416 protein-coding genes and 9 pseudogenes (2 of these 425 running past the window's edge) are annotated in these 449,585 nt (G+C 73.3%); 225 read left to right on the top strand and 200 right to left on the bottom strand.

Features of this window, described 5'->3' with window-relative positions; all coding sequences use genetic code 11:
• A protein-coding gene (locus ACSTA4_RS14285) for a pyroglutamyl peptidase (RefSeq protein ID WP_444963968.1) crosses the window boundary here: on the bottom strand, positions 1-1,087 show its 5' portion. The gene continues 8 nt to the left of window position 1, outside the view; the window shows 1,087 of its 1,095 coding nt (coding positions 1-1,087); the start codon lies at positions 1,085-1,087; its stop codon lies beyond the left edge, outside the window.
• Positions 1,088-1,284: 197 nt separating this feature from the next.
• Between ACSTA4_RS14285 and amaB the strand changes: the two genes are divergently transcribed.
• The 3 genes from amaB to ACSTA4_RS14300 all read left to right on the top strand — a co-directional run bounded on the left by amaB (position 1,285) and on the right by ACSTA4_RS14300 (position 3,935).
• Complete coding sequence (gene amaB / locus ACSTA4_RS14290) at positions 1,285-2,829, top strand: L-piperidine-6-carboxylate dehydrogenase (protein ID WP_444963969.1); 1,545 nt, start codon at positions 1,285-1,287, stop codon at positions 2,827-2,829.
• A 144-nt stretch (positions 2,830-2,973) separates the two neighbouring features.
• Complete coding sequence (locus ACSTA4_RS14295) at positions 2,974-3,441, top strand: MarR family winged helix-turn-helix transcriptional regulator (protein WP_248770339.1); 468 nt, start codon at positions 2,974-2,976, stop codon at positions 3,439-3,441.
• Between the two features lie 65 nt (positions 3,442-3,506).
• On the top strand, positions 3,507-3,935 hold the full coding sequence (locus ACSTA4_RS14300) for an organic hydroperoxide resistance protein (protein WP_017567433.1): 429 nt from the start codon (positions 3,507-3,509) through the stop codon (positions 3,933-3,935).
• A gap of 212 nt (positions 3,936-4,147) precedes the next feature.
• Here ACSTA4_RS14300 and ACSTA4_RS14305 read toward each other — a convergent pair whose 3' ends face one another.
• The 4 genes from ACSTA4_RS14305 to ACSTA4_RS14320 all read right to left on the bottom strand — a co-directional run bounded on the left by ACSTA4_RS14305 (position 4,148) and on the right by ACSTA4_RS14320 (position 8,132).
• Positions 4,148-5,158: a hemolysin family protein gene (locus tag ACSTA4_RS14305; RefSeq protein ID WP_444963970.1), complete on the bottom strand. Its 1,011-nt coding sequence runs from the start codon at positions 5,156-5,158 to the stop codon at positions 4,148-4,150.
• Entirely contained in the window at positions 5,155-6,537 is a 1,383-nt protein-coding gene (locus tag ACSTA4_RS14310) for a hemolysin family protein (protein ID WP_444963971.1), read from the bottom strand. Before ACSTA4_RS14310 ends, ACSTA4_RS14305 begins: the two co-directional genes overlap by 4 nt.
• Positions 6,538-6,776: 239 nt before the next feature.
• Positions 6,777-7,337 carry a TrmH family RNA methyltransferase gene (locus ACSTA4_RS14315; RefSeq protein WP_248770342.1) on the bottom strand — a complete coding sequence of 187 codons (561 nt, stop codon included), beginning with the start codon at positions 7,335-7,337 and terminating at the stop codon, positions 6,777-6,779.
• Between the two features lie 123 nt (positions 7,338-7,460).
• A complete protein-coding gene (locus tag ACSTA4_RS14320; RefSeq protein WP_444963972.1) occupies positions 7,461-8,132 on the bottom strand; it encodes a class I SAM-dependent methyltransferase in 672 nt (223 codons plus the stop codon).
• Between the two features lie 140 nt (positions 8,133-8,272).
• On the opposite strand from ACSTA4_RS14320, the gene ACSTA4_RS14325 reads away from it, so the two are divergent.
• Together ACSTA4_RS14325 and ACSTA4_RS14330 are read left to right on the top strand one after the other, a co-directional pair.
• Positions 8,273-8,779 (top strand): dsRBD fold-containing protein, encoded by a 507-nt coding sequence (locus tag ACSTA4_RS14325; protein ID WP_013152978.1) that lies wholly within the window; start codon positions 8,273-8,275, stop codon positions 8,777-8,779.
• Positions 8,780-9,199: 420 nt separating this feature from the next.
• Positions 9,200-10,471 (top strand): APC family permease, encoded by a 1,272-nt coding sequence (locus ACSTA4_RS14330; protein WP_444963973.1) that lies wholly within the window; start codon positions 9,200-9,202, stop codon positions 10,469-10,471.
• Here ACSTA4_RS14330 and ACSTA4_RS14335 read toward each other — a convergent pair.
• Positions 10,468-11,286 carry a TioE family transcriptional regulator gene (locus tag ACSTA4_RS14335; RefSeq protein ID WP_444963974.1) on the bottom strand — a complete coding sequence of 273 codons (819 nt, stop codon included), beginning with the start codon at positions 11,284-11,286 and terminating at the stop codon, positions 10,468-10,470. The genes ACSTA4_RS14330 and ACSTA4_RS14335 overlap by 4 nt on opposite strands.
• A 59-nt stretch (positions 11,287-11,345) precedes the next feature.
• Here ACSTA4_RS14335 and ACSTA4_RS14340 point away from each other — a divergent pair, with 59 nt between their 5' ends.
• Positions 11,346-12,599: an erythromycin esterase family protein gene (locus ACSTA4_RS14340; RefSeq protein ID WP_444963975.1), complete on the top strand. Its 1,254-nt coding sequence runs from the start codon at positions 11,346-11,348 to the stop codon at positions 12,597-12,599.
• Positions 12,600-12,656: 57 nt separating this feature from the next.
• On the opposite strand, the gene ACSTA4_RS14345 is transcribed toward ACSTA4_RS14340, so the two are convergent.
• The 5 genes from ACSTA4_RS14345 to ACSTA4_RS14365 all read right to left on the bottom strand — a co-directional run bounded on the left by ACSTA4_RS14345 (position 12,657) and on the right by ACSTA4_RS14365 (position 17,361).
• Positions 12,657-13,424: an NUDIX hydrolase gene (locus tag ACSTA4_RS14345; RefSeq protein ID WP_444963976.1), complete on the bottom strand. Its 768-nt coding sequence runs from the start codon at positions 13,422-13,424 to the stop codon at positions 12,657-12,659.
• Positions 13,421-14,155: an HAD family hydrolase gene (locus ACSTA4_RS14350; RefSeq protein WP_248770348.1), complete on the bottom strand. Its 735-nt coding sequence runs from the start codon at positions 14,153-14,155 to the stop codon at positions 13,421-13,423. The genes ACSTA4_RS14345 and ACSTA4_RS14350 overlap by 4 nt, the downstream gene beginning before the upstream one ends.
• Positions 14,156-14,296: 141 nt before the next feature.
• Positions 14,297-15,244 carry a VWA domain-containing protein gene (locus tag ACSTA4_RS14355; protein ID WP_248770349.1) on the bottom strand — a complete coding sequence of 316 codons (948 nt, stop codon included), beginning with the start codon at positions 15,242-15,244 and terminating at the stop codon, positions 14,297-14,299.
• 82 nt (positions 15,245-15,326) lie between these two features.
• A complete protein-coding gene (locus tag ACSTA4_RS14360; RefSeq protein WP_444963977.1) occupies positions 15,327-16,295 on the bottom strand; it encodes a DUF58 domain-containing protein in 969 nt (322 codons plus the stop codon).
• 4 nt (positions 16,296-16,299) lie between these two features.
• Positions 16,300-17,361 (bottom strand): AAA family ATPase, encoded by a 1,062-nt coding sequence (locus ACSTA4_RS14365; protein ID WP_444963978.1) that lies wholly within the window; start codon positions 17,359-17,361, stop codon positions 16,300-16,302.
• A gap of 150 nt (positions 17,362-17,511) precedes the next feature.
• Between ACSTA4_RS14365 and ACSTA4_RS14370 the strand changes: the two genes are divergently transcribed.
• From ACSTA4_RS14370 to ACSTA4_RS14390, 5 genes are all read left to right on the top strand, one after another.
• Entirely contained in the window at positions 17,512-18,231 is a 720-nt protein-coding gene (locus tag ACSTA4_RS14370; protein WP_444963979.1) for a hypothetical protein, read from the top strand.
• Positions 18,232-18,614: 383 nt separating this feature from the next.
• Positions 18,615-19,382, top strand: a complete 768-nt coding sequence (locus tag ACSTA4_RS14375) for a HipA family kinase (RefSeq protein ID WP_212639933.1) — start codon at positions 18,615-18,617, stop codon at positions 19,380-19,382.
• A complete protein-coding gene (locus ACSTA4_RS14380; protein ID WP_013152991.1) occupies positions 19,379-19,816 on the top strand; it encodes a DUF3037 domain-containing protein in 438 nt (145 codons plus the stop codon). Before ACSTA4_RS14375 ends, ACSTA4_RS14380 begins: the two co-directional genes overlap by 4 nt.
• A gap of 144 nt (positions 19,817-19,960) precedes the next feature.
• Positions 19,961-21,274, top strand: a complete 1,314-nt coding sequence (locus ACSTA4_RS14385; protein WP_444963980.1) for a multidrug effflux MFS transporter — start codon at positions 19,961-19,963, stop codon at positions 21,272-21,274.
• 248 nt (positions 21,275-21,522) lie between these two features.
• Complete coding sequence (locus ACSTA4_RS14390) at positions 21,523-23,598, top strand: AMP-binding protein (protein WP_444964176.1); 2,076 nt, start codon at positions 21,523-21,525, stop codon at positions 23,596-23,598.
• A 241-nt stretch (positions 23,599-23,839) separates the two neighbouring features.
• Here ACSTA4_RS14390 and ACSTA4_RS14395 read toward each other — a convergent pair whose 3' ends face one another.
• The 3 genes from ACSTA4_RS14395 to ACSTA4_RS14405 form a co-directional block, all read right to left on the bottom strand.
• Positions 23,840-24,487, bottom strand: a complete 648-nt coding sequence (locus ACSTA4_RS14395) for a LuxR C-terminal-related transcriptional regulator (RefSeq protein WP_013152994.1) — start codon at positions 24,485-24,487, stop codon at positions 23,840-23,842.
• On the bottom strand, positions 24,439-25,770 hold the full coding sequence (locus ACSTA4_RS14400) for a histidine kinase (RefSeq protein ID WP_444963981.1): 1,332 nt from the start codon (positions 25,768-25,770) through the stop codon (positions 24,439-24,441). The genes ACSTA4_RS14395 and ACSTA4_RS14400 overlap by 49 nt, the downstream gene beginning before the upstream one ends.
• 164 nt (positions 25,771-25,934) lie before the next feature.
• Complete coding sequence (locus ACSTA4_RS14405) at positions 25,935-26,873, bottom strand: hypothetical protein (protein ID WP_444964177.1); 939 nt, start codon at positions 26,871-26,873, stop codon at positions 25,935-25,937.
• Positions 26,874-27,038: 165 nt separating this feature from the next.
• On the opposite strand from ACSTA4_RS14405, the gene ACSTA4_RS14410 reads away from it, so the two are divergent.
• The 3 genes from ACSTA4_RS14410 to rnhA all read left to right on the top strand — a co-directional run bounded on the left by ACSTA4_RS14410 (position 27,039) and on the right by rnhA (position 28,852).
• Positions 27,039-27,482: an SMI1/KNR4 family protein gene (locus ACSTA4_RS14410; RefSeq protein WP_013152997.1), complete on the top strand. Its 444-nt coding sequence runs from the start codon at positions 27,039-27,041 to the stop codon at positions 27,480-27,482.
• Between the two features lie 20 nt (positions 27,483-27,502).
• The gene (def, locus tag ACSTA4_RS14415) at positions 27,503-28,162 is read left to right on the top strand and encodes a peptide deformylase (RefSeq protein ID WP_212639929.1); all 660 of its coding nucleotides are present in this window, start codon (positions 27,503-27,505) and stop codon (positions 28,160-28,162) included.
• 216 nt (positions 28,163-28,378) lie between these two features.
• Positions 28,379-28,852: a ribonuclease HI gene (gene rnhA / locus ACSTA4_RS14420; RefSeq protein WP_019607377.1), complete on the top strand. Its 474-nt coding sequence runs from the start codon at positions 28,379-28,381 to the stop codon at positions 28,850-28,852.
• Positions 28,853-28,905: 53 nt separating this feature from the next.
• On the opposite strand, the gene soxR is transcribed toward rnhA, so the two are convergent.
• A complete protein-coding gene (gene soxR / locus ACSTA4_RS14425) occupies positions 28,906-29,373 on the bottom strand; it encodes a redox-sensitive transcriptional activator SoxR (RefSeq protein ID WP_047872170.1) in 468 nt (155 codons plus the stop codon).
• Positions 29,374-29,377: 4 nt separating this feature from the next.
• Positions 29,378-30,076 carry an ABC transporter ATP-binding protein gene (locus ACSTA4_RS14430; RefSeq protein ID WP_444964178.1) on the bottom strand — a complete coding sequence of 233 codons (699 nt, stop codon included), beginning with the start codon at positions 30,074-30,076 and terminating at the stop codon, positions 29,378-29,380.
• 260 nt (positions 30,077-30,336) lie between these two features.
• Here ACSTA4_RS14430 and ACSTA4_RS14435 point away from each other — a divergent pair, with 260 nt between their 5' ends.
• Entirely contained in the window at positions 30,337-31,323 is a 987-nt protein-coding gene (locus ACSTA4_RS14435) for a DUF2332 domain-containing protein (RefSeq protein WP_444964179.1), read from the top strand.
• A gap of 114 nt (positions 31,324-31,437) precedes the next feature.
• Here the strand turns inward: ACSTA4_RS14435 and ACSTA4_RS14440 are convergent, their stop codons facing one another.
• Both ACSTA4_RS14440 and ACSTA4_RS14445 read right to left on the bottom strand, forming a co-directional pair.
• Positions 31,438-32,427 (bottom strand): adenosine deaminase, encoded by a 990-nt coding sequence (locus tag ACSTA4_RS14440; RefSeq protein WP_444963982.1) that lies wholly within the window; start codon positions 32,425-32,427, stop codon positions 31,438-31,440.
• Positions 32,428-32,577: 150 nt separating this feature from the next.
• Complete coding sequence (locus ACSTA4_RS14445; RefSeq protein WP_444963983.1) at positions 32,578-32,892, bottom strand: SHOCT domain-containing protein; 315 nt, start codon at positions 32,890-32,892, stop codon at positions 32,578-32,580.
• 151 nt (positions 32,893-33,043) lie between these two features.
• On the opposite strand from ACSTA4_RS14445, the gene ACSTA4_RS14450 reads away from it, so the two are divergent.
• The 5 genes from ACSTA4_RS14450 (at position 33,044) to ACSTA4_RS14470 (ending at position 38,150) form a co-directional block, all read left to right on the top strand.
• Positions 33,044-34,237: a sensor histidine kinase gene (locus tag ACSTA4_RS14450; protein ID WP_444964180.1), complete on the top strand. Its 1,194-nt coding sequence runs from the start codon at positions 33,044-33,046 to the stop codon at positions 34,235-34,237.
• Positions 34,234-34,887, top strand: coding sequence for a response regulator (locus tag ACSTA4_RS14455; RefSeq protein WP_274977903.1), 654 nt, complete (start codon positions 34,234-34,236; stop codon positions 34,885-34,887). The genes ACSTA4_RS14450 and ACSTA4_RS14455 overlap by 4 nt, the downstream gene beginning before the upstream one ends.
• 59 nt (positions 34,888-34,946) lie before the next feature.
• Positions 34,947-36,113 (top strand): aminotransferase class V-fold PLP-dependent enzyme, encoded by a 1,167-nt coding sequence (locus ACSTA4_RS14460; protein ID WP_444963984.1) that lies wholly within the window; start codon positions 34,947-34,949, stop codon positions 36,111-36,113.
• Positions 36,114-36,408: 295 nt separating this feature from the next.
• Complete coding sequence (locus ACSTA4_RS14465) at positions 36,409-37,260, top strand: MerR family transcriptional regulator (RefSeq protein ID WP_444963985.1); 852 nt, start codon at positions 36,409-36,411, stop codon at positions 37,258-37,260.
• On the top strand, positions 37,257-38,150 hold the full coding sequence (locus tag ACSTA4_RS14470; protein WP_444963986.1) for a transglutaminase domain-containing protein: 894 nt from the start codon (positions 37,257-37,259) through the stop codon (positions 38,148-38,150). The genes ACSTA4_RS14465 and ACSTA4_RS14470 overlap by 4 nt, the downstream gene beginning before the upstream one ends.
• A gap of 35 nt (positions 38,151-38,185) precedes the next feature.
• On the opposite strand, the gene ACSTA4_RS14475 is transcribed toward ACSTA4_RS14470, so the two are convergent.
• The 8 genes from ACSTA4_RS14475 to ACSTA4_RS14510 form a co-directional block, all read right to left on the bottom strand.
• Positions 38,186-38,425, bottom strand: coding sequence for a hypothetical protein (locus ACSTA4_RS14475; RefSeq protein ID WP_274977907.1), 240 nt, complete (start codon positions 38,423-38,425; stop codon positions 38,186-38,188).
• A gap of 269 nt (positions 38,426-38,694) precedes the next feature.
• On the bottom strand, positions 38,695-39,876 hold the full coding sequence (locus tag ACSTA4_RS14480) for an FAD-dependent oxidoreductase (RefSeq protein WP_444963987.1): 1,182 nt from the start codon (positions 39,874-39,876) through the stop codon (positions 38,695-38,697).
• Positions 39,873-40,445 (bottom strand): TetR/AcrR family transcriptional regulator, encoded by a 573-nt coding sequence (locus ACSTA4_RS14485; protein WP_444963988.1) that lies wholly within the window; start codon positions 40,443-40,445, stop codon positions 39,873-39,875. The genes ACSTA4_RS14480 and ACSTA4_RS14485 overlap by 4 nt, the downstream gene beginning before the upstream one ends.
• A 168-nt stretch (positions 40,446-40,613) precedes the next feature.
• A complete protein-coding gene (locus ACSTA4_RS14490) occupies positions 40,614-41,003 on the bottom strand; it encodes an Hsp20/alpha crystallin family protein (RefSeq protein ID WP_444963989.1) in 390 nt (129 codons plus the stop codon).
• 145 nt (positions 41,004-41,148) lie between these two features.
• Positions 41,149-41,886 (bottom strand): class I SAM-dependent methyltransferase, encoded by a 738-nt coding sequence (locus tag ACSTA4_RS14495; protein WP_444963990.1) that lies wholly within the window; start codon positions 41,884-41,886, stop codon positions 41,149-41,151.
• A gap of 243 nt (positions 41,887-42,129) precedes the next feature.
• Entirely contained in the window at positions 42,130-43,167 is a 1,038-nt protein-coding gene (locus ACSTA4_RS14500; RefSeq protein WP_444963991.1) for an aminotransferase class V-fold PLP-dependent enzyme, read from the bottom strand.
• A gap of 14 nt (positions 43,168-43,181) precedes the next feature.
• Positions 43,182-44,156 (bottom strand): phosphotransferase family protein, encoded by a 975-nt coding sequence (locus tag ACSTA4_RS14505; protein ID WP_444963992.1) that lies wholly within the window; start codon positions 44,154-44,156, stop codon positions 43,182-43,184.
• Between the two features lie 183 nt (positions 44,157-44,339).
• The gene (locus tag ACSTA4_RS14510) at positions 44,340-44,825 is read right to left on the bottom strand and encodes a MarR family winged helix-turn-helix transcriptional regulator (protein WP_444963993.1); all 486 of its coding nucleotides are present in this window, start codon (positions 44,823-44,825) and stop codon (positions 44,340-44,342) included.
• Positions 44,826-44,964: 139 nt separating this feature from the next.
• On the opposite strand from ACSTA4_RS14510, the gene ACSTA4_RS14515 reads away from it, so the two are divergent.
• On the top strand, positions 44,965-46,623 hold the full coding sequence (locus ACSTA4_RS14515) for an FUSC family protein (RefSeq protein ID WP_444963994.1): 1,659 nt from the start codon (positions 44,965-44,967) through the stop codon (positions 46,621-46,623).
• A gap of 211 nt (positions 46,624-46,834) precedes the next feature.
• Here the strand turns inward: ACSTA4_RS14515 and ACSTA4_RS14520 are convergent, their stop codons facing one another.
• The 5 genes and pseudogenes from ACSTA4_RS14520 to ACSTA4_RS14540 all read right to left on the bottom strand — a co-directional run.
• Positions 46,835-47,545, bottom strand: coding sequence for an ArsR/SmtB family transcription factor (locus ACSTA4_RS14520; RefSeq protein ID WP_444963995.1), 711 nt, complete (start codon positions 47,543-47,545; stop codon positions 46,835-46,837).
• A gap of 231 nt (positions 47,546-47,776) precedes the next feature.
• The gene (locus ACSTA4_RS14525) at positions 47,777-48,553 is read right to left on the bottom strand and encodes a putative protein N(5)-glutamine methyltransferase (protein WP_444963996.1); all 777 of its coding nucleotides are present in this window, start codon (positions 48,551-48,553) and stop codon (positions 47,777-47,779) included.
• Between the two features lie 151 nt (positions 48,554-48,704).
• Positions 48,705-49,634, bottom strand: coding sequence for a ribonuclease Z (locus ACSTA4_RS14530; RefSeq protein ID WP_444963997.1), 930 nt, complete (start codon positions 49,632-49,634; stop codon positions 48,705-48,707).
• An 867-nt stretch (positions 49,635-50,501) separates the two neighbouring features.
• Positions 50,502-50,711 (bottom strand): 4-oxalocrotonate tautomerase family protein, encoded by a 210-nt coding sequence (locus ACSTA4_RS14535; protein WP_444963998.1) that lies wholly within the window; start codon positions 50,709-50,711, stop codon positions 50,502-50,504.
• 304 nt (positions 50,712-51,015) lie between these two features.
• A pseudogene (locus ACSTA4_RS14540) lies at positions 51,016-51,312 on the bottom strand (SDR family oxidoreductase); the annotation flags it as partial.
• Positions 51,313-51,427: 115 nt separating this feature from the next.
• Between ACSTA4_RS14540 and ACSTA4_RS14545 the strand changes: the two are divergent.
• Positions 51,428-52,474, top strand: coding sequence for a tyrosine-type recombinase/integrase (locus ACSTA4_RS14545; RefSeq protein ID WP_061083622.1), 1,047 nt, complete (start codon positions 51,428-51,430; stop codon positions 52,472-52,474).
• Positions 52,475-52,508: 34 nt separating this feature from the next.
• Here ACSTA4_RS14545 and ACSTA4_RS14550 read toward each other — a convergent pair whose 3' ends face one another.
• The 3 genes from ACSTA4_RS14550 to ACSTA4_RS14560 are packed head-to-tail and all read right to left on the bottom strand — an operon-like array spanning position 52,509 to position 53,898.
• Entirely contained in the window at positions 52,509-52,643 is a 135-nt protein-coding gene (locus ACSTA4_RS14550; protein WP_017611624.1) for a hypothetical protein, read from the bottom strand.
• Positions 52,640-53,260: a methyltransferase family protein gene (locus ACSTA4_RS14555; RefSeq protein ID WP_017611623.1), complete on the bottom strand. Its 621-nt coding sequence runs from the start codon at positions 53,258-53,260 to the stop codon at positions 52,640-52,642. The genes ACSTA4_RS14550 and ACSTA4_RS14555 overlap by 4 nt, the downstream gene beginning before the upstream one ends.
• Before the next feature lie 5 nt (positions 53,261-53,265).
• Positions 53,266-53,898, bottom strand: a complete 633-nt coding sequence (locus tag ACSTA4_RS14560) for a class I SAM-dependent methyltransferase (RefSeq protein ID WP_017611622.1) — start codon at positions 53,896-53,898, stop codon at positions 53,266-53,268.
• Between the two features lie 43 nt (positions 53,899-53,941).
• On the opposite strand from ACSTA4_RS14560, the gene ACSTA4_RS14565 reads away from it, so the two are divergent.
• Genes ACSTA4_RS14565 through ACSTA4_RS14580 form a run of 4 tightly spaced genes read left to right on the top strand, consistent with a single transcriptional unit; the run spans position 53,942 to position 57,384 of the window.
• The gene (locus tag ACSTA4_RS14565) at positions 53,942-54,325 is read left to right on the top strand and encodes an ArsR/SmtB family transcription factor (RefSeq protein ID WP_026118041.1); all 384 of its coding nucleotides are present in this window, start codon (positions 53,942-53,944) and stop codon (positions 54,323-54,325) included.
• Positions 54,318-56,291: a heavy metal translocating P-type ATPase gene (locus tag ACSTA4_RS14570; RefSeq protein ID WP_168444094.1), complete on the top strand. Its 1,974-nt coding sequence runs from the start codon at positions 54,318-54,320 to the stop codon at positions 56,289-56,291. The genes ACSTA4_RS14565 and ACSTA4_RS14570 overlap by 8 nt, the downstream gene beginning before the upstream one ends.
• 44 nt (positions 56,292-56,335) lie before the next feature.
• Positions 56,336-56,803, top strand: a complete 468-nt coding sequence (locus ACSTA4_RS14575; protein WP_017611619.1) for a signal peptidase II — start codon at positions 56,336-56,338, stop codon at positions 56,801-56,803.
• Entirely contained in the window at positions 56,794-57,384 is a 591-nt protein-coding gene (locus ACSTA4_RS14580) for a cadmium resistance transporter (RefSeq protein WP_017611618.1), read from the top strand. Before ACSTA4_RS14575 ends, ACSTA4_RS14580 begins: the two co-directional genes overlap by 10 nt.
• A 45-nt stretch (positions 57,385-57,429) precedes the next feature.
• On the opposite strand, the pseudogene ACSTA4_RS14585 reads toward ACSTA4_RS14580, so the two are convergent.
• Positions 57,430-60,396 (bottom strand): annotated as a pseudogene (locus ACSTA4_RS14585) (Tn3 family transposase); the annotation flags it as partial.
• Positions 60,397-60,536: 140 nt separating this feature from the next.
• Positions 60,537-61,013, bottom strand: a complete 477-nt coding sequence (locus ACSTA4_RS14590) for an SDR family NAD(P)-dependent oxidoreductase (protein ID WP_444963999.1) — start codon at positions 61,011-61,013, stop codon at positions 60,537-60,539.
• Between the two features lie 87 nt (positions 61,014-61,100).
• On the opposite strand from ACSTA4_RS14590, the gene ACSTA4_RS14595 reads away from it, so the two are divergent.
• Positions 61,101-61,961, top strand: coding sequence for a helix-turn-helix transcriptional regulator (locus ACSTA4_RS14595; RefSeq protein WP_444964000.1), 861 nt, complete (start codon positions 61,101-61,103; stop codon positions 61,959-61,961).
• A gap of 375 nt (positions 61,962-62,336) precedes the next feature.
• The gene (locus tag ACSTA4_RS14600; protein ID WP_444964001.1) at positions 62,337-63,242 is read left to right on the top strand and encodes an aminoglycoside phosphotransferase family protein; all 906 of its coding nucleotides are present in this window, start codon (positions 62,337-62,339) and stop codon (positions 63,240-63,242) included.
• Between the two features lie 115 nt (positions 63,243-63,357).
• On the opposite strand, the gene ACSTA4_RS14605 is transcribed toward ACSTA4_RS14600, so the two are convergent.
• Entirely contained in the window at positions 63,358-64,290 is a 933-nt protein-coding gene (locus ACSTA4_RS14605; protein ID WP_444964002.1) for a phosphotransferase, read from the bottom strand.
• Between the two features lie 208 nt (positions 64,291-64,498).
• The gene (locus tag ACSTA4_RS14610) at positions 64,499-64,921 is read right to left on the bottom strand and encodes a VOC family protein (protein ID WP_444964003.1); all 423 of its coding nucleotides are present in this window, start codon (positions 64,919-64,921) and stop codon (positions 64,499-64,501) included.
• 268 nt (positions 64,922-65,189) lie between these two features.
• Between ACSTA4_RS14610 and ACSTA4_RS14615 the strand changes: the two genes are divergently transcribed.
• From ACSTA4_RS14615 to ACSTA4_RS14635, 5 genes are all read left to right on the top strand, one after another.
• A complete protein-coding gene (locus ACSTA4_RS14615) occupies positions 65,190-66,197 on the top strand; it encodes a helix-turn-helix transcriptional regulator (protein ID WP_444964004.1) in 1,008 nt (335 codons plus the stop codon).
• A 181-nt stretch (positions 66,198-66,378) separates the two neighbouring features.
• On the top strand, positions 66,379-67,239 hold the full coding sequence (locus tag ACSTA4_RS14620; RefSeq protein ID WP_444964005.1) for an inositol monophosphatase family protein: 861 nt from the start codon (positions 66,379-66,381) through the stop codon (positions 67,237-67,239).
• A 102-nt stretch (positions 67,240-67,341) separates the two neighbouring features.
• Positions 67,342-68,313, top strand: a complete 972-nt coding sequence (gene corA, locus ACSTA4_RS14625; RefSeq protein ID WP_444964006.1) for a magnesium/cobalt transporter CorA — start codon at positions 67,342-67,344, stop codon at positions 68,311-68,313.
• 163 nt (positions 68,314-68,476) lie between these two features.
• Entirely contained in the window at positions 68,477-69,046 is a 570-nt protein-coding gene (locus tag ACSTA4_RS14630; RefSeq protein ID WP_444964007.1) for a TetR/AcrR family transcriptional regulator, read from the top strand.
• Between the two features lie 88 nt (positions 69,047-69,134).
• Positions 69,135-70,319 (top strand): GDSL-type esterase/lipase family protein, encoded by a 1,185-nt coding sequence (locus ACSTA4_RS14635; protein ID WP_444964008.1) that lies wholly within the window; start codon positions 69,135-69,137, stop codon positions 70,317-70,319.
• Between the two features lie 122 nt (positions 70,320-70,441).
• Here the strand turns inward: ACSTA4_RS14635 and ACSTA4_RS14640 are convergent, their stop codons facing one another.
• Both ACSTA4_RS14640 and ACSTA4_RS14645 read right to left on the bottom strand, forming a co-directional pair.
• On the bottom strand, positions 70,442-71,167 hold the full coding sequence (locus ACSTA4_RS14640; protein WP_444964009.1) for a Mut7-C RNAse domain-containing protein: 726 nt from the start codon (positions 71,165-71,167) through the stop codon (positions 70,442-70,444).
• Between the two features lie 116 nt (positions 71,168-71,283).
• Positions 71,284-72,150, bottom strand: a complete 867-nt coding sequence (locus tag ACSTA4_RS14645) for an LLM class flavin-dependent oxidoreductase (RefSeq protein ID WP_444964010.1) — start codon at positions 72,148-72,150, stop codon at positions 71,284-71,286.
• A gap of 341 nt (positions 72,151-72,491) precedes the next feature.
• Here ACSTA4_RS14645 and ACSTA4_RS14650 point away from each other — a divergent pair, with 341 nt between their 5' ends.
• Positions 72,492-73,034, top strand: coding sequence for an MOSC domain-containing protein (locus ACSTA4_RS14650; RefSeq protein ID WP_444964011.1), 543 nt, complete (start codon positions 72,492-72,494; stop codon positions 73,032-73,034).
• An 18-nt stretch (positions 73,035-73,052) separates the two neighbouring features.
• Here ACSTA4_RS14650 and ACSTA4_RS14655 read toward each other — a convergent pair whose 3' ends face one another.
• Positions 73,053-73,916, bottom strand: coding sequence for a sigma-70 family RNA polymerase sigma factor (locus tag ACSTA4_RS14655; protein WP_444964012.1), 864 nt, complete (start codon positions 73,914-73,916; stop codon positions 73,053-73,055).
• 95 nt (positions 73,917-74,011) lie between these two features.
• On the opposite strand from ACSTA4_RS14655, the gene ACSTA4_RS14660 reads away from it, so the two are divergent.
• A complete protein-coding gene (locus ACSTA4_RS14660; protein WP_444964013.1) occupies positions 74,012-75,322 on the top strand; it encodes an FAD-binding oxidoreductase in 1,311 nt (436 codons plus the stop codon).
• Between the two features lie 47 nt (positions 75,323-75,369).
• Here ACSTA4_RS14660 and ACSTA4_RS14665 read toward each other — a convergent pair whose 3' ends face one another.
• Positions 75,370-75,795 carry a DNA-binding protein gene (locus ACSTA4_RS14665; protein WP_274977930.1) on the bottom strand — a complete coding sequence of 142 codons (426 nt, stop codon included), beginning with the start codon at positions 75,793-75,795 and terminating at the stop codon, positions 75,370-75,372.
• A gap of 58 nt (positions 75,796-75,853) precedes the next feature.
• Entirely contained in the window at positions 75,854-76,606 is a 753-nt protein-coding gene (locus ACSTA4_RS14670; RefSeq protein WP_444964014.1) for an SDR family oxidoreductase, read from the bottom strand.
• Between the two features lie 215 nt (positions 76,607-76,821).
• Here ACSTA4_RS14670 and ACSTA4_RS14675 point away from each other — a divergent pair, with 215 nt between their 5' ends.
• Complete coding sequence (locus tag ACSTA4_RS14675) at positions 76,822-78,204, top strand: FAD-binding oxidoreductase (RefSeq protein WP_248773093.1); 1,383 nt, start codon at positions 76,822-76,824, stop codon at positions 78,202-78,204.
• Positions 78,205-78,305: 101 nt separating this feature from the next.
• The gene (locus ACSTA4_RS14680) at positions 78,306-79,004 is read left to right on the top strand and encodes a hypothetical protein (protein WP_444964015.1); all 699 of its coding nucleotides are present in this window, start codon (positions 78,306-78,308) and stop codon (positions 79,002-79,004) included.
• 49 nt (positions 79,005-79,053) lie between these two features.
• Here the strand turns inward: ACSTA4_RS14680 and ACSTA4_RS14685 are convergent, their stop codons facing one another.
• Positions 79,054-80,505, bottom strand: a complete 1,452-nt coding sequence (locus ACSTA4_RS14685) for an aminotransferase-like domain-containing protein (protein WP_444964016.1) — start codon at positions 80,503-80,505, stop codon at positions 79,054-79,056.
• A 40-nt stretch (positions 80,506-80,545) separates the two neighbouring features.
• Between ACSTA4_RS14685 and ACSTA4_RS14690 the strand changes: the two genes are divergently transcribed.
• Complete coding sequence (locus ACSTA4_RS14690; protein ID WP_444964017.1) at positions 80,546-81,400, top strand: DMT family transporter; 855 nt, start codon at positions 80,546-80,548, stop codon at positions 81,398-81,400.
• An 81-nt stretch (positions 81,401-81,481) separates the two neighbouring features.
• Here the strand turns inward: ACSTA4_RS14690 and ACSTA4_RS14695 are convergent, their stop codons facing one another.
• Entirely contained in the window at positions 81,482-82,054 is a 573-nt protein-coding gene (locus tag ACSTA4_RS14695; RefSeq protein ID WP_444964018.1) for a histidine phosphatase family protein, read from the bottom strand.
• A gap of 186 nt (positions 82,055-82,240) precedes the next feature.
• Between ACSTA4_RS14695 and ACSTA4_RS14700 the strand changes: the two genes are divergently transcribed.
• Complete coding sequence (locus tag ACSTA4_RS14700; RefSeq protein ID WP_444964019.1) at positions 82,241-82,786, top strand: type 1 glutamine amidotransferase domain-containing protein; 546 nt, start codon at positions 82,241-82,243, stop codon at positions 82,784-82,786.
• Between the two features lie 84 nt (positions 82,787-82,870).
• Here ACSTA4_RS14700 and ACSTA4_RS14705 read toward each other — a convergent pair whose 3' ends face one another.
• The 3 genes from ACSTA4_RS14705 to ACSTA4_RS14715 form a co-directional block, all read right to left on the bottom strand.
• Positions 82,871-82,984 (bottom strand): methionine/alanine import family NSS transporter small subunit, encoded by a 114-nt coding sequence (locus ACSTA4_RS14705; protein ID WP_212639894.1) that lies wholly within the window; start codon positions 82,982-82,984, stop codon positions 82,871-82,873.
• Entirely contained in the window at positions 82,984-84,528 is a 1,545-nt protein-coding gene (locus ACSTA4_RS14710; protein ID WP_444964020.1) for a sodium-dependent transporter, read from the bottom strand. The genes ACSTA4_RS14705 and ACSTA4_RS14710 overlap by 1 nt, the downstream gene beginning before the upstream one ends.
• A gap of 356 nt (positions 84,529-84,884) precedes the next feature.
• Positions 84,885-85,916: a pirin family protein gene (locus ACSTA4_RS14715; RefSeq protein WP_444964021.1), complete on the bottom strand. Its 1,032-nt coding sequence runs from the start codon at positions 85,914-85,916 to the stop codon at positions 84,885-84,887.
• Positions 85,917-86,100: 184 nt separating this feature from the next.
• Here ACSTA4_RS14715 and ACSTA4_RS14720 point away from each other — a divergent pair, with 184 nt between their 5' ends.
• The 6 genes from ACSTA4_RS14720 to ACSTA4_RS14745 all read left to right on the top strand — a co-directional run bounded on the left by ACSTA4_RS14720 (position 86,101) and on the right by ACSTA4_RS14745 (position 92,366).
• Positions 86,101-86,808, top strand: coding sequence for a class I SAM-dependent methyltransferase (locus ACSTA4_RS14720; RefSeq protein ID WP_444964022.1), 708 nt, complete (start codon positions 86,101-86,103; stop codon positions 86,806-86,808).
• Positions 86,809-87,030: 222 nt separating this feature from the next.
• Entirely contained in the window at positions 87,031-88,185 is a 1,155-nt protein-coding gene (locus tag ACSTA4_RS14725; RefSeq protein ID WP_444964023.1) for a Gfo/Idh/MocA family protein, read from the top strand.
• Positions 88,182-89,342 carry a dihydrodipicolinate synthase family protein gene (locus ACSTA4_RS14730; RefSeq protein WP_444964024.1) on the top strand — a complete coding sequence of 387 codons (1,161 nt, stop codon included), beginning with the start codon at positions 88,182-88,184 and terminating at the stop codon, positions 89,340-89,342. The genes ACSTA4_RS14725 and ACSTA4_RS14730 overlap by 4 nt, the downstream gene beginning before the upstream one ends.
• Positions 89,339-90,316 carry a sugar phosphate isomerase/epimerase family protein gene (locus tag ACSTA4_RS14735; protein ID WP_444964025.1) on the top strand — a complete coding sequence of 326 codons (978 nt, stop codon included), beginning with the start codon at positions 89,339-89,341 and terminating at the stop codon, positions 90,314-90,316. The genes ACSTA4_RS14730 and ACSTA4_RS14735 overlap by 4 nt, the downstream gene beginning before the upstream one ends.
• A 53-nt stretch (positions 90,317-90,369) precedes the next feature.
• Entirely contained in the window at positions 90,370-91,275 is a 906-nt protein-coding gene (locus tag ACSTA4_RS14740; protein WP_444964026.1) for a 5-dehydro-4-deoxyglucarate dehydratase, read from the top strand.
• Between the two features lie 2 nt (positions 91,276-91,277).
• On the top strand, positions 91,278-92,366 hold the full coding sequence (locus ACSTA4_RS14745) for a mandelate racemase/muconate lactonizing enzyme family protein (RefSeq protein WP_248770386.1): 1,089 nt from the start codon (positions 91,278-91,280) through the stop codon (positions 92,364-92,366).
• Positions 92,367-92,523: 157 nt separating this feature from the next.
• Here ACSTA4_RS14745 and ACSTA4_RS14750 read toward each other — a convergent pair whose 3' ends face one another.
• Entirely contained in the window at positions 92,524-93,012 is a 489-nt protein-coding gene (locus ACSTA4_RS14750; protein WP_444964027.1) for a winged helix-turn-helix transcriptional regulator, read from the bottom strand.
• Between the two features lie 140 nt (positions 93,013-93,152).
• Here ACSTA4_RS14750 and ACSTA4_RS14755 point away from each other — a divergent pair, with 140 nt between their 5' ends.
• The 4 genes from ACSTA4_RS14755 (at position 93,153) to ACSTA4_RS14770 (ending at position 95,983) form a co-directional block, all read left to right on the top strand.
• On the top strand, positions 93,153-93,506 hold the full coding sequence (locus tag ACSTA4_RS14755; protein WP_444964028.1) for a nuclear transport factor 2 family protein: 354 nt from the start codon (positions 93,153-93,155) through the stop codon (positions 93,504-93,506).
• Positions 93,503-94,351 carry an SDR family NAD(P)-dependent oxidoreductase gene (locus tag ACSTA4_RS14760; protein WP_444964029.1) on the top strand — a complete coding sequence of 283 codons (849 nt, stop codon included), beginning with the start codon at positions 93,503-93,505 and terminating at the stop codon, positions 94,349-94,351. The genes ACSTA4_RS14755 and ACSTA4_RS14760 overlap by 4 nt, the downstream gene beginning before the upstream one ends.
• Before the next feature lie 230 nt (positions 94,352-94,581).
• Positions 94,582-94,959 (top strand): DUF2784 domain-containing protein, encoded by a 378-nt coding sequence (locus tag ACSTA4_RS14765; protein WP_444964030.1) that lies wholly within the window; start codon positions 94,582-94,584, stop codon positions 94,957-94,959.
• Positions 94,960-95,095: 136 nt separating this feature from the next.
• A complete protein-coding gene (locus tag ACSTA4_RS14770; protein WP_444964031.1) occupies positions 95,096-95,983 on the top strand; it encodes a DUF2268 domain-containing protein in 888 nt (295 codons plus the stop codon).
• A 14-nt stretch (positions 95,984-95,997) separates the two neighbouring features.
• Here the strand turns inward: ACSTA4_RS14770 and ACSTA4_RS14775 are convergent, their stop codons facing one another.
• Together ACSTA4_RS14775 and ACSTA4_RS14780 are read right to left on the bottom strand one after the other, a co-directional pair.
• The gene (locus ACSTA4_RS14775) at positions 95,998-96,660 is read right to left on the bottom strand and encodes a response regulator (protein WP_444964032.1); all 663 of its coding nucleotides are present in this window, start codon (positions 96,658-96,660) and stop codon (positions 95,998-96,000) included.
• Positions 96,648-97,832, bottom strand: coding sequence for a sensor histidine kinase (locus tag ACSTA4_RS14780; RefSeq protein WP_444964033.1), 1,185 nt, complete (start codon positions 97,830-97,832; stop codon positions 96,648-96,650). Before ACSTA4_RS14780 ends, ACSTA4_RS14775 begins: the two co-directional genes overlap by 13 nt.
• A 164-nt stretch (positions 97,833-97,996) precedes the next feature.
• Here ACSTA4_RS14780 and ACSTA4_RS14785 point away from each other — a divergent pair, with 164 nt between their 5' ends.
• On the top strand, positions 97,997-98,410 hold the full coding sequence (locus ACSTA4_RS14785; protein WP_444964034.1) for a DUF6069 family protein: 414 nt from the start codon (positions 97,997-97,999) through the stop codon (positions 98,408-98,410).
• Positions 98,411-98,462: 52 nt separating this feature from the next.
• Here the strand turns inward: ACSTA4_RS14785 and ACSTA4_RS14790 are convergent, their stop codons facing one another.
• Positions 98,463-99,002 (bottom strand): TetR/AcrR family transcriptional regulator, encoded by a 540-nt coding sequence (locus ACSTA4_RS14790; protein WP_248770390.1) that lies wholly within the window; start codon positions 99,000-99,002, stop codon positions 98,463-98,465.
• An 83-nt stretch (positions 99,003-99,085) separates the two neighbouring features.
• Between ACSTA4_RS14790 and ACSTA4_RS14795 the strand changes: the two genes are divergently transcribed.
• Positions 99,086-100,036 carry an SDR family NAD(P)-dependent oxidoreductase gene (locus ACSTA4_RS14795; protein ID WP_444964035.1) on the top strand — a complete coding sequence of 317 codons (951 nt, stop codon included), beginning with the start codon at positions 99,086-99,088 and terminating at the stop codon, positions 100,034-100,036.
• 77 nt (positions 100,037-100,113) lie between these two features.
• Here the strand turns inward: ACSTA4_RS14795 and ACSTA4_RS14800 are convergent, their stop codons facing one another.
• From ACSTA4_RS14800 to ACSTA4_RS14820, 5 genes are all read right to left on the bottom strand, one after another.
• Positions 100,114-101,145 carry a LacI family DNA-binding transcriptional regulator gene (locus ACSTA4_RS14800; RefSeq protein WP_212639875.1) on the bottom strand — a complete coding sequence of 344 codons (1,032 nt, stop codon included), beginning with the start codon at positions 101,143-101,145 and terminating at the stop codon, positions 100,114-100,116.
• Positions 101,146-101,212: 67 nt separating this feature from the next.
• Positions 101,213-102,166 carry an NAD-dependent epimerase/dehydratase family protein gene (locus ACSTA4_RS14805; protein ID WP_444964036.1) on the bottom strand — a complete coding sequence of 318 codons (954 nt, stop codon included), beginning with the start codon at positions 102,164-102,166 and terminating at the stop codon, positions 101,213-101,215.
• A 498-nt stretch (positions 102,167-102,664) separates the two neighbouring features.
• Entirely contained in the window at positions 102,665-103,639 is a 975-nt protein-coding gene (locus ACSTA4_RS14810; protein ID WP_444964037.1) for a PmoA family protein, read from the bottom strand.
• Positions 103,636-104,808: a Gfo/Idh/MocA family protein gene (locus tag ACSTA4_RS14815; protein ID WP_444964038.1), complete on the bottom strand. Its 1,173-nt coding sequence runs from the start codon at positions 104,806-104,808 to the stop codon at positions 103,636-103,638. The genes ACSTA4_RS14810 and ACSTA4_RS14815 overlap by 4 nt, the downstream gene beginning before the upstream one ends.
• Positions 104,808-106,115 carry a Gfo/Idh/MocA family protein gene (locus tag ACSTA4_RS14820; RefSeq protein ID WP_358413279.1) on the bottom strand — a complete coding sequence of 436 codons (1,308 nt, stop codon included), beginning with the start codon at positions 106,113-106,115 and terminating at the stop codon, positions 104,808-104,810. The genes ACSTA4_RS14815 and ACSTA4_RS14820 overlap by 1 nt, the downstream gene beginning before the upstream one ends.
• Positions 106,116-106,548: 433 nt before the next feature.
• Between ACSTA4_RS14820 and ACSTA4_RS14825 the strand changes: the two genes are divergently transcribed.
• Genes ACSTA4_RS14825 through ACSTA4_RS14835 form a run of 3 tightly spaced genes read left to right on the top strand, consistent with a single transcriptional unit; the run spans position 106,549 to position 109,723 of the window.
• Positions 106,549-107,520 carry a carbohydrate ABC transporter permease gene (locus ACSTA4_RS14825; protein ID WP_444964039.1) on the top strand — a complete coding sequence of 324 codons (972 nt, stop codon included), beginning with the start codon at positions 106,549-106,551 and terminating at the stop codon, positions 107,518-107,520.
• A complete protein-coding gene (locus tag ACSTA4_RS14830) occupies positions 107,510-108,385 on the top strand; it encodes a carbohydrate ABC transporter permease (RefSeq protein WP_444964040.1) in 876 nt (291 codons plus the stop codon). Before ACSTA4_RS14825 ends, ACSTA4_RS14830 begins: the two co-directional genes overlap by 11 nt.
• Before the next feature lie 18 nt (positions 108,386-108,403).
• Positions 108,404-109,723, top strand: a complete 1,320-nt coding sequence (locus ACSTA4_RS14835; RefSeq protein WP_416030823.1) for an ABC transporter substrate-binding protein — start codon at positions 108,404-108,406, stop codon at positions 109,721-109,723.
• Between the two features lie 130 nt (positions 109,724-109,853).
• Here ACSTA4_RS14835 and ACSTA4_RS14840 read toward each other — a convergent pair whose 3' ends face one another.
• Positions 109,854-110,813, bottom strand: a complete 960-nt coding sequence (locus ACSTA4_RS14840) for an EamA family transporter (RefSeq protein ID WP_444964041.1) — start codon at positions 110,811-110,813, stop codon at positions 109,854-109,856.
• A 369-nt stretch (positions 110,814-111,182) separates the two neighbouring features.
• Positions 111,183-111,710, bottom strand: a complete 528-nt coding sequence (locus tag ACSTA4_RS14845) for a GNAT family N-acetyltransferase (RefSeq protein ID WP_444964042.1) — start codon at positions 111,708-111,710, stop codon at positions 111,183-111,185.
• Positions 111,711-111,742: 32 nt separating this feature from the next.
• Here ACSTA4_RS14845 and ACSTA4_RS14850 point away from each other — a divergent pair, with 32 nt between their 5' ends.
• The gene (locus tag ACSTA4_RS14850) at positions 111,743-112,306 is read left to right on the top strand and encodes a helix-turn-helix domain-containing protein (protein WP_019607297.1); all 564 of its coding nucleotides are present in this window, start codon (positions 111,743-111,745) and stop codon (positions 112,304-112,306) included.
• Between the two features lie 33 nt (positions 112,307-112,339).
• On the opposite strand, the gene ACSTA4_RS14855 is transcribed toward ACSTA4_RS14850, so the two are convergent.
• The 4 genes from ACSTA4_RS14855 to ACSTA4_RS14870 all read right to left on the bottom strand — a co-directional run bounded on the left by ACSTA4_RS14855 (position 112,340) and on the right by ACSTA4_RS14870 (position 116,185).
• Positions 112,340-113,173 carry a phosphotransferase gene (locus ACSTA4_RS14855; RefSeq protein ID WP_444964043.1) on the bottom strand — a complete coding sequence of 278 codons (834 nt, stop codon included), beginning with the start codon at positions 113,171-113,173 and terminating at the stop codon, positions 112,340-112,342.
• 118 nt (positions 113,174-113,291) lie between these two features.
• Positions 113,292-114,338 (bottom strand): Gfo/Idh/MocA family protein, encoded by a 1,047-nt coding sequence (locus tag ACSTA4_RS14860; RefSeq protein ID WP_444964044.1) that lies wholly within the window; start codon positions 114,336-114,338, stop codon positions 113,292-113,294.
• 148 nt (positions 114,339-114,486) lie between these two features.
• Complete coding sequence (locus ACSTA4_RS14865; RefSeq protein ID WP_444964045.1) at positions 114,487-115,110, bottom strand: cysteine hydrolase family protein; 624 nt, start codon at positions 115,108-115,110, stop codon at positions 114,487-114,489.
• A gap of 82 nt (positions 115,111-115,192) precedes the next feature.
• Positions 115,193-116,185 carry a GlxA family transcriptional regulator gene (locus tag ACSTA4_RS14870; protein ID WP_444964046.1) on the bottom strand — a complete coding sequence of 331 codons (993 nt, stop codon included), beginning with the start codon at positions 116,183-116,185 and terminating at the stop codon, positions 115,193-115,195.
• Positions 116,186-116,659: 474 nt separating this feature from the next.
• On the opposite strand from ACSTA4_RS14870, the gene gdhA reads away from it, so the two are divergent.
• Positions 116,660-118,030: an NADP-specific glutamate dehydrogenase gene (gene gdhA, locus ACSTA4_RS14875; protein WP_248770405.1), complete on the top strand. Its 1,371-nt coding sequence runs from the start codon at positions 116,660-116,662 to the stop codon at positions 118,028-118,030.
• 215 nt (positions 118,031-118,245) lie between these two features.
• On the opposite strand, the gene ACSTA4_RS14880 is transcribed toward gdhA, so the two are convergent.
• Entirely contained in the window at positions 118,246-119,223 is a 978-nt protein-coding gene (locus tag ACSTA4_RS14880; protein WP_444964047.1) for an aldo/keto reductase, read from the bottom strand.
• A 114-nt stretch (positions 119,224-119,337) separates the two neighbouring features.
• Here ACSTA4_RS14880 and ACSTA4_RS14885 point away from each other — a divergent pair, with 114 nt between their 5' ends.
• The 3 genes from ACSTA4_RS14885 to ACSTA4_RS14895 all read left to right on the top strand — a co-directional run bounded on the left by ACSTA4_RS14885 (position 119,338) and on the right by ACSTA4_RS14895 (position 122,690).
• Positions 119,338-120,225: an alpha/beta fold hydrolase gene (locus tag ACSTA4_RS14885; protein ID WP_444964048.1), complete on the top strand. Its 888-nt coding sequence runs from the start codon at positions 119,338-119,340 to the stop codon at positions 120,223-120,225.
• A 42-nt stretch (positions 120,226-120,267) separates the two neighbouring features.
• A complete protein-coding gene (locus ACSTA4_RS14890; RefSeq protein ID WP_444964049.1) occupies positions 120,268-121,065 on the top strand; it encodes a MerR family transcriptional regulator in 798 nt (265 codons plus the stop codon).
• Between the two features lie 356 nt (positions 121,066-121,421).
• On the top strand, positions 121,422-122,690 hold the full coding sequence (locus tag ACSTA4_RS14895; RefSeq protein ID WP_444964050.1) for a metallophosphoesterase: 1,269 nt from the start codon (positions 121,422-121,424) through the stop codon (positions 122,688-122,690).
• Positions 122,691-122,836: 146 nt separating this feature from the next.
• Here ACSTA4_RS14895 and ACSTA4_RS14900 read toward each other — a convergent pair whose 3' ends face one another.
• Both ACSTA4_RS14900 and ACSTA4_RS14905 read right to left on the bottom strand, forming a co-directional pair.
• Positions 122,837-123,277 carry a VOC family protein gene (locus tag ACSTA4_RS14900; RefSeq protein WP_444964051.1) on the bottom strand — a complete coding sequence of 147 codons (441 nt, stop codon included), beginning with the start codon at positions 123,275-123,277 and terminating at the stop codon, positions 122,837-122,839.
• Positions 123,270-124,304 (bottom strand): helix-turn-helix domain-containing protein, encoded by a 1,035-nt coding sequence (locus ACSTA4_RS14905; protein WP_444964052.1) that lies wholly within the window; start codon positions 124,302-124,304, stop codon positions 123,270-123,272. Before ACSTA4_RS14905 ends, ACSTA4_RS14900 begins: the two co-directional genes overlap by 8 nt.
• Positions 124,305-124,356: 52 nt before the next feature.
• Between ACSTA4_RS14905 and ACSTA4_RS14910 the strand changes: the two genes are divergently transcribed.
• Positions 124,357-124,761, top strand: a complete 405-nt coding sequence (locus ACSTA4_RS14910; protein WP_444964053.1) for a cupin domain-containing protein — start codon at positions 124,357-124,359, stop codon at positions 124,759-124,761.
• A 143-nt stretch (positions 124,762-124,904) separates the two neighbouring features.
• Here the strand turns inward: ACSTA4_RS14910 and ACSTA4_RS14915 are convergent, their stop codons facing one another.
• Together ACSTA4_RS14915 and ACSTA4_RS14920 are read right to left on the bottom strand one after the other, a co-directional pair.
• Entirely contained in the window at positions 124,905-125,528 is a 624-nt protein-coding gene (locus ACSTA4_RS14915) for a DUF1349 domain-containing protein (protein ID WP_444964054.1), read from the bottom strand.
• Positions 125,529-125,700: 172 nt separating this feature from the next.
• Positions 125,701-126,327 (bottom strand): TetR/AcrR family transcriptional regulator, encoded by a 627-nt coding sequence (locus ACSTA4_RS14920; protein WP_444964055.1) that lies wholly within the window; start codon positions 126,325-126,327, stop codon positions 125,701-125,703.
• A gap of 96 nt (positions 126,328-126,423) precedes the next feature.
• Between ACSTA4_RS14920 and ACSTA4_RS14925 the strand changes: the two genes are divergently transcribed.
• Entirely contained in the window at positions 126,424-127,638 is a 1,215-nt protein-coding gene (locus tag ACSTA4_RS14925) for an FAD-dependent monooxygenase (protein ID WP_444964056.1), read from the top strand.
• Positions 127,639-127,718: 80 nt separating this feature from the next.
• Here the strand turns inward: ACSTA4_RS14925 and ACSTA4_RS14930 are convergent, their stop codons facing one another.
• The 4 genes from ACSTA4_RS14930 to ACSTA4_RS14945 all read right to left on the bottom strand — a co-directional run bounded on the left by ACSTA4_RS14930 (position 127,719) and on the right by ACSTA4_RS14945 (position 130,036).
• Positions 127,719-128,174 (bottom strand): pyridoxamine 5'-phosphate oxidase family protein, encoded by a 456-nt coding sequence (locus ACSTA4_RS14930; protein WP_444964057.1) that lies wholly within the window; start codon positions 128,172-128,174, stop codon positions 127,719-127,721.
• Between the two features lie 129 nt (positions 128,175-128,303).
• Complete coding sequence (locus ACSTA4_RS14935; RefSeq protein WP_444964058.1) at positions 128,304-128,555, bottom strand: DUF397 domain-containing protein; 252 nt, start codon at positions 128,553-128,555, stop codon at positions 128,304-128,306.
• Positions 128,556-128,557: 2 nt separating this feature from the next.
• Complete coding sequence (locus tag ACSTA4_RS14940; RefSeq protein WP_444964059.1) at positions 128,558-129,376, bottom strand: helix-turn-helix domain-containing protein; 819 nt, start codon at positions 129,374-129,376, stop codon at positions 128,558-128,560.
• Positions 129,377-129,598: 222 nt separating this feature from the next.
• Positions 129,599-130,036: a hypothetical protein gene (locus ACSTA4_RS14945; RefSeq protein WP_444964060.1), complete on the bottom strand. Its 438-nt coding sequence runs from the start codon at positions 130,034-130,036 to the stop codon at positions 129,599-129,601.
• Between the two features lie 172 nt (positions 130,037-130,208).
• Here ACSTA4_RS14945 and ACSTA4_RS14950 point away from each other — a divergent pair, with 172 nt between their 5' ends.
• Entirely contained in the window at positions 130,209-130,646 is a 438-nt protein-coding gene (locus ACSTA4_RS14950; protein ID WP_444964061.1) for a GNAT family N-acetyltransferase, read from the top strand.
• A gap of 56 nt (positions 130,647-130,702) precedes the next feature.
• On the opposite strand, the gene ACSTA4_RS14955 is transcribed toward ACSTA4_RS14950, so the two are convergent.
• Positions 130,703-131,659, bottom strand: a complete 957-nt coding sequence (locus tag ACSTA4_RS14955; protein ID WP_444964062.1) for a GlxA family transcriptional regulator — start codon at positions 131,657-131,659, stop codon at positions 130,703-130,705.
• Between the two features lie 72 nt (positions 131,660-131,731).
• Between ACSTA4_RS14955 and ACSTA4_RS14960 the strand changes: the two genes are divergently transcribed.
• From ACSTA4_RS14960 to ACSTA4_RS14970, 3 genes are all read left to right on the top strand, one after another.
• Positions 131,732-132,817, top strand: a complete 1,086-nt coding sequence (locus ACSTA4_RS14960; protein ID WP_444959811.1) for a saccharopine dehydrogenase family protein — start codon at positions 131,732-131,734, stop codon at positions 132,815-132,817.
• Positions 132,818-132,848: 31 nt separating this feature from the next.
• The gene (locus ACSTA4_RS14965) at positions 132,849-133,589 is read left to right on the top strand and encodes a class I SAM-dependent methyltransferase (RefSeq protein ID WP_444959812.1); all 741 of its coding nucleotides are present in this window, start codon (positions 132,849-132,851) and stop codon (positions 133,587-133,589) included.
• Between the two features lie 150 nt (positions 133,590-133,739).
• Positions 133,740-134,078, top strand: a complete 339-nt coding sequence (locus ACSTA4_RS14970) for a DoxX family protein (protein ID WP_444959813.1) — start codon at positions 133,740-133,742, stop codon at positions 134,076-134,078.
• A gap of 54 nt (positions 134,079-134,132) precedes the next feature.
• Here ACSTA4_RS14970 and ACSTA4_RS14975 read toward each other — a convergent pair whose 3' ends face one another.
• Positions 134,133-134,933 carry a TetR/AcrR family transcriptional regulator gene (locus tag ACSTA4_RS14975; RefSeq protein ID WP_444964181.1) on the bottom strand — a complete coding sequence of 267 codons (801 nt, stop codon included), beginning with the start codon at positions 134,931-134,933 and terminating at the stop codon, positions 134,133-134,135.
• 73 nt (positions 134,934-135,006) lie between these two features.
• Here ACSTA4_RS14975 and ACSTA4_RS14980 point away from each other — a divergent pair, with 73 nt between their 5' ends.
• From ACSTA4_RS14980 to ACSTA4_RS14990, 3 genes are all read left to right on the top strand, one after another.
• Positions 135,007-137,277, top strand: coding sequence for an ATP-binding cassette domain-containing protein (locus ACSTA4_RS14980; protein WP_444959814.1), 2,271 nt, complete (start codon positions 135,007-135,009; stop codon positions 137,275-137,277).
• A 344-nt stretch (positions 137,278-137,621) separates the two neighbouring features.
• A complete protein-coding gene (gene ccmA, locus ACSTA4_RS14985; protein WP_444959815.1) occupies positions 137,622-138,239 on the top strand; it encodes a heme ABC exporter ATP-binding protein CcmA in 618 nt (205 codons plus the stop codon).
• Positions 138,236-139,741: a DUF6297 family protein gene (locus ACSTA4_RS14990; RefSeq protein ID WP_444959816.1), complete on the top strand. Its 1,506-nt coding sequence runs from the start codon at positions 138,236-138,238 to the stop codon at positions 139,739-139,741. The genes ccmA and ACSTA4_RS14990 overlap by 4 nt, the downstream gene beginning before the upstream one ends.
• Before the next feature lie 315 nt (positions 139,742-140,056).
• Here the strand turns inward: ACSTA4_RS14990 and ACSTA4_RS14995 are convergent, their stop codons facing one another.
• A complete protein-coding gene (locus ACSTA4_RS14995; protein WP_444959817.1) occupies positions 140,057-141,070 on the bottom strand; it encodes a helix-turn-helix transcriptional regulator in 1,014 nt (337 codons plus the stop codon).
• 62 nt (positions 141,071-141,132) lie between these two features.
• On the opposite strand from ACSTA4_RS14995, the gene ACSTA4_RS15000 reads away from it, so the two are divergent.
• Both ACSTA4_RS15000 and ACSTA4_RS15005 read left to right on the top strand, forming a co-directional pair.
• Positions 141,133-141,726: a DinB family protein gene (locus tag ACSTA4_RS15000; RefSeq protein ID WP_444959818.1), complete on the top strand. Its 594-nt coding sequence runs from the start codon at positions 141,133-141,135 to the stop codon at positions 141,724-141,726.
• On the top strand, positions 141,723-142,184 hold the full coding sequence (locus ACSTA4_RS15005) for a VOC family protein (RefSeq protein WP_444959819.1): 462 nt from the start codon (positions 141,723-141,725) through the stop codon (positions 142,182-142,184). Before ACSTA4_RS15000 ends, ACSTA4_RS15005 begins: the two co-directional genes overlap by 4 nt.
• A gap of 72 nt (positions 142,185-142,256) precedes the next feature.
• Here the strand turns inward: ACSTA4_RS15005 and ACSTA4_RS15010 are convergent, their stop codons facing one another.
• The gene (locus ACSTA4_RS15010) at positions 142,257-142,475 is read right to left on the bottom strand and encodes a hypothetical protein (RefSeq protein ID WP_444959820.1); all 219 of its coding nucleotides are present in this window, start codon (positions 142,473-142,475) and stop codon (positions 142,257-142,259) included.
• A gap of 282 nt (positions 142,476-142,757) precedes the next feature.
• On the opposite strand from ACSTA4_RS15010, the gene ACSTA4_RS15015 reads away from it, so the two are divergent.
• The 3 genes from ACSTA4_RS15015 (at position 142,758) to ACSTA4_RS15025 (ending at position 145,250) form a co-directional block, all read left to right on the top strand.
• A complete protein-coding gene (locus ACSTA4_RS15015; RefSeq protein ID WP_444959821.1) occupies positions 142,758-143,399 on the top strand; it encodes a TetR/AcrR family transcriptional regulator in 642 nt (213 codons plus the stop codon).
• A 10-nt stretch (positions 143,400-143,409) separates the two neighbouring features.
• Positions 143,410-144,600 (top strand): acyltransferase family protein, encoded by a 1,191-nt coding sequence (locus ACSTA4_RS15020; RefSeq protein WP_444959822.1) that lies wholly within the window; start codon positions 143,410-143,412, stop codon positions 144,598-144,600.
• Positions 144,601-144,695: 95 nt separating this feature from the next.
• Positions 144,696-145,250, top strand: coding sequence for a sugar O-acetyltransferase (locus tag ACSTA4_RS15025; protein WP_248770448.1), 555 nt, complete (start codon positions 144,696-144,698; stop codon positions 145,248-145,250).
• Between the two features lie 220 nt (positions 145,251-145,470).
• On the opposite strand, the gene ACSTA4_RS15030 is transcribed toward ACSTA4_RS15025, so the two are convergent.
• The 3 genes from ACSTA4_RS15030 to ACSTA4_RS15040 form a co-directional block, all read right to left on the bottom strand.
• A complete protein-coding gene (locus ACSTA4_RS15030; RefSeq protein WP_444959823.1) occupies positions 145,471-147,369 on the bottom strand; it encodes an ABC transporter ATP-binding protein in 1,899 nt (632 codons plus the stop codon).
• Positions 147,370-147,677: 308 nt separating this feature from the next.
• On the bottom strand, positions 147,678-147,959 hold the full coding sequence (locus tag ACSTA4_RS15035; protein WP_248770450.1) for a hypothetical protein: 282 nt from the start codon (positions 147,957-147,959) through the stop codon (positions 147,678-147,680).
• A gap of 532 nt (positions 147,960-148,491) precedes the next feature.
• Positions 148,492-149,166 (bottom strand): TetR family transcriptional regulator, encoded by a 675-nt coding sequence (locus ACSTA4_RS15040; protein ID WP_444959824.1) that lies wholly within the window; start codon positions 149,164-149,166, stop codon positions 148,492-148,494.
• Positions 149,167-149,314: 148 nt separating this feature from the next.
• Here ACSTA4_RS15040 and ACSTA4_RS15045 point away from each other — a divergent pair, with 148 nt between their 5' ends.
• The 3 genes from ACSTA4_RS15045 to ACSTA4_RS15055 all read left to right on the top strand — a co-directional run bounded on the left by ACSTA4_RS15045 (position 149,315) and on the right by ACSTA4_RS15055 (position 154,205).
• Entirely contained in the window at positions 149,315-149,764 is a 450-nt protein-coding gene (locus ACSTA4_RS15045) for an SDR family NAD(P)-dependent oxidoreductase (protein ID WP_444959825.1), read from the top strand.
• A gap of 109 nt (positions 149,765-149,873) precedes the next feature.
• Positions 149,874-152,912: a Tn3 family transposase gene (locus ACSTA4_RS15050; RefSeq protein WP_061081151.1), complete on the top strand. Its 3,039-nt coding sequence runs from the start codon at positions 149,874-149,876 to the stop codon at positions 152,910-152,912.
• Between the two features lie 267 nt (positions 152,913-153,179).
• Positions 153,180-154,205, top strand: a complete 1,026-nt coding sequence (locus ACSTA4_RS15055; RefSeq protein ID WP_061081150.1) for an L-threonylcarbamoyladenylate synthase — start codon at positions 153,180-153,182, stop codon at positions 154,203-154,205.
• Here ACSTA4_RS15055 and ACSTA4_RS15060 read toward each other — a convergent pair.
• From ACSTA4_RS15060 to ACSTA4_RS15080, 5 genes are all read right to left on the bottom strand, one after another.
• Positions 154,192-155,580 carry a UDP-N-acetylmuramoyl-tripeptide--D-alanyl-D-alanine ligase gene (locus ACSTA4_RS15060; protein WP_061081149.1) on the bottom strand — a complete coding sequence of 463 codons (1,389 nt, stop codon included), beginning with the start codon at positions 155,578-155,580 and terminating at the stop codon, positions 154,192-154,194. The two genes, ACSTA4_RS15055 and ACSTA4_RS15060, sit on opposite strands and share 14 nt — an antisense overlap.
• A 138-nt stretch (positions 155,581-155,718) precedes the next feature.
• Positions 155,719-156,018, bottom strand: coding sequence for a winged helix-turn-helix domain-containing protein (locus tag ACSTA4_RS15065; protein ID WP_061081148.1), 300 nt, complete (start codon positions 156,016-156,018; stop codon positions 155,719-155,721).
• A gap of 443 nt (positions 156,019-156,461) precedes the next feature.
• Positions 156,462-157,481: a TerC family protein gene (locus ACSTA4_RS15070; RefSeq protein ID WP_061081147.1), complete on the bottom strand. Its 1,020-nt coding sequence runs from the start codon at positions 157,479-157,481 to the stop codon at positions 156,462-156,464.
• 84 nt (positions 157,482-157,565) lie between these two features.
• The gene (locus tag ACSTA4_RS15075; RefSeq protein WP_061081146.1) at positions 157,566-158,438 is read right to left on the bottom strand and encodes a DUF6671 family protein; all 873 of its coding nucleotides are present in this window, start codon (positions 158,436-158,438) and stop codon (positions 157,566-157,568) included.
• Positions 158,435-158,734, bottom strand: coding sequence for a winged helix-turn-helix domain-containing protein (locus ACSTA4_RS15080; protein WP_061081176.1), 300 nt, complete (start codon positions 158,732-158,734; stop codon positions 158,435-158,437). The genes ACSTA4_RS15075 and ACSTA4_RS15080 overlap by 4 nt, the downstream gene beginning before the upstream one ends.
• 458 nt (positions 158,735-159,192) lie before the next feature.
• On the opposite strand from ACSTA4_RS15080, the gene ACSTA4_RS15085 reads away from it, so the two are divergent.
• From ACSTA4_RS15085 to ACSTA4_RS15100, 4 genes and pseudogenes are all read left to right on the top strand, one after another.
• The gene (locus tag ACSTA4_RS15085) at positions 159,193-160,764 is read left to right on the top strand and encodes a proton-conducting transporter transmembrane domain-containing protein (protein WP_061081145.1); all 1,572 of its coding nucleotides are present in this window, start codon (positions 159,193-159,195) and stop codon (positions 160,762-160,764) included.
• Positions 160,765-160,904: 140 nt separating this feature from the next.
• Positions 160,905-163,526 (top strand): DUF2309 domain-containing protein, encoded by a 2,622-nt coding sequence (locus ACSTA4_RS15090; RefSeq protein ID WP_061081144.1) that lies wholly within the window; start codon positions 160,905-160,907, stop codon positions 163,524-163,526.
• Positions 163,527-163,575: 49 nt separating this feature from the next.
• Positions 163,576-164,097: a hypothetical protein gene (locus ACSTA4_RS15095; protein WP_061081143.1), complete on the top strand. Its 522-nt coding sequence runs from the start codon at positions 163,576-163,578 to the stop codon at positions 164,095-164,097.
• A 280-nt stretch (positions 164,098-164,377) separates the two neighbouring features.
• Positions 164,378-165,163: pseudogene (locus tag ACSTA4_RS15100) on the top strand (IS30 family transposase); the annotation flags it as partial.
• A 48-nt stretch (positions 165,164-165,211) separates the two neighbouring features.
• Here ACSTA4_RS15100 and ACSTA4_RS15105 read toward each other — a convergent pair.
• Both ACSTA4_RS15105 and ACSTA4_RS15110 read right to left on the bottom strand, forming a co-directional pair.
• Positions 165,212-165,331, bottom strand: a pseudogene (locus ACSTA4_RS15105) (hypothetical protein); the annotation flags it as partial.
• A complete protein-coding gene (locus ACSTA4_RS15110) occupies positions 165,328-165,981 on the bottom strand; it encodes an ABC transporter ATP-binding protein (RefSeq protein ID WP_106247094.1) in 654 nt (217 codons plus the stop codon). The pseudogene ACSTA4_RS15105 and the gene ACSTA4_RS15110, both read right to left, overlap by 4 nt.
• Before the next feature lie 104 nt (positions 165,982-166,085).
• Between ACSTA4_RS15110 and ACSTA4_RS15115 the strand changes: the two genes are divergently transcribed.
• The 7 genes from ACSTA4_RS15115 to ACSTA4_RS15145 all read left to right on the top strand — a co-directional run bounded on the left by ACSTA4_RS15115 (position 166,086) and on the right by ACSTA4_RS15145 (position 171,561).
• The gene (locus ACSTA4_RS15115; RefSeq protein ID WP_061081141.1) at positions 166,086-167,051 is read left to right on the top strand and encodes a DUF1259 domain-containing protein; all 966 of its coding nucleotides are present in this window, start codon (positions 166,086-166,088) and stop codon (positions 167,049-167,051) included.
• Positions 167,052-167,100: 49 nt separating this feature from the next.
• Positions 167,101-167,316, top strand: a complete 216-nt coding sequence (locus ACSTA4_RS15120; protein ID WP_168443873.1) for a DUF378 domain-containing protein — start codon at positions 167,101-167,103, stop codon at positions 167,314-167,316.
• Positions 167,313-167,810: a Chromate resistance protein ChrB gene (locus ACSTA4_RS15125; protein ID WP_061081139.1), complete on the top strand. Its 498-nt coding sequence runs from the start codon at positions 167,313-167,315 to the stop codon at positions 167,808-167,810. The genes ACSTA4_RS15120 and ACSTA4_RS15125 overlap by 4 nt, the downstream gene beginning before the upstream one ends.
• Positions 167,807-168,238, top strand: coding sequence for a chromate resistance protein ChrB domain-containing protein (locus ACSTA4_RS15130; RefSeq protein ID WP_061081138.1), 432 nt, complete (start codon positions 167,807-167,809; stop codon positions 168,236-168,238). Before ACSTA4_RS15125 ends, ACSTA4_RS15130 begins: the two co-directional genes overlap by 4 nt.
• A complete protein-coding gene (chrA, locus tag ACSTA4_RS15135) occupies positions 168,235-169,662 on the top strand; it encodes a chromate efflux transporter (RefSeq protein WP_061081137.1) in 1,428 nt (475 codons plus the stop codon). The genes ACSTA4_RS15130 and chrA overlap by 4 nt, the downstream gene beginning before the upstream one ends.
• A 299-nt stretch (positions 169,663-169,961) precedes the next feature.
• Complete coding sequence (locus ACSTA4_RS15140) at positions 169,962-170,918, top strand: tyrosine-type recombinase/integrase (RefSeq protein WP_082768409.1); 957 nt, start codon at positions 169,962-169,964, stop codon at positions 170,916-170,918.
• Between the two features lie 148 nt (positions 170,919-171,066).
• On the top strand, positions 171,067-171,561 hold the full coding sequence (locus tag ACSTA4_RS15145; protein ID WP_444959826.1) for a hypothetical protein: 495 nt from the start codon (positions 171,067-171,069) through the stop codon (positions 171,559-171,561).
• A 131-nt stretch (positions 171,562-171,692) separates the two neighbouring features.
• On the opposite strand, the gene ACSTA4_RS15150 is transcribed toward ACSTA4_RS15145, so the two are convergent.
• Entirely contained in the window at positions 171,693-172,355 is a 663-nt protein-coding gene (locus ACSTA4_RS15150; protein WP_444959827.1) for an RNA-guided endonuclease InsQ/TnpB family protein, read from the bottom strand.
• Between the two features lie 99 nt (positions 172,356-172,454).
• Here ACSTA4_RS15150 and ACSTA4_RS15155 point away from each other — a divergent pair, with 99 nt between their 5' ends.
• Together ACSTA4_RS15155 and ACSTA4_RS15160 are read left to right on the top strand one after the other, a co-directional pair.
• A complete protein-coding gene (locus tag ACSTA4_RS15155) occupies positions 172,455-172,640 on the top strand; it encodes a hypothetical protein (RefSeq protein ID WP_444959828.1) in 186 nt (61 codons plus the stop codon).
• A 253-nt stretch (positions 172,641-172,893) separates the two neighbouring features.
• On the top strand, positions 172,894-173,838 hold the full coding sequence (locus ACSTA4_RS15160; RefSeq protein ID WP_444959829.1) for a hypothetical protein: 945 nt from the start codon (positions 172,894-172,896) through the stop codon (positions 173,836-173,838).
• Here the strand turns inward: ACSTA4_RS15160 and ACSTA4_RS15165 are convergent.
• A complete protein-coding gene (locus tag ACSTA4_RS15165; RefSeq protein ID WP_444959830.1) occupies positions 173,835-174,818 on the bottom strand; it encodes an EamA family transporter in 984 nt (327 codons plus the stop codon). The two genes, ACSTA4_RS15160 and ACSTA4_RS15165, sit on opposite strands and share 4 nt — an antisense overlap.
• A gap of 68 nt (positions 174,819-174,886) precedes the next feature.
• On the opposite strand from ACSTA4_RS15165, the gene ACSTA4_RS15170 reads away from it, so the two are divergent.
• Positions 174,887-175,750, top strand: a complete 864-nt coding sequence (locus ACSTA4_RS15170; protein ID WP_444959831.1) for a LysR family transcriptional regulator — start codon at positions 174,887-174,889, stop codon at positions 175,748-175,750.
• Positions 175,751-175,855: 105 nt separating this feature from the next.
• On the opposite strand, the gene ACSTA4_RS15175 is transcribed toward ACSTA4_RS15170, so the two are convergent.
• Both ACSTA4_RS15175 and ACSTA4_RS15180 read right to left on the bottom strand, forming a co-directional pair.
• Positions 175,856-176,578, bottom strand: a complete 723-nt coding sequence (locus ACSTA4_RS15175; protein WP_444959832.1) for a sensor domain-containing protein — start codon at positions 176,576-176,578, stop codon at positions 175,856-175,858.
• 109 nt (positions 176,579-176,687) lie between these two features.
• Positions 176,688-177,413: a GAP family protein gene (locus ACSTA4_RS15180; RefSeq protein ID WP_444959833.1), complete on the bottom strand. Its 726-nt coding sequence runs from the start codon at positions 177,411-177,413 to the stop codon at positions 176,688-176,690.
• 72 nt (positions 177,414-177,485) lie between these two features.
• Here ACSTA4_RS15180 and ACSTA4_RS15185 point away from each other — a divergent pair, with 72 nt between their 5' ends.
• The gene (locus ACSTA4_RS15185) at positions 177,486-178,115 is read left to right on the top strand and encodes a TetR/AcrR family transcriptional regulator (protein ID WP_444959834.1); all 630 of its coding nucleotides are present in this window, start codon (positions 177,486-177,488) and stop codon (positions 178,113-178,115) included.
• Positions 178,116-178,218: 103 nt separating this feature from the next.
• Here the strand turns inward: ACSTA4_RS15185 and ACSTA4_RS15190 are convergent, their stop codons facing one another.
• Positions 178,219-178,410, bottom strand: a complete 192-nt coding sequence (locus ACSTA4_RS15190) for a hypothetical protein (RefSeq protein WP_248770460.1) — start codon at positions 178,408-178,410, stop codon at positions 178,219-178,221.
• A 119-nt stretch (positions 178,411-178,529) separates the two neighbouring features.
• Between ACSTA4_RS15190 and ACSTA4_RS15195 the strand changes: the two are divergent.
• Positions 178,530-178,706, top strand: a pseudogene (locus ACSTA4_RS15195) (helix-turn-helix domain-containing protein); the annotation flags it as partial.
• 28 nt (positions 178,707-178,734) lie between these two features.
• Here the strand turns inward: ACSTA4_RS15195 and ACSTA4_RS15200 are convergent.
• Positions 178,735-179,232, bottom strand: a complete 498-nt coding sequence (locus ACSTA4_RS15200; RefSeq protein WP_444959835.1) for a pyridoxamine 5'-phosphate oxidase family protein — start codon at positions 179,230-179,232, stop codon at positions 178,735-178,737.
• A gap of 136 nt (positions 179,233-179,368) precedes the next feature.
• On the opposite strand from ACSTA4_RS15200, the gene ACSTA4_RS15205 reads away from it, so the two are divergent.
• Positions 179,369-182,155 carry an ATP-binding protein gene (locus ACSTA4_RS15205; protein ID WP_444959836.1) on the top strand — a complete coding sequence of 929 codons (2,787 nt, stop codon included), beginning with the start codon at positions 179,369-179,371 and terminating at the stop codon, positions 182,153-182,155.
• Between the two features lie 95 nt (positions 182,156-182,250).
• Here ACSTA4_RS15205 and ACSTA4_RS15210 read toward each other — a convergent pair whose 3' ends face one another.
• A complete protein-coding gene (locus ACSTA4_RS15210; RefSeq protein WP_444959837.1) occupies positions 182,251-182,703 on the bottom strand; it encodes an iron chaperone in 453 nt (150 codons plus the stop codon).
• Between the two features lie 257 nt (positions 182,704-182,960).
• Here ACSTA4_RS15210 and ACSTA4_RS15215 point away from each other — a divergent pair, with 257 nt between their 5' ends.
• On the top strand, positions 182,961-183,533 hold the full coding sequence (locus tag ACSTA4_RS15215) for a GNAT family N-acetyltransferase (RefSeq protein ID WP_444959838.1): 573 nt from the start codon (positions 182,961-182,963) through the stop codon (positions 183,531-183,533).
• A gap of 30 nt (positions 183,534-183,563) precedes the next feature.
• On the opposite strand, the gene ACSTA4_RS15220 is transcribed toward ACSTA4_RS15215, so the two are convergent.
• Positions 183,564-183,971 (bottom strand): MarR family winged helix-turn-helix transcriptional regulator, encoded by a 408-nt coding sequence (locus ACSTA4_RS15220; RefSeq protein WP_274977993.1) that lies wholly within the window; start codon positions 183,969-183,971, stop codon positions 183,564-183,566.
• Between the two features lie 160 nt (positions 183,972-184,131).
• A complete protein-coding gene (locus tag ACSTA4_RS15225) occupies positions 184,132-184,929 on the bottom strand; it encodes a methyltransferase domain-containing protein (protein WP_444959839.1) in 798 nt (265 codons plus the stop codon).
• A gap of 284 nt (positions 184,930-185,213) precedes the next feature.
• Here ACSTA4_RS15225 and ACSTA4_RS15230 point away from each other — a divergent pair, with 284 nt between their 5' ends.
• A complete protein-coding gene (locus ACSTA4_RS15230; protein ID WP_444959840.1) occupies positions 185,214-185,696 on the top strand; it encodes a VOC family protein in 483 nt (160 codons plus the stop codon).
• 54 nt (positions 185,697-185,750) lie between these two features.
• On the opposite strand, the gene ACSTA4_RS15235 is transcribed toward ACSTA4_RS15230, so the two are convergent.
• Positions 185,751-186,506: an SAM-dependent methyltransferase gene (locus tag ACSTA4_RS15235; protein WP_444959841.1), complete on the bottom strand. Its 756-nt coding sequence runs from the start codon at positions 186,504-186,506 to the stop codon at positions 185,751-185,753.
• Positions 186,507-186,885: 379 nt separating this feature from the next.
• Between ACSTA4_RS15235 and ACSTA4_RS15240 the strand changes: the two genes are divergently transcribed.
• Entirely contained in the window at positions 186,886-188,364 is a 1,479-nt protein-coding gene (locus ACSTA4_RS15240; protein ID WP_444959842.1) for an MFS transporter, read from the top strand.
• Positions 188,365-188,429: 65 nt separating this feature from the next.
• Here ACSTA4_RS15240 and ACSTA4_RS15245 read toward each other — a convergent pair whose 3' ends face one another.
• Positions 188,430-189,623 (bottom strand): FUSC family protein, encoded by a 1,194-nt coding sequence (locus ACSTA4_RS15245; protein WP_444959843.1) that lies wholly within the window; start codon positions 189,621-189,623, stop codon positions 188,430-188,432.
• Positions 189,624-189,758: 135 nt separating this feature from the next.
• Positions 189,759-190,502, bottom strand: a complete 744-nt coding sequence (locus ACSTA4_RS15250) for a (2Fe-2S)-binding protein (protein ID WP_444959844.1) — start codon at positions 190,500-190,502, stop codon at positions 189,759-189,761.
• A gap of 192 nt (positions 190,503-190,694) precedes the next feature.
• Between ACSTA4_RS15250 and ACSTA4_RS15255 the strand changes: the two genes are divergently transcribed.
• The 3 genes from ACSTA4_RS15255 to ACSTA4_RS15265 are packed head-to-tail and all read left to right on the top strand — an operon-like array spanning position 190,695 to position 193,733.
• Positions 190,695-192,014 carry a histidine kinase gene (locus ACSTA4_RS15255; RefSeq protein WP_444964182.1) on the top strand — a complete coding sequence of 440 codons (1,320 nt, stop codon included), beginning with the start codon at positions 190,695-190,697 and terminating at the stop codon, positions 192,012-192,014.
• Positions 192,011-192,715: a response regulator transcription factor gene (locus ACSTA4_RS15260; protein WP_444959845.1), complete on the top strand. Its 705-nt coding sequence runs from the start codon at positions 192,011-192,013 to the stop codon at positions 192,713-192,715. Before ACSTA4_RS15255 ends, ACSTA4_RS15260 begins: the two co-directional genes overlap by 4 nt.
• Positions 192,716-192,761: 46 nt before the next feature.
• The gene (locus tag ACSTA4_RS15265; protein ID WP_444959846.1) at positions 192,762-193,733 is read left to right on the top strand and encodes a DUF4097 family beta strand repeat-containing protein; all 972 of its coding nucleotides are present in this window, start codon (positions 192,762-192,764) and stop codon (positions 193,731-193,733) included.
• On the opposite strand, the gene ACSTA4_RS15270 is transcribed toward ACSTA4_RS15265, so the two are convergent.
• A complete protein-coding gene (locus ACSTA4_RS15270) occupies positions 193,720-194,136 on the bottom strand; it encodes a hypothetical protein (RefSeq protein WP_274978003.1) in 417 nt (138 codons plus the stop codon). The two genes, ACSTA4_RS15265 and ACSTA4_RS15270, sit on opposite strands and share 14 nt — an antisense overlap.
• A gap of 128 nt (positions 194,137-194,264) precedes the next feature.
• Between ACSTA4_RS15270 and ACSTA4_RS15275 the strand changes: the two genes are divergently transcribed.
• Positions 194,265-195,281, top strand: coding sequence for a Gfo/Idh/MocA family protein (locus ACSTA4_RS15275; RefSeq protein WP_444959847.1), 1,017 nt, complete (start codon positions 194,265-194,267; stop codon positions 195,279-195,281).
• Here the strand turns inward: ACSTA4_RS15275 and ACSTA4_RS15280 are convergent.
• Entirely contained in the window at positions 195,259-196,176 is a 918-nt protein-coding gene (locus ACSTA4_RS15280; RefSeq protein WP_444959848.1) for a GNAT family N-acetyltransferase, read from the bottom strand. The two genes, ACSTA4_RS15275 and ACSTA4_RS15280, sit on opposite strands and share 23 nt — an antisense overlap.
• 138 nt (positions 196,177-196,314) lie before the next feature.
• On the opposite strand from ACSTA4_RS15280, the gene ACSTA4_RS15285 reads away from it, so the two are divergent.
• Complete coding sequence (locus tag ACSTA4_RS15285) at positions 196,315-196,890, top strand: Uma2 family endonuclease (RefSeq protein ID WP_444959849.1); 576 nt, start codon at positions 196,315-196,317, stop codon at positions 196,888-196,890.
• A gap of 10 nt (positions 196,891-196,900) precedes the next feature.
• Here ACSTA4_RS15285 and ACSTA4_RS15290 read toward each other — a convergent pair whose 3' ends face one another.
• From ACSTA4_RS15290 to ddaH (ACSTA4_RS15300), 3 genes are all read right to left on the bottom strand, one after another.
• Positions 196,901-197,857: a helix-turn-helix transcriptional regulator gene (locus ACSTA4_RS15290; protein ID WP_444959850.1), complete on the bottom strand. Its 957-nt coding sequence runs from the start codon at positions 197,855-197,857 to the stop codon at positions 196,901-196,903.
• 92 nt (positions 197,858-197,949) lie between these two features.
• On the bottom strand, positions 197,950-198,351 hold the full coding sequence (locus tag ACSTA4_RS15295) for a RidA family protein (RefSeq protein ID WP_444959851.1): 402 nt from the start codon (positions 198,349-198,351) through the stop codon (positions 197,950-197,952).
• A gap of 125 nt (positions 198,352-198,476) precedes the next feature.
• Positions 198,477-199,250 (bottom strand): dimethylargininase, encoded by a 774-nt coding sequence (ddaH, locus tag ACSTA4_RS15300; protein WP_444964183.1) that lies wholly within the window; start codon positions 199,248-199,250, stop codon positions 198,477-198,479.
• 135 nt (positions 199,251-199,385) lie between these two features.
• On the opposite strand from ddaH (ACSTA4_RS15300), the gene ACSTA4_RS15305 reads away from it, so the two are divergent.
• On the top strand, positions 199,386-200,504 hold the full coding sequence (locus ACSTA4_RS15305; protein ID WP_444959852.1) for an NAD(P)/FAD-dependent oxidoreductase: 1,119 nt from the start codon (positions 199,386-199,388) through the stop codon (positions 200,502-200,504).
• Between the two features lie 108 nt (positions 200,505-200,612).
• Positions 200,613-200,900 carry a YiaA/YiaB family inner membrane protein gene (locus tag ACSTA4_RS15310; protein WP_212639803.1) on the top strand — a complete coding sequence of 96 codons (288 nt, stop codon included), beginning with the start codon at positions 200,613-200,615 and terminating at the stop codon, positions 200,898-200,900.
• A 61-nt stretch (positions 200,901-200,961) separates the two neighbouring features.
• Here ACSTA4_RS15310 and bioB read toward each other — a convergent pair whose 3' ends face one another.
• Positions 200,962-202,023: a biotin synthase BioB gene (bioB, locus tag ACSTA4_RS15315; RefSeq protein WP_444959853.1), complete on the bottom strand. Its 1,062-nt coding sequence runs from the start codon at positions 202,021-202,023 to the stop codon at positions 200,962-200,964.
• 119 nt (positions 202,024-202,142) lie between these two features.
• Positions 202,143-202,751: a TetR/AcrR family transcriptional regulator gene (locus ACSTA4_RS15320; RefSeq protein ID WP_444959854.1), complete on the bottom strand. Its 609-nt coding sequence runs from the start codon at positions 202,749-202,751 to the stop codon at positions 202,143-202,145.
• A 66-nt stretch (positions 202,752-202,817) separates the two neighbouring features.
• On the opposite strand from ACSTA4_RS15320, the gene ACSTA4_RS15325 reads away from it, so the two are divergent.
• Positions 202,818-203,714: an oxidoreductase gene (locus ACSTA4_RS15325; protein WP_444959855.1), complete on the top strand. Its 897-nt coding sequence runs from the start codon at positions 202,818-202,820 to the stop codon at positions 203,712-203,714.
• Between the two features lie 81 nt (positions 203,715-203,795).
• On the top strand, positions 203,796-204,023 hold the full coding sequence (locus ACSTA4_RS15330) for a nuclear transport factor 2 family protein (protein ID WP_444959856.1): 228 nt from the start codon (positions 203,796-203,798) through the stop codon (positions 204,021-204,023).
• Between the two features lie 46 nt (positions 204,024-204,069).
• Here ACSTA4_RS15330 and ACSTA4_RS15335 read toward each other — a convergent pair whose 3' ends face one another.
• Positions 204,070-204,681, bottom strand: a complete 612-nt coding sequence (locus tag ACSTA4_RS15335) for an HAD family hydrolase (protein WP_444959857.1) — start codon at positions 204,679-204,681, stop codon at positions 204,070-204,072.
• A 194-nt stretch (positions 204,682-204,875) separates the two neighbouring features.
• Between ACSTA4_RS15335 and ACSTA4_RS15340 the strand changes: the two genes are divergently transcribed.
• Positions 204,876-206,303: a sugar porter family MFS transporter gene (locus tag ACSTA4_RS15340; RefSeq protein ID WP_444959858.1), complete on the top strand. Its 1,428-nt coding sequence runs from the start codon at positions 204,876-204,878 to the stop codon at positions 206,301-206,303.
• Positions 206,304-206,307: 4 nt separating this feature from the next.
• Here the strand turns inward: ACSTA4_RS15340 and ACSTA4_RS15345 are convergent, their stop codons facing one another.
• Positions 206,308-206,556, bottom strand: a complete 249-nt coding sequence (locus tag ACSTA4_RS15345; RefSeq protein WP_444959859.1) for an SHOCT domain-containing protein — start codon at positions 206,554-206,556, stop codon at positions 206,308-206,310.
• 152 nt (positions 206,557-206,708) lie between these two features.
• Between ACSTA4_RS15345 and pabB the strand changes: the two genes are divergently transcribed.
• From pabB to ACSTA4_RS15360, 3 genes are all read left to right on the top strand, one after another.
• Complete coding sequence (gene pabB, locus ACSTA4_RS15350) at positions 206,709-208,787, top strand: aminodeoxychorismate synthase component I (RefSeq protein WP_444959860.1); 2,079 nt, start codon at positions 206,709-206,711, stop codon at positions 208,785-208,787.
• A gap of 64 nt (positions 208,788-208,851) precedes the next feature.
• Positions 208,852-209,469, top strand: coding sequence for a DUF4291 domain-containing protein (locus tag ACSTA4_RS15355; RefSeq protein WP_444959861.1), 618 nt, complete (start codon positions 208,852-208,854; stop codon positions 209,467-209,469).
• Between the two features lie 58 nt (positions 209,470-209,527).
• Positions 209,528-210,964, top strand: a complete 1,437-nt coding sequence (locus tag ACSTA4_RS15360) for a methyltransferase domain-containing protein (RefSeq protein WP_444959862.1) — start codon at positions 209,528-209,530, stop codon at positions 210,962-210,964.
• Positions 210,965-211,029: 65 nt separating this feature from the next.
• Here the strand turns inward: ACSTA4_RS15360 and ACSTA4_RS15365 are convergent, their stop codons facing one another.
• Both ACSTA4_RS15365 and ACSTA4_RS15370 read right to left on the bottom strand, forming a co-directional pair.
• Entirely contained in the window at positions 211,030-211,284 is a 255-nt protein-coding gene (locus ACSTA4_RS15365; protein WP_444959863.1) for a hypothetical protein, read from the bottom strand.
• On the bottom strand, positions 211,281-212,084 hold the full coding sequence (locus tag ACSTA4_RS15370) for a potassium channel family protein (protein ID WP_444959864.1): 804 nt from the start codon (positions 212,082-212,084) through the stop codon (positions 211,281-211,283). The genes ACSTA4_RS15365 and ACSTA4_RS15370 overlap by 4 nt, the downstream gene beginning before the upstream one ends.
• A gap of 124 nt (positions 212,085-212,208) precedes the next feature.
• On the opposite strand from ACSTA4_RS15370, the gene ACSTA4_RS15375 reads away from it, so the two are divergent.
• Positions 212,209-212,910 carry a metal-dependent transcriptional regulator gene (locus ACSTA4_RS15375; protein ID WP_081642913.1) on the top strand — a complete coding sequence of 234 codons (702 nt, stop codon included), beginning with the start codon at positions 212,209-212,211 and terminating at the stop codon, positions 212,908-212,910.
• Between the two features lie 83 nt (positions 212,911-212,993).
• On the top strand, positions 212,994-213,599 hold the full coding sequence (locus ACSTA4_RS15380) for a Uma2 family endonuclease (protein ID WP_444964184.1): 606 nt from the start codon (positions 212,994-212,996) through the stop codon (positions 213,597-213,599).
• 67 nt (positions 213,600-213,666) lie between these two features.
• Here the strand turns inward: ACSTA4_RS15380 and ACSTA4_RS15385 are convergent.
• Both ACSTA4_RS15385 and ACSTA4_RS15390 read right to left on the bottom strand, forming a co-directional pair.
• Positions 213,667-214,086 (bottom strand): annotated as a pseudogene (locus ACSTA4_RS15385) (alkaline phosphatase D family protein); the annotation flags it as partial.
• A gap of 89 nt (positions 214,087-214,175) precedes the next feature.
• Positions 214,176-215,348: an RNA-guided endonuclease InsQ/TnpB family protein gene (locus tag ACSTA4_RS15390; protein ID WP_444964185.1), complete on the bottom strand. Its 1,173-nt coding sequence runs from the start codon at positions 215,346-215,348 to the stop codon at positions 214,176-214,178.
• A 220-nt stretch (positions 215,349-215,568) separates the two neighbouring features.
• Here ACSTA4_RS15390 and ACSTA4_RS15395 point away from each other — a divergent pair, with 220 nt between their 5' ends.
• Together ACSTA4_RS15395 and ACSTA4_RS15400 are read left to right on the top strand one after the other, a co-directional pair.
• Positions 215,569-216,198, top strand: a complete 630-nt coding sequence (locus tag ACSTA4_RS15395) for an NAD(P)-dependent oxidoreductase (protein WP_444959865.1) — start codon at positions 215,569-215,571, stop codon at positions 216,196-216,198.
• 40 nt (positions 216,199-216,238) lie between these two features.
• A complete protein-coding gene (locus ACSTA4_RS15400; protein WP_444959866.1) occupies positions 216,239-216,736 on the top strand; it encodes a MarR family winged helix-turn-helix transcriptional regulator in 498 nt (165 codons plus the stop codon).
• Positions 216,737-216,858: 122 nt separating this feature from the next.
• On the opposite strand, the gene ACSTA4_RS15405 is transcribed toward ACSTA4_RS15400, so the two are convergent.
• Positions 216,859-217,041, bottom strand: a complete 183-nt coding sequence (locus ACSTA4_RS15405; protein ID WP_444959867.1) for a hypothetical protein — start codon at positions 217,039-217,041, stop codon at positions 216,859-216,861.
• 106 nt (positions 217,042-217,147) lie between these two features.
• Here ACSTA4_RS15405 and ACSTA4_RS15410 point away from each other — a divergent pair, with 106 nt between their 5' ends.
• From ACSTA4_RS15410 to ACSTA4_RS15420, 3 genes are all read left to right on the top strand, one after another.
• The gene (locus tag ACSTA4_RS15410) at positions 217,148-217,735 is read left to right on the top strand and encodes a TetR/AcrR family transcriptional regulator (protein ID WP_444959868.1); all 588 of its coding nucleotides are present in this window, start codon (positions 217,148-217,150) and stop codon (positions 217,733-217,735) included.
• Positions 217,736-217,972: 237 nt separating this feature from the next.
• Positions 217,973-219,244: an MFS transporter gene (locus tag ACSTA4_RS15415; protein WP_444959869.1), complete on the top strand. Its 1,272-nt coding sequence runs from the start codon at positions 217,973-217,975 to the stop codon at positions 219,242-219,244.
• Positions 219,245-219,545: 301 nt separating this feature from the next.
• Complete coding sequence (locus tag ACSTA4_RS15420; RefSeq protein WP_444964186.1) at positions 219,546-220,337, top strand: alpha/beta fold hydrolase; 792 nt, start codon at positions 219,546-219,548, stop codon at positions 220,335-220,337.
• Positions 220,338-220,425: 88 nt separating this feature from the next.
• Here the strand turns inward: ACSTA4_RS15420 and ACSTA4_RS15425 are convergent, their stop codons facing one another.
• On the bottom strand, positions 220,426-221,298 hold the full coding sequence (locus tag ACSTA4_RS15425; protein WP_444959870.1) for a helix-turn-helix domain-containing protein: 873 nt from the start codon (positions 221,296-221,298) through the stop codon (positions 220,426-220,428).
• A 276-nt stretch (positions 221,299-221,574) separates the two neighbouring features.
• Here ACSTA4_RS15425 and ACSTA4_RS15430 point away from each other — a divergent pair, with 276 nt between their 5' ends.
• On the top strand, positions 221,575-222,723 hold the full coding sequence (locus tag ACSTA4_RS15430) for a baeRF2 domain-containing protein (RefSeq protein WP_444959871.1): 1,149 nt from the start codon (positions 221,575-221,577) through the stop codon (positions 222,721-222,723).
• A 121-nt stretch (positions 222,724-222,844) separates the two neighbouring features.
• Here the strand turns inward: ACSTA4_RS15430 and ACSTA4_RS15435 are convergent, their stop codons facing one another.
• A complete protein-coding gene (locus ACSTA4_RS15435; protein WP_444959872.1) occupies positions 222,845-223,846 on the bottom strand; it encodes an exonuclease domain-containing protein in 1,002 nt (333 codons plus the stop codon).
• 237 nt (positions 223,847-224,083) lie between these two features.
• Here ACSTA4_RS15435 and ACSTA4_RS15440 point away from each other — a divergent pair, with 237 nt between their 5' ends.
• The 6 genes from ACSTA4_RS15440 (at position 224,084) to ACSTA4_RS15465 (ending at position 229,584) form a co-directional block, all read left to right on the top strand.
• Positions 224,084-225,001, top strand: a complete 918-nt coding sequence (locus ACSTA4_RS15440; RefSeq protein ID WP_444959873.1) for an ABC transporter ATP-binding protein — start codon at positions 224,084-224,086, stop codon at positions 224,999-225,001.
• On the top strand, positions 224,998-225,864 hold the full coding sequence (locus ACSTA4_RS15445; protein ID WP_444959874.1) for an ABC transporter permease: 867 nt from the start codon (positions 224,998-225,000) through the stop codon (positions 225,862-225,864). The genes ACSTA4_RS15440 and ACSTA4_RS15445 overlap by 4 nt, the downstream gene beginning before the upstream one ends.
• A gap of 45 nt (positions 225,865-225,909) precedes the next feature.
• Positions 225,910-227,175, top strand: a complete 1,266-nt coding sequence (locus ACSTA4_RS15450) for a sensor histidine kinase (protein ID WP_444959875.1) — start codon at positions 225,910-225,912, stop codon at positions 227,173-227,175.
• Positions 227,156-227,800 carry a response regulator gene (locus ACSTA4_RS15455; RefSeq protein WP_444959876.1) on the top strand — a complete coding sequence of 215 codons (645 nt, stop codon included), beginning with the start codon at positions 227,156-227,158 and terminating at the stop codon, positions 227,798-227,800. Before ACSTA4_RS15450 ends, ACSTA4_RS15455 begins: the two co-directional genes overlap by 20 nt.
• Positions 227,801-227,950: 150 nt before the next feature.
• Positions 227,951-228,559 (top strand): DUF3887 domain-containing protein, encoded by a 609-nt coding sequence (locus tag ACSTA4_RS15460; protein WP_444959877.1) that lies wholly within the window; start codon positions 227,951-227,953, stop codon positions 228,557-228,559.
• A 53-nt stretch (positions 228,560-228,612) separates the two neighbouring features.
• Positions 228,613-229,584, top strand: coding sequence for a lysostaphin resistance A-like protein (locus ACSTA4_RS15465; RefSeq protein ID WP_444964187.1), 972 nt, complete (start codon positions 228,613-228,615; stop codon positions 229,582-229,584).
• Between the two features lie 243 nt (positions 229,585-229,827).
• Here ACSTA4_RS15465 and ACSTA4_RS15470 read toward each other — a convergent pair whose 3' ends face one another.
• From ACSTA4_RS15470 to ACSTA4_RS15480, 3 genes are all read right to left on the bottom strand, one after another.
• The gene (locus ACSTA4_RS15470) at positions 229,828-231,114 is read right to left on the bottom strand and encodes an RNA polymerase sigma factor (RefSeq protein WP_444959878.1); all 1,287 of its coding nucleotides are present in this window, start codon (positions 231,112-231,114) and stop codon (positions 229,828-229,830) included.
• A gap of 15 nt (positions 231,115-231,129) precedes the next feature.
• On the bottom strand, positions 231,130-231,549 hold the full coding sequence (locus ACSTA4_RS15475) for a YciI family protein (RefSeq protein ID WP_248770516.1): 420 nt from the start codon (positions 231,547-231,549) through the stop codon (positions 231,130-231,132).
• A 145-nt stretch (positions 231,550-231,694) separates the two neighbouring features.
• The gene (locus ACSTA4_RS15480) at positions 231,695-232,573 is read right to left on the bottom strand and encodes an alpha/beta fold hydrolase (protein ID WP_444959879.1); all 879 of its coding nucleotides are present in this window, start codon (positions 232,571-232,573) and stop codon (positions 231,695-231,697) included.
• A gap of 159 nt (positions 232,574-232,732) precedes the next feature.
• Here ACSTA4_RS15480 and ACSTA4_RS15485 point away from each other — a divergent pair, with 159 nt between their 5' ends.
• From ACSTA4_RS15485 to ACSTA4_RS15500, 4 genes are all read left to right on the top strand, one after another.
• Positions 232,733-236,230, top strand: a complete 3,498-nt coding sequence (locus ACSTA4_RS15485) for a BTAD domain-containing putative transcriptional regulator (protein WP_444959880.1) — start codon at positions 232,733-232,735, stop codon at positions 236,228-236,230.
• Positions 236,231-236,344: 114 nt separating this feature from the next.
• Positions 236,345-237,292 carry a metal ABC transporter substrate-binding protein gene (locus ACSTA4_RS15490; protein ID WP_444959881.1) on the top strand — a complete coding sequence of 316 codons (948 nt, stop codon included), beginning with the start codon at positions 236,345-236,347 and terminating at the stop codon, positions 237,290-237,292.
• Positions 237,289-238,035 (top strand): metal ABC transporter ATP-binding protein, encoded by a 747-nt coding sequence (locus tag ACSTA4_RS15495; RefSeq protein ID WP_274973225.1) that lies wholly within the window; start codon positions 237,289-237,291, stop codon positions 238,033-238,035. Before ACSTA4_RS15490 ends, ACSTA4_RS15495 begins: the two co-directional genes overlap by 4 nt.
• The gene (locus ACSTA4_RS15500) at positions 238,023-238,937 is read left to right on the top strand and encodes a metal ABC transporter permease (protein ID WP_444959882.1); all 915 of its coding nucleotides are present in this window, start codon (positions 238,023-238,025) and stop codon (positions 238,935-238,937) included. Before ACSTA4_RS15495 ends, ACSTA4_RS15500 begins: the two co-directional genes overlap by 13 nt.
• 26 nt (positions 238,938-238,963) lie before the next feature.
• On the opposite strand, the gene ACSTA4_RS15505 is transcribed toward ACSTA4_RS15500, so the two are convergent.
• The gene (locus ACSTA4_RS15505) at positions 238,964-239,920 is read right to left on the bottom strand and encodes an NAD(P)-dependent alcohol dehydrogenase (protein ID WP_444959883.1); all 957 of its coding nucleotides are present in this window, start codon (positions 239,918-239,920) and stop codon (positions 238,964-238,966) included.
• A 102-nt stretch (positions 239,921-240,022) separates the two neighbouring features.
• Between ACSTA4_RS15505 and ACSTA4_RS15510 the strand changes: the two genes are divergently transcribed.
• A complete protein-coding gene (locus tag ACSTA4_RS15510) occupies positions 240,023-240,631 on the top strand; it encodes a TetR/AcrR family transcriptional regulator (protein ID WP_444959884.1) in 609 nt (202 codons plus the stop codon).
• Between the two features lie 178 nt (positions 240,632-240,809).
• Here ACSTA4_RS15510 and ACSTA4_RS15515 read toward each other — a convergent pair whose 3' ends face one another.
• From ACSTA4_RS15515 to ACSTA4_RS15525, 3 genes are read right to left on the bottom strand one after another with little or no spacing between them, the layout of a single operon-like run.
• The gene (locus ACSTA4_RS15515; protein ID WP_248770524.1) at positions 240,810-242,363 is read right to left on the bottom strand and encodes a tripartite tricarboxylate transporter permease; all 1,554 of its coding nucleotides are present in this window, start codon (positions 242,361-242,363) and stop codon (positions 240,810-240,812) included.
• Positions 242,364-242,966 (bottom strand): tripartite tricarboxylate transporter TctB family protein, encoded by a 603-nt coding sequence (locus ACSTA4_RS15520; protein ID WP_444959885.1) that lies wholly within the window; start codon positions 242,964-242,966, stop codon positions 242,364-242,366.
• A complete protein-coding gene (locus ACSTA4_RS15525) occupies positions 242,963-243,955 on the bottom strand; it encodes a Bug family tripartite tricarboxylate transporter substrate binding protein (protein ID WP_444959886.1) in 993 nt (330 codons plus the stop codon). Before ACSTA4_RS15525 ends, ACSTA4_RS15520 begins: the two co-directional genes overlap by 4 nt.
• 446 nt (positions 243,956-244,401) lie before the next feature.
• Here ACSTA4_RS15525 and ACSTA4_RS15530 point away from each other — a divergent pair, with 446 nt between their 5' ends.
• Positions 244,402-245,145, top strand: coding sequence for a metallophosphoesterase (locus tag ACSTA4_RS15530; protein ID WP_444959887.1), 744 nt, complete (start codon positions 244,402-244,404; stop codon positions 245,143-245,145).
• A gap of 206 nt (positions 245,146-245,351) precedes the next feature.
• Here the strand turns inward: ACSTA4_RS15530 and ACSTA4_RS15535 are convergent, their stop codons facing one another.
• Positions 245,352-246,164: a thioesterase family protein gene (locus tag ACSTA4_RS15535; RefSeq protein WP_444959888.1), complete on the bottom strand. Its 813-nt coding sequence runs from the start codon at positions 246,162-246,164 to the stop codon at positions 245,352-245,354.
• A 137-nt stretch (positions 246,165-246,301) separates the two neighbouring features.
• Here ACSTA4_RS15535 and ACSTA4_RS15540 point away from each other — a divergent pair, with 137 nt between their 5' ends.
• On the top strand, positions 246,302-247,063 hold the full coding sequence (locus ACSTA4_RS15540; RefSeq protein WP_444959889.1) for a MerR family transcriptional regulator: 762 nt from the start codon (positions 246,302-246,304) through the stop codon (positions 247,061-247,063).
• 102 nt (positions 247,064-247,165) lie between these two features.
• Here ACSTA4_RS15540 and ACSTA4_RS15545 read toward each other — a convergent pair whose 3' ends face one another.
• Positions 247,166-247,702: a hypothetical protein gene (locus ACSTA4_RS15545; protein WP_444964188.1), complete on the bottom strand. Its 537-nt coding sequence runs from the start codon at positions 247,700-247,702 to the stop codon at positions 247,166-247,168.
• A gap of 402 nt (positions 247,703-248,104) precedes the next feature.
• Between ACSTA4_RS15545 and ACSTA4_RS15550 the strand changes: the two genes are divergently transcribed.
• A complete protein-coding gene (locus tag ACSTA4_RS15550; RefSeq protein WP_444959890.1) occupies positions 248,105-248,635 on the top strand; it encodes an NUDIX hydrolase in 531 nt (176 codons plus the stop codon).
• Between the two features lie 216 nt (positions 248,636-248,851).
• Here the strand turns inward: ACSTA4_RS15550 and ACSTA4_RS15555 are convergent, their stop codons facing one another.
• Positions 248,852-249,025: a hypothetical protein gene (locus ACSTA4_RS15555; RefSeq protein WP_248770531.1), complete on the bottom strand. Its 174-nt coding sequence runs from the start codon at positions 249,023-249,025 to the stop codon at positions 248,852-248,854.
• A 424-nt stretch (positions 249,026-249,449) separates the two neighbouring features.
• Here ACSTA4_RS15555 and ACSTA4_RS15560 point away from each other — a divergent pair, with 424 nt between their 5' ends.
• The 3 genes from ACSTA4_RS15560 (at position 249,450) to ACSTA4_RS15570 (ending at position 253,298) form a co-directional block, all read left to right on the top strand.
• On the top strand, positions 249,450-251,138 hold the full coding sequence (locus tag ACSTA4_RS15560; protein ID WP_444959891.1) for an ABC-F family ATP-binding cassette domain-containing protein: 1,689 nt from the start codon (positions 249,450-249,452) through the stop codon (positions 251,136-251,138).
• A 201-nt stretch (positions 251,139-251,339) separates the two neighbouring features.
• Positions 251,340-252,638: a DUF2716 domain-containing protein gene (locus ACSTA4_RS15565; RefSeq protein WP_444959892.1), complete on the top strand. Its 1,299-nt coding sequence runs from the start codon at positions 251,340-251,342 to the stop codon at positions 252,636-252,638.
• Positions 252,639-252,740: 102 nt separating this feature from the next.
• Positions 252,741-253,298, top strand: a complete 558-nt coding sequence (locus ACSTA4_RS15570; RefSeq protein WP_444959893.1) for a hypothetical protein — start codon at positions 252,741-252,743, stop codon at positions 253,296-253,298.
• Positions 253,299-253,427: 129 nt separating this feature from the next.
• Here the strand turns inward: ACSTA4_RS15570 and ACSTA4_RS15575 are convergent, their stop codons facing one another.
• The gene (locus ACSTA4_RS15575; protein WP_444964189.1) at positions 253,428-253,838 is read right to left on the bottom strand and encodes a DUF2000 domain-containing protein; all 411 of its coding nucleotides are present in this window, start codon (positions 253,836-253,838) and stop codon (positions 253,428-253,430) included.
• 107 nt (positions 253,839-253,945) lie between these two features.
• Between ACSTA4_RS15575 and ACSTA4_RS15580 the strand changes: the two genes are divergently transcribed.
• Entirely contained in the window at positions 253,946-254,410 is a 465-nt protein-coding gene (locus ACSTA4_RS15580; protein WP_036552214.1) for an Lrp/AsnC family transcriptional regulator, read from the top strand.
• Positions 254,411-254,486: 76 nt separating this feature from the next.
• Positions 254,487-254,666: a hypothetical protein gene (locus ACSTA4_RS15585; protein WP_444959894.1), complete on the top strand. Its 180-nt coding sequence runs from the start codon at positions 254,487-254,489 to the stop codon at positions 254,664-254,666.
• 105 nt (positions 254,667-254,771) lie between these two features.
• On the opposite strand, the gene ACSTA4_RS15590 is transcribed toward ACSTA4_RS15585, so the two are convergent.
• On the bottom strand, positions 254,772-255,434 hold the full coding sequence (locus ACSTA4_RS15590; RefSeq protein WP_444959895.1) for a hypothetical protein: 663 nt from the start codon (positions 255,432-255,434) through the stop codon (positions 254,772-254,774).
• A gap of 229 nt (positions 255,435-255,663) precedes the next feature.
• On the opposite strand from ACSTA4_RS15590, the gene ACSTA4_RS15595 reads away from it, so the two are divergent.
• Complete coding sequence (locus ACSTA4_RS15595; RefSeq protein WP_444959896.1) at positions 255,664-256,671, top strand: MerR family transcriptional regulator; 1,008 nt, start codon at positions 255,664-255,666, stop codon at positions 256,669-256,671.
• Between the two features lie 190 nt (positions 256,672-256,861).
• Here the strand turns inward: ACSTA4_RS15595 and ACSTA4_RS15600 are convergent, their stop codons facing one another.
• The gene (locus ACSTA4_RS15600) at positions 256,862-257,644 is read right to left on the bottom strand and encodes an SDR family NAD(P)-dependent oxidoreductase (RefSeq protein WP_444959897.1); all 783 of its coding nucleotides are present in this window, start codon (positions 257,642-257,644) and stop codon (positions 256,862-256,864) included.
• Between the two features lie 262 nt (positions 257,645-257,906).
• The gene (locus tag ACSTA4_RS15605; protein WP_444959898.1) at positions 257,907-258,776 is read right to left on the bottom strand and encodes an NmrA family NAD(P)-binding protein; all 870 of its coding nucleotides are present in this window, start codon (positions 258,774-258,776) and stop codon (positions 257,907-257,909) included.
• Between the two features lie 405 nt (positions 258,777-259,181).
• On the opposite strand from ACSTA4_RS15605, the gene ACSTA4_RS15610 reads away from it, so the two are divergent.
• The 3 genes from ACSTA4_RS15610 to ACSTA4_RS15620 are packed head-to-tail and all read left to right on the top strand — an operon-like array spanning position 259,182 to position 264,108.
• On the top strand, positions 259,182-260,567 hold the full coding sequence (locus ACSTA4_RS15610; RefSeq protein ID WP_444959899.1) for an MFS transporter: 1,386 nt from the start codon (positions 259,182-259,184) through the stop codon (positions 260,565-260,567).
• Positions 260,564-262,660, top strand: coding sequence for a molybdopterin oxidoreductase family protein (locus ACSTA4_RS15615; RefSeq protein WP_444959900.1), 2,097 nt, complete (start codon positions 260,564-260,566; stop codon positions 262,658-262,660). Before ACSTA4_RS15610 ends, ACSTA4_RS15615 begins: the two co-directional genes overlap by 4 nt.
• A complete protein-coding gene (locus ACSTA4_RS15620) occupies positions 262,657-264,108 on the top strand; it encodes an FAD-dependent oxidoreductase (RefSeq protein ID WP_444959901.1) in 1,452 nt (483 codons plus the stop codon). Before ACSTA4_RS15615 ends, ACSTA4_RS15620 begins: the two co-directional genes overlap by 4 nt.
• 174 nt (positions 264,109-264,282) lie before the next feature.
• Here ACSTA4_RS15620 and ACSTA4_RS15625 read toward each other — a convergent pair whose 3' ends face one another.
• The 6 genes from ACSTA4_RS15625 to ACSTA4_RS15650 form a co-directional block, all read right to left on the bottom strand.
• Positions 264,283-264,846: a DinB family protein gene (locus tag ACSTA4_RS15625; RefSeq protein WP_444959902.1), complete on the bottom strand. Its 564-nt coding sequence runs from the start codon at positions 264,844-264,846 to the stop codon at positions 264,283-264,285.
• 155 nt (positions 264,847-265,001) lie between these two features.
• A complete protein-coding gene (locus ACSTA4_RS15630; protein WP_444959903.1) occupies positions 265,002-265,484 on the bottom strand; it encodes an anthrone oxygenase family protein in 483 nt (160 codons plus the stop codon).
• A 193-nt stretch (positions 265,485-265,677) separates the two neighbouring features.
• The gene (locus ACSTA4_RS15635; RefSeq protein ID WP_444959904.1) at positions 265,678-266,847 is read right to left on the bottom strand and encodes a PP2C family protein-serine/threonine phosphatase; all 1,170 of its coding nucleotides are present in this window, start codon (positions 266,845-266,847) and stop codon (positions 265,678-265,680) included.
• 196 nt (positions 266,848-267,043) lie between these two features.
• Positions 267,044-268,492: an MFS transporter gene (locus ACSTA4_RS15640; protein ID WP_444959905.1), complete on the bottom strand. Its 1,449-nt coding sequence runs from the start codon at positions 268,490-268,492 to the stop codon at positions 267,044-267,046.
• A 239-nt stretch (positions 268,493-268,731) separates the two neighbouring features.
• Positions 268,732-269,373, bottom strand: coding sequence for a DsbA family oxidoreductase (locus ACSTA4_RS15645; protein WP_444959906.1), 642 nt, complete (start codon positions 269,371-269,373; stop codon positions 268,732-268,734).
• A 135-nt stretch (positions 269,374-269,508) separates the two neighbouring features.
• A complete protein-coding gene (locus ACSTA4_RS15650; RefSeq protein ID WP_444959907.1) occupies positions 269,509-270,450 on the bottom strand; it encodes an ADP-ribosylglycohydrolase family protein in 942 nt (313 codons plus the stop codon).
• 256 nt (positions 270,451-270,706) lie between these two features.
• On the opposite strand from ACSTA4_RS15650, the gene nirB reads away from it, so the two are divergent.
• The 11 genes from nirB (at position 270,707) to ACSTA4_RS15705 (ending at position 285,714) form a co-directional block, all read left to right on the top strand.
• Positions 270,707-273,208, top strand: a complete 2,502-nt coding sequence (nirB, locus tag ACSTA4_RS15655) for a nitrite reductase large subunit NirB (RefSeq protein ID WP_444959908.1) — start codon at positions 270,707-270,709, stop codon at positions 273,206-273,208.
• Positions 273,205-273,576 carry a nitrite reductase small subunit NirD gene (nirD, locus tag ACSTA4_RS15660; RefSeq protein WP_212639753.1) on the top strand — a complete coding sequence of 124 codons (372 nt, stop codon included), beginning with the start codon at positions 273,205-273,207 and terminating at the stop codon, positions 273,574-273,576. Before nirB ends, nirD begins: the two co-directional genes overlap by 4 nt.
• Positions 273,573-274,748 carry a uroporphyrinogen-III synthase gene (locus ACSTA4_RS15665; protein WP_444959909.1) on the top strand — a complete coding sequence of 392 codons (1,176 nt, stop codon included), beginning with the start codon at positions 273,573-273,575 and terminating at the stop codon, positions 274,746-274,748. The genes nirD and ACSTA4_RS15665 overlap by 4 nt, the downstream gene beginning before the upstream one ends.
• Positions 274,749-274,820: 72 nt before the next feature.
• Complete coding sequence (locus ACSTA4_RS15670; RefSeq protein ID WP_444959910.1) at positions 274,821-275,513, top strand: sirohydrochlorin chelatase; 693 nt, start codon at positions 274,821-274,823, stop codon at positions 275,511-275,513.
• 171 nt (positions 275,514-275,684) lie between these two features.
• Entirely contained in the window at positions 275,685-276,839 is a 1,155-nt protein-coding gene (locus ACSTA4_RS15675) for a protein phosphatase (protein ID WP_444959911.1), read from the top strand.
• A 246-nt stretch (positions 276,840-277,085) separates the two neighbouring features.
• The gene (locus ACSTA4_RS15680; RefSeq protein WP_444959912.1) at positions 277,086-277,805 is read left to right on the top strand and encodes a septal ring lytic transglycosylase RlpA family protein; all 720 of its coding nucleotides are present in this window, start codon (positions 277,086-277,088) and stop codon (positions 277,803-277,805) included.
• A gap of 303 nt (positions 277,806-278,108) precedes the next feature.
• On the top strand, positions 278,109-281,711 hold the full coding sequence (locus ACSTA4_RS15685) for a TM0106 family RecB-like putative nuclease (RefSeq protein WP_444959913.1): 3,603 nt from the start codon (positions 278,109-278,111) through the stop codon (positions 281,709-281,711).
• Positions 281,712-282,011: 300 nt separating this feature from the next.
• On the top strand, positions 282,012-282,332 hold the full coding sequence (locus ACSTA4_RS15690) for a hypothetical protein (protein ID WP_212639747.1): 321 nt from the start codon (positions 282,012-282,014) through the stop codon (positions 282,330-282,332).
• A 56-nt stretch (positions 282,333-282,388) separates the two neighbouring features.
• On the top strand, positions 282,389-282,886 hold the full coding sequence (locus ACSTA4_RS15695) for a hypothetical protein (RefSeq protein ID WP_444959914.1): 498 nt from the start codon (positions 282,389-282,391) through the stop codon (positions 282,884-282,886).
• Between the two features lie 79 nt (positions 282,887-282,965).
• Complete coding sequence (locus ACSTA4_RS15700; protein ID WP_444959915.1) at positions 282,966-284,207, top strand: tyrosine-type recombinase/integrase; 1,242 nt, start codon at positions 282,966-282,968, stop codon at positions 284,205-284,207.
• A gap of 133 nt (positions 284,208-284,340) precedes the next feature.
• Positions 284,341-285,714, top strand: a complete 1,374-nt coding sequence (locus ACSTA4_RS15705) for a hypothetical protein (RefSeq protein ID WP_444959916.1) — start codon at positions 284,341-284,343, stop codon at positions 285,712-285,714.
• Between the two features lie 73 nt (positions 285,715-285,787).
• Here the strand turns inward: ACSTA4_RS15705 and ACSTA4_RS15710 are convergent, their stop codons facing one another.
• Together ACSTA4_RS15710 and ACSTA4_RS15715 are read right to left on the bottom strand one after the other, a co-directional pair.
• Positions 285,788-286,306 (bottom strand): hypothetical protein, encoded by a 519-nt coding sequence (locus tag ACSTA4_RS15710; protein ID WP_444959917.1) that lies wholly within the window; start codon positions 286,304-286,306, stop codon positions 285,788-285,790.
• Positions 286,307-286,544: 238 nt separating this feature from the next.
• Positions 286,545-287,930 (bottom strand): amino acid permease, encoded by a 1,386-nt coding sequence (locus tag ACSTA4_RS15715; RefSeq protein ID WP_444964190.1) that lies wholly within the window; start codon positions 287,928-287,930, stop codon positions 286,545-286,547.
• A 336-nt stretch (positions 287,931-288,266) separates the two neighbouring features.
• On the opposite strand from ACSTA4_RS15715, the gene ACSTA4_RS15720 reads away from it, so the two are divergent.
• Positions 288,267-288,977: a class I SAM-dependent methyltransferase gene (locus tag ACSTA4_RS15720; RefSeq protein WP_444959918.1), complete on the top strand. Its 711-nt coding sequence runs from the start codon at positions 288,267-288,269 to the stop codon at positions 288,975-288,977.
• 57 nt (positions 288,978-289,034) lie between these two features.
• On the opposite strand, the gene ACSTA4_RS15725 is transcribed toward ACSTA4_RS15720, so the two are convergent.
• The 6 genes from ACSTA4_RS15725 to ACSTA4_RS15750 all read right to left on the bottom strand — a co-directional run bounded on the left by ACSTA4_RS15725 (position 289,035) and on the right by ACSTA4_RS15750 (position 297,540).
• Positions 289,035-289,781, bottom strand: coding sequence for an alpha/beta fold hydrolase (locus tag ACSTA4_RS15725; protein ID WP_444959919.1), 747 nt, complete (start codon positions 289,779-289,781; stop codon positions 289,035-289,037).
• A 12-nt stretch (positions 289,782-289,793) separates the two neighbouring features.
• Positions 289,794-290,612, bottom strand: a complete 819-nt coding sequence (locus ACSTA4_RS15730) for an exodeoxyribonuclease III (RefSeq protein ID WP_444959920.1) — start codon at positions 290,610-290,612, stop codon at positions 289,794-289,796.
• Between the two features lie 25 nt (positions 290,613-290,637).
• Complete coding sequence (locus ACSTA4_RS15735) at positions 290,638-291,627, bottom strand: tyrosine-type recombinase/integrase (protein ID WP_274973272.1); 990 nt, start codon at positions 291,625-291,627, stop codon at positions 290,638-290,640.
• A gap of 291 nt (positions 291,628-291,918) precedes the next feature.
• The gene (locus ACSTA4_RS15740) at positions 291,919-292,995 is read right to left on the bottom strand and encodes an acetate/propionate family kinase (RefSeq protein WP_444959921.1); all 1,077 of its coding nucleotides are present in this window, start codon (positions 292,993-292,995) and stop codon (positions 291,919-291,921) included.
• Positions 292,995-295,343 carry a phosphoketolase family protein gene (locus ACSTA4_RS15745; RefSeq protein ID WP_444959922.1) on the bottom strand — a complete coding sequence of 783 codons (2,349 nt, stop codon included), beginning with the start codon at positions 295,341-295,343 and terminating at the stop codon, positions 292,995-292,997. The genes ACSTA4_RS15740 and ACSTA4_RS15745 overlap by 1 nt, the downstream gene beginning before the upstream one ends.
• A gap of 1,168 nt (positions 295,344-296,511) precedes the next feature.
• Complete coding sequence (locus tag ACSTA4_RS15750) at positions 296,512-297,540, bottom strand: acyltransferase domain-containing protein (RefSeq protein WP_444959923.1); 1,029 nt, start codon at positions 297,538-297,540, stop codon at positions 296,512-296,514.
• Positions 297,541-297,658: 118 nt separating this feature from the next.
• Between ACSTA4_RS15750 and ACSTA4_RS15755 the strand changes: the two genes are divergently transcribed.
• Entirely contained in the window at positions 297,659-299,278 is a 1,620-nt protein-coding gene (locus ACSTA4_RS15755; RefSeq protein WP_444959924.1) for an AMP-binding protein, read from the top strand.
• Between the two features lie 93 nt (positions 299,279-299,371).
• On the opposite strand, the gene ACSTA4_RS15760 is transcribed toward ACSTA4_RS15755, so the two are convergent.
• Complete coding sequence (locus ACSTA4_RS15760) at positions 299,372-299,656, bottom strand: 4a-hydroxytetrahydrobiopterin dehydratase (RefSeq protein ID WP_248770573.1); 285 nt, start codon at positions 299,654-299,656, stop codon at positions 299,372-299,374.
• A 417-nt stretch (positions 299,657-300,073) separates the two neighbouring features.
• Between ACSTA4_RS15760 and ACSTA4_RS15765 the strand changes: the two genes are divergently transcribed.
• Genes ACSTA4_RS15765 through ACSTA4_RS15780 form a run of 4 tightly spaced genes read left to right on the top strand, consistent with a single transcriptional unit; the run spans position 300,074 to position 303,874 of the window.
• Positions 300,074-302,410 (top strand): sensor histidine kinase, encoded by a 2,337-nt coding sequence (locus ACSTA4_RS15765; protein ID WP_444959925.1) that lies wholly within the window; start codon positions 300,074-300,076, stop codon positions 302,408-302,410.
• Positions 302,410-302,868, top strand: a complete 459-nt coding sequence (locus ACSTA4_RS15770) for a roadblock/LC7 domain-containing protein (RefSeq protein WP_248770575.1) — start codon at positions 302,410-302,412, stop codon at positions 302,866-302,868. Before ACSTA4_RS15765 ends, ACSTA4_RS15770 begins: the two co-directional genes overlap by 1 nt.
• A gap of 4 nt (positions 302,869-302,872) precedes the next feature.
• Positions 302,873-303,253, top strand: coding sequence for a DUF742 domain-containing protein (locus tag ACSTA4_RS15775; protein ID WP_444959926.1), 381 nt, complete (start codon positions 302,873-302,875; stop codon positions 303,251-303,253).
• A 45-nt stretch (positions 303,254-303,298) separates the two neighbouring features.
• Entirely contained in the window at positions 303,299-303,874 is a 576-nt protein-coding gene (locus tag ACSTA4_RS15780) for a GTP-binding protein (RefSeq protein ID WP_036552209.1), read from the top strand.
• 285 nt (positions 303,875-304,159) lie between these two features.
• On the opposite strand, the gene ACSTA4_RS15785 is transcribed toward ACSTA4_RS15780, so the two are convergent.
• From ACSTA4_RS15785 to ACSTA4_RS15795, 3 genes are read right to left on the bottom strand one after another with little or no spacing between them, the layout of a single operon-like run.
• Positions 304,160-304,975, bottom strand: coding sequence for an ABC transporter ATP-binding protein (locus tag ACSTA4_RS15785; RefSeq protein ID WP_416027887.1), 816 nt, complete (start codon positions 304,973-304,975; stop codon positions 304,160-304,162).
• 19 nt (positions 304,976-304,994) lie between these two features.
• The gene (locus ACSTA4_RS15790) at positions 304,995-306,086 is read right to left on the bottom strand and encodes a FecCD family ABC transporter permease (protein WP_444959927.1); all 1,092 of its coding nucleotides are present in this window, start codon (positions 306,084-306,086) and stop codon (positions 304,995-304,997) included.
• Positions 306,083-307,117, bottom strand: a complete 1,035-nt coding sequence (locus ACSTA4_RS15795; protein WP_248770579.1) for a FecCD family ABC transporter permease — start codon at positions 307,115-307,117, stop codon at positions 306,083-306,085. Before ACSTA4_RS15795 ends, ACSTA4_RS15790 begins: the two co-directional genes overlap by 4 nt.
• Positions 307,118-307,258: 141 nt before the next feature.
• On the opposite strand from ACSTA4_RS15795, the gene ACSTA4_RS15800 reads away from it, so the two are divergent.
• Both ACSTA4_RS15800 and ACSTA4_RS15805 read left to right on the top strand, forming a co-directional pair.
• Positions 307,259-308,266, top strand: coding sequence for an ABC transporter substrate-binding protein (locus ACSTA4_RS15800; RefSeq protein ID WP_444959928.1), 1,008 nt, complete (start codon positions 307,259-307,261; stop codon positions 308,264-308,266).
• Between the two features lie 171 nt (positions 308,267-308,437).
• Entirely contained in the window at positions 308,438-309,238 is an 801-nt protein-coding gene (locus tag ACSTA4_RS15805) for a GNAT family N-acetyltransferase (RefSeq protein ID WP_444959929.1), read from the top strand.
• 34 nt (positions 309,239-309,272) lie between these two features.
• Here the strand turns inward: ACSTA4_RS15805 and ACSTA4_RS15810 are convergent, their stop codons facing one another.
• From ACSTA4_RS15810 to ACSTA4_RS15830, 5 genes are all read right to left on the bottom strand, one after another.
• The gene (locus ACSTA4_RS15810; protein WP_444959930.1) at positions 309,273-310,040 is read right to left on the bottom strand and encodes a sulfite exporter TauE/SafE family protein; all 768 of its coding nucleotides are present in this window, start codon (positions 310,038-310,040) and stop codon (positions 309,273-309,275) included.
• A 314-nt stretch (positions 310,041-310,354) separates the two neighbouring features.
• On the bottom strand, positions 310,355-310,531 hold the full coding sequence (locus ACSTA4_RS15815) for a hypothetical protein (RefSeq protein WP_444959931.1): 177 nt from the start codon (positions 310,529-310,531) through the stop codon (positions 310,355-310,357).
• 177 nt (positions 310,532-310,708) lie between these two features.
• Positions 310,709-311,341 (bottom strand): alpha/beta hydrolase, encoded by a 633-nt coding sequence (locus ACSTA4_RS15820; RefSeq protein ID WP_444959932.1) that lies wholly within the window; start codon positions 311,339-311,341, stop codon positions 310,709-310,711.
• The gene (locus ACSTA4_RS15825; RefSeq protein ID WP_444959933.1) at positions 311,338-312,288 is read right to left on the bottom strand and encodes a ring-cleaving dioxygenase; all 951 of its coding nucleotides are present in this window, start codon (positions 312,286-312,288) and stop codon (positions 311,338-311,340) included. Before ACSTA4_RS15825 ends, ACSTA4_RS15820 begins: the two co-directional genes overlap by 4 nt.
• A gap of 164 nt (positions 312,289-312,452) precedes the next feature.
• Positions 312,453-313,697 (bottom strand): MFS transporter, encoded by a 1,245-nt coding sequence (locus tag ACSTA4_RS15830; protein ID WP_444959934.1) that lies wholly within the window; start codon positions 313,695-313,697, stop codon positions 312,453-312,455.
• Between the two features lie 70 nt (positions 313,698-313,767).
• Between ACSTA4_RS15830 and ACSTA4_RS15835 the strand changes: the two genes are divergently transcribed.
• Together ACSTA4_RS15835 and ACSTA4_RS15840 are read left to right on the top strand one after the other, a co-directional pair.
• The gene (locus tag ACSTA4_RS15835) at positions 313,768-314,763 is read left to right on the top strand and encodes a LysR family transcriptional regulator (protein ID WP_444959935.1); all 996 of its coding nucleotides are present in this window, start codon (positions 313,768-313,770) and stop codon (positions 314,761-314,763) included.
• Positions 314,764-314,876: 113 nt separating this feature from the next.
• Positions 314,877-315,656: an SDR family oxidoreductase gene (locus tag ACSTA4_RS15840; protein ID WP_444959936.1), complete on the top strand. Its 780-nt coding sequence runs from the start codon at positions 314,877-314,879 to the stop codon at positions 315,654-315,656.
• A gap of 30 nt (positions 315,657-315,686) precedes the next feature.
• Here the strand turns inward: ACSTA4_RS15840 and ACSTA4_RS15845 are convergent, their stop codons facing one another.
• Positions 315,687-317,030, bottom strand: coding sequence for an aldehyde dehydrogenase family protein (locus ACSTA4_RS15845; RefSeq protein ID WP_444964191.1), 1,344 nt, complete (start codon positions 317,028-317,030; stop codon positions 315,687-315,689).
• An 86-nt stretch (positions 317,031-317,116) separates the two neighbouring features.
• Positions 317,117-318,949, bottom strand: a complete 1,833-nt coding sequence (locus ACSTA4_RS15850; protein ID WP_444959937.1) for a serine/threonine protein kinase — start codon at positions 318,947-318,949, stop codon at positions 317,117-317,119.
• Positions 318,950-319,392: 443 nt separating this feature from the next.
• Here ACSTA4_RS15850 and ACSTA4_RS15855 point away from each other — a divergent pair, with 443 nt between their 5' ends.
• The 5 genes from ACSTA4_RS15855 to ACSTA4_RS15875 all read left to right on the top strand — a co-directional run bounded on the left by ACSTA4_RS15855 (position 319,393) and on the right by ACSTA4_RS15875 (position 324,975).
• Positions 319,393-320,646: a cytochrome P450 gene (locus ACSTA4_RS15855; RefSeq protein WP_444959938.1), complete on the top strand. Its 1,254-nt coding sequence runs from the start codon at positions 319,393-319,395 to the stop codon at positions 320,644-320,646.
• Between the two features lie 18 nt (positions 320,647-320,664).
• Positions 320,665-321,786 carry an endo-1,4-beta-xylanase gene (locus tag ACSTA4_RS15860; protein WP_444959939.1) on the top strand — a complete coding sequence of 374 codons (1,122 nt, stop codon included), beginning with the start codon at positions 320,665-320,667 and terminating at the stop codon, positions 321,784-321,786.
• Positions 321,787-321,924: 138 nt separating this feature from the next.
• The gene (locus ACSTA4_RS15865; RefSeq protein ID WP_444959940.1) at positions 321,925-322,848 is read left to right on the top strand and encodes an aminoglycoside phosphotransferase family protein; all 924 of its coding nucleotides are present in this window, start codon (positions 321,925-321,927) and stop codon (positions 322,846-322,848) included.
• A gap of 172 nt (positions 322,849-323,020) precedes the next feature.
• Positions 323,021-323,986: an alpha/beta hydrolase gene (locus tag ACSTA4_RS15870; RefSeq protein WP_444959941.1), complete on the top strand. Its 966-nt coding sequence runs from the start codon at positions 323,021-323,023 to the stop codon at positions 323,984-323,986.
• Between the two features lie 20 nt (positions 323,987-324,006).
• Positions 324,007-324,975: a helix-turn-helix domain-containing protein gene (locus ACSTA4_RS15875; RefSeq protein WP_444959942.1), complete on the top strand. Its 969-nt coding sequence runs from the start codon at positions 324,007-324,009 to the stop codon at positions 324,973-324,975.
• A gap of 96 nt (positions 324,976-325,071) precedes the next feature.
• Here ACSTA4_RS15875 and ACSTA4_RS15880 read toward each other — a convergent pair whose 3' ends face one another.
• Together ACSTA4_RS15880 and ACSTA4_RS15885 are read right to left on the bottom strand one after the other, a co-directional pair.
• Positions 325,072-325,773 carry a pentapeptide repeat-containing protein gene (locus ACSTA4_RS15880; RefSeq protein WP_444959943.1) on the bottom strand — a complete coding sequence of 234 codons (702 nt, stop codon included), beginning with the start codon at positions 325,771-325,773 and terminating at the stop codon, positions 325,072-325,074.
• Positions 325,774-325,905: 132 nt separating this feature from the next.
• A complete protein-coding gene (locus tag ACSTA4_RS15885; RefSeq protein ID WP_444959944.1) occupies positions 325,906-327,468 on the bottom strand; it encodes a PucR family transcriptional regulator in 1,563 nt (520 codons plus the stop codon).
• Positions 327,469-327,733: 265 nt separating this feature from the next.
• Between ACSTA4_RS15885 and ACSTA4_RS15890 the strand changes: the two genes are divergently transcribed.
• From ACSTA4_RS15890 to ACSTA4_RS15955, 14 genes and pseudogenes are all read left to right on the top strand, one after another.
• Positions 327,734-328,603 (top strand): FAD binding domain-containing protein, encoded by an 870-nt coding sequence (locus ACSTA4_RS15890; protein ID WP_444959945.1) that lies wholly within the window; start codon positions 327,734-327,736, stop codon positions 328,601-328,603.
• On the top strand, positions 328,594-329,097 hold the full coding sequence (locus tag ACSTA4_RS15895) for a (2Fe-2S)-binding protein (protein ID WP_444959946.1): 504 nt from the start codon (positions 328,594-328,596) through the stop codon (positions 329,095-329,097). The genes ACSTA4_RS15890 and ACSTA4_RS15895 overlap by 10 nt, the downstream gene beginning before the upstream one ends.
• Positions 329,094-330,455 (top strand): 8-oxoguanine deaminase, encoded by a 1,362-nt coding sequence (locus ACSTA4_RS15900; RefSeq protein ID WP_444959947.1) that lies wholly within the window; start codon positions 329,094-329,096, stop codon positions 330,453-330,455. The genes ACSTA4_RS15895 and ACSTA4_RS15900 overlap by 4 nt, the downstream gene beginning before the upstream one ends.
• Entirely contained in the window at positions 330,455-332,887 is a 2,433-nt protein-coding gene (locus ACSTA4_RS15905) for a xanthine dehydrogenase family protein molybdopterin-binding subunit (protein ID WP_444959948.1), read from the top strand. The genes ACSTA4_RS15900 and ACSTA4_RS15905 overlap by 1 nt, the downstream gene beginning before the upstream one ends.
• 199 nt (positions 332,888-333,086) lie before the next feature.
• A complete protein-coding gene (locus ACSTA4_RS15910) occupies positions 333,087-334,529 on the top strand; it encodes an NCS2 family permease (protein WP_444959949.1) in 1,443 nt (480 codons plus the stop codon).
• 217 nt (positions 334,530-334,746) lie between these two features.
• The gene (locus ACSTA4_RS15915; protein ID WP_444959950.1) at positions 334,747-337,395 is read left to right on the top strand and encodes a molybdopterin-dependent oxidoreductase; all 2,649 of its coding nucleotides are present in this window, start codon (positions 334,747-334,749) and stop codon (positions 337,393-337,395) included.
• Entirely contained in the window at positions 337,392-338,375 is a 984-nt protein-coding gene (locus ACSTA4_RS15920; protein ID WP_444959951.1) for an FAD binding domain-containing protein, read from the top strand. Before ACSTA4_RS15915 ends, ACSTA4_RS15920 begins: the two co-directional genes overlap by 4 nt.
• Before the next feature lie 671 nt (positions 338,376-339,046).
• Complete coding sequence (locus tag ACSTA4_RS15925) at positions 339,047-339,826, top strand: phytanoyl-CoA dioxygenase family protein (RefSeq protein ID WP_444964192.1); 780 nt, start codon at positions 339,047-339,049, stop codon at positions 339,824-339,826.
• A gap of 132 nt (positions 339,827-339,958) precedes the next feature.
• A pseudogene (locus tag ACSTA4_RS15930) lies at positions 339,959-340,264 on the top strand (AMP-binding protein); the annotation flags it as partial.
• A gap of 16 nt (positions 340,265-340,280) precedes the next feature.
• Positions 340,281-340,949, top strand: a pseudogene (locus ACSTA4_RS15935) (AMP-binding protein); the annotation flags it as partial.
• A gap of 110 nt (positions 340,950-341,059) precedes the next feature.
• Complete coding sequence (locus tag ACSTA4_RS15940; RefSeq protein WP_444964193.1) at positions 341,060-344,095, top strand: SDR family oxidoreductase; 3,036 nt, start codon at positions 341,060-341,062, stop codon at positions 344,093-344,095.
• A 48-nt stretch (positions 344,096-344,143) separates the two neighbouring features.
• Positions 344,144-345,004, top strand: a complete 861-nt coding sequence (locus ACSTA4_RS15945) for a TauD/TfdA family dioxygenase (protein ID WP_444959952.1) — start codon at positions 344,144-344,146, stop codon at positions 345,002-345,004.
• Positions 345,001-345,765, top strand: coding sequence for an SDR family oxidoreductase (locus ACSTA4_RS15950; protein ID WP_444959953.1), 765 nt, complete (start codon positions 345,001-345,003; stop codon positions 345,763-345,765). The genes ACSTA4_RS15945 and ACSTA4_RS15950 overlap by 4 nt, the downstream gene beginning before the upstream one ends.
• Before the next feature lie 7 nt (positions 345,766-345,772).
• Positions 345,773-346,522, top strand: coding sequence for a methyltransferase domain-containing protein (locus ACSTA4_RS15955; protein ID WP_444959954.1), 750 nt, complete (start codon positions 345,773-345,775; stop codon positions 346,520-346,522).
• A gap of 190 nt (positions 346,523-346,712) precedes the next feature.
• On the opposite strand, the gene ACSTA4_RS15960 is transcribed toward ACSTA4_RS15955, so the two are convergent.
• The 4 genes from ACSTA4_RS15960 to ACSTA4_RS15975 all read right to left on the bottom strand — a co-directional run bounded on the left by ACSTA4_RS15960 (position 346,713) and on the right by ACSTA4_RS15975 (position 352,955).
• Positions 346,713-347,663 (bottom strand): D-alanine--D-alanine ligase family protein, encoded by a 951-nt coding sequence (locus tag ACSTA4_RS15960; protein WP_212639700.1) that lies wholly within the window; start codon positions 347,661-347,663, stop codon positions 346,713-346,715.
• A 52-nt stretch (positions 347,664-347,715) separates the two neighbouring features.
• Positions 347,716-348,948, bottom strand: coding sequence for a PLP-dependent aminotransferase family protein (locus ACSTA4_RS15965; protein WP_416028240.1), 1,233 nt, complete (start codon positions 348,946-348,948; stop codon positions 347,716-347,718).
• Between the two features lie 775 nt (positions 348,949-349,723).
• On the bottom strand, positions 349,724-351,043 hold the full coding sequence (locus ACSTA4_RS15970) for a GAF domain-containing protein (protein WP_444959955.1): 1,320 nt from the start codon (positions 351,041-351,043) through the stop codon (positions 349,724-349,726).
• A 418-nt stretch (positions 351,044-351,461) separates the two neighbouring features.
• On the bottom strand, positions 351,462-352,955 hold the full coding sequence (locus tag ACSTA4_RS15975; RefSeq protein ID WP_444959956.1) for a PucR family transcriptional regulator: 1,494 nt from the start codon (positions 352,953-352,955) through the stop codon (positions 351,462-351,464).
• Positions 352,956-353,276: 321 nt separating this feature from the next.
• Here ACSTA4_RS15975 and speB point away from each other — a divergent pair, with 321 nt between their 5' ends.
• Entirely contained in the window at positions 353,277-354,224 is a 948-nt protein-coding gene (speB, locus tag ACSTA4_RS15980) for an agmatinase (protein ID WP_248770612.1), read from the top strand.
• 90 nt (positions 354,225-354,314) lie between these two features.
• Here the strand turns inward: speB and ACSTA4_RS15985 are convergent, their stop codons facing one another.
• The 4 genes from ACSTA4_RS15985 to ku all read right to left on the bottom strand — a co-directional run bounded on the left by ACSTA4_RS15985 (position 354,315) and on the right by ku (position 358,884).
• Positions 354,315-354,941 carry a TetR/AcrR family transcriptional regulator gene (locus ACSTA4_RS15985; protein ID WP_444959957.1) on the bottom strand — a complete coding sequence of 209 codons (627 nt, stop codon included), beginning with the start codon at positions 354,939-354,941 and terminating at the stop codon, positions 354,315-354,317.
• 222 nt (positions 354,942-355,163) lie between these two features.
• Positions 355,164-355,994 (bottom strand): dimethylargininase, encoded by an 831-nt coding sequence (ddaH, locus tag ACSTA4_RS15990; RefSeq protein WP_013153273.1) that lies wholly within the window; start codon positions 355,992-355,994, stop codon positions 355,164-355,166.
• Positions 355,995-356,147: 153 nt separating this feature from the next.
• Positions 356,148-357,446, bottom strand: coding sequence for an extracellular catalytic domain type 1 short-chain-length polyhydroxyalkanoate depolymerase (locus tag ACSTA4_RS15995; protein ID WP_444959958.1), 1,299 nt, complete (start codon positions 357,444-357,446; stop codon positions 356,148-356,150).
• A 415-nt stretch (positions 357,447-357,861) separates the two neighbouring features.
• Positions 357,862-358,884, bottom strand: coding sequence for a non-homologous end joining protein Ku (gene ku / locus ACSTA4_RS16000; RefSeq protein WP_444959959.1), 1,023 nt, complete (start codon positions 358,882-358,884; stop codon positions 357,862-357,864).
• A 181-nt stretch (positions 358,885-359,065) separates the two neighbouring features.
• On the opposite strand from ku, the gene ACSTA4_RS16005 reads away from it, so the two are divergent.
• Positions 359,066-360,160, top strand: coding sequence for an alcohol dehydrogenase catalytic domain-containing protein (locus tag ACSTA4_RS16005; RefSeq protein WP_444959960.1), 1,095 nt, complete (start codon positions 359,066-359,068; stop codon positions 360,158-360,160).
• A gap of 69 nt (positions 360,161-360,229) precedes the next feature.
• Here ACSTA4_RS16005 and ACSTA4_RS16010 read toward each other — a convergent pair whose 3' ends face one another.
• Positions 360,230-361,072: a hypothetical protein gene (locus tag ACSTA4_RS16010; protein ID WP_444959961.1), complete on the bottom strand. Its 843-nt coding sequence runs from the start codon at positions 361,070-361,072 to the stop codon at positions 360,230-360,232.
• A gap of 225 nt (positions 361,073-361,297) precedes the next feature.
• Here ACSTA4_RS16010 and ACSTA4_RS16015 point away from each other — a divergent pair, with 225 nt between their 5' ends.
• A complete protein-coding gene (locus ACSTA4_RS16015) occupies positions 361,298-362,965 on the top strand; it encodes an FAD-binding dehydrogenase (protein ID WP_444959962.1) in 1,668 nt (555 codons plus the stop codon).
• A 247-nt stretch (positions 362,966-363,212) separates the two neighbouring features.
• On the opposite strand, the gene ACSTA4_RS16020 is transcribed toward ACSTA4_RS16015, so the two are convergent.
• Together ACSTA4_RS16020 and ACSTA4_RS16025 are read right to left on the bottom strand one after the other, a co-directional pair.
• Positions 363,213-363,455, bottom strand: coding sequence for a hypothetical protein (locus ACSTA4_RS16020; protein WP_416027948.1), 243 nt, complete (start codon positions 363,453-363,455; stop codon positions 363,213-363,215).
• Positions 363,456-363,470: 15 nt separating this feature from the next.
• Entirely contained in the window at positions 363,471-364,379 is a 909-nt protein-coding gene (locus ACSTA4_RS16025) for an SPFH domain-containing protein (RefSeq protein WP_444959963.1), read from the bottom strand.
• Positions 364,380-364,488: 109 nt separating this feature from the next.
• On the opposite strand from ACSTA4_RS16025, the gene ACSTA4_RS16030 reads away from it, so the two are divergent.
• Complete coding sequence (locus ACSTA4_RS16030; protein ID WP_212639687.1) at positions 364,489-364,986, top strand: PH domain-containing protein; 498 nt, start codon at positions 364,489-364,491, stop codon at positions 364,984-364,986.
• Positions 364,983-366,857: a PH domain-containing protein gene (locus tag ACSTA4_RS16035; protein WP_444959964.1), complete on the top strand. Its 1,875-nt coding sequence runs from the start codon at positions 364,983-364,985 to the stop codon at positions 366,855-366,857. The genes ACSTA4_RS16030 and ACSTA4_RS16035 overlap by 4 nt, the downstream gene beginning before the upstream one ends.
• Positions 366,858-366,922: 65 nt before the next feature.
• On the opposite strand, the gene ACSTA4_RS16040 is transcribed toward ACSTA4_RS16035, so the two are convergent.
• A complete protein-coding gene (locus ACSTA4_RS16040; RefSeq protein WP_274973322.1) occupies positions 366,923-367,282 on the bottom strand; it encodes an STAS domain-containing protein in 360 nt (119 codons plus the stop codon).
• A 444-nt stretch (positions 367,283-367,726) separates the two neighbouring features.
• Here ACSTA4_RS16040 and ACSTA4_RS16045 point away from each other — a divergent pair, with 444 nt between their 5' ends.
• The 3 genes from ACSTA4_RS16045 to ACSTA4_RS16055 all read left to right on the top strand — a co-directional run bounded on the left by ACSTA4_RS16045 (position 367,727) and on the right by ACSTA4_RS16055 (position 370,661).
• Positions 367,727-368,263, top strand: a complete 537-nt coding sequence (locus ACSTA4_RS16045; RefSeq protein WP_274973323.1) for an NUDIX hydrolase family protein — start codon at positions 367,727-367,729, stop codon at positions 368,261-368,263.
• A gap of 100 nt (positions 368,264-368,363) precedes the next feature.
• Positions 368,364-369,014, top strand: a complete 651-nt coding sequence (locus ACSTA4_RS16050) for a nucleoside/nucleotide kinase family protein (protein WP_444959965.1) — start codon at positions 368,364-368,366, stop codon at positions 369,012-369,014.
• Positions 369,015-369,317: 303 nt separating this feature from the next.
• A complete protein-coding gene (locus tag ACSTA4_RS16055) occupies positions 369,318-370,661 on the top strand; it encodes an MFS transporter (RefSeq protein WP_416027958.1) in 1,344 nt (447 codons plus the stop codon).
• A 73-nt stretch (positions 370,662-370,734) separates the two neighbouring features.
• Here the strand turns inward: ACSTA4_RS16055 and ACSTA4_RS16060 are convergent, their stop codons facing one another.
• Positions 370,735-371,673, bottom strand: coding sequence for a 2-hydroxyacid dehydrogenase (locus ACSTA4_RS16060; protein WP_444959966.1), 939 nt, complete (start codon positions 371,671-371,673; stop codon positions 370,735-370,737).
• A gap of 70 nt (positions 371,674-371,743) precedes the next feature.
• Positions 371,744-372,730, bottom strand: coding sequence for a pyruvate carboxyltransferase (locus ACSTA4_RS16065; protein WP_444959967.1), 987 nt, complete (start codon positions 372,728-372,730; stop codon positions 371,744-371,746).
• A gap of 268 nt (positions 372,731-372,998) precedes the next feature.
• Between ACSTA4_RS16065 and ACSTA4_RS16070 the strand changes: the two genes are divergently transcribed.
• Positions 372,999-373,571, top strand: a complete 573-nt coding sequence (locus ACSTA4_RS16070) for a pyridoxamine 5'-phosphate oxidase family protein (RefSeq protein WP_444959968.1) — start codon at positions 372,999-373,001, stop codon at positions 373,569-373,571.
• 96 nt (positions 373,572-373,667) lie between these two features.
• On the opposite strand, the gene ACSTA4_RS16075 is transcribed toward ACSTA4_RS16070, so the two are convergent.
• Positions 373,668-374,219: an ArsR/SmtB family transcription factor gene (locus ACSTA4_RS16075; RefSeq protein ID WP_444959969.1), complete on the bottom strand. Its 552-nt coding sequence runs from the start codon at positions 374,217-374,219 to the stop codon at positions 373,668-373,670.
• Between the two features lie 73 nt (positions 374,220-374,292).
• Here ACSTA4_RS16075 and ACSTA4_RS16080 point away from each other — a divergent pair, with 73 nt between their 5' ends.
• Both ACSTA4_RS16080 and ACSTA4_RS16085 read left to right on the top strand, forming a co-directional pair.
• Positions 374,293-375,591 carry an MFS transporter gene (locus tag ACSTA4_RS16080; protein ID WP_444959970.1) on the top strand — a complete coding sequence of 433 codons (1,299 nt, stop codon included), beginning with the start codon at positions 374,293-374,295 and terminating at the stop codon, positions 375,589-375,591.
• Positions 375,592-375,635: 44 nt separating this feature from the next.
• Positions 375,636-376,397, top strand: a complete 762-nt coding sequence (locus tag ACSTA4_RS16085; protein WP_444959971.1) for a phosphotransferase — start codon at positions 375,636-375,638, stop codon at positions 376,395-376,397.
• A 105-nt stretch (positions 376,398-376,502) separates the two neighbouring features.
• On the opposite strand, the gene ACSTA4_RS16090 is transcribed toward ACSTA4_RS16085, so the two are convergent.
• The gene (locus ACSTA4_RS16090; protein ID WP_444959972.1) at positions 376,503-377,201 is read right to left on the bottom strand and encodes a class I SAM-dependent DNA methyltransferase; all 699 of its coding nucleotides are present in this window, start codon (positions 377,199-377,201) and stop codon (positions 376,503-376,505) included.
• A 579-nt stretch (positions 377,202-377,780) separates the two neighbouring features.
• Between ACSTA4_RS16090 and erm the strand changes: the two genes are divergently transcribed.
• Positions 377,781-378,581 carry an ErmE/ErmH/ErmO/ErmR family 23S rRNA (adenine(2058)-N(6))-methyltransferase gene (gene erm, locus ACSTA4_RS16095; protein ID WP_444959973.1) on the top strand — a complete coding sequence of 267 codons (801 nt, stop codon included), beginning with the start codon at positions 377,781-377,783 and terminating at the stop codon, positions 378,579-378,581.
• 91 nt (positions 378,582-378,672) lie between these two features.
• Entirely contained in the window at positions 378,673-379,113 is a 441-nt protein-coding gene (locus tag ACSTA4_RS16100; protein WP_444959974.1) for a hypothetical protein, read from the top strand.
• Positions 379,114-379,128: 15 nt separating this feature from the next.
• On the opposite strand, the gene ACSTA4_RS16105 is transcribed toward ACSTA4_RS16100, so the two are convergent.
• The 4 genes from ACSTA4_RS16105 to treY all read right to left on the bottom strand — a co-directional run bounded on the left by ACSTA4_RS16105 (position 379,129) and on the right by treY (position 385,357).
• Entirely contained in the window at positions 379,129-379,953 is an 825-nt protein-coding gene (locus ACSTA4_RS16105) for an alpha/beta fold hydrolase (protein ID WP_444959975.1), read from the bottom strand.
• A gap of 122 nt (positions 379,954-380,075) precedes the next feature.
• Positions 380,076-381,905, bottom strand: coding sequence for a malto-oligosyltrehalose trehalohydrolase (gene treZ / locus ACSTA4_RS16110; RefSeq protein ID WP_444959976.1), 1,830 nt, complete (start codon positions 381,903-381,905; stop codon positions 380,076-380,078).
• Positions 381,906-381,977: 72 nt separating this feature from the next.
• The gene (locus ACSTA4_RS16115; protein WP_444959977.1) at positions 381,978-382,865 is read right to left on the bottom strand and encodes a putative RNA methyltransferase; all 888 of its coding nucleotides are present in this window, start codon (positions 382,863-382,865) and stop codon (positions 381,978-381,980) included.
• Between the two features lie 107 nt (positions 382,866-382,972).
• Positions 382,973-385,357 carry a malto-oligosyltrehalose synthase gene (treY, locus tag ACSTA4_RS16120; RefSeq protein WP_444959978.1) on the bottom strand — a complete coding sequence of 795 codons (2,385 nt, stop codon included), beginning with the start codon at positions 385,355-385,357 and terminating at the stop codon, positions 382,973-382,975.
• Positions 385,358-385,570: 213 nt separating this feature from the next.
• On the opposite strand from treY, the gene pstS reads away from it, so the two are divergent.
• The gene (pstS, locus tag ACSTA4_RS16125) at positions 385,571-386,719 is read left to right on the top strand and encodes a phosphate ABC transporter substrate-binding protein PstS (protein WP_444959979.1); all 1,149 of its coding nucleotides are present in this window, start codon (positions 385,571-385,573) and stop codon (positions 386,717-386,719) included.
• 250 nt (positions 386,720-386,969) lie between these two features.
• On the opposite strand, the gene ACSTA4_RS16130 is transcribed toward pstS, so the two are convergent.
• The 5 genes from ACSTA4_RS16130 to ACSTA4_RS16150 form a co-directional block, all read right to left on the bottom strand.
• Entirely contained in the window at positions 386,970-388,640 is a 1,671-nt protein-coding gene (locus tag ACSTA4_RS16130) for a glycosyltransferase (RefSeq protein ID WP_444959980.1), read from the bottom strand.
• Between the two features lie 201 nt (positions 388,641-388,841).
• Positions 388,842-389,015 (bottom strand): hypothetical protein, encoded by a 174-nt coding sequence (locus ACSTA4_RS16135; RefSeq protein WP_274973336.1) that lies wholly within the window; start codon positions 389,013-389,015, stop codon positions 388,842-388,844.
• Positions 389,016-389,213: 198 nt separating this feature from the next.
• Positions 389,214-390,215, bottom strand: coding sequence for an NlpC/P60 family protein (locus ACSTA4_RS16140; RefSeq protein WP_444959981.1), 1,002 nt, complete (start codon positions 390,213-390,215; stop codon positions 389,214-389,216).
• A 482-nt stretch (positions 390,216-390,697) separates the two neighbouring features.
• On the bottom strand, positions 390,698-392,596 hold the full coding sequence (locus ACSTA4_RS16145; protein ID WP_444959982.1) for a S9 family peptidase: 1,899 nt from the start codon (positions 392,594-392,596) through the stop codon (positions 390,698-390,700).
• 284 nt (positions 392,597-392,880) lie between these two features.
• Positions 392,881-393,387 carry an Rv3235 family protein gene (locus ACSTA4_RS16150; RefSeq protein ID WP_444959983.1) on the bottom strand — a complete coding sequence of 169 codons (507 nt, stop codon included), beginning with the start codon at positions 393,385-393,387 and terminating at the stop codon, positions 392,881-392,883.
• 154 nt (positions 393,388-393,541) lie between these two features.
• Between ACSTA4_RS16150 and ACSTA4_RS16155 the strand changes: the two genes are divergently transcribed.
• The 6 genes from ACSTA4_RS16155 to ACSTA4_RS16180 all read left to right on the top strand — a co-directional run bounded on the left by ACSTA4_RS16155 (position 393,542) and on the right by ACSTA4_RS16180 (position 403,149).
• Positions 393,542-394,444, top strand: coding sequence for a glycerophosphodiester phosphodiesterase (locus ACSTA4_RS16155; RefSeq protein WP_444959984.1), 903 nt, complete (start codon positions 393,542-393,544; stop codon positions 394,442-394,444).
• A 4-nt stretch (positions 394,445-394,448) separates the two neighbouring features.
• Positions 394,449-395,858: an MFS transporter gene (locus ACSTA4_RS16160; protein ID WP_444959985.1), complete on the top strand. Its 1,410-nt coding sequence runs from the start codon at positions 394,449-394,451 to the stop codon at positions 395,856-395,858.
• Between the two features lie 740 nt (positions 395,859-396,598).
• Complete coding sequence (locus tag ACSTA4_RS16165; protein ID WP_444964194.1) at positions 396,599-397,891, top strand: DUF222 domain-containing protein; 1,293 nt, start codon at positions 396,599-396,601, stop codon at positions 397,889-397,891.
• A 463-nt stretch (positions 397,892-398,354) separates the two neighbouring features.
• Entirely contained in the window at positions 398,355-401,459 is a 3,105-nt protein-coding gene (locus ACSTA4_RS16170) for an SNF2-related protein (RefSeq protein WP_444964195.1), read from the top strand.
• Positions 401,456-402,172 (top strand): SWIM zinc finger family protein, encoded by a 717-nt coding sequence (locus ACSTA4_RS16175; RefSeq protein WP_444959986.1) that lies wholly within the window; start codon positions 401,456-401,458, stop codon positions 402,170-402,172. Before ACSTA4_RS16170 ends, ACSTA4_RS16175 begins: the two co-directional genes overlap by 4 nt.
• Before the next feature lie 140 nt (positions 402,173-402,312).
• Entirely contained in the window at positions 402,313-403,149 is an 837-nt protein-coding gene (locus tag ACSTA4_RS16180; RefSeq protein ID WP_444959987.1) for an SAM-dependent methyltransferase, read from the top strand.
• Positions 403,150-403,297: 148 nt separating this feature from the next.
• Here ACSTA4_RS16180 and pcaDC read toward each other — a convergent pair whose 3' ends face one another.
• The 6 genes and pseudogenes from pcaDC to ACSTA4_RS16210 form a co-directional block, all read right to left on the bottom strand.
• Complete coding sequence (gene pcaDC / locus ACSTA4_RS16185; protein ID WP_444959988.1) at positions 403,298-404,434, bottom strand: bifunctional 3-oxoadipate enol-lactonase/4-carboxymuconolactone decarboxylase PcaDC; 1,137 nt, start codon at positions 404,432-404,434, stop codon at positions 403,298-403,300.
• An 82-nt stretch (positions 404,435-404,516) separates the two neighbouring features.
• Entirely contained in the window at positions 404,517-405,920 is a 1,404-nt protein-coding gene (pcaB, locus tag ACSTA4_RS16190) for a 3-carboxy-cis,cis-muconate cycloisomerase (RefSeq protein WP_444959989.1), read from the bottom strand.
• 87 nt (positions 405,921-406,007) lie between these two features.
• On the bottom strand, positions 406,008-406,571 hold the full coding sequence (gene pcaG, locus ACSTA4_RS16195; RefSeq protein WP_444959990.1) for a protocatechuate 3,4-dioxygenase subunit alpha: 564 nt from the start codon (positions 406,569-406,571) through the stop codon (positions 406,008-406,010).
• A complete protein-coding gene (pcaH, locus tag ACSTA4_RS16200) occupies positions 406,568-407,332 on the bottom strand; it encodes a protocatechuate 3,4-dioxygenase subunit beta (protein WP_444959991.1) in 765 nt (254 codons plus the stop codon). Before pcaH ends, pcaG begins: the two co-directional genes overlap by 4 nt.
• 184 nt (positions 407,333-407,516) lie before the next feature.
• Positions 407,517-407,699 (bottom strand): annotated as a pseudogene (locus ACSTA4_RS16205) (CoA-transferase subunit beta); the annotation flags it as partial.
• Between the two features lie 259 nt (positions 407,700-407,958).
• The gene (locus tag ACSTA4_RS16210) at positions 407,959-408,627 is read right to left on the bottom strand and encodes a sulfotransferase family protein (RefSeq protein WP_444959992.1); all 669 of its coding nucleotides are present in this window, start codon (positions 408,625-408,627) and stop codon (positions 407,959-407,961) included.
• Positions 408,628-408,855: 228 nt separating this feature from the next.
• On the opposite strand from ACSTA4_RS16210, the gene ACSTA4_RS16215 reads away from it, so the two are divergent.
• Positions 408,856-409,659: an IclR family transcriptional regulator domain-containing protein gene (locus ACSTA4_RS16215; RefSeq protein WP_013153316.1), complete on the top strand. Its 804-nt coding sequence runs from the start codon at positions 408,856-408,858 to the stop codon at positions 409,657-409,659.
• A gap of 151 nt (positions 409,660-409,810) precedes the next feature.
• On the opposite strand, the gene ACSTA4_RS16220 is transcribed toward ACSTA4_RS16215, so the two are convergent.
• The gene (locus ACSTA4_RS16220; protein ID WP_444959993.1) at positions 409,811-410,335 is read right to left on the bottom strand and encodes a CGNR zinc finger domain-containing protein; all 525 of its coding nucleotides are present in this window, start codon (positions 410,333-410,335) and stop codon (positions 409,811-409,813) included.
• Between the two features lie 25 nt (positions 410,336-410,360).
• On the opposite strand from ACSTA4_RS16220, the gene ACSTA4_RS16225 reads away from it, so the two are divergent.
• Positions 410,361-410,528: a hypothetical protein gene (locus ACSTA4_RS16225; RefSeq protein ID WP_444959994.1), complete on the top strand. Its 168-nt coding sequence runs from the start codon at positions 410,361-410,363 to the stop codon at positions 410,526-410,528.
• A gap of 20 nt (positions 410,529-410,548) precedes the next feature.
• Here the strand turns inward: ACSTA4_RS16225 and ACSTA4_RS16230 are convergent, their stop codons facing one another.
• Positions 410,549-410,950 carry an ACT domain-containing protein gene (locus ACSTA4_RS16230; RefSeq protein ID WP_444959995.1) on the bottom strand — a complete coding sequence of 134 codons (402 nt, stop codon included), beginning with the start codon at positions 410,948-410,950 and terminating at the stop codon, positions 410,549-410,551.
• Positions 410,951-411,124: 174 nt separating this feature from the next.
• Between ACSTA4_RS16230 and ACSTA4_RS16235 the strand changes: the two genes are divergently transcribed.
• Positions 411,125-412,006, top strand: a complete 882-nt coding sequence (locus tag ACSTA4_RS16235) for an aldo/keto reductase (protein ID WP_444959996.1) — start codon at positions 411,125-411,127, stop codon at positions 412,004-412,006.
• Positions 412,007-412,314: 308 nt separating this feature from the next.
• Positions 412,315-413,196 (top strand): aldo/keto reductase, encoded by an 882-nt coding sequence (locus ACSTA4_RS16240; protein ID WP_444959997.1) that lies wholly within the window; start codon positions 412,315-412,317, stop codon positions 413,194-413,196.
• A gap of 99 nt (positions 413,197-413,295) precedes the next feature.
• Here ACSTA4_RS16240 and ACSTA4_RS16245 read toward each other — a convergent pair whose 3' ends face one another.
• Positions 413,296-413,817, bottom strand: coding sequence for a GNAT family N-acetyltransferase (locus ACSTA4_RS16245; RefSeq protein ID WP_444959998.1), 522 nt, complete (start codon positions 413,815-413,817; stop codon positions 413,296-413,298).
• A 451-nt stretch (positions 413,818-414,268) separates the two neighbouring features.
• Here ACSTA4_RS16245 and ACSTA4_RS16250 point away from each other — a divergent pair, with 451 nt between their 5' ends.
• Positions 414,269-416,104 carry a glycoside hydrolase family 13 protein gene (locus ACSTA4_RS16250; RefSeq protein ID WP_444959999.1) on the top strand — a complete coding sequence of 612 codons (1,836 nt, stop codon included), beginning with the start codon at positions 414,269-414,271 and terminating at the stop codon, positions 416,102-416,104.
• 274 nt (positions 416,105-416,378) lie between these two features.
• Here ACSTA4_RS16250 and ACSTA4_RS16255 read toward each other — a convergent pair whose 3' ends face one another.
• On the bottom strand, positions 416,379-417,137 hold the full coding sequence (locus ACSTA4_RS16255) for a thioesterase II family protein (protein WP_444960000.1): 759 nt from the start codon (positions 417,135-417,137) through the stop codon (positions 416,379-416,381).
• Between the two features lie 272 nt (positions 417,138-417,409).
• Here ACSTA4_RS16255 and ACSTA4_RS16260 point away from each other — a divergent pair, with 272 nt between their 5' ends.
• Positions 417,410-418,627, top strand: a complete 1,218-nt coding sequence (locus ACSTA4_RS16260; RefSeq protein WP_444960001.1) for an MFS transporter — start codon at positions 417,410-417,412, stop codon at positions 418,625-418,627.
• Between the two features lie 75 nt (positions 418,628-418,702).
• On the opposite strand, the gene ACSTA4_RS16265 is transcribed toward ACSTA4_RS16260, so the two are convergent.
• Complete coding sequence (locus ACSTA4_RS16265) at positions 418,703-418,996, bottom strand: hypothetical protein (RefSeq protein ID WP_444964196.1); 294 nt, start codon at positions 418,994-418,996, stop codon at positions 418,703-418,705.
• 58 nt (positions 418,997-419,054) lie between these two features.
• On the opposite strand from ACSTA4_RS16265, the gene ACSTA4_RS16270 reads away from it, so the two are divergent.
• On the top strand, positions 419,055-419,690 hold the full coding sequence (locus ACSTA4_RS16270) for a hypothetical protein (RefSeq protein ID WP_248774599.1): 636 nt from the start codon (positions 419,055-419,057) through the stop codon (positions 419,688-419,690).
• A gap of 32 nt (positions 419,691-419,722) precedes the next feature.
• Here ACSTA4_RS16270 and ACSTA4_RS16275 read toward each other — a convergent pair whose 3' ends face one another.
• The 5 genes from ACSTA4_RS16275 to ACSTA4_RS16295 form a co-directional block, all read right to left on the bottom strand.
• The gene (locus tag ACSTA4_RS16275; RefSeq protein WP_248770660.1) at positions 419,723-420,040 is read right to left on the bottom strand and encodes an L-rhamnose mutarotase; all 318 of its coding nucleotides are present in this window, start codon (positions 420,038-420,040) and stop codon (positions 419,723-419,725) included.
• A gap of 246 nt (positions 420,041-420,286) precedes the next feature.
• The gene (rhaS, locus tag ACSTA4_RS16280) at positions 420,287-421,354 is read right to left on the bottom strand and encodes a rhamnose ABC transporter substrate-binding protein (protein ID WP_444960002.1); all 1,068 of its coding nucleotides are present in this window, start codon (positions 421,352-421,354) and stop codon (positions 420,287-420,289) included.
• Positions 421,351-422,472, bottom strand: coding sequence for an ABC transporter permease (locus tag ACSTA4_RS16285; RefSeq protein WP_444960003.1), 1,122 nt, complete (start codon positions 422,470-422,472; stop codon positions 421,351-421,353). Before ACSTA4_RS16285 ends, rhaS begins: the two co-directional genes overlap by 4 nt.
• Positions 422,456-423,478 carry an ABC transporter permease gene (locus ACSTA4_RS16290; protein ID WP_444960004.1) on the bottom strand — a complete coding sequence of 341 codons (1,023 nt, stop codon included), beginning with the start codon at positions 423,476-423,478 and terminating at the stop codon, positions 422,456-422,458. Before ACSTA4_RS16290 ends, ACSTA4_RS16285 begins: the two co-directional genes overlap by 17 nt.
• Complete coding sequence (locus ACSTA4_RS16295; RefSeq protein WP_444960005.1) at positions 423,475-424,992, bottom strand: sugar ABC transporter ATP-binding protein; 1,518 nt, start codon at positions 424,990-424,992, stop codon at positions 423,475-423,477. Before ACSTA4_RS16295 ends, ACSTA4_RS16290 begins: the two co-directional genes overlap by 4 nt.
• A 260-nt stretch (positions 424,993-425,252) precedes the next feature.
• Here ACSTA4_RS16295 and ACSTA4_RS16300 point away from each other — a divergent pair, with 260 nt between their 5' ends.
• The 3 genes from ACSTA4_RS16300 (at position 425,253) to ACSTA4_RS16310 (ending at position 428,016) form a co-directional block, all read left to right on the top strand.
• Positions 425,253-426,302: a LacI family DNA-binding transcriptional regulator gene (locus tag ACSTA4_RS16300; protein WP_444960006.1), complete on the top strand. Its 1,050-nt coding sequence runs from the start codon at positions 425,253-425,255 to the stop codon at positions 426,300-426,302.
• A 688-nt stretch (positions 426,303-426,990) separates the two neighbouring features.
• A complete protein-coding gene (locus tag ACSTA4_RS16305) occupies positions 426,991-427,590 on the top strand; it encodes a hypothetical protein (RefSeq protein WP_444960007.1) in 600 nt (199 codons plus the stop codon).
• 96 nt (positions 427,591-427,686) lie between these two features.
• Positions 427,687-428,016, top strand: a complete 330-nt coding sequence (locus ACSTA4_RS16310; RefSeq protein ID WP_444960008.1) for a DUF3140 domain-containing protein — start codon at positions 427,687-427,689, stop codon at positions 428,014-428,016.
• Between the two features lie 105 nt (positions 428,017-428,121).
• On the opposite strand, the gene ACSTA4_RS16315 is transcribed toward ACSTA4_RS16310, so the two are convergent.
• Together ACSTA4_RS16315 and ACSTA4_RS16320 are read right to left on the bottom strand one after the other, a co-directional pair.
• On the bottom strand, positions 428,122-428,298 hold the full coding sequence (locus tag ACSTA4_RS16315; protein ID WP_444960009.1) for a DUF397 domain-containing protein: 177 nt from the start codon (positions 428,296-428,298) through the stop codon (positions 428,122-428,124).
• Positions 428,295-429,065 carry a helix-turn-helix domain-containing protein gene (locus ACSTA4_RS16320; protein WP_444960010.1) on the bottom strand — a complete coding sequence of 257 codons (771 nt, stop codon included), beginning with the start codon at positions 429,063-429,065 and terminating at the stop codon, positions 428,295-428,297. The genes ACSTA4_RS16315 and ACSTA4_RS16320 overlap by 4 nt, the downstream gene beginning before the upstream one ends.
• Positions 429,066-429,163: 98 nt before the next feature.
• On the opposite strand from ACSTA4_RS16320, the gene ACSTA4_RS16325 reads away from it, so the two are divergent.
• From ACSTA4_RS16325 to ACSTA4_RS16340, 4 genes are all read left to right on the top strand, one after another.
• Positions 429,164-429,505, top strand: a complete 342-nt coding sequence (locus tag ACSTA4_RS16325; RefSeq protein WP_444960011.1) for a hypothetical protein — start codon at positions 429,164-429,166, stop codon at positions 429,503-429,505.
• Between the two features lie 441 nt (positions 429,506-429,946).
• The gene (locus ACSTA4_RS16330) at positions 429,947-431,140 is read left to right on the top strand and encodes an AAA family ATPase (protein ID WP_444960012.1); all 1,194 of its coding nucleotides are present in this window, start codon (positions 429,947-429,949) and stop codon (positions 431,138-431,140) included.
• Entirely contained in the window at positions 431,140-431,724 is a 585-nt protein-coding gene (locus ACSTA4_RS16335) for a DUF4276 family protein (RefSeq protein ID WP_444960013.1), read from the top strand. The genes ACSTA4_RS16330 and ACSTA4_RS16335 overlap by 1 nt, the downstream gene beginning before the upstream one ends.
• A gap of 270 nt (positions 431,725-431,994) precedes the next feature.
• Positions 431,995-432,255 carry a hypothetical protein gene (locus tag ACSTA4_RS16340; protein ID WP_444960014.1) on the top strand — a complete coding sequence of 87 codons (261 nt, stop codon included), beginning with the start codon at positions 431,995-431,997 and terminating at the stop codon, positions 432,253-432,255.
• A 75-nt stretch (positions 432,256-432,330) separates the two neighbouring features.
• Here ACSTA4_RS16340 and ACSTA4_RS16345 read toward each other — a convergent pair whose 3' ends face one another.
• Together ACSTA4_RS16345 and ACSTA4_RS16350 are read right to left on the bottom strand one after the other, a co-directional pair.
• Positions 432,331-432,972 (bottom strand): hypothetical protein, encoded by a 642-nt coding sequence (locus ACSTA4_RS16345; protein ID WP_444960015.1) that lies wholly within the window; start codon positions 432,970-432,972, stop codon positions 432,331-432,333.
• Between the two features lie 123 nt (positions 432,973-433,095).
• A complete protein-coding gene (locus tag ACSTA4_RS16350) occupies positions 433,096-434,637 on the bottom strand; it encodes an MFS transporter (protein WP_444964197.1) in 1,542 nt (513 codons plus the stop codon).
• 211 nt (positions 434,638-434,848) lie between these two features.
• Between ACSTA4_RS16350 and ACSTA4_RS16355 the strand changes: the two genes are divergently transcribed.
• The 11 genes from ACSTA4_RS16355 to ACSTA4_RS16405 form a co-directional block, all read left to right on the top strand.
• Positions 434,849-435,688 carry a helix-turn-helix domain-containing protein gene (locus ACSTA4_RS16355; RefSeq protein WP_444960016.1) on the top strand — a complete coding sequence of 280 codons (840 nt, stop codon included), beginning with the start codon at positions 434,849-434,851 and terminating at the stop codon, positions 435,686-435,688.
• A gap of 371 nt (positions 435,689-436,059) precedes the next feature.
• Positions 436,060-437,097: an iron-siderophore ABC transporter substrate-binding protein gene (locus tag ACSTA4_RS16360; RefSeq protein WP_444960017.1), complete on the top strand. Its 1,038-nt coding sequence runs from the start codon at positions 436,060-436,062 to the stop codon at positions 437,095-437,097.
• On the top strand, positions 437,097-438,140 hold the full coding sequence (locus tag ACSTA4_RS16365) for a FecCD family ABC transporter permease (RefSeq protein WP_444960018.1): 1,044 nt from the start codon (positions 437,097-437,099) through the stop codon (positions 438,138-438,140). The genes ACSTA4_RS16360 and ACSTA4_RS16365 overlap by 1 nt, the downstream gene beginning before the upstream one ends.
• Complete coding sequence (locus tag ACSTA4_RS16370) at positions 438,137-439,171, top strand: FecCD family ABC transporter permease (protein WP_444960019.1); 1,035 nt, start codon at positions 438,137-438,139, stop codon at positions 439,169-439,171. The genes ACSTA4_RS16365 and ACSTA4_RS16370 overlap by 4 nt, the downstream gene beginning before the upstream one ends.
• A complete protein-coding gene (locus ACSTA4_RS16375) occupies positions 439,168-440,001 on the top strand; it encodes an ABC transporter ATP-binding protein (RefSeq protein ID WP_444960020.1) in 834 nt (277 codons plus the stop codon). Before ACSTA4_RS16370 ends, ACSTA4_RS16375 begins: the two co-directional genes overlap by 4 nt.
• A gap of 815 nt (positions 440,002-440,816) precedes the next feature.
• Positions 440,817-445,154: a ThuA domain-containing protein gene (locus ACSTA4_RS16380; RefSeq protein WP_444960021.1), complete on the top strand. Its 4,338-nt coding sequence runs from the start codon at positions 440,817-440,819 to the stop codon at positions 445,152-445,154.
• Between the two features lie 177 nt (positions 445,155-445,331).
• Positions 445,332-446,051, top strand: a complete 720-nt coding sequence (locus ACSTA4_RS16385) for a hypothetical protein (protein ID WP_444960022.1) — start codon at positions 445,332-445,334, stop codon at positions 446,049-446,051.
• Positions 446,052-446,104: 53 nt separating this feature from the next.
• Positions 446,105-447,262, top strand: a complete 1,158-nt coding sequence (locus ACSTA4_RS16390; protein ID WP_444960023.1) for an inositol-3-phosphate synthase — start codon at positions 446,105-446,107, stop codon at positions 447,260-447,262.
• Positions 447,259-448,137: an SCO3242 family prenyltransferase gene (locus tag ACSTA4_RS16395; RefSeq protein ID WP_444960024.1), complete on the top strand. Its 879-nt coding sequence runs from the start codon at positions 447,259-447,261 to the stop codon at positions 448,135-448,137. Before ACSTA4_RS16390 ends, ACSTA4_RS16395 begins: the two co-directional genes overlap by 4 nt.
• Positions 448,134-448,988, top strand: coding sequence for a sugar phosphate isomerase/epimerase family protein (locus ACSTA4_RS16400; protein ID WP_444960025.1), 855 nt, complete (start codon positions 448,134-448,136; stop codon positions 448,986-448,988). Before ACSTA4_RS16395 ends, ACSTA4_RS16400 begins: the two co-directional genes overlap by 4 nt.
• Positions 448,985-449,585: the 5' portion of an EboA domain-containing protein gene (locus ACSTA4_RS16405; RefSeq protein ID WP_444960026.1), read on the top strand. 77 nt of this gene lie beyond the right edge of the window; the window shows 601 of its 678 coding nt (coding positions 1-601); the start codon lies at positions 448,985-448,987; its stop codon lies off the right edge, out of view. The genes ACSTA4_RS16400 and ACSTA4_RS16405 overlap by 4 nt, the downstream gene beginning before the upstream one ends.

The raw sequence follows: 449,585 nt of genomic DNA on the forward strand, positions 1-449,585 counted from the left end.
CCCCCGGCTCCTGTCGGGGCTCGGCCGCGTCGGCGGCCACGGCCGCCACGATCCGCCGGACCTGCGCCAGGACCGCGGCGTTCTCCCCCGGGGAGGCCACCTTGGGCAGGTGCACGTGCCCGGCCGCGATCCGCCGACCCGCCCGGTCCCGCAGCAGCGTGTTGCGGTAGGCGATCTCGTTGGACAGGTAGTCCCCGCCTCCCCCGCGGCGCGCGGCCGACCCCTCCGTGGGGCCGTCCGGGCGCACCACCACCCCGCGCCCGTCCGGCGCTGCCTCGGCCACCTCGGTGTTGACCACCACCGGGTAGGGGTCCTGCCGCACCGCCGCCAGGATCCGCTCGTGGGGCAGCGAGGAGAGCGTCCACTCCGGGGCGCCGGGGCCGGGCACCGGCGCCCGGCCGGTGCGCGACACCCGCAGGTTGTCCTCGCCCCCGCCGCGCCAGACGCCGTTCCACACCTCCAGGTCGAAGCGGCCCGCACGCCCGCGGCTGAGCGTGACCACCGCGTCCGCGCGCCGGTGCTGCCCGGCCAGCGCCTCCTCCACCAGCCCGGCGTCGAAGTCCGCCCAGCGCACCGGGAACACCGCGGTGCGCACCACGGCCGTGCGCGCGCCCACGGGGAAGGTCCACCCGTTCAGGTCCAGCGCCGCCGCGCCGGAGGGGTTGGAGCACGCCGGGTCCTCGTCCAGGCGGAAGGGGTCGAAGCCGGTCACGACCACCCGCACCCACCGGTCGCCCGGCGGGAAGTCGAGGTCGGCGATGCCGCGCGAGCCCGTCTCCAGCAGGTGCAGCAGGTCGGCGCGGTCGGCGTCGGACACGGCGAAGCCCGGGCGCCAGGAGCGCAGCCGGGCCGAGAGCACCAGCCGCGCCCAGTACAGGGGGCGGTCGTCGGCGCCGTCGCGGGCGGCCTCCGTCCACAGCCGGGAGGCGTGCGCGGCGACGACCTCCCGTGCCTGGGAGAGGTCGGCGCTCGCCCGCAGGTCGGCGCTGAACAGGGGCTCGGCCGCGCCGAAGCCGGAGCGGGTCAGGACCAGGCGGGGCTCGGCGAGACCGGCGCGGTCCTCTTCGGGGGTGGTGTGGTGGTGCACGGGGGTCGCTGTCCGTCTCAGGGGCGTCGGGAGGGCCGCCGGGGGAGGGGCCAGCCGAGTCTAACGCCGCCCGGGACCGCCCCGGGGACGGGGCGTGCGGCGCGTCCGGCCGACGAGACACGGGGGCTGGACCGGCGGGGTCGGACTTGGCAGGGTGTGAGGTGACCGCCCGTTCCTCTCAACGGAGAGAGCAGCACATGCCGACTTCCGCCCTCCCCACCACCGCCTCCCTCGCCGACCGCGCGCGGGCCGCCCTGGACCGGTGCCGCGTCGCCGCGCCCCGGGAACCGGCCGGGGCCGGCGCGGCCAGATCGCCTATCACCGGCCAGGACCTCTTCGCCCTGGGCCACGATTCCGCCGCCGACGTCGAGCAGGCCGTCACCGAGGCCCGGGAGGCCTTCGCCGCCTGGCGCGACACCCCCGCCCCGGTGCGCGGTCAGCTCGTCCACAGGCTCGGTGAGCTGCTGCGCGAGCACAAGGCCGACCTGGCCGAGCTGGTGACCGTCGAGGCGGGCAAGATCCGCTCCGAGGCGCTGGGCGAGGTCCAGGAGATGATCGACATCTGCGACCTGGCCGTGGGCATGTCCCGGCAGCTGTACGGGCGCACCATGCCCTCCGAGCGGCCCGGCCACCGGCTCATGGAGACCTGGCACCCGCTGGGCGTGGTCGGTGTGATCACCGCCTTCAACTTCCCGGTGGCGGTGTGGTCGTGGAACACCTGCGTGGCCCTGGTGTGCGGCGACACCGTGGTCTGGAAGCCCTCGGAGCTGACCCCGCTCACCGCGCTGGCCTGCCACGGCCTGCTCATGCGCGCGGCCCAGGAGGTCGGCGCGCCCGCCGAAGGCCTGCACCGGGTCGTGCTGGGCGGCCGCGAGATCGGCCGGGCCCTGGCCGACGACCCCCGGGTGGCCCTGCTCTCGGCCACCGGCTCGACCGCCATGGGCCGCGAGGTGGCGCCCCGGGTGGCCGCCCGCATGGGCCGCTACCTGCTGGAACTGGGCGGCAACAACGCGGCCGTGGTCGCGCCCTCCGCCGACCTTGACCTGGTGGTGCGCGGCAGCGTCTTCTCCGCCGCGGGCACCGCGGGCCAGCGCTGCACGACGCTGCGCCGCCTCATCGTGCACGAGGACGTGGCCGAGGAGGTCACCCGGCGGATCGTGGACGCCTACAAGCAGCTGCGCGACCGCGTCGGCGACCCCTTCGCGGAGTCCACGCTGGTGGGTCCGCTGGTGGGCGAGCGCGGGTACGCCGCGATGCGTTCGGCGCTGGAGCGCGCCGCGGCCGAGGGCGGCCAGGTGCTGGTCGGCGGAGGCCGCGTCCTGGAGGAGGAGGCCGCCGACGCCTACTACGTCGAGCCCGCGGTGGTGCGCATGCCCGGCCAGACCGCCGTCGTGCGCGAGGAGACCTTCGCGCCGATCCTGTACGTGATGCCCTACCGCACGCTGGAGGAGGCGGTGGAGCTGCACAACGGCGTGCCCCAGGGACTGTCGTCGTCGATCTTCACCCAGGACCAGTCCGAGGCCGAGCGGTTCCTGTCCGCGGCCGGTTCGGACTGCGGGATCGTCAACGTCAACATCGGCACCTCCGGCGCGGAGATCGGCGGCGCCTTCGGCGGGGAGAAGGACACCGGCGGCGGCCGCGAGTCGGGTTCGGACTCCTGGAAGGCCTACATGCGCCGGGCGACCAACACGGTCAACTACGGTGGCGAGCTGCCGCTGGCCCAGGGCGTGAGCTTCCTCTGAGGTCCCCGGTGCCCGCGTCCGGCCGGACGCGGGCACCCGCTCCCGCGACACACCAAAAAAGTTGCGCGCGATCATGTTGCGCGCAACTGAATTCTGTTACGGTGGTGCCCACCGAACGGTTCCGCACGCGCAGGAGGGAACACCGTGGCCGACGAGCAAGGGGAGAACCCCCTCGCCCTGGACAACCAGCTGTGCTTCTCCCTCTACGCGGCCTCCCGGGCCATGACCGGGCTCTACCGGGAACTGCTGGGCGACCTGGAACTGACCTATCCCCAGTACCTGGTCATGCTCGTGCTCTGGGAGCGCGGAACGCTCACCGTCAAGGAACTCAGCCGGGCCCTGCACCTGGACTCGGGCACGCTCTCGCCGCTGCTGCGCCGCCTGGAGTGCGCCGGACTCCTGAGCCGCGAACGCAGTTCCACCGACGAGCGCGTCGTCGAGGTCTCGGCCACCCCGAAGGGCGACGCGCTGCGCGCACGCGCCGAGGAGGTCCCCGAACGGGTCCTGTGCTCGGCCGGACTGCCCCGGGAACGGGCCCGGGAGTTGCAGGAGGCGCTCGGGCTGCTCACGCGTTCGGTGGAGACCGCCTCCCGCGGGCGCAGCCCGTGCTGAACGGGGCCGCGGCCCCCCGCCCGTACCACCACACCGATCACGGACCACGAAGGAAAGAGGCAACCATGGCCTACGACGTGATGTACACCGCCAACGCCACCGTCACCGGAGAGGGCCGCAAGGGCAACGGCCGCACCGACGACGGCCGCCTGGAGGTCGACCTGTCCGTGCCCAAGGGCATGGGCGGCGACGACGGCCCCGGCACCAACCCCGAGCAGCTCTTCGCGGTCGGCTACGGCGCCTGCTTCCACGGCGCCCTCAAGGCCGTCGCCCGCAAGGAGAAGGTCGACGTCGACGGCTCCACCATCGACGCCCAGGTCAGCCTGGGCAAGGCCGACGACGGCATGACCCTGGCCGTGGCGCTCACCGTCACCATCCCGGGCGTGGACCAGGCCAAGGCCGAGGAGCTGGTCGAGGGCGCGCACCAGATGTGCCCCTACTCCCGCGCCACCCGCGGCAACATCGAGGTGACCCTGACGGCCAAGACCGCCTAGGTTCCGTACCTGCGCGGAGCCCCCCGGGAACCATCCGGGGGGCTCCGCCGCGTCCGGGCCCGAGGGCGCCGGAATCAGGGGGGAGGGCGCGCACCGCGCCCTGCCCCTTCGCGCGCCCGCGCGTCCCGGTCTCCGGGATAGGCCCGCACACGCACGAGGGGCCGGGAGGGGGCAGACCCCCCTCACGGCCCCTCACGGCCTCACGGCCCCGCTCAGGCGGCCGTGTCCAGCAGCAGCAGGCGGTCCAGGATGTCCTGGAGGGTGACCAGGCCGATCACCTCGCCGTCCGACTCCACCAGGGACAGGTGGCTGCGGCTCTCGCGCATGATGCCCATCGCCGCGTACATCGGCGTCTCCGAGGCCAGGGTGAGCACCGGCCGCATCAGGTCGGCCGCGGTGGTCCCCTCCGGGCTCGTCAGCGCCTCGCGCACGTGCAGCACGCCCACGGGCTCGGCGCCGTCCATCACCACCAGGCGCAGGTGCGTGGACTCCCGCGACACCTGCTTGATGTCGTCCACCGTCGAGTTCGGGGACACCGACGCGATCTCCTCGCGCGGCGTCACGATCTCGTTCAGCGGGCGGGAGTTGACCTCCAGCGCCGTGGCCAGCTGGGCGCGGCGCTCGGGGTCGAGCGCACCGGCCTTGGCCGAGTGCTCCACCAGCTCGCGCACGTCGTCGGGGCCGTGACCGGAGGACATCTCGTCCACCGCCTCCACACCCAGCCGGTGCAGGCACCAGTTGGCCATGCCGTTGAGCATGAGCAGCAGCGGACGGGTGAACCACATGAACGCCCGCATCGGCACGGCCAGCATGATCGCCGACTTCTCCGGGTGCGAGATCGCCCAGGACTTGGGCGCCATCTCACCCACCACCAGGTGCAGGAAGGTCACCACGATCAGCGACAGCACGAAGGAGAGCACGTAGCCCACCGTGTCGGGCAGGCCGCCGAACAGCGGCTCCAGCATGTGGTGGAAGGCGGGCTTGGAGATCGCGCCCAGCGCCAGGGCGCACAGGGTGATCCCCAGCTGCGAACCGGCCAGCAGCAGCGACAGGTCGCGGGCGCTCCTGACCGCGGCCCGCGCCGAGACACTGGACTCGGCGGCCTCCTCCAGCCGGTAGCGGCGCGCCGCCACCAGGGCGAACTCGATCGCCACGAAGAAGGCGCTCAGCGCGATGATCACCGCGGTCAGCGCGAGTGCCACCCACACGTTCATGTCACTCATGCCGACGCCTCCTGCGACTCGTTGCCCTGGGCCTCGTGCAGGCGCAGCTCCACGGTGTGCGGAACGTGCCTCTGCACCGCGCTGACGACCATGGTCAGCCCCATGTCGGGGTCCTCGTCGTGCGCGCTGGGCGGTCTGGGCAGGGCGATGGAGACCCTGTCACCGGCCTCGGGGAGCCGGTGCAGCTCGTGCACCACCAGACCGCCCAGGGTCTCGTAGTCCCCCTCGGGCAGGTCGTGGCCGAGCAGCCGCTCGACCTCGTCGATGTGCAGCGCGCCCGGGACCAGGTAGGAGCCCTCGCCCTCCAGGTAGGAGGGAGACTCCTCCGCGGGGCTGTGCTCGTCGGCGATCTCGCCGACCAGCTCCTCGGCCAGGTCCTCGGTCGTGATGACCCCGGCCAGGCCGCCGTACTCGTCCACCACGCAGGCGAACTCCTCGCCCGCCTCGCGCAGCTGGCTCAGCGCGGAGGGCAGCGGCAGCGACGCGGGAAGCATCACGGTGCGCCGTGCCACCTCGCTGACCTTGGTGTTGGCCAGGTCCCGGTCGCCCAGCGCGAGCACGTCGCGCAGGCAGATGACGCCGACGATGTCGTCCACGCCGTCGCCCAGCACCGGGAAGCGCGAGTGGTCGGAGGCCATCAGCTCCACGACCCGGCTGACCGGGTCGCCCTCCTCCACGGTGGCCACCTCCGGCCGCGGGATCATCGCGTGCCCGGCGGTGCGCTCGTGGAAGTCCAGGGTGCGGTCCAGCAGGGTGGACAGCTCCGGCGGCAGGTCGCCGCTGGCCTTGGACTCGGCGATGATGCTCTCCAGGTCGCGCGCGGTCGCCGCGTGCTGGACGTCCTCGACCGGTTCGATCCGCACCGCCTTGAGCAGCAGGATCGCCGCCTGGTCGAACAGCCAGATGACGGGTCCGAAGATCTTCAGGTAGATCCCCGTGGACAGCGCCAGCCAGCGCGCCACCGGCTCGGGCCGGGCGATGGCCAGGTTCTTGGGGAAGAGCTCTCCGAAGACCATCTGCACGACGGTGGAGAACAGCAGGGCCAGGACGGTGCCGATGGCCACGCCCGTCCCCGTGGGGATTCCGGCCAGGCCGAGAAGCTCGCCGACGCCCTCGCCGATCATCGGCTCGGCCACGTAACCCACCAGCAGGGCGGTCACGGTGATGCCCAGCTGGGCACCGGAGAGCATGAAGGACGTCCGGTTGGTGATGCCCAGGGCCCTCTGGGCCCCGGCGTCCCCGGCCGCCGCCTTCGCCCGCAGTCGCGAGCGGTCCACGGCCATGTAACCGAACTCCTGGGCGACGAAGTAACCCGTCGCCACGGTGATCAGGAAGACCACCACGATCCCGAAGGCGATACTGAGGATGGTGCTCATCATCGGGCACGCACCGCCTGGTTCCGCTTCGGGTTCGGACTCCTACGAGGGTGCGCACCCTTCGTAGAAGGGGGCTCGTCGTCTGTGTCGCAGCATCCGTTCAGGACGCTGCCGGTACTTCGGGACGGGTCCACTGTTCCTCTCTCTGCGCCTGTTGCGCTTTGTGGTGATATGTGACTACCAGGGATAAAGACGATCGGCCTGGGGCGATTGTTCCCCGGCGTTAGGTGTCTTCGGGGCGGTCAGCTCCCGGCGGGGGCGTCGGCCTCCCCGCCCAGCCCGGCCCACTCCCGGCGGCGGGCCTCGGCGAGCGCGATCGCGGTGGCCACGGCCACGTTGAGCGATCCCACCCGTCCGATCTGGGGAACGTAGGTGACGGCGTCCGCGCCCGCCAGCAGGGCGGGGGAGCAGCCGTGGTCCTCGGCGCCCACGGCCAGGCACACGTCCGGCTCCAGGGGAGCCGCGTGCAGCGGCAGCGCGCCGGAGGCCAGCTCGACCGCGACCACCCGGTACCCGTCCGCGCGCGCGGCGGCCAGGGCGTCCGCGGTGGAGGCCATCCGGGTGTGCTCGACCTTGGCGGCGGTGCCCAGGGCGGTCTTGCCGACCTTGGGATCGTCGGGGTCGGCGCTGTTGCCGGTCAACCAGAGCTGGTCGACGCCGAAGGTCGCAGCCGTGCGCAGGATCGAGCCCAGGTTGTAGGGCTGGGTGACCGATTCGACGAGAAGGGCGAGTCGCCCCTCGGTGCGCCTGCGCCACTGGCGGTTCAGGCGTTTGACGTCCGTGGGACGCAACTGCGTGCTCAACTGCGGTGTTTTCCTCGGCGGGTGTTCCCGGGCTGGTCCCGGAGGCCATCTGTTCGCCACAGAGTACAGGTCACCGTGCGTGGGCGCACGCATGACCTGTGACACACCGCGGCAAAAGCCGCGTCAAGCCACGGAACGGCGCACCGCGAGCACCCGGAAACCCGCCCGGGAGGACACCCGTTCGGCGGGCAGGCCCTGCTCGTCCAGCCACTTCTGCAACGAGTCCGAGCCCAGGTGGCGCTGGACCACGAGGTGGGCGACGCCCTCGGGGGTGAGCCGCCCCAGCCACGTGCGCAGCATGGAGTGCAGCACGCCCTTGCCGACCCGGATGGGCGGGTTGGACCACACCGCGTCGAAGGGGCCCAGCAGGCCCTGGGCGGCCACCTCCTCCCGCGCCGGCGCGTTTTCCCCGGGCGCACCCCGCTCCACCGACAGCCCGCCCTCGGGCCCCACCACCGCGAACCGCGCGTTGTCCAGCCCGTGCTCGGCGGCGTTGCGCCGCGCCAGCCCCACCGCACGCGCGTTGACGTCCACGCCCAGCACCCGCGCCCCCGGCGCGCGCGAGGCCATCGTCAGGGCGATGGGCCCGTAGCCGCAGCCCAGGTCGAGCAGGCGCCCGCCCTCGGGCGGCGCCGGGACCGACTCCAGCAGCACCCGCGTGCCGAGGTCGACCTTGTCGGGGGAGAACACGCCCCGGTCGGTGCGCAGCCGCAGGTGCAGGTCCGGCAGGACCAGGTCGGCGGTGGAGGGGCGGCTGGCGGCGCCCGGATCGGAGTCGAAGTAGTGCTGAGCCACGCCGTGACGCTACCAGGGGCGGCCCCGACCACGGCACACGGCAAAAACCTCCCAGCCCCGCGCCAACAAAGGCCCAACCCCGGCGCCGCGGGGCGCCGGGGTGCCGAAGATGGAGGTATCCGACGTTTGCGGGGGAACCCATGCGAGCACACGTAGGAGACCAGCTGGTGGTCGAGAGCCCGCGCGCCGACGCCCACCGCAGGACGGGCGTCGTCACCGGCGTCGGGGGGTCCGACGGGGAGCCCCCCTACCGGGTCCACTGGGCCGGCGCCGAACAGGGCCACGACGACCTGGTCTACCCGGGTCCGGACGCGCACATCGAACACCCGCCCGGCTGCACGGGCGCCAACGCAGAGGGGGCCGATGCCATGCAGACGACCAAGCGCTGGAACGTCGACGTCGTCGTCGCCGAGGAGAACGAGGGCGACAGCGCGCGCACCTGGGCCGAGGTCGGCCTGGTCGCCGACGACGGGACGGCGCTGCGGGGACACGGGATGGCCCGCAAGCACCCCACGGACCTGGACGTTCCCGAGATCGGTGAGGAGCTCGCGGTATCGCGCGCCCTGTCCGACCTCTCACGCCAGCTCCGCCAGGTCGCGGCGGAGGACATCACCGACAACACCGGAACGCCCTGGCGCCCCACCTGAACCGGTGGCGGCCCCGCGGCCGACCGCGGGGGACGGGAGCGGGCGCGGGCCCGGACCGGCGAGGGCCGGTCCGGGCCCGCCGCGCTGCGCCGGGGCGGCCACCGCCACCGCGTGGACACCGTACGGACCGATACCGGCCACCTTCGGCATGGCGGGACTGCTCCCGGTGGTCACCGGGATCGGGCACACTCGGAAGTCGGACACGACCGCCGCCCCGGCGGCGCCGCCGAGCCCCGGCCCCCGAAGCGCCGGAACCTCGCGTCGTGTCCGGTCAGGCCGCGACGGGGGAGGGTGCGCCAGCCGGGCACACGAGGTCCGCCGTCACGTCCCGAGGTACCGCTGTGCTTTACCGGAGGCGTCCGGGGAAGGGAGCGTTGCCGCCCGGCGCGAGCCGGGAGTACTCACGCAAGGGAGACCCCGTTGACCACCTCCTCCTCCGGCCCCCAGGCCAGACCCGCCCGCGTCCTGGGCACGGTCGACGCCGTCGCCATCGGCGCGGGCGCGATGCTCGGCGCCGGGGTGTTCACCGTCTTCGCCCCGGCCGCGCTCGGCGCGGGCGCCTGGCTGCCCGTGGCCATCCTCATCGCGGGGATCGTCGCCTACTGCAACGCCGTCTCCTCGGCCAGGCTCGCCGCCCGCCACCCCGAGTCCGGCGGCGCCTACGTCTACGGCCGCGAGCGCCTGGGCGAGCTGTGGGGCTACCTGGCGGGCTGGTCCTTCGTGGTCGGCAAGACCGCCTCCTGCGCGGCCATGGCGCTGACCTTCGGCGCCTACCTCCTCCCCGGCTGGGAGAAGGCCCTGGCGGCGGCCACCGTGGTCGCGCTCACCGCGCTCAACTACCGCGGGATCCAGCGCTCCACGATGGTGATCAAGATCCTGCTGGCCGCGGTCCTGGCGGTCCTGGCCGCCGTGTGCGCGGCCATGCTCCTCAGCGGTCGCCTGGCCGCCGTCGCCCAGGTGGAGGGACTGGGGCCCTGGCCCGGGTCCTTCGGTGTGCTCGGCGCCGCCGGGATGATCTTCTTCGCCTTCGCCGGATACGCCAGGGTGGCCACCCTGGGCGGCGAGGTCCGCGACCCCCGGACCACGATCCCCCGCGCCGTCAACATCGCCCTGGCCGGTGTACTGGTGCTCTACCTGGTCATCGGCACCGGGCTGCTGATCGTGCTGGGCCGCGAGCGCCTGTCCACCACCGACACCCCGATGGTCGACGCCGTCCGGGTGGCCGGGTTCGACTGGCTGGCCCCCGTGGTGGTCGCGGGCGCGGCCGTGGCCAGCCTGGGCGCCCTGCTCTCCCTCATCCTCGGGGTCTCGCGCACCACCGCCGCGATGGCCGCCGACGGGCACCTGCCCCGCTCCCTGGCCTCGGTCCACGAGCGCCACGGGGTGCCCCACCGCGCCGAGCTGCTGGTCGGCGCCGTCGTCATCGCCCTGGTCCTGGTCACCGACCTGCGCGGCGCGATCGCCTTCTCCGCCTTCGGCGTGCTGGTGTACTACGCCATCACCAACGCCTCGGCGCTGCGCCTGGGCCCCGACGAGCCCCGTCCGCCGCTGCTGGTGCCGCTGACCGGGCTGGGCGGCTGCGTCGTGCTGGCGTGCAGCCTGCCGCTGCCCACGGTCATCACCGGCATGGCGGTCCTGGCTGCGGGAGCCGGGCTGTGGTGGCTGCGCGAGCGCTTCGACCTGCGCTTCTAGACGGTTTCGCGTTCGCGCAGGTACGCCTCCAGTTCGGCGGCCCCGGCCAGCATCGCCCGCCCGCGCGCGGACAGCCGCGCCCGCCAGTCGCGCAGCGCGCCCTCCAACGGCTCCAGCCCGCCGGCCGAGCGCACCTGGTCGATCAGCGGGGCGATCTGCTCCAGCAGGTAACCGCCCCGCCTGAGCTGGTGGACCAGCAGGGCGTCGCGCACGTCGGCCCCGCCGTAGACGCGGTACCCCGTCCGAGGATCGCGGCGCGGGCGCACCAGCCCGGCGCGCTCCCACGCGCGCAGCGTCGCGGGCCGCACGCCGAGCCTGTCCGCCAGCGGCCCGATGAACGTGGCGCCGGGCTCCGCCGCCCCGGACCCCTCGTCCGGTCGTGGGGGCGCGGCCGCCCCGGCCCGCCCGCCGGAGCCGGTCCGTCCACCGGACGCGGCCGGGTCGGCGGACCGGGGCCGCGCGCCGCCCTCCAGTCCGCGCAGGGCTCCCTCCACGGCCCGCAGGGTCCGCCGGTCCTCCAGGAGTTGGGCGTGGCCCTCGTCGATCAGGCGCAGCGCCTCCTCGGTCCGGCCCCCGTTCACCGCCCGCATGATCGAGGCCGCTCCCTGGTGGCCGTGGCCGGGTAGCAGGGCCACGAACGCGCTCAGGGCCCGGGCGTGCAGCGGGGTGTAGGTGCGGTAGCCGTGGCGCGTGCGGTCGGCCGCCGGGAGGATCCCGTCCTCCTCGTAGTTCCTGACCGCCTGCGTGGACAGACTGTGCCCGCGCGCCAGGTCGATCGGCCTGAGCCGATCACCGCTTTGAAGGTTCTTAGCCATATCCCCGCCGCTGTACCGAAAAAAGCCTCAACCGTTACTTCAACGATACCGTTGAGGGTATGGACACTGTCACCAGGGACACCGCACACACCTTCGAGGCAGCCTCCGTCATGGGGCTGCTCCCGGACCGTCCGCGACTGCTCGCCCTGGGCGAGCCCACCCACGGCGAGGACGCTCTGCTCGACCTGCGCAACGACCTCTTCCGCCAGCTCGTCGAACGGGAGGGCTACCGGACGATCGCCGTCGAGAGCGACTGCCTGGCGGGCCTTGCCGTGGACGAGTACGTCACCTCGGGCACGGGCACCCTCGACCAGGCCGTGGAGCACGGGTTCAGCCATGGGTTCGGCGCGTCGGCGGCCAACCGCGAACTCGTGCGCTGGATGCGCGCCCGCAACGACGGCAGGCCCGCCGCCGAACAGGTGCGCTTCGCCGGTTTCGACGGCCCGCTGGAGATGACCGGCGCCCAGAGCCCCCGGCGGGCCCTGACCGCCCTCCACGACTACCTCGCGCGCTGGGTGGAGGCGGACCAGCTCCCGTGCGACGCGCGGACGCTGGACCGCCTGACGGGCGAGGACGCACGATGGACCAACCCCGACGCGATGCTGGACCCGGCCGAGTCCGTGGGGCGCTCGGACCAGGCCCGGGAGCTGCGCATGCTCGCCGACGACCTGGCGGCGCTGCTCGACGCGCACACGCCGCGCCTGGTCTCGGCGACCTCGCGCGAGGAATGGGACCGGGCGCGCCTGTACGCGCGCACCGCCACCGGCCTGCTGCGCTACCATTTCTGGATGGCCGACGCCTCCTCGCGGCGCATGACGCGGCTGGAGGACGTGGGGATGACGGTCGACATCTCGCCGAGCCGGATGACGCGGCTGCTGGGCCTGCGCGACCAGATGATGGCCGACAACCTCTTCGCCCTCGCCGAGCGGGGCCCGGTGCTGGTCCACGCCCACAACGCCCACCTCCAGCGCGGCGAGAGCACGATGCGCATGGGCGGGCCGCCGCTGCACTGGTGGGGCGCCGGGGCGATCGTGGGCGCCCGCCTGGGGCCCGAGTACGCCTTCCTGGCCACGGCCCTGGGCACCATCCGGCACCGGGGCGTGGACACCCCGCCCCCGGACACCGTCGAGGGCCTCCTGTACGGCCTGGGGGAGGAGCGCTGCGTGGTCGACGCGCCCCGGCTGGCCGCGGACCCGGGCAACGCGCGCCTCACGCCCCGGGTGTCCGCCTGGTTCGGCTACGCCCCGCTCGACCCGTCCCGCCTGGCCGACAGCGACGGGATCGTGTTCGTCAGGGACCTGCCGCGGAGCTGACGGCCCGCCCCGGGCGCCACCGGTGTGACGCGCCGGAGCCGGCGCCGGGCCGCGGGCTCAGGACGCGCCGGAAAGGCCCAGGTAGGCCAGGCCGCGCCGGGCCGTGGTGGACAGCCGCAGCCCGGCGACCTCACCGGGGGCGAACCAGCGCGCGTCGGCGGTCGATCCGTTCTCCTCCAGCACCCGGGCCGGGCCCGGGTCGGAGACCAGGACGCGGAAGAACGCCCACACCGCGTAGATGTCGTGGCCGCCGGAGCCCTCACGGCGGTGGCTGGACACGGTGACCAGCTCCCCGACCAGGCCGTCCTGGCCGGTCTCCTCGACCACCTCGCGGCGCAGCGCGGCCCGCACGTCCTCGCCCGCGTCCACGCCGCCGCCCGGCAGGTGCCAGGTCCCGGCGCCGGGGAACCCCTCGGCGATCAGGCTCAGCAGCACGTTCCCGCGGGGGTCGGTGACGATCCCGTAGGAGGCGAACCGGCGCAGCGGCGTCAGCCCGTTGCCGGGCGCGGACTCCTCCCCGGCCAGTTCGGCGGGGGAGGGCCGCAGACCCGTGTCCGCGGCCGAGGGCCAGGAGACCTCCGCCCCGGCCTCGGCGAACACCACCCGGTCGATGTGCAGCGGGGCGCCGCCGGGCGCGGACGCCAGCTCGGTGAGCACGTCCAGCGCGCGCAGGGGAGCGTCCGGGGCCAGGCCGCCCAGGCCGCGGACCACGTCCGCGGGGTCCTGGCCGAACAGCACGCGCGCCCCGAGCACCGCGGGCGCACCGGCGGCGACCAGGTGCGCGGTGACGCGCCGCCCCGGAACGCCCGGGGAGGCGGCGGTCACAGCGAGCCGGCGGCGGGGGCCGCGCTGGGCAGGCCCACCAGACGCAGCAGTTCGTCCAGGTTGGCGATGGTGGTCACCGACTCGAAGCGCTGGTGGCCCCGGCGGTCGATCATGATCGGGCGCATGCTCGCGGCGGCGGCGCCCACGCCGTCGGCCTGGATCTGGTCCCCCACGTGCCAGCACGCGGTGGGGTCCACGCCCAGGCGCTGGGCGGCGGTGTGGAAGATGCGCGGGTCCGGCTTGCCCGTTCCGACCGTGTCGGTGCACACCACGGCGTGGAAGTAGGGGGCCAGCTCCATGGACTGGAGCTTGGCGTGCTGGAGGGACTCGATGCCGTTGGTCACCACGGCCAGGCGGTATCCGGCCGAGGCCAGCGCGTTCAGCGACGGGATCGCGTCGGGGAAGACCTGCCACGCCGAGCGGTGGGCCTCCAGGTAGATCCGGTACAGCTCGTCGCAGTGCTGGTCGGCGAGGTCTGCGTGGCCGGCCTGGACGGCCAGGGCCCGGATGCGCTCGCGGCGCTGCTGCTCCAGGCTCAGGCGTCCGCGCAGGTAGGAACCGAAGGAGATCTCGGTCTGCACGTCCCACAGACTGCGGGCTGCTCCGAAGTCCGGGTGGCCGAGCCGGTCCATGACCGCGCGGAGCCCCGTGGACGACGCGGCGAGATCGTCGATCAGGGTGTCGTCCAGGTCAAAGCAGATCGCCGTCGGCACTGCGGGTGTGTTCGGCATCGTTCCTCATGTGATGGGCAGGACAAAACATGCCAACGCTAACCCGTGGACATAACAGGAACGGTGTAAACCCCACCTAAAGGGATGTGTCCCACGTCACCCGATGCCTGTGGGGGAGGGGGCCCGCGGGCCCCCTCCCGCTCACGGGAGCCGCTGGAACCACAGGAGTGACGTCACCGCGGTGGCCATCGCCAGGACGATCGCCACCAGCACGAAACGTGTGACGATTTCCTCGTGCACCAGCTCGGTGCCCAGGGACGAGCCGATGTCCTCGTAGACCTCGTCCAGCTCCGTCTCGCTCTCCGCCTCGTAGAAGTGCCCCCCGGTGTCCGAGGCCAGACCGCGCAGCGCCTCCTTGTCGATGTCGGCGGGCACCTGGTAGCCGTCGATCTCGATCATCGCCGCGCCCGTGCCGAACGCGATCGTGGAGACCGGCACCTCCTGCTCCGCCGCCATCGCCACGGCCTGCGAGATGTCGCGGCCACTGGTGTTCTCCCCGTCCGAGAGCAGCACGATCGCCGACGGCGGCGGGTCCACGTCCGCGTCCTCGTCGAAACTGCTGATCGACTCCAGCGAGGCGAACACCCCCTCGCCGATCGCCGTGCCCGGACCCAGCTGGAGGTTCTCGATCGACCCGATCACCGCCTGGTGGTCATGGGTGGGCGAGGAGACCACCGTCGCCGTCGAGGAGAAGGCCACCAGACCCACGTTGAACCGGTCCGGCAGCGTCTCCACGAACCCCTGGGCCGACTTCTTGGCCGCCTCCAGCCGGTTGGGGTCGATGTCGTTGGCCGCCATCGACAGCGACACGTCCACCGCCACCATGATCGTCGCCCGCTCACGCGGCTGCTGCACCGGCATCGCCGGCAGCGCCATCGAGGCGATCAGCACCCCGATCGTCACCGTGAACAGCACCGCGGGCACGTGCCTGCGCACGTCCGGCCGGTGCGGCGCCACCTGGTCCAGCAGCGCCAGGTTGGTGAAGCGCATCGTGTACTCGCGCCGCCGGGTCTGCGCGAACACGTACGCGGCGACCAGTACGACGACGAGGAGCAGCCACCACAACCTCTGGGGCTCCAGGAAGGTCATGACTCAATCCCCCGTGCCTCGGCTCTGTCCCGCGGGTCCGCGCCCGCGCCCTCGTTCGGTTCCTCGGTGGGGCCCGCCGCGCTCACCGGGGCGTTCCCGGGGTGTGGCGGGCCAGGTGGTGCGCGGTACGCCTCTGGTGCATGACGAAGCGTGCCGTATCCAGTACCCAGTCCCGGTCCGTCCGTAGCGTCAGGTGGTGCACCCCGCACCGGCGCAGCGCGTCGCGCACCGCGCGGCGCTGCCCCTCGGCCGCCTGGCGGTAGCGCTCGCGCACCGCCCGCGTCAGCCGCACGTCGCGCACCATGCCCGTACGCGGATCGCGCAGCGTCACGTCGCCCACCTCGGGCACGTCCAGCTCGCGCGGGTCGACCACCTCCACCACCAGCACCTGGTGGCGCGCGGCCAGCTGGCGCAGGGGCCGCTCCCAGGTCACCTCACCGCCGAAGGCGGGGGTGTCCAGGAAGTCGGAGACCACCACCCGCAGGCCGCGCCTGCGGCGCACCCGCACCAGGTCGCCGATGGCGTCGGCCAGGGTGGCCCGGTGCGGCGAGGGGTCGCGCTCGTCCCCCTTCGGCGCCGCGGCCACCGTGGCCAGCAGCGCCAGCAGGGCCTCCTTGCCCGACCGCGCGGGCCAGCGCCGGATCGCGCCCCGGTGCAGGAAGTGGGCGCCGAAGCGGTCGCCCACCTTCTGGGTGAGGAGGTTGGCCGCGACCATCGCCCCGACCGCCACCTCGTGCTTGGAGCGCAGGCCCGTGCCGAAGTCCATGCTCGGCGACAGGTCCAGCAGGGTCCAGCTCTCCAGCTCGCGGTCGGCGACCAGGTCGCGCACGTGCGGGGTGTCGGTGCGCGCGGTCACCGACCAGTCCATGAGCCGCACGTCGTCCTCGCCCGGCTGGTACAGGCGCGCCTCGGCCGCCTCCGAGCCCGGCCCCAGGCGCAGGCCGAGGTGCTCACCGTGCAGCAGCCCCTCCAGGCGGTGCACGATGCGCAGGTCCAGACGGCGCAGCGCGGCGCGCAGCCGGGGGTCGGTACCGATGGCGGGTGCGTTCACCGGCTCACCTCGCGGAGGCGAAGGAGGCGGTCTCCCCGCTGGGCGGCTCGTCCCAGATCACCCGCGGCGCCAGCACGGTCGACAGGATGCGGTCCACCACCTGTTCGGCGGTGATCCCGTCGGCCAGGGCGTCGAAGGTCAGCACCAGGCGGTGGGCGATGACGTCGTGGGCGAGCACCCGCACGTCGTCGGGGAGCACGTAGTCGCGCCCGCGCAGCAGGGCCAGGGCCCGCGCGGCCGAGACCAGGCCCAGGGTGGCGCGGGGGCTGGCCCCCATCTCCAGCACCTGGCGCAGGTCCGGCATCTGGTGGTTCTCCGGCTCGCGCGTGGCCATGACCAGCCGCACCACGTAGTCGGCGATGAGCTGGTGGACGTGGACGCGCTGGGCGTCGGACTGCAGCTCGCTCAGGGTGACGGGGTCGAGCACCTGGTGCGCGGTGGGCGGGGTGGTCGACATCCGGCGCAGGATCTCCATCTCCTCGTGCGCGCGCGGATGGCGGACGTTGACCTTCATCAGGAACCGGTCGCGCTGGGCCTCGGGCAGCGGGTACACGCCCTCGGACTCGACCGGGTTCTGTGTGGCGATGACGATGAACGGGGAGGGGAGCGGGTGGGTGGTCCCGCCCAGGGACACCTGCCGCTCGGCCATGACCTCCAGCAGGGCCGACTGCACCTTGGCCGGGGCCCGGTTGATCTCGTCGGCGAGCACGAAGTTGGCGAAGACCGGCCCCAGCTCCACGTCGAACTGCTCGGTGGAGGGATGGTAGATGCGCGTGCCGACGATGTCGGAGGGCACCAGGTCCGGGGTGAACTGCACGCGGGCGAACGAACCCCCGGTGACCTTGGCCAGGGTGGACACCGCCAGGGTCTTGGCGATGCCGGGCACGCCCTCGATCAGGCAGTGCCCTCCCGCGACCAGGGCGATGAGGGAGCGCTCCACCATGCGCTCCTGGCCCACGATCACCCTGGACACCTCGTGCAGCGCGGCGCGCAGCAGCCGGGTCGGTTCGCCCGGAGCGCTGTCCGGGCCCGCGGAGGGCGTTGAGCCGTTTGCGCTCTCTGCCATGTGCCGCCTTCCTAGCAGGGAGCCCCGACGCGGGGGCACCGGATAGGTTGTGGATCACTCACCTGTGGTGACACTACCCGTTTCGCGGGCACCAGTCCGGTACACAACGCGGCGAAGCGGACGGCCGGAGTGGAGGGCAAGGGGGATGACATGGCGGTTCCCACGATGGGGCTGAACGAGGGTGATCCACGTCAACTGGGCGGATACCGCCTGCTGGGGCGGGTGCGCGACTCCTCCCTCGGGGTGGTCTACCTGGGCAGGGACGGGTCCGGGAACCAGGTGAGCGTCGCCGTGCTCGACTCCGGCGCCGCAGGTGACGGCGGCGCGCGCGAGCGGTTCGCCGAGGCTGTGCGCCGCAGCCCCGACGTGGTCGCGGCCCGCACGCACGGGCGCTCGGCGCTGTGGGTGGCCCTGGTCCACGACGGGTCGGGCGCGGCGGCGGAGGACTTCCTCAAGGTGGCGGCGCGCTCGGGCCGGGCGGCCGCGCGCGGCCCGGTGGTGATGCCGCACTGGGCGGGCTCGCGCGGTCCCGTCTCGGTGCGGTGGGCGCCCTGGGCCGGGCGCAGGGACAGCGCCGTGGCGGCGGGGGAGAGCAACTGGTGGCTGATCGGCGGACTGGGCCTGGTGCTGGTGCTCATCCTGCTGCTGGTGTCGCTGCTGTACTGGTGGATGCTCCAGTTCCCGCCGCCGGAGATGCCCAGTCCGGCTCAGCCCCCCGAGGCGCAGGAGAGCCCGGAGAGCCCGCAGGGGCCGGGGACGCTCCCGGGCGAGGAGGAGGGCGAGGGAGGGGGAGCGGAGCCGACGCCGGTCATGCCCACGCCGGGGGAGGGCGACGGCGAGTGGGGCGACAACCCCGAGGACAACCTCTAGCGGGGGGGGGGGGGGGGGGGGGGGGGGGGGGGGGGGAGTACGCGGCTCGGGAAGCGCGCAAGGGGTCCGGTGCCGGAACCGGACCCCTTCCTTGCACCTAATATAAATCTACGTCGTACAGGTGGCGGTTTCTTTTCTGAAAAACAAGAAAAACATGAGATCGCGCGGCTACGCCGCACGGTCCTACTGATCTCCCTTCCGGAAGCGGTTCGGCGTGTCGCGGCGGTCCGGGGACGTCGCCTAGAACGTGTTCAGCGTCCTTTAGTGGCGCTGCCGGGAGGCGGTTCCGGTGCGGCGCAGGGGCGAGAGGCCGCGTGCCTCTGCGTCCGGCTCAGCGGCGGGTCCGTCGCCGAGCCGGTGCGCGGGCGCTCCGCGGGCTGCCTATGCTGGTCCGCGTGCTGAGAAAGGTGGTCGCGACGCGGTACGTGCTGCCGCTGCGCGAAGGAGGTTCGCTCCCGGGGTTGGTCGAGGCCGACGACCTGGGCATGTACGTGGTCAAGTTCCTCGGGGCGGGGCAGGGGCGCAAGACGCTCGTGGCCGAGGTCGTCGCGGGGGAGTTGGGCCGCGCCCTGGGCCTGCCCGTTCCGGAGCTGGTCACGACGGAGTTCGACGCGGTGATCGGCCGCAGCGAGCCCGACCCCGAGGTGCAGGAGCTGCTCAAGGCCAGCGGCGGGCTCAACCTGGGGATGGACTTCCTCCCCGGTTCGCTGGGCTTCGATCCGCTGACCTTCGAGGTGGACCGGGGGTTCGCCGGGCGGGTGCTGTGGTTCGACGCCCTGACCGGCAACGTGGACCGGTCCTGGCGCAACCCGAACATGCTGCTGTGGCACGGCCGCCCCTACCTGATCGACCACGGTGCGACGCTGATCTTCCACCACAACTGGGCCAACGCCGAGCGGTTCGTGCACCGCCCCTACGACGCCTCCGACCACGTGCTGTCGGGTGCTTCGCCGGACCTGGCCGCCGCGGACGCGGACCTGGCGCCCTTGGTGGACGAGGGTCTGCTGCGTCGTGTGGTGGAGCTGGTGCCGGACGAGTGGCTGGTGGACGAGCCCGGGTTCGACGGTCCCGGGGATGTGCGTGAGGCGTACGTGCGGTACCTGCTGGCCCGGGTGGCCGAGCGTTCCTGGCTGCCGGAGGTGACGGTATGAGCGCCCCGAGGCGTTACAGCGACGCGGTGACGACCGGTCGTGTGGGTGAGCGGCGTGAGCGTGCGGTGTTCGAGTACGCGCTGTTGCGGGTGGTGCCGCGGTTGGAGCGCGGTGAGTGCGTGAACGCCGGGGTGATCGTGTACTGCCAGGAGCGGGGGTTCCTGGGGGCTCGTTCGGCGTTGGACGAGCGGCGGTTGCTGGCGGTGGACGCTGAGGCGGACGTGGCGGGTGTGCGGCGTGCGCTGGAGGCGGTGGAGGTGATGTGCCGTGGCGGTGCGGGGGCGGGTGCGGCCGGTCGTGAGCGCCCCGGTCAGCGGTTCCGGTGGTTGACGGCTCCGCGGAGCACGATCGTGCAGCCGGGGCCGATTCACGGTGGTTTGACGGAGGACCCGGAGGGCGAGGTCGTGCGGTTGCTGGACCGGCTCGTAAGGTAACCGTCCGGGCCGTAACGGACATCACAGGCGTTCTGGGGGATAAAGAGGAGGCGATCCGCGGGGTCGGGATGTTGGTATGGGAGTGTCCGTCGTCGGCGGGGCTCCTCCTTCCGGCGCTTTTCCCGTTCCTGAACTGGAGTGCCTGTGCAGTCCCCGAACTCCCCCTCCGCGGTCCCTGACCGGGAGGCGGTCGAGAGGTCCTCTTCCCCTGTCCCGGTTTCTTCCCCCGCCCCCGCGCCGGAGGCGGGTGGGCGCTGGACGCCCTCGCGCAAGTCGGTGGCGCTGCTGGTGCTGGTCCTGGGTGTGCTGACGGCGACCGGGCCGTTGGCGACCGACATGTACCTCCCGGCGTTCCCCCAGATCACGCGGGATCTGGGGACGAGCGAGGCGCAGATCCAGCTGACGCTGACGGCGATGATGCTGGGTCTGGCCGTGGGCCAGCTGGTGATCGGGCCGTTGAGTGACGCGGTGGGCCGTCGTGGTCCGCTGTTGGTGGGCGTGGCCCTGTTCACGGTGACGTCGGTGCTGTGCGTGTTCGTGCCGGACGTGACGTTGTTCATCGCGCTGCGGTTCGTGCAGGGTGTGGCCGGTGCGGCGGGTGCGGTGATCGGTCGTGCGGTGGTGCGTGACCTGTTCGCGGGTGATGACGCGGTGCGGTTCTTCTCGCGTCTGGCGCTGGTGATGATGCTTGCTCCGCTGTTGGCTCCGTTGGCGGGTGCGCAGTTGCTGCTGGTGGGTCCGTGGCAGTTGAGTTTTTGGGTGCTGGCGGTGATGTCGGCGCTGAGCTTCGTGCTGGTGTTGGTGTGGTTGCCGGAGAGCCTGCCGGTTGAGGACCGTCGTCGGCAGGGTCCTCGTCAGTTGGTGGCGACGGTGGGTGGTCTGCTGCGTCAGCCGCGTTTCGTGGGTCCCGTGCTGACGATGGGGCTCAGTTTCGGGATGTTGTTCACGTACGTGTCGGCGTTCTCGTTCGTGTCGCAGACGGAGTTCGGTGTCTCGCCGCAGTTGTACGCGGGGCTGTTCGCGGTGAACGCGCTGGGGATGATGGCGGGTACGCAGCTGAACGGTTTCCTGGTGGGTCGTGTGGAGACGCTGCGGCGCCTGGGGATGGGGCTGGTGCTGGCTCTTTCCTCGGTGGGTGTGTTGGCGGTGTTGGCGGTGCTGGGTGTGGCCCAGTTGTGGATGGTCGTGTCGTTGCTCGCGTTGATGATGCTCAGTGTCGGGTTCATCATGCCGAACGCGACGGTGACGGCTCTGGACGGGCAGCCGGCGGCTGTGGCGGGTACGGCTTCGGCGTTGATGGGTGCGTTGCAGTTCGCGCTGGGCGGTGGCGTGGCGTCGCTGGCGGGGCTGACGGAGACGGGTGAGCCGTCGTTGGTGAGTATGGCGGTGGTGATGGTGTCGGTGGCGGTGCTGTCGTTGCTGGCGTATGTGTGGTCGGTGCGCACGAAGGTGCGGTGAGCGTTTTTCGGTGGTGTGGGCCCGGTGCTGTGAGTGGGGCGCCGGGCCCTGCGTGTGTGGTGCCGGGTCGGGCGGGTTGTGGCCGCGGGGTGGGCTGGGGCGTGGCGGGTCTGCGTTCCGGGTTGCCGTGTGGTGGGGAAATGGGCACAGTAGGTCGCAATCCCCCGATTGAGGTGGGCCTGTCCGGCCTGTCTTCCGATGCGGCAAGAGGATGAGTGGGTATGGGCGGTCCGAGTGTCACTCCTGGTATGTGGGCTCGGGGTCTTTCCGGGCTGAGCGACCTGGTGTACGGGGTGGCCACGGAGGAGGCCCATGCGGAGGTGTTCTCCGTGCGCGGTGAGCGCGGCCGGTGGGAGCGGGTGAAGGCCGGCGGGTTCGCCACGGAGGTGACGGCGGTCGCCAAGGGGCTGGTGGCGGCCGGTGTGGGTGAGGGCGACCGGGTCGTGGTGGTGTCGGGGTCGCACCAGGACTGGGTGCGGTTGGCGTTCGCCGTGTGGTCGGTGCGTGCGGTGCTGGTGCCGTTGCCGGAGTCGGTGTCGGCGGAGCGTTTGACGCATGTGGTGCGGCAGACGCGTCCGGCGGCCGCGGTGGTGCAGGGCGAGCGGTCGTTGCGCACGGTGTCGGGTTTGCAGCGTGAGTTGCCGGACCTGGGCCGGGTGTGGCGGATGGACGCTGGTCTGCCGGGTGTGGTGTCGCTGGGTGCGTACATGGACGCGTCGTCGGTGCGGTTTCGTCGGGACGGGGCTGTGGCCGAGGACGTGGCGGTGGTGCTGTATCCGGTGAGTACGGTGTCGCGGCTGACGCGGGGTGTGGTGTTGTCGCACGGGGCGTTGTTGTCGGCGGCGGCGGATGTGGTGGACCGGATGTGGCCGCGGTTGTCGGAGTTGCCTGAGGGTCGGGCGAGTACGTTGTTGGATCTGCCGTTGTCGCAGATCTCGGGGTTGGCCGCGTTGGTGGCGTGCATGGTGGGGCGTGTGCGTGTGGGGTTGGCGGGTCCGACGGGGTTGATGCGGCAGGTGGAGGCGTTCAAGCCGACGGTGCTGGTGTGTTCGGCCCGGGTGTTGGAGGGTGTCTTCGACGTCGAGCGGGGGAGTGCGCGTTCGACGGGGTGGGACTCGTTGGGCACGTTCAACGCGGCGGTGGAGTCGGCGGTGCAGTTCGACCGGTCGCCGCGCAGGAGTGCGTGGCAGCGGTTGTCGCGGTCGATGTATGACTGGCAGTTCTCGCGGGTGCGGGAGTTGTTCGGTGGCCGGGTGCATCTGGCGGTGTGCTGGGGTGGTGGGCTGTCGGACCGGTTGGACTCCTTCTTCGGGGGTGTGGGGATTCCGGTGGTGCAGGCGTTCGGTACGGCCGAGGCGGCGGGTGTGTTCACGGCCGGCGCTGTGGGGGACCGGGTTCCGGGGACGGTGGGGCGTGCCCTGGAGGGTCGTGAGGTGTGGGTCTCGCGTGAGGGTGAGATCCATGTGCGCGGCGGTGCGGTGTTCTCGGGGTACTGGGGTGAGGGTGAGGCCTCGCGGAGCGCGTTCCGTGAGGGGTGGTTGGCGACCGGGTACGCGGGTGAGGTGGACGCGGACGGGGTCGTGAGTGTGGCGGGCCGGTTGCGGGTGCAGGCGGCGACGGAGGAGTTGGCGGGGCGGTTCGTGGCGCGCGGGGTGGATGAGGCGCCCGCGTTGGAGGGCCGTGTGCTGGAGGGGCCTGAGGAGCGTGCCCTGGAGGGGCGGCCGGTGCGGGAGCGGCGTGGCTCTGAGGAGGGTGTGCGTCGGCGGGAGGCGCCCGCGTTGGAGGCCGCGGTGGAGCAGGAGCCCGGTGAGGGCTCGGGGGAGATGTTGGCGGTGACGGCCGCCTTCGCCGCGGTGGATCCGGCCGGGGGCGGGGAGCCCGCGGTGGCGGAGGCGCTGGAGCAGCGTGTGGAGCGGGGGGACGCGGAGCTGGTGGCGGAGTTCGAGGCGCGGTTGCGTGCTCATCCGCTGATCAGTCAGGTGTTGGTGATCGTGGAGGGGCGGCCGTTCGCGAGTGCGTTGGTGACGTTGGTGCGTGACCAGTTGGAGTACTGGCGGTTGGTGAACGGTCGGCCGTTGGCGATGGCTGCGGAGGAGATCGCGGGGGATCGTGATCTGCTGCGTGAGGTGCAGGGGTTGGTGTACGAGGCCAATCGGAGTGTGCCGCGTCATCTGGCGGTGCGGTCGTTTCATGTGTTGGCGGAGGAGTTCACGGTGCAGTCGGGGTTGGTGCACGCGTCGGGGGAGTTGCGGCGTGAGGCGGTGCTGCGGGCGTTCTCGGAGGAGATCGACGGGTTGTACCGGGTGCGTCGTGAGCAGCAGTAGGGGGTAGTGGGCGGCGGTGTTGGAGGCCGCGGTTCGGACCGGGTGGTCTGGGCCGCGGCCTTTGGTGTGTGTACTGCGGTCAGTGCGGTCACGCCGGTGTATCCGTGGAGTGTCCGGGTTCGGGGGTCGGGCGCGGTGGCCGCGGTGCTGTTGGCGCGGTACCTGGTGTTGACCGCTGTGGGTGCACGGGCGCGGTCCGGTGGGGCGGGTTCTGGGCGCCGAGGGGGTGTGATCGGGGTGGTTACTGGCCGTTGAGGAAGGCCAGGACGGCTAGGACGCGGCGGCTGTCGTCGGAGGAGGGCGGTAGGTCGAGTTTGGTGAAGATGTTGTTGATGTGCTTGCTGACGGCTTTTTCGGTGATGTAGAGGCGTGCGGCGATGGCGGAGTTGGAGCGTCCTTCGGCCATTTCGGACAGGACTTCGCGTTCGCGGGGGGTGAGTTGGGCCAGGGGGCCGCTCTGGTCCTGGCGGGCGAGGAGTTGGGAGATGACGGCGGGGTCCATGGCGGTGCCGCCGTCGGCGACGCGGCGGACGGCTTCGATGAACTGGCCGATGTCGAAGACGCGGTCCTTGAGGAGGTAGCCGACGCCGCCGGTGTCGTCGGAGAGCAGTTCGCGGGCGTAGAGCTGTTCGACGTGCTGGGAGAGCACGAGGATGGGCAGGCCGGGGATCTGGGTGCGGGCGGCGATGGCGGCTTGGAGGCCTTCGTCGGTGAAGGTGGGGGGTAGGCGTACGTCGACGACGGCGACGTCGGGTTTGTGTTCGGTGAGGGCGGTGTGGAGGTCGGGGCCGTTGTCGACGGCGGCGACGACGGTGAAGTCGTGTGCCTGGAGGAGGCGGATCAGTCCGTCTCTGAGGAGGGCAAGGTCTTCGGCGATGACAACGCGCACGGGATCTCCAGGGTCACGATGGTGGGGCCGCCCGGTGGGCTGGTGATGTTCATCGTGCCATCAAAGGCGTCCAGGCGTCGGCGGATGCCGGCCAGGCCGCTGCCGGGGGCGGGGGTGGCGCCGCCGGTGCCGTTGTCGGTGATGGTGATGACGAGGCGGTTGCGGCCGTGGTTGATGTGGATCCAGGCGTGGGTGGCGTGGGCGTGTTTGGCGGTGTTGGTGAGGAGTTCGGCGATGGCGAAGTAGGCGGCGGATTCCACGGGGTCGGCGGGGCGGCCGTGGAGGTGGATGGTGACGGTGATGGGGAGGTGGTGGGTGAGGGCGAGGGCGTGGACGGCGCCGTCGAGGCCGCGTTCGACGAGGACGGGTGGGTGGATGCCGCGGACGAGGTCGCGGAGTTCGGTGAGGGCGTGGCGGGTGGTTTCGCGGGCTTCGGTGAGCATGGCGCGGGCGGTTTCGGGGTCTTTTTCGACGATTTGTTCGGCCATGCCGAGGTTCATGCCCAGGGCGACGAGGCGGGCTTGGGCGCCGTCGTGGAGGTCGCGTTCGATGCGGCGGATCTCTGAGGCCTGGGTGTCGATGGTGTGGGCGCGGCTGGTGGCCAGGTGGGCGACGCGGGCGGTGAGTCGGGTTTTTTCGGAGGGGGAGAGCAGGAGGCGGTTGAAGCGCAGGTAGGTGTCGGCGGCCAGGGGGATGAGGAGCCAGCCCAGGGTGATGAGGGCCAGGGCCGGGATGAGGATGATGAGTTGGTTGAGGGTGGTGGTGGGGGTGTAGGTGTCGTAGAGGGTGGGGCCGGTGAGGTTGAGGGCGAAGAGGAGTTGTTCGATGCCGTGGGCGATGAGGGTGAGGGGGATGGCGACGAGGAGGAAGCTGGCGGGTGCGGAGATGAGCCAGAGCAGGTCTCTCCAGGTGGCGGGGTCGGTGATGATGGCGGTGCCGCGGCGGGTGATGCCGGTGGGGGGGATGGGGCGGTAGGCGGAGGCGATGGGGCGGTGCAGGGGGCGGGGGGTGGGTGCGGGCAGGCCGGGGGTGGTGCGGCCTCGGGGGGTTTTGCTGTTTTTGATGAGCAGGTGGCTGAGGGTGCGGCGTTGGCTGTCGGCGAGGGTGCGTAGGAGGAGGGCGGTGAGGATGACGAAGGGCAGGCCGATCCAGGTCAGGGTGAGTACGGCCGAGAGGACGACGAGGGGGAGTAGCAGGAGGGCGGCGATGTTCTGGGAGAGCAGGAGGAAGAGGTAGGCCAGGGTGGTGAGGCGGCCTGCGCGTTGGTGGGGTGCGGTGGCCATGGGTGGTTCTTCCGTTCCTGCGCTCGTGGGTGCTGGTGTCTATTGTGTCCTGTTCGCGGGTGTGGGCGCGGTGGTGTGGGCTCCCCTGTCGTGGGGGTGGGGGCAGTGGTCAGGAGGGCTCCCGGTCAGTGCGGGAGCCCTCCTGAGCGGTGTGTTCGGGGCTTTTAGGGCCAGCGCATGTCGGTGGCGGGGCCCAGGTCGCTGACGCGGGTGCTGCTGTGGGCGTCCAGGGCCTTCTTGAGCTGGTCCCAGGACTGTTGGGGGGTGTTGTCGGTGTTGTTGCAGGTGCGCTGTTGGCAGGCGGTGTGCTGGGACATGGCTCCGGCGAAGCGCAGGGGGTCGTCGGCGTTGGTGTGGCCCCAGCGGCTGATGTTGGCCCACTGGTCGGCCTGGATGCCGTCGGTGCGGTAGATCTGGGGGATGACGTGGACGCGGGGGTTGCCTCCGCCGGCCATGTGGTGGACGTCGGCCAGGCGCCAGCCGTTGGCGCAGTCGCCCGAGCCGGTGGTAGGGCAGGAGTCGGCGGAGTTGGCGGCGTAGAGCGGTGTGGTGGTGGCCTGGGTGTAGGCGGCGAGCCAGTCGCGGGCCCAGGCGGGGGTGGACCAGGAGGGTTCGGCGTCCAGGGCGGCGGTGATGGTGACGGCCTCGGTGGTGGAGGCGTCTTGGGTGGTGGTGACCAGGTCGGCCCAGCGCTGTCCGGCGTGGGTGCCGGTGACGCCGCCGTCGTCCTTGTTGTTGACGCCCAGGGCCAGGTGGGCGGTGGCCTGGCCGGTGCGGCACTCGGTGAAGCCCTGGGCCCAGTGGTGGGCGTAGGCGGCGGCCTTGCTGTAGGCGGAGCGGGGTGTGGTGGAGTTCGCCGAGGTGCCGGGTTCGCGTAGGGTGTCGTTCTTTTCCTGGGTGCCGAAGAAGAGGATGCGCGGGCCGGTGGCGCCGGTGCGTCCTTCGGTGCATCCGGCTTCGTGGGCCTGGGTGGAGGTGGCGTTGGTGAGGGGGACGTAGCGGCTGGTGGTGTGGCCGGGGTAGGCGGCGGTGGTCGCGGTGGTGGCGTGGGTCGGCGTGCCCAGGGCGGTCAGGGCGGCGGCGAGCGCGGTGGTGGCGAGCATGCGTGCGGTGGAAGCCATGGGGTCATTGTGTGGGATAGTGATCGGTTGCGCACGCATCGTGATATGGGTGGCGTGTTCGGGATTTGGGGTGGTGCGGCGCCCGCGGGTTCGGGTTTTTGGCGCAACTCGCCGCCGACGATTTCCCGTGGGTTGCCACGACCTGTGATGATCAGGAGTGTGTGGCGTGAACTGATCCTGGAGATGTATCCCGAGGCCGATCTGAGCGATCCGGCCGATGAGGTGACCCTGGCCGAGGTGGAGAAGCACCTGATGCTGCCCCTGCCCTTCGAGCTGGCCTCGTTGCTGCGCGAGACCGACGGGGTGACCAACGAGTACGGGGACGCGGTGGTGTGGAGTGCGCGGCGTCTGGTGGAGGACAACCTGGCGATGCGCCGGGAGCCGGACTATCTGGAGCTGTACGCGCCCTTCGACGAGATGATCTTCTTCGGTGACTCCGACATGGGGCCGCAGTTCGCCTACGTGCACACCGACTACGGTCCGGGGATCGTGGTGTGGGACCATGAGAGTGACCGGCGACGCCTGGTGGTGGTGTCGTTGCGCGACTACCTGGCGCGGTGTCTGATCCAGGGCAACTCCTGGTTTCGTTGAAGTGTGGTGAGAGTAGGACCATGTCGGAGCATGGCGGGGTTGGCGTCGTCGTTCAGGGCCGGGAGGTCGCGGATTTTCCCGAGTGGGCTCCGGAGGCGGCGCGCGGCCGGGTGCGGCGGATCACCGTGACGGGTGAGGAGGTGCTGCACCGGCGTGGTGTGGATGTGGCGCCGCAGATGTTGGGCTCGGCGGAGTTGGCCGCTCTCATCGACGACATGTTCGTGACGATGTACGCGGCCGAGGGTGTGGGGTTGGCGGGCAGCCAGGTGGGTGTGGACCTGCGGGTGTTCGTCTATGACTGCCCTGATGATGACGGTGTGCGTCATGTGGGGCACGTGGTCAACCCGGTGTTGGACGAGCGTGATCCCGATGACGCGGTGGTGGTGGAGTCGGAGGGGTGTTTGTCGGTTCCGGGGCCGCACGCGGATCTGGGGCGGGTCGAGCACGCCACGGTGCGGGGGGTGGACCGCGACGGTGAGCCCGTGGTCGTCAGCGGCAGCGGGTACTTCGCCCGGTGTCTGCAGCACGAGACCGATCACACGCTGGGCCGGTTGTACGTGGACCGGTTGAGTGCGCGTGAGCGCAAGCGGGTGCTGAAGAAGATGAACGAGATGGCCAACGACGTGTTCGCGCGTCGTGAGGAGCGGGCCGAGGAGCTGGCGAGGGAGTTGGCCGGCTGATCTGGGCTGCGTGTGGGGGTGTTCCGGGTGCGGAACGCCCCTTTTTTGTGGTGCGGGGGTGGTTGGTTGGGGCGGGTGTGGAGGGTCCTTTGGTTGGGTCGGCGGGCCGAAGTGGCGGGTGCGGGGGCTCCATTGGGGGTGATTGGCTCCTTTTGTGGCCCCGTTGGCGGGGGTTGTGGCCTTTTCGTGACCGTGGGGGGCGGTAGATTGCCCGGCATGCGTAACGGGGACGAGGTCGGCCAGGAGCCGACGCAGCGGGTGGTCATCTACACCGACGGGGCGTGCAGCGGTAACCCCGGTCCGGGCGGGTGGGGGGTGTGGCTGCGCTACGGCGGCCACGAGAAGGAGCTGTACGGGGGTGAGGCGCAGACCACCAACAACCGGATGGAGCTGATGGCGGCGATCCGGGCGCTGGAGAGCCTGCGCCAGCCGCTGCCGGTGCTGGTGCACACCGACTCCTCCTACGTGCGCAACGGGATCACCTCGTGGCTGCACGGGTGGAAGCGGCGGGGCTGGCGCACGGCCGACAAGAAGCCGGTCAAGAACGTGGACCTGTGGCAGCGCCTGGACGAGGTCGCCTCGCGCTATGAGGTGGAGTGGCGCTGGGTGCGCGGGCACAGCGGGGACGAGGGCAACGAGCGCGCCGACGCGTTGGCGCGGCGCGGACGCGACGAGGCCGCCGGGGTGTAGGGGCGGTGCGGGGAGGGCGGCGAACGCGGGTGTTCGCCGCCCTCCCCGTGTGTTCAGCCGCTCTCGCGGGCCAGGGCGTTGACCATCAGGCGGCGCGGGCCGGGGCCGGCGGAGGCCAGGGCGTCGTCGGGGTTGGACAGGGTGCAGGTGTCCAGGGACAGGCAGCCGCAGCCGATGCAGTTGGTCAGGTCGTCGCGCAGGCGGATGAGTTGGCTTATGCGGGCGTCGAGTTCGGTGCGCCACTGCTGGGACAGGCGGGCCCAGTCGTCACGGGTGGGGGTGCGGTTGTCGGGCAGGGTGTCCAGGGCCTGGCGGATACGTGCCAGGGGCATGCCCACGCGTTGGGAGATGCGGATGAAGGAGACCCGGCGCAGGGTGTCGCGGCGGTAGCGGCGCTGGTTGCCGGCGGTGCGGCGGCTGTGGATCAGGCCCTGGCGTTCGTAGAAGTGCAGGGCTGAGACGGCGACTCCGGCGCGTTCGGCCACCTGGCCGACGGTGAGTTCCTTGACGATGGGTGCCACGTGTTCATCCTAGGGCGTGGCCGGTGGTGCGGTGGGTGCCGGTGAGGGCGTACAGGCGTGCGTAGGCGCCGCCGCGGACCAGGAGTTGGTGGTGGGTTCCGGTTTCGGTGACGCGTCCCTTGTACAGGAGCAGGATGCGGTCGGCGGTGCGGGCCAGGGTGGGTTGGCGGGTGAGGGTGAGCAGGCCGGTGTCGGGGGTGGTGGGCGGGTGGGCCTGGTCGTGGGCGGGTGGGGCGGTGAGCACGAGCAGGCGGGTGTTGGTGCGTTGGGCGTAGAGGGCGCGGGCCTGGTGGACGCGGGGGAGCAGGGCGGGGGGTAGGGCGTCCAGGGGTGTGTGCAGGCGGTGTGGTTCCAGGCGGGTGTGGGTCAGGGCGTGGGCCAGGTGGGGGTCGTCGGCTCGGGGTGTGTTCTGGCCGGTGATGGTGTGGGCCAGGGTGGGGCGGGGGGTGAGCAGGTGGGGGCGGGTGTGGGTGGTCAGGCGTCCGTGGGTGGGGGTGGTCTGGCCGGTGAGCAGGCGGGTCAGCGCGGTGGTGGCCTGGTCGGTCAGGCCGACCAGGGCCACGTGTTCGCCGGGGTGCAGGGTCAGGTCGAGGTGGTCCAGGTGGGGGGTGAGGGACACGTCGTGGAACTCCACCAGGGGTGGCAGGGGGGTGGTGCTGGGGTGGGTGGTGCTGCGGAGCTTGCCTCGGTGGGAGATCCTCACGGGTGTCCGTTCGTGTGGTGTGGTCGTCACCAGCCTGGGATTGTCCTGCGCGGGTGAGAGTTCTCGTGATCTGTTCGTGTCCTTGGTCTCGCTGGGTGGAACGGCTGGTGGGGCTGGTTGGTTCCCGGTGGCGGCAGGAAGGGTGGGGGCCGGGTGGGCACGCGGTGTCTTGTGGGGGTGAGCGCGGTCACGGGTCGGCGGGTGCGGGGGCGGGGTAGGAACACCGCACCTGTTCCCCCGAGGTGAAGGAGCGTGTGGCCGTGGAGCATGTCGCCGCCGTGGACGCGAGCGTGCACAGCATCGTGAGGCAGTACCGGAACTTCGCGGACGGTTACGCCCAGGACGCGGCTCCGGCGTACGCGCGTATCGCCCGGGCCCTGGCCGGGGACGAGCGGGTGCTGGAGCTGGTGGCCTCCCTGCCCGCGGGCAACAAGCGCCAGCCCAACCTGTTGCTGGGCGCGGTGCGGTTCCTGGGCGGGCCGGTGGGGGAGTGGGCGGATTTTCGCGCCTGGCTCCTGGAGCACTGGGAGGCGGTGCGGGCGGTGGTGCTGGAGCGCTACACCCAGACCAACGAGGTGCGCCGGTGCGCGACCCTGCTTCCGGTGCTGGCCGGTCTGGAGGGGCCGTTGGCGCTGGTGGAGGTGGGGGCGTCGGCGGGGTTGTGCCTGTACCCGGACCGGTACCGCTACTCCTTCGACGGCGGGGCGCCGATCGGTCCGCAGCGCAGCCCGGTGCTGCTGGAGTGTGCGACCTCGGGGCCGGTTCCGGTGCCCGGGCGGGTGCCGCGGGTGGTGTGGCGGGCGGGGATCGACCTGAACCCGTTGGACGTGCGCCGCGAGGAGGACGTGCGGTGGTTGGAGGCGCTGATCTGGCCGGGGCCGTATGAGGCCGAGCGGCGGGAGCGGTTGCGGGCGGCGGCGCGGGTGGCGGCGGCCGAGCCGCCCGTGATGGTGGCCGGTGACCTGGTGGGGGAGTTGGAGGCGGTGGCGGCGCGGGTGCCCGCGGGGGCGCGGTTGGTGGTGATGCACAGCGCGGTGCTGGCCTACCTGGATGAGGCTGCGCGGGACGCGTTCGTTGAGGCGGTGCGGGGGTTGGAGGGGCACTGGGTGTCGAACGAGGGTGCGGCGGTGCTGCCCTCGTTGGAGGGTCCGCGTCCTGGGGTGGGTACCGATTTCGCGTTGGCGTTGGACGGGCGTGTGGTGGCTTTTGCCGGTGAGCACGGGCAGCGGTTGACCTGGGCGGGTTGAGGCGGGGGCGCCGCGCGATCGAGCGGGCCCTGGACCAGTTCTGAGCGCACGCCGGACCGTGCCCGCGGAGGCCGGTGTGGCCCCGTCCCCGAGTGTGGGGGCGGGGCCACACGTCTACCAGGGGTGGGGGTGGGCGTCGACCTCGGCGATGAGCTGGGCCTTGCGCTGGGGGGTGAGGAAGGAGGCGGTGAAGGAGTTGCGGGCCAGTTGGCGCAGCTGTTCGGCGCCCAGGCCCAGGTGGGTGTGCAGGGCCTGGTAGTTGTCGTGGACGTAGCCGCCGAAGTAGGAGGGGTCGTCGGAGTTGACGGTCACCAGCAGTCCGGCCTCCATCAGGTCGGGCAGGGGGTGCCGGGCCAGGTCGGGTACGGCGCGCAGGCGCACGTTGGACAGCGGGCACACGGTCAGCGGGGTCTGGGTGGCGGCCAGGTGGGCGACCAGGCCGGGGTCCTCCAGGCAGCGGATGCCGTGGTCGATGCGTTCGGCGCCCAGGAGGTTGAGGGCCTGCCAGATGTAGGAGGCGGGGCCCTCCTCGCCGGCGTGGGCGACGCGGCGCAGGCCCAGGTCGCGGGCGGCGGCGAAGACCTCGGTGAACTTCTCGGGCGGGTGGCCGACCTCGGCCGAGTCCAGGCCGACGGCGCTGATGTGTTCCAGGTGGGGTCGGGCCTGGTGGAGGGTGTCCAGGGCTTCGGCGGCGGGGCGGTCGCGCAGGAAGCACAGGATGAGCGTGCTGCTGATGTTATGGGTGTGTTCGCTGGTGTTCAGGGCGGCCGTGAGGCCGTTGATCACCGTGTCCAGGCTGATGCCGCGGCTGGTGTGGGCCTGGGGGTCGAAGAAGATCTCGGCGTGGCGTACGCCCTGGGTGGCGGCGCGGTCGAGGTAGGCGGTGGCCAGGTCGGTGAAGTCGGCTTCGGTGCGCAGGACGTCCATGAGGGCGTAGTACAGGTCCAGGAAGGACTGCAGGTCGGTGAAGGAGTAGGCGCGGCGCAGGGAGTCGACGTCGGGGTGGGGCGGGGTCAGGCCGTTGCGTCGGGCCAGGGCGAAGGCCAGTTCGGGTTCCAGGGTGCCTTCGATGTGGACGTGGAGTTCGGCCTTGGGGATGGGCATGGTGGTGCTCGCGTCTTCGTGGTCGGGGTGGTGTGTTGGCCATTGTGGCTGATGGGTGGGGGTGCCCCGGTCGGATCGGTGTGGGGTGTGGAGCACACGTGGGGGCCCGGCCGCGCGGGGTGCGCGGCCGGGCCGGGTGGGCGTGCGGGGTCAGGTGCGGCCGGGGCGGTCGTTGTGGCCGGGGGTCCAGTTCAGGGCGCTGGCGCGTTCCATGAACTCCTCCACGGTCAGGTCGCCGCGGGCGAAGCGGTCGGCCAGGGTGCGGCGGGCCTCCTCCTCGGGTGAGGCGGGGCGCGGCGCCCAGGGCGGGCGGTGGCCGCGGCGGGCCAGGGCGAAGGCCAGGGCGCCGAGCAGGACGAGGGTGAGCAGAAGGAACATCAGGGCTCCGGGAAAGACGAAGGCGGGCGGTCCCTGCCCCCAGTGGGGGTGGGCTGCCAGGGCGGTTGCCGCGGTGACGGTGTTCATGGGTTCACTGTGTCCGGGGCGCGGGGTCGCGGTCGTCCCCCCGCGGGCGGCACCCGTGCTGCGCCCGGGTGCGTAGGGCGCCTGCGCCTGTGGTGCCACGACAGGGCGGGGGCGAGCGGCCTAGGGTCGTGGTGTGAGTGGTGACAGGCGGATGCGCCGGGTGGTCGCGGACCTGGTGCTGGGTGTGGTGCTGGGCGCGGTGGCGGTGGGGTTCGTGCGCGGCCAGTTGGTGTGGCAGCGGCGCGGCGGGGGCGGGCACGGCGGCCCCTGGCGGGGTGGGCCGCCCGCGGGGTGGGACGTGGACTGGGGTGCGGTGGTGGTGCCCTGGTCGGTGTGGGTGGGTGTGGGGGTGTTGGTGTGCGCGGTGGCGGTGCGCCGTGTGTGGCCGGTGGCGGCGTTGGTGGTGGCCGCGGCGGGGGCGGCAGTGTTCGTGGGGGCGGGGCACCCGGTGGGGCCGGTGCTGGTGTTGCCGGCGCTGGTGGTGTTCTCGGCCGCGATCCGGGTGGGCGCGGGGGTGTTCTTGGCGTGGACGGCGCCGTTGGTGGTGGCGGTGGGGTTGCTTTCGCGGGCGGATGAGCCCTGGTGGGGGTTGGCTGACGGGGGTGCGCTGGTGGGGGTGGTGTTCGCGGTGGGGGCGATGGCCTTTCCCGCGGGCGGTGGGGTGTTCGTGCGTGCGCGGCGTGAGGCGCGGCGGCGTGAGCGCCAGGAGGAGGTGGACCGCCACCGCTACGAGGAGCGGTTGCGTATCGCCCGGGAGGTGCACGATCTGGTGGGGCACAGCCTGTCGGTGATCAGCATGCAGGCGTCGGTGGCCCTGCACGTGGTGGATCGTCGGCCCGAGCAGGCGTCGGTGGCGCTGGCGGCGATCCGTGACAGCAGCCGGTCGGCCCTGGAGGAGTTGCGGGGCACGCTGGCGGTGTTTCGGGGTGGGGTGGAGGTGGCCGGTCGGGGTCCGTTGCCGGGGTTGGGGCGTGTGGAGGCGTTGGTGGGGGAGTTGCGCGGGGCGGGGCGTCGGGTGGAGGTGGTGTGGGAGGGGGAGGCGGTGCGGGTGCCCGCGGCGGTGGACCACGCGGCGTTTCGGATCGTGCAGGAGGCGTTGACGAACGTGGTGCGCCATGGCGGTGAGGGTGCGTCGGCGCGGGTGCGGGTGGTGTACGGGGGTCAGCAGGTGCGGGTGTGGGTGGCCGATGAGGGTGTGGGTGTGGTGGGGCCGGTGCGTGAGGGGTCGGGGATCGCGGGGATGCGTGAGCGTGCGCGGGCGGTGGGCGGGTCGGTGTCGGTGGGGCCTGGGGAGGGTGGCGGGTTCGTGGTGCGGGCGTCGCTGCCGTTGGGGGGTGAGCGGTGAGCGTGCGGGTGGTGGTGGCCGATGACCAGGCGCTGGTGCGGATGGGGTTGCGGGTGTTGCTGGAGGGGGAGGCGGACCTGGAGTTGGTGGGTGAGGCCGCTGATGGCGGGCAGGCGGTGGAGCTGGTGCGTCGGCTGCGTCCGGACGTGGTGTTGATGGACGTGCGGATGCCGGTGGTGGACGGGTTGGAGGCGCTGCGGCGGATCGCGGGCGAGGAGGCGCTGGCGCACACCCGGGTGGTGGTGTTGACGACGTTCGAACTGGACGAGTACGTGTTCGAGGCGTTGCGTGCGGGGGCGTCGGGGTTCTTGATCAAGGACAGCGACCCGCAGGAGATGTTGGCCGCGGTGCGGGCGGCGGCGCGGGGTGAGGCGTTGTTGTCGCCGTCGGTGACGCGGCGGGTGGTGGCGGCGTTCGTCTCGCGTGAGCCGGGCGGGGGGCGGGTGCCGCGGCTGGAGGTGTTGACCGAGCGTGAGCGTGAGGTGGTGGGGCTGGTGGGTGAGGGGTTGAGCAACGAGGAGATCGCGGCCCGTTTGGTGGTCTCCCCGGCGACGGCGCGCACGCATGTGAGCCGGGCGATGGTCAAGCTCGGGGCCCGGGACCGGGCGCAGCTGGTGGTGTTCGCCTTCCGGGCCGGGCTGGTGCGCTGAAGGGGCTGGCGGGTAGGTTCGGCGGCGACGGTGTCGGGCGCGTGGGAGGGGCGGGCTGGATGGGCGTGGATGTGGCTGCGGTGCGGGCGGACACTCCTGGGGCCGCGGGGGCGGCGCATCTGGACAACGCGGGGTCGTCGTTGCCGCCGCAGGTGGTGGTGGAGGCGGTGGTGGATCACCTGCGCCTGGAGGCGCGGGTGGGGGGTTACGCGGCGGCCGAGCTGGCGCAGGCGCGGGTGGAGGGGTTCTACACCGCGGTGGCGCGGCTGGTGGGCGCGCGCCCCGAGGAGATCGCGTTCACCGAGAGTGCGACGCGGGCGTGGGAGTTGGCGTTCGGTTCGGTGGTCTTCGCCGAGGGGGACCGGGTGCTGACCACGGCCAGTGAGTACCCCAGTAACGCGCTCGGGATGGTCAAGGCGGCCCGTGAGCGGGGTGTGCGGGTGCAGGTGGTGCCCGACGACGCCGACGGGGTGATGGACGTGGTGGCGCTGGAGCGGGAGTTGGCGCGGGGCGGGGTGCGGGTGGTGGCGCTCAACCACATGCCCACGCACAACGGGCTGGTCAACCCGGCCGAGCGGATCGGGGCGCTGTGCCGCAGGTTCGGGGTGTTGTTCGTGTTGGACGCGTGCCAGTCGGCGGGCCAGTGGGATCTGGACGTGGAGCGGCTGGGGTGTGACGTGTTGGCGGTGACGGGGCGCAAGTTCCTGCGCGGGCCGCGGGGAACGGGGTTCGTGTACGCGCGGTCGGGGGCGGATCTGGGGGAGCCTCCGGTGGTGGACGTGACGTCGGCGCACTGGGAGGGGCAGGGGTACCGGGTGCGCGAGGACGCGCGCCGGTTCGAGAGCTTCGAGCGCAACGTGGCCGGTCAGATCGGGTTGGGTGTGGCCGTGGACTACGCGTTGGCGGTGGGGATGGAGCCCATCCGGGAGCGGGTGGGGGCGCTGGCCGAGCAGGCCCGGGACCGGTTGGGGAGCCTGGCGGGGGTGCGGGTGCTGGACCGGGGGGCGGTGCGGTCGGGGATCGTGACCTTCGCGGTGCAGGGTGTGGCGGCCGAAGGGGTGCGTGCGGCGCTGGGGGAGGCCGGGGTGCGGGTGAGCGTGTCGCGGTTGTGGAACCAGGTGTGGGAAGAGGGTGTGGGGGTGGACGAGGCGGTGCGTGCCTCGGTGCACTACTTCAACACCGAGGCCGAGGTGGAGGCGTTGGCGGACGCGGTCAAGGGGTTGTAGGCGCGTCGGGGTCGCACGCCGGACGCGTCCGAGGCGGTGGTCTTCGCCGCGAGCCGGGTCAGGACGGGCACTGTGTGGATGGCTGTGGGCGCGCACAGCGGCTTCTGCTTCGCGAATGGCTTCTTTCCTACCGAGGGGTTCGTCTACGGGGTCCAGCTGTTGGTGCAGATCCTGGCCATGGGGCTGGCCGGGCCGGTGGTCTGGGCCGCTCCCCGCCGCGGGGCCGGGCAGTGCGGTGCCCGGAGGCGGGCGGGTGTTGACGGTGCCCTTGGGGCAGGGGCCACACTCACATCCCATGAGCACCTCACAGCCCCGCGAGGGGCTTTCCCGGGGGGAGTTCGCCCGTGCGAGCGGGCTCTCCCCCAAGGCGCTGCGGTTGTACGAGCGCTCGGGTCTGCTGGTCCCCCACCGGGTGGGCGCGGGCGGGCACCGCCTCTACCTCGCCGCCCAGGTGGAGCGGGCCCGGCGCATCCGCCTGCTGCGTCAGATGGACATGCCCCTGGCGGTGGTGGCCCAGGTGATGGCCCAGGAGGGCGGGCAGGCCCTGGAGCGGGCCCAGGCGTGGTGGCGGGCCCAGGAGGAGGCGCTGCGTTCGCGGCGCGCGGCCCTGGCCGAGCTGCGCCTGTCCTGGGGCGGGGCGGCCGAGCAGGACCCTGAGCCGGTGTGGCGGGTGCGCCGTGAACACGTGGCGGCGGCCAAGGTGGCGGCGGTTCGGGCCCGCACCGACCAGCAGAACCTGGTGGCGACCCTGCACGGGCGGGCGCAGGCGCTGCGCCGCCTGCTGGTGGGGCAGGGCGCGCGCCCCGGCCCCGGGTTCTGGGTCCTCTACCACGGTGCGGTGACCCCGGACGGGCCCGCGCCGATCGAGGTGGCGGTGCCCTTCACCGGACACGCCGAACCCGAGGGGGAGGCGGTGATCCGGGTGGAGGCCGCCCACGTGCGCGCGGTGTGCGAGGTCAGGCGCGGCGACTGCTTCTATCCGCGGATCATGGGCGCCTACCGGGCGGTGGAGCAGTGGATGCTCCAGCGCGGCGCGCACGCGGTGGGGCCGTTGCGTGAGGTGTACGAGGCCTCCTGGGACGAGGTGGCCCAGGACGCGGTGTTCGCGCTGGTGGCGCGGCCGATGAGGGAGCGGGGGCGCGGATGAGCGCGGTGGACGTGGACCGGTGGGCGGCGCACACCCCCTACAGCGACCCGGGCCAGCACGCGGGCGTGCTGGCGGGGCTGGCGGGGGACGTGGCGGGGCTGGGGCGGGTGCTGCGCGGGGTGTTGACCCACTACCGCGGCGGCGGGCAGGTGCTCACCGGGGAGCGGTTGGCCGAGATCGACCACCGGTGGGTGGAGGCGATGCTGGCCACCGACCAGGCCCGCTGCCCGGGGCCGTGGACGCGGCCCCGGGCGCAGCCGCTGGTGGGGTGCTGTCGTGACTTCGCGCTGGTGACGGTGGCGGCGCTGCGGGAGCGGGGGGTGGCGGCGCGCACCCGGGTGGGGTTCGCCTCCTACCTGAACGAGGGGTTCGGAACCGACCACGTGGTGAGCGAGTACTGGGACGGCGGGCGGTGGGTGTGGGCGGACACCCAGTTGGACCCGGCGGGTCCGTGGCCGGTGGATGTTCTGGACATCCCGCGTGCGCCTGAGGCGCGGGGCGCGGTCTTGGCCAGTGCGGCGCAGGTGTGGCTGGCCCACCGGGCGGGGGAGGTGGACGCCGACCGCTACGGGGTGCACCCGGACCTGCCGTGGCGGGGTGCGGGGTTCGTGCGCGCCTACGTGCTGTTGGAGTTGGCGCACCGCCAGGGCGAGGAGGTGTTGCTGTGGGACACCTGGGAGGCCATGCAGGCCGAGGACGACGGGGTGTTCGACGAGGTGGCGCGGTTGCTGGTGGCCGCGGACGGCGGGGACGGGGCCGCCGAGCGGGAGTTGGCGTGCTGGTACGCCCGTGAGGGGTGGTTGAACCCGGGAGGGCGGGTGCTGTGCGCGTCGCCGTCGGGGTTCGTGGGGTGGGTGGACCTGGAGCGGCGGGTGGTCGAGCCCGGGTGAGGGGGTGTGGGCCGCCGGGGCGGGGGCGGCGCGGTTCACACCGGCAGGAGGATCAGCAGGGTCGGCAGTGCCAGGACGAGCATGAGGCACCCTCCGGCCGCGGGGGTGGTGCCTCGGGGCGCGGTGGCCTCCAGGTCGGCGATCATGTGCCGTTGGGCCGGGCATCCCGGAGTCACGACGTCCTCACGGCTGAACACGCGGCAGGGCAGCCCCGTCATGAACTCGGCGTCGTACTGGCGTCCGCACAGGGAGCAGCGGGGGTCGTTCGGTTTCACGGTCGTGGTTCCTCTCGTCGAAGATCGGCCCGTGCCGCGCGGCCGCCCCGTCGGTTCCCCGGCCTGGTGACGCAGGCGGGGCCGACCGGTGCGGTCGTGCGAGACGGCTTCACGTTCCTCTCGGACAGCGGCAGCGCCGGGACGGTCTTGGCTGTTCGTGTGGTCGCGTCCCTCGTCGTCGGTGCGGCGGGTTCGCCCGGTCGTTCCGGGCAGGTCGCGGTCCTCCCCGGCCGGGGGCGGGCCCGTCGCCGCGTCCCCCGCAGGGTGTTTCAGCCGCGGGCGGTCAGGGGGGTGTGTTCGCGTACGGCGGGGGTGGGTTTGCCGGTGAGCGCCCCGGCCAGCAGGCGGCTCGCCCCGGGCAGGCCGGTCAGGCGCAGGGCCGTGCGGCGCAGGAGCAGTTGGGCGCGGGTGGGGGGCAGGAACCAGCGGGCGGTGCGGCGGGCGGCGCGCTGGCGCTGTTCGACCTCGGGGCGCCACTGGTGCTCGTAGCGGCTCAGTCCCTCCTCGACGGTGGGGGCCGAGGCCAGGTGTTCGGCCAGGACGAACGCGCCGCCCACCGCCAGGGAGGCGCCCTGGCCCGCGAGCAGGGAGACCGCGCCGCAGGCGTCGCCGAGCAGGACGGTGCGCCCCCGGCTCCAGTGGGGCACCACGCTCTGGGAGACCTGGTCGTAGTAGACGTGTTCGGGGTCGGGGCAGTGCTGGAGGGCGCGGGGCACCAGCCAGCCCAGGTCGGCGTGGGTGCGGCGCAGTTCGGCGCGCGGGTCGGCGGGCCGGTCGGGGGTGGGGCTGCGGTGGACGGTGAAGGCGGCCACGCGGCCGTCGCGCAGCCCGTACAGGCCCATCTGGGCGCCGATGGTGTCGGTGAGGTGGAAGCCGCCGTCGACGCGGGCGTGGATGTCGGGGTCGGTGAAGACGAAGGCGGCGGTGTGGAAGCCCAGGTAGCGCAGGTGGTCGGTCGTGGAGCCGAGGATCTGGGCGCGCACGGTGGAGTGGATGCCGTCGGCGCCCACGAGCAGGTCGCCGGTCAGGGTGCGGCCGCTCGTGAGGGTGACCTCGACGGTGTCGCCGTGGTCCTGGACGCGGTGCAGGGTGGCGTCGTAGTCCACCCGCACGTCGGGGGGCAGGCTCTGGCGCAGGGCGCGTTCGAGGTCGGGGCGCATGAGGGAGACCACGCCCAGGTGGGAGAACTGTTGGATGCCCAGCCTGGCGCGGGGGGTGCCGTCGCGGTCGACGAAGGTGGCGTGGTCGATGTCGTAGCCGAGTTCGCGCAGGCGGGGCAGGAGGCCCATGAGTTCGGCGGCCTGGTAGCCGGGGCCGAAGAAGTCGATCATGTAGCCCTGGGTGCGGGGGCGGGGGGCCTGTTCGAGGACGGTGACCTGCCAGCCGTGGGTGTGCAGGCGGTGGGCCGCGGCCAGTCCGGCGATTCCGGCTCCGCAGACGATCGCTCTCATGGGTGTGCTCCTGGGGTGTGGTGGATGAGCAGGCGGCGCAGGACGGGTTCGATCTCGGTGGAGGTCAGGTCCGGGGTGAGGGCGCGGTGGAGCAGGACGCCGTCCAGGGTCGCGGCCAGGACGGTGGCGGTCTGGCGGGGACTGGGGACGCCGGCGTGGGTGAGCCAGTCGATGAGGTGGCGGCGCATCAGGTCCAGGACGCCGGTGACGGCCTCGCGCAGGCGGGGGTCGCGGGTGGCGGCCAGGTAGGTCTCGGTGACCAGGTGGGAGGCGGGGTCGTCGCCGGGGTAGCGGTCCAGGTCGCGCAGGATCAGGGCGAGTCCCTGTTCGGGTGTGGTGGTGGGGCCCAGCAGGTGGGCGGCCTCCTCGACGATGGCGGTGATGGCCTGGGTGGCGGCCTGGGTGAGCAGGGCTTGGAGGGAGGGGAAGTGGTAGTGGACCAGGCCGGGGCCCACGCCCGCGCGTTCGGCGAGTGTGCGGGTGCTGACCGCTGACCAGCCGCGTTCGCTGATGAGTTCGGCCGCTGCCCGGGTCAGGCGGCCTTTGACGTCCTCGCCGCGTGGTGCCATGTGCGTCCTGTTTCTTGGTCGATTGCCTTGGGCGAACGTATTGGTCACTCGCCCAATTCGAGGATGGCACAGTGCCCGCCCCGCGGCAAGGCGCGGGGCGGGCGGGTACACGAAGAAGGGGGTGTGAGGTCCCCCGTGGTCCTCACACCCCCTGTCGGTTCTGCCGGGTCAGGCGGTGGCGCCGCCCTGGCCCAGGAGGATCTTGCGCGGCTGGGCCTTGGTGGCGACCGGGACGCGCAGGGTCAGGACGCCGTCGGTGTGGTCGGCCTCGATGTGCTCGGTGTCCAGGTCCTGGCCCAGGCGCAGGCGGCGGGTGACGGCGCCGGTGGGCCGCTCGCCGACCAGGACGCGGCCCTCCTCGGGCCGTTCGGGGCGCTGGGCGCGGACGGTGAGCACCGAGCCCTCCACCTCCAGGTCGATGCCGTCGGCGGGCACGCCCGGCAGGTCGATCCGGACCACGAGGGCGTCCTGGGTGCGCACCGCGTCCATGGCGGCGTTGCGCGCGGCGGGAGCGGTGGAGGCGGTGACGTCGAAGGGGATGGTGCGGGTGAGAAGCATGGAAGAACCCCCGAAAAACCTCGGCTTGATGCTGATGGACTCAAGTTTATTGACGACTTTGGGCGCGTCAAGACGGTGTGGGGCACCCCACACGCCGACGCCCCAGGCCCCGTCCTGTACGGGGCCCGGGGCGTGGAACGGGTGGTCAGCGGGTTCGGGCCAGGGTGATGATCTCGGGGCTGGACGCGGTCAGGGGCGAGCGGTCCCAGTCCCCGAACCGCTCGGCGGCCCGCAGCCCGGCCCGCTCCAGCAGCAGGTCCAGGTGGTCGGCCCCCACGAAGCGCAGGGTGCTCACGGTGCGCAAGGGGAGGGCGGAGTCGGAGCGGGTGGTGGTGCTGGTGAAGGTCACCAGCCCCTCGGGCGTGGGCGCGGCGGCCTCGTGGACGTCGCTCACGCGCACACCGTCGGCGGTGGTGACCTGCTGCGGATGGGCGGGGGTCCACCTCTGCCAGGCGCGCGCGGCCGGGTTGCGGGTCTCGAAGGCCACCAGGCCGCCCGGGGCCAGGGCACGGCGCATCGCCTCCAACGCGGCGCTGGTCTCCTCGTCAGTGCGCAGTTCCTGGAAGGCGTGCCCGGTCATGGTGACCAGGTCGAACTCCTCCTGCCAGGTGTGGTCCGACAGGTCACCGCGCACCCAGGAGACGGCGTCGGTGCGCCCGCGGGCCACCTCCAGCATGGCCCGAGCCGGGTCCAGGCCCACCAGGTGTCCGGTGTGGCCGCGGGTGCGGGCGCGGTGGAGCAGACGGCCGGTGCCGCACCCCGCGTCCAGCACGCGCGGCGCGGCCATGACCAGGCCCAGGTAGAAGTCGTCACCGGGCCCCCACGGGCTGAGGAGGTCGTAGAGGGCGGCGACGTCGGGGGAGTCGTAGGGGTTGTGGGTCATCGCGTCAGTGTGGCAGCGGGTCCGGGGGGCGACCACCGGGTTTTCGCCCGCCCCGACCGGCGCGGGATGCGGTCCCGGAAGACCGGGGCGCCCACCGTGGGCACGCGCGTGCACGCACCTGTCCGCGTGTGCGGCCCGCCCTGCCCCGTCGGGGAAAGCGGCGGACCGCGATGGGGCCCACCACGCCGGTGGGGCGTCGGGGCCTGCACTGGAAGCGGCGCGCGCCGGTGGGACGCCCCCGCGCTAGGGCTGGAGCAGGGCCTTGGCGGCGCGCTCGGCGTCGTCGAGGGTGTTGTACAGGTGGAAGGACAGGCGGGTGCGGCCCCCGCGTTCGGTGGTCACCACCCCGGCCCGGGCCAGGCGGTCGGAGGCGCCGGGCAGGTCGACGCTGGTGATGGCCGAGTGGGCGGGCTCCTGCCCCAGCGCCGCGCGGAAGTGGTCGGTCAGGGCGGTGTTGTGGGCGCGCACCCTCTCCAGACCCGTCTCCAGCAGGACCCGGCTGGAGGCGGCGGCCGCCACGGCCGCGAACCAGTTGGGCGAGGTGTCGAAGGCGCGCGCGGTCGGCGCCGGGTCCATCCGGGCGGCGTACATGGCCGAGGCCGTGTCGCGTGCGGCGGCCGGACCGGCGTTGTTGGGGCGCAGCCGCGCGCGCAGGTCGGGGGACAGGTAGGCCAGGGCCAGACCGCGCGGCGCCATGAGCCACTTGTAGGCCGAGGCGATCAGGGCGTCGAAGACGGTGGCGTCCAGGGGCGTCCACCCGGCGGCCTGGGTGGCGTCGGCCACGACTAGGGCGCCGTGGGCGCGGGCGGCCGCGACGATGTCGCCGGTGGGGGCCAGGCGTCCGTTGGCCGAGTGCACCGTGCTGAAGGCGACCAGGTGCGTGCGCGCGTCCACGGCCTGGGCCAGGCGGTCCAGGGGGACGGCCTCCACGGTGACGCCGCGGTCGGCCTGGGCCTGCCAGGGGAAGACGATCGAGGCGAAGTCCCCCTCGGGGACCAGGACGCGGGCGCCGTCGGGAAGGCTGGCCGCGATGGTCCCGGCGATCTGGGCGGTGCTGGTGCCCAGGGTGAGGTCGTCTGCGGGCGCGCCCACCAGGGCGGCCAGGTTGACGCGGGCCTGTTCGAGCTCGCGCCCCCAGGCCCCGGGGTCCCCGGTGGCGGTGTGCCAGGAGCGCACGGCGTCGGCCAGGGCCTGGTGGGCGGGCCGGGGCGGGATGCCGTACTGGGCGGTGTTGAGCCAGACGGTGTCGGTGCTCCACAGACCGGTGATGGTGTCGTCCATGGGCACCGAGTGTGTCAGGCGGTGGTGGCCAGCGCGATGTGGAGACTGTGCTCGACGATGCCGAGCATGAAGGCGCGGTCGGGGTAGCCGCCGTCGAGCAGGCGCAGGGGACCGGCGACCAGGGACAGGTGCAGGGCCAGGTCGTACAGGGCGGTGCGGGCCGGGTCCAGGGGGCGGGTGGCCAGGCGCGGGTGGTGGGCGCCGAAGCGCAGGCGCAGGAAGGCGTGCTCCCACTCCACGTCGAAGAACATCAGTCCCTCGATGTCGATCAGGACGGGGGCGCCCTGGGCGTCGACCAGGACGTGGTCGGGGCCGAGTTCGCCGTGGATGAGCGCGTGTTCGCGGCGGGGTTCCACGCGCGCGGCCAGGGTGCGCAGGGTGGCGGTGAGGCGTTCGCGGCCCCGGCGCATGCGCGGGTCGCGGTGGGCGGCCTCGTCCAGGTCGGTCAGGGCCCGGTCCAGGACCAGCTGGTGGCAGGAGGGGGCGCCGGCGGCGGCGCCCGTGTCCAGGTGGGCGACCTTGCCGAAGGCGGTGTCGGTGCTCGCGTGCATGGTGCGCAGTTCGCGGCCCAGGCGGTCCAGGACCGGGCGTGCGGCGCGGGGGTCGCGGTGCAGGAGTTCTTCGAGGGTGGGGCCGGGGACGTCCTCGAGCACGGCCAGGCAGCCGGGGTGGTGGGCGCCGCTGGTGTCCAGGGCGTACAGGCGGGGGACGCGCACGCCCAGGTCGGTCAGGGCGCGGTGGGCGGCGGTGAACAGGTCGGCGCCCGAGGCGTGGGAGAAGGGGTCGGCCGGGTCGGCGCCGTGCGGGGTGGCGGGCCAGTAGTCCTCGCTGTGGTGCCACAGGTAGGCGATGACGGTGGTCTGGTCCAGGGCCAGTCGGTAGACGCCCTTCTTGGAGCCGCCGCGCAGGCGTTGGACGGCGCGGGCGGGGCCGGGGCGCCCCAGCAGGTCGGGGACGGCGCGGGCGAGGTCGACGGCGGGCGCGCTCATGGCACTCCTGAGGGGTGTGGTGGGGTGGGCGGCCATCCTCGCACGGCCCCGGCGGGGTGTGCCCGTGGTTTTGGCACCGACCACGCGCGGTGGGCCGGAGCCGCGAGCCCGGCTCGGTCGACGCGGCCGTCCCGGACAGTGGCGGGTGGGGCCGCGCGCCGCTGGCGCTCGTCGGCGCGGGGCTCAGGCGCGGTCGATGGGGGCCAGGACGCGGGAGAGCAGGTCGGCCAGCTGGGCGCGTTCGTCGCCGGTCAGGGGGCGCAGGAGGTCGGCCTCGCGGTCGAGCTGCCCGGCGAAGAGGGTGTCGGCCAAGGCCTGTCCGCGTTCGGTCAGGCGGACCTGGACCTCGCGGCGGTCGCGTTCGAGGGGGGTGCGGGTGATGAGCCCGGCGGTCTCCAGGCGGGTGAGGCGTTTGGTGGTGGCGGCGCCCGAGGAGATGGTCTCGCGGGTGAGCTGGCGGGGGCGCAGTCCGTGGGGGGAGCGGCGCAGGGCGGCCAGGACCTCGAACTCGGGGCGGGTGACCTCGGCGTCGGCGAGTCCGTCCTCGGTGACGTTGTTCATCAGGGCGGCCAGGCGAAGGACGCGGCCCATGGCGGCCATGCTGGTCAGGTCCAGGTCCGGGCGCAGGCGCGACCAGCTGTCGAGGAAGCGGGAGACGGCGTCGCTCATGGTGTCCTTCGCGTGTGTGGCGGGGCCGGTCGCCGGGTGCGGGCGGGCGTGCCCGTGGGCGGGGCGCCGGGCGGAGTGGGCGGTCTCTCCCCCCGCGGGGGTGTGTACGGCCCGCGGAACATCCTAAGATAATTTACTTGTGAATTACTTTTATCGTCTGTGGGACGCGCTGCGCCGCACCCTCACCACCCGCGGGGCCTTCGCGCCCAGGCCCGTGCGCGGCAACGTCGCCGTCACCGCGCTGCGCGCCGGAGTGTGCGTGGCCCTGCCCCTTCTGGCGCTCTACGCCGCGGGGCGCACCGACCTGGCCCCCTACGCCGCCATGGGCTGCTTCACCGCCCTGTACGCGCGCGACGACACCTACGCCCGCCGCGCCCGGCTCCTGGCCGTGGTCGGCGCGACCCTGACCCTGGCCGTGGCCCTGGGCGCGCTGACCTCGGCCGTGCTCCCCCACCCCCTGGCCGCCATCACGGTCGTGGCCCTGGTCGCCGGCGGGGCCAAGTACCTCTCCGATGCCCTGGAGTTCGGCGCACCGGCCGGGCTGATGTTCGTCTTCGCCGCCGGGGTGGCCGCCTACAACCCCCAGCCCCTGAGCGCGCTGCCGGTGGTCGTGGCCACCACCGCGGCCGCGGCCGCCCTGTGCTGGACGCTGGCCCTGGTCGGCGCCCTGGTCCACCCCACCGCCCCCGAACGCCTGGCGGTCGCCCGTGCCCTGCACGCGCTCGCCCGCCACCTGCGCCACCCCGCACCCGCCGCCCGCGCCGCCGCCGAGACCGCCCTCCACCACGCCTGGCACGTCCTGCTCTCCCGCCCCGGCCACACCCCGGCCCGCCAGGGACTGGAGGTCCTCACCGCCCGCGCCGAAACCCTGCTCACCGGAACCGGAGACCGCCTCACCGACGCCCGCGCCGCCGCCGAGATGAGCGAACTGGCACGCCGCCTGCGCACCGAACGCGCCGTCGAACCCCTGGTCGGCGCCGACGAGCACGCCGCCCTGTCCCAAGCCGCCGCACACCTGCGCCGCCACCACACACCCGCGCCCGGGCCGGGCGAGCGCCTGCGCGCCGCACTGCGCGCGCCCTCGCCCACCCCGGTGTCGGTGGTGCGCATCGTCCTGGCCTGCCTGCTGGCCGGAGCCCTGGCCTGGGCGCTGGGCATGGGACACGGCTACTGGGCGGCCGTCTCGGCCGGATCGGTCCTGCAGGCCGTCAACGTCACCACCACCTGGCACCGCACCCTGCAACGCGGCGCGGGCACGGTCGTGGGCGTGGCGCTGGCCACCGCCCTCTTCTCCCTGGACTACTCCCCGCTGGGCGTCATCGCGCTGGTGGTGGCGTGCCAGATGGCGGCCGAACTGGTGGTGACCACCAACTACTCCTACGCCATCGTGTTCGTCACCCCGCTCACCCTGGCCCTGTCGGGCCTGGCCCACGCCGACCCGGGCGCGGACGGGCTGGCGGCCGAGCGGCTGTGGGCCACCGTGCTGGGCGCCGCGGTCGGACTCCTGGTGTGCGCGGCGGTCGCCAACCGCCGCGCCGGTGACCACCTGCGCCAGGCCCTGGCCGCGTGCGAGCGCGAACTCGCCCGGGCGCGGGAGTGCGCGGGCACCGACGCGGCCGCGCGCCGACGCCTGGCGCGCAGCCTGGTGGCGCTGCGCGCCTCCCACGCCCTGGCCGCGGGGGAGCCGTGGTCGGCGGGGGCGTGCGCGCAGGAGGTCCAGGACGTGGAACGCCGCGCCCGCGCCCTGCTGGACGGGTCCGCCCTCCCGGGCCGGGCGGTCGGCGCCCCCACGGGCTGAGGCGAGGGCCGGGAGATCCCACAGCGGGGTGATCCCACCGGAGGCTGCCACCGCGGGCCGGGAGCGCTGTCGACGAACGCTGACGGACGCCGTCGATCACCGCGGCCCGTGCCACGGGCCCGGGACGACACGTCGTCGCGGTGCTCGGCCAAGCGTCGGTCGATCACCACGGTTCACGCCACGGGCGCGGGACCACACGAGGTCGCGGTGCTCAGTCAGGCGTCGCGGTCCGCACACCCAGCAGTTCACGCCAGGCCCGCTCGCCCGGCTCGGTGACCCGCAACGCCCGCCCCGACCCCACGAGCGCGCACCAGCCCGCCTCCAGCGCGTGGCGGCACAGCGCCGCCCCGGCCGTTCCGGCCAGGTGCGGCAGGCGTTCGGTCCAGTCCAGGCACGAGCGCACCAGCGGGCGCTTCCCGCCGCGCGCCAGCGGTATCCGCTGCTCGGCGAACCAGGCCACCCCGGCCTCGGTGAGCGCGAACCCGGTGTCCTGGGTCAGCAGCCCCCGCTCCGTCATGGCCCGGGTGACGGCGCAGCCCAGCTCACCGGCCAGGTGGTCGTAGCAGGTGCGCGCCCGCGCCAGGGCCCGATCGGCGTGCACGTTGCGCAGGGTGCGCGGGCGCCGGGCCGACACCGGGGCCGGGTCCGCGTGCGCGGCCAGGGCCTCCACCAGGTGCGCCACCGCCTCGTCGGCCAGGCGCACGTAGCGGTGGCGGCCCTGGCGTTCCTGGGCGAGCAGACCGCCCTGGACCAGCCGGGTCAGGTGTTCGCTGACGGTGGAGGCGCCCACCCCGGTGTGGCGGGCCAGCTCCCCGGCGGTCCAGGCGCGCCCGTCCAGCAGCGCCAGGCACACCCCGGCGCGGGTGGGGTCGGCCAGCAGGGAGGCCAGGGCGGCCAGGCGGGCGGCGTCGGGAGCGTGCATACCCCCAGGATGCGCCGCGCACGGTGCGGTGGCGACCGAAACGTGGCGCGCGGCCGGCGCGGCGTCGCTCTCACCGGCACCGGAGCGGGCACGCGGAAGGGGAGAACGGCCGGGGCGCGCCCCCGCTCCGCCGCACGCCGGGGGCGGTCGTGTTCGAGCCGCCCCCGTGCGGCGGCCGCGGAGCGCGAGAAAGCGACGGACGAGCCCGCCCCGCGCCCCGGGGCCGCGCGGTCAGCGGACGCCCGTGACCACGGTGGCCTCCCACTCCGGGCAGGAGACCACCTCACAGGCCAGACCGCCCCGGATGAAGGCCTCCCGCGCCGCCGCAACCTGCTCCTGGCCCACCTCCACCAGCACCCGGCCGCCCGGCGCCAGCCACCGGCCGGCCCCGGCGGCCACACGGCGCAGCAGGTCCAGCCCGTCCGGGCCCCCGTCCAGGGCCCGCCGGTCCTCGTGCACGCGCGCCTCCGCGGGCAGCAGCGCGATCCGGTCGGTGGGGACGTAGGGCACGTTGGCGACCAGCACTTGGACGCGGCCGCGCAGGTCCGGGGGCAGGGCGTCGTACAGGTCGCCCTGGTGCACCCGGTGCCCGGGCAGGTTGCGTCGGGCGCAGGCCACACTGGCGGCGTCGATGTCGGCGGCGTGCAGGGTGATGTCGGCGCGGGTGTGCGCCAGGACCGCGCCCAGGGCCCCCGAACCGCAGCACAGGTCCACGGCCACGGCGCCGGGGGTGAGCAGGGCGCAGGCCCGGCGGGCCAGGAACTCGGTGCGGGGACGGGGCACGAACACGCCCTCGTCCACGCGCACGCGCAGCCCGCAGAACAGGGCCCAGCCCAGGACGTGTTCGAGGGGCAGACCGGCGCAGCGGCGCCGGACCATCAGATCCCGTTCGCCGGGGGTGCGCGCGGCGGAGGCGATCAGGCTCGCCTCCTGCTCGGCGAAGACACAGCCCGCTTCGCGCAGACGGGCGACGAGGGCAGGGAAAACCGGGGAAAGTGGGGATGCCACGAGAGCCTTTCGACGAACTGTCGGGCGCTCCGGCTACGACGCGGGTGCGTGACCTCGCGGTGGGAACGCCCCTCCTGCGACAGCGGAGATCGTCCTCACCCCCTCGGTTGTACGGTGCAGTGCTCCGGAACTCTACCCCAACGCGCCCTGCTCAGGAGTCGCGGGGCGGCACCGGCAGGCGTTGCAGGTCCTGGGCCAGCGTGACGGGCCCGTCGAACTCGGCGGCGGCCTCGGCGAGGAAGCGGGCGTCGTCGCGGTCCTCGTAGCGTTCGGAGATGTGGGTGAGCACCAGGGTGCGCGCCCCGGCGCGCGCGGCCACGCGCCCGGCCTGGCGGGCGGTCAGGTGGCCGTAGGAGCGGGCCAGGTGCTCCTCGGTGTCCAGGTAGGTCGACTCGATCACCAGCATGTCGGCTCCGCGGGCGAGTTCGACCGCCTCCTCGCACTCGGCGGTGTCCATCACGAACGCCATGACCTGGCCCCGGCGCGGCCGCGCGCAGTCGGCCAGCTCCACGCGGCGTCCCTGGTCGTTGGTGATCGAGCCCCGACGCTGGAGTTCACCGACCATGGGGCCGCGCACGCCGTGGGCGGCCAGCCGCTCGGGCAGCATCCGCCAGCCGTCCGGTTCGGCCAGCCGGTAGCCGTAGGCGGTGGTCGAGTGGCGCAGCGGCAGCGCGGTGACGCGCAGGTCCGGCTCGCCCAGCGGGCAGGAACCGGTGCCGCCGACCGGCTGGGGGAGTACGACGTCGGTGTCGTGGAAGGCGGTGGCGTGGCGCAGCCGCCGCCAGTAGCGCTCGCCGTCGGCGGGGTAGGCCACGCGCACGGTGTGGGGCACCCGGTCGCGGGCGATGCGCTGGATGGTGCCGGGCAGGCCCAGGCAGTGGTCGCCGTGGAAGTGGGTGACGCAGATGCGGGTGATGTCGGTGGCGGCCAGGCCCGCCAGGCGCATCTGGCGCTGGGTTCCCTCGCCGGGGTCGAACAGGACGCCGTGGGTGTCCCACCGCAGGAAGTAGCCGTTGTGGTTGCGGCGGCGGGTGGGCACCGCGCTGGAGGTGCCCAGGACCACGAGTTCGCGTACGGACATGGGAGGGATCCTGTCACAGTGCGGGTAGGGGCCCCTGCCAGGAGGCGTGCGGGTCCGCGCGGCCCCGTGAGCGGGTGCCGGTCCTGCTCCTCGCCGCCCGGGAGAGGGACTGGCCGGAGCGCGTCGGCGCCCCGCGCCCCGAACGGTGCGAGGACAGCCCGGGGCCGGGCCCGCTCGCCGCGCCCCGGCCCGTCGGCGCCGACAGGGCCCGCGTGCCGTACGCGCTCACCGCCGACCGGCGGGCCGGTGGAGGGCCCCGCTTACCGGGGGCGGCCTTCGTCGCCTCCGGGGGAGGGCGTCGGGGCCGCGCGGCGAGAGTACAGCCCTGACTGTACCCGTCGCGTTTTCGGGCCCTGGCCAGCGGCCCCTGAGGGCGCCGCCAACGAAACTCCGGACTCCCCCGCCCCCTTTGTAGCAACACATGTAGTAGCACCTTATAAGGTTCACTTATCGGAGGTGAGAATGCGGGGGTGTTCGAGCCTTCGTTACGTGTGCAGATCGTATTTACGTTAACAAGTAACGTAACCAACGAAAAGTTATTAAGCCTGCCGGAGAACAGACCTACCAGGGCTCTGCGGTCGGGTGCACCCGACGGCCGTCGGTGGCGGCCACGATCTGGGGAACGGCCCTGTTCGGGGTCGAGGACCAGCGCTGTGACGCCGCTGGCGGTCTCGGGGCGTGAGACTGGCAGGCTCGCACCCCGTCTCCTCCCCCGACGCCGCCCCCGGTGGCCGCGACGTTGCACTCGGTCTCGGTCAGCGTCCGTGAGGTCACGTACTGGGGCAGGGCGACGACGTGCTTGCCGTGGTCGCCCCTGTCCCGTGCGGGGCTCGGCGCCGCGGCGCCGAGCCCCGCACGGGAGGGAGGTCAGGCGTCTCCGTTGAGCATGGCGGCGGTCAGGACGCCGCCGGCGACGCCCCAGCCGCCGTCGGCGACCTCGTCGACCAGCACGACGGTGGTGGGTCGGGCCCGCTCACCGTAGATCTCCACGTACAGGTCGGTGGTGCGCTCGACGAGCTTCTTCTTGTCCTCGGTGGTGATGGTGCCCGCAGGGACCTTGAAGTTGGCGAAAGGCATGGGTGTTCCTCCTTGGACGGGTTCTCCCGTGGTGCGGAAGCATGTGTCCGAGAACGTGTGGCCACAGTGCCGTTCTCGGTTGGTGTAGGCGTCGGCAGATGCCGACGCGGGGGACAGTGGTTCGTCGGTGCCGAGCCGTTGGCGGGACCGCGCCCGGATCCGGGCGCACATGAGCGACTCCACCCCACCGCCGTCGCGCCTGGGGGCGATGCGTTGCGTCAACGGTCGCGTCGGCACGGGAGCAGCGGTCGGTGCTGCCCGGCCGGGCGCCGGGGACGACGGGGTACAGCGTTCGACCGTGGCGTCACACCATGCCCCCGTTGGCCCGAAGGACCTGGCCGTTCACCCAGTGCCCTGCCGGGCTGGCGAGGAAGGCGACCACCTGGGCGATGTCCTGCGGGGTGCCCAGCCGCTCCAGGGGCGCCGCCTTGGCGAGCTGGTCGATCTGCTCGGGCGTCTTGCCTTCGAGGAACATGTCCGTGGCCGTGGGGCCCGGGGCGACGGTGTTCACGGTGATGTCCTGCCCGCGCAGCTCGCGGGCGAGGATCAGCGTGATCGACTCGACGGCCGCCTTGCTCGCCGCATACGCACCGTAGGCGGGGTGTCGGTAAGGAGCGCGTCACCAAGTGCCAAGTAACCCGCGAGTAACTTAGTCGACGCTTGCGGCGGATGCCCGTACTTCTGGAAATCAGCGTTCCCGGAAGTAGCCTGAGGACATGATTTCTGGAAACACACCTCCTGTCGGAGGACAGCCCCCGGTTTCCACTTCTGGAAACACACGCACCGGCCGGCCGCGCCGAACCCTCGACCTGCCCGACGACCTGGCGGATGAACACCGCGCCTTCGGCGAGAAGCTGGCCGCCTCCACCGATTTGGGGACGGCCACCCGCGACAAGTACCGGCGCAACGCCGCCCACTTCCTGGCCTGGCTCGCCCAGGCGCGCGAGGCCGGCGCCCTGGACGGCGACCCGCTGTGCGATGCGGCCGCGCGGGACTGGGCGGTGCGCGACTACCGCCGCACGTTGAAGAACACCCGCACCGCCCGGGGAACCCACCTGTCGGCGGCCACCATCAACAACCGCCTCGCCGCCATCGACGCCTTCTTCGCCCTGCGCGGCTCGGGACGGCCCGACGTGGTCCGCGAGCACCTGGCCCGCCCCAGCGCTCCACGCGCGCTCGAGGCCCGCGCCAAGCTGAGGTTCCTGCGCACCGTGGCCCGCGACGCCTCCGCCCGGGACCGGGTGATCTGCCACCTGGCCTACTACACGGGGTTGCGCATCGCCGAGATCGTCGCCCTGGACGCGGCCGACATCCGCCTGTCCGCGCGCCGGGGCAGCGTGCGGGTGCGCGGCAAGGGACGGTTGGGCGGCAAGGACCGCACCGTCCCGCTGCACGCCGAGGCCCGCGCCTCCCTCGAACTCCTCCTGGACGAGCTCGGCCGCCCTGCTGCCGGTCCGCTGGTGCGCAACCGCGACGGCCAGGCGCTGTCGACGCGGGCGGCGAACGCGGTGGTGTGCGAGTTGGGGTCAGCGGCCGGAATCGGACCGGGCGACGACGGGGAGGCGTTCGGCCCACACGTGCTACGGCACACCTTCGGCACCGACCTGGTGCGCGGCTGCGGCGACCTGGCGAAGGAGCCGGTGGACCTGGTGACCGTGGCCGAGTTGATGGGGCACGCCGACATCAACACCACCCGCCGCTACGCTCTGCCCACCGAGGCCGACAAGGCCGCCGCCCTGGAGGTGCTCACCGTCGACCGGTGAGGCCCGCAGCGCCGCACGATGCCTCATGCGTGCCCTAGGACAGCAGGAAGGCGCCGACGACCACCAGGGTGGCGGCGCTGATGGCCACGACGAGGACCAGCGCGATCGTGCCGGTGCGCTCTTCTTCGGGGGTGGGGTCCTGGTCGCTCGGGGTGCAGCAGCCGCTCATCGGGGTCCCTTCGTGGTGGTGTGGTCGGTGAGGCGGCCGATCCCGGGCAGGAAACGGCCGGTGCGCGCGGCGTAACCGGAGTAGGCGGCGCCGTGGATGCGCCGCAGGTAGGGTTCCTCGATCGCCCTGACCTGCATTTGAACGCCGATGAGGACGGCGGCTGCGCCGAGTACGGCGATGGGGTTGGGGACCGTCAGGGCCAGGCCCAGCGACATCGCGGTGTAGGCGGTGTAGATGGGGTTGCGGGCGATGCGGAACGGGCCGCCGGTCACCAGGTGCGGGCGTTCGGTCTCATCGGGTGTGGTTCGCCAGGCCTGGCCCATGGCGAGCTGGGTGGCGAAGGTCCCCGCCACGCCCAGGGCGGCCAGGGCCGCGCCGGCGGTGCGCAGGGCGGGCTGGTCGAGGCCGGGCAGCGGCGTGAGGCCGGCCAGTTCGGCGATGGGTGCGGCGACGCCGGTGGCCAGGCTGCCCAGTGCGAGCGGGAGTCGGGCGGCCCAGGCCAGCGGGCTGGCCGGGCGTCGGATCCCGGTGTCGGTGCCGTGGCGTCGTTGGAGTTGCGTCTTGGTCGCGGTCAGGACGATGAAGACGCCGTAGAGCACCAGTGCGGTGATGGCCATCGTGCTCACCTGCCCTTTTGGGTGCGGGTGGCGACGCCGAGGAGGTAGTCGCTACCGATGCGGGTGCGCCAGTTCTCGCCGATGTGCAGGCCGTGGCGGGGCAGCTCGGCGAGGAACTCGCCCGCGCTGAACCGGTCGGCGGTGGGGTGGTCGAACAGGGCCTTGTAGGTGGGGCGGGCCAGGGCGGTGGCGGTGACCTCGTCGAAGAAGAACCGGCCACCCGGTGTGAGAACGCGGGCGACCTCGGCCAGGGCCTCTCTCCAGTTCGGGATGTGGTGGATGATCGCGAAGTCGAACACCGCGTCGTAGGAGGCGTCCTTTCCGCCGTCGATGGGGCCGAAGGCGGCGGCCAGGTCGGTGGCCGAGCCGCGCGCGAGGTAGACGCGCTCGCCGTGGCGCTGAAGGCGGCGCCGTGCTTTGGCCAGCATTTTGGGGTCCAGGTCCACGGCGTCCACGGACGCGGCGCCGAAGGTGTCCAGGATGAGTTTGGTGCCGTATCCGGGTCCGCATCCCAGCTCGGCGGTGTGGGCGCCTGGCGTGCGCCCGCCCAGTTCGACCAGCACTGCGGCCTCGTAGTGCTGCAACCAGCGCCGGGGCGGTGAGTCGATCAGCGCCGACTCCACGCGGTTCATGAGCATGCCCACACCTTTCAACATCGCCAACATGGGATATGATCGCTATATGACGATGAATAGCACGGATGAGTGCGTAGCCACAACTACGGGCTTGGGCGCTGCCGAGGCGCTCTTCCACAGCCTCTCCGACGGCACCCGGCTGGCCATCGTGCGCCGCCTGGCCCAAGGTGAGGCGCGGGTGTCCGACCTGGTGGAACAGTTGGGACTGGCCCAGTCCACGATCTCCAAGCACGTGGCATGCCTGCGCGACTGCAACCTGGTCGACGGGCGTCCCGAGGGACGGCAGGTGTTCTACTCCCTGACCCGCCCCGAGCTGCTGGACCTGCTGGCCTCGGCCGAGATCCTGCTGGCCGCGACCGGCAGCGCGGTCGCACTGTGCCCCAACTACGGAACCGACAGCACGACGATGACGGAGGTGCGCGGTGAGTGACGCGTGCGGATGCGGTGGCGACGAGCCCCGCGCAGGGGAAGCAGCCGAAGAGCACGAACCGGAGGCGTTGTGGCAGGTGAGCGAGATCCGCTTCGCCGCCGTCGCCGCGGCGCTGCTGCTGGCCGGGTACGGCGCGGGCTGGGTCGGCGCCGGCGACCTGGTGGGGTTGGTTCTCAAGGCCGCCGCGCTGGCGGTCGCGGGGTGGACGTTCGTCCCCTCCACCGTGCGCCGCCTGGCTAAGGGCAGGATCGGCGTGGGCACGCTGATGACCATCGCCGCCGTTGGCGCCGTGCTGTTGGGTGAGGTGGGCGAGGCCGCGATGCTGGCGGTGCTCTACACCATCGCCGAAGGGCTGGAGGAGTACTCCGTGGCCCGCACCCGCCGCGGCCTACGCGCCCTGCTGGACCTGGTCCCCGACCAGGCCAGAGTGCTGCGCGACGGAACCGAGCGCACCGTCGACCCGGCCGAGCTGGTCGTGGGCGACACGCTGGTGGTGCGCCCCGGGGAGCGCCTGGCCACCGACGGCCGTATCGCCTCCGGGCACACCAGCCTGGACACCTCGGCCATCACCGGCGAGTCCGTCCCCGTCGAGGCCGGACCCGGGAACGAGGTGTTCGCCGGCTCCATCAACGGCACCGGCGTCCTGGAGGTGACCGTCACCTCCACCGCGGCCGACAACTCCCTGGCCCGCATCGTCTCCATCGTGGAGGCCGAGCAGTCCCGCAAGGGCGCCGGACAGCGCCTGGCCGACAAGATCGCCAAACCGCTGGTGCCCGGGGTGATGATCGCCGCCGCCCTCATCGCCGCCCTCGGGGCGCTCTTCGGTGACCCGCTGATGTGGATCGAACGCGCCCTGGTCGTGCTGGTGGCCGCCTCCCCCTGCGCGCTGGCCATCTCCGTCCCGGTCACCGTGGTCGCCGCGATCGGCGCCGCCTCCAAGCACGGCACCCTGGTCAAGGGCGGCGCCGCCCTCGAAGCCATGGGCCGGGTCAAGACCGTCGCGTTGGACAAGACCGGCACCCTGACCCGCAACCGCCCGGCCGTCATCGAAACCGCCCCGGCGCCCGGCCACACCGCAGAGCAGGTACTGGCGGTGGCCGCCGCGCTGGAGGAGCGCAGCGAACACCCCCTCGCCCGCGCCATCCTGGCCGCCGCCCCCGCACCCCAGCGGGCCGAGCACGTGGAGGCGGTCACCGGAGCCGGGCTCACCGGAACCCTGAACGGCCGCAGTGTCCGGTTGGGCCGACCGGGCTGGATCGAGGCCGACCCACTGGCCGGGGACGTGAAGCGGATGCAGCACGCCGGGGCCACCGCCGTCCTGGTCGAGGACGACGGCGCGCTGCTGGGCGCCATCGCGGTGCGCGACGAGCTGCGCCCCGAGGCGGGCGAGGTCGTGGCCTCCCTGCGCGGTGCGGGCTACCGGGTGGTGATGCTCACCGGCGACAACCACGCCACCGCCACCACCCTGGCCGCCCAGGCGGGCATCGATCCGGGTGACGTGCACGCCGAGCTGCGCCCCGAGGACAAGTCCCGCATCGTCGGCCAGCTACGCGAACACGGCCCGGTGGCGATGGTCGGCGACGGCGTCAACGACGCACCCGCCCTGGCCACCGCCGACCTCGGGATCGCCATGGGCGCCATGGGCACCGACGTGGCCATCGAGACCGCCGACGTCGCTTTGATGGGCGAGGACCTGCGCCACCTGCCCCAGGTCCTGGGCCACGCCCGCCGCTCTCGGGTCATCATGTGGCAGAGCGTGGGACTGTCGCTGGCCATCATCATCGGCCTGATGCCCCTGGCCCTGTTCGGCATCCTGGGCCTGGCCGCGGTCGTGCTGGTGCACGAGGTGGCCGAGGTCGTGGTCATCGGCAACGGCATCCGCGCCGGACGCACCCGCCGCCTGGGACTGGCTCCCGGTGGTCCCGCCACCGCCGCACCACGCGAGCGTGCGGGGGCGACGGCGTGAGGCCGACGACACCGACTGCGGCCGGCACGCTCCCCCGTTGGGGCGTGCTGGCCGCCGCCCTCACACTCACAGCCGCCGACCTGGCCCTGAAGGCCCTAGCCGAAGACCGGCTGACCGGCGGGCCCGGACCACAACTCCTGGGGCTGCTGGAGTTGCGCCTGACCTACAACCCCGGCGTCGCTTTCAGCCTGGGCGCGAGCATGCCCACATGGGTCATCGTGGCCCTCACCGGGCTCATCACCGCCGCCGTGGCCGCCTACGCCTGGCGCACCGCCCCTACCACCCCGCTCGCGGGCCGCGTCGGTCTGGCCGGGATGTTGGGCGGTGCGCTGGCCAACCTCATCGATCGCGGCCTGGACGGTGTGGTCACCGACTACCTGCACAGCGGCTGGTGGCCCACCTTCAACCTCGCCGACGCCTTCATCGTCGCAGGGGCGGTACTGCTCGTGCTCACGTCCGCCCGCCAGGGCGCACCGGCACCGCCCGGTAAGGACTCCGACCCGTGGACCTGATCATCATCGCCCAGGCGGCCGGCCTGTTCGCCCTCACCAACATCGACGACATCGTGGTGCTCGCGCTGTTCTTCGCCCAAGGCGCCGGGCACCGCGGGGCCACCGCCAAGATCGTGGCCGGGCAGTACCTGGGCTTCATCGCGATCTTGGCCGCCGCGCTGGCCGCCACCTTCGGCGCGAGTTTCCTGCCCGAGGAGGTGCGCGCCTACTTCGGGCTGCTGCCGCTGCTGCTGGGCCTGCGCGCGGCCTGGAACCTGTGGCGCGGCGATGACGACGATGAGGCCCCCGACAGCGACAACGGCCCGGCCCTGCTCACCGTCGCCACCGTCACCTTCGCCAACGGCGGCGACAACATCGGCGTTTACGTCCCCGTCTTCGTCACCGTCGGCTACGCCAGTCTGGCCGTCTACGCGACGGTCTTTCTGATCCTGGTCGGTGTGCTGTGCGCGGCCGGCAAGTTCCTGGCCACCCGCGCTCCCATCGCCCGCGCGCTCAGCCGCTGGGGTCACATCCTGCTGCCTCTGGTCCTCATTGTCCTGGGTGTGGTCATCCTCATCGAGGGCGGCGCCTTCGGACTGTAGGCACACCCACCGGTTCCCGCACCCGGTCCGGACACCGTCTCGGTCTCATCCACCCAGGGCCAGGCGGTTGCCCATGTTCAGACGGATGTCGCCATAGGGGTTCATGTTCGAGGAGAACAGCGGGGTGAGCCCGCGCCGGTCCTCGGCCGTCAGCGTGTTCTCCCACTCGGGTTCGGCCAGCACCTGCTGGAGCATCAGCGTGTTCACATACACCAGGCACGCCTGGAGGATGTGCAGGGCGAGCATGGTCAACTCCTGCTCCTCGCGGCGGTTGGAGGACAGCTCCCCCGTCTTGCCGTAGAGGATCTCGCCGTGGATGCCGTGGGAGTTCTCCACCACGTTCAGCCCCGACCCCACCTCGTACTGCAAATCGCGATCGCGCAGGTAGCGCGCCGCAAACGCGGTCTTCTCGGCCCGGCCCACCTCCAGCATCGCCGCGTAGGTGGGGTGGGAGGCGGCCCGGGTGAAGCGGCGCAGGATCGCCTCGGTGGAGGCGGTGCCCAGCCGGATCGCGGTGGCGTACTTGATCATCTGGTCGTACTGCTGGGCGATCAGGTCCCAGCGGATCGGCCGGGTCATCGCAGGCCGCAACAGCGGGTAGGTTTCCAGGTCGCCGCGGTCGGGCTGGTAGAGCTTGACCCGGTTGATCTGCTTGATGCGCGGCAACAGCTTGAACCCCAGCAACCGCGTGATACCGAACCCGATCTCGGACTGGCCGTGGGAGTCGACGTAGTTGGCCTCCACGTTCATCGAGGTGCCGTGCCGCATCGCCCCCTCCACCATGGCGTGCACCTCCGAGGCCGAACACGACAGCAACTGGGAGTGCACGGCCATCGACCGCTCCTCGATGTGCCAGTAGATGAGCACACCCCGGCCCCCGTACCGCGAGTGCCACTCGGTGAACAGGTTCTGGTCGAACGCCTTCACATGCGTGGAGTCCGACCCCACCGCGGTCGACCCCTGCCCCCAGAGCGCTTCGGAGCGGATGGCGAAGGTCGCGTTGGCGATCGCGCGGGCGGCGCCCCGGGCCCCCTCGATGGTGAAGTAGCGGCGCCGGATGTAGCGCAGGTCGTCCTCGGAGTAGGCGTGCTCGCCCGCAGCCGCCCGACGCAGCCCGGTGTTGGTGCCATAGGCGTAGATCACCAGGATCAGCCGCTCCCACAGCTCCTCGGTGGTGATGGCCTCGCGGGTGCCGACCCCGGTGAAGGCCTCCAGCATCCCGGTGCGCAGCGCGGTCTCCTTGAGCATGTCCAGCAAAGGGACCACACCCCACTTGGCGCGCACCGCCTTCTTCAACCTGCGCAGGTTGCGCGGCTCAGCACGCGCCTCCAACGGCGTCAGGCTGATCGCCCCCGCCTTGCGCTCGGCGACCTCCACCCACCCCAGGCGGGGCAGCGCGTCGTTGAGGTGGGCCAGCTCGGTCACCATGTCGCCGCGCAGGCGCGCGATGAACTCATCCGGATCCAGGGGCTGGTTCAACTTCCGGTAGTTCTCCACGCGCTTGTCCGCGAAGTCGGCGGGCAGGTCCTCATCCGGATTGCGCCACCGGTCCGCGCCCACCACCCAGATCTCCTTGCAGCGCAACTGCTCGCGCAGGCTCTGGAACACCCCGCACTCATAGACGGTGCGCAGCACCCGCACCCGGCCGCGCTGGTCGGTGCGGTGCAGCAGCTCGCGCAGCTCGAAGGGGATCACCCCGTCGACGGGGACGTGCTCACCGGCGTCGTAGTAGGGGCGGTTGTTGGCCACCTCCCGGTAGCGGCAGATCAGCTCCAGGGCCTTGACCAGCGGGCGGTGCACGTCGTTGGAGGAGTGGAACTCCAGCACGTCCAGCAGTTGGAGCAGCCCCACGCGGTAGTGGTTGGAGTAGGAGGACTTGAACACCCGCTGCTTGTGCTGGCGGTAGCTGGTGCCCTTGGACCGGAACTCGGCCAGCAGGTCCTTCAGCGTCTGCTCACCGCCGGCGGCCGGGTAGACCACCTCGCGCACCAGCGACTCCGGCGAGCCCACGGACGCCTCGGCGATCCGGAAGAGGATGTCCTCCTTGCCCGAGACCCGCTTGAGGTCGCGAACGAACTCGGCGGTCACGACCTTCTCCGCGCGGGCGTTGATCTTGTGCACGGTCGAGATCACCAGATCGACCAGGGTGTCGGTGATCTCCCGCTCACGTGAGAACAGCAGCGCTCCCAGCAGGCACACCTTGATCTGGTGCGGGTGGCCGCGCAGGTGCGAGGGAGCCTCGGCCGCGGCCCGGTCCCGCCACGCGGCCACCATCGTGGCCGGGAGGCGCGCGAAGGCCCGGTGCGGCACCCCGACAGCGCGCACCGCTTCCAGCTTCGTCTTCTCCGCGATCAGCGTCTTGAGGCTGACATTGCCCGGGGCGTCCTTGATCCGCGCATACACCTCGGGGCCCTCCCCTGCCGCCGGCGCCTCGTCGGGGTCGTCGCTGGCCTGACCGATCAGCGTGAGCATCCGCTCCACGACCTCGGCGGGCACCTCGCCCACCGCGCGGGCCATCATCTGATCCTCGGCCTGGCTCAGCGCCGAGCGCACGATCCGCTCGATGCGGGTCTTCTCCGGCGGCTCGATCAGCTCCTCTTTGCAGTGCTCCAGCAGGCGCTGGCGTACCCGGTCGGGGTTGCGCTCCTGGTCGCACACGTTCTCGGCCAACCACAGCGTGACCTTCTCGGCGTCGGGAACCGAGCACTCGCCGAAGCCGGTGAACTCGCGGATCTCGGTGCGGTTCCGCTTGGCCGAACGCCCCTGCCAGTCGTAGAAGGCGATCTCGGAAGGCTCGACCTTGACCTGCCTGGCCACGTGGACGACGGCGTTGTCGGGCACCTCACCGCGGCCGCGCGGGAACCGGCCGCGCCAGAGCAGGAAACGCAGGGTCAGCGCGAACCCGAGCCGGGTCGCCCCGGACTTGTTCCGCAGCAGCCTCAACTCGTCGGCGGTGAGGGTGAAGGCGTCGAGGAGTTCGTCCAGGTCCAGATCACGCGCCACCCGACCGTCCCCTGCCCGCTCGTGTCCCTGGCCGAGCGGTACGCCCGGCTATCCACGATCTTCCGGGGCGCTGGGGCTGGTTGTCCGGAGAACCCGTAAGTTACTCGCGGGTTACTTGGCACCTGGTGACACGCTCCTTACCGACACCCCTAGGCGGGGAAGCTGGTGCCGACCACGGAGGTCGAGAAGCCCACGAACGAGCCGCCCGCGCGTAGTCGTCGGGCGGCCTGCTGGGCGACGACGAAAGCGCCGCGGATGTTGGTGCGGTGTACGGCGTCGAGCACTGCCAGGTCGAGGTCGGCGATGGGCGCCAGAGCGAGTCGGCCGGCGCAGTTCACCACGACGTCCACCTCACCGAACACCTGCTCAGCCCGGTCGAACAGCTCTGCGACCGCGTGCTCGTCCGCCACGTCCGCCCGCGCCGAGACCGCCCGCCCGCCGGCGGAGGTGATCGCCGCCACCACCTCCTCGGCGGCAGCCGCGTCGCGGGTGTAGTTCACCACGACGGCGAGGCCGTCCTGGGCGAGCCTGAGGGAGACCGCTCGGCCGATGCCGCGTGATCCGCCGGTAACGACGGCGACACGCGTGTCCGGCGAAGGGGTGCTCGTGGTGTGGTCCGTAGTCATGTCCTCCACGGTGCACGCCGCCGACCGGCGGAACCAGGGGATCTCATCCCCTGTGTCGGCGGCCCGGCCGGACGCAGAATGGACGGCATGGGTTCTGTGAGATACACCGAGCTGGGAGCTTTCCTGCGCTCGCGGCGTGAGCGCATCCGTCCAGCCGATGTGGGACTTCCCCACGGGCTCCGCCGCCGGGTGCCCGGGCTGCGCCGCGAGGAGGTCGCCCAGCTCGCAGGCGCATCGGTGGACTACTACAACGAACTCGAACGCGGCGCCGGGTCCCAGCCCTCCGAACAGATGGTCGCCGCGCTGGCGAGGGCCCTGCGCCTGACCGCTGACGAGCGCGACTACCTCTACCACCTGGCCGACCGCCCGGTTCCCGCGCACGGCGGACCGGCCTCGCACGTCCACCCCGGCATGCTCGACCTGCTCATCCGTCTGTCGTCGACACCCGCACAGGTCATCACCGACCTGCACGTCACCCTCGTACAGAACCCGCTGGCGATAGCGCTGCTCGGGGACCACTCCGGCCTCCGCGGCGCTCGGGCCAGCTTCGTCCACCGGTGGTTCACCGACCCCGGCGCCCGGCAGATGTATCCCGAAGCCGACCACGAGGGCCAGTCCCGGGCCTTCGTCGCCGACCTGCGGGCAGCCGCCGCCAGACGAGACGCCAAGGACACCGAAGCCCGCTCGATGATCAGCTCGCTGACCGACGCCTCCCCCGAATTCGCCGCCCTGTGGGCCGAACACGACGTGGCGTTCCGGCGCGACGACCGCAAACGCCTCAACCACCCCACGCTCGGCCTGATCGAGGTCAACTGCCTCCACCTGTTCAGCGAGGACGGTCGGCAGCGGCTGCTCTGGTTCACCCCCGCGGTCGGCACCGACAGCGCCGACCTCCTTGACCTGCTCGCCGTTCTCGGTACCCAGGAAGTCACCGGACCGGCGCTCTGAGGGCCTCCCGACCGCGGTGTCGGCTGCCGGCGCGACCCGGCGGTTTCGCTCGACGAGGTCCACGATGTGACTCGGCAACAGCACCATGCCGCCTTACGGTCGAGCGGTCCAGCGCTCCGGGGCATCCCGCCCGCCGCAGCAGCAGCGTCCCGGCGGTCATCGCCGCCGCACCAGTGGCGGCCACGACGGGGGCGAGGGCGATGGCCGGGACGCCGAAGGCGAACGGTGCGATGGTGGCGCCCGCGAAGAAGGTCCGGATCGCCTTTCGGGCTTACCCGGTTCGCTCCCCACTGGGTCCCTCCGGAGGCGAGGGGCCCAAGGCGTGCGCGTACCGGCGGCGGGCACGACCGGACCCGTGAACTACTGTTGCCTGCCATGGCGCACCCCCCGATCGGCCTCACCGCTGAGTTGGTCCGAGGTCTGCTGCTCGAACAGCACCCCGACCTCGCCGACCGCCCCCTGCACTCGGGAACGCGGGGCTGGGGCAACCAGATGTGGCGGCTGGGCGACGACCTCGCGGTCCGGCTGCCCTGGTCATCGCCGTCCACCGACGCGCTGATGCGCGCAGAGCTCCCCTGGCTGCCCACACTCGCCCCGCGTCTTCCCCTGCCGGTCCCGGTCCCGCTGCGGCTGGGCGTGCCCAGCCCCCGGTTCGAACGGCCCTGGATCGTCACCACCTGGGTACCGGGCACACCCGCCGACCTGGCCCCCGCCACGAACGCCGAACGAGCGGCCGAGGACCTGGCCGCCTTCCTGACCGCTCTGCACCGGCCCGCCCCCGACAACGCCCCTGACAACCGCAAGGGCGGACCCCTCGCCGCCTGCGCCGAGCAGTTCCGCGAACAGTTCGCCTCGGCCACCGCGATGGGACTGGTCGAGGATCCGGACGCCGTCCGCGCGATCTGGAGGAACGCCGTCGCCGCACCCGCGTGGCGGGGCCCCGCGCTGTGGCTGCACGGCGACCTGCATCCGGCCAACGTCCTGACAGCGGACGGCACCTTCTGCGGCGTGGTCGACTTCGGCGACCTGTCCACGGGCGACCCGGCCTGCGACCTGGCCGCCGTGTGGATCCTGCTGCCGGACGGCGCCGTGCGTCGCTTCTACCGCGCCTACCGGCCGGCCCCGGACCCCGCGACCCTGCGCCGGGCCCGTGGATGGGCCGTGCTGTGCGCCCTGGGCGGCCTCCTCGTCGGCGAGGCCGGGGTCCGCGGACGCGAGGGCGGCCACGCCAGTTGGGGGGCTCCCGCCCGCGCCGCGCTGCGGCGCCTCACCAGGGGCTGAACAGGGCCACGACGGGGAGGGGCCCCGCGCCTTCGGGGCGGTCGAGACGCCCCCCGCCTGCCCTGGGCGGCCTCCGGGCCGGGGTGCTCCTCGCAGCGGTAGCGGGGCACGCGCGCTACGCGTTCGCCCGGCGCAGGCGTTCGGCAGCCTGCGCGCGCACGGCCCGGCCGCACACCGGTGAGGCGCCGTGCACGGCCTCCCAGCGCGCGTTGTGCGCCGCGGGCCACAGGCTGGCCGCCCACGCGACCTCCCGCTCCCGCGCGGTGAACCCGCGTCCCCGGTGATGCTGGTAGGCCGCCAGGAAGGCCGCGGAACTCTCGACCGGGGCCAGGGTCGGCGGCGAGGCGCTGGCGAAGGCTCCGCATGCCGCTCCCACCAGTGCCGCCTCCGGCTGCCACGCCAGGCTGTCCCAGTCGTGCACGGCCTCCACCCGCCCGTCCCGCCGCCAACGCAGGTTCTGCGCCTCGAAGTCGGCGTGACCCAGCACGCACGGCAGGTCGGCGGCGAGCAACCGTTCGCGGACCCGGGCCGCCGCGTCCACCACGTGCGCGGGCACGGCGCGCTGGTCGCGCTCGTCCAACTCTCCGATCCTCGGCCACAGCCCGGGATCGGCGTGGTCCCACCGCACCCAGCGGGGGTTCGGCGGCGCGGCGTCCACGTCGGCCAGCGCGCGCATCAGCCGGGCGAACACGGCGGCGCAGCGCACGGCCACGTCCGGTGAGTCGCCGCGCAGCGGGTCGCCACCGGAGCGCATCTCCTCGGCGTGCACGGCCAGCGCGCCGACGGCGACCGCGGGCGTGAGCGGCCTGGGACAGGCGAACCCCCGCTGCGCCAGCTGGGCCTGCGCGGCGACGCACGAGGAGACTCGGCCCTCGTCGGGGCGGGCCTTGACCACGACATCGCGTCCACCGGCCAGGCGCAGTCCGAACACCGCCGACACCGACCGCGCCGCGAACAGCACGCGGACCGGTTCGTCCCCCAACCGGTCCGCGCACCACGGCCCGAGCCAGTCCGGTAGGGCGTCGAGTGCGACGGTGTGGAACGGCACGGTGCGGATTGTGCCATGTGCGCCGTGCCCGGCGAAAGCGCCCCGCCACGGGGCGTCGGGCGTCATCGCCGCCGGGGCCGCGGCGTGGCGGAGGAGGCGCCGGTCGGCTCTTCGGCGGACCGCACCCTCCCCTGTCCGGACGGGAACTGGGGACAGGGGGTGTGCGCCGGGCGGGTGCTCGGCCCGGCGCACAACCCCCCGTGCGGGGTCAGCCGTTGTAGGGGGCCGCCACGTCCAGGACCCAGACGACGCCGAAGCGGTCCTTGAGCATGCCGTAGAGCGGCGCCCACTGGGAGGGCTCCAGCGGCTGCACGATGGTCGAGCCGACGGACAGTTTCTCCCAGAAGGCGGTGATCTCGTCAGCGCTGTCACCGCGCACGGAGACGAAGACGGCGTTCTCGCCCTGGTCCCACGGCATCGCCGAGGGCACGTCGTAGGCCATGACGCGGAACCCGTTGTCCGCGACCACCTGGCCCCAGACCACCCAGTCCGCCTCGTCCGGGTCGGTGACGCTGCCCGCGTCCTTGTAGGTGACGGCGACGACGTCCCCGCCGAAGACGGAGTGGTAGAAGTCGAGCGCCGCGCGGGCGTCGCCGCGCAGGTTCAGGTGGGTCGTGGTCGTGACGGACATGCTGGCTCCCTGGTCGAGTCGGGTGTGGACGGGCGCCGAGCGGGTCCGTGTCACGGGCGGGCGGTCCCGCGTGGCCACGGCGTCCGCCCGGAACCGTGTTCGGGCGGACGCTGCCTCTCCTGTGGGCGGTGGGCACCAGGTGCCCACCGCCCACAGGGTCGTGACCTGCGATGACCGTGCCTGTGTCGGCCCCCGTCGGCGTCTGCGGTCTCACACTGGCAGGGGTAGGGGCCAGGATGTGTCCTCTACTTCCAGCAGGATGGGTTCCATGGTGATGAAGGCTTCCGCCCGTCTGCTGGCGCTGCTCTCCGTGCTCCAGACCCGCCGGGACTGGTCGGGCCGGGACCTGGCCGCCCGGCTGGACGTCAGTGCGCGCACGGTCCGCCGCGACGTGGACCGTCTGCGCGAACTCGGCTACCCGATCACGACCTTCAAGGGGCCCGACGGCGGGTACCGGCTCGACGCCGGGTCGCGGATGCCCCCGCTGCTGTTCGACGACGACCAGGCCGTCGCGCTGGCCGTGGCGCTCCAGGCGGCCACGGCCACCTGCGCCGGGATCGGGGAGGCCGCGGCGCGCGCCCTCAACACCGTTCGCCAGGTCATGCCCGCCCGCCTGCGCCAACGGATCAACGCGGTCCGGGTCGCCGTGGTCGCGCCGCCCGCCGCCCCGCGGGCTCGGGTCGGCGGCGGGGTGCTCACGGAGATCAGCGCCGCCGTGCACGCCCGCGAGGAACTGCGCCTGGACTACGCCCCCGCCTTCCGGTCCTCCTCCGGGGAGGAGGCGGACGCTGTGGTTCCGCGCCGGGTCCAGCCCCACCACCTGGTCACCTGGGCGGGGCGCTGGTACCTCCTGGGCTGGGACGTGGAGCGCGACGACTGGCGGACCCTGCGGGTGGACCGCATCGCGCTGCGCAGTCCCAACGGTCCCCGGTTCACCCCGCGCGAGGTGCCGGGGGGCGATGTGGCGTCCTCCCTCATCGGCCGGTTCCGGGGTTCGGACGGCGCGGTCGACTGGCCCTGCCGCGGTGAGGTGATCCTCGACCTGCCCGCCGCCGCCGTTGCCCCCTTCGCGCACGACGGGCTGGTCGAGGAGGTGGGCCCCGAGCGCTGCCGACTGGTTCTCGGCTCCTGGTCGTGGGTCGGCCTGGCCTCGGCCGTCGGCCGCTTCGACGCCGACTTCGAGGTCGTCGGACCACCAGAGCTGGAGGACGCCTTCGCGCGGCTGGCCCGCCGTTACGCGGGCGGCGGCCGTCAGGCCCGCGCCCCCGAGCGCTGACCGCGCCGGAGGGCGGAGGGGCACTTCGCGCCTCATGCTCCTTTCTTCCCTGGGAACGCGCCGTGCCCGGCTTGCGCCCTTGCCTTCTAGGAGCTGGTCACCCCCGGACCCGGGCGGGTGGCTCCGGGCTACGCTCACGACGAGTCGTTACCGTTGACCGGTCGCATGGTGGAGGGCACGGATGAGCGATGAGAGCGATCTGGACTTGGCACACCGGCTGGCCGACCTCGCCGGAGAGATCGCGATGGGACACGTGGCCGCGGGCGTCGGTGAGGTCCGGACAAAGAGCGATGGCAGCCCCGTTACTCCGGCCGACCGCCGTATCGAGCGGGAACTGCGTGAGTTGGTCGCCCGGGAGCGTCCACGTGACGCCTTCACCGGCGAGGAGTTCGGCAGCCGGGGGCACAACCCGCGCCGGTGGATCATCGACGCGATCGACGGCACCAGGAGTTTCCTCTCCGGTGAGCCGGAGTGGGGAACGCTGATCGCCCTCGCTCAGGAGGACCGTGTCCGCCTCGGTCTGGTCCGCGCACCGGCTCTCGCCCGGCGCTGGTGGGCGGTACCAGGCGGGGGTGCGTGGACGGTGGCCGATCGCGGGGCGGTGGGACGCAGTGAGTCGCCCCGCCGCCTGAGCGTCACGGCCACGGGGCGTCTGGACCGGGCCTCGGTCGGGATCTGGCCGCCTCCCCGACGGATCGCCGACCACATCCGTCCGGCGGCCGCTGAGCTCGCCGCCGTGGCGGGACGCGCGATCCCCGCGCTCGACTGGACCGGTCGTGACTCCGCGACGCCCACACCCCCCAAGCCCTCGACCGGCTCCGGGACCTGCCACGGCGGACTGCTCGTGGCAACGGGTCGTTTGGACGCCTTCCTGCTGGTGGGTGCCGGCCCCTGGGACATCGCCGCCCTCGTGCCGATTGTCCGTGAGGCGGGCGGTGCTTTCAGCGACCTCGCTGGAAGGGACCGCTACGACACAGGGGCCGCGCTGTTCAGCAACGCCCGGGTCCACGACGAGGCCCTGGGCGCCCTGCGCACCGGGTGAGACCAACGGGTTTCGGCGGGGGTGCGAAGCCCGGGCCGGGAGGTTGTCCGGTGCGCGGGATCGTGCGTACAGAAGGGGATACAGCGCCCATAATGATGGCTCGTGATCATAGACAAGGCCTACCACGACGGCAGGCGCCAGGAGATCGAGGGCGACATCAGCGACGCCTTCGACGAGGCCCGCCGCGAGCAGGGTGACTGCTTCGTGTGGATCGGGCTCCACGAACCCACCGCGGAGGAGTTCAGCCTCATCGAGGAGGAACTCACCCTCCACCCGCTGGCCGTGGAGGACGCGCTGACCGCCCACCAGCGCCCCAAGCTGGAACGCTACGACGACACCCTGTTCGCCGTGGTCAAGACGCTCGCCTACGACGAGGAGACCTCCGACGTCGAGGTCGGCGAGGCGATGCTGTTCATCGGCGAGGACTTCGTGGTCAGTGTCCGCCACGGCGCGGCCAATCCTCTCGATCGCGTCCGCAGGCGTCTGGAGGCCGATCCCACGCTGCTGGCCGTCGGCCCCGCGGCCGTGCTCCACGGGGTGTGCGACGAGATCGTCGACCACTACGGCACGGTGGTGCACAAGATCGAGTCCGACATCATCGAGCTGGAGCGGGCGGTCTTCCGGCCCGGCGGCTCGGACGTGACCGCGGACATCTACCACCTCAAGCGCGAGGTGCTGGAGTTCCGCAGCGCGGAGAGCCCGCTCATCCCGGTGCTGGAGGAGATCGCCAAGGGGCGCGTCCAGCGGTTCGAGGAGACCCGGGAGTACTTCCGCGACGTCCTGGACCACCTGCTGCGGGTGGACGACCAGGTCGACGACCACAACGAGCTGCTCACCAGCGCGCTCACCGCCCACCTGGCCCTGCTGGGCAAGCAGCAGAACGAGGACGTCCGCAAGATCTCCTCCTGGGCGGCCGTCATCGCGATCCCCACCATGATCGCCGGGTTCTACGGCATGAACTTCGACCACATGCCCGAACTGCACTGGCTGTTCGGATACCCCCTCATCATGGGCGTGATGGTGGGGGCCTCCGGCCTGGTCCACCACCGGTTGCGCAAGAACGGCTGGCTGTAGGCACGCCGGGCCGGGAGGGCACGGCTCCCTCTTCGGCCCGGGCACGGTCCACGAACGCGTCGCCCTTCCCTTCATTGCACGGGCTCGTGCCTGATATCCACAACCTCTTGCCTAAAGTCTTTAGGGAAAAGTACAGTGGTTTCTGGCAGAGATGAGAGAGGTTATGGCACGCGCGGGACTGACCACCGAACGCCTCACCGAGGCGGGAGCCGAGCTCGCCGACGAGGTCGGCTTCGAGCGGGTGACCGTCTCCGAACTGGCCCGGCGCTTCGACGTCAAGGTCGCCAGCCTGTACTCACACCTGCGCAACTCCCAGGACCTGAGAACCCAGATCGCCCTGCTCGCCTTGGAGGAGCTCGCCGACCGGGCCTCCGACGCCCTGGCCGGACGGGCGGGCAAGGACGCCCTGACCGCCCTGGCCAACGTCTACCGCGACTACGCCCGCGAGCATCCGGGCCGCTACGCCGCCGCCCAGTTCAGACTCGACCCGCAGACGGCCGCCGCCAGCGCCGGTGTGCGGCACGCACAGATGACGCGGGCGATCCTGCGCGGCTACGACCTGTCCGAGCCGGACCAGACGCACGCGGTCCGCCTGCTGGGCAGCGTCTTCCACGGCTACGTGACCCTGGAACTGGGCGGAGGGTTCAGCCACAGCGCCCCCGACACCCAGGAGACCTGGATACGGACCCTGGACGCCCTCGACGCCCTGCTGCGCAACTGGCCCGAGCCCTGACAGCGGCCCGCGCCCTCCCGTCGGCACCGAGCCGCGCGCCCACCGGCCCACCAGACTTCACGACGGCCCCGACCACCAGGTTGACATCATGAACACCCAGCACCACTGGACCACCACACCCCTGACCGCGGACCTCCTGCGCGGCGCCCTGGACCTGGAGCGCACCGAGCACGGCGTGCTGCCGCACCGGCTGCCCGCGCGGGCCCGCGTCCAGTGCGAGGACCCGCAGCTGCTCATGGCCGAGTCCCAACCCTCCGGGGTACGGCTGGCCTTCCGGACCCGGGCCAGCACCGTCGAAATCGACACGCTGCCCACCAAGCGCGCCTACACGGGCGCCCCGCCCCGCCCGGACGGCGTGTACGACCTGGTCGTGGACGGTCAGCTCGTCGACCAGGCCAGTGCGACCGGCGGCAACACCCTGACCATCGACATGGCCACCGGCTCCGCCGAGCACCGGCCCGGACCGGTGGCCACCGTGCGCTTCACCGGCCTGCCCGACCGCGTCAAGGACGTCGAGATCTGGCTGCCGCACAACGAGACCACCGAACTCGTCGCCCTGCGCACCGACGCGGCCGTCGAACCCGCACCCGACCGGGGGCGCAGGGTGTGGCTGCACCACGGCAGCTCCATCAGCCACGGCTCCAACGCCGCCAGCCCCACCGCCGTCTGGCCCGCACTGGCCGCCTCCCTCGGCGGTGTGGAACTGGTCAACCTCGGTCTGGGCGGCAGCGCCCTGCTCGACCCGTTCACCGCCCGCGCCATGCGCGACACCCCCGCCGACCTGATCAGCCTCAAGATCGGCATCAACCTGGTCAACGCCGACCTGATGCGCCTGCGCGCCTTCGGCCCCGCGGTGCACGGCTTCCTCGACACCCTCCGCGAGGGCCATCCCGGCACGCCGCTGCTGGTCGTCTCGCCGATCCTGTGCCCCATCCACGAGGACACGCCCGGCCCCTGCGCCTTCGACCCGGACTCCCTGCGCACCGGGGAACTGCGGTTCCGGGCCACCGGCGACCCCGGCGAGCGCGCCGCCGGAAAGCTGACGCTCACCGTCATCCGCGAGGAACTGGAGCGCATCGTGCGCCAGCGCACGGCCGAGGACCCGAACCTGCACTACCTCGACGGGCGCGAACTCTACGGTGAGGCGGACAACGCCGAGCTGCCGCTGCCCGACGAACTACACCCGGACGCCGCCACGCACCGGCGCATCGGCGAACGCTTCGCCGAGCGCGTCTTCGGCGCGGGCGGCCCGTTCCACGACCACAGACCCTGAGAGCCCGACCGGCCCGCCCTTGCCGCGCGGCCATCGTCGTCCCACTGGTCGGCCGGACACGGAACGGGACAGCGCCCTGGGCGAGGGGCGCTCCGGGCCCGGTCCGCTCCCCGTGGTGCGGGTCAGGCCGGTCCGGGGCGCGCAGAGACCAGCTCCTGGGCCTCGCGCACGATCTGGGCCAGCCGGGAGTGGTGGGCGCCGGGCCAGTACACCCGCTCGCACCCGGAGCAGCGCGCGAACACGTCGTAGGTGGCGCGGGTGCCCGCCTCCAAGTCCTGGCGCACCTCCTCCTTGGTGGCGTGCACCAGTTCGCCGTTGCACGCCGGGCAGCGGGTCCAGGGCCGTAGAGGCGGGGCGAAGCGCTCCAGCACCTCGCGCAGCTGCCCGGCGGGCCGCTGCTCGCGCACGTAGCCGCCCGCCCGCAGTCCGCTGCGGCTCAGCAGTCCGCGGTCGCGGGTGAGCAGCACCCTGTCCTCGGCGTTGGCCTGGCGGAACAGGGAGGGGTCGTCGCGGTCGTTGTCGTAGGCGGTGTCCAGACCCAGCAGGCGCAGGCGCCGGGCCAGGGTGCCCAGGTGCACGTCGAGCAGGAACCGCGGCTCGGCGAAGGGCAGGCGCTGCGGGTACTGCACGGGTAGGACCTCCACGGCCTCGCCCGGGGCGGGGATGTGGGAGACGGGGGTGGTGCGGCCGTCGACGCGCAGCGCGCCGACCTCGGTCAGGGGTACGCCCAACGACTGGACGACGTGTCCGAGGGTGGAGGTGGAGTCGCCCTCCACGCGCACGGTTCCGCTCCGGTGCCGTGAGGGCAGGAAGAACCGCAGTTCGGGCGCGAAACTCAGGTCCAGCATCGGTTCTCTTCCTTCCAGGGGGCCGTTCCAGCGGGCCGTTTCCGCCCGCAGACCATAGGGCCGACCGGTGGCGGCGGACGCGGTGCGGCAGGTACCCGGCGCGGCCGGTGAGCGGTTCAGGACAGGAGCGGGCGGACTCGTTCGGCGGTGAAGCGCACGAAGCCCTCGGGGTCGGGCTCGTCGGCCGTGGGCTGCAACACCACGGTGTCGGCTCCGGCCTCGGCCATGTGCCGCACCGCCCCGGCGACGCGGTCGGCGCCCCCTGCCACGCCGGTCTGCGGCGTCAGGCCCTCGGCGCGCAGTTCGGCGGCCATGCGCCGGTCGGCGTCGGGGCCGGTGGCGGCGAGCAGGTAGACGGTCACGGGGTGGTGGCCGGGGCGGCCCGCGGCCTGGCGTCCCTGGTCGACCAGCTGTCGTGCCCTCCGCACGCCGTCCACGCCCGCGGCGGCGTCCAGGATGGTGCCGTCGGCGGCCCGTCCGCTCAGGTGCAGGGTCCGCGGTCCGCGGGCACCGGCCAGTACGGGAACGGGGGTGGTGGGCGGGTAGTCCAGAGCGACGTCGTCCAGGGTGACGTAGCGGCCCCGAGAGGTGACCCGTTCCCCGGCCAGCAGGGCGCGCAGTGCGTCCAGGTGTTCGCGCAGAAGGGCGAGCGGGGAGTCGGGGCGCGCGCCGACCTGGGCCATCCAGTCCTGCACGCCGTGGCCCACGCCGATGCGTACGCGGCCGGGGAAGAGCCGGTGCAGGGTGGCGGTCTCCATGGCGGTCAGGGCGACGTTGCGCAGGGGGACGGGGAGCAGGCCCACGCCCACGGTGAGGTTCTCGGTCCAGGCCAGGGCGGCCGAAGCGGCGGCCACGCCGCTCTCCAGGAAGCAGTCCTCCCACAGCCAGAGCTGGTCGAGTCCGGCCTCGTCGGCCGCGCGGGCCACGGAGCGCAGGCGCTCGGGGGGCAGTTGGGGGCGGAAGACGGCTCCGAGTTCGGTCATGGTGCCGTTCTATCGGGCGGGGGCGGGCGGGGACAACGGTTTTCGCCCTCCCCACCCCCTGCGATGCGGACCGCGGCCTCCACCGACGGGAGGAGGCCGCGGTCCTGGTCGCTCAGGGCGCGAGGCGCACCACGCCGCCGGAGTCCGTCACGGCGACCAGGGTGATCTCGAAGCCGTTCATGACGAACACGCCCCCCGGCTCCCCTTCTAGAGGACCTGGAGCGGCCCGGCCGGGGCGGTCTGCGAGCGGTGCCGGGCCGACAGGGCCGCTCCCTCCCGACAGGTGCCGAACTGGCTAGGCTGTGGCGCGGAACACCTGAGCGAGCGAGGGGATGGCGTCCATGGACCCGGTAGTGGAGTCGGTCAGCAGTAGTCCCGGCCACACGTTCAGCAAGGCCGCCCTGCCCCGGATCCGTCTTCTGGCGGGGTTGGGCGTGGAGGGTGACGCCCACCTGGGCGCCACCGTCCAGCACCTGTCCCGGATCGCCGCGGACCCCGACCAGCCCAACCTGCGCCAGGTCCACCTAGTGCACACAGAGCTCCTGGAGGAGGTCGGCGAGGCCGGGTTCGCGGTCGCCCCTGGACAACTGGGCGAGAACATCACCACCCGCGGCTTGGACCTGCTGTCCCTGTCTGTGGGCACCGTCCTGTCCTTCGGTGACGGGGCCAGCGTTCGGGTCACCGGCCTGCGCAACCCCTGTGCGCAGATCGACGGCTTCTCCCGGGGGCTGCTCAAACAGGTTCTGCACCGCGAGGAGGACGGAACCGTGGTACGCAGGGCTGGAATCATGGGCGTCGTCCTGACCAGCGGCACGGTCGAACCCGGTATGGCTGTGCGTGTGCGGACACCCCAGGGTGCCCGCACACCTCTCGAACGGGTCTGAGGAGAGCCGCCGGGCCCCTCACACCAGCGAGGCCAGCAGCTCGGGGTCGGCGTGCACGCGGATGCCGACGACGCGGTCGCCCTCGACGGTGAACGCCAGCGCCGCGTAGGGCCGCCCCTGCGACAGGGACACCAGCCCGGGGAGGCCGTCCACGGTCACCACGCGTGCGGACTGGGCCAGGCGTGAGAAGGCGATGGCCTGCCCCGCCACCGCCTCGGCTCCGCTGGTGGCCGTGGGCACGCCCCGCATCGTCGCGATCTCGTCGGCGCTGACGGTCACGTCGGGGGCCAGCACCGCCATCAGCCCTTCGAAGTCGCCGCCGCGCGCCGCGGCCATGAACGCCTCCACCACCCGGTACCGCCGGGCCGGGTCGGGCGTGCCGTCGGCGTCCGCGCCGCGCACACGGCGCCGTGCGCGGCTGGCCAGCTGCCGGACGGCCGCCGGGGTGCGTTCCAGGATGGACGCGATCTGGTCGAAGGGCAGTGCGAACAGGTCGTGCAGTACGAACGCCAGCCGTTCGGCCGGGGTGAGCGTGTCCAGGACCACCAGCAGCGCCGTCCCCACCGAGTCGGCCAGGAGCGTCTGCTGCTCGGGGTCGGTCTGCGGGGCGGCCAGGAAGGGTTCGGACGCGTCCTCGCCCACCGGGTCCTCGCGGCGAGAGGCGCGTGAGCGCAGCATGTCCAGGCACACCCGGCCCACGACGGTGGTCAGCCATCCGGCCAGGTTGTCGATGCTCTGGGCGTCGGAGCGGCTCAGCCTCAGCCACGTCTCCTGCACCGCGTCCTCGGCCTCGCTCGCCGATCCGAGCATCCGGTGGGCGATCGAGCGCAGCAGCGTTCGGTGCTCCTCGAAGAGCGCGGCCCACATCTCGTCCGTGTTCATCTGTCACATTCCTTCGTCGGCGTCCGTCGTGGTTTCGATTCATCGTGCTGACGTCTGGACGCGGCCCGATGTGACCGGTTTCGACGAGGAGATCCATGAACACCTGGAACGAACTGCGTTCGCTGCTGCGCGGCCGTGTGCTCACCGGCGGCGAGGAGGGATTCGACACGGCCCGGCGCCCCTGGAGCCTGTCCGTGGACCAGCCCGTGGCGGCGGTGGTGGAGGCCGCCGACGCCGACGACGTGGCCGCCCTGGTCCGCCACGCCCACCGGGAGGGGCTGGCGGTGGCCGCGCAGCCCACCGGGCACGGCGCCTCCGGTGACGTCAAGGGCGCGGTGCTGCTGCGCACCAAGGCACTGGACGAGGTGAGCGTGGACCCTGAGCGAAGGGTGACCCGTGTGGGCGCGGGTGTGCCCTGGGGGCGTGTGCAGGAGGCGGCCGCCGCGCACGGCCTGACCGGTCTGCCGGGCAGTTCCCCGGTGGTCGGCGTGGCGGGGTACACCCTGGGCGGGGGTCTGAGCTGGTTCGGCCGCCGCCACGGGTGGGCTGCCGACGGCGTCGTCGCCTTGGAGGTGGTCGACGCCCGGGGGGAGCGGGCGCGGGTGACGGCGGAGTCCGACCCCGACCTGTTCTGGGCGCTGCGCGGCGGCGGGGGCGACTTCGCGGTGGTCACCGCCCTGGAGTTGGCCCTGCATCCCGCGCCACGGCTGTACGGCGGGCGCGTGGTGTGGTCCGCCGATCGGGCGGAGCGGGTGCTGGCGGCCTACACCGAGGTCACCGCGCACGCGCCGCGGGAGCTGACGGTGTGGTTGAACCTGCACCACGTCCCGGACCGGGAGCCGACGGTGTCGGTGGACGCGACCTTCCTGGGCGGGCCGGAGCGGGCGCGTGAGCTGCTGAGTCCGCTGGAGGCGGCCGGGCAGCCGCTGCGCGACACCCGCGGGGTGCTGCCGCTGACCGGACTGGGGTCGATCACCGCCGAACCCACCGACCCCTCGCCGGGCCTGGCGCGCGCCGCGCTGCTGGCCGACCTGGGCCCGGAGGCGGTCGGGGCGCTGCTGGCCGAGCCGATCGCCCCGCTTCTGGGCGTGCAGGTACGCCACCTGGGCGGCGCGTTCGCCGACGCCTCCGACACCCCGTTCGGTCCGATGGACGAGCGCTACTACCTCTACGCGATGGGAGTGCCGTTCAGCCCGCGGATGGCTCCGCGGATCCGGGCGCGTATGGAGGGGCTGGTGGCGTCGCTGGGATCGCACGTCAGCGGCCGCAAGCCGTTGACCTCGCTGGTGCCGGGGGAGTCGGTCGCCGACGTGTTCTCCGCGCGGGCACTGGAGCGGTTGCGGCGGATCAAGGCCGAGCGCGACCCGCAGAATGTGGTGCGGTCCAACTACCCGGTGCTGGGCTGACGCGGGCCCGGTCCGGGCGGTGGGCCGCCCGGACCGGGCCCGGCGCCTCAGCTCTCGCCGCGCTGCAGGAGGCGTTCGTGGCGCTGGCGGGCGGCCTGGGCCGAGCCCAGCCCGAGGCCGAAGGCGATCTCCTGCCAGGTCATGCCGCGTCCCTTGGACATCTGGAGCAGTCCGGCCTCCAGCTGGTCGAACTCGGCGCGCGCCCAGGGCACCAGGGTCAGGGCGGCGGTGAGGTCGTCCTGGTCCACGGCCGGGGCGCCGGGCTCGGGATGTGCGCCGCCCGCGGCCAGGTCGGCGACGCGCCGCAGGGCGTCCAGGGGCGCCATGGGCATGCGCGCCTCGTCCCAGCGCGTGCGGTGCTCTCCGGTGGCGTGGCGTTCTGTGATGCGCAGCAGCGCCTCGTGGGTGCGCATACGGCGGGCGCTTCGCGGGTCGGGTCGGGTGAAGGCGCTCTCGCGCTGTTCCTCGCTCATGCCTCCAGCATGAAGGCGCAAACCCTCCGTTGTCAACGAATAGTTTTCAACAGTTTGTTCACGTCGGGTTCCGGCTGTCCAGGAACTCCGCGAAGGTCACCTTGCCCACCGCCCGCTCCGGGGCCAGGTGGCCCCCGGCGCGGTAGGCGGCGAAGACGGCGCCCGGCAGGCGTACGGGCACCGTCCGCAGATCCGTCCCCGCCCAGCGCTGGTAGGCCCCGGCCAGGTCGCGGAAGGACTCCACGCGCGGGCCGCCCATGTCCGCCACGCGCCCGGCCGGAGGGTGATCGGCCAGGTGGGCCAGGCGGGAGGCGACCTCCTCGACCGCCACGGGCTGCACGTCCACGTCGGGGACGGGCATGAAGGGCAGGCGGGCCGCGCCCGCGCACAGCCTGAGCACCAGGTCGTGGAACTGGGTGGCGCGCAGCACCGTCCACCCCAGACCGGAGGCCGCCAGCGCGCTCTCCACGGTGTGCTTGGTTTTGTAGTAGCCCAGCGGAACCCGGTCCACGCCGACGATGGAGACGTAGACCAGGTGCGCCACCCCCGCCTCGCGGACCGCGCGGATCAGGTGGGTGGCCGACTCGATGTCGCCGCCCGCGGGCGCGCTGGCGCAGTGCACGACGGTGTCCACGCCCCGGAGCGCGTCGGCCAGCCCGGTGCCCCGGCGCAGGTCCACGGCGAAGGACGCGGGGTCCTCGGGATCGGGGCGGCGGCTCAGGACGCGCACCTGGTGCCCGGACCGGCGCAGGCGTTCCACGACGGGCCGTCCCAGGGTGCCGGTGCCGCCGGTGACGAGGACTGTCTTCATGGGCGCTCCTTCGCTTCCTGGAGGACCCATGCTAGGTCTCGGGAAACCGGGCGCGTCGGTCCCCGGCGGGACGACCCCGGGCGTGTCCGCGGCGGGACGCGCCGCCGACCGCCCTGACCAGGGGGCGGTGGTGTCTTCGGCGCCCGGTGTCCGGTTAGAGTGCTGGCGGCGTCGGCGCAGCGGAGCGGCCGAGCGAGCGGTGAGGGAGTGTGCCCATGTCCGGGATCGCCGGGAGACTGACGGCAGCGGTCGGCGCGGAGCAGGTGGTCACCGACCCAGCCGTCCTGGAGGGCTACTCCCACGACGAGGCCGAGTGGGCTCCCCACGGCGCTCCGGCCGCGCTCGTGCGCCCCCGCCACACCCAGGACGTGGCGGCCGCGGTGGCCGTGTGCGCGGAACTGGGCGTCCCGGTGGTCGGGCGCGGAGCCGGGACGGGGCTGTCGGGTGCGGCCAACGCCGTGGACGGCTGGGTCGTGGTCTCCTTCGAACGGATGAACCGGGTCCTGGAGGTCGACCCCGTACAGCAGACCGCCACCGTGCAGCCGGGCGTGGTCAACAACGACCTGCGCGAGCGGGTCGCCCGGGACGGCCTGTGGTACCCGCCGGACCCGGCCTCCGCGCCCTGGTCGACCATCGGCGGCAACGTGGCCACCAACGCGGGCGGCCTGTGCTGCGTCAAGTACGGGGTCACCCGCGACTACGTGCTGGGCATGGAGGCGGTCGTGGGCTCGGGCGAGGTGGTGCGGCTGGGCCGGACCACCGCCAAGGGCGTGACCGGCTACGACCTGTGCGGGCTCATGGTGGGGTCAGAGGGGACGCTGGGCCTGGTTACCGAGGTGACGTTGCGGATGCGGCCGCTGCGCACCGGCACCGAGCACACCGTGGTGGGCTACTTCGACTCCTTGGTGGAGGCCGGAAGGGCCGTCGCGGCGGTCTCGGCGGCCGGGGTGGTGCCCTCGGCGATGGAGCTGATCGACCGGTTCTGCCTCCAGGCGGTGGACGACTGGAAGAACATGGGGCTGTCCGCCGAGGGCGAGGTGCTGCTGCTGGCGCGCAGCGACCAGCCCGGGGCGGCGGGCGAGGAGGAGGCCGACCGCATCCTGGCGTGCTTCGAGGCCGAGGGCGCGGTCTACGCGGTGCGCTCCACCGACGAGGAGGAGGCCGAGGCCCTGTTCGAGGCCCGCCGCCTGGCCTACCCGGCGCTGGAGCGGCTCGGCCCGCTGCTGACCGAGGACATGTGCCTGCCCAAGGCGAAGGTGCCCCTGATGCTGGAGCGCATCGAGGCGATCGGCAGGCGCTTCGACACCCGCATCGGCAACATCGCGCACGCCGGTGACGGCAACCTGCACCCGCTGTTCATCGTCCCGGCCGGTGACGAGGACGCCAAGAAGCGCGCGCAGGAGGCCTTCGAGGTGATCGTGGACGAGGCGATCGCCCTGGGCGGCACGGTCACCGGCGAGCACGGCGTGGGCCTGCTCAAGATGCGCGGCGCCGCCCGGGAGATGGGTCCGCACGTGCTCGCCATGCACCGGGCCGTCAAGGACGCCCTGGACCCGAGGGGCATCTTCAACCCGGGCAAGGTCTTCGCCGCGTCCTAGCCCACGGGGGCCGGCCCGGGAGCGTGAGAAGGGTGGAACCGGTCGGGGAGCGGGCGGCGTCTCAGAGGGCAGGAACCGCACCGCGCACGAGGAGACCCCCAATGGAGACCACCACCGTCCTGGTTCTGGTGATCGCGGCCCTGGTGGTCGTCGGCGTCATCGGGGCGGCGGTCGCGGGCTCGGCCGCCGAACGCCGCCGCTCCCGCGCCCTGTCCCTGTGGGCCTCGCGGGAGGGGTGGCGCTACGACCGCGAGCGGCCCGAGCTGGTCGACCGCTTCGAGGGCGTCCCCTTCCTGGAACGGCGGTCCAACGCCCGGGCCAGGCACGTGCTGTGCGCCGAACTGCGCGGACGCCGGGTCCTGGCCTACGAGTACGGCTACGCCGCACCCCACCCCCAGCAGCGCCACCGCACCGTCGCGCACGTGTACACCGTGGTGGCGGTGGCCCTGCCCGCGGGCGTGCCGCTGCTCCAGGTGGAGGAGGCCGGCGCCGGTGCGCCCCAGCCCAGGAGCGACGGCGCCCGCGCCTGGACCGCGGGCGAGGCCGCCTTCGACGAGCGGTTCGCCGTGGTGACCGGCGACGAGGCCTTCGCGGCGACCGTCCTGGGGGAACCGGTGCGGGAGTGGCTGCTCTCGCGCGAGGGCGTGTGCCCGTTCCGCCTCGGCGGCCGGTACCTGGTGGCCTGGGAGCGCGAACCGCTGGAGACCGGTCGCGTCAGGGAGCGCGCCGACGCGGCGATCGGCCTGCTGGAGCGGGTTCCGTCCGGTGTCTGGGAGAGCGCGCAGGACACCCTGGGGTAGGCGCTCTTCCGGGACAGGGCGCAGCGGACGGCGTCAGCGGCGGCTCCCCTCACTCCCCGGGCGCGGTACCGGTGAACGCGGCGCGCAGGCGGCGCACCCCCTCGGTGATCTCGGCGGCCCCGGCCGCGCCTCCGTAACTGAGCCGCAGGTGCGGGGCGGTCGGCTCCGCCGGGAAGTAGGCCTGGCCGGCGGCCACCGCCACCCCGGCGCGCAGCGCCGCCGACACGAGCGCGGCCTCGTCGGTCTCACCGGGAAGCCGCAGCCACAGGTGGTAGCCGCCCGCGGGCAGGTGCGGCGCCGCCAGTTCGGGCAGTTCCCGCGCCAGGGCCGCGGCCATGGCCGTGCGGCGCTCGCGCAGGCCCGCCGCGACAGCGCGCAGGTGTCGGCCCCAGGCGGGGGAGCCGACCAGCTCCAGCACGGCCTCCTGGAGGGGGCGCGCCACGAAGAAGCTGTCCACCAGCTGGATCGCGCGCAGGCGCCGCGCCACCGGTCCCCGCGCGGCGATCGCCCCCACGCGCAGACTGGGCGAGGTCGCCTTGGTCAGCGACCGCACGTGCACCACGGTACCGTCGGGGTCCTCGGCCGCCAGCGGGGGCGGCGGGGCGGCGGCGTCGGCGTGCGCCAGGTGCCGGGCGAAATCGTCCTCCACGACGAACGCGCCCGCGGCGCGCGCGATCCGCACCACCTCGCCCCGCCGGGCCGGAGCCAGGACCGTTCCGGTGGGGTTGTGGAAGAGGGGCTGGCACACCAGCACACGGGCGCCGCTGGCGGCGAACGCCTCTTCCAACAGGTCGGTGCGGATCCCCTCGGCGTCCACCGGGACGGGGACGGGCCGCAGGCCCGCGGCGCGCACGATGGCCAGCAGACCGGGATAGGTGGGCGACTCCACCAGCACGGGCGCCCCCGGATGGGCCAGGGCGCGCAGCGCGGTGGTCAGGGCGCTCTGCCCGCCCGCGGTGACCAGCACGTCGGCCGCGCCGACGGAGCCGCCGATCTGACGGGCGAACCAGCCGCGCAGCTCCTCCACTCCTTCCGCGGGCGGGCGTGCCCAGGCTCCCGGGCGCCGTCCCGCGCAGGCCAGTGCGGCGCCCATGGCCTGCTCGGGCTGGAGAGCGGGGTGCGGGTAGCCGCCGTTGAACACGATGACCCCCAGGGCGGGCGGGGTGAGGGTGGCCAGCACCCCGGAGGCGTCCACGGTACGCGGGACCGGCTCGCCGGAGGCCGCCGCCGTCTCGGCGCTCAGCGCGACCTCCTGCCATGAGGTGTCGCCGACCGGGCGCCCGGAGGCGCCTGCGCCCGCCCGGAACGCCCCGGCGCCGGGGCGGGTGACCACCACGCCCTCGGCGACCAGCGCCGCGACGGCCCGCGACACGGTCACCGGGCTCACGCCGTAGCGGTCCACCAGTGCCCGGCTCGACGGCAGCTTCTCCCCAGGAGAGTAGCGGTCGACCTCCCTGCGCAGAGAATCCGTCAGTTCCCGCACACTGCTACGCTGTTTCATGAAGACACAAGATAGCGCTATCGCGACGCGCGGAGTAGCGGTGCTCGGCGCGACACTGTGTGCGGCGCTCGGCGTCCTCGGGTTCTCGTTCACCCTCCCGGCCACCGCATGGGCCCTGGAGGGCTTCGGGCCCTGGAGCGTGGCGGTGGTGCGGTGCGCGCTGGCCGCCGCACTGGCGGGCTGCTGCCTCGCGGCGGTCCGCGCCCCGCTGCCCGACCGCGTCCACCGGCGGGGCATCGCCGTGGTCGCGCTGGGCTGCGTGGTGGCGTTCCCGCTGTTCAGCACGCTCGCGCTCCAGGCCTCCTCGACCTCCCACGCCGCGGTCGTGGTCGGGCTGCTGCCGCTCACCACCGCCGTGTTCGCCCTGCGCCGCAGTCCGGTGCGTCCCTCGCGCCGGTTCTGGACGGCCGCGGTGTGCGGCGCCGCGGCCGTCGTCGCGTTCGCGCTGGTGCGCAGCGGCGGAACACCGGGCCCGGCCGACCTGTACCTGTTGGCGGCCCTGGTGCTGTGCGCCGCGGGCTACGCCGAGGGCGGTCGGCTGGCCGCGCACATGCCGGGCTGGCAGGTCATCGCCTGGGCGCTGGTCGCCGCCGCGCCGCTGACCGTGCCCGCCGCGCTGTGGGCTCTGGCCGCCGAGCCGGTGGACGCCGCGCCGCGCGCACTCGCGGGTATGGCCTACCTCGCCGCGGTGTCGCAGTTCGGCGCGTTCGTGGTCTGGTACCGGGGGATGGGCGCGATGGGCGTCGCCCGGGCCAGCCAACTCCAGCTCGCCCAGCCGCTGTTGACCCTGGTGTGGGCGGTGCTGCTGGTGGGGGAGCCGCTGACCCCGGCCGCGCCCGCCGCGGCCGTCGTCGTCCTCGTGTGCGTCGCCGTCACCCAGAGGTCGCGCGGTTGAGCCCTCGAACGTGGCGCGCGCCTCCCCAACGGGCGTTTCCCGCACCCGGCGGGGCGGAGGAGTGCCCCCGGGACGCGGGTCTCAGCCCAGGTGTGCGGTGTCGTTGAAGGCCAGCACCGACGCCGGACGGCCCGGAGAGTAGCGCAGCACGGTCAGCGCGGCGTTGGCCGGGGCCAGTGTCGTCCAGCGCCACGCGGGGGCGTCGAGCGCGACGCACACGATCCATCCGACCAGGTAGGCGTGGGTGATGACCGCTTCGTGCCGTTCGTGCTCCCCCTCCACCGGGCCGGTGAAGCGCTCCAGCGCACGGCGGGCCAGCGCGGGCCCGGGTAGGCGCTCGTGCTCGGGAAGGGAGGCGACGAAGCCGAGCACGCCGTCGGCGTGCTCTTGCGGCAGTTCCGCGCGCAGGGGCAGGTGGGGGGCGTAGTCACCCGCCTCAGGTACCCGCACGGGAGTGGCGCCCAACTCTCTGGCGGCCAGTCGCGCGGTCTGGGTGGTGCGTGCGAGGGGACCGTGGTGGAGCCTGTCCACCCCGGCGTGGCGCAGGCGTCGGCCGAGTGCGGCGGCCTGGTGGCGGCCCTTCTCGGTCAGCGAACCGTTCTCGTGTTCGGCCTCGGCGTGCCGGGCCAGGTAGAGGTGGCGGGTCGCGGGCACAGCGGTCTCCTCCTACGGGGGCTTCGGCTGTTCGACTCCGCGCGGCCGGGTCCGGTTCGCGCGGTTGAGCCCTCGAACGTGGCGCGCGCCTCCCCGGCGGGTGGTGTGAGAGGAGGGCCTGTGCGGGTAGGGGCGCCAACGCGGCACGGAGGGTGCCGGAAAGAGTCCAGCTCTGAGGGGGCAGCCATGGCCGACAAGCTCAACGGCCGTCGGGTCGCGATTCTGGCCGCGGACGGGGTCGAGCAGGTCGAACTCGTCACACCGCGCAAGGCGCTGAACGAGGAGGGCGCCACCGTCGACCTGGTCTCGCTCAAGTCCGGGCGGATCCAGGCGATGAACGGCGACATCGAACCGGCGGACACCTTCGACGTGGACCGCGTGGTGTCCGAGGTCGGGGTGGACGACTACGACGCCCTGGTGGTCCCCGGCGGGACCGTCAACCCGGACAACCTGCGCTCGGACGAGAACGCGGTGGGGTTCGTGCGCGACTTCGTGGCCGCGGGCAAGCCCGTGGCCGCCATCTGCCACGGGCCGTGGATCCTGGTGGAGGCCGACGTGGTGCGGGGGCGCACCGTGACCTCCTACCCCAGCCTGCGCACCGACATCCGCAACGCGGGCGGGACCGTGGTGGAGGAGGAGGTGGTCACCGACCAGGGGATCACCACCAGCCGCAACCCCGACGACCTGCCCGCCTTCTGCGAGCGCATCGTCCGCGAGTTCGCCGCGAAGTAGGCGGCCTCCCGCGAGGGCGCGGGAACGAGGATGGGGCGGTGGGAGCCGATCGGCTCCCACCGCCCCATCCTCGTTCGGGCGCGGCTACCCCTCCTCGGGCTTCTCGGGGTGGCGGCGCAGGTGGACGATGGCCGCGATGAGCCCGCCCCACAGCAGGATCATGGCGACGGCCATCATGACGATCGCGCTGGTGGTCATCAGCGTTCCCCTTCCTTGGTCGTGGCGTCCTCGGTGTCGGCGTCCTGGCGGGCCAGGGCGTCGGCGCGCTTCCAGGGGAAGAGCGAGACGACGATCCCGAAGACGATCGCCCCGATGGCCAGGCCCCATCCGGCGGCCAGCAGGAACCCGGTCGAGTAGCCCGCGTAGTTCTCGGTCAGCTCCGTGCGCAGACTGTCCCACATCATGAAGCCGAGCAGGATCGGGGTGACCACGCCCAGGACGACCTTCCACCACAGACCCAGCCGGATCGAGGAGATCGCGTTGGTGTGCTCCTGGAACATCGGCAGCCTGCGCGCGATCCAGCCGAAGACCACGATCATGACGAGACCGGCCAGTGCGATGCCGTACTGGTTGATGAAGTGGTCGAACACGTCGAGGAAGTGCAGCCCCTCGGGCGTGGGGAAGAGCAGGATCGAGGCCAGCGCGGTGGCGCCGCCCACCAGCAGCACGGTCTGGACGCGGCCCAGGCCGGTGCGGTCCTGCACCGCGGAGATGATCACCTGGACGATGCTGATCAGCGAGGTCAGGCCCGCGATCACCAGGGAGCCGAAGAAGAGCACCCCGAACAGCGCGCCGCCGATGGGCAGGGTCGAGATGATCTGGGGGAAGGCGACGAAGGCCAGGCCGATGCCGTTGGCGGCGACGTCCTCGACCCCGGTGCCCGCGGCGGTGGCCATGAAGCCCAGGGCGGCGAACACGCCGATGCCCGCGAGCAGCTCGAAGGAGCTGTTGGCGAAGCCCGCCACCATCGCCGAGCCGGTCAGGTCGGCCTTGCGGCGCAGGTAGGAGGCGTAGGTGACCATGATGGCGAAGCCCACGGACAGGGAGAAGAAGATCTGCCCGTAGGCGGCGATCCAGACGCTGCCGTCGAGCATGGCGCTCCAGTCGGGCGTGAACAGGGCGTTCAGACCGGTCGCGGCCCCCTCCAGGGTGAGCGCCTGCACGACCAGGATCAGGAACAGCACCAACAGCAGCGGGATGAAGACCTTGTTGGCCTTCTCGATGCCGTTGCGCACGCCCATCGCCAGGATGAGCAGCACCACGACCCACACGCCCACGAGCGGCCAGGCCACACCCGCCACGTAGCCCGAGACCATGCCGGGCCCCTCGCTCATCTGGAGGAAGTCCTCGAAGAAGAACGCGTTGGGGTCGTCGCCCCACTGCTGCCCGATGGAGAACCACGCGAACCGGGCGGCCCAGGCCACGATCACGGCGTAGTAGACCGCGATGACGAAGCAGATGGCCACCTGCCACCAGCCGATGGCCTCGGCGGGTCGTGTGATGCGCCGGTAGGACAGCGGCGCGGAGGAGCGGTAGCGGTGCCCGATGCTGTACTCCAGGATCAGCAGCGGGATACCGGCGGTGAGCAGGGCGATGAGGTAGGGCAGCATGAAGGCGCCGCCGCCGTTCTCGTAGGCGATGTAGGGGAATCGCCAGATGTTGCCCAGACCGATGGCGGAGCCGATCGCCGCCATCAGGAAGCCCGCGCGCGATCCCCACTGCTCGCGAGTCTGTTGGACCATGTTCAGGTCTCCTAAATCATCCCGTAGTTCGCGATCCGCACCGTAGCAGGAGTTGGCCTGGTCAGCATCGTGGGACGGGAAGCCTGGGCAGGGTGTCGCCCCACGATGCTCCCTTCGTTTCCTTTTGTCCAGACTCGCACGGGGAACGGAAACGACAAGGGGTGCTTATCGGAAACCTTCAGCCGCCCTTGCCCGCGCGCGTGGCGGCGACCGCCGGGGCGGGGGCGGCTCTCAGGGAACCGGCCGGTCCGCGACGGACGCAGGCCCGGGTCCACAAGGGCGCGGCCGGAGTCTGCCGGGCCGTGGCACGCGGACGCGCCCCACCCCGGCAGACCCCGGCCGACCGTCGCGGGGGACTACGCGCCGCGGTGGCGCGGGCGTGCGCGCAGGCGCGCGTTGGGCAGCTCCGGAGCCGGGAGGGCCGCGTCGTCGTCGGCCGCGACCGCGGCGAAGCGCCGCCCGTCCGCGTCGACGGCGCCGTCCCGGTCGTTCTCCCAGGCGCGGCGGGCCCGCACGATCTCGTCGTGGTCGCGGCCGACGAAGTTCCACCACATGACCAGGTCCTCGGTGAAGGGTTCGCCGCCGATCACCAGCACGTGCGCGGTCTCCTCGGCCCGCAGTTCCACCTCCGTGCGCCCCTCGCCCGCGTAGAGCAGCGCACCGGCCTCGACGTCGTGGCCGAGGACCCGCACGGGCGCGTCCAGGGGCAGGACGCCGTGTTCGAAGGAGGCGTCCAGGGGCAGGCGCACCCGGGCCCCGGGCTCGAGCACGACCTCGGCGCCCATGAGCGGGGTGTGCACGCGGGCGGGGGAGCGGCGGCCGTCCACCTCTCCGGCGATCACCGTGACCCTGGCCCCCGGCGCGTCCGTGCCGGGCAGGTCGAAGGCGGGCAGGTCGGCGTGGTGTTCGAAGCGGGCCGGTCCCTCGCGGTCGTCCTCGGGCAGGGCGATCCACAGCTGGGCGCCGTGCAGCAGCGGCGGGGCGTCGGCGGGGGAGCGCTCGGAGTGGGCGATGCCGTGTCCGGCGGTCATGAGGTTGAGCTGGCCGGGGCGGACCAGCTGGTCCGAGCCCAGGCCGTCCAGGTGGTGGACCGAGCCCCGGACCAGCCAGCTCACGGTCTGAAGGCCGATGTGGGGGTGCGGCGGCACCTGCATGCCGGGGCCGTCGGCGACGCCGGTGGGCCCGTAGACGTCGGCGAAGCACCACGCGCCGACCATGCGGCGGTTCTTCCCGGGCAGGGCGCGGCGGACCAGCATGGCGCGCGGGCCGCCGAGCGGGACCTCGCGCGGTTCGAGGAGTTCGGTGTCGCCGGACGCGGCGGTGCCGGCGGGGTCGACCTCTCCGCCGCAGACGCGCTCTTCGGCGGGATGGGTGTCCAGATTGCTCACCCTGCCGAAGGTAGCCGAGACGGGCCGGTCCTGGCATATCCGCGGAGGTCGCAGGCCGCAACGGCGCGGCCCGGTGTTGGCGGATGCCGCGTCGGGGTAGAAACAGGGGAGTGCGCAGGCGGTGGACCGCTGTCGGCGGGAGAAGCGCCCGCGGAAGCGTACACCAGCTACCGGGAGGCACACCGTGGCCGTCGCCGAACGCTACGACCAGATCGCGGAGAACCACGGAGAAGTGGAACGCGTGGTCAGTACGTACCGCAGCCTCGTCGAGACCCCGTCGTTCCTGAGGGCGCTCGGCCCCGTCCAGGGGAGTTCCGTCCTGGACTTCGGGTGCGGGACGGGCGCCTACACCCGGCTCCTGAGACGCCGGGGCGCGCACCCCGTCGTGGGCGTGGACATCTCCCCCGGCATGGTCGAGGCCGCGCGGCGGATCGAGGAACGCCAGCCCCTGGGCCTGAGGTACGAGGTCCACGACATCGCCGACATGCCCGTCCTGGGCACCTTCGACACGGTTGTGGCGGTCGCCGTCCTGCACTACGCGCGCGACCGGCGCATGCTCGACCGCATGGTGCTGCGGGCGAGGGAGAACCTGGCCCCCGGCGGGCGGCTGCTGGCCTATGTCGGCAACCCCCGGCTCCCCTCCGGAACGGCGCAGATGAACGGGTTCGTCGTCGACATGCCCGAGCGCCCCGTCGACGGAGCCCCCTGTCCGGTCACCATCCCCACGGCCCCGCCCACGGTCCTGCCGGCCCGTTACTGGAGCTGCGAGGCCGTCGAGGACTCGCTGCGGGGCGCGGGGTTCTCCCAGGTGCGCTGGGAGCCCGTCGAGGGCATCCCCCCGGGTGCGGGGGAGCCGCTCAACCTCCTGATCAGCGCGCGCGTCCCCGCCTAGGGCGACCGGCGGCCCGGGCACGGGCGGACGCGGAGGACGGTTCGCGCACGTGTTCGGCCCGGAACGGCGGAGGCCGGGCGTGCCCGGGGCCTTCCGGGCGGTCTGGCGGGGACGGGTATCGAAGCGCTTCGCGTCGTGGCAGGTCCGGGGGCCCTCTGGTGCACGGGGGTGTTTTTGCCGTAGGCTGGAAAGCGCTTTCACACGGAAAGGTGGTAACAACCCATGGGTGATCACGTGCTGGGTGTCGCCATGAACGGCGTCACCGGACGCATGGGGTACAGGCAGCACCTGACCCGGTCTGTCCTGGCCATCCGGGAGGCGGGCGGCGTACGCCTGCCCGACGGCTCCCGGATCATTCCCGAGCCCGTCCTGGTCGGACGCTCCGAGCACAAGCTGCGCGAGATCGCCGAACGCCACGGAATCGAGCGCTGGTCCACCGACCTGGACGGTGTGCTCTCCGACGACGACATCACGGTCTACTTCGACTCGCAGATCACACACGCCCGCGAGGCGGCCGTGCGCGCCGCCATCGCCGCGGGCAAGCACGTCTACGTCGAGAAGCCCACCGCCAGCACGCTCAGCGCCGCCCTGGAGCTGGCCAAACTGGCCCGCGACGCGGGCGTGCGCAACGGCGTGGTCCAGGACAAGCTCTTCCTGCCCGGCCTGCTCAAACTGCGCAGGCTGGTCGAGAGCGGCTTCTTCGGCCGCATCCTGTCGGTGCGCGGCGAGTTCGGCTACTGGGTCTTCGAGGGCGACTGGCAGCCCGCCCAGCGCCCCAGCTGGAACTACCGCGCCGAGGAGGGCGGCGGCATGGTGCTGGACATGTTCCCGCACTGGCACTACATCCTGGAGCACCTGTTCGGCCCGGTGCGCGCGGTCACCGCCAAGGTGGCCACCCACATCCCGCGCCGTTGGGACGAGGAGGGCCGGCCCTACGAGGCCACGGCCGACGACTCCGCCTACGGCATCTTCGAACTGGACGGCGGCGTCATCGCCCAGATCAACTCCTCCTGGAACGTGCGCGTGGCCCGCGACGAACTCGTGGAGTTCCAGGTCGACGGCACCCACGGCAGCGCCGTGGCGGGGCTGCGCTCCTGCCGTGCCCAGCACCGCTCGGCCACGCCCAAGGCGGTCTGGAACCCCGACCTGGAGGACCTGGGGCGCTACCGCGAGCAGTGGGAGCCCGTGCCCGACAACACCGAGTTCCCCAACGGGTTCCGCTCCCAGTGGGAGGACTTCCTGCGCCACGTGGTCCTGGACACCCCCTTCCCGCACGACCTGCTCTCGGGCGCGCGCGGCCTCCAGATGGCCGAGGCCGGGCTCCAGTCGGCGCGCACCGGACGCACGATCGAACTGGACGAGGTCACCCTCGCATGAGCACACTCCTGCTACCCGCCGCCGACGGCACCGCCGCCCCCTACACCCTGAGCGGCACCCCCGTCGACGCCTCCCCGCTTCCCCCCGCCCGCTCACGCACGGCCTACGCCGCGGCCCACGTGGTCGCCGACCCCCTGGCGGCCAACGCCCCCGGCGCCCCGGCCCGCCTGGACTGGGAGGCCACCCTGGCCTTCCGCCACCACCTGTGGGACCAGGGCTTGGGCGTGGCCGACGCCATGGACACCGCCCAGCGCGGCATGGGCCTGGACTGGGCGGCCACCGCCGAGCTGATCCGCAGGTCGGGTGCGGAGGCCGCCGCGCGCGGCGCCGCCCTGGCCTGCGGGGTGGGCACCGACCAGCTCGACCTTTCGCAGGCCGATCTGGAAAGCGTTATCACCGCGTACGGTGAGCAGCTCGACGTCGTCCAGGGCGCCGGAGCCACCCCCATCCTCATGGCCTCGCGTGCCCTGGCCGCGGTCGCCTCGGGCCCCGACGACTACGCCAAGGTCTACGCCGACCTGCTGGGCCGGGCCGACCAGCCCGTCATCCTGCACTGGCTGGGCACCGCCTTCGACCCGGCCCTGGCCGGGTACTGGGGCTTCGCCGACCCGGCCGAGGCGATCGAGCCGGTGGCGGCCCTGATCGCCGAGCACGCGGCGAAGGTGGACGGCATCAAGGTCTCCCTGCTCGACGCCTCGCTGGAGGTGCGGCTGCGGCGGCTGCTGCCCGAGGGCGTGCGCCTCTACACCGGCGACGACTTCAACTACCCCGACCTCGTCCTGGGCGACGAGCAGGGCCACTCCGACGCCCTGCTGGGCGTCTTCGCGGCCATCGCCCCGGCCGCCGCCCGCGCGCTGGCCGCCCTGGACGAGGGCGACACCGAGCGGTACCGGGCCCTGATGGACCCCACGGTCCCGCTGGCCCGGCACCTGTTCGCCGAGCCCACCTTCTACTACAAGACCGGCGTGGCCTTCCTGGCCTGGCTCAACGGCCACCAGAAGGGCTTCCACATGGTGGGCGGGCTGCACAGCGCCCGCGACCTGCCCCACCTGGCCCAGGCGGTGCGCCTGGCCGACGCCGCCGGGGCCCTGACCGACCCGGACCTGGCCGCGGCACGCATGCGGGCACTCCTCCAGGTGTCAGGAGTCGACCAGTGAACACGGTTCCCGAGGGCGCCGAGGCGACCCCCGCGCGGACGGCCGCGCCCGCGGCCACCGTCGCGGCGGTCGTGCCCGGCGCGGTGGACGTGCCCGGCGCGGTGGACGTGCCCTCCGGGCAGCCCGCCGCGGTGCCCACCCCCGAACCGGGCGACCCGCGCCTGGCACGGCTCTCGCTCAACCAGGCCACCGTCAAGTACTGGAACCTGACCCAGGCCGTGGACGGCTGCCTGCGCGCCGGGCTGCCCGCCATCGGGACCTGGCGCGAACCGGTCGCCGATATGGGCCTGGCCAAGGCGGCCGCCCTGCTGCGCCGTTCCGGGCTGCGCGTGTCCTCGCACTGCCGCGGCGGATTCCTCACCGGCCCGGACCGGGCCGCGGCGCTGGAGGACAACCGGCGCGCCGTGGACGAGGCCGCCGAACTCGGTGCGCCCTGCCTGGTCATGGTCGTGGGCGGAATGCCCGACGGCGAGCGCGACCTGGTCGGGATCCGCGAGCGGGTGGCGGACGGTATCGCCGAGCTGGCGCCCTACGCCCTGGAGCGGGGGGTGCGGCTCGCGCTGGAGCCCCTGCACCCGATGTTCTGCGCCGACCGCGCCGTGCTCTCCACACTGGGCCAGGCCCTGGACCTGGCCGAACGCTTCGACGCGGCCGCCGTCGGCGTGGTGGTGGACGCCTACCACGTGTGGTGGGACCCCCAGGTGTGGGAGCAGATCGCCCGCGCCGGGGCGGGCGGGCGCATCGCCTCCTTCCAGGCCTGCGACTGGGAGCTGCCCATCCCCGCCGACGCCCTGCTGGGGCGCGGCATGGTCGGCGACGGCCACGCCGACGTGCGCGCCCTGCGCCGCGCGGTGGACGCGGCCGGTTACGACGGCGACATCGAGGTGGAGATCTTCAACGAGCGGATCTGGTCGGCCGACGGCGACGACGTCATCGCCACCCTGACCCGACGCCACGTCCAGCACGTCCTGTGAGGCCCCCGGGGGCGCACGCGCGCCCCCGGTCCCCCCGAGCTCAAGGAGCGAACATGAACTTCGACGGAATCCTCTTCTTCCCCCTGACCCCCTTCGACTCCGAAGGCGAAGTGAACGAGGACGTGCTGACCGAGCACGTCGCCTCGGGCGTGGAGCACGGCGCGGGCGGGGTGTTCGCGGCCTGCGGCACCGGTGAGGTGCACGCCCTGTCGGCCGCCGAGCACGCCGCGGTGGTGCGGCGGTCGGTGGAGGCCACCGCGGGCCGCGTGCCGGTGGTGGCCGGTGCGGGCGGCAGCGTGGGCACCGCCATCGAGCAGGCCCGCGCGGCCCGCGAACTGGGCGCGGACGCGATCCTGCTGCTGCCGCCCTACCTGGTGGGCGCACCGCAGTCGGGGCTGGTGGACTACGTGCGCACCGTGGTCGCGGCCTCCGACATCCCGGTGGTGGTCTACCAGCGCGGATCGATGGTCTTCACCCCCCAGAGCGCGGCGGAGCTGGCCGCGATCCCGCAGGTGGTGGGGATCAAGGACGGGGTGGGCGACCTGGGCCGGATGCACCAGATCGTGATGGCGGTGCGCGACCTGCGCGGCGAGGAGTTCACCTTCTTCAACGGCCTGCCCACGGCGGAGCTGACCGTGGCGGCCTACCGGTCGGTGGGCGTGCCGCTGTACTCCTCGGCGGCGTTCGCGTTCGTGCCCGAGGTGGCCGACGCCTTCTACCGCGCCTTCCACTCCGGTGACGCGCTGGCCGACACCCTGATGCGCGAGTTCTTCGAGCCGCTGGTGCGGCTGCGCGACCGGACGCCGGGGTACGCGGTGTCGCTGGTCAAGGCGGGCGCGCGGCTGCGCGGGGTGGACGTGGGCGGGGTGCGCGCGCCGTTCAGCGACCCCACCGCCGCGGAGGAGGCCGAGCTGGCCGAGCTGATCGAGACCGGCCTGTCCCTGGTCAAGGAGGGCTGAACGTGCGCGTCACCGAGGTCGGCGCCCGGGCCTTCCGGCTGCCGCTGCACCGGTCCTGGGACGGGGGCGTGGACCGCAACGACGTCGTGGTGGTGCGGGTGGCCACCGACTCCGGGCTGGTCGGCACGGGGTTCGCGTGGACCCCGCTGATCGGGGCCCGGGCGGTGGCCGCGCTGGTCAACGACGACCTGCGGCCCGCGCTGGTGGGCGCCGAGGCCCATCCGGCCCGGTGGGACGAACTGCGCTGGCACCTGCGCGAGGCGGGCACCAGCGGGCTCACCCTGATGGCGCTGGCGGGGGTGGACATCGCCCTGTGGGACCTGCGCGCCCGCGCGGCCGAGTCGAGCCTGGTGGACCTGGTGGGTCGGCGCCGCGAGTCGGCGCCGGCCTACGGCAGCGGGGTCAACCTGGACTACTCCCTGCCCGACCTGGTGGAACAGGTGCGCGGCTGGGTGGAGGCCGGGCACGTCGCCGCCAAGATCAAGGTCGGCTCGCCCGACCCGGCCCGGGACGCCGAGCGGGTGGGCGCGGTGCGCGGGGTGCTGGGCCCGGACCGGCTGCTGATGGTGGACGCCAACCAGCGCTGGGACGTGCCCGGGGCGGTCCGGGCGCTGGACGCGCTGGAGGAGTTCGGCCCGCACTTCGTGGAGGAGCCCCTCCCGGCCGAGGACCTGGAGGCGCACGCCCGCCTGCGCGAGCGCACGCGGGTGCCCTTCGCCGTGGGCGAGAACCTGCGCACGGTCGCCGAGTTCGAGCGGGCCGTGGAGCTGGGGGTGTGCGACGTCGCCCAGCCCAACGTGGTGCGGGTGGGCGGCATCACCCCGTTCCTGCGGATCGCGGAGTCGATGGCGCGCCGCGGCGTGCCGGTGGCTCCGCACCTGTTGCCCGAGCTGTCGGGGCAGCTGGCGCTGTGCCTGCCCCGGGTGGCCATGGTCGAGGACATCGACCGGGCCTCCTTCGCCGCGCTGGGAGCGTTGGCCCGCCCCAGCGGGGTGGAGTTCGACCGGGGCCGGGTGCGCGCCGACACCGGCCGCGGCCACGGCCTGGTGTTCGCCGACACGCTCACACCGGTCGCGGACGCTTCCCCCTAGCACCGGGTCGCGACCGGAAAGGGGCCGGGACGCCCCGTGGCGGTGGCGTCCCGGCCCTCGTCGTGCGTTGGCGGGGTCGTTCAGGGGGTGCGGGGCCCGGACATGGCCTCGGAGCCGGGACGGAGGGGGCTCGCCGCCTCCCGGTGCACGGGGCCGCTCATGCGTCAGATGTGTAGCGTTCCCTCATCTCCGGCCCGGCGGCAGGTCCCGCGGTGAAGACGTAGGCGTCCGCGTCGTCCAGGCGCCGCCCGGTCGCCGCGTCGACCACGATCGGTTCGACCTCCTCGCGGCTCTCCGCGTCCACGAGGATCATGCGGCGCTCCTCGGGAGGCAGCCGGGAGTTCCCCCAGGCGGCCAGGGTGACGACGACCGGACGCAGCGAGCGGCCCAGTTCGGTGAGCACGTACTCGTGGCGGACGGGTCTGTTCTGGTAGGGCCGCCGCTCCAGGAAGCCGTCCGCGACCAGCCTCCTGAGCCGTCCGGTGAGCATGCTGGACGAGATGCCGAGGTTCCGCTGGAACTCGTCGAAGCGCGTGTAGCCGTCGAAGGCGTCGTGCAGCAGCAGGAGCGTCCACCAGTCGCCGACGTACTCGATCGCCGTGGACAGTGGGCACTCGCGGTCCTCCTGGCGTATCCGACCGGTCACGGCACTCTCCTTCAGGGTCACTGCTAATATCGAAGCTAGTAACTTCTTTTTTAGAAGTTTCTTTGGGGTGGGCACTCCCATGGCCACACCCGGGACGACGCGGCCACCAAGCCGCTCATTCCCGCGATTCGGAGGATCTCATGACCAACACCCGCGCCGTCGACCTCGATCATCTCCCCGAGACCGTCACGGCCTACCTGGCCGCGCACAACGCGCACGACACGACGACTGCGGCGTCCTTCTTCACCACCGACGCCACCGTCGTCGACGACGGGCGCACCCACAAGGGCACCGAAGCCATCACCCGCTGGGCGGAGGAAACCGGGAACGCGTTCACCTACACGGCCGCGCCGGTCCGCGCCGAGACCGTCGGCGCGGACCGATACACCGTCGTCCAGCACTTGGAGGGGGACTTCCCCGGAGGTCAGATCGACCTGTGCCACCACTTCACCCTCAGGGAGGGGCGCATCGCGGGGCTGGTGATCGAGCCGTGAGCACCGACACCTGGTTCGTCACGGGAGGCACTCCGGGAGGGTTCGGTATGGCCTATGCCGAGGCCGTGCTCGCACGGGGAGGCCGGGTCGCCCTGACCGTGCGCCGTCCCGAAGAACTCGACGCCTGGGCGGAGGAGCACGGCGGCGACGCGCTCGTCCTACCGCTCGACGTCACCGAACCGGACGGTGTGCGCGCCGCCGTGGCCGCCGCGGAGGAACACTTCGGCGGCATCGACGTCCTGGTCAACAACGCGGGACGCGGCTGGTACGGATCAGTCGAGGGGATGGACGAGGCCGCCGTGCGGCACACCTTCGAGGTCAACTTCTTCTCCGTCCTGCATGTCACCCGTGCCGTCCTGCCGGGCATGCGCTCCAGGGGCGGTGGGTGGGTCGTCAACATGTCCTCGGTCGCGGGGCTGGTCGGAACACCCGGATTCGGCTTCTACACGGCGGCCAAGTTTGCCTTGGAGGGGATGACGGAGGTCCTCCGCCACGAGACGGAGCCCTTCGGTATCCGGGTGATGGCCGTCGAGCCCGGGGCCTTCCGCACCCGGGCCTACGCCGGATTCACCAACGAGCCCGTCCGGGAACCGCTGACCGCCCACCTGCCCATGCTGGAGGAGGTGCGGGCCGCCATGGTCTCCCGGGACGGCGTCCAGCCGGGCGACCCGGCGCGCGGGGTGCGGGCCGTCCTCGCCGCCATGGAGAGGAACGAACCGCCGCACCGCCTGGTCCTGGGTGCGGCGGGCTACGAGGCGGTCGCCGCGCGCTGGGAGGAATCCCTGGCCGCGCTCCGCGCCGACGAGGCCCTCTCCAGGGGAGCCGACTTCCCGCCGGGAGGATGACCGTGCCGCCGGGCAGCCGCCGATCTCACGCCCGGAGGCACCGGAACATGACTTGGCCGTGAGCGCGGGTCCTCGTTCCGGCGCCAGCCGAACGACCGGGCCGAGGAGCCGGTCGGGGTCCGGGACGCCCCATGGCGGTGGCGTCCCGGACCTGTCATGAGCAGGAGTACTCAGGGGGACCGGGTGCGCGTACCGATGCGGGCGGGGCGGCCCGGTCCTAGGTTCGGGGCATGACCTCCCTCCTGGTGGGCCACGCCGCGGCGGCCCTGCACTTCGGTTTCCTCGCCTTCGTCGTGTTCGGCGGTGCGCTGGCCTGGCGCTGGCCCCGCGTGTTCTGGATGCACCTGGCGGTGGCCGCCTACGCCTTGGGCATCGTCATCGTCGACTGGCCGTGCTTCCTGACCGAGATCGAGAACTGGTCGCGGGCGCGCACCGGGCGGGCGGTGATGGAGAACGGCTTCATCGACTTCTACCTGACCGGGAACCTCTATCCGCCCGAGCACCTGCTCACCTCGCGCCTGGTCATGGCCGGAATCGTGGCGCTGACCTGGTCGGTCGCCGGGTGGCTGGTCCTGCGCCGCCGCGCGGTGTGGCGAGTCGGGGTGTGAGCGGTCGGCGCCCGCGGCGTCATCGACCGGGCGGCGGCCCGAACGGCGCGGGGCGGGGCACGGCGGTGATCCCCGGGAGCGGGTCCGACGGGAGCGTTTGACCTTGACGCCGCGTCAACCCCTAGCGTCCGTGGGCATGACGATCACCGTTCCCGACACCCTCTCCTCCATGCGGCGCGTCCTGCGGGCCCCGGCCGCCGACCGCCCCGACCTGCTGCGCTCGATGCTCGAACCCGTCCGGGGCATGTACCGCTACTTCCCCGGTGAGGTGGACCCGGCCGACATGCACCGGCGGTCGTTCGGGTTCCCCCTGGACCGCGACGAACAGCGCTGCCTCGACGCGCTGGAGACGCTGGCGGCCGCCGGGGCCTGGGAGCGCCTGCGGCGCGCGCTCGACGAGGCGCTGTCCGCGCTGCTGGCGGCGACCCCGGATCTGGAGGTCCCCGACATCACCGTGCTGTTCGTGCTCGGGGACCCCGGCGACGACCACTTCACCGGTCCCTGTCTCGGCGTGTCCGGCAACGGCGGGCTGTCGGGCTACATCGTGATCACCCTGTGGCCCTTCCCCGAGAACGTGGCGCGGCTGGAGGCCACCGCCGTGCACGAACTCCACCACAACCTGCGCTACGGGCCCGGCGGGGTGGTGTGGGACCCGGCGACCGTGACGGTCGGCGAGCACGTGGTCTCCGAGGGGCTGGCCGACGCGTTCGCCCGCGAACTGTACGGAGACGAACTCGGCCGCACCCGCATCGGTGTGCCGCCCCTACGTGACGACGCGGTCTTCGACAAGGTGGTGTCCGGGCTCGGCGTGACCGGCATGGAGAACTTCACGGCCTGGGTGCACGGCGACGCCAGCGCGCGGCGCTTCGGCGCCGCCCCGGTGGGGCTGCCGACCGGGGCGGGGTACGCCGTCGGCAACAGGCTGGCGGACGCCTACCTGGCCGCGACGGGCCGGAGCGCGGCGCAGGCCCTGCGGGACGGAAGCCCACGGGTCGTCGTCACCGCGCTCGGGCGCGAGGGATGACCGCCGGTCCGTGGTCAGGCCAGTCCGGCGTCGTGGGCCAGCAGCGCGATCTGGGTGCGGTTGTCCATGTCGAGCTTGGCCAGGACGTTGGAGACGTGGGCCTTGACCGTGGCCACGCTCATGTACAGCTGCCCGGCGATCTCCGCGTTCGTGCGGCCCAGTGCCACGGCCATGGCCACCTCGTGCTCGCGCGGGCTGAGCCGGGCCAGCGCCGTGCGGGCCCGCTCGTGGGATCCGGCCTGGACGGCGGTGCGGTCCATCAGGCGCCGGGTGACGCTCGCGGACAGGATGGGCTCGCCCTCGGCCACCCGCAGGACCGCGTCCACGATCCGCGCGGGCGGGGTGTCCTTGAGCAGGAAGCCGCTGGCCCCGGCGCGCAGCGCGTAGAGGATGTTCTCGTCGGTGTCGAAGGGGGTCAGCACCACGACCTCGGGCGGGGGCGTGCGGGCCCGCAACCTGCGGGTGGCGGTGATGCCGTCCACCCGGGGCATGCGCAGGTCCATCAGGACCACGTCGGGACGGTGGACGTCGGCCGCGGCCAGCACCTCGTCCCCGTCGCGGGCCTCGCCGACCACGCGGATGCCGTGGACCCCGTCGAGCATCATGGTCAGCCCGCCGCGCACGAGGGCGTCGTCGTCGACGATCAGGACACGCGGCGCAGGGTTCATGGCGGCCATGGTAGCCAGGCGCGCAGGTGGAAGCCCCGGGGTGTGCGCTCGTGGTCCAGCCGCCCCCCGGCCAGGCGCACCCGCTCGGTCAGGCCGACCAGCCCGGTCCCGCTGCCCGGCACCGGCGGGAACCCCTCCCCGTACGGTGCGGCCCCGGCGGGCCCGGGGACGGGGTTGAGCAGGTCGATCACCAGGCCCTCGCCGGGCCGGCCCTCCACGCGCACCCGCACCGGCTGGCCGGAGGCGTGCTTGCGGGCGTTGGTCAGGCCCTCCTGGACCAGGCGGTAGGCGGTGCGGCCGGTGGAGGCGGGCAGGAGGTCGGGGTCGGCCACCGCGTCGCGCAGCTCCACGCGCTCCCCGGCCCCACGCGCCTCCTCCACCAGGCGGGGGACGTCGGACAGGACCGGCTGCGGGCGCCCGCCCGCCTCGGGCTCCTCCTCGCGCAGCACGCCGATCACCTCGCGCAGCTCCTCCAGGGCCTGGTGGACCCCGGTGCGCACCACCCCGGCGGCGCGGGCGAGCTGCTCGGGCGGGGCGTCGGGCCGGTACTCCAGGGCCCCGGCGTAGGTGGCCAGCAGGGACAGCCGGTGGGCGAGCACGTCGTGCATCTCGCGGGCGATGCGGGTGCGCTCCAGCATCCGCGCCTCGGCCACCCGGCGGCCCTGTTCGGTCTCGGCCCGGCGGGCGCGCTCGCGCAGCGACATCACCAGCGCGCGGCGGGCCCGGGCCAGGGCGCCCCAGCCCACCAGAGCGCCGGTGGCGATGGTGATCAGGGCCAGCCACCAGGCGTAGGAGATCTGGGTGCTGGGCTGGAACAGCCCCTGGGCCGCGTGCGCGGCGACGGCGGCCGCGGCGACCACGAGGGCCAGCGGCAGGGGGCGCCGGTGGGCGACCTGGAGCACGCCCAGCGCCGCCGCCGGGGTGGCGGCGGGGGAGAGGACGGCCAGGACGGAGGCGCCCAGCGCACCGGTGACCGGCCACCGCAGCAGGACGGGGGAGAGCACGCAGACCACGAGGCCGACGGCCAGGTCCAGTTCCCGTGTCCAGGGTTCGGTGTGGCCCTCCCAGCGGGCCCAGACCGCCGCCGCGACCTGGAGGCAGACCAGGACGACCACGGCGGTCAGGGCCCGCGGCGAGCCGCGGCGCGCGGGCCGGGTTTCGTCGTCGATCGGGCTCGGCACCAGGTCAGCGTAGCTCCGGGCGTCCCCGCCCCGACACCGACCAAAGTCGGATACGGCCCCGTCCGCGGTCGGCCCCGTCCGCGCCCCGGGACCGATGCGGCGGCGGTGCCGTGCCGGGGAGTGTGGGGACCGCGCCGCACCACACGACGACGTTGGGAAAGACCATGGCCACCAAGGAAACCGCCGCCCGAACCGCCTCCGCCGTTCCTCGGCGGATGCTCACCGCGGCCGCCGCCGTGCTCGCCCCGCTGGCCCTGTGGGGCCTGGCCGTGCCGCTGATGGGCGTGGACCTGACCGCCTTCCCGGGCGGGCGGGCCCGCCCGGTGGGGCCGGGGGCCGTGGCCTTCGCGGGGATGCTCAGCGCCGCTGCGGCCTGGGGGCTGCTCGCGGTGCTGGAGCGCACGGCGCGGCGGCCCCGGCGGGCGTGGACGGTCACCGCCTGCGTGGTGCTCGTGCTCTCCCTGGCCGGACCCCTCACCAGCGGCGCCGCACCGGTGGTGGTGCTGGTGCTGGAGGGGATGCACGTCCTGGTCGGGGCGGTGCTGATCCCGGGCCTGGGCGGTTCTGCCCGCGCCTGAGGCGGGACCCCCGCCGGATGCGGCGGGCCGGGCCCTGGGCGGGGAGTGCCGGTCAGTGCGCCCGCAGGCCGGTGACGAGGGTGTCCACGAAGACGCCGCGGTCCCCGGGCGGGCCGAGGCGCACGGCGTGCTCGATACCGCAGACCAGGCGTTCGACCTGGGTCGTCGAGAGGTCCGGGCGTACGGCACCGGATGCCTGGGCCCTGGCGAGCACGTCGCCGAGGCTTGCGAGGACCGCGGCCTTGAGGGTCGCGACCTCCTCGCTGACGTCCTCGTTGGCGAGCAGGACCGCCTGGAGGCCGCCCGCCTCCAGGTGCAGGTCCACGACGGCGCGCAGGGCCGTCTCGAAGCCGTGCCCGGGGTCGGGGTCGGCGGAGGCCCGGCGGGCGACCGCGTTCAGCCGGTCCAGGGCCTCGACGGTGAGTTCCTCCACGAGGGCGTGGGCCGTGGCGAAGTGGCGGTAGACGGTCCCGACGCCCACCCCGGCCTCGCGGGCGACGTCGTTGAGACGGAGGTCCTTGGGATCGCTGCGCCGGGCGGCCTCCAGGATGCGCTCGCGGCTGCGGGCCGCGTCGGCGCGGAGTGCGTTCATGAGCACACTCTACCCGAAAGCGGATGCGCTATCCGCTTGGTGCTACCGTAAGCGGATAACTTATCCGATTGAAGGGGGGTGTCATGGCGTGGAATCCCGACGCGCTGCCCGACCAGGGCGGACGCACCGTGGTGGTGACGGGGGCGACCTCGGGCATCGGTTACTTCGTCGCCGAACGGCTCGCCGGAGCCGGGGCGCACGTGGTGCTCGCCGGACGGTCGGCCCAACGGCTTGAGATCGCCGAGAACGCCATCCGCGGGCAGGTGCCGTCGGCGTCTTCGAGCCGACTGGTCCTGGACCTGGCCTCAGGGGACTCCGTGGCCGAGGCCGCCGCCAGCCTGGCCGAACGGGAGCGCGTCGACGGGCTGATCCTCAACGGCGGTTCGATGTCGCTGCGGGCGTCGGACAGGACCTTCGACGGTCTGCCGACGCTGCTGGCGACCCATGTGGTGGCCAACGTGGGACTGATAGCCGGGGTGCTGCCGACGATGGTCCGCACCGGGGAACGGTACGGCGGAACGGCGAGGATCGTGCACACCTCGACCGGGTTCGTGGACCTGTTGCGCAGGAGCGTCGAGGATGCACGGCGCGGCTCGCGGATCGGTGTGGTCGCTTACAGCAGGGCGAAGGCGGCGACGGAGATGTTCGCGTTCGAACTCGACCGCCGTCTGCGTGCCGCGGGGCTGCCGGTCGCATCGCTGGTCTCGCGTCCGGGCATCGGTGTGGACGCCAAGACGCCCCGTCGGCCGGGGGTCCGGGACGAGACCGTGCCGGTGCGGCGCAACCCCTACACGCCCTGGGCGCAGGGCAAGGACACCGCCGCCTGGTCGGCGCTTCGCGCCCTCACCGATCCGGGAGCGGAGGGAGGAGAGCTGTACGCGCCGGAGAACGGTGTCAGGGGACAGGCCGTCCGGGTCGCCCCGCCCTCCTTGACGGCCTCGCCTCCGAGGAAGGCCATGGAGTCGGTGTGGCGCCAACTGGAGGAACTGGCGGGCGTCGAACTGCCGATTCCCGAGGACGCCTCCCGCGCCTGAGCCCCGCCCACCCGCCGTTCCCCCGGTTCGGCACCGGTCGGAACGCCACGAGCCGCCGGGCCGCTGACCAGGGCGGCTCAGCGGGTGGGCGGCGCGGTGCTCTCGCGCTCGACGACCTCGCCGCGCACGGTGACCACGCGGGGCTGGTCGCTGGGCTCGCCGTCCAGGGCGAGCACCGCGGCGCGTTCGCCCATCTCCTCCAGCGGCAGGCGCACCGTGGTCAGGGCGGGGGTGAGGTCGCGCAGGGTGGGGATGTCGTCGAACCCGGCCACCGACAGGTCGGTGGGCACCCGCAGTCCCAGGTCGCGCAGCGCGGCCATAGCCCCCGTGGCCATGACGTCGTTGACGGCGAACAGGCAGGTGGCGTCGGTGCCCACCGCCATCAGGCGGCGGGTGGACTCGTAGCCGCCGTCACGGGTGAAGGCGCCGTGCACCACGTTGTGGTGGGCCAGCTCCAGCCCCGCGCCCGAGAGCGCGGAGTGGAACCCGTCCAGGCGTTCGCGTGCGGTCTGGAGGTCGGTGGGCCCGGCCAGGATGGCGAACTCGCGGTGCCCCTGGGCGATGAGGCGGCGGGCCAGGTCGGAGGCCCCGGTGTGGTTGTCGGGGGTGACCGTGTCCGCGGGCAGGCCCTCCTGGGACACGCACGCCACCCGCCCGCCCTGGCGGCGGAACATGCGGATCTCCTCGGACAGGCGCCGGTTGCTCTCCTCGTCGGTGGAGCGCGAGCCGACCAGCACCACCGCGCGGGCCCGGTGCGCGCGCAGCGTGGCCAGGATGCGGCCCTCCTTCTGCGCGGAGCGGCTGGTGGTGCCCAGCACCAGGACCAGCCCCTGTTCCTCGGTGTGGCGGGTGACCCCCGCGGCGATCGAGGAGAAGTAGGGGTCGGAGATGTCGTGGACGAGCAGGCCGACCAGGGCGCTGCTGTTGCGGGCCAGGGTCTGGGCCGAGGCGTTGGCCAGGTAGCCGAGTTCGCGCGCGCTGGCGGTCACCTTGTCGCGCAGGCGCTGGCTGACCTGGCGTGTACTGCCGTTGATCACCCTGGACGCCGTGGCCAGGGACACCCCGGCGTGCTCGGCGACCTGTTCCAGTGTCACGTAACCGGACTCCACGCCGCTCCCTCTCCTGCCTCGGCCCATGGGAAAACTCTTTCCTACCCTAGCGGAGCCCTCGACCAGCTCACGGACGCTCTGACGCCCCACGCGCCCCGTCGGCCACGGAAACGTCCTCGGAGGCGGCCGCACGGCTCTGCCCGGTGCGCAACTGCGTGCGCCAGGTCCGTGAGGGAGCCCAGCCCAGCGCGGCGCGGGCCGCCTGGGAGGAGAAGACCGCGCGGCCGTCGGCCAGGGCGGCGGCCGCCGGGGCGGTGCCGGGGTGGTACAGGGGCAGCAGGGCGTCGACGGGCACCTCGGACAGCGGGTCGGGGGCCATGGCGTTGAACACCTGGCCGCCGCTGACCTTGGCCGGGTTCTCGATGACCAGGGCGAACAGCTCGGCGGCGTCGCGGGCGTCGACGTAGTTGAACAGGGAGGTGGCGGCCAGGGCCGGGTCCGCCAGCCGCTCGGCCATGGTGTGCCCGAGCTGGGTGGGCGCGCCCTCCCACTCCTCGGGGGCCACGACGTAGCCCGGGCGCACGCACGACAGGACGCAGGTGGCGGAGGTGCGGGCCAGGGCGCGCACGGTGTCCTCGATGATCGCCTTACTCAGCCCGTAGGCGTGCCAGGGCGTGACCGGGTGGGCCTCGTCCAGCGGCAGGTAGCGGGGCGCCCAGGAAGGGGTGTTGTACCCGTAGACGGTGGGGCTGGAAGCGGCCACCGCCGAGTGGGCGCCGTGGGCGACGGCAGCGGAGAGCACCGCCCAGGCCAGGCCGGTGTTGACCTGGAGGGTCTCCACGTCGGGGCGGGCGAAGGGCACGGCGATCCCGGCCAGGTGGACGACGGCCTCGGGGCGGGCCCGGGTGAAGGCCGCCTCCAGGGCGTCCGGGTCCAGCAGGTCGGCGGTGACCGCGTCGACGCCCTCGGGCAGGTCGGCCGCGGCGGTGTCCACGGAGGTCACCTGGTGTCCGCGTGCGGCCAGGGTGGCCACGACGCTGCGGCCGAGCCGTCCGGAGCCGCCGGTGACGAGAACGCGCATGGGTGTTGTCTTCCTTCCCTAGCCCCCGGGTCCGGGGGGTTGTCCACAGGTCGTGCGGGGCACTGGTGCCGCCCCGCGCGGCGGTCCTAACGTTGATATCGGGGGGTCCCCTGGCCCGCCCGCTTCGTGCTGCGCCCTTCGTGCCCGGGCCGCCCTTCCCCTCCTCCTGCCAGCCGTTCGCGGTCCCGTGCCCCACGCCGCCGGTCCGCAGACCGGGCCGCCGAGGACCGGTTCGCCGACGACCGGGGCACCGACGGACCTCACCGGCGACCGGGGGCGCTGGCGGACCTGCCCGCGCCCCCGGGCCCTCCCTGGCACGGACCCGGGACGGCTGGCCGACCGAAAAGCTGGCGGACCGGCCGCAAACGCCGCCGGTGCGGTGGAAGGGGCCCGACCCTCGAACGGTGCAGAAGGGGAAGGGAGCGGTCCGGTGGCCCTTCGCGGTCACCGCGCCAGGGCGGTTCCCACCCGGGTGGTTCCGACCAGGTCGGCCCCGGGCTAGAACAGGTCCCGGGTGGCCTCGGCCAGGACCGCCAGCTCCCCGGCCCCGTCGGCGCGCCCGTCGCGCACCGCCACGCGCAGCCGCCGCTCCAGGCGCCCGCCCTCGGGCAGGGGCAGCCGCGTGTCCCACGCCAGCGCGGGCCCCACCCCCGGGTAGTCCTCGGCCCGCAGGAACCACGGGTCGGTGTGCTCCCCGGGCTGGAGGAAGACCAGGGTCCACCCCCCGCCCCCGGCCTCGTCAGCGTCCGCCGCGCCGCCTTCGGCTCCGCCCGAGGCCGCGCCGCCGCCCTGGGCACCACGGCCTCCGGCGCCCTCGTCACCAGCGGCCACGGCGCCCGCTGCCACGGCACCCTCACCGCCACCACCGACCAGGGCCAGCCACTCCGCCCGCGAACCGTGCAGGGCCTTCTCGCCCTCCAGCCCGCCCGCGCCCACGACGGCGGGCGGGGTCGCGGCCACGGGCGCGCGCCAGAACAGGCCCCCGTACCCGGCGCCGGGCCTGCCGTTGGTGGCGGGGCTGCCGATGCTCAGGTCGCGCCCGGAGGTGTTGCGCAGCTGCGTGCGCACGTCCAGCACCCAGGTGCGCCCATCCAGGCCCGCGGCCCGCACGGTGCGCTCCTCGCTCAGCATCTCGGCCCCGTCCGGGCCGGTCCACGACAGCGCCTCCACACGGCGGTCCGCGGCCAGCTCCAGCCAGGACACGTGCCGCTGGCGGCCGTGGTTGTCCAGCAGCACCGACCCCCGGTCGCGGGTGAAGGTGCGCCCGCCCCAGAAGCTCACCCCCGACACGTCGGGCACGGCTACGCCCACCCCGAAGTGGTGCAGGTGGTCGGCGGGCCGCTCCTCGGTGACCGGCACCCCGGCGAGGGTGCGCACCGGGTGCAGGTAGGGCCGCGGCGACAGGGTCGGCTCGATGTCGGTCCCGTCCCTGAGGACGGCCAGGACGCAACCGTCCAGGGTCAGCGTGTTCACGGCGTGGCCTTCGCGTCGGTCGTTCCCGCCCGGGCCGCGGGGGACCAGGCGGGGTCGAGTTCGGAGAACAGCGCCAGGTGCTCGGCACTGCGGTGGATGAGGGCGTCGATGCCGGGGATGATCCGGCGCACCCCCTCCTCGGTGCGGTACACGTGCTGCATGCCCGCGGGTAGCGCCACCGGGTCGGGCGCGGTGCGCACCGCTTCGAGCACGTGCATGAACGCCCGGGTGGCCCGGGGCGGCACCAGCAGCGGCTCGCCCCCGCGCACGTGTTCGACCAGGTTGGACATCAGGTGGGTGCGCGGGTGCGTGGTGGTGGCCGGGGGCTGGCCCGGCCGGTGCACGGTGACGCGGTCCAGCGTGTACTCGAACTCGATGCGCCCCAGGTCGCCGTGGACCACCAGGCGCGGCGGCAGGTGCTCGGGCGCGCACAGGGTCACCGCCAGGGTGATGGGCAGCCCGTCCGCGGTGCGCACGCGCACGCACGAGGTGTCGTCGGCCTCGATGGGGTGGGCGTGGAACATCTCCAGCTCCACGCCGCGCGGCGCCTCGGTCGCGACTCCGGCCACGGCCAGCGCGGTGGCCAGGGCGTGGGCGAAGGGGTTGGTCAGCGCCCCGTCCACAACGTCGCGCCCCTGGAGGCGGCGGCGCCCCGCCCAGGGGGCGCGGTCGTAGTAGGCCGAGGTGCGCACCCACGTGCCCGTACCGCCGATGCCGCGCACGCGCCCCACCGCGCCCTCGCGCACCAGGGTGCGCACGGCCTCCACGGCGGCCGACCCCAGGCTCTGGAAGCCCACCTGGCAGGCCAGCCCGGAGGCGTCCACGGCCGCAGTGAGCTCTTCGAACTCGGCCAGGGTCGCGGTGGTGGGCTTCTCCAGCAGCAGGTGGGAGCCGTGTTCCAGCGCGGTGCGGGCCAGGGGCAGGTGGGTGTGGATGGGCGTGGCCAGGACGGTGATCCGCGCGCCGGTGCTCTCGATCGCCTCGCCCAGGTCGGCGTGGCAGGGCAGCGCGCCGTGCCCCTCCAGATCGTCGTCCTCGGCGACGGGGCGCTGGTCGCACACGCCCACGAGCCGGACCAGGCCGCTCTGCGCCAGTTCGCGCAGGGAGCGCAGGTGGGCGCGGCCGTGGCCGTGGACCCCGGCCAGCAGCACGGGCACGGGTTCGCCCATCAGCTGCCCCCGAGCAGGTCGGCGACGCGGACCGGCGCCCCCGAGGCGATGGAGGCGTTGGCCGCCAGCCCGGTGAGCAGGGCGTTGCCGCCGTCGGAGTGGTCGGGGCGGATGCCGTCGTCCTCGCCGCCGAACAGCGAGTCGAGCATGAGCTGGTCGCCGCCGCCGTGGGTGCCCTCGCCCACCGCCACGGGGATCTCCTCGGGGGGCTGCCAGTGGCGGCGCAGCCACAGCCGCGCGCTGGTGTGCTCCTTGGGGGCGGGCATGCCGCGCACGGGCGTGGTCTCGTCCTGCTCGGGCGAGGTGTACTCGAACTCGGTCATGTCCAGCTCCAGGCGGCCCCGGCTGCCGGTGATCGCGATCCGGTAGCCCTCCCAGGGCGCGTAGGCGACCAGGTGGTAGGTCAGGCGCGCGCCGGTGTCGTAGCCGACCAGCACGGACATGTCGTCCTCGATGGTGATGCCGGGGCCGAAGACGTTGAGGTCGCGCCGGTAGCCGTCCTCGTGCTCGGCGTCCAGGTACAGGGCCCGCAGGTCGGCGCTGTCGTCCATGTGCAGGGCGAAGGGGTCGCTCTGGGCGGCGTCCTCGCCGTGGCCGCGCTCGTAGTCGGCGGCCAGACCGTGGCGGCGGCCGTTGTCGTCGCCGTAGAAGAACAGCCTCCCCGACGCGAACACGTCGGTGGGGCGGGCGCCGATCCACCAGTTGACCAGGTCGAAGTGGTGGCTGGCCTTGTGCACGAGCAGGCCGCCGGACTGGGTCTTGTCGCGGTGCCAGCGGCGGAAGTAGTCGGCACCGTGGCGCAGGTCCAGCAGCCACTCGAAGTGCACCGACCCGACCTCGCCGATCACCCCGGAGGAGATGAGGTCGCGCAGCTGGCGGTGGACGGGGTTGTAGCGGTAGTTGAAGCCGACGGTCACCCGCCCCCCGGTGCGCGCCTGGGCCTCGTTGATGCGCCGCAGCCCCTCCAGGTCGGCGGTCATGGGCTTCTCGGTGATGGCGTCGAGCCCGGCGTCCAGGGCCGCCACGACGTAGTCGGCGTGGGTGCGGTCGACGGTGCAGACGATGACCTCGTCGACCCTCTCCTCCTTGAGCATGCGGACGAAGTCGTCGGGGGAGTAGGTCGGCACGGCGTCGAGTCCGGCATCGGTGACGATGCGGTTGTGCACGGCCATGCGGGTGCTGTTGGTGTCGCAGAGGGCGACCAGACGTCCCCGGTCCCGGTGGGTGCCGGTCAGGGCCCGGGTGTACATCCGGGCGCGGGATCCGGTGCCGACGATCGCGTACCTGCGTGGGGTGGTGTGGTTCACACAGGGCATGGTAAACGCTTTCCCATCCGGTCGACAAGGGTGTCGGCCAAGCCGTGTCCGAGCGTCCGCACTCCCGTGACGCGCAACGGAGAGTGATGAAACTGATTCGAAGGGTGGAATTTCTCGTGCGAACAAGCGCGAGGGAGGAAAGCGCGCGGCAAAATCCGCGTCCCCCGGGCCGCCGGAAGCGTAACGATATGGGGCTTGGATCACAGTTTTCGGGAAACCTGCCGTTGACACCCATGTAACCCGGTGCTAGAAACTGAACATCTTAGTACGTGGATAGCGCTTACCAGAACATGTTTAGGCAGTTCAACGCGTGTTCTCGCCCACAGCGTACGCGTCTCCGAACGAGATTGGCAGTTTCCATGAATCCAGGACCGCACGCGCACGCCAGCGCTCCGGCGGTGGCCCCACAGGAGGGTGGATCCCCGTGAGCGCCCTCCTGCAACGGCGGCCCGCCAAGGCCCCCGACGCCCCGGTCGGCGCCAAGCCGCGCCGCAGGGTCGGCAAGAGCCCGGCCCCTGGCAAGCGGCGGAACGAGAACCTCGCCGCCTACGGCTTCCTGGCCCCGTGGTTCGTCGGCCTGGTGCTCATCACCGCGGGCCCCCTCCTGGCCTCCCTGTACTTCTCCTTCACCGACTACAACCTCATCGGCGACTACGAGTGGGTCGGCCTGGAGAACTACCAGCGGATGTTCGACGACGAGCGCCTGCACAGCGCGCTCAGGGTCACGTTCGTCTACGTCTTCGTGTCGGTGCCGCTCCAGCTCGCCCTGGCCCTGGCCCTGGCGATGATCCTGGACCGCGGCGTGCGGGGCCTGCCCCTGTACCGGTCGGTGTACTACCTGCCCTCCCTGCTCGGCGGCAGCGTGGCCATCGCCATCCTGTGGCGCCAGGTCTTCGGCGCGGAGGGCCTGATCAACCAGGTGCTCGCCTTCTTCGGCATCCAGGGCGAGGGCTGGGTCTCCCACCCCGACTACGCGCTGGGCACCCTGATCGTGCTCAACGTGTGGACCTTCGGCGCGCCCATGGTGATCTTCCTGGCGGGTCTGCGCCAGATCCCCGCCATGTACTACGAGGCCGCCGCGGTGGACGGGGCGGGCCCCTTGCGCCGCTTCTTGAACATCACCGTGCCGATGCTCACCCCGATCATCTTCTTCAACATGGTGCTGCAGTTCATCAACGCCTTCCAGACCTTCACCCAGGCGTTCGTGGTCAGCGGCGGCACCGGCGGCCCCTCGGACTCCACGCTCTTCTACACGCTCTACCTCTACCTGCGCGGCTTCGGCTCCTTCGACATGGGCTACGCCTCGGCGATGGCCTGGCTGCTGCTGCTGATCATCGGCGGGTTCACCGCGGTGAACTTCATCGCCTCCAAGTACTGGGTCTTCTATGGCGACTAAGACAATGCCCCCCGTGGCCTCGCAGAAGCGCACGCGGGCCGAACGCACACGACGGCTGATCACGCACATCGGGCTCATCGCCTTCGGGCTGGTCATGCTCTACCCGCTGCTGTGGATGCTCTCCAGCTCGTTCAAGCCCACCGAGGAGATCTTCCGCGCCCCGGGCCTGATCCCCGAGACCTTCACCCCGGGCAACTACACCGAGGGGTGGAACGCCCTCCAGTTCCCGTTCCACCACTACCTGCTCAACTCGGCGATCGTGGTGGCCGGGGCGATCGTGGGCAACCTCATCGGCTGCTCGATGGCGGCCTACGCCTTCGCCCGGCTGGAGTTCCGCGGCAAGCGGCTGTTCTTCGCCGTCATGATGGCCACGATCATGCTGCCGATCCACGTCGTGATCGTGCCGCAGTACATCCTCTTCGCCGAGCTGGACTGGATCAACACCTTCCTGCCGCTGATCGTGCCCAAGCTGCTGGCCACGGACGGGTTCTTCATCTTCCTCATGGTGCAGTTCATCCGCGGACTGCCCCGCGACCTGGACGAGGCGGCGCGCATCGACGGCTGCGGCCACGTGCGCATCTTCTTCCAGATCATCATGCCGCTGTCCCTGCCGGCCCTGGCCACCAGCGCGATCTTCACCTTCATCTGGACCTGGAACGACTTCTTCAGCCAGCTGATCTTCCTCACCGACCCGTCGATGTACACCGTCCCCGTCGCCCTGCGCACCTTCGTCGACTCGACCTCGCAGACCTCCTGGGGTCCGCTGTTCGCCATGTCGATCGTCGCCCTGGGCCCCGTCTTCGGTTTCTTCCTCGCGGGTCAGCGATACCTCGTCAAGGGCATCGCCACCACCGGAATCAAGTAGTCGAAGGGAACCGAACACATGCACGCACACCCTGGCAACGGGCGCCCCCAGGCCCGTCGCCGCAGCCCTTTCCTGTCCGTGGCCGCGGGAGTGGGAGCCATCGTGATGGCGGCCACCGCCTGTGGCGGCTCCGAGGCCGACGACGGCACGGTCGAGCTGCGCTTCTCCTGGTGGGGCGCGGACGACCGCCACTCCACCACCCAGCAGGTCATCGACCTGTTCGAGGCCGAGAACCCGGGCATCACCATCGTCCCCGAGTACACTGACTGGGCCGGGTACTGGGACCGTCTGGCCACCAGCACCGCCGCCAACGACGCCCCTGACATCATCACGCAGGAGGAGCGCTACCTGCGCGAGTACGGCGACCGCGGCGCCCTGCTCGACCTCAACGAGGTCGACCTGGACCTGTCGGGGATCGACCCGCTGGTGGCCGAGAGCGGCGACCTGGACGGGCAGACCTTCGGTGTGGCCACCGGCGTGAACGCCTACGCGATCCTGGCCGACCCCCAGGCCTTCGAGGACGCGGGCGTGGAGATGCCCGACGACGAGACGTGGACCTGGGACGACTACATCGAGATCTCGGCCCAGATCAGCGAGGCCACCGACGGCGAGGTCGTGGGCACGCAGAGCATGTCCTACAACGAGACGGGCTTCCAGATCTTCGCCCGCCAGCGCGGGGAGAACCTCTACGCCGAGGACGGATCCCTCGGCTTCTCCCAGGAGACGCTGGAGGAGTGGTTCTCCGTCACCGAGCAGCTGGTGGAGAACGGCGGCCAGCCCGGCGCGGCCGAGAGCGTGGAGATCGAGGCGGGCGGCCCCGACCAGTCGGTGCTCTCCACCAACCAGGGCGCGATGGCCCACTTCTGGACCAACCAGCTGGGCGGCATCTCGGCCTCCTCCGGCCGCGACATCGAACTGCTGCGCTACCCGGGTGAGAGCACCGAGGACCGCACCGGCATGTTCTTCAAGCCGGCCATGTTCTACTCCATCTCCGCGGGCACCGAGCACCCGGAGGAGGCGGCGCTGTTCGTGGACTTCCTGCTCAACAGCGAGGAGGCCGCCGAGCTGATCCTGGCCGACCGCGGTCTGCCCGCCAACGTGGACGTGCGCGCCCACGTCATCGACTCGCTGCCCGAGGCCGACGCCCGCAGCGCGGTGTTCCTGTCCGAGATCGAGGGCACGATCGTGGACGGCAACCCGCCGCCGCCGATCGGCGCCGGGCAGGTCGTGGACATCACCAAGCGCGTCACCGAGGACCTGACCTTCGGTGACCTGACCCCGGCCGAGGCCGCGGAGCAGTTCATCGCGGAGGTCGAGGCGGCCACCGGCGAGGCCTGATCCGGGCGTCGCATACGGCACCAGCACGCGGACGGGCCCGGCGGGAGGAGATCCTCCCACCGGGCCCGCCCGCGTGTGCGGCCCGCGCGGTGAGGCGTTCCGGTGGCCTCCGCACGCGGTTCCCCGTTCCTCAGGGCGAGGCGGTGACCGGCGGCTGCTCGGGGTCGGCCTCGGGCGGTGCGGGGGCCGGGGGCACGGCGGTCTGGGCGACGAGGGCGCCCGCGACGATGACGGCGGCGCCGACGGCCTGCACGGGGGTGAGCGCCTCGCCCAGCAGCACCCAGGCCAGCACGATCGCGGTGACCACCTCCAGGTAGGCGACCGCCCCGGCGACCTGCGGGGACAGACGCCGGACCGCCGAGATGCCAAGGAAGTAGGCGAGCGCGGTGCACACCAGGCCCAGCCACAGGGCCGTCGCCCAACCGGGGAAGGAGAACCCGCCGAGCGCGACCGGGTCGGCGAGCATGTGCCAGGGCAGCGTCCAGGGCCTGGCCAGGACGCCCAGCAGCACCGCGGCGACCAGGGAACCGAAGGCCACCACGGCCAGCGGGTGGGTGTCCTCGCCCATGCTGTCCGACAGCAGGAAGAAGACGGCCTGCGCCGCGGCGGCGCCCAGCGCCAGCCCCACGCCGACCGCGTCCAGGCGCACGCCCGCCCACACCTCCAGCAGCAGGCCGAGCCCGGCCACGGCCAGGACCACGCCGACCACGGCGGCGGGGGAGACCCGGGTGCGGCGCACCACGCGCAGCCACAGCAGGACCAGGACCGGGCCGAGGAACTCGATGAGCAGGGCGATGCCCACGGGGATGCGCGCGATGGAGGCGAAGTACAGGGCCTGGACCCCCGCCATCGGGAAGACGCCGTAGGCCAGGACCAGCAGCGGGCGGTGGCGGGCGGTGCGCCAGTGGGCCAGGGCCACGGGCGACAGCAGCAGCGCCGCACCGGCCACGCGCAGCCAGGTGACGTGGAGGGAGTCCATCCCCGCGTCCAGCAGGGGGCGGGCGAAGACGCCCGATCCGCCGAAGGCGAGTGCCGAGGCGAGCGCGAAGGCCAGCCCCGAGCTCCGGTGGCGCGTGGGTGGGACGGACACGGCGGTGCTCCCGGGGGATGGTGGGGACATGGGACCGTTGACGAGCATACGGCCGGGGTCCGGGGAAGTCTTCGGGCGGCGTGCGCCCTCCGGCACCGGATGCTGTGCGCGGGGCGGTGTCCGCGTTCACGCGTCTTCCCCGGCGGGCGGCGCACAGGGGTGGGGGTCGCGACCGGTCGCGGAGACGGGAGGCGCTTCGGCTCGGGCTCGTGGGGCTGTCACCGGTACTGGAGAGGGCGCGCGTGAACGCGTCCACCGCCGCGACCACGAACCGCGCGGGGACCACGGCCCTCGCCGACCGCGTCCTCGGTGTCCGGTGCGCGGGTACGGACCGGGCGGGGACCGCGCTCCCCGCAGGTGGAACCGGCCTCAGTCCTGTGCGGGGGTGAGGCCGATCTGTGCCCAGGCGACGTCGTGCCAGGCGTCGAACTTGCGGCCGACCCGGCGCATGACGCCCACGTCCTCGAAGCCCAGGGAGCGGTGCAGGCCCAGGCTGGCCTCGTTGGGCAGGGTCATGCACGCGACGGCGGTGCGCATGCCGCGTTCGGCCAGGCGGGGCAGCAGTTCCCGGTACAGGGCGCGGCCCGCGCCGGTGCGCCTGCGGCCCATGGCCAGGTAGACGCTGACCTCGCACGACCACCGGTAGGCGTCGCGGGCGCGGAAGGGCCCGCCGTAGGCGTAGCCGACGACCCCGTCGGCGTCCTCCAGCACGATCCAGGCGTGCCGCCGCTGGGCCGCGGCGATCCGCTCGGCCATCTGCTCGGCGGTGGGCGGCTCGTACTCGAAGGTGATCGCGGTGTCGGTCACATAGGGGGAGTAGATCGCCGCGCACGCCGGGGCGTCCGCGGGGGTCGCGTCGCGGACGGTGAGGGTCGGCATCGAAGTCATGTCGACCATGGTATTCAGTTCTGCTCCCTATAGTGAACGTCATGAGCGACACACTGGGCACGGCCCTGGCTTCGACCCTGCGAGAGCTGCGCCGGGCCCGCGGGCTGAGCGGAGGGGCGCTGGCCGAGCTGTCCGGGGTCTCCCGGGGCATGATCAGCCGGATCGAGAACGGCGAGGCCCAGCCCACCGCCTCCCTGCTGGGGCGGATCGCCGCCGCGCTGGGCATCACCCTGTCGGAGCTGATCGCCCGCGCCGAACAGGGAGACCGCCGTCTGGTCCGCGCGCACGAGCAGCCCGTATGGACCGACCCCGGGACGGGCTACCGGCGGCGCGCGGTCTCGCCCGCGTCCGGCGGCCCGATCGAACTGGTGGAGGTGGAGCTGCCGCCGGGTGCGCGGGTGGGCTTCCCCGCGCAGGCCTACGCCCTCACCCACCACCAGATCTGGGTGCTGGAGGGCACGCTGGCCTTCCGCGAGGGCGGTGTGGAGCACGTGCTGGAGCGGGGCGACTGCCTGCACCTGGGTCCGCCCGAGCCGTGCGAGTTCCACAACCCGACCGGTGCGGACTGCCGGTACCTGGTGGTCATCTCCCGGCGCGGGGCCTGAGGCGGCGGACGGGCCCGGGAGCCGCCGCCCGGCTCAGGGCGCCAGCGCCCGGACGAACACCGCGCGCTGGTCGGCCAACCAGGCCTGGCGGCGGTCCCAGCGCTCCCATCCGCCCATCCGTTCCAGGTCGCGGGCGAACAGCGCGTCACCGTTCTCGACCCGCTCGGCCACGAAGACGCGGGCGACGGCCGTGTACTCCTCGACCACCCCCGGCAGGGCGCGGCGGTCGTCGGGGGAGAGCCCGTAGGCGTCGGCGAGGAGGCGCAGCCGGTGCGCGACGTCGCTCTCCTCGTGCGGGGTCCCGGCGGCCGAGACCGGGTCGAGCGCGGGCGCCAGGTAGTAGGCCAGCGCCGCCACGTCCCAGACCGGACGGCCCGGCGCGGCCAGGTCGAAGTCGATCAGGGCCGCGGCCCGGCTCCGGCGGAAGACGATGTTCTCCAGGCAGGGGTCGTTGTGGCACAGGATGGGACCGCCCTCGGGGTCGGCCATACCGGTGGAGCCGGTGTTCCAGGCGGCCGAGGTGTCCACGGGCACGCGTGCGGCGGCGTCGTGGTAGCGGCGCAGCAGTTCGGCGGCCGAGCGCAGGGTGTGCTCGGTGAACGCCCAGTCGGGGAACGGCGGAAGGGCGACGTCCCCCTCCACGAAGGTCAGCTCCTCGCGGCCGTCGTCGCGCAGCCGGAGCGGCACCGGAGCGCCCCTGAACCCGCTCTCGGCCAGGGCGCCCAGGTGGGCGTGGATGGCGGGTGCGGCGGGTGTCGCGGTGCGCACGACGTGGCCGCCGTACCGGAACACCGTGGTCATCATGCCGCCTGCCAGCCGCTTCCCCCTGTTGTCGGTGCCGCTGTCGGTGTCGCTCGGGTGGGTCATCGCTCTCCTCGGCGTCGAGGACCTGCGGCGGCGGGTCCACCTCGAAACTAGTGCCGGCGACCGTCCAAGGGGAGGCCGCGCCGCGTTTTAGGTCGTCCCGGAGCAGGAGGAAGTCCGATCACAGCAGCGGAACCGGGACCGGACACGACCCCCGGGCCAGCGACTCGGCCCCGGCCACCCCGACCAGGGAGGCCGCCACGGCCGCGCGTACCGGTACCAGCGGCTCGGCGCCGTGCTCGACGGTGTCGCGAAAGCCCCGCAGCAGGCGCACCGTGCCCTCGGCCCCGCGCTCCACGGGCTCGCCGTCCAGCAGCAGCGCGGGTGGGACGCGTTCCTCCTCGCGGGCGTCGCCGTCGGGGCGGGTCCACCCCTCGTGGCGCACGCGCACCGACCAGGCGCGCTCTCCCCGCGCCCGCACCGACTCGGCCAGCCCGAGGGTGCCGCGCACCGACACCCAGCTCCAGTGGCTGTCGGGTTCGCCCTGGAGGAAGCCGTTGCGGGTGACGGCCAGGGCGCCCGTGGACAGGCGCACCACCATGGTGCTGGCCTGGCGCGGCGCGGCCTCGTCCACGGTGAACGCGCTGACCTCCACCGGGTGCGCCCCGGTGATCGCCAGGATCGGCGACAGGGAGTGGGTGCAGTAGGCGGTGGGGGCGATGCGCCCGCGCCAGTGGGCGGGGTCGCCGGTCAGCCCGGTGACGCCCCCGGGGGACATGCCGTGCAGGTAGTCGGCCTCGATGAGGCTGATCCGGCCCAGCTCGCCCGCCCGGACGGCCTCGCGGACGAGCAGCACGTGCGGGTGGAGGGTGTAGTTCTCGGCCAGGGAGTAGCTCGCCGAGGAGCGGTCGGCCGCCGCGACCAGCGCCCTCGCCTCGGCCTCGTCGGCGCACGCGGCGGTCTCGGAGAGCACGTGGACGCCGCGGTCCAGGAAGGCCAGGGCCAAGGGCGCGTGGGCGTCGAAGTCGTTGGCCAGGACCACCCCGTCCAGGTCCTGGTCGAGCAGGTCCCGCCAGCGTTCGGTGAGGACCGCGCCGGGCAGCCGCTCGCGGGCCGCGGCGCGCTGGGCGGGGTCGCGGTCGCAGGCCGCCACCACGTCCATGCCCAGTCTGGCGGCCCACGCCGCCAGGTGCAGGCCCATCCCCAGTCCCACCACTCCCACGCGCATGGGGGCATCATCGTCCCCCGCACGGCTGCCGGGCAAAGGGATTACGCCGCACGCGCGGTCCGGGGCGGGTCCCGCGCCCCGTGTGGCCCGCCCCGCCGCCCGGTGGCGGCGGGGCGGGCGGCCCCGCGGTGCGAGGCCGGAGCCCGGGTCAGTCGGCGAGGGCGTCGACGGTGGGGACGACCGTGCCGAACAGGTCGGCGATGGTGGTCAGGGCGGCGGTCTGGAGGGTGGCCGCGGGCAGGACGGTGCCGTCCGGAGCGGTGAGGGTGCGGGTGGCGGTGGTCTCGGCGACGACGCTGGGGCGGTAGCCGAGGTTGAAGGCGCCCTGGGCCGTGTAGTTGACGCACATGTGCGTCATGAAGCCGGCCAGCACGAGGTCCTTGCCGCTGCCCGGGGCGGCGCCCAAGGCGGTCAGGGTCTTCTCCAGTTCGGTGAGGTGGAAGGAATCGGGGAACCGCTTGACCACGACCGGCTCGCCGTCTGTCGGGGCGACCTCGTCGCTGATGGCACCGATGTGGGCGTGGATGTCGTAGGGGGTGCCCTCGCCCCCGTCGTTGACGACGTGGACCACGGGAGTGCCCGCGGCGCGGGCGCGCTCCAGCAGCCGGGCGCTGGCCGCGAGGGCTTCCTCAGCGCCTTCCAGCGCCATGACGCCGGTGCGGTAGGTGTTCTGGATGTCGATCATGACCAGGACGGCGTCGCCCAGTCCGGGCGGCTGGTCGTCCAGGCCGATGACGCCGCGCAGGGTCGTGGAGGGCTGGTTCGTGCTCATGGGATGCCTTTCTGGAGAAGCGGGGCATGGTGAAGCTCTCCGTCCTGCCGGTGCAGGAGGGGAGTACCGGTGGGCGCGGGGGTCAGGAGGTCTGGGTGCGGAAGCGGCGGCGGTAGGCGGCGGGGGTGGTGGCGAGCTGTCGCCTGAACGCCCGGTGCAGGGTCTCCGTCGAGCCGAACCCGGCCGTGGCCGCGACCCGGTCGAGCGGGTCGTCGGTGGTCTCCAGCAGGCGCCGGGCGGCCTCGACCCGGGCGCCCTCGACGTAGGCGGCGGGACTGGTGCCGGTCTCCTGGGTGAAGACGCGGGCGAAGTGCCGCTCGCTCAGGTACATCCGGGCCGCCAGCACCTCCGCGGACAGGTCCTCGTCGAGGTGGTCGGAAATCCACAGCCGCAGCTCGTCGATGTCGCGGCGGGCGGAGGCGGGCCGGCTGAGCGGCACGGAGAACTGGCTCTGCCCGCTCTGCCGCTTGAGGTACATCACCAGCTGCCGGGCCACCGCCAGCGCGACGTCCTCGCCCAGGTCCTCGGCCACCAGGGCGAGTGCGAGGTCCAGGCAGGCGCTGATCCCGGCGCCCGTCCACAGCCGCCCGTGGTCGGCGCGGACGAAGATCGGGTCCGGGTCGACCGTGACGGCCGGATGGTCGGCGGCGAGCTGGGCGGCGGTCGACCAGTGCGTGGTCGCGGTCCTGCCGTCCAGCAGTCCGGCCGCCGCCAGTACGTGTGCGCCCACGCACACCGACGCCACCCGCCGGGCGCGGGGAGCGGTCTCCCGCACCCACGCCACGACGTCGGCGTCGATCCGGGCCACGGGTCCGTCGTCGGCCACGTCGACCGCGCCGGGTACCAGCAGCGTGTCCACCTGTCCGCCGACGTCGTCGAAGGACACGTCGGTGAGCAGCCGCACGCCCGCCGACGTCCGCACCTCGCCGCGGGTCGGCCCGGCGAGGCGGACCCGGTAGTCGGCACGGCCCGGGGCCTCCTGGTTGGCCAGCGCGAAGACCTCGGCCGGGCCGGTGACGTCAAGGAGGTCGACGTCGGGGAAGACTCCGATGACGACACGGTGCGGAAGGGGCATGGGCCCATCCTCACCGCCGCCGAGCATGACCGCAATGACGACCGGCTGTCACATCCGGACACCGGTGCGGCCCTCCGGCCGGGGCCGGGAGCGGACGCGCCGGGCCCCGATCGTGGGCGCCGCTCGGATTCCGGAATGCGAAAATCAGTTCCGCATAGCGTCACGCGAAGGCAACACAGTGGAAACACCTGGGGCGGGGAACGGCCCCGCCCCTCCCCGGGCGCACTCCCCGTTCGGGCATGCTCTGAACTGCCACGAAGTCAGTTCTCCGGAGGCGGCAGACCGACCGGGGCCGCGAAGGATTATGTTTACATCGAGGTAATACACTCCTCACACAGCCACGATCCGCAGGCGTGAGGACCTCAGGGCCTGGGATCACCACCATGTGTTGCGCCAGCGTGCGCGTGTTCGAGGTTCCCGACACAACGGCGTGTGGGGTGCCCGTTCCACCTGTGCTGAAAGGAACGTTCACCCATGCCCTTCGCCGACGAGGCAGGCCGTGACCACCACCCCGGAGTCCGATCCGCCTACGAGCACGTCGTGCGCCGCAACCCCGACGAGCCGGAGTTCCAGCAGGCGGTGCTGGAGGTCCTGGACGACCTCTCCCCGGCCCTGACCCGGCACCCCGAGTACGCCGAGCAGCGCATCCTGGAGCGCCTGTGCGAGCCCGAGCGCCAGGTGATCTTCCGGGTGCCCTGGCGTGACGACCAGGGCCGGGTGCACGTCAACCGGGGCTTCCGGGTGGAGTTCAACAGCGCGCTGGGCCCCTACAAGGGCGGGCTGCGTTTCCACCCCAGCGTCAACCTCGGCGTGATCAAGTTCTTGGGCTTCGAGCAGATCTTCAAGAACGCCCTGACCGGCATGAACATCGGCGGCGGCAAGGGCGGCAGCGACTTCGACCCCAAGGGCCGTTCCGAGACGGAGATCGAGCGGTTCTGCCAGTCGTTCATGACCGAGCTGCACCGCCACCTGGGTGAGCACACCGACGTCCCGGCCGGGGACATCGGCGTGGGCGGCCGCGAGATCGGTTACCTGTTCGGCCAGTACCGGCGCCTGGCCAACCGCTGGGAGGCCGGTGTGATCACCGGCAAGGGCCTGGAGTGGGGCGGCTCGCGGGTGCGCACCGAGGCCACCGGTTACGGCAGCGTGCTCTTCACCCAGCGGATGCTGGAGCGGTCGGGCCGCGCGCTGGACGGCCAGCGGGTGGTGGTCTCCGGGTCGGGCAACGTGGCGATCTACTCGGTGGAGAAGGCCCAGCAGCTGGGCGCGAACGTGGTGGCCGTCTCCGACTCCGGCGGCTACGTGGTGGACGACAAGGGCCTGGACCTGGACCTGCTCAAGCAGGTCAAGGAGGTCGAGCGCGCCCGGATCAGCGTCTACGCCGAGCGCCGCGGCGGGGGCGCCCACTACGTCGAGGGCGGCAGCATCTGGGACGTGCCGTGCGACGTGGCGCTGCCCTCGGCCACCCAGAACGAGCTGGACGCCGACGCGGCGCGCACGCTGGTGCGCAACGGCGTCGTGGCGGTGGCGGAGGGCGCGAACATGCCCACCACGCCCGAGGCGGTCAAGGTGCTGCGCGAGGCCGGTGTGCTGTTCGCGCCGGGCAAGGCGGCCAACGCCGGCGGTGTGGCCACCAGCGTGCTGGAGATGCGCCAGAACGCGCGGCGCACGTCGTGGTCCTTCGAGCACGCCGAGGCCGAGCTGGCCGAGACGATGGCGGGCATCCACGACCGCTGCGAGGAGGCGGCCGAGCGCTACGGGGCCCCAGGCGACTACGTGCTGGGCGCCAACGTGGCCGGGTTCGAGCGGGTGGCGGGCGCGATGCTGGCCCAGGGCCTGATCTAGCGGGCTGACCGGAACCGTTGCCGGTACGAGGCATGGGGTTCTGACCTGCGGTGATCTTGTACTCGTAGCCGATGTCGGTGGTCGAGGCTCGCCACAGGTACAGGATCACGGCGGCGGGGAACGGAGCGGTGGACCCTTGCGGTCACCGCTCCGGCCCCCGATGCCCACGAGCGGCGGCCGACCCCGGTGGTCGGCCGCCGCGGTGTCTCAGGCCCTCACCACAGGTGGTGGACCCGGGGCCGGACGAGTTCGTCGTAGACCTCGGCCACCCGGGCACGGACCCCGGGGTCGAGCGGGGCCAGTCCGGCGGCGGAGGCGTTGCCGCGCGCCTGGTCGGCGTTGCGGGCGCCGGGGATGACCACGCTGACCCCCTCCTGGTCCAGGATCCAGCGCAGCGCGAACTGGGCCATGGTCACGCCCTCGGGCACCAGCGGGCGCAGGCGCTCCACCGCCTCCAGCCCGGTCGCGTAGTCGATGCCGGAGAAGGTCTCGCCCTTGTCGAAGGCCTGGCCCTCGCGGTTGAAGTTGCGGTGGTCGTCCTCGCCGAAGGCGGTGTCGGCGGTGAACCTGCCCGACAGCAGACCGCTGGCCAGGGGCACGCGGGCGATGATGCCGACCCCGGCCTCGCGGGCGGCGGGCAGCACCCTCTCCAGCGGCTTGTGGCGGAAGGCGTTGAGGATGATCTGCACCGTGGCCACGTTGGGCCGGGCGATCGCCGTCAGCGCCTCGTCCACGGTCTCCACCGACACCCCGTAGGCGCGCATGCGACCCTCGGCGACCATGGCGTCCAGGTCGTCGAAGACGGCGTCGGTGGCGATGACCCTCGGGGGCGGGCAGTGCAGCTGGACGAGGTCGATCGTGTCCACGCCCAGGTTCTGGCGGGAGCGGTCGTTCCAGGCGCGGAAGTTGTCGGGGTTGTAGTTTTCGGGGGTCTGGTCGGCGCGGCGGCCCATCTTGGTGGCCACGGTGATGCCGGGGCGTTCCTTGAGCAGCTGGCCGACGAGCCGCTCGCTGCGGCCGTCGCCGTAGACGTCGGCGGTGTCGAAGAAGGTGACACCGGCGTCGGCGGCCGCGTGCAGGGCGGCCAGGGCGTCGGTCTCGCTGACCTCGCCCCAGGAGGCTCCGATCTGCCAGGCGCCGAAACCGATGACGCCCACGTTGTTGCCGGTGCGGCCGAGTACGCGTGTTTCCATGGGTGCGATCCTAGGCCCTTGGGAGCGTTCCCATCTGCGCGGACTCCCCTGATCGCGTTCCGCCCCGGCGGCGGGGTTGACCCTGACCCAGGGTCAACCCCGCACCATGGCGGCATGAACACCGAGAACGCTACGACCAAGACGAACGGACCCCACGAGCCGTACCGCGGACGGGGCCACGACGAGGAACGGAACGGACGGGGCGCCGGGACACTGCGGCACTTCACGGTCCACCACGACGGTGTCACGATCCCGGTGACCCGGGGCGGCCGGGGACGGCCGCTGGTCCTGTGCCCCGGCCTGCACACGACACAGGCCGACCTGCGCGAGCTGACCGGGCTGCTGCGGCGCGACCACGACGTGGTGACCTTCGACCTCAGGGGCCACGGCCTCGCCTCCGCCGCCGACCGGTACTCCTTCGACGCCTTCCTCGGCGACCTCGGCGCCGTGATGGCGGAGGTGGAACGGCTCGACCTGCCCGAGGCGCCCGTGCTCGTGGGCTACTCGCTGGGTGCGGACCTGGTCGTGCACCACGCCTCCGAGCGCCCCGGCGGCATCGCCGGACTCGTGCTCCTCGACGGGGCGAACCCGACGCCCGAACCATTCGTCACCGAGGCCGACCTGCCGCTCTTCCGCGCGATGTGGCAGGAGCAGGCGGCACGGCAGGAAGCCCAGCGGGGTACCGAGCACCAGGTGCTGCTCACCGCCCAGGAGGTCATCGACCTGAACACGGAGATCGACGCCGCCCGGTCCACGATCCTCGACCGCTACGACCGGATCGACCTGCCCATCAGCATGGTCGTGTCCACCGCGATGGCCGGTGACAGGGGCGGGGAGCACGCGCCGCGGTTCAACCGGAACTGGCGCGCCGGTATCGCGCGGCTCGTCCGCGCACAGCCGCGCATCGTCGTGCACCGGCTCGACGCCGACCACCAGCTCGTCTTCACCCACGCCCCGGAGATCGCCCGTATCATCCGGGACACGCGGGGCCCGGCCGACTGAGCCGAATCGCCGCACGTACCCTGACCAGGAGGGATCGGTGCCATGCTGACCATCGGCGAACTGGCGTCGTACGCGGGAGTGACGGTGCGCGCGGTGCGGCACTACCACGCCAAGGGGTTGCTGCCCGAGCCCGAACGCGACCGCTCCGGCTACCGCAGGTACGGCGCCGACGCCGTGGTCGAGCTGATCAGGATCAGGACCCTCGCCGGAGCCGGAGTCCCGTTGGCGCGCGTGCGGGAGCTGCTGCGGGCCGACGAGGAGGAGTTCGCCGCGGCGGTCGCGGACATCGACGCGCGGCTGCGCGCGGAGATCCGGCAGCGGCAGCGGCACCGCGAGCAGGTCGCCCGGCTCAGGGCGGGGGACGCTCTGGCACTGCCACCGGAGGTGGTCGACCACCTCGCCCGGCTGCGGGCGCTCGGAGTCCACGAGCGGATCGTCCGGGCCGAGCGCGAGGGCTGGATCCTGATGGCCACGCACTCACCCGAACGGGTCGCGGAGTGGACGGCGCGCAAGCGGGAGCAGCTCGCCGATCCGGAGTTCGTCGACTTCTACCTCGTCCTGGGCCGGGCGCTCGACTGGAGCGGCGACGACCCGCGGTTGGCCGGACTGGCCGACGAACTGGCCGACTACCTCACGCGGATGGCCGACGAACGGGGCGAGGACTACGTGGACGACACCGGCGTCGAACCGGCGCTCGCCGGGCTGATGGACAGACTGGCCTTCGACACGGTGCCTCCGGCCCGGCGGCTGATCGAGCTGCTGGGGGAGCGGGGCTGGTCCGGCTGGACCAGGCTCGAACGCGTGGACCCCGTGCCGGACGCGGCGCCCCGGCGGGGATGAGACGGGGGGACACGGCAGGAGGGCGTCGCGGCCGCGGCGCTTCGGGGAGCGCCGGGATCAGGAGTCGTGGGGTTCGGGGGCGACCGGCCCAGGGGCCGCCTGTACGGGAGCGCCGGATTCGGGAACCCTCGGCTTCGGAAGCCACCGGTTCGGAGTGCCCGGTGAGGACAGCGCCGCAGGGCCACCGGCGCGGGAGCCGTCGGTGACGGCGGCGGCCCGGTGTCCTGCGCCTGTAACAGCGGTCACGCCCGGCGTTCACCGTGCCGCGACGGATCGTCCCCGGGCGTTCACACCGCGTTGCGCGCGGGCGGCTACCTTCGCTGCGTCAGCGTTCCCCCGGCAGAAAGGCACCCCCCGTGTCCCGCTTCGCCGCCCGACCCGCCCTCGCCCTGCTCGGCACGACCCTGCTGGCCCTGACCCCCGTCGTCGCCAACGCACCCGCCGCGTCCGCGGCCACCGCGCCCGAACGGGTGATCCTCTCGCCCACGGCAGACCCCGCCACCTCCCAGACCCTCGCCTGGCGCTCGGACGGATCGGGCTCGCCGGTCATGCAGATCGCCCCCGCCGCCGACCCCGGCCGGGTCACCACCGTCGAGGGCGCCGACACCGGCTCGGCCAACGGCACCTTCCACGCCGCCACCGCCACCGGCCTGACCCCCGACACCGCCTACCGCTACCGCGTGGGCGACGGCACCGCCTTCAGCCCCTGGCGCACCTTCACCACCGCGGCCTCCGGCGCCGAGCCCTTCACCTTCCTGTACTTCGGCGACGTCCAGAACGGCATCTCCACCGGCGGCGCCACGGTGGCGCGGGCCGCCCTGGCCGCCGAACCCGACGCCGAGCTGGTCGTGCACTCCGGCGACCTGGTCGACTCGCCCAACAGCGAGTCGCAGTGGACCGAGTGGTTCGACGCCTTCGGAGCCGAGGCCACCGGCACCGTCAACCACCTCGCCGCCCCCGGCAACCACGAGTACTCGCTGCTCTCCCTGAGCCGGTACTGGAACCCGCAGTTCCCGGGCGCGGGCAACGGGCCCACCGGCGGACGCCACCTGCCCCAGACCGTCTACCACACCGACTACCAGGGCGTGCGCTTCGTCGTCCTCAACTCCAACTACCGCAACGCGGCGCCGCTGAGCGCCGACTCCTGGCTGGACACCCAGCAGCGCTGGCTGGAGGAGGCCCTGGCCACCAACCCCCACCCCTGGACGGTGGTCACCTTCCACCACCCCGTCTTCTCCAACAGCCCCAGCCGCGACAACGGCCCCCTGCGCGACTCCTGGCTCGACACCCTGGAGGAGCACGACGTGGACCTGGTCCTCCAGGGCCACGACCACTCCTACGGCCGGGGCAACCTGACCGCGAACCGCACCGACGACCCCGACGTGCAGACCGGCCCGGTCTACACCGTCGCGGTGACCGGCACCAAGATGTACGACGCCTCCGCCTCCAACTGGACCGACAGCGGCGCCGAGGTGCGCGTGCAGCTGACCGACACCTCCACCTTCCAGGCCGTGGAGGTGGACGGCGCCCGGCTGCGCTACACCGCCCGCACCGCCGACGGCGCGGTCGTGGACTCCTTCACCATCGACAAGAGCGACGGCAAGCGCGTGACCGACACGCTCTGAGCCCCGCCGTGGCGCCCCCGGCCCCTCGCCGGGGGCGCCACGCGTGACGAAGGACCCCTCGCGCCGGTGCGGTCGGGCTCCGGGGCCCGCCGTTGCGGGGAACGAGGCCGGTACGGCGGGCACCTGGAACGTCCTCGGAGCGGCCCTCAGCCGTCGAAGCCGGTCAGCGCACCCCGTCCGTCGAACCTGGCCACCGACGCCCAGGCGATCTCCCAGCGGTTGCCCTCAGGGTCCGCGACGTACGCCGACCGCCCTCCCCAGGAGCGATCCACCGGTTCGGCCACGACCGTGGCACCGGCCCGCACCGCGGCCGCGAAGGCGCTGTCCACCTGCTCGGGGCTGTCCACGTTGCAGGCGAGCGTGATCCCCGACCAGCCGACGGGGCCGGGGGCGCCGTCCGCCGCCTCGGCGGCCAACTCCTCCACTGGGTACAGGGCCAACAGGACACCGCCCAGGAGGAAGGCCGACCAGCCGTCACCGCTGGCCGGAACCTCCTCCCAGCCCAGGGCCCTGTAGAACCGGCGGAGCCGGGGCAGGTCCCGGGCTCCCAGCGTCACGACGGACAAACGCGCGGGCAGGTCAGACATGCCCGGAGGCTACGCGGTCGGCCCCGGGTGAGGGAAGGGCCGGAGGGCCTGTAGTCCCAGCCAGCGGCCTCGGCCCGAAGCGCTCCCGGTAGGCGGAGGGGCTGACCCCGGTGTGGGCGCGCACGCTCGCGCGCAGGTTGGCGGTGCTGCCCAGGCCGCTGGCGCGGGCGACGGTCTCCAGCCCCATCCCGCCCGCCTCGATCAGGCGGCAGGCCAGCAGCACCCGCTCGGCGCGCAGCCAGGCCAGCGGAGTCGTGCCCAACTCGGCCCGGAAGCGGCGGTGCAGGGTCGCGGCGCTGACCGACGCCCGGGCGGCCAGGCCGGCGACGGTGAGCGGGGAGTCCAGGCGCTCGCGCGCCCAGTCCAGGAGCGGGGACAGTGAGGTGTCGGCCGTCTCGGGGACGGGTCTGGGCACGAACTGGCGCTGCCCGCCCTCACGGTGGGCTGTGAACACCAGCCTTCTGCTGACGGTGTTGGCGACCCCCTCCCCGTGGTCGCGGCGGATCAGGTGCAGTCCCAGGTCCAGGGCGGCGGCGCTGCCCGCCGCGGTGAGCACCCGACCCTCGTCCACGAACAGCACGTCCCGCTCCAGCCGGACGCGCGGGTAGGTCCTGGCGAACAACTCCTCGAACCGCCAGTGCGTGGCGGCCCGGCGGCCGTCCAGGACCCCGGCCGCCGCCAGGGTGAACGCGCCGCTGCAGAAGCTCACCAGACGGGCGCCGCGCCGGTCCGCCGCGCGCACGGCCTCCACCACCCGTGGGGAGGGCGGCACCTCGGGGTCGGGCCGGTTGGGCACGATGACGGTGTCGGCTTCGGCCACCGCCTCCAGCCCGGCCAGGCCGCCGAGGGTGAACATGCCCCGGTGCACGCGCACCTCGGGCACGGCCGCGCACACCGTCAGGCCGTACCAGGGTCGGTCGATCTCGGGGCGGCACAGCCCGAACAGCTCGGTGGCCACGCTCAGCTCGAACGGGTTGGAGCCCTCGTCCACGACGAGGGCCACGCGGTGCGAGGATTCTTGCGGCATGTGCGATTCCTAGCACTTCCCCGGGCGGTGCGCCATCGCCAGGATGGCCCTCATGAGCGAACAGCCGATCAACCTGAACGACGCGCTGGACTCCTTCGAGCAGCTGTGGAGCCCGCGCATCGTCACCCGGGTCAACGACTACGACGTGCGCGTGGCCAAGGTCCGGGGCGAGTACGTGTGGCACGCCCACGACGACACCGACGAGTTCTTTCTGCTGCTGGACGGGGACCTGCGCATCCGGCTGCGCGAGTATGCCGGGGGAGCCGAACGGGTGGTCACCCTGGAGAGGGGGTCGGTCTTCGTCGTGCCGCGCGGGACCGAGCACCGGCCCGAGTCCGACGGCGGGGCCGCCATCCTCCTGTTCGAGCCGACGGGAACCCTCACGGTGGGCGACCGGCACGAGGAGGTGCCCGACCACGTGGACGCCACCACCGGGCACGCCCTGGACGCGGGCTGACGCGGAGGGCCGTTCGCCCCGGCCCGCACGCGGAACGCCTCGTCGCGTCGGCCCGTCCTCCTACGCTGACCCGGCCCGGGACTCCCTTCGGGACAGGGCGCGAACCCGCCTCGAAGGGTCCCGTGCCGCGGTCGGTCCCCGTCTCAGGAGCCGTCCCGCAGTTCGGCCAGGCGCTCGCCGGTGAAGCGGATGTGGTCGAAGGTGACGGCGCAGCCGTCGCCGGTCGGCGACTGGGCCTCGAACCCGATCCGGGCGCTCGCGGCGGCGTCGACGGCGAAGAACCGGATCATCCGCCAGGCGGTGCCTTCCAGGGAGGCGTGGTAGGCGAAGGCCCGGCCGATCCGCGAGACGCGCAGCCACACCGTCCGGCCGTCGACGGTGAAGCCGTTGGCGTCGTCCGAGACGCCCCGGGTGACCACGGAGACGACCATGGGTTCGCGGTCGGGGGAGTACTCGAAGCAGAGTTTGCCCCAGTGGCGGCCGTCGATCCACAGGAGCAGGACTCCGGCGTCGAAGGCCGACGCGAAGTCGACGGTGACACGCGCGCTGAACTGGAAGTCGCCCTCCGGGGGGACGCCGAGCAGGGTCTGGGCGTTGAGCGTGGTCGCGGCGTCGTCCCCGGGGTCGGTGTCCGGGGCGATGAAGAGGTCGCTGCGGGCGGTCGCGGCGGCCTTCACCGCGCCGGTCTCCTCCTCGACCGCCCACGCTTCCTCGGAGGACGGGGAGAGGGTGAAGGGCAGTCCCGGTACGTTCCAGGCGGGGGTCATCGCTGCTTCCTCCGGTGTCGTGGTGCCAGGGGGTGGGCGGAGTCTTTCGAGGGCTGCCGCGGGGGAGCGGACCACGTAAGCCTAGAAGGGGCCGGGCACACGGCACCACCGGTCGTCCCGCCATGAGAGGGAGCCCGGGTTCGTCGGACCCGCCGGGCCCGCAGGACTTCGCCTACGCCCCGCCACCGGTGAGCGCTCCGCGCACCATCGCCTCCGCGAGGACGCCGACCCGCTCCCGGTCGAGCAGGTCGGCGGGAAGGGTGACCAGATTGAACAGGGTGCCGGAGTAGAGGTTGATGAGGACGGAAACCGCGGCCTCGGGCACGCCCGTGCCCATCTCGTCGTGTAGTCCGGTGGTGTCGGCGAGCGCGGTGGCGCTCAGCCGGGCCAGGACGGCGGCCAGCGCGGGGCGGCGGCGGGCCTCCAGTTGCAGCTCGAAGACCGCCAGGTACCGGTCGCGCAGTTCGGTCGCCGCGGTCCACAGCGAGTCGGCGAGGATCTCGGCCAGGTCGTGCGCGCTGGTCGTCCTGCGCAAATCCGGGCCCGGCCCCCGCGGTGTGCCCTCCGCAGGGTCGGCGGTGGCGGCCGCCATGTCCGCGAGGTGGAGTTCGAGGACGCGTTCGGCGGCGGCGACGAGCAGAGCCTCGCGGTTGCGGGCGTAGTTCGTGGCGGTCCCGGCCGGAACCCCGGCGCGGGCCTCGACGGCCCGGTGGGTCAACCCGTGCGCCCCCTCCTCTGCGAGCAGGGCGATGGCCGCGTCGGCCAGGGCACGGCGTCGTCGCAGGTTGGCGGGAGGCATGGGGGTCAGTATAGGTCGGCGGCTTCTACCACTACCATCGTATTGAACGGCGGTCGGCCCCCTGCCGAACGCCCGACGGCGAGGGAGCGGACGGCCATGAGGGAACCTGTGGCGACGGTGGTCGGCGGCGGCATCGCGGGGCTCGCGTCGGCGGTGGCGCTGGCCCGCGAGGGCTGGCGGACCACCGTGCTGGAGCGCCGGTCCGGCGAGGCCGAGGTCGGCGCCGGGGTCGCGATGCTCGGCAACGGCGTCGCCGCGCTGCACGCGCTCGGATTCGACGACGAGCGCGTCGCGCGAATCGGGCACGAGACCACCGCGACGGGCTTCCGGGACGCCCGGGGCCGCGGTCTCCTACTCATCCCCGACCACCGCCCCGACGTGCGCGCGGTGGTCACACTGCTGGGCCTGCACCGGCAGCGGCTGCACGCCGCCCTCCGCCAGGCGGCGCGGGAGGCCGGAGTGGAGGTGACCACGGACGCGCGGGTCACCGGTGTGCGCCCCGGAACGCCCGGCGGGGAGCGCGCGGAGGTGCAGTGGCGCGGAGCGGACACCGACCACCGCACGCAGGCCGACCTCGTGGTCGGCGCCGACGGGATGTGGAGCGCGGTCCGCGCCGCGCTCTTCCCCACGGCGCGCCCCCGCTACAGCGGGAGCACGAGCTGGCGCGCCGTCGTTCCCGACACCGCCCGCGACGGACGTCTCGTCGAGTACTGGGGGCCGGACGGAGAGTTCGGCTCGGTGCGGGTCAGCGCGTCGGAACTGTACTGGTACGGCTACGTCCGCGCCCCGGAGGGGGCGGTCGTCGGCGACGAGCACGCGGTGGCGCGCGCCCGGTTCGCCCGCTGGGCGCCCGAGATCGGGGAACTCATCGCCGACACCGCTCCCGACCAGCTCATGCGCCACGACGTCTACCACCTGCCGGGCGGGCTGCCCAGCTACGTTCGCGGACGGGTCGCGATGGTCGGCGACGCCGCGCACGCCGCACTGCCCACGATGGGGCAGGGCGCGGCAACCGCCCTGGAGGACGGCGCCACCCTCGGACGCCTGCTCGGCGGCCGGGCGGCGCACGGCCCTGACCTGGGGCGGGCCCTGGCGGAGTTCGACGCGGTCCGGCGTCCGCGATGCCGCACGATGGCCGCGCAGGCCGTCCTCATGGCGCGGTTCGGGGCGGACCTGGGCGGCGGGTGGCGCCAGGCGTTGCGCAACTCCGCCCTGCGCCTGGTCCCCGGCGGTGCCGTCGTGCGCGCGGGCTCCTCGGTGGCGCAGTGGACGCCCCCGCCAGCCCCCGGCGCGGGTTCGACTCGTCCCTAGCTCGCCATTGGCAGTGGCATCACCTTCTGGAGTCGTGTCAGCCCTGGTCAGCGGGCTGGCCAGGCGTTGCTGCCCCTGGTTCAGGGGCGGGTCTTGGACAGGTCCTGGACGATGGTCCGTTCGGGGACGAAGCGGACGAGCCGTGTGTCGTCGTCGAAGTCCTTGAAGTCGGTGGGCCAGGTGGTCTCGTCGTCGCCGAGGTAGCGGCGGAGCTTGCGTCTGGAGCGTTCCTCGTCGTAGGGCACGACCTCGGCCTTACCGCGCATGATCACCTGGAGGAACTCCAGTCTCTCCAGATCACAGGTGTCCACGACCAGTGCGACCCGGGGGTCCTTGGCCAGGAACCGCGACATCCGCGAATAGGCGCCGGTGATCCACCAGACCGCGCCCTCCTCCCACAGGAACCACACCGGACGCACCGTGGGCGCGCCGGAGGAGTCGGAGGTGGCCACCCTGGCGACCAGGGGCCGGGCCAGGAAGGCGTCGACGTCGAAGGGGTGCTCGTGCTGGCTGAAGGTGCTGGGGGTTTCGCTCACAACATCAGGCTAGGCAGCCCGGGACGGCGGGAGAAGGAGCTTTTCTCAGCTGTGGACAACCTGTCGTGGGGGTGCGGTGGCGGGCCGGACGGAGCCGCGGCCCGCCACCGGGAGGGCGCGGAAGCGCCCTCAGGCCTTGGGGGCCTGGGCGACCATGAGGCGGGTGAAGGCGGTCCACTCACCGGCACCGACCGGGAGGAACCCCAGCTCGGGGTGCTTGGAGTCGCGGATGGCCGCGCCGGTGGGCAGTTCGGCCACCTCGACGCAGTTGTCTCCGCTGGTGGAGTAGGAGGACTTGCGGAAGGCGGGGGTCACCTGGGCGACCTCGACGCAGTTCTCTCCGCCGGAGGAGTAGGAGGACTTGCGGAACTCCAGCAACATGTTCAGGCTCGCTTGTCGTGTTCGGCGGCGATGGAACCGATGAGGTCGAGTGACCCCTGGGGGTCCAGCGCCAGGTTCTGGACGGCGTCGAAGATCAGCGCGTGCTGATCGAAGTAGTCCGCGTCCTCAACGTACAGCGCCTCCACCACGGTGGGGATGGAGACTATGCCCGGTTCGGGCCTGGGGAAGTCGAACAGCGTGAAAGCACCGTCAACGGCGGGATGTGCTCCCGCCTCGTCAGGGAGCACGAGCACGGTCACCTTGTAGTGGGCAGCCATACCGGTGAGAAAGCGCAACTGCTCGGCCATGACGGCGTGTGATCCCACGACCTTGCGCAGGGCCGGTTCATCGATCACGGCGGTCAGTTGAGGGCCGTTCGGTGCGTCCAGGACAGCACGCCGCGCCATCCGCGATTCCACCTTGCGGTCGATCTGCTCCGGTGGAATGACTTGGCCAGCCTTGAAGACCGCAGCCGCATAGTTCGGGGTCTGTAGTAGCCCGGGAACCACGACGGCCTCGTACGTCCGGATTCGGACGGCTTCGGCCTCCAGATCAGGTAGGGAGCCCGGAAAAAGGTCAGCGTATTCATGCCAATCGCTGCGGCCGCGAGCTTCCTCGGTCAGACTGAGCAGGTGAGCGCGATCGTCCCCCTCCACCCCGTAGAGGTCGAGCAGTGCCTCGACCTCTTCACGCCTGGGGAACTTCCACTCGTTGCGCTCGGCTCTGGTCAGCTTCGTCGCCGAGGACCAGCCCAGCCGCTTGGTCACCTCGGCCGCGGACATCCCACTCGCGGCTCTGAGCCGTTTGAGCGCAGCGGACAACCGTCGACGCCGAGAACAGCCCGCCGCTGCCGGAGGGTGCCATGCTCATCGAGACGAGGCGGGTGAGCTACCGCCTTTCATGAGACCTGGCGCCCCTGTGAGTCGGCGGCACCATCGCGCACGGTGGTGCCGCCCGTTCGCACGGTCGCACACGGTCGGCTCGGACCGCCGCAACCGCGAGAGCCCCACCGAACCCGGCTCCGCGCCCAGAGCCCGCCCAGTTCAGGGGTGAGGGGCCTGCCGCAGCTTGGTCAGCTCCTCCTCGTCGAAGTCCTCGGAGAAGCTCGGGACGGTCGAGGCGGACCCGACGCCGGGCGGAACCAGCTCGGGGTCGTCGTTCTGAAGGGTGAACACCGGGGCCCAGCGTGCCGCGTGGTCCAGAAAGTCGACCACGGAGTGGAAGTACAGGTGCTGCTCGAAGCCGCTGTGGACGAAGGCGACGTGCATGAAGAAGGTCGTGCCGTCGGTGCCGGTGAACAACTGGGCGTAGGAGGACGAGTAGGGGCCTCCGTATTCGGCGAACGAACGCCGGTTGAACCCTGCGCGGGCCACGCAGTCCGTCCAGTCCTCCTCGACGGTCTGGGTGGCGCACGCTTCTTCGACGGGGTCGGGTCCCGGCGCCCACGCGCCGTCCCGGTAGTGCAGTGCGGTGGTGGTCATGGGGATCATGCTCGCAGGTAGACCCGGTTCGCGGGCGGAGTTGGCGGTATTGGCCGGACCCGGACGACAGCCCGGGTCTGACGAGGTCCCGGTGCTCCCCGCTCGGCCCGCAGTGCCGGAAACCGGCAGGGGGCGACGACCGGCCCGCACACCCCTGGGTAGCGTGCGGAAAATGACTTCCCACGTGACCGTCCGTACGGTCCGGACCGCCGACGCGGACGGGCTCGTGCCGCTCTACGCGGCGCTGTCGCACCCCGCCACGGCCGCTCAGGTGCGCAGTCGCCTCGAACGGCTGGCAGGCGACCCCACCTACGGCTTCTGGGTCGGTGAGGTCGTCTCGGGAGAGCTGCTGGGCTTCGCCGCCGGGCACCTGCTGTTCCCGGTGGAGGACGACACCCCGGCCGCTCAGCTCATCGCACTGGTCACCGCCGGGGACGCACGGGGGAGGGGCGTGGGCACGGCGCTGTGCGCCGCGTTCGAGGCCTGGGCCGTGGAGCGGGGTGCGGCCCGGGCCATGCTGAACTCCTCGACCGGGCGAGCCGAGGCCCACGCCTTCTACACGCGGCGCGGCTACACCGCGTCGGGAGTGCGGTTCTCGAAGTCCCTGTAGCACCGGGCCCCGTAGTACGGGGTCCCCGTAGCGCCGATCACCGGGTCGGCAGCGGTCTACCGGGGTGTCCGTGACGCGCGGAAGGCGGAGCGGTAGGCGAGCGGGCTCACGCCGAGGGTCCGGTGGAAGTGGCGCCGCAGCGTGGTGGCGGTGCCCATGCCGCAGCGGGCGGCGATCTGCTCGACGGTGGCGTCGGTGCTCTCCAGGAGTTCCTGGGCCAGGTGGACGCGCTGGCGGTGCAGCCACACGAGCGGGGTCGTCCCGGTTTCGGCTCGCACGCGCCGGACGAGCTGGCGGGAGCTCAGACCGGCCCGCCGGGCCAGGTCCTCGACGGTCAGGGGCCGGTCGAGGCGGGCGCGGGCCCACTCCAGGGCCTCTCCCAGGCTGTCGGGAGCGCGGGGGGTGGCCGGTGGGGCGATGAACTGGGCCTGCCCGCCCGGGCGGTGGGCCGGTGCGACGAGTCTGCGGGCGAGACCACTGGCCGCCGCGGCTCCGTGGTCGCCGCGCACCAGGTGCAGGCACAGGTCCAGCGCCGCGGTCTTCCCCGCCGAGGTGAGGACCTGCCCGGCGTCGGTGTAGAGAACGTCGGCGCGCACGTCGACGAGCGGGTGACGCCGGGCCAGCGCGTCGGCGTGCATCCAGTGCGTGGTGGCGGCCCGGCCGTCGAGCAGACCGGCGGCGGCGAGCACGAAGGCACCGGTGCACAGGGACGCGATCCGGCTTCCGGTGCGGTGGGCCTCGTGCAGGGCCGTCAGGAACGCGGGCTCGGGACGGGCCTCGGGGACGTGGGAGGCGGGCACGATCACGGTGTCGGCTCCGGGCAGGCCCTCGAACCGGTGCGCGGGGACTCCCGGCAGGAGGGGAGAGGCCGCGCCGTCGGCGGTGTGCGCGGTCAGGCGGTACCAGTCGCCGCCGGGGGACAGGTCGGAGCGGTCGGCTCCGAAGACCTCCGCGGCGATCGCGAGCTCGTAGGGCATCGTGTGTTCGTGTACGGCGATCGCGACCGTGTGCATGTCGCGAATTGTACGCAGGGCGTCGGATCGGACACTGGTCCGGTGCAGGTCCGCAGGACGAGGATGGCCGTCATGGAGCGAAACTCGTTGACGGGTCCGCGTGCGCGCGGACGTGTACTGGTCTACGGCGCCTACGGTCACACCGGGCGGTTCGTGGTCGCCGAACTGGTGCGCCGTGGTCTGGAGCCGGTGCTGTCGGGGAGGAACACGCACGCCCTCGCCGCTGTGGGCCGCGGTTACCCCGGCCTGGAGGTGCGCCCGGCCGACGTCGGGAACCCGGCGGCGCTGGAGGAGGCGGTCAGGGGCGTGGCGGCGGTGGTCAACTGCGCCGGGCCGTTCCTGGACACCGCGGGGCCGTTGGCGGCCGCCGCGGTCCGGGCCGGAGCCCACTACCTGGACGTGACCGCCGAACAGCCCTCGGTGCGGGCCACCTACCGCGCGCACGGCGAGGACGCCGCCACGGCGGGTGTGGTGGTCCTGCCCGCGATGGCCTTCTACGGGGGCCTCGCCGACCTGTTGGCCTCCGCCGTGGTCGGCGGACGAGGGGGCGGGGTGGAGGCGGTGACGGTCGCCATGGGGCTGGACCGGTGGTGGCCCACCGAGGGGACGAGGATCACCGGGAGGCGCAACACCGCTCCCCGTCTGGTGGTCGCCGGCGGGAAGCTGGTGCCGGTCGGCGAGTCCGCGCCGCCGCGCGTCTGGGACTTCCCCGTTCCCCTGGGGCGGCAGAAGGTCGTGCGACTCCCGTTCTCGGAGGTCGTCACGATGCACCGTCACCTGGGCGCGGAGCGGATCGACTCCTATCTGAGCGAGGCTCCCCTGGCCGAGTTGCGCGATCCGTCCACCTCCGGGCCCGAGGCCGTCGACGGGAGCGGGAGGTCCGCCCAGAGGTTCGCGGTGGACGTGCGGGTCCTGGCCGACGGGGTCGAGCACCGGGCCGTTGCCAGCGGCCGGGACATCTACGCGGTGACCGCGCCTCTGGTGGCGGAGGCGGTGACGCGTGTGCTGGACGGCCGTGTCCGCGCCACCGGGGCCCTCGCCCCCGGGCAGGCGTTCGACGCCGCGGACTTCCTGGCTGCGCTGTCCCCCGGGGCGCTGACGGTGGAGCTGCCCGGGGACGCGCGGCGGGAGCCTGAGCGGGCGCCGAAAACCCGGTGACGGCGGGGGAGCGGTCGGCCACAATGGGCCGATGGTCGACCGACACTTCTCCCAGCCGGACCTGGCCGAGCTCTACGACTACTTCAACTTCTGGCGGTCCTCACCCCAGGACGACTTCTACCTCGACCTGGTCATGGACGCCCGCCGCGTCCTGGACGTGGGCTGCGGGACGGGCAAGCTCCAGCGGGTGGCGCGCGGGCTCGGCCACACCGGCCGCCTGGTCGGCCTGGACCCGGCCGAGGCGATGCTGGAGGTCGGGCGGCGCGACCGCGACGACGTCGAGTGGACCCTGGGTGACCTGCGCACACGTTCCTTCGAGGGCGAGTTCGACCTGGTCGTCATGACCGGCCACGCCTTCCAGGTGTTTCTCACCGACGACGAGTTGCGGGAGTTCCTGGCGGCGGTGCGCCGCGCCCTGACCGCCGACGGGCGGTTCGTGTTCGAGACCCGCAACCCGGCCGCGCGGGGCTGGGAGGCGTGGACCCCCGAACGGGTGCGCACCGTGGACGGCCCCGGCGGGCGTAAGGCCACCTGTGTCCACTGGCTGGAGAGCGTGGAGGGCGACCTGGTCACCTTCACCTCCGACTACGGCGTCGAGGGGTGGGACCGGCCCAAGAGCAGCCGCAGCACGCTGCGCTTCCTGGACGCCGACGCCCTGAACGGCTTCCTGAACGAGGCCGGATTCGACGTGAGCGCGCAGTACGGCTACTGGGACCGGAGCCCGCTGACCGACGCGAGCGCGGAGATCATCACCTTCGCCCGGCCACGGTGATCGGCGGCCGAGTGACGTCCGTGCCGGGAATCCCGGAAAGCTTCTGCCGCGGAGCTGTCACACCCGCGCGCCGGGCGGGGTCGAGGGGGTGACAAGCCCGAAGGCACCCGGCCTGCCCGGCCGGGGCCCTCCCGACGAGGAGCGTCGCTGATGTCCACCGCCCACATCGTCCTCACCCTGCTCGGCGCCGCCCTGGCGGCCTTCTCCGCCGGGTCGGTCTTCCTGCGCGCGCAGTGGGTCGTGCAGCCCCTGACCGAGTACGGCGTCCCCCGTTCGTGGTGGCCCTGGCTCGGCGCGGCCAAGGCCGCGGGGGCTGCGGGCCTGCTGGCGGGCCTGTTCGTCCCGGTCGTCGGCGTGCTGGCTGGGGTCGGCCTGGTCCTGTACTTCACCGGGGCCGTGGTCACGGTGGTCCGGGCGCGCTCCTACGCGCACATCCCCTTCCCGCTGGTGTACGCGGCGCCGGTGGCCGCCTCCCTGGTGGTTCTCTGACCTCGGCCGCGCCGGTCGCCCGTCCCCGGAGGGCCGACGGGGCGACCGGCGGGCTCACCCGCGCGGGCCGAGGCTGGCCTGGAGCCCGTCCAGCAGGGCGTTGAGCCCGAACAGGAAGGTCTCCCACGCCTCCTGTTCCAGGTAGGGCTCGTCCTGGTTCTCGTTGCTGAACGCCCCCTGCTCCGACAGCAGGGTCAGCACGGGGAAGCGCTGGCCGAAGTCCGGGGCGACCCGGTCCAGCTGCGCGGAGCGCTCGTACCACCACGCGTCCTCGGCCACACCTGTGACCTCCGGGGCGCGGCGCGACTCCGAGGCGATCTGCACGGGTCCGCGCACGAGGGTGAACAGGTTGCCGTAGGCGCTGCGGATCTGCGTGGGGCCCAGCCCGGCGCGGTGCAGCACCACGGCCAGCGACTCGAACAGCCGGTACTCGTTGGGACCCAGCACCGGCCGGGCCTGGGAGACCTCCAGGGTCCAGGGGTGGCTCAGGTAGAAGTCCCACAGCCGGGTGGCCCAGGATGTCGTAGCCGTGCGCCAGTCTGGTTCGGCGTCGGCCTCGGCGGCGTCGGCCAGTTCGGCGAAGACGTGGTCGTACATCAGCTCCACGAGTTCGTTCTTGCTGGCCACGTAGGTGTAGAGCGACATGGCGGTGCGCCCCAGGCGCTGGCCCACCGCGCGCATGGACAGCGCCTGCATCCCCTCGGCGTCGGCGAGGGCGATGGCGGTCTCCACCACCAGGTCCACGCTGAGTTCGGGCTTGGGGCCGGGAGCCGTCCGGGCGCTGTCCCCGCCGCGCGAACGCCACAGCAGCTCCATGGTGCGACGGGCGTCACCCTGCCCGGCGTAGACCACCACTTGCATCTCCTTACGCTATAAACTAACGTTCTCCAGCCATCAGCTTACGCCATAAGGACTCCTGAGGAGCAGTGTGTCTTCCCACCCCACCACAGCGGACACCCACGACACCATCCAGGTCCGGGGAGCCCGGGAGAACAACCTCGCCGATGTCTCGGTGGACATCCCCAAACGGAGGCTGAGCGTCTTCACCGGCCTGTCCGGCTCGGGCAAGTCCTCCCTGGTCTTCGGAACGATCGCCGCCGAGTCCCAGCGCCTGATCAACGAGACCTACACGACCTTCGTCCAGTCGTTCATGCCCAGCCTGGGGCGGCCCGACGTGGACAGCCTGCGCAACCTCAGTGCGGCGATCATCGTCGACCAGGAGCGGATGGGCGCCAACTCCCGCTCCACCGTCGGCACCGCCACCGACGCCGCCGCCATGCTGCGGATCGTCTTCAGCCGGGTCGGCGCCCCGCGACTGGAACCCTCCAGCGCCTTCAGCTTCAACAACTCCGAGGGCATGTGCGGTGAGTGCGAGGGCCTGGGGCGCACCAACCAGATCGACGTGGACGAACTCGTCGACCGCGACCTGTCCCTGAACGAGGGCGCGATCACCGTCCCCGGCTACGGGGTGGGCAGCTGGTACTGGCAGGTCTTCGTCAACTCGGGCCTGCTGGACGCCGACAAGAAGGTGGCCGACTACACCGACCAGGAGCGGCACACCCTGCTGCACCTGCCCGTCACCAAGGTCAAGGTCGGCACCAACTCCTTCTCCTACGAGGGTCTGGTCCCCAAGATCAGGCGCACCTACCTGGCCAAGGACCGCGAGAAGATGCAGACGGCCGTGCGCGCCTTCGCCGACCGCGCGGTGACCTTCTCCACCTGCCCCGAGTGCGAGGGCGCCCGCCTCAACGCCCGGGCCCGGGCGGTCAAGGTCGCCGGACGCACCATCACCGAGTGCTCGGCCATGCAGGTGGACGAGCTGGCCGGGTTCGTGCGCTCCCTGGACGAGCCCTCGGTCAAGCCCCTGCTGGACAACCTCGGGCACACCCTGGAGTCCCTGGTGCAGGTGGGGCTGGGCTACCTGAGCCTGGACCGGGAGTCGGGCACGCTCTCGGGCGGCGAGGCGCAGCGGGTCAAGATGGTGCGCCATCTGGGTTCCAGCCTCAGCGACGTGACCTACGTCTTCGACGAGCCGACCGTGGGCCTGCACCCGCACGACATCGAGCGGATGAACAACCTGCTGCTGAGCCTGCGCGACAAGGGCAACACGGTGCTGGTGGTCGAGCACAAGCCCGAGACGATCGCCATCGCCGACCACGTGGTGGACCTGGGCCCCGGCGCCGGGCCCTCGGGCGGACGCGTCACCTACACCGGTGACGTGGCCGGGCTGCGGGCCTCGGGCACGCTCACGGGCGACCACCTGGACCACCGGGCCACCCTGCGCGAGCGGGTGCGCACGCCCCGGGGACACATCTCCATCACTGGCGCGAACTCGCACAATTTGAAGGACGTCAGCGTGGACGTCCCGACCGGGGTGCTCACGGTGGTCACCGGCGTGGCGGGCTCGGGCAAGAGCTCGCTCATCCACGGCGCCCTGCCCGGGCGTGAGGGCGTGGTGGTGGTCGACCAGTCGGCGATCAAGGGGTCGCGGCGCTCCAACCCGGCCACCTACACCGGGCTGCTGGACCCGATCCGCACCGCCTTCGCCCGCGCCAACAACGTCAAGGCGTCGCTGTTCAGCGCCAACTCCGAGGGCGCCTGCCCCGAGTGCAAGGGCGCCGGGGTCATCTACACCGACCTGGCGATGATGGCCGGGGTCTCCTCGCCATGCGAGCACTGCGAGGGCAAGCGGTTCCGGGCCGAGGTGCTCACGCACAAGCTGCGCGGCAAGGACATCAGCGAGGTGCTGGCGATGTCGGTGGTGGAGGCGCGGGAGTTCTTCTCCGGCGGCAACGCCCGCACCATCCTGGACCGGCTGCACGACGTGGGCCTGGGCTACCTGGGCCTGGGCCAGCCGCTGACCACCCTGTCGGGCGGTGAGCGCCAGCGCCTGAAGCTGGCCATCAACATGGCCCGCGACGGGGCGGTGTACGTGATGGACGAGCCGACCACCGGCCTGCACCTGGCCGACGTGGACCGGCTGCTGGCGCTGCTGGACCGGTTGGTGGACGACGGCAACACGGTGGTGGTGATCGAGCACCACCAGGCGGTGATGGCGCACGCCGACCACGTCATCGACCTGGGGCCGGGCGCCGGGCACGACGGCGGCCGGATCGTGTTCGAGGGCAGCCCCGCCCGGCTGGTGGCGGAGGGCGACACCCTCACCGCCCGCCACCTGCGGGCCTACCTGGAGCGCTGACCGACGTTCCCCGGGAGGGCCTGAGCGGCGGGTACGCGCGCCGAAGGCCCCCACGTGCGGCGGGGACAGCCGCGCGCTGTCCCCGTGTCCGCCCCGGCACCGCCAGTGCCGGGGCGGACGGGCCGTGCTGCCCGTCCGGTGGACTCGGTGACCCCGGCGGGATCAGGCGGCCCCGGTCCGACCTGACTCCGGGTCCGGAAACACGCGGGCACCGGCGGGACGGCGCGGTTGCGTCCGTGCCGCTCCCACCCCGGGACCACAGACGGCCCGGCGACGAGGGCGGCGACCGGGCGCCGTCGGGACGCGGTGGCCCCGGCACGGCGCCCGAGCCCTAGGCTGAGCCGGTGAGCGAACCGATCATCGTGGCCCGTGACGTGGACGTGGAACTGGGCGGCGTCCCGGTCCTGCGCGGAGTCGACCTCACGGTCGCGCCCGGGGAGGTGGTCGCGGTGCTCGGCGCCAACGGTGTCGGCAAGACCACCCTGCTGCGCTGCCTCGCGGGGCTCCAGCGGACCGCGGGCGAGGTCAGCGTGCTGGGCCGACCGCCCGTGGACGAACCCGGGTTCTGGCGCGAGGTCGCCCTGGTCGGCGACGAGCCCACCTGGTACCCGGGGCTGACCGTGCGCGAGCACCTGGAGCTGATGCGGGCCGTGCACGGCCCCGGACGACTGGAGGTGGCGGCGGCCGTGGAGCTGTTCGAGTTGTCCGGCTGCGCGGACCGGGCCCCGTCGTCGCTCTCGACCGGGCAGCGTCAGCGGCTGTCCCTGGCCATGGCGCTGCTGCGGCCGAGCCGGTTGCTGCTGCTGGACGAACCCGAACGCGGGCTCGACGCCGCCTTCCGGGGACGGCTCGCGGAGCTGCTCGTCGAGTACGCCGAGGACGGCGGCACGGTGGTGATGGTGACGCACGACCCGCGGTTCGCCGAGGACGCCCGCCATGTCGCCCTGGAGGCCGCCGCGTGAACGGGGCGACACGGGCGGGAGCGGCGCGCACGGGGGCGGCTCAGGTCCGGGCGTTCGTGCGGGCCCGCAACCGCCGACACCGCAGCTGGTCCGACCGCTACGTCATCCTGTTGGCCCTGGGGCTGCTGGTGGTGACGGTGTCCCCGGTGGTCGGCCGCGCGGTGGCGGCCGTGCCCGGCGCGGTCGATCCGGTGCGGGCGGGCGCGGGCCTGGCGCTGGTCGCGCTGCTGCTGGCGGCCTCCCTGAGGCTGGCGCGCGCGGTCGGGCCGACGGCGGTGTCGGCGGCGGACGCGGCGTGGCTGGTGCTCTCACCGCTGCCGCGCTGCGGCGTGCTGGCACCCGCGCTGCTGGTCCTGGCCGCGGTGTGCGCCGTGGTCGGTGCGGTGTTCGGTCTGGCGCTGCTGAGCGCGCTCGGCGCCCCCGACGCGCTGGCGCTCCGGCTGCTGGCGTCCGTGGTCCTGGCCGTGTCGTGGACGGTGGGCGGGGCGGCGACGGCCGTGCTGGCGCAGGCGTCGCAGCCCTGGGACGACCGGCTGTCCGCGCTGCTCGTCGCCCTCGTCGTCGCGGCGGCCGCCGCGACGGTGATGAGCGCTGGCCCGGGGCGCGGGGTGCTCGTGGGCATCGCGTCTGCTCCCGTGTCGGCGTGGGGCGCGGTGGCGTGCGCTTCGGCCGGGGTTGCCGCCGCTCTGGCGTGGCGGGCCTGGCGGGCTCTGGCGCGCATCCCGGCCCGTGCGGTCCTGGAGGCCTCGTCCAAGGCGGAACTCGCGGCGGGTGCGCTCCTGGTCATGGACCCGGATTCGCTGTCGTGGATCGCCGAGGACGCGCACTGGCGCTCACGCGTGCTGCGCTCGCGCGCGTGGCCGTCGCGGCTGCGCGGAGCGGCGGCGGTGGCCTGGCTGGACTGGCGGCGGCTGACGCGACGGCCGGGGCTCCTGGCGCTGGTAGCGGCGGTGACCGTCCTGCCCGTGCTGGCCGCGCGGGCGGGCGCCGGGGAGGCGGGTGCGCTGGTCGTCCTCGCCGTGGGCGCGCTGGCGGTCGCGGCTACGGGAACCGCGGGGGCGCGCCGGGACGCCGGGGACGCGGCGCTGGCGCGGTTGCTGGGCGCCGGTCCGCGCGCGCTCCTGGCGGCGCGGGCGGTGCTGCCCGCTCTGCTCGGCGGCCTGTGGCTGACCCTCGCGCTGGCCGGACTGGGCCTCGCGGGCTTCGGAGGGCTCTTGTGGCCGCTGGGGCTGTTGTGCGCTCCGGCGCTGGCCGCGGGAGCGCTGCGGCTGGCCCGGCGCCGACCCGTGGAGCACACGATGCCCGTCGTGGACACGCCCCTGGGTCCGGTGCCGCTGGGGCCGGTGGTGTGGGCGCTGACCGGCGCCGACATCGCCGTGCTCGGGTGCCTGCCCGCGCTTTTGGCGTTCGCCGCCGGGGTGACGGGGCCGCTGCTCGCGGCGCAGGCGGTGTGGGGCGCGGCGGTGCTGGCGGCCTACTGCGCCGCCCCGAGGCGCGGGTAGGGACGCGCACTGGAGAAGACGGTCGGGTCCTGCTGAGGCGCAGCCCCCGGACGCGGGGAGAGACGCGGGATCGGGGCACGCACGGCCTGAGGCGCGAGTTGGGGGCGTCGTCGCCACCGCCCGCCGGGGGCACGCCTTCGGCTCCGTCTGAGGCACGGGTGGGACGGAGGCCGCAAGCGTGGGCACCCGCTCAGGCTTCCGGCCCTTTTCGACTCGGCCGGGGCACGCGCGGCCTGCTGCGCCGCCCGGGGCGCGTGGTGAAGCAGCCGGTCCGTGGGAGCCGGGGCTCGGGCCGTTCCCCTCGCGGGCGACCGCTCAGGGTCCGGGTTCCTCGCCGTCCGGCCCGGTCGGAGCCGCCGCACCTGCCGACAGCAGTCTTCGCGCCAGCACACCACAGCGTCCCGCCAGCTCCGGCGGGTCGAGCACCTCGAAGTCGTGGCCCAACAGGAGCACGTGCATGAGCACGAAGTCGAGGTCGTGGCCGCCGCTGACCACCTCGCAGCGTCCGTCGCCCCGGCCCCGCACGACCGCCGCCGACGCGGGGATCTGCGCGCGCACCGTCTCGGTCGACGCGCGCACGAGGAAGCGCGCCTGACGCGGGTAGACCCGGCTGGCCACGCCCTCCTGCACGTACGCCGCCGCGTCGGGGGCCGCACGGGGGTGGAAACGCCAGGTCCGCGCGACCACAGCGCTCATCCGGTCCACGCGGAAGCTGCGCCAGTCGTCGCGGTCCAGGTCGTAGGCGAGCAGGTACCAGCGCCGTTCGGAGGCGACCAGGCGGCGCGGCTCGACCCGCCGCCGTCGCACCCCGCTCCCGGACGGGTAGTCGAAACCGGCCTCGACCTCGTCGCGGCAGGCCCGGGCCAGCGTCATGAGCACCTCGGGATCGACCGGCGTGCGGCCCGAGCCGAAGGACTCCACCGAACCGGAGAGCGCGCGCACCTCGTCGCGCAACCGGGTGGGCAGTACCCGGTCGAGCTTGGTCAGCGCCCGCAGCGCGGCGTCGCCCGCGCCGCCTTCCACACCGTCCGCGCCGCCCGCTCCGGCGAGCAGCGAGACCACGGTGGCGATCGCCTCCTCGTCGTCCAGCAGCAGCGGCGGCAGGTCCTTGCCCGGGCCGAGCTGGTAGCCCCCGCCGACGCCCTGGCTGGCGTGCACCGGATAGCCGAGCGCGCGCAGGCGGTCGACGTCGCGCCGCACCGTGCGCGGCGTGACCCCGAGCCGGTCGGCGAGTTCGGGACCGGTCCAGACCCGGCGACGCTGCAACAGCCCGAGCAGGGTGAGCACCCGTTCCGTCGTACCGCGTTCGTCGCCGCCTGCCGTGTCCATGCGGTCCACCCTGCCAGAGATAGCGGACCGATCCTGTCCGCCAGTGGTGCCAGGGTTGCCCCATGAGCACAGCAGAACTCGACTGGAACCAGACCCTGCGCGAGCAGTGGGAGTTCCACTGGAACCACCACATCCGGCCCCACTTCGAGGGCCTCACCGACGACGAGTACTTCTGGTCGCCGGTACCGGACTCACGCTCCTGGAGCGTGCGGCCGCGCGGCGGCTCGACGGCGCCCGTGCAGGGCGGTTCGGGGGACTTCACGATCGACTTCGCCTTCCCGGAGCCCGACCCCGCGCCCTTCACCACGATCGCCTGGCGGCTCGGCCACGTCATCGTCGGCGTGCTCGCCATGCGCAACGCGTCGCACTTCGGCGCACCGGCGGCCTCGTACGAGACGTGGGAGTACGCCGGAAGCGCGTCCGAGGCGCTCGACCAGCTCGAAACCCAGGTCGACGTGTGGCTGGCCGGGGTGCGCGGCCTCGACGCGGCCGCGCTGCGGACCCCGGTCGGTGACAAGGAGCCCTACCCCGAGGCGCCCATGGCGGACCTGGTGCTGCACATCCACCGCGAGCTGATCCATCATCTGTCCGAGGTCTGCCTGCTGCGCGACCTCTACCTGCACACGGCGGCAGCCGCGAACGGAGCGAACCGATGAGTCTCGACGTCCAGATCACCTTCGACGCGCACGACCCCCGGGCGCTGTCCTCCTTCTGGCGCGACGTGCTGGGCTACGTCCACCCCGGGCCGCCCGGCGTCGACCTGCCCGAGGGCGCCGACCCGCTGGCCGCGTGGGACGCCTTCCTGGAGCAGGTGGGCGTGCCCGAGGGCCAGCGCAACACGAGGTCGGCCGTCGAGGACCCCGAGGGGCGCGGTCCGCGGCTGTTCTTCCAGCGGGTGCCGGAGGACAAGGTGGTCAAGAACCGCCTCCACCTCGACGTCCGCGTGGCCCCCGGGCTGCTGGGGGAGGAGCGGATGGCGGCGCTGGAGGCCGAGTGCGCGCGGCTCCTCGCGCTGGGCGCGACGCGGGTGCGCCGCCACGAGCCGGAGCCGCCGATGGAGACCGGTTTCATCGTGATGGCCGACCCCGAGGGCAACGAGTTCTGCCTGGACTGAGGCCCTCCGGCCGTGGTCTCGGTGCCCGCGTTCCCCCGGGGGACGCGGGCACCGTCGTTCGTCCCGGCGGTGCTATCCGCACGCCGCACGGATCGTCCCCGGCGGCTCCTCCCCGTCCGAGGAGAGCATGCCCTCGACGACCTCCAGGGCCAGCCGCCGAATGCCCTCGAAGGCCTCGCCGCGTCCGGGAGCGAGCCAGGACAGGGACGGCAGCTCAGCGACGGTGCCGACGTGGCACCCGTCCTCGGCCGACCAGCGGACTCGGTAGGCGTAGTGGTCCGCGACGTTCACGGTCGCCCCTCCTGACTCTCCCAGCTCGACGGTCGCACCCGTTCCAGCACCGCGGACCATTGTGCCGAACTACCCGCCCTCCCCAGGGCACCGACCGCGCGAGAGGCCGCGGGGCCGCCACTGGCAGGTGACGCGCCGGGCGGCGCCGAAGTGGTGCGCCCGTCGCCGTCCACGCCCCGGAGGAGGAGGCAGGGACGGGCCCCGGGGCGGGTGGGTGGCCGCCCGGGGTCGGGTCAGGGACATCCCCGATAGCTTCCTGGCCGTGCGTGCTAGATTCTGGCCATGCGGTCAAAAAATGAACCAGGCGGACAGAAGCGGTCCTTCATCGAGGAGGCCCGCAGGGCGCAGATCACCGCGGCGGCGGTCGAGACCATCGCCGAGGTGGGCTACCCCAACGCCTCCCTGGCGCGGATCGCGCGCACGGCCGGGATCAGCAAGGGCGTGATCTCCTACCACTTCGCCGGAAAGGACGAGCTCATGGACCAGGTGGTGACCGACGTCTACACCGAGATCGCCGAGTCCGTCTTCCCCGGGATGCTGGAGCAGACCGACGCCGCCGACATGCTGCGGGCCCACGTGCGCGGCGTGGCCGAGTACGCGCTGTCCCACCCCGAGCGCATGGCCACGCTGGCGCAGATCTTCACCCACGCGCGCAAGGCGGACGGCTCCCCGCGCTACGGGGCGGCGGAGTCCGACGTGCTCTACGAGTCCCTGGAGGGCCTGTACCGGTCCGGACAGGAGAGCGGCGAGTTCCGCGACTTCGACGTGCGGGTGATGGCGGTGACCCAGCAGACGGCGATCGACGCGATGTTCGCCTACTGGAGCGTCCACCCCGGCCACGACCTCATGGCGCACGCCCGCGAGCTGGGCGAACTGCTCGTGCGTGCCACCCGCGCCGACCGCCCCCCACCCCCGAACGACTGACGAGGACACCATGACGCAGCACGCCAGCCCACCGCTCCTCCCGGACCCCGCGTCGCCCGCGCGCGGGCGCCTGCACCACGTCGACAACCTGCGGGTCGCGTTGACCGTGCTGGTCGTCCTGCACCACGTCGCGCTCACCTACGGCAACATCCCGGTGTGGTTCTACCTCGAACCGGCCCAGGACCCCTCCGGCGGTCTGCTGGACCTGCTCGTCTTCCTCAACCAGACCTACTTCATGGGACTGTTCTTCCTGCTCGCGGGCTACTTCGTGCCGGGAGCGGCCGACCGCCGGGGCGGGCGGGGGCTGGTCCGCGAGCGCCTGGTGCGCCTGGGTGCGCCCTTCCTGCTGTTCGTGCTGCTGGTCCGCCCGTTCCTGGTGATCCCCAACTACGGGCCCGCCGTCGAGATGTTCGCGGCCGAGGGCGGCGAGCTGCCGTTCTGGCTGTTCCTGATCGTGACCTACGACCCCGGGCCCATGTGGTTCGTGGAGGTCCTGCTGGTCATGACCCTGGCCTACGTGGCCGTGCGGAGCCTGCGCGAGCGCCGCGCCCGACAGGCGGGCGCGGAGGTCGAGCCCCCCGCGCGGCCCGCCGACACCGCTCCGCTGCGCTGGGCGGCGCCCGTCGCGGCCCTCACCCTGGGCCTGGCCCTGGTCACCTTCGCCTGGCGCTACCTGGCCCCGGCCCCGTACTGGCCGATCGTGGGGCTGCCCAGCCCCGGCTTCCTGCCCCAGTACGTCACCCTGTTCGTCCTGGGCGTGCTGGCCTACCGGGGCAACTGGCTGGTCCGGCTGCCCGGCGCCGCCGGGTGGTGGGGCGCGGCCCTGGCCCTGACGGGTCTGGCGGCGGGGGCGGCGGTCACGATCCTGTCGGGCGAGATCACACCCGCGTCGGGCACCTGGCAGGCGCTGGCGCAGATCACGTCCGAGTCGGTCCTGGCCACGGGCGCGGTGCTCACGCTGCTGGTGGGCTTCCGGCGCTTCGCCAGCGGGAGCAACCGCCTCACGCGCTGGCTGTCCGACAACGCCTTCGCCGTGTACGTCCTGCACCCGCTGGTGCTGGTGGGGCTGGGTGTGGCCCTGAGCGGTTGGGAGGCCAGCGCGCTCGTGAAGTTCCTCGGCATGGGAGCGCTCGCGGTTCCGGCCTGCTGGGCGCTGGCCACCGCCGTGCGAGCGGTTCCCGGAGCCCGGCGGATCCTGTGAGGGAGCGGTCGGGGCCCGTCTCCGCGAAAGCCGGGGACGGGCCCCGACCCGCGCGCGTCGGGCTAGGGTCGGAACGCGACCGACACGAAGGGACCGTGGTGACCAGCCAGAAGGAACGCATGCTCGCCGGTGAGCTCTACCAGGCGGACGACCCCGACCTCCAGGCCGACCTCATCCGGGCGGAGAGGCGTGCGGCGGCGTTCAACAACGCCTCCGTGGACGACCCGGACCGCCGAAAGCTCCTGGCCGACCTGGTGGGTGAGCTGGGCGAGGACGCCTGGGTCCGGCCCCCGCTGCGGGTGGACTACGGCTCCATGATCACCATCGGCGCGCGCACGTTCGTCAACTGCGGCGCGGTGATGCTGGACGTGGCCCCGATCAGCATCGGCGCGGACGTGCAGATCGGCCCCAACGTCCAGCTGCTCACCCCCACCCACCCCGTGGACCCCGAGCAGCGGCGCGACAAGTGGGAGGCGGCCGAGCCGATCACCATCGGCGACAACGTGTGGCTGGGCGGCGGGGTCATCGTCTGCCCGGGTGTGACGATCGGGGAGAACACCGTGGTGGGCGCCGGGGCGGTGGTCGTGCGCGACCTGCCCGCCAACGTGGTGGCCGTCGGCAACCCGGCCCGCGTGGTGCGCCACATCTGACCCGGCCCGGCCCCGGGGAGGATTCCGACCGTCCTCAGGGGCCGTGGCGGCGCCGTACGCACCGCCCGGTCGGCACGCCCCCGCGTGCCGGCCGGGCACGGAGAACCGTCCCCCGGTGTGGCGCCACCGGGGGACGGGGTCTGTGGCGGCGGAAGCGGTCCCCTTGACGCCCGCCCGAAGACGGGGGAAGGCTCCGTCCGGGCCTTCCCCCGCGACTCCTCTAGGACACCGCGCGTCCGGCCGGAACCGCCGCGGAGTCGTCGGCGGCGAACTGGGTCCGGTACAGCTCGGCGTAGCGGCCGCCGCGGGCCAGCAGTTCGGCGTGGGTGCCGCGCTCCACGATCCGTCCGGCCTCCACGACCAGGATGGCGTCGGCGGCGCGGACGGTGGAGAGCCGGTGGGCGATGACCAGCGCGGTCCGACCCTCCAGCGCCTCGGCTAGGGCGGCCTGCACCGCGGCCTCGGAGGTGGAGTCCAGGGCCGAGGTGGCCTCGTCGAGGATGACCACCTCGGGTCCGGCTACCAGCAGGCGGGCGATGGTCAGGCGCTGGCGTTCACCGCCGGAGAAGCGGTACCCGCGCTCGCCGACCACCGTGTCCAGTCCGTCGGGCAGGGCGGCGACGAGCTGGTCCAGGCGGGCGCGGCGCAGCGCGTCCCACAGCTCCTCCTCCGTCGCCCCGGGCCGGGCCAGCGACAGGTTGGCGCGCACGGTCTCGTGGAACAGGTGTCCGTCCTGGGTGACCATGCCCAGGGTGGCGCGCACGGAGGCGAAGGACAGGTCGCGCACGTCCACCCCCGCCAGGCGCACGGCGCCCGAGTCCACGTCGTACAGGCGCGGGGCCAGCTGGGCGATGGTGGACTTGCCCGCGCCGGAGGAGCCCACCAGGGCGACCGTCTGCCCGGGTTCGATCCGGAAGGACACCCCGTGCAGGACCTCGCGCTGCTCGGCGGTGTCCAGGACGGCGACCTCCTCCAGGGAGGCCAGCGACACCCTGTCCGCGGAGGGGTAGGCGAAGGAGACGTCGTCGAACTCCACCGACACCGGTCCGGCGGGGACCTCGCGGGCCTCCTCCCTCTCCTCCACCAGGGGCCGCAGGTCCAGGATCTCGAAGACCCGGCTGAAGCTGACCAGCGCGCTCATCACCTCCACCCGGGCGCTGGCCAGGGAGGTGAGCGGGGCGTACAGGCGGGTGAGGAGCATGCCCATGGACACCACGGTTCCCGCGTCCAGGCGGCCGGTCAGGGCGTAGAAGCCGCCCAGGCCGTAGACCAGGGCCAGGGCGAGCGCGGAGACCAGGGTCAGGGCGGTGAAGAAGACCTCCTGGACCATCGCGGTGCGCACGCCGATGTCGCGGACCCGTCCGGCGCGGCGGGCGAACTCGGCCGACTCCTCCTCGGGGCGGCCGAAGAGCTTGACCAGGGTGGCGCCCGGAGCCGAGAAGCGCTCGGTCATCTGGGTGCCCATGGCCGCGTTGTGGACGGTGCGCTCGCGCTCGATCCTGGCCAGACGCGCGCCCATGCGGCGGGCGGGCACCACGAACAGCGGCAGCAGCACGAGTGCGAGCAGCGTGATCTGCCAGGACAGGGCGAGCATGACGGCCAGGGCCAGGACCAGGGTGACCAGGTTGCTGAGCACCCCGGAGAGCACGTCGCTGAAGGCGCGCTGGGCGCCGATGACGTCGTTGTTGAGGCGGCTGACCAGGGCGCCGGTGCGGGTGCGGGTGAAGAAGGCGACCGGCATGCGCTGGACGTGGTCGTAGACGGTGGTGCGCAGGTCCAGGATGAGCCCCTCGCCGACGCGGGAGGAGAGCCAGCGCACCACCAGCCCCAGGGCGGCTTCGAGGACCGCGACGGCGGCGATGAGCCCGGCCAGGAACAGCACGGGTTCCAGCGGGCCGCCCTCGGTGATGGCGGTGACGACCCGTCCGGCCAGGAGCGGGGAGGCCACGGTCAGGACGGCGGTGACCACGCTCAGGGCCACGAACCAGGCGAGCTGGCGCGCGTGGGGCCGGGCGAAGGAGGCGATCCGGCGCAGGACGGGCAGGGAGAAGGGGCGCTGGTCCTCGCGGGCGTGCATGGCGTGGTACATCGAGCTCCACGCGGCCATTTCCATACTCATGGTCGTCCACCGGATCTGTCGGAGTTGATGCCATGAACCGTAGAACCTCAACAAATATTGAGGTCAAACTTCCGCCCACCACCGCCCGGAGGCCGCTGCGCGGGGGAGTGGGAAACCCTCAACGGACGCCTACGGCGCAGATTCCCCTCCCACCACCCGCCAACCGCCCGAAGGCCGCTGCGCGGGGCGGGCCACGCAAGAAACCGGTGTATAGCTACAGCGGCCCTGTCACCTCACCGAAGGGTCGGGGGTTGAGGAACGTTCGAACGAAAACCCGCGCCAAGCGCCGGATTCTGTTCCGTTGCCCATCAACCCCCGACTCCGAGTAGGGGCAGGAGCAGTTGGAACAGGGCCACGAGCCAGCCCGCCGCGCCGAAGATCATGCTGGCCACCGCGACCCTGTGTGTGGCGAGGGCCGCCCGGTGCGCCTGTTCCGCCTGTTCGCGCTCCACACGCATGCGCTCCGCATGGATCTCCGTGTAGGCGTCCATGCCTTCCACGAGGGCTTTCAGCAGTTCGAGCTGGCGCTCCTGGGCAGGGTCCGCGCGGTACTCCGCCAAGCGCACGGTGACGTTCTCGCGGTCCTTCACTCTTCCTTGCGAGCGCGTGGGCGGGGGTGGATCGGCCGGGGAGGCCAAAGCGTGCGCGATCCGTGCGAGGAAACCCCGTTTGCGGGGCGGAGCGGGGTCGTGCTGGGGCGGACGGCCCATCGCCGGTGCGTAGGGCAGGTCACCCTTGATCCGAGGGCGTGGTTGCGAGGGGCCGCCGAGGAAACGCAACAGGCGCTCGGCATGCGCGACGACGTCTGGATCGTGGTCCGGCTGGGGGGGTGGCGTCCATGGTGTCCACTCAATCAGGGCGACACGAGGAGTCGCGCTTCGATGCCCGAACCCGGCGAGCTGCGGCCGGGCACAGGGTAAGCCGGAAATGGACAAAGGCGTCTTCCAACGAACCCTGGAGGGCCCCTGACCGCACTGACAAGAGCAGTTACCGGCGGTCAGAATCAGGCGATACCGCGACGAACCATGCCAGCCCGCGCCATTCGGCCGCGGTTCGGGGCCCGGGCCGTCCGCATGGCCGGAACCGACCGGATCGGCGGCACCAGGGTGTGCCCGGAACGGGTCAGGAGGAGGCGCGGGCGATGGTGCCCGCGGTGAGGGTGGCCAGCATGTCCTGCAGGGCGGTGACGAAGTCCAGTTTGAACGCGGTGAGTGACGGGTCGGCCCGGTAGGCGGCGAGCATCGCCTCGGAGGGGTGGGCGTGCGTCCACACGGCGCCGATCGCCATGATCATGGCCGCGGTCAGGCGCGGGGCGTCCTCGCCCAGTTCGGGCAGGTGGCGGCCGGCCAGCGTGGCGACGGAGGCGACGTTGGCCACGGCCGCGCGCTTGTAGCGGGCGGACGCCTCGGCGGAGACGTTGTGCTCCAGCACACCCGCCTGGGAGCTCAGCAGGTCGCACAGGACCCGGCGCCCGGCGAGGGAGCGGGCGACGGCGGTGGCGAACTGCTCCGTGCGCCGCTCCACGGGCGCCGCCCGGTCGATGTCGGCGTCGAGGAGGGCGGGCAGGTCCGCGATCCACTGCCGCCAGGCGCGGTCCAGCAGCTCCAGCAGGATCGCTTCGCGGGATTCGAAGTAGCGCAGCACGTTGGACTTGGCCAGCCCGACCCGGCGGCTCAGCTCGTTGAGGCTGACGTCACCGGCGGGCATCTCCTCAAGCATGGCCGCGGTGGTGTCCAGTACCGCCTGGCGCCGGATCTCACGCTGCTCCTCACTGCGGGCGCGCTGGAAGTTCTCCATGCCCCCATATTACAAACCGTCGGTCTTTTGACATCAGACCACCGGTCTCTTAAATTGGGGGCGCGCCGCGAAAGACCTCCCGGGCCGGGTATCCGGTCGCCGGACGACCCGCGCACAGCACACGACGGACCAACGGAGAGGCACGCAGATGAACCACTGGACGCCTGACGACATCCCCGACCAGAGCGGCCGTACCGCGCTGATCACCGGCGGGAGCGGCGGGATCGGACTGGAGACCGCTCGCGTCCTGGCCCGGCACGGCGCCCGCGTCATCCTGGCGGGACGCAGCCGGAACAGACTGGACCAGGCCGCCGAGACCGTGCGCGCCGCCGCGCCCGGGGCCCGGACCGACACACTGGTACTCGACCTCGCCGACCTCTCGTCCGTCCGTGACGCCGCCACGCGAATCGCCGAGACCGAGACGATCGACCTGCTGTTCAACAACGCCGGCGTGATGAACCTGCCCGAGCGGCGGCTGACACGCGACGGTTTCGAGATGACGGTCGGCACCAACCACCTCGGCCACTTCGCCTTCGACGCCCGGGTCTGGCCCGCCGTACTGGGGGGGCGACCGGAATACGTGACGGATCGGCAATAGGCCCTGGGCTTGAACCTGATGGTGACGGTTTGACTACTTCCCGGACACGCTGCACCGAGTAGCGCTAGGTTGTCCGCGCCACTTCCGCTTCGTAGTCAAGGCAGGACCGATGGCGTCGATCGACCGCACCGCCTACCCCCGGTTCAAGAAGAGCGTGCCGCCCCAGGAGCTGTACGACGTCTTCACCCCCTCACCAAAGGAGATCGAGTGGGCCCAGCGCGCCACCCGCTCCGATGAGCACCTGCTCGCGCTGGTGGTCCAGCTCAAGGCCTTCCAACGGCTGGGGTACTTCCCCCGCATGGACGAGGTCCCCGACGCTGTAGTTGGTCATGTGCGCAGCCGCCTGGATCTGGCCGCCGATGTGGAGTGTGCCCACGATTCGGACCGGACCCGGCGCCACCACCGGGCACTGGTCCGCGACCGCCAGGGCGTCAACAGCGACCGCGAGGCCGCACGTGTCCTGGCCGAGGAGACCATGCGCGCCGAGGCGCGGGTCAAGGACAACCCGGCCGACCTGATCAACGTCGCCTTGGAGGAGCTGACGCGCAACAGCTTCGAGCTGCCCGGGTTCACCGTCTTGGACAAGATGGCCGCGCGGGTGCGAGCCGAGGTCAACTACGAGTTCTTCTTCGGCATCACCAAGCGCATGGGGGACGACGACATCGCCCGGATGGAAGGGCTGCTCCAGGTCCCTGCGGGACGGCGCACCTCCCCGGCCGACGACCTCAAACAGTCCGCGCGCCGCCCGTCGCTGTCGCGGTTCAAGCAGCACCTGCGGCACCTGCGCGACCTGGACCTGCTCGGGCCGACCCAGGTGTGGCTGGAAGAGGTTCCCAAGGCCAAGGTCGAGCACTTCGCCGCTGAGGCGCGGGTGCTGGATATCTCCCAACTGCGCAAGTTCAACGATGACAAGCGGATCGCGTTGGTGGTCAGCCTGGTCCACGTGGCCCGGGTGCGGGCTCGCGATGAGGTCGCGGGCATGTTCTGCCGCCGGATGGCGGCGATCCACAAGAAGGGGCGCGAGCGCCTGCAGGAGATCCGCGAACGCCAGCGGGCCGAGACCGAACGGCTGTGGGGCGTGTTCGGCCGTATGCTCTCGGGAGCCCGGGAGGCCCACGCCCACGGCGAGGCCGCCGCGTGGGCGGAGTCGGCGGTGTGCGAGCGGGCCGGGGAGCTGATGCTCAAACCGCTCGCCGACGCCGGCGGCGTCGCCAAGGTCTCGCAGGAGCACGAGGAGATCTCCGCCCACCACGGCAACAACTACACGGGCCTGATGGCGGGGTTCTACCGCTCCCACCGGGCAGCGCTGTTCGAGCTGCTGGAGGTGTTGGAGCTCAAGCCCACCAGCGCTGATGACTCGGTGCTGCGGGCGGTGGCGTTCATCCGCGCCAACCGGCACCTACGCGGTGAGTATGTCCCTGACCATCTGGAGGGCTGCGAGGCGTTGGATACCTCCTTCGTCTCCGAGCACTGGGCCAAGACGATCCGCGAGCGCGGTCGGCCGGGGGTTTTCGTGCGCCGCCAGTTGGAGGTGTGCGTGTTCTCCTACCTGGCCTCGGAGCTGCGCACGGGGGACGTGGCTGTGGTGGGGGCCGACTCCTACGCCAGCTTCCTGGACCAGCTCATGAGCGCCGAGGAGGCCCAGGGCAAGATCGCCGCCTACTGCGCCGAGGCGGGCATCCCCGACACGGCCGACGGGCTGTGCGACATGGTCCGGGGCCTGCTGGACGCGCACGCCGCGCGCACGGACGCCGCCTACCCTGACAACGCCGACCTGGCGATCGACGAGGACGGGGTGCCCACGCTCAAGCGGCGCCGCGGCCGCGAGCGCACCGCCTCCGCGCTCGCGCTGGAGGCCGCGGTCACCGAGCGCATGGACGAGGTCGGGCTGTTGGACATCGTCACCCGGACCGCGCACTGGATCGGCTGGTACCGCCACTTCGGGCCCTTGTCGGGGTCGGACCCCAAGATCAAGGACCCGTTGGGCCGCTACTCGGTCATCGGCTTCACCTACGGCACCAACCTGGGGCCGCACCAGATGTCGCGTCACCTGCGCGGCGGGCTCTCGCCGCACGAGATCGCCGGGCCCGCCCGCGAGCACGTCACCGCGCACAAGCTGAACCGGGCCAGCGCCGATGTGGTCAACGCCTTCAGCTGCCTGGACGTCACCTACTGGTGGGGCGATGGCTCACGGGTGGGGGCGGACGGCACCCAGATCGACACCTGGGACGACAACCTCCTGGCGGAGACGAGCGTGCGGTATGGCGGGTACGGGGGGATCGCCTACCGGCACATCGCCGATTCCTATATCGCGCTGTTCTCCCACTTCATTCCGTGCGGGGTGTGGGAGGCCGTCTACATCTTCGAGGGACTGCTGCGCCAGGAGAGCGGCCTGGAGCCCGAGACGCTCCACGCCGACACCCAGGGCCAGTCCCTGCCGGCCTTCGGACTGGCCGCTTTGCTGGGGGTGGAGCTGCTGCCCCGTATCCGCAACTGGAAGGACCTGGTCTTCTACCGCCCCAGCGCCAACGCCCGCTACCGCCACATCGATGCGCTGTTCGGCGAGGACGCGGTCATCAACTGGAAACTCATACGCACCCACTGGATCGACCTGATGCGCACCGTGCTGTCCATCAAGGAGGGACGGCTGTCCAGCTCGGTGCTGCTGCGCCGCCTGAGCAACGAGTCCAAGAAGAACCGGCTGTACCGGGCGTTCCGTGAGTTGGGGCGGGCGATGCGCACCACCGTGCTGCTGCGCTACCTCAACGAACCCGAGCTGCGCGAGGGCATCACCGCCGTCACCAACCGGGTGGAGGCCTTCCACGGGTTCTCCTCCTGGCTGCGGTTCGGCAACAACGGCACCCTGGCCGACAACGACCCCGACCACATGGAGCTGCTGGTCAAGTTCAACGAACTGCTGGCCAACTGCGTGATCTTCTACAACGCCGTGGCCATCACCGCGGCCCTGACCCAGCTCAGGAACGAGGGCCACCGCGTCTACGGGCCCGACGTGGCCTGTCTGGCCCCGTACATGAGCGCGCACATCCGCCGCTTCGGCGACTACGTGCTCGATGTGTCCCCGCCCGGCGCGGCCCAGGCCCACCTGGAACTGGACGAGACCGACCAGACACAAGAGAGCACGCGGTGAAGACTCACACCCCGAAGATGCAGGGCTCCCCGAGTCGTGAGGCGGCCCGACAGGTCGGCGGCCCCCGCGCGGCCTCTGTCACTTCTTGGGCGCGTCGGCTTCGGTGTCGCCGGAGCGCAGGGGCGGGGCCGTCGTCCGTCTGGACGCTGCAGCGCCCAGCGAGGATAGGCTGAGAGCGCTACTCCCCGGGAGAGCCGACGGCATACAGCACGGTAACCGATCACGCTGAATGTCGGTGTGTCAGATTGTTGTTACGAGGGGTGAACGGTGATTTCGGACCAACCCGAACTCGTACTCGACCGCATCGAGTGCGCCGCTCGCACCTTGGGTGCGGGCGGTCTGGTCGCGTTCCCCACCGAGACGGTGTACGGGCTCGGCGCCGATGCCGAGAATGTCGGCGCCGTGGAACGTGTCTTCACGGTGAAGGGGCGGCCGACGACGCATCCGCTGATCGTGCACCTCGGCGGCGCGCACCAGCTCGCTGAATGGGCGGCCGACGTGCCCGACACGGCGCACCTCATCGCCGAACGCTTCTGGCCGGGCCCGCTGACGCTGGTGCTTCGGCGGGCGGCCCGTGTTCCCCGTGTGGTCACCGGTGGCCTCGACACCATCGCGCTGCGGGTGCCGAACCATCCGGTCGCCTTGAAGATGCTGACGGCTTTCGGCGGCGGGGTGGCGGCGCCCTCGGCCAACCGCTTCGGCGAGGTCAGCCCTACGACGACCCGTCATGTCCATGCGGGATTGGGCGCGGACGTCGACTATGTGCTCGACGGTGGCCCGTGCTCGGTCGGCGTCGAGTCCGCCATCGTCGATCTCACGGGTGAGCCGGCGATCCTGCGCCCCGGTGGTGTGAGTCGAGAGGACCTCGAGCACGTACTGGGCCGTGCCGTGTCGGTGCGGGCCAAGAGCGCTGTCCGGGTTCCAGGCCAGTTCCCGTCGCACTACGCGCCGCGGGCCCGGGTGCTCCTGGTCGAACCGGACCGGGTCCTCGACGAAGCCGAACTGCTGGCGGCGCAAGGGCAACGGGTCGGTGTCCTTCTTCCCCCCGAGTTCGCGGGTGATGCCGTGTCGTCTTCCGCGCAGCACGTGATCGCGGTACCGGACTCGGCCGCACAGTACGCGCAGCGGCTCTATGGGTTCCTCCATGACTTCGACCGGCACGGATGCGAGGTCATCGTGGCATCACTTCCCGCCCTGGAGGGGATCGGATCGGCGATCGCGGACCGGCTCGGCCGGGCGGCCGGGCCCCGCGATCAGGCGAGTCGTGGCTCCGGCCGGTTCAGCGGTCGTTGAGGGCGGCGACGAGGTCTTCGAGGCGGGCGGCCCGGGAGGCCTTGATCAAGACGAGGTCGCCGGGGTGAAGGCCGCGGTGGAGGACGTCGTGGGCCTGCCGTGCGTCACGGACGGAGACGATGTCGAGGTGGTCGCATGCGGCGCGGGCGGCGTCGGCGATCAGGGCGGCGTGGTCATCGCCGACCACGACCAGGAGGTCGAGAGCGGCCTGTGCGGCGAGCACGCCCAGGTGGCGATGGGCTTGAGCGGCGTGCTCTCCGAGCTCGGCCATCTCTCCCAGGACCGCGATGCGGCGACGCGCGGTCACCGAGGTCAGCGCGGTGAGAGCGGCCGACATCGAGTCCGGATTCGCGTTGTACGCGTCGTGGATGAGGGTAATACCGTCATCCCGGACGATGGTCTGCATACGTCCGGCGGACCTGGGCCGTGCCTCGGTCAGCGCCTGGGCGATCATCGCGGTGTCCAGACCCAGGCCATGAGCGGTCGCCGCGACGGCGAGTGCGTTGCCGATGTGATGCCGACCGGTGAGCGAGAGCGTGACGGGCGCGGTGCCCTCGGGGGTGCACAGGGTGAATCCCGCGCGACCGTCCTGGGTGAGGCGCACGTCGCGGGCGTGCACGCGCGTCGGATGGGGGTGGTGGCTCCACCACAGAGGGCGGGCACGGGTGCGGTCCGCCATGGCTGAGACGAGCGGATCGTCGGCGTTGAGGACGGCGAGGCCGCCGTGGTCGGCGTCGGGGAGTCCGGCGACCAGTTCGCTCTTGGCCACGGCGATCCCGGCCTGTCCGTCGGGGTACTGGCCGATGTGGGCGGTGCCGACGTTGAGCACCAGGCCTACATGGGGCGTGACCAGGTCGCACAGGTAGCCGAGGTGCCCGCGGCCCCGGGCACCCATCTCCAGGACGAGGTAGCGCGTGTCGGGGGTGGCGTGCAGGATCGTGAGGGGGAAGCCGAGTTCGTTGTTGTACGAACCGCCGGTGGCGGTGACGGGTCCGTGGTGCGCCAGCACCTGGGCGGCGAGATCCTTGGTGCTGGTCTTGCCGTTCGATCCGGTGATGCCGATGACGGTCGCCGACAGGTGGCCCGCCACGTGGCGGGCCAGCGCGCCGAGCGCGACGGTGACATCGGCGACCTGGACGGCCGGGGCGGCCACCGGCCGTGAGGCGAGCACCAGCGCCGCGCCCGCGGCGATGGCGGCCGGGGCGTGGTCGTGCCCGTCGGTGTGCCGGCCGGAGAGCGCGGCGAACAGGCCGCCGGGGTGGACCCGGCGTGAGTCGATGCTTGCGGGTGCCGTGACCCACAGGAGGGGGTCGGTGCCGGCGGTCAGGCGACCTCCAGTGGCCTCGGCGATGGCGGTTGCGGTCAGAGGTATCACGTGGTTGGACTCCTGCGCGCGAAGGCTCTTGCCCGTCGGTGTCGACGTCGTCGGCGAGGACCAGGCCCGGGGTCCGCTGTTCGGCGTGTCCGGTGGCCAGTGCGACGCGTGCGTCCGTACAGGGGTGGGCGGTGGCGGTCACGCCACCTGGTCAGGGTCGATGCGGGTGCCGATGAGCACGGCCAGGAGTTCTCCGATGGCGGTGTCGCGGTCCATCGGATGGCGCAGCGGCAACTCCGCGTGCATCCGGTACCGGTTGCGGCGCCCCTCGCGCTCTCGTTCCAGGTACCCGGCTTCGACGAGATCCGCCACGATGCGCTGTGCGGCCCGCTCGGTGATGCCCACCTGCTCGGCGACATCCCGCAACCGGGCCTGGGGATCCCGCACCACGCACAGCAGTACGTGGGCGTGGTTGGTGAGAAACGTCCACTCCTGCATGCCAGTACCTTACCCCACCTTCCCGTAGTGCGTATCGCGTTTTTCGGCACGCGTATTTCATGTCGTATAACTCGTCCGGCTCTGTGGTCGCCCTCGGCTGGGCCGCCGCGGAGGTCCGTTCGCGTCGCTCGAATCTGCGCCTGATGAACGCCTCGCATGTGCCGCGCACCATCCGCTCCTTCGGTGAACCGGACGTCGTGCCATCTTCGGCTGTTCTTCGGGAACGTGCGAAGACCGCACTGGCGGAGGCCCGTCGTCGGTCGCCCTTCAGGAACCCGGGGTCGAGGTCGAGACGTCGGTGGCGTCGCCGCCCGTGTTGGATGCCCTGGAATTCGCGCCCCACGACGCCGGACTCGTGGTGTCGTCCGCGCCGGCTCGGGCTCGTGACCGCGCCGGCGGCAGGCCTTGGCCGGCGATGGATGTTCTTTGACGCTCGGCCCGGCTCACGGCTCTTCGGTGGTGTCCTCGCGCCCGGCCTCGGCGTCGTGCGCGCGAAGTGAGCCCGCGTGGGCCTTGGCCGTAGGGTCGCGGCGGGTCTTGGCCAGGCTCGCCACGGTGACCACGACCAGGATCACGATGATCACCACCAGGCTCGCCAGCGTCGGGATCTCCGGGACCCGTTCGTCCAGGTCCACGTGGGCCCAGTGCAGAAGCAGCTTCGCGCCGATGAACATCAGGATGAGCGCCAGCCCGGTCGAGAGGTACACCAGCCGGTCGAGCAAGCCCTTCACCAGGAAGAACAGTGCGCGCAGCCCGAGCAGGGCGAACGCGTTCGCGGTGAACACGATGTAGGGCTCCTGGGTGATCCCGAAGATCGCCGGGATCGAGTCCACGGCGAACAGCAGGTCGACGGTGCCGATCGCGATCAGCACGATGAGCATCGGCGTGACCACACGGCGGCCGTCGACCCGGGTGAAGATCCTGCCACCGACGAACCCGTCGGTGACCGGCAGGACCCGCCGGGCCAGACGCACCACGGAGTTGTCCTCGATCGCGGGGTCCTCGTTGCGGTGCCGGAACAACTGGATCGCCGTGTAGATCAACAGCAGGCCGAACACGAGGAACATGAAGGAGAACAGTGCCAACAGCGCGGCTCCGAGTGCGATGAACACCGCCCGCATGGCCAGGGCGAGCACGATGCCGAACGTCAGCACCTTGTGCTGATGCTCGACCGGTACCGCGAAGGTGGTGATGATGATGACGAAGACGAAGAGGTTGTCGACGGACAGGCTCTTCTCCACCAGGTAGCCGACGAAGTACTCGGTGCCGAGCTCACCGCCGTGAGCCAGGGTGAACCACACGCCGAAGATCAGGGCCACCGCGATGTAGAAGACCGACCACGCGGTCGCCTCCCGGAACCCGACGCGGTGCGGTTTCAGCGCGGCGATGGTCAGGTCTGCGGCGAGCAGGGCCACGATGACGGCGATCGTGACGATCCACGTGGTAAGGCCGATGTCGAGCACGTCAGTCCTTTCGTGCTGGGGTCTGGTCTGCGCCGGTGGGCCCTGCCGACGGTCGCGTCGGTGATGTCGGACCGCGGGGTTCGATCACGGATTGCACCCGTCGCAGAACGTGGGGTCGGTGCTGACCCGACCGTCGTCTCTGGGGTGGCTGCTGCGATGAGGACACCGCTGGCATCCGTGGATGACGGCGAGGGTCTGTGATGTGGGCTCAGAGCAACTGTCGCACGGAAGGCCGGGTTCTCGGTCGACCTGGCCGTATCCGGGGGTGCCGCAGGCGGGGCACAGCGTGGCGAGGCGGTCGGTGAGCCGGTCGGCGAGCAGGCCGATCTCGCGCATGCGCGTGGGATTGAGGTGGGCGCGCATGTCGGTCTCCAGCCGGGCCAGGCCGTCCGCCGACCGTAGGGCGCACTCGTTGATCGCGGCGGCCAGTTCGGCGCGGGTCCGGATGCCTTTGCTGATAGGGCCGGGGTCCTGCGGATCGATTGGGGTGTGGGGGCGCACGATCATCGCGTGGGGGCCGAAACCGGTTCGGCCCAAGAACGCCTCGGTGGTCTCATCGAGGCGTCGGGCGGTGGTGTGGGCGAAGTTCGTGAGGCCCAGGCGGCGCTCCACGATGCACAGGTCCCGGGTGGTGTCGAGGAAGGCGAGGATCTCGTCGCCGGCACTGAGCATCGGAGCCATGGGATGCGGACCGAAGGAGCCTTCGCTGGCCACGGCGAGCCCGAGGCCGGTCGACCGTAGACCGAGGCGTGCCTTGCGCACGGCGGTCACGGACGGCGATGCCGCGCGTGGGACCTCACCGGTGAAAGTGCCCAGCTCGTCGGTGTCGACGTCGTCGGCGAGGACCAGGCGCAGACCCGGGATGCGGGCCAAGGCCGGGCCCAGGACCCTCTCCTTGGCGTGTCTGGTGGCCAGTGCGACGCGTGCGTCCGCGTAGGGGTGGGCGGTGGTGGTCACAGGGCCTCGTCAGGGCCGTTGCGGGTGCCGATGAGCACGGCCAGGAGTTCTCCGATGGCGGTGTCGCGGTCCATCGGATGGCGCAGCGGCAACTCGGGGTGCATCCGGTACCGGTTGCGGCGCCCTTCGCGCTCTCGTTCCAGGTACCCGGCTTCGACGAGGTCCGCCACGATGCGCTGTGCGGCCCGTTCGGTGATGCCGACCTGCTCGGCGACATCCCGCAACCGGGCCTGGGGATCCCGCACCACGCACAGCAGTACGTGGGCGTGGTTGGTGAGAAACGTCCACTCCTGCATATCCACCATGGCACCCCGTGGCAGGTGACTGATAGCACGATTTTCATTACGCGCTATTGATGTCGTACGATCCATGTCGTGTATACTAACACGCGTTATCAGTGACGTGCTTGGGAGGTGAGTGTCATGGGTGGCATCGAGATGGCGCGTGTGCCGACCGTTGGTCAGCCGACGGCCGACGAGGCTTCGCGGGGTCGGATGCACCGGTGGTCCCCGTCACCGGACGCGACGATCAACACCGGCTCGCCGGGCTCCATCGGTGCCCCCGGAGCGGGACGGGGACGGCCGCTCCGCCGCGTGACCCGCGGTGAGTCGGCACGGGTGCGGATCAGTGGTTTCCACGGACGTGCCCTGCCCGCACATCCCTCGGAAACCATCGCCGCCGACGTCACCGCGACCCCGGTCTCGGGTCGCGCCGCGAAGGGCGCTGAGACGGAAGGTGCGGCCGCGTGACGGGGATGATGCTGGTGGCCTTGGCGGCCCTTCCCGCCGTCGCGGCGATGACCGGATCGATCCGGAGCCTGCGACCCCTGGCACCCGCGCTGGGCGCGGGCGCGGCACTGTCGACGACCGCACTGGCCGGGGCTCTGGCCGTGACGGTGGCCCTCGGCGGACCGGTGGCGATGGTGTTGGCCGCTCCGGACGGGCACGTCTGGACCGGGTTGGCGGCCGACCGCCTCGAGGCGATCGTGCTGTTGTTGGTGTGCGCGATCAGCGCGGTGGTCCAGGTGTTCGCCCTGCGCTACCTGCGCGGCGACCCGGCCGCGGCCGGGTTCGCCATCACGGCCGGGGCGCTGACCGCCGCGACCGCGGTGATGGTGGCCGCGGTCACGATGGTCACCCTGGCGGTGGCGTGGTCGCTGACCGGTGTCGCCCTGTGGCGACTCGTGGGGATGTACCGACCCGCCCCTTCGGCCATCGACGCCTCCCGCCGTACCGCACGTGTGGTCATCATCGGAGACGTCGCATTGTGGTCCGGGGTGGTTCTCGCGGTCGCCGCCTGGGGCGATCTCGACTTGCGCGACCAGAACGGCGTAGCCTTCGGCGGCGCGGTGGGCACGGCGGTGGCCTGCTCGCTGGTGATCGCCGCAGCCGCACGGTGTGCGCAGTTGCCTTGGCACCGGTGGCTGTCGGCGACTTTGGCGGCGCCGACCCCGGTCTCGGCGCTGCTGCACGCCGGCGTGGTCAACGCGGGCGGAGTGCTCCTGGTGAAGCTGTCGCCGATCTTCGGTGCAGCCCCGGCGGCGACACACCTGGCGTTCGCCATCGGCGCCGTCAGCGCTGTGGCCGCCACGGCGATCATGCTGACCCGCCCCGACGTCAAGGGCTCGCTGGTGCACTCCACGATCGGGCAGATGGGGTTCATGCTCATGACCTGCGCGCTCGGCCTCTACGCGGCGGCGGTGGTGCACCTGGTGGCGCACGGACTGTTCAAAGCCACCTTGTTCCTGGGCTCGGGGTCGGCGGTGCAGCGCCACACCCACCGCATCCTGGCTCCGCCCGCGCCCCGGTCGACCCCCGCGCGTTCGGCGCAGGTGGCCGTCCTCGCCGGAGCCGTCGCGGTTGCGGCCGTGGCCGTCGCGATCTGGTGGCTGCCTCCGCACGCCGGAGGCTCGGCGCTACTGATCTTCGCCGCGGCCACCGCCGCACGGCTGGCGTGGGGATGGCTGCGGCGCCACCCGACCGTGGGGGCGCTGGCCACCGTGGTGGTCGTGCTGCCGGGTGCGGTGATCGGCTACCTGGGCGTGGTGGCCGTGGTTACGGAGTTCCTGGCCCCGAGCGTGCCCGTTGCCGCCACCGCCGCAGTTCCGGCCTGGTTGCCGGCGATCGTGGTGGCGGTGCCGGTGATCGGAGCGCTGTTGGTCCACCGGGCATCCGCACTCGGTCTCGGCCGCTGGCGCGACCGCCTCTACGTGTTGGCGTTGTCCGCCGGACAGCAGCGCACGCACACCACTCCGGGTCTCCCGTCACGTGCGGTGCCCGCACCGCACCCACGGCCGGTGCCCCTACCTGAGGGAGCCGGGGCGTGATCGCCGGCCCCTCGACGGGACCGCCGGACGGCGTCCGGCGCTCTGACCGGAGCCACCCGGGCCTCCCGGAAGCGCGGACCCAGGGCTTCACGCGGTCGCGCGTTCCGCCACCGTCATCACAGCAGGAGGAGTCGCAACCCATGACCATCGGACCCATCACCAAGGCCGCTCCCGAGACCGCCACCTCGGCGGCCGCCGTGCGTGCCGTGATCGCCGATGCCGCCGCGTTCTTGGCGCCGACCTGGCCGCTCGCCGACTTCATCGCGGTCAACCCACTGTCCGGCCTGGTGGACCGCCCGTTCGCGGACGCGGCCATCACCGCCGCGGACCTGCTCGGAGCGCGGGTCACCCCGGACGAGAGCTGGCTGCGGGCGGCCTGGCGGCACGGGCGGATCACCGACGACGACGTGCGTGCCGCGCTGATCCGCCGCCACCCCGAGGTGCTGCGATGCCGACCGCTCACCCTCGGCGGCCGGCCCTACGACCCGGTCGAACTCCTGTCGGCCGATCTGCACCAGGGCATCACCAACCCCCCGCCGATCCGCCAGGCACGCACAGCGACTGAAGCGCTGGCCCCGGACATGGCCGCCCTCCTCGACACCCACACGATCCAGTGGTGCTCGGCCTATTTGGACGAGGGCCAGTCCACCTGGCGGATGCCCGGCCGCGACCGAGGCTTCTACCACGCGTGGCGGGCTCTGGCCGCACACGACACGACCCTGCCGCGGCGCGTGCGTACACGTCTTCGGGACCTGCCCGAACGGGCCGAGCAGGCCGTTGCGGAGGCTCTGGCCGCCCTCGGTGTCCCGGACGACCAGCGCACCCGCTATCTCCAGGCCCATCTGGCATGCCTTCCCGGATTCGCCGCCCACATCCGCTGGCGGGGCGAACTGCAGGGCAGTGGTATCGACCTGGTCGCCTACCTCGCCCTGCGGTTGACCACCGAAGCCGCCGCGCTCACCGAGACCCATACCCACGGTACGGCGTGGAACTCGGCCTCCGCCGACCTGCTCGACACCGGGCAGGCCACCACCGAACCCGACGATCGGGCCCGCCACCTTCTGGCGGCCCTGGAGATCACCGACACCGACGCGGCACAGCGCACCGAATTGGCGCGGTTCCTCGACCGACTCCCGGTGGAGCAACGAGCCCTCGTCTGGCTGGACGCCTACGAAGACCACTACCGGAGCCGACTGCTGCGCACCCTGAGCCGCTCGGTGCCCGAGTGGACCGACGCCCCTCCGCGGGCACAGGTGGTGTGCTGCATCGATCCCCGTTCCGAGGGACTGCGCCGCCACCTGGAAGCGCTCGGTGACTACCAGACCCTGGGCTTCGCCGGATTCTTCGCCGTCGCCATGCGCTACCGCGACCTCGCCGGAGGAACCGCTCGTGCCCAGTGCCCGGGCCCGATCACGCCCCGGCACACCGTCACCGAACGCCCCAGCGAGGGTCGACGGCGCGCGGCCGAACGGTCGCTGACCGGCCGCCGGGTACTGGCCGCGGCCGACCACTCCCTGCACGCCGCCAAGGACGACCTGGTGGCGCCGTTCGTGCTCGCCGAATCGGCCGGTTGGCTCCTGGGCCCGTTGGCCGCGGCCAAGACCTTCGCTCCCGGTGCCGTCGGCGCCGCCCGCGCGTGGTGGACCCGCCGTATCACCCCCGACCCTGCGACCGAGATCTCCCTCGAGGACGCCTTCACCTCCGAGGAGCGCACCGCGACCGCCGAAGGCATTCTCACGTTGATGGGTTTGACCCAGGGGTTCGCACGCCTCGTCGTATTCTGTGGGCACCGTGCCCACACCGACAACAACCCCTACCAGGCCGCGCTGGACTGCGGTGCATGCGGGGGGCACCCCGGCGGTCCCAACGCCCGCGCCGCCGCCGCCCTGCTCAACGATCCGCAGGTTCGCCGACATCTCGCCGAACGCGGCATCGGCATTCCCGACGACACCCGGTTCGTTCCGGCCGAACACGACACCACCACCGACACCGTGCGCCTGTTGGACACCCACCTCCTGCCCGACACCCACCGCCGGGACGTCGACCGGCTCACCGCCGATCTTCGCACGGCCGGCGCACACCTGGCCGCCGAGCGCTGCGCCACCCTACCGGGCGCACCTTCCCGGCCCCGCCCACGGCACGCGGCGCGCCACACCCGCACACGCGCCCGTGACTGGGCCCAGGTCTTCCCCGAATGGGGTCTGGCCGACAACGCGGCCTTCCTCATCGCACCCCGCGCCCTCACCCGGGGCATCGACCTGCACGGCCGTCTGTTCCTCCACGACTACGACCCCGACCTCGACCCGGCCGGCACCGTCCTGGAGACCATACTCACGGCGCCGCTCGTCGTCGCGCACTGGATCAACAGCCAGTACTACTTCGCCGCCACCGACCCCCAGGCCTTCGGCGCCGGCAGCAAGGCCCTCCACAATGTCGTCGGCGGTGGCCTCGGTGTCATGACCGGTCACACCGGCGACCTTCGGTCCGGCCTGCCCTGGCAGTCCCTCACCGACGGCCACCACACCAGGCACGAACCGCAACGCCTGCTCGCCATCGTGCAGGCACCCTTGCAGCGGTTGGACACCCTCATTGCGCGTCACACCGTGCTGCGCCACATGTTCGACCACGACTGGGTCGGTCTCGCCGCACGCGAGCGCCCCGATGAACCCTGGCTCCGTTACACCTCCACCGGTTGGCGGCCCTGGCTTCCGGCCACGGTCACCCCCGAGGGCAGCTGTCCGTCCGCACCGCTGAGCACATGACGACCGGGCACGTGCAGCGCCACTTCACTCCAGGAAAGGGAAGTACCCGATGAACATGCTCCTGTTGGTTCGAAGCGTGGACGACGTCAGGTCCGCGGTCGAGAACGTGAGCGACTATCTGGTCAACCATCGACGGCAGTTCGGGGATGAACCGGGATCGAACCGGCTGCTCGGACTGTGGATCCGCCCCGAGCTCGAAGCCGGGCTGCCCGTCCTGCTCCCTGGCGCCGCTGACGTCACCCCCACTCAACCGCCCTCTGAAGCGGTGGGGATCGAGAGGTCGTTCTCGCTGGCGGGCATCTGGACCCTGTGCTGGACGGACGGGCCCGCCCTGCGGGAAACACAGGACCCGTTCGAGCTGCGCAACCGGATCCTCGATGCCCTGGTGGCGGACGCAGCGCCCGAACCGGCCGTTCCGGAGGCGTTCGTTCCCGTATTCGCCGAGGACGATGCCGTGGAGACGAGCATGGCGGCGCTACAGGCCCGGTATCCGCGGCTGATCACCGAGCACTGGTACGTCGATGACCGAGAACGAGGAATCGTCGGGCCGCTGAAGACCACGGAAGGGTGATCGCCTTTCCGTGCACCGCATCACCCAGCGCATCAGGGCAGGCGACCGGGGTGCCCGTCCCGGTCATCGATCACGAGTCGAGGAGATTCCCGATGGAGTTGTCAAGCCGGAGCGGTGACACGCCGTGAGGCCCTCAGGCCACCGCGGCCAGCTTCACAGGTCCTTGACCTTCAGTCCACGTCCCGCTGGCCTGAGGGAACGTCACCGCCTAGAGAAACGCCCCCTAGCTGGCCCTTGAGTTCTAGTGGTCGTTGCAACACCCCATCTCTGAAGGGGTGCGATGGACGACGAGATCCGCAAAGAACGCCGGATACCGCAGGGGCGCAAGAAGCTCGTCCGTGAGCGGGAGGAATACTTCCGGCTCACGGACCAGGGCTACAGCAGCAGAGAGGCCTGCCGGATCGTCGGCATCAACCGGCGTACCGGCAAGGTCTGGCGCAACGGTCGCAGAGCGCACAAGAGCCTGGAGAGGCCCGTGGCACCCCTCAGGGGCCCCGGGGCCTCTCCGGGCTCTTCGCGTTTCCTGAGCCAGCAGGAGCGGACGCAGATCGCCGACATGTTGCGTCTGCGGTCCTCGATCCGCTCGATCGCCGCCGAGCTGGACCGGGCCTCGTCCACGATCAGCCGCGAGGTCCGCCGCAACCGCTCCTACTACGCCTCCATCAAGAAACACCGGTACGGCCCCTACGCCGCCCAGGTCCGCACGGACGAGCGCAGGAAGCGACCCAAGACCCGCAAGCTCGACGCCAACTCGCGGCTGCGCGAGTATGTCCAACAGCGCCTGGATCAGCGCTGGAGCCCCGAGCAGATCGTTCACCTGCTCCGCCGGGACTTCCCCGACGACCAGGAGATGCGCGTGGGCCACGAGACGATCTACCAGGCCCTCTACGTCCAGGGCCGCGGCCAGCTGCGCCGCGACCTGGCCAAGCTGCTGCGCACCGGACGCACCATGCGCCGGCCCCGCCGCTCCGCTTGCACCCGCCAGCCCCGCATGTCCAAGAACATGGTGATGATCAGCGAGCGCCCGGCCGAGGCCGCCGACCGGGCGGTGCCCGGCCACGGCGAACAGCACACCCAGCACCGCGCCGACAGCGGCCAGTTGCAACGCGGCGCGGACCGCCGCCCACAGCAGATCCCGGCTCAGGGCCAGACGCTGGGCATGGGCCAGTGCCAGGGCCAGCGCGACGAAGACGGTGCACAGCGCGACCACGCCCCATGACGGTGCCGCGGTCATGGTCCCTCCATCAGGTAGTCCAGGCTCTGGGGTGGCCCGTGTGCGGCCAGGCGGCCGTGGTCGAGGACGAGTACGGCGTCGGCGGCGCGGATCCAGGAGCGGCCGTGGGTGGCGGCGAGCACACTGGTTCCGGCAGCCGTGAGGGTGCGGGCCACCTCGGGCACGACCCGGGCGGCGGCCCCGTCCAGCGCGCTGGTGGGTTCGTCCAACAGCAGCACCTCGGGCTGCAGGGCCAGGGCACGCGCCAGGCACAGGCGCTGGGCCTGGCCTCCGGACAGGCCCGCGGTGGGGCGGTGGAGAAGACCGGTCGGCAGGCCGAGGCGACCCAGAAGATCGGCGGCAGCCGCCTGGCCGAGGTCGGGGCGCCCGACGCGCAGTTCGGCGGCGACGCTGTCGGTGAGCAGTACCGGGTGCTGGGCGACCAGCACCACACGGCGGCGCGGGGCGAGCACGTCGGTCTCGGCCAGCGGGCGGCCGTGGAAGGCGAGGTGCCCGCGGGTGGGCTCCGCCAGACGGTTGAGCAGGCGCAGCAGTGTGGTCTTCCCGGCGCCGCTGGGGCCGGTGACGATGGTCAGGCGCCCCTGGCCGACCTCGGCGTCGATCCCGTCGAGGAGGGGAGCCCCCTGCTGGTCGAATCCGACACCGGTCATGGAGAACACCACGCCCGCACACTCCCTGTTTCCTACACCCCACATACGGATAGTTATGAAACCATGGTTACATGTTCGGTGGAGGTACGGGGGAAGGAGTGGATGTGATCACGCACCACAGCAGGTCGAAGGCGGCCCTGGCGCTGGGGTTGGTGGTTGTGCTGAGTGCCTGCTCGGCGGGCCAGGCGGACCAGCAACAGCAGGACCAGCAATCGTCCGAGGCCCTGGTCGAGCCGGCCACCACACAGGCCCAGGACTGGGCGCAGGTGGCCGACGCGCTGGGACGGGAGGGACAGCTCTCCGATGACACGGTCTACCGGGTGGGCTTTCCCCGCTCCGACCTGGACGTGACCTCCCGGGGGGTGCAGATCGGAGCGGGGTTCGCCCTGGGCTCCTACGCGGCCTTCACCCGCTATGAGGACGGCACGACGATGATGATGGGCGATCTGGTGGTCACCGAGGAGGAGCTGCCCGGGGTCACCGACGCCCTGCAGGACAACGGCATCGACCAGACCGCGGTGCACCAGCACCTGCTCGACCACGAGCCCGCGGTGTGGTGGACCCACTTCCACGCCCACGGCCAGGACGCGGCCGCGCTCGCACAAGGGGTCGACGAGGCGTTGGAGGCCACCGCCACCCCGCGCGAGGCCCAGGACGGGCCGTCGCAGGAGCTGGATCTGGACACCGCGGCCGTGGATGAGGCGATGGGCACCCAGGGCCGCGCCCAGGGCGGGGTGTACAAGTTCTCCTTCGCCCGCACCGGCCAGGTCACCTCCGGTGACCACGTGCTGCCCTCAGGCATGGGGGTGGCCACGGTGATCAACTTCCAGCCCACCGGCGGGGGTAAGGCGGCGGTCAACGGCGACTTCGTCATGACCGCTGACGAGGTCCAGGGGGTGATCCAGGCGCTGCGGGAGGGCGGCATCGACATCGTCGCGCTGCACAACCACGCCCTCAACGACCAACCGCGTCTGTTCTACATGCACTTTTGGGCCAACGATGACGCGGCCACGCTCGCCAGGGCGTTGAGGAACGCGGTGGACCAGCACCAGGTCGAGCCCACCGGCTAGCGGCCACTTCCGATCGATCGAGGACCACACCAGGAGAGGAGTCCCTGCGTTGCGACCGCAAAACGCGCTGGACTGGGTTGCTTTCGTGTTGCTGTTGATCGGCGCGTTCGCCTGGGGGGCGTTCGTCACCGACGTCAACGTGCTGGACCGCCTGCTCGAACCCATCGCCGACCCACTCGACGACACGGTGTTCATCCTCATCGCCGCAGCCGGACTGTACTGGATCGCCCGCGTGATCGGTGTGGGCAGACGGGCCCGGCAATGAACGCTGAGCCCGCCGCGCAGGGGCCGGGCGAGTGGGTGCTGTTGAGCTACCGGATCCCGCGCGAGCCCTCCACCCCCCGCATCAGCGTGTGGCGCAAACTCAAACAGCTCGGCCCCGCCCAGATCAGCGACGGCCTGGTCGCGCTGCCGGCCGATGCGCGCACCCGCGAACACCTGGACTGGATCGCCGAGGAGGTCGTGGAGGCCGGAGGGACGGCCACCGTGTGGCTGGCCCGGCCCACCGCCCGGGCCCAGGAACATCACCTGGCCCAGACCATGGCCCAGGCCCGCGCGGCCGAATACCGCGCCGTGCGGGCCGAGGCCGCCCACGCCCGTAGCCTGCCCGAACCCGAACGCCTCCGGGCGATGCGCCGGCTGCGTACCCAACTGCGCCGCATCGCCCGCCGCGACTACTTCCCCCCGCCCGAGCGCCGCACCGCACGCGAGGCCGTCGAGGCCCTACATCCAGACCACACCGAACAGGAGAGCGCATGAAGTGGTCCACCCGCGCCGGTATCCACATCGACCGAGCCGCCTGCGCCTGGCTGATCCGCCGCCGCATCGACCCCGAGGCCGAGTTCGTGTTCGTCACCGACCCCGCCGACGTGCCCGAGCAGGCCACCGCCTTCGACATGCGCGGCGTCGAGTTGGGCCACCACGGCGGCGACTGCAGCTTCGAGACCATCCTGCGCCGCTACGACCTCACCGACGCGGCGCTGTGGAAGATCGCCGAGGTCGTCCACGAGGCCGACCTGGACGACGAACGCTACGACGCCCCCGAGGCCCCCGGCTTGGACGTGGTCCTGCGCGGTTTGTCGATGACCGGTAGCGACGAGCGCACCCTGGCCGTCACCGGTCCCCTCTTCGATGGCCTGTACGAGTACTACCGGCGCCAGAGCCTCCTGGGACGGGAACCCGCATGAGCACCGACCCCCACCACCCCACCACCGAATCCGACGACGCCCCCGGCGGCGCCGGGGAAGCGCGGAGAGACGCCGCGCCCGTGGGCGACCTGGTCCCCTTCCGCACGGCCCTGCGCGTGTGGTTCCTGGTCTCCCTGCAGACCTTCGGCGGCCCGGCCGGGCAGATCGCCGTCATGCAGCGCACCCTGGTCGAGGAGCGGCGCTGGATCGGCCAGCAGCGCTTCAACCACGCCCTCAACTACTGCATGCTGCTGCCCGGCCCCGAAGCCCAACAGCTCGCGATCTACCTCGGCTGGCTGCTCAACGGCACCCGCGGCGGCATCGCGGCCGGCACCCTGTTCGTGCTGCCCGGCATCCTGGCCCTGGGCGCCCTGTCGGCGATCTACGTCGCCTTCGGCGACACCACCGCCGTCACCGCCACCTTCGCCGGACTCGCCCCGGCCGTGCTGGCCATCGTCGCCCAAGCCGTCCTACGGGTGGCCAAACGATCACTCACCCACCCGGCCCTGATCACCCTGGCCGTGGCCGCCTTCGCCGCACTCGCCCTGTTCGCCGTGCCCTTCCCACTGGTGATCGCCCTGGCCGCCCTGGTCGGCTGGCTGCTCTCACGCCGCGACCCCGACTTCGCCCGCCCCGCCCGCGTGGGCGACGCCGCTGACGGGCCCGCGCCCCTGATCTCCGACGAGGCCCTGCACCACGACCGGCCCACCGCGAGCCGTTTCACCAGGATCCTGGCCATCGGGTTGGGGCTGTGGGCGGCGCCGGTAGCCGTAGTGGCCCTGCTGTTGGGATCCGAGAGCATCTTCACCACCCAGGGCCTGTTCTTCTCCCTCACCGCGGTGGTGACCTTCGGCGGCGCCTACGCGGTGCTGTCCTTCATCGCCCAGCAGGCCGTGCAGACCTTCGGGTGGTTGGCGCCGGGAGAGATGGTGCGCGGCCTGGCCCTGGCCGAGACCACCCCGGGCCCGCTGATCATGGTCGTGCAGTTCGTGGCGTTCCTGGCCGCCTACCGCGACCCCGGCACCCTGGACCCCTGGGCCGCCGCGACCCTGGGGGCGCTGTTGACCACGTGGGTGACCTTCGTGCCCTGCTTCCTGTTCATCCTGCTGGGCGCCCCCTACGTCGAACGCCTGCGCCACAACACCGCGATCTCGGCGGCGCTGACCGGTATCACCGCCGCCGTGGTCGGCGTCATCGCCAACCTCGCCCTGTACTTCGCCCTCAACACCTTGTTCACCACCACAGGCACCTGGGACTGGGGCCCCCTGCACATCACCGTGCCCGAGGTCGCCTCGGTGAGCCCGGTCGCGGTGGTCATCACCCTCATCGCGCTCATGCTGACCTTCGCCCTGCGCTGGCCGATCCTGCGGGTGCTGGGCGTATGCGCCGCCCTGGGCCTGGCCAGCACCCTGCTGCCGCTGTGAACCGGGCCAGACGGACTCCACCGACGGCTGCGCGTGCACCGGCAGAGACGTCCTGGCACGTGGAAGTCAGCGCACTGACCTGAAATCCCGGAGGCGCGACGAACCGCAAAGACATGTGAGCATGACGGCACGCACTTCCAGCCCTGATGCTGCATCGCTGACACCGACAAGCCGTGTGACAGAGAATCAAATATTCTCTGTCACACGGATCCGGGTGTGCCCCGCGCGGCCTGCGTCGAGGTGTTCGCCGGCCGCAGGTGACTCCGTAACATTCTCTGTCACACCAGCCGGGAGGTGTTGTGACCGTCCACCCCCTGCCCCGCCCCGGCGCCCTCACCCTCGCCCAGGCGAGCGCCGAGTTCCTGGACCGGTTCCGCGGCCAGCCGCACACCCGCCGCGCCTACGCCCAGACCCTTGTTGCCCTGGAGCAGGCGGCCGTGTGCGGACCCTCCGCGCCGGTCGAGGTTGCCTTCACCCCCGACGCGGCGGCCGCCGCCCTGGCCCGCTGGGAGAGCGCGGCCCCGGCCACGTGGAACAAGCACCTGGCCGCCCTGCGCTCCTTCGCCTCCTACTGCGCGCGCCGGGAGTGGCTCACCACCGACCCCACCCATCTGTTGGAGCGGCGCAAGGAGCCCCGCCGCGGTGACAAGTCCGTCCCCGCCGCCCGGCTGGAAGCCCTGTTCACCGACCCGGACGTGAGGCTGCGCGAGAAGGTGCTGTGGCGGATGCTGTACGAGACCGCGGCCCGCGCTGAGGAGATCCTCACCCTGGACGTGGGTGACCTGGACATGGCCATGCGCCGGGCCCGGGTTCGCTCCAAGGGCGGTGCGATCGAGTACGTGCACTGGGCCACCCCCACCGCCCGCCTGCTGCCCCGGCTGTTGAACGGGCGCACCACAGGCCCGGTGTTCTGCTCCAACCGCCGCTCCCCGACCGCCGGCGCCCGAGCCCGCGCCCTGGCCGACGTCGACCCCACCACCGGCCGGGGACGGCTGTCCTACCCGCGCGCGGAGTACCTGTTCAAGCAGGCCTCGAAGAAGTACGACCCGCACGGGCAGGGGTGGACGCTGCACCAACTGCGCCACTCCGCCCTCAAGCACCTGGCCGCCGAAGGCCGCAGCGCCCCCGAACTCCAGGCCAAATCACGCCACGCCCACCTGGCCACCCTGGGCAAGTACGTGCGCCTGGGCGAGGAGACCGCTGCCCGGATCACCGCCGAACACGACCCGTACAACCGGCGCGCTCCACGCCGCTGAACAGCGATCAACGTCGTGCCCTTCTCACCGTCGTCGACGGCCAGCCGGACGGCGTGCCGGTGGAGGAGCCTCACCAGGGGACATAAGCTCTGTTGCCGCTTCGTCACGTATTCCGGTCGCCCCCCTACTGCGTTCCCCCGCGCCGCGCGTGGTCACGGTCAGCGCCATCGCCGCACGGTGGCGGATGGGCGGACTCGACGACCTGATGAGCGAGAAGGGCTACCGCGCCATGGGCGCCTACGCGAAGTCCAAGCGCGCCAACATCGTCTACACCCTCGAACTCGCCCGCCGGACCGCACGCAGCCCCCTCGCGGCACTCGCCGTCCACCCGGGATCGGCGATGACCGGACTCCAGCAGCACGGCACCGGAACGCTGAGCCGCATCGTCACCCCGGTCGCCGCGCGCCTGCTCATGGGATCGGCGGACGGTGCCGCCTGGCCCCTCCTGTACGCGGCGACCAGTACGCACGTCAGCTCCGGGCAGTTCATCGGCCCGGCCGGCCGCGACCAGACCTCCGGCACCCCCAAGCCCGCCAGGCTTCCCACGGGAGCGGACGACACCGATGAGGCCGGGCGGCTGTGGACGACGAGCGAACAGCTCACCGGCGTCCCCTTCGACGCCGGGACCGGAACAGCCTCCTAGACCCCCGGCGGTCGGCACGTGGGGAGCACACACCCTCGGCCGACACCCCGCCCACGCAAGGAGACGGACGTCAGCTTCTCGGTCCTGAAGGACCGAGCTTGCAGCTCTTCCACACACCTGGCAGGTGTACTTCAGGCCGCGTCGTCGGCAGCGTGACTCACTGCCCAGCCCGCCACACCCCTGGAGGAGATGTTGCGGGCCGCGTTCACATCGGCGTGCCCAGCGAAACCGCACGACGTGCATCGGAAAGTGGCCTGGCTCGGCCGGTTCCTCTTGTCGACGTGGCCACACGCGCTACACCCCTGGGAGGTGTAGGCCGGGTCCACGTACACCACCGGCACTCCGACCCGTTTCGCCTTGTAGGCGATGTAAGCGCCCAGTTGAGCGAAGGACCAGGAGTGCAGCGTGACCCGCTGGGGCTTGCGTAGCCGTACCCTCTTGCGGATGCCGCCCAGGTCTTCCAGGGCGACACCCCGTGAGGTGCGTTGAGCCTCGGTCACGATCTGCTTGGCGATGCGGTGGTTGGTATCGGCCGCGAACCGCGCCTCGCGGCCCGAGAGGCGGCGCAGGACACGCTTGGCGGACTTGGTTCCCTTCTTCTGGAGACGGCGCCTGAGGTGGCGATTGCGGTGGCGGACCTGGTTGACCTGCTTGCCCGAGTGAACGGTGCCGTCGCTGGTGGTGGCGATGTTCGCGATACCGAGGTCCACACCCACGAAACCTTCGGGGGTGTACTCGTCGGCCTCGGGAACCTCGCAGGTGGCGCACAGGTAGAAGCTGTTGCCGCGCCGCACGAGGTCGGAATCGGCCTCCCCAGCGCCGCCGCACTGGCCGAGGAGAAGGACCTCGACGCCATCGTCTTCATCGGCCCCAGAGCGGGAGCACTCGCCAACGTGGCCGAAGACGCGGAACTCGACGAGCTCGAACGACAGGGTCTGCGCATCGTCAGGATCACCGACGGCCCGGACTTCACCGAAGTCTCCGGAGAACTCCTCGACCCGCGACTGCGTCCCCGCGCCGCCCGGATCGGCCTGGACGACGGCCGCAGGGCCGCCGAGCAGGTCGCGGCGCTGCTGTGAGGGACGACCACCCGACTGTCGGAGCAGGGGGTCGTCGTCGCAGGCATCGGCCTCCACCGCGTGCCGTCGACCTCCGCCCCGCGGAACCCGACGGGTCGCGCCTCACCTCCACCTCCCACCGCGCCGCCCGGAGGCCGCCGCACGGGGAAGCGGGGCACCCGCGGCCGACACCCGTGCACCGGCGGCCCCGGTGGCCGGATCCGGGCCCTGTACACCCCTTCTCAGGCCGTCGGCGCTCTGGTAGAACGGCCCGGTGGACCCCCAAGGACTCCTCGCGCTCCTCCTCCTGGCCCTCTTCTCCGTGTACTCGGTCCACTCCGGCTTCAAGGACCTGTCAGCGGCGCTGCGGGTCCGGCGCGACGCCCGCCTTCTGGACCGGACCGGCGTGCGCGCGCGGGGAGTCGTCACATCGGTGCACCCCCTCACCCGGAGCCCCAACGGCCACACCGTCACCGTGGCCTTCCGCGACGCCGACGGCCGGGAGCGGGAGGCGGTCGACACCTCGGGGCTGGGCGGATACCTCATCCACGAGGGCACCCCGGTCGAACTCCTTCATTCGGCCGACGACCCGCGGCTCGTCCGGGTGGAGAGCGCCGCCCTGCCCGGCCCGTCGGCCGAGCACTACCCGGTCCGCCCCGGACGGCGCCCCGGCGGCGCGAAGGCGATCGCCGCCGCGGTCCTGACGATGCTCGCCGTGCCCGCCTTCACCGCCGTCATCGCCGCGCTGGCCCTGTCCGGCGGGGACGGCGGTGTCCTCCTCCGGTACCTGCCGTTCCTGTTCACCGTCGTCGGCCTCGGCATGCTCCTCTCCGCGACCGTGTCCGCGGTGCGCGACCGCGCGGGCGGCCGGGGCTACACCGGTGAGGCCGACGGAACCGTCACCGACTCCTGGCGTGAGGCCAGCAGGGCGACGGTGAACCGCCGTCGCGTGTACACCCACCCGTTCACCGTGCACTTCTCGGCCGGTGACGGGCGCGAGGTGCACCGGCGCTACCGCCGCTCCAGCACCTCCTACCGCCCCGTCGCGGGACAGAGCGCGCGGGTCAGGTACGACCTCAGGGCCCCGGCGCGCTTCTCCGTGCCCGAAGCCCACACGTGGGGGTGCGGGCCCGGTGCGGTCATGGTCGTCGTCGGCCTGGGCTTCGTCATCATCGGAACGTTCGTCGGCCTCATGTTCCTGCTGTCGGGTTCGCTCTAGCCGGGCGGGCGATTCCGCGAGCCGTCCCGCCCCGAGCGGCGCGGCTGCCCGGCCCCCGCCGGACGACTGTGCCGGTGGAGGGACCTCCTCGCGCGCCCCGCGGTCAAGGCACTGACGGCGTTGGCGGCCACCACCGCCCCGATCGCCGCCCAGTCCAGACCGTCCAACTCCTGGCCCAGCACCACCAGCCCCGCCAGGGCGGCCATCACCGGGTGCACGCTCATGAACAGGCCGAAGAAGCGGGCCGGGACCCGGCGCAGGGCGAACAGGTCCCCCAGGAACGGGACGGTCGAGGACAACACCCCCGCCGCCGCGGCACAGGCCAGGGCCGCGGGCGTGGGCGGGTGGTGCGCCAGCACCCATGCCCCGACCGGCACGAAGAGCAGCGCGGAGACCCCGGCGGCCGCGGCCGAGCCCTCGATGCCCGCCACCCGCCGCCCCACCGTACGGTTGAGCAGGATGTAACCGGCCCAGCAGGCGGCGGCCACCAGGGCCAGCGCCATGCCCAGGTGGTCGCTGCTGGGCTGCGGGCGCATCAGCACCGCCACCGCGCCTCCCGCCGCCAGGGCGCATCCCAGATCCACCCACCGGCGGGAGGAGGCCAGCGCCACGGCCAGGGGGCCGAGGAACTCCAAGGTCACGGCCAGGCCCAGGCCGATCCGGTCAACGGCGAGGTACAGGGTCAGGTTCATGGTCGCGAAGACCACGGCCATGGACAGCACCGGCCACCACTGCGGCCAGGTCAGGGAACGCAGCCGGGGGCGTCCCAGTGACATCAGCACCAGTCCCGCGACCCACTGGCGCACGGCCACCACACCGGCCGGGCCGATCACCGGAAAGGCCAGCGCGGCCGTGGATGCGCCCAGTTGGTTGGACATCCCGCCGCACAGCATCACCAGCGTCCCGGCCAGACGCCCGCGGGCGCCCGGGTCCACTCCGGACGCGGCCGTCCGCCGCTCCGTTCCCGTCGAGGTTTGCATGAGACGAGGATGCGGTCCGGCGGCGCATACGCAAAATGCATGCGGAAGGCCGTCTATACGCTGTGCGTATGGATATGGAGCTGCGTCACCTGCGCTGCCTGGTCGCCATCGTCGACAGCGGGAGCTTCACCGACGCCGCCCTCGAACTGGGCACCTCCCAGGCGGCCGTCTCACGCAACCTCGCCGCCCTGGAACGCTTCCTGGGCGTGCGGCTGCTGCACCGCACCAGCCGCGACGTGGCCCCCACCACGGCGGGCGTGCAGGTCCTGTCCCGGGCGCGCGCGGTGCTGGCCGAGGCCGACAACCTGGTGCGCGAGGCCAGCACCGGGCACAGCCGCCTGCGCCTGGGGCACGCGTGGTCCGCCGTGGGCCGCCACACCGCCGAGTTCCAGCGGCTCTGGGCTGCCCGCCACCCCGACGTGGACCTGCACCTGGTACGGACCAACTCGCCCACCGGCGGGCTGGCGGAGGGACTGTGCGACCTGGCCGTGGTCCGCGCCGCCTTCGACGAACGCCGCTTCGACAGCGCCCTGGTCGGCTGGGAGCGCCGTTACTGTGCGATGGCCTCCGACGACCCCTGGGCCCGGCGCCGCTCCATCCGCCTGGCTGAGATCGCCGACCGCCACGTGCTCATCGACCGCCGCACGGGCACCACCACCGCCGAACTGTGGCCCGAGCGGGCGCGTCCGGCCCTGGAGCACGTCAACGACATCGACGACTGGCTGGCCGGGATCGCGACCGGGCGCAGCGTCGGGATCACCGCGGAGAGCACCGTGACCCAGTACCGGCGCGACGGCATCGCATTCCGCCTGGTGGGCGATGCCCCGCGCGTCCCGGTCCGGGTGCTCTGGCGGCGCCACGACCCGCACCCGGCCACCTTCGCGGCCGTGGCACTGCTCTCGGAGCTGTACGGGGAGCGGAGGCGGCCCTGAACGGCACGGTCACGCGGCACCGGACGGTGTCGCGTGCGGTGGCCGTTGACGGCGCCGCCGCCCTACCCACAGGGCGAGCGGCGGGGGTGCGCCGGGCAGCGGTCCTCACACGCCCGCGACCATGGGCGCGGTGTCCTGCCGGTGCTGCCGTGCGGCCCGCGCGGTCCCCTCCTGGTGCGGCGCCGCGGTGTACACGCCCACGTGGGGGTCCTCGGGAGCCAGCAGCAGGGCGCGGCCGAGCGTGGCCTGTGTGTGGGCGCAGGCGCGCGCCACCAGGGGCAGGGTGAGGGCGAACAGCACTCCGGCGAGCATGTGCGCCACCGTGGTCGCCAGCACCGGGTACTCGGGCGCCAGGTAGGTGCCCACGTCGGTGTAGCCGGGGATGGTGTACAGCGACCAGCCCCACAGCGGCTGGAGCAGCCCGGCCAGGGCGCCCGCCCACCAGGTGGCGGTGAGGCAGAAGCCGACCACGGCCACGGGCAGCAGCACCAGTGCGTGCAGGGCGTCCAGCCAGCTCTGCGGGCAGGCCAGCGGCGTCAGGGCCCGGCGCAGGGGACCGGCTCCGGGAGCGGGGGAGCGGTAGGGGCGGCGCGTCACCGGTCGGCGGCCCAGGTCGGCCAGGCGCACGCGTTCGACGTGGGCGAACCCGCGTGCGGCGTACAGGGCGCCCGTCATCAGGAACAGGCCCGCCATGACGACGGCGGTGCCCGCCCCGGCGGCCAGGACCGTCAGGACGACCACGAAGGCGATGAGGGCCAACGGCAGGCCCAGGAGGATGTGGCGGGTGTCGGCCAGGAGCCGGGCGACGGGGTTGCGGGTCGTGTCCATGGCCCCGAAGTTACGCCCGGCCGGGCCCGGAGTCAGGGCGGTACGGGTGCGGACCGGGGGTGGTGCTGGCTCCACCCCGCGTTGGCGCCGCCGCGTTCGGGCCCTTCGGTCACAGACCGCCCAGCAGGGCGGCGGCCTCCAAGGTGACGGGCCCGAGGCTGACGATCCCGTCGAAGACCCCCGCGAGCCACAGCCCGTGCCGCAGGACCAGGAAGCCGACGATGCCGATGATCCAGCCCAGGGCCTCCCGGGAGCCGGACTCGACCTTGGCCCGCCAGCGCTCCATCCGGGGCCGCAGCCGCTCGCCGAAGGCGCGGTAGGCCAGGTAGAGCAGGATCGGCGGGAGCACCATGACGACGTTGTAGGCGGCGAGCAGCGGCACCCAGGCCGCGGCGGAGAGCCCGGCGGTGGTCATGATGCCGATGGCGCCGAAGTAGGGCAGCGCGGTGCCGCCCTCCAGCAGGCCGGTGGCCAGGCCCAGCGCGACCATCGCGCCGGTGCGCAGCGAGGCGGGCCTGCGCTGCCGGCGCGGTCCGCTCGGCATGAACAGGGCGTAGGCGAGCATGCCCCCGCCCAGCACCACCATCACCCAGCCCAGGACGGGGCTGTCGGCGAGGTCGTCCAGGGCCTCGAACGCGAAGCCGAGGCCGAGCATGAGCGCGCAGCCCAGGGCGAAGTAGAAGGCGGCGACGGTGGCCAGGTAGACGAACAGGGGGCGGGCCACCGACCGCGCCCCGCTGAGTAACACGTACAGCGAGACCCCGATGGTGGCGGGGCTCAGGGTGTCCAGCAGCGCCAGTCCGGCGACCGGCAACAGCACTTCCAGGGACGGCATCGGGATCTCCCCCGCTCTCGTTTTCATACGCCTGTGCCAAATAAAATAACACAAGTGTGTTAGAAAGGGGAGGTGCCCAAGATCGTCGACCACGAACAGCGCCGCCGGGAACTGGCCGAAGCCCTGTGGCGGGTCATCGCCGAGTCCGGCCCGGCCGCCGTGTCCATCCGCTCCGTGGCCGCAGAGGCGGGCTGGTCCCCCGGAGCCCTGCGCCACTACTTCCAGACCCGCGAGGACCTGCTCGTCTTCGCCATGAACCTGTCCGAGGAGCGCGTCACCGCGCGCGTGACGGCCCTGAACGGCGCCCAGGACCCCGACACCCCGTTCCTGGACCGCATGGCCGAGTACGCCGAACAGCTCCTGCCCCTGGACGCGACCCGCCGCGCGGAGTACCGAGCCTGGGAGGCCGCCGGGCTGCTGGGGGAGTACGACCGAGACCGGGAGCAGCGCTGGAACAGCCAGCGCAGGCTCTACCGGCTCCTGATCGCCGCCCTCACCCAGCAGCCGGTGGAGGACCCCTTCCAGCCCCACCCCGACCCGTGGGTCGAGGAGTGGTCCGGCTACCTGCACACCCAGGTGGACGGGCTCGCCCTCCAGCTGATGGTCACCCCGGGCATGAAGGGCCCCGAGGGGGCGCGGCGGGAGCTGCGCGCCTTCCTGGCCCGCACCGAGGAGGCATGGCGGCTCCGCCAGGACGCCTGAGCGGCCGGTGCCCGGCGGAGACGGGAGCGCGGACGGCCGGGCGGCGACGCCCGGTGGAACCCTCCGAGGGGTCCTCGCCGCTCACCCCGGCCGAAGGAGGGTCTCAACAGCCCCCTCCACCGCCGCCGTCACCACCCCCACCGGACCCGCCGTCGCCGCCGCCCCTGCGGCCGCCGTCCGACCGGCTGTCGCCGTAGCGGAAGTCGTTCACGATGGAGATGACACAGACGACCAGCGGGACCACACCGACGACACCGATGACCACCACCGCCAGAAGCACGTCGAGAACGCTCATCTGTTTGTTGGGCGTGGATACCCCGTCCTTCAGGGCGGGGAGGAAACGCCCTCTCCTTCCTGTCGCTTTCTGTTGGATTCGGCTCACGCGATCGCGGGGCGGTCGCTACGGTGTGTGCCATGACCGGCAAGAGTGTGAAGCGGGCGTTTCGGTACCGCTTCTACCCGAGTGATGCGCAGGCGGCTGAGCTGTCGCGCACGTTCGGGTGTGTGCGCCTGGTCTACAACCGTGCTTTGGCCGAACGCAGCGCCGCCTGGCAGCAGCGCCGGGAGCGGGTGGGTTACTCCCACACCTCACCCCGGGCGCACCGTCTGGACCGGAGCGTCAGACCAGCCAGCGGCCGTCGCGCATCAGCTCCCGTCCGGACATCTCGTCCACCTCGCGCCAGGCCTGGACGCGGCGCGGCGTGACGCGGAACCAGAGGTAGGGCGCGGCCAGCGCGCGCGGGTCGAAGCCCGTCCTCTCGGCGAACCGGTCGCCCCGCTCCCGCGTCAGCGCGTCCATCCCGAGGACCTCGACCCGGCCCTCGATCATGGTCACGTCGCGGGTGCCGCCCAGCCCCAGCCGGACGGTGCGGGTGGCGGCCAGGTTCCTGCCGGTGGGGCTGTCCGCCGCGGTGGCCATCAACAGCGACTCGCCGTCCCAGTCGAAGGACAGCGGCACCAGATGGGGCACGCCGTCCTCCGAGGCGCTGGCCACCCAGACGTCGACGTCGCGGACGAGGCGCTCCTCGGTGTCGCGGCGGCGCCGGGCGCCGGAGCGGGGGCGGTCGTCCACCGGACGCGGCGCCGTCGTGGTCTCCTGCGCGTGAGAGCTGGTCACGGTCACTCCCCGTGGTCGTGGTTCGCGGTCGGCCCGGCGGGTTCGGCCGGGTCCGATCGCCGTGGTCCCAGCCTCCCCGGCCGGGGCGCGGACCGCCTCCGTACCGGCCACGGAAAGCACCACCCATAATGAGTCGGTGTCCAGTCCAGTGGTCTCGGCTCGGGAAGCCGAAGTACTCGCCCTGCTCGGAGAGCACCTCAGCAACGCGGAGATCGCCGCGCGCCTGGTCCTGTCGGTGCGCACCGTCGAGTCGCACGTCTCCTCGCTCCTGCGCAAACTCGCGCTGCCGGACCGGCGGGCGCTCGCCCGGCACGCGACCGCGTCCGCCCGCGCCGAGCGCGAGCGCTCGGCGCCTGTCCTGCCCGCACCGCTGACGTCGTTCGTCGGCCGGGTCCGCGAACGCGGGGAACTGGCCGGGGCGGTGACGACGCACCGGCTGGTGACCGTGGTCGGGCCGGGCGGGGTGGGCAAGACGCGCCTGTCGCTGGCGGTGGCGGCGGACGTGGCCGACGAGTTCGCCGACGGGGTGTGGTTCGTCGACCTGGTCCCGGTTACCGAGCCGGGCCGTGTGGGGGCCGCGGTAGCGGCGGCCGTGGGCGTGGGCGAGCAGCCCGGAAGCGGCGTCGACGACACGATCCTGGCCGCGCTGGCGGACCGCCGGGCCCTGCTGGTGCTGGACAACTGCGAACACGTGCGCGACGGGGTGACGCCCTTCCTGGAGCGGCTGCTGGCCGCCTGCCCGCGGCTGCGGGTGCTCGTGACGAGCCGGGCCCGGCTGATGGTGCCCTTCGAGCGGGTCCTCCCGCTCCCTCCGCTGTCGCGGGACGGCGGCGAGGAGTCGGACGCGGTGGCCCTGTTCATGGACCGGGCGGCCGTGGGCGGCTGGCCGCAGGGGCCCGCCGCGAGCGAGGAGGTCGTGGCCGTCTGCGAACGGCTCGGTGGCATGGCGCTGGCCATCGAACTGGCCGCGGCGCGGTGCTCGACGCTGGGACTGGACGGCCTCGCCGCCGGACTCTCCGACCAGCTTCGGGTCCTCACCGGCGGGTCCCGGGCCGACGACAGGCACCGGTCGGTGCGGGCGGTGCTGGACTGGAGCCACGACCTGCTGGAGCCCCGGGACCGGGCCCTGCTGCGCCGGGTGTCGGTGTTCGTCGCGCCGTTCACCCCCGAGGCCGCCGCCGGGGTCGCCGGGTTCGCCCCGCTGGACCCGGCCGCGGTCGTCGACGGGCTCGGCCGACTCGCCGAGCACAGCCTGCTCTCCGTGACACCGTCCGCGACCGGCACCCGCTACCACGCGCTGGAGACCATCCGCCAGTACGGGGCGGAGCGGCTCGCCGACACCGGCGAGCTGACCGGTGTCCGCTCCCGGCACCTGGACTGGTGCCTGGCCGGTGCGGCGGACCTCACCGCGACCGCGGGCGCGGACTGGCGCGCCCGGTTCGACGCCGCGGCGGAGGACATGCGGGCCGCCCTCACCTGGGCCTGCGACCAACCCGAACAGCGTGCCGAGGCCCACCGCCTCGCCTGCGCCGTGGCCGAGCTGTCCTTCACCCGCACCCTGCTCGGCGAGGCCCAGCAGCGGTTCGAACAGGCGGCGCGGCTCGCCGACACCGGCGCCGTCGCCGACGCGCTGCGCCAGGCCGCCGCCGTGGCCGGTTGCCGCGGCCTCGACGACGACATGTACCGCCTGCACCGCGCCGCCGCGCACGCCGCCCGCCGGGCCGGGGACACCGCGGGCTCCGGTCGCGACCTGGCGGCCGCCGCCACCGTCGCGTACCGGTTCTCCAGCTCGTTCACGCGGCTTCCCCCGGCGGAGGAGGTGACGGACATGCTCGCGCGGGCCCGGGAGCTGTCCGGCGACGCTCCGGCCGCCCGGGCCGCCGTCGCGCTGGCCGAGGCGGCGGTGGTCGCGGACGCGTTCGGCGCGGTCCAGGGGGACCCCGACAACTCCGCCGAGGAGACGGTCCGGAGCGCCGAACGGGCGGTCGCGCTCGCCCGCGGCGCGGGGGACCCGGTGGCCGAGTCCGCCGCCCTGGACGCGCTCTCGGGCGCCCAGAGCTGGGCCGGGAACGCCTTCGCCGGTGCGGCCGCCTCCCGGCGCAGGGTCGACATCCTGGCCTCGCGACCGCCCACCCCCGCCACCACGCACGAGCTGATGGACGCCCTCGCCATGGCCGCCGGAACCTCCCTCGGCGTGGGCCGGCTGCCGGAGGCCCGGCGGTGGGGCAGGCAGCTCGCCGACCACCCGCTGCTGGCCGAGGCGGGCCACAGCGCCACGTCCTGGCTCCTGGTGGCGGACGCGTTCAGCGGCGACGCCGACGGGGTCCTCACCGGCAGCACGAGGTTCCTCGACGCGTGGGAGCAGAACGGCCGACCGCGGACGCGCTCCCTGGGACCGGCCGCCGCGTCGGTCGCGATGGTCCACGGCCTGCGCGGCGACCACGGCGCACGGGCTGCCTGGCTCGCGATCGTCGACCGGGCCGGGTCCGAGGCTGACCACCGCCTGGGCTACGGCGCGGTCTTCGACACCATGGTCCTGCTCCACCACGGGGACGCGGAGTCCGCCCTGGAACGCGTCGAACCGGAGCCGGACCGGGTGTGGAAGTGGGTGTGCTGGGTCTGGCTCCACTGGTACACGGCGCTCAGGGCGGAGACGGCGGTGCTCGCCGGGCACCCGAAGGCCCGGGAGCGGATCGCCTCCGCCCGGGCCGTGGTCACCGGAAACCCGGTCGCCAGCGCCCAGGTGGACCGTGCGGAGGCGCTGCTCGACGGCGACCGGGCGGGGCAGCTCGCCGCCGCCGCGGCGTTCGACGCGGCCGGTTGCCGCTACCAGGCGGCGCGCACGCTGGTGCTCGCCGGGGGTGAGCACGCCGCCGCGGGCGGGGCCGCGCTCACCGACCTCGGCCTCGCGCCCGGCCGGTGAGCACGCGGGAGACCGGTGACCGGACGGGGCCGGTGACCACACGGACCCGGTGAGCGCCCGGCAGCCGGTGACGGCGGGAGACCGGTGGCCGCGCCTCAGCTCACCGCACGCCTCACCAGCTCGGCGATGCGTGCCTCCGTCTCGTCCGTCACCTCGGTCAGGGCGAAACCGGTCGCCCACATCGTGTCCTCGTCCAGCCGGGCCAGGTCGCTGAACCCGAGCGTCGCGTAGCGCGTCCCGAACTTGGCCGCGCTCTGGAAGTGGCAGACGACCTTGCCGTCCAGCGCGTAGGCGGGCATCCCGTACCAGAGCTTCGGCGCGAGGGCCGGGGCGTTGGCCGTGACGACGGCGTGGACGCGCTCGGCCATGGCCCGGTCCGAGTCCCGCATCCCGGCGATCTTCGCGAGCACGTCGCGCTCCGCCTCCGCCGCCTTCTCCGCGCGCGAGGCGCGGCGCGCCGCCTTCTTCTGCTCCCGGGCGTGGTCCTTCATCGCGGCCCGCTCCTCGGCCGAGAACCCCTCGTACGTGCCCTTGGCGGTGCTGGTCATGCCTACTCCCTCGGTTGCGGGCCGCGGTCGGCCCGGTGCGTGCGGCCGTGCCGGCCTTCGTGTCCACAGCCTCTCCCGGCGGGGGTGCGCGGCGCCTCCGTGCTGACCACGGAAACCACCACGGACCGCGGGCCCCGTACTCACGCGGCGCCGGATTCCGGACGCCCCTTGAGTCCCTCTTGTCCCAGGGGTCCGTGTTCTTCGCTATGTCCGGTGGCCGATACTGGGGGTGCCAGCGGCCGGAACCAACGGGGGAGATGCGTGTGACCACTAGCAGTGAGACGGCTTCGGGGCCCTGGACCGACCTGGTCTACAGGACCGCCGTCACCGATGACGTCCCCGCGCTCGTCGAGCTGGTCAACTCCTGCTACCGCGGCGACTCCTCCAAACAGGGCTGGACCACCGAGGCCGACCTGCTCGACGGCCAGCGCGTGGACGCCGGGGGCATGGCCGAGCTGCTGTCGCGCACCAACACGATCGTGCTGGTCGCCGAGGCCCAGGGGCGGATCGTGGCCTGCTGCGAGCTCCAGCGCGGCGTCAACGGCGCCTACTTCGGCATGTTCTCGGTACGGCCCGGCATCCAGGGCGGGGGCCTGGGCAAGCGGGTCCTGGCCGAGGCGGAGGAGACCGCGGTGCGCGAGTGGGGCTGCCGCCTGATGCGGATGAAGGTGCTCAAGCAGCGCCCGGAGCTGATCGCCTGGTACGAGCGGCGCGGCTACACCAACACCGGCAAGACCGAACCCTTCCCCTACGGTGACGCGACTTTCGGTCTGCCCAAGCGCGCGGATCTGGCCTTCGTCGAGCTCACCCGGGAACTGCCCGCCCCCTGACCTGGGCGGCCGGTCCGGGGCCCGGCCGTGTCAGCCCTGTTCGAGGTTGGCCGACATCCGCTCCAGCACGTCGACCGCGGTGCGGTACTCCTCGGCGCTGATCCCCCGTGAGATACGGCGGCGGGCCTCGTCGACCCTGGCGAAGAGGGCCTCGTGCGCGGCCTCTCCCGCCGCGCTGAGGTTCAGGGAGACCAGGCCCTCCACCCAGCCGCGCCGACGCAGCTCCTCGACCACCGGGGTGACGCTGTACTCGTCCTCGTCCAGGAACGCGGCGAGCCTGCGGTCCAGGTCGGCGATCGTGCCCGGTTCGGTGTGCAGGGAGTTGAGCACCTGCCAGTGGCGGCGCCCCAGCGACTCCGCGGCCAGGGTCCGGTCCAGGTCGTTCTCGATGAGCCGGTCCAGGTGCTTGAGCCAGTAGCCGATCGGCAGGTCGGACATGGTGCTCCTTCCAGCGGGGACTGCGCGGGCGTCCACTCTCCGAGACACGTCGAAGATAGATCGCCGCACCGCGCACCGCCAACGACCGGCGGCGGTGTCGGCGCGGGGGTCCTGACGCGGCGGGCGGCGCGCCCCCGGGCCGCGGAGTCCCCGTGTCGGGTCAGGCCCGGCACAGGATCGCGCCGCGCGGGATCACGAACACCCCGTCGGGGTCCCGGCTCCAGGCCGTCCAGCCCGCCGAGACGCGTTCCAGCTCCTCGCGGGTGGCGTGGCCCTCCGCGACCGCCTGGCGGCCCATGTCCGACTCCAGGATGCGCCGGGACCACATGCCGCCCCACCAGGCGCGGCGCTCGGGGGAGGAGTGGTTCCACACCTCGGCCACGTAGGTGACGTCCTCGAACCCGGCCTCACGGGCCCAGGAGGCCATGCGCCGCCCCGCGTCGGGCTCGCCGCCGTTGGCGCGCGCCACGCGCTGGTACAGGTCCATCCACGCGTCCAGTTCGGGCAGGCGCGGGTACCAGTACATAGCGGAGTAGTCGCTGTCGCAGGCGGCCACGACCCCGCCCGGCCTGGCCACGCGGCGCATCTCCGCCAGGGCCCGGACCGGGTCGGCCACGTGCTGGAGGACCTGGTGGGCGTGGACGACGTCGAAGGAGTCGTCGGGCAGGTCCAGGTCGTGGACGTCGCCGACCCGGAACTCGATGTTGTCGGCCCCGGCCTCCCGCGCGCTGGCGCGGGCCAGTTCGACGGCCTGGGCCGAGGCGTCCACGGCGGTGACCCTCCCCGGGGCGACCCTGCGGGCGAGGTCGGCGGTGATGCTGCCCGGGCCGCAGCCCACGTCCAGCAGCGAGCAGCCGGGGACCATCCGGTCCAGGGCGTAGGCGGCGGAGTTCTCCGCGTCGCGCCAGCGGTAGGAGTCGGTGACCGTGGGGTGCTGGCCGTGGGTGTAGCGCGTCATCGAACGCCCTCTCGTGGGTCGCGGGCGGGAGCGAACACCTCGGACCCTACACCGACATCTCTGTAAATGAGATTCCATTCTCGTTATATGAGACAAAGAAGGGGGTGCCCTGTTCGGAGGGGCTCCTCCCCGGGCCGTGGAGGCGACCGGCCACGGAACGGGCGAGAGGGGCGAAACTCCTGGGAAAAACCCCGCCCGGGCCGATGAGTTCCGCCGCCCGGAGGCGTCATCACGGGTAGGGCGGACGCGCGCAGGGCCGCGCCGCACACCGAGAGGACCAGACCATGACACGGCTCAACAAGATCACCCCCTGCCTGTGGTTCGACACCCGCGCCGAGGAGGCGGCCCGCTTCTACGTGGGCCTGTTCGACAACTCGCGCATCCTGCGGGTCCGGCACTTCGGACCCGAGGGGCCCCGGCCCGCCGACATGGTGCTGACCGTGGACTTCGAGATCGACGGCCAGCAGATCACCGCGCTCAACGGGGGCCCGGAGTTCACCTTCTCCGAGGCGGTCTCCCTCCAGGTGATCTGCGACAGCCAGGAGGAGTCCGACCACTACTGGGCCAGGCTCAGCGAGGGGGGCGAGGAGGGCCAGTGCGGCTGGCTCAGGGACCGCTTCGGCTTCTCCTGGCAGGTCTTCCCGGCTGAGCTGGACGACCTGCTGGCCGATCCCGACCCCGGCCGGGCCGGACGCGCCATGCGGGCCATGCTCAAGATGGGCCGGATCGACCTGCCCGAGATCCGGCGGGCCGCGGACGCGGCCTGACCCTCGGCGGCCGTCCGCGCCGGGAGACGGCGGCGCGGACGGCCGCGTCCGGGATCAGACCCGGGCAAGAGACAGGTAGGCGAAGCCGATCGTCTCCCGGGTGCCGCGCAGCCAGAAGTTCCGGTGCCGGTCCGCCCTGGCCCGGACCTCGTCGGCGTCGGGGGAGACGGGGTTGCGCTCCAGCCATTCCTCCCACCCCCGGGAGTGCCGGGACTCGAAGTCGTCCCATTCCTCCAGGGTGGCCTGCGACAGCGCCCGCAGCCGGAAGCCGTGGGAGAGGGCGAGGTCCACCAGGTCGGGCAGAGACCGGTACTGGGCGCGCGGGATGTCGGTCATGGCCTCCAGCTCCGCGGGCGTCGGCTCGCGCAGCCAGAAGCACTCACCGAACAGGAACCGGCCGCCGGGCCGGAGCAGGTCGGCGACCGCCTCCAGGGCGTTGACGGTGTGCGTCACCGGGTCGCCGCCCCACACGTGGCTGGCGCCGTTGTTGACCACCACGTCCGCATGCGTGCCGGACCAGGCGCCCGCGTCCCCGACCGCGAGTTCGACGCGGTCGGCGAGGCCCCGGGCCACGGCGTTGGCGCGCCCGCGCTCCACGGCCTCCTCATCGAGGTCGATGCCGAACCCGGTGGCGGTCGGCTCGCTCTCCAGGGCGCGCAGCAGCAGTTCGGCCCAGCCGCAGCCGATGTCCACGATCCGTCTGCCCTCCAGGCGGCCCAGGTCGCGGATGAGTCCGGCGGCGCGGGCGTCGGAGAGCGGGCCGTTGAAGTCGGCGTCGCGGTACAGGGGAGGCACGGGCGGTGTGGTCATCCGAACACCCTGGCGGGGGAGCCGCCGCCCGTCCACCCGTTTCCGGGGCGCGGAGCCGCCCTCCCCATGGAAGGCTCCGGTCGGCGCGCCGGAGCCCGGGCCGGGGGAGCCCCGTGACGGGAAGGCGTGTCGAGCGCTCCGGTCCGGGTCGGCCCGCGGGGCGGCCGGGTATTTCCGGTGCGTCGACCCGGCGGCAGGGTCTAGACTGCCGCGCATGATGGCAGTCGCAGTCACGGACTAGGCGGGCGTCCGCGCCCGCCGCGCGCCGCGTGCCGTCCCTGGGGGGCGGGCGGGGCCTGCTTGGCGTACCGCGCGGGCGGAACGGCTTCCCTTCCGTTTCCCGGCCCGCCTCGACGCGGGTCCGACCCGATCGGCCATCATGAACTCCTTCCGAACTCCCGACGCGCGCTCAGGCCGCCGGGAGCACCTCACCGCTGCCCGCCGCTGGTGGGCGCTCGCGGCGGTGTCGATGCTCCAGTTCCTCATCGCCGTGGACGTCACGGTCGTCAACATCGCCCTGCCCTCCATCGGCGCCGACCTGGACGCCGGTCCGCAGGGCCTGACCTGGGTCGTCGCCGGTTACACGCTGGTCGGCGGCGGCCTGCTGCTGCTCGGCGGGCGCGTGTGCGACCTGCTGGGGCGGCGGCGCATGCTGCTCCTGGGCGCCGCCCTGTTCGGCGCGGCCTCGCTCGTCGCGGGCGCGGCGCCGGACCTGCCCTGGCTCCTGGCCGCCCGCTTCGGGCAGGGGGCCGGTGAGGCGCTGGCCTCCCCGGCGGCGATGTCGCTGATCGCGATGCTCTTCCCCGACCCCCAGGAGCGCGCCAGGGCCCTCGGCGTCTGGGGCGCCATCTCCAGCTCCGGCCTGGTGGGCGGGGTGCTGCTGTCCGGCGTGATCACCGAGCTGCTGCACTGGCGGTGGATCTTCCTGGTCAACCTGCCCGTGGTCGCCGTGGTCCTGGTGGCGGTCCCGCTGCTGGTCGCGCCCGACCGCGTCCGCGGCGCGGCGTCGAAGGCCCAGGCCCCGGCCGCCCCGACCGCCGAGACCGGCGCCGTGCGGCGCCGTCCCGACGTGCTGGGCGGGCTGCTGCTGACGGCCGGTCCGCTGGCCCTGGTGCATGGTGTGCTCCAGGCGGCGGAGCACCCGTGGACGGAGCCGCGGGTGTACGTCCCCGTGCTCGCGGGCGCCGCGGCGATGGGGCTGTTCGTCCTGGTCGAGGCCAGGTCGCGCAACCCGCTGGTGCCGCTGTCCTTCTTCGCCGACCGCACCAGGCTGGTCGCCAACGGGGCGACGGTGCTGCTCAGCGCGGCGCTGTCGACCTCCTTCCTGCTGGTGACGCTCTACCTCCAGCACGTGCTGGGGATGAGCCCCATGCAGGCGGGGCTGGCGTACGTGCCGTTCTGCGCGGCGATCCTGGTCTCGGCGACCGTGGTCGGCCGGATCATCGGAGCCCTGGGCCTGTCCGGGGCGGCGATCGCGGGCCTGCTGTCGGCCGCGGCCGGAACCGCGTGGCTGTCGCGGCTGCCGGTGGACGGCGGTCTGTGGACCGACGCCATGCCCGGCATGCTCCTGGTCGGTGTCGGCATGGGCGTCGGCCTGATCGCCCTGCAGAACGCCGCCCTGCACGGGGTGACCGAGGCCGACGCGGGGGTCGCCTCCGGCGTCCAGCGCTCGGTCGACCAGCTCGGCGGGGCCACCGGCATGGCCGTCCTCGTCGGCGCGGCGGTCGCCGCGGGGGCGTCCGGCGACGTCGCCGCCTCCGTGGAGGGCTACCGCACCGCCTTCTTCTGGGCGACCGTCGGCGTCCTGCTGGCAGCCGCCGGTGTGGCCCTGTCCGCCTGGCGGTCCGGCCGCGCCTGACCGGCGCCACCGCCCTTCCGGGGCCGCCGCGTGACAGGCGGCCCCGGAAGGGGGCACGGCTGCGGTCAGATGTGGCGGGCGCCGCCGGACCCGTCCGCGGGGCCGGGGCGGTCCACGTAGCTCAGGATCACGTCGCAGCTGTACTGGAACTCGTCCATGAGCCGCTGCGCCTCGATCAGGAGCACACCGTAGGGCAGCCGGAGGTCGTCGAAGGGCGGGGAGTCCTCGCTCTCCTTGGCCCGCACGAGGTCGTCGTGGCGCTCCCGGGCCTGCTCCGCGAGCCGGCACAGCCTCCGGGCCTGGGGGTCGAGCCGGTCCTGGTCCAACCCGCTGAGCTCGCGGGTGATCTCGGCGACCGAGGCGAGGAAGTCCCCGTACAGGCGCAGGAAGTCCTGGTGGACGGAGCGCTCCTCGTCACGGCTCCACAGGTGGATGCTGCGGGCCAGGGAGCCCAGCTGGTGGGTGGTGCGCTCCAGGGCGTCGACGAGCTGCTGGTAGCCCTCGAAGGCGACGTGGTGGCGGTGTCTGCGCAGGAGCCTGGCCGGGTTGAGGTAGACGCTCTCCCAGGCGGTGTCCACCGCCGAACGCGTCTGCTGGACGGTCGACGCGAGCCGGTTGGCCCGCCGCCGCCAGTTCTCGGCCTCGTCCTCGGTCAGTTCCCCCCGTTCCATCCCGCGCCGGATGTCCCCGATCAGGTCGCACTCGGAGTGCGCGAGGGAGCGGATGGCGTACTCCGCGCTGCGAAAGCGCATGGGCGGCAGCACGAGGACGTTGACCGCGGTGCCGATGGCGCAGCCGATGAGCACCAGCAACAGGATTTGGGAGAGGTCCACCAGGCGCCCGGTGTAGCCCTGCGAGGTCAGGAAGGTGGAGAAGGCGAAGAACGCGGCCGTGACCACCTGGGAGCCCTGGCTGCCCAGGGGCCTCCACCGGCCGATGATCAGGGCGATGAGCGTGACCACGACGAAGGTCAGCATGTCCGGGCCCGCGGCGAAGCCCAGGACGGCCTGCACCGTGATCCCCAGCGCCACCGCGCCCACGTAGCGCAGCGACTGGACCACCGACTGGTAGACGGTGACCTGCATCATCAGGACCGCGGTGAAGGGGGCGAAGGCCGGGGAGCTGGCCTGGATCAGGTGCTGTGCGACGAACCACGCCAACGAGGCGGCCAGGGCGCTCTTGCCGATAGACAGCGCCGTGTGCCGTTCGTGCCCGTCCGAGCCCACCGCACGGCTCACCCACGCGCGTGCGCGGGCCACGGCTCCGTCCGCGCCCGCCCTGTCCCGACCCGCCACTGGTTCCTCCCACCGGTGCCCTCGCCAACCTTCTTCCACGGCCGCAGCTACCCCGGGTGAGGGGCGACGAAGCGCGGGAGGGGGACGGACGTGGGTCACTCAGCGGCGCAGGGCGCAGTCCCCGCAGTACCCCCCGCCCGGAACCCGGTAGTACAGGCAGCACGTGGTGCGCCGGAACACTCCCAGACCGGAGGCGTCCACTCCCGTGTAACCGCCGGTCCCGGCCAGGGAGGGGCGCCCCAGCAGGTCCGCGGCCACCTCCCCGGCCAGCGCGCGCACCGCGGTCCGGTCCGCGCCCAGGGCGCGCACGGCCCCGGCCAGGGCGGAGGCGGTGTTGCCCCGCAGAAGCCCCGGCGCCACCCCGCCCGCCCCGGCCAGTCCGCGCGCCGCACGGGCCAGGACGCCGAGGACCACGGTGCGCTCGACCCAGTCGGCCAGTTCCGCCGTCCCCCCGGTCGCCACCGCGGCCTCCTCCTGGGAGGTGCGCAGCACCACCGGCCCCTCCCGGTGCGGGTCCCAGTGGAACCGCGCCGCGTCCACCAGCGCCCCGTGGCACAGCCCGGCCGCCAGCACCGGCGACAGCAGCCGCGTCGCCAGCCCCTGCTGGAACACCGACGCCGCCACCCGCCACTCCACCACCGCGTCCGGCCGCCCCGCCAGCTCCGCCAGGCGGTTCCGCGTCCGCTCCACCTCGGCCGCGAGGACGCGGGGCTCCAGAGCCCCGCCGCCTCCCAGCGGCAGCCACCCCGGGCCGGGAGGGGCCGCATCCACGGCGAACAGCGTGTTGACCCGGCCGACCTCCGCCAGGACCGGCCGCACCGCCGTCGTCCCCGCTCCGTCCACCCCGCACCCGTCCTTCCCCTCGCCCGGAAACACCCGAGTGGTGCCAGCACCACCGGCACTCCACGTGCTGTTGGGTTCGTGCCCCGGGGCCGCCGAACCTAGATTGGTCGCGTGACCGGTCAGAGCACGCGCACCAGCGCCAGGAGCGGCGGGAGAGGAGGGTTCCTCACCGCCCTCGCCGCCCTGCCCCGCGTGGCCGAAGCCTACGGGTCCGGCTGGCGCGTGCGCGCGGTCGAGGTCCTGCACCTGATGACCTCGCTGGCCCTGGCCCTGTGCTACCTGGTGCCCGCGTCCATGCTGGTGGTCTCGGCCACCTGGATCGGCTTCGCGCTCTCCGGCCCCTGGCTGCCCGAGGTGTCCCGCCTCGTCCCCGACCGTATGCTCTCGGACTCGCTCGCCTTCCTGGTCGGCCTCCCGGCCCTGGCGACCCTGCTGGCCCGCCTGTCCTGCCGAGTCCAGCGCAACCGGCTGGACAACGTGTTCGGGATCGTGGAGACCAGCCCGCCCGATCCCCTGGCCCACGACAAGCCGCTCGTGCGCACCTGGCGGTTCGTGTTCGGCCGCGACGCGTGGTCGGCGGTCGTCTACAGCACCGTCGCCGGGCTCCACGGCCTGCTGGCCGGGGGCGTGGTGGTGGCGCTGGTGGTGTGCGGCGGGGCGTCGGTCGTGGGCGCCCTGATGGGGATCGTGTTCGTGCTGGTGATGGGGTCTCCCGGCGACCTGGTGGGACCCCTGGTCCTGGTCGTGTTCGGCCCGCTGTGCGCCCTCGTCGGACTGCGCCTGGCCCCCTACACGGTCGCCACCGAGGTCCTGCTGCACCGCAGGCTGCTGTTCGAGGCGCCCGAGGTGCGCATCCGCCGCCGCCTGCTGCACGTCCAGGACAGCCGCCTGCGCATGGTCGACGCCGCCGAGGCCGAGCGCCGCCGCATCGAACGCGATCTGCACGACGGCGCCCAGCAGCGCCTGCTCGCCCTGACCATGACCCTGACCCGGGCGCGCTCGCGCGTGGCCACCGACCCCGACACGGCCCTGGAGCTGATCACCGAGGCCCAGCGCGAGTCCCGGGAGGTCATGGACGAGCTGCGCCAGGTGGCGCGCGGGCTCCACCCGCGGGTCCTGACCGACCACGGACTGGGCGCGGCCCTGCCCGTGGCCGCCGGACGCGCCCCGGTCCCCGTGCGGGTGGACGTCGAGTTGGAGGAGCGCCCCTCCCCGCGTGCCGAGGGGGTGGCCTACTACGTGGCCTGCGAGGCGCTGAACAACGTCGCCAAGCACTCCGGCGCCACCGGGGTCACCGTGGCCGCGGAGCGGGTGTCGCGCCCCGCCCGCAACGGCGGTGACCTGCTGCGGCTCACCGTCACCGACGACGGCTCCGGAGGGGCCGCTCCACGGGCGGGCACGGGCCTGAACGGCCTGTGGGACCGCGTGGACGCGGTCGACGGGGTCCTGACCATCCACAGCCCGGCCGGTGAGGGCACCGTCCTGACCGCCGACATCCCTTGGGAGGCATGACCGTGTACACCAGTGCGAACCCCGTCCAGCCCGCGGAGAGAGGGCCCAGGGTGGTCATCGCCGAGGACTCGGTGCTGCTGCGCAGCGGGATGGCCCGCCTGCTGGAGGACGCGGGGGTGGAGATCGTCGCGCAGGTCGGCGACGCCGACGCGCTGATGCGGGCGGTGGAGGAGCACCCCGACGTGGACCTGTGCCTGGTCGACATCCGCATGCCGCCCACCTACTCCGAGGAGGGCATCCAGGCGGGTATCGCCATCCGCCAGAAGTACCCGGAGGTGGCGGTGCTGCTGCTGTCCCAGCACGTGGTCAGCCGCTACGCCGCCGACCTGCTCGGCAGCGGGGCCAGCAGGGTCGGCTACCTGCTCAAGGACCGGGTCGCCGACATCGACGAGTTCCTGTCGGTGCTGCGCCGCGTCGCCGGGGGCGGCGCCGCCATCGACCCGGAGGTGGTCTCGCAGCTGCTCAGCCGTCGGCGGGACAACGCCCTGGCCCGGCTCACCCCGCGCGAGACCGAGGTACTGGAGCTCATGGCGCAGGGGCTGAACAACGCGGGCGTGGCCTCGCGGCTGACCGTCACCGAACGCGCTGTGGAGAAGCACATCCGCTCGATCTTCACCAAGCTGGACCTGGGCCACGACGACCACGATCACCGCAGGGTGCAGGCCGTGCTGCGCTACCTGCGCGGCGCGGACCGGGACTGACCGCGGACACCAGAGGGGGCGCGAGCCCAACGAGGAAGGAAGAACAGTGACATTCAAGGCACGGGGCCTGTATGCCTCGTCGAGCAAGGAGCCGCGCGGGTTCCGCGTGGGTCCGTGGCTGCTCCTGGGCGCGGTGCTGGTGCTGGGCGTGGTGGTGGCGACCGCCTTCTCGGTCCTGGGCAACGTGGGAGTGGACCGCGGCACCCGCAGCGACGCCTACGACGCGCCCCAGGCCCTGGAGATCGAGAACGGCACCGGCGGCGACGTCGTCCTCACCGGCGGCGCCGAGCGGGTGCAGGTGGACCGCACCCTGCGCGGGACCCCCCTCACCGAACCGGAGGAGGACATCGAGGAGGACGACGGCGCCCTCCAGGTGGAGGCCGAGTGCCTGGGCGTGCCGTTCTTCGACGGCTGCCGGGTCGACTACGAGGTCGCGGTCCCGGCGGGGACCGCGGTGACCGTGGAGACGATCAGCGGCCGGATCAGCGTGGAGAACGTCGACGGCCAGCTGGAACTGGGCAGCACCAGCGGCGAGGTGCGGGTGGACGGCAACAGCGGCGACGTCACCGCCGAGTCCGTCAGCGGCACGATCGACGTGACCGGGGTGGAGGGCTCCGTGGTCGCGGAGACCACCAGCGGCCGGATCATCGCCGAGGGGGCGGGGGAGCACCTGCAGGCCGCGAGCACCTCCGGTGACGTGGACGCGTCCGGGTTCGACGCGCGCACGGTCGTGGCCGAGTCCACCAGCGGCGACGTCCGGGTGGGCGGCGGCTTCACCGAGGCCCAGGTCTCCACGGTCTCGGGGGGCATCGGGGTCGCCACCGACGAGGCCTTCGACCTGTTGAGCCTGGAGAGCGTCAGCGGCGGGGTCGACGTGCGGGTGCCCGAGGGCGTCTACGAGGTCACCGGGGAGTCCGCGTCCGGAGAGCGCCGAGTGGACGTGGACACCTCCCCGGAGGCGGAGGCCCGCATCCAGGCCGACACCGTCAGCGGCGCGCTCAGCGTCACGTCGGACTAGACCGGCCCGCTCCGGCGCGCTCGAAGCGCAGTGCCGCCCAGTCCGAGTCGATCGGCACCTGGGCGGTACCGCGCCACCCCGAGTCCAGGAGCGGGTCCCAGCCCCGGTCCGCGGCCAGGTCGGTGATGATGGTGCCGCCGCGCCGGGGGTAGCACGCCCACAGGCGGGTGTCCGGCCCCACCGCCTCCAGGACGCGGGGAGCCTCGCGGCCCACGGTGCCCCGGTCCAGGGCGAACAGATGCACGTCGTCGTAGTCGGCGCCCTCGATGGGGCCCAGGTCGATGTGGATGTCGGGAGGCGGTTCCAGCAGCCGCAGGTAGCGCTCGGGGGCGTTGAGGACGAGCAGCCGGTCGCCGGGGCGCACCCCGAGCCTCTGGGCGAGAGTGCCTGGGTTGTCCGACATATCCCCCTCCGTTCGTGGCTTGCGGGCGCCCTCGCCCGTCTCCTGGCCACCGTACGGTCCGCGGCCGCGGAAACCGAGCACCTTCCCCGCCCGCACCCCGACGGGACCCTGTTTTTTAGGATGCCCCCATGACAGATGAAAACGGCGTACTGCGCTGGGGCGTGCTCGGGACCGGCGGCATCGCCCATTCCTTCGCCGAGGCGCTCGGCTCCACCCCCACCGCCCGGCTCACCGCGGTCGGCTCGCGCACCCCCGAGCGCGCCGAGGAGTTCGGCCGGGCCTGGGACGTCCCCGAACGCTACGGCAGCTACGAGGACCTGGCCCAGAGTCCGAACGTGGACGCCGTGTACGTGGCCACCCCCCACCCCTGGCACCACCCCAACACCCTGACCTGCCTCAGGGCGGGCAAACACGTCCTGGTCGAGAAGCCCATGGCGATGAACGCCCTCCAGGTCTCGCAGATGGCCGAGGCGGCCCGCGAGGGCGGTCTCTTCCTGATGGAGGCGATGTGGACGCGCTACCTGCCCGCCTCCCGCCTGGTCCGCGACCTGGTGGAGGACGGCGCGATCGGCGAGGTGCGCTGGCTCTCGGCCGAGTTCGGCTTCAACGCCCCCTACGACCCCGACCACCGCCTCTTCAACGCCGGCCTGGGCGGCGGCGCCCTGCTCGACCTGGGCGTGTACCCGCTGGCCTTCGCCTCCCAGCACCTGGGCGAGCTGACCGTGGTGGGCGCCACCCGCCACCTGTCGCCCGACCGGATGGTGGACACCGCCACCACCGTGCTCGTGCGCGGCGAGAACGGGGGCACCGGCTCGCTGTCGTGCGCCTCGCGGACCACGCTGCCCAACCGGGGGGTGCTGGCCGGGACGAAGGGCCGGCTGGAGATCCCGAACTTCTGGATGGCCACCGACGTGGTGCTGCACCGCGACGGCCACGAGCCGGAGTCCTTCTCCCGCCCCTTCCGCGCCAACGGCTACGAGTACGAGGCCGAGGAGGTCGCGCGGTGCGTGGCCGCCGGTGAGCTGGAGAGCCCCGACATGCCCTGGGCCGAGAGCCTGCGCCTGGCCCGGATCATGGACCAGATCCGCGACGTGGGCGGCCTGGTCTACAGCCCGGCCACGGTCAAGGCCGTACCCCTGGCGTGATCCCGGCCGCTCCCTGCCTCTCCTTCCTGGGAGCGGTCCCACGCTCGTGCTCCCCGGCGCCCGCGGGAAGGTCCCCGGCCTCCCGCGGGCGCCGCCGCGCGTGCAGCAGGCGTGCCGCGGTGGCCCGCGCCAGGGCGGGCACGCTCATGCGGACCACCATCAGCAGGGCGTCGCGGGGGCCTACCTCGTGGGCGAAGTAGTCGTCGAGCGCGAGGTGGCCGCTGCGGGGCCGGGTGCCGTAGATCCGGCCGTCGAACACGCGGTAGGCGTCGTGGATGAGCAGAGTGTCGGGGTCCAGGTTCGGCCCGTCGCCCAGCCACTCGGCGGCCTCGCCAGCGACGCGCCGGACCCGAGCGGGGAGGGGCCGGAGCTCGTTGGGGAAGACGCGCGCGTCGCCCAGGCTCTGCCGCCACGCGGCGTAGACGGCCGGGTGGCGGGTGCGCAGGACGACGTAGGTGGTCCGCAGCGGGTGGGCGAGGACCTCGCGGGTCAGGAAGTGGATCATCAGGGCCGCGGACAGGCCCGAGCGGCGGTGGGCGGGGACCACGCCCGCCGCGTCCAGGTACACGGCGCGCCGGGAGGCGAAGCGGCGGCGGTGGTAGCCGCCCCAGCCGACGGGGGAGCCGTCCGGGCCCAGGATCAGCGCCAGGGAGGAGACCTGCTCGAAGAAGCCCGCGTCGATCCGGGCGCGCCAGTAGGACGAGTGGTCGGCGCCGAAGGCCCGCGCGGCCAGGTCGCGCAGGACGCGGTGCAGGCGTTCCCGGCAGCGCGGGGACAGGGTCGCGGGGGAGTCCCAGCGGGCGAGGCGGTAGCCGGGGCACAGGTCCCGGACGGTGGGCGGCGCGCTCAGGTCGCGCAGTTCGGGGTTGTGGTCGTGGACGGTCACCTGCACCACTACTTTCACTACTCTCCGGAAAGAAACGACTCCCTAAAGTAGTGGTTTTGGCGCGCGTTCGGGCGAACTCCGCCCGACTCGGGGCTCCAACGGCTAGGCTCCCAGTCGTCGAAGGAGCCGTTGAACAGCGAGGAAGGTATGACCTCCGCACCCGTGCCCGACTGGCTGATCCCTCCCGTCGAAGGTTTTCGGGCCGAGGACCTGGACAGGCTGACGGCCCTCCCCCCGCACAGCGAAATGATCGACGGCAGTATCGTCCTCCCCGCCCCGCGAAAGGGGTACCACAGCGTTGTAATGGACCTGCTCACCATCGGTCTACGCCACACGGTTCCGACTCACTACCGTGTGCGCCGTGGGATGACCGTGACGCTCGGCCCGCGTCAGCGCCCCGAGCCGGACGTCATGGTCGTGGCCACCAAGGCGGTGGACGATCGGCAGAGCACCTTCCTTCCGGATGCGGTGGCGCTTGCGGTCGAGGTGGTGTCGCAGGAGTCCATGGAGCGGGACCGCAAGCGCAAGCCCTTCCTGTACGCGGAAGCGGGTATTCCCCACTTCTGGCGGGTCGAGAAGGAGGGCAGGGGGCCGGTGGTGTACGTATACGAGTTGGACCCGGCCGGTCCCTGCTACGTGCCCACCGGTATCCACCACGACCGGCTCAAGGTCGGGTTTCCCTACCCCGTGGACATCGACCTGACCGAGGTCCACCGGCTCTGAACGCGCGGGCTCAGCCCGAGGCCGCCGCACGGCCGAACCTCTCCGACAGGCGCGACATGTGCCCGCGCAGCTCGGCGGGCTCCTCCACCTCCATCTCCACGTCGAGCATGCCCAGGTAGCAGGCCATGTGGAACAGCGAGTCCCCGGAGCACACCAGCACGCACGAGCGCTCGTCCACCGGCTCGATCAGCCCGAAGCCCGCCGCCGTGCGCTCGGCCTCCTCCGCGGGGACGAACAGCCTGATCCGCGCCCGCACGGGCCACATGTGCACGTCCATGCGCTCCCGCAGGTAGGCCGCGACCCCCTGCTCGGGCGGGTCGCGCGGGGGCACCCGCGGCCCGGTCGGCGTGAGCGGGCGCATCCGGTCCACCCGGAAGGTGCGCCAGTCGTCGCGCTCGGTGTCCCAGGCCACCAGGTACCACCGCCGCCCGCGCGAGACCAGCCGGTGGGGCTCCACCATCCGGCGCGAGGCGCTGCCGTCGTGGCGCTCGTAGTCGAAGCGCAGCCGCTCGCTGTCCCGGCAGGCGGCGGCCACCAGCGCGAGCACGTCGGCGTCCACCGTGGGCCCGTCGGAGGGCATGGGAACGGTGAAGGTACCCAAGGCGTCCACCCGGCGCCGCAGCCGCGAGGGCAGCACCTGCAACAGCTTGGCCAGGGCGCGCACCGAGGTCTCCTCGATCCCCGACACACCGCCCTGGGCGGCGGTGCGCAGCCCCACCGCGACCGCCACCGCCTCGTCGTCGTCCAGCAGCAGCGGTGGCAGGGCGGCGCCCGCGCCGAGCTGGTAGCCGCCCCCGGTGCCCATGGTGGCCTGGATGGGGTAGCCCAGCTCGCGGAGACGGTCCACGTCGCGGCGGACGGTGCGCGGACTCACCTGGAGGCGGTCGGCGAGTTCGCCGCCCGGCCAGTCCTTGCGGGTCTGGAGCAGGGACAGCAGGCGCAGCAGGCGCGCGGAGGTCGCTCTCATCCCCGCAGTGTGCCAGGAGTGGAGGACGCTTTCGGTCCTGCACTCCTGGCGCCGACCGGTCGGACGGGATGCTCGGGCCGGGGAGGGGTGCCTCAGCCGGTCACCGCGACCGCCTCCACCTCGACCAGCTGGTCGTCGTAGCCGAGCACGGCCACCCCGAGCAGGGTGCTGGGCGCGTCGTGCCCGCCCATGTGCGCGCGCACCACCTCCCAGGCCGCCACCAGGTCCTCCTGGCGGTCGGAGGCGACGTAGACCGTGGTCTTGACGACGTCGGCCAGGTCGGCTCCGGCGTCGTTCAGCGCGGTGCGCAGGTTGCGCATGACCTGCTCGGCCTGGCCCGCGTAGTCGCCGACCGCGACGGTGCGGCCGTCCTGGTCGAGCGGGCAGGCGCCCGCGGTCCACACCACGCGCGCGGGCTCCTGGACCGTGGCGGCGTAGGCGTAGTCCACGGCCTCGGTCAGGGTCTGGCTGCGGATCAGTCGGACAGCGCTCATTGTTCTCCCGGGGCTTCGTCGGTCTCTGGCGCCCCCACCAACGACCGCGCGGGGGCCGCGGGTTCCGGTTCTGCCCACGGCAGAGCACCCGCCCTCCTCATAGGAGGGGGCGGGCCGCCGACCTCTCAGGCCCGGTCGGGGACCAGGACGCTCAGGCAGGTCACGCACGCCTCCAGCTTCTCGAACTCGGAGATGTCCACCGGCAGCACCCGCCACCGGTCGGCGCTCAGCCGGTGGATCGTCTCGTGCGCGGCGGCGCTGACCAGCACGTCGCGCCCGCCCAGGGGCAGCACGTGCGCGCCCTGCTCCTCGGCCGCCCGGTGCACGGGAGGCAGCGCGTCGGCCTCCACCAGCTCGGGCAGGCCCACGAGCGTGCCGTCGGGCAGCGCGGTCACCGCCGACTTAAGGTGCGGTGCCGCGCCCAGGCCCACGCGCACGACCTCCCGGCCCAGCGGCTTGAGCAGCCGTTCGAGCTGGGCGGCGCCCTCGGCGTCGGTTCTCCCGCCCACGCCCACGTAGACGGTCGAGCCCACCTGGAGCACGTCACCGCCGTCCAGGGTCCCGGGCGCCTCGACGCGCGCCACCCGCAGGCCGAGTCTGCGCACGGAGGCCTCGACCCCCTCCACCTCGCCGCGGCGCTCCCGCGCGCCGGGGCGGGTCAGGACCGCCAGGTCCTCGCACACCACCACGGTGTCCTCCACGAACACCGCGTCGGGGTGCTCGGGCGCCGGTTCGACCTCGCACACCCGCCACCCGGCCGAGGCGACGGCCTCCTGGTAGATCGTGTACTGGCGCGCGGCCAGGACCGGGTCCACCTCCGTGCGGGGGGCGGCGCCCCGTGCCAGGTCGGGGCCGGGGCGGCGCATCAGGGCGACCCCGTAGTAGGTGTATCCGTCCACGTACACGTCCTCCAGGGGTGCGGCGCCGGGATCTGGGAAGAGCACAACCTATCGCGCACCCGTACCCGTTTCCCGGACGCGGCACGCGGGTCTTTCGGCTTGTTCGCCGGTGCGGGCGGGGGCAGGCTGGTGGCCATGGACGTGATCATTGTCGGTGGCGGGATCGTGGGGACGAGCGCGGCGTTCCACCTGGCCAGGAAGGGCGTGTCCACCGCGCTGGTGGACGCCTCGCACACCGGGCGGGCCACGGCCGCCGGGCTGGGGGTGGTCTTCCCCTGGCCGCTGCCGTGGGACGAGGCGCCGGTGTGGGACTTCAAGGCCCGCGCGGCCGAGCACTACCCGCGGCTGATGGCCGAGCTGGCCGAGGACGGCCAGGCCACCGGTTACGAGGTGGTCGGGGGCCTGTCCGTGGACCGGGAGGGCGACGACGCCGGGTTCGACCTGCTGCGCAACCTGTCCGAGCGCCCGGAGTTCGCGACGATGGGCGCGGTGGAGCGCCTGGCCCCGGGCGGGCCGCGCGAGCGGTTCCCGCTGCTGCCCGAACCCTACGGCGGGGTGTTCGTGGAGGGCATGGCCCGGTTGAACGGGGCGGCGGCGCGGGCCGCCCTGTTCAACGCCGCCGAGGAGCGGGGACTGCGCTACTTCAAGGGGGAGTGCCGCCTGTTGTGGGACGGCCGCCGGGTGAGCGGTGTGCGCGTGGGCGGTGAGGCCCTGGAGGCGCCCGTGGTCGTGGTGGCCGCGGGCGCGTGGTCGGCCGGGCTGCTGGCGTCCACCGGTGTGGACCTGCCCGTGCACCCGGTGCGCGGGCAGGTGACGCACTTCGCGCTGCCGGGGCGTGACACCCGCGCCTGGCCGGTGGTGCGGTTCGGCGAGCGCGGGTACTTCGTGTCGGCCTTCGGCCCCGACCGGGTGGTCACCGGCGGCACGTGGGAGCCGGAGGCCGGGTTCGACCGGCGGGTGACGGCGTCGGGTCTGCTGCACAACCTCTCCACCGCGGTCGAGGCGCTGCCCGGACTGGCGGACGCCACGGTGGTGGAGACGCGGGTGGGCCTGCGGCCGTGCACGCACGACGGACGGCAGCTGCTGGGACCCGTGGAGCGGGCGCCCGGTGTGGTGGTGGCGACCGGGCTGGGCGGTGAGGGGCTGACCTTCGGACCCTTCCAGGGGCTGGTCGCGGCCCGGCTGGCCATGGGGGAGGACCCCGGGGTGGACCTGTCCCCCTTCCGGCCCGACCGGCCCATGACACCCGCCTGACGCCGTCCGCGCAGGCAGCGGCCCGAACCCGGCCGGGCCCGGGGGTCCGGCGGGGAGTTGAGTAGCGGTACTCAGGCGTGCGAGCGGGGGAGCCGACAGCATGGACGCATGAACCCCTACACCCCCCAGCCCCGGTCCACCCCGCAGTTCTTCCTCCAGTCCGCCCTGTCCTTCGGCGCGGCGTCGGTCGGAGTCGGCGCGGGGATCATCTACCTGCCCGTCGACCTGTGGATCCGGGCCTTCCTCGGCCTGGGTCTGCTCTACGTGATCACGTCCACGTTCACCCTGGCCAAGTGCGTGCGCGACCGGCAGGAGGACGCGCTGGCCGCCGAGGCGGCCCAGAACTACCAGCAGATCCCCATCTGGAACGGAGAGCAGCCCGTCCCGCGCTCCTGAGCGGGACGGGTCGGCGCGGCGCGCGGGGACGGAGCGCGCCGAGCCCCGGGCCGCGCCGGTGTCAGGCGTTGGGCGGAAGAGCGGTTCCGGCGCCCCTCCGGCGCGGCCTGAGCAGGTCGTGGCGTTCCCTGGGCAGGGTGGGCTCGCCCGCGCCCTGCACGGTGAAACCGGCGTCCTCGATCATCTCCAGGTCGGCCCGGCCCGCCTGCCCCTCGCTGGTGAGGTAGTCGCCCAGGAACACCGAGTTGGCGATGTGCAGCGCCAGCGGCTGGAGGGAGCGCAGGTGGATCTCGCGGCCGCCCGCCAGGCGCACCTCCACGTCGGGGAAGACGAACCGGGCGGCGGCCAGGATGCGCAGGCACCGCTGCGGGGTCAGCTCCCAGGTGCCCTCCAGCGGGGTGCCCTCGAAGGGCATGAGGAAGTTGACCGGCACCGAGTCCGGTTCCAGCTCGCGCAGCGCGAACAGGGCGTCGATCAGGTCGTCGTCGCTCTCCCGCATCCCCGCGATCAGCCCGGAGCAGGGGGACAGGCCCGCGTGCTTGGCCCTGGTCACGGTCTCCACCCGGTCCGCGAACTCGTGGGTGGTGCAGATGTCGGCGTAGCGCTCCTCCGAGGTGTTGAGGTTGTGGTTGTAGGCGTCGGCCCCGGCCCGGCGCAGCCGGTCGGCCTGGCCCTCGGAGAGCAGGCCCAGGCAGGCGCACACCTCCACGCCGGGGTGCTCGCTCTTGATGCCCTCGATGGCGGGGGCCAGCCGCTCCACGTCGCGGTCGGTGGGTCCGCGCCCGCTGGCCACCAGGCAGACCCGGGTGGCGCCCGCCCTCACCCCGTGGGAGACGGCCTCGCGGGTCTGGTCGGGCTTGAGCCAGGTGTACCTGACGATCCCGGCCTCGGAGCCCAGGCGCTGGGAGCAGTAGGAGCAGTCCTCCGGGCACAGTCCGCTCTTGACGTTCACGAGGTAGTTGAGCTTGACGCGGCGCTCGAAGTAGCGCTGTCGGACGCGGAAGGCCGCGGCGACCAGGTCCATCAGGTCGTCGTCGGAGCTGCTCAGAACCCCGAGGAGTTCGGCGCGGCTGGGCTTCTCGCGGCGAAGGGCCTTCTCGGCCAGGGGAAGGAATGTGGTCACGGGGACGATCCTGGTTCCCCGGACGCGGGCGGCACAGTCACCGAACCAGCCAAAAACGCGGCGGAAGTCTTGTGCGGGGCGGCTGTTTGTCCCCGCGTCCTGGTCGGGGCCGGGTGCGGCTACCGGTCGCGGGGACGGGCGCCCCGCAGGAACTGCTCGACCGCGGTCTCGACCAGCCCGTCGAGCCTGTCCGCGTCGATCATGCCGCCGTTGACCATCGTCGCGATGCCCTGCACGGTCGCGTACAGGATGATCCCGATGCGCTCGGGGTCGCCGTGTTCGAGCGCGCCGCGCTCCTGACCCTCCTCGATCAGCTCGCTCACCTGCCCGAAGGCGGCCTCGGCCGCCTCTACGAGCCGTGTGGCTCCCGGCCGGTGTTTGCCGGAGTTCATCAGTTCGAGCAGCGCGGCGTTCTCGGTGGCGAAACGGGCGAAGGCCAGCACGGCTCCGTGCACACGCACGTCGAACGCGTCCCCGGCCTCCGCCAGCGCGGTGCGCAGCGCGTCGCCCAGGCGGACGAACCCCGCCTCGGCCAGGGCGTCGAGGAGTGCCTGACGGTCGGCGAAATGCCGCCGCGGCGCGGCGTGGCTCACGCCGACCTCCCTGGCCAGGTCCCGGAGTGAGAGCTGGTCCGCCCCGTGCTCGCGCAGTTGGCGCGCGGCCGCGTCGAGGATCGCACTGCGGAGGTTGCCGTGGTGGTAGGGGCGCTGCCCGGCGGGTTCGGTCACGTCCGCCACCCTAACACGCGATGTTTGCATTGACATCATTGTTTGCACTGACTACATTCGGGGGTCATGTCAGCGTTCTCCGCCCAAGACGTCCCTTCCATGACCGGTCGCACCGTCGTCGTCACCGGTGCGAACAGCGGGATCGGACGCGTCACCGCGCGCGTCCTCGCCGAACGGGGCGCCCGGGTCCTGCTCGCCGTCCGCGACCCCGGCAAGGGCCGCGCCGCCGCCGCGACCATGACCGGAGACGTCGGGGTCGGCGAGCTCGACCTCGCCGACCTGTCCTCGGTCCGCGCGTTCGCGCGCCGGCTCACCGAGCCCGTCGACCTGCTCGTCAACAACGCCGGTCTGTCGCTCCCGCCGCTGTCCCGCACCGCCGACGGTTTCGAGTCGCAGTTCGGGACCAACCACCTCGGCCACTTCGCGCTCACGAACCTGCTGCTGCCGCGAATCCGGGGGAGGGTCGTCACGGTGGCCTCGCTCGCGCACCTGATCGGCGCGATCGACTTCGCCGACCCCAACTGGGAGCGGAAGCCCTACCGGGCCTATCCCGCCTACGGGCAGTCCAAACTCGCCAACCTCCTGTTCGCCTCGGAACTCCAGCGGCGCCTCGACGAGGCCGGTTCCCCGGTGATGTCGACGGCCGCCCATCCCGGGATCTCGGCCACGAACCTGATGAGGACCGAAGGGCGCGGCCCGTGGCTGCGGGCGAGCCAGGCGCTGATCGGCCTGGTCACGCAGAGCGCGGAACTCGGCGCCCTGCCGACGCTCTACGCCGCCACGGCGGACGTTCCCGGCGGCAGTTACGCCGGTCCCCGGAACCTGATGGGGCTCCGGGGCGCGCCGAAGCTGGTCACACGCGCGGCGAAGGCGAGTGACGTCGACGCGGCGCGCCGACTCTGGCAGGTCTCCGAAGAACTCACCGGAGTGACCTTTCCGCTGAAGACGCCCCGCGTCGCCTGAAAACCGTTCCGGCGCCACGGGTTCGAGCGTTCACGAACCCCGCCGCCGTTGACACCGGCGCGTCCCGGAAAGGAACGTCCGATGACACAGCCACACGAGACGCGGCCACACGAGGCCGAACTCAGGCGGCTGCCGGACCGGGCCGAGATCAGCGAGGTCCAGACCCGCTACGCCACCGGAACCGACTCCCGTGACTGGGAGCTGTTCCGCGGCTGCTTCACCGACGAGGTCGAGGCGGACTTCAGCGAGGGCTTCGGCCAACCGGTCATCCGCTTCCAGTCCGCCCTCGCCGGAGAGGACGCCGTCTGAGGCGGCGCTGCCCGGGCCGGGCCCCGGACCGCGCGGTGGCCGGGGCTCAGCCCGTGGGGGCGGACCCCCAGCGCGCGAGGCCCTCGCGGAACCCGTCGGCGGCGGTGAACACGTGGCCGCCCATGCCCAGCGCCTCGGCGGCCCGGACGTTCTCCTCGCGGTCGTCGACGAAGAGGATCCGCCCGGGCTCCACGCCCAGGGCCTCCTGGCACCACCGGTAGGCGTCCGGTTCGGGCTTGGCGCGGCGGATGCGGCAGGAGAAGGCGCGCACGTGGAAACGGTCGAGCCAGGGGTGGTGCGCCTCGTAGTGGGCGGCCAGCTCCTCGGGGATGTTGGACAGCAGTCCGATCCGCCGACCGGAGGCCGCGAGCTCACCGACCAGGGCGACCATGGTCTCGTCCACGGCGCTCCAGCTGGCGACGTCGGCCTCGACGAGCGCGGCGACCCGCTCCCCGTCGAAGCGCGTGCCCAGGTCCTCGCCCACGCCGCGCCAGTACTCGGCGGCGCTCACGTCAGCGCGGTCGTAGGGCTGGCGCCGCGCCCAGTACGCCTCCCAGAAGGCCGGGGCGGGCGCGCCCGCGACCCGGACCAGCCGGTCCCTGCCCTCCTCGGACTGGTGGCGGGCCAGGACGCCGAACAGGTCGAAGAGCACGGTCAACAGGACACACCTTCCTCACGGCACCGTCGGGAACCCGTCCAGATCGTACGCGGTCGGCCGCCGCGTGACCGATACACGTCGCGGGCCAAACGATGGACATCTTTTGGCCCATGGGCGTTTTGTCCGTGACCCTCGGCTCCCCGGCGTGTCCACTCTTGGGGCGAGCACTGTGCGACGAGGGAAGGACGAGGGACGTGAGCGGAGCCAGACAGGCCGGGAACGAGTCGGTTCCGGAGGGAGAGGCCAACATCGTCCACGTGACGATGATCGCCGCGGCCGCGGCGATGGGGGGTTTCCTGTTCGGCTACGACAGCTCCGTCATCAACGGGGCGGTACCGGCCATCCAGGAACGGTTCGGCGTGGGACCGGCCACGCTCGGCTTCACGGTCGCCTCCGCGCTCCTGGGCTGCGTGGTGGGCGCCGCGGTCGCGGGCGCCCTGGCCGACCGGGTCGGACGCATCCGCACCATGCAGATCGCCGGTGTGCTGTTCGCGATCAGCGCCATCGGCTCAGCGCTGCCCTTCAACGTGTGGGACCTGACCGCCTGGAGGATCCTGGGCGGTGTGGCCATCGGCCTGGCCTCGGTGATCGCCCCGACCTACATCGCCGAGGTCTCGCCTGCCGCCTACCGGGGCCGCCTCGCGTCGTTGCAGCAGCTGGCCATCGTGCTGGGCATCGCCGCCTCGCAGCTGGTCAACTACGGCATCGCCCAGATGGCCGACGGCACCGCGAGCGGCATGCTGGGACCGGTCCAGGCCTGGCAGTGGATGCTGGGCATCGAGGTCCTTCCCGCCCTGGTCTACCTGGGGCTGAGCCTGCTCATCCCCGAGTCGCCCCGCTACCTGGTGCGCGTGGGCCAGACCGAACGCGCGCGCCGCATCCTGGCCGACGTGGAGGGCGGCGGGACCGAGCGGGTGGACAAGCGCATCGGGGAGATCCGCGAGGCGCTGGGCTCGGAGGTCCGGACCAGGCTGAGCGACCTGACCGGCCGCTACGGTCTGCTGCCCATCGTGTGGATCGGTATGGCCGTCTCGGCGTTCCAGCAGCTGGTCGGGATCAACGTCATCTTCTACTACTCCAGTTCGCTGTGGCAGTCGGTGGGGGTGGAGGAGTCGGCCTCGCTGCTGCTGAGCCTGTTCACCTCCATCGTGAACATCGTGGGCACGTTCGTGGCGATCCTGCTGGTGGACCGGGTCGGCCGCAAGCCGCTGCTGCTGGTGGGTTCGGCCGGGATGACGGTGGCGCTGGCGCTGGCCGCCTACGCCTTCAACCACGCGGTGGTGCGTGGCGAGGAGGTGACGCTGTCGTTCGGCTGGGGCGCGGTGGCGTTGACCGCGGCCAGCCTGTTCGTGCTCTTCTTCGCCCTGTCGTGGGGCGTGGTCGTGTGGGTGCTGCTGGGGGAGATGTTCCCCCTGCGCATCCGCGCGGCGGCGATGGGCGTGGCCACCGCGACCCAGTGGCTCACCAACTGGCTCATCACCGTGAGCTTTCCGAGCCTGCGCGACTGGAGCCTGAGCGGCACGTACCTGATGTACGCGTTCTTCGCGCTGGTGTCGTTCTTCTTCGTGCTGAGGTTCGTGAAGGAGACCCGGGGCAAGACCCTGGAGGAGATGCGGGGCTGAGGGTTCAGCGCTCCAGGTCGATCTTGCGCTGGAGGAACTCCTCCCGGTCGATCTGGCCGCGCGCGTATCTGAGCCGCAGTTCCTCCTCCGCCGCGTCCACGGCCTGCGGCGCGGGCGCGGCGGGGGTCCGGCGGCGCCCCGGCCGGGCCAGGTCGGCGCGGGCCGCGCCCGCCACGGACACCACCGTGACGACGAAGAAGACGCCCAGCGCCACCATCACCATGATGACGACCGCGGCCATGACGTAGGTCATCGTCTGCTCCCCACTCCTGGAAGAACCGCTCCTCTCCTTCCTGTGTACCCGTGTCGGGGGCGCTTCTCCAGGGGTCCTTCGCGCCTGTGGACAGCCGCTCCGTCCGGATCGCCGTAACCTGGATTGTCGCGATCCGGACGAAAAGGGTGGTTATGCGCGTCCTCCTCGTGGACAACCACGACTCATATACGTACAACCTCTTCCAGCTCCTGGCGCGCGTCCTCGGCCGGACCCCGGCGGTGCTCACCCACGACGACCCCCGCTGGGACCGGCTCGACCCGGCGGACGTGGACGCCGTGGTCGTCTCACCGGGACCGGGCCGCCCCCAGAACCCCCGCGACCTGGGCCGCGTCCCCGAACTCCTGGCCCGCACCCGGCTGCCCGTCCTGGGGGTGTGCCTGGGCCACCAGGCCATCGCCCACCTGGCCGGGGCGGACGTGGTCTCGGCCCCGCAACCCCGCCACGGCCACCTGTCCCGGATCCGGCACACCGGAGCGGGCCTGTTCGCGGGCCTGCCCCAGGGCCTCACCGCCGTGCGCTACCACTCCCTGGCCGTCCCCGAGCCGCTGCCCGAGGCGCTGGCGGCCACCGCCTGGGCCGAGGACGGCGTGGTCATGGGCCTGGAACACCGCACGCTGCCCCGCTGGGGCGTGCAGTTCCACCCCGAGTCGGTGGCCAGCGAGCACGGCGCGGAGCTGGTGGCGAACTTCCTGGGTCTGGCCCGCCCGCACACCGCCCTCGCGGCCGTGCCCCCGGACCCGTCCCCGGACCGGGACACGGCCGCCCGGGTCGGGAAGGCCCCGGGGGAGAAGGCCCCGACGACGCTGCCCGGAGAGCGTCCCGACGCCCCCGCGGCCACGGCCGCCCCGACCGTCCGCGTGCGCGAACTCCCCCTGGCCGTGGACACCGAGGCCGCATTCGCCCGCCTGTACGGCGACGCCGAGTACGCGTTCTGGCTGGACAGCTCCCGCCCGGAGGGGCCCGCGCGCTTCTCCTTCCTCGGCGCCGCCACCGGCGAGGTGCTCACCTACCGCGTCGGCGGACCCGTCACCGTGCGCGCCGCCGACGGCACCGAGCACCGCGAGCCCGGCAGCGTCTTCGACGCCCTCGACCGCCGCCTCCCCCCGCCCTCGCCCTCCGGCCTGCCCTTCGACTTCGCCGGAGGCTACGTCGGCTACCTCGGCTACGAGCTCAAGGCCGACTGCGGCGGCGACAGCGCCCACACCTCCTCCGAACCCGACGCGGTGTGGCTGCGCTGCGACCGGTTCGTGGCCGTCGACCACCACCGGAACCGCACCTACGCGGTGTGCGCCGACGACCTCCCCGACGGCGACGCCTGGCTCGACGCGACCCTGGCCGCCCTCACCGACCTGCCGCCGCTGCCCGCGCCCGCCCCCGCCGCCCCGCCCGCCGACCTGGCCCGCCTGCTGGAGCGCCCGCGCGAGGGCTACGTCGCCGACGTCAAGGAGTGCCTGGCCGAGCTCACCGCCGGGGAGAGCTACGAGATCTGCCTGACCAACCGGATCCGAGTGCCCCACGGCGGGAAGGACCTGGACTCCTACCGCCGCCTGCGCGCCGCCAGCCCCGCGCCCTACGCCGCCCTGCTGCGCCTGGGGCCCACGAGCGTGCTCAGCGCCTCGCCCGAGCGCTTCCTGCGCGTGGACGGCGAACGCACGGCCGAGAGCCGCCCCATCAAGGGCACCGCGCCGCGCCACACCGACCCGGCCGCCGACGCGCGCGCGGCCCGGGAGCTGCGCACCGGCGCCAAGACCCGCGCCGAGAACCTCATGATCGTCGACCTGCTCCGCAACGACCTGGGGCGGGTGTGCGAGGTCGGCAGCGTCGAGGTGCCCGCGTTCATGTACACCGAGTCCTACGCCACCGTGCACCAGCTGGTCTCCACCGTGCGGGGCGTGCTGCGCCCGCGGGTGTCGGCCGTGGACGCGGTCCGCGCCTGCTTCCCCGGGGGGTCGATGACGGGTGCGCCCAAGGAGCGCACCATGCGCATCCTCGACCGCCTGGAGACCTCCGCGCGCGGGGTCTACTCCGGCGCGCTGGGCTACGTGTCCTCCTCCGGCGCGGCCGACCTCAGCATCGTCATCCGCACCGCCGTGCTCAGCGGCGGCGAGCTGACCATCGGCGCCGGCGGAGCGATCGTGCTGGACTCCGACCCCGAGGAGGAGTACGAGGAGATGCTGCTCAAGGCTGACGTGCCCGCCCACGCCCGCTGACCGATCCCCGGCGGGGGCGGAAAACCGCTTGCCGCGCCCGGTTCCCGGGCACCACGCTGGGCCCATGGACGTCCCCAGGCACCAGATCCGCGCGCTGCACACCGACACCACGGTCACCGTCTACCAGGCCTACGCCCCCTCGCTCGGGCTGGCCGCCGCGCGCGGGGGACGCTTCCCCTCCGCCTGGAAGCGCGACCGCATGACCTGGCTAAAGCCTTCGTTCATGTGGATGATGTATCGCTCCGGATGGGGGCTGAAGAGGGACCAGGAGACCGTGCTGGCCGTGGAGATCACCCGAGCGGGCTTCGCGTGGGCGCTGCGCAACGCGTGCCTGTCGCACCACGCGCCCGCCGTCCACCCCGACCGGGAGACCTGGCGCGCGCGGCTGCGCGAGGCGCCGGCCCGCGTGCAGTGGGACCCCGAGCGCGACCTGTACCTGACCCCGCTGGAACACCGCTCCCTGCAACTGGGGCTGGCGGGCGAGGCCGCCCGGCGCTACGCGGACGAGTGGATCGTCTCCATCACCGACGTCACCCCGCTCGCACACCGGGTGCACACCCTGGTCCAGGAGGGGGAGACCGCCGCGGCGACCCGGCTGCTGCCCGCCGAGCGCCCCTACCCGGTCGCGCCGGGGGAGCTGGACCACCTGCGCCCCGCCCGCGAACACGACGTCGCGGTGTGACCACGCACCACTCCGGTCAGAGTCACCGTAGTCGGACAGTCCAGGTGAGGGGTCGGATGTGTACGGAGCCGGAGGCGGGGCGGGCGAAGCGGTCCAGTGGGTGATCGAGGGGGAGCTGCGGCTGCTGGAGCCGCACGTGCGCGCCTCACGCAGGCTCGCCGGGGAGCTGCTGGACCCCGAGTTCACCGAGGTGGGCAGGTCGGGCAGGCGCTGGGACCGGGAGACGATGCTGGCCGAGCTCCCCGCCATGGACGGCCCCGACACGATGGGGCCGCAACGGCGCCGGGTGCGGGTCACCGACATGGTGGGGCGGCTGCTCGCCCCGGACCTGGTGCACCTGACCTACGCGACCGAGGCCCGACGGGGCGCGGGCCCTGCGCAGCTCCCTGTGGCGCCGCAACGCGGACGGCGCGTGGCGGCTGTACTACCACCAGGGCACGCCCGCGCCCTGAGTGCGGGGTCGAGGGGCCGGCTCCCCGGGGCCGGTGGGCGCCCGGAAAATCCCGGCGGGGCGGGCGCGCGGAGCTGTACCATCGGGCGGCGCGTCCGGCGTCCGGGGGAACACCGTCCTTCGGCGGGCAGGGCGCCGGCGCCGGCTGGGCCCAACCCGCCCACGCGCACCACTTCCCGCGTACACGGAGCGAGGCGGTCAGACGTGAGCGAGCACGACGGGGCGATCGCCCAGAACCGAGCGAACTGGGACCAGCGCGCCGACGTCCACGCCCGGTCCGCGATGTACGACGTCGACGGGCTGATCGCGGACCCCTCCCGCCGCTCCCCGGTCGTGCTCAACGACCTCGCGGTGCTCGCGCCCCACCTGGAGGGCGGCACGGTGGCGGGGAGGTCGCTGCTGCACCTGCAGTGCCACATCGGCACCGACACCGTCTGCTGGGCCCGGCTGGGCGCCGTGGACGTCCACGGCCTGGACCTGTCGCCGAACTCGCTGGCCCACGCCCGGCGCATCTCCGACGCCGTCGGCGCGGACGTCACCTGGGTCGAGGGCGACGCGCGCACGGCCTCCCAGGTCATCAACCGCGCGTTCGAGGTGGTCGTGACCAGCGCCGGGACGATCGTGTGGCTGCCCGAGCTGCGCTCGTGGGCCCGGTCGATCCACGACCTGTTGGAGCCGGGCGGGGTGTTCGTGATCCGCGACGACCACCCGATCCTGGGCGCCATGGACTTCGAGCCGTGGCAGGTGAGCGGTGACTACCTCAGCGGCGGGGGCGCCAACGTCTACGACGACGCGGCCACCTACACCGACGGGCCCACGGACTCGATCACCCAGACCGTCAACCACGAGTGGCGCCACGACCTGGCGGAGGTGACGGGCGCGCTGTTGGAGGCCGGTCTGGTCGTCGAGGCGCTGGGGGAGCACCCGTTCATGGACTGGCCCGCCTTCTCCGGCCTGGTGGAGTGCCCGCAGGGGTGGCGGCTGCCCGAGGGCGCCCCCAGGATCCCGCTGAACTTCTCGGTGGTCGCGCGCCGCCCGGAGTGACCTCCCACGCGAGCCGTCCCACCAGCGTCGGCAGCAAGGGAACGCGGCGACGGCGCGCGCTCCCCTCACGTGACGGAGGCCACGGCCAGGGACAGGCTGTTGCCGTCCGGGGCAGACACGACGACGTGGCGTACGCCGTTGTCGTAGACCTGCTCCGGGTCGTGGCCGATGCCGTGGACGGCGAGGCGGGCCAGAATCTCGTCGAGGCCCTCCACCTCGAACGCGGGCAGGGCGCCGCCGGCCGGAGAACCACGGGCGACGGCCCGCGTCCGAGGCGGGAGGAGCCCCCTGCGGTACTTCCCGGCACGCCGGTCGCTCACGGGTCGGCCCGCCCGCTCCGCGGCGGCGCCGGTTCGGCCGTCGCGCCGACGCGTCCCAGCTCGGCCCTCAGCTCGCGGACCTGCTCGGTGAGCTCGCGCAGCTGCCGCGCGGTGTTCTCGTCGGCGGCCCGCTCGCGCGTCCCGTTGTCGTCCTCCACGCGCTGGACCAGCCACGTGGACAGCGTTCCGGTGATGACGCCTAGCAGTCCGATACCCATGACGAAGAGGAATGCGGCGATCAGGCGACCCGTGTCGGTGACCGGGTACAGGTCTCCGTAGCCGACGGTGGACACCGTCACCAGCGACCACCAGAACGCGTCGGTGAGCGTGGTGATGTTGGCGCCGGGAGCGCTCTGCTCCGCGCGCAGGACGCTCACCGAGGCCATGACGAGCATGACGACGGTGATGCCCGCGGTGTAGAGCAGTACGTGCCCGCGCAGGGACACCGACATGTGCCGGTGCAGCAGGGACACGACGGTCAGGAGCCGGACCAGGTGCAGGGGGCGCAGCACCGGCAGTACCACGATCAGCAGGTCCAGAAGGTTCTGCCGTACGAAGGTCCACCGGTCCGGTGACAGGTACAGGCGTACGGCGTAGTCGATGGCGAAGACCGCCCACACGACCGCGATGAGCGCCCCGCACAGATCCCTCCAGCGCGGGGACAGGTCGGGGTCGACGGCGGGCCAGGCATAGGCACCGATGAACACCAGAGCCGCGAAGACCAGCGGCGGTTCGGTCGCGGACCGCCAGCGTCTCAGGCGGTCCGCGGCTCGGGAAGGGGATGTGCTGTGCTGTTCCACCCCTCGATTCGACCAAACCCCGTTCTCCCAGGTCGTACCCGGGTGCCCTTCCGCCCGTCTGTGTTGTCCACAGGGCCGATGCGCACATGGTGGCCGGTGAGCCGTCCGCGATACGGTTGTGGTCATGGACAACGCACCGACACGACCGTCCACGTCGGTTGAGGACTACGTGAAGGTCATCTACGACCTCCAGGAACGCGGCACCGGGCCGGTGACCATCTCCGGCATGGCCGAGCGCCTGTCGGTGTCCAACTCCTCGGTGTCGGGGATGCTGCGCAAACTCAGCGAACTGGGCCTGGTGGAGCACCGGCGCTACGGCGCGGTCAACCTCACCGAGCCGGGCACCAAGGCGGCCCTGTCGGTGCTGCGCCGCCACCGCCTGCTGGAGACCTACCTGGTCGCCGAGCTGGGCTACTCCTGGGACGAGGTGCACGACGAGGCCGAGATCCTCGAACACGTGGTCTCGGACAAGTTCGTCGACCGCATCGCCCACCACCTGGGCGACCCCGTGGTCGACCCGCACGGCGACCCCATCCCCACCCGCGACGGCCACATCGTCGAGCGCGAGAGCCTGCTGCTGTCGGAGGCTGAGAAGGGCGTCAGCGGCGTGATCGTGCGCGTCAACGACACCGATCCCGACCTGCTGCGCTACCTGGCCGACATCGAGATCGGCATCGGGATGCGGGTGGAGGTGGCCGAGCGCCGTCCCTACGCCGGGTCGATGCAGATCACCGTGGGCGCCGACGCGGGCGCTCCCCAGCGCTCTCAAGCCCTGGGTCTGGTGGCCGCCGAGGCACTGTGGATCAGCCCCGACGACCAGGGGTAGGACCTGCCCGGCAACACCGTCGCTACCCGAAGGACGTGGCTACCGTGGGTGACGAGAACGATCCGACGACCGGAGGCAGCGACATGCCCGTTCCCCCTGTGGCCGAACGCCAGCCCTCCACCGAATCCCGTTACGAGCCGCTGACTCCGCCTCCGGAGGGATTCACCGCCGACGACCTGGACAGCATCCCGGATCTTCCGCCGCACACCGAACTCATCGACGGAAGTCTGGTACTGGTGACCCCTCAACGCAACTTCCACACGGTCGTACTCTCGGTCCTGGACACTCGCCTGTTCGAGCAGGCCCCCGACCGCCTGCGCGTGCGCAGGGAGATGACCCTCAAACTCGGTCCGCGGCAAAGGCCCGAACCCGACCTCGTCCTGGTACAGGCCCAGGCGACCGGGGGGACGGAACAGACCTGGTTCGCACCCGAGGCGGTGGAACTGGTGGTCGAGGTGGTCTCTCCCGAGTCGGAGCTGCGCGACCGTGAGCGCAAACCGCAACTGTACGCCGAGGCCGGTATCCCCAACTTCTGGCTGATCGAGCAGGACCGGGGCGAAGCCGTGGTCTACGTGCACGAACTCGCGCCCACCGGCGGCTACACCAGGCCGACCGTCCACCGGCAGCGCCTCAAGACCTCCCGGCCCTTCCCCGTCGACATCGACCTGACCGAGATCCAGCGCCGCTGAGCCGGTCGTCGCGTCACGATCCGGGCGGCGGGTGGCGCGCACCCGCCGTACGGACCCGTGTCAGGGTTCACCCCTCGGCGCGCACGCCCGCCACACCGTCCTCGATCACGAACCGCGCCCGGTCGCGGATGGGCGAGCCCGGCTCGCTCACGTGGTCCACGACGCGGTAGTCGGCCGTCCACTCGGTGGGCGTGACGACGTTGCGCACGTAGCCCCGCTTGCGGTTGACGAACCTGATGTGCGGGTTCTCCCGCAGCTGCACCTCGTAGCCGGGGGCCTGCTCGGTGCCGTCGCCGCCGCTGGTGACGGAGGTGCCCACCAGCTCGGTGGCCACCGTCGGCGACTCGGGGGCGTCGAAGTCGGCCTTGACGTCGCACACGTAGTTGGCGTGCACGTCCCCGCTGATCACCACCCCGTTGCGCGTGCGCGCCAGCTGGTCGCGGACCTCGTCACGGTCCACGAGGTAGTTGTCCCAGGCGTCGTTGGTCAGCTTCTCGGGCCTGAAGGGACCGAGCTTGCAGCTGAACCACCCCGCTGGGTGCGAGGGAGTCCACCGCGTCTGACCCGACCACTCCGTTAGGGGTGTTCGGGTGGGACGTGTGACTTCCGCCCCGCGTTCCACACGGCCTGGCCTCGGCGGGCCAGGACACGGGAAGCATTGCGGTCCGCGTGCGCAACGACGCCGCACGACCGGCAGACGAATAAGGCCTGCGAGACCCGGTTGGCCCTGTGGGTGCAGGAACACGCAGCGCACTCCCGGGAGGAGAACGCCGGATTCACGAACACCAGCGGAACACCGGCCAGTTTGGCCTTATAGGCGATGAAGGCGCCCAGCTGGTGGAAGGACCAGGAGTGCAGCGTGACCCGTTGGAGCCTGCGTTGCCGTACCCGTCCGCGGATCCCCCTGAGATCTTCGAGGGAGATGCCGCGCCCGGTGCGTTCGGCCTCGGCCACGATGCGTTTCGAAATCCGGTGGTTGACATCCCGGGCGTGCCCGGCCTCACGGCGACGCCGCTTCCTGAGCAGACGATTGGCGGACCGGGTGCCCTTGGACTGGAGTTTGGCCCGCAACCGCTGTTGGCGCCTGCGGTACCGATTGATCCTGCGCCCGGCCATGACCTGGCCGCCGCTGGTGGTGGCGATGTTGACGATGCCCAGATCGACCCCGAGGAAGGAGTCGGGGACGATGCCGGGGGCATCGGGCACCTCGACGGACACCGCCAGGAACCAGACACTGTCGCGGCAGAACAGGTCGGCCTCGCCACGCCTGTGCTCGGCCAGCAACTTCATCTGGTCGGGGGAGCCGACGAAGGGCACGTTCTTCAACCGGCCCTGGAAGGTCCACAACGAGATCGTGCGGGCATCCATCGCAAATGACAGGTTGCGCGCGTCGTAGGGGTGCGCTGACTCCGGGCGAAAAGCGATCGGTGTGGACTCGATCCGCTCCCGGCGGACCGACCCCTTCGGCCCGTAGTTGCCGTTGTCCAGATCGGACCGGCGGGCGCGGTAGGCATCGCACACCCGTTTGATCACGTGCTGGGCCGCCTGCGCGCCCACCCCGGCCTCACGCAACTGGCGGTAGGTGTGCTTACGCAGCTCATAGTTGCGCATCACCCCGCGTTCGTGGGCCACCTTCGCCACCCAGGTGGCGTGGGTGTTGAGCACGCGCAGGGTCGAGGCCAGCACCGCCGCCTGCTCGGGCGACGGCGTGAGCTTGACCTGCACCACGATCTTCGACACACCCACCATCGTGCACCCGGCCAGTGACAGACCGCAGTCAAAGCAACTCACCATGACCCACAACACACCGGGGAACCTGGAAACGCGTTGCACGGGTCGCAGGCGCCACCGCCACCCGCACACGGAGAACAGCAGCGGTCGGCGCCGAAAAACGGGCCCCCATGGAAACTTCGGATGCCCGAACTACGATGGTGTTCAGGAGGCCCTCCCGACCCCCCGAGGAGTCAGCATGCGCATCACCGTTCTAGGCGCCACCGGCGGCACCGGCCGCCACGTCGTGGACCAGGCCCTGAACGCGGGGCACCGGGTCACGGCCCTGGTCCGCGATCCGGCGCGACTGCCCGTCACCCACGAGCGACTGGAGACGGTCCGGATGCCCGTCCCCGAACCCGACCGGCTGCGCTCCCTGCTCTCCGCGACGGACGCGGTGGTCTCGGCGCTGGCCGCGAGCGCCAAGGGCGGCTTTCCCGCCACCACCTGGACCGGCGCGGTGCTGAGCGCGCTGGAGGGCGACCGCGCCACACGCCTGGCCGTGGTCAGCGCCTCACCCGTCGGCCCGAAGGAACCGGGAGGACCGCTGGCGCAGCGGCTGCTCATGCCGCTGATCGGCAGGCTCTTCCGCGACGCCTACCTCGACCTGGGGCGGATGGAGGCCGCCCTGGAGGCCAGCGGCGCCGCCTGGACCGTCGTGCGCCCGCCCCAGCTGACCGACGCCCCGGCCACGGGGGAGTACCGCCTGGCCCTGGACCGCAACGTGCCCTCCGGTTACCGGATCTCGCGCGCGGACCTGGCGCACGCTCTGCTGCGGGTCCTGGACGCCCCGGCCACCGTACGCCGGGCCGTCGGCGTCGCCGACTGAGCCCCGAACAACCACGTCACACCCCCGGTAGCATCTGCGCATGGACCAGGGGGCGGGCCGGGAAGAGGCCGAGGACACGCGCGTGCCGGACCGCGCGATGGTGGAGGGGGCGCTGCGCTTCGTGCCCCTCATCGAGACCTACTACCGCCGCGCCCACACCGAGATGCCCGCCGAACTGCGGCGGCTGTTCACCGACCACCACCTCACCGCCCGGCACGGCGCTGTGCTGGCCCAGCTCGTCCACGGCCAGGAACTCGGCATGGGCGAACTCTCCTCCCGCCTGGGGGTGGGCCCCTCCACCGTCAGCGAACTGGTCGGCGACCTGACCCGGGTGGGGCTGGTGGTGCGCCGCGAGAACCCCGCCAACCGGCGGCGCGCCCTGGTGTCACTGGCCGACGAGCACCGCGACCTCATGCGCGCGTTCGTGGCCAGCCGGGCCCGGACCCTGCTGCGGACCTTCGACCGGCTCTCGCCGGAGCAGCGGGAGGGGTTCGCCGCCGGACTGGAGGCCTGGGCCCGCGAGCTGCACGGGATCTGACCCGCGCCCCCTTGCGGGAACGTCCGTCGCAGCAGGGGCTCCCGGCGCTCACGTCGGGTCGTACACGAGCTTGCGCACGCGCGGTCCTCCTCTCGGTTCCCGTGGGGCGGTCGGGGCATTGGTCAGCGGACACCGCCCGGCTTGGGCAGCGGCTTGGCGCGCCGTACCGAATAGGGCTTGGGGTGCTCGTCGCGGTACCTGCGCCGGGGCCGGGGCTGGGGCGGGGTGAAGGGCGGAGCGATCTTGGGACGGACCTCGGTGGACGGCACGGCGGTCAGGTCCAGACGAATGGAATCGGCACGCATGGGTTTCCTCTCACATTTGCTTACTGCATAGTACTCTGCTTGGAGTGGTAAAAACATAGTACTACGCTCAAAGTGGTGTCAACTTCGTTCTGAGGAGAGATCTGACATGAGGCAGAATCCGGCACGCCGGGCGGCCCTGCTCGACGCGGCCATCGAGGTGCTCGCCCGCGAGGGCGCGCGTGGACTGACCTTCCGGGCCGTGGACACCGAGGCGGCCGTCCCCAACGGCACGGCGTCCAACTACTTCAGCAACCGTGACGACCTGCTCACCCAGGTCGGCCACCGCTTCTACGAGCGTCTGGACCCTGACAACAACGTGATCGCCGCGGCCCAGACGGGACCGCGCGACCGCGACAGGGTCACCGAGCTGATGCACGAGATGGTGGGACGCCTCACCGACTTCCCCTCCGGCTACCTGGCCCTGCTGGAGCTGCGACTGGAGGCCACCCGGCGACCGGAGCTGCGCCAGTTGCTCACCGAGCGCGTCCGCGCCGACCTGGACGCCAACATCGCCTTCCACACCGGGTCCGACATGCCCGGCGACGCGTCCACCGTCGTCCTGCTCTACCTGGCGCTGAACTGGCTCATCCTGGAGCGGCTCACCCTGCCCGACCTCTTCTCCCAGGACCGGTTCCACGACCTGGTGACCGACGTGGTCGAGCGCATCGTCCCCGGCCCCGGCCGCGCGGACTGACGGCTGCGCGCGGGGCCGCGGGCACGGGCACTCCGGCCCGCGCGGCGGTCCCGCGCACCAGTGCACGACGTCTGCGGCCGAGTTGTCCACAACCCCTGTCGCGGCGGTCGGCGCACGCCTATCCTGGAGGCATGTTCCAGCGACATTAAGTCCCCAGCCGGTCCTCGGTCCGAGCACGCGGTCCACCCCGGGCGGTCCCCGCCCCGGTGCCCGTCTCCGCTCGACCGAAAGACCTCCATGACCACCCTGTCCTCGCGTGCCCCCGGCACGCGTCCGTCCCGTCTGACCCGACCCCTGTACGCCTACGCGGCCCTGGGGGAGTTCGTCCTCCTCTACCCGCTGTACGCGCTGCTGTTCGACGAGACCGGCCTGACCGTCGCCCAGATCAGCTCCCTGTTCGTGATCTGGTCGCTGTCCTCGGTCCTCGCGTCCGTCCCCGCCGGGGCCTGGGCCGACGTGGTGCCGCGGCGCTACCTGCTGGCCGCCGCCCCCCTCCTGGCCGCGTGCGCTTTCGTGCTGTGGCTGCTGTGGCCCGGCTACTGGACCTTCGCGCTCGGCTTCGTCCTGTGGGGCGTGGGAGGCGCGCTGTCCTCGGGCTCCCTCGAAGCCCTCGTCTACACCGAACTCGCCCGCCGCGGAGCGTCCGACCGCTACGCCCGGGTCATGGGCGTGACTCGCGCCCTGGACGTGGCGGCCGTCGGCGCCGCCACCCTGCTGGCCATCCCCGTCATGGCCCACGGCGGCTACGCGGCGGTCGGCGCGGCCAGCGTCGCCGCCTGCGTGCTGTGCGCCCTGGCGGCCCTGGCCCTGCCCGAGCACCGCGCCGCCGCGGACGGCCCCGCCTGCGCTGACGGCACTGCGGAGACCGGGGAAGCGGAGGAGGGGCCCTCCGGCTACCTGGACGCCCTGCGCGGCGGACTGGCCGAGGCGCGCTCCAGCCGCCGGGTGCGCGGCGCGATCGTGCTCGTGGTCGCGGTGACCGGGTTCTGGGAGGCGCTGGACGAGTACGTCCCCCTGCTCGTCGCCGAGTCCGGCGTCCCCGCCGCCACCGTTCCCGTGGCGGTGCTGGTGGTGTGGACCTTCGTGCTCCTGGGCGGGCTGCTGGCAGGGCCCGCCTCCCGGCTGCCCGTGCGGGTCCTGGCCTTCCTGGTGGGCCTGGCCGCACCCGCCATCGCCGCCGGGGCCCTGCTGGACGGCCCGGTGGGATGGGTGCTGATCGGCGTGGGCTTCGGCCTGTGCCAGACCGCGGGGGTGGTCGCCGACGCCCGCCTCCAGGACCGCATCACCGGGCCGAGCCGGGCCACCGTCACCTCCCTGGCCGGTCTGGGCACCGACGCCCTCACCACGGCCTCCTACCTGCTGTACGCGGGGGTGTTCGCGGTGACCGGGCACGCCCTGGCCTTCGCCCTGTTCGCGCTGCCCTACCTGGTGGCGGCCCTCGTCCTGGGCCGCGGTACCCGCGAGGCCCGTCCGGCCCGCCGCTCCCCCGACCGGAAGGGGGCGGCGTAGCGGTGAACCGCGTCCGAACCCGACGGCGTCCGGGCGCGTCCTCCCCGTAGCCGGGCGCTCCGCGTCCGGCGTCGCGTGGCGGGCGCCCGACCGCCACGCCGTACCGCGCCCGAGGACGGCGGGTCGCGGTACCCGCGGGCCGTAGGCGTCGAGGGACCGCCTACGGCCCGACCGCGGCCCGGCCGCGACCCGGCTCCGGGGCCCTCGGTGGCCAGGGCCCTTGCGCGTCTGAATAGCATCGGTTCCTGTGGCACACCAGACGACGAACACGGCGAGCAGTGAAGGCCCGGGCATCGCCTCCGTGCGCGGGATCAACGTCACCTACACCGACCGCGGGGCCGGGTACCCCGCCCTCCTGATCCACGGTCACCCCTTCGACCGCACCATGTGGGAGCCCCAGGTCAGGGCCCTGGCGGGACGCGGTTACCGGGTGATCGCCCCCGACCTGCGCGGGTACGGGAGCAGCACCGTCGTCCCCGGGACCACGACCCTGGACACCTTCGCCCGCGACCTGGACGCGCTCCTGGACCACCTGGGCCTGGACGTGGTGAGCGTGGTGGGGCTGTCGATGGGCGGCCAGATCGCCCTGGAGCTGTACCGGCTCTTCCCCGACCGCGTGGACTCGCTGACCCTGGCCGCCACCAACCCCAGCGCCGAGACCGAGCGGGGCCGTGCCGCCCGCGTGGCGCTGGCCGAACGGCTGCGCGCCGAGGGCATGCGCGGCTACGGCGACGAGGTGCTCGTGGGCATGATGACCGCCGCCAACGTGCGCGAACTGCCCGCGGTGGCCGACCACGTGCGCGCGATGATGTACGCCGCCCCGCCCGAGGGGGCGGCGGCCGCCCTGCTGGGCCGCGCCAGGCGCCAGGACTACGCGCCCCTACTGCGCCGGGTGTCCGCGCCGACCCTGTTGGTGGGGGGCCAGCACGACGTGTTCACCCCGCCCGATCTCGCCGAGTCCATGCACGTGCTGGTGCCGGACTCGGTCGTGGAGATCGTCGAGGGCGCCGGGCACCTGCCCAACCTGGAGCGGCCCGAGCGGTTCAACGAGGTGCTGCGCCGCTTCCTGGACCGCTGCCGCACCCGCGTCTAGGAGGCGACCGCCACGGCTGGTCCTATCGGCGGCCGCGCGGTACCCGGCGGGCGGCGCCTCCGCGCCGCAGCGGGGGCCGCAGGGCGCGTCAGACGCGCTCGACGGGCAGCCACAGCTCGGCCTCGGCGGTGGCGCCGTCCTCGGTGTAGGAGACCCGCAGGATCTCCGGCCCCTCGGTGGCCCGGTAGGCCGTGTTGGAGGGGAACCACCGGCCGAAGGCGTCCGCCCACATGTGCTGCAACCCCTCGGGGCACTGCGCCACGGGCACCGACTTCGGGAAGACCACCCAGGTACCGCTCGGCACCTCCAGCGCCTCCATGCCCTCCGCGCCCCGGGCGGAGGTCGCCGCGGCCTCGTAGTAGTCGATCAGGCTCCCCTCCCCGCGGTCGGGGGACAGGGCGGCGGTGACGCCCAGGACACCGCGCGGTTCCTGGTCGGAGAGCTCCGCGACGCGTGCTCGAACCTCCTGGTCCAGGCCCCTGAGGAACTCCTCCATGGCGTGGTTGCGGCCCTCGTGGACGATCGGCACCCGCGCCTTGGGCCCCACGAGGCGGAAGGCCTCCTTGTCCACGATCCGGTAACGCATGGTGGTACCCCCTTCGATGGTCAGGCGGAAGGACATCCTCGGTTGCGAGGCGAGCACCGCGCCGGTCCGGCGGGCCTCGCCCGGCCCCACACCGTGCATGGCGCGAAAGGCCCGGGCGAAGGCCTCGGCCGACCCGTAGCCGTGGCGCACCGCGATGTCGAGCAGGCTGTCGCCGCCTCCGAGCACCTCGGCACCGGCGAGGGTGAGCCTGCGCCGCCGCACGTACTCCGACAGGGGCATCCCCGCCAGCGCCGAGAACAGGCGGCGCAGGTGGTGCTCGGAGGTGAGCGCGATCCGCGCCATCTCCGCCACGTCCACCGGCCGTCCGGTGTCCTCCTCGACCTTCTCCAGGGCCCGGTTGAGCCGGTCCAGCATGGTGCCCTCCTTCTCCGCGTCACCGACGCTAGCGGCCCGGACCCCCTCCGCGCCCGACAGTTGGCGACCCCCTTCTGTGCGTTCATCGGTCCTCTTCACCCATGTCCTGCGGCCGACGGGGTAGGGGAGCCGTCCAAGGACAGGAAATCCTTGGGCAAGAAGCGCGTCTGTGCCGACGTGGCGTGCCCCGAAGCAAGCATCATGGGCCCGAGGATGGCCCGCAGACCGACCCCGAGAAGGAGGTGGGCGGGGCGGGGACACACGCCCCGCGGACACATGGACCTGGGTTTTCTGCGACCTCTGTACGAGAGTGACGCTCCGGTGGCCTCGGTGCACCTGGACACCAGCCGCGACAGGACCGACGCCGGCAAGGAACTCGAACTGCGCTGGCGCCACCTGCGGGACGAACTCTCCTCGCTGGGCACCGACAAGGCGACCCTGGACGTGCTGGAACAGGCGGTCAGGGACGGTTCCTCCCGGGCCTTCGGCAGCCACGGCCACTCCCTGTTCGCCTCCGAGGGGCGCCTGCTCGGCGCGTACACGCTCTCCGAACCGCCCGCGCAGAGCCGCGCCCTGCGCATGCCGGTCCCCGACCCCCTGCCCGTGGTCGTGGACCGGGGGCGCTACCTGCCCCACGTCCTGGTGGCGCTGGACCGGGTCAACGCCAAGGTGTTCTCCTACACCGGCCAGCCCTCCAGCGGACCGGCCTCCGAGAAGGACTTCTCCGGTGCCGACCTGCGCAACATCGACCCGATGGGCCGGGGCGGGCCCGGTGTCCTGAGCGGGTACAACGGCCGCTTCGACGGCAAGCACTACCCGATGGAGACCTGGCGGGAGAACACCGCCCGGATCGCCCAGCAGGTGCGCGAGGCCGTCGCCGAGGTGGACGCGCGGATCATCTTCGTCGGCGGTGACGAGGAGGCCATCGCCTACCTGCGCGACAACCTGGGCGAGCGCAAGCTGAGCATCCCGGTCAGGCTGGTGGCCGGGGGCCGGGGCGGCCCCGACGCCGAGGAGCGCCTGCACGAGGCCGCGGCGGAGGCGCTGCGCGACTTCGTCATCGACGGCCACGACGACATCATCGCCGACTACCACCAGAAACTCGCCAACGACCAGGCGGTGCGCGGAACCGAGCCCACCCTGCCGATGCTGTCGGAGGCGCGGGTGCGCACCCTGCTGCTGGGCGCCAACCGCGACGGCGAACCCGAGCTGTGGGGATCACCGGATGAGCCGGTGCTGGTGTCGAAGGACCCGGCGGACCTGGACGACCCCGACGCGGCGTTCCGGGCACCGGCCAGCGCGCTGATGCTGCGTTCGGCGATGGCCGCCGACGCCGGTTTCGGCGAGGTCCTCGACCACGGCCACACCAGCGCCGAGAACGGCGCGATCCTGCGCTTTCCCACGTCGCCGAACGAGAGGGTCTGACCGACCCAACCGAGCCGCCCGCGTCCGTCTCCGGGCGCGGGCGGCCCCGTGCGCGGCACCCGCCGGAGCCGGCGGGGGCCGGTCCACCCTCCCCGTCGCGGGAACACAGGGCGCGTTCCGGTCAGGGACGGGTGGTCATCCCCAGCAGGGCCAGCAGTTCGGCCTCGGTGACCAGGTCGATGCGCTGGCCTCGCTCGCGGTAGGTCTCGGCCCGCAGGTGCTTGGCGGTCTTGCCGGGGCCGCCGTGGCTCCCGAGGATGAGCACGTCGGTCTTCCTGGTGACGTTCTTGGCGGGCCGCCCGCCCGCCTCGGCCACGCGCCGCCACACCTCGGGCTTGTCCATGGACTCCAGGTCGCCGGAGACGCACACGGTGCGCCCGTACAGCGGCCCGGTGGGGTCGGCGTCCGGGGAGGGCTCGGGCAGCGGCGTCTGGGCGTCGCGCTGCCACCGTCCGAACCGGTCCTCGGGCCCGGCGGCGGACGCGGCGAACAGCGCGGGCTGGGCGGGCGCGGCGGCGGCCGGGACCGGAGCGGGTACCGCGCTCCCGGCCGAGGCCTCCACCCGGCGCAGGTCCATCCTCGCGGCACGGGCCACGTCGGCCAGCGACGGGGTGCCGTAGCGCTCCATGGCGGCGATCACGATGCGCGCGGCGGCCTCGGCGTCGGCGTCGGCGCGGTGGTGGTGCGTCACCCGGTGCCCGATGTGGGCGCACACGGTCGGCAGCTTGTGGTCGGGCAGCCCGCCCCAGGTGCGCCGGGACAGCGCCAGCGTGCACGCGTACTCCCACGCCGGGTGGGGCAGACCGGTGTGCCCGCAGGCCTGGCGCAGCACCCCCATGTCGAAGGCGGCGTTGTGCGCCACCAGGGGGCTGCCGTCGGCGAACTCCACGATGCGCGCGTGCGCCTGTTCCCAGGAGGGGGCGTCGGCGACGTCGGCCGCGGTGATGCCGTGCACGGCGATGTTGTGGCGGGAGAAGAAGTCCACCTGCCTCGGCGGCCGGATCAGCGTGGTGTACCGGTCCACGACCGCGCCGTCGCGCACCCGCACCAGGCCGACCGCACACGCGCTGCCGCGGTCGTGGTTGGCGGTCTCGAAGTCGATCGCGGTCCAGGTCCGGGACACCGCGCACCTCCTGCAAACGGGGAACGGACCGAGGCTATCCGGGCCCGGACGCCTTCGGGGACGAAACGGCCCCACCGGTCAGGCGCCGACGGCGCGGCCCCGCCCGCGCCCTGAGGAAAACCCCACCCCCGCTCTGGCGCGCACCGCACCCGACCTGGCGGTACGCCCCATGGTCCGGCCGGGGTCCCCTTTCCTAGCGTGGTCACCGCCGCACGAACGACGAGACGAGGACCGCACATGATCACCCTGCGGGGACTGACCAAGCGCTACGGGGAGACCCTCGCCGTGGACTCGCTGGACCTGGAGGTCCGCCCCGGCCGGGTGACCGGCTTCCTGGGGCCCAACGGCGCGGGCAAGACCACGACGATGCGGATGGTGCTGGGCCTGGACCGGCCCACCGCGGGGCGGGCCCTGGTGGAGGGCCGCCCCTACCGGGAGCTGGACCGGCCCCTGCACCACGTGGGCGCCGTCCTGGACGCCCGTGCCGTGCACCCCGGACGCAGCGCCCGCTCCCACCTGCTGGGTCTGGCCCGCACCCACCGCATCCCCGACCGCCGCGTGGACGAGGTACTGGAGGCCGTGGGGCTGGCCGAGGTGGCGCGCAGGCGCGCGGGGGCCTTCTCCCTGGGCATGAGCCAGCGCCTGGGCATCGCCGCCGCCCTGCTGGGCGACCCGGGTCTGCTGCTGTTCGACGAGCCCGTCAACGGCCTGGACCCCGACGGTGTGCGCTGGATCCGGGACCTGATGCGCTCCCTGGCGGACGAGGGGCGCACCGTGTTCGTCTCCAGCCACCTGATGAGCGAGATGCAACTGACCGCCGACCACCTGGTGGTGCTCGGCCGGGGACGGCTCATCACCGACGCGCCCCTGGCCGAGGTGCTGGGCAACAGCGCGTGGACGGCCGTGCTGGTGCGCGCGCCCCACCCCGAGGACCTGGTCACCGCGCTGGAGGCGGAGGGGGCCGGGGTCGAGCGCCCCGGCCCGGGCGAACTGGTGGTCACCGGCGTGCCCGCCGAACGGGTCGGGGAACTGGCCCACCGGGCGGGGGTGGCCCTGCACCGGCTGAGCACGCGCGACGCGTCCCTGGAGCAGGCCTACCGGGAGCTGACCGCCGACAGCGTGCAGTACACCACCGCGAACAGGAGCCGACCGTGACGACCTCCACCACGACCGGGACGTCCCCGGCCCCCGCCGCCGACCGCGCTCCCGGCCCGGCGCGGGCCCTGTCCGACCTGGCCGCGGCCGCCTCCGCCGAGTGGGTCAAGCTCCGCTCGGTGCGCTCCACGTGGTGGGGTCTGGCCGCGGTCCTGCTGCTCATGGCCGTGGTGGCGCCGGGCGCGGCGGTCTCGACCGTCAGCAACATGCAGAACGGGAACGTGCCGACCGCCGAGGTCCCGGCGTCGGAGATGGCGGTCTACGCCGCCATGTGGGCCGTGCAGTTCGCCGTCATCGCCGTGGCGCTGCCGGCCATCACCTCCGAGTACTCCTCCCGCTCCATCCACCCCACCCTCCAGGCGGTCCCGGTGCGGGCGCGCGTGCTCGCGGCGAAGTCCCTGGCCGTGGCCGCCACCGTGTTCGCGGCGTCCCTGGTGACGGGGACGGTCGGTACGCTTCTGGCGCACCTGGTGCTGCGGCACCCCTACCTGGAGGGGTACGGCACCCTGGAGCCGGGGCAGGCCGCCGCGGACGTGGTACGCATGGCCGTGTACCTGACCGCCGTGGCCGTGGCCACCGTGGGGGTCGGCGCCGCGCTGCGGTCGGCCGCAGCGGCGCTGACCACGGTGTTCATGCTGATCCTGGGCCTGCCGGTGATGCTGTTGCTGATGGGCAGTGAGGTGGGCGTCTACCTCGCCGGGCGCATGCCGTTCCTCGCCGGGATCTCGTTCGTGGACAGCGCCTTCGTGATCGGGCGGTTCGACCACGCGCTCACGCCCGCGACGGGCGGCGCGGTGCTCGCGTGCTGGACCGCGGCGAGCCTGGCGGCGGGCGCTCTGGTGCTCCGGCTCCGGGACGCCTGAGGCGGCGGGTGCGGACGGTCGCGGGAGAAGAGGGGTGAGGGGCGGATGGCCGAGTGGGCCGGGGCCGGGGACGGCCCACGCGCCTGGGCGCGGGCGGCGGCCGCGCCGCTGGCACGGGCCGGGCGCGAGCTGACGGGCACCGTGCTGGGGCTGTGCACCGCCGCGCTGACGCTGGTGTGGGTCCTCGCGGCGGCCGCGGCGCTGGTGTGCGCCCCGTTCCTGCCCTCCCGGGCCCGGCGCCGGTTCCGCGGCGCGGTGACCCGGTCGGCGGTGCGCCTGGGCGACGCGGACCTGGCCCGCCTGGCCCGTTGGTCGGGGGGCGGCGTCGTCGAGCCGGGGACCGGAGCCGCCCCGCGCGTGGCCTACCTGCTGCTGCGCCTTCCGGCGGCGCTGGTGTGCGGTTACCTGGCGCCCACCGCGCTGATGCTGGTGGCGGTCTTCGTCGGCGGGGCCGTACTGGAGCTGTTCACCGGGGGCGGCACCAACGTGCCCGTGCTCATGCCCGGCGCGCGGATACACGTCTCCAGCGTCAGTGTGGGCCTGTTCATGGGCCTGGTCGTCCTGGCGGCGACGTGGCTGGTGGCGGCGCTGGCCTCGGCCGCCGACCGTGCCCTGGCCCGCCGCCTGGTGGGCCCCAGCAGCGAGGACCTGCTGCACCGGCGCATCGACGAGCTGACCTCCACCCGGTCGGGCATCGTGCGGGCGGTGGACGAGGAGCGGCGGCGCATCGAACGCGACCTGCACGACGGCGTCCAGCAGCGCGTGGTGGCGCTGGCCATGCTGCTGGGGCGGGCCCAGCGCGGCCACGACCCCGAGCGCGCGGCGCGGCTGGTCCGCCAGGCGCACACCGAGACCCGGGTGCTGCTGGACGAGCTGCGGGAGGTGGCCTGGCGGGTCTACCCCACCGCGCTGGACGCCCTGGGCCTGGAGGCGGCGCTGACCGAGGTGGCCGAACGCAGCCCCCTGCCGGTGGAGGTGCGCGCGCGCCTGTCGGCCCCGCCGCCCCGCGAACTGGCCACGGCGGTGTACTTCGCGGCGCGCGAGGCCATCACCAACGCCGTCAAGCACGCCGGAGCCGGGATGGTGATCGTGCACCTGGACGACGCCGACGGCGTTCTGGACCTGCGGGTGCTCGACGACGGCCGCGGCGGCGCCGACCCCGCGGGCGGCGGGCTGACCGGCCTGGCCAGGCGGGTGCGGGCGCTGGACGGCACACTGGCGGTACACAGTCCCCGGGGCGGTCCGACCACGGTACGCGCCGTGCTGCCCCTGACCACGATACGGAGCCCCCATGCGCCTGGTGATCGCTGACGACTCGGTCCTGCTCAGGGAGGGCCTGGTGCGGTTGTTGGAGGAGGAGGGGCACGAGGTGGCGGCGGCGGTGGGCGACGCCGACGCTCTGCTGGCCGCCGTCGTCGAGCACGCGCCCGACGCCGCCGTGGTGGACGTGCGGATGCCGCCCACCCACACCGACGAGGGGCTGCGGGCGGCGCTGCGCATCCGCGCCGACCACGAGAAGGTGGCGGTGCTGGTGCTGTCGCAGTACGTGGAGCAGCGCTATGCCGCCGAACTGCTGGCCGGGGCCTCGGGCAGGGTCGGCTACCTGCTCAAGGACCGGGTGTCGGAGGTGGGGGAGTTCCTGGAGGCCCTGGAGCGGGTGCGCGCGGGCGGGGCGGCCTTCGACCCCGAGGTGGTGCGCCAGCTGCTGGCGCGCACCACCCACACCGACCCGCTGGCCCGGCTCACCCCGCGCGAGCGCGACGTCCTGGAGCGCATGGCGCAGGGGCTGAGCAACGCCTCGATCGCCGAGCGGCTGTACGTGTCGCTGAGCGCGGTGGAGAAGCACGTCAACGCGATCTTCGACAAGCTGGGTCTGGGGCACGCCTCCGGCTACAGCCGCCGGGTTCTGGCGGTGCTGCGCTACCTGGGCAGCTGAGGGCGGCCGCGGCGGGGTTCGGGCGGCACGGGCCGCAAAGGGGCACGCGTACCGCGAAGTCCTTCGGGCGCCGGTGAGGGGCGCCGTTTTCCGTAGTGGGTCGCGCTCACCCGCTTGCCCACGGCCTGCTTGTCAAGCTAAAGTTTACATGTGCAAGAAAAATTGACAGAGGCGCTGCGTGTCCTGAAGGCGCGCACGGAAGCGTTCCTCGCCTCGCGCGTCCTGACGAGGGACGACGACTGGGCCGACTCGCTGGAGCGTGCCGTGAGCATGCGCGCGGCCGCCGACGACGTCGTGCGCGCCGTCGTGGGGCAGGCGCGCCAGGACGGCGTCACGTGGCAGGTCATCGGTGACGCGCTCGGCGTGAGCAGGCAGGCGGCGTTCCAGCGCTACGGAAAACCGATCGATCCCAGAACAGGAGAGCCCATGAACACCACACCGCTCCCCGGAGCCGCCGAACTGGCCGCCTCGGTGATCGAGGACCTCGCGTCCGGGCGATGGTCGCACGTCACCGAGCGGTTCGATCCGGCCATGCGCGACGGCCTGTCGCAGGACGCGCTCGCGGCCGCGTGGGCGCAGATCATCGGCCTTTCGGGAGCCTTCGAGGGGCGTGGAGAGCCGGAGGCCGCCCGCGCCGGCGACGTGACGGTCACGAACACGCCGCTCTCGTTCGAGGCGGGCGACTACACGGCACGGATCGCGTTCCGCGACGACCGCACCGTGGCCGGTCTGCACATCCTCGAAGGGAAGCCGTCGTGACCGACGAATCCCCGAACGTGTCGAGGACGGCCACGACCCGGGTCGGGCCCCGTATGAGCGGCCGCGACCTGCGCTCCGTCGGCGTGTTCACCGCCCTGGCGTTCGCACTCGCCTGGCTCGTCGCGCTCCCGCTCTGGTTCGGCGACGGACTCACCAGCCCCTGGTTCCCGCTCGTGGCCACCGCCGTGATGATGACCCCCGCGATCGCCGCCCTCGTCGTCGTGTTCCTCGTGGAACGGCCGAGGCGGAAGGCGTGGACGCTCGGGCTGTGGCCGCTACGACCGTTCCGCAGGCTGCTCGGCTACTCGGCGCTGGGGATCGTCGTGCCCATCGCGCTCGTCCTGTCGGCGCTCCCGGTCGGCGCGCTGCTGGGGGTCTATCCGGCCGACTTCGCGAACCTCTCCGCGTTCCGGCAGGCCCTCACCGAGCAGGCGGGCGCCGCCGGAGCGGCCGAGATCCCGATACCGGTCGGCGCGCTGATCGCCATCCAGCTCGCCGCACTGCCGGTGGCGGCGTTCGTCAACCTCATCCCGGCGCTGGGGGAGGAACTCGGGTGGCGGGGGTGGCTGCTCCCGAGACTGATGCCGCTCGGCACGCTCCCGGCCCTGCTGGTCTCGGGCGTGATCTGGGGCCTCTGGCACGCCCCGCTCATCCTCCTCGGGTACAACTACCCCGACGCGCCGGGCTGGCTCGGCCTGACCGCGATGGTCGGCATGTGCGTCGTGGTCGGCGCGGTCTTCGGCTGGCTGCGGCTGCGGTCGGGGTCGGTGTGGCCCGCGGCTCTGGCGCACGCCGCGTTCAACGGGGCGGGCGGGACCTACCTCCTCTTCGCGAAGGCGGGCGAGCACGTCGACACCACGCAGGCCACGATCCTGGGCTGGAGCGGGTGGATCGTACCGCTCGTGCTCGTCGTGGTCCTGATCGCCACGGGACAGTTCTCCTCCGCGAAGCACCCGTCCGCCCCGCCGTCCGGGGAGGGGCCCTCCCTCGAAGACGGGTCGACCGAACGGGTGAGCGGCCAGTAGGCACAGCGGGCGCCGCGTCCTTCGCGAACGGGCGTGGTGGCGCTGTCCTTCGAGCACCGGCCCTTCGCACGGCCCGCTCCCGGGGTCCTCGGCCCAGGCCGTCCCGGGCACGGGCTCGCCGTCGGCGCCGCCCTCCCGGGCCGCCCCGGTCTCCTCCGCGGCGGAACGGAAAGTTGCCGTTGGCCCGCCCGCCGCACCGGAGCCCCGGGGCGGACCGCGACGCTCTCCGGGGGCGTGGACCGGTCAGCCCAGATCGGCGAGTTTGCCTTCCAGCACCTCCCGCTCGCGCTCGTTGCCGCACCGGTGCACGGCCAGCTCCAGTTCGGTGCGCGCCTCAGCGGTGCGGCCCAGGCGCACGAGCAGCTCCCCGCGCACGCTCGGCAGCAGGTGCGAGTCCGCCAGCGCCCCGGCCGCCGCCAGTTCGTCCACGACCCGCAGCGCCGCGGCCGGTCCCCGGGCCATGGAGACCGCCACCGCCCGGTTGAGGTCCACCACGGGGGAGGGCGCCAGGCGGCCGAGCGCCTCGTAGAGCAGCACGATCCGCTCCCAGTCCGTCTCCCGCACCGAGGGGGCGAGCGCGTGGCACTCGGCGATCGCGGCCTGGAGGCCGTAGGCGCCCAGCCCCCGGCCGGCGCTCCCGGCGCGGGCCAGGGCGGCCCGCCCCCGGCGGATAGCGGAGCGGTCCCAGCGGCGGCGGTCCTGGTGCTCCAGCAGCACCGGCCGCCCGTCCGCCCCGGTGCGGGCGGGAAAGCGCGCCGCGGTCAGCTCCAGCAGCGCCAGCAGGCCGTGGACCTCGGGCTGGTCGGGGACCAGCCGGGCCAGAACCCGGGCCAGGCGCTGGGCCTCGCCCGCGAGGTCGGGCCGGAGCAGGTCGCCTCCGGAGCTGGCCGAGGAGCCCTCGGTGAAGATCAGGTAGACCACGTTGAGCACCGAGCCGAGCCGCTGGGCCCGCTCCCGGGCCGGGGGCACCTCGAAGGGCACCCGGGCCGCCCCGAGGGTCTTCTTGGCCCGGGTGATCCTGGCCTGCACGGTCGCGGTCGGGACCAGGAACGCCCTGGCGATCTCGTCGCTGGTCAGACCGCCGACCACCCGCAGGGTGAGCGCCACCCTGGCCTCACGCGACAGCACGGGGTGGCAGGCGGTGAACATCAGCGCGAGAACGTCGTCGTCGATCCGGTCCGGATCCCACAGCACGTCGTCGGCCTCCCCCGCGGGGTCGCCGGGCGCACTGCCCGAGGCGGCGCCGCCCTCGCCCAGGTCGCGGGCGAGGACGGCGTACCTGTCGTCCAGGGCGGAGCGGCGGCGGAACGCGTCGATCGCGCGGCGGCGGCCGACGGTGAGCAGCCACCCCGCCGGGTTGCGGGGCACGCCCTCGCGCGGCCAGGTCACCAGCGCCTCGGCCAGCGCCTCCTGGCCCAGGTCCTCGGCCAGCGCGAAGTCGCCGGTGTAGCGCGCGAGCGCGCCGACGATCCGCGCCGAGTCGATCCGCCAGACGGCGGCTACGGCCTCGCGGCCGGTGGGGTCAGCCATCTCCGGTCGGTCCGCTCAGAGCTGGCCGGTGGCCTCGCGCCAGGCCCGCTCCCTCTGGATCCACTCGTTGTCCTGCGGGAACTCGTCGATCGTGGTGACCCGGCGGATCTCGGTCTTGAACCCGGGACCGCCCATCGGCGCCCGCTTGGCCCACTCCACGGCCTCCTCCTTCGAGGCCACGTTGAGGATGTAGAACCCGCCGAACAGCTCCTTGGTCTCGCCGTAGGGGCCGTCGGTGACCACGGGCGGCTCGGAGGAGTAGTCGACGACCACGCCCTCGGCGGCGTCGTCGAGGCCCTCCGCGGCGACCAGCACCCCGGCGCGGATCAGCTCGTCGTTGTACCGGCCCATGGTCGCGAGCATCTCGTCGAAGTCGATCTCGCCCATCTTCGCGAAGGCCTCGTCGGTGGCGCGCATGATCAGCATGTACTTCATGGCTCTGTCTCCCTGGGTGTCGCGGGCCCCTTCCGGGCCCCTTCACCCCTAGGTCGAACGGGGGGTGCCGCGGATCGACACGTCCACCGATCTTTTTCCGAGGAATTCTGACAGAGTCCGCCCGCGGCCCGGTCCCGCGACCCGCCTACCGGGCCAGCAGGTCGCGCAGCGCCCCGACCACCTCGGCCGGGGCCTCCTCGGCCATGAAGTGGCCGCAGGTCACCGTGCTGTGGTGCAGGTCGGGGGCCCAGGCCCGCCACACCGCGGCGGCGTCGTAGCCCAGCGCCGCGCCCCAGTCCTGCTGGAGCACCGTCACCGGCATGGCCAGACGCCGCCCGGCCGCGCGGTCGGCCTCGTCGTGCTCGACGTCGATCCCGGCCGAGGCCCGGTAGTCGGCCACGATCGAGGGCACGGCCTCGCGGGAGGCCCGCAGGTAGGCGGCGCGCACCTCGGCGGGGATCGCCTCGGGGTCGCGCGTCCAGATGTCCAGGAAGTGTCCGAAGAACGCGTCCGGGCTGGCGCCGATGAGCTGCTCGGGCAGGCCCGGAGGCTGGGCCATGAGGTACAGGTGGAAGCCCACCGCGGCCGAGGCCCCGCGCATGACCTCCCACATGTCCAGGGTCGGCAGCACGTCGAGCGAGGCCAGGTGGGTGACGGCGTCGGGGTGGTCCAGCCCGGCGCGGATCGCGACCAGGGCGCCGCGGTCGTGGCCCGCCAGGGCGAAGCGTTCGTGGCCCAGGGCGCGGGCCAGGGCGACGACGTCGGCGGCCATGGTGCGCTTGGCGTAGGCGTCGCCGTCGGCGCCGGCGGGCTTGTCGCTGTCGCCGTAGCCGCGCAGGTCCGGGCAGATGACGGTGTGGTCGGCGGCCAGGTCGGCCGCGACGTGCCGCCACATCAGGTGGGTCTGGGGGAAGCCGTGCAGCAGCACGAGGGGGCTGCCCGAGCCGCCGACGGCGGCGTTGAGCGCCACGCCCTCGGCGACGGGCACGCGCTGGTAGTCGAATCCCTGGATCCTGGGTTCCACGGTGGTCTCCTCGGTGGGTCGGAGTCGGGTCCCCGGCGGTCGCCGGGGATCTCGGTCGTCCACGAGCCTGCCGGGGTCCGATGAGCAGCCGATGAGCAACGGTTGAGCGGGGGCGTCGGCTGCCCCGCCCGGTGCGGGCGGCCGGATAGATTTGCTGCCATGGAGGGGGAGGTGACACGGGCGGCGGTGTCCTTCCGCGTGCTGGGTCCCCTGGAGGCCGTCGGCGCGCACGGACCGCTCGCCCTCAAGGGGCCGCGACACCGCGCGGTGCTGGCCCGGCTCCTGGTCGCCGAGGGCCGTGCCGTGCCCGTGGACCGTCTCGTGGACGACCTGTGGGAGGCGCCCGCCGAGGGCTCCGTGGCCGCGGTGCGCACCTTCGTCTCGGCGCTGCGCCGGTCCCTGGAACCGGACCGGCCCGCGCGGCGGCCCGCCCGGCTGCTGGTGACCGCGCCGCCGGGCTACGCGCTGAGGGCCGACCCCGAGGCGGTCGACGCCCGGCGCTTCGCCGGAGCCGTGGCCCGTGGCGGCGCGCTGCTCGCCGAGGACCGGCCCGGTGCGGCGCTGGACGGCCTGGAGGAGGCCCTCGGGTGGTGGCGGGGCCCGGCCTACGCCGAGTTCACCGCCTACCCCTGGGCGCGCGCCGAGGCCGACCGGCTGGAGGGGCTGCGACTGCTGGCGGTGGAGCGGCACGCCGAGGCCCTCCTGGCGCTGGGGCGTGCGGGTGACGCCGTGCCCGCCCTGGAGGCGCACGCCCTGGCCCATCCCCTGCGCGAGAACGCCTGGCGGCAGTGGGCGCTGGCCCTGTACCGCTCGGGCCGTCAGGGTGACGCGCTGGCCGCGCTGCGCCGCGCCCGCCGGACCCTGGCGGAGGAGCTGGGGGTGGACCCCGGCCCCGAACTGCGGCGGTTGGAGGCCGACGTCCTGGCCCAGGCGCCCCACCTGACCCCGCGTGCCGCCGCCACCGCTGTTCCGGCACGGGCGGAGGGCGCGCCCGAACCCGTCCGGCGCCCCTTCGTGGGCCGGATGCGGGAGCTGGAACTGCTGGAGGGGGCCGCCGCCTCCGCCGCGCCGCACGCTCCGGCCCGGGTCGCGCTGGTCTCCGGCGACGCCGGGGCGGGCAAGACGGCCCTGACCGAGGAACTCGCGCGGCGGCTGGCCGGGCGCGGGTGGACCACGGCCTGGGGGCGCGGCCCCGAGCACGAGGGGGCGCCCGCGGCCTGGCCCTGGACGCAGATCGCCGCCGTGCTGGCGGCGTCCGCGGACGCCGCGGCCAACGAAGGCACCACGGGCCCCGGTGTCCCGCGCACCGGTACCGCCACGGGCACCGCGGTCCACGGGGGCACCATCGGCCTCACCACGGACGACGACACCACAGCCTCGGCACCCAACACGAGCCCCACCGGGACGGACGGCCCCTCCACGGGCGCAGGCCGGGGTGCGGCCACCACAGCGCCCAGGAGCATCGCCGCCCCCGACCGCGACAACGACACCGCAGCGCCGGGGGGTGCCGCCCCCGACCCCGCGGCGGCCCGGTTCGGCGTCCTGCGCCAAGCCGCCCGCCTGCTCGCCTCGGCCGCGCGGCGCGGCCCCGTCCTGCTGGTCTTCGACGACCTGCACCGGGCGGCGGAGGAGACCCTGGAACTGTTCACCTTCCTGGCCGCCGAACCGCTCCCCGGGCCCGTGCTGCTCGTGGGGACACACCGGACCGGCGAGGTCCACCCCGCGCTGACCGCGGCCCTGGCCCGGCTCGCCCCCGGCGAACCGGCCCGCGTCTATCTGGGCGGGCTGGCCGAGGACGCGACCGAGGCGCTCGTACGGGCCCTGGTCGGCCGCGACGTCGGCGGGCGGGCGCTGCGCGCCGTCCACCGGCGCAGCGGCGGCAACCCCTTCTTCGTCCGTGAGCTGGCCCGGCTGCTGTCCGACGGGGACGGCGCCGCGCTCGACGCGGTCCCCGCCGGGGTGCGCGACGTCATCCGCCACCGTCTGGGCTCCCTGACACCCGGGGCCCGGGACCTGTTGCGCCGGGCCGCCGTGATCGGCCGCGACGTCGACCCCGACGTCCTGTCGGCGCTGTCCCCGGACGGGGACGCCGTGCTCGACGCCCTGGACGAGGCGCTGGAGGCGGGCTTCCTCACCGACCGCGCCGAACAGGACGAGCCCGACGGCGCACCCGGCCTGCGCTTCGCGCACGTGCTGGTGCGCGACACCCTCTACCAGGACCTCTCCCGACCGCGCCGGGCGCACTTGCACACGGCGGTGGCCGAGGCCGTCGAGGCGCTGCGCCCCGACCGGGCCGACGTGCTCGCCCACCACTTCGGGCGGGCGGGCACCCGCGCCACCGCGGCCCGGGCCGCGCACCACGCGCGCACCGCCGCCCTGCGGGCAGAGGAGCGCTTCGCCCCGCACGAGGCGGCCCGGCTGTGGCGGGAGGCCGTCGCCGCCCACGACCGCTCCGGCGAGGACCGGCCACGCGAGCGCCTGGAGGCGGTCATGGGCATGGTGCGGGCGCTGGCCGTCACCGGCCGTCTGGAGGAGGCCCGCCACCACCGCGCCCGGGCGGTGGCCGCGGCCGAGGAGCTGGGCGACGCGGAGCTGACGGCTCAGGTCATCACCGCCTTCGACGTGCCCGCCCTGTGGCCGCGCAACGACGACGAGGCGCTGGCCCGCCGGGTCGCCGGAGCCGCCGAACGCACCCTGGCCGCCCTGCCCGAGGACCGCCCGGAGCAGCGTGCCCGCCTGCTGTGCGCCCTGGCCCTGGAACTGCGCGGCGCCGCCACCGGCCGCGGACCGGACGCGGCCCGCCTGGCCGAGGAGACCGCCCGCGGGCTCGGCGACCCCGCCCTGCTGTGCCTGGCGCTCAACGCCCGGTTCATGCAGTCCTTCCAGGGCGCCGGGCGGGCCCCGCAGAGGGTGGGGATCGGCGCGGAACTGGTCGACCTGGCCTCCCGGCACGGCCTGGTGACCTTCGAGGTGCTGGGCCACCTCGTCCTGGTCCAGGCGTACTCCGCGCTCGCCGACTTCGGCGCCGCCGACGCCCACGCGGTCGGCGCCGACCGGCTGGGCTCGCGTTACGGGATCGCCCTGGTGGGGGTGTTCATCCGGTGGTACGAGGCGCTGCGCACGGCCGCGCGGGGGTCCGTCGAGGAGGCCGAGGCCGCCTACCGGGCCGCGAGCGTGCGGCTCGCCGACACCGGCATGCCCGGGGTGGAGCAGGGCATCCTGCCCCTGGCGCTGCTGTGCCTGCGGGGCGGCCGTCCCGCAGCGGTGGACCCCCGCCAGGACTGGGGCCCCTACGCCCCCTGGGCCGACGCCCTGGTCCGGCCCGGGTCAGCGCCCCTTCCGCCCGACGCACCGCCCGGCCTGCTCGGGGAGGCCCTGACCTGCCTGGCCGCCCGGGCCGCCACCGCCGTCGGCGACCGCCCCGCGATGGAGCGCGCCCACCGCCTGCTCTCACCCGCCGCCGGGGAGCTGGCCGGTGCGGGCAGCGGTCTGCTGACCCTGGGGCCGGTCGCGCACCAGCTCGGCGACCTCGACCGCGCGCTCGGACGCCGTGAGCGGGCCGCGGAGCACTACCGGCTGGCCCTGCGCGTGGCCGCCCGGGCCGGGTCGCCGCACTGGACCGCCGCGGCCCGGGCGGCCCTGGCCGAACCGGACTGAGCCGCACGCGTCGTACGGGCGGGCCAGCGGTGTCCAGGACGCGAGGCCCGAGCGACGACCGCGACACGCCCGCCGCGATGTGTAGTTTGGCCCTCTTGTGGTAAAAAGTTAGGCGTGCCGAACTTTCAAGATGAGGCTTCTTCACATTCCTGGTCGGCGAAGCTCCCCGCCGCCTCCCTCGCCCTTGTCCTGGGCCTGACCGCCTGTTCCTCCTCCGCCGGACAGGAGCGCGACGACGGACGGCTCCTGGTCCTGACCACGTTCACCGTCCTGGCGGACATGGCACGCAACGTCGCCGACGGGCGCGTGGAGGTCGCCTCGCTCACCCGGCCCGGAGCCGAGATCCACGGCTACGAACCCACCCCCGACGACCTCGTCCGCGGCCAGGACGCCGACCTGATCCTGGAGAACGGGCTCGGCCTGGAGGCCTGGTTCAGCCAGTTCACCGAACGCGTCCAGGCCCCCACCGCCGTGCTCAGCGACGGCGTCGAGACCATCCCCATCTCCGCGGGGGAGTACGAGGGCCAGCCCAACCCCCACGCCTGGATGTCGCCCGACAACGCCCCCGTCTACGTCGACAACATCCGCGACGCCCTCACCGAACTCGACCCCGGGGGAGAGCAGGTCTACGCCGAGGCGGCCGAGGCCTACAAGGACGAGATCAGCGAGGTCGGCGACTACCTGGAGGAGGAGCTCGCCGGGGTCCCCGACAGCTCCCGCGCCCTGGTCACCTGCGAGGGGGCCTTCTCCTACCTGGCACGCGACGCGGGGCTGACCGAGATGTACCTGTGGCCGGTCAACGCCGAGACCCAGGGCACCCCCCGGCAGACCGCCGCCGTCACCGAGTTCGTCCGCGACAACCAGGTGCCCGCCGTCTTCTGCGAGAGCACCGTCAACGACGGCTCCCAGCGCTCGGTGGCGCGCGAGACCGGCGCCGCCATGGGCCGGACCCTCTACGTCGACTCCCTGTCCGAGGAGGGCGGCCCCGTGCCCACCTACCTGGACCTGCTGCGCCACGACGCCGAGGCCATCGTGGCCGGGCTGCGGGGGGAGGAGCGGTGAACGCCGCCATCGAGGTCACCGACGCCACCGTCCGCTACGGCGACGTCCTGGCGCTGGACGGCGTGAGCCTGTCCGTCGCCCCCGGCCGCGTCTGCGGCCTGCTGGGCACCAACGGGTCGGGCAAGTCCACCCTGTTCAAGACCGTGCTGGGCCTGGTCCCCACCGACGGGGGGCGGGTGCGGATCCTCGGGCGCACCGGGGCCGCCGCCCGCCGCCGCGGGCTGGTGGGCTACGTGCCCCAGTCCGAACAGGTCGACTGGGCCTTCCCGGTCCGCGTGCGCGACGTGGTGATGATGGGCCGCTACGGGCGCATGGGACAGCGGCGCCGCCCCCGCCCCGCCGACCGGGAGGCGGTCGAGCACGCCCTGGACCGCACCCACCTGGGCGACCTGGCCGACCGCCAGATCGGCGCGCTCTCCGGCGGCCAGCGCAAACGCGCCTTCGTGGCCCGCGCCATCGCCCAGGGAGCCGACGTGCTCCTGCTCGACGAGCCCTTCGCCGGGGTCGACAAGCGCTCGGAGGGGCGCATCACCGAACTGCTGCTGCAACTGCGCGGCGAGGGCCACACGCTGCTGGTGTCCACCCACGACCTGGCCCAGGTGCCCGCCCTGTGCGACGAGGCGGTGCTGCTCCAGCGCCGCGTCGTGGCGCACGGCGCACCCGAGGAGGTCCTGCGCCCGGAAACCCTCATGGAGGCCTTCGGGGTCCACACCGACGAGGAGGGAACGGCATGGACGCGCTGACCGCGGTCGCGGAGTGGTTCACGGTGCCCCTGGGCTTCGACTTCGTCCGGCGCGCCCTGCTGGTCAGCGTGGTCGCCGGGGTGGCGTGCGCCGTGCTGTCGTGCTGGATGACGCTGGTGGGCTGGTCGCTGATGGGCGACGCGGTCTCCCACGCCGTCCTGCCCGGCGTGGTGCTGTCGTACCTGTTCGGACTGCCCTTCGCGGTGGGCGCGCTGGTCTTCGGCGCCGGGTCGGTCGCCCTGATCGGGGTGGTCAACCGCACCTCCCGGGTCAAGGAGGACGCCGTCATCGGCGTGGTCTTCACGGCCATGTTCGCCCTGGGCCTGGTCCTGGTCTCGCGCGTGCCCAGCCAGACCGACCTGGGACACATCCTGTTCGGCAACGTGCTGGGGGTGTCGGACACCGACATCTGGCAGGTGCTCGTCCTGGCCGGGGTGGTGCTGGCGGTGGTCTGGTACAAGCACCGCGACCTGACCCTGTACGCCTTCGACCCGGTCCACGCGCACGCGGTGGGCATCAACCCCCGCCTACTGGAGACGCTGCTGCTGGGCCTGCTGTCGGTCACGGTGGTGGTGGCCCTCCAGGCGGTGGGGATCATCCTGGTCGTGGCCATGGTCATCGTCCCCGGGGCGACGGCCTACCTGCTCACCGACCGCTTCGAGCGGATGCTGGTCATCTCCGCGGCGGTGGCCGTGGCGGCGGCCGTGGCGGGGGTCTTCCTCAGCTTCCACCTGAACGTGTCCACCGGCGGGGCGATCGTGCTGGCCCAGTCGTCGGCCTTCACCCTGGCCTACCTGTTCTCGCCCCGCCAGGGCGTGCTGCTGCGGCGGCGCGCCGCGCGAAGGACCGGGGCCCGCTCGGTCGGCCGCGAGCGGGCCCGCCCCGCGAAGGAACCGTCCTAAGGTCCACCGCCGCCGACGCGTCGCCGCTACGGGCGCCGCACGTCGATGACGTACTTCCCGCGCACGCCTCCCGCCTCCAGCCTGCGGTGCGCCTCCGCGACGTCGGCCATGGGGAAGACCGTGTCGACCATAGGACGGATCGTCCCCTCCTCGACGGCCCGGGTGAGCTCGGCGATGCGCTCCGCCGACGGGTCGTTGCTGAAGAGTTTGGTCCGGCCGGGCCGCACGGCGGCCCGGAGCCCGGTGCCGAGCAGGGACCTGAGGACGCGGTCCGGGTCGAAGGCGAGCGCGACCATGCGCCCGCGCCGGTGCAGCCGCGCCTGGTAGGCGCCGAGGTCGGTGCCGACCAGGTCGACGATGACGTCGAAGCGGCCGAGGTCCTGCGGCCGGGCCGTGCGGTAGTCCAGGGCCTCGTCGGCGCCGAGTCCTCGGATCCAGTCGAGGTTGCGGGCCCCGGCGAGGGCGGTGACCTCGGCGCCGAGGGCCTTGCCCAGCTGCACCGCGACGTTGCCGACGCCTCCGGTGGCACCGCGGACCAGGAGCCGTTCACCGGGCGCGAGGCGGGCCTTGTCCGTCAGCGCGGTCAGGGCGGTGGTGCCCGCCCCCGGAAGGGCGGCGGCCTCCAGGAGGCCGAGGTTCCCGGGCGCGCTGGCGAGCCGCCGCTCGGGGACGACGACGTGGTCGGCGATGGCCCCGAAGACGAAGTGCGGCATGAGCCCCCACACCGCGTCTCCCGCCCGCCAGGCGCGCACTCCGGCGCCCACCGACGCGACGCGGCCCGTGAAGTCGACGCCCACGCCCCGGGGGAACCGGGCGCGGGTGACCCCGCGCATCCTGCCCGAGCGGAAGGCGAGCTCAGCCGCGTCCACGCTCGCGGCGTGCACCTCGACGAGCACCTCGCCCTCTCCCGGGCTCGGCGTGGGCACCTCGTCGACGCGCAACACCTCGGGCGGGCCGAATCGGTCGTACCGCACAGCACGCATGGTCGTTCTCCCCAGTCCGGCGAAGAAAGTGGGGTGGCCCCCCACTTCGTTCCGCTAAGATAACCGGAGAGGGACCCCACTTAGCAAGTCCAGGAGGTCACGGTGGTCGAGAGCGCGGCGCGAAAGCCCCTGCGCGCGGATGCCCGGCGCAACTACGAGCGCATCGTCGCCGTGGCCGAGGAGGCGTTCGCGGCCCACGGCGTCGACGCCTCGTTGGAGGAGATCGCCCGCCGGGCCGGGGTGGGCTCGGCGACCCTGCACCGGCACTTCCCCTCCCGGCGCCGCCTGCTGGAGGTGGTCTTCCACGACCGCGTCGAAGCGCTCTGCGCGAGGGCGCGGGAGCACTCCCGCGCCAGCGGGCCGGGCCCCGCCCTCTTCGCCTGGCTGCGGGACCTCAACGCCTACGCCGAGGCCAGCCGCGGTCTGGCCGCCTCGCTGCTGCGGGACGGCCGCGACGCCGACCTGCTGGAGCGCGACGACGGCTGCGCGGCGATGATCACCGCCGCGGCCGGTGAACTCCTGGAGCGCGCCCGTCGAGCGCGGGCGGTGCGCCCCGGTGTGCGCGCCGAGGACCTGGTCGCGCTCGTCAGCGCCATCTCGCTCGCCACGGAGGACCACCCCGACGGCGCGCAGGCGGGCCGTCTGCTGGACATCGCGTTCGCGGGCGTGCGCCCGCAGGAGCCCGCGGCCACGACCGGCGGGGGTTCCTGAAACCGGGGCCGGACGCGGGGGAGGGCGGGCGGCCGGTTCGGAGGGGGTGTCCCTCACCGGGCGCGCGGCCCCCGAAGGGCGCCGGTCGGCCGCCGACCGGGCACGGGCACGAACAGAAACGGCGCGGCGGCACGGGGAGTGGTCCGTGCCGCCGCGCCCGGGAGGGGCCGGGCCGGGGTCAGCCGCGGCCCGCCTCCACCGGGGTGTGGTCCTTACTCGCGGCCCGTCGGGCGCGCAGTCGGCCGACGGCCACGACCAGGCCGATCGTCAGCAGCAGTCCGTAGATGCCCAGGGTGATCCCGCTGTCCACGAGCACCGACACGTCGCCCTGCCCCACGGCCAGGGCGCGGCGCAGCTCCGTCTCGGCCACCGGGCCCAGGACGACCGCGATCAGCACCGGGGCCAGCGGAATGTTGAAGCGGCGCATCATCAGAGCCACCAGGCCCAGGATCAGCATCAGCCACAGGTCCACCATGGACGACGCGGCCGCGTACACGCCCAGGGACGAGAACACCGCGATCCCTGCGTACATGTACGGCTTGGGGACCAGCAGCAGCTTGGCCCACAGCGGCGCGAAGGGCAGGTTGAGGATGAGCAGCATGACGCTGCCGATGAACAGGCTGGCCAGCAGCGCCCACACCAGGTCGCCGTCGCGCTCGAACAGCAGCGGACCGGGCTGCATCCCGTACTGCTGGAAGGCGGCCAGCATGATCGCGGCGGTCGCCGAGGTCGGCAGGCCCAGACCCAGCAGGGTGCCCATCGCGGTTCCGGCGGTGGCGCTGGCGGCGGCCTCCGGCGCGGCCACGCCCTCGATGGCGCCCTCGCCGAACTCGTCCTCGCCCTTGCCGCGCCGGGCGCGCCGGGCGGCGAGCTTGCGCTCGGTGCCGTAGGACAGGAAGGTCGGGATCTCCGAGCCGCCCGCGGGAATGGACCCGAACGGCAGGCCGAACAGGGTTCCGCGCATCCAGGCCGGAAGCGTACGCCGCAGGTCGCGTCGGCTCAGCCAGGGGGTGCCGCTGCGCCGCAGGCCACCGCGCGCCGCGTCGCCCGCGTGGGCGGTGGCGGCCACGTGCAGCACCTCGCCGATCGCCAGCAGCGCCACGGTCACCGTGATGATGCTGAAGCCCTCGAAGAGCTGGGGCACGCCCAGGGTGAAGCGCTCGGCGCCGCTGAGGCCGTCGATGCCCACCATCGAGATGGCCAGGCCGATGCCCAGGGCGATCAGGCCGCGCACGGCCGAGTCCGAGACCACCGCGGAGGTGGCCACGAACGCGAAGACGGTGAGCGCGAAGTACTCGGCGGGGCCGAACTGCAGCGCCAGCTGCACGATGACCGGCGAGAAGAACGCCACCAGCGCCGTGGACACGATCGCGCCGATGAACGCGCCGATCGCCGCCGTGGCCAGCGCCTGCGGCGCCCGCCCGCGCTTGGCCATCTTGTGGCCCTCGATGGCGGTGGCGATGGCCGAGGCCTGCCCGGGCGTGTTCATCAGGATGGCGGCGGTGGAGTCACCGAACAGCCCGCCGTAGTACACACCGGCGAACATGATGAACGCGCCGGTGGGGTCGAGGTGGAAGGTGACCGGCAGCAGGAGCGCGACGGCCATGGAGGAACCCAGGCCGGGCACCACGCCCACGGCCGTGCCGAGCATGACGCCCAGCAGCGCCAGGAACAGGTACTCGGGGCTCAGCGCGTTGGCGAACCCCGCCATGAGGTTGGTGAGAACGTCCATTTAGAAGATGCCCCCGAGGATTCCGGCCGGCAGGTTCAGGCCCAGACCGGCGACGAAGGCGAGCTGGATGACGGAGGAGAACACCAGCGACAGCACGGCGTCGAACAGGTACCGGCGGCTGCCCAGGGCGTAGGCGACGCCGAAGAACAGCAGCGCCGCGGACAGCAGCCAGCCCACCGGCTGGAGCAGCAGGATGAACACCGTCAGCGAGGCGACGACGATCCCCAGGCAGCGCCAGTCGATGCGCACGGGCCCCGCCTCACCGGCCGGGGCGCCCCCGTCGGTGTCGGCGGTGGCGGCCTCGGCGTTCTCCCCGGTGGTCGGCGCGTCGGCGGTGCGGGCCGGGCGCAGCAGGACCTGCACGGCCAGGGCCACGCCCGTGACGCCCATGAAGATCGCGACCAGGGTGGGGAAGAAGCGCGGACCGGGCGGTTCGGTGCCCGGCGGCACCGGCATGGCGGCGGTCTGCACGGCGATGAACCCGGCGATGCCCAGCACCAGGGCGGCGACCAGCAGTTCGGACCTGCCCCGCCACCAGGAGGGGCGGGGCGGCGGGGCGACGGGCTCCGTCGCCCGGACGGGGGTGGTGGCGTCGGTACTCAAGACAGGCCCAGTTCCTCGGTGATGGTGGTGATGCGCTCGGTCTCCAGGGCGAGGAACTCCTCGAACTCCTCGCCGGTCTGGAAGGTGTCGTCCCAGCGGTTGCGCTCCAGCGTCCGCGCCCACTCGGGGGTGTCGTGCATCTCGGTGACGATCGCGGTCAGCTCGGCACGCTCCTCCTCGGTGATGCCGGCCGGGGCCACGAACCCCCGCCAGTTGGGCAGGACCGCGTCGATGTCCTGCTCGGCCAGGGTGGGAACGTCGATGCCCTCGACGCGCTCGTGCGCGGAGACGCCCAGGGCGCGCACGTTGCCCGCCTCGATCTGGTCGCTGAACTCGTTGTAGCCGCTGATGCCCACGTCGACGCTGCCCGACAACAGCGAGGTCAGCGCCTCGCCGCCGCCGGAGAAGGCGATGTAGTTGACGTCCTGGGGGTCGACGTCGACGTCGGAGGCGATGAGCCCGGCCAGCAGGTGGTCGGTGCCGCCCAGGGAGCCGCCGCCGATCGCCATCCCGCCCGGGTCCTCGCGCCAGGCCTCGGCCAGGTCGCCCATGTCCTGGTACGGGGAGTCGTCGGGGACCACGACCACCTCGTAGTCGTCGGCGAGCCGGGCGATGGGGGTGACGTCCTGCAGGTCGTGCGAGGAGTTGTTGACGATGATGCTGCCGATCATGACCGTGCCGGTCACCATCAGCATGTTGGCCCGGCCCTCCTGACGGACCGCCTGGGCCAGGCCGATGGTGCCGCCCGCGCCGGGAACGTTGACCACCTGGTTGTTGGCTACGATCTCCCCCTCGCGGAAGGCGTTCTGCGCCTCGCGCCCCACCAGGTCCCAGCCGCCGCCGGGCGCGGCGGGCACGATCGTGGTCAGTCGGCTGCGTACGGCCTCGGCGCCGTCGCCGCCGGTCGACGAGGCGTTGACCGCCGCGGCGCCGATGACGACGGCCGCGGCGACCGCGCCGCCGACGCGCAGAATGCGCTGGATGCTCATGGGGTGGCTCTCTCCGTTGCTGCAGGTCCGCGGTGCGGGCGGGCGCTCGCGGGCCGACGGACCGCCCGAGGCGGGAACGTGGCGGCCGTTACACCGCTCCGTGGCGCCGGTCGCATCCGCACCGGTTTCGAGAGCATGACCCACGGTTTGCCGACCGGTAAATCTTCTGGTCGTTTTGAACACAGAGATTGTTGTGGTCGCCCCGGGTTCCACCCGGGGCCGCGGCCGCCGAACGAGGGCGGGCAACCACCCTGTCCCGCTCGCGGCGCGCGCAATAGCCTCGTTCCACCCGACGGGAAACGGCCGGTCAACGGCCTGGGGCGGGCACGGGGCGGAAGCCGGGGGTTCCCGGCCGCACGGGTTCCGTGCGCCCTCCCAGCGGCGGAACCGGCAGGTCCGCGCGGTCCCGGAGGGCGCAACGCACCCGCGACCGACGAAGGACGGCCATGACGCTCCTGCTCGCCCACATCAGCGACCTGCACCTGGACGGGACCGACCGCACCACCGGGCGCGCCGCCCGGACCGCGGAGTACCTGCGCGGCCTGGCCCAGGAGCCGGACGCGCTCCTGGTCACCGGTGACATCGCCGACCACGCCACCGCCGAGGAGTACCGCGAGGCGGCCCGGCTGCTGGACCTGCCCTTCCCGGTGCTGGTCTGCCCGGGCAACCACGACGACCGCGGGCGGATGCGCGCGTCGCTGCTGGGTCGGGAGCCGTCCGACGAGCCGTTCAACCAGGTGCACGAGGTGGGCGGCGCGGCGGTGCTGACCTGCGACTCGACGGTTCCGGGCGAGGACGGCGGCCACCTGGACACGGCCACCCTGGTGTGGATCAACGAGACGCTGAGCGCCCTGCCCGACGACCGGCCCGCCCTGCTGGCCCTGCACCACCCGCCCGTGCGGGTCCACCACCCGCTGCCCGACTCCATGCGGCTGGACAACGCCGACGACCTGTCCGGGCTGCTGCGGGCCCACCCGCGGGTGGCGGGGATCCTGGTCGGGCACGCCCACACCGGCGGGGCGACCACCTTCGCCGGGCGGCCCCTGCTGCTGGCGCCCGGCGTGACGTGGACGCTGCGCATGCCCTGGGAGGGCGAGCCCGCGGCCAACCGCGACCAGCCCCCGGGGGTGGCCTTCCACATCCTGGACGAGGACCGGCGCCTGACCACGCACTTCCGCGCGGTGGTCTGAGTTCGGGCGGGGGCGCGGGCGCGGCGGGGACCGGTCCACGACCGAAACCGGGCAGGCCGGTCCCTCGGGCGGTGACGGGAGCAGCCGTCGGCTGGCCCGGTCCGGGCAGGAGGGTCGGCGGCTCCGTGTCCGGGCGGGGGAAGCGTTCTCGGCGCGGCGCGGGTCGGCCCGCGCCGAGAGCCTCACCGCACCAAGGGGAGCTCCGATCAGATGAGCATGGCCAGCTGGCGGCACTGGGCGACCAGCGTGCCCGTGGCGTCCCAGATCTCCATGTCCTCCTCGTGCAGGCCGCCGGAGACGTGCTTGGTGAAGACCCGGCAGGCCAGCCACCCCGGGGCGGGCCTGGCGCGCACGTGCACGCTCAGCTCGACGGTGATCGTCGCGAACTCACCGATCTCCAGGACCGCGGGCGGAGCGAAGTCCACCATCGAGGCCAGCGCGTGGGTGTCGGGTTCGCGCCCGTCGGCGAAGCGCATCCAGAACTCGGCGTGCGGGCGGCCGTCCTTCCTGCCGTCCAGCCAGCCCGGCCGCCCGGGGTAGCGGTAGTCGACGCTGCGCGCGATGCCCAGACCCTCGGGATTGTCGAACTCGGGCGGGAGGGGGCAGTCCTCGGGGGCGGGCAGGCGCGGGGGCTCGTCCAGGGCCAGGACGCGGGCCGAGGGGTCGGGGGACAGGTCGCCGTAGGTGGCGGTGGCGCGCAGGATCTCCTTGCCGCCCTGTTCCAGGCGGACCTGGCCGGTGGCGGTGCGGCGCCCCTCGCGCACCACCTCGGTGCGCGCGGTGGCCGCGCCGGGGGCGGCGGGGCGCAGGAAGAACGCCGAGACGGCCAGGGGGTCGGGCTGGCTCAGGTTCTGGCGTAGCGCGTTGAGGGCGGCGCCCAGGACGTAACCCCCGTTGGGGTGGGAGGTGAAGGTGGTCCAGGCGTCGGTGAGGGTGGCGGCGAACTCGCCGTCGGCCAGCTTCTCGACGTGGGTGTCCCGGTCGAACCGGAAGTCCTCGATGGTGCGGTCAGGGCTCATGCCCCCAGATGTTACCGGCGAGTAGGGCCCGGTGGTGGACACGGGGCGCCCCTGCCGGGGAAAGTGGTTGACCCTGACGCGGCGTCAGGCCCTAGCTTCGGGCACACGTCACCACCAGTGAGGAAGCGGCAGGACAGATGGGACACACCGTCGGCGAGGCCGCCCGGATGAGCGGGCAGACCGTCCGGACCCTGCACCACTACGACCGGATCGGACTGCTCGTTCCCGCCGGACGCACCCCGGCGGGTTACCGCAGCTACAGCGACGAGGACCTCGAACGGCTCCGGCAGATCCTGACCTACCGGGAACTGGGCTTCGGCCTGGACCGGATCGCCGCCCTGCTCGACGACCCCGCCGCCGACGCCCGCGCCCACCTGGCCCGTCAGCACCGGCTGGTGACCGAACGCATCGAACGCCTGCGCACGATGGCGCGCGGCATCGAACGCCTGATGGAGGCCGACACCATGCGACTCGACCTGACCCCCGCCGAACGCCTCGAACTCTTCGGCGACTTCGACGTGGACGCACACTCCGAGGAGGCCCGCCGGCGCTGGGGCGGCACCGAGGCCTACGCCCGGTCCCAGCGCAGGGTCGGCTCCTACACCAAGGCCGACTGGGAGCGGCTCAACGCCGAGGGCGAGGAGATCTACCTGGCCCTGGCCGCGGCCATGAACGACGGGCAGGCGCCCGACAGCCCCGCCGTGATGGACCTGGCCGAGCGGCACCGCGCCCACATCACACGCTGGTTCTACGACTGCACCACCTGCGTCCACCGGGGACTGGGACGGCTGTACGTGGACGACGAGCGCTTCACCGTCACCGTCGACGCCCACGCCGAGGGGCTGAGCGTGTACCTGCGCGAGGCCTTCGCCGCCAACGCCGCACGTCAGGAGGCGTGAAACGGCGGAGGCCGGTGACCGGGCACCCGGTCACCGGCCTCCGCCGGATGAGCATGCGAGAGCGGGGTTCGCACGCTCCACTGTCTGTCTAGGAACGGTCCGTTACCAGAGCTGGTCCACGATGACCTCGGCGTCGTCGACCTGGTGCTGGTACCGGTCGGGGTAGGCCGAGCGCTGCACGTCCTGGGCGACCTCGCCCAGCGGGGTGTCGTCCCAGCTGCCCTCGGGGTAGACACGCTCCAGCTCGTCGAAGAAGGCGTTGGTGGCCCAGGTGGGGTCGAGACGGTCCTCCTGCGAGCCGTAGTGGTCGCGCTGCTGGAACAGGCCGACGCTGTCGCGGTCGCCCCAGTCGAGGTTGTCCAGGTGGGTCTCGACGATGGAGGTGGCCACCGCCATGGCGGCAGCGTCCTCGCCCAGGTCGCGGTCCTTGGCCGCGTCGACCATCGCGCGGGCGTTCTCGACGTGCTCCTCGGTCATGTGACCGGCCATGTCGTCGTTCAGCTTGTCGTTGAGGGTGTCGGCGATCTCCTTGGCGGAGGCCGTGTCCGCGGCTGCGGCGCCCGGTCCGGCCAGAAGCAGCCCGCCGGTGATGAGCAGGCTGGAGGTCGCGGTAAACGTCAGCTTGGGTATCGATCGCATAAAGTTCACCCGTGCAACGTATGCGCTGGTCAGGGCTTTGGAAAGTGTTTGAAACCACTTGGGGCGAGTGGGAAAGGCAACACCAAGTCCGGGCAACCCCCCGGTCAGGCGGCGTGGGCCCGTTTCCGTGCGTCGTCGGCACCCCACCACAGGCCTGACCAGCGCGAACGTGACCGTGCCAACAGTGGGGCCCGAGCCCGAGCACACCCGGACCACACCGGCCGCCGAGGGCATGAGGTCCGCGTAGCCGCGCCGCGCTCGCGGCGGGCGGGGCAGCCGGGTGATGGGCGGTAAACAGCACGCCGGGACCCGGCCGGGCCGCGTGGCCCGACTCCCACGCGCGCGCACGCGCGCACGTGGGAGTCTGGTGTTCCCGCTCCCCGCCAACGGAAAGGGCCTCCCGTGCGCTGGACCGTTCACTCCGAGAAGCCCCTGTACACCGACCCGTGGATCGACGTGCGGGCCGCGGACGTCGAACTGCCCGACGGGCACCGGTTCGACCACCGGGTCATTCGCCGACCCCCCGGGGCCGGTGCCGTGGTGCTCGACGGTCGGGGCCGGGCCCTGCTGCTGTGGCGGCACCGGTTCATCACCGACACCTGGGGCTACGAGATCCCCATGGGCGGCGTGCACCCGGGGGAGAGCCCCGAACGGGCCGCCGCGCGCGAGGTGCTGGAGGAGACCGGGTGGCGGACGGGGCCGCTGCGCCCGCTGGTCTACGTCCAGCCCTCCAGCGGGCTGACCGACAGCGAGCACCACGTCTTCGTGGCCGACACGGCGGAGAGGGTCGGCGAACCCCAGGACGCCTGGGAGGCCGAGCGCGTGGAGTGGGTGGCGCTGGACCGGGTCCCCGAACTGATCAGGCGACGCCAGCTGGTGAGCGGCACCTCCATGAACGCGTTGCTGTACCTGTACGCCACCGGCGGGGAGTGAGGGGGCGCACCGGTAGCACCCCCGTGCGCCGCGCCGGGCACGGCCTTCGCGGAACCGCGGGGGAGCGCGGCCCGTGGCCGCACCCCCTCATCGTTTCGCTCCCGTACTCGTCAGCGCTGTGCCGTCACCGGGACGCCATCGGCGTCCGATCCTCCCGAAGTCGCGCGAAGCCGAGAAGCGACCTCGGGACGGGCCCGGCGAGGGAGCCTTCCGGGTTCAGCCGCTCGAACGCTTCGAGCCGAGCGCCCCGCCCGTCGCTCCGACCGCGGCTCCCAGCAGCGCTCCGAACACGATCCCCAGCGCCAGGTTGTCGAAGACCGTGCCCAAGACGATGCCCAGGGCAAGACCGATCGCGACCCCCGTACCCGATGCGCGATGTTTGCCGTTCACAGATGAACCCTCCTTTGCGTTTGTCTTTAGACGCTTTGCCCACCTTTGGCGTTCCAGGAAGCCCAACGCGCGAGGCGAAGAGGAAGGGTGAGCCCGGCCCGGGGCCGGGTGGTGGGTCCTGGACGCCGCGCGTTCCGCAGTGCCACGGCGGCTCCGACGGCCTCGTCCGGGAGCGCCATGTCAGGGGCAGGGGGCGGGCGGCCCGCGGTAAATCCTTTCCGTCCGCGCGGACCCGTTTGTTACGGTGGCCGTATGCATCTTCCGCTGTACCTCTGATCCGAGCCCGAGCACCCGCCCCGCCTCCACGCGGCCCCGGGTGCCCGACGTGAGCACCGACCCGCTTCCCGGGTCTTTTCCGTCAGCTCGAAGAGCTCTCGCGCACCCCGCCGCCACCGCGCCGGGCGGAGCTCTGTTCGGAGGAACAGTGACCACCCTCAACCCCAAACTCGTGCTGCCCGCCGGTGAGCGGGCGCAACTGACCGCGAACGGCGTTCACATCGACCGCGGCGGCCGCACGGTCCTCTCCGGCGTCGACATGACCGTCACACCGCGATCCCGCTGGGGAGTCGTGGGCGAGAACGGCCGCGGCAAGTCCACGCTGCTGCACATCCTCGCCGGCGCGCTCGAACCCGACTCCGGGACCGTGCGGCGCATCGGCACCCTCGGCGTCGCCGAACAGGAGATGCGGGCGACCGGCGGCCGTACCGTCGGGGACCTGATCGACGTCGAACTCGCCGACGCCCGCGCGGCCCTGGCCGCGCTCGACGCCAGCGCCGGCGGACTGGCCGAGGGCGATCCCCGGGCCGCCGAGGAGTACACCGCGGCCCTGAACGCCGCCGAGGTGCTGGACGCCTGGGACGCCGACCGGCGCGTCGACCTCGCCCTGGAGAACCTGGGCGCCGTCACCGACCGGTCCCGGCCACTGGCGGAGCTGTCGGTGGGCCAGCGCTACCGCGTCCGGCTGGCCTGCCTGCTGGGCGCCTCGCACGACTTCCTTCTGCTGGACGAGCCCACGAACCACCTCGACGCCGCCGGGCTCGACTTCCTGACCGCCCGACTGCGCGGGCACGGCAACGGCGTGGTGCTCGTCAGCCACGACCGCGCCCTGCTCTCGGACGTGGTCACGACGGTGCTCGACCTCGACCCGAGCCGCGACGGCGGCCCCCGCGTCTACGGCGGCGGGTTCGCCGGGTACCAGGAGGGACGGCGCGCCGAACGCGAACGCTGGGCCGACGAGTACGAGCAGCAGCGGGCCGAGCACGCCCGCCTCACCCAGGACCTGTCCGAGGCACAGAACCGGCTGGTCAGCGGCTGGCGGCCGGACAAGGGCACCGGCAAGCACCAGCGGGCGACCCGCGCGCCCGGGCTCGTGCGCTCCGTCCACCGTCGGCGCGACGACCTGGAGGCGCACGCGGTCACCATGCCGCCGCCCCCGCTGCGGTTCCGGATGCCGGAGCTGGCGACGCTGCCCGGCGTGACCCTGGTCAGGGCCGAGGAGGTCACCGTCGCGGGACGGCTGGAGCAGCCGGTCACCCTGTCCCTCGACTCCGGTTCGCGGCTGGTGGTCACCGGGGCCAACGGGGCGGGCAAGTCGACGCTGCTGTCGGTGCTCGCCGGGCGGATCGGGCCGACCGGCGGCGGTGTGCGCACCGCGCGCACCGCACGGGTGCGACTGCTGACGCAGGAGTCACCCCGGGCGGGGGCGCGTCGTGCTCGGGAGGTTTTCAACGCCCACCTGGGGCGCCTCGTCAGCGAGGACGTGCTCGGGGAGAGCGAGACGGTTCCGCTGAGCTCTCTGGGGCTGCTCTCTTCGGCGGACGTCAATAAGCCGTTGCGTGAGTTGTCCATGGGGCAGCAGCGCAGGCTCGACCTGGCCCTCGCGCTGGCGTCCCGGCCGCACGTGCTGCTGCTGGACGAGCCGACGAACCATCTCTCGATCGCCCTGGTCGACGAGCTCACCGAGGGCCTCGGCGCCACCGGGGCGGCGGTGGTGCTCGCCACCCACGACCGGCAGCTCCAGCGCGACGTCGCCTCGTGGGACCGGCTGACGCTGGCGCCGCGGGCGTCCGCGTCCGATCTGGTCGGCCAGTCGGCCGCACACGGCGGCGGCTGATCCGGCCGGTCGACGTGACGGCAGGGCCCGGCGGGATCCCGCCGGGCCCTCATCACCGCGTGGCCCGCGACCGCAGCGGAACGGCCACGGCCGCCGTCGCCTTCCCGTCCGGTGGCGGTGACGAGGGGTCCGGCATATCCGGTGGACGCCGCGCGTCCCGGGCAGAACAATGGGTCGGCCCCTCGGCGAACAGGAGAGTGCGTGGCTGTGGACCCCGGCGAGCTGCTGGCCGCCTACGACACCCACGTACGCGGACACGTCCCCGAACATCCGCCGCTCGGGGCGGTCGTGGAACGCGAGGGTCCGCTGGTGAGCGCGCACCACGGTACACACGCGGTGATCGACCACACCGACACCAGGGGCACCGACCTGGCCGACCTTGTCCGAGGCCGACAGGAGGAGGCCGACAGGAGGACGGAACCGGTCGAGTGGCGCGTGCACTCCCACGACAGCCCGGGCCTGGCCGAGTCCCTGCTCTCAGCCGGTTTCACTCCCGGGTGGGAGCGCTCGGTCCTGGTCGCGCCGCTGGAGGCCATCCCCGACGTGGACCCGCCTCCGGGGCACCTTCTCCTGGCCGGAACCCACCACTACGACGAGCAGGCACTGCGTCTGGCCGAGGTGAGCGAACCGCACAGGCGCCCGCTCTTCGAGCAGATGAGGGACGGGATACGGTTCCAGGAAGTTTCACTGAAGCTGGTGGAGGAAGGGCGCGTCCACGCCGTGGCCTGGTTCCAGGTCCTCACCGGCACCCCGTTCGCCACGGTGGAGGGTATGACCGCTCCGTGTCCGGCTCTGCTCAGCGACATGGTGAAGTGGACCCGCCCGAAACTGCCGCGCACATGGGGATGGGTCAACGCCGGAATCCGCTTCGCCACCGCCGAAGCGGATGGTGAGCTGCGGCGGATGTACCTCGGTTCGGGCTTCCACGAGGTGACGACCGTCCGTTCCTACCACTGGTCCCCGACGGGGGTCCCGGCCGTGGAGCGCCCGGTGCGGCAGCTCCTGTTCGACCCCGACCACGACGACCTGTGGGACCGCTTCTACGAGCGGTTCTCCTTCAAACCCAGCATCGAAGTGCATCCCGGGATCCGCGAACCCGCGGATTCGGCCACCTGGTTCCTGGACGGGCCCAACGACCCTGAACTGGAACGGATCGTCGTTCCCGAGGTGCTCGCCCTCGCACGCCCCGATGAGCTTCTGTACTGGCTGAATTGGAACCACACGGGCTACCGGTTCGACCCGCGTCGTGTTGGCGGCCCCGGTCAACCCGAGGTCCCCGGCCAGACCTTCCCCGATGGGGACTACTACATCTACACCACACGTGACCTGCGAATGGGCACGTTCGGACACCCCTGGGAGAACACCCTGTGCGTGTTCGGACGAGATCTGCTGGACCGCGTCGAGAACGGCCTCACCGCGCTCCTGGGAGAACCGACCCGCAGGGACGGCCGCAACACGGGACGCGTGTGGACCTTCGGCCACGAACGCGGTTCCCGCTAGCGGTACCGTCCCCTCCAGCGGGCGGGGAGTGCGGGCGCCGGACGGGGGAGGAGCGGCAAAACCCGTAGCACGCGACGGCCGGACCGGGTTAGCGTGCGGGGCATGACACCCACCCGCGACGGCTGGCGCACCCCGGAACTGGCCGAGACGATGCGCCTCGTCCGCGCGGAGACCGACCGCGCCTGGGCCGAGGCGTGCGCGGAGTGGAACGCCGAGCCGGGCGGCGACGCCGAACGCGACCTGGCCGAACTCGTGCTCTCCGACCCCGGCCAGTTCACCTGGCGGGTGGTGGACGCGGCCATGGACCGCCTGGTGTGTCCCGAGTGCGGGCGGGCCCTGGGGTCGGGCGAGCTGGGCTGCGGGCCCTGCGACCTGGCCGACGGACACCGCTACCTGGCCCGGGAGCCCGACCGCCCGAACGTTCCCCCGGGCAACGAGCACGCGGTCCGGGTCGGCTCGGTGGTCGTGCGCCAGTGGTACCGCTACCCGGCCAGGGCGGTGTGCGGCTGGGAGCTGTCCCTGCCCGAGATCCACCGGGGCCTGCTGCCCACGGGAGCACAGGCGCGGGCGGCCAGGACCCGGATCAACCGCCTCACCGAGCAACAGGTACGCACCGTGTCCTCCTACCGGGAGCTGGAGGAACTCGCCGGAGGCGTGTGACCGGCCCCGAAGTCCCCGCCCGTCCGACGCCGCCGGTTCCCCGGCCGCGAACGGCGCGCGCTCCTCCCCGCCAGGGCGGCGGGGCGCCGATCCCCCGATCCGCGCCCCGTCACACCACGACCACCGACGTCAGCGCATCAGCGCCAGCTTGCCGGTGAGCTTGTTGACGGCGTTGCGCGCCCCGAAGACGGCCACCCCCACGTACTCCACGTCCTGCGGTTCGGTGACCGCGAGGGCGTCCAAGTACTCGACGTAGTCGCGGGAGCGGCGGGCCACCTCGTTGAAGCCCACCACCGTCAGGTCGCGCTCGTCGGCCCCGGCCTTGAGCTGGCGCAACTGCTCCGCCGAGGCCACCAGGGTCGGTACCGGGTGCGGGTTGAGCCCGGCGTGCAGTCCGCCGCCCGCGTCCTTGCCGTCGGCGGCCAGCGAGTTCTCCATCCGTCCGCCCAGCGCCAGGCCCAGCACCACCCCCGCGTTGGCGGCGAGCGCGGGCTCCAGGTCCTCGCGCAGCACGACGACGATCTTGGTGGACATCCCCATGGTTACCCCGTTCATATGGCTTGTGAACGGTGCAGAACCTAGCCATACGGTCGCACCCATGGTTGCGGGGCCGAACACTATTCGACCGAGGGGCTACCGTGGGGGCCATGGACGAACTTGATTCGGCGATCGTGCGCGAACTCCAGCAGGACGCGCGGCAGACCAACCGCGCCCTCGCGCACAAGCTCGGCGTGGCGCCCTCCACCTGCCTGGAACGCGTGCGCCTGCTGCACCGGCGCGGAGTCATCCGGGGCTACCACGCCGACATCGACCCGGCCGCGCTCAACCGGGAGGTGGAGGCCTTCGTGTCGGTGCAGCTGCGCCCGCCCAGCCGCCAGGTCATCGAGGGCTTCAAGGGCGCGATGTTCGCCCTACCCGAGGTGCTGGCGGTCTACGTCGTGGCGGGGGAGCAGGACTTCCTGGTGCACGTGTCCGTGCCCTCCCTGGACGCGCTGCACAGCTTCCTCATCGACCGGCTCACCCAGCGCCGCGAGGTGGCCAGCTTCCGCAGCCAGATCATCTACGACAGCGCCCGCAAGCACGTCGCCGCACCCCTGGAGCCGCCGCAGTGAGCCGGAGTCCCCTCGCGGGGAACCGTGGACGGCGCCCCCGCGTCCAAGAACCGACACACGGCCACAAAGGGGACGCATGAACAAGGGCAAGGACAAGAACAACCACCTCGCACTGGGGCTGGCGCTCGGCGTCTGCTTCGGCACCTCCTTCGGCCTGCTCATGAACAACCTGGCGCTCGGTGTGGCACTGGGCCTGTGCATGGGCGTCGCCTTCGGCGTGGCCACCGGCAAGAAGACCACCGACAAGGGCGAATAGCCGTCGCCGGAGGCCGTGCACCCGGCCTTCGCCCCCGGGCGGGGCCACCGCACCCCATGGCGACGGTGGCCTTCCGCCCGGGCCCCCTGGCCGGTCTGGCTTCCCTCACCCCTGGGCCGCGGAGTCCAGCAGCCAGTTGTAGCGCAGGCGCAGGGCGCGCTCCGTGCTGGCCGCCGCGGCGCCGAGCGCGAGCGCGGTGTTGAGCCACACGGGCAGGTGGACGGGCGAGGTGAACGTCCCGAAGCGCTCGGCCACGGGCGGCAGCTCGAAGGCCACCTCGACGAGCTGGGGGACGAGCAGCACCGCGGGAACGACGAGCAGGAGCAGTGAGAGGCCCCCGATCCAGCGGCTCAGCACGGGGTGCTCGCGCTCCAGGCGCGCGCGGCGCCCCTCGCCGGAGCGCGGGTCCGGAACGAGCTGGTGCTCGGTCCCCTCGTCGGTGACGTAGTGGCAGCGCCTGAGACCGAAGGCCGTCGCCGCCACCTCGATCACCCCGCCCCGCACGGGGAAGACGGCGGGGAGCCGGGACTCGGCGTGGTGCCTGCCGTCGAGGTACAGGTCGGCCCTGCCCTTGCCGTCCTCCGAGAAGAACCGCTGCGTGTGGTTGACGTGGACGGCGTAGACCGTCCGCCGACCGTCGGCGTCGCCCAGCGTGAGATAGAACAGGGCACGGGAGATCAGCTGCCACCAGCGGAAGGGCTTCAGCGCACGCCCGTCCCCCGGCCCGACCCGCCGCACGCCCCGACGCCGACGCCGTTCCTCGAACATCTCGGGCTCCCTGTCGCCTCGTGGACCGCCGTTCCCTGCTTCGAACCTAGACCGGGGCAAGTCCGTGACTGAGTGTCACGGATCATGTGTTGCCCGTGCGGTCCGCACGGGTCGGACATGACAGATGTCATGCGGTGGGGGAGCGCGACCGCGCCGGCCCGCGCCCGGTACGAACCCGTGCGTCCACGGGCTTGCATCTCAAGCCGCTTGAGGTACCACAGTGGCTCCCATGCACGACCACGAGCTGTACCCCATCGGAGACGCCGCGCGCCGCAGCGGCCTGAGCGTCAGCGCCGTCCGCTTCTACGCCGACGCCGGAGTCGTCGAGCCCGCGCGCCTGACCGGAGCGGGCCACCGCCTCTACGACATCGACACCATCGCCCGCCTGGAACTCGTCCGCACCCTGCGCGAGTTGGACACCGACCTGGAGGAGATCCGCCGGCTGCTCGCGGGCGGCACGACCCTGCACGACCTGCTCACCACCCACCTGGAGGTGGTCGAGCGCCAGGAGCGCACCCTGCGGGCCAGGAGGGCGGTGCTGCGGACCCTGATCAGGCAGGGCGCCACGACCGCGCGGGCCGACCTGATGCACAAGCTCGTCTCGATGACCGACGAGGAGCGCGAGCAGGTCATCGACGACTTCTGGAACGACGTCGGTGCGGGCCTCGACGTCCCCGAGGGCTTCGTCGACCGGCTGCGCGAGATGCGCCCGGTCCTGCCCGCGGACCCCACGGCCGTCCAACTGGAGGCGTGGATCGAGCTGGCCGACCTGGTGCGGGACCCGGAGTTCCGCGAGGCGGTCCGCACCTACCTGCGCGACACCTACTCCACGGACGTGGGCAGGAGCATCGCCAGCCCGCGGTTCCAGGACTTCATGTACGGGAGCGGGACCGAGCTCATGAAGGAGGTCCTGGCCGCGCATCGCGACGGCGAGTCCCCCCGCTCCCCCCGGGCCCAGGAGGCCATCACGCGCTTCATGGAGGAGGCCGCGGGGGTGTCCGACACCCAGCTCACCCGCGAGGGCCGAGACCGGATGGCCGAGGCGTTCCGGCAGATCCCCGACATCGAGCGCCAGATCGCCGAGGAGGACGCCGCCTCCGAGGACCCCGTCTACGACGACACCCACGGCCGGTACCTGACCCTGGTGGCGGCGGTCAACGGAACCCCGCCCGAGGAGGACACGCTGCCCTACTCCTGGATCGCCGACGCCATGCGCGCCCCGACCGCCGACTCCTGAGCACCGCACCGCCCCGGGCGTGCGGCCCGGGGCGGTGTCCCCACGTGTCAAGGAAGGCCGCGATCACCGCGCCCCGGCCCAGGACGGCGCGCGGGAGCCCCGCGCCGTCCCCGGCGGACCGGGCGCTCCGGGGCGCGCGAGGCGGCCCCGGAGCGCCCCTGTCCAATGCCGGAGGCCGTGGACGCCGGGGTCACAGCGCGTGGCCGCCGGCGACCTGCAGAACCTGACCGGTGACCCAGCGGGCCTGGTGGGAGGCCAGGTACACCACCGCGTCGGCGATGTCCTCCGGCTCGCCCACCCTGCCCATCGGCACGATCCCCTCCGCCCGGGCGAGCACGTCCTCGTCCATCCAGCCGGTCTGGACGGGACCCGGAGCGACGGCGTTCACGCGTATGCCGCGCGCCGCCAGCTCCAGCGCGGTGGACCTGGTGACCGCCTCCAGCGCCGCCTTGGACGTGCCGTAGCCGGTCTGGCCGGGAAAGGCCCGTGCGGCGTCGGTCGTGACGTTGACGACGCACAACGGCTCCCTTCCCCGGCGCAGCCGCGCCGCCTCGGCGATGAGGACGGCGGGGGCGATGGCGTTCACCCGGTAGTGGCGCTCCAGGGACGCGTGGGTCAGCGTGTCAACGGTGTCGGGCGTCTCGCAGTGGGCGGCGTTGTTGACCAGGACGTTGACCGCGCCCGCCCGGTCCGCGACCTCACGCGCCAGCCGGACCGCTCCGTCCGGCTCGGACAGGTCGGCGCTGACGGCGAAGGAGCCGTTGCCGAGTTCCTCCGCGAGCGCGGCCGCCGCCTCCGCCGCGGGAGTGATGTGCGCCCAGGCGGTACCCGCGGGCGAGGGCGGGTCCTGGTCGAGGTGGTGGATCGCCACCCGTGCCCCCTGGGCGGCGAAGGCGCGGCTGATCGCCGCACCGATGTTGCCGGATCCTCCGGTGACCAGGACGGTCTGGTCGGCCAGGCGGGTATCGATCATGGTTTCTCCTCCGTGGTTGTTCCGTCGGCCGGACTCGTGGAAGGCGGGCGCGAACGCCCGCCCCGCGAGCAGGAGGGCCGCGGACGGGACAGGAGGCGAACCACGGACGAGGCGGAGAGGACCGCGCGCGAGAGACGGGGAGACAGGGAACGAACACCAGCGTCCTGATCCGAGGCAGGTCTCACCCCACGGGGCTGTACGCCGCGCACATGGGGACCGGAACTCTCAGGAACGCATGCGGGCATGGTACACACCCACGGGGTCAGAGCAGGGGCCGCAGCTCGTCCTGGCACCAGGCGGCCAGGGTGGTCGGCGTCGTGGTCGCCGCGGTACGGGGCTGCTCGGGGGTGAAGCCCTCCCGCAGCCCGGTGGACATGCCCATGACCGCCTCGACGGAGCCGGGCCCCAGACCCGCGCCCGCGAGCACCCCGCGCATGCGCTCGTCGGGAACGCGTTCGGCACGCACACGGCGCCCCGTCACCTCGGTGACCACGGCCGCGGCCCGCTCCCAGCTCAGGTCGGCGGGACCGTGCACGGCCCGCACGGTCCGGCCCGCCAGGCCGGGGTTGAGTAGCAGGCCCACGGCCGTGTCGGCGATGTCGCGCGGCGCCACCCAGGGCATCGGACGGTCCACGGGCAGCACCACCGAGACGGTGCCGGAGCGGATGCCGTCCAGTTCCATCAGCAGGTTGGTGAAGAAGAAGCCGCACCGCAGGTGCGCCACGGTCGCGCCGGTCTCCTCCAGAAGCTGCTCGGTGCGGGCCAGCCCGTCGATCTCCCCGGCCCCGTGACGCCTCTCCGCGCCGACGCTGCTCTGGAAGACGACCCGGGAGATCCCGTTGGCGGTGACGGCGCGGGCGGCGTGCGCGCCCATCCGGGCGTGCTCGGCGACCGGGTCCTCGGCCGGGACCGGCGGGCTCACCCAGTACAGCGCGTCCACGCCCGCGGTCGCGGCCAGGACCGCGTCCGGATCGCGCTGGTCCACGGCCACCGGGTCGACCCAGTCGGCCAGCGCCGGGTCCAACCGGGCCGGGTCGCGCAGCAGTACGCGCGGGCGCACGCCCGCGCGGACCAGGCCGCCCACCACGTGGCGGCCGACGTTGCCGGTGGGTGTGGTCACGGCGATACGCATGACGGACTCCTCGTGCTCGACACCAGTGCTCCCACGCTAGGGAGGAAAGCGGTCGGTTTCCGGCCACAACTTCCGCTTTCCGTTCCCTCGGCGGCACGAATGTCCGGTACCTTCCGAGGGCGGCGCCCGCCCACGGCGGTCCGCCGCACCCGGGAGCCCCGGGGCGGGAACGCCGACGGGCGGCCTCCGCCACCGGCGGTGATTCGCGCCACAACGGCCACCGGGGAGCCCACCGCGCCGCGAACGCCTCCACCCCTTCCCACCAGGAAGGACAGGGCTTCTCACCGCGGCCGCGCGCTCCGGGTGAGCCGACTGTTTCCCGCGTGTTACGGCTGGACACCTCCAGGCAACGCGGGCTCCCTACCTTCGGTTTCGTCAGCAGCCGTCGAGCAGGAAGGCACGGCCGTGGCCTCACAGACTGGCCCGCGCGCACCGCGCACCGGTAAGAGCTGGATCTCCGCCTGGGACCCCGAGGACGAAGGGTTCTGGAACGGCGGCGGACGACGCGTGGCCCGCCGCAACCTGTGGGCCTCCATCGCCTCCGAGCACATCGGCTTCTCGGTGTGGAGCATCTGGTCGGTACTCGTGCTCTTCATGATCCCCGAGCACGGCTTCTCCACCACCCCCGAGCAGAAGTTCCTGCTCCTGTCGGTGGTCACCCTGGTCGGCGCGATCCTGCGCGTGCCCTACACCCTGGCCGTGCCCGCCTTCGGCGGACGCAACTGGACGGTCATCTCCACCCTGACCCTGGCCGTGCCCACCGTCGCCGCCTTCTTCCTGGTCCGCGACCCCGACACCCCCTTCTGGCTGCTGCTGGTCCTGGCCGCCACCGCGGGCGTGGGCGGCGGCAACTTCTCCTCCTCCATGGCCAACATCAACTCCTACTTCCCCGAACGGGAGAAGGGCTGGGCGCTGGGCCTGAACGCGGGCGGCGGCAACATCGGCGTGGCCACCGTCCAACTCGTGGGCCTGGCCGTCATCGCCCTGTTCACCACCTCCGCCGGGTACCTGGTCCCGCTGTTCTACGCGCCGCTGATCCTGCTGGCCGCCTGGTGGTCGTACCGGTCCATGAACAACCTGGTCCACGTGCGCAACGACGTCTCCGCGCAGCTGTCGGCCGTCCGCGACCGCCACTTCTGGATCATGTCGCTGCTGTACGTGGGCACCTTCGGCTCCTTCATCGGCACCGGTTTCGCCTTCGGCCTGCTGCTGCAGTCCCAGTTCGGGCTGGCGCCCGTGCAGTCCGCCGCGATCGCCGTGCTCGGCCCGGTCATCGGCTCCCTGATCCGCCCCGTGGGCGGCAGGATGGCCGACTCCCTGGGCGGGGCCCGCGTCACCCTGTGGGTCTTCCTGGCCATGGCCGCCTGCGCCGCCGTCCTGGTGCTCTCCGTCCAGGCCGCCCAGCTGGCCCTGTTCATCGGCGCGTTCGCGGTGATGTTCGTCCTCACCGGCCTGGGCAACGGCTCCACCTACAAGATGATCCCCTCGCTGTACGCCGCCCGCGCCGAGGACGCCGTCGCCGCCGGGGAACCCCGGGAACAGGCCCTGGCCCGCACCAAGCGCGTGGCCTCCTCCGTGCTCGGCCTCATCGGCGCGGTCGGCGCCCTGGGCGGGGTGGGCGTCAACATCGCCTTCCGCGAGTCCTTCGCCGCCACCGGCTCCACCGCCCCGGCCTTCGTCGTCTTCGGCGCCTTCTACCTGGCGTGCGCCGCCGTCACCTGGGCCGTCTACCTGCGCCGCCCCGCCGCCTCCCCGGCCGGCGCCGCCAGCGTGGAGAGCGCCGACCGATGACCACCACGCACTGCCCCTACTGCGCGCTCCAGTGCGCCATGCACCTGGAGCCCGGCCCCGACGGGCGCCTGGCCGCCCGCCCCGCGCCCTTTCCCACCAACCGCGGCGGACTGTGCCGCAAGGGCTGGACCTCCGCCGAGGTCCTCACCGTCCCCGACCGGCTCACCCGCCCCCTGGTGCGCAAGGACCGCGGCGCCGATCTGGTCGAGACCGACTGGGACACCGCCCTGGACCACGTCGCCGAACGCCTGCTGGCCCTGCGCGCCGAGTCCGGACCCGACACCGTCGCGGTCTTCGGCAGCGGTGGCCTGACCAACGAGAAGTCCTACACCCTGGGCAAGTTCGCCCGCCTGGCCCTGGGCACCTCCCAGATCGACTACAACGGCCGGTTCTGCATGTCCTCGGCCGCCGCCGGGGGCACGCGGGCCTTCGGCCTGGACCGCGGGATGCCCTTCCCGCTGACCGACGTCGGCGAGGCCGAGGTGGTCCTGCTGGCCGGGGCCAACCCGGCCGAGACCATGCCGCCGATGATGGGCCACCTGTCCGCGCCCACCCTCATCGTCATCGACCCCCGCCGCTCGGCCACCGCCCAGGTCGCGCTCTCGGGCGGCGGCATGCACCTGTCGCCCCGCCCCGGCACCGACCTGGCCCTGGCCCTGGGGCTGCTGCACGCCGCCCGTATCCAGGGCTGGTGCGACGAGGAGTTCCTCGCCGAGCGCACCACCGGGTTCGAGGCCGCCTGGGAGCACGCCGCCGCCTGGTGGCCCGAGCGCACCGAACAGGTCACCGGCGTCCCGGCCGCCCGCATCCGCGCCGCCGCCGACCTGCTGGGCCGGGCCGCCCGCAACCGCTCCGCCTACGTCCTGACCGGACGCGGCGCCGAACAGCACGCCAAGGGCACCGACACCGTCTCGGCCTGGATCAACCTGGCCCTGGCGCTGGGCCTGCCCGGCCGCCGGGGCTCGGGGTACGGGTGCATCACCGGCCAGGGCAACGGCCAGGGCGGGCGCGAACACGGCCAGAAGGCCGACCAGCTCCCCGGCTACCGCAGGATCGACGACCCCGCCGCCCGCGCCCACGTGGCCGGGGTGTGGGGCGTGGACCCCGACACCCTGCCCGGCCCGGGCCGCTCGGCCTTCGAACTCCTCGACGCCCTGGGCAGCGGCGGCGGACCGCGCGCCATGCTGCTGTTCGGATCCAACCCCGTCGTCTCGGCCCCCGACACCGCGCGCGTGCGCGCCCGCCTGGCCTCCCTGGACCTGCTGGTGGCCGCCGACTTCGTGCTCTCCGAGACCGCCGCCATGGCCGACGTCGTGCTGCCCGTGGCCCAGTGGGCCGAGGAGAGCGGCACCATGACCAACCTGGAGGGGCGCGTCCTGCGCCGGACCCGGGCCGCCGCCCCGCCCGAGGGGGTGCGCACCGACCTGGAGGTGCTCTCCGCGCTGGCGGTGCGCCTGGGACAGCCCGCCGACCGCTTCCCCGCCGACCCCGACGCCGTCCTGGCCGAACTGGGCCGGGCCTCGGCCGGGGGAGCCGCCGACTACTCCGGCGTCACCCCCGAGCGGCTGGCCTCGGGCGAGGCCCTGCACTGGCCCGTGCGCGCACAGGAGCCGCCCACGCCCCGGCTGTTCCTGGACGCCTTCGCCCACCCCGACGGGCGCGCCCGCCTCGTCCCGGTCTCCCATCGGCCGCCCGCCGAGGACACCGACGCCGACTACCCCCTCGTGGCGACCACCGGACGGCTGATGGGCCACTACCAGTCCGGCGCCCAGACCCGCCGCGTCGGCGAACTGCACCGGGCCGAACCGGAGGCGTACGTGGAGGTGCACCCCGACACCGCCGCGCGCGCCGGGCTCGCCGCGGGCGACTGGGCCCGCGTCACCTCCCGGCGCGGCCACACGCGCGCCCGGGTGCGGCTGGCGCCCACCGCCCGCCTGGACACGGTGTTCCTGCCCTTCCACTACGCGGGCGCCCAGTCCGCCAACAACCTGACGAACCCGGCGTTGGACCCCACCAGCCGCATGCCCGAGTTCAAGGTGAGCGCGGTGCGGCTGGAACCCGAGGACACGCACACACCAGGAGGCAGCAGTTGAGCACCGTGCAGGGCGCGTCCCCGCGTCAGATCGTGGTCGTGGGCAACGGGATGGTCGGCGCCCGCTTCGCCGAGGAGACCGCACGCCTGGACCCGACCGGAGAACGGGTCCACGTGAGCGTGGTCGGCACCGAGCACCACCCCGCCTACAACCGGGTCCTGCTCTCGGGCGTGGTCGCCGGGGACTACACCCCCGAACAGATCCGCCTGCCCGTCCCCGACACCCCGGGCGTCACCGTGCGCACCGGCACCACCGCCACCGCCCTGGACACCGAGCGGCGCACCGTCACCCTGGACGACGGCAGCGCGCTGGACTACGACGAACTCGTCCTGGCCACCGGGGCGCGCGCCTCCTTCCCCCCGGTCACCGGCGTGGCCGGACCCGACGGCGCCCCCGGCGACGGGGTGACGGCCCTGCGCGACCTGGACGACTGCCGGAGGCTGCTCGCCCTGGCCCGCCCGGGCGCCCCCGTGGTGGTCCTGGGCGGGGGCGTCCTGGGCCTGGAGGCCGCCCGCGGCCTGGTCGGACGCGGCATGCGCGTGTCGGTGGTGGAGTCCTCGCCCTGGATCATGCGCCGCCAGATCGACCAGCCCGCCGCGCGCATCCTGGCCGAACGCTACGCCACCTTGGGCGTGACCGTGCACTCCTGGCGGGTGGCCGCACGCTGGGTTCCGGGCACCGGCCTGGAACTGGACGACGGCCGCGTGCTGCCCGGCGACGCCCTGGTGGTCACCGCCGGGGTGCGCGGCAACATCGAACTGGCCAAGGACGCCGGTATCGAGGTCGAGCACGGCGTCATCGTGGACGACCGCCTGGCGACCTCCGACGCCCGCGTGCACGCCATCGGCGACTGCGCCCAGCACCCCGGCGGCGGCGCCGGACTCATCCAGCCCGGCTGGGAGCAGGCCGCCGTGCTCGCCCGGCGCCTGACCGGCGCCGCGCCGCACGCCCTCTACTCCGGGGCCAGGCCGCTGACCCGGCTCAAGGCGGAGGGGATCGAGCTGACCGCGTTCGGGCGGGTGCACGAGGAGGACGCCGACGACCTGGAGACGGTGACCATCAGCGACCCCTACGGCGGCCGCTACGCCAAGCTGTCGGTGCGCGAGGAGAAGGTGGTGGGCGCGGTGCTGCTCGGCTTCCCCGAGGCCGCCGCGACCCTGGCCCAGCTCTACGACACGGGCGCCCCGGTGCCCGCCGACCGCCTGGCGCTGCTCCAGGGGCTGCCGACCGCCGCCGCGGAGGAGGCCGACGGCGCGGCCGCCGAGGCGCTGGTGTGCCGGTGCAACGCCGTCAGCCGCACCGAGATCGAACAGGCCTGGCTGGACGGGGCGCGCACCCGCGAGGCCATCGCCGACCGGACCCGGGCCACGACGGGCTGCGGGGGGTGCGTGCGGGACGTGCGGGCACTGCTGTCGGGGATGCAGGGCCAGGCCACCGCCGGGGTCTGACCCCGGGGGAGAGGCGGCCCCGCGACCGCTCCGGGGGCCCGGCCAGAAGGCTGGTCCGCCCCCGGGAAGGCCGGGCGCGCCTGTCCCGGGCAGGCGGGGCCGGGCGGAGCGTCCGGCCCCGTGGCGGGCGGGAAGGGAGGGCCGGGTCGTCGCCGCGCCGGAGCCGGGAGCCGACTACTGGCCCCGACGGCCGTCGACGCGCTCGCGCAGAAGGTCGGCGTGCCCGTTGTGGCGGGCGTACTCCTCCACCATGTGCACCAAGACCTCACGCAGGTCCCACACCCGGTCGTTGTAGGGGTCGGTCCAGGTGGGGCCCTCCAGGCCGGGGGCGCGGGCCACGAACGCGTCGGTGTGGGCGCACTCGGCCCGCCACGTCGCCCAGGCCTCCTCCACCACGGCCGGATCGGCCACCGCACCGTCGAAGTCCCCGTCGGGTTCGCTCGCGCTGGCGTAGAGCAGGGGCGCCTGCTCGCGGCTGCGCCCGCCCAGGCGGCACCGGAACCAGGCCCGTTCCACCTCCGACATGTGCCGCACCAGCCCCAGCAGGGACATGGTGGAGGGCGGCACCGAACGGCGGGTCAGCGCGTCGGCGTCCAGACCCGAGCACTTCAGCTCCAGGGTCGTGCGCTGCAGGTGCAGGAACTCGACCAGCACGGCGCGTTCGCCGACGGGGCGGGGGCGGCCCTCGCGGGGGTCCTCGTCCGGGGCCAGGAACATGTCCGCGCGCTGTGTGCTCATAGGGGGGAGCATCATCCACCCGCCCCCGGTACGCAACGGGTTTTTCCGCCCCGCCCGGCCACCGTCGGGGCTTCGGGGGCTCCGGCTGATCGGGGGTGCGAATCCGGTCGGGCGCGGACGGGGGAGAGGCCTTTGGCGGTGGGCGTACGCCGGGGTCAGCGCAGCGCGAGGACCGTGCACAGGAGCGCGACCAGGGAGGCCAGGGTGCGCACGTTGTTCCAGCGCACCCACACCGGCTCGAAGGCGGCGCGCACGGCGGCCGGGTCCGCGATCCGCTCGGCCGGACCCTGCCGGTCCAGGACGTTGTTGCGCGGGACGTTGACCGCGAAGGTGGACACCAGGGCCACCACCAGACAGAGCAGCGCCGCCCCCGACCACACAGCGGAGGCGGTCGCGCCGACGCTGGCGTGGAGCACGGCGCAGGCCAGCACCGCCACCGGGGCGCCGATGAAGACCACGGCGAAGAACGGATTGAGGATGGCGACGTTGATCCCCTGCATCGCCTCGATCATCGCCCGGTCCCCGGACCTGCGCAGACCCGGCATCACCGCGATCGAGAACGCGAAGAACAACCCGGCGAACAGACCGGTCGCCACCACGGCGAACACCGGAACGACCACGTGCACCATCTCCGCCACGCCACACCCCGGATTCTGTTGTCCTGCCCGCGTGTTATGGGCGGATTCTACGTGCCGTGCGGAGCGTCCACGGCACTCCCGTCCCTTGCGTAGCGGGCGGCACCACCGGTCCGTCCCGCTCGCCTTCCCCTGGCTCCCGACGTGACCAAAACGCTGGCCGGACCAGGTCCGGGCTCGCGCAGGGAACTCCGGGTCAGCCGTGCCACTCGCAGAAGAGCACCGTGGCGTCGTCGCCGAACCTGCCGTGGTGGTACTCCAGCACCGCGTGCACCAGGCGCCGCAGCGTCTCGGGAACCGGCATGTTGTCGGCCTGGTGGCGGATGACGAAGTCCACGAACCGCTCCACGCCGAACTCGCGCCCCTGGGAGTCGCGCGCCTCGATGATGCCGTCGGTGTACAGCAGCAGCCGGTCGCCGGGTTCGAGCTGTTCGCGGCACACCGTCACCGGCAGCCCCAGGTCCATCCCCAACGGGTGGGAGGGCTCGCACTCCAGGTCGCGGACCTCCTCGCCCCGGATGAGCACCGGCGGCAGGTGCCCGCAGTTGACCCAGTACAGCTCCCCGGTGGCCATGTTCAGCTCGGCCAGGATCGCGGTGGCGAAGCGGGTGCGCACGAACTCCTGGATCAGGGTGTTCTCCACCCCCCGGCAGACGTCGGCCAGCGGGGTGCCCTTGCGGCGCTCGTTGCGAAAGGCCCCCACGGCCAGGTTCGCGATGAGCCCGGCGGCGGTGTCGTGGCCCATGGCGTCGAACATCGCCAGGTGGGCGGTCTCCCCGTCCAGGGCGTAGTCGAAGGAGTCCCCGGCGTTGTCGTAGGCGGGTTCGGTGGCGGCCGAGATCGTCACCCGCGAGTCGGCGAAGGTGCCCGGCGGCATGAGCGTCCACTGCATCTCCGCCGAGACCGACATGGACTTGGTGCGGATCAGCCGGGCGTAGGCGTCGCTGTTGGAGCGCTTGGCGATGACCAGCAGCGCCACCATGGAGGCCAGGTCGCGCATCGCCGAGCGGTCGGGGTCGCCCGGGTAGCTCACGTGCAGCACGCCCAGGCGCTCTGCGCCGTCCAGGACCGGCACCCAGTAGCGCTGTTCGTCCTCCATCCGCACGGTCACACCCGTGACGTAGGCCTGACCGGCCGGGGAGTCGTCCACCAGCAGGTCCTCACCGCCCCGGTGGGCGTCGATGCCCTCTCCCGTGACCTCGCGCAGGACCTGCTGCTGGTGGTCGGCCAGATAGATGCGCGCCTGGGAGAGCCCGGCGCCGTCGGCCTTCTTGGCCACGAGCGCGGGTAGCTCCTCGAAGGTGGCCAGGTGTCCGGCCCGCACGAGGGAGACCATCAGCTCGTTGGACGCGTGTTGCACCGACATGGCAGCACCCCGGAATCCGGCACGACAGCCGTTCGTCTCACGAATCCCTACCCGCCGTGCCATCTTTCGACCAGAAAATACATCTTCGCACGTGAGAGCCCGGCCGAACAGGCCACGGCCCCCACCGAAACCTCCCTCGCGGCGCACGGTCCGAAACCGCTTCCCCCCTCGGGAAGGGGGCTGACCCCGCGCCCGCTCACCGGTCGGCGGTGCGTTCCGCGTGTTCCTCCGCCGCGCGGGCGTCCGGCGCGTGGGGGACGGCGTCCGCGAGGGCGAGTTCGGGGGACGTGCGCTCCGCGGGCCGCGGACGCCCTTCGGCGGGGCCGGCCTCCTCCCGCGCCCGCGGGCCGTCGAGTGAGCGGAACACCGGGGCGACCAGGGCGGCGACCGCCGTGACGCCCGCCAGCACGGCGAGGACGGCTCCGGCCACGGGCAGCCCGGCCGCGGTGGCCACCGCCGCGAGCGGGGCGCTGGTGAGGGCGGGCGCGGCGAGCATGACCGTGTTCTGCGCCCCCAGGACCCGGCCGCGCATGTGGTCCGGGGTGGCCTCGACGGTCAGAACGCCGAGCACCGCCGAGGCCGGTGCGAAGGTCAGCCCGACCAGGGCCGCGGCGCCCAGCACCAGCCACGGGGAGGCCATGGTGCCGACCGCGCCGAACCCGACCAGGGTGCCGCTCATGCCGAGGACGAACCAGCTGCGGCGGCGGACCCGTCCGGCGGTGGCGGCGTAGAGCGCGGATCCGGCGATGCTGCCCGCCGCGAGCGCGCTCAGCGTCAGCCCGGTGAGTCCGGGAAGCCCCTGACCGGTGAAGTAGGCGGGCATAAGGGTGGTCTGCAGCGAACTCAGGACGGCGACGAGCACCGCGCTGATCAGGGTGGTGCCGAGCAGGAGCCGGGTGCGGCCCAGGAACCGCCACCCGTCCAGCAGGTCGGTCACCGCCCGGCGCACCGGGCCGCCGACGGCGGCCGCACCGGAGGCGTCGGCGGTCCCGGCCGGGTCGGGGCGCCGCCGGACGACCCGACCGGCCCGCGGGTCGAGCAGCAGGGTCATGACCGCGGCGAGCAGGCTCGTGGCGGCGGTCACCAGCAGCAGCGCCGAGGACAGCCCGAGCAGTCCCACGAGCAGCCCGCCCAGGCCGGGACCGGCCAGCAGCAGGACGTTGCCCATGGTCTCGCGGGTGGCGATCATCCGGTCCAGCCTCCCCTGCCCGGCGGCCCCAGACCGCCCGCGCCGACCGCCTCGCCCGCCCGGCCGGTCGGCTCCGAGCCGGGCCAGGGCGGGCAGCAGCGTCTCCTGAGCCGTCATCCCGGGCACGCGGATCACCGCCCCCACGACGGCCAGGGCCAGGAACCAGCCCATGTTCAGTCCCCACAGGGCGTCGACGACCGGCAGCGCCGCCACCGACAGGGCGGCGAGCAGGTCGGAGACCACCGAGACCCGGCGGCGGTCGATCCGGTCCACGATCAGACCGCAGACGAGCCCGGCCAGGGCGGAGGCCGCCGTGGACGCGGTCGCGAGTACGCCCGCCGCCAGGACGTCGCCGGTACGGTCCAGGACGAGCAGCGGCATCACGACGCCGGCGATGCCCTTGCCCAACAGGGACAGCCCGTACGAGGCGAAGTAGACCGTGGCGCTGCGGCGCATGACCGTCCGGCCTCCCATCGGTGTTCGGGTCGGGTGGTGCCGTTCCCCCCGGCCCGTGCCGGGAACGCGGGGTGAACCGTGTCCCAGCAAAGGCTGTGCCGTCGCGGCACACTCAAGCCCCCGATCCTGTGGCGTGGGCCACTCCGCCGGGGAGGAGCCGACCGGACCGGACGCACGAAGAGGGCCCGCGCCCGGTGTGAACCCGGACGCGGGCCCTGGTCGGGACCGCGACGCGCCGTCTACCCCTGACCGGCCCGGTGGGCCTTGTCCAGGGCGGACAGCACCACCTCCACGGACTGGGCCCCCGAGATGCCGACGGCGCGGTCCATGACGAAGAAGGGCACCCCGGTCGCGCCCAACCGGCGGGCCAGGGCGATGTCCTCGCGCACGTCCTCGGCGTGCTCTGTGCTCTCCAGCACCCGCCGCACCTCCTGGGGCTCCAGACCGGCCTCGGCCGCCACCTCCACCAGGGCGGCGGTGTCGCTGAGGTCGCGGGCCTCCACCAGCTGGGCGCGCATGAACCGCTCCTGCGCCCGGGCCTCCAGACCGCGGGTCCGGGCCAGGTGGATCAGGCGGTGGACGTCGAAGGTGTTGACCATGACCCCGCCCGCGAAGTCGTAGTCCAGACCCTCCTCGGCGGCCACCCGCGTGACCTGCTCGGTCATCGTCCGCACCTGCTCGCGGGGCGCCCCCATCTTGCGCGAGAGCGAGTCGTAGACCGGCTCGCTCACACCCGGCGGGAAGGAGGGGTCCAGCTGGAAGCTGCGCCAGCGCACCCGGACCCGGTCGGCGTGCTCGAACAGCTCCAGCGCCCTCTCCAGGCGCCGCTTGCCGATGTAGCACCACGGACAGACGACGTCGGACCACACCTCGACCTGCACAGGCCCACCCCCCACTCACCCACACGTTCCCCAGGCGCCTTTGCCGCTCCGGCTCCGGCTCCGGCTCCGAGCCACCCTAGCCGGGACCCGGTACCGGCGGCGGCGCCCGGCCCCCGCCGCCCCACGGCACGACCCCTAACCGTCGAGGCCCCGGTCCGCCAGCGCCCAGCCGGGCAGCTCCTCGGTGCGCTCGGCCCACTCGGCGGGAACCCGGCCCCCGGGCAGCCCCGCACCCAGGATCCCCGCCACGATCGCGCAGGTGGTGTCCATGTCCCCGCCCGGCGCGACGGCCGCCCACATCGCCGAGGCGAAACTCCCCCCGCCCGCACGCGCCCCCGACAGGACCCCGCCGTGCCGGGCCGCCACCCACAGCGTGAACGGCACCGTGTCCAACGCGCTGACCCGGGAGCCGTTGCCCAGCTCGGCGGCGGCCCCCAGCGGGTCGGCGGTCACCAGCAGCCGGCGGGCGGCGCCCACCGCCTCGCGCACGCGCCCCGGGCGCAGACACCCGGCCACCCCGTCCAGGAAGGGCCCGGGCCCCATCGGCTCGCGCCGTGCCACCAGCGCGGCGGCCACCGCCACCGCGACCGCGCCGTCCACCGCCTCGGGGTGGGTGTGGGTCACCCGCGCGCTCACCGCCGCCTCCCGGGCGGCCCGGCCCGGGTCGTCGGCGTACCAGGCGCCCAGCGGGGCCACCCGCATCGCCGCCCCGTTGCCGAAGGAACCCGACCCCCCGAACAGCTCAGCGGCCAGCGTCCGCCAGTCCCCGCCCTCGCGCACCTGCCGCAGCAGCCGCCCGGTGGCCGGGCCGTAACCGCGGTCGAAGTCGTGGTGGCGGGCGAAGGAGTCCGCCAGCCGGTCGGGGTCCACCCCTTCGCCGCGCACCGCCTCCGCGTGCACCGACGCCGCCATCTCGGTGTCGTCCGTCCACTGCCACGGCCCCGGCGGCAGCTCCCGCTCCTCGAAGAAGCGCCGGTTGTCCGGAACGAAGAACTGGGAGCCGAAGGCGTCGCCCACGGCCAGGGCGGACAGGCAGGACAGGGCGCGCGCGGGGCGCGGGGAGGTGAACGTGTGCATCGGCGCCCATCCTGACCGAGCCGGGGACCGCTGTCCACACCCCGGCCTCGCGCCGCCGGACCCGCGCCGCGCCCCCGGTGTGACCAACCACCCACATAGGGCCCGCCCGGCGCCCACCCTGGCGCTTCACCCCGCATCACGCATCCGCCACCTGCGGTGGCAGCACATCGAAACAAGCGCGACACATACGGCTGACCGTCGGGAAACACCCGGGAGGTTGCCTGAAACCTGTCCGACCCCGCAGCAGGAGGAGCCCATGGAAGAACTCGTCGTCATCGGCAACGGCATGGTCGGCCACCGCCTCGTCGAGGCCCTGCGCGACCGCGACACCGCCGGGCACTGGCACATCACCGTCGTGGGCGAGGAGCCCCGCACCGCCTACGACCGGGTGGCCCTGTCCTCCTACTTCGACGGCGCCAGCGCCCAGGACCTGTCCCTGGGCGACCTGAGCGGACCCCACGTGGACGTGCACGTCAACGAACGCGCCGTGGACGTGGACCGCGCCAACCGCACCGTCACCACGGCGAGCGGACGCGTCCTGGCCTACGACCGGCTCGTCCTGGCCACCGGCTCCACACCCTTCGTGCCGCCCGTGCCCGGCCACGACCTGCCCGGCTGCCACGTCTACCGCACCATCGAGGACCTGGACGCCATCACCGCCTCCGCGCGCGGCGCCAGCACCGGCGTGGTCGTGGGCGGCGGCCTGCTGGGGCTGGAGGCCGCCAACGCCCTGCGCCTGCTGGGCGTGCGGGCGCACGTGGTCGAACTCGCCCCCCACCTGATGCCCGCACAGATCGACGAGGGCGCTGGAGGCCTGCTGCGCACCCTGATCACCGACCTGGGCGTGCGGGTCCACACCGGTTCGGCCTCCACCGCCGTGGAAGCCGGCCCCGACGGCCGCGTGGCCCGCCTGAGACTGGGCGAGGGCTCCCTGGACGCCGACCTGGTCGTGTTCTCCGTGGGCATCCGCCCCCGCGACGACCTGGCCCGCACGATCGGCCTGGAGGTGGGCGAGCGCGGCGGCATCGTCGTCGACGACACCTGCACCACCAGCGACGCCCACATCCACGCCGTGGGCGAGGCCGCCAACCACCGCGGCACCGTCTACGGCCTCATCGCCCCCGGCAACGCCATGGCCGAGGTCGTCGCCGACCGGCTCGTGGGCGGCCGGGCCACCTTCACCGGCGCCGACACCTCCACCAAGCTCAAGCTCATGGGCGTGGACGTGGCCAGCTTCGGCGACGCCCACGGCCGCACCCCCGGCGCCCTGGACGTGGTCGTCAACGACGCCGCCAGCGGCCGCTACGCCAAGCTCGTGGTCTCCGACGACGCCACCACGCTGCTCGGCGGCGTCCTGGTCGGCGACGCCTCGGCCTACGCCACCCTGCGCCCCCTGGTCGGCTCACCCCTGCCCGGCGACCCCTTGTCGCTCATCACCCCCGAGGGCGCCGCCCTGGGCGCCGACGCCCTGCCCGACACCGCCCAGATCTGCTCGTGCAACGCCGTCACCAAGGGCGAGCTGACCGAGGCCATCTCCTGCGGCAACCACGACGTGCCCGCGCTCAAGGCCTGCACCAAGGCGGGCACCAGCTGCGGCTCGTGCGTGCCCATGCTCAAGCAGATCCTCGCCCAGGCCGGCATCGAGCAGTCCAAGGCCCTGTGCGAGCACTTCCCCCAGTCGCGCGCCGAACTGGTCGAGATCGTGCGCGCCACCGGCACCACCACCTTCTCCGGTCTCATCGCCGCACACGGCACCGGGCACGGCTGCGACGTGTGCAAGCCCGCGGTGGCCTCCATCCTGGCCTCCCTGGGCAACGGGCACATCCTGGAGGGCGAACAGGCCACCCTGCAGGACACCAACGACCGCTACCTGGCCAACATGCAGCGCAACGGCACCTACTCGGTCGTGCCGCGCATCCCCGGCGGCGAGATCACCCCCGACAAGCTCATCGTCATCGGCGAGGTCGCACGCGACTTCAACCTCTACACCAAGATCACCGGCGGCCAGCGCATCGACCTGTTCGGCGCCCGCCTCGAACAGCTGCCCGTCATCTGGAAGCGGCTGGTCGACGCCGGGTTCGAGTCCGGACACGCCTACGGCAAGTCCCTGCGCACCGTCAAGTCGTGCGTGGGCACCACCTGGTGCCGCTTCGGCGTCCAGGACTCGGTGGGCCTGGCCATCCGCCTGGAGGAGCGCTACCGGGGCCTGCGCTCACCCCACAAGCTCAAGGCCGCCGTCTCCGGGTGCGCCCGCGAGTGCGCCGAGGCCCGCGGCAAGGACTTCGGCGTCATCGCCACCGACAAGGGCTGGAACCTGTACGTGGGCGGCAACGGCGGCTTCACCCCCCGCCACGCCGAACTCCTGGCCTCGGACCTGGACGAGGACACCCTCATCCGCTACGTCGACCGGTTCCTGATGTTCTACGTGCGCACCGCCGACCGCCTCCAGCGCACCGCCCCCTGGATCGAGTCCCTGGACGGCGGCCTGGACCACCTGCGCGACGTCGTCGTCGACGACTCCCTGGGCATCGCCGCCGAACTGGAGGAGGCCATGGCCCGCCACGTCGACGCCTACGGCGACGAATGGGCCGCGGTCCTGGCCGACCCCGACAAGCTCGCGCGCTTCGTCTCCTTCGCCAACGCCCCCGACACCCCCGACCCCACCATCAGCTTCACCACCACCCGCGACCAGCCGGTCCCCACCGCTCCCGTCAGCCTGGGCATGCCCGCCCGCCGACCCCAGGAGGCCACCCGATGACCGTCACCACCCCAGCCCAGCCCACCACCTGGATCGACGCCTGCGCCCCGGCGGGCCTGCGCGTGGAGGACGGGGTGGCCGTGCTGCTCCCCGACGGCCGCCAGGTCGCCGTGTTCCGCACCCGCGACCAGCACCTGTACGCCGTCGACAACATCGACCCCTACACCGGCGCCGCCGTCATCTCGCGCGGCATCGTCGGCGACCGCGCGGGCGAGCCCACCGTCGCCTCGCCCATGCTCAAGAACGTCTTCTCCCTGCGCACCGGCCAGAGCCTGGACGACGAACACGTGCGCCTGACCACCTGGCCCGTGCGCCAGACCGACACCGCCGTGCAGATCGGCGCGCCCGCCCAGGAGGGCACACCGTGAACACCTCCCTGGACGACGACACCGCGGCCCCGCCCGCCCGCCGCCCGGCCGAACCCGCCACCACCGCGCCCCTGGCCGGGTTCACCGTCGCCGTCACCGCCGCCCGCCGCGCCGAGGAGATCAGCGCCCTGCTGCGCCGCAAGGGCGCCCAGGTCCTAGCCGCTCCGGCCCTGCGCATCGTGCCCCTCAGCGACGACCAGCGCCTGGCCGCGGTCTCCGAACAGCTCGCCCGCCGCCCCGCCGACGTCGTCGTGGCCACCACCGGCATCGGCTTCCGCGGCTGGGTGGAGGCCTGCGAGACCTGGGGCACCGTCGACCCGCTCCTGGCGAGCCTGCGCACCTCGCGCCTGCTGGCCCGCGGCCCCAAGGCCAAGGGCGCCATCCGCGCCGCAGGACTCACCGAGGAGTGGTCGCCGCCCTCGGAGTCCTCCGCCGAGGTCCTGGACTACCTGCTCGCCCGGGGCGTGCGGGGGCTGCGCGTGGCCATCCAGCTGCACGGCGAACCCCTGCCCGACTTCACCGCCGCGCTGCGCCTGGCCGGAGCCGACGTCGTCGAGGTCCCCGTCTACCGCTGGACCCTGCCCGAGGACACCGCGCCCCTGGACCGCCTCATCGAGGCCGTCACCAGCGGGGGAGTGGACGCGGTCACCTTCACCAGCGCCCCGGCCGCGGCGGGGCTGCTGTCCCGCGCCCACACCACCGGCCACCAGGCCGCCCTGGTCCGGGCCCTGCGCGGCGACGTCCTGGCCATGTGCGTGGGAGCGGTCACCGCACGCCCCCTGATGGCCCACGACATCCCCACCGTGTGGCCCCAGCGCGCCCGCGTGGGCGCCCAGGTCCGCGCGCTCGCCGAGGAGCTGCCCGCACGCTTTCCGACCCTGTCCGTGGCCGGACACCGCCTGCGCCTGCGCGGCCACGCCGTCCTGGTCGACGGCACCGTGCGCACCCTCTCGCCCACCCTGATGCGGGTGCTGCGCGAGCTGGCGCGCAGGCCCGGCCAGGTCCTGGACCGCACCCGCCTGCTCACCTGCCTGGGCGAGGACGCCGACGCCCACGCCGTGGAGACGGCCGTGGCCCGGCTGCGCACCGCGCTGGGCGACCCCAGGATCATCCAGACCGTGGTCAAACGCGGCTACCGGCTGGCCCTGGACCCGCCCGAGCGCGCCCTCTGACGAGCACACCGGCCCACCCGACCGAGGGAAAGGAAGAAGCGGACCACCGGCCCCGGCCGTCCGCGCCACGCGATGCACCGACACCCCACCCTGCTGCTGGCCGTCCACGGCACCCGCGACCCCCACGGCACCGCCGTGGCCCACTCCCTGGCCCTGCGCGTGGCCGAGGTGACGGGCCGAACCACCCGCCTGGCCTTCGCCGACGTGCTCGCGCCCAGCGTCGGCGAGGTCGCCGCCCGCACCCCGGGGCCGCTGGTGGTCGTGCCCGCGTTCCTGGCCTCGGGCTACCACGTGCGCACCGACATCCCCCACCAGCTCGCCCGCGCCGGACGCGCCGACGCCGTCATCACCCCCGCCCTGGGCGGGCACCCCGCGGTCCTGGACACCGCCGTGCGCCGCCTGGTCGGGGCCGGGTACCGGCCCGGGGACGCCGTCGTGCTGGCCTGCGCCGGGACCTCCGACCCCTTCGCGGGCGCCGAACTGGAACAGGCGGCCCAGCGCATGTCCCAGCGCCTGGGCACCCCCGTGGAACTGGGGTTCATCGCCACCGGCGAACCCACCGTGGCCCAGCGGGTGGCCCGCCTGCGCGAGCGGGGGCACCGCAGGGTGGCCGTGGCCAGCTGGCTGCTGGCGCCGGGGCTCTTCCACGACCGCCTGGCCGGGGCGGGCGCGGACGTGGTGGCGCGCCCCCTGTGCCCGGACCCGGCCCTGGCCCACGCCGTGGCCGCGCGCTACGACCAGGCCGCCATCGCCCAGCCCGTCTGACCCCGGGGGTGCGCCACCGGCGCGGGGGAGAGGCGCCCCCAGCCCGGCCTGGCCCGCCCGCGCTGCCCGGGCATGGCCACAACCGGCCGCCGGGTGCGCCGGGCCGCCGGACGGGGAAGACCACCCGTGGGTTCCCCACCCATCCCGGTCCGCACCGCCCCGAGGACGGCCATGCCCGCAGTACCCGCCCCACTGCTCGACTTCCACCACCCCGCCAGCGACCGGGCCGTCGGCGCCCTGTTCGGCGCCCCGGCCGCCGCCGCCCTGGTCGGCGCCCCACCCTCCCTGACCGCGCGCACCACCGGCCCCGGCACCGCCCACGCACGCCTGGTCCGCGCCGCGCTCACCGACCTGGCCGGACCCGACCAGCCGCCCCGACCCCCCGAGAACCCCGTCGAGCGCGCCTGGGCCGCGGCGCTGCGCACCGCCGCCCGCACCGCGGCCCTGCCCTCCTCCGCACCCGCCCTGGAGCACACCACCGCCGACGACCCCCTGGGCGCCTCCTGGCGTGCCCTCACACGCACCCGCCGCCCCGCCGAGGACCCCGCCCGCGGCTCCTTCGCCTGCACCCACCTGGTCGACTCCGTCTGGTCGGCCTACGCCGCCGCCGGGGACCGGGCCGCCCTGTACACCGGCACCCTGGCCACCGCCCTGTGGGGCGCCTCCGCCCTGCCCCTGCACGCCCTGCGCCGCCTGTCCGAGACCACCGACCCCCACACCCTGACCACCACCGCCCTGACCACCGCCCGCGGCCCCCACCCCACCCTGTGGCCCGAGCACCCCGTCCTGGTCGCCGAACCCCGCCGCCTGCCGCCCTTCGCCGTCCCCCACCCCCTGGACCCGGGCGTCCTGCTGGGCAACCTCGACCACCTGCGCGCCCACCCCGACACCGTGGACGCCGCGGTCTCGCTGTGCCGCACCCACCCCAGCGACGCGCCCCACCTGCCCCCAGCCGACTGGGTACGGGTGTGGCTGCACGACCGCAGGGGCGCCAACTCCCACCCGCACTTCACCCTGGACGAGGCCGCCGCCGCGGTCGCGGCCCTGCGCGCGGAGGGCAAACGCGTCCTGCTGCACTGCTGGGCGGGCGCCTCGCGCACCCCGGCCGTGGCCACCCGCTACGCCGTCACCGCCCTGGGCGCCCCCGTCCTGCCCACCCTGACCGCCATGATCCGCACCGTGGGCGGGCACCTGGACAACCCCAGCCTGTCCAGAGCCGTCGCCCGGCTCAGCGGCGTGGACCTGCCCGACCCGGCCGCCACCCTCTTCCCCGAGGGCGTGCCGCCCCGGCGCCCCGAACTGCCCGAACCCCACATCACCGGGTGACGGACACCACCGACCCCTGAGGTGACAAGTTCCACAAACCCTCCCTTTCCGGTACCGTTACCCTCGCGTTACCCCTAGGATCTGCGCCCAGAACCCCGCGCACCACCCGGCGGCCCGCTCCAGGCGCCGCGCCCTCCCGCGACCCGGGGCGCCGCGCCACCCGCGCACCCTGCCACGGCAACCGCGCGCCCCACCCCGGAGCACCCGCGCCGCCACGCCCTGTTCCCGTTCGAAGGACTATCCGTCGTGGGCACACACCAGCCCCAGAACCCGCCGGCCGAAGAAGAGGCCACCGGCGCCGACGCGCCCGTGGGTCCCCGCGTGGCCGCCAAGCGCTCCCGCCGCAAGCGCACCCTGATCCTGGCCTCGGCCACCGGGGCCGCACTGCTGGTGGGCGGCACCGCCGCCGCGGCCGTCATCGCCACCGGCGCCGACCCGGGCAGCGCCACCAACGCCGCGGGCGTTCCCCAGGCCGACCCGGACCCGCTGGTCGCCGACGACGCCACGCCCAACGCCGGGCAGGAGCAGCAGCAGCTCGCCGAGGAGGCCGTCAGCTCCGCCACCCAGCGCTCCAGCACCGACGCCTCCGACATCCTCGAAGAGCCCGAGGAGGAGGAGACCGAGGAGGCCGAGGAGCCCGCCGCCGACACCGGCTCCGAAACCGAGTCCACCGGCCAGGGCGGCTCCTGCCAGGCCTCCTACTACGGGGCCGACTTCGCCGGACGCACCACCGCCAACGGCGAGACGTTCGACCCCAACGCCATGACCGCCGCGCACAAGACCCTGCCCTTCGGCACCCAGGTCCAGGTCACCAACCCGAGCAGCGGCGCCTCCGTGACCGTGCGCATCAACGACCGCGGCCCCTACGTCGACGGACGCTGCCTGGACCTGTCCACCGCGGCCTTCGACCAGATCATCGGCACCGGAGCCGGTGTGGGCCAGGTCGACTGGCAGGTCGTGGGGTAACACCCTCCACCCGCACGCGTGCGCGCCGCGGCGGCCCCTGGACGGGCCGCCGCGGCGTCGGCGTTCGCGGCCACGGCCGCCGGGGCGAAGGCGAGCGACCGGCCCCGGTTCGCGGTGCGCGGGTCGGCGACCGCCCGACACGACGCACGCTCCCGGAGCGGGCACCCGCCGCGGGCCCGCCCGCACCCGGCGGCGGCCGAGCACACCGCCGCCGCATCCGCCGCGCGTGTGAGCCCCCACACGTCACCGCTTCATGGCACAATCCCCAGCACCCACACCAACACCACACAGGGGAGCAGGGGCGTGTTCCGCACCACCACCGGCTGGGTCGTCTCACCCACCGACCTCGTCGACACCCTGGAGTGCGACCACCGCAGCGCCCTGAAGACCGCCCTGGCCGCCCGCGTCGAAGGCGCACCCGCCCCCGCCGACATCGACCCGCTCGTGGCCCAGCACGGCCTGGCCCACGAACAGGCCGAACTCGAACGCCTCAGCGCCCTGGTCGAGGTCGCCCGCATGCCCGACCCCCGCCCCGATGACGCCTCCCTGGCCGCGGCCGCCCAGGCCACCGCCGACGCCATGGCCGCCGGAGTCCCCGTCATCTACCAGGGCAGCTTCCACCACCGCCTCACCGAACCCGACCCCGACGGGCGCACGGTGTCCTTCCACGGCCGCGCCGACTTCCTCATCCGCTCCGACCTAGACCCCGCCACCGGCCGCACCCGCACCCCCGCCCCCGCCCCCGAAAACTGGACCTACGAACCCTGGGACACCAAGCTCACCCGCCGCCCCGGCCCCGGCGCCGTCGTCCAGCTCGCCGCCTACGCCCACGCCGTCAGCGTCGCCACCGGCCACACCCCCCAGCACATGCACCTGCTCACCGGCGACAACCACACCCACACCCTGCCCACCGCCGACTTCACCCCCATCCTGAGCACCGTCACCACCCGACTGCTCACCCTCCTGGCCAGCGAACCCACCCTGCCCGCCCCCACCTGGGGCCAGCCCCGCCCCGCCTGCGAGGGCTGCGGCTACCAGGCCTGGTGCTCCCAAGGGCGCACCGCCGCCCGCCACCTGTCCCTGGTCGCCGGACTGCGCACCGACCAGGCCGCCAAACTCACCGACTCCGGCCTGGACACCATCGACGCCCTCGCCCGGGCCGACGACGACCAGCGCCCCGCCACCCTGCCCCGCCGCTCCTTCGACCAACTGCGCGCCCAGGCCGCCCTCCAGGTCCGCCAGGACCGCACCCGCACCCCCGACAACCCCCAGGGCACCGTCACCGCCGAAGTCTTCGCCCCCGACGGCCTGGCCAGCCTGCCCGCCCCCAGCCCCGGCGACGTCTTCTTCGACATGGAGGGCTACCCCTACCACTCCCGCGAGGGAGAACGCGGCCTGGAGTACCTCTTCGGCGCCACCACCGAGGACGCCCACGGCGCCGAGACCTTCCACGCCTTCTGGGCCCACGACCGCGCCCAGGAGAAGAAGGCCCTGGAGGACTTCGTCGACTTCGCCACCGCCCGCGTGGACGCCGACCCCGGCGCCCACGTCTACCACTACGCCTCCTACGAGGTGGACCGCCTCAAACACCTGAGCTCGGAGTTCGCCACCCGCGAGGAGGAGGTCAACCGGCTCCTGCGCGAGAACCGCCTGGTGGACCTGTACACCGTCGTGCGCAAGAGCCTGCGCGTGTCCCAGCGCTCCTACTCCATCAAGTACCTCGAACCCCTCTACCTGCCCGCCGCCCGCTCCGGCGGCGTCACCACCGCCACCTCCAGCATCGACGCCTACGCCGCCTACCTGGCCGCCACCGAGGCCGACGACCACGACCGGGCCGCGCGGGTCCTGGCCGACATCGCCGCCTACAACCGCGACGACTGCCACTCCACCGCGCGCCTGCGCGACTGGCTGGAGGACCACCGCACCCACCAGGGCATCACCGACCGCCCCCTGGTCCAGCTCGAACTCACCGAGGCCGAGGCCGAACGCGCCCGCAAACGCCAGGAGAAGGCCGCCCGCCACGCCGCCCTCACCGAGCCCCTCCTCGACCAGGTCCCCGACCAGGCCCAGGACCGCGAACCCGACCACCACACCCGCGCCCGACTGGCCGCCCTGGTCGGCTACTACCAGCGCGAGAACCTGCCCCCCTGGCGCGAGCACTACCGGCGCACCAGCGCCCCCCTGACCGACCTGGAGTCCGACACCGACTGCGCCGTGCCCTGGCAGGTGCGCACGGGGGAGTGGATCGAACCCACCGGCCGCCAGCGCAAGTCCCGCCGCGAACTCTCCCTGCGCCTGGACACCGCCCACCCCCACCCCTTCACCTCCGGCCAGGACGTGCACCTGCTCTACCCCGGCGCCCCCGGCCAGCCCGCCACCACCACCCAGGCCAAGGTCGCCGAGGCCGACGCCGACACCCTGGCCATCACCGAGACCTGCGACCCCGACTCCACCTACTCCCGGCCCCCCGTCGCCGTCCTGCCCGGCTCCCCGGTCAACCCCGCCCCCAAGGACGGCGCCCTGGAGACGGTGGCCCGCACCGCCCTGGACACCCTGCCCCAGTGGCCCCACCACCCCGGCCTGGACGTGCTGCGCCGCATCCCGCCGCGCCTGAGCACCCCCGGCCCGCTGCCCGACCCCGCCGACCACGACGGCGACCTCATCCACGCCACCATCGCCGCCGTGGACCGCCTGGAGGGCTCCTACCTCGCCGTGCAGGGCCCGCCCGGCGCGGGCAAGACCTACCTGGCCGCCCAGCTCATCACCCACCTGGCCCGCCAGGGCAGGAGCGTGGGCGTGTGCTCCACCGGCCACAAGGCCGTGGAGAACGTCATGACCGCCGCCCTGCGCGCCGCCGAGGCCGCCGGGGTGGAGGTGGCCGCCGCCAAACGCGCCAAGGGACGCGGCAAGGACACCGACCAGGACCTGCCCTGGGAACAGCCCTCCAGCCCCCAGGCCCTGGCCAGCTGGCGCGACAAGCACACCGCCCAGGGCCACCCCGTCCTCATCGGCGGCACCGCCTGGGCCATGTCCAACGCCGCCATGCTCGCCGACCCCCTGGACGTGCTCATCATCGACGAGGCCGGACAGTTCGCCCTGGCCGACACCCTCGCCGTCTCCGCCGCCGCCCGCAACCTCGTCCTGCTGGGCGACCCCCAACAGCTGCCCCAGGTCGTCCAGGGCACCCACGGCGAAGGCGCCGACGCCTCCGCCCTGCAACACCTCATGGCCGGACGCCAGATCATCGACCCCTCACGCGGCTACTTCCTCGACCAGACCCGCCGCATGCACCCGGACGTGTGCGCCACCGTCTCCGCCCTGTCCTACCAGGGCCGCCTGCACGCCCACCCCAGCACCGCCGACCGCTCCCTGGCCACCCTGGCACCGGGCGTGTACACCCTGCCCACCCCCCACCAGGGCCGCACCACCCACAGCCCAGAGGAGGTCCAGGCAGTGGTGGAGGTGGCCACCCACCTGGTCACCGACAAGGTCACCGACGCCGCCGAGGCGCACCCGCGCCCCCTGACCGGCCACGACATCCTCGTGGTGGCCCCCTACAACCTCCAGGTGCGCGCCCTGCGCCGCGCCCTGGCCCGCGCCGCCGACGACCACCCCGCCCTGGAGGGGGTGCGCGTGGGCACCGTGGACAAGTTCCAGGGCCAGGAGGCCGCCGCCGTCATCTGCTCGATGACCACCTCCAACGCCGCCGAGGCCAGCCGCGGCACCGCCTTCGTCCTGGACCGCAACCGCCTCAACGTGGCCCTGTCGCGCGCCCAGCTGGTCGCGGCGGTGGTCTTCTCACCCGACCTGCTCACCACCGCCCCGCGCAGCATCGACGAACTGCGCCTGCTCTCCTCCTTCACCCGCCTGACCGAGGGCGCCCGCCCCTGGCCCGCCGCGCGCTGACGCGCCCGGCGCTGCGACCGCGCTCACCCCCGACCGGCGGCCCCGCCCACACACCCGCCCACCCCCAGGTCAGGCCCGGTGCGGCGGCGGGGACGACGCCGCACCGGCCTCCACCGCGCGGTTTCGGACACCTCGCGGGTGGAGTACGTTTTACACAGCAACGCACGCGCCCCGGGCCTCACAGGCCAGGGGCGGTGCCCTGCGTCTTCTGACGGCAAGAACCACCACCCGCACCCCGGTGCGGGCGTGCCCCCGCCCGCCCTGGACCGCCACCCGTTCCCGAAAGGCACCACGGCCCCCGTGTCTGACCGTCCCTCCGCCCCCGGCAACGGCCGCAACACCCGCCACCCCACCGGCATCCGCGTCGTCATCGCCCTGTTGGCCCTGATGTGCCTGGTGCTGGGGCCGGCCGGCTACCTCCGGGGACTCAGCGTCCAGGCCCACGCCGGCTCCGCGGCCGAGTGGTTCACCCTGGCCTTCGGCGCCGCCGTGGGCATCCCCCTGCTGGCCGCCGCCGTGGCCACCGTCGCCGGGGACCGCAGGGCCGCCCTGTGGTCGCTGGCCCTGCTGGTCTGGCCGGTGGTCTTCGTCGTGGCCATCCACCTGGCCCAGGCGCTGTGAACCCCGCCCCTGCGGCGGGGCCCGGCCCCCGCCCGAACCGGCGGTAGGCTACCCACGTGTCACCCAAGAAACGCAAGCGTCGCAAGGCCCAGCGCCCCGACACCGCCCCGCACCAGCAGGAGAGCGCCGCGGAGCCCGGCCCGCTCCCGCCCGCGGCGAGCGTCAGCCGCACCCCGGTGGTCGTCGCCGACCCGCCCGACCGCAGGATCACCGCCCTGTGGGTGGTGCTGACCCTGGTGTGGCTGCTGGGCACCCCGCTGGCCCTGGCCAACCTGCTGTTCGTGTTCATGGACCTGCAGGAATCGGTCCTCCACGCCGCCCCCGACGCCCCGGTGCCCCCCGAGAGCCTGGACCCGGTCGGCAACGCCCTGGTCTGGGTCCTGGCCCTGGCCCTGGCCGTCCCGGCGGCCTCGGCCGTGGCCGCCCTGGTCCTGCGGCGCAGGATCGCCGCGATCGGGTTCACCGCGGCCCTGGTCGTCTCGGCCCTGCCCCTGCTGTGGGTCATGCCCCCGGCCGAACTGTGGGACGCCCTGACCACCCACCTGTTCGGCTGACACCCCGCCCCGACCGCTCCGCCGCCCCCGGGCGCCCGCGCCGCCTCACGCCTTCGCACGGGCCCCTGGGCCATCATGGATGACCGTGAACACACCCCAGCCCACCCCCGACCCCGAACCCGCCCACGAGATCGCCCTGCCCGGGGCCGTGCGCGCCCGCCTGGAGCAGGCCACCCCCAGCGTCCTGGTCGACACCCGCGCCCTGGCCCGGGTGCGCGAGCGCTTCGACACCGAACAGGCCCAGACCCTGGGCCGCTACCTGGCCAGCGCCCAGTCGCCCAACACCCTGCGCGCCTACCGCGCCGACTGGACCTCCTTCACCGCCTGGTGCCTGGCCCAGGAACGCCAGTCCCTGCCCGCCGACCCGGTGGACGTGGCCGTGTACCTGGCCGCCTGCGCCCAGGAGCGCACCCCCGACGACACCGGCTGGGCCCTGGCCCCCTCCAGCATCGAACGGCGCGCCGCCGCCATCGCCGCCGTGCACGGCGCCCACGGCCTGGAATCGCCCACCCGCGCCGAGGTCGTGCGCATGACCCTGCGCGGCATCCGCCGCACCCGCCGGGCCCGCCCGCGCCGCAAGGAACCGGTCGTCCTGCCCGTCCTGGAGGCGCTGCTGTCGGTGCGCCCGGGCCCCGAACACCCCCACGGGGTGGCCCGCAGACGCGACACCCTGCTGCTGCTGACCGGGTTCGGCGGAGCCCTGCGCCGCAGCGAACTGGCCGCGCTCACCTTCGACGACCTGACCCTGCACACCGACCCCGCCACCGGCGCCCCCGCCCTGGTGGTGGCGCTGGGCGCGACCAAGACCGACCAGGAGGGCCGCCACGGCCACAGGGTCGCCCTGCCCCGGGGCAGGCACCGCCAGACCTGCCCGGTGTGCGCCTACGCCGACTGGGCCGCCCTGGTCCAGGCCCACCGCGCGGGCGGTGAGGAGGCGGTGGCCGCCCTGCTGGAGCACCCCCGCCCCGAGGGGGCCCTGGCCCACCTGTGCCAGGGCTGGCCGGGCACGGACCTGGCCGACGGCTCCGAGCGCCCCCTGCTGCCCACCGTGGACCGCCACGGCCACCTCGGGTCGCGCCCGATGTCGGGCCGGGCCGTGGGGGAGCTGGTCAAACGCTACGCCCGCCGCGCCGGGCTGGACCCCGACGACTTCGGCGGGCACTCCCTGCGGGCGGGGTTCGCCACCCAGGCCGCGCTGGGCGGGGCCAGCGACCGCGAGATCATGCGCCAGGGCCGCTGGACCAACCCGCGCACGGTCCACGACTACATCCGCACCGCCAACCCCTTGGAGGACAACGCCGTCACCCGGCTGGGCCTGTGACCCCGCACCCTGTGGCCCCTTGGGCATCTCAGCTTGCCAACAAACACACCAGTAGTACTCGAAATCACCAGTTAAAGTGCGATCCTTCCCTGATGAGACATTAGGTTGGTTCCGTGAGAAAGGGGACGGGCCCATGGTCGACGAGTTTCGCGCGGCGTTCCAAGAACTGATCGACGCCTCCGTCGCCACCGACCCCCAACACTTCCCCCCAGCCGTCCACAAGGTCTACGTGCTGGCCTCCCAGATCCCCGCCTCCGAACGCGAACTCGCCCTGGAGGCCCTGGCCCCCCTGCTCTCGGGAGACCACGCCGCCCCCGGCATCATCGCCGACCTGTCCCTGGTCGCCGGAGCCCTGGTCGAGATGGGCACCGACCCCGGCCCCACCGGCGTCGAGGTCCTGCGCCGCCTGCGCACCATGGGCCGGGGCGCCATCGTCTTCGTCCGCGCCTGGGAACGCACCGGCACCGACGCCCCACCCGACCCCGACGCCGTCACCGCCGACGCCGAGGCCCGCGTGACCGCCGACCTGGGCAACGATGCCCCCGGCGCCACCATGTGCTGGTGGACCATCCGCCGCCACGGCCTGGCCACCAGGACCATGCTCAGCGAGGCCCCGGTCCGCGCCCACATGCGCCGCGACCCCGCCCTGCACGCCGAACTCCTGGCCATCGCCAACCAACTCTCCGACCTGCTCACCGAGTTCGGCCAGGTCCGCGACCTGCTGCGCATGGCCGAGACCACCGGCACCCTGGTCCTGGACCGCGCCTCCCAACGCGCCTTCCGCGTCCGCTTCGAGGGCGTGGGCGACAACGCCCAGCTGCACACCCTGCTCGCCGACGCCCTCATCGGCCCCCACCGCCAGGGCCTGCCCGGCGACCCGCCCGACCCGCGCTGGGTCGCCGCCTTCCGCGACAGCGCCCCCGACCCCGCCGCCCAGACCGTGCGCGGCTGGTGGAACCTGGTCGCCCACGACGGCACCTGGGTGTGGAACGAGGGCCTGCCCGCCGAGATCCCCACCCTGGAGGGCGAACACCTGCTGGTCCTGGACGAGCAGCCCTACCCCCGCTCCTGGAACGCCGCCAGGCGCCACCCCCAGGTACGCGGCTGGCTGGAGGTGGAGGCCGAACTGCCTCCCGAGGAGGCGGCGCTGTGGTGGAAGCGCGTCGCCCCGGCAGAACCGGCCATCCCCAGCGCCGACGAGGACCAGCACCCGCCGCTGCCCGAACCGGTCGTGCTCGGCACCGAGGAGGCCGAACCCCTGCGCGTGCGCGGCTTCCTGCCCGAGGAACCCCCCGCCCCCGAACCGGCGGCCCCACCGGAGACGCGGAGCGCACCCCGCCCCGAACCCGCCCAACCCGCCCCCGCGCAGCCCTCCGCCCATCCGCAGCGGCCCGAACCGCCCCGCGCCCCCCGGACCCCCGCCGAACCCACCGGCGGCAACGGCATCCTGCCGCCCCTGCCGCCCGGGGTGTCCAACAGCTCGGGCTGGGGGCCCGCCTGGCGCTGACGGCCCGCGCCGCGCCTCACCCGACCCGACACCGCCGCCCGGGACCCCGCAAGGGGCCCCGGGCCGCCTCGCCTCAGGCCCGGTGCCGGGGGGTGTGGGGCACCGACTCGGTCGCACTCCGCGTGCGCCGGGGGTCCCGCTCGTCCTCGTACAGACCCTCGAAGTACTCCTCCTCGCCGGGCCCCTCATCGTCCTCACGGCGCCAGCGCTGCCCCACGAACACCGGGGCCGCCAGCACCACCACCAAGGGCACGAACACCCCCAGCGGCAACAGCACGAGAGCGCCCTCGGTCCCGGGCAGCTGCGGCAACCGCTCCAGCAGGTACATCCGCCACACCGACAGAGCGCTCAGCGAACCCACCGCCAGCGCCGCACCCAGGGGCAGCATCGGCGTCAGCCGCGGCGGCACCGCCACCATCGCCACCAACAGCCCCGCACCCACCAACCCGGCCACCGCCAGGGGACCCGAGCCCTGCAGGGCGCCCAGACCGACCGCGTACAGGCCGCGCAGGTGGGTGAACGCCCACCCCGCCAGCAAAACCAGCAACGGACCCAGGATCAGACCGGACAGCAAGCCGACGAAGTGACGCACGGGGGTGCTCCTCTCAGAGGTTGCGCAGCACCCTAGCGACAAAAACCAGAAACGGCATCACATCACCTCAAGACGGGCACCCGGTCCGGGGGAGGGAACCGTATCCACGGCAACGGAGCCCCGCCCCCACCGGGAGCGGAGCCCCGCCACACCCGCCGCGTCACGACGACCACCGACCGGGGGACACCACCGCCCCCCCGCCCGCACACCGTCCCCCCGGGGCGCGGCACACCCCGCGCTAGTCGGCGCCCGGACGACGGCGCAGCGCCTCCGCGTCGGGCCGGTCCGGCACCGCCAGCACCCGGTCCGTGGGCGGCGTACGCCCCCACCGGCGCCGGAACTCATAGGCCACCAGCGCCACCACCACCGACCCCACCGACGCCAACAGCGCCTGACGCTGGTCGGGGATGACCACCATCGCCACGAAGATCGTCACCAGACCCCCCAACACCACCCACGTCAGGTACGGAAACGCCCACATCCGCAGGGTCAGCCGCTGCGGCTCACGCCGGCGCACCCGCGCCCCCACCACCAACTGCGAGGCGCAGATGGTCAGGAACAGCACCAGCAGGATCGCGCCGATCGAGGCCACCAGGAACGGGAACACCCGATCGGGCCACAGGTAGTCGGCCACCGCCGCCCCGTACCCCACCACGGTGCCGAGCAGGATCGCCCGCACCGGCACACCCCGCCGGTTGGTGCCGCGCAGCACCCGCGGGGCGTCCCCCTGCCGGGTCAGCGTGAACAGCATCCGCGAGGAGGTGTACATCGCCGCGTTCAACACGCTCAGCACCGCGATGAGGACCACGATCTCCATGATCAGCGCCGCCCCGGGCACACCCACGTGCTCCATCACCGCCACGAACGGGCTGCGACCCGGATCCACGCTGTTCCACGGCAGCACCATCACCACGACCAGGATCGAGGCCACGTAGAACAGCCCGATCCGCCAGAGCACGTTGGTCACCGCCGAGGCCACACCGCGCTCGGGCTCGGAGCTCTCACCCGCGGCCACGGTGATGATCTCCACCCCGCCGAAGGCGAACAGCACCACCACCGTGGCCGCCAGCACCGCCACCCACCCGTTGGGCGCCACCCCGCCGTGCTCCCACAGGTTGGCCACACTGGAGCCGCCCGCACCGCTCCACAGCCCCAGCGCCCACAGGCCGCCGATCAACAGGAACGCCACGATCGTGGCCACCTTGACCAACGAGAAGAACGACTCGGTCTCGGCGAACACACGCACCGAGACCAGGTTGGCCACCGTCATCGACAACAGCACCAGCAACGCCAGCGCCCACCCGGGCACACCCGGCACCCACTGGCCCAGGATCGCCGCACCGGCCACCGACTCCGCGGCCACCAGCACCGCGTACATCCACCAGTACACCCACCCGATGGTGAAACCGGCCCGGGGACCGAAGGCCAGCCGGGCGTAGTCGGAGAAGGAGCCCCCGGCCGGAACCGCCACCACCATCTCGCCCAGGGCACGCAGGGTGAAGAACACCAGCGCACCCGCCAGGACGTAGGAGAGCACCGCCGCCGGGCCCGCCATCTGGATGACCGACCCGGAGCCGATGAAGAGTCCGGCGCCCACCGAACCGCCGATCGCGATCAGCGCCATGTGGCGGCGCCGGAGCGAGTGGGCCAGTCCGGCACCGGGGGTCTGCGTTTGGTTGGCCGCGCTCGGAGGCGGCGTCGCACTGCTTGTCACCTGGCCAACCTTAGGGAGCATCCCACCCCTTGGACAGTCCCGAACCCACCGAAAACAGCGGATGACCCCATCATGTGCAATATGTAACAAACCCCGACCGGCCATCACCCCCGCACGGGCCCGCCCAACGCGCACCGCGGCCCGACCCCGCACACGACGACACACCCACCCCCAGGTGAACACACGGCGACAACACTGCTACTTTCAGCAACCACACCGTGTCCGCGCCACACCCGGGGAAACCACATGCCCACCACCATCGACCTCGACCACATCCGCCACCTCTACCGCACCCACCGCGACGACCTGGCCCGCGTCCGCGACCAGATGCGCCACCACCACACCGCCGACCCCCGCCTGCGCCCCTGCACCGACGACATCGAAGCCGAGATCACCTACCTCCTCCTACGCGAGAACACCCCCGCCCACACCGTCCAGATCGGCACCGACCACGGCTGGTCCACCACCTGGATCCTGTCCGCCCTGCGCGACAACGGCACCGGCCACCTGCACTCCTTCGACACCCGCGACCACGCACCCCGCCACGTCCCCACCGACCTGGCCCACGACCGCTGGACCTTCACCCACGGCGACATCCGCACCAGCACCGCCCACCTGCCCCCACGCACCGACCACCTGCACATCAACGCCACCCACCAGGGCTGGTTCGCCCGCTGGTACCTGCACCACCTGCTGCCCACCCTGCCCCCGCACACCACCGTCACCGTCCACGACGTCTTCCGACGCCACTCCACCCCGCCCTTCACCGAAGGCGCCCACGTCATGGCCTGGCTCACCGTCCACACCACCGGCTTCTTCACCGCCTCCGCCGCCCGCGCACCCCACACCCACCGCGCCCTACGCGAACTCAAGGAAGAACTCGACCTGACCGCACCCCTGCACCCCGGCCACCACAACCCCGCCATCTACTTCCGCCTGCCAGCACCCACCCCCTGACACACCGAAGGGGGGCGAAGGCACACCAACCCCCGCCCCCCCGCAACAGCCGCGGCCTCAGCCCTCCCCGGACTCCAGCGCACGCCGCGCACGCTCACGCCCCGACACCACATCAGCCGCGTCCGCGACGATCCGCGAGAAATTCACCGGCTGGTCCAAACTCACCATGTGCCCCGCCCGCGGCACGTTCACCAACCGACCATCCGCACACGCGTCGAAGAAACGCTTCTCATGGATCCGGAAGTGGTCCCGCGCCCCGTTGATCAACCACACCGGACCCTCGTACGCCGACAACGCCGCCAACACGTCCATCTCCGAGACCGCGTCGATCACCGCCGTGGCCGCCTCCACCGCCAAACCACCCCCCAACACCGCCTCCGCCGCACCATCACGCAACGTCAACCGGTGGAACCGCTCATTGACCGCCGCACCCTTGTCCGGCAACCGATCCATCAACACCGCCGGAATCCGGTACACCTGCGCCAACAACTGCGCCGGCTTGGCCGTACACCCGGCCGCCACCAACCCCGCCACCCTCCCCGGAGCCGCGGCCGCCGTCGCGATCGAGACGAACCCGCCCAGGCTCAACCCCACCACCAGCGCCCGACCGCCCACACTGTCGACCGCGGCCAACACCGCGTCCACCGCACGCCCCAGCGAGAACTCCTCACCCCGACGCGACCCGTGCCCCGGAAGGTCGGGGACCACCACCGTGCGCCCCTCGCTCTCCAACAACTCCACCTGCGGGCGCCACATACTCCCCGACACCCGCAACCCGTGCACCAGAACGATCGGCACACCCATGACCGCCTCCTCCTACCGCACCCGGTAGCGCACCGTCACCGGAGCATGATCCGACCAACGCCCAGCGTGCTCAGCGGCACGCTCCACCCGCGCCTCCACCGCACGCCCCGCCAACCCCGGCGTGGCCACCTGAAGATCGATCCGCCACCCCGCGTCGTTGTCGAAGGCACGACCACGGTAGGACCACCACGTGTAGGGCCCCTCCTGATCCGGATGCAACGACCGCACCACGTCCACGAACCCCGCCTCACCCAGGACCCGCGACAACCACTCCCGCTCCTCGGGCAGGAACCCCGCGTTCTTGCGGTTGCCCCGCCAGTTCTTCAGATCCACCTCGGCATGGGCGATGTTCCAGTCCCCGCACACCACCAGCTCACGACCGCGCTCCTCCACCTCGGCCCGCCGCTTCACCAGATACGGCAGGAACGCCTCCATGAAGCGCTCCTTCTCCTCCTGGCGCTCGGTGCCCACCTCACCCGAGGGCAGGTACAGGCTCGCCACCGTCACCTCACCCAGGTCCACCTCCACATACCGGCCCGCGTCCTCGAACTCGGCATGCCCGAACCCCACCCGCACCTCGTCGGGCTCACGCCGCGAGTACACCGCGACCCCCGCACGCCCCCGCGCCGCCGCCGGAGCCAACACCACGTGCCACCCCTCAGGCGCCACCACACCCGCCGGCAGCTGCTCGGCCTCGGCCCGCGTCTCCTGAAGGCACACCACATCGGCGTCGGTGTCCGCCAACCACCCCACGAACCCCGGATCCTTCTTCGCCGCGGCCCGCAACCCGTTCACGTTCACCGATGACACAGTCAAGTAAGTCGTATCCACAGGCAAAGACTAGCCACACCCCGGCTCAACCGCCCCCGCCCTCGGCCACCAGACGCCGCAGCACCCCGTACGTACGGTTCGACGACGCCGCCTCCCGCTGCGCCCGCGCCGTCACCTCGATGTAGGCCTGCGACGACGCCACCGACGCGTGCCCCAGCAGATGCATGATCTCCGACACCGACGCCCCGTCCTCCGCCAACCGCGTCGCGAAGGTGTGCCGCAACGCGTGCACCAGCGTCCCCCGCGCCACCCTGTCGTGCACACCCGCGTGCTTGTAGCACTGCTGCACCAGGTACTGCAGCCCGCCCCGGCGCAACCCCTCACCCCGGTTGTCCACCAACAACGGATCCGACCCCCGCACCACCCCGAACCGCTCACGCCGCGAGACCAGATAGGCCTCCAACAACGCCTCCAACGGCACCTCGATCGGCAGGACCCGCTCACCCCCGCCCTTGCCCACCACCCGGATACGACGCTCACCCGAACGCCCGCCCACCGACTCCACCCGCAGCGACAACATCTCCGCCGACCGCATCCCCGTCAGCAGCGCCAACGCCAGCACCGCCAGATCCCGCTCCGGCCACGGATCACGCGCCTTGCGCGCACCCCGCGCCAACGCCTCCAACAACCGCTCCGGCGTGTCCTCACCCATCAACGGCTTGGGCCCCGAAGGACGCACCCGCGGCCGCGGCACCGCCGACATGGGGTTGCCCGCCACCACCCCCTCCGCCACCCAGAACCCGAAGAACCCGTTCCACGTCGACCACGCCCGCACCACACTGGAGGCCGCCCGCTCCCCGGCGAACTCCGCGAACGCCGCCCGCAGCACCCCCGCCTCCAGGTCCTGCCACCCCACCCGCTCGGGCTCCACACCCACCACCTGCGCCACACACCCCAACACCCCGCGCAGATCACGCCGGTAGGCGGCCACCGTGTGCGGGGAGGGCTTGGCCGCCCGACGCGCCACCAGGTACTGCTCCACAGCCTCGGCCACAGGCCCCGTCTGAGCACTCATACCCCCAGCATCCCCGATTCCGCGGGCGCTTCCACCGCCTCCCTCCACCGTGTTCGAACGTGTTCGACACCGGGCGGCGGGGGAGGGGGCCCCGACCATGACGGCACGGCCGCGCCCCGCCAGCAGAGGCCCACCCGTCGCGCTCCGGCCTCACGGGAGGACGCTCCCGCACGGAGGGGGAGCGGCGACCGGGGGAGTCCGCGCACGATCCAGGCCCACTGACCCCCAGTGACTAACCTGTCACCACATGCGTTCGGCGGGGCGTCCACCCCGGGAACGGGGGAGAGGCACTCACCCCCCGCCCAGCACCCGCCGCACCCCCGCCGCGATCTCCACGTCCTCACGCGAGGGCACCACCAACGTGCGCACCCGCGCACCCGCACCCGTCACCTCCGCCTCACCCTCCACAGCCGCATTCACCGCACCGTCCACACCCACCCCCAAGAAACCCAGCCCCCGCGCCACACGCTCACGCACCGGAGCCGCCGCCTCGCCCACACCACCGGTGAACACCAACGTGTCCACCCCGCCCAGCGCCGCCGCCATCGACGCCACACCCGCACACAACCGGTGCACGTACACCCCCAGCGCCAACCGCGCCCGCGCGTCGTCGCGCTCCAACACCTCACGCATGTCCTCGGTCCCCGCAAGCCCCAACAACCCCGACTCACGCTCCAACCCCCGCTGGACCTCCTCCACCGACAATCCGCCATGGCGCACCAACCACACCACCAACCCCGGATCCACACTCCCCGAACGCGTGGCCATCACCACCCCCTCCAACGGGGTGAACCCCATCGTGGTGTCCACACACCGGCCGCCCGACACCGCCGCCAACGACGCCCCCGACCCCAGATGCGCGCTCACCACACGCTCACCACCGGTCAACTCCGCCGCCCGCCGCGACACATAGGCGTGCGAGAGCCCGTGGAACCCGTACCGGCGCACCCCCCACTCCCGTCGCCACCGCTCGGGCACCGCGTACGCCGACGCCACCTCCGGCAGGTCGGCGTGGAAGGCGGTGTCGAAACACGCCACCGCCGCACACCCCGGCAACGCCCGCCCCACCGCCTCGATCGCCTCCAACGCCTTGGGCTGGTGCAGCGGCGCCAACGAACCCCACGCCCGCAACCGCTCCACCACCGAGGCGTCCAACCGCACCGGATCGACGAACTCACCGCCCCCGTGCACCACACGGTGACCCACCGCGTCCACCTCGGGCACACCCTCCAGCGCCCGGCTCAGCTCCTGCGGATCCCAGTGCCCCCCACGCGCCGCGAGCGACTCCGAGGCCAGCACCGCACCGTCACCGTCCACCACCCCCAGCTTCAGGCTGGAGGACCCCGCGTTGACCACCAGAACACGCATCAGTACCGCCACACCCACTCACGGATCTCCGCCGGATCCTCACCGAACTCCCGAGTGTGGGCCCGGTGCCGCAACCGCTCGTCCGCCATCCGCTGACGCACCTGCGCCGCTTGCTGACCCAACCCCGGAACCCGGTCGATCACGTCCATCACCAGATGGAACCGGTCCAGGTCGTTGAGCATCACCATGTCGAACGGCGTGGTCGTCGTGCCCCGCTCCCGGTATCCGCGCACGTGCAGGTTCGCGTGGCCCGCCCTGCGGTAGGTCAACCGGTGCACCAGCCACGGATACCCGTGGAAGGCGAAAACCACCGGCTTGTCCGTGGTGAACAGGGCGTCGTACTCGGCGTCGGGCAACCCGTGCGGGTGATCGCCGTCGGGCAGCAACCGCATCAGGTCCACCACGTTGACCATCCGGACCCGCACCTGCGGCAACCACCGGCGCACCAGGTCCGCCGCCGCCAACGCCTCCAACGTGGGCACGTCCCCCGCGCACGCCAGCACCACGTCCGGATCGGCCCCACCGTCGGTACTGGCCCACTCCCAGATCCCGATCCCGCGCGCACAGTGCGCCACCGCCTCCTCCATCGACAGGTACCCCAGCCCCGGCTGCTTGCCCGCCACCACCACGTTCACGTAGTCACTGGAGCGCAGGCAGTGGTCGGCCACCGACAACAGCGTGTTGGCGTCCGGCGGCAGGTACACCCGCACCACCTCCGCGGGCTTGTTGAGCACCACGTCCAGGAACCCCGGATCCTGGTGGGTGAACCCGTTGTGGTCCTGACGCCACACGTGCGAGGTCAACAGGTAGTTCAACGACGAGATCGGACGCCGCCACGGCAGGTCCCGGGACACCTTCAACCACTTCGCGTGCTGGTTGAACATCGAGTCCACGATGTGCACGAACGCCTCGTAACAGCCGAACAGCCCGTGCCGCCCGGTCAACAGGTACCCTTCCAACCACCCCTGGCACAGGTGCTCGCTGAGCACCTCCATCACCCGGCCGCCGGGCCCCAGGTGTTCGTCGGTCGCCAACCGCTCGGCCTGCCACTCCTTGTCCGAGGCCTCGAACACCGCGTCCAACCGGTTGGAGGCCGTCTCGTCCGGCCCCACCAACCGGAACGTCCGCGGATTGGCCCGGATCACGTCCCGCAGGAAACCGCCCAGCACCCGCGTCGCCTCACTGGTCTGGGTCCCGTTCCGGCCCACGTCCACCGCGTACCCGCGAAAGTCAGGCAACACCAGCTCCCGCCGCAGCACCCCGCCGTTGGCGTGCGGACTCGCACTCATCCGCCGTTCGCCCTCCGGCGCCTGTGCGCGCACCTCGGCCACCGGGGCACCCGACTCCTCGAACAGCTCCTCGGGCCGGTAGGAGCGCATCCACTCCTCCAACTGCCGCCGGTGCCCCTCGTCCGAACGCACCTGGCCCAACGGCACCTGGTGGGAACGCCACGTCCCCTCCACGGGCTCACCGTCCACCTCCACCGGCCCCGTCCACCCCTTGGGCGAACGCAGGATCACCACCGGCCACACCGCGCGCTCGCGCACACCCGTCACCCGCGCCCGGTGCTGGATACGCGCGATCTCCTCCAGCGCCTCGTCCACCGCCTCGGCCATCCGCCGGTGCATGTACTCCGGATCCTCACCACTGACCAGCAGCGGCCGGTACCCCAACCCCTCGAAGTAGGCCAGCAGGTCCCGCTCGGGGATCCGCGCCAGAACCGTGGGATTGGCGATCTTGTACCCGTTCAGGTGCAGGATCGGCAGCACCGCGCCGTCGTGCACCGGGTCCAGGAACGCGGTGCCGTGCCAGCTTCCCGCCAGCGGGCCCGTCTCGGCCTCACCGTCGCCCACCACGCACGCCACCACCAGGTCGGGGTTGTCGAAGGCCGCACCCTGGGCGTGCGCCAGCGAGTACCCCAGCTCCCCGCCCTCGTGGATCGACCCCGGCGTCTCGGGCGCCACGTGGCTGGGCACCCCGCCGGGGAAGGAGAACTGCCGGAACAGCCGCCGCATCCCCTCCGCGTCCTGGCTCACGTGCCGGTACACCTCGCTGTAGGTGCCCTCCAGCCAGGCGTTGGCCACCGCCGCCGGACCGCCGTGTCCGGGCCCCATCACGTACATCATCTCCAGGTCCCGATCACGGATCGCCCGGTTCAGGTGCGCGTAGCAGAAGTTCAGCCCCGGGGTGGTGCCCCAGTGCCCCAGCAGGCGCGGCTTGATGTGCTCGGGCCGCAGTTCCTCACGCAGCAACGGGTTGTCCAGCAGGTAGATCTGCCCGACCGACAGGTAGTTCGCGGCCCGCCAGTAGGCGTCCACGCCTCGCAGTTCGTCCTCTTGCAGGGCCATGCCTCGTCCTCCCGGGAGGGTGCCTTCGTTCGCGGAGGGGGAGCGGCGGGCCGGTGGACCGGGGGAGTCCGTACCCGACCCGACCACGCTAACCCTGTGTGCTCACCCGATCACGGTCGACGTGCCGCAGGGCCGTCCGGCCCGGGCGGGGAACCGCTGTTCGCCACGCCGCCCTCCTGCCCGGGGCGGGGGAGGGGAAACGCGGGGCGCCGCCGGGCTCGAAGGGTCGGACGGGGGAGGAGGGGAACGGGCGGGGTGGGATGAGCGCACACGGGCGAAGGAGCCCGGCGGGGCACGGGGCCCGCGGTCGAGCGTGGGGGGGAAGGGTCGGCGGTCGCCGGTGAGTGGCTCGGCGGCCGACCAGCCGCCACGAAACTTCGCATAGAAGTACAAAACCCTACAAAATCATGCATAACACGGTTTATGCATGAAACATGGAGGAATCGGGAGAGGGGCGCGTTCGCAGGGGACACCCCGCCGCCCACCAGCGCCTTCTTCCTGAGCCGACCTGCCGTACCGGGGCGTCGCGCCCCGTCCGGGCGACCGCCACGGCGGAAAGACGCCCGGGTCACGGGTGAACGCAGGTGAGGTCCCCGGAGTGCCCACACAGCGGCCCTGGCGCCGAGGCCGGTCCGGACGGGGCGAAGCAGTCAGCGCGTTCGAAGAGAGGGAGCGTCCGGCAGACTCGGTCCTGCGTCAGCCTTCAGGCCCGGGGCTCGGTCGTCACGGACTCCGGGCAGGCAGATGCTCCGGGGCTCCAGGCGTCCGGCCGCGCACGCGACGACCGTCGTGCGACGGCGTTCTCAGCGACCGGCGCGCACCGCCACCCGGCAGCTCGGCCGCCTAAGCACGCCGCCGGACGCCGGACGCCGGACGCGCCGACTGTCTCGGGCGCGCACGTCCCACAGGCCCGAGAACCCCTTCCCCGCAGGCTCTCCCATATCGCCGATAATGCACATTATGTAAAGTAGAGCCGGTTCGCCCCTCTCCCGCAGGGCCTCTCACACCCCCGGGGCCGAACGGCGCCTCCCAGCCGGACGAAGGCCTTTCCGCCCGCCCCGGCCGGGCCCGACGAACCCTCTCCCGCCGCCCCGCACTCCCGGCACCCGCCAGACCGCGTCCCCCCGGGGCCCACGCCGCCGAGCCCCGGGGAACCCGCACACGAGCCCTACCCGGGCAGACGCAACCACCCCGTGCGCACCTGCCACGCACCCCCCGCCTCCAGCCGCTCCACCACCGCACGCTCCAACCGCGTACGCCGCCCGGCCGCGGCCACGTCCACCACCGGCATCCCGAACACGAACCGGAACACGTCCGACTCCCCCGGCTGCCCGCGCCCCACCAGCGTGAACCGCCGCTGGAACCCCACGATGTTGGAACCCTCCCCCAACACCTCCTCCCACTGCGGGTCCAGCAACCACGACGTACACGTGGCCACCACCGGATCAAACCCCAGGTGCGCCCGCGCGAACCCCCGCGCCCGCCCCAGCGCGTCATCCACCGACGCCGGGTCCAGGCCCCCCGAAGGGATGTGCAACCGCAGCGCCAGGTCCCCGCGCCCCATACCCGGACCCAGCCGCGCCGCCTCCTGCTCGGCGTACCACTCCACACCGCCCTGGTCGGTCAGCACCCCCGGCTCCAACTGCAACCCGCCCACCCAGTACAGGCGCCCCCGGAACTGCGCCGCCACCCACGACGCCGTCTCCACGCTCAACCGGCCGAACATCCGCCGCGACCGCGCCACCTGCACGCCCACGTCGGCCAGCGTCGCCGCCGTCACCGCCGGGTCCACGCCCAGCTCCTCATGCGCCTCGAACTGCGCGGGCACCCGCGCCGCGAACGCCCACAGCGACGCCGCGCGCACCCGCGCGTCCTCGGCCTCCACCAGCGACGGCCAGTCCCGCCACTCCCCCAACGCCAGGTCCGCGTCCGCGCACAGGCGCCGGTACATGCACTCCACCAGGTACCACAGCTCCGGCGGCCACTCCCCCAGCTCAGAGCCCGAACCCGGCCAGAGCGCCGCCACCTCGGCCCGGTCCACCGCCTCCAGCGCGAACAGGTCCAACACCCGCTCCGCCTCAGCACCCACCGGAACCTCCAGAGCCCTCAACGGCTCCGGCAGCCGCTCCGCCTTCTCCAGCCACAGGCGCACATCCGCACCCAGACCGAAACGTTCCACCACCGCGACGCTATCCATCCCCACATCATGTCCCAGCGCCCACGCGGCGCGCGAGTGAGGCCAGCCTCACAGGTGGGCATAGTGTTGACGTAACCCGCGAAAGCCCCACACCAACCGAAAAAGAGGACCGTCACCGATGCCCGTGCCCGACCCGGAGCACCACGTCCGCGACTGGCTCGCCACTTACGACACACCCACCACATCGGTGGCACACCTCCTCTGCGACCGCCACGACCCCCACGCCACCGCCACCACCGAGATCGGCCCCACCCTGGAGGCCACCACCCTCACCTTCGGCGAACTCGCCCAGCGCTCCCGCGACCTGGCCACCGGCCTCGCCGACCTGGGCGTCACCCGCGGGGACCGCGTGGCCACCCTCATCCCCAAGGGCGTCGACCTGACCGTCACCGCCCTGGCCGTGTGGCGTCTGGGAGCCGTGCTGGTCCCCCTGCTCTCCTCCTTCGCCCCCTCGGCCATCAACGAACGCCTCACCGACTCCGGCGCCCGCCTGGTGGTGTGCGACGCCGAGTACCGTGCCAAGCTCGTTCCCGGCGCCGACCGCCCCTGGCACATCGTCACCACCGCCGCCGAGCCCGCCCACGAGGGCGACCACACCCTCACCGGGCTGGCCGCCCGCGCCGCCGCGGCGCCGTCCGTGCCCGACGCCGCCGTGGGCGGGGACGGTCCGCTGGCCGTCGTCTACGTCTCGGGGGTCATCGGCCCGCCCCGGGGCGTGCGCGTGCCCGTGCGCGCCCTGGCCGCCATGCACGCCTACCACCACTACGGCCTGGGCGTGCGCGACGACGACGTCTACTGGAACACCGCCGACCCGGGTTCGGCCTACGGCCTCTACCACGGGCTCGTCTCGCCGCTGCTGGCCGGGCACAACTCCCTGGCGCTGCGGGCCGGGTTCTTCGATCCGGAGCTGACCCTGGACGTGCTGGGCGTGCACGGCGTGACCAACCTGGCGGCCGATCCGACCACCTACCGGACGCTGCGCGCGGCCACCAAGACCCTGCCGCCCGAGGTGATGGTGCAGAGTCTGGCCAGTGCGGGCGAGCCGTTGGCCCCCGACGTCATCGACTGGGTCACCGACGTGTTCGGCGTCCCGGTGCGCGACCACTACGGGCAGACCGAGCTGGGCTGGTGTGTGGGCGTGCCCAACGGCGAGACCGGTCAGGGGTCGGCCGATCTGCCGCCGGGGGCGATCGGTCCCTCCCTGCCGGGCTGGCGGGTGCAGATCCTGGAGGCGATCTCCGACGACCCCGCTCCCCTGGGCGCCTACGGGCGTGTGGCGGTGGACCTGGCGCACAGCCCGCTGGCCTGGTTCGAGGGCTACGTCGGCCAAGAGGGGGCCTCGCAGGTCCGGTTCACCCCCGACCGCGCCTACTACCTGACCGGGGACACCGGTATCCAGGACCGTCAGGGGTCGTTGTTCTTCTCCACCCGTGACGACGGCGCCATCTTGACCTACGGGTACCGGATCGGTCCGAGCGAGGTGGAGTCGGTGCTCAACGCCCACCCCGCGGTGCAGGAGTGCGGGGTGTACTCGATCCCCGACGAGCTGGCGGGGCAGGTGATCGGTGCGCGGGTGGTTCTGGGCGCCGACCGTGAGGGCACTCCGGAGCTGGCCGAGGAGCTGAAGGGGTGGGTGCGCGAGCGGTTCGCCGCGCACGCCGCGCCGCGGGTGGTGGACTTCGTGGAGGAGCTGCCGCGCACGGCCTCGGGCAAGATGCGCCGGGCGCGGCTGCGCTGACGGCCCGCTGCGCCCTGTGGCCCGGGGCGGTGGGGGCGCGTCGGCGCCGCCCCGTGCGCCGCTCCCCCGGGTCCGGGCGTCGGGGTCGCGGGGTCAGGGGACGAGTTCGTCCACGCGGGCGGCCAGGGACATGTCCTTGTCGGTGACGGCTCCCTCGGAGTGGGTGCTCAGCGCCAGGTGCAGGGTGTTGTAGCGGATGTCGATGTCGGGGTGGTGGTCGACCTGTTCGGCGGCCTGGGCGATCTCGTTGACCAGGGCGATGGCGGCCGGGAAGTCGGGCAGGCGCACGGTGCGGCGGATGGCGGGTGCGGCGGGGTCCAGTTCCCAGTCGGTGAGGCGGGTCAGGCCGTCGCGGATCTGTTCCTCGGTGAGTCTCATGGCGGGTCCTCTCCCCCGGTGGCGGTCGCGCGCGCCGGTGCGCGTGCGGGTGGTCGCTGGGGGCTACGTACCCGTGTGCGGGGCGGGGGTCACATGCGGCGGGCGTGTCCCCCGAGGTGGGAGCTCGGGGTGGTCGGTGCGGCGGAGCCGCTCTTTTCTCTTCTCTCAGTTTTTGGAAACCGAAGGCCCGGCTGTACGACGTAGATTTTAATGTACTTAGTAGCTTCGTAGTTCGCGTTACCAAGCTGAGGCCAGACCTCCCACCTGCACCGATCCTGCCCGTATGGGCCACGGTGTCCCCCTCAGGCTTGCGCAATCCCCCGTTGAGCGGTTCACTCTGGGGAACTCCGGCCCCTCCCCCACACCGGCGGACGCCCCCGCAGGTAGCGTCCACCGCCCTCCCCCAAAAGCGAGCCCATGCCCCACAACAAGCGCCGTTCGCTTCGCGCCCGCATGATCACGCTGGTCCTGTTCCCCAGCACCGTGCTACTGGCCCTGTGGGCCGCCTTCACCGCCCTGCTCGTCGGCGACATCGGAGAACTGCGCACCACCGCCACCTTCACCGAACAGGTCGGCGTCCCCGTCGAGGAGACCATCGGCGCGCTCCAGCGCGAACGCCGCGCCACCATGGACGCGGCCTGGGGCACCGAGCGCACCGCCCTGTACCTGACCTACTCTCGCCAGCAGACCGACGAGGCCGTGGACGCCCTGAGCCGGAGCCTGGACGCCTTCGACGTCCAGGACCTGCCCGAACAGGCCCTGGCCTTCCGCGCCGCCGTCAACCGCGTCGACACCCTGCGCGCCCGGGTGGACGCCTCCTCCCCCACCGAGATCGACCTGGAGGAGACCTCCACCGTCTACGACGAGGTCATCGAACAGGGCCTGCGCGTGTGGGACGGACAGGTCGAGCGCGCCGACCCCGCCCAGGCCCCGCACCTGCGCTCCCTGACCTCGCTGATGCGCACCCGCGAACTCCTCAACCAGCAGGACACCGTCCTGGCCCACGCGGTGGCCACCAACTCCTTCCCCGTCCAGGCCCACGCGCAGTTCGCCGCCGCTGCCGGGGCCCAGCACTACACCTGGGAACGGGTCGTGGTCGAGATGAGCGAGGAGGACAGCCAGGACTACATCGAACTGGAGTCCTACACCGAGCTGCAGCGCATCTACCAGCTCCAGGAGAGCATCATCTCCATGCCCGTACGGGGCGGGGCCACCGTGCCGGTCAACGCCACCGCCTGGCAGGGCGCCGCCGAGGCCGTGGACGCGCGCATGCGCGACGTCGAACAGGGACAGATCGACCGCGTCATCGCCTTCAGCCGCTCGCAGTCGGCCGAACTGCGCACCAGCGTCCTGCTGGTGAGCGTGCCCGCCCTGGTGGCCGCCCTGGTCTCCTCCGCGGTCGCGGTGGGCGCCACCCAGCGCCTGGGCAGGCGCCTGCAGGACCTGCGCACCGCCACCCTGGAGCACGCCCGGGTACGCCTGCCCGAGGTGACCGCACGGCTGCGCGCGGGCGGCAGCGTGGACGTGGACGCCGAGGTGCCGCGGCTGCGGGTGGAGAGCACCGACGAGGTCGGACAGGTGGCCGAGGCCTTCAACGACGCCCAGCGCGCGGCCGTGGCGGCGGCGGTGGAGGAGGCGCAGGTGCGCGCGGGCGTGCGCAACATGTTCCGCAACATCGCCCGGCGCACGCAGGCGCTGGTGCACCGGCAGCTGGGGCTGTTGGACGCGCTGGAGCGCGCCGAGACCGACCCCAAGGTGCTGGAGTCGCTCTTTCGCATCGACCACTTCAGCACGCAGATGCGGCGCAACGCCGAGAACCTGATGCTGCTCAGCGGGGACGCCCCGGTACGGCGGGGGCTGGCTCCGGTGCGCCTGCACGAGGCGGTGCGGGCCGCGGCCAGCGAGATCGAGGACTACGTACGGGTGCGGGTGCTGGCGGTGCCGGGGGTGGCGCTGCGCGGCGAGGTGGGCGCGGACACCGTGCGGCTGCTGGCGGAGCTGTTGGAGAACGCCACGTCCTTCTCGCCCCCGGGCACGGAGGTGACGGTGCACGGCCGGGACGGCGAGGCCGGCGGGTGCGTACTGGAGGTGCGCGACCGGGGGCTGGGGATGACGCGGGAGCAGGTGGAGGCGGCCAACGCGCTGCTGCGCGACCCGCCGCGCTTCGACCTGGCCCGGATGCGCGAGGACTCCCAGCTGGGGTTGTTCGTGGTGGCCACCATCGCCGCGCGCCACGGCCTGGAGGTGACGCTGAGCGCCGGGCCGGACCACGGCACGTGCGCGGTCGTGGCCGTCCCCGCCGACGCGCTGGCAGGCCAGGACACGGGCGCCGAGGGGCCCGATCCGGCCGCTGGCCCGAAGGCCCCGCCCGCGCAGGAGAGCGCGCGCTCGCAGCGGCTGGTCCTGGCGGGCGGCTCCCCGGCCACGCCGGGCGGCGCCGGGGAACGGGCCGCGCGCGAGAGCGGCACCGAACCCTCGCAAGGGGCGTCGGACCAGGACACGGGCGACACCTACAAGGGTCTGCCCCGGCGGCGGCGCAAGGGCGTGCGGCCCTCCCCCGCGCCCGCCCCGGCCGCGCCCGGGGAACTCGGGGAGTCCGGGGGCCGGGAGGCGGCGGCCGAGAGGTCGCTGACCGAGATCCGGTCGATGATGAGTGCTTTCCAGTCCGGGAGCCTGCGCGGGCGCGCACAGCCCCCGGACGGGGATGGAGACGGCGTGCGCGGTGCGCGCCCCGGTGAGAGCTCGGAAGGGTGATGTCGATGACGGCGGACGCTGCGGCGGGAGGCCGGACGGCCGAAGCGGTGGAGGAGCAGTCCCCGGCCAGGACGCTGGACTGGCTGCTGGGCGACCTGGTGCGGCGGGTGGCGGGGGCGCGGCACGCGCTGTTGCTGTCGGCGGACGGGCTGCTGTTGTCGTGCTCGGCCGACCTGGGGCGTGAGCAGGGTGAGCGGCTGGCCGCGATCGCGTCCGGTTTCGCGAGCCTGGCCCGTGGCGCGCGGGGGCAACTGGGTGCCGCGGAGGTGCGTCAGACGGTGGTGGAGATGGACAACGTGTTCTTCTTCGTGCTGGCCGCCGGTCAGGGCGCGTCGCTGGCGCTGGTGGCCGAGTCCACGTGCGACATGGGCCAGGCGGCGTTCGAGGTGAACCGTCTGGTGCGCCAGGTGGGTCCGCACCTGTCGGCGCTGCCGCGGCGCGGGAGCGTGAGGAGGTGAGGGCGTGGACGCTGAGCCGTCCGGTGGGGAGTCGGGACGGGAGTGGTCGTTCGAGTCGAGTCTGATCCGGCCGTACTCGTTGACGGGTGGGCGCACGCGTCCTTCGCGTACGGACTTTTCGATGACCTCGCAGGTGGTCGCGGTCGCCCCGGCTCCCGCCGGGGAGGTGGACCCGGAGCTGGAGCTGATCCTGTCGCTGTGCGCGCAGCCGGTGTCGGTGGCCGAGGTGGCCTCGCGGTCGGGGTTTCCGCTGGGGGTGACGCGGATCCTGCTGGCGGACCTGTTGGACCAGGGCCGTGTGGTGGTGCGCACCTCCGACTGGGAGCGGCACCGGCCCGACGCCGGGACGCTGCGCTCGGTGCTGGAGCGCATCCGTCAGCTGTGAGGGGCAAGGTGGTGTCGAGGTGGAGTGGATGTGTCGTTGGTCGTGATGGACGCCGAGGGTGCGGGGCCGGTTCCCGACACCCTCAAGATCGTGGTCGCGGGGGGCTTCGGGGCGGGTAAGACCACCCTGGTCTCGGCGGTGAGCGAGGTGGAGTCGTTGCACACCGAGGAGGTCATGACCTCCGAGAGTGTGGGCGTGGACGATCTGGACGGGGTGGAGGCCAAGGCGACCACGACGGTGGCCCTGGACTTCGGCCGGATCACCCTGGACGGGTCGACGGTGGTGTACCTGTTCGGTACGCCGGGTCAGCGGCGGTTCTCGTTCATGTGGGAGGAGTTGACCGAGGGCGCTCTGGGGGCGGTGGTGTTGGCCGACACCCGGCGGTTGGCGGACTCCTTCGACGCGATCGACTTCTTCGAGTCGCGCGGGGTGCCGTTCGTGGTGGCGGTGAACTGCTTCGACGGGCAGCGCACGCACCGGGCGGACGACGTGCGGGTGGCGCTGGACCTGGAGGAGCGGGTGCCGCTGCTGCTGTGCGACGCCCGGGACCGGGAGTCGGTCAAGGAGGTGTTGGTGGAGCTGGTGGCTCTGGTGTTGCGCCTGGAGCTGTCGGGCGCCTGAGAGGGAACGCCCCGAGGGAGGGGCGCGGTGGGGCCCGGGTCGCGTGGTGCGCCCCGGGCCCCACCCTGTTGCCCCAGGGCCTCGGGGGTCCGTTTCGGTGGCGGTCCCGTATCCCCCTCGGCACCGGCGGCGTGTCCGGGTCCCTGCCCCGTCTGTTCCGGTTCCGAGGACGTGTTCGGGGCCTGCCCGCGCGCCGCGTAGCGGAGGTTGCGTCCTGCGGGGCCTGGCGTGCCCCTCCCCCACCGGTGCGTCCCGTGGCCGAGCCCGTCGACGGCGGTCGTGGGGTCAGCGGGTGGCGCCGCGGCGGTCGACGGGCACGATCATCGGGGTGTCGGTCTCGGGGTCGGGGATGATGCGCACGGGCAGGCCGAAGACCTCCTCGACCAGGGCCGCGGTCACCACGGTGGAGGGGTCGCCCTCGGCGACGATGGCGCCCTCCTTCATCACGATCAGGTGGGTGGCGTAGCGGCAGGCGTGGTTGAGGTCGTGCAGGACCGCGACCAGGGTGTAGTCGCGTTCGGCGTGCAGCTGGGCGCACAGGTCGAGCATGTCCATCTGGTGGGCGATGTCGAGGTAGGTGGTGGGCTCGTCCAGCAGCAGCAGGGGGGTCTGCTGGGCCAGGACCATGGCCAGCCACACGCGCTGGCGCTGCCCGCCGGAGAGCTCGTCCACCGACCGCTCGGCCAGTTCGGCCACGCCGGTGGAGGCCATGGCCTCGGCCACGACCGCCTCGTCCTGCTTGGACCACTGGCGCAGGAACCCCTGGTGGGGGAAGCGGCCGCGGGCCACCAGGTCGGCCACGCCGATGCCGTCGGGGGCGATGGAGGTCTGCGGCAGCAGCCCCAGGCGTCGGGCGACCTCCTTGGCGGGGTAGGAGCTGATGGCCTTGCCGTCCAGGTGCACGTGGCCGTGCGCGGGCTTGAGGGTGCGCGACAGGGCCCGCAGCAGGGTGGACTTGCCGCAGGCGTTGGGGCCCACGATCACCGTGAAGGAGTTGTCGGGGATGGTGACGGCCAGGTTCTGGGAGATGACGCGCTGCTCGTAGGCCAGGGTGAGGTCGCGTCCTTGGAGGCGGGAGGCGGAGTGGTCGGCGATGGTCATCGTTCTTCCTCGGTTCGGGTCAGGCACGTCCGCCGCGCCATTCGGTGTAGAGCAACCAGATCAGGTAGCTGCCGCCGATGACGGCGGTGACCACGCCCACGGGCAGCTGGGTGGGGGCCAGGGCGCGCAGCGCGACCAGGTCGGCCACCGCCAGCAGGGCGGCGCCCATGAGCGCGGATCCGGCCAGGGTGGTGCCGCCGGTGCGCATCAGGCGCCGGGCCAGCTGGGGTGCGGCCAGGGCGACGAAGCCGATGGGGCCCGAGACGGCGATGGCGGCGCCGGTCAGGGCGCTGGCGGCGGCCAGGGCGATCAGCTGGGTGGAGCGGGTGGGCACGCCCAGGCCTCGGGCGGTGTCGTCTCCCAGTTCCATGAAGCGCAGGCGCTGGCCCAGGGCGAGCAGGACCGGTCCCAGCAGGGCCAGGCAGATCCACACGGCCGCGACCTCGGCCCAGCCGCGGCCGTTGAGGCTGCCGATCATCCAGATCTGGGCGCTGAGGGCGTCGGTGAGTTCGGCGCGGGTGAGCAGGTAGTCGCGGACGGCGCCGAGCATGGCGGCCATGCCGATGCCGACCAGGACCAGCCGGTAGCCCTGGACGCCGTTCTTGGTGGAGAGCAGGTAGACGGCGGCGGCGGTGAGCATGCCCCCGGCGATGGCGCCCAGGGACACGCCCAGGCGTCCGGAGCCGAAGAGCAGGATGACGGCGACGGCTCCGGTGGCGGCGCCGCCGGTGAAGCCGATGATGTCGGGGCTGCCCAGGGGGTTGCGCGACAGGCTCTGGAAGACGGCTCCGGCGAGCCCTAGGGCGGCGCCCACGCCGATGGCGGTCAGGGCGCGGGGCAGGCGCACCCCTTGGACGAAGAACACGTCCAGGCGTTCGCCGTAGCCCGCGATCGCGGCGGGCACGGCGCCGAGCGGGATCTCGTAGTCGCCCACGGCCACCGAGACGATGAGGGCGGCGGCGCTGAGGATGGTCAGGACCGCGGCGACGACGAGGGTGCGCGGGCGCACCAGCAGGGACAGGCGTTCGCCGAACAGGCGCAGGGCGAAGGAGCCGCGGGGCGTGGTGCGGGCGCGCTCGCGCGGGCGGTGCGGTGTCAGGGTGCGGCTCACAGTTGGGCCATTCTCGTGCTGCGGACCAGGGCGATGAACAGGGGGGCGCCGACGAAGGCGGTGATGATGCCGACCTCCAGTTCGGCGCCCGGCACGATGACGCGGCCCAGGGTGTCGGCGGCGGTGAGCAGGACGGCGCCCAGGACCGCGGAGTAGGGCAGCAGCCAGCGCTGGTCGGGGCCGGTGACCAGGCGTGCGGCGTGGGGGATGATGAGGCCGACGAACCAGATGGGGCCCGCGGCGGCGGTGGCGGCGCCGCACAGCAGGATGACGCCCACGGCGGTGGCGGCGCGGATGAGGGGGATGTTGGCGCCCAGGGTGGCGGCCAAGTCGTCGCCCAGGGCGACGGCGTTGAGGGAGGGGCCCAGGCACAGGGTGAGGACGATGCCCGCGATCAGGAAGGGCGCCACCTGCCAGAAGACGTCCAGGTCGCGTCCGACCAGGGAGCCGACCTGCCAGAAGCGGATGCGGTCGAAGACGAACTCGTTGAGGACGAACACGCCGTGGATGAGGCCCTGCAGGACGACGGCGACGGCGGTTCCGGCCAGGGCCAGGCGTACGGGGGTGGCGCTGGAGCGTCCGCGTGAGCCCAGGGCGTAGACGGCGACGGCGGCCAGGGCGGCGCCGAGGAAGGCGGGCCAGACGTAGCCGGTGCCGGTGGCGCCGAAGGCGATGACGGCGATGACCACGGCCGCGGCGGCGCCGGAGTTGACGCCGAGGATGCCGGGTTCGGCCAGGGGGTTGCGGGTCAGGGCCTGCATGAGGGCTCCGGCCAGGCCCAGGGCGGCGCCGACGAAGACGCCGATGACGGTGCGGGGTACGCGCAGGCTGCGGATGACGTCGTGGTCGTAGGAGCCGTCGTAGGCGGTCAGTGCGGCCCACACGTCGGCGGCGGGGATGGGTTTGGTGCCGATGGTGACGCTGAGCAGGGCGCACAGGGTGAGCAGGCCCAAGGCGGCGACCAGCCCGATGGGGCGGATGATGCGCCTGGTGAGGGTGGGGCGCGTGAGGGTGGGGGCGCGCAGGGCCACGGCTTCCCCGTTCGTTGTGGCGTGGGTGGTGGACGCGGCTGCCCTGGTGGGGTGCAGCCTGGGGGCGGCACCGGTGCACCGCGCGCCGCCTCGGACAGGTTAGCCTTACCTTCATCCCGTTCGCACGGAAGGGTGCCCGTTATGCCCGAGTTGTCGCGTCCTGTGTGTGCCCTGGCCACACTAACCGCCCTGGCGGCGCTCACCCTGTCCGCCTGCGCCGCGCCACCCTCCCCCCGAGCCGACCAGGACGGGCCCACCCGCACCGTACAGGCTGCCAACGGAAGCGTGGAGATCCCCGCCACACCCCAGCGCGTCGCCGTCCTGTGGCGCCCGACCCTGGCCGCCGCGACCCTGCTGGGACACGACGTGGCCGCCACCATGGGCACCCCCGGCGCACCCGAACAGGGCCTGGCCCCCTTCCTGCCCCCGGACGCCGACGGCGACGCCCTGACCCTGGTGACCAACTCCCCCGCCGAGGACGACATCCAGATCGAGGCGCTGGCCAACGCCGCCCCGGACCTGATCATCGGCGTCCACACCCAGTCCGGCGCCCAGGCCCGGATGCTGTCGAACCTGGAGGCCATAGCGCCCACGGTGCTGCTGGAGTGGGAGGGCACCGGTTCCTGGCGCGAGCACCTGCACCAGGTCGCCGAGGTCCTGGACTCCCCCGACCAAGCCGAACGGGCCGTGGCCGAGTACGAGACGGCCCTGGAGCAAGCGCGCGAGCAGATCACCGAGGCCGGGGTGGACCCGGCCGCCACCGAGGTCTCGCTCGTGCGGCTGCAGAGCCGGAGCGAGATACGCCTGGAGACGCCCGCCTCCTTCCCCGGACAGATCGTCCAGGACCTGGGCCTGGCCCGCCCCCAGGGCCAGCGTCAGACCCAGGGCGAGACCGACTTCGTCTCCCTGGGCTATGAGCACCTGGAGCGCGCCGACGGCGACGCGGTCTTCGTCCTGGCCGGATCGGGCTACCCCGACGCGCCCCGCACCTTCTCCGAAGGGGTGTGGTCCAACCTGCGCGCGGTGCGCGACGAGCGCATCTACCGCATGGACCACGACGTGTGGGGCGCGGCCAACCACCACGCCGCCCACCGCATCGTCCAGGACGTGACCCGGGCCCTGACCGGACAGACCGCGCCCGCGGTGTGAGAACCCGGGTCACGAAACGGGCGAACCCGCCGGTAACCCGGGGCGGGCCCGCCATCGTGGGAGTGCACGCCACGCGCTGACCCCGGCCACCCCGACCACGACCCGCCCACCCCGGGGCGGGGCACAGCGCCCACCGGGCCCGCACCGGGCCCCACCCGCCGAAGGGGCCTGATGAGGGACCGCACCGCGTCGATCGAGTCGATGCAACAGCTCACCCGGGTCTGGCGCTCCCTGGTACTGGACCGCGACCCGCGCGCCGACGTGCGCGACCTGCCCGGCCTGGCCGTGCGCTGGGCCGACTGCCGCTTCGCCTTCTGGAACTGCCTGACGCTGACCGGCCTGGACGTGGACGCGGCGGGCCTGGAACGCGACCTGCACCGGGCCGCGCGGGTGATGCGCACCAAGAGGCACCCCGGTTTCCTGTGGCTCTTCGAGGACCTGCTCGACCAGGGCGCGCGCGAGCACCTGCGCGAAGCCGCCCACCGGGCGGGCCTGGAGCACGCCTTCGGCGGCGTCGGCATGGCCGCGGACCTGGCCCACCTGCCCGAGCCCTCCCACCCCGACCTGACGTTCGTGCGCGTGAGCACCGACGCACACCTTGGCTCCTACGCCGACCTGAACTCACACGCCTACGGCTTCACACCGGAGGAGGGCCGCGACGGCCTGGCCGGGTCCGCCCTGTGGAAGGACGGCGTCCACGCCTACCTGGGCATGCGCGAGGGCGAGGCGGTCACATGCGCCGCGACGGTGCCCGCCCGGGACTGCCTGTTCGTCGTGCTCGTGGCCACCGCGCCGCAGTGGCAGCGCAGGGGCTACGCCGAGGCCGTCACCCGCAAGGCCCTGTACGAGGGCGCGCGGGCCAGCGGCCTCAGGCGCGCCGTGCTGCAGGCCACCGAGGCCGGAGCCCCCGTCTACCCGCGTATCGGCTTCACACCCAACTCACCCGTCCACTTCTACCGGCTGCGCGGCTGAGCGCACCGCGCGCTCAGCCGTGGGCGGGGCGGCCTCAGGTGAAGATGTCCCAGCCCATGCGCACCAGCAGGGCGATGACCACCACGAGCAGCACCGCGCGCACGAACCCCGAACCGCGCCGCAGGGCCATCCGGGCGCCGATCTGGGCGCCGATGATGGTGCACACCGCCAGCCCCAGGCCCAGCAGCCAGTCGATGTGGCCGCCCAGACCGAAGACGACGAGCGCCCCCAGGTTGGTGCACACGTTGACGATCTTGGCCGAGGCCGAGGCCTCGACGAAGTCCATGCCGACCACGGCGGTGAAGGCGATGATGAGGAAGACGCCGGTGCCCGGACCGATGAGGCCGTCGTAGAAGCTCACACCCAGACCCGCCAGGGCCACCACCGCCAGGGCCCGGTTGCGGGTGCGCAGGGCCCGGTCGGGAGCGACACCCATGGCGGGGCGGAAGTAGACCATGAGGGCGACACCGGCCAGGACCACCATGATGACGGGTTTGAGCACGTCGGCGGTGAGCGCGGCGGCCAGGGCCGCGCCCAGCCCCGAGCCCAGCAGGGCCAGGCCGGCGGTGGGCACGACCACGCGGCGGTCGATCCCGACCTTGCGGGCGTAGGCCAGGGCGGCGGAGGTGGTGCCGAAGACGGCGCCGAGCTTGTTGGTGCCCAGCAGGGTGGCCAGGGGTGTGGTGGGCGCGGCGACCAGCAGGGCGGGCAGCAGGAGCAGGCCGCCTCCGCCGACGACGGCGTCGACCCAGCCCGCTGCGACGCCGACCAGCAGGAGCAGGCCGAGGATCTCGGGGTCCATCTACCGCGCGCGCCCGAGGGAAGAGGTGATCATGGGTTCTTTTCGTGGCGGGGATGGCTGACGCACGCAGCCTACTCTTCACCCGCTGGGGGTTTTGTCCCAGGGTGTCCTTGGCCCGCGCGCGAGCGGCGGCTCCGCGTCGGCGGGCGTGATCGGGGGGAGGGCGGGGGCCGGGGGCGGGTTCACGAGGGAAGGGGTGAACCCGCCGTACATGGTCGTGCCCGCTGGGCCCCGCTCCCCGCACGTGCGCCCAAAGGAGGGAGGACGCGGTGGGCGTGCGACGAAGGCGGCGGTCAGACCCGCGGGGTCAGCGCTCAGACGGTGATGGTGATGTTGTCGATGATGTCGTCGAGGAAGCCCTCGTCACTGAAGAAGTGCAGGGAACGGGAGAACCCGGTGGCCACGGAGTCCGCCGAGGCCGGGGCGGCGCCGACCAGCAGGACGGTGGCCAGGACGGCACCGGCGGCGGTACCAGCCAGGAAACGTTGCATCAAGCGCACGAAAACCACTCCATGTCACTTTGGGTGTGCATTTCGCTGCTGATGGTATCCATGTTGGTGAGTGTCGCGCTGGCTTTTTCGCGATAAACAGGAGTACACGGCCACGGCATGCGAAGCGGCGACGCCCGGGGTCAGGGGGCGCCGCCGCGGCCTGAGGAAAAGACCAGGTCAGAACCGGGAGCGGGCGAACCAGTCGCGGGCCTGCTCCAACACCTGGGACGCCACCTGGTGCCCTCCGGGGTGCTCCTGGGAGCGCACCCGGGCCCCGCGTTCACGCAGCTGGTCGGCCAGCAGGCGCGCCTGGTCCACGGTGGTGATCGGGTCGGCGGCGCCGAAGCCCAGGAACACCCGCACCCCCGACAGGTCCACCGGATCGGGCCGGCGCCCCTGCAGCGGCGCCCCGGCCGCGAACAGGGCGGCGCCCCGCAGCAGGTGCGGATGGAGCAGCAGCAGGGCGGCCCCGGTGTTGGCGCCGTTGGAGAACCCGCTGACCACGACGCGCTCCGGGTCCAGGTCGTAGGCGCGCACGGCCTCGGTGACGAAGGCCGCCAGCGCGGCGGTGCGCTCGATGAGGTCCTCGACGTCGAAGACGCCCTCGCGCAGGCGGCGGAACCACCGGTTCATCCCGTTCTCGTCCACCGTGCCGCGCGGTGAGAGCAGGGCCGCGCCCGGGGCCAGGGCCCGCCCCAGCGGCAGGAGGTCGTGCTCATCGGCGCCGGTGCCGTGGAGCAGCAACACGGTGGGCGCGTCCGGGGCGGTGGCCGGGGTGAAGACGTGGACGAGGTCGTCGACGCCGCTCACCGGCCGGTCTCCAAGGCGGGCAGGTGCGCGGCGATCTGGGCGCGGTCGGGCTCCAGCCACGGCGGGAGCCTGAGCGAGCGCCCCAGTTCCAGCAGCGGCTCGTCGTAGTCGAACCCGGGGCCGTCGGTGGCGATCTCCAGCAGCACCCCGCCGGGCTCGCGGAAGTAGATGGAGGTGAAGTAGCGGCGGTCGCGGACCTCGGTCACGCCCACACCGTCGGCCTCCAGGCGCTGACGCCAGGCCTCCTGGACGGGGCCGTCGGGAGCGCGGTAGGCCACGTGGTGGACGGTTCCGGCCGCGACCAGGCCGCGCGGCGCGCGGGGGTCGGCCACCACGTCGACGATGGTGCCCACGCCCTGGCCGGAGGCGTTGGTGTGAAAGCGCGTGCGCTCCCCGCTCTCACCCGCCAGGTGGAAGCCGAGCTGGTCGCCCAGCATCTGGACGGTGCCCTCCACGTCCTGCTCGGTCAGGGTCACCGCGCGGATGCCGCGGATGGCGTGCTCGGGCGGCACCGCTCCCCCGTCCCAGGGGTCGGTGTCGTGGTGGTCGGCGCTGGCGGCCAGTTCGATGACCAGGCCGTCGGGGTCGCGCAGGCTCAGCACGTCCTCCTCCTCCCGCTCGGCGGGGCGGGTGGCCTCCACGTCCAGGGCGGCCAGGTGCCGGGCCCACCAGCCCAGGGAGCCCTCGGGTACGGAGAAGGTCGTGGTGGTGGCCTGGCCCGCGCCCACGCGCCCGCGGGGTGCACCGGGCCAGGGGAAGAAGGTCATGATGGTGCCGGGGTTGCCCGCGCGGTCGCCGTAGTAGAGGTGGTAGGTCTGGGGCGAGTCGAAGTTGACCGTGCGCTTGACCATGCGCATGCCCAGGGCGCGCAGGTAGAAGTCGGCGTTGGCCTGCGGATCGCTGGCGATCGCGGTCACGTGGTGGATTCCCGCGGGGCGCACGTCCATGTCCCTCACCCTTCGTCGAGTTCGCCGGGGGCGCCTGCCAATGTAGTTTAAATTTAAACTACCACGGCGGTGTGCTCCCTTCCCACACTCCCCCCAACGCGGCCCCGCGAACAAGCACACCACCCGCGCGGCGCCAACACACAACCCCCGGACGGCCACAGCCCCTACCGCAGACGACGCAGACGCAGACCCGCCGCGGCGGCCGCCGCGCACAACCCCAACGCGAACACCACCGACCCGCCCCAACCCACACCGTCGTAGACCAGACCGCCCACCCAGCCGAACAGACTCGACCCCAGGTAGTAGGCCAGGGTGTACACCGCCATGGCCTGGGCCCGCCCCCGCACCGCCCGGGTACCCACCCACGCCGAGGCGGTGGCGTGCGCGCAGAAGAAACCGAAGGTCATCACCACCAGGGCCGCCAGCAGACCCGGCAGGGCCGTGGCGAACATCCCGCCCAACCCGACCGCCATCAACACGGTCGCCGCGGTGAGCACCGCGTACCCGCCCCAGCGCGCGACCGCGCCCCCCGCCACCGCCGAACCCACCATCCCGGCGGTGTAGGACAAGAAGAGCAGCGAGGCCGCGGCCTGGGACAACCCGAAGGGCTCGGCCATCAGACGAAAACCCAACAGGTTGTAGACCGTCATGAAGGCACCCATGAGCAACAGGGCCTGGGTGTACAGGGCGATGAGCCCGGGCGTGGTCACCGCCGCGCGCACACGCCCGCCCATCCCGGCCCCACCCGCCCCCGGCGACGGTGACGCCTCCCCCCGCGCCGCGGCGGCGCGCGCGACGCCCGCCCGCCGGGGCAGGACCAGCGCGAACACGGCCAGCGCGACCAGGGCCAGCAGCGTGTTGGCGGCGATCCCCCACTGCCAGCCGCCCAGGTCCGCGGCCAACCCGGCCAGCAGACGCCCGCCCATCCCACCCAACGGGTTGCCCGCGATGTACAGACCCGTGGCGCGCGGAGCGTCGGCCGGGTGGATCTCCTCCGACAGGTAGGCCACGGCCGCCGCGGGCACCCCGCCCAGGGCCGCGCCCTGCAGCGCGCGCAGCACCAGCAGCGGCCACAGATCGGCAACGAAGGGAATCGCACAGCCCACCAGGGTCGCGGCCAGCAGGGAGACGCCGATGACGCGCGCGCGACCGAAACGGTCGGCCGCCCCGCTCCAGACCAGGGTGAACCCCGCCAGACCGCCGGTGGCCAGCGAGACCGCGAGCGCGGCCTGGGAGGCCGAGGCGCCGAACCCCTCGGCGATCGCGGGCAGGATCGGCTGGACCGACCACAACTGGGCGAAGGTCGCCACCGCGGCGGCCACCAACGCGATGACCGTGCGCCGGTAGGCGCCGGTGCCCGCACGGGGACGCATGTCGTGATCGGACGGTGAGGCGCTGGTCAGGGTCATACCGTCCACGCTAGAAAGACCGGTTTCATACGTCCAATGCATGCATTGGCGTTCATCCATACTGGAACGCATGGAACACCGTGAGCACGGCGAGGACCTCGACGCCGACACCCTGGCCCAGGTACTGGCGCCGCGGCTGCGGATGGTGGCCGCGGTGGCCGCCACCGAGCACATCACCCAGGCCGCCGAAGCACTGGGAACCCCCCAACCCACCCTGAGCCGGGCACTGGCCCGCACACAGCAGGAACTGGGAATGGCCCTGGTCGAACGCACCGGACGCGGCATCCGGCTGACCCGCGCCGGAAGACTGCTGCTGCCGCACGTGGAACGGGCCCTGGCGGACCTGCGCCAGGGCCTGGCGGAACTGACCGGCGCAGAGGAGGGCCGCGTGGCACTGACCTTCCTGCCCACACTGGGGGTGGAGGTGGTCCCGGCGCTGCTGCGCGGCTTTCGCGCCCAGCACCCGGGGGTGCGCTTCTCCCTGACCCAGGAACCGTGGTCGGAGTCACTGCACAGGCTCACCGCGGGCGGCGCCGACCTGGCGCTGACCTCACCGCTGCCCTCGGGCCGGGGGCTGGCGGCGGCCACGCTGCACACCCAGGTGCTGCGCCTGGTGGTACCCGAGCACCACGCGCTGGCACGGGAACACCGGGGTCCGGACACCGGGGCGGCGGACCACACCCCGGACGCGGCGGTGGCGGTGACCGCCGCGGCCCACGAGGAGTTCATCCTGCTCAAACCGGGACGGGGCGTGCGCCACCTGACCGACCGCATCGTGGAACAAGCGGGGTTCACCCCCCGGGTGGCCTTCGAGGCCGACGACATCGCCACCGCGCGCGGCCTGGTCGCGGCGGGCCTTGGGGTCTCGGTGCTCCCCGCGCGCCCCAAGGGACCGCTGAGCGGAACGGTGGAGCTGGGCATCGAGGGCGTGGACGCCCGCCGCCCCATCGGAGTGGTCTGGCCCCAACAGGGATCGGGCGGCGGCTACGAACCCCCCGCGGTGGCACTGTTCCGCGACCACGTGCGGCGGATGGGCCCGCGCGTGATCCCCGACCTGACCGGGTAAGGGCGTACCCGCCCACCGCGAACACCACCCGGCGGCGCTCCCACCCGGGCCCGCGCAGGGCCCGCGCGAAAACCCCTGGTGCGCGGTGCGAGGACTGCGCGACCATCAACCCCATGACGCACACACCGCCCTCCCACCCGCCCCGCCCCCTGGCCCTGGTCACCGGGGTCGGCCGCACCACCGGTATCGGCTCCGCCGTCGCCCTCCGCCTGGCCGCCTCGGGGTGGGACGTGGCCTTCACCCACTGGAGCGCCTACGACGCCCGCATGAGCTGGGGCGCCGAACCGGGCGCGGCCCGCACCATCCTGGACGCCCTGACCGGACACGGCGCCCGCGCCATGGCCATCGAGGCCGACCTGGCCGACACCGCCACCGCCGCACACGTCTTCGACACCGTCCAGGAGCGGTTGGGCCCGGTGAGCGCACTCGTCATGTGTCACTGCGAGTCGGTCGACTCCGGACTGCTGGAGACCACCGTGGACAGCTTCGACCGGCACTTCGCGGTCAACGCGCGCGCCACCTGGCAGCTGGCCCGCGAGTTCGGCCTGCGTTTCACCGCAGAGCACGGCACCGGACGAATCGTGGCCCTGACCAGCGACGACACCGTCGGCAACCTGCCCTACGGCGCGAGCAAGGGCGCCCTGGACCGCATCGTGCTCTCCTGCGCCCGCGAGCTGGCCCACCTGGGGGTGAGCGCCAACGTCGTCAACCCCGGCCCCGTCGACACCGGCTGGATGTCACAACAGACCAAGGCCGACTGCCTCCAGCACACCCCGCTGGGGCGCCTGGGCACACCGCGCGACACCGCGGACCTGGTGGAGTTCCTGTGCTCGCCCCGGGGCCGGTGGATCAACGGCCAACTCCTGAACAGCGACGGGGGCATCTCCGCCTGACCCGCCCCCGCCACGCGCGGACACGGGCCTCTAGAAGGGGTAGCGGGCCGGATCGGCGCGCATCGTCACCCACTGGGTCTCGGTGAACGCCTCCAGATTGGCGCGACCGCCCCCGAACCGCGAGCCCGTACCCGAGTCACCCACCCCGCCGAAGGGAGCCACCGCCTCATCGTCCACAGTCTGGTCGTTGATGTGCACGATGCCGCTGGGCACCCGGTCGGCGATCTCCAACCCCCGCACGGGGTTGCCCGTGAGCACCCCCAGAGACAGCCCGTAGGCGGTGGAGTTGGCCAACTCCACCAGTTCGCCGATCGAGGAGAAGCGCACCACCGGAGCCACGGGGCCGAACACCTCCCGGGCGTAGGCCGGGGTGTGGACCTCCACCCGGTCCAGGACGGTGGGCCGGTAGAACAGCCCCTCGTAGGTGCCGCCCGCGCGCAGCGCGGCACCCGCGTCCACACTGCCCCTGACCAGGGCGTGGACCTTGTCGCGCTGGCCCGCGTCGATCACCGGGCCCAGCATGGACTCCTCGCTCTCGGCGTCGCCCACCGTCAGCGCCTCGGCGCGCTCGGCCAGACGCTCGACGTAGGCGTCGGCGACCCCCTCGTGCACCAGGTGGCGGCCGGTGGCCATACAGATCTGCCCTTGGTGCAGGAAGGACCCCCACGCGCCGACGGAGGAGGCCGCCTCCACGTCCACGTCCTCCAGCACCACCAGCGGTGAGTTGCCGCCCAGTTCCAGGTGGACGCGCTTGAGGTGGCGCCCGGCCGCCTCACCCACCCTGCGCCCGGCCCCGGTGGAGCCGGTGAAGGAGATGACGCGCACGTGCGGGTCGGCCACCAGCGCCTCGCCCGCCGCCGCCCCGCCGGGCAGCACCTGGAACACGCCCTCGGGCACACCCGCGCGGCGCATCACCTCGGCCAGGACCGCGCCGCCGCACACGGCCGTGCGTGGGTCCGGCTTGAGGACGACCGCGTTGCCCACCGCCAGGGCCGGGGCCACCGAGCGGATGCCCAGGATCAGGGGCACGTTGAACGGCGCGATCACCCCCACCACACCGACCTGGACCTGACGCGCGAAGCTCAGCCGGGGCTTGCCGGTGCGCAGGACCTCCCCGTGGGGCCGGGAGGCCAGGGCGGCGGCCTCGAAGCACTCCTGCGCCGCCACCTTCACCTGGAAGGCCGCCATCGCGGCCGCCGCGCCGCCCTCACGGCGCAGCCAGCCCGTGATCTCCTGGGCGTGGGCCTGCACCAGGTCTCCCGCACGGCGCAGGACGGCGGCGCGTTCCTCGAAGGAGGCCGCCGCCCAGTCGCGTTGGGCGCGGGCGGCGGCCCGGACCACGGGCCCCGCCCTCGGCGCCTCATCCTGGGACAGGCCTCCCGCGCCTGTCAACAGTGCCAAACCGCGGCCAACACGCCCGCGAACCCCGCCACCACCCGAGGCCACACCCCAGCCGGGGATCAGCCCCAAAAACCGAAGCTGTACAACAGGCCGTTGGTCGCCGCGATCGCACCCAACGCCAACACCGCACCCGTGACGAACGACGTCCGCAACGACCTGACCAGGTACTCCAACGACACCAGGTTGTTCAACAGGAAGTACCCCAGCATCATCGCGTGCCAGAAGGACTCCCACCGGAACGGTTCGAACGCGTACGGCGCCCCCGTCCACACCTCGGTCTCGGTCGTGAACCACGCCCACGCCAACGCCGCCCCGTACCCCAACGGCACCTGGATCAGCGGAATGACCAACAACGGCAACAGCTTGACGAAACCCCACAACCCCGGCTGGTCGGCATGGCGCGCCTGGCTCTGGGCACGGCGCGCGGCCTCCTGCTCGGCCCGCACCCGCTCACGGTGGGCCCGCTCGGCCTCCTGACGGCGCCGGTGCTCCAACCGCTGCTCCTGCTGGTGGCGCTGCTGCTCCTCCACCCGCCTACGCTGTTCCTCCTGCTGGCGCTGCTGCTCCTGCATCCGGCGCTGGCGCTGCTCCTCCTGCTGACGCAACTGCTCCTGCTGCTGGCGGCGCGCGGCCCCGGCCGGATCACGCCGCTCGCCGTACAGGTCGGCGTAGGCGTCCTCCTGGCTGGGCCGGTCCGGCTGCCGGTGACCCGAAGCCTCCTCCCGCCCGTAGGAGGCAGCGCCCTGACCGTACTGGGCGGTCGGCGGAACCTGCTGCCCCGACGGGAAACGCGCCGTGGCCCCATACCCCTGCTGCTCACCCAGCACCGAGGTCGCACCGCCCTCGTGCCCCGGCACCGGCGGCGTGACCCGGGTGGCCGCCTCATCACCGAACACACCCGCACCAGCCGCCCCGGCCGCAGCTCCCGCCGCGCCCCCCACAGCAGCGGCACCACCCTGCCCCAACACCTCCGTGCGCTGGTGCTGACCGGTGGCACGCCCGTCCCCGGCAGCGGCCGCCAACGCCCCGTTGACCTTGGCCACCTGCTCCTGAACCCCGCGCATCACCGCCGCGGGCAACCAGGTCGGCCCCGTGGCCACATCACCCAGATAGTCCAGGATCTCCCCCGGCCCCGGACGACCCTGCGGGTCCTTGGACAAACACGCCGCCACCAGATGACGCAACGACTCGGGCACACCCGACAGATCCGGCTCACGACTGATGATGCGCATGACCATGGTGGGCATACCGCCCTCACCGAAAGGCCCCGTCCCCGCCGCCGCGTAGGCCAGCACCGCACCGTAGGCGAACAGGTCACTGGCCGGGGTCAGCGCCTCCCCCTGCACCTGCTCCGGACTCATGAACCCCGGCGTACCGATCACCGACTGCGTGGCCGCCGTACCGTCGGTGGCACGGGCGATACCGAAATCGATCACCCGCGGCCCGTCCTCGGCCAACAGCACGTTGCCGGGCTTGAGGTCACGGTGGATCAACCCCACCCGGTGGATGTCGGCCAACGCCTCGGCCAGACCCGCCGCGAGCACCCGCACACTCGCCTCCGGCAGCGGCCCGTGATCGTGCACCGCCGTGTCCAACGGCAACGAGGGCACGTACGAGGTGACCAGCCAGGGCACCTCGTCATCGGGACCCGCGTCGATCACCGGCGCGGTGAACGCACCGCTCACCTGACGGGCCGCGTTGACCTCACGGGCGAAACGCTCCCGGAAGGAGGCGTCGGCGGCCATGTGCGGATGGATGCGCTTGACCGCCACCGCACGCCCCCCGGCCGAACGGCCGAAGAACACCTGGCCCATGCCGCCAGAGCCCAAGCGGCCGATCAGCCGGTACCGGCCGATACGTTCCGGGTCACTGGGATCGAGCCTAAGGGACACTACAGCCTCCACACACGACGTTCCGCCACCCCCGGGTGCCAGAGGATGACCACCGCCTCCCCCGGTGCCCGAGCACCCGCCGGAAAGACGCCTGCCCCCAACCTATCGGCGGGCGCACACCCCAGCCTCCCCCGCAAACCCCGGCGTGTGCACCCCCACGGGCCCCATGTCCCTCGACACGGCCCCCACCCGCACCCGCGACACCCCCGGGCTCACCCCACCCCGACCCACCACACCGACCACCCCACACCCACACAACCCCCCACAACCCCAACCACCTGCGACAACCCCACCACCACACCCCACCCGCCAACGCCGCACCCCAACGACGAACCACACCGCAAAGTTCCCCCCTGACCGCACACGGCCAAGTCACCAACCCGCATGACCAGGCACCCCCCACCCGCCTAGGGTCGAAAAAGCACGCGACAGGAGGACACACCATGCACATCCCCGACACCCTGCGCATCGACGCCCGCCTGCGCCTGGCCAACGCCGCCTTCTGGACCGCCGCACAGACCGGAGACCACCCCAGCAGACTCCTGCACCACCCCTGGCGCGGCAACCCCTACCCCACCTACCAACGCCTGCGCGACCAAGGCCACTTCGCCACCAGCAAACTCGGCTTCCGCACCGCCAACACCTACCAAGCCGTCAGCGCCCTCCTACGCGGACGCGAGTTCGGCGTCCAACCCCCCGACGGCACCGCCCCCCTCCAACAGTTCAACATCATGGACCTGTCCTTCCTCATGAAGGACCCACCCGAACACACCCGCCTGCGCCAACTCGCCCGCCCCGCCTTCAGCCCCCGCCGCATGGGCGAGTACGAAACCCAGATCACCAAGACCACCCACGAACTCCTGGACAGGGCCGCCGCCAAAGGCCGCTTCGACCTCATGCGCGACTTCGCCCAACCCCTGCCCATCGCCGTCATCAGCCGCCTGCTCGGCGTCCCCGCCGACCAGGACGCCGAATTCGTCCGCATCGGCCACGCCCTGGGCAGCGCCCTGGACGGCGCCCGCTCGGCGAGTCACCTGCGCCGCATCCACCAGGCCACGGCACAATTGGACCTGCTGTTCACCCGGCTCATGCGACAGCGCCGCGCCGACCCCCGCGACGACGTGGTCTCCACCCTGGTCACCCAGGTCGACGACGGCCACCTCACCGCGACCGAACTCAGCACCATGTGCCGCCTGCTGCTCGTCGCCGGATTCGAGACCACCGTGAACCTGATCGGGAACGGGGTGATGGCCCTGCTGCGCCACCGCCACCAGTGGGAACGCCTCGTCGCCGACCCCGACCTGGCCCCGGGCGCCGTGGAGGAGACCCTGCGCTTCGACTCACCCGTCCAGATGACCAGCCGCTGGGTCCACACCGACACCACCGTCCAACACCAACCCCTGCGCCGCGGCAGCTACGCCATGTGCCTCATCGGCTCCGCCAACCGCGACCCCGCACGCTTCACCGACCCCGACCGCTTCGACATCACCCGCCCCGACGCCGCCGACCACCTCTCCTTCTCCAGCGGCGTCCACTACTGCCTGGGCGCACCCCTGGCCCGCCTCGAAGGCCGCATCGCCCTACGCGCCCTCGCCGAACGCCTCCCCCACCTACGACCCACCGCCACACCCACCCGCCGACCCACCACCGTCGTACGCTCCCTGTCCGCCTTCCCCGTCACCACGGGCACCCGATAGAAGGCGAGAACCGACCAGATGCGCAGCACGGCCTCCTCCCCATGGCGCTCGCTCACCCGCGGACGCGGAGCCCTGCTGACCGCCGCCGCCCTGTGCACGGTCATCTTCCTGGTCACCGCGGTCCTGACCCTCACCCTGCCCGCACAACCAGAACCCTCCGGCCCCGGCCAACTCCCCCGACTCGCCCACCAGAGCGACATCGACCTCGGCGTCGCCGTGGCCGTCAACCCCCTCGTCCACGACAACGAGTACCGCTCCGTGGTCACCGAGCACTACACCTCCCTGACCGCCGAGAACACCATGAAATGGGAGTACGTCCAACCCCAACGCCACACCTTCGACTGGAGCGGCCCCGACACCGTCGTCGACTTCGCCGAACGCAACAACCTCACCGTCCACGGCCACACCCTGCTCTGGCACAACCAACAACCCGCCTGGCTCGCACAAGGCACCTGGACCCCCGACGAACTACGCCAGGTCATCCGCGAACACATGCAGGCACTCATGGGCCGCTACCAAGGACGCGTCACCTCCTGGGACATCATCAACGAACCCTTCGAGGACAGCGGCCCCCGCCTACGCGACAACCTCTGGCACCAGGTCCTGGGCGAGGACTACATCGCCGAGGCCCTCACCATGGCCCACGAGATCGACCCCCAGGCCCGCCTCTACATCAACGAATTCGGCATCGAGGGCGGCGGCCCCAAGACCGACGCCCTCTACGAACTCGTCACCACCCTGCTCGACCGCGGCGTCCCCCTGCACGGCATCGGCTTCCAGAGCCACTTCATCCACGGCCACGTCCCCGACGACCTCACCCGACAACTACGCCGCTTCACCGACCTGGGACTGGAGGTCAGCATCAGCGAACTGGACGTACGCATCCCCGAACCCGTCCCCAACGGCGCCCTCCAGGACCAGGCCCGCGAATACGCACAGGTCGTCCAGGCCTGCCTGGACGTACCCCGCTGCGTACGCGTGTCCGTCTGGGGAGTCAGCGACCAGCACTCCTGGATCCCCGAATGGTTCCCCGGCTACACCGCCGCACTGCCCTTCGACGACTCCTACACACCCAAACCCGCACTCAACGCCATGGTCCAAACCCTCTCCCGCCGACACCCACGCCCCCCGACGCACTGAGCACACACCCCACCCGCCCACCCGCTACCCTCGAACCCCACAACGAACAACGAACGAGGTGTTCGGTATGCGCTAGACCCGCGGTCCCCCAACGCTCCTTCGTCACCAGCCGAACCACAACGACGAAGGACACACCACATGCACGACCACACTCCCCCCATCCGCGTCCCCGACGCCCTGGCACCCCTGCTGGACCGCTTCTTCGGACCCCAGTGGACCCGAGCACTGCCCGAACTCACCCGGCGCCAGCTCAAACGATGGGACCTCCAACCCGTGGGCGCGCCCATGCACGGCATGGTCGCCCTCGTCGTCCCCGTACGACTCCCCCACGGCGACTCCGCCATGCTCAAGATCCAACCCGTGGACGAGGAGAGCCGCGGCGAACCCGACGCCCTACGCACCTGGAACGGCGACGGCGCCGTACGCCTCCTCCGACACGACCCCGACACCGGCGCCATGCTCCTCGAACCCCTCGACCCCGCACGCACACTCGACACCGTCCCCATCGACCAGGCCCTCACCACCATCGGCACCCTCCTGGCCCGCCTCACCGCCCACCCGGCACCACAGGGCATGCGCACCCTCCAGGAGGCCACACACACCATGGCCGCCCAAGCCCGACACCTGGCACCACGCCTGCGCACCGCACACGAACGCCACCGCATGAACGCACTCGCCGCCCACGCCCGCGAGATGGCACCCCAAGCCGGAGACCGCCTCCTGCACTGGGACCTGCACTTCCAGAACGTGCTCGCCCCCCTGCCCGGCACCGACCGCGAACCCTGGCTCGCCATCGACCCCAAACCCCTCGCCGGAGACCCCGGCTTCGACCTCTTCCCCACCCTGCACAACCGCTGGGACGAAGCCCTCGCCACCGGCGACCCCCGAAAGGAGACCCGCCGCCGCCTGGACCTGGTCTCCGAGGCCACCCACATCCCCCGCGACCGCGCACGCGCCTGGACCCTCGTCCGCGTCCTCCAGGAATGCGTCTGGGCCGTCGAGGACGGCGAACCCGCCCTGCCCCGCGTACCGGTGACCATCGCCGAAGCCCTGGGCGCGTAACCACCACCGCCCCCGGCCCACCCCACACCCCGGGACGGCCGGGGGCGGACCCAAGACCCCACCAGAGCACACCCCGCCGCGCGGCGGCACACACCCGCCACACGGCACTGCCCCGCACCCACACCCGCCCCCGACAATGGTGACGCACCACACACCACCAACGGAGGCACCCGTGACCACACCACCCCGCCCCGCACTCGACCCCGAACTCGCCGCCGCCCTCACCCTCCTCGGCGACGAGATCACCCCCTCCATCACCCCCGACATGATCCCCGCCCTACGCCGACGACGAGCCCGCCTCCTGCCCACCGACACCACCCTCCACCCCGCCTACACCGAAACCCCACACCACGCCCCCAGCCACGACCACACCCCCATCCCCCTCATCCACTGGCACCCCACCCACACCACCACCCCCGTCGGCGCCCTCTACTGGATCCACGGAGGCGGCATGATCATGGGCACCCACCGCGGCCCCGAGATCCCCGGCCTCCTCGAAACCGCCCACGAACTCGACCTCGCCCTCATCTCGGTCGACTACCGCCTCGCCCCCGAACACCCCCACCCCACCCCCGTCGAGGACTGCTACGCGGGCCTGACCTGGATCACCGACAACGCCACCGACCTCGGCCTGGACCCCACCCGCATCGTCATCGGCGGAGGCAGCGCGGGCGGCGGACTCGCCGCCGCCACCACCCTCCTCGCCCGCGACCGCGGCGGCCCCGCCCTCCAGGGACAACTGCTCCTGTGCCCCATGCTCGACGACCGCAACGACACCGCCTCCTCCCACCAGATGGCCGGAACCGGCGTATGGGACCGCACCTCCAACGCCACCGGCTGGACCGCCCTGATCGGCCCCCACGCCGGCGGCCCCGACGTCTCCCCCTACGCCGCACCCGCCCGCGCCCAGGACCTGTCCGGCCTGCCCCCCGCCTTCCTGGACGTGGGCTCCGCCGAGACCTTCCGCGACGAGGTCGTCGACTACGCCTCCCGCATCTGGCAGGCGGGCGGATCAGCCGAACTGCACGTGTGGCCCGGCGGCTTCCACGGCTTCGACGGCATCGCCCCCCACGCCGCCCTCAGCCGCAGCGCCCACGCCCAACGCCTGCCCTGGCTGCGCCGGATCACCGGGGCCTGAACCCGGGACACCATGAAGGCATGAGAGAGCTCCTGGGCAGGATCTCCGCACTGGACCCCGAAGCGGGCGCCGCCGTCAAGGTGATCGCCTACTTCGACGAACTCACCGGAGCCGGAATCGAACCCGTCATCCGCGGCGCCGCCGTCCTGACCGGCGTCCCCGCCGGGTTCACCCACCCCGGACGCGGCCCCGCACTGAGGGCCGACCCCGCCGGACAGGTCAGGCGCACCGCCGCCGACCCCGACCCCTCCTGGTGCTCGACCCGGGTCGGCGACGGCGTGCTGTGGCTGGAACGCGCCACCACCGCCCCCGGCCCGGTGGAGGCGATGGTCCTCGAACGCGCGGCCGCCGCCCTGCGCACCCGGCTCGAACCCGCCCCGCCCCCGGCGGGCGGACGCACAGCGCTGGCCCGGGCCCTGGTCGACGCCGACCTGTCCGAGGAGCAGCGCGTCCTGGCCGCCCGCCGGTACGGGCTCGCCCCGGGGTCCCGGGCCCGTGCGGTGGCCGACCACGGCGGCGGCGTGCGCGTCCTGGCCCCCGACGACCCCCCGGGCGCGCGGCGGGCGGGGGTAGGACCGGCCGTGGAGGCGCTGGCCCTGCCCTCCTCCTGGCACGACGCCCGCCGGGCGCTGCGCTTCACCGCCCGGGGCACCGGCGCCGACCCGGGCCCGCGCGTGGTGTTCGCCGAGGAGCTGGGCGGGCTGCTGCTCCTGGCCGACACCGTGCGGCCCGGCGGCGAACCGGTGCCGGACGTCGCGGCACTGGAACGAGTGGCACGCGAGGCCCCGCCGCTGCTGGCGGCCCTGGACGCGGTGGCCTCCTCCCCCAGCCTGCGGGCGGCGGCCCGGGCGCAGGGCCAGCACCACTCCACCCTCCAGGAGAGCGTGGGGCGGGCCGAACGCCTGCTGGGCTGGCCCGTGCACGAGGTGTCGGGGCGGCTGCGCCTCCAGGTGGCGCTGGCCCTGCGCAGGTTGTACTGCAATCTTTGATTGTCGTTCTTGTTTTTCTCCCCCTTGGGAGAAGATTGTTAAGAACAGACACCTTTACGACGTAGATTCAAATAAGTGGACCCGAGTGGAGGACGTCTACTCCACGACGGTGATGCCCAGGGCGGCCAGGATGGCGCCCGCCTGCACCGGGCTGATGTTGGCGCCCCGCAGGTACCCGGCCTGCTCCAGGGTGGGCTCCCCCAGATCGGCGCCGCGCAGGTCGGCCCCCGCCAGCCTCACGTTGACCAGGTTGGCGCCCCGCAGCCGCGAGTCCGTCCACACCGTCTCGCGCAGGTCCGCGCTGGCCAGGTCGGCCTCGTCCATGCGCAGCCCCTCCAGGGTCTGCCCGCGCAGCACCAGGCCCTTGCAGCGGGCCAGCATGAGGTTGCAGTGCGCGAAGGTGTAGCCGATCCCCCGCAGCGAGTTCAGCGCGGCCCCGGTCATCCGGCAGCCGGTGAAGGCGGTGTCGGTGAGCAGGGCGCCCTGCCAGCGGGTGTTGGCCAGGTCCACCCGCTCGAACCTGGTCTCGGTGCACTCGGCGTGCGAGAACACCGCCCCCGAGGCGCTGCCGCCGGTGAACACCGCGCCCTCCAGGACGGCCCGCTCCAGGCGGGCCCCGTCCAGGCGGCAGTCGCGGAAGACGGCGTCGACCAGGTCGGCGTCGCGCAGGTCCGCCTCGGTCAGGTCGCAGCGGGTGAACACGCGCGGCGCGTCCAGGGGCCGGGACAGCTGGTCGCGCAGGTCGGCGCCGTTCAGATCGGCGTCGGTGGTCTCGGGGAGAAGGAGGTCGGTACTCATCGCCAGCACCCTAGCGGTGACCAGCGACACGCGTGCTCCGGCGCGCCCGTCCCACGACGCGAGCTGCCCGGCGCGACCGCTCCCCCGCCCCGCGGCCCCTCTCCCCCACCCGCGGCCCCTCCCCCGGCCGGGTCAGTCCCGGAGCTTGAGCGCCAGGAACAGGTCCACCCGGTGCTCCAGGCTGCTCAGGTCCCGCCCGGTCAGCTCCTCCACACGGCCGATCCGGTACCGCAGCGTGTTGACGTGCACGTGCATCGTGGCGGCGCAGCGCTGCCAGGACCCCGAGTGGGCCAGGAACTGCTCCAGAGTCCGTACCAGCTCCGAGCGGTGGTCGCGGTCGTATGCCAGCAGCGGGCCCAGCAGCCGCTCGCGGTAGGAGGACTGCACCTCTTCCGGGACCGAGGCCAGCAGCAGTTCGTGGGAGTCGATCTCGGCCCCGGCGATCACCCGGGACCGGCCGCCGCGCAGTTCGGCCAGGCGGCGGGCGTGGCGGGCCTCCACGGCGGCGCCGCGCAGGTCGGGCACGCCCCGCACGGCCGAGCTGAGGCCGATGGCCAGCCGGTGGTCGAGCAGGCCGCCCTCCAGGACGCGGGCGCGGTGCAGCAGCGCGGCGCGGACCTCCTCGGCGCGGGCGCGGATGTCGGTCCCGGCCACCGGGACGACGGCCAGGGCGTCCTCGTCGCCGGTGACGACGGCGCCGGGGCGGTCGGCGACCAGTTCGGAGAGCACGCGCCGGGCCAGGTCGGGCACGCGGGGCTCGGGCAGCATGACGGCGCTGACCACGACGTGGCTGCCCTGGCCGCCGGTCGGGTCGGTGCCGCGCAGGAGTTCGGTGACCTCGTCGAAGCGCTGGGCGGCCAGCAGCCGGGGCAGCCCCTCCAGGTGGCGGGCGTCGGTCAGGGCGCGCTCCTCGGCGCGGCTGCGGGCGAGCCCGGCGATGGAGACGAGTTCGGCCACCGACTCGTGCTCCTCCTCGGTCCAGGAGGCGTGGTCGCCCTCGCAGACCACCAGCCAGGCGGCCAGGGGGTGGGACTCGCGGGCCTGGACGGGCAGGAGCGTGAGGGCGCGGTCCTCCCGCTGGGGGGTGCGGACGGTGTGCGGCAGGGTGGGGCCGGTCAGGGCGCGGGCGGCGATCCACTCGCGCTCGTCCTCGGGCAGGGGCCCGCCGGAGGCGGCGATGTGGCGACCGGTGCAGGACAGGACCCAGGCGGCCCGCCCGGTCTGCGCGGCGGCCTCGGCGAAGGCCCGGGGGAAGTCGGCCCCGGCGGCGACGTCGGCCATGATGCGGCGGTGGCGGTCGCGGGTCTCGGCGATAGTGGTGAAGCGGTGCTGGGTCAGGGAGCGCAGCACCTCCTCGGTGACCGCGCCGAAGGAGGTCTCCGGGGGCACCTCCACCAGGGGCAGGTCGTGCTCGCGGCAGGCCTCGACCAGGTCGGCGGGGACCTCGCCCAGGGCGGTCCCGGCGCCGACGGCGACCGCCCCGGCCCCCGCGACGGAGGCCACGAAGGTGCGCGAGTCCTCGGGGCGGGTGCGCCACATCATCCCGGTGAGGACGAACTCGCCGCCGCGCAGGTAGCGGGCGGGTTCGAGCAGGTCGGTGGTGTAGGCCCACCGCAGGGTGCGGTGCGCGTGCTCGGCCCCCGACAGGAATCTCAGGTGCAGCCGTGTGACCGCGAGCAGCTCGCTGATCCGCATGAACGTCCCTCTGTCGCTCGTGTGGGCGGCGGGCGCCCCGGGTGGTGAGGCGGTGGATGTTACTCCGGTGACGCCACTTGTAGGAAACGCCCAACGATAACCGTTCGTTCCGCGGACACTTCATGTCATCACTTGCTGGTAGTGACCGCGCTCCCAGTGGTGTACTTCACAGCATCGGCGAGACCCACCAGGGAAGACGCGACCGACAGACCGCGCCGGGCCGCGAGCGAGCGGCGGCACGACCATGGCGACAAGAGGACCGAGCATGGAGTTCCTGAGCCCCTCCACACTGGAGGAGGCCCTTGAGGCGAAGAGCGCCCTGCCCGAGGCGGTGCCCATCATGGGCGGCACCGACGTGATGGTGGAGCTCAACTTCGACAAGAGGCGGCCGCCCGCCCTGATCGACCTGACCCGGATCCCGGAACTGGCCGAGTTCGGACCAGACGGGGGGCACACCCGCCTGGGCGCGGGCGTGCCCTACACCAAGGTGATCGAGCACCTGTCGGAGCGGGCTCCGGCCCTGGCCAGGGCCTCGCGCTCGGTGGCCTCCCCGCAGATCCGCAACCGCGGCACCGTGGGCGGCAACCTGGGCGGCGCCTCGCCGGCCGGGGAGTCCCACCCGCCCCTGCTGGCCACCGACGCGGTCATCGAGCTGGCGTCGGTGCGGGGCAGGCGCCGGGTGCCCGCCCGCGAGTTCTACCTGTCGCTGCGCACCACCGCGCGGCAGGCCGACGAACTGATCACGGCGGTGCTGCTGCCCGAGCCGACCGGCCCCCAGCAGTTCGCCAAGATCGGCACGCGCAACGCGATGGTCATCGCGGTGACCTCCTTCTCCCTGGCCCTGGACACCGAGCGCCGGGTGGTGGGGACGGGCGTGGGCTCGGCCGGCCCCACGCCGCTGCGCGCGGAGGCCGCCGAGAAGTTCCTGGCGGCGGAGTTCGACTGGGAGGACGGCCGCCCGCTCGCGGAGCCGGTCGTGCGCGAGTTCGGCGCACTGGTGGCCGCGGCCGCCCGCCCCATCGACGACCAGCGGGGCAGCGCCGAGTACCGCAAGCACGCGCTGTCGGTGATGGCGCGCCGCGCACTGAGCTGGTCGGTCACCGACTACCGGAAGGGAGCCACGCGATGCGCGTGAGTTTCAGGGTCAACGGCGAGGACGTCACCGCCGACGACGTGTGGGCGGGCGAGAGCCTGCTGTACGTGCTGCGCGAGCGGCTGGGGCTGCCGGGCAGCAAGAACGCCTGCGAGCAGGGCGAGTGCGGTTCGTGCACGGTCTACTTCGACGGGGTGACGGCGTGTTCGTGCATGATCGCCGCCGGGCAGGCGCAGGGGCGCGAGGTGCGCACCGTGGAGGGCCTGTCCGGGGGCGAGGGGGCCGAGCGCGAACTGGGCACGGTGCAGGACGCCTTCGTGGAGGCGGGCGCGGTGCAGTGCGGGTTCTGCACGCCGGGCCTGCTGGTGCAGACCGACGACCTGCTGGAGCGCACGGTGGGCGCGGGGCTGCCCGCGCCGGAGGACGCCGAGATCCGTGAGGCGCTGGCGGGCAACCTGTGCCGGTGCACCGGGTACGAGAAGATCCTCGACGCGGTGCGCCTGGCCGCCTCGCGGCGGGTCGGGGGCAGTTCGTGAGCGCGGCGGAGGGCTTCGTCATCGAGGGCGCCCACGTGGTGACCGTGGACGGCGCGGAGTACGCCGACGGCCACGTGGTGGTGCGCGCGGGCCGTATCTCGGCGGTGGGCGCGGGACCGGCCCCCGGGGCCGAGGGGCTTGAGCGCGTGGACGGGCGCGGGTGCCTGGTCACGCCGGGCCTGGTCAACACGCACAACCACCTCTACCAGTGGGCGACGCAGGGGTTGTTCGCCGACGGCACGCTCTTCGAGTGGCTGGTGGGCTCCTACGAGATCTGGGGCCGCCTGGACGCCGACGTGGTGTCGGGGACGACCTCAGCCGGGCTGGCCCACCTGGCGCTGTCGGGGTGCACGACCGCCTCCGACCACCACTACGTCCACCCCTCGGGCCGCGGCGACATCGTGGCCGCCGAGGTGGAGGCCGCCCGCGAGGTGGGCGTGCGCCTGGACCTGGCCCGCGGGTCGATGGACCGGGGGCAGAGCCAGGGCGGGCTGCCGCCGGACGCCGTGGTGGAGTCGCTGGAGCAGGCCCTGGCGGGCACCGCCGAGGCCGTCGACGCCTACCACGACACCGCGCCCGACGCGATGACGCGGGTGGCGGTGGCCCCGTGCTCGCCGTTCTCGGTCTCGCGTGCGCTGATGGTGGAGAGCGCGGAGCTGGCCCGGGACCGGGGGGTGCGGCTGCACACCCACCTGGCCGAGACGCTCGACGAGGAGCAGCAGTGCCTGGAGGAGTTCGGGTGCACCCCCGTGGAGTACGCCGAGAAGCTCGGCTGGCTGGGCCCGGACGTGTGGTTCGCGCACGCCGTGCACCTGTCGGACGCGGCGATCAAGCGGATCGCGTCCACGGGCACCGGGGTGGCGCACTGCCCCACCTCCAACGCCCGTCTGGGCGCGGGGATCTGCCGGGTCCCCGAACTGTTGGAGGCGGGCGTGCCGGTGGGCCTGGGCGTGGACGGCCCGGCCTCCAGCGAGCTGACGCCGCTGGCCGGTGAGATGCACCAGGCGCTGTTGATGGCCCGCGCCCGCAGGGGCCCCACGGCGCTCAGCGCCCGCCAGGCGCTGGAGATGGCCACCCTGGGCGGCGCCCGGGTGCTGGGCCGCGACGCCGAACTGGGCTCCCTGGCGGTGGGCAAACTGGCCGACATCGCCCTGTGGCGGGTGGACGGGTTCGGCTACGACGTGATCGGGGACCCGGTGGTGGCGGCCGTCTTCGGCCCCACTCCGCCCCTGGAGCGGCTCTGGGTCGGCGGGAACACCGTCGTCGACCGCGGTGAGCTGCGCACCCTGTCCGCCGAGACCGCCGCCGCGCGCGGCCGTGCGGCGCACCGCGCCCTGACACAGGAGGTGAGCCGCTGATGGCGGCGACGACCCGTACCGTGACGGACCTGAGCAGCACGACCAGGGACGGGGTGGGCTCCAGCCCGCGCCGCCCCGACGGAACCCTGAAGGTCACCGGCGAGTTCGCCTACTCCTCGGACATGTGGATGGAGGACATGCTGTGGGGGGCGACCCTGCGCAGCCCCCACCCGCACGCCGAGATCCGCGGCATCGACGTCACCGAGGCGCTGAAGGTGCCCGGGGTGCACGCGGTGCTCACCCACGAGGACGTGCCCGGGAACAAGCGCTACGGGCTGGAGTACCAGGACCAGCCGGTGCTGGCCTTCGGCAAGGTGCGCTACAAGGGCGAGGCGGTGGCGATCGTGGCCGCCGACCACCCCGAGACCGCCCGGCGGGCGATGGAGCGCGTCCGCGTGGACTACGCGGTGCTGGAGCCGATCAGCGATTCCAGGCGGGCCGCGCTGGACCCCGACTGCCCGCCGGTGCACGAGCCGGGCACGGTCCCCGACCACCCCGAGTACAACCCGCGCGGCAACCGGCTGCGCTACCAGCCGGTGCGCACGGGCGCGTTCGCCGAGGTGGCGGGCTCGGCCGAACGCGAGGGCGAGGTTTTGGAGCGGCTGCGCGCCGAGGCCCACGCAGTGGTGTCCTCCGAGTACGAGGTCGGCATGCAGGACCAGGCCTTCCTGGGCCCGGAGTCGGGCATGGCCGTCCCGGCCGAGGACGGCGGGGTGGATTTGTACGTGGCCACGCAGTGGCTGCACGTGGACCAGCGCCAGATCGCCCCGGCGCTGGGGCTGCCCGAGGACAAGGTGCGGCTGACCCTGGCCGGGGTGGGCGGGGCCTTCGGCGCCCGCGAGGACCTGTCGATGCAGATCCACGCGGCCCTGCTGGCGCTGCGCACGGGCAGGCCGGTCAAGTTCGTGTACAACCGCGAGGAGTCCTTCTACGGGCACGTGCACCGGCACCCGGCCAGAATGCGCTACGAGCACGGGGCGCGCGCGGACGGCACGCTGCTCTACGCCACGGCGGAGATCATCGTGGACGGCGGCGCGTACGCGTCGGCGACCCCCGCGGTGGTGGGCGTGGCCTCCTCCCTGGGCATCGGCCCCTACGAGGTGGAGAACGTGCTGGTGGACGCCTACGGGGTGTACACCAACAACCCGCCGTGCGGCGCGATGCGCGGGTTCGGCGCGGTGCAGGCCTGCTTCGCCTACGAGTCGCAGATGGACCGGCTCGCCGAGGAGCTGGGCATGCACCCGGTGGACCTGCGGATCAGGAACGCCATGTCGCAGGGCTCGCGGATCATCACGGGCCAGGAGATCGACATGCCGCTGCCGATGGCGGAGATGCTGGAGCGCTGCCGCGCCCTGCCGATGCCGCCCGAGCGCGACGCGCTGGCCGACCCCGCCGACCAGCGCACCCTGCCGGGCGGGGTGGCGGGCACCACGCGCGGCGAGGGCGTGGTGCGCGGTGTGGGCTACGGCCTGGGGCTGAAGAACCTGTGCTTCTCGGAGGGGTTCGACGACTACTCCACCGCGCGGGTGCGGTTGGAGGTCGTGGGCGGTGAGCCGGTGGTGTTGGTGCACACGGCGGCGGCCGAGGTCGGCCAGGGCCTGGTGACGGTCAAGGGGCAGATCGCCCGGACCGAGCTGGGCGTGGAGAAGGTGGTCATCGCCCCCGCCGACACCCAGGTCGGCTCGGCGGGCTCCTCCTCGGCCTCGCGGCAGTCGTACATGACCGGCGGCGCGGTGATGACCGCGTGCGCGTCGGTGCGCGCCGAGGTGTTCGCGCTGGCCCGCGAGCGCGGGATCGTGCCCAAGGCGCTGCCCGACACCGACCTGTCCCTGGACGGGGGCAAGCTGGTGTCGGCCACGGTCGGCGCCCTGGTGTCCCTGGCGGACCTGCTGGGGGAGTCGGCGCGCGGCGGCACGGTGGTCGAGCACACCCGCGAGTACCACCACCGGCCCACCGAGATGCTCGACCCCAAGCTGGGCCAGGGCTCCTCGCACAACCAGTTCGGGATGTGCGTGCACCGGGCCGTGGTGGACGTGGACGTGGAGCTGGGCCTGGTGAAGGTGGTCGCCCTCGACGCGGTGCAGGACGTGGGCCGGGTGCTGCACCCCCAGCAGCTGGCCGGGCAGATCCAGGGCGGCTCCACGCAGGGTCTGGGCCTGGCACTGATGGAGGAGGTGCAGGTCAGGGACGGGAAGATCCTCAACCCCTCGTTCACCGACTACCTCATCCCCACCATCCTGGACACACCGCCGATGCGCATCGACGTGCTGGAGCGCCCCGACCCGCACGCGCCCTACGGGCTGCGCGGCGCCGGTGAGCCGCCGACGCTGTCCTCGACCCCGGCCGTCGTGGCCGCGGTGCGCGCGGCCACCGGCAGGGCCCTGACCCACGCTCCGGTGCGTCCGGAGGACATCGTGGGCATCGACCTGTAGCCGCGACCGGCGGCGCGGTCCCCCCGCCGCGCCGCCCCCATGAACCGCCCGCCCCGGCCTCGTCGGCGCCCCGACACCGGGGCGGGTGCCCAACGGCAGGACAGCGCCGTCCTGCGCACACCCTCAACCGAACACCCAGAGTTACAAACCCCCTACACATGGCGATGCCCGCCATGCTCATCTCCCTCCAGGAGGGGACATGACCCAACTCAAGGACTCCGGCCCGCACTCGGGGGCCCGGAAGCCCACGGCTCGATCCTGGCTCGACCGCTTCTTCTTCGTCAGCGAGCGCGGATCCACCTTCGGGCGCGAGGTCCGCGGCGGACTGACCACCTTCATGGCGATGGCCTACATCATCGTCCTGAACCCGATCATCCTCAGCGGCGTCTCCGACGTGAACGGCGACGTCCTGTCCGCGGGCCAGCTGACCACCATGACCGCCCTGTCCGCCGGGCTGGTCACGATCATGATGGGGGTGGTCGGCCGGGCGCCGATCGCCTGCGCCGCGGCCCTGGGGGTGATGGCGGTCGTGGCCTACCAGGCCGCGCCCGTGATGGCCTGGCCCGAGGTGATGGGCCTGGTCGTGTGGCAGGGCGTCGCCATCATCCTCATGGTGGTGACCGGCGTGCGGACCGCGGTGATGAACGCGCTGCCGCACAACCTCAAAATGGCCATCGGCGTGGGCATCGGCCTGTTCGTGGCCCTCATCGGGCTGGACAACGCGGGCTTCGTCAGCGCCGGGGAGGGCGGCGGCCTGCTCCAGATCGGCGCGGCCGGGGCCGGAGGCCACCTCGACGGGTGGCCGATCCTGGTCTTCGTGTGCGGCCTGGTGCTGGCCAGCGTCCTGCTGGTGCGCGGGGTGCCCGGTGCGATCTTCTACGGCATCGTCGGCGCGACGGTCCTGGCGATCGTCGTGCACTACGCGGCGGGCCTGGAGGCCGGGGACTGGGGCGGGGCCAGCCCCGAGCTGCCCGGCAACCCGTTCGCGGCCCCCGACTTCGGCCTGCTGTTCCAGGTGGACATGTTCGGCGCCTGGACCTCGGCCGGCGCGACCACGGCGGGCGTCATCCTGTTCACCCTGGTGCTGGCCGGGTTCTTCGACGCCCTGGGCACCATCCTGGCCATCGGCACCAAGGCCGACATCGCCGACGCCGGCGGGCACATGCCCCGGGTCAACCAGATCCTGGTGACCGACGGCGCGGGCGCCGTGGCCGGGGGTCTGACCAGTTCCTCGGCGACGCTGGTGTTCGTGGAGTCCACGGCGGGGGTGAGCGAGGGGGCCCGGACCGGTCTGGCGAGCGTGGTGACGGGGCTGCTCTTCCTCGCGGCGATCTTCCTGGCCCCGGTGTTCGGTGTGGTCCCGGCGCAGGCCGCGGCGGTGGCGATGGTGCTGGTGGGCGCCATGATGATGATGCACATCAGGGAGATCGACTGGTCGGACATCGCCGTGGCGATCCCGGCCTTCCTGACCATCGCGATGATGCCGTTCACCTTCGACATCGCCAGCGGGATCGGCATCGGGATCATCTCCTACACGCTGGTCAGGTCGGCCCAGGGGCGCGTGCGCGACGTGGGCTGGCTGATGTGGGTGCTCTCGGCCGTGTTCGCGTTCCACTTCTCCATGCACGCGCTGGGATTGTGAGCCGGACCCGCCCCAGGGGGGAGGCCGGGCCGCCGAGGGGCGGCCCGGCCTCCCCCCTTTTTTCGCCGCGGACCGGGCGGGGCCGCGCGTGCCCGGAGCAGCCACGGAGCCGCCCCGGGCGGAAGGGGCGGGCGCGGGGGGCGCGGTACCTCGTTGACAGCGGTCGGCAGCGCCCCTAAGTTGACAATGTCAACTTCGTATCGAGGGAAGCCACCCCATGAACGTTCGAGTCAACGGCGTCTCCTCCCCCGCCCCCGACTCCCCCGACACCACGGCGGCCGAGCACATCCGCGACCGCCTCGGCCTGACCGGCACCAAGATCGCCTGCGGCACCGGGGTCTGCGGCGCCTGCACCGTCCTGGTGGAGGGCGCGCCCACCGCCTCGTGCCTGCTGCCCGCCGACCGGCTGGAGGACCGCGAGGTCACCACCGTGGAGGGCCTGGGCGGCGACCACCCCGTCCAGCGCGCCTTCGCCGCCCACGACGGTATGCAGTGCGGCTACTGCACGCCCGGGTTCGTGGTGGAGGCCTCCGCCTTCGTCGACTCCTGGCGCGCCGAGCACGGCGACGTCCGACCCGGCCGCGACCGCGTGGCCGACGCCCTGGCCGGGCACCTGTGCCGCTGCGGCGCCTACGAGGGGATCTTCGCCGCCGTGGACGCCGCCTGCGCGGGCGAGTTCGACACCGAGCCCGAGCAGGCGCCGCCGCGCGCGGACGCCCTGGCCAAGGTCACCGGCCGGGCCCGCTTCAGCGCCGACCTGGCCCCCGAGGGCGCCTGGGAGGGGGTGATCGTGCGCTCGGCCCACGCCCACGCCCGGGTGCGCGCCGTCGACCCCGGCGGGGCGCGGAGCGCGGCCGCCCGCCGCCCCGGGCCCGGACAGCCCGTGGACCCGCACCCGGTCTTCGTCGACCTGCTGGGGCAGGAGCGCACGGTGCGCTACGTGGGACAGCCCGTCGCCGCGGTGGCCGCGCCGACCGCGGCCCTGGCCCGCGCCGCCGCACGGGCCGTGCGGGTGGACTACGAACCCCTGCCCGCCGTGCTCGGTGTCGAGGAGGCGCGCGCGGAGGACGCCCCGCGGGTCTACCCCACACGCGCCGAGCGCCAGACCGCTCCCTCCAGCGCCGAGGGCCCCAGTCTCCCGGGCCGCTGGGACGGCAACACGCGCGGTCCCACCACCGTCGGCTGGCGAGGCGCCACCGCGGTGCGGCGCCTGCGCACGGCCGCCGAACGCCGGGATCCGCGCCTGGTGGCCCAGGAGTACACCACCGCCGCGCAGGTGCACAGCCCGCTGGAACCCCACGTGTGCGTGGCCTCCTGGGACCGCGACGGCTCGCTGACCCTGCGCGCGTCCACCCAGGCGGTGTCCAAGGTCGCCCAGAAGGCCGCCGAGCGCTGGGAGCTGGCGCCGGAGAGGGTGCACGTGCTCAGCGAGTACGTCGGCGGCGGCTTCGGCGCCAAGGCCAACCTGTCGGTCGACATGGTCGCCGCGACCGAACTGGCCCGGCTGGCCCACGCTCCGGTGCGCGTGTCCTTCGACCGCGCCGAGGAGCTCACCGACGCCGGGCACCGCCCCGGAACCCGCACCCGGGTGGCGCTGCTGGCCGACGACTCCGGGGACCTGGCGGCGCTGACCGTGGACTCCCACGGCGACGGCGGCGTCTCGGTGGGCTCCACCACGGCCGTCTTCGGGCTGTTGATGTACGGGCGCTCGCCGCGCCGGGCCCGCGACTTCGACGTGGTCACCCACCGCCCGCCGGGCCTGCCCATGCGCGCCCCCGGCGGGGCCCCGATGTCCTGGGCCATGGAGCAGGCCGTGGACACGATGGCCCACCGGCTGGGCGAGGACCCCCTGACCCTGCGCCGCCGCTGGGACGGCAACCCCAAGCGCCGGGCGCTGTACGACCGGGCCGCCGCCCTAAACCTGTGGCGCGAGCGCCCGCGCGGGACGCGCACCGGCCGGTTCCGGCGCGGGGTCGGCGTCGCCGCCTCCAACTGGCTCTACCTCATGGGCCCGAGCGCGAAGGTCGAACTGTCGGTCCGCGACGGCGCGGTGGTGGTGCGCTCGGCCACCCAGGACATCGGCACCGGTATCCGCACGGTCCTGGGCGAGGTGGTCGCCGAGCGGCTGGGGATGTCCGCCGCCGACGTGCGCGTGGAGATCGGCGACAGTTCCTCGGTGCACGGCACCGGTTCCTTCGGCAGCCGCACCACCACCTCGATGGGCCCCGCCGCGGCAGACGCCGCCGACCGGCTCCGCGCCGAGCTGCGCGAACGCGAACCGGGGGTTCCCGCCTCGGGGCCGATCCCCGAGCACACCCTCAAGGACGCCCTGGCCGCCGCCGAGGGAGTGCGGGTGGTCGGTGAGCGCGGCCGGGACCGCCGGGGCGCGCTCACCCCGAACATGGACGACCTGGCCGTGGGCCGGGGCATGACCGGCGCCGTGCACGTGATGGAGGTGGAGGTGGACACCCTGCTGGGCCGGGTGCGCCCCACCCGCTGCTGGGCGGGGCTGGCCGTGGGCCGCGTCTACGCCGAGCGGCTGGCCCGCAACCAGGCCGAGGGCGCCGTGGTGCAGGGCGTGGGGTACGCGCTCTTCGAGGAGCGCCGCCACGACCCGGCCACCGGGGTGGTGCTCACCGACAACCTGGAGGACTACCGGCTCCCGGGGCTGGGTGACGTCCCCGAGACCGAGGTGCACTTCCACCAGGAGGGCTTCGAGCACGCCGCGGGCGCGGGGGTCGGCCTGGGCGAGATCTCGCTGGTGGGCGTGGCCGCGTCCGTGGCCAACGCCGTGCACGACGCCACCGGCTGGCGCCCCCTGGACCTGCCCATCCGCCCGGACCGACTGCTGGAGGGACTGCGATGACCGCGACCACACGCCCCGCGGGGCTGGAGGAGGCCCTGACCCGGCTGGAGGGCACGGGCGCCCGCCCGCGCGCCGGGGGCACCGACCTGACGGCGTGCCTGGCCTCGGGGGTCCTGGAGCCCGCGCCCGTGGTCGACCTGACCGGGGTGCGCGAGCTGCGCGGCGTGGAGTGGCGCCCCGACGGGTCGGCCCGGGTGGGCGCGCTGACCGGCGTCGCCGAGCTGTCCGCGGACCCCGCGCTGGCCGCGGCCTATCCGGCGCTGGCGGCCACGGCGCGGGCGCTGGCCACGCCGCAGGTGCGCAACGCGGCGACGCTGGGCGGCAACCTGCTCCAGCGCAACCGGTGCTGGTACCTGCGCAACCCGGCCTTCGACTGCTTCCAGACGGGCGGGGACTCCTGCCCGGCGCGCGGGGGCGACCACCTGTACGGGGTGGTCGTGGACCGGGGCCCGTGCGCGGCCCCGCACCCGTCCTCGCTGGCGGTGGCGCTACTGGCCCACGACGCGTCGGTGCTCGTGGCGGGCGAGGAGCGGACCGAGATGGCGGTGGCCGACCTCTACGACGCCGCCGACCCGACCCGCGACCACGTGCTGGAACCGGGCCGGGTGCTGGTGTCGGTCGGGCTGCCGGTCCCGACCCCGGGTGAGCGGTACGCCTACCGCCGTGCCACCGGGCGCTCGCGCGCGGAGTGGCCGCTGGTGGAGGCGGTGGTACGCCTGGCCCTGGCGGACGGGGGCGCGGTGACCTCGGCGGCGGTGGCCGTGGGCGGGGTGGCCCGCACCCCGCTGCGGCTGCCGGAGGTGGAGGCCGCCCTGGTGGGCGCGCGTGCCGGCCTGGCGCTGGACGGGGGCGTGGCCGAGGCCCTGGAGGGCCTGGCCGACCTGTGCTCGCCGCTGCCCGCGACCGGGTACAAGGTGGAGCTGCTGGGCGCCACCGTGCGCGACGCCCTGGAGCGTGCCCTGGACGCCCCGGGCGACTGAGGCCCCGGTCGGACCCTGCGGCCCCGTCCCCGCGCGACGCGGGGGCGGGGCCGACGCCGTGTCCGGAACACACTTATCGGATACGGACCCCCGAGGAGAATCGTTCTTACCGCGCACTTCGCATATAAGGGGCCAACGAGGAAATCCACAATCCCCACTCACACAGAACACACATGAGCGCACGCGCCCGACGGCGGCGCGACCGCCGCGGGAAACCGTTCTCCTCGGTTTCCCCGAGACCCGGATATCTCCCCTTTCCCCTCACGAACCAGAAGGGAGAAAGGGGACAAATATCTATTTTGGCGCCGCATTCCACACCAGCACCAACAGAAGCCAGCAGCACCCACGAACCGCTGTGAGCAGCACCGACACACACCCTTCCGCCTCCCGCGACCCTCGCGTGCGCACGTGTTCGCGCCTCCCCCACGGGATTCTTTTCCGACCTTCTTGACACAGAACGGAACGGATGCCAAATTTATGCAGTCGGACCACGGACCACAGCCCTCCCGCGGAAAAACCGCGCCATTCCCCCAGCGCCCGGTCGGCGGGAAAAGAGAACGCCCTCCCATCCCCGCGCCCCCCGAAACGGGACCGGCACGGCGACCCCCGCGACGATCCGGCAGTCGTCCACCACCGAAGCGCGAATCAGGGGTGACACTTTGACGCATGCGTTGTCCCAGGACGTGTCCGCGGCCGAGCGACGAGAGCGCTTCGCCGAGTCGGGATACCTCGTCCTCCCCGGCCTGCTGCCCGAGAACCTCCTGCACCGGCTCCTCCCCGAGGTGGACCGCTGGGTGGACGAGGGGCTGCGCGACCGCTCGATAGCCGCCTGCCTCGACCCGGACGGGGGCGACCCCCGCCCGGCCCTGGAGCTGGAGCTGCCCGCCCACGGCGAACTCCTCACCCACGGCCCGCTGCTGGAGGTGATCGCGGAACTGCTGGGGGCGCCCTTCGTCTTCCACCACCTGCACAGCGCCAGACACGATCCGGACACCGGGGGCAAGCCCTGGAACCACGACAACGAGCCCAACGACCGCGGGGACACGGACCTGGTCATGGTGCACGCCCTGCACTACCCCGTGGGCCTGGACGAGAGCATGGGCAGCCTGGCCGTCCTGCCCGGGTCCCACCGCGAGGAGGCCGACAAGACCGCCCTCGCCCACCTGGGCACCTCGGAGCTGCCGGGCGAGGCCGTCCTGGACCGGCTCCCGCCCGGTTCGACCGTCCTGCTCAACTCGGCGCTGTTCCACGCGCGCAGGCCGGCCCGGCGGACGACCCGCCGCCCCCGCTACTTCGTCGACGCCTCCTACTGCCAGACCGGCGCCCGGTGGCGCCCGGTCAAGCCCTACTGGCGGCACATGCTCACCCGCGCCCGCGAACTCGGCCTGGACCGGGGAGGATGGCCGGAGCTGTTCTCACCGCGGCACTTCACCGACTACACCCCGGTATGAGGCTCCGGAGCCGGTCCCCCGGCCGGACCCGGCGGTGACGGACGCCCCGCCACGGGGCCGCGCGAACCAGACAGCGGAGACGGAGCGGAGACGATGACGCACGTGTTGCGACCCACCCCCACACTGTCCGACATGCTCACGGAGGGGAGTCGGGCGCACCCGCTCCGTACGGCACTGACCGACGGCGTGCGCTCCCTCAGCTACCGCGACCTCGACGCCGCCGCCGACCGGGTCGCCGCCGGCCTGGCCGCACGGGGTCTGGGCCGCGGCGACCGAGTGGCCCTGCTCGGGCCGCGCGACGCACGGCTGTGCGCGCTCCTGCACGGGGTCCTGCGCTCGGGCGCGGCCGCGGTCGTGGTCGACGCGGAGTGGAGCGCCGCCGACGTCGCCGCGCGGCTGGACGAGGTCGGGGTCGCCCACGCGCTCACCGCCGACCCGGACACGCGTGCTCCCGGTGAGCGCGGCACCGAGGTGCTTGACCTCAAGGCCCCGGCCGCGGCCGCCCCCGCACCCCGCCGCGCCCCGGCCCTGCGACCCGGCCTACCTCTCCTTCACCTCGGGTTCGAGCGGGCGGCCCAAGGCCGTCACGGTCACCCACGCCAACGCGGCGCACTACGCGCTGGCGCTGCGCGACCGCCTCGGCCTCACCCGCGCCGACGCGCCGGTGTTCGCGCACGTGACCACCCTGGCGGCGGACCTGGGCCACACCTCCTGGCTGCTCGCCCTGGCCACCGGGGGCCGCGTGCACGTCGTCCCCGACCGCGCCGCCCGCGACCCGCGGGCCCTGTGGGACTCCCTGCGCGGGGCCCGGGTCTCGGTGCTCAAGACGACCCCGTCCCACATGGCGGCCCTGATGGAGGAGCGTCCCCCCGCGCAGGAGCCGCTGCACACCCTGCTCCTGGGAGGCGAGGCGCTGCCCCGGTCGCTGGCCTCGGACCTGCTGGAGGGCGGTGTCGCGCACCGGGTGGTCAACCACTACGGGCCGACCGAGACGACCATCGGCGCCACCTGCCTCGTCGCCCGCTCACGCGCCGACCTGCCCGGCGACGAGCCGACGGTCCCCATCGGCACCCCGATCGGCGGGGCGCGGCTGCGCCTGCTGGACGCCGAGGGGCGGGAGGCCCCCGACGGCACCGAGGGCGAACTCCTCATCGGCGGCCCCGGGGTCACGGCGGGCTACTTCGGCCGCCCCGAGGAGACCGTGCGCCGCTTCGTCCGCCGGGGCGGGAACGGATGTACCGGACCGGCGACGTGTGCCGCCGCCGCCCGGACGGCGACCTGGTCTTCGTCGGCCGCACCGACCGCGAGGTCAAGGTACGCGGGTACCGGGTGGACCCGGTGGGGGTCGAGCGGGTCATCGAGGGCTTCCCGGGGGTGGGGCGCTCCGCCGTGCTGGCGCGGGAGACGCCCGCGGGCACCGCCCTGGTGGCCGCCGTGCGCCCGGACGGCGCCCGGGAGGAGGCGGAGCTGCTCGACGCGCTGCGCGCCCACCTGCGCGAGCGGCTGCCCGGGTACGCGGTGCCCCAGCCCGTGGTCGCACTGGACGCGTTCCCCACCGGGCCCAACGGCAAGCTCGACCGCGCGCGCCTGGCCGAGGCCGTGGACGCGGCCCTGGAAGAGCGGGCCCGCCGCACCGCCCCGGACGGGCCGGACCCGGAGGCGGGGCCGCTGGTCCGCGCCATCGCCGAACTGTGGGCGGGCGCGCTCGGGCTGTCCTCCGTCGGCCCGGGCGCCGACGTGCTCGAACTCGGCGGGGACTCCCTCCTGGCCATGCGCACGGTGGCGTTCCTGCGCCGGGCGGGTCTGCGCGTGGCCTTCGAGGACTTCTACCGCCACCCCACGCCCGAACTCCTGGCCTCGGCCGCCCGCCCCGGCGCGGGGGACCCGGCCGAACGCGCACCGCACCGGGAGCACGCCCGGGCGCTGGCCCCCGCCCAGCGCTGGCTGCTGCGACAACCCGTGGCCGACACGCGCCACTGGAACCAGTCCGTCCTGCTGCGCTGCGCGGCGCCCGTGGACGCCCCGGCCCTGACCGCGGCCGTGCGGGCCGTCCTGGAGCGGCACCCGGCCCTGCGCACCCCTGTGGGTCCGGGCGGCCCCGGGCGGCCCCGGCCCGCGAAGGACCTGCCCGCGGTGTCCTTCTCACGGCTGCCCGGGGAGCCCGGCCGCGCCGCGGGGGTGGTCGGCGGCGTGTGCACCGAACTGCACCGGGGTCTGGACCCGGCCTCCGGGCTCCTGCTGCGCGCACACCTGTTCACCGGCCACCCCGACGGCGGGGACCGGCTCGCGGTGATCGCCCACCACCTGGCCGTGGACGGCCTCTCGTGGCGGATCCTGCTGGACGACCTCGCGCACGCCTACCGGGCGGCGCTCTCCGGGAAGGAGGCGGCCCTTCCCCCCACGGCCGACTTCTACCGGTGGGCGGCCCTGGCCCCGCGCGCGCCCGGGGCCGCCGACCACCCGCCCCCGGGCGGGGCCGCGCCCGATCCGGCACGGCCGACGGCCCTGGTCTGGAGCCTGGACGCGGCGGCCACGGACCGGCTCGTGGACCGCCACGGGCACGGCCAGGACCTGGAGGCGTTCCTGCTGGCGGCCTTCGCCGACGCCGTCCTGGACCGCGGCGGGCGCACCCGGCTGGAGGTGGAGGTGGAGACGCACGGACGCGACACCAGCGACGCGGGGCACGCCTACATGGACACCGTCGGCTGGTTCACCGCCGCGAAGCGGGTCGGGCTCGACCGCGCCGACGGCGGCCCGGCCCGGCGGGCGCGTGCGGTCCGACGCCTCCTGCGCGAGGCGCCCGAGCTGCCGATGGACTCCCCCGGCCCCCGGCCCGAGGCGGGGTTCAACTTCCTGGGGGCGTTCCGGCCGCCCGGGGACCCCTCCCTCGGCTGGACCGTGGCCCCCGAACAGGCCGGGAACGCCCGCTGCGCCGGGGGCGACCCCCTCCAGCTCCTCCGGCTCACCGCACGCGTCGTCGAGGGCAGGCTGGTGGCCGACCTGGTGTACGCCTGGCCCGACCTGTCCCACGAGGACGCGGCGGGCGTCCTCTCCGGCTTCGGCCGCCGTGTCGCGGCCGAGGCCCGGGCCCAGCCCCCGGCGCACACCAGGTCGCCGGTGTCGACCTCGGGGCAGCCGATGCTCCACGGGGCTCCCCGCGACGGCGCGGCCGTGCGGGTGCTCCGCGAGCCCGCGCGGGTCCTGCTCACCGGGGCCACCGGCTACCTCGGCACGCACCTGCTCGGCGCGCTCCTGGAGCGGGGGGCGGAGGTCACCTGCCTGGTACGCGCCGACGGCGACGCCGACGCCGCCCGGCGGGTCGGCGCCGGGACGGGCGGCGTCGAGGCCGTGGCCGGAGACGTCACCCGGGAGGGCCTGGGTCTGTCCGGGGAGGGGCTCCGCCGCGTCAGAGGGGTCCACGCCGTCGTCCACGCGGCGGCGGACGTGCGCCTGGTGGCCCCGCCCGACGAACTCGAACGCGTCAACGCGGCCGCGGTCCGCACCCTGGTGTCCTGGATCGACGCCGAGGTCCCCGGCGCGCGCCTGCACCACCTGTCGACCCTGGCCGTGTGCGGCGGCGTCGAGGGGCCCGCGCGCCGCTTCGGCGAGGCCGACCTGCACATCGGGCAGAGCTTTCGCACCCCCTACGAGAGGACCAAGTTCGCGGCCGAGGAGATCGTCCGCTCCTGGGCCGCCTCGGGCCGCCAGTGCTACGTCCACCGCAGCGGCCACATCGCCGCGCACAGCCGCACCGGGGCGTTCCAGAGCAACGTCTCGGACAACCGGGTCTACCAGCTCGTGCGCGGATACGTCCTGGCCGGGGCGGCGCCCAGGCGCCCGTCCACCTCCTTCGTCTTCTCCCACGTGGACACGGTGGCGGCGGGGATCGCGGCGATCGCCACGCACCCGTGCGCCGCGCCCGGCGCCTACCACGTCGAGTCGCCCCACCAGGTCCCCCACGACGAACTCGTGGCGTGGCTCGCCCGGCACGGCTACCCGGTCGCGCTGACCGGTGACGAGGCGTTCGCCGCCGCGCTGGCCCGCGCCGAGCCCGACCACCCGACCGAGATCCGCCTGGCGTCGGCGTGGTCGCAGCTGGAGGAGCGCAACGTCGTCGTGGACAGCTCGCGCACCGTGTCCGTGCTCGACCGCGCCGGTGTGCGCTTCGCGGCCCCCACCCCCCGGTGGTGGTCCGCGGCCCTGGGGTGGGCGGCCCGGACCGGTTTCCTGCCCCCGGTCGCCGTCCACGACGGCGCCACCGCCCGCTGAACGCTTCGCGGCACACCCCGCGAACCCGCCTGACGAAGGGAACGACCCATGTCCGATGACACCGTGACCGACCTGGGATGGAACACCGAGGTCCTGGAGGAGCGGCGCTCGCTCTGGTCGCTGCCGCTGGAGAAGGAGGACACGCGGCTGCTGGCGGAGGCCGCGGCGGCCGACAGCTGGGAGGGCGCCGAGGAGGTGCGCGACAGGCTCCGCGCCTTCGCCGTCGAGAGCGTGCGCTCGGTGGGGTTCGCGCACGTGCGCGGCCTGGTCTCCCCCGACGCGCCCTACGCCGTGAGCGAGGCGGTCATGCGGTTCGTGCTGCGCGAGCTGGGCGAGGTCATCCCGCAGAACGCCAAGGGCGACCTGACCCACGTGCTCCGCGACCAGGACGGCGACGGGGCCACGGAGCTGGGCTTCCACTGCGACACCTGCGACGTGCTCGTCCTGCTCTGCCTCCAGCCCGCGGTGGACGGCGGGGGCGACACCAAGCTCGCCAGCGCGCGGACGGTGCGCGACACCGTGGCGGGCGAGCGCCCCGACGTGCTCGCCACGCTGGAGCGGGAGTGGACCTTCGACCGGACCGGCCGCGCCGGGCAGCAGGTCGTCGTCTCCCCGATCCTCTTCGTCCAGGAGGACGGCTCCGTGGGCTGCTACTACCAGCCCCGCACGGTGCGGACCTCGCCCGAACGTGGCGGGCCGCCCCTGAGCGCGGACCAGTGGGAGGCCCTGGGCTTCCTGGACGAGGTCCTCTACCGCCCCGAGATCGCCTTCCGCCTGCGTCTGGAGGCGGGCGAGCTGCTGCTCATCCGCAACAACCGGGTCATGCACGGGCGCTCGCCCTACGTGGACGTGCCCGGTCCGCGGGCCCGCCGCGTGCTCAGGGCCTGGATGAGCACGGAGGTGCTGTGACCCCCCGTCCGCGCGGCGGCGGGGTCGCCGTGGTCACCGGCGGCGGGAGCGGGCTGGGCCGGGCGGGCGCCCTGGCCCTGCTCGCGGACGGGTGGTCGGTCGCGGTGGCCGGGCGGCGCGCGGACGCCCTCGACGAGACCCTGGCCCTGGCGGGGGCGGACGCGGAGCGGATGGCGGCCGTCCCGACCGACATCAGGGAGCCCGACGGGGTCGCGTCGCTCTTCGCGGCCGTGCGCGAGCGCTTCGGCCGGGTGGACCTGCTGTTCAACAACGCGGGCGCGGCCGTGCCGCGCAGGCCGGTCGAGGACATGCCCCTGGACGACTGGGACAGGGTGGTGGGCACCGTGGCCACCGGCGCCTTCCTGTGCTCGCGCGAGGCCTTCCGGGTGATGCGGGACCAGTCGCCGCGGGGTGGGCGCATCATCAACAACGGCGCCCCCTCGGCCCACGTGCCGCGGCCGTACACCATCGCCTACACCGCGGCCAAGCACGCCCTTCTGGGGATGACGCGCGCCCTGGCGCTGGACGGGCGCAGGTACGGGATCGCCTGCGGGCAGATCGACGTGGGCAACGTGGCCCCGGTGGACGGGGGGCCGCAGCCCGCGGCGCTCCAGGCCGACGGGACGAGCGCCGTGGAGCCGGTGATCCCGGTGGAGCGGTTCACCGAGTCGCTGACGCTGATGGCGTCGATGCCCCTGGACGCCAACGTCCAGTTCCTCACCGTCCTGCCGACCGCGATGCCCTTCGTCGGGCGGGGGTGAGGGGCCGGTGTTCGTCAGCTCCCGCTCCTTCGAGGAGTACCGGGCGATGTTCGCGCTCTCGGACCGGGACCTGTCGCTGCGCGTCCTGGACTGCCCCGGCGGGGCGGCGGGGTTCGTGGCCGGGGCGCGCGGCGCGGACGCCGTCGCCGTGGACCCCGAGTACGCCGGTGACAGGGAGGCGCTGGGCTCGCTGGCCCTGCGCGAGGCCGAGCACCGGCACTCCCTCGTCGCGCGGGGGGCGGCGGACTTCGTGTGGACGTGGTTCGGCTCCCCCGAGCGGTACACGCGGATGCGGACCCGGGCCGCCCGCGCCTTCGCCGCCGACCTCGCGGCGCGGCCGGAGCGCTACGTCGCGGGCGCCCTGCCCGACCTGCCCTTCGCCGACCGCTCCTTCGACCTGGTGCTCAGCTCGCACCTGCTGTTCTCCTACGGGGCGCGGCTGGACGAGGACTTCCACCGGTGCGCCCTGCTCGAACTGGTGCGCGTGGCCCGGTGGCAGGTGCGCCTGTTCCCCGTGGTGCTGCACACCAGCGGGGAGAGGTACGGCGCGCTCGACCGGCTGCGGGAGTGGCTGGAGGGGCGGGGCGTGCGCACCCGCCTGGAGCGGGTCGGCTACGAGTTCCAGCCCGGGGGCGACCAGATGCTCCTCCTCGACTGCCTCTCCGGCGCCGCGGGGCCGGAGACGGACCGGGACGGGCGGGACCGCGCCTTCGGCCTGGACCCGGTGCGCTGGCGCCACCTGGAGGCGGGGACGTAGCCGCCCGGGCGGCCCCGCGACGGGGTGGAGCCGCGGCGTCACCACGGCGCCGGGGATGCCGTGTCCGCTCTCCAACGGCTCGAAGGGGCGCCCGGCCGGGGCTGACCGGAGGGGCGCTCGGGCTCCCGGAACAGGAACGGGCCGGGGCCGCCGGGGAACGGCGGCGCCCGGCCCGGACGCGTCGGCGTGGTCAGCCGCGCAGCAGCGCCTGGTGGGCCAGCTCCCGGCACGCGACCGCGAAGTCCAGCCCCGCGGCGGCGGCCCCCATCGGGAAGGTGGAGGTCTCGGTCAGGCCCGGGGCCACGTTGGTCTCCAGGAAGGTGACGCGGCCGTCGGCCCCCACGATGACGTCGGTGCGGGACAGGTCCCGCAGCCCCAGGACGCGGTGCGCGGTCAGCGCCACCTCGGTGGCCTCGGCGACCGTGGCGGGGTCCAGGCGCGCCGGGCAGAAGAACTCGGTGCGCCCGGCGGTGTAGCGGGCGGCGTAGTCGTACACCCCGCCGTCGGGCACGATCTCCACCGGCGGCAGCGCCACCGGCCCGTCGCCGGTGTCGAGGACGCCCACGGCCAGCTCGGTGCCCTGCACCTGCTCCTCGACCAGGGCCGAGTCGCTGTAGGCGAAGCAGGACACCAGGGCCGCCGACAGCTCCTGCACCGAGCCGACCGGCGCCGCGCCGAACGCGGAGCCGCCCCGATCGGGCTTGACGAACAGCGGCAGGCCCAGCCGGTCGGCGAGCCGCTCCATCAGCGCCGGAGCGCCCAGGTCGTGGAAGGCCGATTTGGGCAGGGCGGCGCCGCGCGGCACCCGCACGCCCTCGGCGGCCAGCAGCGCCTTGGCGGCGGGCTTGGAGTAGGCCAGGCGGCAGCCCCCCGGCCGGGCGCCCACGTAGGGCACCCCGACCAGTTCCAGGACCTCCCGGATGGCGCCGTCCTCGCCCGCGGCCCCGTGCAGGACGGGGAAGACCACCTGCGGCGGGTCCTGGACGAGGCGGTCCAGCAGGGTGGAGTCCACGTCGGCGACCTGGACCTCCACGCCGAGCCTGCGCAGCGCCTCGGCGACGCCGCGCCCGGAGTGGACGCTCACCTCGTGTTCGGGGGACAGGCCCCCGGCCAGGACGAGAACCCGGTCAAGGTCTGCCACGGCGCGGACCTCCTTCTGTGCTGCTGTCATGATGGGGTGCCCTCATGGGGTGTCAGGGCAGGTCCGGAGCGGGGGCCTGTGGGCCGTCGGTGCTCGGGGCCAGGGTGGTGCCGAACGTATCACGCAGGTCGATCTCACCCTCGATGGCTCCGACGAGGCGGCGCACGCCCTCACGGATCTGCTCGGGTGTGGGGTAGCAGAAGCTCAGGCGCATGTTGGCCCGGCCGCGTCCGTCGGCGTAGAAGCCGGTGCCGGGCACGTAGGCGACCCGTTCGGTGACGGCCCGGGGGAGCATGGCCTTGGAGTCGATGCCCTCGGGCAGGGTGGCCCAGACGAAGAATCCGCCCTGGGGGCGGGTCCAGGTGCAGCCCGCGGGCATCATCGCGGTCAGCGCGTTGAGCATCGCGTCGCGGCGTTCGCCGTACATGGTGTTGAACGACTTGATCTGCTCGCGCCAGGGGAAGGTGTTGAGGTAGCGGCGCACCACCAGCTGGTTGAAGGTGGAGTGGCTGAGCATCGCCGACTCGGCGGCCAGGACGAGCTTGGCGCGCACCGCGGCGGGTGCGAGCGCCCAGCCGATGCGCAGGCCCGGGGAGAGGGTCTTGGACAGCGATCCCAGGTAGATGACGTTGCCCTCGCTCTGGGAGTAGAGGGTGGGCTCGGGGTCGCCGTCGTAGCGCAGCAGGCCGTAGGGGTTGTCCTCGACGATGAGCACGTCGTGGCGTTCGCAGGTCTCGGTGACCCGCGCGCGCCGCTCTGCCGTCATGGTGATCCCGGCGGGGTTCTGGAAGTTGGGGACGGTGTAGAAGAACTTCACCGGCCGCCCGTCCAGCTCGGCGCGGACGAGCGCCTCCTCCAGCTCCTCGGGGATCACGCCCTGCTCGTCCATGCCGACGTGGCGGATGTCGGCCTGGAAGGCGGCGAAGGTGTTGATCGCGGTGACGTAGGTGGGGGCCTCGGTCAGCACGATGTCGCCCGGGTCGACGAAGACTCGGGTGATCAGGTCCAGGGCCTGCTGGGAGCCGACCGTGACGATGACGTCGTCGGGGCTGGCGGTGATGCCCTCCAGCGTCATGTAGTCGCAGATCTGCTCGCGCAGTACGGGGTCGCCCTGGGCGGAACCGTACTGGAGGGCCGCCGCGCCCTCCTCGGAGACGACGTCCTTGACCAGTTCGCCGATCTGGTCCAGGGGCAGCGCCGCGACGTTGGGCATGCCCCCGGCGAGGGAGACCACCTCGGGGCGCGAGGCGACGGCGAACAGTGCGCGGACCTCCGATGCGACCATGCCCTGTGCTCGGCGTGCGTAGCGGCCGAAGTGCGGGTCGATACGCGAACCCTGTTGGCTGGGCTGCTGCTCTCGGTGGTCAGCGGACACGGTCCACCTCCGAAGGAAGGTCGTTCTGTGGGGCAGGGCGGGGGGCCGTCCGGGAACTCTCGGCGTTCCCGGGTTCGACGCCCTCGCCGTCCCCGCGGTTCACACCCCGTCCACGGGAGCGGGCGCGGTGCCCGGGCTCGTGGATGGGGCGGTCGGGTGGGCTGGGTCGCGGGTGAACACGACCCGGTAAATGCACCGAGTCTAGCCCAGCGTCGGAGGACGGGCACGGAACGGGCCTCCGCGTGCTGTTCGCCACACCGGTCACACCCGCTCCCCTCGTCCCGTCCCTTCCGGTGGACTACCCGTCCGCGGCGGGGTTCACGGGGAGGGAGGCCAGAACATGGCCCGCTCTTCACCTTCGGGAACACGGCGTGGGGGGCGGGTCCCCCTGAACCCGTCCCCCACGCATCGGCACGCCCCGGGGAGCCGAGCTCCCGCGGGGGGCGTACCGTCGGCGCGATGGCCCCAGGGGGTTCCCCCGAATCCCCGTGGTCGGCCATCCGAGCCCGGTGGCGCCTCTGCGTTACTCTCCCCCGGAACCCCCCTCAAGGTCCCAAGGCCGTGGACGCGCCACGCGTTCCGTCCGCGGTCCGCCGCCGGGCCCTCTCTTGCCCTGCGGCGGCCACCGACTCTGGGCCGCGCACGCACAGTCCATCGCACGCCGCACGACACGGCAACGGTTGCACTAGGTTGCGGTGCCGTCGCGCAGAGCCATGGGGCAGTCGCCGTCGCGGAGCGCGTCCCGCACCGCGCGCACGCCGGGGGCCACCGACCCGGGCAGCAGGTCCACCGGCGAGGGGGGCCGCACCACCCGCACCCGCACCTCCCCGCTGAACCGGTAGGGGCGGCTCTGGATGATGCCGCCCAGATGGCGGCGCACGCGCGAGAGCTCGGCGCGCACCGTCACCACGTGCCCGCCCGCGCCGAACACGTCCTGGGACAGCTGCGCGCCGGTGCGCCCGCCCCGGTGCACGGCCAACAGCAGCAGCAGCTCCGCGTGGCGCGGGGTGAGCCGGTGCGCCCACTCCCCGCTGGGCCCGGCGACCACCATCCTGGGCGAGGGCCGGGTCAGGTCCAGGGTGACAGTGGAGGGCGCGCTCTCCGACGCCGGACGCGGGCGCAGCAGCCATCCGCCGGGCAGGGGCTCCAGGGCGCACTCCCCCAGGGCGGGCAGCCAGGCGGTGCCGCTCTCGCGCTGTTTGGGCAGCAGTACCCTGCGGACCGGCTCCATGTGGGCGGCGGCGGCGGTCCACCCGGCCTCGTCCACCACCAGCGCGCGCTCGCTCATCCCGGCCAGCAGGGGCGCGGCCACGGAGCGCAGCCGCTCCAGGTGGGTGTGGTGGATGCTCTGCAGGTGGGCCTCGGCCAGCTGGGCCACCGCGCTGACCAGGGCCAGGGTGGAGGGGTGGATGGTGGAGACCGGGCCGGTGACGTCGACGGCGCCGAGCAGGCGGCCGTCGCGGGGGTCGTGGATGGGGGCGCAGGCGCAGGTGAGGGCGTGCAGGTTGCGCACGAAGTGCTCGGCGGAGTAGACCTGCACGGGCCGTCCCACGACCAGGGCGGTGCCGATGGCGTTGGTGCCGGTGCTGCCCTCGTTCCAGAAGGCGCCCTCGACGAGCCCGACGCGGTCGCCGAGGGAGCGGATGCGGTGGGAGCCGTCGCGCCACAGGATCTGGCCGGAGGCGTCGGTGACCAGCATGATGTGGTCGGCCTCGTCGGCGACCGAGACGAGGGAGCGGCGGATCAGCGGCATGACCTCGGCGATCGGTGAGGCGTCGCGGTGCCGTTGGAGCTCGTCCAGGCGGGCCGTGCGGGGCGGCGGGACGCTGTCGGGGTCGATCCCGAAGCGTCGGCTGCGGGACCAGGAGTCCTCGATGACCGGTCGCAGGGCGGCCGGCGCAGGGCGGCCGGAGAGCGAGGCCTCGTGCACGCGCCGGAGCAGGCGGGCGTGCTCACGGGCGTCGGCCCCGGCCGGCAGGGCCGTGTCCAGCGGCGGAAAAGACATGCGGTCCCCTGAGCTCGCGTTCGCAACGGCGTTCATCAATTTTCTCGGTTCGGCTTCGACAGGGTTGAGGGAACGGAAATACACCCATGTTTCGGAGGCCGCTCTCGCTTCCGCTTCCGTTTCATCACCGGATTATGCCCCATCGCGCGCCCGGGGGCGGACGGGGATCCCGTTGGCGCGGGGAAGCCGCAAAGCCCGTAGCGCCCGCGCCTGTCCGACGCGGCGCCCGGCTCGTCGACCGCCGAAAGGCCGTGGACACGTCTTCGAAAAGGGGGCCGGGTTCGAACGGAACAGCGGAATTGCCGAAAACGGCCGGTAATGCCGCAACGGCACTTTCCCGGACACTTGTCCGCGCCCCGCGCGGGCCGCTCGGGGTCGTCTCCGGGCCGCGGTGGGGCGGGGAGAGGCGGAGCCCGGGTCAGTACGGCCAGCGGGTGAGCGCGAACCACAGCCGCATGCGCTGCTCGGCGTCGGCCAGGTCCACGCCCAGGTCGCGCTCGACGCGCCCGATCCGGTAGCGGACGCTGTTGCGGTGGGCGCCCAGGTCGGCGGCGGCCCGGTCCCAGTTGCCGTGCCGGGTGAGCCAGACCCGCAGGGTGCGGCGCAGCAGGCGCGCGGAGTCGGTGTCCTCGGCCAGCGGTCCCAGGACGCTCCGGGCCAGGTCCTCGCCTCCCCCCGGCGCCAGGAGGGCGTCGAAGGGGTCGGCGGGCTCCTCCAGCAGCGGCCCGCCGACCGCGCGGGCGCGGGTGAGCAGGGCGGCGGACCGGCGGTCCGCGGCGGCCAGCTCCGCCGGGTCCGCCGGCCCGCTCAGCGCAGCGATCCAGCCGTGGTCGAGCAGCCGGTCCAGGTGGGCCCGGTGCGCGGCCTCGCCCCGGTCGGCGAGGACGGCGCGCAGGTCCTCACCGGGGCCCGCGTCCAGCAGCCGGGTGCCCAGGGGCAGCGCGGCGGGGGCGGTGTGGCGGCCCCGCCCGGCGGGCCGGGCGCGCAGGACCCGGTAGGCGCCGGGGAGGGCCGCCCCGGCGGGGGCGTCCGCCGGGGCGGTGAGTTCGGCCAGCAGCGGCACGGCCGCGTCGGTGAGCCCGCCGTCCAGGAGCAGGCCGGTGATCAGGCGGCCCGGGGCGGGCGGGGCGCCCCGGGAGGCCCGGGCGAGCAGCTCCAGCAGGGCGGTGGCGGTGCGCAGGACGGCCCGGTCGGTGACGCCCAGCGGTTCGGGGCGGCCGACCAGGACCACGCCGTGCTCCCCCGGCGGGGCGCCGACGGTGTGCAGGAAGACCTCGTCCCCCCGCACTTGGGCCTTGGCGCTGCGCGGGCCGCGCGGCCGGGTGAGCCGGTCCGCGAGCCCGTGAAGTTCGGGGTCCAGCTCCGCCGGGGCGCCCGCGGTGCGGCGGGCGCCGCCCGGCACGGCGGGCGACGGGCGGGCCAGGACCGCCCAGCCGCCCAGGGCCTCGGCCAGGACGCGCAGGACCCGGTCCACGGGGGCGTCGGCGGTGACGGCCAGGGCCAGGGCCTGGTGCGCCTCGCCCAGGCGGCGCAGGTCGCGCAGGTGCAGCTCCTGGAGTTCGGCGCCCACGGCCTGGCTGACGGCGGCGAAGGGCGTGGGGCGGGGCACCTGCACCAGGGGCAGTCCCCGCGCGCGGCACTGCTCGACCAGCCCGGCGGGGACGGTGTCGTGCACCGGGGTGACGCCGAAGCCGAGGGCGCTGACCCCCGCGCCGACCAGGGAGTCCACGTAGCCGCGCAGTCCGGCGGGGGCGGCGGGCAGGTTGACGCCCGCGGTGAGCAGCAGTTCTCCGCCGCGCAGGTAGGCGGCCGGGTCGGCCAGTTCGCTGGCCACCGCCCAGCCGATCCCCGGGTCCCCGGCGGCCACGAGGGTGGTCAGTCCCAGGTCGCGGCGGCCCACGACGGTGCTCAACGGGACCGTGTGTCCCTGTGCCCTGCTCTGTCCCGCCACCCCGCGGACCCCCTTCGCGAACCGGCCCGCGTCCCCGCCCGGCGGAGCGGAGAGGACAGGTGCCCCCGGTGTCCCCCGTGCGGGCGCGCTGACCGCGTGTTCTGGATACCTCATCCAGTACAACGCACCTTTGTGGATGTTTCGTCCACTGGAGGAGACCGTGTCGGCTGCCTAACCTGACCGGGGTTCGTACGATCCGCCCCGACACGGCCGCTTTCGCCCCCCGCGCCTCCCCGCCCGCGGACCGCACCGAACACCGCACCGACGACGAGAAGGACACCCGTGAACGCACCGATCGGCCCCACCGACTCCAGCCTCGTACCGCGCTTCGCCGGACCGGCCACCTTCGCCCGGCTGCCCCGCATCGACCAGGTCGGGCACGCCGACATCGCCGTGGTCGGCGTCCCCTTCGACACCGGCGTGTCCTACCGCCCCGGCGCGCGCTTCGGCCCCTCGGCCATCCGCGAGGCCAGCCGCCTGCTGCGCCCCTACAACCCGGGCCTGGACGTGTCCCCGTTCGCCTCCGCGCAGGTGGTCGACGGCGGCGACATCGCGGTCAACCCCTTCTCGATCGGCGACGCGGTGGAGACCCTGGATCAGGGCGCCTCCGAGTTCGTGCGGGCGGGCACCCGCCTGGTCACCCTGGGCGGCGACCACACCATCGCGCTGCCGCTGCTGCGCTCGCTGTACCGCCAGCACGGGCCGATCGCCCTGCTGCACTTCGACGCCCACCTGGACACCTGGGACACCTACTTCGGCGAGCCCTACACCCACGGCACACCGTTCCGCCGCGCCGTGGAGGAGGGGATCCTGGACACCGAGGCCCTGTGCCACGTGGGCACCCGCGGCCCGCTCTACGGCAAGAAGGACCTGGAGGAGGACCGCCGCTTCGGCTTCGGCATCGTCACCTCCGCCGACGTCATGCGCAGGGGCGTGGACGAGGTCGCCGACGCGCTGCGCCAGCGCATCGGCCGCCGCCCGCTGTACGTGTCGGTGGACATCGACGTGCTCGACCCGGCGCACGCGCCCGGCACCGGCACCCCGGAGGCGGGCGGCCTGACCAGCCGCGAACTGCTGGAGATCCTGCGCGGACTGGCCTCCTGCAACCTGGTGGGCGCCGACGTGGTGGAGGTCGCCCCGGCCTACGACCACGCGCAGATCACCGCGACCGCCGCCTCGCACGTGGCCTACGACCTGGTCAGCGTCCTGGCGCTGAACCACGGGCGCTGACCCCGCGCGCCGCGACGGAGGCGGGCGCCCGTCCGGCGGCGCCGGCCCGCTCCGCCCACGGCACCGCCGCGCCGCCCGGGGCGCCGGGGGTCAGACCTCGGCGCCCTCGCGGCGGGCGCGCAGGTGGGCCCAGGTCAGGTCCGTGACGTGCCGGGCCATGGTCTCGGGGCTCTCCTCGGGGTGCTCCAGGAACCAGTCGGCGAAGGCGTCGGCGGTACTGACCGCGATGCGCGCCAACAGCTGGGCGTCCTTGGGGGCGAGGTCGCCGTAGCCCTCGCGCGTGCACTCGGTGACGAGGTCGGCCACCTCGGCCGTCACGCGGTCCCTGAGCCGCACGGCCTCCCCGGCGAAGGGCTCGCCCCGCAGGTCCGCGTGCCGGTACAGCACGGTCCAGCTCGCGCGGTTGCCGGTGACGAAGACGAAGAAGGCGCGCATGCCCCGGTGCAGGGGGTCCTCCCCCGCCGGGGCGTGCGGATCGTGCGCCGCGGCGCGCACGGCCTCGATGAGCCGGTCGGTCTCACGGCGCACGCAGGCGGTGAAGATCCGTTCCTTGGAGCCCAGGTACTGGTACACGGTGGGCTTGGAGGTCCCGGCCGCCTCGGCGATCTCCTCGACGCTCACGGTGTGGTAGCCGCCGCGCGAGAACGCGGTGACGGCGGCGTCGATCATCTGCTCTTCCCTGAGCTGACGCGGGAGTCTGCGCTGTGTGCTCTTCACGTACTCAGACTTTATTGCGGCGGGGGCCTCCGGCCAGGGGCGGTGGTCCCCCGTGCGCGGGCCCGGGCGCGGTCCGCGGCGGGCCCGCGTGCGTGACCTGTGGCGTTAGCCCGATGGGCCCGTTTCGCGGTGGTATTTCCCACACCGGCCCGGCCCCGCGGCGGACCGGACGGCGGCGGGTCCACGCATCGGCGGGTCCGCGCGCCCCGGCCCCGGGCCCCCTCACACAGGGGCGTCGCGCAGCACCAGGGTGCAGCACTTGGCGCCGCCTCCGGCCCGGCGCAGCTCGTCCAGCTCCACGGGGTGGACGGCGTAGCCCAGGGCCCGCAGGCGGTCGGCCAGGGCGGTGGCCTCGGCGGCGATGACGACGTTGCGGCCGTCGCACACGGCGTTGAGGCCGAGCACGGCTGCGTCCTCCTCGGTGGCCAGGAGCGCGTCCGGGAAGAGCGAGCGCAGCACCCGTCGGCTTCCGGCCGAGAAGGCACCGGGGTAGTAGGCGATCTGGTCACCGGAGAGGGTGAACAGCGCGGTGTCCAGGTGGTAGAAGCGCGGGTCGGTCAGCTGGAGGGTGACGACGGGGCGGCCCAGGAAGCGCTCGGCCTCCTGGTGCGCGGCGGCCTCGGTCCGGAACCCCGTGGCGGCCAGGACCACCTCGTCCAGGGTGAGGAAGTCGCCCTCGCCCTCGTTGACGTGCTTGGGCTCGCGGGTCTCGGTGTAGCCCGCCTGGCGGAACCAGTCGAGGTAGGCCGGGCCCTCCGGGGTGCGCTCGGCGCTGGCGAAGCGCGCCCCGTAGACCCTGCCGTCCACGACCAGGGCCCCGTTGGCGGCGAAGACCATGTCGGGCAGGCCGTCGACGGGGGCGATCTCGCTGACGCGGTGCCCCAGGGAGAGGTAGAGGTCGCGCAGCCCCTCCCACTGGCGGATGGCGCGTGCGCGGTCCACGCCCGCCGCCGGGTCCATCCAGGGGTTGATCGCGTACTCGACCGCGAAGTAGGTGGGGCGGCACATGAGGTAGTGCCGCGGAACCGCCGCCGGACCGACCGGTCGAGCCATGGGACCTCCCGTACACCGCGCGGGACACTGGGCGGCCCCGGTGGCGCGTGGGTTCACTGCACCGCGGGTCCGCACGGACGAAAGGGGACATACCCCTCTACGGCGCGAGTGCAACGCGGCGCGGCCCTTCCGGAGGGGCCGCGCCGCGCCGCATCAGGCCGGAGAGCAGGCCGCGCCGTTGAGGGCGAAGCCGGTCGGTCCGCCGGAGTCGCCGGTGTGCGCGGCCTGGTAGCCGATGCCCACACTGGCGCCGGGGGCGATGACGGCGTTGTGGGAGGCGTTGGCGGCGGTGACCGCGCCCCGGCGCGGAGCGTAGGAGGCGTTCCAGCCCGAGGTGATGGTCTGGCCCGCGGGCAGGGTGAAGTCCAGGGACCAGCCTTCGACGGGCTCGGTGCCGGTGTTGGTGATGGTCAGCGAGGCGGTCAGGCCGGTGTTCCAGGCGTTGGTGGTGACGGCGACGGCGCAGTCCCCGTCACCGGGCTCGGGTTCCGGGTCGGGACCGGGGCCGGTGTCCTGGTCGAGTCCGAAGAAGGTGATGGCGTGGGCCGCCATGCCGTTGGCCATGAGGTTGTGACCCACGCCCCGCATGCTGACGGCCTCCACCGGGGCCCGGTCTCCGGTGGCGCCGTAGCGGGTGCGGGTCCAGCCGGGTCGGGGCTGGTCGGTGGAAGCAGGTGTCCGGCCGAGGCCGTGGACGTCGGTCCACTGTTCGATCTCCTCGGTGAAGTTGGCGTAGCGCAGGACGTCGTCCTCGGTCCCGTGCCACAGCTGCATACGGGGCCGCGGTCCGGTGTAGCCGGGGTAGGAGTCGCGGACCAGGTCGCCCCACTCCTGCGGGGTGCGGTCGATCGTGCCGGTGGAGCAGGCGTTGTTCCAGCCGGAGCCGTCGGTGGTGGCGAAGCAGCCGAAGGGCACGCCGCTGAAGGCCGCTCCCGCCGCGAACACGTCCGGGTAGTTGGCCAGCATGACGTTGGTCATCATGGCCCCGGAGGAGACGCCGGTGACGAACACGCGCTCGGCGTCGGCGTCGTGGGCGTCGACGACGTGGGCGACCATCGAGCGGATGCCGACCGGGTCGCTGCCGCCGCCCCGGGTCAGCGCCTCGGGCGAGGACACGTCGAAGCACTGGCTGGCGCGCGTGACGGAGGGGTAGACGACGATGAAGCCGTACCGGTCGGCCAGCGAGGCGAACTCGGTGTTGGCGTGGAAGACGGGCCCGGTTCCGGTGCACCAGTGCTGGGCGACCAGGACCGGGGGGTTCTCGGTGACGCTGTCCGGCACGTACAGGTACATGCGCAGACCGCTGGGGTTGGGACCGAAGTCCTCGACCTCGGTCAGGGCGGCGGCCGAGGCCGGGGGCGCGGCGAACAGGAGCGCGGCCATCATGGGCAGGACGGCGGCGGCGAGCGCGCCGACCGCCCTGCTGAGGGGGTTCGCGGGGGTCTGGGTCATGTGCGGGGCCTTCCCGACGGCGGGGGGTGGGGGGCTGCGGTGCCCGCGCGCATGCCGGTCGCCTCGCGGGGCCGTCCCCGGCGGGCGCGGCTCCGCGTGCGGTGCTTCGGTCGCGGTGGCGGCCCGGTCGGCGGCGGGCGGTCGCCCGACCGGCGGGTTCGGCCGACGGCGGGGTCGCGGAGCGCTCGGGCGGGGTCGCCGCCGGTGTTGGGAGCGCTCCCAACACTGTCCGACCGCACGGGCCGTCCGTCAACCCCGGTAAGCCCCCTCGCGAAGGGCCGCCGCCGTGCTGGGCCGGGACGCGCGTGGGACGCGCACTGGTGGTGGGGCTCCGGCCCGGACTCCGGGGCGTCCGGAACACTCCGTCCTGGAACCGGGCCCCTCGCGGCGGCGAGGGACCCGTCCGGCGCGGTCCTCAGCGGCGTGCTTCGGAGCCGTTCAGCCCCACGGCCTCCTCCAGCTGGTCACGGCTCATCTTGGACCGGCCCGGCACGTCCAGCTCCGAGGCCCGCTGGAGCAGTTCGCGCTTGGTGACCCTGCCCTCGCTCCGCCGTTCGACCCGGGTACCGCGTGCTGCGGCCCCCCGGGGTTCGCGGGCCCGCCGGGCCCCCTCCGCCCCGGTGGACGCGCGCGGGCCGCGCGACCGCGTGCCCCGGGTGCGCTGGGCGGGCAGGCTCTGGCGCAGGGCCTCGCCGAGGCCGTCCGCGTCCTCGGGGGGCGCGGCCTGCTCGGGCCGGTGGGTGAACGTCCTGCCCCCGGCCTTGGCGCGCACCAGTTCGGTCAGGCGCTGGCCGTAGCTGTCGGAGTAGTCCTCGGGGTCCCACTCGATCGACAGGGACCCGACCAGCTCGCGGGCCAGTTCGAGTTCGCTCTTGGTCAGCGCGGCGTGGGCCACGGGCGGCATCACGTCGTCGGGTTCGCGGACCTCGTCGGGCCACCACAGGGTGGAGGCCGACAATACGCCCCGGTTCGGTTCGATCAGGACGGGGTACTCGCGGTCGCGCAGGACGATGGTGGCCACGCCCGTGCGGCGGGTCTGCTCCAGGGCCGTGTACAGCAGCTGGTAGGCCTTGGCGTCGACCGCGGCCCGGGGCGCGACGTAGTAGGTGGAGGCGTACCACAGCGCGTCGACGGCACCCTGGGACAGGAAGCCGGTCAGCTCCATGGTGCGCGAGCCGTGCGGGAGGATCTCCTCCAGCTCCTCCGGCTCCAGGACCACGTACTCGTCCTCGACCCCGGTGCGGGCCCCGCGCACGACGTCCTCGCTGGCGACCTCCTCACCGGTGCGCTCGTTGACGCGGACGTAGCGGATGCGGTCGGCCGTGCCCCGCTCGAACTGGTGCAGCACGGGCCCCCTGCGTTCGCGCGCGCTGTAGAGGCGCACGCCGACGGGCACCCTGCCGAACATGAGGGTTCCCACCCAGACCGGATTGACCATGACCCCTCCCTCTGCCCCCATCATTACCGTTACCAGGCAAAATGTCGGTCGACAACGGCAAAGGACCCCCAAGGCGGGAAGGAGCGGGCCCATTCGGGAGAACACGGGTCCGTACGCCCCGGGTCCTTGACCGACCGGTCGGTATTGCTACTGTCTCGGCAGTCCGTGATTGGAGCCTCCCATGAGTACGACCGTCAGGGCCGCCGTCTTCTCCGAGCGCGGCGCCCCTCCCCGCATCCGCGACCTGGTCCTGCCCGACCCCGGCCCCGGCCAGGTGCGGGTGCGCCTGGCCGCGGCCGGGGTGTGCCACTCCGACCTGTCCCTGTCCAACGGAACCCTGGCGCAGAAGTGGCCCGCCGTGCTGGGCCACGAGGGAGCAGGGACCGTCGACGCCGTCGGCGAGGGCGTCACGGAGGTGGTCCCCGGCCAGCAGGTGATCCTGAACTGGGCCCCCTCCTGCCGCGAGTGCTGGTTCTGCCGCCAGGGCGAGCCGCACCTGTGCGAGCACGCGCTGGACCGCACCGCGCAGCCCTACGCCGAGCTCGACGACGGCACGCCCGTCTACCCCGGCCTGGGGTGCGGCGCGTTCGCCGAGGCCACCGTGGTGCCCGTCTCCGCCGTCGTGCCGCTGCCCGACGGGATCGACCCGGCGGTGGCCGCCGTGCTGGGCTGCGCGGTGCTCACCGGCTGGGGCGCGGTCAACAACTCCGCGGGCGTGCGCGAGGGCCAGTCCGCCGTGGTGCTGGGCCTGGGCGGGGTGGGACTGTCGGTGCTCCAGGCCGCGCGCCTGGCCGGGGCCGACCCGGTGATCGCGGTGGACGTCTCCCCCGCCAAGGAGGAGCTGGCCCGCTCACTGGGCGCCACCGAGTTCCTGCTCGCCGACGAGACCCTGGTCAGGGCCGTGCGCGCGCTGACGGGCAGGCGCGGCGCCGACCACGCCTTCGAGGTGGTGGGGTCGGCGAAGGCGGTGCGCTCGGCCTGGGACGTGACCCGGCGCGGCGGCACGGTCACGGTGGTGGGCGTGGGCAGGGTGGACGACGAGGTGTCCTTCAACGCGCTGGAGCTGTTCCACCAGGCGCGCACGCTGCGCGGGTGCGTGTACGGCTCCAGCGACCCGGCGCGCGACGTCCCGCTCATCGCCGAGCGGGTGCGGTCGGGGGAGCTGAAGCTGGCGGCCATGGTCACCGACGAGATTCCGCTCGAAGGCGTGCCCGAGGCCTTCGAGCGCATGGCCCGGGGCCGGGGAGGCCGGTCGCTGGTGCGCTTCGGGGTCTGAACCCGGCGGGCTCCGGCGGCGCCGCGCGAAGGTGGCGGCGCCGGAGCCCGTGGTGTGCGTCCGTGCGGTTCAGCGCCCGGGCCGCCGGACGGGGTTGCCGTCGGCGTCGAGCATGGTGACCTCCATGGGCGCCGTCTGGGAGATCTGGAGGCGCTGCTGGCGCAGCGAGCGGCCGTAGGCGTAGGCGAGGACGCACCAGAAGACCACGGGCACGAACAGGGACCCGGCGGACAGGAAGGCGTGGCACAGCGCCATCAGCGCCCCGTACGCGGTCAGGACCAGCGTCTGCTGGTACCCGTTCCCCCACTGCTGCCCTCCCAGCAGCAGCGCGACGGCGGCGACCGCCGCCAGGGGGCCGACGAACACCGTGACCAGCGGGTAGACGACCACGAAGAGCGCGACCGTGGTGGCCAGGCCGCCCAGGGCGAAGGACCAGGGCATCGAGCGCCACTCGGCGTCGGTGAGGTCGGGCAGGTGGACCCGCTGTCCGGGAGGGGTCTGCCCGCGGACACCGTCGCGGTGCCTCTGTACCAACAGGGCCGCCACGAACAGTGCGATCCACACCAGGACCGCGGCCGTCCCGGCCCAGGCGACGGGGTCGTCCGCCAGGACCGGGGGCGCCTCGGGGTCGTACCCGTGCAACCGGGGCGGGACGAGTCCGATGTCGGCCGGGGTGAGGACCCGCGCGGACCCGACGAACACCACGGCCAGGAGGACCTCGGCCATGGACACCCACACCGTGACGCGTTGGAGGCGCGTCAGGGGCGAGGGGCGGCCGGGTTCGGCGGGTTCTCCCAGGTGGCGGGTCAGGGGCCAGAGGAGCAGGGGCTGGGCGAGGAGGAAGAGCAGGGTGGCGAGCCCGACGAGGGTGGCGAGCCAGCCGGGGTCGAGGGTCGGGGGATGGAAGTACACGCGGAGTCCTTCGTCTTGAACACGGTGTGACCAGCGCGAACGGGACCAGAGGGAACCCGGGGCGCGCGGGTCGCACGATTGTGGCCGAGCCGGGAGGGTTTGTCACCTCCTGACAAATCCTGTGGCGCACGACACACGTCGCCCTTGCCGTGCCGCCGCGGCGGCGGCACAGTCGTCACCAACGCGCACGCCGTGCCCGGGCACGGCCGACCGGAGGGGAACAGCATGGGTGGTAGCGGAGACGACCGCGCCGACGTCATCGTCGTCGGCGCCGGGCTGGCGGGCCTGACCGCGGCGGCCGAGCTCGCCGACGCGGGCAGGCGCGTGCTCCTGCTGGACCAGGAGCCCGAGCAGTCCCTGGGCGGGCAGGCGTTCTGGTCCTTCGGCGGGCTGTTCCTCGTGGACTCCCCCGAGCAGCGGCGCATGGGCATCAGGGACTCCGCCGAGCTGGCCATGCAGGACTGGACGGGCACCGCGGGGTTCGACCGGCCCGAGGACGCCTGGCCCCGCCGGTGGGCCGAGGCCTACGTGGACTTCGCCGCCGGGGAGAAGCGCTCCTGGCTCCACCGGCAGGGGATACGGTTCTTCCCCCTCGTGGGCTGGGCCGAGCGCGGCGGCTACCTGGCCGACGGCCACGGCAACTCCGTGCCCCGGTTCCACATCACCTGGGGCACCGGCCCGGGCGTGGTCGCGCCGTTCGAGCGGCGGGTGCGCGCGGCGGCCGAGCGCGGCCTGGTCTCGCTGCGCTTCCGCCACCGGGTGGACGAGCTGGTGGTCACGGGCGGGACGGTCACCGGCGTGCGCGGCGCGGTCCTGACCCCCAGCGACGTCAGACGGGGCGAGGCCAGCGGACGCGAGGCGGTGGGCGACTTCGAGTTCTCCGCCCAGGCGGTGATCGTCACCTCCGGCGGGATCGGCGGCGACCACGACCTGGTGCGCCGCAACTGGCCCGAGCGCCTGGGCACCCCGCCGCGGCACATGCTCTCGGGGGTGCCCGAGCACGTGGACGGGCGCATGCTGGCCATCACCGAGCGGGCGGGCGGGCGGATCGTCAACCCCGACCGCATGTGGCACTACACCGAGGGCATCCAGAACTGGGACCCCGTCTGGGCCCGGCACGGCATCCGCATCCTGCCGGGGCCCTCCTCGCTGTGGCTGGACGCGACCGGCAAACGGCTGCCCGCGCCCTACTTCCCCGGGTTCGACACCCTGGGGACCCTGGAGCACATCATGCGCAGCGGCCACGAGTACACGTGGTTCGTGCTCTCGCAGAGGATCATCGAGAAGGAGTTCGCCCTGTCGGGGTCGGAGCAGAACCCCGACCTGACCGGGAAGGACCTCGGGCTCGTCCTCAAGCGGGTGCTGCCGGGCGCGCCGGGGCCGGTGGAGGCCTTCAAGCGCAACGGCGCGGACTTCGCCGTGGCCGACCGGCTGCCCGAGCTGATCCGGCGGATGGAGGAGATCGCGGGCGACGGCGTGCTCGACGCCGACACCGTCACCCGCGAGGTGGTGGCCCGCGACCGGGAGATGGTCAACACCTTCACCAAGGACCTCCAGGTGACGGCGATCCACGGGGCGCGCAACTACCGGGGCGACCGCCTGGCCAGGGTGGCGTCCCCGCACCAGATCCTGGACCCCAAGGCGGGCCCGCTGATCGCGGTGCGCCTGCACGTGCTCACCCGCAAGTCCCTGGGCGGCCTGCACACCGACCTGGACGCCCGCGTGCTGCGCGCGGACGGCACGCCGCTGCCGGGGGTGTACGCCGCGGGCGAGGTCGCGGGGTTCGGCGGCGGCGGGGTGCACGGCTACCGGGCGTTGGAGGGCACCTTCCTGGGCGGCTGCCTGTTCTCGGGCCGCACGGCCGGTCGGGCCGCCGCGGCGGCGCTGGGCTAGGCAGTGTTTTTTGGACCTCCGCTCCGCTTCGGTCCGTGTTCGGGCGCCCGGAGAACGGGAACCTTCGGCGCCTACGACGGGTTCGCTCGTTCCTCACGAACCCGCCTCCGCCACCTCCAGAACCCCGTGGGCGCCCGAACCAACCCCCACAAGCTGAGGCCGGTTCGAAAACGGACCCTAGAGCGTCCCTATCCCGGGCGGGGTCGGCTTCGTCCCCCGCCCGGGTCCCGCGGCTCCGGCGGCGCCGTCACTTCCCCGGTCCCTCGTCCTCCTGCTCGGGCTCCGGCCGCTCCGGCTCGGGTCTGCGCGGTCGGCCGCGGCGGGGGATGGCCCCCGCCTCCTTGGGCATCCGCCCCGCGTCGTCCAGCGCGCGGCGCAGCAGGAACTCGATCTGGGCGTTGGTGCTGCGCAGCTCCTGCCCGGCCCACCGCGCGAGCGCGTCGTGGACGGCGGGGTCGAGCCGCAGCAGCACCTTCTTGCGCTCGGGCACTGCCACCTCACGCGGTCACTGGTACAGGGTTCCGGCGTTGACGACGGGGCTGGCGGGGCGGTCGGAGCACAGCACCACGAGCAGGTTGCTGACCATGGCGGCCTTGCGCTCCTCGTCCAGTTCCACCACGCCCTCCTCCGACAGGCGGGCGAGAGCGCGGTCGACCATGCCCACGGCGCCCTCGACGATCTCCTGGCGGGCGGCGATCAGCGCGCTGGCCTGCTGGCGCTGGAGCATGGCCTGGGCGACCTCGGAGGCGTAGGCCAGGTGGGTGAAGCGCGTCTCCACGATCCGCACGCCCGCCGCCTCGACCCGCTCGCCGACCTCCCGGGACAGCTGCTCGGTGATGAGGTCGGCGCTGCCGCGCAGGGAGCGGCTGGTGTCGGTGTCGTAGGAGTCGTAGGGGTAGTTGCCCGCGATGTGTCGCACGGCGGCCTCGGTCTGGATGGAGACGAACTCCACGAAGTCGTCCACCTCGAAGGAGGCCCGGGCGGTGTCCTCCACCTGCCAGACGATGACGGCGGCGATCTCGATGGGGCTGCCGGAGGCGTCGTTGACCTTCATCACGGAGGTCTCGTGGTTGCGGATGCGGGTGGAGACGCCCTTGCGGACGGTGAAGGGGTTGACCCAGCGCAGGCCGTCGGTGCGGACGCTGCCGACGTAGCGGCCGAAGAGCTGGACGACCTTGGCCTCGTTGGGCGCGACCATCTCCAGCCCGATGAAGAACAGGAAGCCGACCACGGCGAGGACAACGCCGACGGCCACCAGGGGCACGGGCAGTCCGACGATGGGCGACAGCGCGACGGCGACGCCGAGGAGGAAGAGCAGGACGCTGACCACCGCCATCACCATGCCGTTGATGCTGGCGGCGGGGTGTTCTCGGTACTGGGGAGCAGGAGCGGGGGCCTGGCCGGTAGCGGTCATCTGAGGTTTCCGTTCTCTTCTGGGTGATGACGCGAGCATAGCATTGTGATATCACTTTTAAAAGACACCCGGCCCGCCAGGGCCCCGAACCGAAGGAGGCGTGGACGCGATGAGCGCCGACACCCCCCGCCTGCGCCCGCCCCGCCACCGGGTGGACGGACGTGCCGTCCGCTGGTGGACGACCCGGTCCCTGACCGTGACGGTCCTCCTCACCGCCGTCCCCGTGGTGCCCGCGATCATCTGGGAGCCGCCGCGCGCCTGGTTCCTGGCCGCCGCCGCGGTGATCGGCGGGATCGGGCTGCTGATCACCGTGGTCATGCCGCGGTGGCGCTACCGCGTCCACCGCTGGGAGGTCACCGACACGGCCGTCTACACCTCCAGCGGCTGGCTCTGGCAGGAGTGGCGTGTGGCCCCGATGTCGCGCATCCAGACCGTGGACACCGCGCGCGGCCCCCTCCAGCGGGCGTTCGGGCTCTCCAGCGTCACCGTGACCACCGCCTCCGCCGCGGGCCCGATCGAGATCACCGGCTTGGACCACGAACTGGCCACGCGCGTGGCCGACCAGCTCACCGACACCACCCAGGCGACCCCGGGGGACGCGACATGAGCGACGGACACCGACCCGGCCCCGAGGAGTTCCCCCCGGCGCCCGGACAGAGCGGACCGCCCGCCCCGCGTGCGGAGGGCGTCCCCGCCGGACCGGCCGGCACCGACCCGGGCCCCGTCCCGGCGGATGCCGGGCCCCAGGCGGCTCCCGCACAGGGAACCTCCCCCGTCGGGGAGACCCCCGTCACCGACTGGCAGCGGCTGCACCCGCTCAGCGTGTGGGCGAGCGCCGTCGTCGTCGGGCTGTTCCTCGTCCCGAGCGCGATCGTGGCCAGCATCGTGCTGGTGGTGGCCGGACAGCCCCTGTGGGCCCTGCTCCCGGTCCCCGCCGCGCTGGCGTTCGTGGCGCTCATGACCTACATCGACCTGCTGCGCCTGCGCGCGACCCGCTACCGGGTCACCGACGAGCGCATGGAGATGCGCTCGGGCGTCGTCGCCAAGTCCTACCGGTCCATCCCGCGCGAGCGCGTGCGCAGCGTCGACGTGGCGGCGCCGATCTACGTGCGGATCTTCGGACTGTGCTCGGTCACGGTCGGCACCGGCGAGAAGGTCGGGGCCGGGGCCGACCAGCTCCAGCTGCTCTACGTCACCGCGGGGCAGGGCGAGTGGCTGCGCCGCGACCTGCTGCGCCGGGGCGCGCCCGCCGCCGGCGCCGTGTCCGGTGTCGGGGAGGCCGCCGAGGACGGCGCGGGCGAGGAGGGCGAGACCGAACTGGCCCGCCTCGACCGCCGCTGGTTCGCCTACGCCCCCGCGACCACCGCGACCCTGGGCGTGGGACTGGGCGCCATCGCCGGTCTGCTGGGCCTGAACGCCCAGACCGGCGGCGTGGGGTGGGACTGGCTCTCCGAGCAGGCCGGCCTGCCCAGCGTGGAGGAGATGTCCTCGTTCGTGATGGGGCAGATCCTGATCGTGGTGCCCCTGACGCTGCTGGGTCTGCTGGTGTCCGGTGTGGTGGTCCTGACCGCCGTGGCCGTGGAGACCTGGTGGAACTACCGCCTCACCCGGGAGGCCGACGGGACCGTGCGGCTGCGCCGGGGCCTGCTGACCAGCGTGTCGCTGTCGGTGGAGGGGCGCCGCCTCAACGGGATCACGCTGCACGAGCCGTACGTGCTGCGGCTGTCGGGTGGAGCGGACGTGCGCGCGGTGGCCACCGGGCTGGCCGCGGCCGACGACCAGAAGACCAGCGCCAAGAGCCGCCTGTCCCCGGGCATGCCGCGGGAGCGGGCCAGGAAGCTGGCCGCCGACCTGATGGGCACGCCGGACTCGCCCCTGGACGTGGCGCTGGCCGTGCACCCCCGGACCGCGCTGCGCCGCCGCTTCACCCGGGCCGCCGTGGTCACCGTGCTGGGCGCGGTGCTCTCCGGGGCGCTGGCCTGGCTGCACACGCTGATCGCCGAGGCCTGGTGGGACGTGGTGCACGAGGTGGAGCGCGAGATCATCCCGGTGCCGCTGGCCACGAGCACGGTGGAGGTCACGCCGAGCTGGGCGTGGGCGGTGCTGGCGGTGGCGATCGCGGCGGCGGCGTTCTGGTACGCCGTGGGCTCCTACCGGGGCCTGGGACACGGGCTGCACCCGCGCTACCTGGTGGTGCGCAAGGGGATGGCGGTGCGCGACACGGTGACCCTGGAGCGGTCGGCGGTGATCGGCTGGCGCATCAACCGCTCGCCGTTCCAGCGCAGGCTGGGCCTGGCCGACGTGGCCGCCACGACGGCGGCGGGGCAGGGGATGTACGCGGCCAGGGACGTGGGGCTGGGCCAGGGCCTGGCCTGGGCGGACGAGGCCGTCCCCGAACTGCTGGCGCCCTTCCTGGTGCGCGACGGGCAGGAGGACGGGGTCGGGCGGGACGCCGACGGCGGGGCGCCCCGGCCCTGAAGCGGGGGTCTCGTGCGGGCCGCGGTCCCGGCCCCTCCCCCTCGCGGGGCGGGGCCGGGACCCGGTCACGGGAGTTCGGGCACCGTGTTGCGGATCGGGTCGCCGTCCACCCGCAGGCCGCTGGTGTGCGTGAGCGCCATCTCCAGGAGCGGGTAGATCTCGAACACGCGCCCCATGCCCAGCGCCTCCAGCACGCGCGCGGCGATGGGCGCGGGCTCGGCCAGGACCACGTGCCGCCCCTCGCGGGTGAGGCTCTTGTAGACCGCGACCAGGGCGCTGACACCGCTCGCGTCGAAGAAGTCGAGCCCGGACATGTCCACCACCAGGCAGTCGCAGCGCGAGGCGTGCGCGGCCTGGAGCAGCCGATCGCGCAGGCGGTCGGCGGTGGCAAGGTCAACCTCGCCGTGGACGGGCACCACCGTCACACCCGTACAGGGGAAACGCTCCTGGGCAGAGAACCGGGCATTCCTCGCCACGCGGGCCACCTCTCACCGGACGTAACCTTTCCACTACGCAACCGCGTACGAGATCGTAACCTCTGTAGAGAGACCGTGGGGGCTTTTCGTGAGAAAAACCCGCGAAATCTCGCCGATGTGGCTGTGGGGACAGTCCCGTGTCACCCCGTCCGGCGGGTGGCGGGACGTGCCGCGCGCGACCGCGGTTCGGACCCCTCACTTCTCCTCTCGGACACTCCGGGCGCGCCCCCGCGCGTGGCCTTCCGCGCCCGAGTGCGGTAGAAGCGGTAGAGGTGGCACCCCCGCGTGCCCGCGCCCACGGGCCGGGTCCGGGGCCGACCCCAGGGACAGCCCACGAGAAGGGAGGGAGCGGCGGGCCCAGGCCGACGGCCACAGCGCTCCGCCGCGCACCCGATGACCGAAACCGCCGACACCCAGCCCGGCTGGTTCTCCCCCGAGGAGCTGGAGAGCATCCGCGGCCGCATGCCCGTCCTCTACGTCCAGGCGGTTCCCGTACGGGTGGACGAGGTGGGCCAGGTGACCCATGTCGGCCTGCTCATGCGGGCCGCACCCGACGGCAGCTTCCACCGCTCGGTGGTCTCGGGCCGCGTGCTCTACCACGAGCGGATCCGCGACGCCCTCCTGCGCCACCTGGAGAAGGACCTGGGCCCGGTGGCCCTGCCTCGCGTCCCCGTCTCACCGCAGCCGTTCACGGTGGCCGAGTACTTCCCCACGCCGGGGGTCACCCCGTTCCACGACGCCCGCCAGCACGCGGTGGCCATGGCCTACATCGTCCCGGTCTCGGGCGACTGCCAGCCCCGTCAGGACGCCCTGGACCTGGTGTGGTTCACCCCGGAGGAGGCGGCCGGCGCGCACCTGCGCGAGGAGATGACGGGCGGCCAGGACGTGCTGCTGCGCCAGGCGCTGGCCCACGTGGGCCACGTCCCCTGACCGGGCCCCCGCGCCCGCCGGGTCCGCCCCGGCGGGCCCGGCGGGGCGGACCCGGGCACCGCCCCGGCGCGGGGCGCCCCGGGGTGCGTAGGCTCGTGCCATGTCCGAACCGCTCGTCGCCGACGCCCTCGCCCTGGCCGCCGCCACCGGCCCGCACCGCCGCCGCGTGCTCGGCCTGGTCGGCGCCCCCGCCGCGGGCAAGTCCACGCTCGCCCGTCACCTGGTGGCCGGGGTCGACGCCGCGCTGGGCCCGGGCACGGCCGGGTACCTGCCCATGGACGGCTTCCACCTGTCCAACGCCCAGCTCGACCGGTTGGGGCGGCGCGACCGCAAGGGCGCGCCGGACACCTTCGACGCGCACGGGTACGCGGCCCTGGTGCGCCGCCTGCTCGCCGAGACCGACCACCCCGTCTACGTGCCCGACTACGACCGCGTGCTGCACGAACCCGTCGCCGCGCGACACGTCATCGAGCCGCACACACGGCTGGTGGTGACCGAGGGCAACTACCTGGCGGGCGACGAGGAGCCCTGGGCCGGGCTGCGCGGGCTGTTCGCGCAGCTGTGGTACGTGGAGGCCGACGACGACCTACGCGAGCGCAGGCTGCACCGGCGCCAGCTCGCGGGCGGGGCGACCGAGGAGGCCGCACGGGAGTGGGTGGAGCGCAGCGACCGCCCCAACGGGGAGCTGGTCAAGCGCTTCCGGGACAACTGCACGCGGGTGGTGCGCCCGGGCCCCCTTCCCGAGGACTGAGACCCGCCCGCGCGCCGTCCCGCGCACGGCCCCGCACCGCCGCCCCCGCCCCTGAACCCGCGCCCGGCCCGCCGGTCGCGGTGTGCGGATCGCCACCGCCACCGCCCGCGGCCGGGCCCGGGTGCGCGGGGCCCGGGGAGGCGGAGGCCCGTGTGCGCGCGGGATCCGGGCTCCCCGACCCGGGGAAAACCCCAGAAGGACACAGAGGTCACATATGTCCACATAGTGAGACAAATGTTTCATACAGTGGCGAGCGGAGCTAGCATCCAGCCATCCGCACCCACTGACCTGGAAAGAAGTCCCATGACGGACGTCGCCCCACGCGCACCAGAAGAGGCCGAGCCACCGGCCAATCCCAAGAGGAAGGTCCTCACGGCCAGCCTCGTGGGGACGTCCATCGAGTTCTACGACTTCTACATCTACGCGACGGCCGCGGTCCTGGTCTTCCCCGCGCTGTTCTTCCCCGAGGGCGACATGCTGGCGGCGCGGCTGCAGTCGCTGGCCACCTTCGCCATCGCCTTCGTCGCCCGCCCCATCGGCTCCTGGGTGTTCGGCCACTTCGGCGACCGCGTCGGGCGCAAGGCCACCCTGGTGGCGTCCCTGCTGACCATGGGCATCGCCACCGTCGGCATCGGCGTGCTGCCCACCTACGCGCAGGTGGGCGTCCTGGCCCCGCTGCTGCTGGCGGTGTGCCGCTTCGGCCAGGGCCTGGGACTGGGCGGGGAGTGGGGCGGCGCGGCCCTGCTGGCCACCGAGAACGCCCCTCCCGGCAAGCGCGGCTTCTACGGCTCGTTCCCGCAGCTGGGCGCGCCGATCGGGTTCTTCCTCGCCAACGGCGTGTTCCTGGCCCTGAGCCAGTTCATGAGCGACGAGACCTTCCTGGCCTGGGGCTGGCGCGTGCCGTTCCTGCTCTCGACCCTGCTGATCGTGATCGGCCTGTGGGTCCGCCTGACCCTGCACGAGACCCCGGCCTTCGCCAAGATCGTCGCCTCGGGCGAGCGGGTCAAGTCGCCGATGGCGGAGGTGTTCCGCACCAACTGGCCCGCCGTGGTGCTGGGCACGCTGATCATGCTCGCCACCTACGTGCTGTTCTACCTGATGACCGTGTTCTCCCTGGGCTTCGGCACCGACCCGGTGGCGGGCCTGGGCTACGACCGGTCGCAGTTCCTGGTGTTCCTGCTGGTGGGCGTGGTGTTCTTCGGGGTGTTCACCCCCGTCGCGGGCCTGCTCGCCGACCGGTTCGGCCGCAAGCCGGTCCTGGTCTGGGTCACCGTCGCGATCATCGTCTTCGGCTTCGCCATGGGCCCGCTGATGGGCGGCGGCGGCACGGTCGGCGTGCTGGCCTTCCTCATCGTGGGGCTGAGCCTGATGGGCCTGACCTTCGGCCCGATGGCCTCGGTGCTGCCGGAGCTGTTCCCGACCAAGGTGCGCTACACCGGCGCCTCGGTAGCCTACAACCTGGCGGGCCTGCTGGGCGCCTCGTTCGCCCCCTACATCGCGACGTGGCTGGCGGGCACCCTGGGACTGAACTGGGTCGGCGGCTACCTGGTCCTGGTCGGCGTGATCACCCTGGTGGCGCTGCTGATCAGCCGTGAGACGCGCGACGACTCCCTGGACGACACCCCGGTGCGGGTGACCGGCCGCTAGGGGGTCCGTCCCCCCGGGGGACGGGCCGGGCGAGCACATGCCGCCCGGTCCGTCCCCGTCCCCGTCCGCGTCCTCACACGATCCGGTGCGGCAGCTCCCGGCCTTCGACGAAGGCCGCCACCGCGGCCGCCCACACCCCTCGGCGCCGTTCCTGGCACTCGCGGGTGTTGGCGGCGAACCGGGAGCTGAGCACCAGGTTGTCCAGCGGCGGGTAGGGGTTGCGCTCGCCGACCAGGTCCAGCCCCGCGCCGCGCAGGCGCCCCGCGCGCAGCGCCTCCGTCAGCGCCCCGGAATCGATGACCTCGTTGGGCGAGATGCTCACCAGGACCGCCGAGGGCCTCATCAGGGCGAGTTCGGCCGCGCCCAGCAGGCCGTGGGTCGCGGTGTCCAGCGGCAGGGTGAGGAAGACCGCGTCGGACACCGCCAGGAGCTCGTCCAGCTCCACCTGGACCGAGCCCTCGGCCCGGCGCGGACTGCGGTTGGCGTGGACGGTCTCCATGCCCAGGCCGCGCACCATGCGCGCCACCCCCGCGCCGATGCCGCCCATGCCGACGATCCCCGCGGTGCCGCCCGCGAGTTCCATGCCCTGCTCCCCAGCACACAGCAGGTCGCCCGACCGGACACGGGCGTGGACGGGCACGATCCTCTTGGCCACGGCCATCATCAGCGCGACGGCGTGCTCGGCCACCGCGGGGCCGGTGTACCCGGCGGTGTTGCACACGGCCACGCTGCGCTCGCGGCAGTACTCCAGGTCCACGTACTCCACGGCCGTGGTGGTGGCCACCACCAGCTCCAGGTCGGGCAGCAGGCGCAGGTTCCGCGCGCCCAAGTCGGCGTAGGTGGTGACCAGGACCCGCGTGTCCGGGCGGCGCCGGAACTCCTCGGCCGGGTCCAGGCCGCCGTCGGCGGTCTGGACCCAGTGCGCCTCCAGCGCGTCGGACAAGTGGTCCAGCGTGTCGGTGGGAAGGGGGTGTCGGTCGTTGAGCACGAGACAGCGGACGGGCCGGGTCAAACCGTTCCTCCAGGGGGTGGTGGGGTGCGCGGCCGCGGCCCGGACCCGGGCGCCGCCGCCGACAGGGTGTTCAGGGCCGGGGAGCCGACGCATCGCCCAGGACCTCCCCGACCTCCTTGTAGCGTTTCCAGGCCAGGCCGCGCAGGAACTCCCCGGCCCCCTCGCCGTGGGCCTCCCAGACGTCGGGAGCCCACTCCTGTTCCAGGTTGCGCCAGCCGGTCAGGGGATACAGGTGCTGGAAGGTCGGCGGCGGGGGCATCTCCGCCGCCACGCGCTCGGCCAGGGAGGCCAGGCGCGGGCGGTCCACCTCCCCGACCAGGGCCAGGGCCTCGGCCAGGTCGGTGTTGCCGCCGCCCAGGCCGTACCCGTGGAGGGAGCCGTCCACGAGGTCGAAGCCCGCCTCCAGCGCGATCCGGGAGTTGGCGACGGCGTGGCCGAGGTTGTCGTGGCCGTGGAAGCCCGCCAGGCCGGGCCAGGCGGCCCGCACCCCGGTGAAGAGCTCGGCGGCGTGCTCGGGCAGCAGCGCGCCGCGCGAGTCGGCCAGGTAGAGCCAGTCGGCGACGCCCGCCCGTGCGATGCGCTCGGCCGCCTCGGCCAGTTCCCCGGGTTCGTAGGCGGTGACGCTGATGAGGTTGAGGGAGCAGGTGACGCCGGTGGCGCGCACCGCCTCCGCCGCGGCGAGCACGTGGTCCAGCCTCTCCAGGAGGCAGGTCAGGCGGACCACGTCGAGCACCTCGGCGCGGGGCCGCAGCAGGGCGGCGACCTCGTCCGGGCTCCTGCCGTTCACACCGAGCATGGCGACGACGCGGGCCGGTCCGGCGTCCTCGCCGACCTGGCGCAGCAGTTCGGGCGTGCACCGGAGCGTGGGTTCGCGCCCGGGGTCGTCGCTGATGTAGCCGACCTCCACGTAGGGCACGCCCACCTCGCCGAGGACCTTGGTGTGCTCGCGCACGGTGGCGTCGGTGAAGCGCCAGTCGTTGAGGTAGCCACCGTCGCGCAGGGTGACGTCCAGGATCCTGGGTCGCCGGGGTTCGGCGTCGGTGTGTCGAGCGGGCACGTCATGCCTCCTGACAGGCGCCGGGCATTCACCCTAAGTAAGTTGACCGCTACCCAAGGGAATCAAACATCCCACTCGGCCCGGGAAAGCGCCTGGCCGCCGGCTCCGGCCCCGGAGGGGCCGATCGGCTGTTTGCGCTGGTCGCTCCGGGGGGTAGTCGGGGAGCGGGGACCTTCGCCGACGTCGCGTGGGCCGCGCTCCCGGGCCCGCGAACCGCGCCGACGGTGGAGGAAGGACACGGGGGCACTCTTCTCGGGGGGAGCTGGCGATGGCTGGATCAGAGGGCGCCGACCGGATGAGACCGCCGCCGGTGTCGGTCACGGGGCCGGTCGCGCCGCCGGAGCAGCGGGGGGCGTCCGACGAGTACGCGGGGACCGACCGCCTCGCCGACGAGCAGGAGCTGCTGGAGGGCGCCGACATCATCGAGGGCGACGACGGGGCCAGCTTCACCGTCCTGGAGCGCCAGACCTGCTTCAACCTGCTGGCCACGCGCGACATCGGACGCGTGGCCTTCACGATCGAGGGGGACGCGGCGCCCACGGTGCTGCCGGTGAACTACACGATGGTCGACGGCGGCATCGTGTTCCGCTCCACGCTGGCCGGGGCCATCATGCGCCACGCGCGCGGACACGCCGCCTTCCAGGTGGACAGCCTCGACGAGGAGCGCCGCGAGGGGTGGAGCGTGCTGGCCGGCGGACCGTGCGCGTGGATCCGCGACGCGTCCGAGCTGGCACGCCTGCCGCAGGGCGGCCTGCCCCGGCCCTGGGCCGAGGGGGCGCGCGACCAGGTCCTGAGGATCACGCCCGGCAGGCTGAGCGGACGGCAGATCCACCGGCGCTGACCCGGCGGCCCTGCCCGGAGGGGTTCGGGGCCGCCACAGGACCCGACGGGCGCCGGGCCGGGCCCGGAACCCGCCGCCGCGCTGACCCGGCGGCGGTCAGTCGACGGGACGGTGCAGCAGGAACGCCCCGGCGTAGACGGGCCGGTCCGCGCGCTGGCCGTCGGTGGCCACGTACTCGTCCAGGACGGCGACGATGCGGCGGTCCAGCTCCGCCACCTCCTCGTCCGACAGGTGCAGCACGAAGCGCGAGTAGGTGCGCACCGACTCCGGTCCGGCCTCGCGCAGCTCCTGCTGGAAGGCCTCCACCGGCGCGACGGCGGAACCGGCGTCGGTGTCCAGAAGGGGGCCGTCCAGCCACCAGGTCTCCCCGGTGGCGCGGTAGGGCTTCTCCAGCGCGCCGCTGGCCCCGGTGCGCACCGGCGCGGGCAGCAGCAGGCCCGCGTCCACGAGCTGGCGGACGTGGTAGAGGACCGTGCCCGGAGTGACCTCCAGACGGTCGGCCAACTCCTTGTTGGTGAGCTCCCGGGTCAGGCAGAGCCGCAGGATGCGCACCCGCAGCGGGTGGGCCAGGGCCTTGGCCTCCTGGACCGTGGCCGGTCGTCGCGTGCGCGGGCGGCGGGCGGTCCCGCTCTGTTCCGGTTCTCCCATGTCCCGAGGGTAACAACGGTTGATTTACGGCAATCGATTGAGTTTTATCAATCGATCTGCCATTCTCGACCGCATGACGGATACCAGCCCCCCGCACACCCCTCCACCTCCGCCGCCGCGCCCGCGCCCCGCACCGCTGGGCGCCGCCTTCTGGAACCTGTGGACCTCCTCCGCCCTGTCCAACCTCGCCGACGGCGTACTGAAGACGGCGCTGCCGCTGGTGGCGCTGCGCTTCACCGACTCCCCCGCCCTCATCGCCGGGGTGACGTTCGCGCTGACCCTCCCGTGGCTGTTCTTCTCGCTCCCGGCGGGCGCCCTGGCCGACCGGCTCGACCGGCGCCGGACGATGCTCGGCGCCAACCTCGCCCGGGCGCTGCTGCTCGGCGTCCTGGCGCTGTCCCTGGCCCTGGACCTGGGCTCGGTCTGGCTGCTGTACGCGGTGGCGCTGTGCGTCGGGGTCACCGAGACCCTCTACGACACCTCGGCCCAGTCGATCCTGCCCCAGGTGGTCGGCCGCGACCGGCTCCCCCGGGCCAACGGGCGGCTGCACGCCGCCGAGCTGACCGCGAACCAGTTCCTCGGGCCTCCACTCGGCGGCCTGCTGGCGGCGGTGGGCGCGGCGGCCGCCTTCACCGCCCCGGCGTCGCTGTGGCTGGTCGCGGTGGGCGCGCTGCTGCTGGTGCGCGGCCGGTTCCGGACCGGGCGGGCCGCGCCCGCAACCCTGCGCGCCGACATCGCCAAGGGACTGCGCTTCCTGTGGCGCGACCGGATCCTGCGCTCGTTCGCGGCGATGGTGGGAGTCAGCAACTTCGCCAGCAACGCGGCCTTCACCGTCTTCGTGCTCTTCGCGGTGGGCCCCGGCTCACCCATGGGCCTGTCCGAACCCGCCTACGGCCTGCTCATGACCGCCGTCGCCGCCGGCAGCGTGATCGGCGCCCTGGGCGCCGGGCGGATCGAGCGGCTGGTGGGACGCACCCGGGCGCTGCGGGCCTGCGTGCTGACCTTCGCCGTGCTCGTGGGCCTGCCCGCGCTGACCGCCGACCCCGTCCTGGTCGCGGCGGGCTTCTTCGCGGGCGGGCTGGGGATCGCGGTGTGGAACGTGGTCACGGTGTCGCTGCGCCAGCGGATCACCCCCGATCCCCTGCTCGGCCGGGTGAACAGCGCCTACCGGCTGCTGGCCTGGGGCACCATGCCGCTGGGCGCCGCCGCGGGCGGCCTCCTCGCGGAGTTCCTCGGACTGACCTGGGTGTTCGCGACCATGGGCCTACTGTCTCTGGGCCTGCTCATCGGACTGGCCCGGTTGGACGACGCGTCCCTGGCCGCCGCGGAGCAGCGGGCCGACGAGGGCCGGGAAGCCCTCGGGGACCGGTGAAAACCGGTGGACTCCCCCGGCCGCGCGGTGGAGCATGGGGGACCATGGCCCCACCTGAGGAAGAGGTGCTGGAGGGCGGCAACGTCGCCGACCAGGTGGTGCGCGTGGGACGGACCGTGCGCAAGCCGTGGCGGCGCTCCTCCCCTTCCGTGCTGCTCCTGCTCACGTACCTGCACGCGAACGGCTACGAGGCGTCCCCTCCCGCGGTCGGCAGGGACGAACGGGGCCGCCAGGTGCTCGGGTACGTACCGGGGACGATGGCGGACCGGATGGCGCCGATGACGCCGGGGGAGCTGCGTCGGCTGGGCGGGACGATCCGCCGCCTCCACGACCTGACCGCCGCGTACCGGCCCCGGGAGGAGCCGGTGTGGGAGGTGCCCATCCCGCACGAGCGCGAGGAACTCGTCTGCCACAACGACCTGGCGCCGTGGAACCTGGTGCGCGACGGCGACGCCTGGACCTTCATCGACTGGGACTGCGCCGGTCCGGGCACGCGCATGGGCGACCTCGGGTACGCCGCGCACGGGTTCGTGCCGCTGCACGAGGGCGGGGACCCCCGGCGCGACGCGCGACGGCTGCGCGCCCTGGCGGACGGGTACGGGTGCGACGGGGCCCAGCGCCGTGAGCTGCCCGACACGGTCCTGGGACGCGTGCGCGGCATGTACGACCTGCTGACGGAGGGCGCGCGGACGGGCGAGCAGCCGTGGGCGCGCCTGCACGCGGAGGGGCACGCCGACCACTGGGGGCCGGCGTCGGAGTACGTCGAGCGCAACCGTGAGCTGTGGCGGGAGGCGCTGCTGCGCTGACGGTGGCCCCGCGCGCCGCCTCGCGCCTCATGGACGCGAGCGCGCCCCGGCGCACTCCGGGACACGGCGGGCGCACGGGCGCCCCGGGCCCGCCGGAGCCGGGGCCTAGGGAGCGGTCCACACGAAGGCCGCCGAGATCGGGTGGCCCCGGAACCTCTCCCACTTGGGCTTGGCCGCCACCCAGGTGTCGTCCACGGTGCCCTCCGCCATCTCGGCCAGCCGCCACCCCGCGGCCGAGGCGGCGCGCACGTGGTCGCTGATGAGGTGGACGTGGGTGGCGATGGCGATGTCCTCGCCGGAGGCGTCGGTGTAGTGGGTCGGCATCCCCGAGACCATCGAGAACTGCGGGTGGTAGGCGACCAGCACGCACGTCCCACCGGGCCGGACGAGCCGCCGGGCCTCGGCGTAGAAGGGCGCCAGGTCCGGCAGGTGCTCGTCGATCAGGGAGGCGATGACCAGGTCGTAGGCGGCACCGGGCAGGCCCGTGTCGCGCACGTCGCCCCGGGTGAGGCTGTCGTGGGCGCCGCGCCCGTCGGCCAGCGCCAGCATGCCGGAGCTGAGGTCGACGCCGTCCACGCGCCCGACCCCGCGGCCGCGCAGCCACGCACCGGTGCGTCCGGTGCCGCAGCCCAGGTCGGCGGCGCGGGCGACGGCCGACCAGTCGGGGACGGTCAGGCCGTCCAGGAGGGCGAGGTCCATGGCGTCCAGGACGGAGTCCTCGTAGGTGCTGGACCAGCCGTCGTAGCCGGTGGCCACGTCGACGGTGCGGTAGTGGCGGGTGTCGAAGTCAGCGAAGTCGGGCATGGGGGCGAGTATGGCGTGGTCGGCACGGGGAGGGCGAACCCTTTTCGGGCGGGTCCGCGGCCGGGAAAACCGGTTGCCGCCGACGTTTGAGGACTCCTAGGTTGGTCGCCATGTGCTGCTTCCAGGCGATCATCTGCCGGGCCCACGCCTGGCCGGTGAGCTGCCACACCCACGTCGTCCGGCCCCGGTCCCCGCGCCTGGGCCGGTAGTCCGCCGTTCCGGCCGCCGCGGATCCCGCCCGCGGGGTCCGTCCGGCCCGCCGGGAGCCCCGCACCTCCCTCCCTCCGCTTCGCGCGCGTGTCCCCACCGCGTGTTCGGAAAGCCCGGGAGTGGTGCGCCGCCCGCCGCCGTCTGCGCAGGCGCGCCCGTGCGCGCCCGCACGGCGGTCGGCCCGGCGACGACCGCGGACGACACCTCCTCCTTCCCGTGTGACCCTCCGGTCCAGGCACAGTCGCGTCCCTTCTTCCCTCGGACGGGCTGCCCGGACCTCCTTTCGCGCTGTCGCGCGCCGTGTGGCGCGCGCCCGTCCGTGCCGCCCGTCCTCGTCGGCCACCGCAGAGTGGCTGGAACGGACCTTCCGTGGCACGTACCGAACGCTCCCGTCGCACGGGTGCCGGTGACAACCGGCGCCGCTTCTCCCAGAACTTCCTCGCCGACCCGGGCGCCGCACGCCGCGTGGTGGCGGTGTCCGGGATCGGCCCCGCCGACCTGGTGGTGGAGGTGGGACCGGGTGAGGGCGCCCTCACCCGCTTCCTGGCCCCGGCCGCCCGCCGGGTCCTGGCCTACGAGATCGACCCGCGCCTGGCCGAACGGCTCTCCGCGCGCTACCGCGACCCCGCGAGCGGGGTGCGGGTGGTGCGGGCCGACTTCACCCGGGTGCGCCCGCCGCGGGGCGAGTTCCACCTGGTGGGCAACATCCCCTACGCCCGCACCGCGGACATCGTGCGCTGGTGCCTGGACGCGCGGGGCTTGGCCTCGGCCACCCTCGTCACCCAGCTGGAGTACGCGCGCAAGCGCACCGGCGGGTTCGGGCGGTGGAGTCGGTTGACGGTGCTGACCTGGCCGGAGTGGTCGTGGTCGCTGGCCGGGCGGATCGACCGGCAGCGGTTCCGGCCGGCGCCCCGGGTGGATTCGGGCATCCTGGTGCTGCGCAGGCGCCGGACGCCCCTGGTGGACCCGGGGCGGATGAACGGCTACCGGCGCCTGGTCGAGCTGGGGTTCGGGGGCGCGGGCGGATCGCTGGGTGCGTCGCTGCGCCGCGCCCACCCCGCCCGGCGGGTGGACCGGGCGCTGGCCCGGGCCGGGATCGCGGCCGGTACCCCCGTCGGACACGTGGACCCGGGGCAGTGGCTGGAGGTCTTCCGGACACTGGAGGGCTGAGGCCGCGCGTCACGCGACCGCTACGCGCACGCCCGTCCGCGTCGGGCGGACGGGCGTCCGGCGCGGGTACGTTCCGCCCTATTCTGTGCGCATGCGCACCCCTCTCCTTCCCCTGTCCCTCGCCCTCGTCCTGCCCGTGCTCGGCTGCGCGGCGCAGGAGTCGTCGGGGGCCTTCGACGAGTCGTACCGAGTCGCCCACCCCGTCGGCGCCTACGAACACGAGTTCCGCGGGGAGGCCGACGTCGTCTACACCGTGGACGACGTCTCCTTCCCCGAGGACGGGCGTGCGGCCTTCACCCTGGAGGTGGAGGTGCCGGACCTGGGGCGGGTGCTCGGTTTCGGCGAGATCGAGACCGTGTGCGAGGCGGGGGGAGCCGAGACGGCCGCCGAGGGCGAGATCACCCTCGGTGGGACCGAGGCGGGCTCCTACGCGTTCCCGATGAAGTGCGACGTCGCGCCCGGGAGTGAGGAGTTGCGGATCGTCGTCCGCCACGACGGCGAGGAGATGGTGTTCACCGGGCCGGTCGGCTGACCGGCCCGGGCGCCCTCAGCCCAGGAAGTCCAGGAGGGCGGCGGTCAGCTCGGCCGGTGCGTCCTCCTGGACGAGGTGTCCGGCCCCGGGCAGGACGTGCAGCCGGGCCCCGGGGATCGCGGCGGCGAGCCGTCGGCCGCGGTCCAGGGGCAGCCAGGTGTCCTCCTCGCCCCACACCACCAGCACCGGCAGGTCGAGGTCGGCGTAGGCGTCCTCGACCTCGGCGGTGTAGCGCTCGTCGGCCTGGGCGATCTGCCGGTAGAACGCGGGCTGTCCGTCCTGGCCCAGCCAGGGGCGCACGAGCGCGTCCAGGACGTCGGTGCGGGGCTCGCGGTGCGCCGCGGAGGAGACGTAGGCGCGCACCAGCGCCTCGTGCAGGTGCGGGGGCAGCGCGGCGAACACGTCGGCGTTGGCGTTGACGAGGCGGAAGAAGTCGCTGCCCCAGGGTCGGACGCTGACCGCGTCGACCAGGGCGAGGCGGTCGTAGGCCGCCCCGTCCAGGACGGCCGAGCGCAGGGCCACCGCGCCGCCGAAGTCGTGCGCCACCACGGCCGGGCGCTCCAGCCCCCAGTGGTCGAGCAGGGCGGTGAACGCGGCCTGCTGGGCGGCCAGCGACACGTCCTGCCCCTCGTGCTTGGCCGAGGCCCCGTAGCCGGGCATGTCCCACACGTGGACGGTGTACCGGGCGCTCAGGGCGCGGGCGACGTGGCGCCAGACATGGGAGGAGAAGGGCGTGCCGTGCAGCAGCACGACCGGGTCCCCGTCCCCGAACCGGGCCCAGCGCACGGTTCCGTTGGGCGCCTCGAAGCTCCGGTCGAGTGTCCAGGCGTCGTCGCTCATGTGGTGCCTTTCCGTCATGGGGTCGCGGGCCGTACCGAGGCTAGGGGGCCGCGGTGACGTTCCGGCGCTCCGGGGCGGGTCCGCGCGCGGGAACGCGCTGGGCGGGCCCCGCCCCGCGCGGCTCACACCCTCAGGACGGCGAAGCACTCCCCCGGCACGGTGACGGTGGTCCCCGCGGTCCTGGGCTCGCCGTTGGCGAGCAGGAGTTCGCGCGGGGCCGCGTCCAGCTCCACCTCGGCGCCGTCGGCGTCCAGGTTGCACACCACCCGCAGGCTTCCCCGGACCAGGACGAGCTGGCGCCCGCCGCCGCCCGTCTCGACCGCGGAGCGGTCCAGGCGCGGGTCGGACAGCTCCGGTTCCACGCGCCGCAGGGCGATGAGCGCCCGGTAGGTGTCCAGGACCAGTCCGTGCGGTTCGCGTCCGGGCTCGGACCAGTCCAGGACGGCGCCGTCGCGGGTGGCCGGGTCCATGGGGTCGGGGATCTCCTCCTCGGCCCACCCCAGCGCGGCGAACTCGCGGCGGCGGCCCTCGCGCACTCCCCTGACCAGGTCGGGGTCGGTGAAGGAGGCGAAGAACGGCCAGGGCGTGGCGGCCCCCCACTCCTCCCCCATGAAGATCATGGGGGTGTAGGGGGAGCACAGCACCAGCGCGGCGCCGCAGGCGAGCAGGCCCGGGGAGAGGTGTTCGCCCATGCGGTCGCCCCGGGCCCGGTTGCCGATCTGGTCGTGGGTACTCAGGTAGGCCAGGAAGCGGCTGCCGGGGACGCGCGCGGTGTCCACGGGCGCGCCGTGGGTGCGGCCGCGGAAGCTGGAGCGGGTGCCCGCGTGCCAGAACGCGCGGGTGAGCGCGGCGGGCAGCGCCCCGGGGTCGGCGAAGTCGGCGTAGTAGCCGTGCGTCTCCCCGGTGAGGGCGACGTGCAGGGCGTGGTGGAGGTCGTCGGACCACTGGGCGGTCATGCCCAGGCCGCCCGCCTCCCGGGGCAGGACGGTGCGGGGGTCGTTGCGGTCGGACTCGGCGACCAGGGACAGCGGCCGGTTCAGGGCGGTGGCGAGGGCCTCCACCTCCTCCGCGAGTTCGGCCAGCAGCGGGGTGGCGCGGTCGTCGCGCAGGGCGTGCACGGCGTCCAGGCGCAGTCCGTCCAGGTGGTAGTGGCGCAGCCAGTCCAGGGCGTTGTCCAGGACCGTGCGGCGGACGGGGTCGGAGTCGGGGCCGTCCAGGTTGAGGGAGGGGCCCCAGGCGTTCTCGCCGCGGAAGTAGGGGCCGAAGCGGGGCATGTAGGCGCCCGAGGGGCCGAGGTGGTTGTAGACCACGTCGAGCAGGACGGCCAGGCCGCGGCGGTGGCAGGCGTCGACGAGGGCCTTGAGGGCGTCGGGTCCGCCGTAGGGGTCGTGGACGGCCGCCCACAGGACACCGTCGTAGCCCCAGCCGTGGGTGCCGTCGAAGGCGTTGACCGGCATGAGTTCGACGTGGGTGACGCCGAGGTCGACCAGGTGGTCGAGGCGGTCGGCGACGGCGGCGAGGGTGCCCTGGGGGGTGAAGGTGCCCACGTGGAGTTCGTAGACGACGGCGCCCGCGAGGGGGCGCCCGGTCCAGTCGGCGTCGGTCCAGGCGAAGGCGGCGTGGTCATAAACGCGGCTGGGGCCGTGGACGCCGTGGGGCTGGTGGAGCGAGCGGGGGTCGGGCAGGGGCTGGGGGTCGTCGTCCAGGAGGTAGGCGTACTCGGTGCCGGGCCCGGCGTCCTCGACGCGGACGCGCCACCAGCCGTCGTCGTCGGGCCGCATGGGGACGTCGCGCTCCGCGGCACCTTCGCGCTGTGCCGTGCCGTACAGGCGCAGGCGGACGCGTTCGCGGTGGGGCGCCCACACGGCGAAGTCGCCGCGGACGCCGACACCCGGGACGGCGGGGGCGGCGAGGACGTCGGACGTGGTCGGGGTGGTCTGGGCTTGGTTCACGCAGGGTGGTCTACCCGGCTCGCGCGCCCGCCATCCGCGGCTGCCGGTGTTGCCCGGACCTGCCCGTTTCGCTCAGCGGAGCGGGCGGTAGACGTGCAGGCGCACCGACGCCGTGACGGCCACGGGTTCGGGCAGGGCGTCGATGCGGGCGCGCAGGTCCCCGGCGTCGATGTGGCGGGCGCTGGGCCCCATGCCGACGACGGTCGCGGCGTCGGCGCGGTCCAGGTCCATGGTGAAGCGCAGGTCCTCGGCCCCGGCGGGGGCGAAGTGCCCGTGCAGCGAGTCGGCGAGGCGCTCGTCCTTGCGCGGGTCCACCTCCAGCAGGCCCAGCGGTCCGCGCAGTTCGGCGAGGTGGTCGGCGGCGGGCACGAGGACCAGCAGCACCCCGTCGGCGCGCAGGACGCGGTGGAACTCGGCGGCGTTGCGCGGCGCGAACACGTTGAGCAGGGCGTCCGCGGAGCCGTCGCGCAGCGGCAGGCCCCGCCAGGCGTCGGCGGTCACGGCGCCGCCGCGCTCGTGTGCCCTGGCCGCCTTGCGGGCGGCGAACTTGGAGGCGTCGGCGGTCAGCCCCACGGCGTCGGGCAGGGCCTCCAGCACCCGGGTCAGGTGGCGCCCGGTTCCGCCGCCGATGTCAGCGACCAGGGGCGCGGGAGCGGTGAGCTCGCGGACAAGGACGGTGGCCAGGGCGTCGGAGATCGGGTCGTGGTGTCCCGCCTCCTGGAACCGGAGGCGGTCGGCGACCATCTCCCGGCTGTCTCCGGTCCCGGGCGGTGTGGCCCCGGTGAGCAGGCTCGCGTACCCCTCCCTGGCCACGTTGAAGCTGTGCCCGGCGCCGCAGGAGAGCCCGCGCTCGCCCGGGTCGAGCCCGTTGCCGCAGGCGGGGCAGGCCAGGGCCGCCGCGACGGCCGCGGGCATGCGCAGCCTGGGGCCGGTGGTGTGTGGGGTGTCGGTACGCGCCATGATCGCGGCAAGCCTACCCGCGCCCCGGCCTCTCCGGTCCGGTCTCCTCCGCCCGCTCCGTACCGCTGCCCGGCGCGGACCGTCCTCCCGGTGGACGGCGGCACCCCTCACTCCCGGGTCAGGACCGCCACCGGGTACCGGTCCAGGACCCCGGCCAGGTGCGCCAGGGTGAGCCCGTCGGCGCTGTCGGGTGCCACGGCCCGGCCCGTGAGCCGGTCGGTCCAGGTCCCCGGCCCCGAGGGCAGCGCCACGACCGTGTCCGCCCAGCCCCCCGCGTCGGCCAGCCCGATCGGCAGCCGGGTGGCGACCACCGCCAGGTCGGGCCGGTCGGCTCCGGCCGAGGTCCGCGCGAAGGCCAGGGCGTGGTCCCGGGCCGGGCCGGAGGCGGTGAGCGGCAGGTACCCCGTGGGGCGCAGCTCGCGGCGCGCGCGCAGGCACGCGCGGACCAGGTGGAGCTTGGCAGCGCCGGTGGCGTCCACCGGCGGGCGCCAGCCGTCCTCGATCCGGGTCAGCAGGTCCGCGCGGGCCTGATGGTCCACGGGCCTGCGGTTGTCGGGGTCGACCAGGGACAGGTCCCACAGCTCGGTGCCCTGGTACAGGTCCGGGACGCCCGGGCCGAGCAGCTGCACGGCCTTCTGGCCCAGGGAGTTGCTCCATCCGGCCTCGCGCACCGACTCCACCACGGAGGCCACCTCCCCGCGCAGGGTTCTGTCGCCCAGCACCCGCGCGGGCCAGGAGCGGACGCGGTCCTCGAAGTCGGGGTCCGGTTCGGTCCAGGAGGTGCCCAGCCGCGCCTCGCGGGCGGCCTTGAGCAGGTAGTCGGCCAGGCGCTCCTCCCCGATGGGCCAGGCGCCGACCAGGGTCTGCCACCCCAGGAGGTTGAGCGCGGGTTCGGGCAGGGCGCACCGCCCGGTCCAGCGGCGCACGGCCTCGGCGAAGGGTTCGGCCACCTCCGAAAGGGCGGCCAGGCGGGCGCGCACGTCCTCGGAGCGCTTGGTGTCGTGCGTGGACAGGGTGGTCATGGTGTGCGGCCGGGCGGCCTCGCGGCGGGCCGCGCCGTCGTGGAACTCGCGCGGTGCGACGGCGAAGTCGGCGGGGTCCCCGCCCACCTCGTTGAGGGCGACGAACCTGGTGGTGCGGTAGAAGGCCGTGTTCTCGGTGCCCATGGCCACGACCATCCCGCTGGTCTGCTGGATGCGCCGCGCGGCCTCGCCCCGGGGGTCGCGGCGCACCCGCAGGTCGACGGCCTCCAGGTCGTGGGCCAGGTCGGGGCGGTGCTCCACGGCGGTCTCCACCGCCCGGGCCCAGTCGCGCTCGCCCTCGGGCAGGTAGGAGCGGTACACGTCGAAGGCGCACAGCAGCTCGGCCACGGCCTCCTCGCGGCGGCGCACCGCCTCGGGCGAGGGAGCCTCCCGCCCGCGTTCGGGCCGGGGCGGCAGCAGGGATGCGATCCGCCGCACCTCGGTGCGCAGCAGCTCTGCGGCGGCGTGGCGGCGGGCCCGCAGGTCGGCCGCGGCGACGTCCACCTCCACCCCCTGGTCGAGGGCGAGGGTGGTGAGATCGGCCTCACCGGAGGGGTCGACGAACACGCCGCAGAGCTCGCGCAGGGCGTCGTACCCGGTGGTTCCGGCGACCGGCCAGGACTGCGGCAGCTCCTCGCCGGGGGCGAGGATCTTCTCCACCACGACCCAGCCGCCGAAGCGCTCGGCGAGGCGGCGCAGGTAGCCGCCGGGGTCGGTGAGCCCGTCCACGTGGTCCACCCGCAGACCGTCGAGCTGGCCGAGTTCGGCCCAGCGCAGGATCTCGGCGTGGGTGGCGTCGAAGACACCGGGTTCCTCCACCCGCACGGCGGCCAGCTCGCTGACGTCGAAGAACCGGCGGTAGGTGAGTTCGCCGTCGCCGCGCCTCCAGGACACCAGCCGGTAGTGCTGGCGCTCGTGCACCGCCTCGACGGAGTCGCCGGGCCCGTGGGTGCCGGGGGCGAGCGGGTAGCGCTTGTCGTGGTAGGCCAGGCAGCCGTCGGCGAGGACGAGGTCGGACAGGGCGGCCCGTCCGCCGTCGCCGTCGTCGCCCAGCACAGGGATGAGCACGGGTCCGGCGTCGAAGTCGATGTCGAAGCAGCGCGCGTACACCGAGTCCCGGCCGTGGGCGAGGACGTCCCACCACCAGCGGTTGGCGTCGGCGCGCACCACGGACATGTGGTTGGGGACGATGTCGGCGACCACGCCCATGCCCAGCTCGTGCGCCTTGGCGGCCAGGGCCTCGCGGGCGGCGTCCCCGCCCAGTCCGGGCGAGACCCGGGTGGGGTCGACCACGTCGTAGCCGTGCTGGGAGCCCGGCGCGGCGGCGAGTACCGGGGACAGGTAGACCGCCCCGGTTCCCAGTCGGTCCAGGTAGTCGAGCAGGTCCGCGGCGTCCTCCAGGGTGAACCCGGGGCGCAGCTGGAGGCGGTAGGTTGACGTCGGAGCGGTGGACGTGTCGTGCGTGCTCATCACGCATCTACCCGTGCCCGTACCGTCCGCGTGTCATGCACGCCGGTCCGCGTGAGCGCCATGCCATACGGGGCCGCCTTGGGGGTGGTGGTCCGCCGATGGTTAAATTCTTCGGCGGTGCTCCATCACCAGCGACGACGCTCCCGTTCGGGGACGCGCGGCGGTGAACGCAGACCAGGACCACCGACACCGACGAAGGGGATAGAAGCAGTCGTGCTCCCGTCCAACAAGCGCACCAAGACCGGCATCCTCCGCCACGGCGGAGCCTCCAGGGGGGTCTCAGCGTCGGCCGCGCTGGCCGGCCTGCTGCTGGCCGTGACCGCCTGCGGCAGCGACCAGGCCGTTCCGGACAGCGCCGCGCCGGAGGTTCCCGAGGGCCTGGAGTGCTTCTCCGGCAGCCTCTCGGGGGCCGGTTCCAGCGCCCAGGAGAACGCGATGACGACCTGGATCGCCGGTTACCAGTCCGCCTGCGACGACGCGCGCGTCTACTACAACTCGATCGGCTCGGGCGGCGGGCGCAGCCAGTTCATCGACGGCGCGGTGGCCTTCGCCGGGACCGACGCGGCGATGGACCCGGACGAGAACGCCGACGCCAGGGAGCGGTGCGGCGGCTCGGACGTGATCAACCTGCCCGCCTACGTGATCCCGATCGCGGTGGTGTTCAACCTGGAGGGCGTGGACTCGCTGAACCTGCGCCCGCAGACGCTGGCCAAGATCTTCAACCAGGAGATCACGCAGTGGAACGACCCCGAGATCGTCGAGGACAACCCGGACGCGGACCTGCCGGACATGGCGATCACCCCGGTCAACCGCTCCGACGACTCGGGCACCACGGAGAACTTCGCCAACTACCTCAGCGCCGCGGCGCCCGACGCCTGGCCGCACGAGCCGAGCGGGCAGTGGCCGCTCACCCCGCGTGAGTCGGCGCAGGGCAACAGCGGTATCGCCGACACGGTCGAGCGGGCCGAGGGGTCCATCGGCTACGTGGAGATGTCGCACGTGCACGGCATGTCCACGGTGGACATCGGCGTCGGCGGCGAGTTCGTGGAGATCTCCCCCGAGGCCGCCGCCCAGGTGGTCGCCGAGTCCCCGCAGCGCGAGGACAACCCCAGCGAGTACGACCTGGCGCTGGACCTGAACTACGGCACGACCGAGGCGGGCAGCTACCCGCTGGTCCTGGTCAGCTACGAGGTCGTTTGCCTGGACTACCCCGACGACGGCCAGGCCGAGCGGGCCAAGTCCTTCCTGCGCTACGTGGTGAGCCCGGAGGGGCAGTCGGCCGCCTCCGAGGAGACCGGGTCGGCCCCGGTCAGCGACGCCCTGCGCGAGAAGCTCCTGGAGTCGATCGCCGCCGTCAGCTGAGCGGTTCCGCCCGCGCGGCGGTGACCCCGCGGGTCCGGCCGGTCCCGGGCCACCGAGCCGCGGGAACGGACGTCACGGGCACGCCGCCTCGGCGGCGTGCCCGTCGTACGCGCGACGTCGGGTACCTTGAGTACCGGCCGCGTCGCCCTCGGTCATCACCGGGATGCGGGGGCGCTCGGCGGGGTCCGCCCGCTCTCCGGGTCGATGTCTTCCCCCATCTGCCCGGTCGCGGTCGGACCCCGGGAGGCGGTCAGCCTCGCTCGCGGCGCAGCCTCCGGCGGGCCCGCGCCCATCCCGAGCGCAGCCAGCCGCCGGACCGCGCAGCGCCGGTGGGCTCCCGCCCCGTCTCGTGCTCCCGTGTGCCGCACTCCCCCGCCGGGCGCTCCTCCGTCCCGGCCCTCGGGGAGGGGGCGGCCACCTCCGCCGGTTCGGGTTCGGTGCGCGGAGGCGGCGGCACCGAGCGGTACAGCGACAGGTCGGTCAGCGTCTCCTCCCCGGCGTGGATCCGGTAGCGGCCGTGCAGGGCGGCGACCACGTCGCCCAGGTCCTCGTCCTCATCGCGCACCCGCAGGGCCCGGGCCAGCGCGCGGGTGCGCCACAGCCGCACCCCGGCGTCGCGGGTGGGCGAGGCGGCCGGGAAGAGTTCGGTGAGCCCCGCGCGGGCGCGCTCGGCGCTGGCCAGCAGGCGCGACAGGGCCACCTGGCCCAGCCCCCAGGAGACCGGGACCTGGAGCAGGAACGGTGAGGGGAACCCGGTGCGGGGCGCGGACGCGGCGAAGGAGATCCGGGGTTCGCGCAGGTAGTTGGCCTGGATCAGCCGCAGGTCCAGGTGGGGTCCGCCGATGTCGCGCCGAGCCCGGCCGTCCACCGCCCGCAGCCGCCGCGCCCCGTGTACGGCGGCGCCGCCCTCCTCGGCGCCGTCCCAGTCGGCGACCAGGGTCAGGGCCAGGTCGGTCTCGGCGCTGTCCAGGAGCCGGTCCACACAGCCGCGGACCAGGTCGTAGGGCGCGCCGGAGACCTCGACCACGGCGTGCACGAGCGGGATGCGGCGCCGGTGGGCCGGTACCCGCTCGCGGTAGGCGTGCGGGTGCGGCATGAACTCGGCGAGGACCTCGGTGCGGAAGCGTTCGGAGGGCAGCCGGGTGCGCGCGGTGCCCGCGCGGCCCACGTGCCAGCCGGTGGCGGCGGGTTCGGGCAGCAGGACGGCGCCCGCCTGCCAGAGGCGGTAGCCGAACTCGGTGTCCTGGCCCAGGTCGAGGTCGGGGTCCACTCCCCCGGCGGCCTCGTACAGGCTGCGGCGCACGGCCGCCGCAGCGCCGACGTAGGCGTGGAAGCCCAGGTGGTCGGCGTCGCGCAGGCCGTCGCTCCCGGTGAGGACGCGCTCGACCCACGCGTGGTGGCGGCCGGTGTCCAGGGCGGTGTGCAGGGCGTCGGTGCGGGCCAGGGCCAGGACGTCGGTGGGGCTCTGGGGCCCGGTGTCGGCGAAGCGGACCCGGCCGAGCGTGACGGCCTCGGCGTGGACGTGGTGCCAGCGCGCCTGGGCCTCGACGAACTCGCGGCACACCACCATGTCGGAGTCCATCCACAGCAGGACGTCGCCGGTGCTGGAGTGGGCGCCGTAGGCGCGGGCGTACCCGGCGCCCCAGCCGCCGTCGGGGACGGTCAGGACGCGGCAGTGGGCGGGGCGCAGGTCGGGCAGGCGCAGCGCCGGGGAGGAGTGGTCGTCCACGACCACGACCTCCATCAGGTCCTCGGGGTAGGTCTGCGCGGCCAGCGAGGCCAGGGCGAGGTCGAGGCGGCGCTGCCCGCCGCGCGCCGGGATGACGACGCTGACCCGCAGGTCGGGGGTCCAGCGTCCGATGTCGGGCGGTGTCAGCGCACTCCAGTCGTTGCGGAAGACGCGGGTGAGGACGCGTTCCACCCGGCCACGGTGAGACACTCCGTCAACATGAGACCCTACGTGCTTATTCGGTGACACATAGTAACCATACCCTCACTCGGCTCCACCGCGGAGGCCTTCGCCCATGTGTCAGGAAACGGGTCCGCGGCGAACGGACCGGGCACACGGACGGGGGCGCGCCGCACGGGTTCCGGCGGCGCGCCCCCGACAGCGGGTGCGCGGTCAGCGGTCCTGGCCGCCCTGCGCCCTGAGCATCCGGACGCCGAGGCAGACCACGCCCACGAGCAGGGCGGCCATCAGGAGCCAGATCAGGAGGCCGACCACCACGGACAGGATCCAGAAGAAGGCGATGACGACCGCGACCGCGGCCGCGACCCTGAACACGAGACGTCCCATGGGCGGAAGAATACGCGGAGCGCACCGCCGGCCGGAACCCGCGTCCCCTGCCCGCTTCCGGGAAGGGCGCGCTGTTCGGTCCCCTCCGGCGCGGCCTTGTGCCCACGGCGCGTCCGGTGCGTCGGCACCGGCCGTGAGCACAAGGCCGTCGCGGGCCGCAGCCCTCGCGTCACACGGGCGACGGTTCCGGTCGGTCAGCTAGCCGACGCGGACGGCGACGGTGAAGACGCTGTCCCAGTAGGCGGCCAGGGAGACCTCCTCCAGCGGCTTGGACGGGTTGGAGCCGTGGATCATGTTGCCGTTGCCGGAGTAGATCCCCACGTGGCTGGGAGACGACTCGCTGTAGAAGAACAGCAGGTCCCCGGGCTGGACCTCGTCGCGCGAGACCCGGGTGCCGGCGTTGACCTGGTCGTAGGTCGTGCGGGGCAGGTTGACCCCCGCCTGGGCCCACGCGGCCTGGACCAGGCCCGAGCAGTCGTAGCCGTCGGGGCCGGTACCGCCCCAGACGTAGGGCTTGCCGATCTGGGCGCGGGCGAAGTCCAGGACGGCCTGGACGTCGCCGGAGGCCGCGACGGCCTCGCCGCCGCCCGTGGAGGCCTCGGAGACGGTCGGGTCCTGCCCGTCCAGGCTCTCCAGGACCTCGGACTGCTCGTCCAGGGCGGCCTCGCCATCCTCCTTGGCCGTCTCGGCCTCGGAGAGCGCGGCGGAGGCGTCGGCCTCCGACTCGGCGGCCTGGTCGCGCAGGCCCTCGGCGCGCTCCACCTGGGCGACGTAGTCGTCCAGGACGGCGTCCTGACCCATGGACAGGAAGTTCAGGTCGGCGATGTTCTGCAGCGACCCGTCCGGGTCGCCGCGGAACAGGACCGTGAAGAGGCTGTGCGTGGACCCGGTGTAGGCGGTCTGGGCGATCCCGGCGACCGTGCCGGACATGGCCTCCAGTTCCTCCTGGGCCCTGGCGAGCTGCTCCTCGACCTCCTCCAGCTCGGCCTCGGCCGCCGCGTGGTCCTCCTCGGCCTGGTTGTAGGCCTCGTTCAGGGTCGAGAGCTCCTCCTGGAGCTGCTCGTAGCGTTCGCGGGCCTCCTCGGCGGTGGGCTCGGCGAAGGCCACGCCCGAGGACAGGACGACGGCGCCCAGGGTGGCGCAGCCGACCGTCGCGACACGGCGCCTGCTGCGCCTTCCGGGCTCGGGGTTGCGAGTCAAGGGACCGACTGCCTTTCTCCCACACCCGCCTACCAGCGCAGGGCATCCCGAGGACGCGCCCGGGTGAGGGCGCGTGGGAATGCGGTGAGGGGGATCCCGGCGGGCGGCGCTCAAGGGGGCCGAGGGAGGTGTGCCGGAGTTCTGCGGTGGCCTCTGCTCATGGGAAAGGACTGCTCGTGAGCGAGAGTGCGACGGAAACCGGACGCCGTCACCCTTGTGGTGACTAACGGGGGCGTTCCGACCTGAGGGAACACTAATTCACCAGCGGGACCGGTCGCGACCCTTTCGTTACCTTCCCTTGGGCAACCCTCTGACCAGCGGTTCCATAACAAGAGGGCCGAAAAGCCCGCGCGAGCGGGCATGACGGGGACTAGTTCTCCCCCCTGGAGTCACCCCAAAACAGGGTAAAGCCCGTCGAAAAAGTGGCGTGTATCACGCGAACCACCGGAAGGGGGCGGGGACGGGCCCCGCCCCGGCACATGTCACAGGTGTCGCTGCCACCAGTCCAGGACCGCCTCGAAGCGGGCGACACGGTGGCTGGGCAGGCCCGAGCGCGACAGCTCGTGCCCCTCAGCGGGGAAGAGCAGCATCTCCACCTCCTGGCCGCGCAGCTTCAACGCCACGAACAGGCGCTGCGCCTGCTCCACCGGGCAGCGCCAGTCCTCCTCGGAGTGGACGATCAGGAACGGGACGTCGATCCGGTCGGCGTAGGTGAGCGGACTCTCCTTGGCCCAGGTCTGCGGCGGCCCGTACAGCGGCCCGGGGAAGAACGAGCCGATGTCGGAGGAGCCGTGGAAGCTCTCGATGGCGTTGACCGCGCGCTCGCTGATCGCCGCCCGGAACCGCTCCCCGTGGTGGGCGGCGATCCAGGTGGTCATGAACCCGCCGTGGGACCCGCCCATGACGCCCACCCGCGAGGAGTCCAGCCGCTCGTCCTCCAGCGCCGCGTCCAGGAAGGCCAGCACGTCGGTGGCGGTGGTCGCGCCCACCGAGCCGATGACGGCCCGGCCGTGCTCGTGCCCGTAGCCCGAGGAACCGCGCGGGTTGCACATCACCACGGCGTACCCGGCCGCGGCGTAGACCTGCGTCTCGTCGAAGAGCTGGTGGCCGTACTGGGCGAAGGGGCCGCCGTGGATCATCAGCACCACCGGGTGCGGGCCCTCGCCCTCGGGCACGGTGACCCACCCGTGCACGGGGTAGCCGTCGGCGGTGTGGGCCGTCAGCTCCCTCATCGGCAGGGGGTCCAGGGCGCCGGCGAACTCCGTGAGCGCCCGCGTGCCCCCGTCACCGACCACGACCAGTTCGCCGCTGCTGCGGCCGTCGGCGACCACCGCGACGGTGACGCCGCCCGCGCTGTCGAAGGACTGGACCTGCACCGGGCCGCCGACGACCGTCTCGGGCTCGCCGCCCCCGAAGGGAACCAGGACCAAATCCACCGCGCCCCGATTCTCCGCCAGGCCGAGCAGACCGCGCTCAGTGACCTTGGGCCCCCCGGCCATCCGCGGGTTCTGGGCGGGGGTCAACCGGACGGGCGCCGCCGAGGCGTCGGCGGGCACCGACCACAGGGCGCTGGTCTGGCCCACGAAGTCGTCGAGGTCGGGACCGAGCTCGTCACCGAGGAAGTAGACGGTGGCGCCGTCCCCGGAGAAGTCGCTCCGCGTGGCGTCCAGGTTCCCGGCGGTCACCCGGCGCGGCTCGGCGCCCTCCTCCGGCGCGCACGCCCACAGGTCCTCCACCAAGTCGGTGTCGCGGGTGGCATGGCGCGCGGCGGCGAAGACCAGTTCGGCGCCGTCGGGTCTCCAGGTCACGGACCGGTGCTCGAAGTCGCCACGGGTCACCCGGACCGGCTCCCCCGCCTCGCCCGAGGGGTCCAGGGGCGCGGAGACGAACACGTGCGTGCGCCGGTCGTTGGCGAACCCGAGGTCGTCCAGCCGGTACTTGAGCTGCGTGATGCGCCGGGGCGGCTCCTTGCCCGGCTCGCGGTCCACGTAGCGGTCGGCCTCGGGGACGCGCGCGGTGTAGGCGATCCGGGTGGAGTCCGGGCTCCAGCGGGGGGCGCCCGCGCCCAGCGGGTGGGAGGTGATCTTCCAGGGCTCACCGCCGTCGGCGGGCAGGACGTGGATCTGCGGACGCTTGTCCTCGTCGGGGCGCAGGAAGGCGATCCACCGCCCGTCGGGGGAGAACACCGGGCCGTTGTCCCTGACGCCCCGGGTGAGCCGGGCGGGCGGCGCGGAGCCGTCGGTGGGCACGGACCACAGGGAGCCGAGGTAGGCGTCCTCCTCCAGGTCCGGCCGGGTCACGGCGAAGACCGCGCGGCGGCCGTCGGGGGACAGGGTGGGCGCGCCGATGCTGTGCAGGTGGGCGATGTCAGCAGGTTTCATACAACGGATGGCCGTCCCGGCGCGGGGAGCGCCGTGACCGCCCCCTCCTTTTCGCTTGGCGGTGGGCCCGTCGTTCGGGACCACCGCGTGCCGGGAACGGTCGGGCCGCGTCACGGGCGCCGCCGTTCGAAGACGGGGTCAGCGCTCCGGTCCGGAGAACACCCCACGGGGACCTTATCCAGGCTCCTCACCGGAAATCCAGGTGCTTTCCGTCCAGCGGAGCCCGCGTCCGCGCCGGGCCCGGGCGAGCGGAGGAGGCCCGCCTGCGGCCCGGCGCGGTGGTCTCACCCGGTCGGCTCGACGGGCATCCCGCCCCGGCCTCGCACGGCGCCGTCGGTCTCCAGCCGGGTGCACACCCACCGGCCGTCCCCCCGGCGCTGGGCGCGGAAGGCGAACACCCGGGATCGGCGGTCGCAGCGGATCACGGCGTTGGCCTCCACACCGTCGGCGTCCACGGGCTGGTGGTAGACCTGTGTCAGCCGCGGCGCCAGCTCGCAGGAGACCGTGCCCCGCAGGCGGCGCAGCTCCTCGCGGACCGGGACGGTCACCTGGTCGCGCAGCGCCTCGGGGGTGCGGCGGCCGACCAGGACCTCGGCCACGCGCTGGGCCAGCAGGTGGACGGGGCCGGGGGTGCGGTGACCCGCCAGGAGCGGGGTCCCGCACCGGCGCACGGGGGCGTGGCGCGGCGGCAGGGGCGTGCGCGCGGGGGTGCGGACCGGCCGGTGGTACTCGGGGGCGCCGTGGGCGCACAGGGGCCGGGGGCAGGGGTGGCGGTGAGGGGTGTACGACATGAACAGGTCCCTTCCGGGAGGATGACGTTCCGCCTTCACCCTGCACAGAGGCGGCGCCGCCGTCCCCGTGCCAGCTGGCATTCCAGGTTTCGGGAATGTTCCGCCGCCCCCGGGCCCAGGGCGCACAGCCGCCCGAAACCGGCATACTGCATGCGTGACTTCCGCCTACCTCTCCTCCCCCGTACCCGTGGCCCTCGCCCACCGCGGCGGGTGGCTCCTCGACGACCAGGGCGTGCGCCGCACCGAACTGGAGAACACGGCCGCGGCCTTCCAGTACGCCGTCGACCTCGGCTACACGTACCTGGAGACGGACGTGCACGCCACCGGCGACGGCGTCCTCATGGCCTTCCACGACCCCACCCTGGACCGCGCCACCGACATGAGCGGCGCGATCGGCGACCTGCCGCACCGCGAGGTGGCCCGCGCCCGGGTGGCCGGACGCGAGCCGGTCCCGGTGCTGGAGGACCTGCTGGGGACCTGGCCGGAGGTGCGGTTCAACATCGACGTCAAGGCCGACGCCGCCGTCGCGCCGCTGTGTGAGGCGCTGCGCCGCACCAACGCCTGGGACCGGGTGTGCGTGGGCTCCTTCGACCAGCGCCGACTGGACCGGGCCCGGCGGCTGTTCGACCGGCCCGTGGCCACCTCCTGCGGCCCCCTGGACGTGGTCCGGCTGCGGGCGGCCTCCCTGTCCCCGCTGCTGCGCTCCCTGGCCAGCCGGGTCCCCGTCTGCGCGCAGATCCCCCTGCGCCACGGCTCCCTCCCCCTGCTCAGCCGGGACCTGATCGCCACCGCGCACCGCCTGGGCATGCAGGTGCACGTGTGGACCATCAACGAGCCCGGGACGATGGAGCGCCTGCTCGACGCGGGGGTGGACGGCATCGTCACCGACAACACGAGCGCCCTCCGGGAACTCCTCGTGCGGCGGGGCCAGTGGCCCGGCCACGCACCCTCCGCCTTCACCGAGAACTCCACCGGCGGCTCCACCGGTACCTCCGGCGACTCCCCCACCGCCACCTCCGACAACTCTCCCACCGACTCCCCCCAGCGGAACGGATAGCCCCATGGCCAGCACACCACCGGAGACGGACGCCACCGGCGCCCCCTCGGCCGACCCCGCGCAGCGCAGGCGCGAACAGCGCGGCTGGTACCTCTACGACTGGGCCAACTCGGTGTTCACCACTTCGGTGGTGACCGTGCTCATCGGCCCGTACCTGAGCAACCTGGCGTGCGTGTCGGCCGGAGCCCCGGACGCCGCGTCCTGCCTGGACCCCGCGCTGTCGGTCAGCCCGCTGGGCCTGGACTTCCTCTCGCTGCACCCCAACGCGCTCTACCCGGCGCTGACCACCGTGGCGATCCTGCTCCAGATCCTGTGCCTGCCGATCGTGGGGTCGATGGTCGACCACTCGCGGCACAAGAAGCGGTGGCTGCTCTGGCTCGCCGTCAGCGGGTCGGCGTGCACGCTGGGACTGTACTTCGCCACCGACGGCTACCTGGTGGCCTCGGTGCTGTTCGTGCTGGCCAACCTGCTGTACGGGCTGGCGGGCGTGGTCTACAACGCGTTCCTGCCCGAGGTGGCCACGGCCGAGGAACGCGACCGGGTGTCGGTCACCGGCTGGGGCATCGGCTACCTGGGCGGGGCGCTGCTGCTGGCCGTCCACCTGGGTTTGGTGGTCGGCGCTCCGTCACTGGGCCTGGACACGGACGACGCCGCGCGCATCGCCTTCGCCTCCTGCGGCCTGTGGTGGGCGGGGTTCACCGTCCTGGCGCTGCGGCCGCTGCGGGACCGCTACGGCGCCCTGGCGGCGCGCGCCCAGGGCCGCCCGAAGGTGGGACGGTCGCTGCGCCAGTTCGGGCACACGCTCAAGGACATGCGCAAGTACCCGAACACGATTCTCTTTCTCCTGGCGTTCATCCTGTTCAACGACGGTGTGCAGGCGGCCATCCGCTACGCGGCGCCCTTCGCCACCCAGGACCTGGGGCTGGACCAGAACGTCCTGATCGTCACCATCCTCATCATCCAGTTCGTGGCCTTCGGGGGCGCCTTCCTGACCGGACGGGTCGCCCGGGTGCTGGGCAGCAAGAACACCGTGCTGGCCACGCTCGCGGTGTGGAGCTCGCTCGTGGCGGCGGCCTACTTCCTCCCGGTCGGGAACGTGCCGCTGTTCGTGGCCATGGGAGTGGGCATCGGCCTGGTGCTGGGCGGCACCCAGTCGCTGGCCCGGTCGCTGTACTCCCAGCTCATCCCCCGTGGGCGCGAGGCGGAGTACTTCAGCCTGTACCAGATCTCGGACAAGGGATCGAGCTTCCTGGGGTCGCTGACCGTGACCGTGGCCGTCTCGCTCACCGGCGGCTACCGGATGGCGATCCTGTCCCTGATCGTGTTCTTCGTCATCGGCGGTCTGCTGCTGTGGCGCACGCGCATGCGCGAGGGGATCCTGGCGGTGGGCAACGAGGTGCCGCGCAACCTGTAGATCGTTGGGCCGCTGGAGTGCTGGACTGCGGGAGTGCGGGGCGGTAGGGCCGCAGGGCCGCTGACGGGCGAACGTGTTCTGAGTCGGTGGTCATAGGTGCTGAGGGGTCGTGGGCGTTGTTTCCTGCGGGCAGCTACGTTTTCCACAGGCGGGAGTTGGGGCTGGTCGTGGGTGGTGTGGTGATGGTTTGCTGGAAATAGGGGGGATCCCACCCATGCAGGCTTCGGCATGCCCTGAAACGCTCGGCGCTCAATAAGGATAATGGATTGAGGGGTAGGGAGGGGCCGTCCACAGGGCCCCTCCCTACGCCATTCCTGTTGGAGGTTGTTGGCGGCAACGAAAGCGCGCCAGCTGCCGCGAAAGGGTGCGGACGGCGGAAAGCGGTGGGCGCCGGGTGGGGGTGTGGGCCCCCGACGAAAAGCGGCACCAAAGGCAGGAGCAACCACCGGAGGGCGACCAACGCCCGGGGTGTGGGGGCGGCTCGGCTCTGCTGCGTCGGCACCAACGGCAAGCAGGCCCTCCGGCCTCGAGCAACGCTTCCGACTCCCGTGGTCAGCGCGGGCGACGATCGCGCCAACGACAAGAGGTAATTCTGGGCGCGCCTTTTCGGACACCTTTCCAGTTCGCCCTAACTGTGGGCCACAAAGGAGGGGCAGCCTTCAGAAAGAAAGGCGCCACATTCGCGCTGTGAATAGTGGAGAAAAGGCGGACGCTCGCCTATAATAAGAAGTATGGAGATGATGATCGCAGCACCCAAGGCGGCCCCCGGGGAATGTTCCCCGGCCGTGGCCGCGCTGGCCGGTGCGCGCGAAATCATCGACCAGGCGCTAAATGTCGAAGTGCCGCCCGGGGCGGACGAGAGCGCGGCTGAGGAGGTCGCGGCGCTGTGGGCCCAGCTGGACCAGATCCGGTACCAGGCTCTGGCGAGGATGGCGCGTTTGTACGCGCGCGGTGCGGTGGCCCGCTACAGCGGCTACTCCACGTTGGACAAGTGGTTGGTGCACCACGGCAAACTGCCCACCGCTCAGGCCAAAGATTTGGCGCGGCTGGCCCAGAACGTGCACGAGGAGACCCTGCCCGCCACGGTGGAAGCGGTGGAGAAGGGCACAGTGGCCTTGGGTGAGGCGGTGGTGATCGCCAAGGTCACCGACAAAGCCGTCCAGACCCGCGACGCCCAGCATTTCCCTGAGGAACAGGAGTATCGGGGCGGCTTTGAGTCGGCGTTGGTGGCCGCCAAGCAGGAGCGGCCTGCGTTGTCGGTCAACCAGCTCCAGGCGGTGGCCCGCCAGGTCGCGCATCGTTTGGGCCCCCACCGCCTGGACCGCGACCATGAGGCGGCTCACGCCGCCCGTGGTTTGAGCCTGCACGAGACCTTCCAGGGCAGCTACCAGCTCCAGGCCTGGGGCGGGTCCGGGGATGCGTTGGTCGTGCGCGCGGCCATCGACACCTTCACCACCTCACCCGGAGAAGACGACACCCGGACCCGGGCCCAGCGTGAGCACGACGCGCTCATCGCGGCGCTGCGTTTTGCCACCACCCACACCGGATGCACCAACGTACCCGCCCCGCTGGCGCAGATCCGCATCGTCGTACCGGTGCAGACCTACCTGAACGCCCAGGGTCAGGAGGTTCCGGCGCTGGACGAGAACGGCCGGGTCATTCCGGCCGGTGTGGTGCACGAACTTGCCGCCGACTCTGAGGTCGTGCGGATGCTCACCGCCCCACCCACCGGACAGGTCCTGGACGTGAGCCACAGCCGCCGCCTGGCCTCAGCCCGCCAGCGCACCGCCGCCTTCCACGGACACACCACCTGCGCCCACCCGGGCGGATGCGAAGTGCCGGTGGCGTTCTGTCAAGCCGACCACGTCACCTCCTTCTCCCGAGGCGGGCGCACGGTGGTCGCGAACCTGCAACCGCTGTGCGGGCCGCATAACCGGGCCAAGTACCAACGCGAACTCCGCACACACCAACAGCAGGGACGGGGACGAGATCATCCGCCCGACAGGGTTGCGGTTCCGCCGCCCCGGGAGTGACCTCGGCCGGGCCGGTCCCCGGTATGCCCGCGCCCGACAGGCGGCCCGGGCCTGTGCCGTCGTTGTCGCTGCCACCGTTGCCCGCCTTCGCCATGGGGGCCAGCGGCGTTGCCCAAGGCCGGAGGGCCCGCTCGCCTTTGGTGCCAACGCAGCAGAGCTCAGCCACCCGGCTTCGGCCAGCGTTGCCCGTGGCCTACGCCACTTCGCGGCAGCTGGCGCCACCGCCGGAGCGAGCGACCATCCCCGAACCCCGACCGTTGACCGCCTTCCCACAGCAGAGCCCACAGCAGAGCCCACAGCAACGCCCATGACAGCGCCATGGCCGTGCCCATGGCAGCTCCACGGGTTCCCAGGCAAGGGACCCGGCACCGGGCGAGGTGTGTTCCTCCACAGCTCGCGTCACGGTCTGTCGTCCTCCCCGGCCATACTGGGGCCGATGATCGGCGAGGACGCGGGAGGTGCGGTGCGGGTTCTGCACGGCGTGTGGACCGGGGACGCGCTGGCGGTGTGGGCCGAGTCCGCTTCCTCCACCCCGCCTCCGGACGAGACTGCCGCCTCCGCCCCACCCCCGGCAGAGCGCGCCCAGGGCCGGGCGCGCCCGCACCCGTTCGCCCTGGAGGCCCACGAACTGCGCGCGCTCCTGGCGGACGCGGGTATCAGGACGGACGCGGGGAACAGGCCGGACACGGGGTCCGAAGCGGGCGCGGTCACGCACGGAACCCTGGACCTGTCCCTGCCCGGGGACACCTCCGCCCCCTTCTCCTCCACCGGCGCACCCGGCACCGCCCCGGCCGCCTTCCACCCCTGGCGGGTGCCCGCCCTGCGGCTGGACGCCGCCTCCGCCGAGGCCCTCCTGGCCGCACCCGCACGCGACGTCCCCGACACCACTTCCGGACCCTCGCTGGCCCACCTGCGCGCGGTCCGCGACTTCGCCGAACTCCTGGTCACCTCCGGGTGCGTGCTGCCCGACCTGGTGGGCGACCCCGCCCGGGCCCGCTGGCGGCCCGCACCGCTGGACTGGGCGGAGGAGCACCTGGCCGCGCTCACCGGCGCCCTGCCGCCCTCCGCCCGCGCCCACCTTCCCGGGGAGCCGCCCGACGCTGTCGCCCGGGCCTGCGTGCTCGCACCCCTGGAACTGCTCACCGACGCGGCGGCACGCCGCCTGGCACGTCCCAGCCGCGCGCACCAGGCACGGACCGGCCCGGTGAGCCGGGACCGGACCGGTCCGGAACAGACCTCCGACGACGGGGCGGCCCCCGGCCAGCGGCTGGCCGCCGCGCTCACCGGCGACCCGGGCGGGATCGACACCGGGACCGCCGCCCGGTTGCGCGGGCCCCTGCGCGAGTGGCGCTCGCGGGTGCGCGGCGCGGGGCGGGCGGCGCTGCTGTTCCTGCTGCGCGAACCCGACCGGGCGGGGCCGTGGGCGCTGGAGTTCTGGGTGCGCTCGGTCAGCGACCCCGGCCTTCGCCTGCCCCTGGAACAGGTGTGGCAGGGCGAGGGCGCCGCCTGGCTGCCCGCCGACGTGGGCGCCACCGCCCTGGCCGACCTGCGCCGGGCCGCGCGCCACCATCCGCCGCTGCGCCGCGCGCTGCGCGACCTGGCCCCGGCACGGCTGCTGATGGGCACCGAGGACGCCGAGCGGTTCGTCGCCGAGGGGGCCGCCCGGCTGAGCGGCGCCGGGTTCGGGGTGGTCCTGCCCGAGTGGCGCGGCAGGCCCGCGCTGGGCCTGCGGGTGGCGGTCGAGGAGGCGCCCCGCAGACGCAGGGGCGGCGGGGTGGGCCCCTCCGAGCTGGTCAACGTGTCCTTCGAGGCCCTGCTCCAGGGGCGCGACGGCGAGGAGTCCGTACCGCTCGGCGAGGACGAGTTGGCCGAACTCGCCGAGCTGGCCCGCCTCAAGCGTTCTCTGGTGCGCGTGCGCGGCCGGTGGCTGGAGGTGGACCCCGAGCGGATCAGCGCCACCCTGGACCTGGTCAAACGGCGCGGCGGCCACTGGATGCGCGCCGACGAGGCGCTGCGCACGGCCATCGGGGTGGAGGGCACCGCTCCCCTGCCGGTGACCGACGCGGTCGCCTCCGGTCCGCTGGGCGCGCTGCTGGACGGGGGCGCCAAGGCCGAGCCGCGCCCGATGGGCACGCCGTCCGGCTTCCAGGGTTCGCTGCGCCCCTACCAGGACCGGGGCGCGTCGTGGCTGCGCTTCCTGGGCGAGCTGGGGCTGGGCGCGGTCCTGGCCGACGACATGGGCCTGGGCAAGACCGTGCAACTGCTGGCCCTGCTCACCGACGAGCGGCTGCGCGAACCCGCACCGGGGCCGACCCTGCTGGTGTGCCCGGTCTCGCTCGTGGGCAACTGGCGCCGCGAGGCCGAGCGGTTCGCGCCCTCGCTGCGGGTGCACGTCCAGCACGGCCCGGACCGGCCCTCGGGCAACGCCCTGGCCCGTCTGGTGGGCTCGTGCGACCTGGTCGTCACCACCTACGGCGTGGTCACCCGTGACAGCGAGGAGCTGGCGGGCATGCCCTGGCACCGGGTGGTGTGCGACGAGGCGCAGGCGCTCAAGAACCACGGCACCCGGCAGGCCAGGGCGGTGCGGTCGCTGCCCGCGGCCACGCGGATCGCGCTCACCGGGACCCCGGTGGAGAACAACCTGGGCGAGCTGTGGTCGGTGATGGAGTTCGCCAACCCGGGGCTGCTGGGCACGGCGGCGGCCTTCGAGCGGGCGGTCGAGGGCGAGGAGGGGCCCGACACCGCGCTGGTGCGCCGCATGACCGGGCCGTTCGTGCTGCGCCGCCTCAAGACCGACCGGTCGATCATCTCCGACCTGCCCGAGAAGCTGGAGATGCGCACCTGGTGCACGCTCACCCCGGAGCAGGCCTCGCTGTACAAGGCGGTGGTGGACGAGATGGGCGAGCGGCTGGCCGAGGCGACCGAGAAGGAGCGCAAGGGGCTGGTGCTGGCGACGATGTCGCGGCTCAAGCAGATCTGCAACCACCCGGCGCAGTTCCTGGGGGACGGCTCGGCGCTGTCGGGGCGCTCGGGCAAGCTGGAGCGGGTGGAGGCGATCCTGGCCGCGGCCGCGGCCGAGGGCGACAAGGCCCTGTGCTTCACCCAGTACGCGCGCTTCGGCGAGCGCCTGGCCCCCTACCTGCGTTCGCGTCTGGGGGTGCCGGTGCTGTGGCTGCACGGGGGCACGCCGCGGGCGGAGCGGGAGGAGATGACGCAGCGCTTCCAGGAGATGGAGGGCCCCGCGGTGTTCCTGCTCTCGCTCAAGGCCGCCGGGACGGGGCTGAACCTGACCGCGGCCAACCACGTGGTGCACGTGGACCGCTGGTGGAACCCGGCGGTGGAGAACCAGGCCACCGACCGGGCGTTCCGGATCGGCCAGCGGCGGGACGTGCAGGTGCGCAAGATGGTGTGCGTGGGCACGGTCGAGGAGCGGGTGGACGAGATGATCGAGCGTAAGAGCGCGCTGGCCGACGGCGCCGTGGCCACCGGCGAGGCGTGGCTGACCGGGTTGTCGGTGCGGGACCTGCGCGAGGTCGTGCGGCTGTCCCCGGAGGCGGTGGCCGAGTGAGCGTGTGGTCGCCGCTGTTCGCGCGGGCTCTGGGGGAGCCGGGCCTGGCCGCCGGGAGCGCGCGGGTGGAGCGGCTGTCGGTGCGTCCGGGCGAGGTCACGGGGCGGGTGCGCGGCCCGGGCGCGCACGAGGTGAGCCTGATCCGGACGGTGCCGCCCGAGGCCGAGTGGGAGCGCCTGTGCGCCGCGCTGGCCTCCCAGCCGGTGTTCCGCGCCCGGATCCTGGCCGGTGAGCTGCCGGTGGCGGCGGCCCGGGTGTTCTCGCTGCTGGGGTGGGACCTGGTCCCGAGCGGGTGGGACGCGCTGGTGGCGACCTGCTCCTGTGACCGGTGGGACGCCAGGTGCGCGCACCTGGTGGCGGCGGTGGCGGAGCTGGGTGCCGAGGCCGACCGCGACCCGTTCGTGCTGACCCGGTGGCTGGGCCGGGAGCGGCGCGCGCTCGTGGCGCAGGTCAAAGCGTTTTCTCCGGCCGCCGCAAAAGGATTTTCGGGCGAAGAGCCGACAATCGGGGAAAATGACGGAGAAGCGGCATTGGATACCGCCGCCGAACCGACTCCCCCGGCGGGCCCGGCGGACCCCGGCTCGGCCGCCGCGTTCTGGTCCGCGCCGCCGCTTCCCGCCCGGCCGAGCCCTCCGGAGGGCTCCGGCGAGCGCGTCAGGGCCGCGGCTCCCGGGCTCGTGGCCGATGATCTGCCCGGTTTCGGACAACCGTGAACAGGGACCGGAACGTGAGCGTATAGGACACCGAATACGCACTTCGAACTTTGTTGTGGAAAACTCCACAAGGCCGTGGGATCACGGTTACCATTCGGCCAGAGAACTCGCCTCGTCACTTCTTCGGATGGGTATCCTTCATGGCCGATCACTTCCCCCCCAACATCGACATGGAAACCCCCAGTATCGCACGTATGTACGACTACCTCCTGGGGGGAAAGGACAACTTCGAGGCCGACCGCAAGGCCTGTGAGGCGATCGCGGACGGCGTCCCCGAACTGGTCGCCTTCGCCAACGACAACCGCGCCTACCTCTCGCGCGCGGTGGAGTACGTGGCGGCCCAGGGGGTGGAGCAGTTCCTCGACCTGGGGGCCGGGCTGCCCACCGCCAACAACACGCACCACGCGGCCCAGCAGGCCAACCCGCGGGCCCGGGTGGTCTACGTCGACCACGACCCCATCGTGCTCGCGCACGGCCGGGCGCTGATCAGCGACAGCGGGCAGACCTCGTTCCTGCTGGCCGACATCCGCGAGACCGACGAGATCCTGAACTCCCCGGAGACCACCAGGCTCATCGACACCGACCTGCCCGTGTGCGTGATGCTGGTCTCGCTGCTGCACTGCATCCCCGACGACAGCGACCCCTTCGGCATGGTGCGCGCCCTCATGGACCGCCTGGCCCCGGGGTCGTGCCTGATCTCCTCCCACATCGTCTCCGACGACCCGGCCTCCGCCGCGTGGATGACCGACAAGATCCTGTCCTTCGGCACCCCGTGGGGCCGGGTGCGCAGCCCCGAGGAGGCCTCGGCGGTCTTCGACGGCCTGGAGCTGGCCAGTCCCTGGCTCGACGGGCGCGACGGGGGGCCCCGCGCCGTGGACTGCGCCACCTGGCGCCACCCGGACACCGACCCCGTCGCCCGCCCCGCCGACCCCAGGGTCAAGCTGTGGGAACTGGCGGGCGTGGCCTTCAAGCGCTGACCCGGCGGCCAGGCGCGACGAGGCCCGTGCCCGACCGGGTGTGTCCGGGTGGAGGACCCCGGTGGGCGTCGGGCCGCGGGCCCCGCGCCCCGGGCCGGGTGCGCGGGGGCGCTGGTCAGCGCACGACCCTGACCAGCGCTCCTCACCACTACCCGTCCTGTTCGGCGAAGACCTCCTGGGCGATGCCGAAGGCCCGGTTCGCGGCGGGCACCCCGCAGTAGACGGCGGCCTGGAGGAACACCTCGCCGATCTCGTCGGGCTCCAGCCCGTTGCGCAGGGCGGCGCGCACGTGCATGGCCAGCTCGTCCCAGTGCCCGTGCGCGACCAGGGCGGTGAGCACCATGCAGCTGCGGGTGCGGCGGTCCAGGCCCGGGCGGGTCCAGACCTCCCCCCAGGCGTAGCGGGTGATGAGGTCCTGGAACGGTTCGGTGAAGCCGGTCGTGCGCGCCCGGGCCCAGTCCACGTGCTCGTCGCCCAGCACGGCGCGGCGCACCCGAGTTCCCGCTCCGTGGCGGTCGGCGGACGCGAAGTGCTGGGTGAGCAGGGTGTTGACCGCGGCGCTGCGCTGCCAGGACAGCAGATGCGCGGCCTCCTCCAGGACCACCAGGCGGGCGCCGGGGACGCGTTCGGCGATCAGCTCGGCGTTCCCGGCGGGCGGCGTGGAGGGGTCGTCGGCCCCGGCGACGACCAGCGTGGGCGCGCTGATCCGGTGCAGGTCCTCGCGCACGTCGTGGGTCCCGATGGCCTCGCAGCAGCCCGCGTACCCCTCCGGCGCGGTGGCGGCGACCTGCTCCCGCAGCACGGCGACCTCGGCCGGGCGGTCCTCGGCGAAGGCCGGGGTGAACCAGCGCTCCACCACCGAGTCCGCCACGGCCCCGGTGCCCTCGGCGCGCACCAACGCGGCGCGGTCCCGCCAGTTGCGGGCCGGGCCCATGTGGGGGGAGGTGGCCAGCAGGGCCAGGCGGTCGACGCGTTCGGGGTGGTGGACGGCCAGCCACTGGCCGACCATGCCGCCGATGGACAGCCCCGCGTAGTGGGCGCGTTCGAGGCCCAGCCGGTCCATCAGCGCGATGACGTCGCCGCCCAGGTCGGCCATGCTGTAGGGCCCTTGGGGGACGGGTGAGCCACCGTGTCCGCGGTGGTCGAAGCGGATCACCCGGAAGACGGTCGAGAGGGCCTCGACCTGCGGGTCCCACATCCGCGTGGTGGTGCCCAGGGAGCCGCCGAGCAGCAGGGGCGGCGCGTCGGCCGGCCCGCTCTCGGTGTGGTGCAGGTCAACGCTCATCGAATCCTCGTGCTCCTTCGTCTTCGTCGGTGGTTCCCGTGCGGCCGGTGTCCGCCGCGGGACCGCTGTCCCCCCGCGGTCGTCACCCGCCGTGCGCTCGGTCCGTGCGGCCGGTGCCGTCCTCGGGGCCGGTGTCGGCCGCCTCGCCGGTCCTACCCGATCCGGCGCCGGTGACCCGGTCGGTGAACACCGGGGCCGAGCCCAGGTACCCGGACGGGTCGAGCAGCGCGCGGATCCGCTCGCCGCCGCGGACACCGTCGAGGCGCCGGGTGAGGACCCCGGCCAGTTCCCGGCCTGAGTCCACGGCCTCCCGGCAGGCGTCGGCGACCAGGCGGTGGGCCTCCGCGCGGCCGAGTTCGGGGGCCAGGTCGGTGGTGACGCGCTCGGACAGGGCCAGGCCGCCGGTGGCGTCGAGGTTGGCGCGCATGCGCGCGGCGTCCACCCTCAACCGGGCGGCGCTGGTGCGCAGCCAGGCCACGGCGGCGCCGGTGCGGCGCAGCAGGTCGGTGAGGGGCAGCCACTCGGCGTGCCAGCTCCCGGCGGCCCGCTGGTGCTCCTGGATCTGGGCGGCGAACAGGTTGGCGACGAGTCCGGGGGCCTGCCGGGCGCTGGCCAGGGCGCTGACGGCCGCGACGGGGTTGCGCTTGTGCGGCAGGGTGGAGGAGCCGCCGACACCGGGGCCGCCTTCCTCGACCAGTTCGCCCACCTCGGTCTGGGCGAGGAGCACGATGTCCTGGGCGGCGGTGCCGACCGCCCCGCAGGTCCGCCCCAGGGCCCCGGCCAGTTCGGCGATCCGGCCGCGCTCGGTGTGCCAGGGCAGGACTGGTTCGGCCAGGTCCAGGCGGGCGGCCAGGGCCGCGGTGACGGCGGGTCCGTCCGCGCCGAGGGAGGCCAGGGTGCCGACGGCGCCGCCGAACTGCACGGCCAGGCGGTGTTCCAGCACGTGCTGGAGCTGGTCGGCGGCCTCGGCCAGCCCGTTGGCCCAGCCCGCGGCGACCGCGCCGAAGGTGGTGGGCAGCGCCTGCTGGAGCAGGGTGCGGCCGGGCATGGCGGTGGCGCGGTGGGCCCCGGCCAGTTCCCGCAGGTGGTCGGCGAGCGCGCGCAGGTCGGTGAGCAGGGCGGCGCCCGCGCGGCGGGCGAGCAGCATGGCGCCGGTGTCCATGACGTCCTGGCTGGTGGCGCCCCGGTGCACGTGCCGGGCCGCCTCGGGGTCGGTCTCGCGCACGCGGGCGGTGAGTTCCCCGACCAGGGGGATGACCGGGTTGCCGCCGTCGGCGGCGGCCCGGCCCAGCGCGGAGGGGTCGTAGCGGTCGGCGCGGCAGGCGTCGGCGACGGCCTCGGCGTGCCGCACCGGTAGGACGCCGGTGTCGGCGAGGGCGCGCGCGAGGGCGGCCTCCACGTCGAGCAGGGCCTGGAGCCAGGCGGTGTCGTCGGTGAGCGAGGCCAGCGGGCCGTGGTCGAGGACGCCGTCGAACAGACCGGTCACGGGTTTCCTCCAGGACTCGTCGTGGCGCGGGGGCGGCCGTGGTGGAGGGGTCCGCCACGGCGGCCGCCCCGCGCCGGTCCTCCTCCCTCAGACGTCGAAGAAGACGGTCTCCCCCTCGCCCTGGAGGCGGATGTCGAAGCGGTATCCGTCCTCCGCGCGGCGGGCGACGAGGGTGGCGCGGGCCTCGGGGTCACCGATGCTCCCCAGTACCGGGGCGGCGGCGTTGGCGGCCTCCTCCTCGGGAAAGTACACGCGGGTGATGACCCGGTGCAGCATGCCGCGCGCGAACACCGACACGTCCACGTGCGGCGCCTGGTCCCCGTGCGGCCCCGGGACGGCGCCGGGTTTGAGGGTGAGGACGCCGTAGTTCCCGGCGGCGACGGTGGGGCAGCGGCCGAAGCCGCGAAAGCCCGGGCGGGACCGGGCGCCGCGCGGGTCGTCGGGGTGGTCGAAGCGGCCGTCGGGGTCGGCCTGCCAGGTCTCCACGAGGGCGTCGGGGACGGTGGCGCCCGCACCGTCGTACACGGTGCCGCGGATCCACACCGCGCCCGGCGTGCCCTCGGCCACGGCGTGGGGTCCGTCCGGCCAGGGCAGGCCGATGTGCAGGTAGGGGCCGACCGTCTGGGACGGGGTGGTGGGGTACCCGGTCACTCGGCGTCCTCCAGGATCTCTTCCTCGGACTCGAACGGGGTCTGTTCGCGCCCGCGCAGCACGATGTCCCAGCGGTAGGCCAGCGCCCACTCGGGTTCGGTGGCCTCGTGGTCGTAGGCGGCGAGCATGCGCTCGCGCGCCTCGGGGTCGGGGACCGAGTTCCACATGGGGTCCTGGAAGAACAGCGGGTCGTCGGGGAAGTACATCTGGGTGACGAGCCGCTGGGTGAAGGCGCGGCCGAACAGGGAGAAGTGGATGTGCGCGGGCCGCCAGGCGTTGCGGTGGTTGCGCCAGGGGTAGGCGCCGGGGCGGACGGTGACGAACCGGTAGCGCCCCTCGGCGTCGGTCAGCGCGCGGCCCATACCGCTGAAGTTCGGGTCGAGCGGGGCGGGCCAGTTGTCGCCGCTGTGGCGGTAGCGTCCGCTCGCGTTGGCCTGCCAGACCTCCACCAGCGTGTGCGGCACGGGCAGGCCGTCGCTGTCGCGCACCCGGCCGTGCACGATGACGCGCTGGCCCTGGGGCTCCCCCTCGTGCTGGCGGGTGAGGTCGTGGTCGAGCGCGCCGAGGTGGTCCTGACCCAGGACGGGCGCGGTGATCTCGGTGAGCGTGTGCGGGAGCAGGGTGAGCGGGCGCCGGGGGTGGCGCAGGGCGGTGCTCCCGTAACCGGGGTAGTCCAGCGGCGGGTGGCTGTCGTGGTCGCGGACGTAGCCGGGCACGTACAGCCCGGGCGCCGTGCGGGCCTCGTGGGGCGGGGTGGGCATGGCGGTGTTCCTCCGTCTTGTGCGGCTCCGGCCTTGTGGCGGCCGCGGGGGGTGGGGAGGGCTGTCGGGCCTGGGGGAGCGACGGGCGGGACGCCCGGCCGGTCCCGGCGGCGCGGACGGGACCGGTGCCCGCGCCCGTCCCTCAGGCGGCCCCGGTCAGGGAGCGCGGCACCGCCAGCTCCTCGCCGGCGCCGCGCAGTCCCGGGCGCTCGCGATCGCCGGGGCCCGAGCCGTGGCCGACCGGGGTGACGAAGTCGGTCTTCTCGACGAAGGCGCGGGGGCTGTGCCGCACGACGACGACCTCGCGGCAGGAGGCGGCGATCCCGGGGGCGCCGCCCGCCCCGGGCAGGCGCGCCCTCGGGTCGGCGTCCTCGTCCAGGGGCACGATCATGGAGCGCTCCCGTTCGGCTAGCGAATGGATGTTCTCAGAGCGAACATCTTGGCTATGACGGTAACGCTGTTCCCGAACGCGGTCAAGGCACGCGTGAGGACCGCACGGTGCGTGCGGTGGAGTGGTTCCGCGAGAGGTCGGCCGTCCGCCGACACGCCATGAGGACCCGGGGCCAAGGCTGGGTGGAGCGGGAACGGAGCCAGGCGGCGCAGAGCCCGGTCAGAGGGGAGTCCGGTCAGTTCACCGGTTCGCCTCGCCGCCAGCTCTCGTGCTTCGCGCGCATCTCCTCGGTGTCGTTGAGGCGGGGGAAGGGCTCGTCGGGGACGTCGGCGCCCAGGAAGGCGCACAGGCGCTCCCACCCCTCCCCCGCCCGGTACACCAGCAGCCGGTCGGGCGGGACCTCCGCGACCACGCGGGCCGTGTGCCGCTCGAAGGCTTCCACCGCGGTCGCCTCGTCGGGGATCTCGCCGGGCGGCACACCGAAGTGCGCGAGCCACATGCGTTGGAGTAGGAGCTCGATCGTGTCCATCTGGGGCGGCACCCCCGCCACGCGGGGGTCGGTCCCGATCTCGCGCACCATCTCGAAGATGGTCGCGCGCATGCTCTCGTACCACCGGTGCGGGTCGCGGACGGTGAGCAGGACCCTCGCGTGCGGGAAGACGTCGACGAGCTCGCGCCAGAAGAAGGACAGCGGCCAGTCCACGCCCGAGCGCCAGCCCTCCAACAGGCGTGGCCAGTCCACCTCCCCGGCCGGCGTGTCCGTGATCGCGGCCCAGCGGCCCGCGAGTTCGGCGGAGGACATCACCTCGGACATGTGGTGGCAGGGGCCGAAGCCGAGCCGTTCCAGCGCCGCCTTCACCGACGTCGTTCCGGTGCGCGGGAAGCCCGCTCCGATCACGTCCACCTTCGTCCCCCTCGGTCGTCCCAGGGTTCGGCGCCCAGAGCAGGGCCACCCCTGATCACTCTCCGTTCTAGCACGAACACGATGGGCATGAGGGGCTGTCTCCGATATCCGGATGGCGGAGGCCCGGCGATGCCCCCGTGCACGGGCCCCGCCGCTCCGTCCGACGGGTGTGAGAACCTTTGCGGGGGCCGCGGCCAGCCGCCCCCGCAACCGAACCGGGAAGAGCAGATGCCGACCGAAGAAGAAGAGGCCCGCGGCGCCCACTTCGTGCAGTCCCTGGAGCGCGGCCTGACGGTCATCCGCGCCTTCTCCGCCGAGCGGCGCTCCATGACGCTCAGCGAGGTCGCGCGCGAGACCGACCTGACCCGCGCCGCCGCACGCCGTTTCCTGCTCACACTGGTGGACCTGGGCTACGTGCGCACCGACGGCAGGCTGTTCTCGCTCACACCCCGCGTGCTGGAGCTGGGTTACGCCTACGTGGCCTCCGCCGGGCTGCCCGACGTGGCCCAACCCCACCTGGAGGACCTGTCTGCCCGGGTGCACGAATCCGCCTCGGTGTCGGTGCTGGAGGGAGACGACGTGCTCTATGTGGCGCGTGTGGCGACCTCGCGGATCATGGCGGTGGCCATCCGGGTGGGCACCCGCTTTCCGGCCTCGGCCACCTCGATGGGCCGGGTGCTGCTGGCCGGGCACGACGACCGGAACCTGGACGCCTACCTGGCGCGGGTGGAGCTGGCCCCGCTGACCCGGTTCACCATCACCGACCCGGCCGAGCTGCGCGCCGAGCTGGAGCGGGTGCGCGAGCAGGGGTACGCCATCGTCGACCAGGAACTGGAGGAGGGCCTGCGCTCGCTGGCCGCGCCCATCCGCGACGGGTCGGGCCGGGTGATCGCGGCCGCCAACGTGTCCGCCCACGCCAACCGGGCCTCGATCGAGGACGTGCGCCGCGACCTGCTGCCCGCGCTGCTGGAGACCACCGCGCGCATCGAGGCCGACCTGGCCTCGGTGGCGCGCCGTGACGCGGGCTCCTGAGCCTCTCCCCTTCTTCCGGTTCCCCACCGCTCGGCGACGCGGGAGCCCTCCCGGCGGGGGCCCGCCCGGTCGCGCACGCCGCGACGCGGGTTCCGGCTTCGCCGGGGCGGGGGCGGCGGGCCGGTCCGCCTCCCCTGCCCCGGGCCGCGCTTCAGGGCCGGGCCGCCCGGGCGCGGTGGCGCCGGACGGCGTCGCGGTTGCCGCAGGCGGGTGAGCAGTAGCGCTGGCGTCCGCCACGCGAGAAGTCGGCGTAGACGCGGTCGCAACCGTGCGCCGCGCACCGGCCGAGCCGGTCCATGCCCCGGCCGGTCAGGTGCAGGGCGGTGCCGACGGAGACCAGTGCGGCCACCTGACGGTGGGCGGGCAGCAGGTCGGGGCGGTAGTGCAGGTGCCACCCGGTGCCCGCGTGGTCGGTCAGGCGCGGGGCGGCGGAGAACTCGATGAGCAGCGGGTTGAGCCGTTCCGCGCGGGCGGGCGCGTCGGCGGCGTCGACCACCCGCGTCCAGAGCTTCAGGAACTCGCCGACGGCGGCCACGTCGTCCTCGCCCACGGGGCGTTCGAGGAGGAAGCCCACTCCCGCGCAGCGGCGCTCCAGGTCCGCCACACCGCTCAGCGGCCGGTTGACCAGGTCCACGGCCAGGGTCACCGGGTCCCGGCCGTAAGGGTTGAGATGCATAATGCCATTACACCAGACTGGCCCGATGCACACACGGCACGAACACCACTGGACCACCGAGTCGGACCACACCACCAGCGAGGGCGTCGTCGCCTACCAGCGCTGCGCGTGCGGGGGGCGCAGGGTGACCCTGACCCGGGCCTTCGGGCTGCTCCAGGACGACCTGGCCTCGGTCGGCCCCGGGCGGGGATGAGTCGGCGCGGTGGCGTGGGCTCAGCCCTCCTCGGAGCCGAGGAGGGCCCGCAGCACCGCCACCGCCCGCTCCTCCGCCTCCTCGGGGACGAACACGTGGTCGTGGTGGAAGCCGGACACCACGTCGCACGGCAGACCGGCTCCGGTCAGCGCGGCGGCCACCGCCGCCACCAGCGCCGCCGCGCGCGCTCCGGCGGGGGCCTCCAGCGTGATCCAGGCGGCCGCGCCGTCGTAGGGCAGCCCGGCCGCGTCGGCCTCCTCGCGCGGGCACACCACGGTCAGGGCCTCGTCCTCGGCCACCGTGACCACCGGACGCACCCCCTCGGGCAGGGACGCGCGGTCCGGCACGGTGGTGAAGACGTAAGCGCCCGGCCGCGTTCGGACCCGCGTTCCCGACAGCAACCGCTCCAGCTCCCCCGCCACCCGCTTCCCCCTCCCCCGCGTACCCGTGGCGCCTTGCGGGCGCGCGCCGCCTCCTGAGATCCTGCCCGCAACACCGCCGGGGACGCCAATCCGCGCACACGGGGACCGTGCGGCGGCCCTCCCCCAGCCTGGAATTCTGAGCACACGGCCCCAGCGCCGTCCGGAAGGGACACCGTGACCGACCTACACGCCACACCACACATCGCCCGGGAGTCGGGAACCTTCGCCATCGGCGGCGACCTGCCGGTGCACCGCCTGGGCTTCGGGGCGATGCGCATCGTCGGCGAGGGGGTGTGGGGGCCGCCCCGCGACCGCGACGAGGCGCTGTCGGTGCTGCGGCGCGCGGTCGAGCTGGGCGTGAACTTCATCGACACCGCGGACTCCTACGGTCCCCAGATCAGCGAGCAGCTGATCCGCGAGGCGCTCTACCCCTACACCGACGACCTGGTCATCGGCACCAAGGCGGGTTTCGCGCGCACCGGCCCGGCGCAGTGGCACAGACTGGGCCGCCCCGAGTACCTCAAGCAGCAGGTGGAGCTGAGCCTGCGCAACCTGGGGCTGGAGAGAATCGACCTGCTCCAGCTGCACCGGATCGACCCCGAGGTGCCGCTGGCCGACCAACTGGGCGCCCTGGTGGAGCTGCGCGAACAGGGCAAGGTCCGCCACATCGGGCTGAGCGAGGTGACGGTGGACGAACTGTCCGCCGCCCGCGCGATCACGCCGGTGGCGTCGGTGCAGAACCAGTACGCGCCGTCGTTCCGCCAGTCCGAGGACGTGCTGGAACAGTGCGAGAAGGACGGGACGGCCTTCCTGCCCTGGGCGCCGGTCGGGCGCGGCGAGCTGGCGGGGCCGGGTTCCCCGCTGACCGCGATGGCGGCGGAACACGGGGTGACCCCGGTGCAGCTGTCCCTGGCCTGGCTCCTGCACCGCTCGCCGGTCATGCTGCCGATCCCGGGCACGTCGCGGGTGGCGCACCTGGAGGAGAACACGGCCGCCGCCGCGGTGCGGCTGACCGGGGCCGAGACCGAGCGCATCAGCCAGTACCTGGGCACCTGATCCGGGCTGCGCCGGAACCGTGTCGCGGACCCCGGGTGCGCGGGGCCCACGGGGTCCGCGGCGGGGTCCGCGCGCGCCGGGCGCGCGGCGGTGGCCGCCGGGCAAAAGCACCGTTGGCGGACTACCTCCCCCACGGGTGCCGCGCGGAGTCAGGATCGGGCTCCGACGCGCCCCGTGGTTGCTTGCGACGGGTCCCACCTGCTGAGATTCTTCCCGGGACACCGCCGGAGGCCCGGTCTCGCGCGTCGCCGCCCGGGTTCCGCCCCGGCTCCGCATGTTCGGCCCAGCGCCGTCCGGAAGGAACCCTCGTGACCGACGTACACACCACACCGCACAACGCCCGGGAGTCGGGAACCCTCGTGATCGGCGGCGACCTGCCGGTGCACCGCCTGGGCTACGGCTCGATGCAGCTCGTCGGCCCGGGGGCGTGGGGCCCGCCCCGCGACCGCGACGAGGCCCTGGCCGTGCTGCGGCGCGCGGTCGAGCTGGGCGTGAACTTCATCGACACCGCCGACTGCTACGGCCCCCAGATCAGCGAGCAGCTGATCCGCGAGGCGCTGCACCCCTACACCGACGACCTGGTCATCACCACCAAGGTGGGCTTCGCGCTCACCGGGCCGGGTGAGTGGCACCCCCTCGGCCGCCCGGAGTACCTCAAGCAGCAGGCGGAGCTGAGCCTGCGCAACCTCGGCGTGGAGCGGATCGACCTGCTCCAGTTGCACCGGATCGACGCCCGGGTGCCGCTGGCCGAGCAGCTCGGCGCCCTGGTGGAGCTGCGCGAACAGGGCAAGGTCCGCCACATCGGACTGGCCGGGGTGACCCTGGAGCAGCTCTCGGCGGCCCGCGCGATCACGCCGGTGGCGTCAGTGCAGAACTGGTACGGCCCGATCGCGCGCAAGTGCGAGGACGTGCTGGAACAGTGCGAGAGGGACGGAACGGCCTTCCTGCCCTGGGCGCCGCTGGGGCGCGGCGAGCTGGCGGGGCCGGACTCGCCGCTGGCCCCGCTGGCCGCCGAGCACGGGGTCACCCCGGCGCAGCTGGCGCTGGCGTGGCTGCTGCACCACTCGCCGGTGATGCTGCCGATCCCGGGCACGTCGCGGGTGGCGCACCTGGAGGAGAACACGGCCGCCGCCGAGATCAGGCTGTCGGAGTCCGAGACCGAGCGCATCGCCAAGTTCCTGGACGGCTGAGCCCGTGGACGCGTGCGGCCCCGCCGGGAGACCGGCGGGGCCGCGCGTGTTCGGGGCGTCCGCTGCCGCACGGGGTCGGCGGCGGACCGTTCGTCCCGTTCAGCTCGGACGCATGCGAAACACCTGGAGGCGCATGTCGTAGTACTTCTCGGTCTCGCCGACCCACTCCATGCCCAGTCTGCGCGCCACGGCCATCGCCCGCTCGTTGTTGGGGCGCGCGACCGCGAAGACCTCCTCGATGCCCTGTTTGAACGCCCACGAGATGATGGCCTGGCTGGCCTCGGTGGCGTAACCCTGGCCCCACACGTCGGGGCGCAGCACCCAGGACAGTTCGAAGTCCTCCTCGAAGGGCGGCAGGAGCTTGAGCGAGAGCCCTCCCACGAGCTGGCCGTCCTCCTCGCGGACGATGGCCCAGCGTCCCGCGGGCGGGATCAGGTTGGGCCCCGCCTCGACCCAGGCGTGCAGAACCAGGCGCATCGCGTCGGTGTCGTGCACCGGATGCCATTCCGGCGTCAGCCAGTGCGCGACCTCGTCGGCCCCGTAGATGCGCAGGGCCTCCTCGGCGTCGTCCAGCTGCCACTCCCGGATGAGGAGTCGGTCGGTCGGCAACTCAAGGCTCATGTCACCACCGTAACCCGCGACAAACCACCACGACAGGGGGGAAGGGCAACAGACTCGGCATCCGGCCGGAGGGGCGTGCCCGGGGCCGCCGCCCCGGCCCCGGCCGCGGCCCCGGGCACCGGGCCCGCGAACAGGCCGTGAACCGGTCCGTCACGACCCCTTTACACCGCGTATCACGGCCGTTAGGGTGTCCAGCACGCCTGGGAGCGCTCCCAGACATGCGGTCGCGCAGGGAACCCGTCGGCCCGCCCGCGGAGCCGCGCCCGACCCCCTCGGACCGAACGCGCGGCACACCGACGGGGAACAGCGCGCGACGAAGGACCCGGGCTGGTGCAAAAGGATTCGCGACGCCCGACTCCCGTTGCGATACTGATCAGTCCGGACCGGACCCCGCCGCCCGCGCGGCGGGGTCCGCTCACGTGTCAGCACCCCGCAGCCCAGGAGCCGCCCCATGAAGTTCGCCCGCGACCCCCACCACGACGGATCCCCCGACCACATCAGCGTCGGGGAGGGCCGGGCGAGGCTGCGCGTGCGCGTGCCCGGGGACGCGGACGCGGTCTACGCGCGCGTGGTGGAGGACGGCGAGGCCGTCACCTTCCGTGCCGAGAGGACGCACGCGTCGGACGGAGCCGTCTGGTTCGAGGCGGGCGTGCCGCTGCGCCCGGTGGTGACCAACTACCGGTTCGCGATCGTGCGCGGCACCGAGTACACCTGGCTCAACCAGGAGGGCGTCCACGGGCACGAGGTGACCGACGCGGCGGACTTCCGGCTGATCGACGGTCCCCCGCCGCCCTCGTGGGTCACGGGCACGAGCGTCTACCAGATCTTCCCGGACCGCTTCGCCCGCGACGATGACTCCGTCGAACCCCTGGCCGAGCACCCCGACTGGGCGCTGCCCCGCTCCTGGGACGACGAGCCCTCCGCCTTCGGGCTGACCGCGACCCGCGAGTACTTCGGCGGCACGCTCGACGGGGTCCGCCGCCGCCTGGACCACCTGGCCGCGCTGGGCGTGGAGGTGGTCTACCTGACGCCCGTCTTCCCGGCGCGCTCCACGCACCGCTACGACGCCGCCACCTTCTCCGAGGTGGATCCGCTGCTGGGCGGCGACCGGGCCCTGCGGGAGCTGGCGCGGGCCGCGCACGAACGCGGCATGCGGGTGATGGGCGACCTGACCACCAACCACACCGGGGACGCCCACGAGTGGTTCCTGGCCGCGCGGGCCGACGCGGACTCCGCCGAGGCGGGGTTCTACCACTTCACCGACCACCCGGACGGCTACGTGGGCTGGCTGGGGGTGCCCAGCCTGCCCAAGCTGGACTACTCCTCGGCCGAGCTGCGGCGCCGGGTCTACGGCGCCGACGACTCGGTGCTCGTGGGCTGGTTGACCGGGCCGGACGCGCTGGACGGCTGGCGTATCGACGTGGCCAACATGACCGGGCGCAACGGCGCGCAGGACCTCAACCGCGAGGTCTCCGGCGAGATCGCGGCACGGATGCGCGAGGTGGACGAGCGGCGGGGCGGCGACGGTTCGTGGCTGCTGGCCGAGCACTTCCACGACGCGGGCCCCGACACACACCACGACGGGTGGCACGGGGTGATGAACTACGCCGGGTTCACCCGGCCGGTGTGGACGTGGCTGAACACCGGGCCCGAGCACGTGCGCTACCTGCGCACGGACTCGCCGCTGCCGCGCGGCGGCGCCGAACAGGCGGTGCGGGCGATGCGGGCGGCCAACGCCGGGCTGCCGTGGCGGGTGCTGACGCACAGCGTGAACGCGCTGAGCACGCACGACTCGACGCGCTTTCGGACCGTGGTGGGCGGCGACGCCGACCGGCACGAGGTCGGGGTGGCGGCGCAGGTGACGCTGCCCGGCGTGCCGTTCGTGTTCGCGGGCGACGAGATCGGCATGGAGGGCGTGGACGGGGAGAACGCGCGCAGGCCCATGCCCTGGCACCGGCCCGAGGCGTGGGACACGGGGACGATGGAGGCGCACTCCCGGCTGCTGGCCCTGCGCCGGGAGCTGCCCGCGCTCCAGACCGGTGGCCTGCGCTGGTTGGACGCGGGGCCGCACCACATGACGTTCCTGCGCTCGCTCGGCGGCCGGACGGTGCTGGTGCACCTGGCCGACGGCCCGCACGAGGCTCTGTCGGCGGCCCTGACCGACCTGGACGTCTCGGGCCTGGAGGTACTCGCCCGGGGCGGCGCGGCGTGGGCGGTCGTGGAGGGCGCGGAGCGGGTGGAGCTGGCGGCGGACGGGCCCGGCTACGTCATCGCGGCCGGGAGCTGACGCCCCGGGCCGGGGCGGCGTGACGGGTTTCCGCGCCGCCCCGGCAGGAACGGAGGTGACTAGGTCGTGTTCCTCGGATCATTTCGGTCCCGCCCGTCGCCCTCCACCACCCTCAACGGAGAGCCTCCGGCTCCGGTACTTCCGCGAGCACCGGGCTGCCTCTCGCTGCGCCGATTTCGCTTGAAAAGCCAGCCAGGCTGATCTGCGCGAACCGTCTTGCGAGAGATTGCCCGGACGGCCGCTCGCTGATCCGAAAGCCTCCGCGGAACACTCCCTAGAGGTCCTGGGGCAGGGCGGCCCGGACGTCCTTGACGATGCGGGTGACCACGTCGCCGGTCCGGCCGACGAAGTAGAAGTGCTCGCCGGGCAGGATGTGGCGCTCCACCGGGCCCGAAGCGCGGCCGTCCCAGGCGGCGAGGCGTTCGGGCGTGACGCCGGGGTCGTCCCGGCCGCCGAAGACCGACAGCGGCGTCCGCAGCGGCGGGACGTCCGGGTCCGGGCGCCAGGTGTCGACGAGTTCGAGGTCGGCACGGATCAGCGGCTCCACGAGCTTCCACTGCTCGGGGTCGTCCAGGGAACCGGCGGCGGTCCCGCCCATGCGGGCGATGGCCCGGCGCAGCCGCTCGGAGGACAGCAGGTGCCGGGGATCGTCGTGCTCGGGCCCCGGCGCCGGACTCCACGCCGACACCCCGAGCCAGGCGGGGTCGGCGGGGCCGTCGGCAGCCAGCAGGGCGGTCAGTTCGTGCGCCAGGAGCGCGCCCATGCTGTGGCCGAAGAACCCGAAGGGGCGGTCCAGTTCGGGGGTCAGGCGCGCGAGCAGGTGGCGGGCGAGTTCTCCGGCGTCGCGGAAGGGCTCCTCCTGCGCCGCCCGGCCGCGTCCGGGCGCCTCGACCAGGCACACCTCCCAGTCGGCCGGGAAGTGGCGCACCCAGGGCCGGTAGCCCAGGGAGGACCCGCCCGCGTGGTGCAGCAGGAAGATCCGGAAGCCTGCCCGGGGAACGGGTCGGGGCCGGATGAGGACGCCCTCGTGCACTGCCTTTTTCCTCGCTGTCCGTGTCCGGGTGCGGCCGTTCGGCCACCGCAACAGAGCAAAACTACCAGTCGGTAGTACCAGCCGGTAACAACAGTCCCGTTCCGGGTGCGCGCGCCCCGGGCTGGAACACGACCCGCTACCCGTGGAACGCGCCGGAACACCCGGCCCCTCCTCCGTCGGGGAACCGCCTCCGTCCCGCGGCGGCCGAAAAACCACTCGCCGGACCGCGGGGGCCACCGGCACACTGGGGGCTTTCCCCCGAGGAGGCCCCGATGGGTGCGCGTGCGCTGCCCCCGACCCTGCGCCACCGGGGGTTCCGCCTCCTCCTCACGGGCAGGGGCGCCGGCGAACTCGGCTCGGCGATGCTGCCCGTGGCCATGGTCGGCCTGGTGCTGGACGGACACGGGCCGCTGCTCCTGGGCCTGGTCCTGGGCGCGCGCGGCGTGGCGGGCTCCCTGTGCACCCTGCTGTCGGGCGCACTGGTGAGCAGGGTCCGCAAGTCCACCGCCCTGGCCGCGGGCGACCTGGCCCAGTGCGCGGTCATGCTCGGCTTCGCGCTGGGCCCCGACTCAGCCGCCTGGTTCGTGTGTCTGGCGGCGGCCAGCGGCGCGGCCGGTTCGGTCAGCGAACCCGCCGCCGGATCGATCGTGCCGCTGCTGGTCCCCGGCGACCGGCTGCGCGAGGCCAACGCCCTGCGCAACGTCGTGGGACGCGCCATGGGCGTGACCGGCCCCGCCGTGGCCGGGGTGCTGCTCGCCGCCCTGGAGGCGCGGGCGGTGTTCGCGCTGGTCGCCGCCGCCTTCGCGGTGGGCGGCGCCGTGCTGCCGCTGGTGCGCGAGGCGGCGCCGTCCGCCGAGCGCTCCGGGGCCACGATGGGCGCGAACTTCCGGGCGGGGCTGCGCGAGGTGGTGCGGCGGCCCTGGGTGGTGGCGGTCATCGCGGTGGCCACCGTGCAGGCACCGGCCACCCTCGCCCCGGGGTTCACCCTGCTGCCGATCGTGGTCGCCGACTCCTACGCCGAACCCGTCTACGGGCTGGCGCTGTCGTGCATGTCGGCGGGCCAGCTCCTGGGCGGGGTCGTCGCCGCCCGCTGGAACCCGGCGCGCCCCGGCCTGGTCTCCCTGGCGGGCGTGCTCGTCTACCCGCTGGTCCTGCTGGGCCTGGCCGCGACCGTGCCCGCCTGGCTGCTGCTGACCGGCTACGCCGCCACCGGCACGGGCTTCATGCTCCTCGGCGTGTACTGGTACACCGCCCTGCAACGGGCGATCCCCCAAGACCTGCTCAGCGTCGTGATCAGCGTCGACGAGGTGGGCAGCTTCGCGCTGGAACCGGTCGGGTACGCGCTGGCCGGGGCCCTGGCCCAGACCGTGGGGCCGCGCCCCGTACTGGTCGGCGCGGCGGCGGTCGGGCTGGTGACCACGCTCGTGCCGCTGGCCGTTCCCGGCGTCTCCCGCCTGGCCGACCCGGACCGACCGGCCGCCGCGCTCTGACGACACACGGGACACACGCTTTCCCAGCCCGCCGCAGGGGGAGGCTCGACGCCGGTCCTCCCCCGCCGGGCCGCCTCAGACCGAGCGGTCGACGCGGCCCCGCAGCAGTCCCAGGGCCGCCGCCGCGGAACGCCGCACCCCCGCGGCCAGCCCGGTCAGCCGACGGCGCCACACGGGCACGCCGAGGTCCTCCCCCGGTTCCACGGCGGTTCCAGTCGTCCCGGCCGCACCGTCCGTCCCGGCGACCTCGGCCCGGGCGACGCGCTCGCGCAACCGGTCCCTGACCTGTTCGGGGGTGTAGGCACGGCGCTGCCGCTGGTCCCGCGCGATCACCGCGCCGGTCGCCGCGACGCCCACGAAAGCGGCCACTCCAAGGGCCTTCCACCAACGCATGTTCCCTAGGCTAGTGGGTGTGGCAGACACGAGCATGTCCCTGAACGAGGCGCTGGAGCTCACCCGGACCGGTGACGTCTGGGTCTTCCGCGGCACGAGCGCGGCCGACCGCGCCATCCAGATCACCACCAACAGCCCGGTCAACCACGTCGGCATGTCCATCGTGGTCGAGGACCTGCCGCCGCTGATGTGGCACGCCGAACTCGGCCGGTCCCTGCCCGACGTGTGGACCGGCAGGCACCAGCGCGGCGTACAGCTGCACGACCTGCGCGACGCCGTCCTGGTGTGGGGCCGCAAGTACGGCCAGCGCGGCTGGCTGCGCCAGCTCGACCCCCTGGCGGACGGCGCGATGGAGGACGCCGCCCTGCGCACGGTCGCCCGGCTCAACGGCACCCCCTTCCCCTCCACCACCCAGATGGCCGCCCGCTGGGCGCGCGGACGCCTGCCCCTGCGCAAGCTTCCCTTCGGGCGGGACGCGCGCGAGCGCGCGCTGGAGACGGCCTACTGCGCCGAGGTGATCGCCCTGACCTACGAGGCCATGGGGCTGCTGCCCCCGGGGCGCCTGCCCGGGTACTACGACCCGGGGCGGTTCTGGAGCGGCGACGACCTGGAACTGGAGGGCGGCGCGTCGCTCGGCGGGGAGATCCGCGTGGACCTGCCCGCCGAGTGACCACGGACGCCTGGCGGGGGGCCGCCCCCCCGTCAGGCGAGGTGGAAGACCTCGGTCAGCGGCACCATGCCCTCGTCGGGGCGGCCGGGCAGGCCCTCGAAGAACGGCGCCATCTCGGCCTGCCAGCGGGCGTTGACCTCGGTCCGGGCCATCGCGGCGCGGGCGGCCTCGAAGTCTTCGGTCTCCAGGTAGCCCACGACCATGCCCTCCTCGGTGCAGAACAGCGAGTAGTTGTGCCAGCCGGTGGCGCTGAGGGCCTCGCGCATCTCCGGCCACACCCGGGCGTGCCGTTCCCGGTACTCGGCGAGGCGTTCCCGGCGGACCTTGAGGATGAAGCAGACGCGCTGCACGGACGTCCTTCCTGTGGGACGGATACGGATAAGGCGCGACAGACCATGACGGTTCTGTGCAAAGCGTTACGTATTGCGGCACGTCGGGCCGGGCGGAGTCGCCCGGGCCCGGTTTCCGTGTGCCGGAGACCCCCGAAGCGGCTCCGCCCCCGCGGGAACGGCTCCAGGACCGGGGACCGCGCCCCGGCCGCGGAGGGCTACCCGTGCCCGGGGCGCCGCCCTTGGGGGCGGCCCCCGGAGACGGGCTCAGAAGTCGAAGTCGTCCACGTTCTCGGCGTCGAAGACCTGCGGCGGGCCGAGCACGATCTCCCCCTCGGTCTCGAACGTGAACTCGCCCAGGCGTCCGGCCGTGAAGGTCTCGCCCTCGGCGCCGGTGATCTGTCCGGCCTTGAGCGCGGCGCCGGTGTACCCGGCCAGGTAGCCCAGGTCCAGCGGGTTCCACAGGGCGAACCGGCTCACGGTGCCGTCGTCCACGAACTCGCGCATCTGGTTGGGCGTGCCCAGGCCGGTCACGGCCACCTCGCCCCGGTACTCGGAGTCGCTGACGTAGCGGGCCGCCGCGGCGATGCCCACGGTGGTCGGCGAGACCACGCCGTCCAGGTCGGGGTGGGACTGCATGAGGCCCTGCATCTCCTGGAAGGACTCCAGGTCGTCGTCGTTGCCGTAGACGGTCTCGACCAGCTCCAGGTCGGCGTACTCCTCCTCGGCCAGCACCTCCTCCATCGCCGCGATCCAGGCGTTCTGGTTGGTGGCGTTGGGAGTGGCCGACAGGACCGCGAAGGTGCCCTCGCCGCCCAGGTCCTCGGCGATCATCTCGACCAGGGTGCGGCCGATGAGCTCGGTGGAGGACTGGTTGACGAACACGTCGGTGCAGTTGGCGTTCGAGTCGTAGCCGACGATGGCCGCGCCGTTGTCGCGGGCCTCGTTGAGCGCGGGGCAGACCGCGTCGGGGTCGTTGGCGGCGATCACGATGACGTCGCTGCCCGCCTGGCTGGCCGCGTTGACGTACTCCACCTGGGAGTCGGCCGTGGCCTCGGTGCCCCCGCGCTCGGTGGCCGTGCCGCCGACCTCCTCGACGGCCTCGGTACCGCCCTGGTTGACGATCTCGAAGAAGGGGTTGTTGAGCTGTTTGGGCAGGAAGTCGATCTGCAGGCCCTCGGGGATCTGCGCGTCGGGGTCGGCGGTGCCGGTCGGCCCGGCCTGGTTCTCCTCCTGGGCGTCCTCGATGGTGGTGCCCCCGCCGCAGGCGGCGGTCGTCAGCACCGCGAACGCGGACGCGGCCAGGAGCAGGTGGCGTGGGCGGCCCTGGGTCATGAGTGTTCTCCCTTGGTGGGGGCGGACGCGGCGGACGGTGCCGCGGCCGGGGGTGAGGAGGGGCTGGGTCCGGACGCGCGTCCGGCGCGCAGCCGGGCCACGAGGTTGGGGGTGACGACGGAGGCGATGAGGATGAGGCCGGTGACGATCTGGAGGACCTCGCTGCTGATGCCGAACAGCTGGAGGGCGTTGCGGACGGCGCCCAGCAGCACGACGCCGCTCAGCACGCCCAGGATCGAACCGACCCCGCCGAAGATGGACACCCCGCCGAGCAGGACCGCGGCCACGACCTGGAGTTCGAGGCCGAGGGCGGTGTCGGCGCGGGAGGTGCCGTACTGCAGGGTCCAGAAGACCCCGGCCCCGGAGGCCACCGCACCGCTGAGCGTGAACAGCCAGAACTTGGTCCAGCGCACCGGTACCCCGGTGAAGCGGGCGGCCTCGTCGTTGTTGCCGATGTCGAACAGCGAGCGGCCGACGGCGGTGGCGTGCAGCAGCACCCCGAACAGCACTGCCAGGACCAGGACCGCCACGGCGATCCACGGCAGGCCCTCGATGCCCAGGAAGGGCGCCCGGGCGCCGCTGACCCAGCTCTGGGGGTAGCTGGCCACGGCGCGGTCGCCGAGCAGCACGTAGGCCAGGCCCCGGTACAGGGCCATGGTGCCGATGGTCACGGCCAGGGACGGCAGTCCGCACACCGTGACCAGGAACCCGTTGAGGGCGCCCAGCAGCGCACCCACGGCCAGGCAGATCCACAGGGCCGTCTCGATGGCGACCCCGGCCTCCCACAGCACGCCCAGGGTGGCGCTGGTCAGCGCCAGGGTGCTGGCCACCGACAGGTCGATCTCGCCGGTGATGACGATGAGCGTCATCGGCAGGGCCATCAGGGCGATGGCGGCCACGCTCAGCACCAGGAAGTCGACGTTGCGCGCGGTGGCGAACATGTCCACGAACAGTCCGGCGGCCAGCAGGGTGACCACGAGCGCGCCCACCACGGGCGCCTCGCGGGCCGAGAGCAGCGACCGGATCCGGCCGGGGCCGCCGGGTCCCCGCGCCGGGGCGCCCTCGGGCGCCCGGTCGGGGGCGGGGGCGGTGACGGTGCGTTCAGGCGCCACGGGCACCTCCTCCTCGAAGCCTGCGCGCGGTACGCACCGCGAGCAGCCGGTCCAGGCCGATGGCGGCCAGGATGAGCGCGCCCACCACCGCCTGGTGCCAGAACTGGTCGACCTGCCAGATGGGCAGGGCGGCGGTGATGGTGGTGAGCAGGACGGCGCCGAGCGCGGCCCCGTAGACGGTGCCCACGCCGCCCGCGATGGCCACGCCGCCGACCACGGCCGCGGCGACGACCTGGAGTTCCATGCCGGTGCCCACGGTGGAGTCGACGGTGCCGTAGCGGGCGGCGAAGAGCACCCCGGCCAGCCCGGCCAGGGCCCCGTTGGCGGCGAAGGCCCAGGTGACGCGGCGCGAGGCGGGGATGCCCGAGAGCCGGGCGGCGTCGGCGTCGGAGCCGATGGCGTACAGCTCTCGGCCCGAGCGGTAGCTGGCGAGGTAGAAGCCCACGACGGCGACCACGACGATGGCGACCGCGGCGGGCAGGGGCACCCCCAGGACGCCGAAGCGGCCCAGGAGCAGGAAGGAGTCGGGCATGTCGTGGGCGTTGACCTGCTCGCCCCCGGCCCACCAGTGGTTGAGGCCGCGGTAGGCGTACAGGGTGCCCAGGGTGACGACCAGGGCGGGCACCCGCACGGTGGTGACCAGCAGTCCGTTGAGCAGTCCCGCGACCAGGCCGATGCCGACCCCGGCGAGCATCGCGACGGGCACGGGCAGGCCGGGGAAGGTCACGAACAGCAGGCCGGTGCCGAAGGCCGACAGGCCCATGACCGAGCCGACCGAGAGGTCGACGTTCCTGGTGATGAGGACCAGGGCCTGGCCGACGGCGAGGACGGACAGGACGGTGGCGCCCAGGAACAGGTCGCGCACGCCCTGGCTGGACAGGAAGCCGGGGTTGTACAGCCAGGTGGCGGCCACGAGGACCACCACGGCCAGGAGCACGCCGAGTTCACGGAACTGGAGCCTGCGGCGCGCGGCGGGGACGGAGGCGGGGGCGGTACTGACCGTGTTCGTCATGCGGCCTCGCTCGGTCGCTGTCCGGTGGCCGCGTACATGACCGACTCCTCGTCGGCCTCCCCGCGGTCCAGGTGGGCGGTGACCCGGCCCTCGTGCATGACCAGGACCCGGTCGGCCATGCCCAGCACCTCGGGGAGTTCGCTGGAGACCATGACGATGGCCAGTCCCCGGCCCGCGAGGGTGGACAGCAGGCGGTGGACCTCGGCTTTGGTGCCCACGTCGATGCCGCGTGTGGGCTCGTCCACGAAGAGCACGCGGGGTTCGGTGGACAGCCACTTGGCCAGGACGACTTTCTGCTGGTTGCCGCCGGAGAGGGTGGAGACGGGGTCGGTGAGGCGGCCGAACCTCAGGTTCAGGCGCTCGCCCCACTCGCGGGCGGAGTCGCGTTCGGCGCGGGGGCGCAGCAGGCCCAGGCGGCTGAGCGGTCGGCGGCGGGTGGCGGTGGCGTTGCGCTCGATGGAGGACTCCATGACCAGGCCCTGCTGGCGGCGGTCCTCGGGGACCAGGGCCAGTCCGGCGGCCATGGCGGCCCGGGGCCGCCCCGGAGCCAGCGGCCTGCCCTCCACCCGCACGGCGCCCGCGTCGTAGCGGTCCACTCCGAACACGGCGCGGACGACCTCGCTGCGTCCGGCTCCGACCAGTCCGGCCAGGGCGACGATCTCCCCGGCGCGCACCGAGAAGGACACGTCGGCGAACACGCCGTGGCGGGTCAGGCCGTCGACCTCCAGCAGGACCTCGCCGCGCTCGGCCTCCTCCTTGGGGTAGAGGCTGCTGACCTCGCGGCCGACCATGCGGCGCACGACGGTGTCCACGTCCAGGTCGCCGGTGGGGTCACAGGAGACGAACGCGCCGTCGCGGACGACGGTGACGCGGTCGCACAGGGCGAAGACCTCGTCGAAGCGGTGGGAGATGAACAGCAGGGCCGCGCCGGAGTCGCGCAGGGTGCGGGCGACGGTGAACAGGCGCTCGGCCTCCACGCCGGACAGGGCGGCGGTGGGCTCGTCCATGACCAGGACCCGCGCCTGGCGGGTGAGGGCCTTGGCGATCTCCACGATCTGTTGGTCGGCGATGGACAGCCCCCGGGCGGGGCGGTCGGGGTCCATGTCCACGCCCAGGCGCGCGAAGACCTCCCGGGTGTCGCGGCGCATGCGGCCGCGGTCGATGGTGCGCATGCGGGTGCGGGGCTGGCGGCCGACGAAGATGTTCTCGGCCACCGTCAGGTCGGGGAACAGGGTGGGTTCCTGGTAGATGACGGCGACCCCGGCGCGCTGGGCGTCCGCGGGCGCGGCGAACTCCGTGGGGCGGCCGTCCACGAGCACCTGCCCGCCGTCCGGTCGGTGCACCCCGGCGATGGTCTTGACCAGGGTGGACTTGCCCGCCCCGTTCTCGCCCACCAGTGCGTGGATCTCTCCGGAGCGCAGTTCCAGGGACAGTCCCCGCAGGGCCCTGACGCTCCCGAAGGACTTGGTGACGTCGACCAGGACGAGGGGTGGAGGGACCTCTGCTGGGTCCACGTGCGCCCTCCTTCTCTTTGCCATGCCTGGCAAAAACGTTTTAATATGAAGTGGATGTTAAGTGCCCCACATCACACCGTCAAGAGGATCACCCGAGAATTCGCAGGTCTCACCCGGATAACGGCTTCCCTGCCGGTAAGCCCTTTCCAGTAAACGCGAGGCCAGGGAGGACCCGCCACGGACAACGGATTGACACGTTTCAATCGGGGTGTGAGTACGATGCTTCGCATCGCCCTCCGCACACGCACGGGAGAAGCCCCTTGTCCACCAGGTCCCCCAACGCACGCCGCGGCGTGGGTATCACCGAGGTCGCCCGGCGCGCCGGGGTCTCGCCCGGAACCGTGTCCAACGTGCTCAACCGCCCCGAGCGCGTCGCCGAGGCCACCCGTCTGCGGGTCGAGGCGGCCATCACCGAACTCGACTACGTGCGCAACTCCTCCGGCAGCAGCCTGCGCTCGGGCCGCAGCGAGTCCGTGGGGCTGCTCGTGCTGGACGTGACCAACCCGTTCTTCACCGAGGTCGCACGGGGCGTGGAGGACGAGGCGGCCGGGTCCGGACTCGCCGTGGTGCTGCTCAACTCCGCCGAGAAGCGCGAGCGCCAGCAGCGCAACGTGCGCCTGCTGGCCGAACAGCGCGCGGCCGGGGCCGTGGTGATGCCCGTGGACGACGACCTGTCGGATCTTCTGTGGCTGAGCCGCCAGGGGACCTTCTGGGTGGCCCTGGACCGGGGCGACGTCGCCGAGGACGTGGGGTGCAGCGTCAGCGTGGACAACCACGCGGGCGGGATGGCGGCCGGGAGGCACCTCATCGGGCTGGGGCACGAGACGGTGACCTTCCTGACCGGGCCGTTCGCCATCGAGCAGGTGCGCAGGCGGCACGAGGGGCTGCGCGACGCCTTCGCCGAGGCCGGGCTGGACCCGGACGCCCGCGTGCGGGTGGTCGAGCAGCCTTTGCTCAACCCCGAGCAGGGCGAGCGGGCGGTGGACGCGATCCTGAGCGGGGGACCGCGGCAGCGCCCCCAGGCCGTGTTCTGCGCCAACGACCAACTGGCGCTCGGTGTGATGAAGGGCCTGGGCCAGCGGGGTCTGCGGGTACCCGAGGACATGTCGGTGGTGGGCTACGACAACGTGGACTTCGCCGACCTGGTGCACCCGGGGCTGACCACGGTGGCCCAGCCCAAGTACGAACTGGGCCGGGCGGCGATGCGCCTGCTGGAGTCGGAGCTGAACCACGGCGAGCACGTCCACGAGCGGGTGCTGTTCACACCGGAGCTGGTGGTGCGGGGTTCGACGGCGGTGTACCGCCCCTGACCTGCGGTTGGCGTAAAGCGCGCGGCGGCGCGCCGCAAGGGAGCGAGCCCTTCGCGAAGCCAAACCACCCGCCCGCAGAGCCCAGGCTGGCGGCGTGCCGTAGGGGGTTGGGGTGGCATGTGTGGTGGCCGTTCACCCGTGGGGGTTGGCGTAGAGCGTGCCGGTGACGGCGGCCACGCACCCGTAGGGTGTGCGCGTTCCAGGTCAGCCCCTGGGGGGTGGGTGGTCGTGGTGGGTTCTGGCTCCAAGGTTCAGTATTGGGGGCGGGGACCGACTGAGAGCAAGTTCGCCCAGCGAACTTGCCGAAGGAGATCCCTGCGCGTCGGTCGTTCCAGGTGTCTGGTGGGCGTCACGAAGGGGTTCGGGAGGTCGCCGGTGGGAACGCCCACCGGGAATCTCCCTCAGCCATCTGGGGTGGGGGGTACACGGTTCCGACCAAGAGCGGCCATGAAGCCCCGCGCGTGACCGCGCGTCGTAGGGGGTCCGCAAGCTGTAGAGCGTCCCTGCGTCAGCGACCACGCACCCGTAGAGCCCGGGCTGGCGCCGAGTACAACGGGGTTGACGTAGAACGTCCCAGCGTCAGCAACCACGCACCCGTAGAGCCCGAGCTGACGCGCGCCCCAGACAAGCCACAGCAAAAGCCCTGTTCAGGGTTGTAGCGGCCCGGCGGGAGGGGTAGTCGGCCCACATGGGCAAGGACACGGGCAAGGGCAAGGACGCGGACGACTACCGCAGGGACTACACCGACCCGAAGTTACGGGAGAGGCTCAAGGAGCGGATCAAGGCCTCGGACAAGGGCGGGGCCGCCGGGAAGTGGTCGGCGCGCAAGAGCCAACTGCTCACCCAGGAGTACGAACGCGAGGGCGGCGGCTACCGGCACCCGGACCACAGGAGCGGCGAACAGCGCGACCTGCGGAAGTGGACCGAGGAGGAGTGGCAAACGGCCTCCGGCAATGCGCGAGCGCGCGACAGCGGTTCCAAGGAACCCGGAGGCACCGACCGCTACCTTCCGCGCCACGCCTGGGAGCAGCTCAGTCCCCAAGAGCGGCGGCAGGCGCGGCGCACCAAGCGCCGGGACGACGAGCGGGGAGAGGGACGTTCACCGAACCCTCCGGCCGCGAAGTCGGCCCGCAGGTCTGTCGAACTGGACCGGCTGCCCGCCGCCGAGGCCGCCAAGAAGGCGCGGGGAATGTCCTCGAAGCAGGCCCGCAGCGCAGCCGAGCACGAGCGCGGGCACAAGGCCCGCAAGACCGTGTTACGCGTGCTCGACAGGCGCGCCGAGGGCTGACCGCGCAGGTGCGGACACAGGCGGAGGCACAAGTGGAGGCACAGCCGCGCCGGGGGCTGGCCGGGAAACGGACAACGGGGAGACGGGGGCGGGGACATGGACGAGAAGCAGCAGCGGCAGGTCCGGCAGGAGTTCGGCGAGGCGGTCAACATGACGCCCAAGGAACTGGAACGGTGGCTGGAGACCGACGAGTCGAAGTCCGTGGGCGAGGGCGACGGGGAGTCCAAGGGCCACCGCTCGGGGCGGCGGATCGTGGACATCCTGCACGCTTCGCAGGGTGATCTGAAGGAGCAGGACTACGAGCACATGCGCAAGGTCACCGGTTACGTGCACCGGCACCTGGCGCAGAAACCGTCCGGGGATCCGAGCGAGACCCCGTGGCGGTACTCGCTGATGAACTGGGGGCACGATCCGCTCAAGGGCTGACGCGCCGCGCTGAGCGGTCCGCAAGCGCAGGACCCCCGTTCCAGGATGCGGAACGGGGGTCCTGATGTCTCGGGGAGAGCGCGGAGAACGCCGGGAACGCTGTCGTTATCGGGGAGACGACGCCAGCAGGGAGAGGAGGGAGGTCCACTCGCGGCGGTCGAAGCTGAGGTGGCCCAGCTCCCGATTCTGGGTGTCTCTCACATCAGCGCCTGACGCGCACTCACGGGCCTCCACGCAAGACTCAGCACCTGATGAATACGAGCTCTTGTGCCAGACGTTCACAGCAGCTTCTCCAGAACCTCTCGTGACTGCGCAGCAGGAAGAGCGCTGCCCAGCGCGCGCTTGACCAGGCCATGGAGACGGTCATACCCGGTCGTTTCCTCGTAGAAGACGTTACCGCGAACATGATCCGCACTCGCGGCCTTCCCTCCTCCTCGAAGATGGAACATCAGGAGCATGCTGGTCACTCCGACGAGGATGGAACCTTCAGGGATCAGGTGAACCATCACCTTCCCACCGTTGGAGACGGACAGTAGTCGTGCAACCTGTTCCTTGCGGACATCCTCCGGGACGCACGTCAAAGCCGAAGTCGGGAACACGGCAATCACGTCCGGATCGTTCTTACTACTGAGGTACTGATAGCGCGCGGAACGGAGCGCGATGAGGCGATCGATCTCCTTGGGGGAACCGGGGTGGAGCCCTTCGCGCATGACAAGCCGAAGGTACTGAGGAGACTGGAGCAGCCCAGGTACCACATGCGGAGATATCAGCTCTATCGTCTCCGCTGCTTCCTCAAGGCGGCTCATGTCGCGCATCCAAGGGGGAAGGCCTCCGGCCGTCGCGAACTCCCATTCCCTGACCAGGCGGCCATTCACACCTAGCGCCTTGTCCACTTTCTCCACATCATCCCGAACCGGGCTGACATGCCCGTTCTCCCAACGCGACAGCGTTGACGCAGAGCAGTTCGCAAGCGAAGCGAGCCTTCGGAGGGTATAGCCAACCTGTTTGCGCTCATGCGCGAGGGTTTGCCCGAAATTCTGTTCCACCATATCCCTTAGGCTAGCCACAAAGTTGCATGCCTGACCATTCCTTTTGGGCTAGGCCGCACTTACTCTGAAACACAGAGCCGTCGAGCCAGCCTGAGGGTATGCAGAACCGAACGCAGCAGAACCCGGACATGTTCGCCGCCGCCATCTCCGCCTTCCAGAGCCAGCGGGGCCTGACCTTCACCGTCGAGTGGCGCCGCTTCCCCTGGACCCACGGCCCCGACGTCGAACGCGCCCTCGTCGGCCCCTCCTACCTGGGCAACGTCGCCATCGGCCTCAAGGACGACTTCTCCTGGAGCTACCAGGACCGGCACGGCACCTGGAAGTACGTACAGCGCGACCGGCTCGACCTCCTCGTGGACTCCGTGGTCGAGGACAGGGCCGGGTTCCAGCCTCCGCTGCCGAACCGTTCCGCCTACCGCCAGGTTCGCGGAACACGGTGAGCCCAGAAGACAAAAACGGCGATACCGGCACCAATCCTGGAGAAACCTTCATTCTCCGCTTTCCACCCGAGAAATGACGCCTCGGATATCCACACCTCTCGCCCCACCCACCACATGCCTCCGGCCGATCACGCACAAGCTCTGGCGAATGAAACCAACGCTTCCGGAGTACGGCCAGCACCTCGGAAACCTTGGAGAAAAGAAAACCGACATGGCGATCGCGCCGCAGCCCCCTTCCCCCGAACCCCCGGTGAGCGCTGCTGTACGTATCCCCCACATTCCGCGCCCGCGCCCGGCCCCTGACGACACTCCGGGCCGCCCGCTCCCCCGCCGCCCGCCCCGCGAACCCGCTGAGGCATGGGCCACCGGACACATTCCGATCATGCTCACACGGCTGTCAGACTGACGGCCTACCGCCAGGATGCTGAAAGACTGAACCCCATGCAGGCCAACCAGTTCTCGCTCACCCGGGTGCACCTGAAGCACTACAGAAGCATCGCCAAAGCTGATGTCAGGCTGGGCCAACTACTTTTCCTAGTGGGCCCCAACGGCTCCGGCAAGAGCAACTTCCTCGACGCTCTCAGACTGGTCTCCGAGGCCCTCCAGACCTCGCTCGACCAGGCACTGCGCAGCCGGGGCGGCGTGGCCGAGGTACGGCGACGCTCGACCGGGCACCCGACCCACTTCGCGATCGACCTGGAGTTCCGAGGCCCTACCTACTCGGGCACGTACGCCTTCGAGGTCGCCGCGGTCCGCGGAGGCGCGTTCAAGATCTCCCGGGAGGAGTGCCACGTGTACTCCACCGGGGAAACGGAATCCTGGAAGGGCTTCTTCAAGGTCAGGAACGGCGAACTGGAGAAGGCCTCCGAGCCCGTCATGCCCCCGGTCAACGACCAGCGCCTCTACCTGGTCTCGGCCGCCGGGATCGACATCTTCGAGCGGGTGTACGCGGGCCTCTCCGGCATCAGCGTCTTCAGCCTGAACCCGGACGCCATGCGCGAGCCGCAGACCCCCGACTCCGGTGAGTTCCTGCGTCGGGACGGGTCCAACGTCGCCAGTGTGCTGCACCGTCTGCAACGCAGTTCCCAAGGCGCGAGCGACAAGGAACGCATCGAGGACTACCTGCGGATGATCGTTCCCGGTATGCACGGGGTCTCACGAGCGGACCTCGGCAACTGGGAAACGCTGGAGTTCACCCAGGACGTACCGGGGGCCGAGAACCCGTGGCGGTTTCCGGCCCAGTCGGTCTCGGACGGCACCCTGCGCGCCCTGGGCGTCCTCGTCTGCCTCTTCTCCGACACCGGGGACACCCTCAGCACGGTCGGCATCGAGGAGCCGGAGAGCGCCCTGCACCCGGCTGCGGCCGGGGTGCTGCTGGACGCTCTCCGGGACGCGAGCACCCGCCGTCAGGTGGTCGTCACCAGCCACAGCCCCGACCTGCTGGACCGGGACGACTTCGAGCCCTCCGAGCTGTACGCGGTCCGCTCCGCGTCCGGGGAGACCAACATAGGCCCCCTCGACGATGCCGGTACCCACGCGATGAAGGAACACCTCTACACCCCCGGTGAGCTGCTCAGAACGGACCAGCTTCTCCCCGCGCCCGTCCAGGAGCGCCTGTCCTGGGAAGAGGAGTGATGTCCCCCATCACCATCGCCCCAATCGTGGAGGGGCACGGCGAGCACAGGGCGGTACGGGACCTGCTCACCCGGGTCGCGACCGAGTACGCGGACACGTGGATCGACGTCGCGCAGCCCTTCCGCCTGGACTCAGCGAAAATGCGCAAACCGGACGAGCTGACCAGGGCGGTGTTGCTCCAGTCCAGGCGCGTTCCCGACCGGGGCGGAGTCCTCGTGCTCAGAGATGGTGACGACAAGGACATCACCTGCCCTGTCGAACTCGCTCGCTCGATCGCCACCGATCCCGCACTCGTCCGATGCCCGGTCGAGGTGGTGATCGCCTGCCCCGAGTACGAGGCGTGGTTCCTGGCCGCCGCCGAGTCCCTGCGCGGTCATTCCGCGATGGGTGACGACGCCGTGGCACCGGACGACCCCGAGGCCAAGCGCGACGCCAAGGCCCAGTTGAACGCCCTCATGACCGAGCCCTACCGGGAGACGCTCCACCAGGTGAAGTTCACCGCGACCATGGACATGCGGGCCGTGGAAGAGCGGAGCCGCTCCTTTCGGCGTCTGGTCCACGCCGTCCAACTCCTCGTAGGATGAGGAATTGCCCCGAGGGCCCCGGAGCCCTGTTAGCTGAACACGTGACCGGACCGCGCCCCGAACGCCTCACCCCCCGCCGTTGGCGGGACTCCGACCTCGCCTCTTGGGCGGCGATGAACGCCGATCCCGAGGTCCGCCAGCAGAGCGTGACGCCTCCGTCGGATGACCGCGCACGGGCGCGTCCTGTCCGACCACGGGCCGACTGAAAGGAGACCGGTGAGAAGCACGGGTGCCCGCGGGGAAAAGGTGGACCGCCTGTGGGCGGAGCACATGAGAGCGGAATTCCCCGCCGGGCTGCGCGGCGGGGAACAGGCCGGTGTCCACATGATCCTGCTGGACGCGGACGTCGCCGGATGCGTGACGACCTGGCAGAGCAACCGGGGCGTCCTCGACGAAGAACGGCGCCGGTCCCTGCTCCGCTGCGTCGCGGACCTCGACAAGGTCCTGCCGCTGCTCACCGACGCCCAGGAGACCCGGTACTACGGGAGGTTGCGGGACCTCGCCGTGACGGTGCTGGAGCACGACGCGTAGGGCGGAGCAAGGACACGGCATGACTCGTTCGTAGTCGCCCCGGCCTGCACGGCGGAGCGTGGACTCGGGTACGGGTCAGGAGGGGTGGGCCTCCGCGCGGCGCAGCAGCTCGGCGGGGTCGGCCCCGGGGTTGATTCCGGACACGACCTCCTTGGTCAGCGGCCGTCCCTCGAATACCGCGCGCACCGCGTCGAGGTCCAGGGAACGTTCGTAGTAGTCCTGGAACTCCTCGTGGAAGTACCGTGCGGGGTCGGCGGCGTACAGACCGCCCAGCAGCCAACCCGACCCGTCCTCCCGGTCCCCGGCGACCCCGGTGCGCCAGGAGGCGTCCGCGGACAGGCGCCACAGCAGAGCGCTCACCGACAGCGCGTCCCCGCCGTTGAAGTCGGTGTCCGCCATGAGGAACGCGAGTTCCCCGGGCAGGGCGTCGACCGTCCCCGGCAAGTGCTCCTCGTCGTTGGCGTAGGGGCTCATCTCCGACTCGTGGTCGAAGCAGCGGATGAGACCGGCCGTGTCCGAGAGCGCGATGGCGTACTCGTCCCCTCCCCCGTTGCTCATCGTCGCCAGGTCCCACCCCGGCCGCCAGTCGGGGGTGAAGTCGTACTTGCGATAGCGGTTGTCGGGAGTGATGAGGAACTCCAGCAGCGCCGTCCTGCGGGACAGGACGCGCAGGGCAGCGGGTTCGGGCAGGCGGAGGGCGGTCTCGGGCGCGTTCATGCCGGTATCGAAGCACACGCCTGTGACAGCGCCCGCCCGGGGAATCGCCCCCCAGGCCCGGCGGCCCGGCCGTGCTCCTCCGGGCCGCCGCGGCACGCCGCGGAACCGTCGGCGTTCGACGGGCTAGCGTTCGACGGGTTCCGGTCCCGCGGACTCCGCCTCCGTCCCGCCCGACCCGGGAACACCTCCCACCACGCCCCGGCGCCGGGCCAGGAGCACGAACACCCCGGCCGTGGCGACCAGCGACAGGGCCGCGACGCCCCAGGACGTGACGTCCCAGGCCGCCGTGAGGTGACCGGCCAGGGCGTCCGACCCTCCCACGTCCCCGGCGGTCGCCCGGGCGGCGGCTTCGGACGATCCCGTGCGGGCGGCGACGATGCTGGTCAACGCCGCTCCGAAGACCGCGATGACCAGGGCTTCGGCGCCACCGCGGAGCGTGTTGAGGAAACCCGCCGCCATGCCCGCCTTCCGGGGTTCGATGACGCCCATCGCCTGGCCGTCGGTGATGCCGAACGACAGGCCCATACCGGTACCGATCAGCACCAGGGGCAGGGCCAGTCCCAGCGCGGTGATCTGCGGGTGGAGCACGGTGAGCAGCGCGTTGCCCCCGGCCACGAGCAGCAGCGCGACGACGATCGTCCCGCGTGCCGACACGCCCCCCGCGACCATCCACCCGCCCAGGGACGGGGCCACCAGCACCGGCGCCGTGAGCATGAGCATCATCAGACCGGCGGTCTGCGCGGACACCCCCTGCACCCCCTGGAGGTAGGTCGGCAGGAAGACCAGCACCCCCAGGAAACCGATCGAGGTGGTCAGCGTCGCCAGGCACCAGGCCATGAACCGGCCGTCGCGGACCAGGCTCAGGTCGAGCACCGGCCGGGCCACCCGGCTCTCGACGACGAGGAAGAGCGCGAGGAGCACCGCACCGGCCGCCAGCGCGCCCACCACCGCCGGGGTCCCCCAGCCCGCCTCGGGCGCCTCGATGACCGCGTACATCACCAGCGTCAGGCTGACCACGAAGGTCACCGAGCCGACCCAGTCGACGCGCGGGCGCTCGGAGGCCCGCGACTCGGCGACGAACGCCGATCCGACCAGGATGAGCAGGCCGACCGCGGCGTAGACCAGGAACGCCGTGCGCCAGCCCACGGCGCCGACCAGCAGACCCGACAGGGTCGGGCCGATCGCGATGCCCACCCCCGCCATGGTGCCCATGGCGGCGAAGGCCCGGGTCCGCGCGGCACCGTCGAAGCCCATCGCCAGCAGGGCGCCACCGCTGGCCATGATCGCCGCGCCGCCGACACCGGTGAGCAGGCGTGCCGCGTCCAGCAGGAGGATGTCACCGACCAGGGCGCTGGCCAGGTTGCCCGTGAGGAAGACGACCGCGCCGACGGCGAACAGCAACCTCCGCCCGAACAGGTCGGCCAGGGAGCCGCAGACCAGGGTGAACGCGGCGAAGGTGAGGTTGTACCCGGCCACCACCCAGTGCAGCGCGGCGCCGGAGGCCTCCAGGTCCACCCCGATGTTCGGGACGGCCACGGCCGTCCCCGAGATCGACATGGCCACGACCAGAACGCCCAGCATGACGCTGGCGAGCAGCACCCCGGGGCGTGGCACCGCCTGCGAACCCGAACTCCGCTGCCGACTACGCGTCGTACGCACGCGCATCTCCTTCGTGTCGTGAGTGGTGGCCCCCATTCTGAAACCTCAACTTTTATTGAGGTCAAGGGGTTCGCGTGAAGCCGGGGAACGGGAACGCGGCCCTCGGCGCGCCCCTCCCCCGGACCCCGGAACAGCCGCTCCGGCGCTGGAGCACGGCCCGCGGGACGGAGCGGGGTCACCGCCGCCGCAGCGCCCGCCGACGCCTAACCTGGACGACGTGGTCAGACCAGACACCCGACCGGGCCCGGCGTCTCGACTCCGTCTCGCGGGGTCCCCGCGGCGCGAGGCGATCGACAGCCGCAGGCTCCCCTCCTACGCCGCCGGTGAGATCGAGGTGCCCTTCGTCGTCATGGGCAGCGCCGAGATCATCCCCCGGGACACGTTCTGGGAGGAGCACTCGCACCCCACGCACGAACTGCTCTGGAACCAGCGGGGCGCCTCCTCGGCCACCGTCGGCACGCGGGTCTGGACGATCACCCCCACGGTCGGCCTGTGGCTCCCTGCCGGGACGCGCCACTCCGGGTGGACCCCCGCGGGGACCTGGCACCGCGCCGCACAGTTCGGCGTCCACGCGGTGCCCTCGATCTCCGACGAACCCGTGGCCATGGAGGTCACCCCGCTCCTGCGGCTCCTGCTCGACCGGCTCGACGCCGAGGGGCTCACCGCGGACGAGCGCTCGCGGACCGAGGCGATGGTGCTGGACATCCTCGCCCCGGCCCGGCGCGAACTGATCCTGCACATCCCCGAGTCGCCGCTGCTGGCCCCCATCGTCGCCGCCGTGCGCGAGAACCCCGCCGACACCACCACCCTGGCTGTGTGGGCGGCGCGGCTGGGCGTGAGCACCCGCACCGTCACCCGGGCGTTCCGCACCGAGACGGGCCTGGGGTTCAGCCAGTGGCTGGCCACGGCCCGCGTGCAGCACGCGGTGACGATGCTCGCGCGCGGGGACGAGATCGACGAGGTGGCGGTGTGTGTGGGTTACCACTCGGCGAGCGCGTTCGGCGCGGCCTTCCGACGGGTCACGGGTCTGAGTCCGGGCCGCTTCCGCGCCCTGTGAGCCCTGCGGGGACAGCGTTTCAGCTCCCGCGACAGGACCGGCAACACAGGTCCCATCCAGCTCTCCAGACTCCCCCGCCACGCCCCGCTTGTCCGAATCGCTATAAAAGATGTCGCATCTACGCGATTGCGAACCCACCAAGGACACCCTAAATTCGGTTAGGCAAACCTAATCTCTCGGCATCGCCGCGGTCGGGTCGGCGTCGCGCACCCCTGGACCCCTGTCCCCACGCGACCCACTCCCGACCGGTCCCCTCCCGGACGCACGCCCCCGTGTGCGCGCCGGGGCGGTGCGGGAGCCGGACCATGGCACCGCCATGGCTGAGGCCCGAGGGCCGCAAGAGGCCCCACGGCCACGATGGGAAGGAAACCATGCCCCGCGTTTCAAGGCTGGCCGCGCTCTCCGGCGCCGCGCTGCTCACCGTCGCGCTCGCCGCCTGCTCCTCCGACAGCTCCTCCGACTCCTCCGGCGGGGAGGACGGCGGTTCCGGGGACTGGACCCCCGTCACCATCGAGCACGCGCTCGGCACGACGACCATCGAGTCCAAGCCCGAGCGGGTCGCGACGGTGAACTGGGCCAATCACGAGGTCCCGCTGGCCCTGGGGGTCGTACCGGTCGGCATGGCCTCCGCCGACTTCGGCGACGACAACGGCGACGGCGTGCTGCCATGGGTCGAGGAGAAGCTCACCGAACTGGGCGCGGAGACCCCGGTCCTGTTCGACGAGACGGACGGCATCGACTTCGAGGCCGTCGCCGACACCGCGCCGGACGTGATCCTGGCCGCCTACTCCGGGCTCACCCAGGAGGACTACGACACGCTCAGCGAGATCGCCCCCGTCGTCGCCTACCCCGAGACCGCCTGGGGAACGCCGTGGCGGGAGATGATCGAGCTCAACAGCCAGGCCCTGGGCATGGCGGCCGAGGGCGAGGAGCTGATCGCCGGCCTGGAGCAGGAGATCGAGGACTCGGTCGCGGAGCATCCGCAGTTCGAGGGCCGGTCCGCGATGTTCCTGACCCACGTGGACACCACGGACCTGAGCGAGGTCAGCTTCTACACCACGCACGACACGCGCGCCCTGTTCTTCGAGGACCTGGGCCTGGAGACCCCGGAGAGCATCGCGACCGCCTCCGCCGAGACCGACCAGTTCTCCCTGAGCCAGAGCGCCGAGCAGGCGGACGCGTTCAACGACGTGGACATCATCGTCACCTACGGCGGCGAGGAGCTGGTGCAGACCCTGGAGGGCGACCCGCTGCTGTCGCAGATGCCCGCCGTGGAGAACGGCTCCGTCGTCAACCTCCCCGGTGACGACCCGCTGGGCACGGCCGCGAACCCGACCCCGCTGTCGATCTCATGGGTCCTGGACGACTACCTGTCGCTCCTCGCCGAGGCCGCTGACGAGGCTCAGTAGTGGCGACGGACACCTCGACCGCCGTCTCGGGCGCCGCCGTCGTGCGGCGCCCGAGGCGCGGCAAGGCCCTGTGGCTGCTGGTGGTGCTGGGCGCACTGGTCGCGCTCATGTTCGCCTCGGTCGTGGTCGGCTCGCGCGACGTGCCCTGGACGGCCGTCGTGGCGGCCTTCGGCGGCGCGACCGAGAACTTCGACCAGGCCGCGGTGGCCAAGCGCATCCCCCGCACGCTGCTGGCCGTGCTCGCCGGAGCCGCCCTGGGCGTGGCGGGGGCGGTCATGCAGGGCGTGACCCGCAACCCGCTGGCCGACCCCGGCATCCTGGGCGTGACCATGGGCGCCTCGCTCGCCGTCGTCGCGGGCATCGCCTACTTCGGCCTGGCCGCCGCGACCAGCTTCGTGTGGGTGGCGATCGTCGGCGCGGGGCTGACCACGGTGTTCGTCTACACGATCGGCTCCCTGGGGCGGGGCGGGGCCACACCGCTCAAACTCGCCCTGGCCGGGGCGGCGACCACCGCGGCGCTGGCCTCCTTCATCAGGGCCGTCATGCTCCCGCGCGGCGACATCGCCGAGGGGGCCCGGTCCTGGCAGATCGGCGGCGTGGGCGGCGGGACCTTCGACAGCGTCTCGCAGGTGCTGCCCTTCCTCCTGGCCGGGTTCGTCGTGTGCCTGCTGTCGGCGCGCGCGCTCAACCTCCTGGCCCTGGGCGACGAGTTGGCCGCGGGACTGGGCGAGCGCGTCGCCCTCGCGCGGGGCGCGGCCTTCGTCGGCGCGGTCGTGCTGTGCGGCGCGAGCACCGCCGTGACCGGCCCGATCAGCTTCGTCGGCCTCGTCGTCCCGCACGTGTGCCGCCTGCTCGTGGGCGTGGACCACCGGTGGCTGATCCCGTTCTCGGCGCTCACCGGCGCCGCCCTGCTGACCGCGGCGGACGTGGTCGGCCGCATCGTGGCGCGCCCCGCGGAGATCGACGTGGGGATCGTGACCGCGCTGATCGGCGCCCCCTTCTTCATCTACATCGTCCGCCGTCAGAAGGTGCGTGCCCTGTGAGCGCCTCCACCGTCGAGACCGTCGCCCGCGGCCGGGTGCGCCGCACCCGTCGGCGGCGCTTCGTGATCGCCGCTCTGGTCGTGGCGATCGTCCTCGTGTTCGCCCTGTCCCTGATGGTCGGGCAGACCTTCTACCCGCCCGGCGACGTCGTGCGGGTGGTCCTGGGCCAGGACGTGCCGGGCGCCTCGTTCACCGTGGGGCGGCTCCGGCTGCCGCGGGCCGTGCTCGCGGTGGCGGCGGGGCTGTGCTTCGGGCTCGCGGGCGTGACCTTCCAGACCATGCTGCGCAACCCCCTGGCCAGTCCGGACATCATCGGCATCAGCGCGGGGGCCAGCGCGGCGGCCGTGTTCGCGATCGTGGTGCTCTCGCTCGGCGAGGCCGGGGTCTCGGCCTTCGCGATCGCGGCGGGCCTGCTCGTGGCGCTGGCCGTGTACGCGCTGTCCTTCAAGGACGGGGTCGCCGGGACGCGCCTGATCCTGGTCGGCATCGGCATCGCGGCCATGCTCACCAGCGTCACCGACTACATCCTGGACCAGGCCGCCCAGTGGGACCTGCAGGAGGCGATGCGGTGGCTGACCGGCAGCCTCAACGGCGCGAGCTGGGACCAGACCGTCCCGGTGCTGGTCGCGCTGGTCGTCCTCTCCCCCGTTCTCCTGTCCCAGTCGGGCAACCTGTCCGCGCTCCAGCTCGGCGACGACACCGCCTCGGCCCTGGGCGTGCGCGTGGACCTGACCCGGCTCGTCGCGATCGTCGGGGCGGTGGGGCTCATCGCCTTCGCGACCGCGGCGGCGGGGCCGGTGGCCTTCGTGTCCTTCCTGTCGGGGCCGATCGCGGCGCGCCTGGTGGGGCCGAACGGCTCGCTGCTGGTGCCCTCGGCGCTGGTCGGAGCGCTGCTGATCCTGGTCGCCGACCTGTGCGCGCAGTACGCCTTCGGGACCCGCTACCCGGTCGGGGTCGTCACCGGCGTGCTCGGCGCCCCCTACCTCGTCTACCTGATCGTCCGCACCAACCGCGTGGGAGGCTCGCTGTGACCACGGCCCATTCGCTGCTCGTCGAGGACCTGACGCTCGGCTACAAGGACCGCGTCGTCATCGAGTCGCTGGACCTGACCATCCCGCCCGGCAGGATCACCGCGATCGTGGGCGCCAACGCGTGCGGCAAGTCCACCCTGCTGCGCTCGATGTCGCGGCTGCTCGCGCCCCGGGTCGGGCACGTGCTCCTGGACGGCAAGGAGGTGCACCGCCTGCCGTCCAAGGAGCTGGCGCGCACGCTCGGGCTGCTGCCGCAGTCGCCGATCGCCCCGGAGGGCATCACCGTGAGCGACCTCGTCGGGCGGGGCCGCCACCCCCACCAGAGGATGCTCTCGCGGTGGAGCCGGGAGGACGACGAGGCCGTGGCCGGGGCGCTGGAGGCGACGCGGACGGTGGACCTGGCCGACAGGCCCGTGGACGAGCTCTCCGGCGGGCAGCGCCAGCGCGTGTGGATCGCGATGGCCCTGGCCCAGCGCACGGACCTGCTGCTGCTGGACGAGCCGACCACGTTCCTGGACGTCAGCCACCAGGTCGAGGTGCTGGACCTGCTGACCGACCTCAACCGCTCGCTGGGGACGACGATCGTGCTGGTCCTGCACGACCTCAACCTGGCCGCGCGCTACGCCGACCACCTCATCGCGCTCGCCTCCGGTCGGCTGCACGCGGCGGGCGCACCCGAGGAGGTGCTCACCCCCGAGACGGTGCACGCCGTGTTCGGCCTGCTCAGCGAGGTGATCACCGACCCCACGTCGGGCAGGCCCCTCATGCTGCCCCTGGGCCGCTACCACAGCGCCCGGGCCGAACGCGGGGAGGAGCAGCTGGCGGAGTGACACCTGCGCCGCCGCGCAACCGGTGTCTCCCGCCGGGACCGCCTCGGTCCCGGGGCCGCAAACCCCGCGCGGTCCCGCCGAGCGCCGCCGCGCCCCGCCCGGGGCGCGGCGGCGTACTCGTGCCCCGGGCCGCCCGGCCGCGGGGGCGCGGCCGGTGGATCGCGGCTTCGGGGCCGGTGCCGAAATCCACCGGCGCCTCCGCATGCCACCGTCCGCGCACCCGGGGTCACGGCGCGAGCCCGCAGAGCGACGCCGAACGCTCTTCCGAGCTGCGGAAAGCACCCGTCGGGGCCACCTACGAACCCGGGTCTATTGGATGACCGGACTCCACCTATTGCGACCTGCACCGACAACTTCTGCTTGACGATCGACATAAGCCCGACGTACGGTTCGAGGCAGCAGGTGAGGCAGGTCACAAGGGTTGGGCTATGTGGCGTCTTCGGACCGTCGGCATGGCCTCTCCCGGTTACGAAGAGCTGCCCCTCCCGCACCAAGTGAAGCCCGACGGCGGCGACCCGTCGGGTCTCCCCCTCCGAGACGTGGACGGAGCACTGACGGGCCCCGCGGCCCCGATCCCCGGCCACCGCGTCGTCCGCCTCCGGCAGGGCCAGCGAGGAAAGGAGCCGGTATGGGCTGAGACCGATGAGGCGGCACCCCCGCTTCCCGCACCTGATAGCAGGAACTCCCCGTCAGCCCACCGGTCGCAGCCACACGGCCCCCACCGGGCCGCACGACCACCGGGCCGCCCCTGCCGTCGGCGCCGGCACGCCGCACGGACTCATCGATTCACTCCCACCCCCCAGGTGAGGTTCCGTATGAAGAAGAGACCCCTGCTGACACTCGGCGCGCTCGCGTCGGGTGTCGCCATGGCGCTCACGCTGACCGCACCGGTCGCGTACGCCGACGAGACCGGCGAGGACGCGTTCAACACGCTGATCTTCTCCAAGACCACCGGCTTCCGGCACGACTCGATCCCCCACGGCGTCGCGCTCATCGAGGCGCTGGGCGAGGAACACGGCTTCCAGACCGCGCACACCGAGGACTCCTCGGTGTTCAACGACGAGGAGCTGGCCGCCTACGACGCGGTGATCTGGCTCTCCACCACCGGCGACGTGCTCAACGAGGAGGAGCAGGGCGCCTTCGAGCGCTACATCCAGGGCGGCGGCGGCTTCGTCGGCGTCCACTCCGCCTCCGACACCCACTACGACTGGGAGTGGTACGGCGACCTCGTCGGCGGCTACTTCGCCAGCCACCCGCCGGGCACGCAGGACGCCCAGGTGGTGGTCAACGACAGGGTGCACCCCTCCACCGAGCACCTGCCGGCCAGCTGGGAGCGCCGTGACGAGTGGTACGACTTCGACCTGTCCCCGCGCGGCGACGTGCACGTCCTGGCCGGACTCGACGAGGACTCCTACGCCGACCAGGTCGATCCCGGGGGCCAGATGGGGTGGGACCACCCGATCGCCTGGTGTCAGGCCTACGACGGCGGCCGGTCCTGGTACACCGGCGGCGGCCACACCGTGGAGTCCTACTCCGAACCGGAGTTCACCCAGCACCTGCTCGGCGGGCTGCGGTGGGCGGCCGGGACCGCCGAGGGCGACTGCGGCGCCACGCAGTGGGACAACTTCGAGAAGGTCACCCTCGCGCAGGGCGAGGACTCCGTGGGCGAGCCCATGGGCCTGGCGGTCCTGCCCGACGGCCGCGTGATGCACATCACCCGCGGCGGCGACGTGCGGCTGTGGTCCCCCGACACCCACACCACCGAGCTGATCGCCCAGGTCCCGGTGTACAACCACGACGAGGACGGGCTGCAGGGCGTCGCCCTGGACCCGGACTTCGAGGAGAACGGGTGGGTGTACCTGTACTACGCGCCCGTGATCGAGGGCGTCCCCGCGGGTGAGGCTCCCGCGGACGGCTCACCGGAGGACTTCGAGCCCTACGAGGGCCACAACAACCTCTCCCGCTTCCAGTTCACGGACGGGGATACCCCCGCCCTGGACCTGGACAGCGAGCAGGTCCTGCTGGAGGTCGGGACCGACCGGGGCATGTGCTGCCATGTCGGCGGCCACATCGACTTCGACTCCGAGGGCAACCTCTACCTGGCCACGGGCGACGACACCAGCGCGTTCGGGTCGGACGGCTACACGCCCATCGACGAGCGCGAGTCGCGCAACCCCGCCTTCGACGCCCAGCGCAGCTCGGCCAACACCAACGACCTGCGCGGCAAGCTGCTGCGGATCACGCCCACCGACGACGGCGGCTACGAGATCCCCGAGGGCAACCTCTTCCCGCCGGAGGAGTACAGCGGCGAGCAGACCCGGCCCGAGATCTACGCCATGGGCCTGCGCAACCCGTTCCGGTTCACGGTGGACGAGGAGGACGGCACCGTCTACCTGGGCGACTACGGGCCCGACGCCAACGAGCCCGACCCCGAACGGGGACCGCAGAACACGGTCTCCTGGCACGCCATCACCGAGCCCGCCAACATCGGCTGGCCCTACTGCATCGGCGACAACAGCGCGTTCGTCGACTACGACTTCACGACGGGAACCTCCGGCGAGGAGTTCGACTGCGCCGCGCCGGTGAACGACTCCCCGCGCAACACCGGCCTGGCGGAACTGCCCCCCGTCACCCCCGCCTCGATCTGGTACAGCTACGAGGAGTCGGAGGAGTTCCCGCAGCTGGGCACGGGCGGCGGCGCCCCGATGGGCGGCCCCGCCTACCAGTTCGACCCCGAACTGGAGTCGGACACCAAGTGGCCCGAGTACTACGACGGCATCCCGCTGTTCTACGAGTGGGACCGCGACTGGATCAAGCAGGTGCACCTGGGCGACGACGGCGAGGTCCTGGACATCACCGAGACCGTCCCGAACATCGGCCTGGCCAACCCCATGGACATGGAGTTCGGCCCGGACGGCTCCCTGTACGTGCTGGAGTACGGGTCCGGCTACTTCGGCGGGGCCGACGACTCGGCGCTGTCGCGCATCGACTACACCGGCGGCGGGACCACCCCGGTCGCCGACATCAGCGCCTCCACGACCTCGGGACCGGCCCCGCTGGAGGTGGAGTTCTCCGCGGAGGGCTCCAGCCACCCCGGCGGCCTGCCCATGGAGTACGCGTGGTCGTTCGGCGACGGCCAGACCTCGACCGAGGTCTCGCCCACCCACACCTTCGAGGAGGCGGGCCAGTACACCGTCGTTCTCACCGTGACCGACAGCGAGGGGCGCACGGGCACCGCCACCACGACGGTCACCGCGGGCAACACCGCGCCCGAGGTCTCCTTCCAGACCCCGAGGGACGGACAGTTCTTCCACTGGGGTGACCAGATTCCCTTCAGCGTGGACGTGGCGGACGCCGAGGACGGCTCCGTGGGCGAGGGCATCGAGTGCGGCGACGTCGCGGTCACGGCCTCGCTCGGCCACGACCGGCACGCCCACCCGTGGACCCAGTACGACAGCTGCGAGGACGTCAGCATCACCGAGGTCGACGGCGGCCACGGGCACGACATGAACATCTTCTGGGTGCTGGAGGCCGAGTACACCGACTCCGGCGGGGACGGGGCGCCCGGCCTCACCGGAAGCGACGGCGTCACCCTCAAGCCCGCCCGGACGCAGGCCCAGTACTTCACCGACAGCGAGGGGGTCCGAACCGAACCCACCACGGACGCCGAGGGCGGCCTGGTCAACGTCAGCCACATCGGCCACGGCGACTGGACGGCCTACGACACGACCAACCTGGTCGGGGTCGAGCAGATGGAGTTCCGGGTCGCCTCCGCGGGGGCGGGCGGAACCATCGAGGCGCGCGTGAACGCCCCCGACGGCGAACTGATCGGCAGCGTCGACGTGCCCTCCACCGGCGGCTGGCAGGAGTGGACCGACGTGACCATGGACGTCACCGACCCCGGGGAGACCTTCACGCTGTACCTGGTCTACGACGGTGAGGGCCCCGCCGTCGAGGACGGCCTGTTCAACGTCAACTACTTCGAGGCGGTCCTGGACGGCCACGGCGAGCACGGTCCCCAGACCGAGCTGACCAGCCCGCAGGACGGCGCGGTCTTCGAGGAGGGCGAGGACGTCCCCCTCTCCGCCGAGGTCACCGACCACGCCGAGGCCGGTGTGGAGAAGGTGGACTTCCTCGTGGGCGAGGAGGTCGTCGCCACGGTGACCGAGGGCCCCTACACGGCCACATGGCAGGGGGCCGCCGCGGGCGAGCACGAGGTCAGCGCCGTGGCCACGGACGGCGACGGCAACACCGGCGCCTCCGAAACCGCCACCATCACGGTCGAGGCGGGCGGCACCGAGCCGCCCGAGTGCGCCCCGGCCGGGGCCGAGGACGGCTACACCCCCCTGTGGGACGGCCGGACGCTCGACGGATGGACCATGGCGGGCCCGGGCGGGTTCGGCGTCGTCGACGACGGCGGCGAGGGCTGCGCCCTGGAGACCCAGGGCGGCATGGGGCTGCTCTGGCACGGGACGGAGCTGGAGTCCTACCGGCTGAAGCTGGACTTCCTCGCCTCCGAGGAGACGGACAACTCCGGTGTCTTCGTCGGCTTCCCCGACCCCGGGGACGACCCCTGGGTCGCCGTCGACGAGGGCTACGAGATCCAGATCGACGGCTACGGGGCGCCCGACGGCGACCCGATCCACCGGACCGGCGCCGTCTACGACTTCCAGGCGGCCGACTCCCACCCCGCGCGGGTCGGCGAGTGGAACGAGATGGAGATCGAGGTGGCCGACCCCATGATCCGCGTGTGGATCAACGGGGAGCTGGTGAACGAGTTCGAGAGCACCGACCCGGCGCGTGACCTGTCCTCGGGCCACATCGGGTTGCAGAACCACGGCGACGCCGACCGGGTGCTCTTCCGCGACGTCCGGGTCCAGGAGCTGGACGCGGTCGAACCGGTCACGTTCGCCGAGGTCCAGGAGCGCGTCGACGCCCTGGAGGCCGACGGCGCGCTGACCGTGTCCGAGGCGCGCCGGCTGACCCCGCAGCTGGAGCTGGCCGAACACCACCTGAACGTCGGCCGGACCGGGCAGGCCACGCTCGCCCTGGACAGGTTCGTCGGGGTGGCCGAGGCGGTGGCCGACGAGGCCGCCAGGGAGGAGTTGCTGGAGCTGGCCGACAGGCTGCGCCCGCTCATCGACGACGAGTGACGGGAAGCCTCCGGCGCGCGCCCGCCCCCTGGTGGGGGCGGCGTCCGCCGGGGGTCCCGTGACCACGGCGGGGCCGGTCGCGGCCGGCCCCGCCGCCCCCCGCGGTGGCGCCCCGCCGGAAAGGAGCGCGACGTCGCGGCGTCCGGCCCCCAGGTACGACGAGAAGAAGGTGTCACGGTGTCCGCCAAGAAGGCCCCCTCCTCCCCCGACCCGTCCCGCGGGACGCAGGCTCCCCCGCCCAGGCTCACCTGGTGGCTGACCGCCGGGTCCCTCCTGGTGGTCGCCGCCCTCGTCGGCGTCCTCGTCCTCACCTTCACCGGTGACGACCACACCGCGCCCGACCCGGCGCGCGTCGCCGAACTCCAGGCCTCCGCGCAGCAGCGCGACCGCGCGCAGGTCGACCAGCTCGTCGAGCGCACCACCGCCGCGCACGGGCAGCTGGTGCCCGTGGTGGAGAGCCTGGACGCGGCCGTGCCGCCCGACGGCTCCACCCCCGCCGGGGAGGCCCCCGACGCCGGGGAGGTCGACTCCTGGCTGGAGACCGTCCAGGAGGCGGCGGTCCACTTCGAGGACGCCCCCTCCGGCAACAGCGGCCACAACGTCGCGCACGCGGGGCTGTCCAACGCCGTGGACCTGCTGGGGTCGGCGGTCGTCGCCTACTCCAACGCCGAGCGCGCCCAGGACGGACAGCGGGCGGAACTGCTCGAACTCGCCGGAGACCTGCGCACCCAGGCGGTGCGCGGCTGGTCGGTGGCGGCCACCCAACTGGACATGGTCAGCGTCGAGTCCGGCCACGGCCACGTCCACCTGTACCTGCCCGCGGCGCCCGGCAGCGGCGCCCTGGGACCCGACGGGGCCGAGCCCGGCGAGGGCGGCGGCGACAGCGGCGACCAGTGACCAGTGACCACACGGTTCCGGAACACCCGGAGGCACGCGGAGGGGAGCATGCGTTGACGCGAGTCGGAGTATGGCTGATCGGGGCGCGGGGGTCGGTGGCGACCACCGCCGTCCTGGGAGCCCTGGCGGTGCGGTCCGGGGCGTCGGGGCGTACGGGGTGCGTGACCGAGCGCCCCGAGTTCGCCCCGGCGCGCCTGCCCGGGATCGGCGACCTGGTCTTCGGCGGCCACGACGTCTCCGAGATCCGCCTGTGCGAGAACGCCGAGCGGCTGGCCCGGGTGGGGGTGCTGCCCGCGCACCTGCCGCCGGCCTTCGCCGACGAACTGGACCGGACCGAGCACCGTCTGCGCCGGGGCCTGCACGCCGCCACCGCCGGGGTGGGGCGCCGCGACGTGGACCGCCTGGAGGCGGACCTGCGCGAGTTCGCCGAACGGGAGGCGCTCGAACGCGTCGTGGTGGTGGACCTGTCCAGCACCGAGCCCCGGCCCGAACCGCACGCCGAGCACACCGACGCCGACGCCCTGGAGGCGGCCCTGGACGCCGGGACCGCGCGGATCCCGGCCAGCTCCGCGTACGCCTACGCGGCCCTGCGGGCGGGCTGCGCGTTCGTGGAGTTCACGCCCAACACCGGGCCCCGGCTGCCCGCCCTGGCGCGGCTCGCCGAGCGCTCGGGCGTGCCGTGGGCCGGATGCGACGGCAAGACCGGGGAGACCCTGGTCAAGAGCGCGCTCGCGCCGATGTTCGCCGCCCGGGCGCTGCACGTGCGCTCGTGGTCCTCGCTCAACCTGCTCGGCGGCGGCGACGGCGCCACCCTGGCCGACCCGGCCAACGCCGAGAGCAAGCTCGCGTCCAAGTCGCGGGGTCTGGAGCACATGCTGGGCCACGGCCCGGACGGGCCCCTGCACATCGACTACGTCCCCGACCTGGGCGACGCCAAGGTCGCCTGGGACCACGTCTCGTTCGAGGGGTTCCTGGGGGCGCGGATGACCCTGCAGTTCACCTGGTCGGGCTACGACTCCGCGCTGGCCGCGCCCCTGGTGCTGGACCTGGCGCGGCTGACCGCCCACGCCCACCGGCGGGGCCGGGTGGGCCCCCTGCCGGAGCTGGCGTTCTTCTTCAAGGACCCCGTGGGCACCCGCGAACACGGCCTGGCCGAACAGTGGCGGGCCCTGACGTCCTGGTGCGCGGCACCGGAGGAGGAGGCCGAGTGAGAGCGCGCGACCTGGCGAGGCTGGTGCGCCTGCCCGCGGCGCTGAGCGTTCCCGGCGACACCCTGGCCGGTGCCGCGGCGGCGGGGGGCCTGCGCGGGCCCGGGGCCTGGGCGCTGCCCGCCGCCTCGGTCTGCCTGTACTGGGCGGGCATGGCCCTCAACGACTACGCCGACCGGGATGTGGACGCGGTCGAGCGGCCCGAACGCCCCATCCCCTCCGGGGCGGTGCGCCCCGGCGAGGCCCTGGCGGTCGCCGCGGGGCTGACCGCGACGGGCGTGGGCCTGGCCGCGGCGGCGGGCGGACGCCGGGCGGCGGGGGTGGGCACGGCCCTGGCCGCCACCGTGTGGGGCTACGACCTCCTCCTCAAGAGGACGCCCCTGGCCCCGCTGGGCATGGCGGCGGCCCGGGGGCTGGACGTGCTGCTGGGCGCGGGCGCGCGCCCCGCCGACGCGGCCAGGCCCGCGCTGGCGCTGGCCGTCCACACGCTCGGGGTGACCGCCCTGAGCCGGGGCGAGGTGCACGGGACGCGGCCCCGCGTGGCGGCGGGGGCGCTGCTGTGCACCCTGGCCAGTGCCGCGCTCGCCGCAGCGCCCGCCCGGCCCCTGCCCGGACGAGCGGCGGGCGACGCCTCGGCCAGGGCCCTGGCGGGGGCTCTCGCGGGGGTCTTCGCGCTGGGGGTGGGGTCCGCGCAGGCCAGGGCGCTGGTCGAACCCGAGGCGCACCACGCGCGCGCGGCGACGGGCGCGGGTATCCGGGGGATGATCCCGCTCCAGGCGGCCCTGCTGGCCGGGTACGGCGCGCCGGACGCGGCGTGCGCGCTCGCCGTCGGCGCACCCGTGGCGGCGCGGGCGTCCAAGGCGGTGTCGTTCACATGAGGTTCGGATACGGCACCAACGGCTTCTGGGACCACCGGCTGGACGACGCGCTCGCCGTCATCGCCGACCTCGGCTACGAGGGGGTGGGGCTGACGCTGGACCACCCGCACCTGGACCCCTTCGCGCCGGACGCCTTCGCGCGCACCGCCCGCATCGGCCGGCGGCTGTCCGAACTGGGACTGGCGGTGGTCGTGGAGACCGGCGCCCGCTACCTGATGGACCCGCGCCGCAAGCACGAGCCCACCCTGGTCTCCGACGAGGGCGCCGAACTGCGGGTGGACCTGTTGCGCCGCGCGGTGCGCGTCGCCGACGACCTGGGGGCCGAGGCCGTCTCCTTCTGGTCGGGCATCCTCCCGGCGGGGGTGAGCAGGGAGCAGGGCTGGTCGCGGCTGACCTCGGGCGTGGAGCGGGTCCTGGGCACCGCCGAAGACCTGGGCGTGGACTGCGCGTTCGAGCCCGAGCCCGGCATGTTCGCCGAACGGGTGGCCGACGCGCTGGAGCTGCGCGAGCGGCTCGGCGGTCCGCCGCGCCTGCGGGTGACGGTGGACGTCGGGCACGGCGTGTGCAACGAGCCGGACGGCCCCGAGGGCGCGGTCCGGCGGGCCGGGGCCCTGATCGCCAACGTCCAGCTGGACGACATGCGGCCGGGCGTGCACGAGCACCTGGAGTTCGGTGAGGGCGAGATCGACCTGCCCGGGGTCCTGGGTGCCCTGGAGGAGGTCGGCTACCGGGGCCTGGCGTCGGTGGAGCTGCCCCGCCACGGGCACGCCGCCCCCCTGGTGGCCGAGCGGTCGATCCGCGCGCTCACGCGGGCGCTGGCCGATTCTCGTGCGCGGAGGGCGGAGGTGTGAGCGGGGAGTACGCCTTCCTGGACACGGACGCGGCGCGCGGGGCGCTGGCCTCCCAGGTCGGGCAGGTGCGCGAGCGGCCCGCGCGGATCGCCGTGCTCTTCCCCGCGGCGGCCAGGAGCGTGGCGCGCGGGGCCGGTCCGTCGGGCGACCCCGACGGGGTGGCCGGGCCGACCCTGGAGGACATAGCGCGCGTGGAGCTGCTGTCCGCGCTGGCCGGGGCCCTGGCCCCGCCGGAGCTGGCCCGCGAGGTCCGCGACCTGTACCACCACGGTGACGCGGGTGAGCGGCGCGCCGTCCTGCGCGGCCTGGACGCGCTCGACGTGCGCGGCCGGGGCCGGGAGGAGGTGGCCGGTGCGGCGCGCGAGCTGCTGGCCGACGCGATGCGCGCCAACGACACCCGGCTGGTCGCGGCGGCGGCCGCCAGCGCGGCGACGGCCCTGCTCGACGCCGACTCCTGGCGCCAGGGAATCCTCAAGTGCCTGTTCACCGGGGTGCCGCTGGGGTCGGCGGCCGGGCTGCCCGACCGCGCCGACGAGGAGCTGGCGCGCATGTGCGCCGACCACGCCGAGGAACGGGTCCTGGCGGGGCGGCCGGTCC

This window comes from Nocardiopsis sp. M1B1 (assembly GCF_052466615.1).

What these genes read in the sequence shown, in the direction of transcription:
- ACSTA4_RS15440 (WP_444959873.1), top strand. Translation starts at nt 224,084, where the DNA reads ATGATCACCCTGCGGGGACTGACCAAGCGCTACGGGGAGACCCTCGCC.
- ACSTA4_RS15530 (WP_444959887.1), top strand. Translation starts at nt 244,402, where the DNA reads ATGACGCTCCTGCTCGCCCACATCAGCGACCTGCACCTGGACGGGACC.
- ACSTA4_RS16290 (WP_444960004.1), bottom strand. Translation starts at nt 423,478, where the DNA reads ATGACGAACACGGTCAGTACCGCCCCCGCCTCCGTCCCCGCCGCGCGC.
- ACSTA4_RS15745 (WP_444959922.1), bottom strand. Translation starts at nt 295,343, where the DNA reads ATGGCCCTGCAAGAGGACGAACTGCGAGGCGTGGACGCCTACTGGCGG.
- ACSTA4_RS14350 (WP_248770348.1), bottom strand. Translation starts at nt 14,155, where the DNA reads ATGCCGAACACACCCGCAGTGCCGACGGCGATCTGCTTTGACCTGGAC.
- ACSTA4_RS16320 (WP_444960010.1), bottom strand. Translation starts at nt 429,065, where the DNA reads ATGGTGGAACAGAATTTCGGGCAAACCCTCGCGCATGAGCGCAAACAG.
- gdhA (WP_248770405.1), top strand. Translation starts at nt 116,660, where the DNA reads ATGCCCTTCGCCGACGAGGCAGGCCGTGACCACCACCCCGGAGTCCGA.
- ACSTA4_RS16335 (WP_444960013.1), top strand. Translation starts at nt 431,140, where the DNA reads ATGTCCCCCATCACCATCGCCCCAATCGTGGAGGGGCACGGCGAGCAC.
- ACSTA4_RS15625 (WP_444959902.1), bottom strand. Translation starts at nt 264,846, where the DNA reads ATGAGCACACAGCGCGCGGACATGTTCCTGGCCCCGGACGAGGACCCC.
- ACSTA4_RS14680 (WP_444964015.1), top strand. Translation starts at nt 78,306, where the DNA reads ATGGAGACCACCACCGTCCTGGTTCTGGTGATCGCGGCCCTGGTGGTC.
- ACSTA4_RS14900 (WP_444964051.1), bottom strand. Translation starts at nt 123,277, where the DNA reads ATGTCTGACCTGCCCGCGCGTTTGTCCGTCGTGACGCTGGGAGCCCGG.
- ACSTA4_RS14505 (WP_444963992.1), bottom strand. Translation starts at nt 44,156, where the DNA reads ATGAGCGCGCCCGCCGTCGACCTCGCCCGCGCCGTCCCCGACCTGCTG.
- ACSTA4_RS14555 (WP_017611623.1), bottom strand. Translation starts at nt 53,260, where the DNA reads ATGGCCATCACCGCACTGGTGCTCTACGGCGTCTTCATCGTCCTGACC.
- ACSTA4_RS14500 (WP_444963991.1), bottom strand. Translation starts at nt 43,167, where the DNA reads ATGGACGACACCATCACCGGTCTGTGGAGCACCGACACCGTCTGGCTC.
- ACSTA4_RS15595 (WP_444959896.1), top strand. Translation starts at nt 255,664, where the DNA reads ATGCACGACCACGAGCTGTACCCCATCGGAGACGCCGCGCGCCGCAGC.
- ACSTA4_RS15675 (WP_444959911.1), top strand. Translation starts at nt 275,685, where the DNA reads ATGCCCGCAGTACCCGCCCCACTGCTCGACTTCCACCACCCCGCCAGC.
- ACSTA4_RS14355 (WP_248770349.1), bottom strand. Translation starts at nt 15,244, where the DNA reads ATGACCTTCCTGGAGCCCCAGAGGTTGTGGTGGCTGCTCCTCGTCGTC.
- ACSTA4_RS15455 (WP_444959876.1), top strand. Translation starts at nt 227,156, where the DNA reads ATGCGCCTGGTGATCGCTGACGACTCGGTCCTGCTCAGGGAGGGCCTG.
- ACSTA4_RS15175 (WP_444959832.1), bottom strand. Translation starts at nt 176,578, where the DNA reads ATGGACACGACCCGCAACCCCGTCGCCCGGCTCCTGGCCGACACCCGC.
- ACSTA4_RS14920 (WP_444964055.1), bottom strand. Translation starts at nt 126,327, where the DNA reads ATGCCTCCCGCCAACCTGCGACGACGCCGTGCCCTGGCCGACGCGGCC.
- ACSTA4_RS15225 (WP_444959839.1), bottom strand. Translation starts at nt 184,929, where the DNA reads ATGACGCGCTACACCCACGGCCAGCACCCCACGGTCACCGACTCCTAC.
- pabB (WP_444959860.1), top strand. Translation starts at nt 206,709, where the DNA reads ATGCGCGTCCTCCTCGTGGACAACCACGACTCATATACGTACAACCTC.
- ACSTA4_RS14805 (WP_444964036.1), bottom strand. Translation starts at nt 102,166, where the DNA reads ATGCGCGTTCTCGTCACCGGCGGCTCCGGACGGCTCGGCCGCAGCGTC.
- ACSTA4_RS14835 (WP_416030823.1), top strand. Translation starts at nt 108,404, where the DNA reads ATGCACGCACACCCTGGCAACGGGCGCCCCCAGGCCCGTCGCCGCAGC.
- ACSTA4_RS15915 (WP_444959950.1), top strand. Translation starts at nt 334,747, where the DNA reads ATGAACGTTCGAGTCAACGGCGTCTCCTCCCCCGCCCCCGACTCCCCC.
- ACSTA4_RS15260 (WP_444959845.1), top strand. Translation starts at nt 192,011, where the DNA reads ATGACCGTGTACACCAGTGCGAACCCCGTCCAGCCCGCGGAGAGAGGG.
- ACSTA4_RS16070 (WP_444959968.1), top strand. Translation starts at nt 372,999, where the DNA reads ATGGCTGGATCAGAGGGCGCCGACCGGATGAGACCGCCGCCGGTGTCG.
- ACSTA4_RS16165 (WP_444964194.1), top strand. Translation starts at nt 396,599, where the DNA reads ATGATCGCAGCACCCAAGGCGGCCCCCGGGGAATGTTCCCCGGCCGTG.
- ACSTA4_RS14340 (WP_444963975.1), top strand. Translation starts at nt 11,346, where the DNA reads ATGGACACTGTCACCAGGGACACCGCACACACCTTCGAGGCAGCCTCC.
- ACSTA4_RS15065 (WP_061081148.1), bottom strand. Translation starts at nt 156,018, where the DNA reads ATGCAGGAGTGGACGTTTCTCACCAACCACGCCCACGTACTGCTGTGC.
- ACSTA4_RS15110 (WP_106247094.1), bottom strand. Translation starts at nt 165,981, where the DNA reads ATGACCGGTGTCGGATTCGACCAGCAGGGGGCTCCCCTCCTCGACGGG.
- ACSTA4_RS14855 (WP_444964043.1), bottom strand. Translation starts at nt 113,173, where the DNA reads ATGACCCACCCGAGCGACACCGACAGCGGCACCGACAACAGGGGGAAG.
- ACSTA4_RS14915 (WP_444964054.1), bottom strand. Translation starts at nt 125,528, where the DNA reads ATGACCCCCGCCTGGAACGTACCGGGACTGCCCTTCACCCTCTCCCCG.
- ACSTA4_RS15000 (WP_444959818.1), top strand. Translation starts at nt 141,133, where the DNA reads ATGAGCACAGCAGAACTCGACTGGAACCAGACCCTGCGCGAGCAGTGG.
- ACSTA4_RS15580 (WP_036552214.1), top strand. Translation starts at nt 253,946, where the DNA reads ATGGACGAACTTGATTCGGCGATCGTGCGCGAACTCCAGCAGGACGCG.
- ACSTA4_RS14710 (WP_444964020.1), bottom strand. Translation starts at nt 84,528, where the DNA reads ATGGTCCAACAGACTCGCGAGCAGTGGGGATCGCGCGCGGGCTTCCTG.
- ACSTA4_RS14620 (WP_444964005.1), top strand. Translation starts at nt 66,379, where the DNA reads ATGAGCGATGAGAGCGATCTGGACTTGGCACACCGGCTGGCCGACCTC.
- ACSTA4_RS14380 (WP_013152991.1), top strand. Translation starts at nt 19,379, where the DNA reads ATGAGCGCCCCGAGGCGTTACAGCGACGCGGTGACGACCGGTCGTGTG.
- nirB (WP_444959908.1), top strand. Translation starts at nt 270,707, where the DNA reads ATGGAAGAACTCGTCGTCATCGGCAACGGCATGGTCGGCCACCGCCTC.
- ACSTA4_RS16100 (WP_444959974.1), top strand. Translation starts at nt 378,673, where the DNA reads ATGCGCACCCCTCTCCTTCCCCTGTCCCTCGCCCTCGTCCTGCCCGTG.
- ACSTA4_RS14615 (WP_444964004.1), top strand. Translation starts at nt 65,190, where the DNA reads ATGGTGATGAAGGCTTCCGCCCGTCTGCTGGCGCTGCTCTCCGTGCTC.
- ACSTA4_RS15410 (WP_444959868.1), top strand. Translation starts at nt 217,148, where the DNA reads ATGAGGCAGAATCCGGCACGCCGGGCGGCCCTGCTCGACGCGGCCATC.
- ACSTA4_RS15285 (WP_444959849.1), top strand. Translation starts at nt 196,315, where the DNA reads ATGACCTCCGCACCCGTGCCCGACTGGCTGATCCCTCCCGTCGAAGGT.
- ACSTA4_RS15525 (WP_444959886.1), bottom strand. Translation starts at nt 243,955, where the DNA reads ATGAGCATCCAGCGCATTCTGCGCGTCGGCGGCGCGGTCGCCGCGGCC.
- ACSTA4_RS15325 (WP_444959855.1), top strand. Translation starts at nt 202,818, where the DNA reads ATGTCAGCGTTCTCCGCCCAAGACGTCCCTTCCATGACCGGTCGCACC.
- ACSTA4_RS14470 (WP_444963986.1), top strand. Translation starts at nt 37,257, where the DNA reads ATGAGCGCGGTGGACGTGGACCGGTGGGCGGCGCACACCCCCTACAGC.
- ACSTA4_RS14460 (WP_444963984.1), top strand. Translation starts at nt 34,947, where the DNA reads ATGGGCGTGGATGTGGCTGCGGTGCGGGCGGACACTCCTGGGGCCGCG.
- ACSTA4_RS14490 (WP_444963989.1), bottom strand. Translation starts at nt 41,003, where the DNA reads ATGCTTCTCACCCGCACCATCCCCTTCGACGTCACCGCCTCCACCGCT.
- ACSTA4_RS14910 (WP_444964053.1), top strand. Translation starts at nt 124,357, where the DNA reads ATGAGCGAACAGCCGATCAACCTGAACGACGCGCTGGACTCCTTCGAG.
- ACSTA4_RS15170 (WP_444959831.1), top strand. Translation starts at nt 174,887, where the DNA reads ATGGATATGGAGCTGCGTCACCTGCGCTGCCTGGTCGCCATCGTCGAC.
- ACSTA4_RS15515 (WP_248770524.1), bottom strand. Translation starts at nt 242,363, where the DNA reads ATGGACGTTCTCACCAACCTCATGGCGGGGTTCGCCAACGCGCTGAGC.
- ACSTA4_RS16245 (WP_444959998.1), bottom strand. Translation starts at nt 413,817, where the DNA reads ATGAGCCTTGAGTTGCCGACCGACCGACTCCTCATCCGGGAGTGGCAG.
- ACSTA4_RS16090 (WP_444959972.1), bottom strand. Translation starts at nt 377,201, where the DNA reads ATGCCCGACTTCGCTGACTTCGACACCCGCCACTACCGCACCGTCGAC.
- rhaS (WP_444960002.1), bottom strand. Translation starts at nt 421,354, where the DNA reads ATGACCCAGGGCCGCCCACGCCACCTGCTCCTGGCCGCGTCCGCGTTC.
- ACSTA4_RS15860 (WP_444959939.1), top strand. Translation starts at nt 320,665, where the DNA reads ATGCGCAGCACGGCCTCCTCCCCATGGCGCTCGCTCACCCGCGGACGC.
- ACSTA4_RS14535 (WP_444963998.1), bottom strand. Translation starts at nt 50,711, where the DNA reads ATGCCTTTCGCCAACTTCAAGGTCCCTGCGGGCACCATCACCACCGAG.
- ACSTA4_RS15390 (WP_444964185.1), bottom strand. Translation starts at nt 215,348, where the DNA reads ATGGTGGGTGTGTCGAAGATCGTGGTGCAGGTCAAGCTCACGCCGTCG.
- ACSTA4_RS16310 (WP_444960008.1), top strand. Translation starts at nt 427,687, where the DNA reads ATGGACGAGAAGCAGCAGCGGCAGGTCCGGCAGGAGTTCGGCGAGGCG.
- ACSTA4_RS16160 (WP_444959985.1), top strand. Translation starts at nt 394,449, where the DNA reads ATGGCCAGCACACCACCGGAGACGGACGCCACCGGCGCCCCCTCGGCC.
- ACSTA4_RS14465 (WP_444963985.1), top strand. Translation starts at nt 36,409, where the DNA reads ATGAGCACCTCACAGCCCCGCGAGGGGCTTTCCCGGGGGGAGTTCGCC.
- ACSTA4_RS16330 (WP_444960012.1), top strand. Translation starts at nt 429,947, where the DNA reads ATGCAGGCCAACCAGTTCTCGCTCACCCGGGTGCACCTGAAGCACTAC.
- ACSTA4_RS15130 (WP_061081138.1), top strand. Translation starts at nt 167,807, where the DNA reads ATGAAGTGGTCCACCCGCGCCGGTATCCACATCGACCGAGCCGCCTGC.
- ACSTA4_RS15210 (WP_444959837.1), bottom strand. Translation starts at nt 182,703, where the DNA reads ATGACCAGCACCGCCAAGGGCACGTACGAGGGGTTCTCGGCCGAGGAG.
- ACSTA4_RS15765 (WP_444959925.1), top strand. Translation starts at nt 300,074, where the DNA reads ATGCCCCACAACAAGCGCCGTTCGCTTCGCGCCCGCATGATCACGCTG.
- ACSTA4_RS16360 (WP_444960017.1), top strand. Translation starts at nt 436,060, where the DNA reads ATGCCCCGCGTTTCAAGGCTGGCCGCGCTCTCCGGCGCCGCGCTGCTC.
- ACSTA4_RS15240 (WP_444959842.1), top strand. Translation starts at nt 186,886, where the DNA reads ATGAACTCCTTCCGAACTCCCGACGCGCGCTCAGGCCGCCGGGAGCAC.
- ACSTA4_RS14335 (WP_444963974.1), bottom strand. Translation starts at nt 11,286, where the DNA reads ATGGCTAAGAACCTTCAAAGCGGTGATCGGCTCAGGCCGATCGACCTG.
- ACSTA4_RS14850 (WP_019607297.1), top strand. Translation starts at nt 111,743, where the DNA reads ATGAGCGACACACTGGGCACGGCCCTGGCTTCGACCCTGCGAGAGCTG.
- ACSTA4_RS14610 (WP_444964003.1), bottom strand. Translation starts at nt 64,921, where the DNA reads ATGTCCGTCACGACCACGACCCACCTGAACCTGCGCGGCGACGCCCGC.
- ACSTA4_RS16085 (WP_444959971.1), top strand. Translation starts at nt 375,636, where the DNA reads ATGGCCCCACCTGAGGAAGAGGTGCTGGAGGGCGGCAACGTCGCCGAC.
- ACSTA4_RS14590 (WP_444963999.1), bottom strand. Translation starts at nt 61,013, where the DNA reads ATGACTACGGACCACACCACGAGCACCCCTTCGCCGGACACGCGTGTC.
- ACSTA4_RS14885 (WP_444964048.1), top strand. Translation starts at nt 119,338, where the DNA reads ATGAACACCGAGAACGCTACGACCAAGACGAACGGACCCCACGAGCCG.
- ACSTA4_RS14765 (WP_444964030.1), top strand. Translation starts at nt 94,582, where the DNA reads ATGACCTCCCTCCTGGTGGGCCACGCCGCGGCGGCCCTGCACTTCGGT.
- ACSTA4_RS15835 (WP_444959935.1), top strand. Translation starts at nt 313,768, where the DNA reads ATGGAACACCGTGAGCACGGCGAGGACCTCGACGCCGACACCCTGGCC.
- ACSTA4_RS16135 (WP_274973336.1), bottom strand. Translation starts at nt 389,015, where the DNA reads ATGGGACGTCTCGTGTTCAGGGTCGCGGCCGCGGTCGCGGTCGTCATC.
- ACSTA4_RS14550 (WP_017611624.1), bottom strand. Translation starts at nt 52,643, where the DNA reads ATGAGCGGCTGCTGCACCCCGAGCGACCAGGACCCCACCCCCGAAGAA.
- ACSTA4_RS15760 (WP_248770573.1), bottom strand. Translation starts at nt 299,656, where the DNA reads ATGAGACTCACCGAGGAACAGATCCGCGACGGCCTGACCCGCCTCACC.
- ACSTA4_RS15650 (WP_444959907.1), bottom strand. Translation starts at nt 270,450, where the DNA reads ATGCACACGTTCACCTCCCCGCGCCCCGCGCGCGCCCTGTCCTGCCTG.
- ACSTA4_RS15295 (WP_444959851.1), bottom strand. Translation starts at nt 198,351, where the DNA reads ATGAGCGCTGTCCGACTGATCCGCAGCCAGACCCTGACCGAGGCCGTG.
- ACSTA4_RS16400 (WP_444960025.1), top strand. Translation starts at nt 448,134, where the DNA reads ATGAGGTTCGGATACGGCACCAACGGCTTCTGGGACCACCGGCTGGAC.
- ACSTA4_RS14480 (WP_444963987.1), bottom strand. Translation starts at nt 39,876, where the DNA reads ATGAGAGCGATCGTCTGCGGAGCCGGAATCGCCGGACTGGCCGCGGCC.
- ACSTA4_RS15920 (WP_444959951.1), top strand. Translation starts at nt 337,392, where the DNA reads ATGACCGCGACCACACGCCCCGCGGGGCTGGAGGAGGCCCTGACCCGG.
- ACSTA4_RS15640 (WP_444959905.1), bottom strand. Translation starts at nt 268,492, where the DNA reads ATGCGCCGCAGCGCCACGGTCTACTTCGCCTCGTACGGGCTGTCCCTG.
- ACSTA4_RS15395 (WP_444959865.1), top strand. Translation starts at nt 215,569, where the DNA reads ATGCGCATCACCGTTCTAGGCGCCACCGGCGGCACCGGCCGCCACGTC.
- ACSTA4_RS15840 (WP_444959936.1), top strand. Translation starts at nt 314,877, where the DNA reads ATGACGCACACACCGCCCTCCCACCCGCCCCGCCCCCTGGCCCTGGTC.
- ACSTA4_RS14310 (WP_444963971.1), bottom strand. Translation starts at nt 6,537, where the DNA reads ATGATGAGCACCATCCTCAGTATCGCCTTCGGGATCGTGGTGGTCTTC.
- ACSTA4_RS15085 (WP_061081145.1), top strand. Translation starts at nt 159,193, where the DNA reads ATGATGCTGGTGGCCTTGGCGGCCCTTCCCGCCGTCGCGGCGATGACC.
- ACSTA4_RS14965 (WP_444959812.1), top strand. Translation starts at nt 132,849, where the DNA reads ATGGTCGACCGACACTTCTCCCAGCCGGACCTGGCCGAGCTCTACGAC.
- amaB (WP_444963969.1), top strand. Translation starts at nt 1,285, where the DNA reads ATGCCGACTTCCGCCCTCCCCACCACCGCCTCCCTCGCCGACCGCGCG.
- ACSTA4_RS15400 (WP_444959866.1), top strand. Translation starts at nt 216,239, where the DNA reads ATGGACCAGGGGGCGGGCCGGGAAGAGGCCGAGGACACGCGCGTGCCG.
- ACSTA4_RS14665 (WP_274977930.1), bottom strand. Translation starts at nt 75,795, where the DNA reads ATGAGCGAGGAACAGCGCGAGAGCGCCTTCACCCGACCCGACCCGCGA.
- ACSTA4_RS15045 (WP_444959825.1), top strand. Translation starts at nt 149,315, where the DNA reads ATGAACCACTGGACGCCTGACGACATCCCCGACCAGAGCGGCCGTACC.
- ACSTA4_RS15865 (WP_444959940.1), top strand. Translation starts at nt 321,925, where the DNA reads ATGCACGACCACACTCCCCCCATCCGCGTCCCCGACGCCCTGGCACCC.
- ACSTA4_RS14510 (WP_444963993.1), bottom strand. Translation starts at nt 44,825, where the DNA reads ATGAGCGACGCCGTCTCCCGCTTCCTCGACAGCTGGTCGCGCCTGCGC.
- ACSTA4_RS15310 (WP_212639803.1), top strand. Translation starts at nt 200,613, where the DNA reads ATGAACCCCTACACCCCCCAGCCCCGGTCCACCCCGCAGTTCTTCCTC.
- ACSTA4_RS16150 (WP_444959983.1), bottom strand. Translation starts at nt 393,387, where the DNA reads ATGTCGTACACCCCTCACCGCCACCCCTGCCCCCGGCCCCTGTGCGCC.
- ACSTA4_RS15575 (WP_444964189.1), bottom strand. Translation starts at nt 253,838, where the DNA reads ATGGGGATGTCCACCAAGATCGTCGTCGTGCTGCGCGAGGACCTGGAG.
- ACSTA4_RS15375 (WP_081642913.1), top strand. Translation starts at nt 212,209, where the DNA reads ATGGACAACGCACCGACACGACCGTCCACGTCGGTTGAGGACTACGTG.
- ACSTA4_RS14485 (WP_444963988.1), bottom strand. Translation starts at nt 40,445, where the DNA reads ATGGCACCACGCGGCGAGGACGTCAAAGGCCGCCTGACCCGGGCAGCG.
- ACSTA4_RS14300 (WP_017567433.1), top strand. Translation starts at nt 3,507, where the DNA reads ATGGCCTACGACGTGATGTACACCGCCAACGCCACCGTCACCGGAGAG.
- ACSTA4_RS15770 (WP_248770575.1), top strand. Translation starts at nt 302,410, where the DNA reads ATGTCGATGACGGCGGACGCTGCGGCGGGAGGCCGGACGGCCGAAGCG.
- ACSTA4_RS15970 (WP_444959955.1), bottom strand. Translation starts at nt 351,043, where the DNA reads ATGTCTTTTCCGCCGCTGGACACGGCCCTGCCGGCCGGGGCCGACGCC.
- ACSTA4_RS14670 (WP_444964014.1), bottom strand. Translation starts at nt 76,606, where the DNA reads ATGAAGACAGTCCTCGTCACCGGCGGCACCGGCACCCTGGGACGGCCC.
- ACSTA4_RS14970 (WP_444959813.1), top strand. Translation starts at nt 133,740, where the DNA reads ATGTCCACCGCCCACATCGTCCTCACCCTGCTCGGCGCCGCCCTGGCG.
- ACSTA4_RS15305 (WP_444959852.1), top strand. Translation starts at nt 199,386, where the DNA reads ATGGACGTGATCATTGTCGGTGGCGGGATCGTGGGGACGAGCGCGGCG.
- ACSTA4_RS16015 (WP_444959962.1), top strand. Translation starts at nt 361,298, where the DNA reads ATGGGTGGTAGCGGAGACGACCGCGCCGACGTCATCGTCGTCGGCGCC.
- ACSTA4_RS15570 (WP_444959893.1), top strand. Translation starts at nt 252,741, where the DNA reads ATGACACCCACCCGCGACGGCTGGCGCACCCCGGAACTGGCCGAGACG.
- ACSTA4_RS14640 (WP_444964009.1), bottom strand. Translation starts at nt 71,167, where the DNA reads ATGCTGGACCTGAGTTTCGCGCCCGAACTGCGGTTCTTCCTGCCCTCA.
- ACSTA4_RS15825 (WP_444959933.1), bottom strand. Translation starts at nt 312,288, where the DNA reads ATGGACGTGCGCCCCGCGGGAATCCACCACGTGACCGCGATCGCCAGC.
- ACSTA4_RS15270 (WP_274978003.1), bottom strand. Translation starts at nt 194,136, where the DNA reads ATGTCGGACAACCCAGGCACTCTCGCCCAGAGGCTCGGGGTGCGCCCC.
- ACSTA4_RS15165 (WP_444959830.1), bottom strand. Translation starts at nt 174,818, where the DNA reads ATGCAAACCTCGACGGGAACGGAGCGGCGGACGGCCGCGTCCGGAGTG.
- ACSTA4_RS15095 (WP_061081143.1), top strand. Translation starts at nt 163,576, where the DNA reads ATGAACATGCTCCTGTTGGTTCGAAGCGTGGACGACGTCAGGTCCGCG.
- ACSTA4_RS15430 (WP_444959871.1), top strand. Translation starts at nt 221,575, where the DNA reads ATGGACCTGGGTTTTCTGCGACCTCTGTACGAGAGTGACGCTCCGGTG.
- ACSTA4_RS15540 (WP_444959889.1), top strand. Translation starts at nt 246,302, where the DNA reads ATGGGACACACCGTCGGCGAGGCCGCCCGGATGAGCGGGCAGACCGTC.
- ACSTA4_RS16080 (WP_444959970.1), top strand. Translation starts at nt 374,293, where the DNA reads ATGACGGATACCAGCCCCCCGCACACCCCTCCACCTCCGCCGCCGCGC.
- ACSTA4_RS16055 (WP_416027958.1), top strand. Translation starts at nt 369,318, where the DNA reads ATGACGGACGTCGCCCCACGCGCACCAGAAGAGGCCGAGCCACCGGCC.
- ACSTA4_RS15725 (WP_444959919.1), bottom strand. Translation starts at nt 289,781, where the DNA reads ATGGGTGTGCCGATCGTTCTGGTGCACGGGTTGCGGGTGTCGGGGAGT.
- ACSTA4_RS14770 (WP_444964031.1), top strand. Translation starts at nt 95,096, where the DNA reads ATGACGATCACCGTTCCCGACACCCTCTCCTCCATGCGGCGCGTCCTG.
- ACSTA4_RS14630 (WP_444964007.1), top strand. Translation starts at nt 68,477, where the DNA reads ATGGCACGCGCGGGACTGACCACCGAACGCCTCACCGAGGCGGGAGCC.
- ACSTA4_RS15485 (WP_444959880.1), top strand. Translation starts at nt 232,733, where the DNA reads ATGGAGGGGGAGGTGACACGGGCGGCGGTGTCCTTCCGCGTGCTGGGT.
- ku (WP_444959959.1), bottom strand. Translation starts at nt 358,884, where the DNA reads ATGGTCAATCCGGTCTGGGTGGGAACCCTCATGTTCGGCAGGGTGCCC.
- ACSTA4_RS16105 (WP_444959975.1), bottom strand. Translation starts at nt 379,953, where the DNA reads ATGAGCGACGACGCCTGGACACTCGACCGGAGCTTCGAGGCGCCCAAC.
- ddaH (WP_013153273.1), bottom strand. Translation starts at nt 355,994, where the DNA reads ATGGCTCGACCGGTCGGTCCGGCGGCGGTTCCGCGGCACTACCTCATG.
- ACSTA4_RS14775 (WP_444964032.1), bottom strand. Translation starts at nt 96,660, where the DNA reads ATGGCCGCCATGAACCCTGCGCCGCGTGTCCTGATCGTCGACGACGAC.
- ACSTA4_RS14870 (WP_444964046.1), bottom strand. Translation starts at nt 116,185, where the DNA reads ATGCCCCTTCCGCACCGTGTCGTCATCGGAGTCTTCCCCGACGTCGAC.
- ACSTA4_RS16025 (WP_444959963.1), bottom strand. Translation starts at nt 364,379, where the DNA reads ATGACCGCTACCGGCCAGGCCCCCGCTCCTGCTCCCCAGTACCGAGAA.
- ACSTA4_RS15830 (WP_444959934.1), bottom strand. Translation starts at nt 313,697, where the DNA reads ATGACCCTGACCAGCGCCTCACCGTCCGATCACGACATGCGTCCCCGT.
- chrA (WP_061081137.1), top strand. Translation starts at nt 168,235, where the DNA reads ATGAGCACCGACCCCCACCACCCCACCACCGAATCCGACGACGCCCCC.
- ACSTA4_RS15015 (WP_444959821.1), top strand. Translation starts at nt 142,758, where the DNA reads ATGCGGTCAAAAAATGAACCAGGCGGACAGAAGCGGTCCTTCATCGAG.
- ACSTA4_RS14925 (WP_444964056.1), top strand. Translation starts at nt 126,424, where the DNA reads ATGAGGGAACCTGTGGCGACGGTGGTCGGCGGCGGCATCGCGGGGCTC.
- ACSTA4_RS15750 (WP_444959923.1), bottom strand. Translation starts at nt 297,540, where the DNA reads ATGGATAGCGTCGCGGTGGTGGAACGTTTCGGTCTGGGTGCGGATGTG.
- ACSTA4_RS15740 (WP_444959921.1), bottom strand. Translation starts at nt 292,995, where the DNA reads ATGCGTGTTCTGGTGGTCAACGCGGGGTCCTCCAGCCTGAAGCTGGGG.
- def (WP_212639929.1), top strand. Translation starts at nt 27,503, where the DNA reads ATGTCGGAGCATGGCGGGGTTGGCGTCGTCGTTCAGGGCCGGGAGGTC.
- ACSTA4_RS16305 (WP_444960007.1), top strand. Translation starts at nt 426,991, where the DNA reads ATGGGCAAGGACACGGGCAAGGGCAAGGACGCGGACGACTACCGCAGG.
- ACSTA4_RS15190 (WP_248770460.1), bottom strand. Translation starts at nt 178,410, where the DNA reads ATGAGCGTTCTCGACGTGCTTCTGGCGGTGGTGGTCATCGGTGTCGTC.
- ACSTA4_RS14960 (WP_444959811.1), top strand. Translation starts at nt 131,732, where the DNA reads ATGGAGCGAAACTCGTTGACGGGTCCGCGTGCGCGCGGACGTGTACTG.
- ACSTA4_RS15050 (WP_061081151.1), top strand. Translation starts at nt 149,874, where the DNA reads ATGGCGTCGATCGACCGCACCGCCTACCCCCGGTTCAAGAAGAGCGTG.
- ACSTA4_RS15585 (WP_444959894.1), top strand. Translation starts at nt 254,487, where the DNA reads ATGAACAAGGGCAAGGACAAGAACAACCACCTCGCACTGGGGCTGGCG.
- ACSTA4_RS16345 (WP_444960015.1), bottom strand. Translation starts at nt 432,972, where the DNA reads ATGAACGCGCCCGAGACCGCCCTCCGCCTGCCCGAACCCGCTGCCCTG.
- ACSTA4_RS15090 (WP_061081144.1), top strand. Translation starts at nt 160,905, where the DNA reads ATGACCATCGGACCCATCACCAAGGCCGCTCCCGAGACCGCCACCTCG.
- ACSTA4_RS15995 (WP_444959958.1), bottom strand. Translation starts at nt 357,446, where the DNA reads ATGACCCAGACCCCCGCGAACCCCCTCAGCAGGGCGGTCGGCGCGCTC.
- ACSTA4_RS14405 (WP_444964177.1), bottom strand. Translation starts at nt 26,873, where the DNA reads ATGCTCGCCACCACCGCGCTCGCCGCCGCCCTGACCGCCCTGGGCACG.
- ACSTA4_RS15635 (WP_444959904.1), bottom strand. Translation starts at nt 266,847, where the DNA reads ATGTCGGTGCAACACGCGTCCAACGAGCTGATGGTCTCCCTCGTGCGG.
- ACSTA4_RS15475 (WP_248770516.1), bottom strand. Translation starts at nt 231,549, where the DNA reads ATGAAGTACATGCTGATCATGCGCGCCACCGACGAGGCCTTCGCGAAG.
- ACSTA4_RS15030 (WP_444959823.1), bottom strand. Translation starts at nt 147,369, where the DNA reads ATGAGTATGGAAATGGCCGCGTGGAGCTCGATGTACCACGCCATGCAC.
- ACSTA4_RS14860 (WP_444964044.1), bottom strand. Translation starts at nt 114,338, where the DNA reads ATGCGCGTGGGAGTGGTGGGACTGGGGATGGGCCTGCACCTGGCGGCG.
- ACSTA4_RS16260 (WP_444960001.1), top strand. Translation starts at nt 417,410, where the DNA reads ATGGGTGCGCGTGCGCTGCCCCCGACCCTGCGCCACCGGGGGTTCCGC.
- ACSTA4_RS14845 (WP_444964042.1), bottom strand. Translation starts at nt 111,710, where the DNA reads ATGGTCGACATGACTTCGATGCCGACCCTCACCGTCCGCGACGCGACC.
- ACSTA4_RS16215 (WP_013153316.1), top strand. Translation starts at nt 408,856, where the DNA reads ATGCCGACCGAAGAAGAAGAGGCCCGCGGCGCCCACTTCGTGCAGTCC.
- ACSTA4_RS15880 (WP_444959943.1), bottom strand. Translation starts at nt 325,773, where the DNA reads ATGAGTACCGACCTCCTTCTCCCCGAGACCACCGACGCCGATCTGAAC.
- ACSTA4_RS14635 (WP_444964008.1), top strand. Translation starts at nt 69,135, where the DNA reads ATGAACACCCAGCACCACTGGACCACCACACCCCTGACCGCGGACCTC.
- ACSTA4_RS14790 (WP_248770390.1), bottom strand. Translation starts at nt 99,002, where the DNA reads ATGAACGCACTCCGCGCCGACGCGGCCCGCAGCCGCGAGCGCATCCTG.
- ACSTA4_RS15220 (WP_274977993.1), bottom strand. Translation starts at nt 183,971, where the DNA reads ATGTCCGACCTGCCGATCGGCTACTGGCTCAAGCACCTGGACCGGCTC.
- ACSTA4_RS14370 (WP_444963979.1), top strand. Translation starts at nt 17,512, where the DNA reads ATGGCGGTTCCCACGATGGGGCTGAACGAGGGTGATCCACGTCAACTG.
- ACSTA4_RS16325 (WP_444960011.1), top strand. Translation starts at nt 429,164, where the DNA reads ATGCAGAACCGAACGCAGCAGAACCCGGACATGTTCGCCGCCGCCATC.
- ACSTA4_RS15735 (WP_274973272.1), bottom strand. Translation starts at nt 291,627, where the DNA reads ATGAGTGCTCAGACGGGGCCTGTGGCCGAGGCTGTGGAGCAGTACCTG.
- ACSTA4_RS15720 (WP_444959918.1), top strand. Translation starts at nt 288,267, where the DNA reads ATGCCCACCACCATCGACCTCGACCACATCCGCCACCTCTACCGCACC.
- ACSTA4_RS15235 (WP_444959841.1), bottom strand. Translation starts at nt 186,506, where the DNA reads ATGACCACACCGCCCGTGCCTCCCCTGTACCGCGACGCCGACTTCAAC.
- ACSTA4_RS15345 (WP_444959859.1), bottom strand. Translation starts at nt 206,556, where the DNA reads ATGACCTACGTCATGGCCGCGGTCGTCATCATGGTGATGGTGGCGCTG.
- ACSTA4_RS14785 (WP_444964034.1), top strand. Translation starts at nt 97,997, where the DNA reads ATGGCCACCAAGGAAACCGCCGCCCGAACCGCCTCCGCCGTTCCTCGG.
- ACSTA4_RS14520 (WP_444963995.1), bottom strand. Translation starts at nt 47,545, where the DNA reads ATGCACGCTCCCGACGCCGCCCGCCTGGCCGCCCTGGCCTCCCTGCTG.
- ACSTA4_RS16050 (WP_444959965.1), top strand. Translation starts at nt 368,364, where the DNA reads ATGTCCGAACCGCTCGTCGCCGACGCCCTCGCCCTGGCCGCCGCCACC.
- ACSTA4_RS16075 (WP_444959969.1), bottom strand. Translation starts at nt 374,219, where the DNA reads ATGGGAGAACCGGAACAGAGCGGGACCGCCCGCCGCCCGCGCACGCGA.
- ACSTA4_RS15910 (WP_444959949.1), top strand. Translation starts at nt 333,087, where the DNA reads ATGACCCAACTCAAGGACTCCGGCCCGCACTCGGGGGCCCGGAAGCCC.
- ACSTA4_RS14450 (WP_444964180.1), top strand. Translation starts at nt 33,044, where the DNA reads ATGCGCCGGGTGGTCGCGGACCTGGTGCTGGGTGTGGTGCTGGGCGCG.
- ACSTA4_RS15945 (WP_444959952.1), top strand. Translation starts at nt 344,144, where the DNA reads ATGTCCGATGACACCGTGACCGACCTGGGATGGAACACCGAGGTCCTG.
- ACSTA4_RS14740 (WP_444964026.1), top strand. Translation starts at nt 90,370, where the DNA reads ATGAACTTCGACGGAATCCTCTTCTTCCCCCTGACCCCCTTCGACTCC.
- ACSTA4_RS14650 (WP_444964011.1), top strand. Translation starts at nt 72,492, where the DNA reads ATGGACCCGGTAGTGGAGTCGGTCAGCAGTAGTCCCGGCCACACGTTC.
- ACSTA4_RS15800 (WP_444959928.1), top strand. Translation starts at nt 307,259, where the DNA reads ATGCCCGAGTTGTCGCGTCCTGTGTGTGCCCTGGCCACACTAACCGCC.
- ACSTA4_RS14305 (WP_444963970.1), bottom strand. Translation starts at nt 5,158, where the DNA reads ATGAGTGACATGAACGTGTGGGTGGCACTCGCGCTGACCGCGGTGATC.
- ACSTA4_RS14365 (WP_444963978.1), bottom strand. Translation starts at nt 17,361, where the DNA reads ATGGCAGAGAGCGCAAACGGCTCAACGCCCTCCGCGGGCCCGGACAGC.
- ACSTA4_RS14565 (WP_026118041.1), top strand. Translation starts at nt 53,942, where the DNA reads ATGACGATGAATAGCACGGATGAGTGCGTAGCCACAACTACGGGCTTG.
- ACSTA4_RS16180 (WP_444959987.1), top strand. Translation starts at nt 402,313, where the DNA reads ATGGCCGATCACTTCCCCCCCAACATCGACATGGAAACCCCCAGTATC.
- ACSTA4_RS16270 (WP_248774599.1), top strand. Translation starts at nt 419,055, where the DNA reads ATGTCCCTGAACGAGGCGCTGGAGCTCACCCGGACCGGTGACGTCTGG.
- ACSTA4_RS14995 (WP_444959817.1), bottom strand. Translation starts at nt 141,070, where the DNA reads ATGGACACGGCAGGCGGCGACGAACGCGGTACGACGGAACGGGTGCTC.
- pcaDC (WP_444959988.1), bottom strand. Translation starts at nt 404,434, where the DNA reads ATGAGCGTTGACCTGCACCACACCGAGAGCGGGCCGGCCGACGCGCCG.
- ACSTA4_RS16380 (WP_444960021.1), top strand. Translation starts at nt 440,817, where the DNA reads ATGAAGAAGAGACCCCTGCTGACACTCGGCGCGCTCGCGTCGGGTGTC.
- ACSTA4_RS14530 (WP_444963997.1), bottom strand. Translation starts at nt 49,634, where the DNA reads ATGTCCGTACGCGAACTCGTGGTCCTGGGCACCTCCAGCGCGGTGCCC.
- ACSTA4_RS15450 (WP_444959875.1), top strand. Translation starts at nt 225,910, where the DNA reads ATGGCCGAGTGGGCCGGGGCCGGGGACGGCCCACGCGCCTGGGCGCGG.
- ACSTA4_RS15020 (WP_444959822.1), top strand. Translation starts at nt 143,410, where the DNA reads ATGACGCAGCACGCCAGCCCACCGCTCCTCCCGGACCCCGCGTCGCCC.
- ACSTA4_RS14725 (WP_444964023.1), top strand. Translation starts at nt 87,031, where the DNA reads ATGGGTGATCACGTGCTGGGTGTCGCCATGAACGGCGTCACCGGACGC.
- ACSTA4_RS14375 (WP_212639933.1), top strand. Translation starts at nt 18,615, where the DNA reads ATGCTGGTCCGCGTGCTGAGAAAGGTGGTCGCGACGCGGTACGTGCTG.
- ACSTA4_RS15215 (WP_444959838.1), top strand. Translation starts at nt 182,961, where the DNA reads ATGCGTGTGACCACTAGCAGTGAGACGGCTTCGGGGCCCTGGACCGAC.
- ACSTA4_RS14560 (WP_017611622.1), bottom strand. Translation starts at nt 53,898, where the DNA reads ATGCTCATGAACCGCGTGGAGTCGGCGCTGATCGACTCACCGCCCCGG.
- ACSTA4_RS14410 (WP_013152997.1), top strand. Translation starts at nt 27,039, where the DNA reads ATGATCAGGAGTGTGTGGCGTGAACTGATCCTGGAGATGTATCCCGAG.
- ACSTA4_RS15605 (WP_444959898.1), bottom strand. Translation starts at nt 258,776, where the DNA reads ATGCGTATCGCCGTGACCACACCCACCGGCAACGTCGGCCGCCACGTG.
- ACSTA4_RS14400 (WP_444963981.1), bottom strand. Translation starts at nt 25,770, where the DNA reads ATGGCCACCGCACCCCACCAACGCGCAGGCCGCCTCACCACCCTGGCC.
- ACSTA4_RS15875 (WP_444959942.1), top strand. Translation starts at nt 324,007, where the DNA reads ATGAGAGAGCTCCTGGGCAGGATCTCCGCACTGGACCCCGAAGCGGGC.
- ACSTA4_RS15600 (WP_444959897.1), bottom strand. Translation starts at nt 257,644, where the DNA reads ATGATCGATACCCGCCTGGCCGACCAGACCGTCCTGGTCACCGGAGGA.
- ACSTA4_RS14730 (WP_444964024.1), top strand. Translation starts at nt 88,182, where the DNA reads ATGAGCACACTCCTGCTACCCGCCGCCGACGGCACCGCCGCCCCCTAC.
- ACSTA4_RS15290 (WP_444959850.1), bottom strand. Translation starts at nt 197,857, where the DNA reads ATGAGAGCGACCTCCGCGCGCCTGCTGCGCCTGCTGTCCCTGCTCCAG.
- ACSTA4_RS14935 (WP_444964058.1), bottom strand. Translation starts at nt 128,555, where the DNA reads ATGTTGCTGGAGTTCCGCAAGTCCTCCTACTCCTCCGGCGGAGAGAAC.
- ACSTA4_RS14440 (WP_444963982.1), bottom strand. Translation starts at nt 32,427, where the DNA reads ATGCCCATCCCCAAGGCCGAACTCCACGTCCACATCGAAGGCACCCTG.
- ACSTA4_RS15080 (WP_061081176.1), bottom strand. Translation starts at nt 158,734, where the DNA reads ATGCAGGAGTGGACGTTTCTCACCAACCACGCCCACGTACTGCTGTGC.
- ACSTA4_RS14945 (WP_444964060.1), bottom strand. Translation starts at nt 130,036, where the DNA reads ATGACCACCACCGCACTGCACTACCGGGACGGCGCGTGGGCGCCGGGA.
- rnhA (WP_019607377.1), top strand. Translation starts at nt 28,379, where the DNA reads ATGCGTAACGGGGACGAGGTCGGCCAGGAGCCGACGCAGCGGGTGGTC.
- ACSTA4_RS14955 (WP_444964062.1), bottom strand. Translation starts at nt 131,659, where the DNA reads ATGCACACGGTCGCGATCGCCGTACACGAACACACGATGCCCTACGAG.
- ACSTA4_RS15230 (WP_444959840.1), top strand. Translation starts at nt 185,214, where the DNA reads ATGACACGGCTCAACAAGATCACCCCCTGCCTGTGGTTCGACACCCGC.
- ACSTA4_RS15940 (WP_444964193.1), top strand. Translation starts at nt 341,060, where the DNA reads ATGTACCGGACCGGCGACGTGTGCCGCCGCCGCCCGGACGGCGACCTG.
- ACSTA4_RS15355 (WP_444959861.1), top strand. Translation starts at nt 208,852, where the DNA reads ATGGACGTCCCCAGGCACCAGATCCGCGCGCTGCACACCGACACCACG.
- ACSTA4_RS15905 (WP_444959948.1), top strand. Translation starts at nt 330,455, where the DNA reads ATGGCGGCGACGACCCGTACCGTGACGGACCTGAGCAGCACGACCAGG.
- ACSTA4_RS15965 (WP_416028240.1), bottom strand. Translation starts at nt 348,948, where the DNA reads ATGGTCGCATCGGAGGTCCGCGCACTGTTCGCCGTCGCCTCGCGCCCC.
- ACSTA4_RS14865 (WP_444964045.1), bottom strand. Translation starts at nt 115,110, where the DNA reads ATGAGCACGAACCAGCCCTCCACGACCCTGCGCGGCGTCATCGGCCTG.
- ACSTA4_RS15275 (WP_444959847.1), top strand. Translation starts at nt 194,265, where the DNA reads ATGACAGATGAAAACGGCGTACTGCGCTGGGGCGTGCTCGGGACCGGC.
- ACSTA4_RS14600 (WP_444964001.1), top strand. Translation starts at nt 62,337, where the DNA reads ATGGCGCACCCCCCGATCGGCCTCACCGCTGAGTTGGTCCGAGGTCTG.
- ACSTA4_RS14705 (WP_212639894.1), bottom strand. Translation starts at nt 82,984, where the DNA reads ATGACCACCAGCGCGATCGTCATGATGGCCGTCGCCATGATCCTGCTG.
- ACSTA4_RS16030 (WP_212639687.1), top strand. Translation starts at nt 364,489, where the DNA reads ATGAGCGCCGACACCCCCCGCCTGCGCCCGCCCCGCCACCGGGTGGAC.
- ACSTA4_RS15785 (WP_416027887.1), bottom strand. Translation starts at nt 304,975, where the DNA reads ATGACCATCGCCGACCACTCCGCCTCCCGCCTCCAAGGACGCGACCTC.
- ACSTA4_RS15005 (WP_444959819.1), top strand. Translation starts at nt 141,723, where the DNA reads ATGAGTCTCGACGTCCAGATCACCTTCGACGCGCACGACCCCCGGGCG.
- ACSTA4_RS14325 (WP_013152978.1), top strand. Translation starts at nt 8,273, where the DNA reads ATGCGAGCACACGTAGGAGACCAGCTGGTGGTCGAGAGCCCGCGCGCC.
- ACSTA4_RS14755 (WP_444964028.1), top strand. Translation starts at nt 93,153, where the DNA reads ATGACCAACACCCGCGCCGTCGACCTCGATCATCTCCCCGAGACCGTC.
- ACSTA4_RS15330 (WP_444959856.1), top strand. Translation starts at nt 203,796, where the DNA reads ATGACACAGCCACACGAGACGCGGCCACACGAGGCCGAACTCAGGCGG.
- ACSTA4_RS14545 (WP_061083622.1), top strand. Translation starts at nt 51,428, where the DNA reads ATGATTTCTGGAAACACACCTCCTGTCGGAGGACAGCCCCCGGTTTCC.
- ACSTA4_RS15700 (WP_444959915.1), top strand. Translation starts at nt 282,966, where the DNA reads ATGACCGTGAACACACCCCAGCCCACCCCCGACCCCGAACCCGCCCAC.
- ACSTA4_RS14445 (WP_444963983.1), bottom strand. Translation starts at nt 32,892, where the DNA reads ATGAACACCGTCACCGCGGCAACCGCCCTGGCAGCCCACCCCCACTGG.
- ACSTA4_RS14950 (WP_444964061.1), top strand. Translation starts at nt 130,209, where the DNA reads ATGACTTCCCACGTGACCGTCCGTACGGTCCGGACCGCCGACGCGGAC.
- ACSTA4_RS14595 (WP_444964000.1), top strand. Translation starts at nt 61,101, where the DNA reads ATGGGTTCTGTGAGATACACCGAGCTGGGAGCTTTCCTGCGCTCGCGG.
- ACSTA4_RS14700 (WP_444964019.1), top strand. Translation starts at nt 82,241, where the DNA reads ATGGCCGACAAGCTCAACGGCCGTCGGGTCGCGATTCTGGCCGCGGAC.
- ACSTA4_RS16045 (WP_274973323.1), top strand. Translation starts at nt 367,727, where the DNA reads ATGACCGAAACCGCCGACACCCAGCCCGGCTGGTTCTCCCCCGAGGAG.
- ACSTA4_RS14675 (WP_248773093.1), top strand. Translation starts at nt 76,822, where the DNA reads ATGTCCGGGATCGCCGGGAGACTGACGGCAGCGGTCGGCGCGGAGCAG.
- ACSTA4_RS14795 (WP_444964035.1), top strand. Translation starts at nt 99,086, where the DNA reads ATGGCGTGGAATCCCGACGCGCTGCCCGACCAGGGCGGACGCACCGTG.
- treY (WP_444959978.1), bottom strand. Translation starts at nt 385,357, where the DNA reads ATGAGCACGCACGACACGTCCACCGCTCCGACGTCAACCTACCGCCTC.
- ACSTA4_RS15755 (WP_444959924.1), top strand. Translation starts at nt 297,659, where the DNA reads ATGCCCGTGCCCGACCCGGAGCACCACGTCCGCGACTGGCTCGCCACT.
- ACSTA4_RS16350 (WP_444964197.1), bottom strand. Translation starts at nt 434,637, where the DNA reads ATGCGCGTGCGTACGACGCGTAGTCGGCAGCGGAGTTCGGGTTCGCAG.
- ACSTA4_RS15535 (WP_444959888.1), bottom strand. Translation starts at nt 246,164, where the DNA reads ATGAGCCCTGACCGCACCATCGAGGACTTCCGGTTCGACCGGGACACC.
- ACSTA4_RS16005 (WP_444959960.1), top strand. Translation starts at nt 359,066, where the DNA reads ATGAGTACGACCGTCAGGGCCGCCGTCTTCTCCGAGCGCGGCGCCCCT.
- ACSTA4_RS15180 (WP_444959833.1), bottom strand. Translation starts at nt 177,413, where the DNA reads ATGCCGTCCCTGGAAGTGCTGTTGCCGGTCGCCGGACTGGCGCTGCTG.
- nirD (WP_212639753.1), top strand. Translation starts at nt 273,205, where the DNA reads ATGACCGTCACCACCCCAGCCCAGCCCACCACCTGGATCGACGCCTGC.
- ACSTA4_RS15855 (WP_444959938.1), top strand. Translation starts at nt 319,393, where the DNA reads ATGCACATCCCCGACACCCTGCGCATCGACGCCCGCCTGCGCCTGGCC.
- ACSTA4_RS16225 (WP_444959994.1), top strand. Translation starts at nt 410,361, where the DNA reads ATGCACACACGGCACGAACACCACTGGACCACCGAGTCGGACCACACC.
- ACSTA4_RS15885 (WP_444959944.1), bottom strand. Translation starts at nt 327,468, where the DNA reads ATGCGGATCAGCGAGCTGCTCGCGGTCACACGGCTGCACCTGAGATTC.
- ACSTA4_RS14685 (WP_444964016.1), bottom strand. Translation starts at nt 80,505, where the DNA reads ATGAAACAGCGTAGCAGTGTGCGGGAACTGACGGATTCTCTGCGCAGG.
- ACSTA4_RS15545 (WP_444964188.1), bottom strand. Translation starts at nt 247,702, where the DNA reads ATGCGATCGATACCCAAGCTGACGTTTACCGCGACCTCCAGCCTGCTC.
- ACSTA4_RS14645 (WP_444964010.1), bottom strand. Translation starts at nt 72,150, where the DNA reads ATGACCGAACTCGGAGCCGTCTTCCGCCCCCAACTGCCCCCCGAGCGC.
- ACSTA4_RS14830 (WP_444964040.1), top strand. Translation starts at nt 107,510, where the DNA reads ATGGCGACTAAGACAATGCCCCCCGTGGCCTCGCAGAAGCGCACGCGG.
- ACSTA4_RS15125 (WP_061081139.1), top strand. Translation starts at nt 167,313, where the DNA reads ATGAACGCTGAGCCCGCCGCGCAGGGGCCGGGCGAGTGGGTGCTGTTG.
- ACSTA4_RS15715 (WP_444964190.1), bottom strand. Translation starts at nt 287,930, where the DNA reads ATGGCGCTGATCGCGATCGGCGGTTCGGTGGGCGCCGGACTCTTCATC.
- ACSTA4_RS15615 (WP_444959900.1), top strand. Translation starts at nt 260,564, where the DNA reads ATGACCACCACGCACTGCCCCTACTGCGCGCTCCAGTGCGCCATGCAC.
- ACSTA4_RS14495 (WP_444963990.1), bottom strand. Translation starts at nt 41,886, where the DNA reads ATGACCCACAACCCCTACGACTCCCCCGACGTCGCCGCCCTCTACGAC.
- ACSTA4_RS15805 (WP_444959929.1), top strand. Translation starts at nt 308,438, where the DNA reads ATGAGGGACCGCACCGCGTCGATCGAGTCGATGCAACAGCTCACCCGG.
- ACSTA4_RS15895 (WP_444959946.1), top strand. Translation starts at nt 328,594, where the DNA reads ATGCGCGTGAGTTTCAGGGTCAACGGCGAGGACGTCACCGCCGACGAC.
- ACSTA4_RS14905 (WP_444964052.1), bottom strand. Translation starts at nt 124,304, where the DNA reads ATGCCGCAAGAATCCTCGCACCGCGTGGCCCTCGTCGTGGACGAGGGC.
- ACSTA4_RS15705 (WP_444959916.1), top strand. Translation starts at nt 284,341, where the DNA reads ATGGTCGACGAGTTTCGCGCGGCGTTCCAAGAACTGATCGACGCCTCC.
- pcaH (WP_444959991.1), bottom strand. Translation starts at nt 407,332, where the DNA reads ATGCCCACCCCGCCCCACGAGGCCCGCACGGCGCCCGGGCTGTACGTG.
- ACSTA4_RS15670 (WP_444959910.1), top strand. Translation starts at nt 274,821, where the DNA reads ATGCACCGACACCCCACCCTGCTGCTGGCCGTCCACGGCACCCGCGAC.
- ACSTA4_RS16145 (WP_444959982.1), bottom strand. Translation starts at nt 392,596, where the DNA reads ATGAAACCTGCTGACATCGCCCACCTGCACAGCATCGGCGCGCCCACC.
- ACSTA4_RS14660 (WP_444964013.1), top strand. Translation starts at nt 74,012, where the DNA reads ATGAACACCTGGAACGAACTGCGTTCGCTGCTGCGCGGCCGTGTGCTC.
- ACSTA4_RS15415 (WP_444959869.1), top strand. Translation starts at nt 217,973, where the DNA reads ATGACCACCCTGTCCTCGCGTGCCCCCGGCACGCGTCCGTCCCGTCTG.
- ACSTA4_RS14815 (WP_444964038.1), bottom strand. Translation starts at nt 104,808, where the DNA reads ATGGGCGAACCCGTGCCCGTGCTGCTGGCCGGGGTCCACGGCCACGGC.
- ACSTA4_RS14655 (WP_444964012.1), bottom strand. Translation starts at nt 73,916, where the DNA reads ATGAACACGGACGAGATGTGGGCCGCGCTCTTCGAGGAGCACCGAACG.
- ACSTA4_RS15380 (WP_444964184.1), top strand. Translation starts at nt 212,994, where the DNA reads ATGCCCGTTCCCCCTGTGGCCGAACGCCAGCCCTCCACCGAATCCCGT.
- ACSTA4_RS15780 (WP_036552209.1), top strand. Translation starts at nt 303,299, where the DNA reads ATGGACGCCGAGGGTGCGGGGCCGGTTCCCGACACCCTCAAGATCGTG.
- ACSTA4_RS16250 (WP_444959999.1), top strand. Translation starts at nt 414,269, where the DNA reads ATGAAGTTCGCCCGCGACCCCCACCACGACGGATCCCCCGACCACATC.
- ACSTA4_RS15040 (WP_444959824.1), bottom strand. Translation starts at nt 149,166, where the DNA reads ATGGAGAACTTCCAGCGCGCCCGCAGTGAGGAGCAGCGTGAGATCCGG.
- ACSTA4_RS15465 (WP_444964187.1), top strand. Translation starts at nt 228,613, where the DNA reads ATGAGCGGCCGCGACCTGCGCTCCGTCGGCGTGTTCACCGCCCTGGCG.
- ACSTA4_RS16035 (WP_444959964.1), top strand. Translation starts at nt 364,983, where the DNA reads ATGAGCGACGGACACCGACCCGGCCCCGAGGAGTTCCCCCCGGCGCCC.
- ACSTA4_RS15505 (WP_444959883.1), bottom strand. Translation starts at nt 239,920, where the DNA reads ATGCGTGCTGTGCGGTACGACCGATTCGGCCCGCCCGAGGTGTTGCGC.
- ACSTA4_RS16115 (WP_444959977.1), bottom strand. Translation starts at nt 382,865, where the DNA reads ATGGCGCGTACCGACACCCCACACACCACCGGCCCCAGGCTGCGCATG.
- ACSTA4_RS14390 (WP_444964176.1), top strand. Translation starts at nt 21,523, where the DNA reads ATGTGGGCTCGGGGTCTTTCCGGGCTGAGCGACCTGGTGTACGGGGTG.
- ACSTA4_RS16340 (WP_444960014.1), top strand. Translation starts at nt 431,995, where the DNA reads ATGAGAGCGGAATTCCCCGCCGGGCTGCGCGGCGGGGAACAGGCCGGT.
- ACSTA4_RS15500 (WP_444959882.1), top strand. Translation starts at nt 238,023, where the DNA reads ATGGACGCGCTGACCGCGGTCGCGGAGTGGTTCACGGTGCCCCTGGGC.
- ACSTA4_RS15470 (WP_444959878.1), bottom strand. Translation starts at nt 231,114, where the DNA reads ATGGCTGACCCCACCGGCCGCGAGGCCGTAGCCGCCGTCTGGCGGATC.
- ACSTA4_RS15425 (WP_444959870.1), bottom strand. Translation starts at nt 221,298, where the DNA reads ATGCTGGACCGGCTCAACCGGGCCCTGGAGAAGGTCGAGGAGGACACC.
- ACSTA4_RS15890 (WP_444959945.1), top strand. Translation starts at nt 327,734, where the DNA reads ATGGAGTTCCTGAGCCCCTCCACACTGGAGGAGGCCCTTGAGGCGAAG.
- ACSTA4_RS14890 (WP_444964049.1), top strand. Translation starts at nt 120,268, where the DNA reads ATGCTGACCATCGGCGAACTGGCGTCGTACGCGGGAGTGACGGTGCGC.
- ACSTA4_RS15405 (WP_444959867.1), bottom strand. Translation starts at nt 217,041, where the DNA reads ATGCGTGCCGATTCCATTCGTCTGGACCTGACCGCCGTGCCGTCCACC.
- ACSTA4_RS15815 (WP_444959931.1), bottom strand. Translation starts at nt 310,531, where the DNA reads ATGCAACGTTTCCTGGCTGGTACCGCCGCCGGTGCCGTCCTGGCCACC.
- ACSTA4_RS15810 (WP_444959930.1), bottom strand. Translation starts at nt 310,040, where the DNA reads ATGGACCCCGAGATCCTCGGCCTGCTCCTGCTGGTCGGCGTCGCAGCG.
- ACSTA4_RS15590 (WP_444959895.1), bottom strand. Translation starts at nt 255,434, where the DNA reads ATGTTCGAGGAACGGCGTCGGCGTCGGGGCGTGCGGCGGGTCGGGCCG.
- ACSTA4_RS14880 (WP_444964047.1), bottom strand. Translation starts at nt 119,223, where the DNA reads ATGGAAACACGCGTACTCGGCCGCACCGGCAACAACGTGGGCGTCATC.
- ACSTA4_RS16220 (WP_444959993.1), bottom strand. Translation starts at nt 410,335, where the DNA reads ATGCATCTCAACCCTTACGGCCGGGACCCGGTGACCCTGGCCGTGGAC.